Origin of the sequence: Rhodovulum sp. MB263, from assembly GCF_002073975.1 — a bacterium.
Taxonomy (GTDB): domain Bacteria; phylum Pseudomonadota; class Alphaproteobacteria; order Rhodobacterales; family Rhodobacteraceae; genus Rhodovulum.
This window is the reverse complement of the sequence record NZ_CP020384.1, coordinates 844954-1292321: the sequence shown is the minus strand read 5'-3', so window position 1 is coordinate 1292321 and position 447368 is coordinate 844954. Positions and strand designations below refer to the sequence as shown.

Annotated in this window: 432 protein-coding genes, 4 tRNA genes, 1 other RNA gene, 14 pseudogenes and 1 riboswitch (2 of these 452 only partly in view); of the genes and pseudogenes, 191 read left to right on the top strand and 260 right to left on the bottom strand. The window is 66.4% G+C overall.

Annotation, left to right across the window (positions count from 1 at the left end; genetic code table 11):
- The 12 genes and pseudogenes from nuoH to B5V46_RS06150 form a co-directional block, all read right to left on the bottom strand.
- On the bottom strand, positions 1–840 hold the 5' portion of the coding sequence (nuoH, locus tag B5V46_RS06205; protein ID WP_080615784.1) for an NADH-quinone oxidoreductase subunit NuoH. The gene continues 198 nt to the left of window position 1, outside the view; only the first 840 of its 1038 coding nucleotides appear in the window; the start codon lies at positions 838–840; its stop codon lies off the left edge, out of view.
- A 16-nt stretch (positions 841–856) separates the two neighbouring features.
- Positions 857–1249 (bottom strand): hypothetical protein, encoded by a 393-nt coding sequence (locus tag B5V46_RS20450; RefSeq protein ID WP_231119254.1) that lies wholly within the window; start codon positions 1247–1249, stop codon positions 857–859.
- 23 nt (positions 1250–1272) lie between these two features.
- Entirely contained in the window at positions 1273–3282 is a 2010-nt protein-coding gene (gene nuoG, locus B5V46_RS06195; protein WP_080615783.1) for an NADH-quinone oxidoreductase subunit NuoG, read from the bottom strand.
- Between the two features lie 150 nt (positions 3283–3432).
- A complete protein-coding gene (locus B5V46_RS06190; RefSeq protein WP_196774362.1) occupies positions 3433–3876 on the bottom strand; it encodes a DUF5333 domain-containing protein in 444 nt (147 codons plus the stop codon).
- Positions 3873–5168, bottom strand: a complete 1296-nt coding sequence (nuoF, locus tag B5V46_RS06185; protein ID WP_080615781.1) for an NADH-quinone oxidoreductase subunit NuoF — start codon at positions 5166–5168, stop codon at positions 3873–3875. Before nuoF ends, B5V46_RS06190 begins: the two co-directional genes overlap by 4 nt.
- Before the next feature lie 158 nt (positions 5169–5326).
- Complete coding sequence (locus B5V46_RS20445; protein WP_231119253.1) at positions 5327–6019, bottom strand: hypothetical protein; 693 nt, start codon at positions 6017–6019, stop codon at positions 5327–5329.
- A 90-nt stretch (positions 6020–6109) separates the two neighbouring features.
- Positions 6110–6811 (bottom strand): annotated as a pseudogene (gene nuoE / locus B5V46_RS06175) (NADH-quinone oxidoreductase subunit NuoE); the annotation flags it as partial.
- Between the two features lie 43 nt (positions 6812–6854).
- Positions 6855–8066, bottom strand: a complete 1212-nt coding sequence (locus B5V46_RS06170) for an NADH-quinone oxidoreductase subunit D (protein WP_080615779.1) — start codon at positions 8064–8066, stop codon at positions 6855–6857.
- A gap of 126 nt (positions 8067–8192) precedes the next feature.
- Positions 8193–8795 (bottom strand): NADH-quinone oxidoreductase subunit C, encoded by a 603-nt coding sequence (locus tag B5V46_RS06165; protein ID WP_080615778.1) that lies wholly within the window; start codon positions 8793–8795, stop codon positions 8193–8195.
- Positions 8796–8798: 3 nt separating this feature from the next.
- Positions 8799–9332: an NADH-quinone oxidoreductase subunit B family protein gene (locus B5V46_RS06160; RefSeq protein WP_178390569.1), complete on the bottom strand. Its 534-nt coding sequence runs from the start codon at positions 9330–9332 to the stop codon at positions 8799–8801.
- Positions 9323–9640 (bottom strand): NADH-quinone oxidoreductase subunit A, encoded by a 318-nt coding sequence (locus B5V46_RS06155; protein WP_202923896.1) that lies wholly within the window; start codon positions 9638–9640, stop codon positions 9323–9325. The genes B5V46_RS06160 and B5V46_RS06155 overlap by 10 nt, the downstream gene beginning before the upstream one ends.
- 304 nt (positions 9641–9944) lie before the next feature.
- Positions 9945–10739, bottom strand: coding sequence for a crotonase/enoyl-CoA hydratase family protein (locus B5V46_RS06150; RefSeq protein WP_080615777.1), 795 nt, complete (start codon positions 10737–10739; stop codon positions 9945–9947).
- A 115-nt stretch (positions 10740–10854) separates the two neighbouring features.
- On the opposite strand from B5V46_RS06150, the gene radA reads away from it, so the two are divergent.
- The 7 genes from radA (at position 10855) to B5V46_RS06115 (ending at position 18079) form a co-directional block, all read left to right on the top strand.
- A complete protein-coding gene (radA, locus tag B5V46_RS06145) occupies positions 10855–12222 on the top strand; it encodes a DNA repair protein RadA (protein ID WP_080615776.1) in 1368 nt (455 codons plus the stop codon).
- Positions 12223–12241: 19 nt separating this feature from the next.
- On the top strand, positions 12242–12802 hold the full coding sequence (locus B5V46_RS06140) for a CvpA family protein (protein WP_080615775.1): 561 nt from the start codon (positions 12242–12244) through the stop codon (positions 12800–12802).
- A 179-nt stretch (positions 12803–12981) separates the two neighbouring features.
- Complete coding sequence (gene purF, locus B5V46_RS06135; RefSeq protein WP_080617971.1) at positions 12982–14439, top strand: amidophosphoribosyltransferase; 1458 nt, start codon at positions 12982–12984, stop codon at positions 14437–14439.
- 84 nt (positions 14440–14523) lie between these two features.
- Positions 14524–15186 carry an SDR family oxidoreductase gene (locus B5V46_RS06130; protein WP_080615774.1) on the top strand — a complete coding sequence of 221 codons (663 nt, stop codon included), beginning with the start codon at positions 14524–14526 and terminating at the stop codon, positions 15184–15186.
- A gap of 197 nt (positions 15187–15383) precedes the next feature.
- The gene (gene surE, locus B5V46_RS06125; RefSeq protein WP_080615773.1) at positions 15384–16169 is read left to right on the top strand and encodes a 5'/3'-nucleotidase SurE; all 786 of its coding nucleotides are present in this window, start codon (positions 15384–15386) and stop codon (positions 16167–16169) included.
- The gene (locus B5V46_RS06120; RefSeq protein ID WP_080615772.1) at positions 16166–16813 is read left to right on the top strand and encodes a protein-L-isoaspartate(D-aspartate) O-methyltransferase; all 648 of its coding nucleotides are present in this window, start codon (positions 16166–16168) and stop codon (positions 16811–16813) included. Before surE ends, B5V46_RS06120 begins: the two co-directional genes overlap by 4 nt.
- 69 nt (positions 16814–16882) lie before the next feature.
- The gene (locus tag B5V46_RS06115; RefSeq protein ID WP_080615771.1) at positions 16883–18079 is read left to right on the top strand and encodes a peptidoglycan DD-metalloendopeptidase family protein; all 1197 of its coding nucleotides are present in this window, start codon (positions 16883–16885) and stop codon (positions 18077–18079) included.
- 117 nt (positions 18080–18196) lie between these two features.
- Here B5V46_RS06115 and B5V46_RS06110 read toward each other — a convergent pair whose 3' ends face one another.
- From B5V46_RS06110 to tatA, 4 genes are read right to left on the bottom strand one after another with little or no spacing between them, the layout of a single operon-like run.
- On the bottom strand, positions 18197–19072 hold the full coding sequence (locus B5V46_RS06110; protein ID WP_080615770.1) for an ATP-binding protein: 876 nt from the start codon (positions 19070–19072) through the stop codon (positions 18197–18199).
- A complete protein-coding gene (tatC, locus tag B5V46_RS06105; protein ID WP_080615769.1) occupies positions 19069–19950 on the bottom strand; it encodes a twin-arginine translocase subunit TatC in 882 nt (293 codons plus the stop codon). Before tatC ends, B5V46_RS06110 begins: the two co-directional genes overlap by 4 nt.
- Positions 19947–20423: a Sec-independent protein translocase protein TatB gene (gene tatB, locus B5V46_RS06100; protein ID WP_080615768.1), complete on the bottom strand. Its 477-nt coding sequence runs from the start codon at positions 20421–20423 to the stop codon at positions 19947–19949. Before tatB ends, tatC begins: the two co-directional genes overlap by 4 nt.
- A gap of 24 nt (positions 20424–20447) precedes the next feature.
- On the bottom strand, positions 20448–20660 hold the full coding sequence (gene tatA, locus B5V46_RS06095) for a twin-arginine translocase TatA/TatE family subunit (protein WP_080615767.1): 213 nt from the start codon (positions 20658–20660) through the stop codon (positions 20448–20450).
- A gap of 229 nt (positions 20661–20889) precedes the next feature.
- On the opposite strand from tatA, the gene B5V46_RS06090 reads away from it, so the two are divergent.
- Positions 20890–21276 carry a rhodanese-like domain-containing protein gene (locus tag B5V46_RS06090; protein ID WP_080615766.1) on the top strand — a complete coding sequence of 129 codons (387 nt, stop codon included), beginning with the start codon at positions 20890–20892 and terminating at the stop codon, positions 21274–21276.
- 187 nt (positions 21277–21463) lie between these two features.
- On the opposite strand, the gene B5V46_RS20805 is transcribed toward B5V46_RS06090, so the two are convergent.
- The 16 genes and pseudogenes from B5V46_RS20805 to B5V46_RS06015 form a co-directional block, all read right to left on the bottom strand.
- Complete coding sequence (locus B5V46_RS20805) at positions 21464–21805, bottom strand: IS3 family transposase (protein ID WP_369822813.1); 342 nt, start codon at positions 21803–21805, stop codon at positions 21464–21466.
- Between the two features lie 28 nt (positions 21806–21833).
- Positions 21834–22076, bottom strand: a pseudogene (locus tag B5V46_RS20800) (hypothetical protein); the annotation flags it as partial.
- Between the two features lie 253 nt (positions 22077–22329).
- Positions 22330–23490, bottom strand: a pseudogene (locus B5V46_RS06080) (integrase core domain-containing protein).
- A 167-nt stretch (positions 23491–23657) separates the two neighbouring features.
- Positions 23658–24221 (bottom strand): chemotaxis protein CheD, encoded by a 564-nt coding sequence (locus B5V46_RS06075; protein WP_080615764.1) that lies wholly within the window; start codon positions 24219–24221, stop codon positions 23658–23660.
- Positions 24218–25201, bottom strand: a complete 984-nt coding sequence (locus B5V46_RS06070) for a CheB methylesterase domain-containing protein (RefSeq protein ID WP_196774361.1) — start codon at positions 25199–25201, stop codon at positions 24218–24220. The genes B5V46_RS06075 and B5V46_RS06070 overlap by 4 nt, the downstream gene beginning before the upstream one ends.
- 458 nt (positions 25202–25659) lie before the next feature.
- A complete protein-coding gene (locus B5V46_RS19660) occupies positions 25660–26028 on the bottom strand; it encodes a hypothetical protein (RefSeq protein ID WP_155773963.1) in 369 nt (122 codons plus the stop codon).
- Positions 26025–26411 carry a response regulator gene (locus tag B5V46_RS06060; RefSeq protein ID WP_075787112.1) on the bottom strand — a complete coding sequence of 129 codons (387 nt, stop codon included), beginning with the start codon at positions 26409–26411 and terminating at the stop codon, positions 26025–26027. Before B5V46_RS06060 ends, B5V46_RS19660 begins: the two co-directional genes overlap by 4 nt.
- Positions 26412–26443: 32 nt before the next feature.
- Positions 26444–27313 carry a protein-glutamate O-methyltransferase CheR gene (locus tag B5V46_RS06055; protein ID WP_231119252.1) on the bottom strand — a complete coding sequence of 290 codons (870 nt, stop codon included), beginning with the start codon at positions 27311–27313 and terminating at the stop codon, positions 26444–26446.
- Positions 27310–27777 carry a chemotaxis protein CheW gene (locus B5V46_RS06050; RefSeq protein WP_080615760.1) on the bottom strand — a complete coding sequence of 156 codons (468 nt, stop codon included), beginning with the start codon at positions 27775–27777 and terminating at the stop codon, positions 27310–27312. Before B5V46_RS06050 ends, B5V46_RS06055 begins: the two co-directional genes overlap by 4 nt.
- Positions 27752–29926, bottom strand: coding sequence for a chemotaxis protein CheA (locus B5V46_RS06045; RefSeq protein ID WP_080615759.1), 2175 nt, complete (start codon positions 29924–29926; stop codon positions 27752–27754). The genes B5V46_RS06050 and B5V46_RS06045 overlap by 26 nt, the downstream gene beginning before the upstream one ends.
- 3 nt (positions 29927–29929) lie before the next feature.
- Positions 29930–30298: a response regulator gene (locus B5V46_RS06040; protein ID WP_080615758.1), complete on the bottom strand. Its 369-nt coding sequence runs from the start codon at positions 30296–30298 to the stop codon at positions 29930–29932.
- On the bottom strand, positions 30295–30588 hold the full coding sequence (locus B5V46_RS06035; protein ID WP_080615757.1) for a hypothetical protein: 294 nt from the start codon (positions 30586–30588) through the stop codon (positions 30295–30297). Before B5V46_RS06035 ends, B5V46_RS06040 begins: the two co-directional genes overlap by 4 nt.
- A gap of 292 nt (positions 30589–30880) precedes the next feature.
- The gene (locus tag B5V46_RS06030; RefSeq protein WP_080615756.1) at positions 30881–31759 is read right to left on the bottom strand and encodes a transglutaminase family protein; all 879 of its coding nucleotides are present in this window, start codon (positions 31757–31759) and stop codon (positions 30881–30883) included.
- 20 nt (positions 31760–31779) lie between these two features.
- Positions 31780–34182: a circularly permuted type 2 ATP-grasp protein gene (locus B5V46_RS06025; protein ID WP_080615755.1), complete on the bottom strand. Its 2403-nt coding sequence runs from the start codon at positions 34180–34182 to the stop codon at positions 31780–31782.
- A 1-nt stretch (position 34183) separates the two neighbouring features.
- Positions 34184–37585 carry a DUF2126 domain-containing protein gene (locus B5V46_RS06020; protein WP_080615754.1) on the bottom strand — a complete coding sequence of 1134 codons (3402 nt, stop codon included), beginning with the start codon at positions 37583–37585 and terminating at the stop codon, positions 34184–34186.
- 156 nt (positions 37586–37741) lie between these two features.
- Complete coding sequence (locus B5V46_RS06015) at positions 37742–39379, bottom strand: FAD-dependent oxidoreductase (protein WP_080615753.1); 1638 nt, start codon at positions 39377–39379, stop codon at positions 37742–37744.
- Between the two features lie 221 nt (positions 39380–39600).
- On the opposite strand from B5V46_RS06015, the gene B5V46_RS06010 reads away from it, so the two are divergent.
- From B5V46_RS06010 to B5V46_RS06000, 3 genes are read left to right on the top strand one after another with little or no spacing between them, the layout of a single operon-like run.
- Entirely contained in the window at positions 39601–40128 is a 528-nt protein-coding gene (locus B5V46_RS06010) for a TRAP transporter small permease subunit (protein WP_080615752.1), read from the top strand.
- Entirely contained in the window at positions 40125–41663 is a 1539-nt protein-coding gene (locus B5V46_RS06005) for a TRAP transporter large permease subunit (RefSeq protein WP_080615751.1), read from the top strand. The genes B5V46_RS06010 and B5V46_RS06005 overlap by 4 nt, the downstream gene beginning before the upstream one ends.
- A 17-nt stretch (positions 41664–41680) precedes the next feature.
- Positions 41681–42748, top strand: coding sequence for a TRAP transporter substrate-binding protein (locus tag B5V46_RS06000; protein WP_231119251.1), 1068 nt, complete (start codon positions 41681–41683; stop codon positions 42746–42748).
- Between the two features lie 171 nt (positions 42749–42919).
- Here the strand turns inward: B5V46_RS06000 and B5V46_RS05995 are convergent, their stop codons facing one another.
- The 3 genes and pseudogenes from B5V46_RS05995 to B5V46_RS20440 form a co-directional block, all read right to left on the bottom strand.
- Positions 42920–43522 carry a hypothetical protein gene (locus B5V46_RS05995; RefSeq protein ID WP_080615749.1) on the bottom strand — a complete coding sequence of 201 codons (603 nt, stop codon included), beginning with the start codon at positions 43520–43522 and terminating at the stop codon, positions 42920–42922.
- Complete coding sequence (locus tag B5V46_RS05990; protein ID WP_080615748.1) at positions 43507–44172, bottom strand: hypothetical protein; 666 nt, start codon at positions 44170–44172, stop codon at positions 43507–43509. The genes B5V46_RS05995 and B5V46_RS05990 overlap by 16 nt, the downstream gene beginning before the upstream one ends.
- A 255-nt stretch (positions 44173–44427) precedes the next feature.
- Positions 44428–45046 (bottom strand): annotated as a pseudogene (locus tag B5V46_RS20440) (transposase); the annotation flags it as partial.
- Positions 45047–45725: 679 nt separating this feature from the next.
- Between B5V46_RS20440 and rpmB the strand changes: the two are divergent.
- The 3 genes from rpmB (at position 45726) to B5V46_RS05970 (ending at position 47154) form a co-directional block, all read left to right on the top strand.
- Positions 45726–46013, top strand: a complete 288-nt coding sequence (gene rpmB / locus B5V46_RS05980) for a 50S ribosomal protein L28 (RefSeq protein ID WP_080615746.1) — start codon at positions 45726–45728, stop codon at positions 46011–46013.
- 245 nt (positions 46014–46258) lie between these two features.
- Positions 46259–46609 (top strand): hypothetical protein, encoded by a 351-nt coding sequence (locus tag B5V46_RS05975; protein WP_080615745.1) that lies wholly within the window; start codon positions 46259–46261, stop codon positions 46607–46609.
- Between the two features lie 44 nt (positions 46610–46653).
- Entirely contained in the window at positions 46654–47154 is a 501-nt protein-coding gene (locus tag B5V46_RS05970) for a copper chaperone PCu(A)C (protein WP_080615744.1), read from the top strand.
- A gap of 46 nt (positions 47155–47200) precedes the next feature.
- Here the strand turns inward: B5V46_RS05970 and B5V46_RS05965 are convergent, their stop codons facing one another.
- Positions 47201–47902 carry an NAD-dependent deacylase gene (locus B5V46_RS05965; RefSeq protein WP_080615743.1) on the bottom strand — a complete coding sequence of 234 codons (702 nt, stop codon included), beginning with the start codon at positions 47900–47902 and terminating at the stop codon, positions 47201–47203.
- A gap of 42 nt (positions 47903–47944) precedes the next feature.
- Between B5V46_RS05965 and B5V46_RS05960 the strand changes: the two genes are divergently transcribed.
- Positions 47945–48397 carry a low molecular weight protein-tyrosine-phosphatase gene (locus B5V46_RS05960; RefSeq protein ID WP_080615742.1) on the top strand — a complete coding sequence of 151 codons (453 nt, stop codon included), beginning with the start codon at positions 47945–47947 and terminating at the stop codon, positions 48395–48397.
- An 11-nt stretch (positions 48398–48408) separates the two neighbouring features.
- On the opposite strand, the gene B5V46_RS05955 is transcribed toward B5V46_RS05960, so the two are convergent.
- The 5 genes from B5V46_RS05955 to B5V46_RS05935 all read right to left on the bottom strand — a co-directional run bounded on the left by B5V46_RS05955 (position 48409) and on the right by B5V46_RS05935 (position 51953).
- On the bottom strand, positions 48409–49365 hold the full coding sequence (locus tag B5V46_RS05955; RefSeq protein WP_080615741.1) for a D-glycerate dehydrogenase: 957 nt from the start codon (positions 49363–49365) through the stop codon (positions 48409–48411).
- On the bottom strand, positions 49365–49703 hold the full coding sequence (locus tag B5V46_RS05950) for a tRNA-binding protein (protein ID WP_080615740.1): 339 nt from the start codon (positions 49701–49703) through the stop codon (positions 49365–49367). Before B5V46_RS05950 ends, B5V46_RS05955 begins: the two co-directional genes overlap by 1 nt.
- Entirely contained in the window at positions 49700–50521 is an 822-nt protein-coding gene (gene proC / locus B5V46_RS05945) for a pyrroline-5-carboxylate reductase (protein WP_080615739.1), read from the bottom strand. Before proC ends, B5V46_RS05950 begins: the two co-directional genes overlap by 4 nt.
- Positions 50522–50553: 32 nt before the next feature.
- Entirely contained in the window at positions 50554–51057 is a 504-nt protein-coding gene (locus B5V46_RS05940; protein WP_080615738.1) for a YbjN domain-containing protein, read from the bottom strand.
- A gap of 656 nt (positions 51058–51713) precedes the next feature.
- Positions 51714–51953 (bottom strand): accessory factor UbiK family protein, encoded by a 240-nt coding sequence (locus B5V46_RS05935; protein WP_075785043.1) that lies wholly within the window; start codon positions 51951–51953, stop codon positions 51714–51716.
- 111 nt (positions 51954–52064) lie between these two features.
- Between B5V46_RS05935 and lgt the strand changes: the two genes are divergently transcribed.
- From lgt to B5V46_RS05910, 5 genes are all read left to right on the top strand, one after another.
- A complete protein-coding gene (lgt, locus tag B5V46_RS05930; RefSeq protein WP_080615737.1) occupies positions 52065–52955 on the top strand; it encodes a prolipoprotein diacylglyceryl transferase in 891 nt (296 codons plus the stop codon).
- Complete coding sequence (locus tag B5V46_RS05925) at positions 52952–54022, top strand: class I SAM-dependent methyltransferase (RefSeq protein WP_080615736.1); 1071 nt, start codon at positions 52952–52954, stop codon at positions 54020–54022. The genes lgt and B5V46_RS05925 overlap by 4 nt, the downstream gene beginning before the upstream one ends.
- On the top strand, positions 54019–54774 hold the full coding sequence (pgeF, locus tag B5V46_RS05920) for a peptidoglycan editing factor PgeF (protein WP_080615735.1): 756 nt from the start codon (positions 54019–54021) through the stop codon (positions 54772–54774). Before B5V46_RS05925 ends, pgeF begins: the two co-directional genes overlap by 4 nt.
- A gap of 7 nt (positions 54775–54781) precedes the next feature.
- Positions 54782–55261 (top strand): HugZ family protein, encoded by a 480-nt coding sequence (locus tag B5V46_RS05915; protein ID WP_080615734.1) that lies wholly within the window; start codon positions 54782–54784, stop codon positions 55259–55261.
- Positions 55262–55417: 156 nt separating this feature from the next.
- The gene (locus tag B5V46_RS05910; protein WP_196774360.1) at positions 55418–56317 is read left to right on the top strand and encodes a CHAD domain-containing protein; all 900 of its coding nucleotides are present in this window, start codon (positions 55418–55420) and stop codon (positions 56315–56317) included.
- A gap of 37 nt (positions 56318–56354) precedes the next feature.
- On the opposite strand, the gene B5V46_RS05905 is transcribed toward B5V46_RS05910, so the two are convergent.
- Positions 56355–57926: a lysine--tRNA ligase gene (locus tag B5V46_RS05905; RefSeq protein WP_080615732.1), complete on the bottom strand. Its 1572-nt coding sequence runs from the start codon at positions 57924–57926 to the stop codon at positions 56355–56357.
- A gap of 191 nt (positions 57927–58117) precedes the next feature.
- Between B5V46_RS05905 and B5V46_RS05900 the strand changes: the two genes are divergently transcribed.
- Positions 58118–58489: a tellurite resistance TerB family protein gene (locus tag B5V46_RS05900; protein WP_369822837.1), complete on the top strand. Its 372-nt coding sequence runs from the start codon at positions 58118–58120 to the stop codon at positions 58487–58489.
- A 3-nt stretch (positions 58490–58492) separates the two neighbouring features.
- Positions 58493–58873 (top strand): hypothetical protein, encoded by a 381-nt coding sequence (locus tag B5V46_RS05895; RefSeq protein WP_196774359.1) that lies wholly within the window; start codon positions 58493–58495, stop codon positions 58871–58873.
- Positions 58874–58879: 6 nt separating this feature from the next.
- On the opposite strand, the gene dacB is transcribed toward B5V46_RS05895, so the two are convergent.
- Together dacB and B5V46_RS05885 are read right to left on the bottom strand one after the other, a co-directional pair.
- Entirely contained in the window at positions 58880–60370 is a 1491-nt protein-coding gene (dacB, locus tag B5V46_RS05890) for a D-alanyl-D-alanine carboxypeptidase/D-alanyl-D-alanine-endopeptidase (RefSeq protein ID WP_080615730.1), read from the bottom strand.
- Positions 60371–60500: 130 nt separating this feature from the next.
- Positions 60501–61109: a nicotinate-nucleotide adenylyltransferase gene (locus tag B5V46_RS05885; protein WP_080615729.1), complete on the bottom strand. Its 609-nt coding sequence runs from the start codon at positions 61107–61109 to the stop codon at positions 60501–60503.
- Between the two features lie 120 nt (positions 61110–61229).
- Here B5V46_RS05885 and ettA point away from each other — a divergent pair, with 120 nt between their 5' ends.
- Positions 61230–62897: an energy-dependent translational throttle protein EttA gene (ettA, locus tag B5V46_RS05880; RefSeq protein ID WP_080615728.1), complete on the top strand. Its 1668-nt coding sequence runs from the start codon at positions 61230–61232 to the stop codon at positions 62895–62897.
- Positions 62898–63046: 149 nt separating this feature from the next.
- Here ettA and B5V46_RS05875 read toward each other — a convergent pair.
- Positions 63047–63555, bottom strand: a pseudogene (locus tag B5V46_RS05875) (IS5 family transposase); the annotation flags it as partial.
- Between B5V46_RS05875 and B5V46_RS05870 the strand changes: the two are divergent.
- Positions 63493–64107 carry an IS3 family transposase gene (locus tag B5V46_RS05870; RefSeq protein ID WP_369822812.1) on the top strand — a complete coding sequence of 205 codons (615 nt, stop codon included), beginning with the start codon at positions 63493–63495 and terminating at the stop codon, positions 64105–64107. The pseudogene B5V46_RS05875 and the gene B5V46_RS05870 sit on opposite strands and share 63 nt — an antisense overlap.
- Before the next feature lie 263 nt (positions 64108–64370).
- Positions 64371–64685 (top strand): polymer-forming cytoskeletal protein, encoded by a 315-nt coding sequence (locus B5V46_RS05865; protein WP_080615727.1) that lies wholly within the window; start codon positions 64371–64373, stop codon positions 64683–64685.
- A 29-nt stretch (positions 64686–64714) separates the two neighbouring features.
- Here B5V46_RS05865 and B5V46_RS05860 read toward each other — a convergent pair whose 3' ends face one another.
- From B5V46_RS05860 to B5V46_RS05855, 3 genes are all read right to left on the bottom strand, one after another.
- Complete coding sequence (locus B5V46_RS05860; RefSeq protein WP_080615726.1) at positions 64715–65344, bottom strand: hypothetical protein; 630 nt, start codon at positions 65342–65344, stop codon at positions 64715–64717.
- 63 nt (positions 65345–65407) lie between these two features.
- Positions 65408–65563, bottom strand: coding sequence for a hypothetical protein (locus tag B5V46_RS19655; RefSeq protein ID WP_155773962.1), 156 nt, complete (start codon positions 65561–65563; stop codon positions 65408–65410).
- Positions 65564–65782: 219 nt separating this feature from the next.
- Complete coding sequence (locus B5V46_RS05855) at positions 65783–66739, bottom strand: YihY/virulence factor BrkB family protein (RefSeq protein WP_080617968.1); 957 nt, start codon at positions 66737–66739, stop codon at positions 65783–65785.
- Positions 66740–67102: 363 nt separating this feature from the next.
- Between B5V46_RS05855 and B5V46_RS05850 the strand changes: the two genes are divergently transcribed.
- Complete coding sequence (locus B5V46_RS05850) at positions 67103–68014, top strand: diacylglycerol kinase family protein (protein WP_080615725.1); 912 nt, start codon at positions 67103–67105, stop codon at positions 68012–68014.
- On the top strand, positions 68011–68799 hold the full coding sequence (locus tag B5V46_RS05845) for a metallophosphoesterase (RefSeq protein WP_080615724.1): 789 nt from the start codon (positions 68011–68013) through the stop codon (positions 68797–68799). The genes B5V46_RS05850 and B5V46_RS05845 overlap by 4 nt, the downstream gene beginning before the upstream one ends.
- Before the next feature lie 24 nt (positions 68800–68823).
- Here the strand turns inward: B5V46_RS05845 and B5V46_RS05840 are convergent, their stop codons facing one another.
- Both B5V46_RS05840 and B5V46_RS05835 read right to left on the bottom strand, forming a co-directional pair.
- Positions 68824–70374 carry a DHA2 family efflux MFS transporter permease subunit gene (locus B5V46_RS05840; protein WP_080615723.1) on the bottom strand — a complete coding sequence of 517 codons (1551 nt, stop codon included), beginning with the start codon at positions 70372–70374 and terminating at the stop codon, positions 68824–68826.
- Positions 70375–70400: 26 nt separating this feature from the next.
- Positions 70401–71555, bottom strand: coding sequence for an HlyD family secretion protein (locus tag B5V46_RS05835; RefSeq protein WP_080615722.1), 1155 nt, complete (start codon positions 71553–71555; stop codon positions 70401–70403).
- Between the two features lie 241 nt (positions 71556–71796).
- Between B5V46_RS05835 and B5V46_RS05830 the strand changes: the two genes are divergently transcribed.
- Positions 71797–72567: a TetR/AcrR family transcriptional regulator gene (locus tag B5V46_RS05830; protein WP_080615721.1), complete on the top strand. Its 771-nt coding sequence runs from the start codon at positions 71797–71799 to the stop codon at positions 72565–72567.
- Between the two features lie 12 nt (positions 72568–72579).
- On the opposite strand, the gene B5V46_RS05825 is transcribed toward B5V46_RS05830, so the two are convergent.
- Positions 72580–73344, bottom strand: a complete 765-nt coding sequence (locus tag B5V46_RS05825) for a DeoR/GlpR family DNA-binding transcription regulator (RefSeq protein WP_080615720.1) — start codon at positions 73342–73344, stop codon at positions 72580–72582.
- 214 nt (positions 73345–73558) lie between these two features.
- Between B5V46_RS05825 and glpD the strand changes: the two genes are divergently transcribed.
- From glpD to B5V46_RS05805, 4 genes are all read left to right on the top strand, one after another.
- Positions 73559–75175 carry a glycerol-3-phosphate dehydrogenase gene (glpD, locus tag B5V46_RS05820; RefSeq protein WP_231119249.1) on the top strand — a complete coding sequence of 539 codons (1617 nt, stop codon included), beginning with the start codon at positions 73559–73561 and terminating at the stop codon, positions 75173–75175.
- Positions 75176–75565: 390 nt separating this feature from the next.
- Positions 75566–75793: a DUF1413 domain-containing protein gene (locus B5V46_RS05815; RefSeq protein WP_080615719.1), complete on the top strand. Its 228-nt coding sequence runs from the start codon at positions 75566–75568 to the stop codon at positions 75791–75793.
- A gap of 285 nt (positions 75794–76078) precedes the next feature.
- Positions 76079–76711: a dihydrofolate reductase family protein gene (locus B5V46_RS05810; RefSeq protein WP_231119248.1), complete on the top strand. Its 633-nt coding sequence runs from the start codon at positions 76079–76081 to the stop codon at positions 76709–76711.
- Positions 76708–77286: a TetR/AcrR family transcriptional regulator gene (locus B5V46_RS05805; protein ID WP_080615717.1), complete on the top strand. Its 579-nt coding sequence runs from the start codon at positions 76708–76710 to the stop codon at positions 77284–77286. The genes B5V46_RS05810 and B5V46_RS05805 overlap by 4 nt, the downstream gene beginning before the upstream one ends.
- A gap of 86 nt (positions 77287–77372) precedes the next feature.
- Here the strand turns inward: B5V46_RS05805 and B5V46_RS05800 are convergent, their stop codons facing one another.
- From B5V46_RS05800 to B5V46_RS05790, 3 genes are all read right to left on the bottom strand, one after another.
- The gene (locus B5V46_RS05800; RefSeq protein ID WP_155774155.1) at positions 77373–78518 is read right to left on the bottom strand and encodes an ABC transporter ATP-binding protein; all 1146 of its coding nucleotides are present in this window, start codon (positions 78516–78518) and stop codon (positions 77373–77375) included.
- A gap of 73 nt (positions 78519–78591) precedes the next feature.
- Positions 78592–79173, bottom strand: a complete 582-nt coding sequence (locus B5V46_RS05795; protein ID WP_155773961.1) for a transglycosylase SLT domain-containing protein — start codon at positions 79171–79173, stop codon at positions 78592–78594.
- Positions 79174–79315: 142 nt separating this feature from the next.
- Entirely contained in the window at positions 79316–79876 is a 561-nt protein-coding gene (locus B5V46_RS05790) for a type 1 glutamine amidotransferase domain-containing protein (RefSeq protein ID WP_080615715.1), read from the bottom strand.
- 168 nt (positions 79877–80044) lie between these two features.
- Between B5V46_RS05790 and gatB the strand changes: the two genes are divergently transcribed.
- Together gatB and B5V46_RS05780 are read left to right on the top strand one after the other, a co-directional pair.
- Positions 80045–81553, top strand: coding sequence for an Asp-tRNA(Asn)/Glu-tRNA(Gln) amidotransferase subunit GatB (gene gatB, locus B5V46_RS05785; protein WP_080617965.1), 1509 nt, complete (start codon positions 80045–80047; stop codon positions 81551–81553).
- A 2-nt stretch (positions 81554–81555) separates the two neighbouring features.
- Positions 81556–82008 carry a hypothetical protein gene (locus B5V46_RS05780; protein ID WP_155773960.1) on the top strand — a complete coding sequence of 151 codons (453 nt, stop codon included), beginning with the start codon at positions 81556–81558 and terminating at the stop codon, positions 82006–82008.
- Positions 82009–82031: 23 nt separating this feature from the next.
- Here the strand turns inward: B5V46_RS05780 and B5V46_RS05775 are convergent, their stop codons facing one another.
- A complete protein-coding gene (locus tag B5V46_RS05775) occupies positions 82032–82289 on the bottom strand; it encodes a BolA family transcriptional regulator (RefSeq protein ID WP_080615713.1) in 258 nt (85 codons plus the stop codon).
- 75 nt (positions 82290–82364) lie between these two features.
- On the opposite strand from B5V46_RS05775, the gene B5V46_RS05770 reads away from it, so the two are divergent.
- The 6 genes from B5V46_RS05770 (at position 82365) to B5V46_RS05745 (ending at position 90504) form a co-directional block, all read left to right on the top strand.
- Complete coding sequence (locus B5V46_RS05770; RefSeq protein ID WP_080615712.1) at positions 82365–82991, top strand: J domain-containing protein; 627 nt, start codon at positions 82365–82367, stop codon at positions 82989–82991.
- 1253 nt (positions 82992–84244) lie between these two features.
- The gene (cobS, locus tag B5V46_RS05765; protein WP_369822836.1) at positions 84245–85216 is read left to right on the top strand and encodes a cobaltochelatase subunit CobS; all 972 of its coding nucleotides are present in this window, start codon (positions 84245–84247) and stop codon (positions 85214–85216) included.
- Between the two features lie 92 nt (positions 85217–85308).
- Positions 85309–85743, top strand: a complete 435-nt coding sequence (locus B5V46_RS05760) for a hypothetical protein (RefSeq protein WP_080615710.1) — start codon at positions 85309–85311, stop codon at positions 85741–85743.
- Between the two features lie 549 nt (positions 85744–86292).
- Positions 86293–88167 carry a cobaltochelatase subunit CobT gene (gene cobT, locus B5V46_RS05755; protein ID WP_080615709.1) on the top strand — a complete coding sequence of 625 codons (1875 nt, stop codon included), beginning with the start codon at positions 86293–86295 and terminating at the stop codon, positions 88165–88167.
- Positions 88168–89973 carry an aminopeptidase P family protein gene (locus B5V46_RS05750; protein ID WP_080615708.1) on the top strand — a complete coding sequence of 602 codons (1806 nt, stop codon included), beginning with the start codon at positions 88168–88170 and terminating at the stop codon, positions 89971–89973.
- A 189-nt stretch (positions 89974–90162) separates the two neighbouring features.
- Positions 90163–90504 carry a DUF427 domain-containing protein gene (locus tag B5V46_RS05745; RefSeq protein ID WP_080615707.1) on the top strand — a complete coding sequence of 114 codons (342 nt, stop codon included), beginning with the start codon at positions 90163–90165 and terminating at the stop codon, positions 90502–90504.
- 45 nt (positions 90505–90549) lie between these two features.
- Here the strand turns inward: B5V46_RS05745 and B5V46_RS05740 are convergent, their stop codons facing one another.
- Positions 90550–92154 (bottom strand): chloride channel protein, encoded by a 1605-nt coding sequence (locus tag B5V46_RS05740; protein ID WP_231119247.1) that lies wholly within the window; start codon positions 92152–92154, stop codon positions 90550–90552.
- 183 nt (positions 92155–92337) lie between these two features.
- On the opposite strand from B5V46_RS05740, the gene B5V46_RS05735 reads away from it, so the two are divergent.
- The 15 genes from B5V46_RS05735 (at position 92338) to recN (ending at position 108352) form a co-directional block, all read left to right on the top strand.
- Positions 92338–93711, top strand: coding sequence for an FAD-binding oxidoreductase (locus B5V46_RS05735; RefSeq protein WP_080615705.1), 1374 nt, complete (start codon positions 92338–92340; stop codon positions 93709–93711).
- A gap of 324 nt (positions 93712–94035) precedes the next feature.
- Positions 94036–95205, top strand: coding sequence for a putative peptidoglycan glycosyltransferase FtsW (locus tag B5V46_RS05730; protein WP_080615704.1), 1170 nt, complete (start codon positions 94036–94038; stop codon positions 95203–95205).
- The gene (locus tag B5V46_RS05725) at positions 95202–96296 is read left to right on the top strand and encodes a UDP-N-acetylglucosamine--N-acetylmuramyl-(pentapeptide) pyrophosphoryl-undecaprenol N-acetylglucosamine transferase (protein ID WP_080615703.1); all 1095 of its coding nucleotides are present in this window, start codon (positions 95202–95204) and stop codon (positions 96294–96296) included. Before B5V46_RS05730 ends, B5V46_RS05725 begins: the two co-directional genes overlap by 4 nt.
- On the top strand, positions 96296–97693 hold the full coding sequence (murC, locus tag B5V46_RS05720) for a UDP-N-acetylmuramate--L-alanine ligase (protein WP_080615702.1): 1398 nt from the start codon (positions 96296–96298) through the stop codon (positions 97691–97693). The genes B5V46_RS05725 and murC overlap by 1 nt, the downstream gene beginning before the upstream one ends.
- Positions 97694–97711: 18 nt before the next feature.
- Complete coding sequence (locus tag B5V46_RS05715; RefSeq protein WP_080615701.1) at positions 97712–97930, top strand: hypothetical protein; 219 nt, start codon at positions 97712–97714, stop codon at positions 97928–97930.
- 136 nt (positions 97931–98066) lie between these two features.
- Positions 98067–98321: a DUF2484 family protein gene (locus tag B5V46_RS05710; RefSeq protein ID WP_080615700.1), complete on the top strand. Its 255-nt coding sequence runs from the start codon at positions 98067–98069 to the stop codon at positions 98319–98321.
- On the top strand, positions 98318–98611 hold the full coding sequence (locus tag B5V46_RS05705; RefSeq protein WP_080615699.1) for a hypothetical protein: 294 nt from the start codon (positions 98318–98320) through the stop codon (positions 98609–98611). Before B5V46_RS05710 ends, B5V46_RS05705 begins: the two co-directional genes overlap by 4 nt.
- The gene (gene murB / locus B5V46_RS05700) at positions 98608–99540 is read left to right on the top strand and encodes a UDP-N-acetylmuramate dehydrogenase (RefSeq protein ID WP_080615698.1); all 933 of its coding nucleotides are present in this window, start codon (positions 98608–98610) and stop codon (positions 99538–99540) included. The genes B5V46_RS05705 and murB overlap by 4 nt, the downstream gene beginning before the upstream one ends.
- 86 nt (positions 99541–99626) lie before the next feature.
- The gene (locus B5V46_RS05695; protein ID WP_231119246.1) at positions 99627–100505 is read left to right on the top strand and encodes a D-alanine--D-alanine ligase; all 879 of its coding nucleotides are present in this window, start codon (positions 99627–99629) and stop codon (positions 100503–100505) included.
- Entirely contained in the window at positions 100493–101368 is an 876-nt protein-coding gene (locus tag B5V46_RS05690; protein ID WP_080615696.1) for a cell division protein FtsQ/DivIB, read from the top strand. Before B5V46_RS05695 ends, B5V46_RS05690 begins: the two co-directional genes overlap by 13 nt.
- Entirely contained in the window at positions 101368–102702 is a 1335-nt protein-coding gene (ftsA, locus tag B5V46_RS05685) for a cell division protein FtsA (protein ID WP_080615695.1), read from the top strand. Before B5V46_RS05690 ends, ftsA begins: the two co-directional genes overlap by 1 nt.
- Positions 102703–102879: 177 nt before the next feature.
- Complete coding sequence (gene ftsZ / locus B5V46_RS05680; RefSeq protein ID WP_080615694.1) at positions 102880–104502, top strand: cell division protein FtsZ; 1623 nt, start codon at positions 102880–102882, stop codon at positions 104500–104502.
- 283 nt (positions 104503–104785) lie between these two features.
- A complete protein-coding gene (gene lpxC / locus B5V46_RS05675; protein WP_080615693.1) occupies positions 104786–105703 on the top strand; it encodes a UDP-3-O-acyl-N-acetylglucosamine deacetylase in 918 nt (305 codons plus the stop codon).
- Between the two features lie 128 nt (positions 105704–105831).
- Positions 105832–106677 (top strand): outer membrane protein assembly factor BamD, encoded by an 846-nt coding sequence (locus tag B5V46_RS05670; RefSeq protein WP_080615692.1) that lies wholly within the window; start codon positions 105832–105834, stop codon positions 106675–106677.
- A gap of 22 nt (positions 106678–106699) precedes the next feature.
- On the top strand, positions 106700–108352 hold the full coding sequence (gene recN / locus B5V46_RS05665) for a DNA repair protein RecN (RefSeq protein WP_080615691.1): 1653 nt from the start codon (positions 106700–106702) through the stop codon (positions 108350–108352).
- Positions 108353–108416: 64 nt separating this feature from the next.
- Here the strand turns inward: recN and mltG are convergent, their stop codons facing one another.
- Together mltG and fabF are read right to left on the bottom strand one after the other, a co-directional pair.
- Complete coding sequence (gene mltG, locus B5V46_RS05660; protein WP_080615690.1) at positions 108417–109571, bottom strand: endolytic transglycosylase MltG; 1155 nt, start codon at positions 109569–109571, stop codon at positions 108417–108419.
- Positions 109571–110833 (bottom strand): beta-ketoacyl-ACP synthase II, encoded by a 1263-nt coding sequence (gene fabF / locus B5V46_RS05655; RefSeq protein WP_080615689.1) that lies wholly within the window; start codon positions 110831–110833, stop codon positions 109571–109573. The genes mltG and fabF overlap by 1 nt, the downstream gene beginning before the upstream one ends.
- A 225-nt stretch (positions 110834–111058) precedes the next feature.
- On the opposite strand from fabF, the gene B5V46_RS05650 reads away from it, so the two are divergent.
- Positions 111059–112213: a PilZ domain-containing protein gene (locus B5V46_RS05650; protein ID WP_196774356.1), complete on the top strand. Its 1155-nt coding sequence runs from the start codon at positions 111059–111061 to the stop codon at positions 112211–112213.
- Positions 112214–113381: 1168 nt separating this feature from the next.
- Here B5V46_RS05650 and B5V46_RS05645 read toward each other — a convergent pair.
- Complete coding sequence (locus tag B5V46_RS05645) at positions 113382–114923, bottom strand: NAD(P)H-hydrate dehydratase (RefSeq protein WP_080615687.1); 1542 nt, start codon at positions 114921–114923, stop codon at positions 113382–113384.
- Positions 114924–115099: 176 nt separating this feature from the next.
- Between B5V46_RS05645 and B5V46_RS05640 the strand changes: the two genes are divergently transcribed.
- Together B5V46_RS05640 and glnA are read left to right on the top strand one after the other, a co-directional pair.
- The gene (locus B5V46_RS05640; protein ID WP_080615686.1) at positions 115100–115438 is read left to right on the top strand and encodes a P-II family nitrogen regulator; all 339 of its coding nucleotides are present in this window, start codon (positions 115100–115102) and stop codon (positions 115436–115438) included.
- A 75-nt stretch (positions 115439–115513) separates the two neighbouring features.
- Positions 115514–116920, top strand: coding sequence for a type I glutamate--ammonia ligase (gene glnA / locus B5V46_RS05635; protein WP_080615685.1), 1407 nt, complete (start codon positions 115514–115516; stop codon positions 116918–116920).
- Between the two features lie 451 nt (positions 116921–117371).
- Here glnA and B5V46_RS05630 read toward each other — a convergent pair whose 3' ends face one another.
- Both B5V46_RS05630 and B5V46_RS05625 read right to left on the bottom strand, forming a co-directional pair.
- Positions 117372–117965, bottom strand: a complete 594-nt coding sequence (locus tag B5V46_RS05630; RefSeq protein WP_080615684.1) for a biotin transporter BioY — start codon at positions 117963–117965, stop codon at positions 117372–117374.
- A 91-nt stretch (positions 117966–118056) separates the two neighbouring features.
- The gene (locus B5V46_RS05625; protein WP_080615683.1) at positions 118057–118494 is read right to left on the bottom strand and encodes a DUF6314 family protein; all 438 of its coding nucleotides are present in this window, start codon (positions 118492–118494) and stop codon (positions 118057–118059) included.
- 77 nt (positions 118495–118571) lie between these two features.
- On the opposite strand from B5V46_RS05625, the gene purB reads away from it, so the two are divergent.
- The 4 genes from purB to B5V46_RS05610 all read left to right on the top strand — a co-directional run bounded on the left by purB (position 118572) and on the right by B5V46_RS05610 (position 122476).
- On the top strand, positions 118572–119879 hold the full coding sequence (gene purB, locus B5V46_RS05620; RefSeq protein WP_080615682.1) for an adenylosuccinate lyase: 1308 nt from the start codon (positions 118572–118574) through the stop codon (positions 119877–119879).
- A gap of 143 nt (positions 119880–120022) precedes the next feature.
- Positions 120023–120184, top strand: coding sequence for a hypothetical protein (locus tag B5V46_RS20180; RefSeq protein ID WP_196774355.1), 162 nt, complete (start codon positions 120023–120025; stop codon positions 120182–120184).
- Positions 120185–120387: 203 nt separating this feature from the next.
- Complete coding sequence (locus B5V46_RS05615) at positions 120388–121416, top strand: flagellar motor switch protein FliG (RefSeq protein WP_080615681.1); 1029 nt, start codon at positions 120388–120390, stop codon at positions 121414–121416.
- A gap of 178 nt (positions 121417–121594) precedes the next feature.
- Positions 121595–122476 carry a lysophospholipid acyltransferase family protein gene (locus B5V46_RS05610; protein ID WP_080615680.1) on the top strand — a complete coding sequence of 294 codons (882 nt, stop codon included), beginning with the start codon at positions 121595–121597 and terminating at the stop codon, positions 122474–122476.
- An 82-nt stretch (positions 122477–122558) separates the two neighbouring features.
- On the opposite strand, the gene B5V46_RS05605 is transcribed toward B5V46_RS05610, so the two are convergent.
- Positions 122559–123257 (bottom strand): thioredoxin family protein, encoded by a 699-nt coding sequence (locus tag B5V46_RS05605; protein ID WP_080615679.1) that lies wholly within the window; start codon positions 123255–123257, stop codon positions 122559–122561.
- 232 nt (positions 123258–123489) lie between these two features.
- On the opposite strand from B5V46_RS05605, the gene acnA reads away from it, so the two are divergent.
- The gene (gene acnA / locus B5V46_RS05600) at positions 123490–126240 is read left to right on the top strand and encodes an aconitate hydratase AcnA (protein ID WP_080615678.1); all 2751 of its coding nucleotides are present in this window, start codon (positions 123490–123492) and stop codon (positions 126238–126240) included.
- A 478-nt stretch (positions 126241–126718) separates the two neighbouring features.
- Here the strand turns inward: acnA and B5V46_RS05595 are convergent, their stop codons facing one another.
- The 9 genes from B5V46_RS05595 to yajC form a co-directional block, all read right to left on the bottom strand.
- Positions 126719–127273: a DsbE family thiol:disulfide interchange protein gene (locus tag B5V46_RS05595; protein ID WP_155773958.1), complete on the bottom strand. Its 555-nt coding sequence runs from the start codon at positions 127271–127273 to the stop codon at positions 126719–126721.
- Positions 127266–127424: a heme exporter protein CcmD gene (gene ccmD / locus B5V46_RS05590; RefSeq protein ID WP_080615677.1), complete on the bottom strand. Its 159-nt coding sequence runs from the start codon at positions 127422–127424 to the stop codon at positions 127266–127268. The genes B5V46_RS05595 and ccmD overlap by 8 nt, the downstream gene beginning before the upstream one ends.
- On the bottom strand, positions 127421–128152 hold the full coding sequence (locus tag B5V46_RS05585; protein WP_080615676.1) for a heme ABC transporter permease: 732 nt from the start codon (positions 128150–128152) through the stop codon (positions 127421–127423). The genes ccmD and B5V46_RS05585 overlap by 4 nt, the downstream gene beginning before the upstream one ends.
- 56 nt (positions 128153–128208) lie before the next feature.
- Entirely contained in the window at positions 128209–128865 is a 657-nt protein-coding gene (gene ccmB, locus B5V46_RS05580; RefSeq protein WP_080615675.1) for a heme exporter protein CcmB, read from the bottom strand.
- Positions 128862–129476 (bottom strand): heme ABC exporter ATP-binding protein CcmA, encoded by a 615-nt coding sequence (gene ccmA, locus B5V46_RS05575; RefSeq protein ID WP_080615674.1) that lies wholly within the window; start codon positions 129474–129476, stop codon positions 128862–128864. Before ccmA ends, ccmB begins: the two co-directional genes overlap by 4 nt.
- Before the next feature lie 187 nt (positions 129477–129663).
- Complete coding sequence (locus B5V46_RS05570; protein WP_080615673.1) at positions 129664–130020, bottom strand: Mth938-like domain-containing protein; 357 nt, start codon at positions 130018–130020, stop codon at positions 129664–129666.
- Positions 130021–130140: 120 nt separating this feature from the next.
- Positions 130141–131112 carry a protein translocase subunit SecF gene (gene secF, locus B5V46_RS05565; protein WP_080615672.1) on the bottom strand — a complete coding sequence of 324 codons (972 nt, stop codon included), beginning with the start codon at positions 131110–131112 and terminating at the stop codon, positions 130141–130143.
- Between the two features lie 10 nt (positions 131113–131122).
- Positions 131123–132784 carry a protein translocase subunit SecD gene (gene secD, locus B5V46_RS05560; protein WP_080615671.1) on the bottom strand — a complete coding sequence of 554 codons (1662 nt, stop codon included), beginning with the start codon at positions 132782–132784 and terminating at the stop codon, positions 131123–131125.
- A 6-nt stretch (positions 132785–132790) separates the two neighbouring features.
- A complete protein-coding gene (gene yajC, locus B5V46_RS05555) occupies positions 132791–133120 on the bottom strand; it encodes a preprotein translocase subunit YajC (protein ID WP_080615670.1) in 330 nt (109 codons plus the stop codon).
- A gap of 136 nt (positions 133121–133256) precedes the next feature.
- On the opposite strand from yajC, the gene B5V46_RS05550 reads away from it, so the two are divergent.
- From B5V46_RS05550 to B5V46_RS05535, 4 genes are all read left to right on the top strand, one after another.
- The gene (locus tag B5V46_RS05550; RefSeq protein WP_196774354.1) at positions 133257–134000 is read left to right on the top strand and encodes a serine protease; all 744 of its coding nucleotides are present in this window, start codon (positions 133257–133259) and stop codon (positions 133998–134000) included.
- A 69-nt stretch (positions 134001–134069) separates the two neighbouring features.
- The gene (locus B5V46_RS05545) at positions 134070–135479 is read left to right on the top strand and encodes a pentapeptide repeat-containing protein (protein ID WP_080615668.1); all 1410 of its coding nucleotides are present in this window, start codon (positions 134070–134072) and stop codon (positions 135477–135479) included.
- A 40-nt stretch (positions 135480–135519) separates the two neighbouring features.
- Positions 135520–136812, top strand: a complete 1293-nt coding sequence (gene serS / locus B5V46_RS05540) for a serine--tRNA ligase (RefSeq protein ID WP_080615667.1) — start codon at positions 135520–135522, stop codon at positions 136810–136812.
- A complete protein-coding gene (locus tag B5V46_RS05535; protein WP_080615666.1) occupies positions 136809–137513 on the top strand; it encodes a hypothetical protein in 705 nt (234 codons plus the stop codon). The genes serS and B5V46_RS05535 overlap by 4 nt, the downstream gene beginning before the upstream one ends.
- Before the next feature lie 150 nt (positions 137514–137663).
- On the opposite strand, the gene der is transcribed toward B5V46_RS05535, so the two are convergent.
- The 4 genes from der to B5V46_RS20175 form a co-directional block, all read right to left on the bottom strand.
- Positions 137664–139136 carry a ribosome biogenesis GTPase Der gene (gene der / locus B5V46_RS05530; RefSeq protein ID WP_080615665.1) on the bottom strand — a complete coding sequence of 491 codons (1473 nt, stop codon included), beginning with the start codon at positions 139134–139136 and terminating at the stop codon, positions 137664–137666.
- A gap of 47 nt (positions 139137–139183) precedes the next feature.
- A complete protein-coding gene (locus B5V46_RS05525) occupies positions 139184–140500 on the bottom strand; it encodes a PQQ-binding-like beta-propeller repeat protein (protein WP_231119245.1) in 1317 nt (438 codons plus the stop codon).
- A gap of 58 nt (positions 140501–140558) precedes the next feature.
- Positions 140559–141212, bottom strand: a complete 654-nt coding sequence (locus B5V46_RS05520; protein WP_080615663.1) for a tetratricopeptide repeat protein — start codon at positions 141210–141212, stop codon at positions 140559–140561.
- A 138-nt stretch (positions 141213–141350) separates the two neighbouring features.
- Positions 141351–141524, bottom strand: a complete 174-nt coding sequence (locus B5V46_RS20175; protein WP_196774415.1) for a hypothetical protein — start codon at positions 141522–141524, stop codon at positions 141351–141353.
- Between B5V46_RS20175 and B5V46_RS05515 the strand changes: the two genes are divergently transcribed.
- Both B5V46_RS05515 and B5V46_RS05510 read left to right on the top strand, forming a co-directional pair.
- Positions 141517–142719: an efflux RND transporter periplasmic adaptor subunit gene (locus B5V46_RS05515; protein WP_231119244.1), complete on the top strand. Its 1203-nt coding sequence runs from the start codon at positions 141517–141519 to the stop codon at positions 142717–142719. The genes B5V46_RS20175 and B5V46_RS05515 overlap by 8 nt on opposite strands.
- A complete protein-coding gene (locus B5V46_RS05510) occupies positions 142716–146294 on the top strand; it encodes an efflux RND transporter permease subunit (protein WP_080615661.1) in 3579 nt (1192 codons plus the stop codon). Before B5V46_RS05515 ends, B5V46_RS05510 begins: the two co-directional genes overlap by 4 nt.
- Before the next feature lie 134 nt (positions 146295–146428).
- On the opposite strand, the gene B5V46_RS05505 is transcribed toward B5V46_RS05510, so the two are convergent.
- Both B5V46_RS05505 and B5V46_RS05500 read right to left on the bottom strand, forming a co-directional pair.
- Positions 146429–148210: an ABC transporter ATP-binding protein/permease gene (locus B5V46_RS05505; protein WP_231119288.1), complete on the bottom strand. Its 1782-nt coding sequence runs from the start codon at positions 148208–148210 to the stop codon at positions 146429–146431.
- Positions 148211–148355: 145 nt separating this feature from the next.
- A complete protein-coding gene (locus B5V46_RS05500; RefSeq protein ID WP_080615659.1) occupies positions 148356–149663 on the bottom strand; it encodes a LysM peptidoglycan-binding domain-containing protein in 1308 nt (435 codons plus the stop codon).
- Between the two features lie 101 nt (positions 149664–149764).
- On the opposite strand from B5V46_RS05500, the gene B5V46_RS05495 reads away from it, so the two are divergent.
- Positions 149765–150343, top strand: a complete 579-nt coding sequence (locus tag B5V46_RS05495) for a TIGR00730 family Rossman fold protein (protein WP_080615658.1) — start codon at positions 149765–149767, stop codon at positions 150341–150343.
- On the opposite strand, the gene rarD is transcribed toward B5V46_RS05495, so the two are convergent.
- Both rarD and B5V46_RS05485 read right to left on the bottom strand, forming a co-directional pair.
- A complete protein-coding gene (gene rarD, locus B5V46_RS05490) occupies positions 150259–151212 on the bottom strand; it encodes an EamA family transporter RarD (RefSeq protein ID WP_080615657.1) in 954 nt (317 codons plus the stop codon). The genes B5V46_RS05495 and rarD overlap by 85 nt on opposite strands.
- Positions 151209–152348 (bottom strand): pyridoxal phosphate-dependent aminotransferase, encoded by a 1140-nt coding sequence (locus B5V46_RS05485; protein ID WP_080615656.1) that lies wholly within the window; start codon positions 152346–152348, stop codon positions 151209–151211. The genes rarD and B5V46_RS05485 overlap by 4 nt, the downstream gene beginning before the upstream one ends.
- A 71-nt stretch (positions 152349–152419) precedes the next feature.
- Between B5V46_RS05485 and B5V46_RS05480 the strand changes: the two genes are divergently transcribed.
- The 3 genes from B5V46_RS05480 (at position 152420) to B5V46_RS05470 (ending at position 155350) form a co-directional block, all read left to right on the top strand.
- Positions 152420–153754, top strand: a complete 1335-nt coding sequence (locus B5V46_RS05480; protein ID WP_080615655.1) for a M48 family metalloprotease — start codon at positions 152420–152422, stop codon at positions 153752–153754.
- The gene (locus B5V46_RS05475) at positions 153751–154491 is read left to right on the top strand and encodes a DsbA family protein (RefSeq protein ID WP_080615654.1); all 741 of its coding nucleotides are present in this window, start codon (positions 153751–153753) and stop codon (positions 154489–154491) included. The genes B5V46_RS05480 and B5V46_RS05475 overlap by 4 nt, the downstream gene beginning before the upstream one ends.
- Before the next feature lie 88 nt (positions 154492–154579).
- Positions 154580–155350, top strand: coding sequence for a DsbA family protein (locus B5V46_RS05470; protein ID WP_080615653.1), 771 nt, complete (start codon positions 154580–154582; stop codon positions 155348–155350).
- Positions 155351–155462: 112 nt separating this feature from the next.
- Here B5V46_RS05470 and ispG read toward each other — a convergent pair whose 3' ends face one another.
- From ispG to B5V46_RS05450, 4 genes are all read right to left on the bottom strand, one after another.
- Positions 155463–156599 (bottom strand): flavodoxin-dependent (E)-4-hydroxy-3-methylbut-2-enyl-diphosphate synthase, encoded by a 1137-nt coding sequence (gene ispG, locus B5V46_RS05465; protein ID WP_080615652.1) that lies wholly within the window; start codon positions 156597–156599, stop codon positions 155463–155465.
- A 99-nt stretch (positions 156600–156698) separates the two neighbouring features.
- Entirely contained in the window at positions 156699–157949 is a 1251-nt protein-coding gene (locus B5V46_RS05460; RefSeq protein ID WP_080615651.1) for a helix-turn-helix domain-containing protein, read from the bottom strand.
- 113 nt (positions 157950–158062) lie between these two features.
- The gene (gene hemA, locus B5V46_RS05455) at positions 158063–159286 is read right to left on the bottom strand and encodes a 5-aminolevulinate synthase (RefSeq protein ID WP_080615650.1); all 1224 of its coding nucleotides are present in this window, start codon (positions 159284–159286) and stop codon (positions 158063–158065) included.
- Positions 159287–159801: 515 nt separating this feature from the next.
- A complete protein-coding gene (locus tag B5V46_RS05450; protein ID WP_231119243.1) occupies positions 159802–160503 on the bottom strand; it encodes a 5-aminolevulic acid synthase in 702 nt (233 codons plus the stop codon).
- 172 nt (positions 160504–160675) lie between these two features.
- Between B5V46_RS05450 and B5V46_RS05445 the strand changes: the two genes are divergently transcribed.
- A complete protein-coding gene (locus tag B5V46_RS05445) occupies positions 160676–162049 on the top strand; it encodes a M20/M25/M40 family metallo-hydrolase (protein ID WP_080615649.1) in 1374 nt (457 codons plus the stop codon).
- 275 nt (positions 162050–162324) lie between these two features.
- Here B5V46_RS05445 and B5V46_RS05440 read toward each other — a convergent pair.
- Positions 162325–162401: transfer RNA gene (locus B5V46_RS05440), tRNA-Asp, on the bottom strand.
- A 28-nt stretch (positions 162402–162429) separates the two neighbouring features.
- A tRNA-Asp gene (locus B5V46_RS05435) sits at positions 162430–162506 on the bottom strand.
- A 316-nt stretch (positions 162507–162822) separates the two neighbouring features.
- Here B5V46_RS05435 and B5V46_RS05430 point away from each other — a divergent pair.
- The 3 genes from B5V46_RS05430 to B5V46_RS05420 are packed head-to-tail and all read left to right on the top strand — an operon-like array spanning position 162823 to position 165959.
- A complete protein-coding gene (locus B5V46_RS05430) occupies positions 162823–163269 on the top strand; it encodes a GNAT family N-acetyltransferase (RefSeq protein ID WP_080615648.1) in 447 nt (148 codons plus the stop codon).
- A gap of 49 nt (positions 163270–163318) precedes the next feature.
- On the top strand, positions 163319–164725 hold the full coding sequence (locus B5V46_RS05425) for a DUF2927 domain-containing protein (RefSeq protein WP_231119242.1): 1407 nt from the start codon (positions 163319–163321) through the stop codon (positions 164723–164725).
- Positions 164726–164777: 52 nt separating this feature from the next.
- Entirely contained in the window at positions 164778–165959 is a 1182-nt protein-coding gene (locus B5V46_RS05420) for a VWA domain-containing protein (protein ID WP_080615646.1), read from the top strand.
- Between the two features lie 585 nt (positions 165960–166544).
- On the opposite strand, the gene B5V46_RS05415 is transcribed toward B5V46_RS05420, so the two are convergent.
- The 6 genes from B5V46_RS05415 to B5V46_RS05390 form a co-directional block, all read right to left on the bottom strand.
- Complete coding sequence (locus B5V46_RS05415; protein WP_080615645.1) at positions 166545–166955, bottom strand: F0F1 ATP synthase subunit epsilon; 411 nt, start codon at positions 166953–166955, stop codon at positions 166545–166547.
- 57 nt (positions 166956–167012) lie between these two features.
- Positions 167013–168437, bottom strand: a complete 1425-nt coding sequence (atpD, locus tag B5V46_RS05410) for a F0F1 ATP synthase subunit beta (RefSeq protein ID WP_080615644.1) — start codon at positions 168435–168437, stop codon at positions 167013–167015.
- 19 nt (positions 168438–168456) lie between these two features.
- Complete coding sequence (locus tag B5V46_RS05405) at positions 168457–169326, bottom strand: F0F1 ATP synthase subunit gamma (RefSeq protein ID WP_080615643.1); 870 nt, start codon at positions 169324–169326, stop codon at positions 168457–168459.
- A 21-nt stretch (positions 169327–169347) separates the two neighbouring features.
- Positions 169348–170886: a F0F1 ATP synthase subunit alpha gene (gene atpA, locus B5V46_RS05400; RefSeq protein ID WP_080615642.1), complete on the bottom strand. Its 1539-nt coding sequence runs from the start codon at positions 170884–170886 to the stop codon at positions 169348–169350.
- Complete coding sequence (locus tag B5V46_RS05395) at positions 170887–171447, bottom strand: F0F1 ATP synthase subunit delta (RefSeq protein ID WP_080615641.1); 561 nt, start codon at positions 171445–171447, stop codon at positions 170887–170889. It abuts the gene before it with no gap.
- 277 nt (positions 171448–171724) lie between these two features.
- The gene (locus tag B5V46_RS05390; protein WP_080615640.1) at positions 171725–172471 is read right to left on the bottom strand and encodes a class I SAM-dependent methyltransferase; all 747 of its coding nucleotides are present in this window, start codon (positions 172469–172471) and stop codon (positions 171725–171727) included.
- Between the two features lie 68 nt (positions 172472–172539).
- Here B5V46_RS05390 and gloB point away from each other — a divergent pair, with 68 nt between their 5' ends.
- Together gloB and clpA are read left to right on the top strand one after the other, a co-directional pair.
- Positions 172540–173301, top strand: coding sequence for a hydroxyacylglutathione hydrolase (gene gloB / locus B5V46_RS05385; protein ID WP_080615639.1), 762 nt, complete (start codon positions 172540–172542; stop codon positions 173299–173301).
- 175 nt (positions 173302–173476) lie between these two features.
- The gene (gene clpA, locus B5V46_RS05380) at positions 173477–175813 is read left to right on the top strand and encodes an ATP-dependent Clp protease ATP-binding subunit ClpA (RefSeq protein ID WP_080615638.1); all 2337 of its coding nucleotides are present in this window, start codon (positions 173477–173479) and stop codon (positions 175811–175813) included.
- Positions 175814–177221: 1408 nt separating this feature from the next.
- Here clpA and B5V46_RS05375 read toward each other — a convergent pair.
- The 3 genes from B5V46_RS05375 to B5V46_RS05365 all read right to left on the bottom strand — a co-directional run bounded on the left by B5V46_RS05375 (position 177222) and on the right by B5V46_RS05365 (position 179547).
- Positions 177222–177296 (bottom strand) — tRNA-Thr (locus B5V46_RS05375).
- A 54-nt stretch (positions 177297–177350) separates the two neighbouring features.
- Positions 177351–179009 (bottom strand): iron ABC transporter permease, encoded by a 1659-nt coding sequence (locus B5V46_RS05370; protein WP_080615637.1) that lies wholly within the window; start codon positions 179007–179009, stop codon positions 177351–177353.
- Positions 179010–179265: 256 nt separating this feature from the next.
- Positions 179266–179547: a DUF2312 domain-containing protein gene (locus B5V46_RS05365; RefSeq protein ID WP_042460048.1), complete on the bottom strand. Its 282-nt coding sequence runs from the start codon at positions 179545–179547 to the stop codon at positions 179266–179268.
- Between the two features lie 126 nt (positions 179548–179673).
- On the opposite strand from B5V46_RS05365, the gene B5V46_RS05360 reads away from it, so the two are divergent.
- Entirely contained in the window at positions 179674–179889 is a 216-nt protein-coding gene (locus tag B5V46_RS05360) for a hypothetical protein (protein ID WP_080615636.1), read from the top strand.
- Here B5V46_RS05360 and B5V46_RS05355 read toward each other — a convergent pair.
- Both B5V46_RS05355 and B5V46_RS05350 read right to left on the bottom strand, forming a co-directional pair.
- A complete protein-coding gene (locus B5V46_RS05355; protein ID WP_080615635.1) occupies positions 179876–181993 on the bottom strand; it encodes an enoyl-CoA hydratase/isomerase family protein in 2118 nt (705 codons plus the stop codon). The genes B5V46_RS05360 and B5V46_RS05355 overlap by 14 nt on opposite strands.
- A gap of 143 nt (positions 181994–182136) precedes the next feature.
- The gene (locus B5V46_RS05350) at positions 182137–182349 is read right to left on the bottom strand and encodes a hypothetical protein (protein ID WP_080615634.1); all 213 of its coding nucleotides are present in this window, start codon (positions 182347–182349) and stop codon (positions 182137–182139) included.
- Between the two features lie 753 nt (positions 182350–183102).
- Here B5V46_RS05350 and B5V46_RS05345 point away from each other — a divergent pair.
- A complete protein-coding gene (locus tag B5V46_RS05345; protein ID WP_231119241.1) occupies positions 183103–183573 on the top strand; it encodes a TIGR01244 family sulfur transferase in 471 nt (156 codons plus the stop codon).
- 21 nt (positions 183574–183594) lie between these two features.
- Here B5V46_RS05345 and B5V46_RS05340 read toward each other — a convergent pair whose 3' ends face one another.
- The 6 genes and pseudogenes from B5V46_RS05340 to B5V46_RS20795 all read right to left on the bottom strand — a co-directional run.
- Positions 183595–184746 (bottom strand): FliM/FliN family flagellar motor switch protein, encoded by a 1152-nt coding sequence (locus B5V46_RS05340; protein WP_080615633.1) that lies wholly within the window; start codon positions 184744–184746, stop codon positions 183595–183597.
- Positions 184747–184841: 95 nt separating this feature from the next.
- Positions 184842–187550: an ATP-binding protein gene (locus tag B5V46_RS05335; RefSeq protein ID WP_155773956.1), complete on the bottom strand. Its 2709-nt coding sequence runs from the start codon at positions 187548–187550 to the stop codon at positions 184842–184844.
- Positions 187547–187807 carry a hypothetical protein gene (locus B5V46_RS05330; RefSeq protein ID WP_080615632.1) on the bottom strand — a complete coding sequence of 87 codons (261 nt, stop codon included), beginning with the start codon at positions 187805–187807 and terminating at the stop codon, positions 187547–187549. The genes B5V46_RS05335 and B5V46_RS05330 overlap by 4 nt, the downstream gene beginning before the upstream one ends.
- Before the next feature lies 1 nt (position 187808).
- Entirely contained in the window at positions 187809–188177 is a 369-nt protein-coding gene (locus B5V46_RS05325; protein ID WP_080615631.1) for a response regulator transcription factor, read from the bottom strand.
- An 89-nt stretch (positions 188178–188266) separates the two neighbouring features.
- Positions 188267–189193, bottom strand: a complete 927-nt coding sequence (locus B5V46_RS05320) for a short-chain fatty acyl-CoA regulator family protein (protein WP_369822835.1) — start codon at positions 189191–189193, stop codon at positions 188267–188269.
- Positions 189194–189382: 189 nt separating this feature from the next.
- Positions 189383–189577, bottom strand: a pseudogene (locus tag B5V46_RS20795) (helix-turn-helix domain-containing protein); the annotation flags it as partial.
- Positions 189578–189801: 224 nt separating this feature from the next.
- Here B5V46_RS20795 and B5V46_RS05315 point away from each other — a divergent pair.
- The 6 genes from B5V46_RS05315 to acs all read left to right on the top strand — a co-directional run bounded on the left by B5V46_RS05315 (position 189802) and on the right by acs (position 197068).
- Entirely contained in the window at positions 189802–191151 is a 1350-nt protein-coding gene (locus tag B5V46_RS05315; protein WP_080617960.1) for a substrate-binding protein, read from the top strand.
- 113 nt (positions 191152–191264) lie between these two features.
- Entirely contained in the window at positions 191265–192296 is a 1032-nt protein-coding gene (locus tag B5V46_RS05310) for a branched-chain amino acid ABC transporter permease (RefSeq protein WP_080615629.1), read from the top strand.
- Positions 192297–192300: 4 nt separating this feature from the next.
- Complete coding sequence (locus B5V46_RS05305) at positions 192301–193515, top strand: branched-chain amino acid ABC transporter permease (protein ID WP_080615628.1); 1215 nt, start codon at positions 192301–192303, stop codon at positions 193513–193515.
- Between the two features lie 12 nt (positions 193516–193527).
- Positions 193528–194283: an ABC transporter ATP-binding protein gene (locus B5V46_RS05300; RefSeq protein WP_080615627.1), complete on the top strand. Its 756-nt coding sequence runs from the start codon at positions 193528–193530 to the stop codon at positions 194281–194283.
- Positions 194284–194293: 10 nt separating this feature from the next.
- Positions 194294–195049 (top strand): ABC transporter ATP-binding protein, encoded by a 756-nt coding sequence (locus B5V46_RS05295; RefSeq protein ID WP_080615626.1) that lies wholly within the window; start codon positions 194294–194296, stop codon positions 195047–195049.
- 69 nt (positions 195050–195118) lie between these two features.
- Entirely contained in the window at positions 195119–197068 is a 1950-nt protein-coding gene (gene acs / locus B5V46_RS05290; protein WP_080615625.1) for an acetate--CoA ligase, read from the top strand.
- 144 nt (positions 197069–197212) lie between these two features.
- On the opposite strand, the gene B5V46_RS19650 is transcribed toward acs, so the two are convergent.
- From B5V46_RS19650 to B5V46_RS05245, 10 genes are all read right to left on the bottom strand, one after another.
- On the bottom strand, positions 197213–197359 hold the full coding sequence (locus B5V46_RS19650; RefSeq protein WP_155773955.1) for a hypothetical protein: 147 nt from the start codon (positions 197357–197359) through the stop codon (positions 197213–197215).
- A 149-nt stretch (positions 197360–197508) separates the two neighbouring features.
- The gene (locus B5V46_RS05285) at positions 197509–198495 is read right to left on the bottom strand and encodes an ABC transporter substrate-binding protein (protein ID WP_080615624.1); all 987 of its coding nucleotides are present in this window, start codon (positions 198493–198495) and stop codon (positions 197509–197511) included.
- A gap of 37 nt (positions 198496–198532) precedes the next feature.
- Positions 198533–199375, bottom strand: a complete 843-nt coding sequence (locus B5V46_RS05280; RefSeq protein WP_080615623.1) for an ABC transporter permease — start codon at positions 199373–199375, stop codon at positions 198533–198535.
- Positions 199372–200247 carry an ABC transporter permease gene (locus B5V46_RS05275; RefSeq protein ID WP_080615622.1) on the bottom strand — a complete coding sequence of 292 codons (876 nt, stop codon included), beginning with the start codon at positions 200245–200247 and terminating at the stop codon, positions 199372–199374. Before B5V46_RS05275 ends, B5V46_RS05280 begins: the two co-directional genes overlap by 4 nt.
- A complete protein-coding gene (locus B5V46_RS05270) occupies positions 200240–200440 on the bottom strand; it encodes a hypothetical protein (protein WP_080615621.1) in 201 nt (66 codons plus the stop codon). Before B5V46_RS05270 ends, B5V46_RS05275 begins: the two co-directional genes overlap by 8 nt.
- Positions 200433–201212, bottom strand: a complete 780-nt coding sequence (locus B5V46_RS05265; protein ID WP_196774353.1) for an ABC transporter ATP-binding protein — start codon at positions 201210–201212, stop codon at positions 200433–200435. The genes B5V46_RS05270 and B5V46_RS05265 overlap by 8 nt, the downstream gene beginning before the upstream one ends.
- 104 nt (positions 201213–201316) lie before the next feature.
- Positions 201317–202771, bottom strand: coding sequence for a dihydropyrimidinase (hydA, locus tag B5V46_RS05260; protein WP_080615620.1), 1455 nt, complete (start codon positions 202769–202771; stop codon positions 201317–201319).
- Positions 202772–202787: 16 nt separating this feature from the next.
- Positions 202788–203225 carry a hypothetical protein gene (locus B5V46_RS05255; protein ID WP_155773954.1) on the bottom strand — a complete coding sequence of 146 codons (438 nt, stop codon included), beginning with the start codon at positions 203223–203225 and terminating at the stop codon, positions 202788–202790.
- 53 nt (positions 203226–203278) lie between these two features.
- Positions 203279–204529, bottom strand: coding sequence for a Zn-dependent hydrolase (locus B5V46_RS05250; RefSeq protein ID WP_080615618.1), 1251 nt, complete (start codon positions 204527–204529; stop codon positions 203279–203281).
- 376 nt (positions 204530–204905) lie between these two features.
- The gene (locus tag B5V46_RS05245) at positions 204906–206234 is read right to left on the bottom strand and encodes an aspartate aminotransferase family protein (protein ID WP_080615617.1); all 1329 of its coding nucleotides are present in this window, start codon (positions 206232–206234) and stop codon (positions 204906–204908) included.
- 241 nt (positions 206235–206475) lie between these two features.
- Here B5V46_RS05245 and B5V46_RS05240 point away from each other — a divergent pair, with 241 nt between their 5' ends.
- Both B5V46_RS05240 and B5V46_RS05235 read left to right on the top strand, forming a co-directional pair.
- On the top strand, positions 206476–207090 hold the full coding sequence (locus B5V46_RS05240) for a TetR family transcriptional regulator C-terminal domain-containing protein (protein WP_080615616.1): 615 nt from the start codon (positions 206476–206478) through the stop codon (positions 207088–207090).
- 127 nt (positions 207091–207217) lie between these two features.
- On the top strand, positions 207218–207556 hold the full coding sequence (locus B5V46_RS05235; protein ID WP_080615615.1) for a hypothetical protein: 339 nt from the start codon (positions 207218–207220) through the stop codon (positions 207554–207556).
- A 1-nt stretch (position 207557) separates the two neighbouring features.
- Here B5V46_RS05235 and preA read toward each other — a convergent pair whose 3' ends face one another.
- From preA to B5V46_RS05220, 3 genes are read right to left on the bottom strand one after another with little or no spacing between them, the layout of a single operon-like run.
- Positions 207558–208877: an NAD-dependent dihydropyrimidine dehydrogenase subunit PreA gene (preA, locus tag B5V46_RS05230; protein ID WP_080615614.1), complete on the bottom strand. Its 1320-nt coding sequence runs from the start codon at positions 208875–208877 to the stop codon at positions 207558–207560.
- 3 nt (positions 208878–208880) lie between these two features.
- Entirely contained in the window at positions 208881–209369 is a 489-nt protein-coding gene (locus B5V46_RS05225) for a hypothetical protein (RefSeq protein ID WP_080615613.1), read from the bottom strand.
- Between the two features lie 3 nt (positions 209370–209372).
- Positions 209373–210713, bottom strand: coding sequence for an NAD(P)-dependent oxidoreductase (locus B5V46_RS05220; protein WP_080615612.1), 1341 nt, complete (start codon positions 210711–210713; stop codon positions 209373–209375).
- Positions 210714–211085: 372 nt separating this feature from the next.
- Here B5V46_RS05220 and accB point away from each other — a divergent pair, with 372 nt between their 5' ends.
- Genes accB through aat form a run of 3 tightly spaced genes read left to right on the top strand, consistent with a single transcriptional unit; the run spans position 211086 to position 213617 of the window.
- A complete protein-coding gene (gene accB / locus B5V46_RS05215; protein ID WP_080615611.1) occupies positions 211086–211580 on the top strand; it encodes an acetyl-CoA carboxylase biotin carboxyl carrier protein in 495 nt (164 codons plus the stop codon).
- 13 nt (positions 211581–211593) lie between these two features.
- The gene (gene accC / locus B5V46_RS05210) at positions 211594–212943 is read left to right on the top strand and encodes an acetyl-CoA carboxylase biotin carboxylase subunit (protein ID WP_080615610.1); all 1350 of its coding nucleotides are present in this window, start codon (positions 211594–211596) and stop codon (positions 212941–212943) included.
- A gap of 29 nt (positions 212944–212972) precedes the next feature.
- A complete protein-coding gene (gene aat / locus B5V46_RS05205; RefSeq protein ID WP_080615609.1) occupies positions 212973–213617 on the top strand; it encodes a leucyl/phenylalanyl-tRNA--protein transferase in 645 nt (214 codons plus the stop codon).
- Here aat and B5V46_RS05200 read toward each other — a convergent pair.
- The 5 genes from B5V46_RS05200 to B5V46_RS19645 form a co-directional block, all read right to left on the bottom strand.
- On the bottom strand, positions 213581–214132 hold the full coding sequence (locus tag B5V46_RS05200; protein WP_231119240.1) for a DUF2155 domain-containing protein: 552 nt from the start codon (positions 214130–214132) through the stop codon (positions 213581–213583). The two genes, aat and B5V46_RS05200, sit on opposite strands and share 37 nt — an antisense overlap.
- Entirely contained in the window at positions 214129–214629 is a 501-nt protein-coding gene (gene mlaD, locus B5V46_RS05195; protein WP_080615608.1) for an outer membrane lipid asymmetry maintenance protein MlaD, read from the bottom strand. The genes B5V46_RS05200 and mlaD overlap by 4 nt, the downstream gene beginning before the upstream one ends.
- 2 nt (positions 214630–214631) lie before the next feature.
- On the bottom strand, positions 214632–215015 hold the full coding sequence (locus B5V46_RS05190; protein ID WP_080615607.1) for an NADH:ubiquinone oxidoreductase subunit NDUFA12: 384 nt from the start codon (positions 215013–215015) through the stop codon (positions 214632–214634).
- 261 nt (positions 215016–215276) lie between these two features.
- A complete protein-coding gene (gene lepA / locus B5V46_RS05185) occupies positions 215277–217079 on the bottom strand; it encodes a translation elongation factor 4 (RefSeq protein WP_080615606.1) in 1803 nt (600 codons plus the stop codon).
- Between the two features lie 225 nt (positions 217080–217304).
- Positions 217305–217484 (bottom strand): hypothetical protein, encoded by a 180-nt coding sequence (locus B5V46_RS19645; RefSeq protein WP_155773952.1) that lies wholly within the window; start codon positions 217482–217484, stop codon positions 217305–217307.
- 101 nt (positions 217485–217585) lie between these two features.
- Between B5V46_RS19645 and B5V46_RS19640 the strand changes: the two genes are divergently transcribed.
- From B5V46_RS19640 to B5V46_RS05160, 5 genes are all read left to right on the top strand, one after another.
- Positions 217586–218374, top strand: coding sequence for a hypothetical protein (locus B5V46_RS19640; RefSeq protein WP_155773951.1), 789 nt, complete (start codon positions 217586–217588; stop codon positions 218372–218374).
- A 65-nt stretch (positions 218375–218439) separates the two neighbouring features.
- On the top strand, positions 218440–218718 hold the full coding sequence (locus B5V46_RS05170; protein WP_080617957.1) for an acylphosphatase: 279 nt from the start codon (positions 218440–218442) through the stop codon (positions 218716–218718).
- A gap of 82 nt (positions 218719–218800) precedes the next feature.
- Positions 218801–218908, top strand: a complete 108-nt coding sequence (locus B5V46_RS20790; RefSeq protein ID WP_369822811.1) for a hypothetical protein — start codon at positions 218801–218803, stop codon at positions 218906–218908.
- A complete protein-coding gene (locus tag B5V46_RS05165) occupies positions 218899–219489 on the top strand; it encodes a hemolysin III family protein (protein ID WP_369822834.1) in 591 nt (196 codons plus the stop codon). Before B5V46_RS20790 ends, B5V46_RS05165 begins: the two co-directional genes overlap by 10 nt.
- 181 nt (positions 219490–219670) lie before the next feature.
- The gene (locus B5V46_RS05160; protein ID WP_231119239.1) at positions 219671–219925 is read left to right on the top strand and encodes a hypothetical protein; all 255 of its coding nucleotides are present in this window, start codon (positions 219671–219673) and stop codon (positions 219923–219925) included.
- 558 nt (positions 219926–220483) lie between these two features.
- On the opposite strand, the gene aspS is transcribed toward B5V46_RS05160, so the two are convergent.
- From aspS to B5V46_RS20720, 4 genes are all read right to left on the bottom strand, one after another.
- The gene (aspS, locus tag B5V46_RS05155) at positions 220484–222259 is read right to left on the bottom strand and encodes an aspartate--tRNA ligase (protein ID WP_080615602.1); all 1776 of its coding nucleotides are present in this window, start codon (positions 222257–222259) and stop codon (positions 220484–220486) included.
- A 305-nt stretch (positions 222260–222564) separates the two neighbouring features.
- Positions 222565–223161: a bacteriochlorophyll 4-vinyl reductase gene (gene bchJ / locus B5V46_RS05150; protein ID WP_080615601.1), complete on the bottom strand. Its 597-nt coding sequence runs from the start codon at positions 223159–223161 to the stop codon at positions 222565–222567.
- A 1-nt stretch (position 223162) separates the two neighbouring features.
- Positions 223163–224800, bottom strand: coding sequence for a magnesium-protoporphyrin IX monomethyl ester anaerobic oxidative cyclase (bchE, locus tag B5V46_RS05145; RefSeq protein ID WP_080615600.1), 1638 nt, complete (start codon positions 224798–224800; stop codon positions 223163–223165).
- A gap of 127 nt (positions 224801–224927) precedes the next feature.
- Entirely contained in the window at positions 224928–225605 is a 678-nt protein-coding gene (locus B5V46_RS20720; protein WP_080615599.1) for a CPBP family intramembrane glutamic endopeptidase, read from the bottom strand.
- A gap of 283 nt (positions 225606–225888) precedes the next feature.
- Here B5V46_RS20720 and carB point away from each other — a divergent pair, with 283 nt between their 5' ends.
- On the top strand, positions 225889–229182 hold the full coding sequence (carB, locus tag B5V46_RS05135) for a carbamoyl-phosphate synthase large subunit (protein WP_080615598.1): 3294 nt from the start codon (positions 225889–225891) through the stop codon (positions 229180–229182).
- 63 nt (positions 229183–229245) lie between these two features.
- Here carB and dgt read toward each other — a convergent pair whose 3' ends face one another.
- Positions 229246–230571, bottom strand: a complete 1326-nt coding sequence (gene dgt, locus B5V46_RS05130; protein ID WP_369822810.1) for a dGTP triphosphohydrolase — start codon at positions 230569–230571, stop codon at positions 229246–229248.
- Between the two features lie 238 nt (positions 230572–230809).
- A riboswitch (cobalamin riboswitch) is annotated at positions 230810–231004 on the top strand.
- Between the two features lie 92 nt (positions 231005–231096).
- Here dgt and B5V46_RS05125 point away from each other — a divergent pair.
- From B5V46_RS05125 to B5V46_RS05075, 10 genes and pseudogenes are all read left to right on the top strand, one after another.
- Positions 231097–233307 (top strand): annotated as a pseudogene (locus tag B5V46_RS05125) (ribonucleoside triphosphate reductase).
- Positions 233300–233953, top strand: coding sequence for an anaerobic ribonucleoside-triphosphate reductase activating protein (locus B5V46_RS05115; RefSeq protein ID WP_080615595.1), 654 nt, complete (start codon positions 233300–233302; stop codon positions 233951–233953). The pseudogene B5V46_RS05125 and the gene B5V46_RS05115 overlap by 8 nt, the downstream one beginning before the upstream one ends.
- A 171-nt stretch (positions 233954–234124) precedes the next feature.
- Entirely contained in the window at positions 234125–236401 is a 2277-nt protein-coding gene (locus B5V46_RS05110) for a methyl-accepting chemotaxis protein (RefSeq protein WP_196774351.1), read from the top strand.
- A 954-nt stretch (positions 236402–237355) separates the two neighbouring features.
- Positions 237356–238021, top strand: a complete 666-nt coding sequence (locus B5V46_RS05105) for a GntR family transcriptional regulator (RefSeq protein WP_080615593.1) — start codon at positions 237356–237358, stop codon at positions 238019–238021.
- Positions 238022–238198: 177 nt separating this feature from the next.
- On the top strand, positions 238199–238951 hold the full coding sequence (locus B5V46_RS05100) for an aspartate/glutamate racemase family protein (protein WP_080615592.1): 753 nt from the start codon (positions 238199–238201) through the stop codon (positions 238949–238951).
- A 73-nt stretch (positions 238952–239024) separates the two neighbouring features.
- Complete coding sequence (locus B5V46_RS05095) at positions 239025–240014, top strand: TRAP transporter substrate-binding protein (protein WP_080615591.1); 990 nt, start codon at positions 239025–239027, stop codon at positions 240012–240014.
- Complete coding sequence (locus B5V46_RS05090; RefSeq protein ID WP_080615590.1) at positions 240011–240562, top strand: TRAP transporter small permease; 552 nt, start codon at positions 240011–240013, stop codon at positions 240560–240562. Before B5V46_RS05095 ends, B5V46_RS05090 begins: the two co-directional genes overlap by 4 nt.
- Positions 240559–241839 carry a TRAP transporter large permease gene (locus B5V46_RS05085; RefSeq protein ID WP_080615589.1) on the top strand — a complete coding sequence of 427 codons (1281 nt, stop codon included), beginning with the start codon at positions 240559–240561 and terminating at the stop codon, positions 241837–241839. The genes B5V46_RS05090 and B5V46_RS05085 overlap by 4 nt, the downstream gene beginning before the upstream one ends.
- Before the next feature lie 2 nt (positions 241840–241841).
- Entirely contained in the window at positions 241842–243203 is a 1362-nt protein-coding gene (locus B5V46_RS05080; RefSeq protein WP_080615588.1) for an amidohydrolase family protein, read from the top strand.
- A 440-nt stretch (positions 243204–243643) separates the two neighbouring features.
- Positions 243644–243850, top strand: coding sequence for a molybdopterin-binding protein (locus B5V46_RS05075; protein WP_042459925.1), 207 nt, complete (start codon positions 243644–243646; stop codon positions 243848–243850).
- 112 nt (positions 243851–243962) lie between these two features.
- On the opposite strand, the gene tsaA is transcribed toward B5V46_RS05075, so the two are convergent.
- The gene (tsaA, locus tag B5V46_RS05070) at positions 243963–244433 is read right to left on the bottom strand and encodes a tRNA (N6-threonylcarbamoyladenosine(37)-N6)-methyltransferase TrmO (protein ID WP_080615587.1); all 471 of its coding nucleotides are present in this window, start codon (positions 244431–244433) and stop codon (positions 243963–243965) included.
- A gap of 322 nt (positions 244434–244755) precedes the next feature.
- On the opposite strand from tsaA, the gene B5V46_RS05065 reads away from it, so the two are divergent.
- Complete coding sequence (locus tag B5V46_RS05065; protein ID WP_080615586.1) at positions 244756–245541, top strand: TOBE domain-containing protein; 786 nt, start codon at positions 244756–244758, stop codon at positions 245539–245541.
- Between the two features lie 112 nt (positions 245542–245653).
- Here B5V46_RS05065 and B5V46_RS05060 read toward each other — a convergent pair.
- The 7 genes and pseudogenes from B5V46_RS05060 to B5V46_RS05030 form a co-directional block, all read right to left on the bottom strand.
- Positions 245654–246645: pseudogene (locus B5V46_RS05060) on the bottom strand (transposase).
- A gap of 107 nt (positions 246646–246752) precedes the next feature.
- The gene (locus tag B5V46_RS05055) at positions 246753–247277 is read right to left on the bottom strand and encodes a DUF2478 domain-containing protein (RefSeq protein ID WP_080615585.1); all 525 of its coding nucleotides are present in this window, start codon (positions 247275–247277) and stop codon (positions 246753–246755) included.
- A 172-nt stretch (positions 247278–247449) separates the two neighbouring features.
- Positions 247450–248208 carry a TonB family protein gene (locus tag B5V46_RS05050; protein ID WP_080615584.1) on the bottom strand — a complete coding sequence of 253 codons (759 nt, stop codon included), beginning with the start codon at positions 248206–248208 and terminating at the stop codon, positions 247450–247452.
- Positions 248205–248618 carry a biopolymer transporter ExbD gene (locus tag B5V46_RS05045; RefSeq protein WP_231119238.1) on the bottom strand — a complete coding sequence of 138 codons (414 nt, stop codon included), beginning with the start codon at positions 248616–248618 and terminating at the stop codon, positions 248205–248207. The genes B5V46_RS05050 and B5V46_RS05045 overlap by 4 nt, the downstream gene beginning before the upstream one ends.
- Positions 248615–248989: a biopolymer transporter ExbD gene (locus B5V46_RS05040; RefSeq protein ID WP_080615583.1), complete on the bottom strand. Its 375-nt coding sequence runs from the start codon at positions 248987–248989 to the stop codon at positions 248615–248617. Before B5V46_RS05040 ends, B5V46_RS05045 begins: the two co-directional genes overlap by 4 nt.
- Positions 248982–249638, bottom strand: coding sequence for a MotA/TolQ/ExbB proton channel family protein (locus B5V46_RS05035; RefSeq protein ID WP_080615582.1), 657 nt, complete (start codon positions 249636–249638; stop codon positions 248982–248984). The genes B5V46_RS05040 and B5V46_RS05035 overlap by 8 nt, the downstream gene beginning before the upstream one ends.
- Entirely contained in the window at positions 249635–250075 is a 441-nt protein-coding gene (locus B5V46_RS05030) for a hypothetical protein (protein WP_196774350.1), read from the bottom strand. Before B5V46_RS05030 ends, B5V46_RS05035 begins: the two co-directional genes overlap by 4 nt.
- 862 nt (positions 250076–250937) lie before the next feature.
- Between B5V46_RS05030 and B5V46_RS05020 the strand changes: the two genes are divergently transcribed.
- The gene (locus B5V46_RS05020; protein ID WP_080615580.1) at positions 250938–251366 is read left to right on the top strand and encodes a VOC family protein; all 429 of its coding nucleotides are present in this window, start codon (positions 250938–250940) and stop codon (positions 251364–251366) included.
- 828 nt (positions 251367–252194) lie between these two features.
- Here the strand turns inward: B5V46_RS05020 and rpmG are convergent.
- The 7 genes from rpmG to gatC form a co-directional block, all read right to left on the bottom strand.
- Positions 252195–252362: a 50S ribosomal protein L33 gene (gene rpmG, locus B5V46_RS05015; RefSeq protein WP_042459900.1), complete on the bottom strand. Its 168-nt coding sequence runs from the start codon at positions 252360–252362 to the stop codon at positions 252195–252197.
- A 146-nt stretch (positions 252363–252508) separates the two neighbouring features.
- On the bottom strand, positions 252509–253207 hold the full coding sequence (locus B5V46_RS05010; RefSeq protein ID WP_196774349.1) for a DUF533 domain-containing protein: 699 nt from the start codon (positions 253205–253207) through the stop codon (positions 252509–252511).
- 165 nt (positions 253208–253372) lie between these two features.
- Positions 253373–253754: RNase P RNA component class A (gene rnpB, locus B5V46_RS05005), an RNA gene on the bottom strand.
- Between the two features lie 11 nt (positions 253755–253765).
- Positions 253766–254419 carry an N-acetylmuramoyl-L-alanine amidase gene (locus B5V46_RS05000; RefSeq protein WP_196774386.1) on the bottom strand — a complete coding sequence of 218 codons (654 nt, stop codon included), beginning with the start codon at positions 254417–254419 and terminating at the stop codon, positions 253766–253768.
- A gap of 67 nt (positions 254420–254486) precedes the next feature.
- Positions 254487–255083 carry a hypothetical protein gene (locus B5V46_RS04995; RefSeq protein WP_231119237.1) on the bottom strand — a complete coding sequence of 199 codons (597 nt, stop codon included), beginning with the start codon at positions 255081–255083 and terminating at the stop codon, positions 254487–254489.
- 103 nt (positions 255084–255186) lie between these two features.
- Positions 255187–256668 (bottom strand): Asp-tRNA(Asn)/Glu-tRNA(Gln) amidotransferase subunit GatA, encoded by a 1482-nt coding sequence (gatA, locus tag B5V46_RS04990; protein ID WP_080615576.1) that lies wholly within the window; start codon positions 256666–256668, stop codon positions 255187–255189.
- 4 nt (positions 256669–256672) lie between these two features.
- Positions 256673–256960, bottom strand: coding sequence for an Asp-tRNA(Asn)/Glu-tRNA(Gln) amidotransferase subunit GatC (gene gatC / locus B5V46_RS04985; protein ID WP_080615575.1), 288 nt, complete (start codon positions 256958–256960; stop codon positions 256673–256675).
- A 223-nt stretch (positions 256961–257183) separates the two neighbouring features.
- Here gatC and purU point away from each other — a divergent pair, with 223 nt between their 5' ends.
- The 3 genes from purU (at position 257184) to B5V46_RS04970 (ending at position 259820) form a co-directional block, all read left to right on the top strand.
- Positions 257184–258044 carry a formyltetrahydrofolate deformylase gene (purU, locus tag B5V46_RS04980; RefSeq protein WP_080615574.1) on the top strand — a complete coding sequence of 287 codons (861 nt, stop codon included), beginning with the start codon at positions 257184–257186 and terminating at the stop codon, positions 258042–258044.
- A 262-nt stretch (positions 258045–258306) separates the two neighbouring features.
- Complete coding sequence (locus B5V46_RS04975; protein ID WP_080615573.1) at positions 258307–259275, top strand: IS5 family transposase; 969 nt, start codon at positions 258307–258309, stop codon at positions 259273–259275.
- A gap of 326 nt (positions 259276–259601) precedes the next feature.
- A complete protein-coding gene (locus tag B5V46_RS04970; RefSeq protein WP_080615572.1) occupies positions 259602–259820 on the top strand; it encodes a hypothetical protein in 219 nt (72 codons plus the stop codon).
- Between the two features lie 93 nt (positions 259821–259913).
- Here B5V46_RS04970 and B5V46_RS04965 read toward each other — a convergent pair whose 3' ends face one another.
- A complete protein-coding gene (locus B5V46_RS04965; RefSeq protein WP_080615571.1) occupies positions 259914–260567 on the bottom strand; it encodes a hypothetical protein in 654 nt (217 codons plus the stop codon).
- A gap of 89 nt (positions 260568–260656) precedes the next feature.
- On the opposite strand from B5V46_RS04965, the gene B5V46_RS04960 reads away from it, so the two are divergent.
- The gene (locus B5V46_RS04960; protein ID WP_080615570.1) at positions 260657–261349 is read left to right on the top strand and encodes a metal-dependent hydrolase; all 693 of its coding nucleotides are present in this window, start codon (positions 260657–260659) and stop codon (positions 261347–261349) included.
- Positions 261350–261413: 64 nt separating this feature from the next.
- On the opposite strand, the gene B5V46_RS04955 is transcribed toward B5V46_RS04960, so the two are convergent.
- Positions 261414–261866, bottom strand: a complete 453-nt coding sequence (locus B5V46_RS04955) for a nucleoside deaminase (RefSeq protein ID WP_080615569.1) — start codon at positions 261864–261866, stop codon at positions 261414–261416.
- A 76-nt stretch (positions 261867–261942) separates the two neighbouring features.
- On the opposite strand from B5V46_RS04955, the gene B5V46_RS04950 reads away from it, so the two are divergent.
- The 11 genes and pseudogenes from B5V46_RS04950 (at position 261943) to pdeM (ending at position 273678) form a co-directional block, all read left to right on the top strand.
- A complete protein-coding gene (locus tag B5V46_RS04950; protein ID WP_080615568.1) occupies positions 261943–262842 on the top strand; it encodes a pseudouridine synthase in 900 nt (299 codons plus the stop codon).
- Positions 262843–263007: 165 nt separating this feature from the next.
- On the top strand, positions 263008–263904 hold the full coding sequence (locus B5V46_RS04945) for a 5-bromo-4-chloroindolyl phosphate hydrolysis family protein (protein ID WP_080615567.1): 897 nt from the start codon (positions 263008–263010) through the stop codon (positions 263902–263904).
- Positions 263901–265082 (top strand): toxic anion resistance protein, encoded by a 1182-nt coding sequence (locus B5V46_RS04940; RefSeq protein ID WP_155773949.1) that lies wholly within the window; start codon positions 263901–263903, stop codon positions 265080–265082. Before B5V46_RS04945 ends, B5V46_RS04940 begins: the two co-directional genes overlap by 4 nt.
- Before the next feature lie 58 nt (positions 265083–265140).
- Complete coding sequence (locus B5V46_RS04935; protein ID WP_196774348.1) at positions 265141–266031, top strand: DUF2927 domain-containing protein; 891 nt, start codon at positions 265141–265143, stop codon at positions 266029–266031.
- A gap of 27 nt (positions 266032–266058) precedes the next feature.
- Positions 266059–266712, top strand: a pseudogene (locus B5V46_RS04930) (DUF6338 family protein); the annotation flags it as partial.
- A gap of 151 nt (positions 266713–266863) precedes the next feature.
- The gene (locus B5V46_RS04925) at positions 266864–267994 is read left to right on the top strand and encodes an SPFH domain-containing protein (protein ID WP_080615565.1); all 1131 of its coding nucleotides are present in this window, start codon (positions 266864–266866) and stop codon (positions 267992–267994) included.
- Positions 267995–268001: 7 nt separating this feature from the next.
- Positions 268002–269102 carry a TFIIB-type zinc finger domain-containing protein gene (locus tag B5V46_RS04920; RefSeq protein ID WP_080615564.1) on the top strand — a complete coding sequence of 367 codons (1101 nt, stop codon included), beginning with the start codon at positions 268002–268004 and terminating at the stop codon, positions 269100–269102.
- Positions 269103–269163: 61 nt separating this feature from the next.
- A complete protein-coding gene (locus B5V46_RS04915; RefSeq protein WP_080615563.1) occupies positions 269164–270090 on the top strand; it encodes a carbohydrate kinase in 927 nt (308 codons plus the stop codon).
- Entirely contained in the window at positions 270087–270524 is a 438-nt protein-coding gene (dtd, locus tag B5V46_RS04910) for a D-aminoacyl-tRNA deacylase (protein ID WP_080615562.1), read from the top strand. The genes B5V46_RS04915 and dtd overlap by 4 nt, the downstream gene beginning before the upstream one ends.
- Positions 270525–270573: 49 nt before the next feature.
- Positions 270574–272976, top strand: coding sequence for a ligase-associated DNA damage response DEXH box helicase (locus tag B5V46_RS04905; RefSeq protein WP_080615561.1), 2403 nt, complete (start codon positions 270574–270576; stop codon positions 272974–272976).
- A 39-nt stretch (positions 272977–273015) separates the two neighbouring features.
- On the top strand, positions 273016–273678 hold the full coding sequence (gene pdeM, locus B5V46_RS04900) for a ligase-associated DNA damage response endonuclease PdeM (RefSeq protein WP_080615560.1): 663 nt from the start codon (positions 273016–273018) through the stop codon (positions 273676–273678).
- A gap of 12 nt (positions 273679–273690) precedes the next feature.
- Here the strand turns inward: pdeM and folD are convergent, their stop codons facing one another.
- The 16 genes from folD to ruvC all read right to left on the bottom strand — a co-directional run bounded on the left by folD (position 273691) and on the right by ruvC (position 288814).
- Positions 273691–274593 (bottom strand): bifunctional methylenetetrahydrofolate dehydrogenase/methenyltetrahydrofolate cyclohydrolase FolD, encoded by a 903-nt coding sequence (gene folD, locus B5V46_RS04895; RefSeq protein WP_080615559.1) that lies wholly within the window; start codon positions 274591–274593, stop codon positions 273691–273693.
- Positions 274590–274898: a chorismate mutase gene (locus B5V46_RS04890; protein ID WP_080615558.1), complete on the bottom strand. Its 309-nt coding sequence runs from the start codon at positions 274896–274898 to the stop codon at positions 274590–274592. Before B5V46_RS04890 ends, folD begins: the two co-directional genes overlap by 4 nt.
- 74 nt (positions 274899–274972) lie before the next feature.
- Complete coding sequence (locus tag B5V46_RS04885) at positions 274973–276649, bottom strand: formate--tetrahydrofolate ligase (RefSeq protein WP_080615557.1); 1677 nt, start codon at positions 276647–276649, stop codon at positions 274973–274975.
- Between the two features lie 310 nt (positions 276650–276959).
- The gene (gene ftsH, locus B5V46_RS04880; RefSeq protein ID WP_080615556.1) at positions 276960–278867 is read right to left on the bottom strand and encodes an ATP-dependent zinc metalloprotease FtsH; all 1908 of its coding nucleotides are present in this window, start codon (positions 278865–278867) and stop codon (positions 276960–276962) included.
- Between the two features lie 79 nt (positions 278868–278946).
- Entirely contained in the window at positions 278947–280215 is a 1269-nt protein-coding gene (gene tilS / locus B5V46_RS04875; protein WP_231119236.1) for a tRNA lysidine(34) synthetase TilS, read from the bottom strand.
- On the bottom strand, positions 280206–281048 hold the full coding sequence (ybgF, locus tag B5V46_RS04870; protein ID WP_080617950.1) for a tol-pal system protein YbgF: 843 nt from the start codon (positions 281046–281048) through the stop codon (positions 280206–280208). Before ybgF ends, tilS begins: the two co-directional genes overlap by 10 nt.
- Positions 281049–281064: 16 nt before the next feature.
- Entirely contained in the window at positions 281065–281568 is a 504-nt protein-coding gene (gene pal, locus B5V46_RS04865; protein WP_080615554.1) for a peptidoglycan-associated lipoprotein Pal, read from the bottom strand.
- A 101-nt stretch (positions 281569–281669) separates the two neighbouring features.
- Entirely contained in the window at positions 281670–282998 is a 1329-nt protein-coding gene (gene tolB / locus B5V46_RS04860; RefSeq protein WP_080615553.1) for a Tol-Pal system beta propeller repeat protein TolB, read from the bottom strand.
- Positions 282995–284158, bottom strand: a complete 1164-nt coding sequence (locus tag B5V46_RS04855) for a hypothetical protein (protein WP_080615552.1) — start codon at positions 284156–284158, stop codon at positions 282995–282997. The genes tolB and B5V46_RS04855 overlap by 4 nt, the downstream gene beginning before the upstream one ends.
- Before the next feature lie 9 nt (positions 284159–284167).
- Complete coding sequence (gene tolR / locus B5V46_RS04850; protein ID WP_080615551.1) at positions 284168–284644, bottom strand: protein TolR; 477 nt, start codon at positions 284642–284644, stop codon at positions 284168–284170.
- A 3-nt stretch (positions 284645–284647) separates the two neighbouring features.
- The gene (tolQ, locus tag B5V46_RS04845; protein WP_080615550.1) at positions 284648–285343 is read right to left on the bottom strand and encodes a protein TolQ; all 696 of its coding nucleotides are present in this window, start codon (positions 285341–285343) and stop codon (positions 284648–284650) included.
- Positions 285344–285396: 53 nt separating this feature from the next.
- Positions 285397–285846 (bottom strand): tol-pal system-associated acyl-CoA thioesterase, encoded by a 450-nt coding sequence (gene ybgC, locus B5V46_RS04840; RefSeq protein ID WP_080615549.1) that lies wholly within the window; start codon positions 285844–285846, stop codon positions 285397–285399.
- Positions 285843–286499, bottom strand: coding sequence for a hypothetical protein (locus B5V46_RS04835; protein ID WP_080615548.1), 657 nt, complete (start codon positions 286497–286499; stop codon positions 285843–285845). The genes ybgC and B5V46_RS04835 overlap by 4 nt, the downstream gene beginning before the upstream one ends.
- Positions 286500–286560: 61 nt before the next feature.
- Complete coding sequence (gene ruvB, locus B5V46_RS04830) at positions 286561–287604, bottom strand: Holliday junction branch migration DNA helicase RuvB (protein WP_080615547.1); 1044 nt, start codon at positions 287602–287604, stop codon at positions 286561–286563.
- An 11-nt stretch (positions 287605–287615) separates the two neighbouring features.
- A complete protein-coding gene (gene ruvA / locus B5V46_RS04825; protein WP_080615546.1) occupies positions 287616–288311 on the bottom strand; it encodes a Holliday junction branch migration protein RuvA in 696 nt (231 codons plus the stop codon).
- On the bottom strand, positions 288308–288814 hold the full coding sequence (gene ruvC, locus B5V46_RS04820) for a crossover junction endodeoxyribonuclease RuvC (RefSeq protein WP_080615545.1): 507 nt from the start codon (positions 288812–288814) through the stop codon (positions 288308–288310). Before ruvC ends, ruvA begins: the two co-directional genes overlap by 4 nt.
- 322 nt (positions 288815–289136) lie before the next feature.
- On the opposite strand from ruvC, the gene B5V46_RS04815 reads away from it, so the two are divergent.
- A complete protein-coding gene (locus tag B5V46_RS04815) occupies positions 289137–289340 on the top strand; it encodes a DUF1127 domain-containing protein (RefSeq protein WP_080615544.1) in 204 nt (67 codons plus the stop codon).
- A gap of 717 nt (positions 289341–290057) precedes the next feature.
- On the opposite strand, the pseudogene B5V46_RS04810 reads toward B5V46_RS04815, so the two are convergent.
- The 8 genes and pseudogenes from B5V46_RS04810 to B5V46_RS04775 form a co-directional block, all read right to left on the bottom strand.
- Positions 290058–290851: pseudogene (locus B5V46_RS04810) on the bottom strand (IS5 family transposase).
- A gap of 825 nt (positions 290852–291676) precedes the next feature.
- Positions 291677–292270: an ATP-binding cassette domain-containing protein gene (locus B5V46_RS04805; RefSeq protein WP_080615543.1), complete on the bottom strand. Its 594-nt coding sequence runs from the start codon at positions 292268–292270 to the stop codon at positions 291677–291679.
- Entirely contained in the window at positions 292267–293001 is a 735-nt protein-coding gene (locus B5V46_RS04800) for an ABC transporter permease (protein WP_080615542.1), read from the bottom strand. The genes B5V46_RS04805 and B5V46_RS04800 overlap by 4 nt, the downstream gene beginning before the upstream one ends.
- The gene (locus B5V46_RS04795; RefSeq protein WP_080615541.1) at positions 292998–293903 is read right to left on the bottom strand and encodes a taurine ABC transporter substrate-binding protein; all 906 of its coding nucleotides are present in this window, start codon (positions 293901–293903) and stop codon (positions 292998–293000) included. The genes B5V46_RS04800 and B5V46_RS04795 overlap by 4 nt, the downstream gene beginning before the upstream one ends.
- 1 nt (position 293904) lies before the next feature.
- On the bottom strand, positions 293905–294909 hold the full coding sequence (locus B5V46_RS04790; RefSeq protein ID WP_080615540.1) for a trans-aconitate 2-methyltransferase: 1005 nt from the start codon (positions 294907–294909) through the stop codon (positions 293905–293907).
- Positions 294903–296996, bottom strand: a complete 2094-nt coding sequence (locus tag B5V46_RS04785; protein ID WP_080615539.1) for a TonB-dependent receptor — start codon at positions 296994–296996, stop codon at positions 294903–294905. The genes B5V46_RS04790 and B5V46_RS04785 overlap by 7 nt, the downstream gene beginning before the upstream one ends.
- Before the next feature lie 89 nt (positions 296997–297085).
- Positions 297086–297907 carry an AraC family transcriptional regulator gene (locus B5V46_RS04780; RefSeq protein ID WP_231119235.1) on the bottom strand — a complete coding sequence of 274 codons (822 nt, stop codon included), beginning with the start codon at positions 297905–297907 and terminating at the stop codon, positions 297086–297088.
- Between the two features lie 827 nt (positions 297908–298734).
- A pseudogene (locus B5V46_RS04775) lies at positions 298735–299147 on the bottom strand (integrase core domain-containing protein); the annotation flags it as partial.
- 329 nt (positions 299148–299476) lie between these two features.
- Between B5V46_RS04775 and B5V46_RS04770 the strand changes: the two are divergent.
- The 4 genes from B5V46_RS04770 to B5V46_RS04755 all read left to right on the top strand — a co-directional run bounded on the left by B5V46_RS04770 (position 299477) and on the right by B5V46_RS04755 (position 302225).
- Positions 299477–300556 (top strand): FAD-binding oxidoreductase, encoded by a 1080-nt coding sequence (locus B5V46_RS04770; RefSeq protein WP_080615537.1) that lies wholly within the window; start codon positions 299477–299479, stop codon positions 300554–300556.
- Positions 300556–301236, top strand: a complete 681-nt coding sequence (locus B5V46_RS04765) for a DUF938 domain-containing protein (protein ID WP_080615536.1) — start codon at positions 300556–300558, stop codon at positions 301234–301236. Before B5V46_RS04770 ends, B5V46_RS04765 begins: the two co-directional genes overlap by 1 nt.
- A 54-nt stretch (positions 301237–301290) precedes the next feature.
- Complete coding sequence (locus tag B5V46_RS04760) at positions 301291–301647, top strand: carboxymuconolactone decarboxylase family protein (protein ID WP_080615535.1); 357 nt, start codon at positions 301291–301293, stop codon at positions 301645–301647.
- Between the two features lie 104 nt (positions 301648–301751).
- The gene (locus B5V46_RS04755) at positions 301752–302225 is read left to right on the top strand and encodes an EF-hand domain-containing protein (protein ID WP_196774347.1); all 474 of its coding nucleotides are present in this window, start codon (positions 301752–301754) and stop codon (positions 302223–302225) included.
- A gap of 24 nt (positions 302226–302249) precedes the next feature.
- Here B5V46_RS04755 and B5V46_RS04750 read toward each other — a convergent pair whose 3' ends face one another.
- The 4 genes from B5V46_RS04750 to B5V46_RS04735 all read right to left on the bottom strand — a co-directional run bounded on the left by B5V46_RS04750 (position 302250) and on the right by B5V46_RS04735 (position 308794).
- Positions 302250–304739 (bottom strand): FAD-dependent oxidoreductase, encoded by a 2490-nt coding sequence (locus B5V46_RS04750; RefSeq protein ID WP_080615533.1) that lies wholly within the window; start codon positions 304737–304739, stop codon positions 302250–302252.
- A 113-nt stretch (positions 304740–304852) separates the two neighbouring features.
- Positions 304853–306328: a glycosyltransferase family 39 protein gene (locus tag B5V46_RS04745; RefSeq protein ID WP_080615532.1), complete on the bottom strand. Its 1476-nt coding sequence runs from the start codon at positions 306326–306328 to the stop codon at positions 304853–304855.
- Positions 306325–307797: a glycosyltransferase family 39 protein gene (locus tag B5V46_RS04740; RefSeq protein ID WP_196774346.1), complete on the bottom strand. Its 1473-nt coding sequence runs from the start codon at positions 307795–307797 to the stop codon at positions 306325–306327. The genes B5V46_RS04745 and B5V46_RS04740 overlap by 4 nt, the downstream gene beginning before the upstream one ends.
- Before the next feature lie 10 nt (positions 307798–307807).
- On the bottom strand, positions 307808–308794 hold the full coding sequence (locus tag B5V46_RS04735) for a D-glycerate dehydrogenase (RefSeq protein ID WP_080615530.1): 987 nt from the start codon (positions 308792–308794) through the stop codon (positions 307808–307810).
- 96 nt (positions 308795–308890) lie between these two features.
- On the opposite strand from B5V46_RS04735, the gene B5V46_RS04730 reads away from it, so the two are divergent.
- Together B5V46_RS04730 and B5V46_RS04725 are read left to right on the top strand one after the other, a co-directional pair.
- Complete coding sequence (locus tag B5V46_RS04730; protein ID WP_080615529.1) at positions 308891–309412, top strand: SH3 domain-containing protein; 522 nt, start codon at positions 308891–308893, stop codon at positions 309410–309412.
- A gap of 61 nt (positions 309413–309473) precedes the next feature.
- Positions 309474–310346, top strand: coding sequence for a cation diffusion facilitator family transporter (locus tag B5V46_RS04725; protein WP_080615528.1), 873 nt, complete (start codon positions 309474–309476; stop codon positions 310344–310346).
- A 9-nt stretch (positions 310347–310355) separates the two neighbouring features.
- On the opposite strand, the gene B5V46_RS04720 is transcribed toward B5V46_RS04725, so the two are convergent.
- The 5 genes from B5V46_RS04720 to B5V46_RS04700 all read right to left on the bottom strand — a co-directional run bounded on the left by B5V46_RS04720 (position 310356) and on the right by B5V46_RS04700 (position 314844).
- A complete protein-coding gene (locus B5V46_RS04720) occupies positions 310356–311393 on the bottom strand; it encodes a HesA/MoeB/ThiF family protein (protein WP_080615527.1) in 1038 nt (345 codons plus the stop codon).
- Positions 311393–311860 carry a dUTP diphosphatase gene (gene dut / locus B5V46_RS04715; protein ID WP_080615526.1) on the bottom strand — a complete coding sequence of 156 codons (468 nt, stop codon included), beginning with the start codon at positions 311858–311860 and terminating at the stop codon, positions 311393–311395. The genes B5V46_RS04720 and dut overlap by 1 nt, the downstream gene beginning before the upstream one ends.
- The gene (gene coaBC / locus B5V46_RS04710; RefSeq protein WP_080615525.1) at positions 311857–313059 is read right to left on the bottom strand and encodes a bifunctional phosphopantothenoylcysteine decarboxylase/phosphopantothenate--cysteine ligase CoaBC; all 1203 of its coding nucleotides are present in this window, start codon (positions 313057–313059) and stop codon (positions 311857–311859) included. The genes dut and coaBC overlap by 4 nt, the downstream gene beginning before the upstream one ends.
- Positions 313060–313150: 91 nt before the next feature.
- Positions 313151–313969, bottom strand: coding sequence for a ChaN family lipoprotein (locus B5V46_RS04705; protein WP_231119234.1), 819 nt, complete (start codon positions 313967–313969; stop codon positions 313151–313153).
- Positions 313966–314844, bottom strand: coding sequence for an RNA polymerase factor sigma-32 (locus tag B5V46_RS04700; protein ID WP_080615524.1), 879 nt, complete (start codon positions 314842–314844; stop codon positions 313966–313968). Before B5V46_RS04700 ends, B5V46_RS04705 begins: the two co-directional genes overlap by 4 nt.
- Positions 314845–315053: 209 nt before the next feature.
- Between B5V46_RS04700 and B5V46_RS04695 the strand changes: the two genes are divergently transcribed.
- Positions 315054–315941, top strand: a complete 888-nt coding sequence (locus B5V46_RS04695; RefSeq protein WP_080615523.1) for a glutathione S-transferase — start codon at positions 315054–315056, stop codon at positions 315939–315941.
- A 31-nt stretch (positions 315942–315972) separates the two neighbouring features.
- Complete coding sequence (locus B5V46_RS04690) at positions 315973–317484, top strand: YifB family Mg chelatase-like AAA ATPase (RefSeq protein ID WP_080615522.1); 1512 nt, start codon at positions 315973–315975, stop codon at positions 317482–317484.
- A gap of 41 nt (positions 317485–317525) precedes the next feature.
- On the opposite strand, the gene B5V46_RS04685 is transcribed toward B5V46_RS04690, so the two are convergent.
- The 5 genes from B5V46_RS04685 to rsmI all read right to left on the bottom strand — a co-directional run bounded on the left by B5V46_RS04685 (position 317526) and on the right by rsmI (position 321811).
- Positions 317526–318008: a hypothetical protein gene (locus tag B5V46_RS04685; protein WP_080615521.1), complete on the bottom strand. Its 483-nt coding sequence runs from the start codon at positions 318006–318008 to the stop codon at positions 317526–317528.
- 7 nt (positions 318009–318015) lie between these two features.
- Positions 318016–318663, bottom strand: coding sequence for a TetR/AcrR family transcriptional regulator (locus tag B5V46_RS04680; RefSeq protein ID WP_080615520.1), 648 nt, complete (start codon positions 318661–318663; stop codon positions 318016–318018).
- Positions 318664–319451: 788 nt separating this feature from the next.
- Positions 319452–320396 (bottom strand): glutathione synthase, encoded by a 945-nt coding sequence (gene gshB / locus B5V46_RS04670; RefSeq protein WP_080615518.1) that lies wholly within the window; start codon positions 320394–320396, stop codon positions 319452–319454.
- A gap of 96 nt (positions 320397–320492) precedes the next feature.
- Entirely contained in the window at positions 320493–320846 is a 354-nt protein-coding gene (locus tag B5V46_RS04665) for a YraN family protein (protein WP_080615517.1), read from the bottom strand.
- A complete protein-coding gene (gene rsmI, locus B5V46_RS04660) occupies positions 320843–321811 on the bottom strand; it encodes a 16S rRNA (cytidine(1402)-2'-O)-methyltransferase (protein ID WP_080615516.1) in 969 nt (322 codons plus the stop codon). The genes B5V46_RS04665 and rsmI overlap by 4 nt, the downstream gene beginning before the upstream one ends.
- On the opposite strand from rsmI, the gene B5V46_RS04655 reads away from it, so the two are divergent.
- From B5V46_RS04655 to murJ, 3 genes are read left to right on the top strand one after another with little or no spacing between them, the layout of a single operon-like run.
- Complete coding sequence (locus B5V46_RS04655; protein ID WP_080615515.1) at positions 321810–323006, top strand: penicillin-binding protein activator; 1197 nt, start codon at positions 321810–321812, stop codon at positions 323004–323006. The genes rsmI and B5V46_RS04655 overlap by 2 nt on opposite strands.
- A complete protein-coding gene (locus tag B5V46_RS04650; RefSeq protein WP_080615514.1) occupies positions 322966–325782 on the top strand; it encodes a [protein-PII] uridylyltransferase in 2817 nt (938 codons plus the stop codon). The genes B5V46_RS04655 and B5V46_RS04650 overlap by 41 nt, the downstream gene beginning before the upstream one ends.
- A complete protein-coding gene (gene murJ, locus B5V46_RS04645) occupies positions 325782–327326 on the top strand; it encodes a murein biosynthesis integral membrane protein MurJ (RefSeq protein WP_080615513.1) in 1545 nt (514 codons plus the stop codon). Before B5V46_RS04650 ends, murJ begins: the two co-directional genes overlap by 1 nt.
- Here the strand turns inward: murJ and B5V46_RS04640 are convergent.
- Positions 327317–328003 carry a rhomboid family intramembrane serine protease gene (locus B5V46_RS04640; protein WP_080615512.1) on the bottom strand — a complete coding sequence of 229 codons (687 nt, stop codon included), beginning with the start codon at positions 328001–328003 and terminating at the stop codon, positions 327317–327319. The genes murJ and B5V46_RS04640 overlap by 10 nt on opposite strands.
- 79 nt (positions 328004–328082) lie before the next feature.
- Here B5V46_RS04640 and trpS point away from each other — a divergent pair, with 79 nt between their 5' ends.
- The 13 genes from trpS to B5V46_RS04575 all read left to right on the top strand — a co-directional run bounded on the left by trpS (position 328083) and on the right by B5V46_RS04575 (position 339736).
- Complete coding sequence (trpS, locus tag B5V46_RS04635; RefSeq protein WP_080615511.1) at positions 328083–329105, top strand: tryptophan--tRNA ligase; 1023 nt, start codon at positions 328083–328085, stop codon at positions 329103–329105.
- 91 nt (positions 329106–329196) lie between these two features.
- Positions 329197–329718 (top strand): VOC family protein, encoded by a 522-nt coding sequence (locus B5V46_RS04630; protein WP_080615510.1) that lies wholly within the window; start codon positions 329197–329199, stop codon positions 329716–329718.
- 282 nt (positions 329719–330000) lie between these two features.
- Positions 330001–330864, top strand: a complete 864-nt coding sequence (locus B5V46_RS04625) for a branched-chain amino acid aminotransferase (RefSeq protein ID WP_080615509.1) — start codon at positions 330001–330003, stop codon at positions 330862–330864.
- A 169-nt stretch (positions 330865–331033) separates the two neighbouring features.
- On the top strand, positions 331034–331489 hold the full coding sequence (locus B5V46_RS04620) for a universal stress protein (RefSeq protein ID WP_080615508.1): 456 nt from the start codon (positions 331034–331036) through the stop codon (positions 331487–331489).
- A 102-nt stretch (positions 331490–331591) separates the two neighbouring features.
- The gene (locus B5V46_RS04615; RefSeq protein ID WP_080615507.1) at positions 331592–332158 is read left to right on the top strand and encodes a NifU family protein; all 567 of its coding nucleotides are present in this window, start codon (positions 331592–331594) and stop codon (positions 332156–332158) included.
- On the top strand, positions 332158–332841 hold the full coding sequence (gene tsaB, locus B5V46_RS04610; RefSeq protein ID WP_080615506.1) for a tRNA (adenosine(37)-N6)-threonylcarbamoyltransferase complex dimerization subunit type 1 TsaB: 684 nt from the start codon (positions 332158–332160) through the stop codon (positions 332839–332841). The genes B5V46_RS04615 and tsaB overlap by 1 nt, the downstream gene beginning before the upstream one ends.
- Entirely contained in the window at positions 332838–333260 is a 423-nt protein-coding gene (locus tag B5V46_RS04605) for a GNAT family N-acetyltransferase (RefSeq protein WP_080615505.1), read from the top strand. The genes tsaB and B5V46_RS04605 overlap by 4 nt, the downstream gene beginning before the upstream one ends.
- A 116-nt stretch (positions 333261–333376) precedes the next feature.
- Positions 333377–334366 (top strand): BMP family protein, encoded by a 990-nt coding sequence (locus tag B5V46_RS04600; RefSeq protein ID WP_080615504.1) that lies wholly within the window; start codon positions 333377–333379, stop codon positions 334364–334366.
- 5 nt (positions 334367–334371) lie between these two features.
- Positions 334372–335934 (top strand): ABC transporter ATP-binding protein, encoded by a 1563-nt coding sequence (locus tag B5V46_RS04595; protein ID WP_080615503.1) that lies wholly within the window; start codon positions 334372–334374, stop codon positions 335932–335934.
- 1 nt (position 335935) lies between these two features.
- On the top strand, positions 335936–337030 hold the full coding sequence (locus B5V46_RS04590) for an ABC transporter permease (RefSeq protein WP_080615502.1): 1095 nt from the start codon (positions 335936–335938) through the stop codon (positions 337028–337030).
- Positions 337030–338001, top strand: coding sequence for an ABC transporter permease (locus tag B5V46_RS04585; RefSeq protein WP_080615501.1), 972 nt, complete (start codon positions 337030–337032; stop codon positions 337999–338001). Before B5V46_RS04590 ends, B5V46_RS04585 begins: the two co-directional genes overlap by 1 nt.
- Before the next feature lie 56 nt (positions 338002–338057).
- Positions 338058–338969 carry a sulfite exporter TauE/SafE family protein gene (locus tag B5V46_RS04580; protein WP_080615500.1) on the top strand — a complete coding sequence of 304 codons (912 nt, stop codon included), beginning with the start codon at positions 338058–338060 and terminating at the stop codon, positions 338967–338969.
- Positions 338969–339736 carry a TIGR02186 family protein gene (locus tag B5V46_RS04575; RefSeq protein ID WP_080615499.1) on the top strand — a complete coding sequence of 256 codons (768 nt, stop codon included), beginning with the start codon at positions 338969–338971 and terminating at the stop codon, positions 339734–339736. Before B5V46_RS04580 ends, B5V46_RS04575 begins: the two co-directional genes overlap by 1 nt.
- Here B5V46_RS04575 and B5V46_RS04570 read toward each other — a convergent pair whose 3' ends face one another.
- From B5V46_RS04570 to ccrA, 6 genes are all read right to left on the bottom strand, one after another.
- Entirely contained in the window at positions 339737–340471 is a 735-nt protein-coding gene (locus B5V46_RS04570; protein ID WP_080615498.1) for an SDR family oxidoreductase, read from the bottom strand.
- Positions 340468–342000 (bottom strand): ATP-dependent RecD-like DNA helicase, encoded by a 1533-nt coding sequence (locus B5V46_RS04565; protein WP_080615497.1) that lies wholly within the window; start codon positions 341998–342000, stop codon positions 340468–340470. The genes B5V46_RS04570 and B5V46_RS04565 overlap by 4 nt, the downstream gene beginning before the upstream one ends.
- Before the next feature lie 41 nt (positions 342001–342041).
- Positions 342042–342683, bottom strand: a complete 642-nt coding sequence (locus tag B5V46_RS04560; protein ID WP_080615496.1) for an acyl-homoserine-lactone synthase — start codon at positions 342681–342683, stop codon at positions 342042–342044.
- 140 nt (positions 342684–342823) lie between these two features.
- Positions 342824–343537, bottom strand: a complete 714-nt coding sequence (locus B5V46_RS04555) for a LuxR family transcriptional regulator (protein WP_080617948.1) — start codon at positions 343535–343537, stop codon at positions 342824–342826.
- On the bottom strand, positions 343482–343742 hold the full coding sequence (locus tag B5V46_RS20170; RefSeq protein ID WP_196774414.1) for a hypothetical protein: 261 nt from the start codon (positions 343740–343742) through the stop codon (positions 343482–343484). Before B5V46_RS20170 ends, B5V46_RS04555 begins: the two co-directional genes overlap by 56 nt.
- A gap of 225 nt (positions 343743–343967) precedes the next feature.
- The gene (gene ccrA / locus B5V46_RS04550; protein WP_080617947.1) at positions 343968–345260 is read right to left on the bottom strand and encodes a crotonyl-CoA carboxylase/reductase; all 1293 of its coding nucleotides are present in this window, start codon (positions 345258–345260) and stop codon (positions 343968–343970) included.
- 231 nt (positions 345261–345491) lie between these two features.
- On the opposite strand from ccrA, the gene B5V46_RS04545 reads away from it, so the two are divergent.
- Entirely contained in the window at positions 345492–347459 is a 1968-nt protein-coding gene (locus tag B5V46_RS04545) for a protein meaA (protein ID WP_080615495.1), read from the top strand.
- A 42-nt stretch (positions 347460–347501) separates the two neighbouring features.
- Complete coding sequence (gene deoD / locus B5V46_RS04540; RefSeq protein WP_080615494.1) at positions 347502–348206, top strand: purine-nucleoside phosphorylase; 705 nt, start codon at positions 347502–347504, stop codon at positions 348204–348206.
- A 72-nt stretch (positions 348207–348278) separates the two neighbouring features.
- On the opposite strand, the gene B5V46_RS04535 is transcribed toward deoD, so the two are convergent.
- The 13 genes from B5V46_RS04535 to B5V46_RS04475 all read right to left on the bottom strand — a co-directional run bounded on the left by B5V46_RS04535 (position 348279) and on the right by B5V46_RS04475 (position 359066).
- Entirely contained in the window at positions 348279–349133 is an 855-nt protein-coding gene (locus B5V46_RS04535) for a DUF1989 domain-containing protein (protein WP_080615493.1), read from the bottom strand.
- Positions 349134–349143: 10 nt separating this feature from the next.
- Entirely contained in the window at positions 349144–350337 is a 1194-nt protein-coding gene (locus tag B5V46_RS04530) for a hypothetical protein (protein ID WP_080615492.1), read from the bottom strand.
- A 12-nt stretch (positions 350338–350349) separates the two neighbouring features.
- Positions 350350–351129, bottom strand: a complete 780-nt coding sequence (locus tag B5V46_RS04525; RefSeq protein ID WP_080615491.1) for a succinate dehydrogenase iron-sulfur subunit — start codon at positions 351127–351129, stop codon at positions 350350–350352.
- A gap of 101 nt (positions 351130–351230) precedes the next feature.
- The gene (locus B5V46_RS04520; RefSeq protein ID WP_196774345.1) at positions 351231–352151 is read right to left on the bottom strand and encodes a glycosyltransferase; all 921 of its coding nucleotides are present in this window, start codon (positions 352149–352151) and stop codon (positions 351231–351233) included.
- A gap of 22 nt (positions 352152–352173) precedes the next feature.
- A complete protein-coding gene (locus B5V46_RS04515; protein ID WP_080615489.1) occupies positions 352174–352932 on the bottom strand; it encodes a hypothetical protein in 759 nt (252 codons plus the stop codon).
- Between the two features lie 103 nt (positions 352933–353035).
- On the bottom strand, positions 353036–354841 hold the full coding sequence (gene sdhA, locus B5V46_RS04510) for a succinate dehydrogenase flavoprotein subunit (RefSeq protein ID WP_080615488.1): 1806 nt from the start codon (positions 354839–354841) through the stop codon (positions 353036–353038).
- Between the two features lie 20 nt (positions 354842–354861).
- Positions 354862–355233 carry a succinate dehydrogenase, hydrophobic membrane anchor protein gene (sdhD, locus tag B5V46_RS04505; protein WP_080615487.1) on the bottom strand — a complete coding sequence of 124 codons (372 nt, stop codon included), beginning with the start codon at positions 355231–355233 and terminating at the stop codon, positions 354862–354864.
- A gap of 14 nt (positions 355234–355247) precedes the next feature.
- The gene (sdhC, locus tag B5V46_RS04500; protein WP_080615486.1) at positions 355248–355640 is read right to left on the bottom strand and encodes a succinate dehydrogenase, cytochrome b556 subunit; all 393 of its coding nucleotides are present in this window, start codon (positions 355638–355640) and stop codon (positions 355248–355250) included.
- 156 nt (positions 355641–355796) lie between these two features.
- Entirely contained in the window at positions 355797–356339 is a 543-nt protein-coding gene (locus B5V46_RS04495; RefSeq protein ID WP_155773946.1) for a hypothetical protein, read from the bottom strand.
- Positions 356340–356401: 62 nt separating this feature from the next.
- Positions 356402–357436, bottom strand: a complete 1035-nt coding sequence (locus tag B5V46_RS04490; RefSeq protein WP_080615484.1) for a MaoC family dehydratase — start codon at positions 357434–357436, stop codon at positions 356402–356404.
- 3 nt (positions 357437–357439) lie between these two features.
- Positions 357440–357643, bottom strand: coding sequence for a DUF1737 domain-containing protein (locus B5V46_RS04485; protein ID WP_080615483.1), 204 nt, complete (start codon positions 357641–357643; stop codon positions 357440–357442).
- Positions 357643–358209 carry an NnrU family protein gene (locus B5V46_RS04480; RefSeq protein ID WP_080615482.1) on the bottom strand — a complete coding sequence of 189 codons (567 nt, stop codon included), beginning with the start codon at positions 358207–358209 and terminating at the stop codon, positions 357643–357645. Before B5V46_RS04480 ends, B5V46_RS04485 begins: the two co-directional genes overlap by 1 nt.
- Entirely contained in the window at positions 358209–359066 is an 858-nt protein-coding gene (locus B5V46_RS04475) for a CoA ester lyase (protein WP_080615481.1), read from the bottom strand. The genes B5V46_RS04480 and B5V46_RS04475 overlap by 1 nt, the downstream gene beginning before the upstream one ends.
- 190 nt (positions 359067–359256) lie before the next feature.
- Between B5V46_RS04475 and B5V46_RS04470 the strand changes: the two genes are divergently transcribed.
- Positions 359257–359631 (top strand): hypothetical protein, encoded by a 375-nt coding sequence (locus B5V46_RS04470; RefSeq protein ID WP_231119233.1) that lies wholly within the window; start codon positions 359257–359259, stop codon positions 359629–359631.
- Positions 359632–359636: 5 nt separating this feature from the next.
- Here B5V46_RS04470 and B5V46_RS04465 read toward each other — a convergent pair whose 3' ends face one another.
- Complete coding sequence (locus B5V46_RS04465; RefSeq protein WP_231119232.1) at positions 359637–360392, bottom strand: sulfite exporter TauE/SafE family protein; 756 nt, start codon at positions 360390–360392, stop codon at positions 359637–359639.
- A 159-nt stretch (positions 360393–360551) separates the two neighbouring features.
- On the opposite strand from B5V46_RS04465, the gene mdh reads away from it, so the two are divergent.
- The 3 genes from mdh to B5V46_RS04450 all read left to right on the top strand — a co-directional run bounded on the left by mdh (position 360552) and on the right by B5V46_RS04450 (position 365884).
- On the top strand, positions 360552–361514 hold the full coding sequence (gene mdh, locus B5V46_RS04460) for a malate dehydrogenase (RefSeq protein WP_080615480.1): 963 nt from the start codon (positions 360552–360554) through the stop codon (positions 361512–361514).
- A gap of 303 nt (positions 361515–361817) precedes the next feature.
- The gene (locus B5V46_RS04455; RefSeq protein ID WP_080615479.1) at positions 361818–364292 is read left to right on the top strand and encodes a PAS domain-containing protein; all 2475 of its coding nucleotides are present in this window, start codon (positions 361818–361820) and stop codon (positions 364290–364292) included.
- Complete coding sequence (locus B5V46_RS04450; RefSeq protein ID WP_196774344.1) at positions 364292–365884, top strand: chemotaxis protein CheW; 1593 nt, start codon at positions 364292–364294, stop codon at positions 365882–365884. Before B5V46_RS04455 ends, B5V46_RS04450 begins: the two co-directional genes overlap by 1 nt.
- Before the next feature lie 29 nt (positions 365885–365913).
- Here B5V46_RS04450 and B5V46_RS04445 read toward each other — a convergent pair whose 3' ends face one another.
- The 9 genes and pseudogenes from B5V46_RS04445 to B5V46_RS20420 form a co-directional block, all read right to left on the bottom strand.
- Complete coding sequence (locus B5V46_RS04445) at positions 365914–368991, bottom strand: AAA family ATPase (protein WP_080615477.1); 3078 nt, start codon at positions 368989–368991, stop codon at positions 365914–365916.
- The gene (locus B5V46_RS04440; protein ID WP_080615476.1) at positions 368988–370130 is read right to left on the bottom strand and encodes an exonuclease SbcCD subunit D; all 1143 of its coding nucleotides are present in this window, start codon (positions 370128–370130) and stop codon (positions 368988–368990) included. The genes B5V46_RS04445 and B5V46_RS04440 overlap by 4 nt, the downstream gene beginning before the upstream one ends.
- Positions 370131–370197: 67 nt before the next feature.
- A complete protein-coding gene (locus B5V46_RS19635) occupies positions 370198–370374 on the bottom strand; it encodes a hypothetical protein (RefSeq protein ID WP_155773945.1) in 177 nt (58 codons plus the stop codon).
- A 70-nt stretch (positions 370375–370444) separates the two neighbouring features.
- Positions 370445–371233 (bottom strand): ABC transporter permease, encoded by a 789-nt coding sequence (locus B5V46_RS04435; protein ID WP_080615475.1) that lies wholly within the window; start codon positions 371231–371233, stop codon positions 370445–370447.
- Entirely contained in the window at positions 371230–371418 is a 189-nt protein-coding gene (locus B5V46_RS20425) for a hypothetical protein (protein ID WP_231119231.1), read from the bottom strand. Before B5V46_RS20425 ends, B5V46_RS04435 begins: the two co-directional genes overlap by 4 nt.
- A 98-nt stretch (positions 371419–371516) precedes the next feature.
- Positions 371517–372284 (bottom strand): ABC transporter permease, encoded by a 768-nt coding sequence (locus tag B5V46_RS04430; protein WP_231119230.1) that lies wholly within the window; start codon positions 372282–372284, stop codon positions 371517–371519.
- A gap of 64 nt (positions 372285–372348) precedes the next feature.
- Positions 372349–373161, bottom strand: a complete 813-nt coding sequence (locus tag B5V46_RS04425; RefSeq protein ID WP_255377955.1) for an ABC transporter ATP-binding protein — start codon at positions 373159–373161, stop codon at positions 372349–372351.
- 40 nt (positions 373162–373201) lie between these two features.
- Positions 373202–373345, bottom strand: a pseudogene (locus B5V46_RS20650) (ABC transporter ATP-binding protein); the annotation flags it as partial.
- An 85-nt stretch (positions 373346–373430) separates the two neighbouring features.
- A complete protein-coding gene (locus B5V46_RS20420; RefSeq protein ID WP_231119229.1) occupies positions 373431–373568 on the bottom strand; it encodes a hypothetical protein in 138 nt (45 codons plus the stop codon).
- A gap of 31 nt (positions 373569–373599) precedes the next feature.
- Between B5V46_RS20420 and B5V46_RS20415 the strand changes: the two genes are divergently transcribed.
- Positions 373600–373800 (top strand): hypothetical protein, encoded by a 201-nt coding sequence (locus tag B5V46_RS20415; RefSeq protein ID WP_231119228.1) that lies wholly within the window; start codon positions 373600–373602, stop codon positions 373798–373800.
- On the opposite strand, the gene B5V46_RS20410 is transcribed toward B5V46_RS20415, so the two are convergent.
- Entirely contained in the window at positions 373797–374000 is a 204-nt protein-coding gene (locus B5V46_RS20410; RefSeq protein WP_231119227.1) for a hypothetical protein, read from the bottom strand. The two genes, B5V46_RS20415 and B5V46_RS20410, sit on opposite strands and share 4 nt — an antisense overlap.
- Positions 373948–374418: a hypothetical protein gene (locus B5V46_RS20405; RefSeq protein WP_231119226.1), complete on the bottom strand. Its 471-nt coding sequence runs from the start codon at positions 374416–374418 to the stop codon at positions 373948–373950. The genes B5V46_RS20410 and B5V46_RS20405 overlap by 53 nt, the downstream gene beginning before the upstream one ends.
- Before the next feature lie 250 nt (positions 374419–374668).
- Here B5V46_RS20405 and B5V46_RS04415 point away from each other — a divergent pair, with 250 nt between their 5' ends.
- The 3 genes from B5V46_RS04415 to B5V46_RS04405 all read left to right on the top strand — a co-directional run bounded on the left by B5V46_RS04415 (position 374669) and on the right by B5V46_RS04405 (position 380279).
- Positions 374669–375874, top strand: a complete 1206-nt coding sequence (locus tag B5V46_RS04415; RefSeq protein WP_080615474.1) for a lytic murein transglycosylase — start codon at positions 374669–374671, stop codon at positions 375872–375874.
- A gap of 1303 nt (positions 375875–377177) precedes the next feature.
- Positions 377178–378581 (top strand): ATP-binding protein, encoded by a 1404-nt coding sequence (locus B5V46_RS04410; RefSeq protein WP_080615473.1) that lies wholly within the window; start codon positions 377178–377180, stop codon positions 378579–378581.
- A gap of 570 nt (positions 378582–379151) precedes the next feature.
- Entirely contained in the window at positions 379152–380279 is a 1128-nt protein-coding gene (locus B5V46_RS04405; protein ID WP_080615472.1) for an aminotransferase class V-fold PLP-dependent enzyme, read from the top strand.
- A 424-nt stretch (positions 380280–380703) separates the two neighbouring features.
- On the opposite strand, the gene B5V46_RS04400 is transcribed toward B5V46_RS04405, so the two are convergent.
- The 7 genes from B5V46_RS04400 to B5V46_RS04370 all read right to left on the bottom strand — a co-directional run bounded on the left by B5V46_RS04400 (position 380704) and on the right by B5V46_RS04370 (position 389745).
- The gene (locus B5V46_RS04400; protein ID WP_080615471.1) at positions 380704–382881 is read right to left on the bottom strand and encodes a malate synthase G; all 2178 of its coding nucleotides are present in this window, start codon (positions 382879–382881) and stop codon (positions 380704–380706) included.
- A gap of 368 nt (positions 382882–383249) precedes the next feature.
- Positions 383250–385649, bottom strand: coding sequence for a plasma-membrane proton-efflux P-type ATPase (locus tag B5V46_RS04395; RefSeq protein ID WP_080615470.1), 2400 nt, complete (start codon positions 385647–385649; stop codon positions 383250–383252).
- Positions 385649–386761, bottom strand: coding sequence for an alpha/beta fold hydrolase (locus B5V46_RS04390; protein WP_155773944.1), 1113 nt, complete (start codon positions 386759–386761; stop codon positions 385649–385651). The genes B5V46_RS04395 and B5V46_RS04390 overlap by 1 nt, the downstream gene beginning before the upstream one ends.
- 363 nt (positions 386762–387124) lie before the next feature.
- The gene (gene hemP, locus B5V46_RS04385) at positions 387125–387283 is read right to left on the bottom strand and encodes a hemin uptake protein HemP (RefSeq protein ID WP_080617943.1); all 159 of its coding nucleotides are present in this window, start codon (positions 387281–387283) and stop codon (positions 387125–387127) included.
- A 500-nt stretch (positions 387284–387783) separates the two neighbouring features.
- Positions 387784–388536 carry a phosphatidylcholine/phosphatidylserine synthase gene (locus B5V46_RS04380; protein WP_080615469.1) on the bottom strand — a complete coding sequence of 251 codons (753 nt, stop codon included), beginning with the start codon at positions 388534–388536 and terminating at the stop codon, positions 387784–387786.
- 18 nt (positions 388537–388554) lie between these two features.
- Positions 388555–389223, bottom strand: a complete 669-nt coding sequence (locus B5V46_RS04375; protein ID WP_080615468.1) for a phosphatidylserine decarboxylase — start codon at positions 389221–389223, stop codon at positions 388555–388557.
- A gap of 75 nt (positions 389224–389298) precedes the next feature.
- Positions 389299–389745: a MarR family winged helix-turn-helix transcriptional regulator gene (locus B5V46_RS04370; protein ID WP_080615467.1), complete on the bottom strand. Its 447-nt coding sequence runs from the start codon at positions 389743–389745 to the stop codon at positions 389299–389301.
- A 985-nt stretch (positions 389746–390730) separates the two neighbouring features.
- On the opposite strand from B5V46_RS04370, the gene B5V46_RS04365 reads away from it, so the two are divergent.
- Positions 390731–390804, top strand: a tRNA-Cys gene (locus tag B5V46_RS04365).
- Positions 390805–390878: 74 nt separating this feature from the next.
- On the opposite strand, the gene B5V46_RS04360 is transcribed toward B5V46_RS04365, so the two are convergent.
- The 5 genes from B5V46_RS04360 to B5V46_RS04350 all read right to left on the bottom strand — a co-directional run bounded on the left by B5V46_RS04360 (position 390879) and on the right by B5V46_RS04350 (position 393299).
- Positions 390879–391931: a tyrosine-type recombinase/integrase gene (locus B5V46_RS04360; RefSeq protein ID WP_231119225.1), complete on the bottom strand. Its 1053-nt coding sequence runs from the start codon at positions 391929–391931 to the stop codon at positions 390879–390881.
- Entirely contained in the window at positions 391918–392130 is a 213-nt protein-coding gene (locus B5V46_RS19630) for a hypothetical protein (protein ID WP_155773943.1), read from the bottom strand. The genes B5V46_RS04360 and B5V46_RS19630 overlap by 14 nt, the downstream gene beginning before the upstream one ends.
- The gene (locus tag B5V46_RS19625) at positions 392127–392276 is read right to left on the bottom strand and encodes a hypothetical protein (protein WP_155773942.1); all 150 of its coding nucleotides are present in this window, start codon (positions 392274–392276) and stop codon (positions 392127–392129) included. The genes B5V46_RS19630 and B5V46_RS19625 overlap by 4 nt, the downstream gene beginning before the upstream one ends.
- 49 nt (positions 392277–392325) lie before the next feature.
- Positions 392326–392805 (bottom strand): hypothetical protein, encoded by a 480-nt coding sequence (locus B5V46_RS04355; protein ID WP_080615466.1) that lies wholly within the window; start codon positions 392803–392805, stop codon positions 392326–392328.
- A 131-nt stretch (positions 392806–392936) separates the two neighbouring features.
- Positions 392937–393299 carry a hypothetical protein gene (locus B5V46_RS04350; RefSeq protein WP_080615465.1) on the bottom strand — a complete coding sequence of 121 codons (363 nt, stop codon included), beginning with the start codon at positions 393297–393299 and terminating at the stop codon, positions 392937–392939.
- A 298-nt stretch (positions 393300–393597) separates the two neighbouring features.
- On the opposite strand from B5V46_RS04350, the gene B5V46_RS04340 reads away from it, so the two are divergent.
- Positions 393598–393801, top strand: coding sequence for a helix-turn-helix domain-containing protein (locus B5V46_RS04340; protein WP_080615463.1), 204 nt, complete (start codon positions 393598–393600; stop codon positions 393799–393801).
- Positions 393802–393966: 165 nt separating this feature from the next.
- On the opposite strand, the gene B5V46_RS19620 is transcribed toward B5V46_RS04340, so the two are convergent.
- The 10 genes from B5V46_RS19620 to B5V46_RS04295 all read right to left on the bottom strand — a co-directional run bounded on the left by B5V46_RS19620 (position 393967) and on the right by B5V46_RS04295 (position 403034).
- Positions 393967–394536, bottom strand: coding sequence for a hypothetical protein (locus B5V46_RS19620; RefSeq protein WP_155773941.1), 570 nt, complete (start codon positions 394534–394536; stop codon positions 393967–393969).
- Between the two features lie 46 nt (positions 394537–394582).
- A complete protein-coding gene (locus B5V46_RS04335; protein WP_196774342.1) occupies positions 394583–395662 on the bottom strand; it encodes a ParA family protein in 1080 nt (359 codons plus the stop codon).
- Between the two features lie 583 nt (positions 395663–396245).
- On the bottom strand, positions 396246–397802 hold the full coding sequence (locus B5V46_RS04330) for a Mu-like prophage major head subunit gpT family protein (RefSeq protein ID WP_080615461.1): 1557 nt from the start codon (positions 397800–397802) through the stop codon (positions 396246–396248).
- 552 nt (positions 397803–398354) lie between these two features.
- Positions 398355–399479 carry a helicase RepA family protein gene (locus tag B5V46_RS04325; RefSeq protein ID WP_196774341.1) on the bottom strand — a complete coding sequence of 375 codons (1125 nt, stop codon included), beginning with the start codon at positions 399477–399479 and terminating at the stop codon, positions 398355–398357.
- 25 nt (positions 399480–399504) lie between these two features.
- Positions 399505–400107 carry a head maturation protease, ClpP-related gene (locus B5V46_RS04320; protein ID WP_080615459.1) on the bottom strand — a complete coding sequence of 201 codons (603 nt, stop codon included), beginning with the start codon at positions 400105–400107 and terminating at the stop codon, positions 399505–399507.
- A 100-nt stretch (positions 400108–400207) separates the two neighbouring features.
- Positions 400208–400558, bottom strand: a complete 351-nt coding sequence (locus B5V46_RS04315; RefSeq protein ID WP_042456291.1) for a hypothetical protein — start codon at positions 400556–400558, stop codon at positions 400208–400210.
- Between the two features lie 273 nt (positions 400559–400831).
- Positions 400832–401827 carry a tyrosine recombinase XerC gene (xerC, locus tag B5V46_RS04310; protein ID WP_231119224.1) on the bottom strand — a complete coding sequence of 332 codons (996 nt, stop codon included), beginning with the start codon at positions 401825–401827 and terminating at the stop codon, positions 400832–400834.
- Positions 401824–402033, bottom strand: coding sequence for a hypothetical protein (locus tag B5V46_RS04305; protein WP_080615457.1), 210 nt, complete (start codon positions 402031–402033; stop codon positions 401824–401826). Before B5V46_RS04305 ends, xerC begins: the two co-directional genes overlap by 4 nt.
- Before the next feature lie 116 nt (positions 402034–402149).
- Positions 402150–402695, bottom strand: coding sequence for a hypothetical protein (locus B5V46_RS04300; RefSeq protein WP_080615456.1), 546 nt, complete (start codon positions 402693–402695; stop codon positions 402150–402152).
- Between the two features lie 75 nt (positions 402696–402770).
- Positions 402771–403034, bottom strand: a complete 264-nt coding sequence (locus tag B5V46_RS04295; RefSeq protein ID WP_080615455.1) for a hypothetical protein — start codon at positions 403032–403034, stop codon at positions 402771–402773.
- A 58-nt stretch (positions 403035–403092) separates the two neighbouring features.
- Here B5V46_RS04295 and B5V46_RS04290 point away from each other — a divergent pair, with 58 nt between their 5' ends.
- Positions 403093–403362, top strand: coding sequence for a helix-turn-helix domain-containing protein (locus B5V46_RS04290; RefSeq protein ID WP_080615454.1), 270 nt, complete (start codon positions 403093–403095; stop codon positions 403360–403362).
- Positions 403363–403565: 203 nt separating this feature from the next.
- Here the strand turns inward: B5V46_RS04290 and B5V46_RS04285 are convergent, their stop codons facing one another.
- Positions 403566–404621, bottom strand: coding sequence for a phage portal protein (locus B5V46_RS04285; protein WP_080615453.1), 1056 nt, complete (start codon positions 404619–404621; stop codon positions 403566–403568).
- Positions 404622–404877: 256 nt separating this feature from the next.
- Between B5V46_RS04285 and B5V46_RS04280 the strand changes: the two genes are divergently transcribed.
- The 9 genes from B5V46_RS04280 (at position 404878) to B5V46_RS19610 (ending at position 410532) form a co-directional block, all read left to right on the top strand.
- The gene (locus B5V46_RS04280; protein WP_155773940.1) at positions 404878–405501 is read left to right on the top strand and encodes a hypothetical protein; all 624 of its coding nucleotides are present in this window, start codon (positions 404878–404880) and stop codon (positions 405499–405501) included.
- A complete protein-coding gene (locus B5V46_RS04275; protein WP_080615451.1) occupies positions 405501–405959 on the top strand; it encodes a hypothetical protein in 459 nt (152 codons plus the stop codon). Before B5V46_RS04280 ends, B5V46_RS04275 begins: the two co-directional genes overlap by 1 nt.
- Positions 405960–405963: 4 nt before the next feature.
- The gene (locus tag B5V46_RS04270) at positions 405964–406275 is read left to right on the top strand and encodes a hypothetical protein (protein ID WP_155773939.1); all 312 of its coding nucleotides are present in this window, start codon (positions 405964–405966) and stop codon (positions 406273–406275) included.
- 98 nt (positions 406276–406373) lie between these two features.
- Positions 406374–406586 carry a hypothetical protein gene (locus tag B5V46_RS04265; RefSeq protein ID WP_080615449.1) on the top strand — a complete coding sequence of 71 codons (213 nt, stop codon included), beginning with the start codon at positions 406374–406376 and terminating at the stop codon, positions 406584–406586.
- Positions 406587–406590: 4 nt separating this feature from the next.
- Entirely contained in the window at positions 406591–407100 is a 510-nt protein-coding gene (locus tag B5V46_RS04260; RefSeq protein ID WP_080615448.1) for a lysozyme, read from the top strand.
- Positions 407097–407435, top strand: coding sequence for a bacteriophage spanin2 family protein (locus tag B5V46_RS04255; protein ID WP_080615447.1), 339 nt, complete (start codon positions 407097–407099; stop codon positions 407433–407435). Before B5V46_RS04260 ends, B5V46_RS04255 begins: the two co-directional genes overlap by 4 nt.
- Positions 407436–407984: 549 nt before the next feature.
- Positions 407985–408560, top strand: a complete 576-nt coding sequence (locus B5V46_RS04250) for an HNH endonuclease family protein (protein ID WP_080615446.1) — start codon at positions 407985–407987, stop codon at positions 408558–408560.
- A gap of 295 nt (positions 408561–408855) precedes the next feature.
- Complete coding sequence (locus tag B5V46_RS04245; protein ID WP_196774339.1) at positions 408856–409899, top strand: DUF4123 domain-containing protein; 1044 nt, start codon at positions 408856–408858, stop codon at positions 409897–409899.
- A 15-nt stretch (positions 409900–409914) separates the two neighbouring features.
- Positions 409915–410532, top strand: a complete 618-nt coding sequence (locus tag B5V46_RS19610; RefSeq protein ID WP_155773938.1) for a hypothetical protein — start codon at positions 409915–409917, stop codon at positions 410530–410532.
- 53 nt (positions 410533–410585) lie between these two features.
- On the opposite strand, the gene B5V46_RS20785 is transcribed toward B5V46_RS19610, so the two are convergent.
- On the bottom strand, positions 410586–410732 hold the full coding sequence (locus tag B5V46_RS20785; protein WP_196774338.1) for a hypothetical protein: 147 nt from the start codon (positions 410730–410732) through the stop codon (positions 410586–410588).
- Positions 410733–410741: 9 nt separating this feature from the next.
- On the opposite strand from B5V46_RS20785, the gene B5V46_RS04235 reads away from it, so the two are divergent.
- The gene (locus B5V46_RS04235) at positions 410742–411950 is read left to right on the top strand and encodes a DUF2235 domain-containing protein (RefSeq protein WP_080615443.1); all 1209 of its coding nucleotides are present in this window, start codon (positions 410742–410744) and stop codon (positions 411948–411950) included.
- A gap of 760 nt (positions 411951–412710) precedes the next feature.
- On the top strand, positions 412711–413196 hold the full coding sequence (locus B5V46_RS04230; protein WP_196774337.1) for a hypothetical protein: 486 nt from the start codon (positions 412711–412713) through the stop codon (positions 413194–413196).
- A gap of 558 nt (positions 413197–413754) precedes the next feature.
- Here B5V46_RS04230 and B5V46_RS04225 read toward each other — a convergent pair.
- Positions 413755–413968 (bottom strand): annotated as a pseudogene (locus B5V46_RS04225) (transposase); the annotation flags it as partial.
- 60 nt (positions 413969–414028) lie between these two features.
- Here B5V46_RS04225 and B5V46_RS04220 point away from each other — a divergent pair.
- Entirely contained in the window at positions 414029–414742 is a 714-nt protein-coding gene (locus B5V46_RS04220) for a GAD-like domain-containing protein (RefSeq protein ID WP_080615440.1), read from the top strand.
- Positions 414743–415402: 660 nt separating this feature from the next.
- Here the strand turns inward: B5V46_RS04220 and B5V46_RS19605 are convergent.
- Positions 415403–416236: a hypothetical protein gene (locus tag B5V46_RS19605; RefSeq protein WP_155773937.1), complete on the bottom strand. Its 834-nt coding sequence runs from the start codon at positions 416234–416236 to the stop codon at positions 415403–415405.
- Positions 416233–416700: a hypothetical protein gene (locus B5V46_RS19600; protein ID WP_155773936.1), complete on the bottom strand. Its 468-nt coding sequence runs from the start codon at positions 416698–416700 to the stop codon at positions 416233–416235. Before B5V46_RS19600 ends, B5V46_RS19605 begins: the two co-directional genes overlap by 4 nt.
- Positions 416701–416936: 236 nt before the next feature.
- Here B5V46_RS19600 and B5V46_RS04210 point away from each other — a divergent pair.
- A protein-coding gene (locus tag B5V46_RS04210) for an IS3 family transposase (protein WP_231119223.1) occupies positions 416937–418090 on the top strand; the annotation gives its coding sequence in 2 pieces (ribosomal slippage) (positions 416937–417189 and positions 417189–418090; 1155 coding nt in all).
- 36 nt (positions 418091–418126) lie between these two features.
- Here B5V46_RS04210 and B5V46_RS04205 read toward each other — a convergent pair.
- The 3 genes from B5V46_RS04205 to B5V46_RS04200 are packed head-to-tail and all read right to left on the bottom strand — an operon-like array spanning position 418127 to position 419279.
- Positions 418127–418690: a type IV secretion system protein gene (locus B5V46_RS04205; RefSeq protein WP_196774336.1), complete on the bottom strand. Its 564-nt coding sequence runs from the start codon at positions 418688–418690 to the stop codon at positions 418127–418129.
- Positions 418660–418872, bottom strand: a complete 213-nt coding sequence (locus tag B5V46_RS20160) for a hypothetical protein (protein WP_196774335.1) — start codon at positions 418870–418872, stop codon at positions 418660–418662. Before B5V46_RS20160 ends, B5V46_RS04205 begins: the two co-directional genes overlap by 31 nt.
- On the bottom strand, positions 418869–419279 hold the full coding sequence (locus tag B5V46_RS04200) for a hypothetical protein (protein ID WP_196774334.1): 411 nt from the start codon (positions 419277–419279) through the stop codon (positions 418869–418871). Before B5V46_RS04200 ends, B5V46_RS20160 begins: the two co-directional genes overlap by 4 nt.
- Before the next feature lie 89 nt (positions 419280–419368).
- Between B5V46_RS04200 and B5V46_RS04195 the strand changes: the two genes are divergently transcribed.
- Together B5V46_RS04195 and B5V46_RS04190 are read left to right on the top strand one after the other, a co-directional pair.
- A complete protein-coding gene (locus B5V46_RS04195) occupies positions 419369–419656 on the top strand; it encodes an ATP-dependent Clp protease proteolytic subunit (RefSeq protein ID WP_369822832.1) in 288 nt (95 codons plus the stop codon).
- On the top strand, positions 419631–420656 hold the full coding sequence (locus tag B5V46_RS04190) for a helicase RepA family protein (protein WP_196774333.1): 1026 nt from the start codon (positions 419631–419633) through the stop codon (positions 420654–420656). Before B5V46_RS04195 ends, B5V46_RS04190 begins: the two co-directional genes overlap by 26 nt.
- 33 nt (positions 420657–420689) lie before the next feature.
- Here the strand turns inward: B5V46_RS04190 and B5V46_RS04185 are convergent, their stop codons facing one another.
- The 5 genes and pseudogenes from B5V46_RS04185 to B5V46_RS04165 all read right to left on the bottom strand — a co-directional run.
- Positions 420690–421832: a hypothetical protein gene (locus B5V46_RS04185; protein WP_231119222.1), complete on the bottom strand. Its 1143-nt coding sequence runs from the start codon at positions 421830–421832 to the stop codon at positions 420690–420692.
- 25 nt (positions 421833–421857) lie between these two features.
- Positions 421858–422256 carry a tyrosine-type recombinase/integrase gene (locus B5V46_RS20400; RefSeq protein WP_369822831.1) on the bottom strand — a complete coding sequence of 133 codons (399 nt, stop codon included), beginning with the start codon at positions 422254–422256 and terminating at the stop codon, positions 421858–421860.
- Positions 422202–422618 carry a hypothetical protein gene (locus B5V46_RS20395; protein WP_231119220.1) on the bottom strand — a complete coding sequence of 139 codons (417 nt, stop codon included), beginning with the start codon at positions 422616–422618 and terminating at the stop codon, positions 422202–422204. Before B5V46_RS20395 ends, B5V46_RS20400 begins: the two co-directional genes overlap by 55 nt.
- Positions 422619–422807: 189 nt before the next feature.
- Positions 422808–423362: a hypothetical protein gene (locus B5V46_RS04170; protein ID WP_080615435.1), complete on the bottom strand. Its 555-nt coding sequence runs from the start codon at positions 423360–423362 to the stop codon at positions 422808–422810.
- Positions 423362–423574 (bottom strand): annotated as a pseudogene (locus tag B5V46_RS04165) (hypothetical protein); the annotation flags it as partial. The gene B5V46_RS04170 and the pseudogene B5V46_RS04165, both read right to left, overlap by 1 nt.
- On the opposite strand from B5V46_RS04165, the gene B5V46_RS04160 reads away from it, so the two are divergent.
- From B5V46_RS04160 to B5V46_RS04135, 6 genes are all read left to right on the top strand, one after another.
- Positions 423573–424487: a hypothetical protein gene (locus B5V46_RS04160; RefSeq protein ID WP_196774332.1), complete on the top strand. Its 915-nt coding sequence runs from the start codon at positions 423573–423575 to the stop codon at positions 424485–424487. The pseudogene B5V46_RS04165 and the gene B5V46_RS04160 sit on opposite strands and share 2 nt — an antisense overlap.
- A 7-nt stretch (positions 424488–424494) precedes the next feature.
- Positions 424495–425319 carry a hypothetical protein gene (locus tag B5V46_RS04155; protein WP_080615433.1) on the top strand — a complete coding sequence of 275 codons (825 nt, stop codon included), beginning with the start codon at positions 424495–424497 and terminating at the stop codon, positions 425317–425319.
- A gap of 64 nt (positions 425320–425383) precedes the next feature.
- Positions 425384–425671, top strand: a complete 288-nt coding sequence (locus B5V46_RS04150; RefSeq protein WP_075787864.1) for a hypothetical protein — start codon at positions 425384–425386, stop codon at positions 425669–425671.
- Between the two features lie 30 nt (positions 425672–425701).
- Positions 425702–425914: a hypothetical protein gene (locus tag B5V46_RS04145; protein WP_080615432.1), complete on the top strand. Its 213-nt coding sequence runs from the start codon at positions 425702–425704 to the stop codon at positions 425912–425914.
- A gap of 4 nt (positions 425915–425918) precedes the next feature.
- Entirely contained in the window at positions 425919–426428 is a 510-nt protein-coding gene (locus tag B5V46_RS04140) for a lysozyme (protein ID WP_080615431.1), read from the top strand.
- Positions 426425–426769: a bacteriophage spanin2 family protein gene (locus B5V46_RS04135; protein WP_080615430.1), complete on the top strand. Its 345-nt coding sequence runs from the start codon at positions 426425–426427 to the stop codon at positions 426767–426769. Before B5V46_RS04140 ends, B5V46_RS04135 begins: the two co-directional genes overlap by 4 nt.
- A gap of 78 nt (positions 426770–426847) precedes the next feature.
- On the opposite strand, the gene cas2 is transcribed toward B5V46_RS04135, so the two are convergent.
- Both cas2 and cas1 read right to left on the bottom strand, forming a co-directional pair.
- Positions 426848–427123: a CRISPR-associated endonuclease Cas2 gene (gene cas2, locus B5V46_RS04130; protein ID WP_080615429.1), complete on the bottom strand. Its 276-nt coding sequence runs from the start codon at positions 427121–427123 to the stop codon at positions 426848–426850.
- 19 nt (positions 427124–427142) lie between these two features.
- On the bottom strand, positions 427143–429005 hold the full coding sequence (gene cas1, locus B5V46_RS04125) for a CRISPR-associated endonuclease Cas1 (protein WP_080615428.1): 1863 nt from the start codon (positions 429003–429005) through the stop codon (positions 427143–427145).
- Positions 429006–429618: 613 nt separating this feature from the next.
- Here cas1 and cas13a point away from each other — a divergent pair.
- Entirely contained in the window at positions 429619–433821 is a 4203-nt protein-coding gene (gene cas13a / locus B5V46_RS04120; RefSeq protein ID WP_080615427.1) for a type VI-A CRISPR-associated RNA-guided ribonuclease Cas13a, read from the top strand.
- On the opposite strand, the gene B5V46_RS19595 is transcribed toward cas13a, so the two are convergent.
- Entirely contained in the window at positions 433795–434025 is a 231-nt protein-coding gene (locus tag B5V46_RS19595) for a hypothetical protein (RefSeq protein ID WP_155773935.1), read from the bottom strand. The genes cas13a and B5V46_RS19595 overlap by 27 nt on opposite strands.
- A gap of 227 nt (positions 434026–434252) precedes the next feature.
- Here B5V46_RS19595 and B5V46_RS04115 point away from each other — a divergent pair, with 227 nt between their 5' ends.
- Positions 434253–436364: a hypothetical protein gene (locus B5V46_RS04115; RefSeq protein WP_080615426.1), complete on the top strand. Its 2112-nt coding sequence runs from the start codon at positions 434253–434255 to the stop codon at positions 436362–436364.
- A gap of 143 nt (positions 436365–436507) precedes the next feature.
- Here B5V46_RS04115 and B5V46_RS20645 read toward each other — a convergent pair whose 3' ends face one another.
- From B5V46_RS20645 to B5V46_RS20640, 4 genes are read right to left on the bottom strand one after another with little or no spacing between them, the layout of a single operon-like run.
- Positions 436508–436633, bottom strand: coding sequence for a hypothetical protein (locus B5V46_RS20645; RefSeq protein WP_255377952.1), 126 nt, complete (start codon positions 436631–436633; stop codon positions 436508–436510).
- A complete protein-coding gene (locus B5V46_RS04110; RefSeq protein WP_080615425.1) occupies positions 436630–436914 on the bottom strand; it encodes a hypothetical protein in 285 nt (94 codons plus the stop codon). Before B5V46_RS04110 ends, B5V46_RS20645 begins: the two co-directional genes overlap by 4 nt.
- Positions 436914–437141: a hypothetical protein gene (locus tag B5V46_RS04105; RefSeq protein ID WP_080615424.1), complete on the bottom strand. Its 228-nt coding sequence runs from the start codon at positions 437139–437141 to the stop codon at positions 436914–436916. The genes B5V46_RS04110 and B5V46_RS04105 overlap by 1 nt, the downstream gene beginning before the upstream one ends.
- The gene (locus tag B5V46_RS20640) at positions 437141–437266 is read right to left on the bottom strand and encodes a hypothetical protein (RefSeq protein ID WP_255377950.1); all 126 of its coding nucleotides are present in this window, start codon (positions 437264–437266) and stop codon (positions 437141–437143) included. The genes B5V46_RS04105 and B5V46_RS20640 overlap by 1 nt, the downstream gene beginning before the upstream one ends.
- 300 nt (positions 437267–437566) lie before the next feature.
- Between B5V46_RS20640 and B5V46_RS19590 the strand changes: the two genes are divergently transcribed.
- A complete protein-coding gene (locus B5V46_RS19590; RefSeq protein WP_155773934.1) occupies positions 437567–438259 on the top strand; it encodes a hypothetical protein in 693 nt (230 codons plus the stop codon).
- A 374-nt stretch (positions 438260–438633) separates the two neighbouring features.
- On the opposite strand, the gene B5V46_RS04095 is transcribed toward B5V46_RS19590, so the two are convergent.
- Positions 438634–440073 carry an IS1182 family transposase gene (locus B5V46_RS04095; protein WP_080615422.1) on the bottom strand — a complete coding sequence of 480 codons (1440 nt, stop codon included), beginning with the start codon at positions 440071–440073 and terminating at the stop codon, positions 438634–438636.
- A 247-nt stretch (positions 440074–440320) separates the two neighbouring features.
- On the opposite strand from B5V46_RS04095, the gene B5V46_RS04090 reads away from it, so the two are divergent.
- Positions 440321–441970 carry an anti-phage dCTP deaminase gene (locus B5V46_RS04090; protein ID WP_196774331.1) on the top strand — a complete coding sequence of 550 codons (1650 nt, stop codon included), beginning with the start codon at positions 440321–440323 and terminating at the stop codon, positions 441968–441970.
- 95 nt (positions 441971–442065) lie between these two features.
- On the opposite strand, the gene B5V46_RS20155 is transcribed toward B5V46_RS04090, so the two are convergent.
- The 4 genes from B5V46_RS20155 to B5V46_RS04070 all read right to left on the bottom strand — a co-directional run bounded on the left by B5V46_RS20155 (position 442066) and on the right by B5V46_RS04070 (position 444979).
- Positions 442066–442509 carry a hypothetical protein gene (locus B5V46_RS20155; RefSeq protein WP_196774330.1) on the bottom strand — a complete coding sequence of 148 codons (444 nt, stop codon included), beginning with the start codon at positions 442507–442509 and terminating at the stop codon, positions 442066–442068.
- Between the two features lie 52 nt (positions 442510–442561).
- Entirely contained in the window at positions 442562–443632 is a 1071-nt protein-coding gene (locus B5V46_RS04080) for an ImmA/IrrE family metallo-endopeptidase (RefSeq protein ID WP_080615420.1), read from the bottom strand.
- Complete coding sequence (locus B5V46_RS04075) at positions 443632–444228, bottom strand: hypothetical protein (protein WP_080615419.1); 597 nt, start codon at positions 444226–444228, stop codon at positions 443632–443634. The genes B5V46_RS04080 and B5V46_RS04075 overlap by 1 nt, the downstream gene beginning before the upstream one ends.
- Before the next feature lie 133 nt (positions 444229–444361).
- Positions 444362–444979 carry an XRE family transcriptional regulator gene (locus B5V46_RS04070; RefSeq protein WP_369822829.1) on the bottom strand — a complete coding sequence of 206 codons (618 nt, stop codon included), beginning with the start codon at positions 444977–444979 and terminating at the stop codon, positions 444362–444364.
- Between the two features lie 101 nt (positions 444980–445080).
- Here B5V46_RS04070 and B5V46_RS04065 point away from each other — a divergent pair, with 101 nt between their 5' ends.
- The 3 genes from B5V46_RS04065 (at position 445081) to B5V46_RS04055 (ending at position 446989) form a co-directional block, all read left to right on the top strand.
- Positions 445081–445290 (top strand): hypothetical protein, encoded by a 210-nt coding sequence (locus tag B5V46_RS04065; protein ID WP_196774329.1) that lies wholly within the window; start codon positions 445081–445083, stop codon positions 445288–445290.
- Positions 445291–445403: 113 nt separating this feature from the next.
- Positions 445404–445655 carry a hypothetical protein gene (locus B5V46_RS04060; protein WP_080615413.1) on the top strand — a complete coding sequence of 84 codons (252 nt, stop codon included), beginning with the start codon at positions 445404–445406 and terminating at the stop codon, positions 445653–445655.
- 185 nt (positions 445656–445840) lie between these two features.
- Positions 445841–446989 (top strand): hypothetical protein, encoded by a 1149-nt coding sequence (locus B5V46_RS04055; RefSeq protein WP_080615412.1) that lies wholly within the window; start codon positions 445841–445843, stop codon positions 446987–446989.
- Positions 446990–447146: 157 nt separating this feature from the next.
- Here B5V46_RS04055 and B5V46_RS04050 read toward each other — a convergent pair whose 3' ends face one another.
- Positions 447147–447368, bottom strand: partial view of an addiction module antidote protein gene (locus B5V46_RS04050; protein WP_080615410.1) — the 3' portion only. It continues 66 nt past the right edge of the window; 222 of the gene's 288 nt are visible here — the last part of the coding sequence; its start codon lies beyond the right edge, outside the window; it ends in the stop codon at positions 447147–447149.

The window sequence follows — 447368 nt, the reverse complement described above, 5'->3', positions numbered from 1 at the left end:
CATCCAGATCGCGCCGTCCGGCAGGCCCGGGATGGGCGACAGCCAGCCGCCGAAGAACAGGATGCTCATCAGCGCGCACATCAGGAAGATCGCGATATATTCGCAGGCCATGAACAGCAGGAAGGGCGTCGAGCCGTATTCCACCTGATAGCCCGCGACCAGTTCCGACTCGGCCTCGGGAAGGTCGAAGGGCGGGCGGTTGGTCTCGGCCAGGGCCGAGATGAAGAACAGGAACACCATCGGGAAATGCGGCAGCCAGTACCAGGACAGGAAGCCGAAGCGACCGTCCTGGGCGGCGACGATATCGCCGAAATTCAGCGAGCCGGTCGAGAGGATCACACCGATGATGATCAGCCCGATCGACACCTCGTACGAGATCATCTGCGCCGCCGAGCGCAGCGAGCCGAGGAAGGCGTATTTCGAGTTCGAGGCCCAGCCGCCCATGATCACGCCGTAGACCTCGAGCGAGGAGATCGCGAGGATGTACAACACGGCAACGTTGATGTCGGCCATCACCAGCCGGTCCGAGAACGGGATCACCGCCCAGCAGAGCAGCGGCATCACGAAGGCGATCAGCGGCGCGATCAGGAAGACCGGCCGGTCCGCCCCCGCCGGGATGATCACCTCCTTGACCACGTATTTCAGCGCGTCGGCGACGGTCTGCAACAGCCCGAACACCCCCACCACGTTGGGCCCGCGCCGCATCTGCACCGCCGCCCAGATCTTGCGGTCGCCATAGACCAGGAACAGCAGCGAGATCATCACGAAGGCAATGACCAGAAGGCCATGTCCCATGATCGTCAGCGCCAGCCCAATGCCGGTATCCATGAAGTCAGCCATCTCGCCTCGTCATTCCTCAGACCGTCGGTATGCCCCGCGCGGCGCAGTCCCGTATTTCCTGCCGGGCATCGACCCGGCTGACGCCTCGCGGAAACGTCCTTGTCATCATGTAGACCGCGTCCGCCGTCCAGACGCCGCCCCCTTCCCGGCCAAGCGTCGTGCGCAGATGGCGCGCGAAGCCGTAGCCGTTGTCGAGCGCATGGCGCGCAACCGCGCAACGCCCGTAATCGTCAAGCCCCCCGACCCCGTCAGGCGCGCGCATCCGCAGCGCGACCGAGACCAGACCGTCCTTCAGCGCCACCGTCTCGGCGCCGAGATAGGCGGGCGCGCGGCCCGGGGCGCTGGCACCGGGCAGGGGCGAACAGCCCGCCGTGCTGCCGGTCGCAACCGCGAGGGCAAGCCCCGCCATATGCCGCGCCCCGCGGGTCACCCCTATTCGGCCGCCATCGGCGCCGCGCGCCGGGCGCTGGCACTGGCCGACAGCTCGGCCATCAGCGCCGAGGCCCGAGCGATCGGGTTGGTCAGGTAGAAATCCCTGACCGCATAGCGGAACTCGGCCTTGCCCGGTTCGGACAGCTCAAGCGGGCGCCAGTGGTTCTCGATCACCTCGTCGACCAGTCCCAGGTCGGGATGCGCCGCGGTCAGCTTGCGCCGCAGCTGGGTCAGGGTGTCGAAGGGCAGCTTCGCCTCGAGCTCGGCCGACAGCGCCCGCAGGATCGCCCAGTTTTCCTTGGCCTCGCCCGGCGGGAAGCCCGCGCGAACCGCCAGTTGCGGCCGGCCCTCGGTATTGACGAACAGCCCGGCCTCTTCGGTATAGGCCGCGCCGGGCAGGATCACGTCGGCACGATGCGCGCCGCGATCGCCATGGCTGCCCTGATAGATCACGAAGGGACCGGCGCCGATCTCGACTTCGTCGGCCCCGAGATTGTAGATCACCTCGGCCCCGCCGGTCGCGGCCTCGATGCCGCCTTCGGTCACGGCGCCCAGATCCATCGCGCCGACCCGCGACGCCGCGGTATGCAGCACCAAGAGCCCCGCGCCCAGCCGACCGGCCAGCGCCATCGCCTGGCTGAGGACGGCTTCGCCATCGGCCTCGGTCAGCGCTCCCTGCCCGACGATCACCAGCGCGTTCTCGGTCTTCTCGGCCGCGCCCGCCAGCCGGAGCAGCGCGGCGCGGTCGGTGCCTTCCTCGATCACGTCATAGGTCAGATCGACGACAGGACCGACCCGGTGCACCGCCGCGCCATGCAGCCAGGCCTTGCGGATCCGGGCGTTCAGCACCGGCGCCTCGGCACGCGGATTGCTGCCGATCAGATAGATCTGCCGCGCGCTGTCGATATCCTCGATCGCGGCGGTGCCGACATAGGCCGAGCGGTTGCCCGCCGGCAGCCTGGCGCCGTCGGTCCGGCATTCGACGGTACCGCCCAGCCCCTCGACCAACGATTTCAGCGCGAAGATCGCCTCGGCCGGGGCCAGATCGCCGATCAGACCGGTCACCTTGCGCCCGGTCATGGCGGCGGCGGCGGCGCGCAGCGCCTCGGGCCAGCTTGCCGGACGCAGCCTGCCGTTCTCGCGGATATAGGGCCGGTCGAGCCGCTGGCGTCTCAGGCCGTCCCAGACGAAGCGGGTCTTGTCCGAGATCCATTCCTCGTTCACGCCGTCATGGTTGCGCGGCAGGATCCGCATAACTTCGCGGCCCTTGGTATCGACCCGGATATTCGAGCCGAGCGCGTCCATCACGTCGATGGTCTCGGTCTTGGTCAGCTCCCAGGGCCGGGCGGTGAAGGCGTAGGGCTTCGAGGTCAGCGCACCGACCGGGCAAAGGTCGATGATGTTGCCCTGCAGCTCGCTGTCGAGCGTCTGGCCCAGATAGGAGGTGATCTCGGCATCCTCGCCGCGCCCGGTCTGGCCCATCTGGGTGATGCCCGCCACCTCGGTGGTGAAGCGCACGCAGCGGGTACAGGAGATGCAGCGGGTCATGCAGGTGCCGACGAGCGGGCCCAGATCGGGGTCGATAGAGGCGCGCTTGGGCTCGCGGTAGCGGCTGAAATCGACGCCATAGGCCATGGCCTGGTCCTGCAGGTCGCATTCGCCGCCCTGGTCACAGATCGGGCAGTCGAGCGGGTGGTTGATGAGCAGGAACTCCATCACCCCCTCGCGGGCCTTCTTGACCATGGGCGAATTGGTCTTCACGACCGGCGGCGCGCCGTCGGGGCCGGGCCGCAGATCCTTGACCTGCATCGCGCAGGAGGCGGCGGGCTTCGGCGGGCCGCCGACGATCTCGACCAGACACATCCGGCAGTTGCCGGCGATCGAGAGGCGTTCATGATAGCAGAAGCGCGGGATCTCGATCCCGGCAACCTCGCAGGCCTGAAGCACCGTCATGGCCGGGTCGACCTCGATCTCGGTGCCGTCGATGATGATCTTGCGTAGCTCTGCCATGCCCTTGCCTTGTCGCTTGCTGCGTCGTCCCGCCCCGGTCCGGCGGGGCGCGCGTATCCTAGATCCCGAAGCGGGCGCGCCCTGCGCCCGTTCCTGTCGCGGGCGCGGTCCGCCCGGCCGTCATCCCGTCAGTTCCTGCCCGCGCCGTCATCACTGGCGCGCCCTCAGAAGACGGCCGATCTCGGTCCGGGACCGGATCTCGGCCAGGCCCACGGGGCAATAGCTCGGGGGCTCGTCGAGCTGCACGCCACGGGCCGTAAGCCAGTTGCGGGCGGCGGTCTCGACCCGGGCCTTTTCGGCCTTGTCCTCGACGAAGGCCCGGATCTCGGCATCGGGATAGCCAAGCCGCGAGGCCTTCGACTTGAGCCGCTGCATATAGCCGAAAGCGGTCAGCATACGCGCCCCGATCGTGGGGCATTTCTTGCGGATCATGTCGGCGGTCGCGATCACCTGCAGCCCCCGGACGATCTCGGTCTGCTCGCCAAGCGCCGGACGCGTCTCGGCGCCCGCGGCCGAAACCGTGGCGGCAAGACCAAGCCCGGCGGCAAAAGCCGCGGCCCGTCCCAGGGGCGATATGACCGCCGTCAAGCTCACTCGGCGGCCACGGCGCTGGTGCGACCGGTCTTGCGGGCGCGGATCCGATCCTCGATTTCATCGCGGAAATGCCGGATCAGGCCCTGGATCGGCCAGGCCGCGGCATCGCCGAGCGCACAGATGGTGTGGCCCTCGACCTGCCTGGTCACGTCGAAGAGCATGTCGATCTCTTCGATCTCGGCCTCGCCGCGCACCAGCCGGTCCATCACCCGCATCATCCAGCCGGTGCCTTCGCGGCAGGGCGTGCACTGGCCGCAGCTTTCATGCTTGTAGAAGGAGGCCAGCCGCCAGATCGCCTTGATGACGTCGGTCGACTGATCCATCACGATCACCGCCGCGGTGCCGAGGCCCGATTTCTGCTCGCGCAGCCAGTCGAAATCCATCACCGCGTCTTCGCAGATCTGCGCCGGCAGAAGCGGCACCGACGAGCCGCCCGGGATCACCGCCTTGAGGTTTTCCCAGCCGCCGCGCACCCCGCCGCAATGGCGGTCGAGCAGCTCGCGCAGGCCGATCGACATGCTTTCCTCGACCACGCAGGGCCGGTTCACATGGCCCGAGATCGCGAACAGCTTGGTGCCGGCATTGTTCGGGCGGCCGAAAGACGAGAACCAGTCGCCGCCGCGGCGCAGGATGGTCGGGACCACCGCGATCGATTCCACGTTGTTGACCGTGGTCGGGCAGCCGTAAAGCCCGGCGCCTGCCGGGAATGGCGGTTTCATCCGCGGCATGCCCTTCTTGCCCTCGAGGCTTTCCAGAAGCGCGGTTTCCTCGCCGCAGATATAGGCGCCCGCGCCATGGGCGAGGTAAAGATCGAAATCCCAGCCGGTCCTGGCGGCGTTCCGCCCCAGAAGCCCGGCATCATAGGCCTCGTCGATGGCTGCCTGCAGCGCCTCGCGCTCGCGGATATATTCGCCGCGGATGTAGATGTAGCAGGCATGGGCCTGCATCGCGAAAGAGGCGATCAGCGCGCCCTCGATCAGCGTATGCGGGTCATGCCGCATGATCTCGCGGTCCTTGCAGGTGCCCGGCTCGGACTCGTCGGCATTGATGACAAGGTAGTGCGGCCTTCCGTCACTTTCCTTCGGCATGAAGGACCATTTAAGCCCGGTAGGGAAACCCGCCCCGCCACGGCCGCGCAAACCGGATTTCTTCATCTCGTCGATGATCCAGTCGCGGCCCTTGGCGATGATCTGAGCCGTGCCGTCCCAATGTCCGCGGGCGCGCGCGCCGGAAAGTGTGCGGTCGGACATCCCGTAAAGATTGGTAAAGATCCGATCCTGATCCGTCAGCATGGTTCGTCCCCGCTGTGTTGTCCTGACGCGGCCTCACGGCCAGCTGGGTCTTGGCGCGTCCGGCAGGCAGGCATCGCCGCCCGCCGGGCACAATCGTATCGTCTGTGCAGAAGGACGCCCCCTGCCGACAAGCGGCGCCGGGTCATCCCCTGCCGGGCTCAGCCTTCGCTGGTCAAAGCCCTGGCCTGTGCCACCCAGTCATCCCGGCTGACACGGCCCTTGAAGCCTTCCAAGTTCTCATCCATCCAGGCCACATCTTCGGCCGTCCAGGATGCGATCTGGTCGTAGTGGTATATCCCCAGATCGTTCACCTGCTTCTCGAGTTTCGGACCGACGCCCTTGATCTTCTTCAGGTCGTCGGCACCACCGGCCCTGGGAGCCGACAGCGCGGCAGGACCGTTCCCCACCTTTTCTTGGGCGGCAGTGGGCGCCGCCTCAGGCTTTGGGGACGCGGTCTCCGCAACGGCGGCCTTCGGCGCGACCCGGGCCGCGGGAGCGGCGGCGGGCGCCTTCGGCGCGGATCTCGGAACGGTCGGCGCCACTTTCGGACCGCCGGGTTTCGGACGGTTCGGGATCACGATCGCCGCATTGGCGTCGCGATAGGGCTTCATGGCGGCCATGGCCTCGCGCTTCTTGGCCACCATCGCCGAGAATTCGGCATCGGTATGGCAGAAGGCCCAGGTCAGGACGACGCCGGCAACGATGAAGGTGCCGAAGCCGCCGACGAAGGCGCCCAGGGCCCAGAGGCCGACACCATAGCCGATGGTGGCGACGGTCAGCCCGCAAAGCGCGGCGACCAGCCACCAGAAGATGGCAAACTTGAATCTTGCTTCTGTGCGAGAAATGTTCATGCGTTCTCTCCGCTACGACGGTTGTTCTCCGACGCCATTTGTAACGCTTTAGCTTCCGTCTGTCTTGACGTCTTCCGCCGCAGCCCCCGCGCCCCGCCAAGGCGTCAGAAGCGGCACTTCCGTTCCGTCGATCCGCTTGATGCCGTCACCGACCGCCAGAGCGCGGGCGGCAGAAGCATTATGTTCATTGACCTTCTCGCCATCGGTCAGGCTCGTGAGCCCGCCCTTGGGCTCCGAGGCGAAGCGGCCGTTCTGCGGCCCCGGCACCGGGACCTCGCCCCGCGCCAGCTTGTCGAGGATCGCAGCGAGGCTCTCGGCGGTGAGGTCCTCGTAATAATCCTTGCCGACCTGGATCATCGGCGCGTTCGAGCAGGCGCCGAGGCATTCGACCTCTTCCCAGCTGAACCGGCCATCGGCCGAGAGCATATGCGGCTCGGGCGCGATCTTTTCCTTGCAGACCGAGATCAGGTCCTCGGCGCCGCAGATCAGGCAGGAGGTGGTGCCGCAAACCTGCACATGGGCGACCGAGCCCACCGGCGCGAGCTGGAACATGAAGTAGAAGGTCGCGACCTCGAGCACGCGGATATAGGCCATGCCCAGCATGTCGGCGACATGCTCGATCGCCGGACGCGTCAGCCAGCCTTCCTGCTCCTGCGCCCGCCACAGAAGCGGGATCACGGCCGAGGCCTGACGGCCTTCCGGATATTTCGTCAGCTGCGCCTCGGCCCATTTGCGGTTCTCGGGCGTGAAGGCGAAACTGTCGGGCTGCTCGGGGTGAAGGCGTCTCAGCATCGGTCGCAAAACTCTTCGAAAGCTTGGGGTTGGGCGGCGCGTGTCATCTGTCGACCTCGCCGAAGACGATGTCGAGCGTGCCGATGATCGCCGCCACGTCGGCCAGCATGTGGCCCTTCGAGATGAAATCCATCGCCTGCATATGCAGGAAGCCCGGCGCGCGCAGCTTGGCGCGGTAGGGCTTGTTGGTGCCGTCGGCCACCATGTAGACGCCGAATTCGCCTTTCGGCGCCTCGACCGCGGCATAGACCTCGCCCGCGGGCACGTGGAACCCTTCGGTGTAAAGCTTGAAATGATGGATCAGGGCTTCCATCGAGGTCTTCATGTCGCCGCGCTTCGGCGGCGTGATCTTGCCGCGCGCCAGCACCTCGCCCGGCTCCTTGCGCAGCTTGGCGCAGGCCTGACGGATGATCCGGGTCGACTGCCGCATCTCTTCCATGCGCACCAGATAGCGGTCGTAGCAATCGCCGTTCTTGCCCACCGGGATGTCGAACTCGAACTCGTCGTAGCATTCATAGGGCTGCGCCCGGCGCAGGTCCCAGGCCAGCCCCGAGCCGCGCACCATCACGCCCGAGAAACCCCAGTCGAGAATGTCCTGCTCGGAAACGACGCCGATATCGACGTTGCGCTGCTTGAAGATCCGGTTCTCGGTCAGCAGGCCGTTGATATCGTCGAGCACGCGGGGGAAGTCCTCCGCCCAGGCGTCGATATCCTCGATCAGTTGCGGCGTCAGGTCCTGGTGCACCCCACCGGGCCGGAAATAGGCGGCGTGGAGCCGCGCCCCGCAGGCCCGCTCATAGAACACCATCAGCTTCTCGCGTTCCTCGAAGCCCCAGAGCGGCGGCGTCAGCGCGCCGACATCCATCGCCTGCGTGGTGACGTTCAGCAGGTGGTTCAGCACCCGGCCGATTTCCGAGAACAGCACCCGGATCAACTGCGCGCGGCGCGGCACCTCGGTGCCGGTCAGCTTCTCGATGGCCAGACACCAGGCATGTTCCTGGTTCATCGGGGCCACATAGTCGAGCCGGTCGAGATAGGGCAGGTTCTGCAGATAGGTGCGGCTTTCCATCAGCTTCTCGGTGCCGCGGTGAAGCAGCCCGATATGCGGGTCGGCACGCTCGACGATCTCGCCGTCAAGTTCCAGCACAAGCCGGAGAACCCCGTGCGCCGCAGGGTGTTGCGGGCCGAAGTTGATGTTGAAGTTGCGGATCTTCTGTTCGCCGGTCCGCACGTCCTGAAAGGCGTTGTCCTTCATCTCACACCTCGCTCCGGGCGGCCGCGCCGGCCCCGAAACCCTGTTGCCGAAGCGGCCGGAGAGCGGCCGCGCGATCGTCTTTGCCGCCGGAGCGGGCGATGACGGGACTGTCGCAGAACCGTTCCATCAGGCCTTCGCCTTCTCGTCGCCGGGCAGGATATAGTCGGCGCCTTCCCAGGGCGACATGAAGTCGAACTGGCGGAATTCCTGCACCAGATTCACCGGTTCGTAGACCACGCGCTTCTGCGCCTCGTCATAGCGGACCTCGGTATAGCCGGTGGTCGGGAAATCCTTGCGCAGCGGATGGCCGCGGAAGCCGTAATCGGTCAGCAGCCGGCGCAGGTCGGGATGGCCCGAGAAGATGATGCCGAACATGTCGAACACCTCGCGCTCGAACCAGTTGGCCGAGGGGTGGACCGACACGATCGAGGGGATCATCTCGTCCTCGCGCAGCGCGCAGCGGACACGGATCCGCTGGTTCTGGTACATCGACAGGAAGTGATAGACCACGACGAAGCGGGCCTCGCGCTCGGGATGATCGACGGCGGTGATGTCGACCAGCGACGAGAACCGGCAGCCCGCATCCGAGCGCAGGAATTCGGTCAGCGCGACGATCGCGGCCGGGGCGGCGTCGATATTGAGCTCGCGATGCGAGACCTCCCAGCCGATCACGCAGTCGGGGCGCTTGGCCGCGATCAGGGCGCCGAGTTCTTTCAGCGACTCATCCATGGCTTACCTCACGATGGTCCCGGTGCGGCGGATCTTGCGCTGAAGCTGCAACAATCCGTAAAGCAGGGCTTCGGCCGTGGGCGGGCAGCCCGGCACGTAGATGTCGACCGGCACCACGCGGTCGCAGCCGCGCACCACCGAATAGGAATAGTGGTAATAGCCGCCGCCATTGGCACAGGATCCCATCGAGATCACATAGCGCGGCTCGGGCATCTGGTCATAGACCTTGCGCAGCGCGGGCGCCATCTTGTTGGTCAGCGTGCCCGCGACGATCATCAGGTCGGACTGGCGCGGGCTGGCGCGCGGCGCGGTGCCGAAGCGCTCCAGATCGTAGCGCGGCATCGAGACCTGCATCATCTCGACAGCACAGCAAGCCAGGCCGAAGGTCATCCAGTGCAGGCTGCCGGTGCGCGCCCAGTTGATGATGTCGGCCGTCGAGGTCACGAGGAAACCCCGGTCCTGCAGCTCGGCATTCAGCGCCTGGGTGGCCACCTCGCGGTCGCCCCCGGCAGTATTGGGGCCGGTCATCACGCCCATTCGAGCGCCCCTTTCTTCCATTCATAGGCAAAGCCGATCGTCAGAACGGCAAGGAAAACCATCATCGACCAGAACCCGACAAGACCGATGGTGCCGAAAGCGACGGCCCAAGGGAAGAGAAATGCAATCTCGAGGTCAAAGATGATGAAAAGGATCGCCACGAGGTAGAACCGGACATCGAAGGTCATGCGCGCATCGTCGAAGGCGTTGAAGCCGCATTCATAGGCAGAAAGCTTCTCGGGGTCGGGGTGGCGGACCGCCACGATCACCGCCGACAGCATGAGGATAAGCCCCAGCGCGATGGACATGCCGAAGAAGATCGCAATGGGAAGGTAGTTGCTCAGGAGCTGGTCCACCTCGGTCTCCCTATCTTGCCGCGCGCGGCCCGGTGCCACGCGCACTGGTTTTCCGACCGTGACGTTAGTCGGGGGCGCGGCAGAGGGTCAACAGGCCCGCCCCGCGATCCGCGCCCCTCTGTTACAGCGCCTCAGCGGAAATGTATACAGTCGTGCGCATTGAAAATGCGACACTCCGGCTTTTGACATCAAAGCGCCGTAAAATCTGGGTTTCTGCCTTGTTTTCGGCTCGTTTACGCCTTGCTGCCGGGAGGCGTCAGGGCTCGGCCGGGCCGCTCCAGGCCGGTTTGCGACGCGCGAAGAAGGCCGCGATTCCCTCGGCAGCCTCCTCTGTTTCCCAGGCTGCGACAAGCTGTGCGATGCTGGCCTCGATCGCCGCCTCGTCGATCCGCGGCCCGAGGCTCAGGACCTGCGCCTTGGCCAGCGCGACCGCGCCCGGAGCACAGGTCAGATAGGGCGCGATCTCGGCCTCGACGGCCGCCTCCAGCGCCGCGTCGGGCACGGCACGCGCCAGAAGCCCCAGCCCGACCGCCTCGGCCGCGTCGAAACGCCGCCCCGACATGAACACCCGCCTGGCCCGCGCCGCCCCGAGCCGCGCCACGACATAGGGACCGATCGTGGCAGGCGTCAACCCGAGCCGGGTTTCGGTCAGGGCAAACCGCGCGGTCTCGACCCCGATCGCCACGTCGCAGACGGCAATCAGCCCGACGCCGCCGCCATAGGCCTGGCCCTGGACCCGGCCGATCAGCGGCTTCGGCATCTCGTTGAGCGCGCGCAGCATGGCGGCAAGCTTGCGCGCCTCGGTGGCGCGGCTGGCGCCATCGGCCTGCATCTGCGCCTTCATCCATCCCAGATCGCCCCCTGCACAGAAGCTTTCGCCCGCGCCCGTCAGCACCACCGCCCGCACCGACGGATCGGCGCCAAGCCGCCCTGCCGCCGCCGTAAGCGCCGCGATCAGATCCGAGGACAGCGCATTGTGCTTTTCCGCCCGCCGCAGCGTCAGCCGCGCCACGCCCCGCCCGTCGATGACGATCTCGAGCCCGTCCTGCATCCTGCCCCTCCCATCGGCTGTCGCGTCGAATCCTAGCCGCGGCCCCGCCCCCGGGGCAAGCCGGGCCAGCGCGATGCGGCCTTGAAACGGCGCCCCGGCTCGGGCAGCTAGGGGCATGGCCAAACCGACAACCGTCTTCACCTGCACTGCCTGCGGCGCGACCCAGAGCAAATGGGCCGGGCGCTGCGACGCCTGCGGCGCCTGGAACACCATCGTCGAGGATGCGCCCCTGAGCGCGGGCCCAGCCTCGAAATCCCTGGGCCCCGCGCGCGGCCGGCGGCTGGCGCTCAGCGATCTGGCGACCTCGGAACCCGAGCCGCCCCGCGCCGCCTCGGGTCTGGGCGAATTCGACCGGGTGCTGGGCGGCGGGCTGGTGCCGGCCTCGGCGATTCTGGTCGGCGGCGATCCGGGCATCGGCAAGTCGACTTTGCTTTTGCAGGCCGCCGCCGCCTTCGCCAATCAGGGGCTCAAATGCCTTTACATCTCGGGCGAGGAAGCCAGCGCCCAGGTCCGGATGCGGGCGCGACGGCTGGGGCTGGCCGAGGCACCGGTGAAGCTCGCCACCGAGACCGACCTGCGCGCGATCCTGACCACGCTCGAGGCCGAAAAGCCCGATCTGGCGATTCTCGATTCGATCCAGACGCTCTGGGCCGACATGGTCGACAGCGCGCCGGGCTCGGTCGCCCAGGTGCGCGCCTCTGCGCATGAGCTGACCGTCTTCGCCAAGCGTCATGGCACCGCGGTGATGCTGGTCGGCCATGTCACCAAGGAAGGCCAGATCGCGGGCCCGCGCGTGGTCGAGCACATGGTCGACACGGTGCTCTATTTCGAGGGCGAACGCGGCCACCAGTTCCGGATCCTGCGCAGCGTCAAGAACCGCTTCGGCCCGGCCGACGAGATCGGGGTGTTCGAGATGACCGGCGGCGGGCTTGCCGAGGTCGCGAATCCTTCGGCGCTGTTCCTGTCCGAACGCGGCACCCCTGCCCCGGGCGCGGCCGTCTTCGCGGGCATCGAGGGCACCCGGCCGGTGCTGACCGAGATCCAGGCACTGGTCGCCCCCTCGCCGCTGGGCACGCCCCGGCGCAGCGCGGTCGGGCTCGATGCCGGGCGGCTCTCGACCACGCTGGCCGTGCTCGAGGCGCGCTGCGGCATCCCCTTCGCGGGCTTCGATGTCTATCTGAACGTGGCGGGCGGGCTGAAGGTGACCGAGCCCGCCGCCGATCTGGCGGTCGCGGCCGCATTGTTATCGGCACGCGAAGATGTGGCATTGCCGCCCGATTGCGTGCTTTTCGGGGAAATTTCCCTCTCCGGGGCGTTGCGTCCGGTGGCCCAGACCGAAAACCGGTTGAAAGAGGCGCTGAAACTTGGTTTTTCCAGCGCCATCGCGCCCGAACGCAGCAAGCTCGGCGCACCCGGAGGCATGACGGTGCGGCAGATGCCCGACCTGACCGCCTTCGTCGGGGAAATTTTCGGCGCCGGTTAGCCCGAGGAGGGACGAGTCCATGGAATCATTCACCGTCGTTGACGGCATCGTTGCCGCCGTGATCCTGGTTTCGGCCATTCTCGCCTATTCCCGGGGGATGGTGCGCGAGATCATGGCGATCGCGGGCTGGATCATCGCCGCGCTCATGGCCTTCACCTTCGCGCCCCAGGCCGAGCCGCTGGTGCGCGAGATCCCTTACCTGGGCGATTTCATCGGCAGTTCCTGCGAGATCTCGATCATGGCCTCCTTCGCGGCGGTCTTCGCGGTGGCCCTGGTGATCGTGTCTCTGTTCACGCCGCTCCTGTCCTCGATGATCCAGGGCTCGGTGCTGGGGGGCGTCGACCAGAGCCTCGGCTTTCTGTTCGGCGCGGCGCGCGGCGCGCTACTGGTGGCGGTCGCCTTCTTCGTCTACGGCATGGTGATCACCGATCACAGCTTCCCGGCGGTCGAGAATTCGCGCTCGTCGGCGGTCTTCGCCTCGCTGACCGCCAAGATCGCCGAGGCCGACCCCGAACAGGCGCTGGGCTGGCTGACCACCCAATACGAACAGCTCGTCGGCACCTGCGGCGCGCCGCAATAAAGGCCCGCCACAGCACTCGGCGGCCCGTCTTCACTGCCCCGCCTCCGCCTGCGTCGCGGGGCCGTGAAGCTTTATTCATGATCCTTTCGTGACACCGCGCGCCGGACCGACTAGAGAGAGCCCAACCTCACCAGACGGATTCGGAGCCCCCGCCCATGCGCCCGCATTCCACCCGCACCATGCCGCCCGCACATCCCTTCGACGATGACAAGCTCAAGGAGGAATGCGGCGTTTTCGGCGTGATCGGCCTGGCGGATGCCGCCAATTTCGTGGCGCTCGGCCTGCATGCGCTGCAGCATCGCGGCCAGGAGGCCGGCGGCATCGTCGCCTACGCACCCCAAAGCGGGTTCCAGTCCGCGCACCGCTTCGGCTATGTCCGAGACAACTTCACCAAGGCCAGCCTGATGGAGACCCTGCCCGGGTCGCTGGCCATCGGCCATGTCCGCTATTCGACCGCAGGATCGAAGGGCCAGACCGCGATCCGCGACGTGCAGCCCTTCTTCGGCGAATTCTCGATGGGCGGCGCCGCCATCGCCCATAACGGCAACATCACAAATGCCGAGGCGCTGCGCCGCGAACTGATCCAGCACGGCTCGATCTTCCAGAGCTCCTCCGACAGCGAATGCATCATCCACCTGATGGCGCGCTCGCTTCAGAAGACCATCCCCGAGCGGATGAAGGACGCGCTGCGCCGGGTCGAGGGCGCCTTCTCGGTGGTCGCCATGACCCGCACCAAGCTCATCGGCGTGCGCGACCCGCTGGGGGTGCGGCCGCTGGTACTGGGCCGGATCGGCGAGGGCTGGGTTCTGAGTTCGGAGACCTGTGCGCTCGACATCATCGGCGCCGAATTCGTCCGCGAGGTCGCCCCGGGCGAAATGGTGCTGATCTCGCCCGAGAAGGGCGTCGAGAGCTTCCACCCGTTCGAACACCGCTCCTCGCGCTTCTGCATCTTCGAGCATGTCTATTTCTCGCGCCCCGACTCGATCCTGGGCGGCCGCTCGGTCTACGAGACCCGCCGCCAGATCGGGATCGAGCTGGCCCGCGAGGCGCCGGTCGAGGCCGATCTGGTCTGCCCGGTGCCCGACAGCGGCACCCCCGCCGCCATCGGTTTCAGCCATGAAAGCGGCATTCCCTATGGCATGGGGATCATCCGCAACCAGTATATGGGCCGGACCTTCATCGAACCGACCGAGCAGATCCGCAACATGGGGGTCCGGCTCAAGCTGAACGTCAATCGCGCCCTGATCGCTGGCAAGCGGATCGTCCTCGTCGATGACAGCGTGGTGCGCGGCACGACCAGCCGCAAGATCCGCGAGATGATCCTCGATGCGGGCGCAGCCGAGGTCCATTTCCGGATCGCGAGCCCGCCTACCGCGTGGCCCTGCTTCTACGGTGTCGACACGCCCCACCGCGACAAGCTTCTGGCCAGCCGCATGTCCGAGGACGAGATGTGCGACTATCTGGGCGTCGACAGCCTCCGGTTCATCTCGCTCGACGGGCTGTACCGGGCCGCGGGCGAGGCTGCCGGCCGAAACGACCGCTGCCCGCAATATTGCGATGCCTGCTTCTCGGGCGAATACCCGGTGGCGCCCAGCGACATGATCCAGAAGGGCTTCCAGACCAAGGCGGCCGAATAGCCGCCTGCGCCGGATTGTCGCCCGGCCGGTCCCGTCCGGGACCGGGATCTTGACGCCATCGCTCAGGTATTCCAAGGACCGTCCATGACAGACCAGAAACTTGCCCTTGTGACTGGCGCCTCGCGCGGATTCGGCGCGGCGGTGGCCGAAGAGCTGGCGCGCGCCGGCTATCATGTCGTCGCGGTCGGCCGCACCACCGGTGCGCTCGAGGAACTCGACGACCGGATCAAGGCCCTGGGCGGCAGCGCGACGCTGGCGCCCATGGACATCACCGAAACCGACGCGATGCGCACGCTGTGCCGGGGGATCTATGACCGCTGGGGTCATGTCGATCTCTGGGTCCATGCCGCGATCCAGTCGCCACCCTTCAGCCCGGCCGAGCAGATCGACCTGCCGTTCTGGACCAAGGCGGTGAAGGCCGATGTCGAGGCCCTGGGCGTGCTTGTCTCCTTCGTCGCGCCGCTTCTGCGCGCCGCCACGGGCGGCGGCAGCGCGGTGCTGATCGACGATCCGGCCGAAGGCCCCTTCCTGGGCGCCTATGCCGCCTGCAAGGCCGCACAGCGCGCGCTGTTCCAGGCCTGGGAGGCCGAGCAGGCCCGGCTTCAGGACGTGCATGTCCGTCGCTTCGTGCCCGCACCGATGCCCACGAACCACCGCAACCGGCTTTATCCGGGCGAGAAGACCGACACGCTGGCACGCCCGGCCGACGAGGCGCGCCGTCTGGCCGCCGAGCTGGGGCTGGCCTGAGCCCCCGTCCCGGTTCCCGCGCCCCGCACCGCAGAGACCTTCCTGCCCCATGCCTGCCCCACCCCGGGGCGGGCACTCTTCGGGGCGGGGCGACGACATCCCCGTCCGGAAAGGTTTCCGGCCGCAGCCCCCGGCATCGCCTTTACGCCTCGGGCCCGCTCCACTATGGAAGGGAAATAAGGCAAGGTTGAGCAGATATGCGCATTCTCATCACGAATGACGACGGGATCAACGCGCCCGGGCTGGCGGTGCTCGAGGCCATTGCGGCCGAAGTGGCCGGTCCCACCGGCGAGGTCTGGGTCGTCGCCCCCGCTTTCGAGCAATCGGGCGTGGGTCACATGATTTCCTATACCCGCCCGATGATGATCGCCGAGCTGGGTCCGCGCCGGTTCGCCGCCGAGGGCTCGCCCGCCGATTGCGTGCTGGCCGGGCTTTACGACGTGATGACCGATGCCCGGCCCGATCTGGTGCTCTCGGGCGTCAACCGCGGCAACAACGCCGCCGAGAACGTGCTGTATTCCGGCACCATCGGCGGCGCGATGGAAGCCGCGCTGCAGGGCCTGCCCGCCATCGCGCTGTCGCAATATCTCGGCCCGCTGAATTTCGACGAAGACCTGCAATTCGAGGCCGCAGCCGCCCATGGCGCCGCTACGGTCAACGCGCTGCTTGACGCCGCCCCCTGGGACAGCGCCGATTACCGGCTGTTCTACAACGTGAATTTCCCGCCCGTCCCGGCCGATCAGGTCAAGGGGCTGCGGGTGGGGCCGCAGGGCTACCGCCGCGATGCCTCCTTCGGGGTCGAGCCGCACCTGTCGCCCTCGGGCCGCAAGTTCCTCTGGATCCGGGGCGGCGCCCAGAACCTGCCCACCGCGGCCGGGTCGGATGCGGCGCTGAACCTCGATGGCTATATCGCGGTGACGCCGCTTCGGGCCGATCTGACCGCACATGACTGCATTGCCGATGTGAAGGCCCGACTGGGATGAACGATCACTCGACCGCAGAGCGCAAGATGCAGTTCCTGTTCGCGCTCAGGTCCGGCGGCGTGACCGACAGGCGTGTGCTGACCGCAATGGAGGAGATCGACCGCGGCCAGTTCGTCACCGGCCATTTCGCGCAGCACGCCTATGAGGACACGCCCCTGCCCATCGCCTGCGGCCAGACCATCAGCCAGCCCTCGGTGGTCGCGATCATGACCCAGGCGCTGGACCTGCAACCGCGCAACAAGGTGCTCGAGATCGGCACCGGCTCGGGCTATCAGGCGGCGGTGCTGTCGCGGCTCTCGCGCCGGGTCTATACGCTGGAACGCCATCGCAGGCTTGCCGCCGCGGCGCAGAAACGGTTCGAGGCGCTGGGGCTGACCAATGTCACCGCGATGGCCGCCGACGGCTCGCGCGGGCTGCCCGATCAGGCGCCCTTCGACCGCATTCTCGTGACCGCCGCCGCCGAGGACCCGCCGGGGCCCCTATTGGCGCAGTTGCGGGTTGGCGGTATCATGATCGTGCCGGTCGGTCAGTCCGACACGGTGCAGCGGCTGATCAAGGTCACCCGCGGCGAGAACGGCTTTGACTATGACGAGCTGAGGCAGGTCCGGTTCGTGCCCCTCCTCGAGGGGCTTGGCCAGGACTGAGGCCGAGGCAGGAAAAGAGAGAGGCGAGGGTCCGGCGAAACGGGCCCCGTACGCAGCGAGGATCGAGCGATGGACCCTATTTTCCCCGCCCGCCGGTTGCCGGCCCGGCTTCTGGCCCTTGGTCTGGGGATGACCCTGGTCGCCGGCTGCGAAAGCGGCTGGGACTATGATTTCCGCAATCTCGGCAACAACCCCTCACCGCCGCGGGTCGAGGCCGCCCCCCGGCCCGAGCCCGATCAGCGCGGCGTGATCTCCTACCCGAATTATCAGGTGGCCGTGGCGCGCAGTGGCGACCGGCTGACGGATGTGGCCGCCCGGGTCGGCCTGCCCGTCTCGGAACTCGCCGCCTATAACGGCATGAACGAGGATGTTCGGCTGAACAATGGCGAGATCATCGCCCTGCCCCGCCGGGTCGCCGAGCCCGGAGGCGCCATCGCCGCAGCCCCGCCCGGCAATGGCACCATCACCCCTGCAGGCCAGGTCGATATCGCGACGCTGGCGGGCAATGCGCTCGACCGGGCCGGAGGCACCGCCCCGGCGGCAAGCCAGCCCGCAGGGCAGGAACCGGTCCGGCACAAGGTGGCGCGGGGCGAGACCGCCTATTCGATTGCCCGGCTTTACAATGTCACGCCGCGCGCGCTGGCCGACTGGAACGGGCTCGGCCCCGACCTGACCGTGCGCGAGGGACAGTATCTGCTGATCCCGGTGGCGAGCGCACAGAGCCGCCAGAGCGGCCCGGCGACGGCAGCCGCCTCTGCCGCAGCTGCGACCAGCCAGACCACCGAAAGGCCCGGTCAGGGCTCTGCCGTCCCGACCCCGCCCTCGGCGGCCACGCCCCTGCCCAGGCCCGAGACCACGGCCAAGCCCGCCGTTCCGGCCTCGCCGCAGATGGCCAAGGAACAGAGCGCCCCAGCAGCCCGCTTCGCGATGCCTGTCTCGGGCAGCATCATCCGCGGCTATCAGAAGGGCAAGAATGACGGGGTCGACATCTCGGCCAAGGCCGGCACGTCGGTCAAGGCGGCTGCCGACGGCACCGTCGCCGCGATCACCCGCGACACCGACCAGGTTCCGATCCTCGTCGTGCGCCATGCCGACAACATGCTGTCGGTCTATGCCAATATCGACGGAATCGCGGTGCAGAAGGGGGCCAAGGTCACCCGGGGCCAGACCCTGGCACAGGTCCGCTCCGGCAACCCCGCCTTCCTGCATTTCGAGCTTCGCAAGGGCTTCGAAAGCGTCGATCCGATGCCCTATCTGACACCGTAAGGCACCCCCGCTTGCGGGGGCGCCTTGCGGGCAAAAATCTTCGCCGAAGATTTTTCAACCGGCGCATGCGGCGCCGGTATGGGTATTTAAGCCAAGAAGAAGCGGGAAATCGGGCAGTCAGATCCGGACACCGCGACGCGCCGCGAGATCGGTGAAGAACTGCCAGGCGACCCGGCCCGAACGCGCCCCGCGCGTGGCTTGCCATTCGATCGCCTCGGCGCGGAGGATTTCCGGATCGGTCGCGATCCCATAGGCCGCGCAATAGGCGCCGATCATCGCCAGATACTCGTCCTGGCTGCAGGGATGGAACCCGAGCCAGAGCCCGAACCGGTCCGAAAGCGACACCTTCTCTTCGGTCGCCTCGGAAGGGCTGATCGCGGTCGAACGTTCGTTCTCGATCATGTCGCGGGGCATCAGGTGGCGTCGGTTCGAGGTGGCGTAGAAGACCACATTCCCGGGCCGCCCCTCTATGCCGCCGTCCAGAACCGCCTTGAGCGACTTGTAATGCTGATCGTCATGGCTGAAGGAAAGATCGTCGCAGAAGAGCACGAAGCGCTCGGTGGCTCCCCGCAGCAGCCCCAGCAGCCGCCCGACCGAGGGCAGATCCTCGCGTTGCACCTCGACCAGCTTGAGCGGATGCCCCTCGGCCGCCACCGCGGCATGGACCGCCTTGACAAGGCTCGACTTGCCCATGCCGCGCGCGCCCCAGAGAAGCGCGTTATTGGCGGGAAGGCCCCGGGCGAAATGGCGGGTATTCTCGAGAAGCGTGTCGCGCGAACGGTCGATCCCCTGCAGAAGCGTCAGATCGACCCGGTTGACCTCGGGAACCGGGCTCAGCCGGTCCGGCGCGACATGCCAGAGAAACGCCTCGGCTGCCGCGAAATCGGGGGCCGCAGCCGGCGCAGGATAACGCCGTTCCAGCGCCTCGGCGATGCGCCGCAGGCTGTCGGCCACCTCCGGGCCGAAGGCGAGCTCTGTCGCCTGCGCCGTCATGGCCGGGGCTCTCCTTCGGGCCCGGCCGGCATCCCGTCCTCTGCCCCGTCCTCATCCTCGTCGAACCACAGGCCTTGGGCGCGCAGCTCCTTTTCGCGCTTCTTCTCGCCGCGCCGAACCAGAAGGATCGAGATCTCGTAAAGCCCGTAGACCACCGTGAACAGGATCACCTGGGTGATCACGTCGGGGGGCGTGACGACCGCGGCGAGCACGAGGATGCCCACCACTGCATATTTCCGCACCGAGCCCAGGCCCGCCGCCGAGACCAGCTCGGCCTTGCCCATCAAGGTCAGGAGCACCGGCAACTGAAAGCAGAGCCCGAAGGCCAGGATGAACTTGATCGTCAGCGACAGATATTCCTGCACCGAGCCATGGAAGGTGATGCCCGCGGTTTCGGACTGACCGCCGCCCTCGGCGCCAAGCGAACCTGTCTGCTGGAAGCCCAGGAAGAAATCGAAGGCCAGGGGCGTGATGACGAAATAGGCGAAGGCGCCCCCAAGAATGAACATGAAGGGCGAGGCCAGCAGGAAGGGCAGGAAGGCGCGCTTCTCCGAGCGGTAAAGTCCCGGGGCAACGAAGCGCCAGAGCTGGAAGGCAATGAAGGGAAAGGCCAGTGCGAAGCCGCCGACCAGCGAAATCTGGATCGCGACGAAGAAGCCTTCCTGCAGCTTGATCAGATAGAGCCCGCATTCCTGCCCGCGCTCGGCCAGGGCCGAGCAGATCGGATGGGTCAGGAAATTGAAGAGCGGGTTCCAGACCGTGAAACAGGCCACCATCGCCGCGACGAAGGCCGCCAGCGCATAGATCAGGCGCGAGCGCAGCTCGGCCAGATGCTCGATCAGCGGCGCGGAGGTATCGTCAATGTCATCGCTGGTCATGCATCGCTCGTCTTGTCGGGCGTCTGGGCGGGCATCTGGCCGGAGCTGTCTTCCGGCGCCGGAGTCTCACCCTCGGCGGCCTCTGGCGCGGCACGGTTTGCCGCCCCCGTTTCGGCCATGGCCCTGCGGATCTTCTCGGCCTTGGCCGCCCGCGCATCGGTCGTGTGGCTGGCGCCTTCGCCGGGCTTGGGCAGCTTCGGCTCCCATTTCTCGAACCGGTCGGCAGCCTCGTTCAACCGGTCGAGCCCGAGCTTGCGCGGATTGGCGATGTCCTTGAGATCGTCGACGGTCTCGCGAACCCCGGACTGATCGGCGGCATCATCCATCGCGCGCTGAAACTCGCGGGCCATGTTGCGCGCCTTGGCGGTGAACCGCCCCAGAGTGCGAAACATACCGGGCAGGTCCTTCGGACCCACGACGACCAGCGCCACGACGCCGATCAGCAGAAGTTCGGTCCAGCCGATATCGAACATGGGATCAGGCTCGCAACTGGCGGATTACGCCTTGTCCTTGTCGGTCTCGGGGGTCACGTCGCGGGCGGTGTCGAGGCTTTTCTGGGCCTCTTCGGTCTCTTCCTTCACGCCCTTCTTGAAGGCCGTTATGCCCTTTCCGACTTCGCCCATCAGCGACGAGATCTTGCCGCGCCCGAACAGCACGAGCACGACAACGGCGATCAGCAGAAGGCCCGGCAGGCCGATATTGTTCAGCATGGTCTTCTCCCTCGGGGACGCGACCGGCCCCCTTGCGACACAGGTGACACACATCTATTGAGTCTTGCCGCAGGTTCAAAGACCCATTCTCCCCGCGCAGCGCGATTATTTGCCCCTGCCCCGCAGGGCCCGCCCGCGACGCGGCCCCTTGCAGGCGAGGGCGAAATTCATTCACTTTCCTGTCGCGGGACAGACAGGCCCGCGAAAGAGAACAGATGGAGAGAGCCGGATGCATAGCGAGGACGTGAAGGGCAAGGTGCTGGAACACTGGAATTGCGACGACCTCGAGGCGGCGATGGCGGCCGGCGAGGTGGTGACGATCGACGTGAGGACACCGCAGGAATACCTGTTCGAGCATATCCGCGGAACATTGCTGCTGCCGCTGGCGGGGTTCGATCCGGCCTTCCTGCCGGAGGGCGGCGACAAGCGTCTGGTGTTTCACTGCGGATCGGGCGTGCGCTCGCGCAAGGTCGCCGAGGCCTGGCTGGCGGCAGGTCATGACCGGGTGGCCCATCTCGAAGGCGGCTTTGCCGCCTGGAAGGCCGCGCTCAAGCCCTATACCGGCACCGATATGGCCTCGGGCGCACCGATCCGGGTCAATGCCGCGACCGACTGAACCGCCCGACCGCGACCGGGCGGCCCAAAGCCGCCCGCAATCCCGTCAGGCGATCCGAGGCCCTTGTCAGTGGCTTGCCCTCGGCAGATTGCCGTTCGGCCTCGCCATTTGGCTCGCCCCGTCTTGCATAGGCCAGTTTGAAGCCCGGGTGAGCTTGCCCCCGGATCCCGGACTGGGGTGATGTTCACTATGCGGCCATCCTTGCCTGTTCGGACGTGCGGGAACCGATGCTCGAATGGCGGCGCCGGCGGTTGTAGAAAATCGCTATGTACTCGAACGGCGCGGCCCTCGCCTCTTGGCGCGACCGGAACCTGGTGCGGTGGACCGGTTCGTTCTTGAGCGAGCCGAAGAAGCTCTCCATCGGCGCGTTCTGCGCCTTCGAACGGTCCCCCGGACCGTTCGATCCGCTGGCGTATTGAACTCCACGATCGGAGTGACAAACCAGTCCCGGACCGGCCGCCGGTTCTGTAGCGCCATGCGCATCGTGTCGACCGCGAGGCTGCTTTTCAGGCGGTCCGACATCGACCACCCCACGATCTCCATGGTCGCCATGTCTCTCACCGCCGCAAGGTAAAGCCAGCCCTCGTCAGTGGGCACGTAGCTGATGCCGGCCAGCTAGATGCTGTCCGGCTCCGCGGCGCGGAAATTCCGCCGCAGCAGGTTTGGCGCAATGCCGAGATTGTGCCGGCCGTCGGTCGTCCGCGGAACGCGGCGGCCCCGGCGCGGCCCGGCGGAGGGATATCGTGATCTTTCATGAGCCTGGCCACCGTCTTCCTGGCCACCCGGATGCCTTGATCGCGAAGTTCGGCGTCGCCATTGCCGCTCGGACCAGTGGCACGTCAATGGCAACTGCGTGGCGCGCCGTATCGCTGGTGACTCGCATCGGAGATTTCCCGGATCCGTGGTGCCAGAGCGTCCCGCCGTGTCTGGCGCGCCGCCCGTTCGGGGGCAGCGGCGCGCCAGGCGTGGAACCAACTCGTGCTGACCGAGAGCACCCGGCACATGAGGATCACGGCGTGCTCGGCAGCGTGGGCGAAACAAGCGTTTGTACACTTAACCTTCTTGGCTAACGAATGACATTACGGTTTCGATGGGACGTCGCCCCATGTTTCGGTAACCCAGATGCGGGCGCTCGGTGTTGTAGTGGACGAGCCAGGCGTTGAGATCTGCCTGGAGGGCCTCGACAGTCTCGTAGAAGGTCTTGCGCATCTTCACGCGGAAGAACTCCTCCAGCACCGTGCCGTTGAACCGCTCGACGAAGCCGTTGGTCTTCGGCGTGCGGACCTTGGTGCGGCGATGCTCGATTGCGTTGAGGTCGAGATAGAGCTCGTAGGGGTGACGCTCGGTGCCGCAGAATTCGCGGCCGCTCGCCATTGGGCTCGAACCAATGGCGCCTTCAATGGCTCGCTCGGTCAGCACCGCTTTCACCGGCAGGTCCAGGGCGCGGTAGAAGGGCAGCACGTCGTTGTGCAGGACTGCGACCGCCGCCTCGGGCTGCTTGGAAACGTGCAGGAAGCCGAAGGCGTAGCTGCCGAAGGTATCGACGACCGCGTGCAGATAGACCTTGCCGATCCCCTTCAGCGTGCCGACGAAGAACGTGTCGGCCGAGAGCAGCTCGCCGGGAGTGCCTGATCCCACGTGTCGTTCCCGGAAGCACGGGTTCTGCTTCTCGAGGAAGGCGGCCTGTTCGGCAGTGATCTCGATGGTCTGGCCCGCATGGGCGTCCTCGAGCGCCAGCCAGCGGTCGCAGCGCGTGCCCAGGCCGTCGCCAGCGGGCTCGAACCGGTGGCGCCACGCTGGCGACCGTTCAGGATCTTCTGGATGGTGATCGAGGAGACCCGCACGCCCTCGAGCGCCAGCATCGCCTCGAAGCGGTTGCAGCCCTAGGCCGGATGTTCGAGCGCCAGCGCCTTGATCCGCTCGACCGTCTCCGGCGGGGTCGTTTGCGGGTGGGTCTTGTGGATCGGCGGCAGGTCCTTCAGCCCCTCGAAGCCCGTTCTCGGGCTTACGCGGCGCCACCGGCGCCACGGTCCCTCAAACCCAAAACCGGCGTTTCCACTCATAGAAGCTGGTGCGGTCCATGCCGCGCTGGCGACAGGCCTCGGCCACGTTGCCGAGTTCTTTCGCCAGTTCCAGAACGCTCATGCGGGTTTGCGCGATCTTGGTCTTCGCGTCACGAGCCTTGGGTTTCGTCGCTTTCGGTGTTCCATCCATGGCGGGCTCCTCCTTTCCCAAAATAGCATGGAAAGAAGGTTAAGTGGACACTTTGAACCCGGCGGTGAGGTGACGGCGGGGGTGTCTGCTCATGTGGGATCCCTTTCTCTGCGAGTACGAGAACTCCCGGTCCGGGATCCGCGGGCAAGCTCAGAACACCTAGGCTTCTAGAACAGAGTAATGTCAGTAGCGGTCTTTACTTTTGGCACCGTAATTCGTTTCTCGGTAGGTGCTTCCGTGGGGGGGAGGAGTACCAATCGGGCAGCTCCGGTCACCGGCCTGAAATGAAGGCGCCGGGCCTGCATGCCACCTAGACTCTCAGACAAGACTTCGAATCCCTCACGTCTAATGTAAGAGCGAGCGAAATCGACATTTCTGGCGCCGATATCCCTGAAAGCAGAACTGACACGCGCTCCGCCGAAGAGCTTCACCTTCATATCGGATCGCCGTGCACCAGCTTTGAGCAACTCATTGATAAGAAGCTCCATGGCCATAGCACCGTATTTTAGTTCAGTCGAACCTGTTTCTGCATCGCCGGGAAGAAGAAAGTGATTCATTCCTCCTAGTCCGACACGCGAATCAAAAATGCACGCTGCGACACAGGACCCAAGAACGGTAGAGAGCACGATATCAGGATCTCGTGAAACATGATATTCACCCTGCACCACTGAATGTACACGCGATGGCCAGGTGTCTTTGTCGGCTGTCCGATTTGGCGGTTGCGGTGTCATGCAGCGCTCCTTCGGCTACAGTTTTCAAGAACCGCCCGACCGATGGAATCCAGCGGCAGCCTGTTTCGAACGCCACCGAGCTCATAAGCCGCCCGAGGCATTCCGTAGACCAGCGATGTCTTTTCGTCCTGTCCGATCGTATGCGCACCTGCGCGGTGGAGCGCCAGCATGCCTTCTGCCCCATCACGCCCCATTCCCGTAAGAATGGCCGCGCAAACCCTCGACGCAACCGGAACCGCCGACATAAACAGAGCGTCGACCGACGGACGGTGACCGGATTGAAGCGGCCCTTCCCTGAGGCGGCAACGAAGAGCACCTGACGCCCCGACTTCGAGATGATGCGCCTTTCCCGGAGCAAGCAGAACGCGCCCCGGGACTAACGGCTCCTGGTCCTGAGCCTCCTCGACAGTCGCGGCGGTGTTGCGGTCAAGAAGGCGCGCAAGACCTGCACTGAAGGACTCGCTCGTATGCTGAACAATCAATGTCGGCGGGCAATTCGAAGGAAAATTCTCAAGAACCTTGACCAATGCATCAACTCCGCCAGTCGACGCGCCCAGAAGAATAAGACGCCCGTGTTGAAACGCCATTTCGGCATCGGACGACCGTATTGAAGCATCATGCGAAGTACGGCCCAAATGGACACGCAGCAAGCACTGCCGCAAATCTTCCACAGATGCGCCGTTATGCGTTACGGCTACTCCCTCGCGGATCAGAGAAGCCGGCAGGCGTGCCATGCCAGCCGCCGTTTCGCTCACGATAACGCAGCGAATTCCAAGCGCCTTAAACAGCATAAGAAGCACCTCGAACTCTGCAAGCCGCGCTAACGCTTCTGCAACAATCACTGCCTGCGGTGGACGACTTTCTGCAACATGATAGGTCTCGCTCAGATTTGATACGCACGCACCCAACGAAACTGCCCGCATCTGCTCGACAGCGGCCGCGAGCCGGTCTCTTGTCTCTGTCCGTTCGTCTGCGATCATTACACGCATAGCCCCATCCTTGCCTCACTCCCCTAGAGTTTGATCCGGTACCAAATTGAGGCCCGACGTTGGCTTTCAGCCTTACCGTGACAATATCGTACGATATTGTCCCTACGGGATCGCCGATAAGCCGAAGCCCCTCAAAGGAAAAGCTGCATTCCTTGCTCGCATGCAGACCACTGGTATACGCATAAGAAAACCACGATCTTCTTCATACATGATAAAAGCTCATCACCGCCACCTTTCGCCCTCTTTTCGTCACCTCTCGACTTGAACAACAGAAGAGAACCAACTGGAACGCCGAATAGGTAATGCTGACATTAAAGCCCACCACCCCACGACTATCTTGAAAAGATACAAAAATTAAATCCCGAGAAACGCAAAAAATTTCGATTATCTCGACATGGGATTTAAAATCTGCACGCCCAGCCTTTCTTGACACGAACGACATACAAGCGCTAGAAGACGTCGATTTCTCCACCGGAATGAGGTGAGTCGCGAGTTTCCGCACCCCCCATAACCGTACGCAGTTGATCAAGACGCAGCCGGTCGATAATACTTTCCGGAACACGCGTTTCCTCAGGCATAAGCTTTGCGAGGTCCTGGCTAAAGGGCGCCATATCCTCCAAAATCTGAATGACCAGGTCGACGAGTTGCAATTCGCTTGCTCCTCTCTGGCGAACCGACTGGGCGACCTGTCGTTCCAGGACTGCCTTCTCATAGCGTCGCAGAAGTTCTGCTGCATGCAGAAGTTCATGGCCGAACACGTCCATAATCTCAGGCAAACGAGGACCCTCGGAGACAAGCTGAAGATCGTGACGTGTCACAGCCTTCCCACCACGGCTTCGATTGCCTTTTTCATAGTCGCTGTAGTGAAAGGTTTGCGCACCATATTATTTAACCCAAGTTGCTGCCCCTTTTGAATAAGCTCCGGTGTCGGCGTCCCCGTAACAAGAATATATCCGATACGTTGGGTGGAACGATTACGCCGCAACCCTTCGAGCAACTGCAAACCATCCATTCCGGGCATATTGTAATCGGCCAGCACAAGATGAACTGGATCGGCGGCAAGTCTGGACAACGCAGCGCGGCCACTTGCTTCGGTAGCCACGTGGAAAATGCCAAGCTCCTCCAATGCCTGGGTCACAAGCCCGCGACTGACGGTCATGTCGTCGACGACCATGATCCTAAGACTGTCCTTGAGAGACATGGATAGTGTCCTTTCCTTTTGCCGCTTTCAAGTTACGAAGCGGAACGTTTTCTGTAGGCCGTCACACCGGCGACCTCGACCAACGCGGTGGCTGGTCCGGATACGCGCTCGGAGTGACCGATGAACAGCATCCCGCCTGGAACGAGTTGCTCTGCGAGACGGCGCCAAAGAATCTGTTGGGTTTGACCGTCAAAGTAGATCGCCATATTCCGACACATGATCACATCAAATAGGCCGGACATCGGCCATGGACCATTGATGTTCAATTTCCTGAACGAAACAAGAGAACGAACATCCGAGCGCACTCGAAACTCCCGACTCTTTCCACCAGTTTTCTCGAACACCTGACCAGCCCAGGGACCTGAGGGGATTTTAGCTTCCTCATCGCTATAAACCGCGACCTCGGCTCGGCGCAGGACAAAAGGATCGATGTCTGTCGCAAGGATTCGAATATTCAGCTTTGGCGCCTCAGGACACAGGAGAACAACGCTTCCGGCCAAGGAATAGGGTTCCGGACCGGATGAGCAACCGGCCGACCAGAGACGGACTCTTCCCCCTGATCGCGCACGCTCGACAAGCTTTGGCAAGACATCGGCCTGCAGCTGCTCGAAGTGATGTTTCTCCCGGTAGAAATTCGTTACATTCGTCGTCAGAGCTGAAATGAAGTGTTCGCTTTCGGTTTCGATATTAGCCTTAAGATACTTATCATACTCAGCGAACCCCTTGAGATTAAGAGAGGCGATCCTCTTCCCAAGACGGGAATGTATCATGGCCTTTTTTGACGGTTCCAGATGCAAACCATATTCCGATTTCGCAAATACCGCTATACGCTGAAAGTCGCTCTCCTCGAAAACGATATCGGAGCTTCGTCGCGGGGTCATTGAAGGCGTGGGAGCGTTCATGCAGCATCCGTCAGGCCACGAGGCACCAGAATCTCCGGAGCCAGAATACGAGACATTCCTTCCTCGATCGAGATCAGGCCCAGAATGCTATTCGGAATATCGCCGCCGCCCATGGTCGGCGCTTCGCAGATCTGGCTGCCGTCAACTGTCAGGATCTCGGAAACCGAGTCGACCAGAAGACCGATCGTCTTCGAGCCGATAGCGACAACAATGATTACATGGCGCGGCGACGCCTCACATTCTCCGAGACCGAGGCGTGCGGCAAGGTCTATGATCGGAATAACCGCACCGCGCAAGTTCATCACCCCGAGCACCGCATCTTCAGCATGAGGAAGTGCTGTGACCGGCGTCCACCTCCGGATTTCGCGAATTTGCGTAATCTCGATGCAGAAACTCTGTCCTGCGGCCTTCAGAGTGACGAATTCCAGGAGGTCGTCATCACCCCATTGTTGCGGTCTGGGCATAGTCCATCTCCTCTCTGGAGGCCATGTCCCGGCCAAAGTGACCGGCCAGGGACAGGATGGCGTCAGTATCGATGATTAGGGCGATGCGGCCATCGCCCAGAATGGTGGCGGCCGAAATTCCTTCGATCGCTCCGTAATTGCCTTCGAGACTCTTGATCACGACCTGACGTTGATCGGAGATGTCATCGACGGCGAGCGCGACCAAACCGGATTGCTCGGAGCGGATCAAGATCAGGATATTGTCCGAGGTGATCTCAGCATCGGTCGGGAAACCCAGAAGTTTGGCCAGGTTCACGATCGGAACATAAGTGCCGCGGATCGACAGCAGTCGTCCGTCCCGCCCAAAAGGCAGAATGTCCTTGGGCTTGGGACGGATCGTTTCGACCACGCTCGAAAGCGGCGCCACCAACGTTTCACCGGCCGCATGGATGACCATTCCGTCCATCACAGCGAGGGTCAGCGGCAGGGCGATCGAGAATTTCGTGCCCAACCCCGGACGGCTGCTGATCGAGATGCGACCGCCAAGCGAGGCGATCGCGGTCTTCACCACATCCATTCCGACACCGCGCCCCGACAGGTTGGTGACCTTCTCTGCCGTCGAAAACCCGGCCATGAAAAGCAGGTTATCGATCTCGGCATCGGTCATCTTGGCATCTGGCGCAACCAGGCCCTGACTGACCGCCTTTTCGAGGACGCGCTTGCGATTGAGCCCGGCACCGTCATCGGAGATCTCGATCAGCACATCGCCAGAACTATGCGCCGCCGAGAGCTTGATCGTACCCTGCGCCGGCTTTCCCGCAGCCATGCGTTTCTCGGGGCTCTCGATGCCATGGTCCACCGCGTTGCGGATCATGTGCGTCAACGGTTCGGCCAGACGTTCGACCAGGGTTTTGTCGACTTCGGTCGACTCGCCTTCGGAGACCAGCGCGACGTCCTTGCCCAGGCCATAGGCCGCCTCGCGCACGATACGCTGCATCCGCTGGAACAAGGGCTTCACCGGTTGGGCCCGGATCGCCATCACCCCTTCCTGAAGTTCGCGCGCAAGATACTGGTAGTCGTCGAGATCGCTCATGATATCCGAATTGGACGCCATCCCGGAGGCCAGGAGCTTCTGCGTGATCACGGCCTGGTTGATGATGAGCTCGCCCACGGTGTTGATCAGCCGGTCGACCCGTTCCGGGTCGACGCGAAGAGTCGTCTGGGGCACCGACGCCGCGGGCTTTGCCGCTTTGGATTTCTCGGCCGCAGCCGGCTCGGACGTCACAGACGCCGCGTTGGCCGGTTCTGCCGCAGCTTCTTCAGCTGCGACCTGCGGAAGGGAAGGGTTTTCAGGCGCGCCGACGCTCATTGGACTTTCCTCGGCTTGAGCCCCGGGAAGCTCGTCCCCCAAAGCGGCCGATCCGCCGGAAACCTGCTCGATCTCGCAAATATCGTCGAGGAAGACGAAGGCGTCGCGGATGCTGGCCTCGGTCATCGTTCCGGTGAGCGTCAGCTCCCAGCACAGATAGCAGCGATCCGGATCGAACGCGTCGGCGTCAGGCAGGGCCGAGGCATCGCAGGAGACTTCGAGCTGACCCAGTGCGACCAGTTCGGAGAAGAGAAGTAAAGGATCATGGCCATTGCGGAAGAGCTCGGCAATCGCGGGGACGCGGATCTTGTAGACGTCCTCGGGCTCCTCCTCGGGGCCGTCGAAGGACATCGGCATGAAGGCGACAGGCGCGAACTCGAACGCCTCGTCGGGTTCGGGCCCCGAGGAACCGTCTTCCTCCGACCCCGAAAGCCCCACAAGGCTTTCGATAAGCTCGGCCATCTGCGGCGGTTCCTCGTCGCTTTCGGCCTGTGCCAGCTCGACCAGCTCGGCCAGCATGTCGCCCGAGCGCAGGATGACCTGCAAGGCATCCGGATCGAGGACCAGCGCCCCGGAGCGCAAGCGGTCGAGAACCGTTTCGAGGCGGTGTGCGAACTTGACCAGCGTGTCGAGAGCGAAAGCCCCCGCCGCGCCCTTGATCGAATGGACCGCCCGGAAGATGGCGTGAACCGTCTCTTCGGAGGCGGTTCCGGCCTCCAGCTCGCCGGTGCCTTCCGAAAGCTGGTCCAGAAGATCTTCGCACTCGGCGAAGAATGTGGCCTTGAGATCGTCGCGGGACATGGCTCAGCGCGCTCCCGTGACCCGGCGGACCACGCTGATCAGACCCTCGTCCTGGAACGGCTTGACGATCCAGCCGGTCGCCCCGGCTGCACGGGCACGTTCCTTGAGGGCGGCGCCGCTTTCCGTGGTCAGCACGAGGATCGGCACACGCGCATTGCTGCCGCCGCCGCGAATGTGCTCGATCACGCCGAAGCCATCCATCTTGGGCATGTTGATGTCGGTAATGACCGCGTCGTAGCGGTCCTTAGAGAACTGGTCGACACCGTCCTGGCCGTCATTCGCCGTCGTCACCGCAAAGCCGGCGGAACTGAGCGTCTCCCGGACCATCTCGCGTATCGTGAGCGAGTCGTCGATGGCGAGGATGTTGATCATTGCTGGGCCTCCGCAGTTCCTAGGATCATGTCATGCAGGCCGAGAAGGCTCAGTCCTTCGGAAAAGGCCGGCGAGGCGTCGGAGACGGAAAAGGTGCCGCCGCCGGATTCCACATATTGTCTGAGGAATAGAAGAAGCTGGGCCGAAAGCGCGCTTTGGGCCGGCGCTTCGGCCGCCTGTACAAGAAGCTGCTTCGGGGCCGCCTCCAGGACGGATTTCATGACACCACCCGCGTCCTCCGACCAGGCCGGATCGGTGATGTCGAGCTCATACTGGCATTCGGATTCCATTCCGATCCCTCGAGTTCCTGCAACGTGCGCTCTGTTCAGAAGTGAATACCCCCGCAGAGCCTAAGAAGTGGTGAATGGCAGAAGCCAGGATCGCGGCGCCTGCCCTTGCGATTGCCCCGCCGCGAATTCCGTCAGTCGGACAGGCGGAGTCAGGCGGACAAGCGGAATCAGGCGGACAGGCGGATCTGGCCGGAATTCTTCCGGAGCGCGTCGAGGGCGCGTATGACCTGACGAATCGTCGAAAATTGGCCGCGATCGCGGCGGGTCTGGGCCGGATCTCCGGCATAGCGGCTCAGAGCGGGATCACATCCACCTTGTGATCCGTGCGGTGCGAGCCCGAGGTCCGCGACGAGCCCTTGACCGGCGCCACATCCGCGTAATCGCGCCCGACCGCCACCGCGATATGATCGGGGCCGACCAGCATGTCATTGGTGGGGTCGATCTCGACCCAGCCGGTTTCGACGCCGCACCAGGCCCGGACCCAGGCATGCATGGCATCCGCCCCGTCCAGCCGCGCCTGTCCGGGCGGCGGAACGGTCCGCAGGAAGCCGCTGACATAGCCTGCCGGAATACCGATCGCGCGCAATGACGCGATGGTGACCTGGCTGATGTCCTGACAGACCCCGCGCCGGTTCCGGAACGCCTCGATCGGCGGGGTCGAGACCTCGGTCGCGCCGGGGTCGAAATCGAATCGCTCGTGAATCGCATGCGACACCACCTTCAGCGCCGCCAGAACCGACATGTCGGGACCGGTCAGCTCTTCGGCGAAGGCGGCAATCTCGGGTTCGTGCCGGATCCGTTCGGACGCGCCCAGGAAGTGATGCGGCGACATCGGCAGAATGCTGTGGATCGACTGCAGCTCGGCGCCGAGCGCGCCCAGCCCGCAGGAGAGATCGAGCATGGTGCCGCGCGGGATCCGCCGCACCCGGCCATCGAAGCGGAACCGGAACTCGGTCTTGCCCGCGTCATGGGCGATCTCGGTGGTGCCATTGCCGAAGAAATCGACCCCGTCGCGTCGGAAATCGGGCTCGGGATCGGCAGAGACCCGGCCCGAAACCAAGGTCTGCTCGCCATTGGTCAGCGGCAGCATCCGCAAGAGCGTGCGGCTCGAGGCGGCCGGGCTGTCATAGACATAGCCGATTTCGAGACGGATGTCGTATTCGATCGGCACGCGCGTTCCCTCCCCGGGCTCTAGCTCAGATAACGCTGGGTCAGCAATGTCGAGATGTCGCGGACGTCCTGCTGGAACCCGAAAAGCCGATCGGGGCCGATATCCTCGGGCACCGCCGCCGACAGCTCAGTATGCAGCAGCAGGATCGCCCGGGCCAGGTCGGACATCGGCGCGCCGGGGGCGCTCTGGCTCAGCATCCGCTCCTGCTCGCGCAGAAGATCGAGCTGGAAGAGGACAGAGCGCGGATTGCCGATATCCAACCCCAGAAGATCGATCACGGTGTTGCGGTCGGTATGGACGGAATAGCGGCGACGATGGGTCATCACGCTGTCGCCCACCTCGATCGCCACGTCGAACCCGCCGGGCGGCTGGGCCGGATCGGCAAAGACCGCCAGCAGCGAGATCATCTGGTCGGCCCGCTCCAGCGCGCGCCCCATCGTCAGGAAGCGCCAGCCGGACGAGCGGAACATGTTCTCATGTACCAGCCCCGAGAACCCGGCAAGCCTGCGCAGCAGCTCGCCCATCGCCCGGACCGCCGGATCGCCCGGCGCCACACGGCCGAAATGGCCCCGCGCGGTGAAGGCAAGGTCGGTCAGCGCGTCCCAGCCATCGGTCGAGAACCGGTCGCGGACCTTGCCCGCACAGCCCTGGGCAGCCTCGAAAAGCTCCAGCACCGCGGCCGGGACCGGCTCGCCGATATCGACCCCGAAGCCCTCGATGAAGGCGCCGAGCCGCGCCACCAGCGGCAAGGACGGATCGCCGCTTTCCGACAATCGCAGATGATAGGCGCGCAGCTCCCGCACCCGCGCCTCGGCGCGTTCGATATAGCGGCCGAGCCAGAACAGGTTGTCGGCGGCGCGGCTGGGCAAGAGGCTCGGGGCACGCCGCAGGAAGGGGCCCTCGCCCGGCCCGCTCAGCGTCTCGGGCTCGACCGGCCGCGCGCTCGTGACCCAGACATCGGCGACCGAGCCGCCATTCTTCATCGCCAGCGCGGTCGGATCGCCTGCCCGCCCGATCCGGGCATAGCCCCCGGGCATCACCACCCAGCCCTTGGGCGTGCGGGTCGCGAAGACCCGGATCAGCGCCGGACGCGGCAGAAGCTGGCCGTCGATCATGGCGGGCGTGGTCGACAGCGTCACCGCCTCCTGCCCCACCAGATCGGGCCCGTCGCGTTCCAGCCATTCGCCGATCGGGCGTCGCGCGGTGCCGCGGAAATCGCCGCCCAGCGCGGTCAGGGCATCGACCTCGAAGGGCAGATCCGGGGACAGCGCCCGACCGATCATCATCCGGTGCAGGTTCTCGTAGACATAGCTGCGCTCCCAGTCCTGCCCGCACCACCAGGTGGCGATGTTGGGCAGTTTCAGCGGCGCCCCCATCAGCCTTTCGCAGATCCTCGGCAGGAAGGCCATCATCGCCCGGGCCTCCAGCACGCCCGAGCCGAGGCAGTTCAGCATGGTGACATCCTGCGCACGCAGCGCGGCCAGCATGCCGGGCGTGCCGAGCGCCGAAGTCTCGTCCAGTTCCAGCGGGTCGGCAAAGCGCGAGTCGAGCCGCCGCCACAGCACGCTGACCGGCTGCGGCCCATGGATGGTGCGCACCATCAGCCGCCCGCGCTCGAGCTTCAGATCCTCGCATTCCAGCAGCAGAAGCCCGAGATAGCGCGCGATATAGGCATGCTCGAAATAGGTGTCCGAATGATGCCCGGGCGTCAGGATCGCGACCTTGCCCTCGCTCCCCGCCTTCAGCGCCGTCATGGCGTTGCGATGGGCGCGGAAGAAGCCCGCCAGACGTTCGACATTGGCCCCCGGAAAGAGATCCTGGAACACCCGGGAGGTCGCCATCCGGTTCTCGAGCGCGAAGCCCGAGCCCGAGGGCGCCTGACTGCGGTCGCCCAGAACCAGCCAGGACCCGTCCGGCGAACGCCCGACCTCGAAGGCCAGGAAATGCAGGAAATGGCCCGAGCGCGGCCGGATCCCCACCACCGGGCGCAGCCATTCGGGATTGCGCGCGATCAGCTCGGCCGGCAACAGCCCGCTGGCGACCAGATCGCCCGTCCCGTAGAGATCGGCCATCACCTTTTCCAGCAGGTCGGCCCGCTGCACGATGCCCTCGACCAGCCCCTGCCATTCGGCCCCGTCGATCACCACCGGCACATGCGACAGCGGCCAGTCGCGCAAAGCCGAGCCGCTCTGGGTGTGCTGGCGGTAATAGACGCCGGCATCATGCAGATGCTGGTCGCCCCGGGCGAAACGCTCGGCCATCTGTTCGGGGCTCTGCCGCGCCAGAAGCCCGATCAAGGGCCGCCAGACCGGACGCAGGCTGCCATCGGGTCGCAAGAGCTCATCGGCCACGCCGGCAGGCGGGCTGTAGGCCTGCAACAATGCCGCAACCGGGTCCTCGGCAATGTCTTCGGGGGCGGTCATGTCACGACAATCCGGGCGGGCGGCGCAGATCGAGGGTCATCGGAAATTCGGGATGCACGGGGTCGGGACCGGGCCGGTACGGCCCGGCATGATGCCCCATCTTCTCGAACCGCGCGAGCCGCCTTGCCTCGGCCTCGTTGGCATTGACCGGGAAGGTGTCATAGCTGCGCCCGCCGGGATGGGCGACGTGATAGGTGCAGCCGCCCAGCGCCCGGCCCGACCAGCTGTCATAGATGTCGAAGACCAGCGGGGCATTGACCGGCAGCACCGGGTGCAGCGCCTCGGCGGGCTGCCAGGCCTTGAAGCGCACGCCCCCGACCCGCACGCCGCTGGTCCCGGTCTCGGTCAGCGGCACCGGGCGACGGTTGCAGGTGACGGAGTAGCGGCCCGGATTGGTGGTCGTCAGCCTGACCTGCAGCCGTTCGACCGAGCTGTCGGTATGGCGCACCGTGCCGCCGATGGCACCGCGCTCGCCCAGCACATGCCAGGGCTCCAGCGCCTGGCGCAGCTCCAGATGCACGCCCTCATATTCGACCTCGCCGCAGAACGGGAAGCGGAACGCGGCCTGCGCCTCGTACCAGTCGGGCCGGAAGGCAAAGCCGTGATCCTGCAGATCGCGCAGCACATCGAGGAAATCGGCCCAGACGAAATGCGGCAGCATGAACCGGTCATGCAGCGCCGTGCCCCAGCGCACCGGCGCGCCCCTGACCGGAGCGTCCCAGAGCCGCGACAGGATCGCCCGGATCAGCACCTGCTGCGCAAGGCTCATGCGCGCATCGGGCGGCATCTCGAAGCCGCGGAACTCGACCAGCCCCAGCCGCCCCGTGGGCCCGTCGGGGGAAAACAGCTTGTCGATGCAGATTTCCGTGCGGTGGGTATTGCCGGTCACGTCGATCAGGACGTTGCGCAGCAGCCTGTCCACCAGCCAGGGCGGCGGCGCCTGGCCCTCGCCCGGGTCGGGAAACTGGCTCAGCGCAATCTCCAGCTCGTACAGACTGTCATGGCGGGCCTCGTCGATCCGGGGCGCCTGACTGGTCGGGCCGATGAAGAGCCCCGAGAACAGGTAGGACAGGCTGGGATGGCGCTGCCAGTAGAGGATCAGCGAGCGCATCAGGTCGGGCCGCCTGAGGAAGGGCGAGTCCATCGGCGTGGCGCCGCCCACCACGACATGGTTGCCCCCACCCGTGCCGCAATGCCTGCCGTCGATCATGAACTTGTCGGCGCCCAGCCGGCACTGCCGTGCCTCTTCATAGACCCCGAAGGTGATCGCCTTGCACTCCTCCCAGCTTTGAGCGGGATGCACGTTGACCTCGAGCACGCCCGGATCCGGCGCGATCCGGATCACGTTCATGCGCGCATCCTGGGGAGGCGTGTAGCCCTCGACATGGATCGGCAGGCCCAGCGCCCGGGCGGTCTCCTCGGCGGCAGCCAGCAGCTCCAGGTAATCCTCCAGTGCCTCGACCGGCGGCATGAACAGGCAAAGCCGCCCGTCACGCGGCTCGACCGCGATGGCGGTGCGCACGGCACCGGCCTTCGGATCGACGCCCTGTTCCATCACGGTCTGGCGCGGCCCCGCAGCCTGCGGTTCCGACACCGGCTGTGTCCGGCCCGGCGTCGCGCCGGGCATGGCAGCGGTCTCTTCCTCGCAGGCGATCCTCTCGAATTCCGCCATCAGCGCGTGACGGCGGTCCGCGCGCCCCGCATGGAAATCGGGCAGCGGACCGGCGGGGGCCGAAGGGTCGGCCGGATAGACGTAAGGATAGGCCGAGGGCGGCACGAAGGGCAGCGACCCCAGCGGCAAGCGAAAGCCCACCGGGCTGTCGCCGGGAATGAGGAAAAGATGGCCGCGCCGGGTCTTCCAGTGTTCCGAGCGCCAGCGCCCGGCAGCCGCCTTCGACTGCCAGCGCTGGATCGGCAGGGCAAAGCCCGCGGGCCGGTCGAGGCCGCGATTGAAGACCCGGGCGATCCGGGCGCGGGTCTCGGGATCCTTCAGTTTCGAATCCTCGGGGGTCACGTTGACCGGCAGCCCGGCCTCCTTGAGGATCCAGTCCACCGGGTCCTCATAGGCGGCATGGACATAATCCGCGCCGACGCCGATGGCCTCGGCCAGCCCGGACAGGAAGCGGCGGGCCTCCTCGGCACTGGCGCCGCTGCGGTCTTCCTCGGCGATGAGGTCCGGGTCCCGCCAGACCGGCACCCCGTCGCGGCGCCAGTAAAGCGAGAAGGTCCAGCGCGGCAGCGTCTCGCCCGGATACCATTTGCCCTGCCCGTAATGCAGAAAGCCCCCGGGCGCGAAGCGGTCCCGCAGCCGCCGGATCAGCCGGTCCGCGAGCCCCCGCTTCATCGGCCCGACAGCGTCGGTATTCCATTCCCCGGCCTCGAAATCGTCGATCGAGACGAAGGTGGGCTCGCCGCCCATGGTCAGCCGCATGTCCTGCGCCGCGATCTGCGCATCGACCTTCTGGCCCAGCGCGTCCAGCGCCTCCCAGGCATCCTCGGGAAAGGGTCTGGTGATGCGGGGATGCTCGGCGGTGCGATGGACCTCCATGTGAAAGCGGAAATCGACCTCGGCCGGGCTCGCCATGCCCGAGATCGGCGCGGCATTGCGGTAATGCGGGGTCGCGGCCAGCGGGATATGGCTTTCGCCGGTCAGAAGGCCACTGGTCGGGTCGAGCCCGATCCAGCCCGCGCCGGGCAGGAAGACCTCGGCCCAGGCATGCAGGTCGGTGAAGTCGTGATCGGTCCCCGCCGGCCCGTCGAGCGACACCAGATCTGGCTTCAGCTGGATCAGGTAGCCCGAGACGAAACGCGCGGCATAGCCCAGATGGCGCAGCAGCTGCACCAGCAGCCAGCTCGTGTCGCGACAGGAGCCGGAGCGCAACACCAGCGTCTCTTCGGGACTCTGCACCCCGGGCTCCATCCGGATCAGGTAGTCGATCTCGCGTTCCAGCCGGGCGTTCAGGCCGACAAGGAAATCGATGGTCCGGATCCGGTTGCGCGGGACCGAGGCCAGGAAGGCCTGCATCCGCTCGCCCGCGGGCTCGGGCCTGCGATAGATCGTCAGATCATCCGCCAGATCCGCCGGATAGTCGAAGGGCCATTCCTCGGCCGTCTCGTCGACGAAGAAGTCGAACGGGTTGTAGACCGTCATGTCGGCGACCAGATCGACCTCGATCTTCAGCTCGCGCACCGGCTCGGGGAAGACGAAGCGCGACAGCCAGTTGCCGTAAGGGTCCTGCTGGTGGTTGACGAAATGCCCGCCGGGCGAGACCTTCAGCGAATGCGAGATCACCCGCGTGCGGCTGTGCGGCGCGGGCCGCAGCCTGATCACCTGCGGGCCAAGGCTGACGGGACGGTCATAGCGGTAATGGGTCAGGTGCCGGATGGTCGCGGTGATCGCCATGGAGGATCCATAGGTTGACGCAGCTCTCCGGCAGCAAAGACGGTTTTGGCCCCGCTGTAAACTCGGGCCCGGCCACAACCGGGCCGCGACGGGGCTCCAAATCGCCTTTACGGCCCGAAACCTGCGACCAAGCCGTCTTTTCAGACGGGTCCGGACCTATCTGCCGTCCTTTTCATCCCCATCGGGAAGCGCGACACCGCGTTTTTCCATATAGGGCCGGAAATAGTCGCGGAAGGCCGAGAAGCCTTCGGCCAGCATCATGAACTCCTCGCGGTTCATGACCAGCACCTTGCAATCTTCCCTGGCGCGCACCGTGGTCCGGCGCCGGGTCGCCCCGAGGATCAGCCTTTCGCCGAAATGCCCGCCCGGGCCGATTACGCGGGTCGTCATGGCGCCGGTCCCGGCGTCGGTCTCGTCGGGCCGCTCCATCTCGACGGTGCCCGAAATCACCGTGTAGAACCCGTCCGAGCGGTCGCCCGCATTGTAGATACGGTCGCCCGCACGGTAATAGACATAGCGCAGCGGCGGCTTGCCGTAGAATTTCAGCTGCACCAGGCTGCGCGCGCCCAGCATGTCGAGCGACCAGTTGATCATCACCCGGATGCGGGTGCCGATGCCGGGCAGGAGCGCCAGGTAATAGGACCGCCAGATGAACCAGGCGGGAAAACCGGTGATGTTGCGACCGAAGACATTGGCGACGCCGCGCTTGGCGCCCAGCGAGGCCAGCGCCCCGCGCGAAGCATAGGCGAAGGGCTTCGGCGCGCGCCCCCTGACCGTGGCCGCGATGTTCCGGGCAACCCGCTTGGCCTCGCGCACCGCGAATTGCGCGGTCGGCGGGGCGAAATCGGCCCGTTCCGAGGCGCCCTCCTTCAGCGGGATCAGCGCGCAGTCGCCCAGCGCCCAGACCCCGTCGAGGCCCGCCACCCGCAGCATCCGGTCGACCGGGATTCGCCCCTTCTCAAGCGTCAGCCCCATCCGCTGCACCACCGGCAGAGGCGCATTGCCGATGGTGGCGACGATGGTGCGGGTGTCGATCACCTCGCCCGTGGTGGTGACCAGCTGGCGGTGGGTGGCGCTTTTCACACCGGTGCCCAGCTTGATCTCGATGCCGTGGCGCTCGAGATGGCCCACCGCGTAATCGGCCAGAGGCCTGGGCATCTCGTTCAGGATACGCGGCGCGAACTCGATCAGCTGCACCCGCACCTCGGACGGGTCGATCTTGGGGTAGAAGCGCAGCGAGCGGTCGATCATCTCCTTCATCTCGCCGACCGTCTCGACCCCCGAGAAGCCGCCGCCGACCACGGTGAAGGTCAGCGCGCCGCGCTTGGTGTCGGGCAGTTCGGTCACCTGGGCATGTTCGAGCTGCTCGATGATATGGCCGCGCAGGCGGCGCGCATCCTCGAGCGTCTTCATCTTCAGCGCATGTTCCTCGAGCCCCGGCATCCGCGAAAAGTCGGTGCCCTGGCCCAGCGCGATCACCAGATGGTCATAGCCGACCTCGGTCGGGCGCCGCTGGATGCCCTGGAAAACGGTCACCACCTTGCGCTCGAAATCGACGCTGTCGACCACGGCCTTGCGCACGAAGATGCCGTCGAGGATGAACCGCAGCGGCGAGACCGCATGGGCGGGCGTGATCGAACCGCCCGCCACTTCGGGCAGAAGCGGCTGGAAGACGAAATAGTTCTGGGCGTTGATCACCTCGATCTCGGCCTTGCGGCCGAACTGGCGACGCAGCGCGCGGGCTGCATACATGCCCCCGAAACCACCCCCCAGAACCACTATCCTGGTCGCCATCGCGCCCTCCTGTCCTCGCTCGGTCCTGCCTGACGGTCCTGCCTGGCTCTCGCGGCGCTGCAGGATAAAGCATCGCCAGCCCGCCGCCAGACGGTATATTGTCATAGGGGCAAGTTCTTCGGCCGAACTTGCGCCACCGGCCCGGGCAGGACCTGCTTCGCCCCGTCCTGTCCAGATCGCCAATTGCGGTTCGGCCCCGACTGTGGCAAGGCCCCGGACCAATGAAACGCGCCGCGCCCCTCACCGCCTATCTCAGGCTCTGCAACTGGCTCGACCGTGCCACGCTGGCCTATTGCGTGGCGGCGGCCCTGTTCCTGACCGGGTCGACCCTGGCCATCGTGATCCTGCGCTACGGCTTCGGCACCGGCTCGATCCAGTTCCAGAACGCCGCCGATTATGCCTTCGCGAGCCTTCTGGTCTTCAGCATTCCGGTCACGCTGGCGCGCGGCGGCCATGTCCGGGTCGAGGTCTTCTCCGAACGGCTGTCGCCGCGCTATATCCGCATTGCCGACATCGTCGCCGTGCTGGTCTTCCTGATCCCGGTTTTCGGGCTGATGATCCGGGCATTCTGGCCCGATCTCTCCTATTCCTGGTCGATCCGCGAGGGCGCGATCGAGACCGGCGGTCTGGACGGGCTCTTCATCGTCAAATCGACCCTGCCGCTGGCCTCGACGCTGATGATCCTGCAGGGGATCGCGATGATCGTGAAACCGGCCGAGCGAGGCAAAGACATGCAGGAGACCCTATGACGGGGCAGGAAGGCGTGCTGCTGGCGCTGCTGCTCGGGCTGTTCGGCGGCATTCTCAGCGGCATCCCGGCGATGCTGGCGATCGCGGGCGTGCCGCTCGTGACCGCGCTGATCGCCTCGGCCTTCGGGCTGTTCGACCTGAGTTTCCTCAACTTCTTCCCGGGCCGGGTCTGGGGCGTGATGTCGAACCGGCTGCTGATGGCGGTGCCGCTCTTCGTGCTGATGGGGGTGCTGCTCGAACGCGCGCAGCTTGCCGAGCGCATGCTGGGCGTGCTCGGCCGCCTGACACGCGGCTCGCCGCGCGGCATGGGGCTGAGCGTGCTGGCCTTCTCGGCGCTGATAGCGGCCTCGACCGGCATCATCGGGGCGACGGTGGTCATGCTGGTGCTGATCTCTCTGCCCGCGATGCGCTCGGCCGGGATCGACAAGCGGCTGGCGGCGGGGCTGATCTGTGCCTCCGGCACGCTCGGTCAGGTGATCCCGCCCTCGATCATCCTGGTGCTGCTGGGCGACCAGATCGGCAATGTCTATCTCGAGGCGCAGCAGGCGGCGGGCAATTTCGCGCCCGACCCGGTCTCGGTCGGCGATCTCTTCGCGGGTGCGCTGCTGCCCGGGCTGATGCTGGTCGCGATCTATGCCGTCTATGTCGCGCTGCGGCTCGGCCCCGCGCCCGAGCCGCGCGCGCCCCGCGAAGCGGTGCCCGTCTCGGAAATCCTGTTCACCTTCCTGCCGCCGGTCCTGCTGATCCTCGCGGTGCTGGGCTCGATCCTCGCCGGCGTCGCCACCACGACCGAGGCAGCGGCACTCGGCGCGGTCGGGGCGTTGCTGATGGCCGCGCAGCGGGCCGGGGGCAGCGCGTTCGGGCGCGGACTGATCGCCTCTGCGGGGCTTGCGGCGCTTCTTCTTGTCGGGATGGGCATGGCCGGGCTCGGCCGCGCAGCCCTCGGCACCCTGCCGGGCCTGCTGGCGCTTGGCGCCGCGATCCTGATCGCGACGGGCACGCTGATGGCGGGCCTCCGGACCTGGCGCGCGGGCCTTTTGCAGGGCGCGCTGAGCGATACCATCCGGATCTCGGGCATGGTCTTCGGCATCGTGGTCGCGGCCTCGCTGCTGTCGCTTGTCTTCCGCGGCTTCGGCGGCGATCATCTCGTCGAGGAGCTCATGGCAGGCCTGCCCGGCGGCGGCATGACCGCGATCTTCCTGGTGATGGCGGTGATCTTCGTCCTGGGCTTCATCCTCGAGGCGGTCGAGATCATCTATATCGTGGTCCCGCTGCTGGGCCCGCCGATCCTTGGCTCGGACATCTCGCCGGTCTGGTTCGCGATCCTGATCGCGATGAACCTGCAAACCTCCTTCCTGACCCCGCCTTTCGGCTTCGCGCTGTTCTATTTCCGCTCGGTCGCGCCGCCCGACATCACCACGCTCGACACCTATCGCGGCGTATTGCCCTTCGTGGCATTGCAGCTCGTGGCCCTCGGCGTCCTGGTCGCCCTGCCCGAGCTTGCGACCTGGCTGCCGCAGACGATATTCCGGTAGGCGCAACGCAAGAGGACATGATGCACCGCAGAACCTTCCTGAAAACGGGCGCCGGCGTCGCCGCGGCCGGCACGCTGGCCAGCCCCGTACTCGCCTCGGGCAAGATCCACTGGAAACTGCCCACCGCCTTTCCCAAGATGGCCCCCGCCGTGGGCACCAATGTCACCAATTTCGCCGCGCGCGTGGCCGCGATGTCGGATGGCCGGCTGAGCTTCACCGTCTATGGCGCGGGCGAGCTGGTGCCGGCCTTCGGCGTCGAGGATGCGGTGCAGGCCGGCAACGCGCCCGTCGGGCATGGGCCGACCTATTACGCTGCGGGCAAGAACCCCGCCCTGCACTGGTTCACCGGTGTGCCCTTCGGCATGACCTCGGCCGAGCACATGGCCTGGCTGCGCTGGGGCGGCGGTCAGGAGGTCTGGGACGAGATCTATGCCCAGCGCAATCTCAAGCCTCTCTATTCCGGCAACTCGAACACGCAGTCTGCCGGCTGGTTCAGGAAGCCGATCGAAAGCGTCGAGGATCTCAAGGGCCTGAACATGCGCATCGCCGGGCTCGGCGGCGAGGTGTTCCGCAAGCTCGGCGTCAATGCGGTGCTGATGCCGCCGGCCGAGATCTTCCAGGCGCTGCAATCGGGCGCCATCGACGCGGCCGAATGGGTCTCACCCCATCTCGACCAGGCCTTCGGGCTGCAGAAGATCACCGATATCTGCTACCTGCCCGCCTTCACCGAGCCGGGCGCCGGGCTGGCCGTCGTGTTCAACCAGGATGCCTGGGACGAGCTGACGCCCGATCTGCAGGCGATCTGCGAGGCCGCGGCGCTGGCCGCCGCCTATGAGGTGCAGGGCCAGTTCGACCATTTCAACGCCAAGTCGCTGGCCGAGCTCAAGGCGCAGGGCGTGCGCTTCCTCAACTTCCCCGAGGAAGTCATCACCGCCCAGCGCGATGCCTGGAACGAGGTCCAGGATGCGCTGGCCGCCGAGCATGCCGATGTGGCCAAGGTCCGCGCCAGCTACGACCCGGCCCTGGCCGAGGCCCGCGACTATGCCCGGGCGATGACCCTGCCGCTTCTGGCCGGGCGCAGCTGAGCCTGTCACCTCACCCCTCAAACCCGAAGGGCCGCCCTGCCGGGGCGTCCCTTCCATACTGTCGGGCACTGGTGGCCGGTTGCGGTCGCCGGTGAAGGACTTCACACGATCATGCCCGCATCTATGCAGTCGCAGGGTCGATGCGGGAAGCTATTGAATCCGGGATGGCTTTCACCACCATGAACGGACAAGATTTTCTCTTTTGCCGCCGGGGTCTGCCGCCATCTTCTCTTCGACACCAATCCGCTGGAGCTCGGTGTAGCTATCAGTCGAGGGGATGAATGTCTGGTCTTGCCCCCGTTTCACCGGACATTCAGGCGGTTGCAGCTTAAGCCGCAATGAACTCTCCGAGCTTGCCCCTTCATCCCGGACTGGGCTGATATTCACTGCGGCCATCACGGGACCCGTGTCGATCCTTGCCTGATCCGGCGTCCGGTCGCCGGTGCTAGGGTGACGACGGTGTCGATTGCAGAGGATGGCAATCTGCTCGGACAGAGCGGCCTTCGTCTCCTGGCGCATCCGGCCCCTGATGCGGTCGACCAGCTCGTTCTTGAGCGATGCGCAGAAGCTCTCCATGGGAGCGTTATCCAGCCACTTGCCTTTCCGGCGCATCGACGCGTCGGCTTTGCGGGTCTCCAGACGCCGCCTGCAGTCACTGGCCGCGCACTGGACCCCGCGATCCGAATGCCAGATCAACCCCGGTACCGGCCGCCGGTTCTGCAGCGCCATGCCCATCGCATCGAGGGCCAGCCTGATTTTCAGCTGCTCTGACATCGCCCCCCTACGATCTTCATCCCCGCCATGTCCTCGACCCCGACCAGATAGAGCCAGCCCTCGTCAGCCGGCACCTCGCTGATGTCGGCCAGCCAGATCCTGTCCGGCTCCGCAGCCCTGATATTCCGCTTCGGCAAGTTCGGCGCGATGCCGAGGTTGTGCCGGCTGGCGGTTGTCCGCGGAACGCGGCCGACCGCGCCTTGCTGGCCGATGCCACTCGCCATTGCCGCTCGGACCAATGGCGGACAAAGGCAACCGCGGGGTGCCCTGTAGCGCCCGCGGAGCGCCTCGAAGATCGCACATATCCCGGGAAGAAGACTGTCCCGCGCGGCATGGCGCAGCGCTCTTTTCGGGGCGGCGGCGCACCAAGGGGGGAACCAGCTCGTGCTGGCCGAGAGCACCTGCCAGATGAGGCCGACGCCGTGTTCGCCGAGATGGTCCGCGATGAAGGCGAGCTTGTCCTTCATGGCTTCGCCGCCCAAGGCGCGAAAAGCGGTCACAGGCTCACTCGAACGCATGCCGCTCGCCTGTTCACCTGTCCGCATCGCATCCCCCTCTTCCTTCAGGCGCCGGTTCTCGCCGCGCAGCTCGATCAGTTCCGCGGTCTCGACCTGCTGCCGCCGGATTGCCCCGGCCGAACCAGCGGCCACGCGTTCAAGTCAAGCCGCCAGCTTTTCAGCCGCGACGGCGTCACGCCCGGGGTCGCGCGCGATGCCGGTCTGGGCGGCGCCGAGCTCTGACCGACGCGAAACGGCCTGATCCTTGAACCCGCCGGTGAAACGGCGGAGGCTGTCTGCTCATAAGGAGGCCTTCGCTTTGTAAGCACTTCGACTCCCGGTCCGGGATCCGGAGGAACGCTCAGGCCGGTTCTGCATCACCCTCGGGGATGGCCGCATGGCAACGGCATATCCCCCGTCGGCGGTGACGGTATCGATTTCCTCTCCGCGCGGGATCTGAGAGAGCCGCCCCCGCAATGAGAACGATCGGGAGACGATCCGGCGGATCCTTTTTCCGGCGAATGGGCTGTCGTCCTGACCGCGCGAGGGGACCTCGGCTGCGCGGATGTCGCCGGTGGCGGTGTTCATCTGGAGATGAAGCTTGCGTCCTTCGCGCCGGCGCATCGCGCCGTGCTTGCGTGCGGTCCAGTCTCCATCGCTGCGGAAGGGGATGCCATCCGGCATTGCCTCGCACCAATGGCGGGCAATAGCTCATTGTCGATCAACAGGTTCAAGGGTTGACAGAAGCAGCGGCATGGAGGCTGCACTGCGAGAAGTGCCTGGCGTTGGCACGGCGACGAACAGTCAGGACCTGGCCGGTCGAGCCCGGTCATCCGGATCAGGCGCGCGACCGGGCCGAACAGGCCCCTCAAGCTCAGACATGTCCGGATCGCAGTCGTCAGGGAAATGGCCCCCCGGACCGTTTCCTGCCCCTTCAGATTCGGAAAAAGCCTCTGGATGCCCCTGTTTGCCCCGGCCACCTGCCCCGCCACTCCATCTCGGAACCAAACCAGATCGCCAACGGCCCTGGTCGTTCCTGTCCGGGGAGCTGGTGTCATGTCGACGCCGCTGGCGGTGTGATCCAGGGAGGTCCTCGAGCTGCAGGATTAAGATGGCGTCTCGAAGCGTCACCCCAGGCCATACCGAGAGCCCGATGACCAAGACCAGCATGGACCGACCCGAACTTCTGCCCGGGCTGCGGCCACAGGATCGGCCTCATAACCCGCCGCCTCGGCACGCCGGTTCCATGGGCCGCTTTGCCAAGCCACCCGGTCCCCGACTGGCGCATGACAGGCGCCGCCCCCGCGACCCCGACCGTCCCGGCCCTCGCCACCCGCCGGGCAGACCTCCGTTCCAGATGATCCACCGCGAGGCCGCTGCACAAGCCACACAGCTCGCCCCAAGAGCCGACAGCGCGGGCGTCGAAGCCCGGATCTGGCGTGACCGGGGTCATTTTCCAGCCCCAAACCGGCGATGACAGGATCGCGCTTTGCCCTGACCGGAGGATCGCTGCTCCCCAGACCATCCCACCCCGCTTCCATACCCCGCCTCATCGCGCCAAGCCTCCCATTCCCGCACAGGCCCCCCTTCCCTGCCTCGGGATGAATCGCTTGACCTCGCCCCTTCTTCCCCCTATTCAGCCCGGACAGAATTCCCGGCGCTGCCTTTGCGGCGTCTGTCGCTTTATCGAAACGAGGAAAACAACCATGTCGCGCGTCTGCGAACTGACCGGCAAAGGGCCGATGACCGGCAACAATGTCAGCCACGCCCATAACAAGACCAGGCGCCGGTTCCTGCCGAACCTCAACGAGGTGACCCTGATCTCCGACGTCCTGGGCCGGTCCTTCAAGTTCCGCGTCTCGGCCGCGGGCCTGCGCACCGTCGACCACCGCGGCGGCCTGGACAACTTCCTGGCAAAGGCCAGCGAAGCAGAGCTTTCCGAAAAGGCCCTCAAGGTCAAGAAAGACATCGAGAAGGCCCAGGCCACCGCCTGATCCGGCCCGGCCTACCCTTCTTGTGCAAACAGTCCGACGGCCCCGCTTGCGCGGGGCCTTTTGCATGCGCCCCTTCTTCTTGGCACCAATACCCCCGCCGGAGGCGCCGCGCGCCTGCGCGCGGCCCGGCCCAACTCGGGCCAAGCGGGGCGCCAGCCCCGTGCAGGCTGGAGGCGGGAGCGCCCGCCCGCTGCCCGGCACGAAACCGGCTCGCCCCCGGTCTCGAACCGCTCTAGACTCGCGCCATGACCGGGCTCCGCTCTCTCCTCGGCCTCTGCCTCGCACTGCTGCTCGCGCTCACCTCGCTGAGCCTCGCGGCGGCACGCACGGCGCCGCGCCCGGTCGACCGGTTCCTGCTCTGCACCGGCTTCGGCCTGCAGGCCATAGAGATCGACGCGACCGGGCAGCCGATCGGACCGCCGCATATCTGCCCCGACGGGCTCGCGGCGCTGGCAGCCCTTGCCCCCGCGCCCCCAGCCCTGCCGCTCCGCCTGCTCCGCGCCCGGCCGCTGCGCCGCCCGGCCCGGCGGCCCGCTCCCTGCGGATGCCGCCCACCGCGGCCCCGCTCGCGCGCCCCTCCCGGTCGCATCGCCTGACCCCCGAAGACCCTTCCAGACAGCCAAGGACCAGGAGGCCAGAAATGTCCCTGAAAACCACTCTCTATGCGGGCCTGATCGCGCTCGCCTCCGCCCTGCCCGCCATGGCCGGAGATATCGTCGTCGAGGGCGCCTATGCCCGCGTCTCCTCGCCGATGGCGCAATCGGGCGCCGCCTTCATGACCCTCGTCAACAACGGCGCCGAGGACGACCGGCTGATCGCCGCCTCTTCCGACGCCGCCGAGCGGGTCGAGCTGCACACCCATGTCTCGGATGCCAATGGCGTGATGCGGATGATCGAGGTCGAGGAGGGCTTCCCGCTGCCCGCCCATGGCCGGCACGAGCTGCGCCGCGGCGGCGATCATGTCATGCTGCTCGGCCTGACCCGTCCACTGAACCCGGGCGACATGGTCGATCTGACCCTGACCTTCGAGAGGGCCGGCAAGCTCAAGATCCAGGCCCCGGTCGAGAAGGTCCGTCCGTCGGTGGGCGGCCATGCCGGCAACGGCGCAGACATGCCGATGAAGGGCCACATGGCGCAATAGGCCGCTCGGGGCGCCGGGGGCCATCCGGCCTCCGGCCCATCCATCCTCAGCCCCGGGCGCCGAGATAGTCCTCGACCCAGCCCGGCACGATCTCCGAGGCGGGCCCGTGCCGGACCCGGTCGAAATAGCCGGCCGTCTCGGAGGGCTCGAGGTTCAGCTCGAGCGTTCCGGCCCCGGCCCTTGCCGCATCCTGCACGAAGGCCGCCGCCGGATAGACGCTGCCCGAGGTGCCGATCGCCACGAACAGATCGGCCACGCGCAGCGCCTCCCAGATCTCTTCCATGTGATAGGGCATCTCGCCGAACCAGACGATGTCGGGCCGGGTCGCGGGCGCGCCGCAGGACGGGCAGGCATCCGCCACCCGCATCTCGGCCGGCGCCTGCCAGCCCGCGCCGCAGGCCGTGCAGCGCGCCCGTGCCAGTTCGCCATGCATGTGCCAGACCGCGCGGCTTCCGGCGCGCTCATGAAGATCGTCGACATTCTGGGTCACGATCCGGACCGATCCGGGCGGCAGCGCCGCCTCGAGCCGGGCCAGAGCCAGATGCGCCGGGTTCGGCGCCGCCTCGGCCGCATTCCGGCGCCGCGCATTGTAGAACTGCATCACCAGCCCCGGATCGCGGGCAAAGCCCTCGGGCGTCGCCACATCGTTCAGGTCGTAGCGGGTCCAGAGCCCGTCCACGTCGCGGAACGTGCCAAGCCCGCTTTCGGCCGAGATCCCGGCCCCGGTGAGAATCACGATCTTGGTCATCAGGCCTACCTCCGCTATCCCTCAGAGCAAAAGGAGGCCGCCATGACCACCCGAATCCTTTTCGTCTGTCTCGGCAATATCTGCCGCTCGCCGACCGCGCATGCGGTGTTCCAGACCCTGGCCCGGGCCGAGGGCCTCGATGTCGAGGTCGAAAGCGCGGGAACGGGGGGCTGGCATGTGGGCGATCCGCCCGACCCGCGCGCGATCCGCGCCGCGGCCGGGCGTGGCTACGACCTGACACGGCTGCGCGCCTGCCAGGTCAGGGCCGCCGATTTCGCCACCTACGATCTGATCCTCGCGATGGACCGCTCGAACCTCACCGCGCTGGAGCGGATGCGCCCGATCGACAGCGAAACGCCGGTCAGTCTGTTCCTCGACTTTGCCGAAGCCGACCGCGACGAGCTGCCCGACCCCTATTACGACGGCAGCTTCGATCTGGTGCTCGATCTGGTCGAGGACGCCTCGCGCGGGCTCATCCGCCATCTGGCGGGCTGAGCCCCGACCGCTCAGCCGACCGGATCGGGCAGCGGCCGGCCGTCCAGATGGGCGCGGATATTCTCGACCGCCATCAGCCCCATGGCGGTTCTGACCTCCAGCGTCGCGGTGCCGAGATGGGGCAGAAGCGTCACGTTCTCGCGGCCCCGCAGCGCCTCGGGCACCTCGGGTTCGAATTCGTAGACATCAAGTCCCGCCCCCGCGATCTTGCCCGCCTCGAGCGCCGCGATCAGCGCCGCCTCGTCGACCACCTCGCCGCGCGAGATGTTCACGAGATGCGCGGTGGGCTTCATCGCCGCCAGCACGCCGGCCCCGATCAGATGCCGGGTCGCGGCCCCGCCCGGCACCGCCGAGACGAGGATATCGACCTCGGCCGCCAGCGCCTCGGGGCTGCCCAGCGCCCGGGCCGGAAAATCCAGCACCTTCGGGCTGCGGCTGTGATAGAGAACCTCCATGCCGAAGCCGAAATGACAGCGCCGGGCAATGGCCTGCCCGATATTGCCCATGCCGAGAATGCCGACCGTCCGGCCGGTCACATGCAGCCCCAGCATCTGCGTCGGATGCCAGCCCTGCCAGCGACCCGCGCGCACCAGCCGCTCGCCCTCGCCTGCGCGGCGGCAGCTCATCAGGATCAGCATCATGCCGATATCGGCGGTCGCATCGGTCACGGCGCCGGGCGTGTTGGTCACAGCCACTCCGACCGACCGCGCCGCCGCCACGTCGATATGGTTGAAGCCGACGCCGAAATTGGCCAGCAGACGCGCCCGCGGCACGGGCACATCGGCGAAGACCGCGGCCGAGAAGGCATCGCCCAGCGTCGGCAGCACGATGTCATAGCCCGTGAGCGCCGCGCGCAGCTCGTCCGGCGACAGCGGCTGCGTCGATTGCCGGAACTCGGTCTCGCCCAGGGGCCGGGCCGCCTCGACGACCATCTCGGGCATCGGGCGGGTGACGAGGATCTTCGCCATCAGAACAGCCGCCCGCCCAGAGGCACGTCCTTGTCGGGCACGATCAGCACCACCTCGCCATTCTCGTCGGGCAGACCGAGCACCAGCACCTCGGAGCGGACCTTGCCGATCTGGCGCGGCGGGAAATTGACCACCCCCAGCACGCGGCGGCCCGGCAGGTCCTCGGGCGCGTAATGCGCGGTGATCTGGGCCGAGCTTTTCTTCTCGCCGATCTCTGGGCCGAAATCGACCCAGAGCCGGATCGCGGGCTTGCGCGCCTCGGGATAGGGCTCTGCCCGGCTGATCTGCCCCACCCGGATATCGACCTTGAGAAAATCGTCGAAGGAAATCTCGCTCATGCGCCCAGTTCCCTGCCGCGTGCCGTCGCGGCCGCGACCGCCTTTTCCAGAAGCGACGGAAAGCCGGTCTCGGGGTCCATCAGCACCGCCAGCGCCGCCGCCGTCGTGCCGCCCGGCGAGGTGACGTTGATGCGCAACTGTGCGGGGTCCTCGGCGGCCTCCTCGGCCAGTTGCCCCGCCCCCGCGACCGTGGCCTTGGCCAGTTTCATCGCCATTTCCGGCGGCAGGCCCGCGGCCTCGCCCGCCTTGGCCAGGGTCTCGATCAGGTGGAACACATAGGCGGGCCCGGAGCCCGAAACGGCCGTGACCGCATCCATCTGGCTTTCATCGTCAAGCCGCACCGTCTGCCCCACGGCCGACAGAAGCGTCTCGGCCAGCGCCAGCCCCGCCTCGTCGACCTTGGCGTTGCCGATCAGAGCGGTGATGCCGCGCCCGACGGCGGCGGGGGTGTTCGGGATGGTCCGCACCACCGGTGCCCCGGCGCCCAGCCGGTCGGAGAAATAGCCAAGCGTCTTGCCCGCCGCGATCGAGACGAACAGCGTGCGCCCATCGGCAAAGCCCGCCACCTGCGGCAGCGCCTCGTCCATCAGCTGCGGCTTGACCGCAAGCAGCACCAGCGCGGGCGCCCCGGGCAGATCCTCGTTGAGATGAAGCCCCTCGGCGGCCCGTGCGCGCAGCCAGTCGGAGGGGTGCGGATCGAGCACCCAGACCGCACCTGCGGGCAGGCCGCGCTTCAGCCAGCCCTCGAGCAGCGCCGATCCCATCTTGCCGCAGCCCAGAAGCACCAGCCCCCGGGCGGAAAGGTCGTCGAATTCCATGATATGCCCCTTCTGCCTGTCGGGGCCGGAGGTTAGGCGCGCCCGTAGGCATCCGCAATGGCGACCTGCAGGGCATTGGCGGGCGTGCGGTCGGCCCAGACCACCAGCTGGAAGGCCGGGTAGAAGCGCTCGCAGGAGGACACCGCCGCCTGGATCAGCTGGTCGATCTGCTCCGGGCTTGCGGTCTGCCCGCCCGACAGCATCAGCCCGTGGCGCCAGACCATGAGCCGCTGATCGTGCCAGAAGGTGAAGGCTCCGGCCCAGCACATGTCATTGGTGGCATTGAGCGTCTCGTAAAGCACCGGCAGACGTTCGGGCGGGGGCTCCATCTCGAAGGTGCAGACCAGCCGCAGCGTCTCGTCGAAGGCCGACCAGGCCAGGGTGATCGAATAGGTCCGCCACTGGCCGACCACCGCCATCGCGATCTGGTCATCGGTGACACGGTCGAATTCCCAGTCATGATGCGAGGCGAGAGTCTCGACCAGGTCGATGGGATGGATCTCGTCGCTCAGCAGGTAATCTTCGGTATAGCTCATGCCCGGCCTCGCTTTCGGTCTAGCCCAGGCTGGACCGAGGCCCACTAGGCTTTGGCTCTTGCTCTAGGTCCGGGGGAGCACCCCCGTTTCCTTACAAAATATGGTGAGGGCAAAGCCGGAGGCTGTAAAGTGGATTTTTGTTAAGTTTGAAAGACAGACCGCAATATCTTGTGGACAATTCAGGCGTGACGCGGAAATCCGGAACGCGTCGGGGATCTGTGGATAAAGAGATCCCTGCCGGACGGTCTCCGGCCAAAGCTCTCGGAAGGCCGGCCGGACCGCGCACGGCCTCCGGGCCCATCAGACGGCGCGGGTTGCCTTGCGCCATCGCGATGACGGCCGAGCGGAACCGGACAGGGAAAGAGACCATCTTCCGATGCGGAGAGGCGGCCCGTTATCCGGCGCGCGACGATCCAGAGGGGCAAAGACGGACAGCGGGACCGCCCGGGGGGCACAGCCCCATGTCAGATCCGGGTCCGGGCCGACAAAGGCTGGCAAAGGCGGGATGCCAGACAGGATCCGCCGATGCCGTGAGACGGATAAAGCCCGGCTGCGGCAGCAGACCGGACAAGGCCCGCGGCGGGACGCGCCGCTTTGCCCTAGAACGAATTTTCGTCGAAAATTCGCCCCCTGGCGGCCGCCGCGCAGAGCGCCGCCTATTTCGCTTCCAGCGCCGCGATCCGGGCTTTGAGCGCCTCGTTCTCCTCGCGCGCCTTCTGCGCCATCGCCCGCACCGCGTCGAATTCCTCACGCGTCACGAAATTCCGGTCGGCGAGCCAACGGTCGAGCATACTCTTCATGGCGGTCTCGGCTTCGTCCTTGGCCCCCTGGGCCACACCCATGGCATTCGTCATCAGCTTCGACATGTCGTCGAGAAATTTGTTGCGGGTCTGCATGGCGGCCTCTGGCTTTTATACTGGCTTTCACAATCGCGCCCTATATGGCCCGCAGGCGCGCCAAGCTCAAGGTTGACTTCGCCGCGCCGCACAGAGAACAGAAGACCCAGGATGCAAGCGGTACTCTCTTTCCCCGACCTCAGCCCCGAGATCTTCTCGATCTCGGTCTTCGGCCTCGATTTTGCGCTGCGCTGGTACGCGCTCGCCTATATCGCGGGCATCGTGCTTGGCTGGCGCCTCGTCGTCGCGCTGATGCGCCGCGACCGGATCTGGGCCGGATCCCGCCCGCCGATGCGCCCCGATCAGGTCGAAGAGCTTCTGACCTGGATCGTGCTGGGCGTGATCCTCGGCGGAAGGCTGGGCTTCGTGCTGTTCTACAAGCCCCATGAATACCTCCAGGCCCCCTGGGAGATCCCGATGCTCTGGCATGGCGGGATGTCCTTCCATGGCGGCCTTCTGGGGGTGATGGCCGCGCTCGTGATCTTCACCCGCAAACAGGCCGTTCCGCTTCTGCCGGCTGCGGACGCGCTCGCGCTCGCAGTGCCCATCGGCCTCTTCTTCGGACGGATCGCGAATTTCATCAATGCCGAGCTCTGGGGCCGTCCCTCGGATCTGCCCTGGGCCGTCGTCTTTCCGGGCGCAGCCGCGCAATACTGCCCCGACTGGAACAGCCTGCCCTGCGCCCGCCACCCCTCGCAGCTCTACGAGGCCGGGCTGGAGGGCCTTCTGCTCGGCGGGCTCCTGCTCTGGCTCGCGCTGGCCCGCGGCGCGCTCGAGGCGCCCGGACGGATCGCCGGAACCTTCTTCACCGGTTACGGGCTCGCGCGCTTCGCGGTCGAGTTCCTCCGCCAGCCCGATGCGCAATTCGCAGGCCCCGGCAACCCGCTCGGGCTTGCCCTGCACTGGCAGGGCTACGGGCTGACCATGGGCCAGTTGCTGTCTATGCCGATGATCGCGTTCGGCCTCGGCCTCATCCTGCACGCGGCAAGGCCCCGGACATGACCGAAACCCCGCTCGCCCGCCTTCTCGCCCGGCGAATCGCCGCGACCGGCCCCATCAGCATCGCCGAGTTCATGACCGATTGCCTGATGCATCCCGAACATGGCTATTACAGCACCCGCGACCCGTTCGGACTGTCGGGCGATTTCACCACCGCCCCCGAGATCAGCCAGATGTTCGGCGAGCTTCTGGGGCTCTGGCTCGCGCAGGTCTGGCTCGACCAGGGCGCGCCCGCCCCCTTCACCCTGGCCGAGCTGGGCCCCGGGCGCGGCACGCTGATGGCCGATCTCTGGCGCGCGACACGGGGCGTGCCGGGGTTTCACGCCGCCGCGCGGCTGCATCTTGTCGAGACCTCGCCCCATCTCAGGGCCCGCCAGCGTGCAACCCTGCCCGAGCAGGACATCGCCTGGCTCGACAGCGTCGACGCGCTGCCCGAGGCGCCGCTTTTCCTGATTGCCAACGAATTCTTCGACGCCCTGCCGATCCGCCAGTTCCAGCGCGACGCCGCCGGCTGGTGCGAGCGTCTGGTCGGGCTCGACGGCGGGCGGCTGAGCCTCGGGCTGTCTGCGCCCTTGCCGCTGGCCGCGCTCGATCACCGGCTTGCCGATACCACGCCCGGCGACATCGTCGAGACCTGCACCGCCGCCGAGACCATCCTCGCGCGCCTCGCCGCGCGGATTTCCGCCCATGGCGGCGCGACGCTGATCGTCGATTACGGCGGCTGGCACAGCCTTGGCGACACCCTGCAGGCGCTGCGCGCGCACCGGCCCGAGCCGGTCCTGGCCCATCCCGGCGAGGCCGACCTGACCGCGCATGTCGATTTCGAGGCGCTGGCCCGGGCCGCAACCGGCCTGCAGGTCAGCGGCCCCGTGCCGCAGGGCGCCTTTCTCGAACGACTGGGAATTGCGGCCCGAACCGAGATTCTGGCGCGAAACCTTGCCGGCGATGCCCTTGCAGGACATCTCGCCGCACATCGCCGCTTGACCCATCCCGAGGAAATGGGAACGCTCTTCAAGACGCTCGCCCTCACCCCCGCACACGCTCCCGATCCGCCAGGACTGCAGTCATGACTCTGGAAATACTCACCTCTGACGCGCTGGCTCCGCTCCGCCACGGGTTCTTCACCCGCCGCGGCGGCGCCTCTTCGGGGGTATTCGCGGGCCTGAATTGCGGCGGCGGCTCGTCGGATCTGTCCGAGGCGGTGGCGATCAACCGCAACCGGGTGGCAGGCGCGATGGGGGTGAAGAACGACCGGCTGGTCACCGTTCACCAGGTGCATTCCGCGGCTGTCGCGGTGATAGAGGCCCTGCCCGAAACCCCGCTGCGCGCCGATGCGATGGTAACGCGGCAGCCCGACCTGGCGCTGGGCGTGCTGACCGCCGACTGCCAGCCGGTTCTCTTCGCCGATCACGGCGCCGGCGTGGTCGGCGCGGCCCATGCCGGCTGGCGCGGCGCGCTTGGCGGCATTCTCGAGGCCACGCTCGAGGCGATGGAGGCGCTCGGCGCCCGGCGCGCGGAGACGACCGCGGTGATCGGCCCCACGATCAGCCAGCGTGCCTATGAGGTGGGTCCCGACTTCCTTGACGCCTTCCTGAGCGAAGACCCGGATTCGGCACGGTTCTTCGCCGCCGGCCATGGCGACCGGATGCAGTTCGACCTGCCGGGCTTCAGCCTCGCGCGGCTGCGGGGCGCCGGTATCGGCCAGGCGGCCTGGACCCGGCATTGCACCTATTCCGACCCCGAGCGGTTCTTTTCCTACCGGCGCAGCGTGCATGTCGGCGAGGCCGATTACGGGCGGCTGATCTCGACGATCCGGCTGTAAGCCCGGCATGGCGACCAGCGACCCGTTTCGCCCGGTCGATGCCACCGCCTTGGCGCTGGCCCGCAAGCTGATCGCCGGGGCCCGGTTCGCGGCGCTGGCAGTGCTGCGCGACGGCGCACCCTTCGTCACGCGAATCGCGCTGACGCAGGGGCCGGACGGTCTGCCGGTGACGCTGGTCTCGGATCTGGCGCCGCATACGACGGCGCTCCGCGCCTGTCCCGACTGCTCGCTCCTGCTGGGCGAACCGGGCCCCAAAGGCAATCCGCTGACCCATCCGCGGCTGACATTGCAGGCCCGCGCGGTCTTCGTCACCTGCCCCGCCGACCGGGCGGCACTGCGCGAAACCTATCTGAGGCAGCAGCCCAAGGCCCGGCTCTATGTCGATTTCACCGATTTCCATTTCGTCCGGCTGATGCCGCAATCCGGGCATCTGAATGGCGGATTCGGGCAGGCCTTCCGGCTCGACGCCGCCGATCTGACCGGCTGATGCCCGTTTTCGCGGCAGCGTGAGAGCAGACCGCCCCGGCCCACCCAATCCCGGCCCGCAATGCTTCCACCGCTGTCACAAAAGGCTCACAATCCGCGCCTAGGCATCGGAGGCATTCCGGTTCCATGCGAGTTCACGAAGACGACGCTTTCCGACATGACCTACCGCCTGAAACGCTCGGACAAGACCACCGAAGCCGCGCTGCGGCGGATCGCGGTCGAGGAAATCGACGCGGCACTGGCCGAGCTCGACGCGCCGCGCCTCGGGCTTACCGAGAAGGTGCATGCGCTGCGCAAACGCAGCAAGAAGCTGCGCGCCCTGATCCGGATGGTCCGGCCCGACTTTCCCGCCTATGCCCGCGAGAACGCGGCGATCCGCGACGCTGCACGGCGGCTGTCGGCCCTGCGCGACCGCGACAGCATGATCGAGGCCTTCGACCGTCTGGCCGCGGCCGGACGGCTGTCGGACCTTCCGGTCGGGGTCGCGCCGTTGCGGGCGCATCTGCTGGCGGGGCGCGCGCGCGCCATGGCGCGGACGGATATCGAGGCCGATCTGGCCGCCTTCCGCGAAACCATGGTGGCCCTGCGCGAACGGGCCCGGAGCTGGACGCTTTACGGCCATGGTTTCCGGCCGTTGCGGCGGGGGCTCGAACGCACCTTCGCCCGCGCCAGAAGCGGCCAGAGGGCCGCCGCGCGCAGACCGAAGGACGCCCAGCTACACGACTGGCGCAAGCGCGTCAGATATCACGGCTTCCATACCCGGCTCATGCGCCCCCTCGGGCCCGAGCGGCTGCGCCGGCGCTCGGAGCGGATCGACCGGCTCTCGGAGCTTCTCGGAGAACATCACGATCTCGCGCTGCTCGGCGCCCATGTCGCGGCCAGCCCCGACCTGCCCGGCGGTCCTGAACTGCGCGCCGAGCTTTGCGCCCGGATCGCGGCCCGGCAGGCGGAACTTGCGGCAAGGGCACAGAAGCTGGGCAGGAAGCTCTTCAGCCAGCCCGGCGGGACATTCGGACGCCTCTGGAAACGGCGCTGGAAGGCCTGGCGCCGGGCCTGAAGGCTCGACGCCTGCAATCAATCGGATCACGGGCGGCTCAGCCGCGCGCCAGCGCATCCTCGATCAGCCGCACCGTCTCGTCGATGCCGTAAAGCGCGATGAACCCGCCGAAGCGCGGCCCCTGGCTCGCGCCCAGCAGCACCTCGTAAAGCGCCTTGAACCAGTCGCGCAACGGGTCGAACCCGTGATCCTTGCCGACCGCGAAGACGAGGCTTTGCAGCTCTTCGGCATCCTGTCCGCCCTCCCAGAGCTTCAGCCGGGCAACGAGATCCTCCATCGCCGCGCGTTCCTTTGCATCGGGGGCGCGGAACTGGCGATGCGGCGCCACGAAATCATGGAAATAGCGCACCGCGAAGGCCGCCGCCTGATCGAGGTCGGGATGGGTCTCGGGCGAGGCCTCGGGCGCATAGCGTTTGATGAAGCCCCACAGCCCGTCCTTGTCGGTCGCCCCCGCCACCGAGGCCAGGTTCAGAAGCATCGCGAAGGGCACCACCATCCGGCTTTCGGGCGGGATGCCGCCATGGATATGCCAGACCGGGTTGTCGATCTGCGCCTTCGGCTCCTGCCCCGGATAGGCGCGCAACTGCTGATGATACTCGTCCACCGCCTTCGGGATCACGTCCCACCACAGCCGCTTGGCGGTCTTGGGCTTCTGGTACATGAAATAGCTCAGGCTCTCGGTCGAGGCATAGCTCAGCCATTCGTCGATGGTCAGCCCGTTGCCCTTCGATTTCGAGATCTTCTCGCCATTCTCGTCGAGGAAGAGCTCATAGGTGAAATGCTCGGGCTTCCTGCCGCCGAGGATCTCGCAGATCCGGTCATAGATCGGCGTGTTGGTGGAATGGTCCTTGCCATACATCTCGAAATCGACGCCGAGCGCGGCCCAGCGCGCGCCGAAATCGGGCTTCCACTGCAGCTTTACGTTGCCGCCCGTCACCGGCAGCGTCCATTCGCGGCCGGTCTCGTCATCGAAGGTGACGGTGTGGTTCGCGGCATCGACATGCTTCATCGGCACATAAAGCACCCGCCCCGTCTCGGGATGGACCGGCAGGAAGATCGAATAGGTCTGCTGACGCTCGTCGCGCAGCGATTTCAGCATGACCTTCATGATCTCGTCATAGCGTTCGGTCGCCAGCTTCAGCGTGTCGTCGAACCGGCCCGAGCGGTAGAACTCGGTCGCCGAATAGAACTCGTATTCGAAGCCGAAAGTGTCGAGGAAACGCCGTAGCATGGCGTTGTTGTGATCGCCGAAGCTCTCATATTCGCCGAACGGGTCGGGCACCGAGGTCAGCGGACGCTGCAGGTTCTCGTGCAGAAGCTCCTGGTTGGGAACATTGCCGGGCACCTTGCGCATGCCGTCCATGTCGTCCGAAAAGCAGATCAGCCGGGTCGGAATGTCCGAGATCGCCTCGAAGGCGCGGCGGATCATCGTCGTGCGCAGCACTTCGCCGAACGTGCCCATATGGGGCAGGCCCGAGGGACCGTAGCCGGTCTCGAACAGGATATGGCCCTTGTCCGCGGCCCCCTTCTCGGCGCGCTTGAGCAGCTTCCGGGCCTCTTCGAAGGGCCAGGCCTTGGAACTCATCGCGGCATCGCGGAGGTTGGACATGTTTCGCACTCTCTTCGCTGGCCGGACCCTGCGCCGGTCGCTTCGTGGCCGGACCCCATGCCCGGCAAGGCCCCGACTCCTATTGCCCCCCTTTCGCCTCGTCAATATTCTGCGCCGCAACAGGATCCACGGAGGCACCATTGACCGATACCGAAACGCCCCTTTCCGCCCAGGACGCGCTGGTCGCGATCATGGTGGCGGTCTCTGCCTCCGACGAGACCATCCGCACCGCCGAGCTGGTGACCATCGAACGGATGGTGAATCACCTGCCGATCTTCGCCGACTACGACCAGGACCGGATCCGGATCGTGGCCCAGACCGTGTTCGACCTGTTCAGCGAATATGACGGGCTCGACGCGCTGTTCGGACTGGTCAGCGAGGCCTTGCCCGAGAAGCTGCACGAGACCGCCTATGTGCTGGCCTGCGACGTGGCCGCGGCCGACGGGCGGCTGGGCGAGACCGAATTGCGGCTGCTCGAGGAAATCCGCTACGAGCTGAATATCGACCGTCTGGCCGGCGCGGCCATCGAGCGCGCGGCGCGGGCCCGGCACATGGTGCTCTAGCCGGTGGTGCCGGTCGGTCTGCCCGTCGATCTGCCCGCGCGGTTCTGGCCCTTTGCCGACCGTTTCGTGGCCAGCGCCCGGATCGTGCTCGACCGCCCGAAGGGCTCGGCCCATCCGCGCTTTCCCCAGATCGTCTACCCGCTCGACTATGGTTATCTCGACGGCACCCGCGCCATCGACGGCGACGGGGTGGATCTGTGGCGCGGCAGCCTGCCCGAGCCCCGGGTCAGCGGCGTCATCGCCTCGATGGACCTGACCAAGCACGATGCCGAGCTCAAGCTGCTCCTGGGCTGCACCGGTGCCGAAATGGCCCGGATCGATGCCTTTCACAATCAGGCTGGCTTCGTCGCCGGGCTGCTGATCGCCCGGCCCGACGGGGTCTGAGCCGCCTCAGGCATAGGTCCCGGCCCAGCGCCGCAACAAGTCGTGCTGCAGCATCCGCGCCCGCGTCAGCCAGGCCCGGCCGCCCGGCGGACGCTCCATCTCCTCGGGCCTGATCCGCGCCCGCCGCTCCTCGTCGGCCGAGAAGATCGCAAAGGCCATCTGCCGTCCGCCAGGGCGGCCGATATATCCCGCCAGCGCCGAGACGAAATTGAGCGTGCCGGTCTTGGCCACGACCTCGACCGGATGCTCGGGCAGCGGCCGGCCCGAGCCATCGCGCAGCGGGACCTCCTTCAGGAGCGGCCTGAGCTGCCCCTCGGGCGCGGCGATGGCCAGCGTGCGCACCAGGTCGAGCGGCGAGAGCCGGGAGGCCTCGCCCAGCCCGGAATGATCGACGAAGCGGGCCTTCGGCGCGCCCATCCGCGACGCCATCCACTCGGTCATCGCCTGTCCGGACTGGGCCAGGCTCTGCGGCTGCCCGCCGCGGGCGATGGTCGCGGCCAGCCCCACCACCTCGGCGGTGACATTGGTCGAGTATTTCAGCATGTCGTGCAGGATCTCGGACAGCGGGGCGCTGTCGATCCGGCCGATCTGGAAGGCCTCGGCCGATCCTTTCAGGACCTCGGGCGCGCCAAGCGCGATCCCCTGCGCCCGGGCGAGGGTCTGGAACACCTCGGCACAGTAAAGCGCGGGGCGGCGCACCGGCAGCCAGCGCGCGCCCTCGGCGCCCAGCGCGCCACGGGCCACCGTCCATTCGTCGATGCCGCCCTTCGAGGCATAGGTATAGACCGGGGTGGTACGGTCGACGACCAGCATCCGCGCCACGCCGACCGCGGGCGAATGGCGCCGGGCACGGGCATCCATCGTCACCGCATAGCCGTCGGAGGCGCGGCGCCATTCGAAATGGACCCGGTTGAAATTGAGGTTCAGCCCCGAAAGCGCCGGATTGTAGCCCACCTGGGGCGGCTGGTCGGGATCGATCGCCGGAACCATGGGCAATGCGCCTGCATGGTAGAGGAACCGGCCCGCGACCTCGACCACGCCATTGGCCCTGAGCTGTGCCGCGAGATCGCCAAGCTGGTCGGTATCGAGCGTCGGATCGCCCCCGCCCACCAGCACCAGATCGCCCTCGAGCCGCCCGCCCGCGATCGGGCCGGTGGCGATCAGCCGCGTCGTGAAGCGGTATTCGGGCCCCAGCGCGTCGAGCGCGTAAAGCGCGGTGACCGATTTCGCGACCGATGCCGGCGGCAGGCCCAGCTCCGGCCGGTGCGTCTCCAGAAGCGCCCCGGTCCCGAGATCGGCAATCGCGAAGGCGACCTTGCCCGACAGGCCGGCCCGTTCGAGAAGTTGCGCGGCATCGGCGATGTGGTCGCCCTGTTGCGGCCGAGGCCGCGGCACCAGCGAACGCTCGAGCGGCGCGCCAAGTGCAGCAGAGGCCGGACCGGCCAGAAGCCCGCCAAGAAACAGGCGCCGCGAGAAGGAATTTCCGGAATTTGTCATGCGCGCGAGTGAACCAAATCGGCCGGGTGGCGGCAAGCCGGGAAAGGGGACGCCGCCCCGATCCTGCCAGGCCCCGCCCCGACCCGGACCGGATGCTCCGGAGCCACCGCGCTCAGCGGGCGCAACCGGCTCACCCCCGCCGCCGCCAGTCGCCGCGGGCACGGATTTCCGAGGAGGACAGATCGACCATCGGCATGTTGAGATAGCACCAGGCCGGGGGCTGGCTGTCGGCCAGCAGAGCCGCGTCGCTCGGATCGAGCCGGTAGCGCGCATGCGTCCGCGCCGCCCGCGCCCGGCGCGCCGCCACCCCCTGCCCCGGCCGCGCCAGCACCCCCACCGGCACGGTGTCGAGGATCCAGCGCCAGCGGTCCCAGCGGTGGAAGCTGGCCAGATTGTCCGCCCCCATCAGCCAGACGAAGCGAACGCCGGGATAAAGCACCATCAGCCGCTCCAGCGTCTGGGCGGTGTAGCGGGTGCCGATCCGGGCCTCGATATCGGTGATCTCGACGCGCGGATGCTGGATCACCGCCTCGGCCGCCGCGATCCGCCGCGCCATCGGCGCCGGACCCTCGGCCTTCAGCGGATTGCCCGGCGAGACCAGCCACCAGACCCGGTCGAGCCCGAACCGCTTCAGCGCGATGCGGGTGATATGGGCATGCCCCTCATGGGCCGGATCGAAGGAGCCGCCCAGAAGCCCGACCCGCATCCCTGCCCGCGCCTTCGGAAACCCCGCCCGCATTCACTTGCCCCAACCGCTCGATCGACAGGGCCGCACGTTAACCCGCCCGTCATTGCCCTTGTCCAGCGGAATCGCTATGTGCTGGCGTGACTGTTACACCTTTTGCACGAGGCGTTCGCGATGGCTTCCTACCAATATGTCTACCACATGGACGGGGTGTCCAAGACCTATCCGGGCGGCAAGAAATGCTTCGAGAACATCCGCCTCAACTTCCTGCCCGGGGTCAAGATCGGTGTCGTCGGCGTCAACGGCGCCGGGAAATCGACGCTTTTGCGGATCATGGCGGGCTGGGACAAGGACTTCTCGGGCGAGGCCTGGGCGGCCAAGGGTGCGCGCGTCGGCTATCTGCCGCAGGAGCCCGAGCTCGACGCTTCGCTGTCGGTCCGCGAGAACGTGATGCTGGGCGTGGCCGGGAAGAAGGCCAAGATCGACCGCTTCAACGAGGTCGCGATGAAGGTCGCCGAGGAGTACTCGGACGAGCTGATGGAAGAGATGACGACCCTTCAGGACCAGATCGACGCCGAGAACCTGTGGGATCTCGACAGCCAGATCGACGTCGCGATGGAGGCCCTGCGCTGCCCGCCCGACGATGCGCCGGTCGAGACCCTCTCGGGCGGCGAGCGGCGCCGGGTGGCACTGTGCAAGCTGCTTCTCGAAGCCCCCGACATGCTGCTTCTGGACGAACCGACCAACCACCTCGACGCCGAGACCGTCGCCTGGCTGCAGCAGCACCTGATCGAGTACAAGGGCACGATCCTGATCGTCACCCATGACCGTTACTTCCTCGACGACATCACCGGCTGGATCCTCGAACTCGACCGCGGCCGGGGCATTCCCTATGAGGGAAATTATTCCAGCTGGCTGGAACAGAAGGCCAAGCGCCTGGCCCAGGAGGCCCGCGAGGACAAGGCCAAGCAGAAACAGCTGGAACGCGAGCTTGACTGGATCCGCGCCGGCCAGAAGGCCCGGCAGGCCAAGTCCAAGGCCCGGATCCAGGCCTATGAGGAGATGGCCGGCCAGTCCGAGCGCGAAAAGCTCAGCCGCGCCCAGATCATCATCCCCAACGGCCCGCGGCTGGGCGGCAAGGTGATCGAGATCAAGGGCCTCAAGAAGGGCTTCGGAGACCGGCTTCTGATCGAGGATCTCAGCTTCGCGCTGCCTCCGGGCGGCATCGTCGGCGTGATCGGTCCGAACGGCGCCGGGAAATCGACCTTCTTCCGGATGCTGACGGGGCAGGAATCCCCTGACGAGGGCCGGATCGAGTTCGGCGACACGGTCAAGCTGTCCTATGTCGACCAGTCCCGCGACGCGCTCGATCCCGACAAGACGGTCTGGGAAGAGATCTCGGACGGGCTCGACATCGTGGTTCTGGGCGATGCCGAGGTGAACAGCCGCGCCTATTGTTCCTCCTTCAACTTCAAGGGGGGCGACCAGCAGAAGAAGGTGGGGCTTCTGTCGGGCGGCGAGCGCAACCGCGTTCACATGGCCAAGCTTCTGAAATCGGGCGGCAACGTGCTTCTGCTCGACGAACCGACCAACGATCTGGACGTCGAGACGCTGCAGGCACTGGAAACGGCGCTGGAGGATTTCGCGGGCTGCGCGGTCATCATCTCGCACGACCGTTTCTTCCTCGACCGGCTCTGCACTCATATCCTGGCTTTCGAGGGCGAGGCCCATGTCGAATGGTTCGAGGGCAACTTCGAGGCCTATGAGGAGGACAAGATCCGCCGTCTGGGTCCGGACTCGGTCGAGCCGAAGCGGGTGAAGTACAAGAAGTTCGCGCGGTAGGTCACACTTGCAACACTGCCCCGCATGCCACAAAAATTGCGAAAAGGAGCAATTTTTGTGGCACAGTTTACTTTCTTTCCCGACGAAAGCGGGCACGTAACACAAGAGCCGGGCGTATCTGATGAGGTAGGCTCAGGACTCGTTCTCACTCAAAGCCAAAAGATGACGGTTGCGGCGAGAGTGATCGCTGAGAAGAAGGTCTTGGGGCATCTGTCATATCTGGTCGCGACACGCCGCCAGTCCTTGAGCCTGCCGAACATGATCTCGATACGGTTCCGGCGTTTGTCGTATTTTGCGATTGTTTTGCGCCGTTTCCGGCCCGGGATGCAGGCGCGTATCCCTTTGTCTTACAACGCTTCTCGGAACCAATCGGCGTCGTAGCCCCGATCCCCGAGCAGCCAGTCGACATCGGGCAGGCTGCTGAGCAACGCTCGCGCCCCGATGTAATCACTGACTTGGCCAGCGGAGACGAAGAAGTTGATCGGGCGCCCGTTGCTGTCGCAGATGGCATGCAGCTTGGAGTTCATGCCGCCCTTGGTGCGACCGATCAGGCGACCACGCTCCCCTTTTTTGCGCCCAGGCTGGACGCGGTGCGATGTGCCTTCAGGTAAGTCGCATCAATCATCACCGTCTTCTTCTCGCCGTGCTCGGCAGCCAGCGCGCCGTGGGCATGCGGCCCCGCATCCAGGCTGTTCCGTCTGTCGCAGCTGCGCCGAACGAGAGATGGTCGACCGATCTCGCACGCATCTGGAGCGGCAAGGACGGCTGGGCCTCGCTGCCCCTGGTGATCGACTGCCACACGCGCGGGCTGCTGGGCTGGCACCTGTCGAAGTCCGGCAAGGCCGCGACGGCCAGCGCCGCGCTTGAGCATGCCCTGATCGCGAGGTTCGGTACCCTGGGCCGGGTCGAGGAGGAGTTCCTGCTCCGCTCGGACAATGGGCTCGTCTTCACCAGCAACCACTTCACGACCATCGTCCGCGGGTACGGGCTGAAGCAGGAGTTCATCACCCCTCACTGCCCACAGCAGAACGGCATGGTCGAGCGCTTCATCCGGACGCTCAAGGAGCAATGCGTGCATCGGCACCGCTTCGAAAGCATCCAACACGCGATGCGCGTCATCGGTGACTGGATTGCCTTCTACAATAACCGCCGCCCCCATAAGGCGCTTGCCATGCGCACGCCTGCTGAGGCATTCACATTAGCGGCTTAACCTGAGCAGATTCCGCTGGGTCGATACACAACCGCCATCAAGGCATCCTCCCCTCCGGGACGCCAAGGCCATCTCGAGCGTTGTTCGGACCGGCGGCGCCGAGTCTGCGGACCGCCCCAAAAGCCGCGCCGCCGGTCCGGGGCCCGTCGCAACCGGGCAACGGTGGGCCGGGAAGGCGGGTCCGGCCGGGGACAGGGCTTGTGGCCGGCGCCATCCCGCCGCATTGAGAGCCCGAAACAAGACCCCAGAGCGGAGCGGCGTATATGGCCCAGGCAATCATCTCGCAGGACCTCACGATCGAAGGCGATCTCGTCGCCAAGGACAGCGCCGTGATCGTCAACGGACAGGTCAAGGGCAACATCACCGCCAAGACGATCGAGGTCAGCGCGACCGGACAGGTCACAGGGGCCCTTGCCGCCGAGGCGGTCACCATCAACGGCACGATCTCGGGCCGCGTCACCTGCACCGATCTCACGCTCTCGGCCTCGGCCCGGGTCCAGGCCGATCTGAGCGCAAAAAGCCTGACCTCGAGCAAGGGCGCCCGGGTCTCGGGCCGGGTCGAGATCACCGGACGCTGAGACGCGCGGCCCCGGCCCGTCCTGCCCGGTCAGGCCGCGATCGGGGCCAGCGCGGGCAGGACCGGTTCGTCGAAACTCAGCAGCCCCAGCAACAGCCCGGCCTGAGCCTCCAGCCGGTCGCGGAGCTGTTCGACCGCCTCATGCGAGCCGGGATGCTCGGACAGGAGCCGCAGATTGGCGGCCAGCGCGCGAGAAAGAGGCTCGCCCGCCCGGCGCCGCCCGGCAATATCGGCGCGCCAGTCCAGCGTCCTGAGCAGATGCACATCGGCACCGAGGATCAGCTCCAGCGCCCTGGGCGGGGCTGTCGCGCGATGCAGCTCGGAGGCATGCGGCGTGAGCGCGCCATAGGCCAGAAGACCGGGCGCCGACAGGATTTCCTCCAGCCGGAACAGGTCCTGCCGGGCCTCGGGATCAAGATGCCGGGCCGACAGGCAGACCGGTCGGCCCTCCTCGCCGATCACCACCAGCGCCTCGGCCGGATGCCCGGTCAGCGACCGTCGCCCGAAGGCGATGAAGCGTTTGACAAGACCAATGCACTCGCCCGCCCGGGCGTCGCGCGCCCGGGGAAACAGATCGGCCAGCAAGGCGCCCGCGCGCGCGCTGACCAGTCCGCGCGTCCATGCAAAAGGCACGGGCGCAAATTCTGCGATCTGGGTCATTTTCACGTCCTGCTCGTTATTTTTATGATATTGCGTGAATCAAGATAGAATTGACTTAAAATTTCAATCAAGAAAAAACTCAGGGATCGCGGCGCAGAAGAAAATATGTTGCCCGCCTGCCTGATCGCAAAGCGCCTGACCGCAGGTCTCAATCGGGCCGCTCTGCCCTTTTCTGCGCGCTGTTTCAGATCCGCCTTCGCTGATAAGGCAGAAGGTCATCGAAAAGCTGCAGGTTTTCGACAATGCCCCGTCATTCTGCTGCAAAGGAGCTTGCCTCAAAGACGGACATCTCGGCCCCGCCCGAAGCCCGTGCACGGGACCGGAGGCCTCTGCGCTCGGGTGACGGACAGGACCGACACGCGCCCCCCAGGCGATGCGGCGGGGCATCGTCTCACCGCCGCGCCCGGGGCGCGCGCGCCCGCCGCCGGATGGCTCGTTTCAGCCGAGCCCGGACGTCGTCTCCTCTGCACCGCGTCCGGCGGTGTCCGAAGACGGCGCCTTGCCGTTCTTCAGCGTCCCGGTCTCGTCGCGGACATGATCGGCGACATGGGCCCCGCGGTCGCCCACGGCGCGCTCGGGGCCGGTCGTGCTGTCGCGCCGGGTCAGCAGCTCGAGCTCGGCATTCAGCGCCGCGCCGATCAGCGTCACCGCTGCGCTGAGATACAGCCAGAACAGCAGCGCAACCACCGCACCCAGCGAGCCGTAAACCTCGTTGAGCCGGTCGAAACTGCGCATATAGGCGGCCAGCGCGACCGAGCCCAGCGCCCAGGCGCAGACCGAGAAGACCGCCCCCGGCGTCACCCATTGCAGCCGCGCGGCACGGCGGTTCGGACCGTAGCGGTAGACCAGCGCGATGGCCAGAAAGACCACGCCCAGCATCAGGACCCATTTCAGCAGGGTGATCGGCAGCTCGATGGCTGCGGGCAGCTTGACGAAGGCCAGCACGGCCGGGATCAGCACCACCGCCGAGAAGGCCAGAAGAGCCACGAAGATCAGAACCGCCGTCAGCGCCACCGCCAGGGCAATCCTCACGATCGGATTGCCCCGGTTCTTCTCGCCGTAAATGGCGTTGAGGCCGCGGATCAGCCCCGCAACCGCCGCCCGCGCGCTCCAGATCGCAAGCAGGATCGACACCAGACTGGTCCAGCCCAGCGTCGAGGAGCTGGTGCCGACCAGCGCCACGACCTGGCGCTGCATGACCTCGTAGGCGCCGGCGGGCAGCACCTCAGAGGCCATCGACAGCTGCTCCTGGATCATGGTCGGGTCGGCGAGAAAGCCCCAGATCGCGATCAGCGCGGCAAGCGCGGGAAAAATCGACAGGAAGCTGTAGAAGGCCACGCCGGCCGCGATCAGGGCGACGTTGCGTTCATCCATGCCTTGCCAGACGCGAAAGATCGCAATGCGCCAGTCGCGGGCACTGTACTGGCCGGGGCGGATCGCAGCCTGGCCCGGCCGCGACGATGTCTGGCTGGCGGCGTTCATGCGCGGCTCTCCCGGCCGACCCCTTCGGTGGGGCGGGCAAAGACGGACAGAAGGCTCAAGGGCATTTCCTCCGGATTTCCTGTGGGCATTTCAGCACGTCCCGTCCAACGCGCGAGGGTGCGCCCGGGTTCCCGCAAAACGCGCAATAACACCCATCGGCCCGGCCGCGAACCAGAAAAGCGGCGGCGCCCCGCCGGGCCGGGCCGATCCCGGGAACGCGGCGCGCGCCGGAACGTTCGGACAGTGCCCCAGACCGGACCCAGGACAGGACACCCGATGCCAGGATCTTCCGCCTTCTGCCTCATCGTCAACGACCGCGCCGGAGACCATTCCGGCCCCGGATCGCGCAGCGACATACTGCGCGGGCTGTGCCTGCAAGCGGGGGTCGAGGCCGAGATCTGGCGCCCGCGCCGGGGCCAGAGCCTGACCGGGCTGGCGCATGAGGCGCTCGAGCGGGGCTGCGGCACGCTGGTCGCCGCGGGCGGCGACGGCACGATCTCGGCCGTGGCCGAGGCCTGCCATGCCCGCGACGCCCCGCTCGGGGTGATCCCGCAGGGCACCTTCAACTATTTCGCCCGCGGGCTCGGCATCCCGCTGGAGCCCGAGGCGGCAGTCGCGGCCCTGGCCGACGGCACCGCTGCCGAGGTGCATCTGGGCGAGGTGAATGGCCGGATCTTTCTCAACAATGCCAGCCTCGGGCTGTACCCCGCGATCCTCGAGCGGCGCGAGACCACCTACAGGCGCTGGGGCCGCAGCCGGGTCGCGGCCTACTGGTCGGTGGCCCAGACCCTGGTCGGCGCCCGCCGCGCAATGCGGCTCAGGCTCGATCTCGACGGCGTCGCGCAAGAGCTGCACACGCCGCTCGCCTTCGTCGCCAACAGCGCCTATCAGCTGCGGCAGTTCAATCTCGAGGGCGCCGATGCGCTCGAGGAAGGCCGCTTTGCCCTTTTCACCGCCCCGGACGGCAGTCAGATCGAGATCATGCGCGCGACGCTCGGGCTTGCGCTCGGCGCCGCACAGGAGGGGCAGGATTTCGAGCTGCGCCGGGCGGCAAGGATCGTGATCGACCCGGGGCGACCGCGGGTGCTGGTCGCGCGCGACGGCGAGCGCGAGACCATGCGCAGCCCGCTGACGATCCGTCGCCGCGACCGCCCGCTCCGGGTGCTGGTGCCCGGGGCCGCGGCGTGATCCGCATCGCGCATATCTCGGACCTGCATTTCGGCCGCACCGCGCCCGAGCTGCGCGACCCGCTGATCGGGGCGCTGAACGCGGCCGGGGCCGATCTGGTCGCGGTGACCGGCGATCTGACCCAGCGCGCGCGAGCAGGACAGTTCCGCGCCGCCCGCGCCTTTCTCGACCGGCTCAATCCGCCCTGGCTTGCGGTGCCCGGCAATCACGATGTGCCGCTCGACAATCCATGGCTGCGGCTGCTTTGCCCCTATGCCCGCTATCGTCGCCATATCTCGGCCGATCTGGCGCCCCGGGCCCGGATCGGCGCGCTGACGGTGCAGGGCTTCAACACCGTCGATCCGCTGCGCTGGCAGCGCGGCAAGGTGCGGCGGCGCGATCTCGACGCGGCCTGCGCGGCCTTCGACGGCGCGCCGGGCCCCAGGCTTGCCATGGCGCATCATCCGTTCGAACAGGCTCCCGGCACTCCGAAAAGCCTGATGAAGCACGCCCGGCCCTCGCTCGAGGCGCTGGCGCGCTGCGGCGCCGATATCGTGCTGTCAGGCCATCTGCACCGCTGGCGGGCCGAGCCCTTCCTGACCCGCGAGGCCGGGCGGCGGGTGCTGCAGGTGCATGTCGGCACCGGGCTCTCGACCCGACTGCGCGGTCAGGAGAACGACTTCGCGCTGCTCGCCATCGAGGGCGATCAGATCGAACTCACCCGGATGGTGGCAAAGGATGGCGCATTCCGTCCGGCCAGCCTCGCCGTGTTCCGCAAGGGGCTGGCGGGCTGGACCGGGATCTGAGCCCGCCTCCCTCGTCCCGTCCGCTCAATGCCCGCCGCCGCCACCTGCCGCCGGGCCGGGGGCGCGCATGAAGAAGGCGCTGGCCGCGAGCCCGCCGAACAGCAGCGCAAGCATCAGGAAGACATCGATGAAGGACATCACCGTCGCCTGCTGGCGCAGCCGGGCCGCCATCTGCACCAGCGCCCCGGTCTGGCCGTCAAGCCCGCGCGCCGAGAGGTTCGCCACCATCATCGAGAGCTGGCGCATCGCGGCGTCATTGGTCCAGGTGATGGCCTCGCGCAGCCGCTCGTAATGCAGATCGCCCCGGTCCGAGAGCTGGGTATTAATCACCGCCAGCCCGACCGCGCCGCCAAGATTGCGCATCAGGTTGAACAGCCCCGAACCGCCCTTCATCTTGTCGCGCGGCAGCGTGCCGAGCGCCAGGTTGTTGATCGGCACCATGCTCAGCATCAGCGACACGCCGCGCAGGATCTGCGGCACCAGAAGCTCGTTGAAATCCCATTCGGCAGTCATGCCGGTCAGCATCCAGGTCGAGACCGCGAAACCGACGAAGCCCGCGACCAGCATCAGGCGCAGATCGATCCGGGCCGAGAGGAAGCCCGCGACCGGGGCGGTGAAGAACATGGCCAGCCCCGAGACGAAGACCGTCTCGCCGATCATCAGGCTGTCATAGCCGCGGATCGAGGCCAGATAGAGCGGGTAAAGATAGGTCAGCCCGTACAGCCCGATCCCCATCACGAAGCTGAAGGCCGAGCCCAGCGCGAAATTGACATCGCCGAAGGCCGAGAGATCGACGATGGGCTCGTCGCGGGTGAAGGCGCGCCAGAAGCTGACGATGGCGCCCAGCACGGTCACGACGACGAAGGCCGCGACCGTCTCGTCGGCCAGCCAGTCATTGCCTGGCCCCTCTTCGAGCACGTATTCCAGCCCGCCGAGAAAGGCCGCCAGCGCCAGCAGCCCCCACCAGTCGAAGCGGTCGAAAAGCCGCCAGTCGGGCCGGTCGAAATCGATCAGCAGGAAGGCGCCCAGCGTCACCCCGATGCCCGGCAGGACATTGACCAGGAACAGCCAGTGCCAGGACATCGTGTAGCTGAGATAGCCGCCGATTGTCGGCCCCACGGTCGGCGCCAGCGTCGCGATCAGCCCGATCACCGGCGAGACCACGCTGCGTTTCGAGGCCGGGAAGATGGTGAAGGCCGCGGCGAAGACCGAGGGGATCATGCCGCCGCCCAGAAAGCCCTGCAGCGCGCGCCACAGGATCATCTCCTCGATGCTGCCCGAGGTGGCACAGAGAAAGCTGGCGACGGTGAAGCCCGCCGCCGAGAGCGCGAACAGGTAGCGCGTCGACATCATCCGGGCGAGAAAGCCCGAAAGCGGGATCATCACCACCTCGGCGATCAGATAGCTGGTCTGGACCCAGCTGATCTCGTCGGAGCTGGCGGCAAGCCCGGCCTGGATCTCGGACAGCGAGGCCGAGACGATCTGAATGTCGAGGATCGCCATGAACATGCCGAAGACCATCACCACGAAGGCAATCACGCGGCGCGGCGTCAGTTGCGGCTCATCGGACGTCATCTCGGGGCTCCGGGGTGCGGGCGGGCTCAGCGCGCGGCGGCAAGGCGGGCGGCGGCCCCCTCGCCCGAACGCGTGTCGACCGCGACCACAGCCGACAGCCCCGCGCGCAGCTGCCCGGTCGCCGCCGCCTCGGGCGGCAGCGCGATGCGCACCGGCACCCGTTGCACGACCTTGGTGAAATTGCCGGTGGCATTGTCGGCCGGCAGCACCGAGAAGACCGAGCCGGTGGCGGGCGCGGCCGAGCTCACCCGGCCCTCGAAGCTGCGGCCCGGAAGCGCATCCAGCCTCACCTCGACCCGCGCGCCGGGGGCGATGCCCTGCATCTGGGTCTCCTTGAAATTCGCCTCGACATACAGCGCATCGTCAGGCACCAGCGCGGCCAGCTGCGTGCCAGCGCTGACCAGATCGCCGATCTCGATCCCCAGATTGGCGAGAATGCCATCGGTGGGCGCCCGCAGCACGGTGCGTTTCAGGTCGCGCTCGGCCTGATCGACGGCCAGTTCCAGCTCGTGCTTGTCGCCCTCGGCCTCGGCACGCTGGGCGACCAGAACCGCGACCTCGGCCCGCGCGCTCGCCACCGCCGCCACGGCCTTGGCCAGGCTGGCCTGCGCGGTGTCGTGGCCTTCGGTCGCGCTGTCGAGCTGGGCCTCGGCGGCGAAATTGCGCGCGGCCAGCCCCGTGACCCGTTCGAGCGTGTTGGCCGCGGTCCGCAATTGCGCCTCGGCGGCATCGCGATCGGCCTCGGCCTGGCGGACGGCCGCGCGCGCCGCCTCGATCTGGGCATCGATCCGCGCCAGCCTGCGCCCGGCGGTCGCGACCCGGCTTTGCGCGGTGGCCAGCGCGGTGCGGTAATCGCCATCCTCGAGCCGCACCAGAACCTCGCCCGCGCGGACATGCGCGTTCTCCTCGACCGGCAGGCTGGCGACATAGCCCTGCACCCTGCTCGAGATCCGGGCGATATCGGCCTGCACATAGGCGTCGTCGGTATCCTCGAAGAAGCGCCCCTCGGTCCAGTAATTCCAGCCGCCATAGCCCGCCCCCGCCAGGGCCAGCACCGCGATCCCGAGCAGGAACCTGCGCTTGCGCCCGCCGGGCAGGGCACCTCCGTCCCGCGACGGGGTATCGACCGCGGCATCGACCGGGGCGCGGTCCTGAACGCTCGAACGGTCCTGCGGGGACATGGGCGGCAACCTTCTGAACTGGGCCTGAAACCGGTTTGCGGCCAAAGGCGGATACGGGACGGCCCGGACCGATGGCAGGGCAAGGACCTGACTTGCACAGACTATCGAACCACGCGGTTCGATGCGACATCTAGGGCATCGCGCCGCAGCGTTCAAGACTTTATCGAACTGCCTGGTTCGATTAAACCCTGCAGACGACCGGGCCCCGCCCCTGTCGGGCAGAGGAAAGGAGACCCGTATCATGCACAGCGCGCCAGGCGATGCCACTGCCCCGCAAGCCGAGCCCGAGGCAGAGCCCCGGGCCGAGCCTCAGACCACCGCCCCCCGGGCGAAGAAGGACACCGCGCAGGATTGCGACAGCCCGCGTCGCGCCTGCCGCCGCCACGCTGCGGGCGAGGACCCCGCCAAGCGCGACCAGATCATGGCCGGGGCGATGCGGGCCTTTCTCGACAAGGGCTTCGATGCGACCAGCGTCAATGACATCTGCCGCGCGGCCGGGGTCTCGAAGGGCACGCTCTACGTCTATTTCGCCGACAAGCAGGATCTCTTCGTCGCGCTCGTGGCCAAAGAGCGCGAGAAGATGTTCGGGGGGGTCGACGCGGTGCTGCAAAGCGATCTGCCGCTGGCCGAGAAGCTGACCAGCTTCGGTCGCAACCTGGCCAGGATCATCAGCTCGGACCATGTCGTGCAATGGCAGCGCACCATCGCGGGCATCGTCGACCGCATGCCCGAGCTGGGCGTGCGGTTCTACGATGCGGCCGCGCTGCGCACCCATGTCGACCTGGCAGACCTTCTGCGCCGCGAGATGGCGGCCGGACGGCTCGAGCTGCCCGATCCGGTGCTGGCCAGCGCCCAGTTCATCGAATTGTCCGGGGCCGGGATCTGGCGCGCGCGGATCTTCGGCAAACGCCCGACACCGCCCACATCCGACGAGATCGACCGCACCGTCGACAGTGCCGTGCGGCTTTTCCTCAGCGCCTATGGCCGGCCCGGCGTGCGCCAGGAAGACTGAGCCCCGCTCCGCCTAGGGCGCGGCCACATCGACCCGCGTGTTCCAGCCCCGGCAGCGCTCGACCAGCGGCGCGGGCAGCGGACGGTCGGTGAAGACCGCGTCGAGATCGCGCAGCGAGGCGATCCGGACCGGGGCGCTGCGCCCGAACTTGGCAGCATCGGCGACCAGGAAGGCACGCCGCGCCTGGGTCAGGATGGTCTGGCTGACGCTCACCTCCTGGATATCGAAATCCAGAAGGTCGCCCTCGGCATCGAGCGCCGAGCAACCGATCACCGCGTAATCGACCTTGAAGGCCTGGATCGCGCGCATCGTCAGCGCGCCCACCAGCCCGCCATCCGAGCGCCGCAGCGTTCCCCCCGCCACCACCACCTCGCAATCGGGGTTCTCGACCAGAATATTCGCGACATTCATGTTGTTGGTGACGACCAGAAGATTGCGGTGGGTCAGCAGCGCCCGGGCCACCGCCTCTGTCGAGGTGCCGATATTCAGAAAGACCGACGCCTCCTCCGGAATGGACGCCGCACAGCGCGCCGCGATCGCTGCCTTGGCTTCGGCATTCAGCCCGCGCCGCGCCTCGTAGCCGATATTGCTCACCCCCGAGGGCAGGATCGCGCCGCCATGCACGCGCTCGAGCTTGCCCGCCCCGGCCAGCTCGGCCAGGTCGCGGCGGATCGTCTGCACGGTCACGCCGAAATGCTCGGCCAGCCCCTCGACGGTGACACGGCCCTCGCGCCGGGCAATGTCGAGGATGTCGGGCGCGCGGAAGGTCTGGGTCATCGGTTTTCCTTTCCCCGCGAGAATGTTCGGCTGCGACCCGTTCCGCAAGCCGACAGGCCATATATGCGGCTTTCAGGCGCCATTTCTGGGCTAAGGCCGCGCAACAACGGGCATAAAACGCTTCGATACGAACACAAAAGAATTACAAACGAAAATATTCATTGACCCTTCCTGCGGCGCCATGCTCCGCTTCCGACCGATGGAGGACCGAGTCATGCCGATGCGCAAAGCCGAAGCGACCGCGGATCAAACGCCGTCCGAGCAACCCTGCGACCTGCTGATCGTGGGCGGCGGCATCAATGGCTGCGGCATCGCCCGCGACGCGGCCGGGCGCGGGCTGTCGGTCACGCTGGCCGAGATGGGCGACTTGGCCTCGGCCACCTCCTCGGCCTCGACCAAGCTGTTTCACGGCGGGCTGCGTTATCTCGAATATTTCGAATTCCGGCTGGTGCGCGAGGCACTGATCGAACGCGAGACACTGCTTTCGGCCATGCCCCATATCAGTTGGCCGATGCGCTTCGTGCTGCCGCTCGACCGCGACATGCGCTTCGATGCCAGCACACCCGCCTCGCGGCTTCTGAGCACGGCCATGCCCTGGATGACGGGACGCCGCCCGGCCTGGCTGATCCGGCTCGGGCTTTTCCTTTATGACCATCTCGGCGGGCGCAAGATCCTGCCGCCGACGCGCAGCCTCGATCTGACGACGGATCCGGCAGGACGCCCGCTCAAACCCCGGTTCCGGCGCGCCTTCGAATATTCCGACTGCTGGGTCGAGGATGCCCGACTGGTGGCGCTGAATGCCCGCGATGCGGCAGAGCGCGGCGCCGAGATCCTGACCCGGACCCGGATCGTCAGGGCCCGCCGCGAGGACGGGCTCTGGACCGTCACCCTGCGCGACGGCGATACCGGCGCCGAGCAGACCCGGCGGGCACGGATCCTCGTCAATGCCGCCGGCCCCTGGACCGCCGATCTGATCTCAGGCGCGCTGCAGCAGCCCTCCACCGACAAGGTGCGGCTGGTGCGCGGCAGCCATATCGTGACCCGTCGCCTGTTCGAGCATGACCGCTGTTATTTCTTCCAGGGACAGGACGGCCGGATCGTCTTCGCCATCCCCTACGAGACCGATTTCACCCTGATCGGTACCACCGATGCCGAGCATGCCGATCCCGACGGTCCGCCCCGCTGCACCGAGGAGGAACGCGATTACCTGATCGGCTTCGTCAACCGCTATCTGGCGCAGCCGATCTCGGCCGCGGATATCGTCTGGACCTATTCCGGGGTGCGGCCCCTGCATGACGAAGGCGAGGGCTCGGCCTCGGCCGCCTCGCGCGACTATGTCGTCCGGCTCGATCGCGCGGGCGCGCCGCTCGTGAATATCTTCGGGGGCAAGATCACCACCTATCGCCGCCTTGCCGAAGCCGTGCTGGACAAGATCGCCGGGATCCGGCCGGACCTGCCCGGCCCCTGGACCGCGGGCGTGCCCCTGCCCGGCGGCGATGTCGCGGTCGACGGCATCGACGGGCTGATCGCTGCGCTCCGGCAGGACTATCCCTTCCTGACAGGGCCCTGGGCGCGGCGTCTGGTGCGCGCCTATGGCACCGAAGCCCGCAGGATCCTGGGCGGGGCGCAGGCCGTCGCCGATCTCGGCCGCGATTTCGGCGCCACGCTGACCGGAGCGGAAGTCATCTGGCTGATGGAGCGGGAATTCGCCTGCCGGGCCGAGGATGTGGTCTGGCGCCGCAGCAAGCTCGGGCTCCGGATGAGCCCCGGGCAGATCGAGCTGCTGGACGACTGGATGACAGAGCGGCGCAGGCACGCCGTCGGCGAATGACAGCCCGGCGACAGGACGTACCCTGCGTTTCTGCGCGCCCTCTGGCCCAGCCCCCGCGGCCTTGCAGGCCCACCGTCCGCACGACCGGCGCCGCGGGCCGGGCGAACGGTCGCGCGCCGAGACAGCACAGACCGCACAGGCTGCCAGGCGCGCAGGGCATCTCGAATCGCAGCTCGTCTCCGGATCACGCTCTCCTGACCTCTGCTCAGACTGTCTTTGGAACTGACCGGCATGGACGCCACGCCCTTCGCCACTACCATATGACACGCTCGGCCACGGTCTTGACCGGCAGGACCGACAGTCGCGGGCAGACCGGCCGCCACGGCCGGTGCGCCCGGGATGCAGTTCAGGCGTAACGACATCGCCGGGGGGGACCCCGGGGAGGGTGTAATGACAGCAGATCAGGAAGCCATGATCCGGGACGCGCTTGCCGCGCTGCCCTCCGGCGAATTCCACCTGCCCGACGCGGTGGGGCCGCGCTGGGACGATCTCTGGATCGGAGAGAAGGTCGGGCTCGGCAACGATTTCCTCAAGCATGTCCGGCAGGGCCGGTTCGAGGGGATCGAGGATACCGGCCGCAAGGAACATGGCCTGCATGTCTACCTGAAAACGGGCTGAGCGTCCGGAAGGGGCGCCGATGAGGCGCCGCCCGGCCGAGCGCCACATCCTTCCGGCCAGACGATCTCTCCGCGACGTCAAACGCACTGCGCTGGCGGCTGCGTAAAGGCGCGCATCGATGTCAGATCGCAGGAGAGGCGCGGCGCGGGCCTTCGGCACGGGCGCGCTGAAAGACATCCGGTCGGAGGATCGTCACGCGGTCCGGGCAGATGGTCGTGTCGTCCGCCCCTGTCCTTCGCCCCGGAACGCCCCGGGTACTCCCCATGGCGGCTTCGGGGCGCCCCAATGGTCAAGCCTGAGCTTTGCCGGTCTTGCTCCGGCAGAGGGGAGCAGATATGTATTTATACACTGTATAAATACGGGGGTGAAATGATCACCGGACATGTTTTCATCGCAACCAGCCTCGACGGCTTCATCGCCCGGGACGACGGCGATATCGGATGGCTTCTGGAGCGTGACGCGCCCGACGAAGACCATGGCTACGACGCCTTCATCGCAGGCATCGACGCCATCCTCATGGGCCGTGGAACCTATGAGACAATCCGCGCGGTCAGGCCCTGGCCCTTTGCGCATCCGGTTGTCGTCCTGTCGCAAACCCTGACGCAGGACGACCTGCCCGAAGACCTGTCTAGGGAGACGGGCAACAAGGTCCGGGTCCTCGGCCTATCGCCCGACGCGGCGATGCGCCTGCTGCACTCCGAGGGTCACCGAAAGGTCTATGTCGATGGCGGCCGCGTTATCCAGTCCTTCCTGCGGGCGGGCCTGATCGCCGACATGGTGATCACGACCGTGCCCGTGCTTCTCGGCGCGGGACGGCGCCTGTTCGGACCCGTTGCCGGGGACATGCCGCTGCACCATCAAGAGACGAAAAGCTTTCCCTCCGGCCTCGTGCAGTCCCGCTACCGGATCCTTGCATGAAACGGCCCCGCGGAAGACCGCCACGGGCCGGCGCGCCGGTCTCGCGCGACGAGATGCTGACGGCCGCGCTCGCGCTTCTGGAGGATGAAGGCGCCGACGCCTTCACCATGCGGCGGCTGGCAGAGCGCCTCGGCATCAATCCGATGACGATCCACCATCATTTCGGCGGCCGCGACGGGCTGATCGGCGCGATGTCGGAACGCGCCCATGCCGGCGTCGCCGCCCCCGAAGAAGGCACGCCGACAGAGCGGATCGGCGGGCTCCTGAGGGCCTATCACAGGCAGGTGCGGCGCCACCCCGGCCTGACGCTGCTCATCTTCAGCCGACCGACCGTCTTTCCCGAACAGGCAGAGCGGATAACCCGGGAGATCTCGGCCCTGCTTGCAGAAGCCGGCCTGCCGGATCGCCAGGGGCGGTTATGGCGCGACATCCTCGTGGACGTCACCCATGGCGCGGCCCTGGCCACCGCGATGACGCAAGGAAATGCGGCCGACGCCCCTGCCGGGGATCAGGGAGCCGAAGATCGGGGATATGACGCCGCGCTGGACGAACTCATGCGCGCGCTCGGAAGGTAAGCGGCCCTGCGGCCTGCAAGAGGCGCGTGGCGGAAGATCCACTTGCCTGCCGAGACACAGACCGGCGCCGCGACAGGGCCGGAGGGTCAGCTTCCACCGTCCTCGCCTTCCGCCCCTTGGGCGGGAAAGACGAAGCAGCGGTCGCGGCGCATTGTCAGCCACATCGGCGTGCCGGGCGCGGGCAGGAACACGGCCGGCACGGTGGCCTTCAGGACCGAGCCGTCATGCTCCATGCGGAACTCGACCAGGCTTTCCGCCCCCATGAAGCGCGCGCGCTGGACCCGGGCGCGGGCGGCGACCCCGTCCCCGGGCGTCGGATTGGGGCCGCGGCCATTGCGGTCGAAATCGATCCGCAGATGCTGGGGCCGGATGATGATATCGACCTCGCTGCCATCCTCCATGCCCGGCGCGAGGAACTTGCCGAAGGGGGTCTCCGTCAGCAGATTGCGCACCGTGCCCCGGATCACGTTGATATCGCTGAAGAAGGCCGCCGCCGCGCGATCGACGGGCGCGTTGTAGATGTTATAGGGCGCGCCCTGCTGCACGATCCGCCCGCCGCGCATCAGCGCGATCTCGTCGGCCATGCGCATCGCCTCGTCGGGCTCGTGGGTGACCAGAAGAACCGCCGCGCCCTCCTCCTTCAGCACCTGCAGCGTCTCGTCGCGGATCTCGTCGCGCAAGCGGTTGTCGAGCCCCGAGAAGGGCTCGTCCATCAGCATGATCTTGGGCCGGGGCGCCAGCGCGCGGGCCAGCGCCACCCGCTGCTGCTCGCCACCCGAAAGCTCATGCGGGAAGGCGTCGATGAAGCGGCCCAGCGCGACCCGGTCGAGCAGGGCCTCGACCCGTGCGCGCCGCGCCGCCTTCGGCCCGGAAAGCCCGAAAGCCACATTCTCGGCCACGCTGAGATGCGGGAACAGCGCGAAATCCTGGAACATCAGCCCGACCGAGCGGCGCTCGGGCGGCAGCCGGAAGACGGTATCGCAGACCAGCTGCCCGTCGATCCGGATCTCGCCCGCATCCTGGCGGTCGACCCCCGCGATGATCCTCAGCGTCGTCGACTTGCCGCAGCCTGAGGGCCCCAGCAGGCAGGTCACCTGCCCCGGCAAGACCTCGAGCGTCACCCCGTCGACAACCTTGCGACCACCGAAGATGCGGTCGATATGGCGGATTTCGAGCCTCGGGCTGCGGTCGGAAGTCTCAGGCGTCACACGGGGCCTCGCGCTATTTCCGATGGAAACTATCGGATTTGGTTCGCAAAAGGCAATGCCCCCTCGGGGCGCGGGACGCAAGTCCCGACCGGCAGGATCAGCCCCGGCAGTAGGACTGCGCCCGGGTCCAGGCCGCGATTTCCTCGCGCTTCGAGGCCACGGTCATCGGTCCCCAATCGGCGGCAACGCCCCGGCCGCGGGCGGCGACCACCCCGTCGCGGACGACCGCGCTCGAGGCGATTCGTACCGCACAGCTCAGATTGGCCTTTCCATCGGTCAGCGCCGAACCGCTGGTGGCCGCGCAGCCATGATAGCGCGCGGTGGCAGGCGAGATCTGCAACAGACCGAACCAGCGGCCGCCGCCGCCCACCGCGGCCTCGTTCCAGGTGCTTTCATGCTTGGCCAGCGCCGAGAACAGCCCCGCCCAGAAGGCGCGGCGCTGCGCCGGGCGGGCCTTTTCATAGGCCGGACACCAGGTCTGGATATCGGCCGGGACGGTTTCGGTGAGGCCGGTGCCGTAAAGGCTTAGCGCATCGAGGCTGGCCTTGGTCCAGTCCGTCGCTTCGGGCATGTGGTCCCAGCGCATCGCCGGAAGACCGCGTCCCCTGTCTGCAATATCGGTTTGGCTGCAGCCGAGGGTCAGAAGCGAAAGAGCGAGAACAAGGGCAAGACGACGCATCGGGGCTCCGGAAGGCAACATCGGGCACCATGTCCCGCGCGCCCTTATGACCGAAACCGGACCCCTGCGGCAAGAAACACGCCCGCCAATGGGCAAAGGACCGCCGACATCGCGACAGGGTCAGGCCATTCAAAAGGCCAGGTCATGCCACCTTGCGCCGGTGCCGCCCCTCCTCGATCTCCTCCGCGATCGTCGCAACGAACGCCCCGAGATCCTGCGCCGCGCGGCTGGTGACGATGCCGTTCGTGACGACGACGGCCGCGTCGACCCAGATCGCACCGGCATTCTCGAGATCGGTCCGGATCGAGCGGCACGAGGTCATCTCCCGCCCCTCGACCACCCCGGCCTCGACCAGCAGCCAGGGGCCATGACAGATCGCGGCGACGATCCGGCCTTCGGCAACGAAGCCCCTGACCAGCCGCACCGCCTCGGGCGCGACGCGCAGGCTGTCGGGGTTCATCTGCCCGCCCGGCAGCACGAGCGCATCATACTCCCCGACCCTTACATCGCTCAGCGCCTTGGTCGCCTCATGGGTCGCGCCCCAGTTCCGGTTCTTCCAGCCCGTGATCGGCGCGCCGCCGGGACTGGCGATATCGACCTGCGCCCCCCTGGCGCGAAGCTCCGTCAGCGGCTCCTCAAGCTCGGCTTGCTCGAAACCATCGGTGGCCATGATCAATATCCGCGACTCCGCGATGCCGGTCATGTCGTCCTCCTGTGTCCCATCGACCCAAAGGAGGATAACGGCCCGCTATCGGCGACGTTCCGCGCAACGCCATTACGATTCCGTGAGGTCGCCACCCCCCGAGGATCCCCTTGCCCGCGCCCGCCCCCTGCCCTAAACATGCGCCCTGCCGCAGATGAGGATGCCGCCATGCTTGACCTGACCTTCGAGCCCCCGAAACCCAAGGTAATCTCCGGCGCCAAGGCCGAATGGGAACTGGTGATCGGCCTCGAGGTCCATGCCCAGGTCGCCTCGAAATCCAAGCTGTTCTCGGGCGCCTCGACCGGCTTCGGTGCCGAGCCCAATTCGCATGTCGCCTTCGTCGATGCGGCGATGCCGGGCATGTTGCCGGTGATCAACGAATTCTGCGTGGCCCAGGCGGTGCGCACGGGGCTGGGCCTGAAGGCCGAGATCAACCTTGTCTCTGCCTTCGACCGCAAGAACTACTTCTATCCCGACCTGCCGCAGGGCTATCAGATCAGCCAGCTCTACCACCCCATCGTGGGCGAGGGCGAGGTGCTCGTCGACATGGGGCCGGGCGTCGCGCGCCGGGTCCGGATCGAGCGCATCCATATCGAGCAGGATGCCGGCAAGTCGATCCATGACATGGATCCGAACATGTCCTTCGTCGATCTCAACCGCACCGGGGTCGCGCTGATGGAGATCGTCTCGCGCCCCGATCTGCGCAGCCCCGAAGAGGCCGCCGCCTATGTCGGCAAGCTGCGCCAGATCCTGCGCTATCTCGGCACCTGCGACGGCAACATGCAGAACGGCAACCTCAGGGCCGATGTGAACGTCTCGATCTGCCAGCCCGGCGCCTATGAGAAATTCCGCGAGACCGGCGATCATTCGGTTCTGGGCACGCGCTGCGAAATCAAGAACATGAACTCGATGCGCTTCATCCAGCAGGCCATCGAATACGAGGCCCGGCGCCAGATCGCCATCGTCGAGGATGGCGGCACCGTCGATCAGGAAACCAGGCTTTACGATCCCGACAAGGGCGAGACGCGCTCGATGCGCTCGAAGGAAGAGGCGCATGACTACCGCTACTTCCCCTGCCCCGACCTGCTGCCGCTGGAAATCGAGCAGGCCTGGGTCGACGAGATCGCGGCCTCGCTGCCCGAGTTGCCGGACGAGAAGAAAGCCCGCTTCGTCACCGATTTCGGGCTGACCGAATACGATGCCTCGGTGCTGACGGCCGAAGTCGAATCCGCCGCCTATTTCGAGGCGGTGGCGCAGGGGCGCGACGGCAAGGCCGCCGCCAACTGGGTCATCAACGAGCTGTTCGGCCGGCTGAAGAAGGACGACCGCGACATCACCGACAGCCCGGTCAGCCCGGCCCAGCTGGGCGGCATCCTCGATCTGATCGCCGCGGGCGACATATCGGGCAAGATCGCCAAGGACCTGTTCGAGATCGTCTATACCGAAGGCGGCGATCCGGCCGAGATCGTGGCCGCGCGCGGCATGAAGCAGGTCACCGATCTTGGCGCCATCGAGAAGGCCGTGGACGAGATCATCGCCGCCAACCCCGCCCAGGTCGAGAAGGCCAAGGCCAATCCGAAGCTTGCCGGCTGGTTCGTCGGTCAGGTGCTGAAGGCCACCGGCGGCAAGGCCAATCCGCAGGCGGTCAACGAGATCGTGGCCCGGAAACTGGGGTGATCATGCCGGTTTGTTACGAGTACCGTGTCCTTCCCGCCCCCGAACGCGGACGCCGCAGCCGGGGGCTCAAGGGGCCTGCGGAACGCTTCGCTTATGCGCTTGAAGAGACGATGAACGAGATGGCCGCCGAGGGCTGGACCTATCTCCGCGCCGAAAGCCTGCCCTCGGAGGAACGTCAGGGCCTGTTCGGCGGCCGCAGCCGGACCCTGCGCAACGTGCTCGTGTTCCGCCGCGCCCGCGAGGCCCGGCCGGATCGCGACAGGGACCAGGACGCGGATCGGGCCCCGGCCTTTTCCCATGGCAGCCCCGAGGCCATCGCCGCATCGGCCATGGCCTCTGCCCATGCCCTGCCCGAGCGGACCTATCCGCCGCTCGGCGCGCCCTCGCGCGCAGCGGTGCCGCCACGTCCCGAACAGGCGCTGGGCGGTGCCCGCCCCCGCAGCGACGAGGGCTGAGTCCCGCCGCCCGAGGGCGCGTCTCAGCTCCCGATTTCGATCGCCAGCGCGTGGATCTGCCCGATCAGTTCGGGTCCCAGCGCCTTGTGCACGGCCCGTTCGCGCGCCACACGCGACATCGGCGCGAAGGCCGGTGCCGCGATCCGCACCCGGAAATGACTCTCGCCGCCTTCCTGATAGCCGGCGTGACCGCGATGCTTCTCGCTTTCGTCCAGCACCTCGAGCGCCGTCGGCTCGAAGGCCTGTTCCAGCTTCCGGCGGATTTGCTCTACTCGTCCCATTTTTCCTCCTTCGCCCCCTTCATTCTTGTCTCCAATTGACTAAACTCTCGGGTCCGAGTCGAAAAGGTGGCTGCCATGACCAAAACCGACCCCTTCGGGTTCGACATTTCCGTATCGGCCGACAAGAAGCGCCGCACCCGGGGCCGGAGGGGCATGTCGGGCGCCTTCGAGACCTCGCGTCGCAAATGCGAACATCCCGGCTGCGACCTCGACGGCCAGTACCGCGCCCCGAAATCTCCGGACCAGCTGGACGAATATTTCTGGTTCTGCAAGGACCATGTGCGCGAGTACAACCTAAAGTGGAACTTCTTCAACGGCGTCACCGAAGAGGAATTCGAGGCCCAGATCGACAAGGACCGGGTCTGGGACCGCAAGACCCAGCCCTTCGGCAGCAAGGACGAACAGCGGGCCTGGGCGCGGCTCGGCGTTGACGACCCGCATCAGGTGCTGGGCGAGAATGCCACCCGCAACCCCGGCAAGACCGGCGGCGCGCTGCGGCGGCTGCCGCCGACCGAGCGCAAGGCGCTCGAGCTTCTCGAGGCCCAGGACACCTGGACCAAGGCCGAGATCCGCAAGCAGTACAAGTCCCTGGTCAAGGACCTGCATCCCGACATGAACGGCGGTAACCGCGCCGACGAGGAGCGCCTGCAGGAAGTCGTCTGGGCCTGGGACCAGATCAAGGACAGCCGCAGCTTCAAGTGAGACAAAGGCCCGCGGGCCGCTGCGGCCCGCGATTTCAGATGCTCCCGACTGCACTTCTCCCCTGAGCTCGATGAGATCCCGACAGGACAGGCCTGCGCCCTTGTCGGCGTCTTTCGGTTCGGGGCGTCTTTCCGCGATGGCCGGCACCGGCTGGTTCTGTCGAAATACTCGCTTGCGGAGCAACCCCGCATCAGATCGTGGGATATGGCTCCGATTTTTCGTGCCCCCGCCACATAAGCAGTCCCCTTTTACCCCTGTGAGGAACGCCACTCCAAATTCAGGCGACCTCTCGGCCGCTGACGGAGCTTTTCGACGCAATCGGCTCTCGACGGACGCGCCGCGGATGGGCCGAGCATGCGTTCATACAGGTCCTCGCCCCGGCCGAGACAATCACCCGGCACATTGCGCAAACAGGCGCCCGGCCGTCATCGCCCTTGCCTCCATCGCCGGGCTGTTCCGCGCTCGGGTCGAGGGGCGATAGACCCGGGGCCCTTTTCCCCGATCCAGTTTTTTCCTGCACGCCGACCGCCTTCCGGGCCACCTGCGGGGGTACGATGGCCGTTCGGGTCCACGAAGTCCGGGCCCTGATGCGCCCGTGTCCCGAACAGGGGCCTGCGCTCACGATATCGGGCAGGCCAGGCGCGGATCGAATTGTGGATGAGCCGATATGCCTCGTCTGAAGTGCGCAAGAGGGTTCGCGACGAGTCCCCCCCCCGGACGGATCTGCCGGCGCCTTCGGGACGCCTCGCCGGATTTGGCAGGGATCATTACCAAGCCCTGCGGCAGGGCCATCAACCATGGGGCCCATCCGAACCTGTCCGGTTCGGTCGCGGGCATGACCAGGAACCGGACGGCGGGCAACGGTATTCCGTCGTACAGCTTCACGCCGACGGATTGCCGTTCGAGGCTACGCTCCGGACGAGCGCGCGAACCGGCATATGCGTCTTGAGCGGTATTGAACCGGCGTCTCCCGAACGCGTGCAGCCGTCCGCCACAAGCCTGCAGACATCGCCATCGCCAGACGCCCTTGACGACCGCGCTGATCCACTCCCTCACCGCAACGCCCATTTGCCAGGGGCAGACTGCCACCCGAAAGACACCGCGCCTGCAGGAGGGGCTCGATCACACATTGCCCTGCGTCGAAATCCCGATGGAGTTTCCTTCGGCGGGCGGGTGCCTGCCGGGGCTTCCCCTTGCGCGCCCTGCGGATATGTTTCAAGACGGCCAGTGACAGGACAAGCGACGGGGTCATGATGAACGACGTAGTGAAACCCACCGAAGAGATCTCGGTTCGCGAGGTGTTCGGGATCGACAGCGACATGATCGTGAAGGGCTTCGAGGCGCCGACCGACCGCGTGCCCGATCGCGACCCGACCTACAAGTTCGATCCCGACACCACGCTGGCGATCCTTGCAGGCTTCACCCATAACCGCCGGGTGATGATCCAGGGCTATCACGGCACCGGCAAGTCGACCCATATCGAGCAGGTCGCCGCCCGGCTGAACTGGCCCTGCGTGCGGGTCAACCTCGACAGCCATATCAGCCGGATCGACCTGATCGGCAAGGATGCGATCAAGCTCAGGGACGGCAAGCAGGTCACCGAATTCCAGGAAGGCATCCTGCCCTGGGCGCTGCGCAATCCCTGCGCCATCGTCTTCGACGAATACGATGCGGGCCGGGCCGATGTGATGTTCGTGATCCAGCGGGTGCTGGAGGTCGATGGCAAGCTGACGCTGCTCGACCAGAACGAGGTGATCACCCCCCACCCGTCCTTCCGGCTGTTCGCGACCGCGAACACGGTCGGGCTTGGCGACACGACGGGGCTTTATCACGGCACCCAGCAGATCAACCAGGGCCAGATGGACCGCTGGTCGCTGGTGGCGACGCTGAACTATCTCAGCCATGATGCCGAGACCGCGATCGTGCTGGCCAAATGCCCGCATTACAATACCGAGAAGGGCCGCAAGACCATCTCGCATATGGTGACCGTGGCCGAGCTGACCCGGACCGCCTTCATGAATGGCGATCTCTCGACGGTGATGAGCCCGCGGACGGTGATCGCCTGGGCCCAGAATGCCGAGATCTTCCGCAATGTGGGCTTCGCCTTCCGGCTGACCTTCCTCAACAAATGCGACGAGCTCGAACGCCAGACCGTGGCCGAGTTCTACCAGCGCCTGTTCGACGAGGAACTGCCCGAAAGCGCGGCCAGCATGAGCCTCGGCTGACCCGATGCCGCGCGGTCCGGCGACCGGCAGCCAGATCCCCGACGGCGGGCCTGCGGCCCGTCGCAGGCCGCCTCGACCTGGCGGCCTCTGCCATGCGCTGGCCTGAAGCGAACCTGCCGCGCGCGGCCCTGCTGGCCCTTGCCGTTCCGCTTTGCTTCCCCGCCCTTGCGGGAAACGCCGATCCGGCCTTTCCCGCCACAGATTGCGCGGCGCTCTGGCAGGCGACGGCCAGCTTTCGTGCCAGCTATGCGATTGCCGAGGGCGCACCCTCCGAGGCCCGCGCCATGGCCCGGGCCTTCCGCGATGCGGGGCTTCCGCGCTCGGGCCTGACAGCTGCCGGATACGATGCCCGGATCGCCAGGTTGCGCCCGGTCTATCTGCTTCTGCTCGAAAACCATATCCTGAACGGAAGCCGCAGCTCGCGCGACCAGTATCTTCGCCTGTCCGGCCTCTGCGACGCCTTCGCCCGCAGCGAAGGCCTACCCGGTCACCCACCGGATCGTCGGACGCCTCTGCGGACGAAGTGACAATCGCGACACGTTACTGCGATCCGCTTCGCCCCCCCTGCCGCCGGATCGCTCCCTCGCAGCATGCTCCCATGTCAGACGAGGCGCGCGCAAAGCGAGGCGGGAAGCGTTCTGGCGATCGGCCATCCCACCCCGGGGCCACGGCAACCACGCCGGGGATGCACGGCAAGCGCAACCACAGCCCGGGGCGGCAAGCCGCAGTCCCGGCACGCCAGCAGGTGCGCTACGCTCCGGACTGGAGCCGCAGCATGGGGCGGCGCGACATGTTCGAGCGGCGCCTGAAGCCAGCCGGCCCTAAGCAACGCATGTCGGCTGGCCGGAGCGAAGCGAGGCGCGGGCCCGTCTGGCCGACATCGCCTGTCGCGGGCGACGGCATCCGGACCTAGCATGCGGGGCCGGCGTCGCCCCGGCGATTGCCGGATGGCATCGGGCGTTTTTCAGGGCGGCGGAGGCGCGACAGGACATCCCGCCGCTTTCCGCCTGCGGGCCACTGGCAAATTCCCGTCAACCTTTCTAGATTGGCCCCGCAAGCCAAGCGGATCCTGCCCCATGACCAAACCGACCGACAACCCTGCCGATCCCTTCAAGAAGGCGCTGGCCGAGGCCACCAAGGTCCTGGCCGACGACGCCGATCTGGGCGTCAGCTATTCGGTCGACCCGCCCGGACTGACCGACGACGCGGTGCGGCTGCCCCAGGTCTCGCGCCGGATGACCCGCGACGAGGTGCTGCTGGCGCGCGGCACCGCCGATGCCTACGCGCTGCGCCACAAATACCACGACGGCGCCACCCATGCGCGCTATCGCCCCTCGGGCCAGATCGCCTGCGAGCTTTACGAGGCGATGGAGATGGCCCGCTGCGAGGCGGTCGGGGCCCGCCTCATGCCCGGCACCGCCGGAAATATCGACGCGATGATCGCCGCCGAGGCCGCGAAGAAGGGCTATGCCCAGGCCCGCGAGGCCTCGGAAGTGCCGCTGTCCGTCGCGGCGGGCTATATCGTGCGCCATCTCGCGACCGGCCGCCCGCTGCCCAGGGGCGCGGCCCAGGCGATGGAGCTGTGGCGCGGCTTCATCGAGGACCAGGCCGGGGCGGCGCTCGAGGGGATCGACGCCAGCCTGGGCGATCAGGCCGCCTTCGCCCGTCTCAGCCGTCAGGTGATCGCCGATCTCGGCTATGCCGACCAGCTCGGCGACGATCCCGATGCCGATCAGAACGATGACGAGGACAGTTCGGCCGAAACCGAGGACGAGGCGCCCGAGGAATACGGCGAGGAAGAGAACCAGGACAGCGACGAGGCCGATGCCAGCCCCGAGCAGTCGCAGGACGAGATGCAGGACGCGGCCCAGGCCCATGTCAATCCCGACGATATCGACGACATGGAGATGGGCGAGGAGACCGAGTTGCCCGAGGGCGAGGCCCCGCACGAGCCGCCACCGCCCGCCCCGCACTCGCAGGCCGACCCCGATTACAAGGTCTTCTCCGCCGGTTTCGACGAGGAGATCGGCGCCCAGGACCTGGCCGAACCGGCCGAGCTGGAACGGCTGCGCGCCTATCTCGACCAGCAGCTCGACCCGCTGAAGGGCGCGGTCGGACGGCTGGCCAACAAGCTTCAGCGGCGGCTGCAGGCGCAGCAGAACCGCAGCTGGGAATTCGACCGCGAGGAAGGCATTCTCGATGCCGGGCGTCTGGCGCGGGTGGTGGCGAACCCGACCACGCCGCTGAGCTTCAAGGTCGAGAAGGATACAGAGTTCCGCGACACCGTGGTGACGCTGCTTCTGGACAATTCGGGCTCGATGCGCGGGCGGCCGATCTCGATTGCCGCGATCTGTGCCGATGTGCTGGCGCGCACGCTCGAACGCTGCCATGTCAAGGTCGAGATCCTTGGCTTCACCACCCGCGCCTGGAAGGGCGGGCAATCGCGCGAGCAATGGCTGGCCGAGGGCCGTCCGCAAAGCCCGGGCCGGCTGAACGATCTGCGCCACATCGTCTACAAGAATGCCGATGCGCCCTGGCGGCGGGCCCGCGAGAACCTGGGCCTGATGATGAAAGAGGGCCTGCTGAAAGAAAACATCGACGGCGAGGCGCTGGAATGGGCGCACAGACGGATGCTGATGCGGCCCGAGGCACGCAAGATCCTGATGGTGATCTCGGACGGGGCGCCGGTCGACGATTCGACGCTGTCGGTCAATGCCGCGAACTACCTCGAAAAGCACCTGCGCGACGTGATCGCCATGGTCGAGCGCCGCAAGGCCGTCGAGCTGATCGCCATCGGCATCGGCCATGACGTCACCCGCTATTATGAGCGCGCCGTCACCATCACCGATGTCGAACAGCTGGCCGGGGCGATGACCGAACAGCTGGCGGCACTGTTCGACAAGGACCCCCGCGCCCGCGCCCGCATGTTCGGAATCAGGAAGGCAGGCTAGATGTTCCAGAGTTTCGACAGCACCACCCGTCCCGAGGACGGCCCCGTCCGGCTGGCGCGCCTGCGCGAGGAGATGGCCCGCGAGGGGCTGGCGGGCTTTCTGGTGCCCCGCGCCGATGCCCATCAGGGCGAATATGTGGCGCCCCATGACGACCGTCTGGCCTGGCTGACGGGCTTCACCGGCTCGGCCGGGATCGCCTGCATCCTGATGGATCGCGCGGGCGTCTTCATCGACGGGCGCTACCGGGTGCAGGTCAAGGCGCAGGTCGATCTCGCGCATTTCACGCCGGTGCCCTGGCCCGAGACGAAACCCGGCGACTGGCTGAAAGCGGCGCTGCCGCAGGGCGGCGCGGTCGGGATCGATCCCTGGCTGCACACGCCGAAGGAGCTCGACGCGCTGAGCGCGGCACTCGAGGGCACCCAGGTCGCGATCCGCGAGACGGCCAATCTGGTCGACCGGATCTGGGCCGACCAGCCCGCCCCGCCGCAAGGCCCGATCGCGCCCTATCCCGAGGAACTTGCAGGCGAGGCCCATGCCGACAAGCGCGCCCGGATCGGACGGCTGCTGGCCGAGGCCGGGCAAAATGCGGCGGTGCTGACCCTGCCCGATTCCATCGCATGGCTGCTGAACGTGCGCGGCGCGGACATTCCGCGCAACCCGGTGCCCCATGCCTTCGCGATCCTGCATGATGACGGCCGGGTGACGCTTTATGCCGATCCGGCCAAGGTGAGCGACGCGCTCAAGGCCCATCTCGGCCCCGAGATCACGCTGCGCCCGGCCGGCGCCTTCGGGCCGGGGCTCAGGAGCCTTCTCGGCAAGGTCAGAGTCGATCCGGCCTCGGCGCCCTTGTGGGTGTTGCGCCAGCTCGAGGATGCGGGCGTCGAGGTCGCGCTGGCCGACGATCCCTGCATCCTTCCCAAGGCGCGCAAGACCGCGACCGAGCTGGCGGGCGCGCGCGCGGCCCATGCCCGCGATGCTGTCGCGATGATCGAGTTCCTGGCCTGGATCGATGCCGAGGCGCCCGGGGGCGGGCTGACCGAGATCGACGTGGTGCGCGGGCTGGAAGAGTTCCGTGCCGCGACCGGCAAGCTTCGCGACATCAGCTTCGAGACCATCGCGGGCACAGGACCGAACGGCGCCATCGTCCATTACCGGGTGACCGAGGCCACCAACCGCCGCGTCGCGCCGGGCGATCTGCTGCTGGTCGATTCGGGCGCGCAATATCTCGACGGCACCACCGACATCACCCGCACCATTGCCGTGGGTCCGGTGCCCGATGCGGCCAGGGCCCCCTTCACCCGGGTGCTGAAAGGCATGATCGCGATCTCGCGGGCACGCTTCCCCAAGGGGCTTGCGGGGCGCGATCTCGACGCGCTGGCGCGCAATGCGCTCTGGCAGGCCGGGCAGGATTACGACCATGGCACCGGCCATGGCGTCGGCGCCTATCTCTCGGTCCATGAGGGGCCGCAGCGCATCGCCCGGATCTCGACCGTGCCGCTGGAGCCCGGGATGATGTTGTCGAACGAGCCGGGCTATTACCGCGAGGGCGCCTTCGGCATCCGGATCGAGAACCTGATCGCGGTCGAGGAGGCCCCGGCGCTCGAGGACGGCGACGACCGGCGCATGCTGTCCTTCGAGACCCTGACCTGGGTGCCGATCGACCGCCGCCTGATCGCCCCCGAGCTGCTCGATGCGGGCGAACGGGCCTGGCTCGACGCCTATCATGCCGAGGTGGCCCGGCGGGCCCGGGACGGGCTGTCGGAACGGGCACGGGCCTGGCTCGTGGAGGCGACACGGCCACTCTGAGCCGCCGCATTCCCGCGCCCGGAGCCCTCCCGCCCGAAGTAATCCGCCCGGCCCCGCACTTTCGGGGGCCGGAGGCGGTATTGTCGTCCCTGCCCGTCCTGGGTACGGGCGGAACTGGACAAGACAAAGGCCAGCATGACAAAACAGCGGCGCAGAGATCTGCAGCCGACAGGACCAGGGAGAACACGCATGTCCGACCACATCACGATCCACAAGGCCGAGGGGGCCTGGGTGGTCCGGGCCGGAGGCGCGGTGATCGCCGAAAGCCGGAACGCGCTCGAACTGACCGAGCGCGACATGAAACCCGTCATCTATTTCCCGCGCGAGGATGTGGCGATGGCCTTCCTCGACCGCTCGGACAGCAGCACGACCTGCCCCCGCAAGGGGGTGGCAACCTATTTCACCCTGCGCGCCAAGAGCTATGACATCGCGGATGCGGCCTGGTCCTATGAAGACCCGCAACCGGGGCTCGAGCGGATCGCCGGGCATCTTTCCTTCTATGCCGACAAGGTGACGGTCGAGCAGCTCTAGGCTCAGCTGCCTTCGGCCCTGCCCGCCGTCAGACCTGTCCGTCGCTCAGGAATGTTCCTCGGCGGCGGTCATCGCCAGTGCGCGGGAATAGGCGCGCAGCGCATCGACATGGAACAGCGCGCCCAGCACCTCGGGCTCGCCACCATCGGCGGGCCGCGCCACCACCGGCACGAAACCGTGCCCCCATTTCTCGAAGACCGGCAGCGCCTCGACCAGGGTCGCGTCGGCTTCGAACATCACCCCCTGTCCGATCAGCTCGGCGCAGGCACCGGGCGAGGCCGCGCCGGAACTGTCGCGGGGCCGCATCAGCACGCCCGCGGTCAGGGCCGCCAGCAGATAGGATTGCGGCCCGGCCGCCAGCCGCTTGCCGCGCCGTTCGAGCTGGGTGAGGAAGAAGGACCGGTCGACGAGGCGGCTCGAGAGCGCCGTCGACAGCGACACCGCCACCATCACCGCAAGCCCGGTCTGCCAGTCGCCGGTCATCTCGAAGACGATCATCGTGGTCGAGATCGGCGCGCCCAGCACCGCCGCCGCGACCGCCCCCATCCCGGCCAGCGCATAAAGCGTCTCGGCCCCCGAGACATTGGGGAAGGCCGAGGTCGCTATGATGCCGAAGGCCAGCCCGGTCAGCGCCCCCACCATCAGCGAGGGCGAGAACACGCCGCCCCCCATCCGCCCGGCCATGGTCAGCGACACCGCCACCGATTTCAGCAGGCAGAACACCACCGCCTCATGCAGGACCAGCGTCCCGGTCAGGGCCGCCGAGGTGGTCTCGTAGCCGACGCCGATGATATGCGGAAACCAGATCGCCATCGCCCCGAGACCGAGCCCCGAGACAGCCGGCCGCAGCCAGCGCGGCATCCGGGTCCGGCGCTGCACCGCATCGCCGATCCCCTCGGCCCAGAAGATCGACCGCATCAGGATCACCGCGACGAGCCCGCAGACCAGCCCCAGCAGCAGGAAGGCCGGAAGCTCGCCATAGAAGGCCAGCCGGTCGGTCTGGGGCAGCGCGAATTCCGGCACGCCGCCGAATTCGAGCCGGTTGATGACGGTGCCCGCCACCGCCGCCACCGTGATCGGGGCGAAGGCATGGACCGCGAAATGCCTGAGCACGACCTCGAGCGCGAACAGCGTGCCCGCGATCGGCGCGTTGAACGAGGCCGAGACCGCGGCCGCGACGGCGCAGCCCAGCAGATCGCGCCCGGTGATGCCATCGGCATGGATCCGGTTCGACACCCAGGTCGCGACCACGCCCGCCATGTGCACCACCGGCCCCTCGCGGCCGGTCGAGCCGCCCGAGGACAGCGTGATCAGCGAGGCGCAGGCCGAGGCGAGGCCCGCCCTGACCTCGACCCGGCCCTCGTTGAGTGCGGCGCCCTCGATCACGTCGGCGACCGAACGCACCCGGGCATCGGGGGTGAAGCGGTGCAGCAGAAGCCCGACGACAAGCCCCCCACAGGCCGGGATCGCCAGGATCCAGCCCCAGTGCAGCGTCTCGGCATAGCTGTGCAGCCGGTGCGGGTCCTCGACCCCGTAAAGCGCGCGCTGCAGCGCGTCGATCGCCAGCCGGAACCCCAGGGCGGCGAATCCGGCCACCACCCCGATCGCGGCGGCGATGAACCAGAACTGCACCTGCGAGGGACCATGCACCCGCAAGACGCGCAAAACCCCATTCAACCAACGGAAAACGGCGCCAAACGCTGTCGAATTCCGCCGTTTCACCTTGTTCTGCCCGGCATTTTGCCTCTTTTGGTCGCGTTTGTTTGCCGAGGCTTTTCCCGGCCGCCGCTCTCGCCTAGGGTGCCCGCCTCTGGCCCTGTAAGGAGTACCCCGATGTTGAAACCGGATGCCCTCACCGAACTCGGGGAAATGCTAGGCGATCGCCTCAGCCGCTCCAAGTCCGATCTGGAGCTGCACGGCCGGAATGAAACCTATTTTCCCGCCCTGCCCCCCGATGCCGTGGCCTATCCGGAAACCACTGAAGAGGTCGCGCAGATCGTCCGGATCTGCGCCGCAAACGGGCTGCCGGTGACCGGCTGGGGCCGGGGCACCTCGCTCGAAGGCCATGCGCTGGCGCTCAAGGGCGGGGTCACGGTCGATTTCAGCCGGATGAACCGTGTGCTGAAGGTCAATGCCGAGGACATGGACGTGGTCGTCCAGCCCGGCCTCACCCGCGAGGATCTGAACCGCGAGTTGCGCGCCACCGGGCTGTTCTTCCCGGTCGATCCGGGCGCCAATGCCTCGCTCGGCGGCATGGCCTCGACCCGGGCCTCGGGCACGACGGCGGTGCGTTACGGCACGATGCGCGACAACGTGCTGGGGCTCGAGGTGGTGCTGGCCGACGGGCGGGTGATCCGCACCGGTACCCGGGCGCGGAAATCGGCCGCGGGTTACGATCTGACCGGGCTTTTCGTGGGCGCGGAGGGCACGCTGGGGCTGATCACCGAACTGACGCTGAAACTGCACGGCCAGCCCGAGGCGATCTCGGCCGCGGTCTGCGCCTTCGACGAGATCGGCGCCGCCGTCGATACCGTGATCCAGACCATCCAGCTGGGCATTCCGATGGCCCGGATCGAATTCGTCGATGCCGCGACCGCCGCCGCCTTCAACGCCTATGCGCATGCCGACATGCCCGAGAAGCCGCATCTGATGGTCGAGTTCCACGGCTCGGCCTCGGGCGTCGCGGAACAGGCCGAGAGCTTCGGCCAGGTCGTTGCCGACAATGGCGGCGAGGGGTTCAAGTGGTCCTCGCGTCCCGAAGACCGCACCGCGCTCTGGACCATGCGCCACAATGCCTATTACGCCTGCCTCGGGCTGCGCCCCGGCGCGACCGCTCTGGTCACCGACATGTGCGTGCCGATCTCGCGCTTGGCCGAGGCGGTGGAAGAGACCCGTGCCGACATCGCGAAGGCCTCGATCCCCGGGCCCATCCTCGGCCATGTCGGCGACGGCAATTTCCACGCGATCCTGCTGGTCGAGCCGGGCAACGCCGCCGAGCTGGACGAGGCCAAGGCGCTGGCGCACCGGATGGTCGAGCGCGCGCTGCGCATGGGCGGCACGGTCACCGGCGAGCATGGCATCGGCATGGGCAAGCTCGACTACATGGAAGAGGAGCATGGCGCGGCCTGGGAGGTGATGGGGCAGATCAAGCGCGCGCTCGACCCGATGACGTTGATGAACCCCGGCAAGATGGTCCGCGCCAACTGACGCAAGGACCCCACCGGGCCCTGTGCCAGCCCCCTGCCCGCCCCCGCGCCCGGCCCTCTGCCGGGGGGGCACCGCCCGGCCTTCAGAAACCGCCCGCCTCGCCTGCCTTCCCCGCCCCGCTTCCGCCCTGTCCGCAGCCCCGCAAGGCCCGGCCCCGGCACGGGCGGGCGCCCGCCCACGGAGGCGCCGACGGTTACCCCGGCAATGGCCCCGGCGGCACCCGCGATCGGGCTTTCGGCTCTGGTGCCGATGCGGTTTTGACGCTACACTGCGCCCCAGACCCGGTAAACGGGCATTGACAGAGGCTGATTGAGGCAGTGGCCGATGACGGAGATGGTCTACGGCACCGCGCCCATCCGGGCGGGTGAACCGGTTTTGCCGCGCTGGTGGCGGACCGTGGACAAATGGGCGATGTCCTTTGTTCTTATTCTGTTCGGCGTGGGCATGCTGCTGGGCCTCGCCGCCTCGGTGCCCCTGGCCGAGAAGAACGGCTTTGCCCCCTTCTACTATGTCGAAAGACAGGCCGTCTTCGGCGGGCTCGCGCTGTGCACGATGCTGGTCTTCTCGATGCTCTCGCCGACGATGGTGCGGCGGCTGGGCGTGCTCGGCTGCGGCGCCGCGTTGCTGGGGCTCGTGCTGCTGCCGGTCTTCGGCACCGATTTCGGCAAGGGCGCGGTGCGCTGGTATTCGCTGGGCTTCGGCTCGGTCCAGCCCTCGGAATTCCTCAAGCCCGGCTTCATCATCCTGACCGCCTGGCTGATGGCCGCAGCTCAGGAGGTCGAGGGTCCGCCCGGCAAGACCATGTCGCTGGCGCTGGCCGTGGTCGTTGTGGCATTTCTGGCGCTGCAGCCCGATTTCGGGCAGGCCGCGCTGATCCTCTTCGCCTGGGGGGTGATGTATTTCGTCGCCGGCGCGCCCTTCATGGTGCTGGTCGCCGTGGCGGGGGGCGTGGTCTTCGCGGGCACCGTTGCCTATGAGAATTCCGAGCATTTCGCCCGCCGGATCGACGGCTTCCTGAACCCCGAGATCGACCCCCGCACCCAGCTTGGCTATGCCACCAACGCGATCCGCGAGGGCGGCTTCTTCGGCGTCGGCGTCGGCGAGGGTCAGGTCAAGTGGTCGCTGCCCGACGCGCATACCGATTTCATCATCGCGGTCGCGGCCGAGGAATACGGCCTGGTGCTGGTCGCGTTCATCATCGCGCTTTACTGCGCCATCGTCATCCGCTCGCTGTTCCGGCTGCTGAAGGAACGCGATCCCTTCATCCGGATCGCGGGCACCGGGCTTGCCTGCACCTTCGGCGTGCAGGCGCTGATCAACATGGGGGTCGCGGTCAAGCTTCTGCCCGCCAAGGGGATGACCCTGCCCTTCGTCAGCTATGGCGGCTCGTCGCTCATCGCGGGCGGGATCATGGTCGGCATGCTGCTGGCGCTGACCCGGAACCGGCCTCAGGGCGAGATGACCGACCTTCTGCGCCGAAGGAGCCGCGAATGAGCGCCCCGCTTCTGGTCATCGCCGCCGGGGGCACCGGCGGGCACATGTTCCCGGCTCAGGCGCTGGCCGAGACCATGCTGGCGCGCGGCTGGCGGGTGAAGCTCTCGACCGACGCGCGCGGGGCGCGCTATGCGGGCGGCTTTCCGGCCGCAGTCGAGATCGAGACCATCGCCGCGGATAGCCCCGACCGGGGCGGGCCGCTGGCACGCGCGGTCTCGCCCTTCCGGCTGGCGGCGGGCGTCGCGGCGATGCTGTGGCGGATGCTGCGCGACAGGCCTGCCGTCGTGGCGGGCTTCGGCGGCTATCCGTCCTTCCCGGCGCTGAGCGCGGCGACGCTGCTCAGGCGGCCGCGGATGATCCATGAACAGAACGGCGTGCTGGGCAAGGTCAACCGGCTGTTCGCGCCCCGCGTCCATGCCCTGGCCTGCGGGGTCTGGCCGACCGATCTGCCCGAAGGCGTCGAGGCCTTCCATACCGGCAATCCGATCCGGGCCGCCGTGCGCGAGCGCGCGGGCGCGCCCTATATCCCGCCCGGCGACTATCCGATGAGCCTTGTCGCCATCGGCGGCAGTCAGGGCGCGCGGGCGATCTCGGAAAGCGTGCCCGCCGCCATCGCCGCCCTGCCCGCCGAGATGCGCGGCTATCTCAGGGTCTCGCATCAGGCCCGCGCGGAGGATCTCGAGCGGGTGGTGGCGGCCTATGAGGCGGCCGGGGTCACGGCCGAGGTCCGGCCCTTCTTCGACGACATTCCCGCCCGACTGGCCGAGGCGCAGCTGGTGATCAGCCGCTCGGGCGCCTCTTCGGTGGCCGATATCGCGGCCATCGGACGGCCCGCGATCCTGATCCCCTACCCGCATGCCGCGGGCGATCACCAGACCGCCAATGCCCGCGGTCTGGTCGAGGCCGGCGCGGCTATCCTGATCCCGGAAAAGGCGCTTGACCCGGCAGCGCTTTCAGACCAGATCGCCACGGTTCTGGGCCAGCCCAAGGGGGCGATGCAGATGGCGGTGGCGGCGATGCGCTGCGGCAAACCCGATGCCGTCGACGGGCTGGCCGAGATCGTCGAGGCACTGGGCGGAGAAGGAAAATGATGAACGCGGCAACCAAGCTGCCGACCGATGTCGGACCGATCCATTTCGTCGGGATCGGAGGCATCGGCATGTCCGGCATCGCCGAGGTGCTGTTGAACCTCGGCTACCGGGTGCAGGGCTCGGATCTGAAGGCCTCGAAGATTACCGACCGGCTGGCGGGCCTGGGCGCGACCGTCTTCGAGGGCCAGCGCGAGGAGAACCTCGAGAATGCCGAGGTCGTGGTGATCTCCTCGGCGATCAAGCCCGGCAATCCCGAGCTCGATGCCGCGCGGCGGCGTGGCCTGCCGATCGTGCGCCGGGCCGAGATGCTGGCCGAGCTGATGCGGCTGAAATCGAATGTCGCGGTGGCGGGCACCCATGGCAAGACCACCACGACGACGATGGTGGCGACGCTTCTCGATGCAGGCGGGCTCGACCCGACCGTGATCAATGGCGGCATCATCCATGCCTATGGCTCGAATGCCCGGATGGGCGCGGGCGAATGGATGGTGGTCGAGGCCGACGAATCCGACGGGACCTTCAACCGCCTGCCCGCGACCATCGCCATCGTGACCAATATCGATCCCGAGCACATGGAGCACTGGGGCAGCTTCGAGGCGCTCCGGCAGGGCTTCTACGATTTCGTCTCGAACATCCCCTTCTACGGGCTCGCGGTCTGCTGCACCGATCATGCCGAGGTGCAGGCGCTGGTCGGCCGGGTCACCGACCGCAAGGTGATCACCTTCGGCTTCAACGCCCAGGCCGATGTGCGCGCGATCAACCTGCGCTATGAGACCGGCAAAGCCCATTTCGACATCGCGCTGCAGGCCGAGGAGATGGTGATCGAGGGCTGCACCCTGCCGATGCCGGGCGATCACAACGTCTCGAACGCGCTCGCCGCGGTGGCGGTGGCGCGGCATCTGGGGATGAAGGCCGACGAGATCCGCAGCGCGCTGGCCGGTTTCGCAGGCGTCAACCGGCGCTTCACCCGGGTCGGCGAGGCCAATGGCATCGCCGTCATCGACGATTACGGCCACCACCCGGTCGAGATCGCGGCGGTGCTGAAAGCGGCGCGCCAGGCGACCGAGGGCCGGGTCATCGCCGTGCATCAGCCGCATCGCTATTCGCGGCTGCATTCGCTGTTCGACGATTTCTGCACCTGTTTCAACGAGGCCGACGTGGTCGGCATCGCCGAGGTCTATGCCGCGGGCGAAGAGCCGGTCGCAGGCGCCACGCGCGACGATCTGGTCGCCGGGCTGATCCGCCACGGCCACCGCCATGCCAGGGCCATCCTCAGCGAGGACGATCTGGTGCGGCTGGTGCGCGAACAGGCCGGCCCCGGCGACATGGTGGTCTGCCTCGGCGCGGGCACGATCAGCGCCTGGGCCAACAACCTGCCCGCGCGGCTCGCAGAGTAAGGGAGCGGACAAGGCGGCATGGTCTTCCATCTGGTCATTGCGAACCGGGGCCCGGTCCTCAAGGCGGGCCGTCGGGAACTGCGCAGGCCGCACCGCGCCGCGCCCCCGGTCGTGGATGCGGTGCCGCCGGCCCGGGCGTTCCGCGCCGCCGCCTTCCCGGTCGGCCTGCCCGCCGGTTTCGGCGGCGCCTTCGGGATGCTGTCGCGTGACAGCGGCCCCCGGAGCCGGACCCGATGACCGCGCCGCGGGCGGCGAACCTGGCCGCAGCAGCCCCCCGACATCGCCTCTCCGCCCGACAGAGCTTTCCGGCGCCGGGAACCTTTCCCGGGGGCAAGGCTCCGGGGGCCGCCCTGCCTTGCCACGAGGCCCCGAGATGACGCTGTCTCTGGCGCTGGCCTGTCTGTGGGTCCTGGTGGCGGTCGTGATCGGGATCCTGCCCGAAAAGCTCCACTGGATCCTGGCCTTTTCGCTGATCGCCTCCGGCATTCCCCTGCTGGGTCTCGTGACCTATCAGAGCGGCCCGCTCTGGGGGCTGATCTCGCTGACGGGGGGGGCATCGGTCCTGCGCCTGGCACCGGCCTATCTCGGACGCGGGCTCCAGCGGCGGCGGCGGCGCAGCGGCAAATGACCGGACCGACGCTCCTTCTGGCCTATGGCAGCTGGGCGGCGGGGCCGGTTGTAGCCTATGCCGCGCTGAGCCACGGATTGATGCGCAATGCCATCGGCTTCACCATCCTGTTCGGGCTTTACACCAGCTCGGTCCTGGCGATCTGGGGCAGCCTCAAGCTGCAGACCGCTGGGGGCGGCGGCGCGACGGTGCTGGCGCCCTCGGCCGTGCTCGCCCCCTGGGGCGCGGTTGCGCTTATCTCGGCGGTCCTTTATGCGCTCGGCGCATGGATCGGAGGCGGCGACGGATGACAGAAATGCCGGAACCGCGCGGCCGGCTGACCCCCGGCAAGGCGCTGAGCGAGTTGACCTGGCTTCGGGTCGGCGGCCCCGCCGACTGGCTGTTCCAGCCCGCCGATGCCGAGGATCTCGCCACCTTCCTGACCGCCCTGCCCGCCGACATGCCGGTCTTTCCGATGGGCGTTGGATCGAACCTGATCGTGCGCGATGGCGGCATCCGCGGCGTCGTGATCCGGCTCGGGCGCGGCTTCAACACGATTGCGGTCGAGGGTGCGCGGATCACCGCCGGGGCGGCAGCGCTCGATGCCCATGTCGCCCGCCGCGCGGCCGAGGCGGGGGTCGATCTGAGCTTCCTGCGCACCATTCCGGGCGCCATCGGCGGCGCGGTCCGAATGAATGCGGGCTGCTACGGGCACTATGTCGCCGATGTCCTGGTCTCGGCCCGGGCGGTGACGCGGACGGGCGAGAGGGTGACGCTCTCGCCCGGGGACCTGCGCTTCGGCTACCGCCAGAGCCACCTGCCCGAGGGCTGGGTCATCACCGAGGCGACCTTCGAGGGCCCGCCCGGCCAGCCCGAGGCGCTGGCCGCCCGGATGGAAGAGCAGATCGCCCGCCGCGATGCCAGCCAGCCCACCCGCGCGCGCAGCGCCGGCTCGACGTTCCGCAATCCGGCCGGGTTCAGCTCGACCGGGCGGGCCGATGACAGCCACGAGATGAAGGCCTGGAGCCTCATCGACGCGGCCGGTCTGCGGGGCGCGCGGCGGGGCGGCGCGCAGATGTCCGAGAAGCATTCGAACTTCCTCATAAATGCCGATGGCGCCACCGCCGCCGATCTCGAGGGGCTGGGCGAGGAGGTCCGAAAAAGGGTGTTTCAATCCTCCGGAATAGAGCTAGAATGGGAAATACTGAGGGTCGGCGAACCGGCCCCGGACAACCCATAAGCACGCGGGACGGAACGTTCCCGCATCACGAGGCAGCAGAAGTGGCGGGCGAGTCGAGCAGGACAGCCCCCCGTATAGCGGTATTGATGGGCGGCCCCTCGTCGGAGCGCGAGGTCTCGCTGTCATCCGGGCGTGAATGCGCCGCCGCTCTGCGTGGGGAAGGCTTCGACGTGATCGAGATCGATGCCGGGCAGGATCTGCCCGGGCAGCTGGTCTCGGCTGCGCCCGATGTCGTGTTCAACGCGCTGCATGGCCGCTGGGGCGAGGATGGCTGCGTCCAGGGCCTGCTGGAATGGCTGAAGATCCCCTATACCCATTCGGGCGTGCTGGCCTCGGCGCTGGCGATGGACAAGCAGCGCGCCAAGGACGCCTATCGCGAGGCCGGGCTGCCGGTGGTGGACAGCGTGCTGGCCGGCAAGGCCGAGGTCTCGGCCCGCCATGTGATCGCACCGCCCTATGTGGTGAAGCCCAATAACGAGGGCTCGTCGGTCGGCATCCATATCGTCCATGAGGCAGCCAACAGGCCGCCGCAGCTCGGCCCCGAGATGCCAGATATCGTGCTGGTCGAAAGCTATGCGCCGGGCCGCGAGCTGACGACCGCGGTGATGGGCGACCGGGCGCTCTGCGTGACCGATATCCTCACCGAGGGCTGGTACGACTATCACGCCAAATACGTGCAGGGCGGCTCGCGCCATGTGGTGCCGGCCGATCTGCCGGACGCGGTCTCCGAGGCCTGTCTCGACTTCGCCCTCCGCGCCCATCGCGCGCTGGGCTGTCGCGGCCTCAGCCGCACCGATTTCCGCTGGGACGAAAGCCGCGGCACCGACGGGCTGATCCTTCTGGAAACCAATACCCAGCCCGGCATGACGCCGACCTCGCTCGCGCCCGAACAGGCCGCGCATTGCGGGATTTCCTTCGGCCGGCTCTGCCGCTGGCTGGTGGAGGATGCGTCATGCGACCGGTGATGCCCCCCTATCGCGATCCGGCGCCCTCGCGCTGGGCCTATCGTGCCCAGCGTCTGTGGCTGACGCCGCTGGTGCGCCGTGCGGTGCTGAAGGGCCTGCCGCTGGTCGCGCTGGCCGCGATCCCGGCGATCTGGCTGGCCGATGCCGACCGCCGCGCCGCGATCGGCGACGGGCTGGCCGAGATCCGCCGCGACATCGAGACCCGCCCCGAATTCATGGTCAAGCTTCTGGTGATCGAGGGCGCCTCGGACCCGATCGACCGCGAGATCCGCGCCATCGTGCCGCTGAACCTGCCGGCCTCGTCCTTCGATCTGGACCTCGAGGCGATGCGCCAGGCGGTGACCGCGCTCGACGCCGTCAAGTCGGCCGAGCTGCGGATCCGGCCCGGCGGCGTGCTGGAGATGAAGATCGCGCAACGCCAGGCGGCGCTGGTCTGGCGCAGCCGCGACGGGCTGAGCCTGATCGATGCCGGGGGGCGGCGGGTCGCTGCGCTCGACAGCCGCGAAACCCGCGCCGATCTGCCCCTGATCGCGGGCGACGGCGCCGCGAAGGCCGGGCCCGAGGCGATGGCGCTGTTCGCGGCGGCCGCGCCGATTTCCGAGCGGGTGCGCGGGCTCGTGCGCATGGGCGAGCGGCGCTGGGACGTGGTGCTGGACCGCGATCAGCGCATCCTCCTGCCCGAGACCGGCGCGGTCGCGGCCCTGGAACGGGTGATCGCGCTTGAGGACGTGTCGGGCATGCTGGCGCGCGACATCCAGGCGGTCGATCTGCGCAACCCCGAGCGGCCGACGCTGAGGCTGACCGAGGCCGCGATCGAAGATTTCCGGAAAATCCGGACAACACAGGCAGGAGCGGTGAACTGATGACGGACCTCTATCACTCGCAGCGGGCGATGCGGCGGATGCGCAAGCTGGCGATGGACCGGGGCGTGATCGCGATCCTCGATGTCGGCAGCTCGAAGGTGGCCTGCCTGGTGCTGCGCTTCGACGGCATCCCGCCCCGGGGCGGGGTCGAGCAGATGGGCGCGCTGGCCGGGCAGTCGCGGTTCCGGGTGATCGGCGCGGCCACCACCCGCTCGCGCGGGGTGCGCTTCGGCGAGATCCACGGCATGAACGAGGCCGAACGCGCGGTCCGCACCGCGCTGCAGGCGGCGCAGAAGATGGCGCAGGTCCGGGTCGATCAGGTCATCGCCTGCTTCTCGGGTGGCGAGCCGCGCTCCTACGGGCTGGACGGCCAGGTCACGGTGCTGGACGATGCCGTGGCCGAGCAGGACGTGGCCCGGGTTCTGGCCGCCTGCGAGACGCCCGAGATCGGTGCCAGCCGCGAGGTGCTGCATGCCCAGCCGGTGAATTTCGCGCTCGATCACCGTTCGGGCCTTGTCGATCCGCGTGGTCAGGTCGGCCACCGGCTAGCCTGCGACATGCACATGCTGACGGTCGATGGCGGCGCGGTGCACAACCTTCTGCATTGCATCAAGCGCTGCGATCTGGAACCCGCCGGGCTTGCCTCCTCGGCCTATGCCTCGGGCATCTCGGCGCTGGTCGAGGACGAACAGGAACTGGGCGCGGCCTGTGTCGATCTGGGCGGCGGCGCCACCGGCATCTCGATCTTCATCAAGAAGCACATGATCTATGCCGACAGCGTGCGGATGGGCGGCGAGCATGTCACCTCGGACATCTCGAAGGGGCTGCATGTGCCGCTCTCGACCGCCGAGCGGATCAAGACGCTTTACGGCGGCGTGGTCGCGACCGGGATGGACGACCGCGAGATGATCGGCCTGGGCGGCGACAGCGGCGATTACGAGACCGACAGCCGCTCGGTCAGCCGGGCCGAGCTGATCGGGATCATGCGCCCCCGGGTCGAGGAGATCCTCGAAGAGGTGCGCGCCCGGCTCGATGCCGCAGGCTTCGAGCATCTGCCGAGCCAGCGGATCGTTCTCACCGGGGGCGGCAGCCAGATCCCCGGGCTCGACGGGCTGGCGGCGCGGATCCTCGGCAACCAGGTCAGGCTCGGCCGGCCGCTGCGCGTGCACGGCCTGCCGCAATCGGCCACCGGCCCCGGATTCGCGGCCCTGGTGGGGCTGTGCCTTTTCGCCGCGCAGCCGCAGGACGAGTGGTGGGATTTCGAAATGCCGATGGATCGCTACCCGGCCAGATCGCTGAAAAGAGCCGTGAGATGGTTCAAGGAAAACTGGTAAGCGCTACATATCGACAGATCGGCAAAATCTCGCAGATTGTTGTCAAGAGACATATGGATTTTGTGGTGTTAAAGCGTTTTTTCCGTGACGATCCGGCACTAGTTGCGTAGGATAAGACTAGATTTGGCGGAAAACGGCCCCCGAGGCCCCATAGAAAACAGCAGGCGGACCAGACCTATGGCATTAAACCTCACCATGCCTGAGCAGGAAGAGCTCAAGCCGCGGATCACGGTGTTCGGCGTCGGTGGCGCCGGGGGCAACGCCGTCAACAACATGATCGAGAAGCGCCTTGAAGGCGTCGAGTTCGTTGTGGCGAACACCGATGCCCAGGCGCTTCAGCAATCGAATGCCCAGGCCCGCATCCAGATGGGCGTGAAGGTCACCGAAGGCCTCGGCGCGGGCGCCCGCCCGACGGTCGGCGCGGCGGCGGCCGAAGAGTCGATCGAGCAGATCGTCGATCATCTGGCCGGCGCGCATATGTGCTTCATCACAGCCGGCATGGGCGGCGGCACCGGCACGGGGGCTGCCCCGATCATCGCCCAGGCCGCGCGCGAGCTCGGTGTACTGACCGTCGGCGTCGTCACCAAGCCCTTCCAGTTCGAAGGGTCCAAGCGGATGCGCCAGGCCGAGGAAGGCGTCGAGAACCTGCAGCGGGTCGTCGACACCCTCATCATCATCCCGAACCAGAACCTGTTCCGCATCGCCAATGAGCGCACGACCTTCACCGAGGCCTTCTCGCTGGCCGATGACGTGCTTTACCAGGGTGTCAAGGGCGTGACCGACCTGATGGTCCGGCCCGGCCTGATCAACCTCGACTTCGCCGATGTCCGCTCGGTGATGGACGAGATGGGCAAGGCGATGATGGGCACCGGCGAGGCCGATGGCGAGGATCGCGCGATCCAGGCCGCCGAGGCGGCGATCGCCAACCCGCTGCTGGACGAGATCAGCCTGAACGGCGCCAAGGGCGTCCTGATCAACATCACCGGCGGTTACGACCTGACGCTGTTCGAACTGGACGAGGCCGCGAACCGCATCCGCGACGTGGTCGATCCCGATGCCAACATCATCGTCGGCTCGACCCTCGATCCGGACATGGACGGCCGGATGCGGGTCTCGGTCGTGGCGACCGGCATCGATGCCGCCGCCCGGATCGACGAGGTCCCGCTGCCGCGCCGCCCGATGCGCGAGCCGCTGCGCCGCCCCGAGGAGGTTCAGGAGGCCGCCCCGGCGCCTGCCGCCGCCCCGGCCGCCCAACAACCGATGCGCCCGGCCGTCGCCGCCACCGCCGCTGCCCGCGAAACGGTGCAGGAACCGGCACAGGAGCCGTCGCTCTTCTCGGGCTTCGATCCCGCCAGCGCCGGCTTTGCCGCCGATGAGCGTGCCGAGACCGCCCGCGACGGCGCCGATCTGCCGCCGCCCGCCTACCAGCCCGAGGAAAGCCCGGAAGCCGAGACCTTCGTCGCGCCGCAACCGCGCAGCGCCGGCGAACCCACGCCCGAGGCGCTTGCCCGCCTGCGCGCCGCCGTCGCCAAGACCCCGGCACGCCAGCCGGTGCACACGCCGATGGCCTCCGGCTCGCAAGAGGATCCGCGCGGTGACAAGGGGCGGTTCGGCATCGGCTCGCTCATCAACCGGATGTCGGGTCACGCGCCGGAACAGACCGAGCGCAACCCCCACACCTTCCGGCAGCAGCCGCCGCTCTACAGCCGCGGCACGGCTGCCCATCAGGAAGAAGAGGATCTGGATCCCGATCAGGAACGGATCGAGATCCCGGCCTTCCTGCGGCGTCAGGCGAACTGATCGCCACGCGATTTGGCGCGGACAGTTTCGGGGGGCCGGGAGACCGGCCCCCTTTTGCTTGCGCAAGGCTTGAGAGCTGCCGTTGCGTCACCCCGGCCACCTCGACCGCCGGGATGTTTTCTCACTGTTAATCAGCCATTTGCCGAACAGGCGGGTTCCTGCCGCCCGCTGCGAGGCGTTGTTTCAGACCGTTGCAATGTTTGAATTGAGTAGCACCCGATCGGCCTCTACATCCATGATGCCGGGACGCGCGAAGCCCGGATCAACCGCGAGCAGATCCGACATGCAAACGACGCTGAAATCCCCGATCACCTTCACCGGAACCGGTCTTCATACCGGCCGCCCGGTCCGGATGACGATCCATCCTGCCTCGGCGGAATACGGGCTCTGGTTCCGGCGCACCGACATCGACAGCCCCGACGCGCTGATTCCCGCCCGCTGGGACGCGGTCGAGCCCTCGCGGCTCTGCACCAAGCTTGCCAATGGCTGCGCCTCGGTGATGACGGTCGAGCATCTGATGGCCGCGCTTGCCGGCTGTGGCGTGCATAACGCCCTGATCGAGATCGACGGCCCCGAAGTGCCGGTGATGGACGGCTCCTCCGCCCCCTTCGTTCATGGCATCCTGTCGCGCGGCCTGCGCCGGCTGGCCGTCCCGGTCCGGGTGCTGCGCATCCTCGAACATGTCGAGGTCTCCGAAGGCGCGGCCCGGGCCAGCCTCGGTCCGGCCGACATGCTGGAAATCGATTTCGAGATCACCTTTGCCGATGCCGCCATCGGCCATCAGGCCAAACGGCTGAACATGGCCAACGGCGCCTTCGTGCGCGAGCTTTGCGACAGCCGCACCTTCTGCCGCAACGCCGATGTCGAGGCGATGCGCGCGGCCGGTCTGGCTTTGGGCGGCACCTTCGACAATGCAGTCGTGATCGATGGCGACAAGGTCCTGAGCCCCGGCGGGCTGCGTCACCGCGACGAGCCCGTGCGCCACAAGATGCTGGACGCGCTTGGAGATCTGGCTTTGGCGGGGGCCCCGATCCTTGGCCGCTACCGCGGCGAGCGGGCGGGCCATGCGCTGACCAACCGGCTGCTGCGGGCGCTGTTCGCGCAACCCGGCGCGTTCCGGCTGGAAACCTGCTCGACCGCGCAGGGCGCGGCCCTGCCGGGCTTCGGCCTCAATCAGGCCGATCTGAAGGCCGTGGCCTGAGCTGCGCAGTTTCCGTGCCAAAGGCGTTTTGCACCGGATTTTTCTGTGCTAGGACAGCCCCAAGGCCCGGAAGGAGTGCGGATCAAGCACCGGTCCCGGGCAGCGTTTGAGGACGGGGTAACAGGCACATGGCGACAGGCAGCAGGCGCATCGGGGCGGTAGCGGCAATCATGGTGCTTTCGCTGACGGCGGCCTGCGACCCGATCGGGTCGCGCAAGCCGCCGCCGCTCGAATCCTACGACGCCCCCGCGATCTTCCAGATGGCCGAGACCAAGCTGGAGAAGGACCGCGACCTCGAGGAGGCGGCCCGGCTCTATGGCGAGGTCGAGCGGCTCTATCCCTATTCGGAATGGGCCAAGCGGGCGCTGATCATGCAGGCCTATACCTATCACCAGGCCAAGAATTACGAGAATGCCCGCGCCTCGGCCCAGCGCTACATCGACTTCTACCCGGCGGATGAGGACGCGGCCTATGCCCAGTACCTTCTGGCGCTGAGCTATTACGACCAGATCGACCTCGTCGGCCGCGACCAGGGCCTGACATTCCAGGCGCTGCAGGCGCTCCGGACCGTGATCGAGCGCTATCCGGACAGCGAATATGCGCAATCGGCGATCCTCAAGTTCGACCTCGCCTTCAACCACCTGGCGGCGAAGGAGATGGAGGTCGGCCGGTACTACCTCAAGCGCAAGCACTATGCCGCCGCGGTCAACCGCTTCCGCGTGGTCGTCGAGGATTTCCAGACCACGACCCATACCGCCGAGGCACTGTACCGGCTGATCGAAAGCTATCTGGCGCTGGGGCTCGACAACGAGGCGCAGACCGCCGGCGCGATCCTCGGTCACAACTTCCAGGGCACCGACTGGTATGCCGACGGCTACAAGCTGTTGCAGGCCAGGGGTCTGGAACCCGAGGCCAAGGGCGAAGGCTGGCTGCGCTCGGTCTACCGTCAGATGATCAAGGGCGAGTGGCTCTGAGCCGAACACAGGGGTTTGGAGCATGCTGCGCAGTCTCGACATCCGGGACATGCTGATCATCGACCGGCTGGAGCTTGCGTTCCGGCCCGGTCTCAACGTGCTGACCGGCGAGACCGGGGCCGGCAAGTCGATCCTTCTCGATTCTCTCGGCTTCGTGCTGGGCTGGCGCGGCCGGGCCGATCTGGTCCGGGCGGGGGCCGCGCAGGGCGAGGTCGTGGCCGTGTTCGAGCTGCCCGCCGGGCATCCGGCCCGCACGGTTCTGGCCGAGGCCGGGCTCGAGGCCGGGGACGAGCTGATCCTGCGCCGGGTCAACAGTGCCGAGGGCCGCAAGACCGCCTGGGTCAACGACCGCCGGGTCTCGGGCGAGGTTCTGCGGCGGCTGTCGGACACGCTGGTCGAGCTGCACGGTCAGCAGGATGATCGCGGGCTTCTCAATCCGCGCGGTCACCGGCAACTGCTCGATGCCTTTGCCGGATTGGAAAGCGATCTCGAGACTGTCCGTGCCGCCTGGCGCGCCCGCGCCCGGAGCGCGCGCGCCGTTGCCGAGGCCGAGGCCCGGATGGCCGAGCTCCGGGCCGAGGAGGATTTCCTGCGGCACGCGGTGGATGAACTCGATGCGCTGGCCCCGGAACCGGGCGAAGAGGCCGAACTCGACGCCCGGCGCCGGACGATGCAGGCCGCCGAGCGGATTCGCGAGGATATCGCCCGCGCCCATGCCGCGCTCGGCCCCGGCGAGGGCGCCGAAGGCCGCATGGGAGACGCGCTGCGCTGGCTCGAAGGCGCAGCGGATCGCGCCGAGGGACGGCTCGATGCCCCGCTTGCGGCCCTGTCGCGGGCGCTGGTCGAACTGGGTGAGGCGGTGCAGGGTACCGAGGAGTGCCTGGCGGCGCTCGATTTCGATCCGAGGGCACTTGAGGCCACCGAGGAGCGGCTTTTCGCCATCCGGGCGCTGGCGCGCAAGCATGGCGTGCAGCCCGACGATCTGGGCGGTTTCGCGGCAGAGCTGCGCGCGCGGCTGGCCGCGCTCGATGCCGGTGCGGGCGATCTGGCCACGCTCCGCCATGCGGCAGCCGAGGCACGGGCCGAATATGAGTCCGCGGCGGCAGCGCTCGGCACCGCGCGGCGCGCTGCAGCGCTTCGCCTCGACGCCGCGATGTCGGACGAGCTGGCGCCGCTGAAGATGGAGCGCGCCGTGTTCTCGACCGAGATCTCGGAGGCCGAGCCAGGCCCCGAGGGACAGGACGCTGTCGCCTTTACCGTCGCGACCAATCCCGGCGCACCCGCCGGCCCGCTGAACCGGATCGCCTCGGGGGGCGAACTGTCGCGCTTCCTGCTGGCCCTGAAAGTCAGTCTGGTGCGGGGCACGAGCCCGCTCACCCTGATTTTCGACGAAATCGACCGCGGGGTCGGCGGCGCCACGGCCGATGCGGTCGGCCGCCGACTGGCGGCGCTGGCTCGCTCTGCCCAGGTTCTGGTGGTCACGCATTCGCCCCAGGTCGCGGCCCGGGGGGCGCATCACTGGCGCGTGGAGAAACGGGTCGAGAACGAGATGACCCGGTCGATCGTGACACCGCTCGACAGCGCGGCCCGGATCGACGAGATCGCCCGGATGATGTCGGGCGACACCGTGACAGATGCCGCCCGAGCCGCGGCACGGTCGCTTCTGGAAGACTGATCCCACCTCCGGATCGGGGCGCGATTTTTCGACGAAAAATCGGAGCCTGCCGCGGGCCGGGCGATCAGTTTCCGCCCTGCCCGGCCTCGATGGCGCGCCAGCGCGCGACGTTTCGGTTATGCTCATCGAGGCTTCGCGCGAAAGCGTGCCCCCCCGTGCCATCGGCCACGAAATAGAGATAATCCGTGGTCTCGGGATTCAGCACGGCCTCGATCGAGGCGCGGCCGGGATTGGCGATGGGCGTCGGCGGCAGGCCGTCGATCTGATAGGTATTGTAAGGCGTCCGCCGTGCCAGTTCGCTTTGCCGGATCCCCCGGCCGAGCGGCGCCTTGCCACCGGTCACCCCGTAGATCACGGTCGGGTCGGTCTGCAGCCGAATCCCGCGCTTGAGCCTGTTGACGAAGACGCTCGCGACCCGGCGTCGTTCCTCGGGCACACCAGTCTCCTTCTCGACGATCGAGGCCAGGATCAGCGCCTCTTCCTTGCTGGCCAGCGGCAGGCCCTCGGCCCGCCTCTCCCAGAGCCGGTCGAGCAGCGCGCTCTGCCGGCTAGCCATCTCGGCCAGCAGAGCCGCACGCAGGGTCCCGGGCGTGAGCTCATAGCTGTCCGGTGCCAGGCTGCCCTCGGCCGGCACATCATCGATGTCGCCCTCGAGGAAATCGGCCTGTTTCAGCTCTTCGACCACCTGCCAGCTGGTCACGCCCTCGGCCAGCGTCACCCGGTAGCGCAGGTCGGGTTCTGCCATCAGCCTGGCATAGTCCGCCGGCACCTCGCCCGCCCCGGGATCGAAGGCCAGAACCTCCTCGTAGCGCCCGGTGGCCGCGTCGAAGCTCCGAACCTGCAACTCGGCGCTGGCGATGCCGATCCGAAAATTCACGTCGGTGCCACAGGTCGAGCGGCCCGCGCGGGTCACCAGATCGACGATCTGTTCCATCGAGGCACCGGCAGGCAGAAGGAAGCTGCCCGCCTTCAGCTCGTCGGCCTTTTCGGCATAGCGCGCGCCCAGCCGGAAGATCAGCGGATGGCGCACCGCCTCCTGGGTGCCCAGATCGCGCGAGACGCCGACCATGGTCGAGCCCGGCTCGACCCTCAGGCAGATCGCGGTCTCAAGCGGCCCGGGCTCGGCATATTTCTGCTTGGCCCAGATCACCAGCCCGCCGGCCAGCAGCAACAGCACGATGAACAGCGTCAGCGCGTTGGAGGCGATGGCCTTCCACATCAGCGGTCCCCGCGGCCCATGACGAGCGAGGCATTGGTCCCGCCGAAGCCGAAGGAATTCGACAGCGCAAGGCCGATCTCGCGCTTCACCGCGGCTTTCGGCGCCAGATCGATCCGGGTGCCTTCGGGCGGCGTATCGAGGTTCAGCGTCGGCGGCGCGATCTGATCGCGCAGCGCCAGGATGCAGAAGATCGCCTCGACCGCCCCCGCAGCCCCCAGAAGGTGACCGATCGAGGATTTGGTCGAGGACATGGTGGTGCGTTCCGCCGCCTCGCCCAGCAGCCGCTCGACCGCGCCCAGCTCGATGGTATCGGCCATGGTCGAGGTGCCATGGGCGTTGATGTAGTCGATATCGGACGGGGCCAGGCCCGCGCGCTTAAGCGCCGCCTGCATCGAGCGGAAGCCGCCATCGCCATCCTCTGCCGGCGCGGTGATGTGATAGGCATCGCCCGACAGCCCGTAGCCCAGCACCTCGGCATAGATCTTCGCGCCGCGGGCCTTGGCGTGCTCGAGCTCTTCGAGGATCACGACGCCCGCGCCCTCGCCCATCACGAAACCGTCGCGCCCGGCATCCCAGGGCCGCGAGGCGGTCTCGGGCGCATCGGCGCGCTTGGTCGACAGCGCCTTGCAGGCGTTGAAGCCCGCGATCCCGATCTCGGAGATCGGGCTTTCAGTGCCGCCCGCCACCATCACGTCGGCATCGCCCCACTGGATCAGCCGCGCCGCATCACCGATGGCGTGCGCCCCGGTCGAGCAGGCGGTCACCACCGCATGGTTCGGCCCCTTGAAGCCGAAGCGGATCGAGACCTGCCCCGAGGCGAGGTTGATCAGCGCCGAGGGAATGAAGAAGGGCGACACCCGGCGCGGCCCCTTCTGCTGGATCAGCACGGCGGTATCGGCGATGGCATTCAGCCCGCCGATGCCCGAGCCGATCATCACGCCGGTGCGCTCGCGCTCGGCCTCGGTCTCGGGCACCCAGCCGGAATCGGCCACCGCCTGGGTCGCCGCGGCCATCGCGTAGAGGATGAAATCGTCGACCTTCCGGCGCTCTTTCGGCTCCATCCAGTCATCCGGATTGAAGGTCCCGTCGGAGCCGTCGCCGAACGGGATCTCGGCGGCATAGGTCGTGACGACGCGGCTTGCATCGAAGCGGGTGATCGGCCCGATGCCCGACTGTCCCTCCAGGAGACGTTTCCAGGTCTCTTCCACCCCGCAGGCCAGCGGGGACACCATCCCCAGCCCGGTGACAACCACACGACGCATATGCCTCTCCTCGCTCTCGGCCCCGGCCCAGGCCCGTTCGGGCGATCTGATACAGCGGTTTGGGCGCCATGAGCAAGGGAGCGGCTGCCCGGACGGCGTTTTCGGCGCAGAGCTGCGGCACCCGCAAATATTCGTCAATCATATGCCGCAATACTCGGGCCTTCTCGACGCGAAAGGATGACACGTGCCATGCGACACAGCCGCGCCATGTCCGCCATGTCTGCCATGCGCCTCCTCGCCCTGGTCGCAGTCCTGCTGGCGGGCAGTGGCCCCGCGCGCGCCGAAGATCCCTGCCCGATGCATAACTGGCTGGTCTGGATCTATGTCGAGGGCGAGACCCTGGCCCGCACCGGGCCAAGCATGTTCCGGCTCGAAGAGGCCCGCAGCCTTTCGAAAGCCATTGCCAGCGCCGATCCCGACCGGCTCGCACGGGTGATGACCATGGCCGGGCTCGAAGAGGGGCTGCCGGTGGTCTCCGGCTACATCGCCCTGGTGGCCGAGAGGCTGCGCGTCGTCCCGGAGCCGCCCGATGCCGGCGCCGTGGTCCGCCGGATGCAGAGCTATCTGCAGCAATTGCGCTGCCGCGCCGACCCGGACTGGCGCGCGGGCCTGAAGCTCTCCGCGACCGGCGGCCTCGCGGGAGCACGCCGTTCGGGCAACGGGGGCGGCGACGGGCGGGTCGGCGCGCCGCACCCCCTGAGGACGGACAATGCCGCTCCACCGCAACGAGCCATCGCCAACCCGGCCGGGCAGGACCTGCTGGCGCTCTCTCCGGACGCGCCGCCCGAGACCGCCGCCATCGGCGCCCCCGCCCCCGGGGACGACAGCCCCGCCAATACCGAGCAGCGGCTTGAGGCCCGGCCGGACTTTTCCAGGGAAGCGATCAACGAGGGCCAGATCGGCACCCGGCTTCCGACAACGTCGAAACCCTTGCAACCCGCCCGGGCAACGCCTTGGATCGCCTATGCCGCGGCCGGGCTCGGCGGTCTGGCCCTGGCCGGAGCAAGCGTTTTCTACGTGCTTCGACACATGCGGCGCAGGACACCGCGGACGCTTTGCCACATGAACACCTATCTGCGGCTGTCCGACAGCCGAACCCCGGCCGTGGCGGTCGACATCAGCCCCAACGGCGCCAAGCTGCACCTGACGACCGTCCCCGAACCGGGAGAGCGCGGCACGCTCGAACTAAGCGATCTCGAGATTGGCTGCCGCGTCAGCTGGTCGACGAACTATTTCGTCGGCCTGGCCTTCCTCCGCACCCTCAGCAAGGCCGAATTTGAAAACCTGCTGAAATGGCATCGCTGGGAGCCCTCCTCCTCGGACATGCCCGATTACAACGGCGCATCGAACGCCGCCATGGACCAGACAGCAAGGGCCTAGCTGCATTCCCGGCCTGCACAGGCGTCGCGCCGGAGGCCGGGTCTCGGCGACGGATTATCGCATCGGCGGAGAAGCCGGGCGCCCCGACCGCAAACGCGCCCGGACGAAATCCGGATCGCGGCACCGCCCCCCTCGCACCGAAAGCCCGTGACGCCCCAAAGCACGGTCTTTCGCGCGGATCTGCGGTATCAAGGAACCCGGAGCCGCCATGCCGAAGGCCCCGGCGCTTGTGATGGGTGCCGCACCGGCGCCCGGCTCGGATCAACCCAATCGGTAAGCCCTTTGCCAAATGCCGCAGGATCACGGCGTTCACCGACAGCTCTTTCGCGGGCACATCCGCGACCTGCCGGCCGCGGCCCGCTTGCGGCAGCGCCGAGACCTCGTCTCGGCAATGACGGGCACGCGCGGCGCAGCGGGCAGGCGGGTCCAGGAGAGCCGCAGCGCTCAGGCGACGCCCCCTCCGGCGGACAAGCGCGATGGTATCCGCCCATCGCAGGAAAGCCAGGAGAGCTGGGATATCTTTGAAAAACACCGGCAGCCGCCGAGTGGTCGCCAAAGTGTGGAATGTCGTTCTCCAAAGAGACGGAACAGATCCGTTTACGAGGCAGAGACCAAAAGGCGGAACCATACCCCATAAGTTGGCACTCTGGGTGACGGTAAGCGAGGTTTCAACATAGTACTGGATAGTACTGGCCAATCCGCCCCGGCCCGAAACCTGGGCGGCCCTCGGCTGCGTCCTGCACGGCGCCGAGAGCCAGCCCCGGCCGGGCGGCCATCCGACCGGCGGATTCCCTCGCGCCGATCCGCGCCCGGGCCTCCCCCGGGCCGGTTTCTCTGTCGATGATTGTCCGGTAGGGTCAATGCGGTCAGGGGCCGTCCCGAGGGGCTCCCGCGAACGCCCCGCCCTCTGCCGCGCAGGGAGTTCCTTCCCTTCTGTCACGGCAAAGGCGCCAGCGTCCCCGCGGCGCGGCCGGGACCGCTCGAAAACCGACGACAACCGCCAAGCAGGGCTTCGCCGTCATCATCCGTGACAGGGCCCGACAGCGCGCGGGTGCCGGGGCCGGAGCCGTGAGGAAGCACGGAAATCGCCTTCGGCACGGTATCTCCGCGCGATCCAGACACGGCACAGGGCCGCGGGCGCACCGGCCGGCTGCCGGGCCGACCGGCTTCAGAGACCGAGCCCGCGGAAGACCGCCGGAAGGCTGTCGGGCAGATCCTCGGCAATGAGGCCGGGGCCGAAGACCCGGGCTGCCTCGACATGCAACCAGGCCCCGGCCATGGCGGCCTCGAAAGGCGGGCGGCCGCGGGCCAGCAGGCCCGTGACGATCCCAGCCAGAACGTCGCCCGCCCCGGCCGTCGCAAGCCAGGGCACGGCGCGGTCGTACAGCGCGGCATGCAGCGCGGCCCGGCCATCGGGCGCGGCAATCGCGGTATCCGCGCCCTTCAGGAGCACCACCGCCCCGGACCGGGCCGCCGCGGCGCGCACCGCGTCGATCCTGGAAAAGCCCGGGCCGCAGGTCGGCCGGCCGGAAAGCTTCTCGGCCAGATCGGGGAAGAGCCGGGTGAATTCGCCGCCATGCGGGGTCAGCACACAACCGCCGTGAAGCCTCGAAAAGAGGGCGTCCTGCTGCGCCAGAAGGCTCAGCGCATCGGCATCGAGCACGAGCGGGCGGCCGCTGTCGAGCGCCAGCCCCAGAAGCCCGGCCTCGCGCGATCCGGTGCCGAAGCCAGGCCCGAGGCCGAGCGCCGAAATCCGCGGATCCTCCAGCAGCGCAAGCAGATCCCCGGCCTCCTCGACCCGGCGCAGCATCGCCGCGGTCAGATGGGCCGCGCATTCGGCCAGCGCCTCCGCGGGCGCGCCCAGGGTCACCAGCCCCGCCCCCACCCGCAGCGCGCCGCGCGCGGCCAGCCGGGCCGCGCCGGTGCGCCCCGCGCCGCCCGCCAGCACCAGCGCATGGCCGTGGCTGTATTTGTGCCCGCCGACCGCGCCGGCCTTGCCGATCTCGTGCCCCGGCGCGCCGACCAGCGTCACCGACCCGGGACAAGGGCCGGGATCGAGCCCGATATCGGCCACCACGATCCGGCCGCAAGAGGCGCTGCCCTCGGCGGTGAACTGGCCGATCCGGGCGCGATGAAAGGTCACGGTCAGCGCGGCGGGCAGCACGCCACCGAGATCGCGGCCACTATCGGTGCAGAGCCCGCTTGGCATGTCGATCGCCAATGCCCGTCCGCCCGACGCGCGGAAACGGGCCATCGCCGCCGCCATATGCCCGGCGATGGGCGCGATCCCGCGGCTGCAGCCGCTGCCGAACAGCGCGTCGATCACGAGATCGCAGCCGCCCGCATCGAGCCGACCGGCCAGCGCCGCATCGTCCCAGGGCCGCACGCAGCCGAGCGCGACCCAGCGGTCGTAATTGAGCCGCGCATCGGGCGGCAGCCGGTCGGGTGCGCCGAAGAGCGACAGCTCCACCTGCCAGCCGCGTTCGGCCAAAAGCCGCGCCACCACGAAGCCGTCGCCGCCATTATTGCCGGGACCGCAAAGCACCAGCGCCGAAAGCGGAACGGTACCGAGATCGGGCCAGTGCGCCAGCGCCGCATCGACCACGCCCTCGCCCGCGCGCTCCATCAGCGTCCTGCCATCTGCATCGCCTCGCGCCAGAGCCTCGGCCTCGATGGCGCGCATTTGGGCAGCAGTCAGAAGCTCGGACATGGTTTTCCCCGAAAAGCGTTTCCAATTTGCTCATTAAGAAGGCATTGCGCTCAATTCATTGGCGGCACCGCAAGATTCCATGAATGCCAAACTTTCGGACCATCCTAGCCAATTGTGCCCCTTCGGGGAAAGTGGTCTGTCGGGCTTCGAACCATACCAAGAGGGAGTCGCGCGCCGTGAAGAAGATCGAGGCGATCATCAAGCCCTTCAAGCTGGACGAGGTCAAAGAGGCGCTGCAGGAGACGGGCGTCCAGGGTCTTTCCGTGATCGAGGTCAAGGGCTTCGGCCGCCAGAAGGGCCATACCGAACTCTATCGCGGCGCCGAATATGTCGTCGATTTCCTGCCCAAGGTGAAAATCGAGATCGTCCTGCCCGACGATCAGGTCGATGCCGCCATCGAGGCCATCGTCGCCGCCGCCAAGACCGAGAAGATCGGCGACGGCAAGATCTTCGTCTCGCCGGTCGAGCAGGCGATCCGCATCCGCACCGGCGAGACCGGCGAGGACGCACTCTAGTCACCCGAACCAAGCGCGCCGGGTGCGCCCGGCCAGGACGCGACCAAACCTAAAGACAGAGGGGAAGTAGGTCACATGAGCAAGAACAAGGTTCTCGAGACCATCAAGGACGAGGATGTCGAATATGTCGACATCCGCTTCACCGATCCGCGCGGCAGGCTGCAGCACGTGACGGTGATGGCCGATCAGGTCGATGAGGATTTCCTGGACGAAGGCTTCATGTTCGACGGCTCGTCGATTGCCGGCTGGAAGTCGATCGAAGCCTCCGACATGAAGCTGATGCCCGACCCGGACAGCGCCTATATCGACCCGTTCTATGCCGAGAAGACGCTTTGCGTGCATTGCTCGGTGGTCGAGCCCGATACCGGCGAAGCCTATGACCGCGATCCGCGCGGCACCGCCGAGAAGGCCGAAGCCTACCTGAAATCCTCGGGCATCGGCGATGTGGCCTATTTCGGCCCCGAGGCCGAGTTCTTCATCTTCGACGACGTGCGCTATGCCGTTTCGCCGAACAAGGTCGCCTTCTCCATCGATGTCGAGCATGCCGCCTGGAACACTGACACCGAATACGAGTCGGGCAACCTCGGCCACCGTCCGACCTACAAGGGCGGTTACTTCCCGGTGAACCCGTCCGACGAGGGCCAGGACATCCGCTCGGAAATGCTGTCGACCATGAAGCAGATCGGCATGAAGGTCGACAAGCACCACCATGAGGTGGCGACCTGCCAGCACGAGCTGGGCATGATCTTCGACAGCCTGAAGAAACAGGCCGACAACCTGCAGAAGTTCAAGTACATCATCCACAACGTGGCGCTGGCCTACGGCAAGACGGCGACCTTCATGCCGAAGCCGATCGCGGGCGACAACGGCTCGGGCATGCATTGCAACATGTCGATCTGGAAGGATGGCAAGCCTCTGTTCGCCGGCGACCAGTATGCCGATCTCAGCAATGAAGCGCTGTGGTTCATCGGCGGTCTGCTCAAGCATGCCAAGACGCTGAACGCCTTCACCAACCCCTCGACCAACTCCTACAAGCGGCTGATCCCCGGTTTCGAGGCCCCCGTGCTGCGCGCCTATTCGGCCCGCAACCGCTCGGGCTGCATCCGTATCCCGTGGACCGAGAGCCCGAAGGCCAAGCGCGTCGAAGCCCGCTTCCCCGATCCGTCGGCGAACCCCTATCTGTGCTTCTCGGCGCTGCTGATGGCCGGTCTCGACGGTATCCGGAACAAGATCGATCCGGGCGAGGCGATGGACAAGAACCTCTACGACCTGCCGCCCGAAGAGCTGGAAGGCATCCCGACGGTCTGCGCCTCGCTGCGTGAAGCGCTGGAGAGCCTCGAGAAGGACCACGACTTCCTGCTTGCGGGCGACGTCTTCACCAAGAGCCAGATCCAGGGCTACCTGGAGCTGAAGTGGGAAGAGGTCTATGCCTTCGAGCACACGCCGCACCCGATGGAATACAAGCTGTATTACAGCTGCTGACCCGGGTCCTTCGGACCTGCGAATTCCGGGAAAAGGGCGCCTTCGGGCGCCCTTTTCTGTCCGCGGTTTCGGCCAACGCGCAAGGCACGGCCGGAACGCATCCGGGCATCGGAAGATCCCGGCTCAAGGCGGATCGAAGGCCCGCCCCGACCGACGCCACATGCCGCGCGGCGGAAAGGCAATGGTGCAACAGGCGGGCCCCGCAAGAGCTGCGTCTTGAGGCCGGCCGGAACCTCACCCCGGGCGGCCTCTGTCGCGGCCCTGAAAACGGGCAAGGGTAAGGCGGCGCGGTCGAAGGCCACGCAGGATCCGCCGACCGCCCTTGTCAGATCGGACACCGCCCCTTGCACGGAAGCGGCGAGCGGCCCGGACGAGGCGCAGTCATCCCAACATGCAGAAGGGGCGCGCCCCGCAGGCCGCGCCCCTTCCAATTCCTAAGATATCGGGTCGATCAGTCGCGGCCGATCAGCCGCCAGACCGCCGGAACCGCCAGCGCGGCCAGCGCCAGTTTCAGCGCGTCGCCCAGCAGGAAGGGCGTCACGCCCCAGGCCAGCAGCGGCTGGTCCCAGCCGTAGAGCTGGCCGAGCCAGATCACGCCGGGGATGTAGAGCACGACATTGCCGACCAGCATGGCCAGGGCCATCCGGCCCATCGAGCGGTCCCAGCCGGCGCGGGCGAAGGTGCCGAGCGTGAGGGCGGCCAGCGCATAGCCGACCAGATAGCCGCCGGTCGAGCCCATCATGTAGGTCAGGCCCGAGGCCTCGGCCGAGGTTCCGGCGAAGACGTCGAAGCCCAGCGCGCCGATGCCGAGATAGCCCAGAATGGTGATCAGACCGCGCCGCGGCCCGTAGGCGGCGCCCAGCGTCAAAACCGCGAAGGTGGTCATGGTCATCGGCACCGGGAACATCGGCACCTTGATATGGGCCGCCAGCGCCAGGACCGCGATCCCGGCCACGACCAGAGCCGCTTCCCGAACCAGGCGCTGGGCGCCGTTCCGGGGCATGATATTGTCGACAAGGACCTTTTCGGTCAGGGCATACGCCATTACGGTCACTCCCGTTGCAATTCGTTGCGTCCGTATTGCCCGAGCGCCGCTTCCGGCGCAAGACCCGGCGGGTGGCTGCTGCGGGCGCAGGCTAAGATTCTGGCCGGTAGCTGCTTTCCATCGCATAATTCTTTCGCGGGCCGCGCACGTCCCAGCGGCTCGACCAGCAGGGCCAGGCCGAGAAATCGTAGCGCACGCGGTAAAGATCGGGCGCGCAATCGTGCCGCGCCCCGGGCCGGGCGCCGGGGCCCAGCGCATGAAAGAAGCGGCCATCCTCGAACAGGACCTCGATCTCCTCTGCGCCCCCTCTCTGTCGCGCGCGCCAGAGATAGCGCCTTGTCGCGACCGCCGGCGGCCGGCCAGGGATCTCGAGCTGCCCGGTCTCGTCATAGACAAGGCCCGCCGCCGGAGCTGAACCGTCGGGAGCGAAGACCGCCCGGCCCGTCAGCCGCAGCACCTGCCCCGTCAGCCGGTCGTCGATCCGGCGCGTCAGCCGCCAAGCTCCCTCGAAATCCTGAAGTTCCGGCACCCTGCCCCCGCTTCTTGCCGCGCCTGCCCCCAGGCGGTATCAGACCGCGAACCCACGTCCAAGCGAAGGCTGCGCCCATGATCCCCCGCTATGCCCGCCCCGAGATGACCGCCATCTGGGAGCCTGCCACCAAATTCCGCATCTGGTACGAGATCGAGGCCCATGCCTGCGATGCCCAGGCCGAACTTGGGGTGATCCCGAAGGAGAATGCCGAAGCGGTCTGGACCGCGAAGGACGTGGTCTTCGACGTCGCCCGGATCGACGAGATCGAGGCCGTCACCAAGCATGACGTGATCGCCTTCCTGACCCATCTGGCCGAACATGTCGGCGCCGATCAGGCGCGTTTCGTGCATCAGGGCATGACCTCGTCGGATGTGCTCGACACCTGCCTCAACGTGCAGCTGATGCGCGCGGCCGACATCCTGATCGCCGACATGGACAAGCTTCTGGCCGCGCTCAGGCGCCGCGCCTTCGAGCACAAGGATACCGTCCGCATCGGGCGCAGCCATGGCATCCATGCCGAGCCCACCACCATGGGCCTGACCTTCGCCCGCTTCTATGCCGAGATGGAACGCGGCAGGCGGCGCCTCGAGGCCGCGCGCGAGGAAATCGCGACCGGCGCCATTTCGGGCGCGGTCGGCACCTTCGCCAATATCGACCCGGCAGTCGAAGAGCATGTCTGCAGGCAGATGGGGCTGAAGCCCGAGACCATCTCGACCCAGGTCATCCCGCGCGACCGCCACGCGATGTTCTTTGCGACGCTGGGCGTGATTGCCTCGTCGATGGAGAACATCGCCATCGAGATCCGTCACATGCAGCGGACCGAGGTGCTCGAGGCCGAAGAGTTCTTCTCGAAGGGCCAGAAGGGCAGCTCGGCGATGCCGCACAAGCGCAACCCGGTCCTGACCGAGAACCTGACGGGGCTGGCGCGTCTGGTGCGCATGACCGTGGTTCCGGCGATGGAGAACGTGGCGCTCTGGCATGAACGCGACATCTCGCACAGCTCGGTCGAGCGCGGCATCGCGCCCGATGCGACGGTGACGCTCGATTTCGCGCTGAACCGGCTCGCGGGCGTGATCGACAAGCTGGTGATCTACCCCGAGAACATGCTGGCGAACATGAACAAGTTCAAAGGGCTGGTGATGTCCCAGCGGGTCTTGCTGGCGCTGACCCAGGCCGGTGTCAGCCGCGAGGATGCCTATCGGCTGGTGCAGCGGAACGCGATGAAGGTCTGGGAACAGGGCAAGGACTTCAAGGAGGAACTGCTGGCCGATCCCGAGGTCACGGCGGCGCTGAGCCCGGCCGAGATCGAGGAGAAATTCGACCTAGGCTATCACACCAAGCATGTCGACACGATCTTCGCCCGGGTGTTCGGCGAAGCCTGAACCGGCGATCTCCGGCCCGGGCGACGGTGCCGGGGCCTTGGCGGGCGCGCCTCGGGCAGAGGCGCGCCCGCTGAATTTTCCGTGACTTCGGCAGGCGCTGATTCGTGTTACGCTGGGGCACCTTCAGGACGGAGATGCGACCCATGACCACCAGGACGATCCTTGCAGCGGCGACCCTTGCGCTTCTGCCCGCCCTCGCCTCGGCGGAATGCGGCTGGCAGAAGCGGATCAATGCCAGTCAGTGCGGCGAAGGCCAGATCTTCGACTCGGTCTCGGGCCAATGCGTGGACCAGACCACCAGCTGAGCCCTGGCCCGGCCGGCAGCACAGATCCGAAGGCGGCGCGGCGGAGGTGCCGCCTTCTTTCATGTGACCTTCGGGCGGCGTTTTTCTAAACCGCCCCGATCGCGACAAAATTCCTCACGAAATTCCGCAATGCGGGCGGTCTTCGATAACTCCGGCTTAACACCCGGGGATTATGCCTCTTGGTCAGGAAGACGGAGACCCACGTGCAGAGTTTCGGAGCCCCTATCGCCTCCAGCGGCCTGACCTCGCGCCAGAAGGCGGCCATTATCGTTCGTCTGGTTCTGAACGAGGGGATTGACCTGCCGCTTCATTCGCTCCCGGCCTCCGTGCAGACCGATCTCGCCGACGAAATCGCCAGCATGCGTTATATCGACGGCAATACGCTTCAGGGCGTGATCGAGGAATTCCTGTTGGAGATCGAGCAATTCGGCCTCTCCTTCCCGGGCGGGATGGAAGAGGCGATGCGGTTGCTCGGCGACCATCTGAGCCCCGAGGCCGCGGCCTCGATCCGCGCCCGCTTCGGGAGCGGACGCGGCGGCGACCCCTGGCAGACCCTGTCCGAGCTGCCCGCCGACCGCCTGACCGAACTTCTGTTGGCCGAAAGCCCCGAGATCGCGGCCGTGGCCCTGTCGAAACTGCCCAGCCCGATCGCGGCCAGCACGCTCGGCCGGATGCCCGGCCCCGAGGCGCGCCGCATCGCCTTCGCGATCTCACGCACCGCCGAGGTGCCCCCGGCCGCCGTGACCCGGATCGGCCGCGCCCTGGCAGAGCGGATCAATTCCGCGCCCGAACCCGCCTTCGAACTGGCGCCCGAGACCAGGATGGGCGCGATCCTCGACGTGGCCCCTGCGGCGACGCGCGAGGATGTGCTGGAAGGGCTGCGCGAAACCGATGCCGAACTGGCCGAGAAGGTCCGCCAGGCGGTCTTCACCTTCGCCGACATTCCTGACCGGCTGGACGAACGCGACGTGCCGGCGCTGACCCGCGCGATCGAGCAGACCAAGCTGATCACCGCCATGGCCGGCGCCGACGGGCGGACCGGGCCGGCGGTCGAGTACATCCTTGCCAACATGTCGCAACGGATGGCCAACCAGATCCGCGACGAGATCAACGAACGCGACGCCCCCGGCGCCGAGGAAACCGAGGCCGCGATGTCCGATGTGATCGCCGCGATCCGCAGCATGGAGGCGGCCGGCGAAATCAAGCTGCGAAAGTCGAGCAAGACCGCCTGAGGCCCCGATCCGCCGCCCGGCGCCGCAAGCACGGGGCGGCGCTTGTCGCCCGGGCGCCGGGGGATTATGTCTGCCTGCGCGAGACATCGCGGCCCGACGACGGATGGCGGCGGGCGCGATGCGAGGCAAAGCGCAGATCCCGGCCAGGCGGACCGGACAACGAGAGGAAACCGGTCCGATGGGCAAGCGGGACAGGCGCTCCAGGCGTCTTGGCGACTGGCTGACAGATCGGGTTGCACGCCTGCTGATCGGCACCGCCCTCGCCCTGCCCTATGAGCGCCGGGTTCCTTTTGGCGGCTGGGTGACACGTCGGCTGATTGCCCCCGTCGCGGGCTATCGCGGCCGGGCCGAGGCCAACCTGGCGATGATCTGGCCCGACATGCCCGCCTCCCGGCGCCGCCGCATCGCCGATCAGGTGGCCGACAATGCCGGCCGCACCCTGATCGAGAATTACTCGACCGAGACCTTCCTTGCCCGGATGGCCACGACAGAGCCGAAGGGCCCTGGGCTGGCCGCACTCGCCGCCGCGAAGCAGGCCGGACGCCCCGCCATCCTCGTGACCGGGCATTTCGGCAATTACGAGGCCGCCCGGGCCGCGCTGGTCGCCCGCGGCTACGAGATCGGCGGGCTGTACCGGCCGATGGCGAACCCGTTCTTCAACGCCCATTACGTGCGCACGATGGAGGCTTTCGGCGGCCCGGTCTTCCCGCAGGGACGGCGCGGCACCGCGGGCTTCGTGCGCCATCTGCGCAGCGGCGGCATGCTGGTCCTGCTGACCGACCAGCATGCCCGGCGCGGCGCCGAGCTGCGCTTCATGGGCCATCCCGCCCTGACCGCGCTGTCGGCCGCCGAGCTGGCCCTGCGCTACGATGCCGAGCTGATCCCCTTCTACGCGACCCGCCGCCCCGACGGGCTGAGCTTCGAGATCGAGATCGAGGCGCCGGTGGTACGCGCCACCCCGCGCGAGATGATGCAGGCCCTCAATAACAGCCTCGAGGCCCGGGTCCGCCATCATCCCGAACAATGGTTCTGGATCCATCGGCGCTGGAAGGCGCACTGAGCGCGACACGCAGCCGCGCGCCGGCAGAGACCGCCCGCATCGTTATGCCGTCGCGCGAGGCCCTTGACGCGAGGGCACAGCCTTATCGCAGACGCGCGGCTGCCAGGATCGCCCCCGGCCCGGGACGCTGCAGGATCGCCACGATCGGCTCGTCCCCGGCGGCCTGCACGCTCACCGAAAGCGGCTCGGCCCCGTTCCAGCGCGCGACCGGGGTCCAGGCCTCGACGATATTGGCATAGCGCAGGGTCTTTCCGGCATTCTCACCGCGTTGGATATCGACCTGCTGTTCGGGCCGGTAGCGCACGATCTGAAGCACCACATCCTCGCCGAAGGGTTCGGCAGAGACCGCCGTCACCGTCACCATGTCGCCCTGCCGCGCGAGACCGAGCTCGACCGGACTGTCCGCGAGGGCATGCGTCTCGATCAGATGGGCGAGGTCCATCGGCCGATAGCCGACGACGTGATCAGCACCCTCGACCACCATCTGCGGGGTGTAGATCGAGCGTCGGCCCGCGGCATGGGCATAGGCCTTCTGCCGCAGGGTGAAGGCCGGATCGGCAAAGATGTCCTTCCAGCCGATATAATCCCAGTAATCGACATGCAGAGCCAGCGCGATCACATCGTCGCGCTTGGCCAGTTCGGCGATCAGCGCATCGGCCGGCGGACAGGCGGAACACCCCTGAGAGGTGAACAGCTCGACCACCACCGGGCTCGGATCCGACCGGGCGGGACCGGCAACAAAGATACATCCCGCCAACAGGACCGTTAGGACTGCGCGCATCAGACTCGCCTTGATTTCCCCTTCGCCCGATCTTCGTACCCAAGCGCCCGGACACCTGCCAATCAAGGATTCGGGAGGGGGCCGTGCGGATCGGCCGCGCGTCCTCTGGACATTTCAGTGCACAACGGTATACAAATTAATTCGCACCCCCCTTGATCGCCACGATGCGATCGGGCAAGAGCGTGCAGTAATTTTATGAACCGCGCGACACCCTGATGGAGAACGATCTTTCATGCCGATCACCGTTGGACAGGACACAGCCAAGACTCGCAAGACGCTGAGCGTCGGAAGCGCCAGCTATGCCTATTACTCGATCCCCGCGGCCGAAGCGGCGGGGCTCGGTGATTTCTCGCGCCTGCCGGCGGCGCTGAAAGTCGTGCTGGAAAACCTGCTGCGCTTCGAGGACGGCAAGACCGTCACCATCGATGACATCAAGGCCTTTTCCGACTGGGCCGCGAATGGCGGCAGGACCGCGCGCGAGATCGCCTATCGCCCGGCCCGCGTGCTGATGCAGGATTTCACCGGGGTTCCGGCGGTGGTCGACCTGGCCGCGATGCGCGACGGCATTCTGGGGCTGGGCGGCAATGCCCAGAAGATCAACCCGCTGAACCCGGTCGATCTGGTCATCGACCACTCGGTGATGATCGACGAGTTCGGGAATCCGCGCGCGTTCCAGATGAATGTCGATCGCGAATATGAACGCAACATCGAACGCTACACCTTCCTGAAATGGGGCCAGAAGGCGTTCAACAACTTCCGCGTGGTGCCGCCCGGCACCGGCATCTGCCACCAGGTGAACCTGGAATACCTTGCCCAGACCGTCTGGACCGATACCGATCAGTCCGGCGACCAGGTGGCGTATCCAGACACGCTGGTCGGCACCGACAGCCACACCACCATGGTCAACGGTCTGGGCGTCCTGGGCTGGGGCGTCGGCGGGATCGAGGCCGAGGCCGCGATGCTGGGCCAGCCGGTCTCGATGCTGATCCCCGAGGTCGTGGGCTTCAAGCTGACCGGCAGCATGGTCGAGGGCACCACCGCCACCGATCTGGTGCTGAAGGTCGTGCAGATGCTGCGCCAGAAGGGCGTCGTCGGCAAGTTCGTCGAATTCTACGGCGAGGGGCTCGACCATCTGCCGCTGGCCGACCGCGCGACCATCGCCAACATGGCCCCCGAATACGGCGCCACCTGCGGCTTCTTCCCGGTCGACGAGGAAACGCTGCGCTATCTGACCCAGACCGGCCGCGACAAGGACCGTGTCGCCCTGGTCGAGGCCTATGCAAAGGCCAATGGCATGTGGCGCGATACCGGCTACGATCCGGTCTATACCGACACGCTGCATCTCGACATGGGCACGGTCGTGCCCGCGATCTCGGGCCCGAAACGGCCGCAGGATCACACCCCGCTGACCAATGCCGCGCAGTCCTTCTTCAACGTGGTGTCGGATTATCGCGGCATCGACGAAAGCGAGGAAGCGCGCGACATGCTGGCCGAGGCCCCCGCGCCCGATCTCGATGCCGATCCGCGCAAGAGCGCAAAGGTCGAGGGGCAGGATTACGAGCTGCGCGACGGCTCGGTGGTGATCGCCTCGATCACCTCCTGCACCAACACCTCGAACCCCTATGTGATGATCGGCGCGGGGCTCGTGGCGCGCAAGGCGCGCGAACTGGGCCTGACCCGCAAGCCCTGGGTCAAGACCTCGCTCGCCCCCGGCTCGCAGGTCGTCAGCGAGTATCTCGAGGCGGCCGGGCTGCAGGAAGACCTGGACGCGATCGGCTTCAACCTCGTGGGCTATGGCTGCACCACCTGCATCGGCAATTCGGGGCCGCTGGCCGACGAGATCTCGAAGGCGATCAACGACAATGACCTGATCGCGACCTCGGTGCTGTCGGGCAACCGCAACTTCGAGGGCCGGATCAGCCCCGATGTGCGCGCCAACTACCTGGCCTCGCCGCCGCTCGTGGTGGCCTATGCCATCGCCGGCGACATGAATATCGACCTGACCCGCGACCCCATCGCCCAGGACAAGGACGGCAAGGATGTCTTCCTCAAGGACATCTGGCCGAGCCAGGCCGAGATCGCCGAACTGGTCGAGAAGACCGTGACCCGCGACGCCTTCCAGTCGAAATATGCCGATGTCTTCAAGGGCGACGAGAAATGGCAGGCGGTCGAGACCACCGACAGCGAGACCTATGACTGGCCGGCAAGCTCGACCTATGTGCAGAACCCGCCCTACTTCCAGGGCATGGGCACGGAACCCGGCGAGATCACCGATATCGAGGGCGCCCGTCCGCTGGCGATCCTGGGCGACATGGTCACGACCGACCACATCAGCCCTGCCGGATCGTTCAAGGACACGACGCCCGCGGGCAAATACCTGATCGAGCGTCAGGTGCCGGTGCGCGAGTTCAACTCCTACGGCTCTCGCCGCGGCAACCACGAAGTCATGATGCGCGGCACCTTCGCCAATATCCGGATCCGCAACGAGATGCTCTCGGGCGTCGAGGGCGGCTATACCAAGGGTCCGGACGGGGCCGAGACCTCGATCTTCGAGGCGGCCATGGCCTGGCAGGAGAAGGGCGTTCCGCTGGTGGTGATCGGCGGCATCGAATATGGCGCCGGGTCCTCGCGCGACTGGGCGGCCAAGGGAACGGCGCTTCTGGGGGTCAAGGCAGTGATCGCCGAGAGCTTCGAACGCATCCACCGCTCGAATCTGGTGGGGATGGGGGTGATTCCCTTCGAATTCACCGGCGGCGACACCCGCAAGACGCTGGGCCTGACAGGCGAGGAAAGCTTTTCGATCAAGGGCCTCGCGGGCGATCTGAAACCCCAGTCCGAGGTGCCCTGCACCATCGCCTATGCCGACGGGAGCGAGAAGACCGTGACGCTCAAGTGCCGGATCGATACCGCCATCGAGAAGGAATATGTCGAACATGGCGGCGTGCTGCATTACGTGCTGCGCAACCTCGCCAAGGCCGGCTGAGCCGCCAACCCTCTGAAAACAAAGTCGCCCCGGGGCTTACCTCGGGGCGATCTCGTTTGCTGAAACAAAAGTTTTGCGGACCGTCCCACGGGTTCTTCTTTGCGCCAGATCAAGTTTCGACTATGGTTTTGCCATATTCGAAGACTTTTGACGCTACGTTTTCAGAAGACCTTTCAGGAGACAATTGGGGGATCGTCACAACAGACGTCAACGGCCTTGATTTCGTGAGACAGGCTGGCGCTTGCGCCAACCGTGGCCACCGCGGCTATAGAGCCGCATCCTTTCATCATCCGGGCCCCTTCCAGACGGGCCTCTGCACGGGCCTCTGCGGACCGGGACCGCCCCAAGCCGGAAGCTGTCGGCACGCGCCCTCCGGAGACGGACTCGGGGCAACCTCGGGGCAACGCCCTGACGCGATGCAAGATGCAAACCTGGCCCGGAGACAGCGAAAAGACGGAGGGCGCGGGAAGGCCGGGTCTCAGTTCGATGCGGGCCGAGAGTCCTTGAGCAACGGCCTGATCTCGGCCTCGACGATTGCCGGTGTGAGCGGCCCCGGATGGCGCAGCCGCACGGTGCCATCGCCATCGAGAACGAAGGTCTCGGGCACGCCATAGACGCCCCATTCGATGGCGGTGCGACCGGACCGGTCGGCCCCGAGCGCGGCGAAGGGATTGCCGAGTTCGTCGAGGAAGCGCATCGCCTTGGCCGGATCGTCCTTGTAGTTGATGCCGTAGATCGTGACCCCGGCCCCGGCCAGAGCCTCGAGCTCGGGATGCTCCTGCCGGCAGGGCGCGCACCAGCTGGCCCAGAAATTCACCAGCTTGACCTTGCCATCGGCCAGCGCCGCGGCGTCGAAGGGCCCCTGCCCGGCCAGATCGGACAGCACCAGAGCGGGCGCGGGCTTGCCGATCAGCATCGAGGGAAGCGCATCCGGATCGTCGCGCCCCATGCCGATGAAGAAAAGCGCCGCAAGCCCCGCGAACAGGACCGGCGGCAGCAGCAGCAGGGGTGAAATCCGTCTTTTCTCAGACATCCGTTTCCCTCCGGGCCTCGACCTCGGCCAGCTGGCGCCGGACCCGTGCGCCGCGCCAGAGCGAGACCGCGATCAGCACCGCGATCAGCGCCATCGTCAGCGCATAGGAGGACAGCACGGCAACCGCGTATTTTCCAAGATCGGGGATCATGCCATCCGCTCCCTTGCAAGCATCGCCCGGACCCGGCGGGCCCGGATCTCGGTCCGGGTGCGCAGCAGGACCAGCGCGACGAAAAGGCAGACGAAGCCCGCGATGCAGAACAGAAGCGGGATGTAGAACACGTCGGCCACGTTTTCCTTCTTGTCGAGGCTGAGCGAGGCGCCCTGATGCAGGCCCTGGCTCCAGAAATTCACGGCATAGCGGCTGAGCAGCGCGAAGACCGAGCCGACGATGCACAGGACCGAGGTCAGGTCGGCGGCCGCGTCGGGGTTCTCGATCGCCTCCCAGAGCGCGATATAGCCGAGATAGAACAGGAACAGGATCATGAAGGAGGTCAACCGCGGGTCCCAGACCCAGTAGGTGCCCCACATCGGCTCGCCCCAGATCGCGCCGGTGATCAGTGCGATCAGGGTCATGGTCATGCCGATGGGCGCGGCCGCCCGCGCCGCCAGCGCCGAGACATGGTGGCGCCGGACCAGCCAGATCAGCGAGGTCACCAGCATCATCACCCAGGCATTGATGGCCATCATCGCCGCAGGCACGTGGATATAGATGATCTTGACGGTCGAACCGAAATTCTCGGCCTCGGGCGTCAGGAAGAAGCCCCAGACCAGCCCAACCCCCAGGCAGATCGCCGCAACCACCGAGAAGACCGGCAGCAGGACCGACGAGGTCTGCATGAATTTCTGCGGATTGGCATATTCCCAAAGCGACGGCATGAGCGTGTTCCTAGTGGCGTTTCCGAAGGCCCTCAAGTGACGAGCGTGTGAGGCCCCTAGCGCAGGTTGATACGGATTGCCGCAGCCGCGGCGAAGGGCAGCAGCGCCATGCTGGCAAGCGTGATCGCCGTCAGCATCAGAAGCGGCGTGCCGGTCTCGCGCCCGTCGATGCCGCGCGCCACCGCCTCGGCGCCGAAGATCAGCGTCGGCACGTAAAGCGGCAGCACCAGCAGGGACAGCAGCAGCCCGCCGCGCTTGAGCCCGACGGTCAGCGCCGCGCCGAAGCTGCCGATCATGCTGAGCGCGGGGGTCCCGAGCGCAAGGCTCGCCGCCAGCCAGCCATAGCCCGCCGCGGGCAGGTTCAGCAAAAGCCCGAGCCCGGGGGCGGCGAGCGTCAGCGGCAGGCCGGTCGTCACCCAATGCGCGGCGGCCTTCATCGCGACGACGCCCTCGAGCGGGATCGGCGCTGTCGCCAGCAGATCGAGCGAGCCGTCCTCGTGATCGAGCGCGAAGATGCGGTCGAGCGAGAGCAGGCAGGCCAGAAGCGCGCCGACCCAGAGGATGCCGGGCGCGATGGCGGCCAGAAGCCCGCTGTCGGAGCCGACGCCGAAGGGCACCAGCACGACGACGATCAGGAAGAAGGCAAGCCCCAACCCGAAGCCGCCACCGGCCCGGATCGCGAGCCGGAGGTCGCGTTGAAGAAGCGCGATCATGCAAAGGCCTCGTCGAAACTGTCGATCCGGCGCGGCCGGGCACGGAAGCCCGAGACGTCGAGCAGGCCTGCCTCGAAACCCAAGTCGATATGGGTGGCGATGAGGGCTGCGCCGCCCCGCTCGAGATGGCCGCGCACGGCGCGCCCGAACTGCGCGACCGAGGCCGCGTCGAGCGAGACCGTGGGTTCGTCGAGCATCCAGATCGGCCGGCCGGTGACCAGAAGCCGGGCCAGCCCCAGGCGGCGCTTCTGCCCGGCCGAGAGGTTCTGCGCCGGGCGCCGGGCGAGATCCGCGAGATCGAAGGCCTTGAGCGCGGGGGCGATGTCGGTCTGGCCGAAGATACGGGCCCAGAAGCTCAGGTTCTCGGCGACGGTGAGCGTAGCCTTGAGCCCGTCGGCATGGGCGGCATAGGCGATTGACTCGGGCGGGGCGGAAACGGTGCCCTCAAGCGGCGGCTGCAGGCCCGCGAGGGTTCGCAGGAGCGTGGTCTTGCCGCAGCCATTCGGGCCGCGCAGCATCAGCGCCTGCCCGGCGGCGAGCGTGAAGCTTACCCCTTCGAGCACCGGCACGCCGCCGCGTGCGCAGGCCAGATCCGTCGCCACCAGTTCCATGCCCCCCGCATAGCCGAAAGGGCAACGGGCGGGAAGCAGGAAAGCCGGACGGCAGGCGCCCTGAAGCGCGCCGCCTCCGGCGGGGTATTTTCGCCAAGAAGAAGAGCGCGACAGGAGGGGCCGACGGCGCGTCCCTTCGGACAGGTCCCATGGCAGCGACGACGCCCAAGTGAGGGATGGTCAGGGGTCAGGGGACGGGCACCAGCGCGACGGCGACCCGGCGACCTTCGGCCAGGAGCACATTGTAGCTGCGCGCGGCCGAGGGGGTCGACATCAGCTCTACCCCGATGCCCTCGGCTTCGAGCCGGGCCTGGAGCCGGTTCGGCAGCGGGGTCAGGCATTCTCCGGTGCCGATCAGCAGGATGTCGGCGCGGCCCGCAAGCGCCATCAGCGGCGCCTCGTCGCCGGGCCCCTGCCAGGCCAGCAGCTTTCCATCGGCGACAAGCGCGGCCCCCTCGTGGATCTCGCCCGCGATCCGGAAGAAGCCCGGGCCGTAGCCGTCGATGGGCAGGCCGTCGGGGATGGTCATCTCGGTCAGTTTCATCGGGGTCTCCTGTCGCCTGGCGCGCCCCGATCATAGAACGGGCGCCGGGCGGGGGAAACCGCCCGGCGCCCGGGTCTCGTGGCTTTCATCGTTTTCTCGCCGCAGGCCCCCTCGGGGGGCTCAGCGCTCGGCCTTGGCGAACTGCGTACCCGCGCCGTCCCCGCCTTCCTTCGACCAGTCGCGCTTGACGCCCAGCTTGAGAAGGATGTTCGAGGCCACGAAGATCGACGAATAGGTGCCGACGACGATGCCCCAGGTCATCGCGAAGACGAAGCCGCGGATAACGTCGCCGCCCAGCACGATCAGCGCGATCAGCGCCAGAAGCGTGGTGAAGGAGGTCATCGTGGTGCGTGACAGCGTCTCGTTGATCGAGAGGTTGAGCACATCCTTCAGTGCAATCTTCTTGAACTTGCGCAGGTTCTCGCGGACCCGGTCGAACACAACGACAGTGTCGTTGACCGAATAGCCGACGATGGTCAGAAGCGCCGCGATGATCGCGAGATCGAACTTGAGCTGAAGGCCTGCGAAGATGCCCATGGTCAGCGTGACGTCATGGATCAGCGCGACCACCGCGCCGACGCCGAACTGCCATTCGAAGCGCAGCCAGATATAGACCAGCATGGCCAGGATCGAGAGGCTGACCGCGATCGCCGCCGAGGTCACCAGCTCACCCGAGACCTTGGGCCCCACGCTTTCGACCGAGGGGAAGGTGATCGAGGGATCGACCTCTGTCAGCGCCGCTTCAAGTGCATCGATGGTTTCGGGCGTGACGCTTTCGGCATCGCCCTGGGCCTGGATCCGGATCTGGGCCACGTTCTTGCCCGGGCCGAAGCTCGGGTCGAACACCTCGGTGATCGAGACATCGCCGAGATCGAGCGCAGAGATCGCATCGCGATAGGCCCCGACATCGACCGGCTGGCTGCTTTCCGAGCGGATCGTGGTGCCGCCCTTGAAGTCGATGCCGAAATTGAGCCCCATGGTGAAGACCAGAATGACCGAGACCACCATCGCCACCAGTGAGGCAAAAATCGAGACATTTCCGAATTTCAGGAAATCCCAGCTGGTATCGGAGGGAACGAGTTTCAGGCGCATGGATATTCCCTCACAGCACGATGGTCTTGGGGCGACGGCGGGACATCCACATCACGATCATCATCCGCGTGACATAGATCGCGACGAAGACCGAGGTGACGATGCCGATGGCCAGCGTCACGGCAAAGCCGCGCACCGGACCCGAGCCCATGACGAACAGGATCACCGCGGTCAGGAAGGTGGTGATGTTGGCGTCGAGAATCGCAGAGAGCGCCCTCTCATAGCCAAGCTCGATGGCGCGGGCCGGGCCCTTGGCGGTCTTGAGCTCCTCGCGGATGCGCTCGAAGACCAGCACATTGGCATCGACCGCCATGCCGATGGTCAGCACGATCCCGGCAATGCCGGGCAGGGTCAGCGTCGCGCCGATCATCGACAGGAGCCCGAAGATCAGCCCTATATTCACGATCAGCGCGACATTGGCGAAAAGCCCGAACAGCCCGTAGCTGGCCCACATGAAGATCAGGACCAGAAGGAAGGCCGCGGCCGAGGCGATCTTGCCCGCCTCGATCGAGTCGGCGCCAAGCTGCGGGCCGATGGTGCGTTCCTCGAGGAAGGTCAGCTCGGCCGGAAGCGCGCCCGCGCGCAGAAGCACGGCAAGCTGGGTCGATTCCTCTACCGTGAAATTGCCGGTGATCTGGCCCGAACCCGACGGGATCGGCTCGCGGATGACGGGAGCCGAGATCACCTCGTCATCCAGTACGATGGCAAAGGGCGAACCGACATGTTCGGCGGTGTACTGGCCGAATTTGCGCGCGCCCGAGGGGTTGAAGCGGAAGGTGACCGAGGGCGCGCCGTTCTGATCGAAGGCAGGCTGGGAATCGGTCAGCTGTTCGCCCGAGACGACCGGGGTCTTCTCGATGATGTAATAGGTGCCGGGCTCGTCCATCGAGGGCAAAAGCTCGTTGCTGGCCCCCGGCGCCTGGTTCGGATTGCCGGTGCGCGAGACGACCGGGTTGAAGGTCAGCCGCGCGGTGGTGCCGATCAGCGCCTTCAGCTCGTCGGCCGAACCGATGCCCGGCACCTCGATCAGGATGCGGTCCTCGCCCTGACGCTGGATCGTCGGTTCGCGCGTGCCGACCTCGTCGATCCGGCGGCGCACGATCTCCAGCGACTGGCGCAGGGTGCGGTCGATGGTGGCCTGCTTCTCGGGCTCGGACAGCTGCACGGTCAGAACCGCACCCTCGCCCGAAACGTCGATATCCGACGCCCCGACGCCGGTCAGGCTGACGATGGGCCGGGCCAGCGCCCGCACCGCCTTGATCGCAGCGGGCATGCCCGCAGGCTCGCCCAGCCTCACCTTCAGCATGCCGGGCGTGCCGTCCATCCGACGGATCGGGCCGACCTGGTCGCGGACATCGCGCAGCGCGTCGCGCACATCGGGCCAGAGCGCATCCATGCGATCGGCATAGACATCCTCGACCTGCACCTCGGCCAGAAGATGAGCGCCGCCGCGCAGGTCGAGACCGAGATTGACCAGGCCCGAGGGCAGCCATCCGGGCCAGCCGTCGCGCTTGGCGATCAGTTCAGGGGTCGCGCCCTGGGTTTCGATGGCCTTGAGGGCGTCGTTATGCCCCTCGACCCGGGAATAGAACATGTTGGGCGCCGCAAACAGCAACCCTATCAGAACGATGCCCCAGATCGTGGCCCGCTTCCAAAGCGCGAAATCCAGCATCGGCGATCAGGCCTTTTCCGCCGGTTCGGTCTTGTTGAGCACCTGGGCGATGGTGTGACGCACGACACGGATCTTGACGTTCTCGGCGACCTCGAGTTCGACCTCGGCATCGTCCTTGACCTTCGAGACCTTGCCGATCACGCCACCCTGGGTCACGACCTGGTCGCCGCGGCGCAGCCCGTCCACCATCGCCTTGTGCTGCTTTGCCTTCTTCTGCTGAGGGCGGATCAGCAGGAAATACATGATCGCGAAGATCAGGATCAGCGGGAGAAAAGAGCCGAAGGCGCCCGCGGCGCCTCCGCCGGCCGCTTGCGCAAAGGCTGGCGTTGCAAACATGTGGAAGTCCCCGTGTTCGAAGGGCAGAAGGGTCGCCCCGTTTTCAGTCGCGGCGCACCCTATCCGTGGGTCTTCTGCTTGGCAAGGCGCTGCGCCGGGGCTTCAAATGGCGTCCCGATCCGGGCATATCAAGACCATGCGACCTTCGAGCCGCCCGCCTGCCGCGATGTTGCTCGCCCTGTTCGTCATGGCGGGGGCGGCCGCCCTGCCGGCCGCGCCCCGGGCCGGGGGCACGCCGCAGCAGGCCGAGCCGCTGGCCGAGCCCCAGCACCGCGCCTGGCGCGCCATCGGCCGGGTCAATGTCGCGGGATTCGACACGGGCGGTTTCTGCACCGGCACGCTGATCGCCACCGACCGGGTCCTGACCGCAGCCCATTGCCTGTATGCGCTGCGCGGCCACCAGCTGGCGAAACCCGGCCAGGTACATTTCCTCGCGGGCTGGCTGAAGGGCGGCTACGCTGCCCACCGCACCGCCCGCCTCCTGCGGCCCAATCCCGGTTTCGAGCCGAACAGGCGGCCGGACAGCCGAAGCTTGCGCAGCGATGTCGCGATCCTTCTTCTCGAGACGCCGATCCCCGATATCGCGCCGCTTCCGCTGGCCCTGCCAGAGCGCATCGGCCCCGAGGTCACCGTGATCGGCTATCGCCGCGACCGGCCGAATGCGCTCAGCCGGATCGGTGATTGCCGCGTGCTGGTCCAGAGTCCCGGCATGGCCGGGCTCGGCTGCGCGGTGACCGAAGGCAGCTCCGGCGCCCCGGTCCTGCAACGCGCGGGCCAGGGCTGGCAGGTGGTCGGCGTGATCTCGGCCTCCCTGCGCGGCGCGGGCGAGGTCCGCGTGATCGCCGCCCGCCCCGATGCGGCCTTTCTGGCGGGTCGATAAGCCCCGGCTGAAACCGGTTCCCGGAGGCGATGGTTCGGGACAGGCTCCGGAACAGGGAGGATAAGACAAATGACGACAAAACGCTCGCCCCTCGTCGACTGGGTCCGCGAACTCTGGCGACCGGATTTCAACAGGGTCACCGGCTTCGGCTGGATTGTCCGCGTCGTCGTGGCGTTGCCCGTCCTCGCGCTTGCGTTCATCGCGTTTGGCGCAGCGGTCCTGACTCTGGTGCAATATGTCGGCGCCCTTGTCCTCGCACACCGCTTCGCCAGCGTCGAAGGGCAATATGAGGCGATCCGCAATGCCGGCCTCGTGCTCGCCGGCCTCATCGGCATTCCCTTTCTGGTCTGGCGCTCGATCGTCGCGCAAAAGCAGCTGAATCTGGCCGAACAGGGCCTCATCACCGACCGCCTCAATAAGGCGGTCGAGGGGCTGGGGGCGGAAAAGACCGTCAAGCGGCGGCTGACGCATCCGGACGGCTCGACCGAGATAGAGGAGACGACAGAGCCCAATATCGAGGTCCGCATCGGCGCGATCTACGCGCTGGAACGGATCAGCCGGGACAGCGACCGCGACCATGTGAACGTCATGGAGATCCTCTGCGCCTATATCCGCGAGAACTCACATAGGCCGCCGTCATCGCAGCCACTGTCCCGCTCGGAGGAAACGGACGCGGCGAAGGCTTCTCTTTCCGAACTGACAGACCTGACCGATGTCCAGACTGCATTGACCGTGCTGGGGCGGCGGGCAGAATCCCAACGGCAGCTGGAAACTTCTGCCCGCTACCGTCTTTCGCTGAGCAGATGCAACCTTGCCAAATGCGATCTCAGTGGCGCGGATTTTTCCCGTGCCGATTTCGCCGGATCCAATCTGAACGATGCATTTCTCTACCGGTCCCGATTTCGCGACTGCAATTTCACGTCTGCCAGCATGAAGAGAGTTCAGGGCTATGACAGCATCTTCGAGGGCGCTGTGTTCGAATACGCCAATCTGTCACAGGCCATCTTCAATCGAAGCCGCTTCCTCTTTTCTCCGGAGGCGCAAATCGGGGCGGACTTTTCGCAAGCTCAAATGGACGGCAGCATCATCAGCTTCTCGGGAGTGAGAGGCCCCTATAGGTGGGCTCTCGGGGCTAACTTTGCAAAAGTCACATGGCAAAATGCGACCGTAATTGGATTTAGAAACCAACGCGATACCGACTTTGGCTTCAGCACAGCCCGAACCGGCACCGACACCCAGCCACGTCCGCTGACGATCCATCAGGGGCTCGCCTTTCACGATTGCATCCTCGACGCACACCACTTCGGGAATCTCGATCTCGAACGCTGCTTCGGTGATGGAACAGTCGCGCTCATGGAGCCGATCATACGGCCGAGTCACTGGCCGTCCGAGCCTCTGAGCCCAACAATATTCGAACGTGAATGCGCCCTCTGGCGCGCCGATCCGGCCTCTTACGTCCCCCCTCAGGATCGGGCATAACCGGCCCGAGACAAAGACCCAGACCACCCGAGGACAAGACATGCACGACATCCGCGCCATCCGCGAGACCCCCGACGCTTTCGACGCCGCCCTGGCGCGCCGCGGGCTGGCGCCGGTCTCGCCCGAAATCCTTGCGCTGGACGAATCCCGCCGCGCGAAGATCACCGCCGCCGAAGATGCCCAGGCCGCGCGCAACGCTGCCTCCAAGGAGGTCGGCGCCGCCAGGGCCCGGGGCGACGAGGCCGAATTCGAACGCCTGCGCGCGCTGGTGGCCGAGAAGAAGGACGAGATCGCCCGGCTCGACGAGGAGGCCAAGGCCGAGGACAGGCGCCTTCAGGAGATGCTGATGGGCCTGCCGAACCTGCCGCTGGCCGATGTGCCCGACGGCGCCGACGAGGCCGACAATGTCGAGCGGCACCGCTGGGGCACCCCGCCCGAGCTGAGCTTTGCGGCGAAAGAGCATTACCAGCTTCCGGGCGTCGCCGCGGGCATGGATTTCGAGACCGCGGCCAAGCTGTCGGGGGCCCGCTTCGTGGTGCTGAAGGGGGCCGTGGCGCGCCTCCACCGGGCGCTGGCGCAGTTCATGCTCGACACCCATATCACCGAGAACGGGCTGACCGAGGTCAATGCGCCGGTGCTGGTGCGCGAAGAGATGATGTACGGCACCGGGCAGTTGCCGAAATTCGGCGAGGACAGCTATCAGACCCGCGAGGGCTGGTGGCTGATCCCGACCTCGGAAGTGACGCTGACCAATACCGTCAACGACACGATGCTGGACGAGGCCGACCTGCCGCGCCGCCTGACCGCGCATTCGCTCTGCTTCCGCTCCGAGGCGGGCTCGGCGGGCCGCGACACCGCGGGCATGCTGCGCCAGCATCAGTTCGAGAAGGTCGAGATGGTCTCGATCGTTCATCCTGGGCAAGGCCTCGAGGAACTCGAACGGATGACCGGCTGTGCCCAGGGCATTCTCGAGCGGCTTGGCCTGCCCTACCGGACGGTGACGCTCTGTACCGGCGACATGGGCTTCGGCGCGCGGCGCACCCATGACCTTGAAGTCTGGCTGCCGGGTCAGGCGACCTATCGCGAGATTTCCTCGGTCTCCTATTGCGGCGATTTCCAGGCGCGGCGGATGAATGCGCGGTTCCGGCCCGCCGGTGGCGGCAAACCGGAATATGTCCACACCCTGAACGGCTCGGGCCTCGCGGTCGGGCGCTGCCTGATCGCGGTGCTGGAAAACGGCCAGCGCGAGGACGGATCGGTCGCCCTGCCCGAGGCGCTCGCCCCCTGGCTCGGCGGCAAGACGCTGCTGACAGTTGAAGGAGAACTGGCATGATCGACCCGGTGAAGGCGATACTTGTCTTTGTCGCCACGGTATTCTTCGTCGCATCGGCGCTGATGCCGGGCGGTTTCTCGGGCTTTTCGCCCGACCAGTTTCCGGTGCCGCAGGACAATCCGCCGGTACAGCCCGCGGGCTATACCTTCACGATCTGGAGCGTGATCTATGTCTGGCTGCTGGTCTCGGCCGGGTTCGGGCTGTTCCGCCGCGCCCGCGACGGCGCCTGGGAAGCCTGCCGGGTGCCGCTGTTCCTGTCGCTCGCGCCGGGCGCGGCCTGGATCGGCGTGGCCCAGCTCTCGCCGGTCTGGGCCTCGCTGCTGTTGTGGTGGATGGCCGCCATGGCGATCTGGGCGCTGGTCGAGACGCCGCTTGTCGATCGCTGGTGGCTGCAGGCGCCGGTCGGGCTTTACGCGGGCTGGCTGACCGCGGCCAGCTGGGTCTCCGTCGGTCTTCTGGGGGCGGGGCACGGCATCGTCTTCGGCGAAACCGGATGGGCCTTCATCGCACTGCTTGGCGCGCTTGTCACCGGTGCCGCAGTGCTCTTCCCGCTCGACCGTGCCCCCGCCTATGGGGCGGCGCTGATCTGGGGGCTGATCGGCATCGCCGTGGCCAATATCCTCACCGCGCCGCTGGTTGCCATTGTCGCCCTCGCGGGTGCCGTCGTGGCCGGGTTCCTGACGGTCCGGGCCGCGACCTGAGCGCTCCACTCCGGCCGCCTTGCGCCGTCGCAGCCGGTGCCGGGGTATTTTCGCCAAGAAGAAGCAATGCTCCGGGTTTCTTCCTGGCTCAAATACCCATGACGGGACAGAAGGCGCCCGCCCCTGCACCTCGGGCGGCGCGAGGACTGCTCAGCCCTCGGCTTTCTTCCCGAGATGCTTTCTCAGCCGCGAGGGCGTCTTCTTCTTCCTGGCCTTGAACGGGTTGCGATCGCCCTGACCGCGGAAGGTCAGCCGGATCGGCGATCCCGGCATGTCGAAATCCTCGCGCAGCCCGTTGACCAGATAGCGACGATAGCTTTCCGGCAGTTTCTCGGGCAGGGAGGCCATCACCACGAAGGCCGGGGGCCGGGTCTTGACCTGGGTCATGTAGCGCAGCTTGATCCGCCGCCCGCCCGGGGCCGGCGGCGGGTGCATCTCGATCATGCCCGCGAGCCAGCGGTTGAGCCGCGCGGTCGGCACCCGACGGTTCCAGACCGTATAGGCCGAAATCACCGCATCATGCAGCCGGTCGAGCCCGCGCCCGGTCAGCGCCGAGACCGTCACCAGCGGCGCGCCGCGCAGCTGCGGCAGAAGCCGGGCGAATTCCTCTTTCAGCGCGATCAGCTTGTCCTGCCGGTCGGTCTCAAGATCCCATTTGTTGACGGCCACGACCACCGCGCGCCCCTCGCGCTCGGCCAGATCCGCGATCCTGAGATCCTGCGCCTCGAACGGGATCTGCGCATCGAGCAGCACAACCACCACCTCGGCGAATTTCACCGCCCGGAGCCCGTCCGAGACCGACAGTTTCTCCAGCTTGTCCTGAACCTTGGCGCGCTTGCGCATGCCGGCAGTGTCGAACAGCCGGACCGGCGTGCCCTGCCAGTCCATCGACAGCGAGATCGAATCGCGGGTGATGCCCGCCTCGGGGCCGGTCAGCAGCCGGTCTTCGCCGAGAATGCGGTTGATCAGCGTCGACTTGCCGGCATTGGGCCGGCCGACCACCGCAACCTGAAGGGGCCGCGCCGCGGTCGGCATCCGGACCGGCGCCTCCATGTTCTCGTCATCGTCTTCCTCATAGAGGTCGACGTCGATCTCGGGGGCGGCCTCGGCATCGAGCTTCGCCTCGGCGGCCTCGATCAGCGGCGCCAGCACGGAATGCAGCTCGGCCATGCCCTCGCCATGCTCGGCCGACAGGCGCAGCGGTTCGCCCAGACCAAGCCCATAGGCCTCGAAAAAGCCCGCATCCGAGGCGCGGCCTTCGGACTTGTTCGCGGCGAGAATCACATGGGCGGATTTCTTGCGCAGAATGTCGGCGAAGACCTCGTCGGCCGCCAGCACGCCCGCGCGCGCGTCGACCAGGAAGAGGCAGGCATCGGCCATGCCGACCGCGCGCTCGGTGAGCTTGCGCATCCGGCCCTGGAGGCTTTCGTCGGTCGCCTCTTCCAGACCGGCCGTATCGATCACGGTGAAACGCAGATCGCCCAGCCGGGCCTCGCCCTCGCGCAGGTCGCGGGTGACGCCGGGCTGGTCGTCGACCAGCGCGAGGCGCTTGCCGACCAGACGGTTGAACAGCGTCGACTTGCCGACATTGGGCCGTCCGACGATGGCCAGGGTAAAGCTCATGGGTCTCTCCGAACCGGATCAGAGCGCCCGCCTACACCATCCCGGGCCTAGCGGAAAGCCTCGAGTTCCCCGCGCTCGGAGAGCACGTAAAGCGTTCCGCCCGCCACAACCGGCCGCGAGGCGGCGCCGCCGGGCAGGTCGATCTCTGCCAGAAGCGCGCCCGAGGCCGGGTCGAAGCCCCTCAGCCAGCCATCATCCGAGGCCAGCCAGATCCGCCCGCCGGCCAGGACCGGCCCGTAATGGGCATAGACGGCCTTGAGCTTCTTGGGCTTCTTCTTGGTGAAATAGGGCAGATCCACCGACCAGATCCGGCTGCCATCGGAGGCATCGAGCCGGACCAGCTTGTCCTGATCGGTCATGAAGAACACCGAGCCGCGGACCAGAAGCATCGCGCCGTAAGCCCCGTCCTCGGCGGTCCAGATCCGTTCGCCCGAGTTGACGTCGAGCGCGACCGAACGGCCCGACTGGTTGCCCGCGTAAAGCACATTGCCCGCCACGACCGGATCGCCGGTGATGTCGGTCACCGAGGCATAGACCGCACCGCGGCGCTGACCGGCCAGCGCCGTGCCCCAGACCCGCACCCCGCTTTGCCGGAGCGCCGCAACCAGATCGGCCGAGCTGAACGGGAAGATCGCAAGCCGCTCGGTCACCGCAGGCGCGGCACCGCCCAGCATTCCGGCGGGCGCGGGCGTGCCCGGGATCTGCCATTGCACACGGCCATCGGCGGCCGAGATCGCCCAGGCGCGGTTGTCGCGGCTGACGAAATAGACCATGCCGTCGCGATAGGTGGGCGGGGCCGAGATCGCGGCATCGGCCTTCTGGGTCCAGAGCTCGTCGCCGGTCGCGGGATCCAGCGCGATGAGCGTGCCATAGCCCGTGGTGGCGAAGAGCCGTCCGTCGCCATAGGCCAGCCCGCCACCGCTGACATCCTTGCCGCGCTTGCCCTCGGGCCGCAGGTCGGCCTTCCACAGCACCTTGCCATCGGCCGAGACCGCCGCAGCCTGGCTGCGCGCGTCGAGCGTGTAGATCACGCCGCCCGCCACCACCGGCGGCGCGGTGATGCGGTAGCGGCGGCTGTTGCCGGCCCCGATTGAGGTCGACCAGATCCGCGCGGGCTGGGCCGACAGCGCGGCATGCGGGGTCAGATGTTCGGGATTGCCGCCGAGCTGAGGCATGTCGGGCACCGCCTGCGGCGCCGGCAGCGAAATCGCGCGCTCGGTTCCGGACGGGTCCGGCTGCGCGGCCTCGAGCCCCAGCGCCTCGCGTACCCCGAGGCGCTCGCCGGGCAGGATTTCCTCATCGCTGCCGCAGCCCGCAACCAGGGCGATCAGCGCGAGAACGCTCGTTACTTGGCCGAATTTCACTGTCGCTGTCCCCTTGATCCTGGGCCCGTCTTTTATGGCTGCCCGCCCCTGCCCGGCCTCAGCCTGCATCCTGCGATCCGCCAAGCGCCACAATCAACTGACTGGCGCGCCGACGCAAGTCCGCGCTGGCCTCGGCATCCTGAAGAAGCCCGCGCAGGCGATCGAGCGCGGCTTCGGTCCGGCCCGCCTCGATCTCGGCATAGGCGATCTGTTCGAGCACCAGCGGACGGAACGGACGCCCCGGTCCGGCCAGCGGTTCGAGCGCCGCGATCCGCCCCTCGGGCGGCATCTCGCGACCGCGCAGCAGAACGAGCTTCAGCGCTGCGAGGTCTGACATGTAGGGCGGCAGGCCATTGTCGGAGGCGACGGCCTCGAGCCGCTCGGTGGCCGCGATCCGCGCGGCGGCATCCGGGGCCTCGGAGGCGGCAAGAAGCGCGACCAGCGCGCCCGCCTCGCCATCGGCCTCGATCCCGGCCAGCGCCTGCGCGCGGGCGGCGGAATCCTGGATGTCGAGCGCCTCGAGAATACGGTCGCCCAGCGCCTGGGCATCGGCCTGGCGCTGCGCCAGGTCCCATTCGCGCCAGCCGGCACCGCCGACCAGAATCAGGATCGCGAGCGCCGCGATCCAGCCATAGCGGCGCATCCAGGAAAACAGGCGGTCGCGACGGACCTCTTCGGTCACTTCCTGGATGAAACTGTCGGGATTGGTCATGGGCGTCTCGGCGGTCCGGCTGCTTGGGCTCTGCTGGCGCCTGTCTTAGCGCAGCACCAGGCGCTTTGCAAAGCCCTGCAACTTTGGCTGCGGGCAGGGTCCGGAGCGCTTGTACGTCCCGGCGGTTTGACAGTACGATCAGGCACGACGGGGACGGCCGCCGGACCGGCCCGCAAAGACCCCGCCAGAGCCGCCGGCCCGAGCGGGAGCGATGATGGCGGCGATGGCCCGGCCCGGGCTCTGCCAGGACGGGCCGTCGTGCATCGGAACGAGAAAGGCAAGCCCGCCCATGCGTTGGATCTCGATGCTCACCGCCCTTCTGGTGACAGTGTCATTCTACATGCTGATGATGGAACGCCCGCATGTGATGGCGTTTGCCAGGGTCGAGCCGGTCAGCGCCGCACCCGACCCGGCCGCGGGCGACGGGGCGGCGCAGGCGGTCTCGGTCGTGGTCATCGACAGCAAGGCGCGGCCGGTGCGGGGCGGCGTAAGGCTTCGGGGCGAGACCGAGGCCGCGCGCAGCGTCGCGATGCTGGCCGAGATCGACGGCCGGGTGATTTCCGAGCCGCTCAGGAAGGGCAGCTCGGTCGCCGCGGGCGAAACGCTTTGCCGGATCGAGCCGGGGACGCGGCCGGCGGCGCTGGCCCAGGCCCGCGCGCTTCTGGCCGAGGCCCGCGCCCGCCTGCCCGAGGCTCGCGCCACCGTGGCCCAGGCCCGCGCGCAGCTCGACGAGGCCGAGATCAACGACCGGGCCGCGCAGCGGCTGTCGCGCGAAGGCTATGCCTCCGACACCCGGGTGGCGGGGACGGCCGCGGCCGTCTCGACCGCCGAAGCGGCCGTCGCCTCGGCCACCGCCGGGCTTGAAGCGGCCGAAACTGCCCGCCGCACCGCAGAGGCCCAGGTCAGGACCGCCGAGATCGAGATCGAGCGGCTGACCATCACCGCCCCCTTCGCGGGCGTGCTCGACGAGGATACCGCCGAACTGGGAGCCTTGCTGCAGCCCGGCTCGACCTGCGCCACGGTGATCGCGCTCGACCCGATCCGGCTGGTGGGGGCCGTGCCCGAGACCGATGTCGACAAGATCCGGCCCGGTGCGCCCGCGATCGGCCAGCTGGTCTCGGGCCGCGGGATCGAGGGAAAGGTCTCCTTCGTCGCCCGCATCAGCGATCCTGTCACCCGCACCTTCCGGGTCGAGGCCGAGGCCGCCAATGCCGAGGGCACGCTCCGGGCCGGGCAAAGCGTCGATATCCTGATCGCGGGCCCCTCGCGCGACGGCCATCTGGTGCCGCAATCGGCACTGACGCTCGACGATGACGGACGGCTGGGGCTGCGACTGGTCGACGAGGACAGCCGCGCCCGCTTCGTCCCGGTCGAGGTGATCCGCGACACGCCCGAGGGCATCTGGATCTCGGGGCTGCCCGACGATGCCCGGGTGATCGTGGTCGGCCAGGAATTCGTCGCCGACGGCACCCCGGTCGAGGTCCATCGCCGCGAGCCGCCGCAATGACCGGTCTCGTCGACTGGGCCGCGGCCCGCGCGCGCATGGTCGTGGCCTTCGTGCTGATGTCGCTGGTCGCGGGCGCATTGGCCTATGTCGAGCTTCCCAAGGAGGGCGAGCCCGATATCGAGATCCCGGCCCTGTTCATCTCGGTCCCCTTCCCCGGCATCTCGGCCGAGGATTCCGAGCGGCTTCTGGTCAAGCCGATGGAAACCGAGCTGTCCGATCTCGACGGGCTCGACAAGATGTGGGCCACCGCAAGCGAGAACTATGCCGGGATCGCGCTCGAATTCGAATTCGGCTGGGACAAGACCAAGATCATCGCCGATGTGCGCGACCGGATGAACAAGGCCGAGGCCGATTTTCCGGCCGGCTACGAGACCTACACGATTTCCGAGATCAACTTCTCGAAATTCCCCATCCTCGTCGCCAGCCTCTCGGGCACGCTGCCGGAACGCACGCTGGTGCGCGCGGCCAAGGATCTGCAGGACCGGCTCGAGGCGCTCGATCCGGTGCTCGAGGTATCGATGGCCGGTCAGCGCGACGAGATGCTCGAGGTGATCCTCGATCCGCTCAAGCTCGAATCCTACAACGTGACGGCGCAGGAACTGGTCAATGTCGTCACCGCCAACAACCGTCTGATCGCGGCCGACGAGATCGAGACCGCGCAGGGCGCCTTCGCGCTCAAGATCCCGGCCTCGTTCGAAAGCCCGCAGGATGTCTACGATCTGCCGGTCAAGGTGAACGGCAACCGGGTGGTGCGGCTTGGCGATCTGGCGGAGATCCGGCTGACCTTCGAGGACCGCAACTCGACCGCGCGTTTCAACGGCGAGCAGACGCTGGCGCTGCAGGTGGTCAAGCGCAAGGGCTTCAACATCATCGACACCTCGCGGCTGGTGCGCGAGGAGATCGAGAAGGCCCGCGCCGAGTGGCCGCCCGAGCTGCGGCAGGCGATCGTCGTCACCACCTCGAACGACCAGTCGAGCAATGTGGAATCTATGGTCAGCCAGCTCGAGGGCTCGGTGCTGACGGCGATCGCGCTGGTGATGGTGGTGGTTCTGGCCTTTCTCGGCACCCGCTCGGCACTGCTGGTGGGCTTCGCGATCCCGACCTCGTTCCTGTTATGCTTCGTGCTGCTGGCGATCCTCGACGTGACGGTGTCGAATATCGTCATGTTCGGGCTGATCCTCGCGGTGGGGATGCTGGTCGACGGCGCCATCGTCGTGGTCGAATATGCCGACCGCCGGATCGCCGAGGGCACCGGGCCGATGCATGCCTTCGCCGAGTCGGCCAAGCGGATGTTCTGGCCCATCGTCAGTTCGACCGCGACCACGCTCTGCGCCTTCCTGCCGATGCTGTTCTGGCCCGGCGTCGCGGGCGAGTTCATGGGGCTGCTGCCGGTCACGCTGATCTTCGTGCTGTCGGCAAGCCTTGTGGTGGCGCTGATCTACCTGCCGGTGCTGGGCGGGGTGGCGGGCCGGTTCTCGCGCGTCCTGTCGCGCATCAGCGCGAAGCTGAGACCGCAGCCCAGGCCGCTCCGGATCGGGCTGATGGCGCTGGCGCTGGCGACGGCCTTTCTCGGCCTGATGCGGATGCTGAACCCGGCCTATCCGGCGCCGGGTCCGGCCAGTTCCGGGGCGCTCGGGATGCTGCCCGGGATGGTGCTTTTCACGCTGGGTCTGATCGGCTGTTCGCTGGCGGCGAACGCGCTCCGGCGCGCGCGGCCCGAGCCGGTCGGGGCGGGCCACCGCCGCACGCTCTTCGGCCGGCTGATCCGCGCCATCGCGGGCAATCCGGTGATGCCGCTGGTGACGGTCGCCGCGGTCGGCGCCTTCGTCGCCGGGGTTTTCGTCTATTACGGCAAGCACAATAACGGGGTCGAGTTCTTCGTGAAGACCGAGCCCGAACAGGCCATCGTCTATGTCCGGGCGCGCGGCAACCTGTCGATCGGCGAGAAGGACGAGATGGTGCGGGCGGTCGAGCGCGTCGTACTGGCCGAATCCGGGGTCGCGAACGTCTTCTCCTTCGCCGGAGAGGGCGGCCTGAGCCAGAACACGGGCGGGGCGAGCCCGCCGCTCGACACGATCGGCCAGGTCCAGATCGAATTGCAGAAATGGCGGGAGCGGGCCGGGAACCCAGAGCTGAACGGCACCCGGATCCTTGAACGGATCGGGCGCAAGCTGGACCGGATCCCCGGCATCCGCACCGAGATCCTGAACATGGCCGATGGCCCCGCCTCGGCCAAGCCGGTGCATCTGAGCCTGAGGGGCGAGAACTGGGACGATCTCCGGACCGCGACCCGGATCGTGCGCGAGCGCTTCGACCAGACCGAGGGATTGCGCGACATCGAGGATACGCGGCCGCTGCCCGGGATCGACTGGAAGATCGATGTCGATACCGAGGAGGCCGGCCGTTTTGGCGCCTCGGCGGCGCTGGCGGGCCAGATGGTGCAGCTGGTCACCCGCGGCGTGCTGCTCGACACGATGCGGGTGCCCTCCTCGGACGAGGAGATCGACATCCGGGTGCGTCTGCCCGAACGCGACCGCCTGCTATCGACGCTCGACAACCTGAAGGTGCGGACCGAGCTCGGGCTGGTGCCGCTGTCGAATTTCGTGACCATCAATCCGGTGCGCAAGATCGGGCGGATCGACCGGGTGAACGGCAAGCGCTATTTCGACGTCAAGGCGGCGGTGGCGGACGGGCTGACCACGGCCGAGGGCCAGCCGATAAATGCCAATGAGCGGATCGCGACCCTGACCGGCTGGCTCGAGACCGCGCCGCTTCCGAAGGGGGTGAGCTGGGAATGGACCGGCGATCAGGAGGATCAGGCGGAAAGCACGGCCTTCCTGTCGAAGGCCTTCACCGCCGCGCTGGGGCTGATGTTCATCATCCTGCTGGCGCAGTTCAACAGTTTCTACAATTCGGTGCTGGTGCTGCTGGCGGTGGTTCTGTCCTCGGCGGGCGTGCTGATCGGGATGCTGGTGATGGGCCAGCCCTTCTCGGTGATCATGACCGGGACCGGCGTGGTGGCGCTGGCGGGGATCGTCGTGAACAACAACATCGTGCTGATCGACACCTATCAGGACTATGCCCGCTACATGCCGCGGATAGAGGCCATCGTGCGCACCTGCGAGGACCGCATCCGCCCGGTCTTCCTGACCACGGTCACGACCATGGCGGGCTTGCTGTCGATGATGCTGGGGGTCAGCTTCGACTTTGCCAATGGCGGCTATACGCAAGGCAGCCCGGCCTCGCTGTGGTGGACCCAGCTCGCGACGGCGGTGGTCTTCGGGCTGGGCGTCGCGACGGTGCTGACGCTGATCTTCACGCCCTCGCTTCTGGCCCTGCGCGAATGGGTGCGGGCGGGCGCCTATGGCTCGCTGCACCGTCTCGCGGCGCTGAGCGCAGGCCCGGGCAGCCGCGCCGCCCGCGACCTCGCGCTGAGCCGGGCCGCCGCGCGGCAGGACCCGCCCGAGATCATCTGGAGCGAGGCCCCCGGACCGACACCGCCCTCCGGGCAGGCCGCCGAGGATGGCAAGGACGGCAAGGATGGCGGCGGGAAGGGATTGCGCGCCGCCGAATAGCCCCCCCCGGCCGCCCGTTCCTGAGGGTGGCCTCGGATCGCAGGCCGGCGCGTCATGGGTATTTGAACCAGGAAGAAGCAGCGCGTCTCCGGTCCCCGGGGGGAAGGCCGTATCCCGGGCCCGGCGCCCCGGGCTCATTCGGCGGCGATATCGTCGTCCTCGCCCGCCTGCTGGCGCTGCCACATCGCGGCATAGCGGCCGCCCTGGGCCAGAAGCCCGTCATGGGTGCCGCGCTCTACCACATGGCCGTCCTCCAGCACCACGATCTCGTCGGCATCGACGATGGTCGAGAGCCGGTGGGCGATGGCGATCACGGTGCGGCCCTCGCCCATCGCCTTGAGTTCCGACTGAATGCCCGCCTCGGTCTCGGAATCGAGCGCCGAGGTGGCCTCGTCGAGCAGCAGGATCGGCGGGTTCTTCAGAAGCGTCCGGGCGATGCCCACGCGCTGTTTCTCGCCGCCCGAAAGCTTGAGCCCACGTTCGCCGACGAGGGTCTGATAGCCCCTGGGCAGGGTTTCGACGAAGTCGTGGATCTTGGCGGCGCGGGCCGCGGCCTCGATCTCGGCAGGACTCGCCCCGGGGCGGCCATAGGCGATGTTGTAAAGGATGGTGTCGTTGAACAGCACCGTGTCCTGGGGCACCACGCCGATGGCGCGGTGCAGGCTGTCCTGGGTGATCTCGCGCAGATCCTGCCCGTCGATCGCCACCCTGCCCCCGGTCACGTCGTAGAACCGGAAGAGCAGTCGCCCGATGGTCGACTTGCCCGCGCCCGACGGCCCGACGATGGCCACCTTGCGCCCGGCCGGAACCGAGAGCGAGACGCCCTTGAGGATCGGCCGGCCGGGGTCGTAGCCGAAGTGCACGTCGCGGAACTCGACCGCGCCGCCCGTCACCTTCAGCGCGGGCGCGCCGGGCCGGTCGGTCACCTCGGCGGGCTGTTCCAGAAGGGCGAACATGTCGCCCATGTCGATCAGGCTTTGCCGGATCTCGCGATAGACCGCGCCGAGGAAATTCAGGGGCGCGGTGATCTGGATCATGTAGGCGTTGACCATCACGAAATCGCCCACCGTCAGCTTGCCCGCCTGCACCCCCAGCGCCGCCATCACCATCACCGCGATCATGCCCGTCGTGATGATCAGCGCCTGGCCGAAATTCAGGAGCGACAGCGAATAGGAGGTCTTGATCGCGGCATCCTCATAGCCCGCCATCGCACGGTCGTAACGCTCGGCCTCGCGCGCCTCGGCGCCGAAATACTTGACCGTCTCGAAGTTCAGCAGGCTATCGATGGCCTTCTGGTTGGCATCGGTATCCTGGTCGTTCATCCGGCGGCGGATCTTCACCCGCCAGTCGGTGACGACGAAGGTAAACTTGACATAGACCGCGATCACCGCCGCCACGACCGCGAGATACCAGAGATCGAAGGCCAGCGCGAAGACGATGCCGACCATGACCAGCTCGACGATCAGCGGGCCGATGCTGAAGAGCAGGAAGCGCAGCAGGAACTCGACGCCCTTCACGCCGCGCTCCATCACCCGCGACAGCCCCCCGGTCTTGCGCGAGATGTGATAGCGCAGCGACAGGCGGTGGATATGGGTGAAGGTTTCCAGCGCCAGCCGCCGGAGCGCGCGCTGACCGACCCGGGTGAAGATCGCGTCGCGCAGCTGCTGGAAGCCGGTATTCATCAGCCGCGCCATGCCATAGGCGACGGTCAGACCGACCGCGCCCACCGCCAGCAGAAGCGTGTCGTCACGGACCTCGCCGGTCAGGCTGTCGACCGCGGCCTTGTAGAGAAAGGGGGTCCCGACCGAGACCACCTTGGCCAGCAGAAGGGCGGCCATCGCCAGCACGACGCGGCGCTTGACCCAGCCCTGACCCTGCGGCCAGAGATAGGGAGCGACCTTGCGGATCGTGCGCATGCCCTGCTCGCTGTCGAATTGCGACAGGTCTGCGGTTGTGGGACGTCTGCCACGGCGCATCGAAGAACGACCTTCCTAAGGGGAGCGCGGCCGACCCTAGCGCCGAAGGCCGGAAAAGGCCAGAGATGCGGGCAGCACTCGGCCTCTACTCGGGGCGCGGAAGGTCGAAGATCTGGCCCGGGTAAATCAGGTCGGGATCGCTGATCTGGCCGCGATTGGCCTCGAAGATCTTCACATATTGCATGCCGCGGCCATAGGTGCGGTCGGCAATGCCCCAGAGCGTATAGCCGGGCTGAACGGTGATCACCCGGGCCCCCACCGCGTCCCCGGGGCCTGCAGGCGGCGGCTGGACAGCGGCGATCTCTTTGGCGATCTCTGCGGCGGGCTCGCGCTGGAACGGGGTCTCGATCCGCGCAGCGACGCTGCCATCGGCGGCCAGAAGATCCGCCCTGAGGACATAACGACCGGCCGCGATGCCGGGCGCGTGGAAGCTCCAGCGGCCGGCCTCGTCGATCCCGGTCTCGGCCAGCGGCGCATTGTCGATATAGAGCCGCAGCGCTGCCCCGGGCCGGCCGTGCCCGGCAAGGCGCACGGCCCCGCGGGCATCATAGGAAATCGCATCGAGCGTCACACCGGAAACCGGCGGGGTCTCCTTTGAATGCGGAGGCTCGAGCAGGCGCACGCCTTCGGCATCCGAGATCAGGATGGCGGCGGCGGGCCCGGCCGGGGGCGGCCCGATCTGCGCAGAGGACGGCGCGGGCCTTTGCGAAGACCCCGGCGCTTCGGGCGGCGCATCCCCGGACCCGGGCGCAGCGACCCGGGCAGGCCCGGCGGCGGGAGCAGAGAGGTCGGGGGCGAGGATGACCGTCGCCTCGGAAGCGGTCCGGCGCCCGTCGGGCCCCAGCATCGCAAGCGAGATCCGTCGCGCCTCGGCGCCTTGGCCGAGATCGAACAGGACCGCGAAACCGCCCTCCGCATCGGCCTCGGTGCGGGCGGCCTCGCGTCCCTCGACCAGCACCGCGACGACACTGCCCGCCCCGGCCCGGCCCGAGACCAGCGCCCCGCCCTCGGGCGTGACACGCACGACATCGAAGGCAGGCGGCGCGGGGACGGGCGGCACCTGCGGCGGCACCGCCTCGGAGCGATCACCCGCGCCCGCTGCGGGGGCCTCGGCCCCGGGAATTTCAGCCTCGGGATTTCCGGAGCCGGGAGTGTCGGGTCCGGGAGTGTTTGGCTCGGGGGCATGACCGGCCGCAGCCGGTGACGTCACGGCCGCGTCGCCTTCTGCCTGCGGCCCTTCCTTCTTGCGCTCGTCGTCGCGACCGAGGAACCAGGCGGCGACCATGAGAACCAGCGCCGCCTCGCCGCCGAGGATGACCCAGCTCCAGACCGATCCCCGGCCCGATAGAAGGCCCGATCCCCGGACAGATTCCCTGCGCGCGCTGTCGGGCATCGCCCCTCCTCCCCCGCATGGGCCGCGCTGTGGCCCGATACCTTGCGGGACCATATCAACCCCGGTATCACGGGTCCAGAAACCCGATCTGCAGGCATGCCATGACCCTTCAAAACCACTCGATCTGTGTCTTCTGCGGCTCACGCGACGGCGGCCGCCCGGCCTATGCGGCCGAGGCCGAGGCGCTGGGCCATGCCATGGCCGAGGCGGGCTGGCGGCTGGTCTATGGCGCGGGCGATGTCGGGCTGATGGGCCGGGTCGCGCGCTCGGCACAGGCCTCGGGCGGGCAGACCTTCGGCGTGATCCCCGTGCACCTGCTTGACCGCGAGGTCGGCAAGCGCGACCTGTCCTCCTTCATCGTGACCGAGAACATGCATGAGCGGAAGAAGGTCATGTACATGAATTCGGACGCAATCGTGGTGCTGCCGGGCGGGGCCGGGTCGCTTGACGAGTTCTTCGAGGTGCTGACCTGGCGACAGCTCGGGCTGCATGCCAAGCCGATCTACCTGCTCAATACCGAAGGCTTCTGGAACCCGCTGAGCGCACTCATCCATCACTTCATCGACGAGGGCTTCGCAGAACCCTCGCTGGCGGGCTATGTCCGCATGGTGCCCGACGTGCCCGCGCTGATGGAGGATCTGCGCGCCGCCCTGTCCAGCCGCAGGCTTTCGGCCGAGTAAAGCGCAAGCGCCGTCCAGATCAGGGCGAAGGCCAGGATGTGCCAGCCGGTGAAGGGCTCGCGGAAGACCAGCGTCGCCACCAGAACCTGCAAGGTCGGGTTCAGATACATCACGAGCCCCACGGTCGCGAAATTCACACGCTTGGTGGCATAGCTGAACAGCATCAGCGGCACCGCCGTCAGCGGCCCGGAAAAGACCAGAAGCAGGCTGTCGCCGAGATCCTGGCCGAAGGCGCCCAGCGCCCGGCCGGTCAGCCCGGTCCAGTCCGCGACATGGACGCCCCAGAGCCAGACCAGCGCCAGCGGCAGCAGCAGCACGACCTCGGCGGTGACCGAAACGACCGGCCCTGCCGGCACGCCGCGCTTGGCCAGCCCGTAAAGCACGAAGGTGACTGCAAGCGCCAGCGACATCCAGGGCGCGACGCCAAGCCCCCAGGTCAGCGCGGCAACGGCCACGGAGGCAAGGCCCACCGCGCCCCATTGTAACGCCGAGGGCCGCTCGCCCAGCACCGCGAAGCCCAGCGCCACCGCGACCAGCGGGAAGATGTAATAGCCAAGGCTCGCCTCGACCGCATGGCCGATCTGGATCGCGTAGATGAAGAAGAACCAGTTGGTCGAGATCATCACCGCGGCCGCCGCCACCAGCCAGAGCGCCCGGGCCTGACCGAAGAGCCGCCACAATTCGCCGAGCCGCCCCTGCAGCATCAGCACCAGCCCGAAGAAGACCAGCGACCAGATCGTCCGGTGGCTCAGCACCTCGAGCGGCGGGACATGGGCCAGAAGCTTGTAATACATCGACGAGAGGCCCCAGATCACCGAGGCCCCCACCATCGCCAGAACGCCCTTCGCGGCCGGGCGCAGCGGGCTCATCGAGACGCCATGAAGCGGGCGAGCCGGGCAAGGCCCTCCTCGATATCGGCGGTCGAGCGGGCATAGGAAAAGCGCAGCGTAGCCGCCCCGCGCTCGGGATCGAAATCGAGCCCCGGCGTCACCGCGACACCGGCCTTTTCAAGGATCTCGGCGGCGAAGGCGCGGCTGTCGGTCGTTAGATCCGAGACATCGGCATACACGTAGAAGGCGCCGTCGGGCGGTGCGATCCGGGTGAAGCCTGCCTTGGGCAGCCCTTCCAGCATCAGCGCGCGGTTCTTGCGGTAGACGTCCATGTTGGCCTGAAGCTCGTCGCCGCAATCGAGCGCCGCCAGCGCCGCGACCTGGCTGGCATGGGGCGCGCAGATGAAGAGGTTCTGCACCAGACGCTCGACCCGGCGGATATGATCCTCGGGCACGACCATCCAGCCGACCCGCCAGCCGGTCATCGAGAAATATTTCGAGAAGGAGTTGATGACATAGGTCTCGTCGGTGATCTCGAGCGCACTCACGGCTTTGCGCTCGTATTCGATGCCGTGATAGATCTCGTCCGAGATGAAGGCTGCGCCGCGGGCATGGGCCGCCCCGATCAGCGCGCCCAGCGCGTCGCGGTCGAGCATCGTGCCAGAGGGGTTGGCGGGCGAGGCCACCAGAAGCCCGTCGAGGTCTTCGGGCAGATCGTCGGGCACCGGCTGCAGCCGGTGCTGGGTCTCGGTCCGGATCATCACGGGTTCCAGCCCCAGCGCCTTCAGGATCGCCTTGTATGAGGGATAGCCCGGCGCGCCGATCCCGACCCGGGCACCGACATCGAAGAGCGAGGTGAAGGCCAGCGTGAAGCCGCCCGAGGAGCCCGGTGTCACCACCACCCGCTCGGGGTTCAGATCGACCCCGTACCAGTCGCGGTAAAGCGCCGCGATCCGGGCACGCAGCGCGGGCAGGCCAAGACCAAGGGTATAGCCCAGCGGGCTTTCCTCCATCGCGCGGGCCAGCGCCTTGCGGGCCGCGGCGGGGGCGGGCGTGCCGGGCTGGCCCACCTCCATGTGGATGATTGTCCGCCCCTCTGCCTCGGCACGGGAGGCGGCCTCCATCACATCCATCACAATGAAGGGATCGACCTCGCCCCGGCTTGAAACCTTCATGCCCGCCTCCTTAGGGTGCCTGCCAGTTGCAGGCTTTCTTCCAGCCGAGGGGGACAAGGTCAATGGGAGCCATGACAGGACCGGTGCGCGGCGCGATCGGACTTGCGCTGGCGCTGATCCTGAGCTTCGCCCCGGCAGCCTCGCGGGCGCAGTCACTGATCCGCGATGCCGAGATCGAATATGCGCTGAAACGCCTGACCCAGCCGCTGGCGGTGGCCGCCGGGCTCAGCCCCGAGCGGGTCCGGGTGATGGTGCTTCAGGATTCGAGCCTGAACGCCTTCGTCCTCGACAGCCAGACGGTGATGGTGCATTCGGGCCTGCTGCTGAAACTGGACAGCGCGGCCGAGTTGCAGGCGGTGATCTCGCATGAGCTGGCCCATATCGCCAATGGCCATATCACCCGCAGACTGGCCAACATGCGCAGCGCGGGTTCAGCGGCGGCGATGGGGATGCTGATGTCGCTGGCGGTCGCGGCGGCGGGCAATGGCAAGGCCGGCGCGGGGCTCGCGATGGGCACCTCCTCCACCGCGCAGCGGCTTTTCTTCGCCCATACGAGGGCCGAGGAGGCCTCGGCCGACCAGGCGGGCGCGCGCTACATGGCGCGGGCCGGGATCTCTCCGCAGGCCATGGTCGAGGTGCTCGAGATCTTCCGCGGGCAGGAGGCGCTGAGCCAGTCCCGGCAGGACCCGTATGTCCTCACCCACCCGCTCAATGCGGACCGGCTGCGCAATGCGCGCGGCTATGCCAGCGCCTATAGCGGGGGGGCACAATCCGATCCCGAGGCCGATTACTGGTTTGACCGCGCCAAGGGCAAGCTGGGCGCCTTCCTGCAAAACCCGCGCTACACACTGCGCCGCGCCGAGAAGGACAAGACGGCCATAGGCATGATGCGCCGCGCCGTCGCCTGGCACCGCACCCCCGATGCCAGACGCGCGATGGCCGAGATCGCACGGCTCGAGGCGGCGCGGGGCAGCGATCCGTTCGTGCAGGAGCTGAAAGGGCAGATCCTGCTGGAATCGCGCCAGTTCGGCCCGGCCGTGCAGGCCTATGCCCGGGCCGTCCAGATGGCGCCGAAAGAGGCGCTGATCCTTGCGGGCTATGGCCGGGCGCTGCTGGCGCTCGACCGGCCGGCCGAGAACCGCAAGGCACTGGACGCGCTGGAGAAGGCGCGGGCCCGCGACCCGCATGACCCGCGGATGCTGCGCGATCTGGCTGTCGCTTATGCCCGTACCGGCAATAACGGCATGGCCTCGGTCGCGACCGCCGAGCGATATGCGGTCTCGGGCCGGATGAAGACCGCCGCGGTTCATGCCCGCCGTGCCGAAGGGCTGTTGCCGCGCGGCTCGCCGGGCTGGCTGCGGGCCGATGACATCCTGGCCGCGGCCGAAAAGATCAAACAGCGATGAAGCTGGTGCTGGTTCTTGCCGCTGCGCTGGTGACGGCGGCCCCGGGCCTTGCCCTTCCGCTCGGCGATGCGGAACGTGCCGCCTTCCGGTCCGAACTCCGCGCTTATCTGATGGAGCATCCCGAGGTCATCCGCGAGGCGCTGGACGGCGCCGAGAAACGGCGCATGGCGCGCCATGCCAATGCCGATCTGGCCCTTATAGAGGCCAATTCAAGCGCGCTTTTCTATGCCCCGGATGACTGGACGGGCGGCGCGCCCGACGGCGACGTGACGCTGGTCAGCTTCGTCGACTACCGCGCCGACGGGTCGGACCGGGCGCTTGCGGCGGCCCGCGACGCAGCCGCCCGGGACGGCCGGTTGCGGCTTGTGGTCAAGGAGGCCCCCAGTCCCGGCGATGAGGCGGCCGAACGCGCCGCGCGCTTTGCCATGGCGGTGCTTCGACTTGCCGGCCCTACCGCCTATGAGGCGGCCCAGGCCCGGCTGTTTGCCGCAGGTGCCACGCCCGAGGCCGCCACGCTCGACCGGATATCGGCGGATCTGGGGATGGACCCGGCCGAGGTGAGGGCACGGATGGCGGGTCCGGACATCACCGCGAAGCTATCGGAAACCCGCGCCCTGGCCGAGGCGCTGGATCTGGGTCCGGCCCCCGCGCAGGTCATGAAGCGGACGATGGTGCGCGGCGACGTGCCAGCTGTCGCGCTTCTGCGCATGGTCGAGGCGATCCGCCGCAAGAAGTGACCCCGGCCCCGGCTTTTGCCCATTGGCGCCGTCGCCCGGATATGGTGGAACAGGGTCCGACCCGCGTCACGACGAACGGAGAGAGCCGATGACCCGAATGACCGCAGCCGCGCTGATGGCCCTTGGCCTCACCGCCCCCCTCGCCGCCCCCCTCGCGGCTCAGACCGGAGCCTTCGAGCTCACCGACATGAGCGCGGCCGAGCGCGAGGCCTTCCGCGCCGAAGTGCGGTCCTATCTGATGGAGAATCCCGAGGTGCTGATGGAGGCGATCGGCGTCCTCGAACAACGCCAGGCCAATGCCCAGGCGCAGAATGACGAGACGCTGGTCCGGGTCAATGCAGAGGACATCTTCGAGGACGGCGTTTCCTGGGTCGGCGGCAATCCCAAGGGCGACGTGACCCTTGTCGAATTCACCGATTACCGCTGCACCTACTGCCGCAAATCCTATTCCGAAGTGTCGGAGCTGGTCGAAAGCGACGGCAATATCCGCTTCGTGGTGAAGGAATTCCCCATCCTCGGAGAACAGTCGGTGCAGTCCTCGCGCTTTGCCATCGCGGTCAAGCAACTGGCCGGGGACGCGGCCTATGAAAAGGTCCATGACGCCCTGATCACCTTCCGCGGCAATGTCAGCGACGAGTCGCTGAAACGGCTGGCCGAGGAGAACGGGCTGGATGCCGCGGCGGTGCTGGAGCGGATGAAGTCCCCCGAGGTCGAGGCGGTGATCGCCGACAACCACGCGCTGGCGCAACGGCTGCAGATCTCGGGCACGCCGACCTTCATCCTCGGGGACCAGATGATCCGGGGCTATGTTCCGCTCGACGGCATGAGGCAACTGGTCGAGGAAGCCCGGGCGGACTGACAGCAGAGCTTCGGGAAAATTCGCGAATTTTCCCGGGGCTTTCCTGACATAGCGGCGGCTCCCGGATCAAAATTCTTCGACGAAGAATTTTCGTCCGGCGGCACCGGTCGGGCTACTCGGCCGCTTCGGCCCCGGAGACGGTCTGGGCGGTCTCGATTTCAGCGGCCTTCTTCTCGACCTCCTCGACGATATGATCGATCATCGCCTCGTTCGAGATCCTGTGGTCCTGCTTGCCCGCGAGATAGACCATGCCATTGCCGTTGCCGCCCCCGGTAAAACCGACATCGGTCATCAGCGCCTCGCCCGGCCCGTTCACCACACAGCCGATGATCGAAAGGCTCATCGGGGTCTTGATGTGTTCAAGCCGCTTCTCCAGCGCCTCGACCGTCCGGATGACGTCGAAGCCCTGCCGCGCGCAGGACGGGCAGGAGATGATGTTCACGCCCCGGTGCCGCAGCCCCAGCGCCTTGAGGATCTCGTAGCCGACCTTGATCTCCTCGACCGGATCGGCCGAGAGCGAGACCCGCAGCGTGTCGCCGATCCCCATCCAGAGCAGGTTGCCCAGACCGATCGCCGACTTGATCGTGCCCGAGACAAATCCCCCCGCCTCGGTGATGCCCAGATGGATCGGCGCCTCGGTGACCTCGGCGATGCCCTGATAGGCGGCCGCGGCCAGGAACACGTCGGAGGCCTTCACCGAGATCTTGAACTCGAAGAAGTCGTTATCCTCGAGAATGCGGATATGTTCGAGCGCCGACTCGACCATCGCTTCGGGACAGGGCTCGCCGTATTTCTCGAGCAGGTGCTTTTCCAGCGAACCGGCATTCACCCCGATCCGCATCGAGCAGCCATGATCGCGGGCGGCCTTGATGACCTCCTTCACCCGCTTCTCATCGCCGATATTGCCGGGGTTGATGCGCAGGCAGGCAGCGCCCGCCTCGGCCGCCTCGATACCGCGCTTGTAGTGGAAATGGATGTCGGCCACGATCGGCACCGGGCTTTCGGCGACGATTTCCTTCAGCGCGCGCGACGAGGCCTCGTCGGGCACCGAGACCCGGACGATATCGGCCCCCGCCTCGGCCGCCCGCAGGATCTGTCCAAGCGTACCCTTCACATCGGTCGTCACCGTATTGGTCATGGTCTGGACCGAAATCGGCGCATCGCCGCCCACGGCAACAGGGCCGACATGGATCTGACGGGATTTTCGGCGGTCGATACTGCGCCAGGGGCGCACGGAATTGAGCGACATGGGTCTACCTGTCCGAGCGTTGGTTAATCCACCTTCGGGATAGAAGATTCCCGGACCCGGCGCAACGCGCGGCCTTGCCGCGCCCCCCCAGGGTGTGGCTCAGCGCGACGGCCCCGCAGCCCCTGCCGACACGTCATTCTGCGCCAGCGCCACCGCCAGATCGGGATCGGCCTGGATATCGGCCAGCTGATAACGCTCGGTCAACGCACGGGGCGAGAGCTCGATATTCTTGGCCACCTTCGCCCCCGGCGCCGACGGCCCGTAGGTATGGCCGTTGACCGAGAAATAGACGGAGCCCGAATTGCCCGCCCGCAGCCGCGGCGGCTCTTCGGTACGGGGCAGCACGTAACTTTCTCCGGCATCGAGGATCTTTTCGAGCAGCACGGTTCCGTCGGCGGCCGAAATCCGCACCCAGGCGGGCCGGACCGCGAGGATCGCGAGCTCGGGCGTCGCATCGGCGGCGACCACCTGGACAGATCCGCTATCTGCCCCGGACCTCCCGCGCATGAGGCCCCGCTGCCCTCCGGCCCCCGCCTCGGCCAGTGCCGTCGTGACGGCGGCGTCGAAGGAGCGCTCGGCCGCGCGCTGCGCCCGGTCGCTGACCAGAACGCCGATCTCGCCCGGGTCGATGGTCGCGATCGGTCCGTCACGGGCAACCATCACCGGACGGTCGAGCGCCTGGGGACGATAGAGCCGGTCGAGCGCCTCGACCGAGGGCGGGGCAGAGGGCGCGTTGTCCGAGACCGGCGCGTTCCCGGCCACCTGAAGCGGATCGACATCGGCCATCAGGCCCGGCTGGTCGTCGAGCGGGGCGAGCCGAACCTGCTGGATCTCCTTCAGCACCGACCAGCCGCCATAGCCGAGCACGGCGATCAGCGACAGCAGCACAAGCATCGAGCCGATGGCCCCGGGCTGGACCTGCGAAAACATCGCCGGGCCGCGGGGAACGAAAATGGCATTGGGGTCGGCCAGCGGCTCGGAAACGGGCTTGCGACGCGCCGGTTGCGGCTTGTGCGACGCGGCGGCGTCCATCGCATTTACGGTCGCGAAATCGCCCTCTTCGCAGAAGCGGCGATAGGCCCATTCCGGGTCGAGCCCGAGATAGCGCGCATAGGAGCGCACATAGCCCGCGATGAAACCGGGGGTTTCGAAGGCGGTGGGATCGGCATTCTCTATGGCGGCGATATAGGTGGCGCGGATCTTCAGCTCGCGCTGGACATCCAGCAGGGACTTGCCGAGCGTCGCCCGCTCGCCCCGCATGACATCCCCCAGACGCAACTCGAACGCATCGAACCCTCTGGGTGTGTCCTGCGAGTCATCAGCCGCGCGCGGCTGCCTGCGCCTGATCATGGAACCGCCCTGTGCCTGCCTTATTGTCCCTGCCGAGGCGGCGCGTCATGGAATCGCCGCCTCGTTTCCGAAACATTATCACAAGCGCGGGAGCGGTACACCCGCGGATGCGCCTAGGCCGTCAGTTCGGCGCGATTCAGCGCACATTGCGACCAGAGCTCGTCCATCGCACGGATCAGCGCATCCATCTGCTCGGGCGTATGGACCGGCGAGGGCGTGAAGCGCAGCCGCTCGGTGCCGCGCGGCACGGTCGGGAAGTTGATCGGCTGCACGTAGATGCCGTAGCCTTCCAGCAGCATGTCCGAGATCCGCTTGGTGTGGACCGGATCGCCGACGATGAGCGGCACGATATGGCTGCCATGGTCGATCACCGGCATGCCGAGCCCCTTGAAGCGGGCCTTGAGCACACGGGCCCGGTCCTGATGCCTCTCGCGGAGCGTGACATCGGATTTCAGGTGGTGCACCGAGGCACAGGCCCCGGCCGCGATGGTCGGCGGCAGCGAGGTGGTGAAGATGTAGCCCGGCGCATAGGAGCGGACAGCATCGCACATCTTGGCCGAAGCCGCGACATAGCCGCCATAGACGCCATAGGCCTTGGAGAGTGTGCCGTTGATGATGTCGATCCGGTGCATCAGATTGTCGCGCTCGGCGACACCGGCACCGCGGGGGCCGTACATGCCGACCGCATGGACCTCGTCGATATAGGTCAGCGCGCCGAATTCGTCGGCCAGGTCGCAGATCTCCTCGATCGGACCGAAATCGCCGTCCATCGAGTAGATGGATTCGAAGGCGATCAGGATCGGGCGGCCCTTCTCGATGCTTTCCAGCACCTGGCGCAGATGCGCCACGTCATTGTGGCGGAAGATGTGCTTGTCGCAACGGCCATGGCGGATGCCCTGGATCATCGAGGCATGGTTCAGCTCGTCCGAGACGATGACCAGATCCTTGAACAGCGCCGGCAGGGTCGAGAGCGTGGCATCATTGGCCATATAGGCCGAGTTGAAGACCAGCGCGGCCTCTTTCTGATGCAGGTCGGCCAGTTCGGCCTCGAGGCGGCGGTGATAGATCGTGGTGCCCGAGATGTTGCGGGTGCCGCCCGACCCGGCGCCGGTCGCCGAGATCGCATCCTGCATGGCGGCGATCACCGTCGGATGCTGCCCCATGCCCAGATAGTCGTTACCGCACCAGACGACAATGTCCTGGTTCTCACCGTCGGGACGGCTCCAGACCGCCTCGGGAAAGGCGCCCTTGCGCCGTTCGATATCGATGAAGGTGCGGTAGCGTCCTTCTTCATGCAGCCGGTTGATGGATGCGTCCAAAGCAGCGGTATAATCCACCGGGTCTCTCCTTTTGTGTCGGCCTCGCAAGGCCCTCGAAGATGTCCGTCACGTCCGCCCTGCGGAACCCGCCGGATCCTTCTGCGTTTCGGGGTCACCGACCGACCCCTTTGGCGTTCCGTCTGTCCCGGCCGGGACAGGGCGTAGCGCCGTTTCCGTTTCCCCGTCCGTTTCTCATATGCGAAAAACATCGGGTATCGAAGCATGATGCTGCACAATTTTCAGCCGATCCTTGCTTTTGCGCCATCTTCTCCGGGCCGGGCGTTCCGATCGGAAACAGGGTTTCTGCGATCCACCGGTACCAGAGCAATATGGCGCGATTCGGCCTCAAGGCGCGTCTGCGCACAGCATACGTCCGTCAGCTTAGCGACAGTTTTGAGGTTTGAACATTGATTTCTGTCAATTCAGATGGACAGGTACACTGTAAGCTTGGATAGACACGGTTCGCGGCGCGTAAAATGACGCCGCAGGCCCGCGCCGCGCGGCCGGAAGGCCCGGCCGCAGGCCCCGGCGCCTCAGCGGTCCTCGACCGCGATCCGGCAATCCGTGGCGCCGGATTGCTCGGCACAGGCCGACAGCGCGTCGGACGCAGCCCCCTGCCCCTTGCTCACCGCCCAGCGCCCCGTCGATGGCGAGATCGCCATCGCGCGCGGACCGCCGCGGCGTCCGTATTCGCGGCCCAGCCCTTCGGTGGCATCCGCCGACAGCTGCAATCCGCGCGGTTCCCAGCCCTTCGGCCGGATCTCGGCGGCGATCACGCAGGGCTCTCCCCGGGGCTTGCGCGCCGCGTCACAGCCCCTGAGCGCGGCGACACGAGCCGCGTCTACATCGTGGTAATTGGCCGCCGCCAGGGTGGCTTTGGACCGCAGGCCCTCGGTCGGCGCGACCGCGATGGCACCGTAATAGGGCTGCTGTGCCCCGACGACGGCGAGGGTCTTGCGGTCATTCTCCGACAGGAAGGGCAGATCGACCACCACGACTTCGGCCCCCTCGGGCTTGAACAGAAGCTTGCGCGCGCCCTTGCCATCGACCGGCGCGGCCGAGACCGCCGCCGCAGCCCCCAGCCCCAGTACCAGCCCCAGTGCGGGCCCCAGTGCGGCCCCCAGTACCGGGCCCGGCCCCTCCCCGAGCGGCAGCGCAGGCCCCGGACGCGCCCCTGTCGCGACCCGCATCTTCCGATTGGCATTCGACTTCGCGAGCCCGTTGCTCCGCAGCATATCGTCCTCCTGTCGCTTGATCTTCCGGGACCCTAGACCGGCGCGCGGCGCTGTTCCAGCCCTTCGCTCTGGCCTCCGGACAGGCCTCTGTCCAGCCCTCTGTCCAGCCCTCTGGACAGTCCCGGCCCGCCTGATAGGGTCCGCGCACCCCCCGCACCGGAAGGATATAGCGATGAGTCTCGACCCCGTTCTCGCCCGCATCGACGCCGACCTGCCGCAGGCGCTCGACCGTCTGATGGCGCTGCTACGCATCCCCTCGATCTCGACCGACCCGGCGCATGCCGAGGCCTGCCGCGAGGCCGCCGACTGGATGGTGCGCGACCTCGCCTCGATCGGCTTCGAGGCCCGCACCTGCCCGACCCCGAAGCACCCGATGGTCGTCGGCAAGGGCGGCGACACCGGCCCCAGCCTGCTGTTCTACGGTCATTACGACGTGCAGCCGGTCGATCCGCTGTCGCTCTGGGCACGCGATCCGTTCGATCCGGCGATCGAGGAGACGCCGAAGGGCAAGGTGATCCGCGCCCGCGGCGCGGGCGATGACAAGGGCCAGCTGATGACCTTCGTCGAGGCCTGCCGCGCCTGGAAGGCGGTGCATGGCAGCCTGCCCGCCCGGATCACGATGTTCCTCGAAGGCGAAGAGGAATCGGGCTCGCCCTCGATGGTGCCCTTCCTCAGGGAGAATGCCGAGATGCTGAAGGCCGATCTCGCGCTGATATGCGATACCGGCATGCTGGGCGATGCGACGCCCGCCATCGTTACCATGCTGCGCGGACTCGTCGGCGAGGAGATCACCATCACCGGCCCCGACAAGGACCTGCATTCGGGCATGTATGGCGGCCCGGCGATCAACCCGATCCGGGTGCTGTCCCGGATCATTGCCGCGCTGCATGACGAGACCGGGCGGGTGACGGTGCCCGGCTTCTACGAGGGCGTGCCCGAGATGCCCGAGGAGATCCTGGCACAATGGCAGGCGACCGGTTTCGATCCGGCGCAGTTCCTGGGCGAGGTCGGGCTGTCGGTGCCTGCGGGCGAAGAAGGCCGCTCGGTGCTCGAGATGCTCTGGTCGCGCCCGACCTGCGAGATCAACGGCATCTCCGGCGGCTATGAGGGCGCGGGCTTCAAGACCGTGCTGCCCTCGAAGGCCTCGGCCAAGATCAGCTTCCGCCTCGTCGGCAGCCAGGACCCGGTCCGGATCCGCGAATCGTTCCGCGAGATGGTGCGCGGCCTGCTGCCGCCCGACTGCTCGGTCGAATTCGCGCCGCATGGCGCCTCGCCCGCCTCGCAGATGTCGATCAGCGACCCGGCCTTCGAGAAGGCGCGCCAGGCCCTCTCGGACGAATGGCCTCATCCCGCCGCCTTCGTCGGCTCGGGCGGCTCGATCCCGGTGGCGGGCTATTTCCGGACGCTGCTCGACATGGACTCGATGCTGATCGGCTTCGGCAAGGACGATGACGCGATCCACTCGCCGAACGAGAAATACGACCTCGAGAGCTTCCACAAGGGCATCCGCAGCTGGGCCCGCATCCTCGCGGCCCTGTCTGCCTGATCCGCAGACCTGACCTCCGGGCCAGATCCCCGGGTCTGATCCTTGCACCTGACACCATCGCTCCGGCCGTCCCGAAATGCGGCCGGAGCCTCCCCCGAGCCCCTCTGCCTGACACGCTCCCCCGAAGCGCGCTGCCAGCGCCCGGATATCCGGGCGCGCCGCGCCACAGCGCGGCGCCGGGCCCAACGGGATGCGGCGACCGCCAGGCCGCCAAAGACGGGCGGGAGCGCCCTGCCCTCTGGCCGGGCGGCAATATTTTCAATTTCAGGAATAAGTGGCGCGGTTGACGGGGCTCGAACCCGCGACCCCCGGCGTGACAGGCCGGTACTCTAACCAACTGAGCTACAACCGCGCATCGCGCAGGACAAACAGGAAGGCGGTGGCGCGGTTGACGGGGCTCGAACCCGCGACCCCCGGCGTGACAGGCCGGTACTCTAACCAACTGAGCTACAACCGCAGCGCCTTCCGGGCTCGCCCGGCGTGACGTGCCTTTTATTGACGCCCAGAGCCCCCGTCAAGCGCCTCCGGTCGCAATTCTTTCGCCTTCGGCAAGGGTTTTTTCACGCCAGCCATCCGGCCCGGGCAAAAGCGCCTGAAATGCCCCTGCGGCAGCCCCCCGCAACAGGCCTCATCCAAAGGCCCGTCCCAGGCCCTGGAGACACGCTCCCGCCCCTCATCGCCCGTCACATACCGCCGACCCTTGTGAAGCCTCCGCCGGTCTCGCAAGATGCGGGCGTCGGAATCCTCCCTGCCCCCCCGCGAAAGGCCCCTCCGTGACCGACCTTCTCGTCCGTCCGCTTCGCCCCGAAGACGCCGCCGCCTGGCGCCGCCTCTGGACCGCCTATCTCGATTTCTATGACAGCGCGGTTCCGGCCGAGACCTGCGACATCACCTTCGCCCGGCTGCTGCATGGCGGCGACCCGAACATGGGCTGCCGTCTCGCGCTGATCGGTGGCCGTCCGGTCGGGCTGGTGCATTTCATCTTCCACCGCCATTGCTGGAAGCCCGAAAACGTCTGCTATCTGCAAGACCTCTATGCCGATCCCGAGGTTCGCGGCCGCGGCGTCGGCCGGGCCCTGATCGAGGCGGTCTATGCCGTGGCCGATTCCCGCGGCACGCCCTCGGTCTACTGGCTGACACAGGAGTTCAACGACACCGCCCGACAGCTTTACGACCGCATCGGCCAGCCCACAGCCTTCGTGAAATATGTCCGTGGCTGACGCCCCCCGCCAAAGCCACCCTCGGCGGAGCGCCACCGGACGGGGGCCTGTGCCGGGACCTGAGCCGACGCCTGTCACGCGGCATGCCTCGCGGGTGGCGAGCCTCGTGCTGGCCCTTGCGCTTGCAGGCTGCGCCGCCGCCCCGCGCCCCGAGCTGAGCGCCCCTCCCCCGACGGCCGCAGCCGAACTGCCGCCGATGAAGACCTTCACCAGCCACCGCGTGACGCCGCCCGAGCGCCCGAATGCCGCCATCGCCCGGGACTTCCTCGATCTTGCCTTCCAGATGGAAAGCGGGCGCCCCCTGCCCTACATGACCCGCTTCGAGGAACCGATCACCCTGCGCGTCACCGGCCCTGCACCGCCGACCCTCGGGCCCGATCTGGCCGCGCTTCTGGCCCGGCTCCGCCGCGAGGCCGGCATTAGCATCCGCCGCGTCGCATCCGATGCCGATGCCAAGGTCACCATCGAGTTCGTTGCCCGGGCCAAGCTTCAGCGGCTGGTGCCGCAGGCCGCCTGTTTCGTCGTGCCCCGGATCTCGTCCTGGGACGAATACCGCCGCAGCCGCCGCTCGGGCGAGATCGACTGGACGACGCTTGCCATCCGCGAGCGAGTGACGGTCTTCATTCCCGGCGATGTCAGCCCGCAGGAAGTGCGTGACTGCCTGCATGAGGAACTCGCACAGGCCATCGGCCCACTGAACGATCTGTACCGACTGCCCGATTCGGTCTTCAACGACGACAATTTCCACACCGTCCTGACCGGCTTCGACATGCTGGTGCTGCGCGTCTATTACGCGCCCGAACTTCCGAACGGCACCACCCGGCAGGAGGCCGCGCGGCTGCTGCCCGGACTTCTCGCAAGGCTCAATCCGCGCGGCGAGCGACCTGGCCCGGCCCTGCCGCCCTCGCCCACGCCGCGGGCCTGGATCGACGCCATCGAGACCGCGCTCGGACCGGCAACCTCCGCCTCGCGCCGGGTGGCGGCGGCCCGCAGGGCTGTCGAGATCGCCCGCAGCCAGGGCTGGCGCGACACCCGGATGGGCTTCAGCCTGTTTGCCCTGGGGCGGCTGTCGCTCGACCGGAACGCGGCGGAGACCTCGCTTGCGGCCTTCGTCGAAGCCGGAAGGATCTATGCTGCCCAACCCGTGACGCGGGTGCAATCGGCCCATGTGGCCATGCATATCGCCGCCTTCGCGCTGTCGGGCGACCGGCCCGCAGCCGCGATTGCGCTGATCGACGCCCATCTCGACGATGTCCGGGCGGGCGAGAATGCGGCGCTGCTGGCCTCGATGCTGTTGATGAAGGCCACGGCGCTCGAGATGCTCGGCCGGGGCAGCGAGGCAGGCGCAATCCGGCACGAGGCGCTTGGCTGGGCCCGCTACGGCTTCGGCTCGGCGGCGGAGGTGCGGGTCCGGATGGCCGAGATCGCCAGCCTGTCCCCGGCCCGGTCCGACTAGTCCGGGCCTGCAAGCCCTTTCCGACCGGGCCCGGCGGCCCTATTCTTGCGCCATGTTCCTGCCCTTCTTCCAGACCCTCCGCGCCAGCGGCATTCCGGTCTCGCTCCGCGAGTATCTGAGCTTTCTCGACGGCATGAAGGCCGGGCTCGTCACCTATGACACCGAGGGCTTCTATTATCTCGCCCGCACCGCGCTGGTGAAGGACGAGCGCCAGCTCGACCGGTTCGACCGGGCCTTCGCGCAAAGCTTCGGCGGGCTCGAGGATATCGATCCCGGCGAGGTGATCGAGGCGCTCGATCTGCCCGAGGAATGGCTGCGCAAGCTGGCCGAGCGCGATCTCAGCCCCGAGGAGCGGGCCGGGATCGAGGCCATGGGCGGGTTCGACAAGCTGATGGAGGCGCTCAAGGAACGGCTGAAGGAGCAGAAAGAACGCCATCAGGGCGGCAACAGGTGGATCGGCACCGCCGGAACCTCGCCCTTCGGGGCCTACGGCTACAATCCCGAGGGCGTGCGGATCGGTCAGGACGAAAGCCGCCACCGCCGCGCGGTCAAGGTCTGGGACCGGCGCGACTTCCGCAATCTCGACGATTCGGTCGAGCTTGGCACCCGCAACATCAAGGTGGCGTTGAAACGCCTGCGCCGCTGGGCCCGCGACGGCGCCCGCGAGGAACTCGACCTCGACGGCACGATCCGCGCGACCGCCGATCGCGGCTATCTCGACGTCAAGACCCGGCCCGAACGGCGCAATGCCGTCAAGGTGCTGCTGTTTCTGGATGTCGGCGGATCGATGGACGACCATATCCGGGTGGTCGAAGAGCTGTTCTCGGCTGCGTGCGCCGAGTTCAAGCATCTCGAGCATTACTACTTCCACAACTGCCTTTACGAAGGCGTCTGGCGCGAGAACCGCCGCCGCTGGGACCGGGTCACGCCGACCTGGGAGGTGTTGCGGACCTACGGGTCCGACTATAAGTGCATCTTCGTCGGCGATGCCAGCATGTCGCCCTATGAGATCGCCTTTGCCGGCGGCGCCAACGAGCACTGGAACGCCGAGCCCGGCCAGGTCTGGCTGGAGCGCGCCCGCGCACAATGGCCGGACCATCTCTGGATCAACCCGGTCCCCGAGCAGCACTGGCCCTATACCCGGTCGATCGGCATGATCCAGGAGATCTTCGAAGACCGCATGGTGCCGATGACCCTGGACGGGATCGAGCGGGGCATGAAATCGCTCGGTTAGCAGCGAACGCAGCCCGCGTTTCGTTGGCTGGGCTGACAGGCCGCGAGCCGTGTGCCCCCGTTCCTGTCGTTTCAGGGCGGCGGCGCGACCGCAAGCCGCCGCCGGGGCTCTGCGCCACCGTCACGCGGAAAACGGGAAGCCGGTGAGAAAACGCCTCTCGCCCGACATGACCGGTCTGGGCCCTCAGGCCTGCAAGCCAACGGCGCGACCGCGCACGAGGGCATGAGGCCGAGCGACGGGAAGGCAGGTGCCGGGCACGGGCCATCATCGGTCCGGGCACGATGGCAGGGGCGACCGAAAGCCGCCGGAGGCGCGCCCCCATCGCATGTGCGGGCGCCACCGCCCGACGAGCGCATGAAACCGCCCGCCCGGCCGCAGCCGGCGGGCGCGGCTGCCCGGAGGCCCCGAGGGAGACCGCCGGCCTCTCTGGGCGAAGAAGGACGGAAGTCCCGGAACCGTCCGCCCGCCGGCACGAGCCGGAAACACGCGCGCCCACCCCCGAGCCAGGCCGACCGCCCGGAGGGCCTCCATATGAAAAAGGGTCCGCCATGGCGGACCCTTTCCGGAACGTCGAAGCTTCGGGCCTCAGGCCCGGGGCTCGAAGCCCATATGCGTACCCATCGCCACCATGTCGGCCAGCATCCTGGCCGCGGCGTCGACAACGTCGGGATGGGCGTCACGGGCGGCCGCGCGGGCCTCGGCGACCATCTCGTCGATCATCTCCTGGGTCACCTCTTCGACCGGGTGCGAGCGCTCGGCCAGCACCGTGGCCCCGTCGGCGGTGATCTCGGCGAAGCCGCCGGTGACGATATATTTCCGCGACCCGGACTCGGTGAAGACCTCCAGCAGGCCGGGGCGCAGGGTGGTGATCAGGGGCGCGTGCTGGGGCATCGCGGTCAGGTCGCCCTCGAAGCCCGGGATCACGACCGAGGTCGCCTTTTCCGAGGCCACGCGGCGTTCCGGCGCCACCAGATCGAATTGCATCGTGTCGGCCATGTTGCCTCCTTGCAAGCTGGCTCCGGGCGGCAGAACCGCCCGGAGCCGAAACCCCTATCAGGCCGCGTCGGCCGCCATCTTCTCGGCCTTGGCGACCACATCGTCGATGTCGCCCACCATGTAGAAGGCGGATTCGGGCAGGTGATCGTATTCGCCGGCCACGACCGCCTTGAACGACGCGATGGTCTTTTCAAGCGGCACCTGGACGCCGTCCGAACCGGTGAAGACCTTCGCCACGTCGAAGGGCTGGCTGAGGAACCGCTGGATCTTCCGGGCGCGGGCCACGGTCAGCTTGTCCTCTTCCGACAGTTCGTCCATGCCGAGGATGGCGATGATGTCCTGCAGCGACTTGTAGCGTTGCAGGATACCCTGCACGTCGCGCGCCACCTGGTAATGCTCTTCGCCGACGACGGAGGGATCGAGGATCCGCGAGGTCGAGTCGAGCGGATCCACCGCCGGGTAGATGCCGAGTTCGGAAATCGCACGCGACAGCACGGTGGTGGCGTCGAGGTGGGCGAACGAGGTCGCGGGCGCCGGGTCGGTGAGGTCGTCCGCAGGCACGTAGATCGCCTGAACCGAGGTGATCGAGCCACGCTTGGTCGAGGTGATGCGTTCCTGCAGCGCGCCCATGTCGGTCGCCAGCGTCGGCTGATAGCCCACCGCCGAGGGGATCCGGCCCAGAAGCGCCGACACCTCGGAGCCCGCCTGGGTGAAGCGGAAGATGTTGTCGACGAAGAACAGCACGTCGGTGCCGGACTGGTCGCGGAACTGCTCGGCCAGGGTCAGGCCGGTCAGCGCGACGCGGGCCCGGGCTCCCGGAGGCTCGTTCATCTGGCCATAGACCAGCGCCACCTGCGACTTGGACAGATCGTCGACCTTGATGACGTTCGACTCGATCATCTCGTGATAGAGGTCGTTGCCTTCACGGGTCCGCTCGCCAACACCCGCGAACACCGAGTAGCCGGAGTGCACCTTGGCGATGTTGTTGATCAGTTCCATGATCAGAACGGTCTTGCCCACGCCGGCACCGCCGAAGAGGCCGACCTTGCCGCCCTTGGAATAGGGCGCCAGCAGGTCGATGACCTTGATGCCGGTCACGAGGATCTCGGACGAGGTCGACTGTTCGGCGAATTCGGGCGCCGGCTGGTGGATGGCGCGGGTTTCCGTGGCGTGCACCGGACCCTTTTCATCGACCGGCTCGCCGATCACGTTCAGGATGCGGCCGAGCGTGGCATCGCCCACCGGCACCGAGATCGGCTTTTCCAGATCGGTCACCTTGGCGCCGCGCACGAGACCCTCGGTCGCGTCCATGGCGATGGTGCGCACGGTGTTCTCCCCGAGGTGCTGGGCCACTTCCAGCACCAGACGCTTGCCGTTGTTCTCGGTTTCCAGCGCGTTCAGGATCTCGGGCAGGTGTTGGTCGAATTGAACGTCGACCACGGCACCAATCACCTGGGTGACCTTGCCTACAGCATTTGCCATTGTCGTTTCTCCGGTTCCGTTAGAGCGCCTCGGCGCCCGAAATGATTTCGATCAGCTCCTTGGTGATCGCAGCCTGACGCGAGCGGTTGTACTCGAGGTTCAGCTTGTCGATCATCTCGCCCGCGTTCCGGGTCGCGTTGTCCATGGCGGACATCCGCGCGCCCTGTTCGGAGGCGCCGTTCTCGAGGAGCGCGGCGAAGATCTGGGTCGCCACCCCGCGGGGCAGAAGCTCGGCCATGATCTCGCCCTCGGTGGGCTCGTAATCATACATGGTCGAGCTGTCCTCGGGTTCGTCGAAGACGGCCGGGATGATCTGCTGGGCGGTCGGTTCCTGGCTGATCACCGACTTGAAGCGGCTGAAGAAGATCGTTGCGACGTCGAACTCGCCCGCCTCGAAGCGGGAGATGATGTCCTGCGAGATCTCGCGCGCATTTCCGTAGCGGATGCGCTTGACCTCGCTCAGGTCGACATGGCCGACGAAATGGTCGCCGAGGTCGCGCTTCAGCTGCTCGCGGCCCTTGCGGCCCACGGTCAGGATCTTGACGGTCTTGCCCTCGGCGATGAGGTCCTGCGCCTTGTGGCGCGCCAGACGCACGATCGACGAGTTGAAGCCGCCGCAAAGGCCCCTCTCGGCCGTCATGACGACCAGGAGGTGCACCTTCTCGGAGCCGGTACCGACGAGGAGTTTCGGCGCATTGGCCGCCCCCGTGGCCGAGGCCGCGAGTCCGGACATGACCTTTTCCATCTGCGCGGCATAGGGGCGCGCGTTCTCGGCGGCTTCCTGGGCGCGGCGGAGCTTGGCCGCCGCGACCATCTGCATGGCCTTCGTGATCTTCCGCGTCGACTTGACGCTGGCGATCCGGTTCTTGAGGTCCTTGAGGCTAGGCATCTATCCCGATCCCATCCACGCTCAGGCGAAGTTCTTGGCGAATTCGTCCAGCGCGGCGCGGATCTTATCCTCGAGCTCGCCCTTCACCTTGCGGTCGTTGTTGGTGATGTCGTCCAGCAGATCCTGATGCCTGCTGCGCAGGAAGGTCAGCAGGTCGGTCTCGTAGCGGGTCACGTCCTTGACGGCGACCTTGTCGATATAGCCTTGGGTGCCCGCGAAGATCACGCAGACGATCTCGGCATTGGTCAGCGGCGAGTATTGCGGCTGCTTCATCAGCTCGGTCAGACGCGCGCCGCGGTTCAGCAGCTTCTGGGTCGCGGCATCGAGGTCCGAGCCGAACTGGGCAAAGGCCGCCATCTCGCGATACTGCGCCAGTTCCAGCTTCACCGGGCCCGCAACCGATTTCATCGCGTTGGTCTGGGCCGCAGAGCCCACACGCGACACCGACAGACCGGTGTTCACGGCCGGACGGATGCCCTGATAGAACAGGTCGGTTTCAAGGAAGATCTGGCCGTCGGTGATCGAGATCACGTTGGTCGGGATATAGGCCGACACGTCGCCCGCCTGGGTCTCGATGATCGGCAGGGCGGTCAGCGAGCCCGCGCCGTGATCCTCGTTCATCTTGGCCGAACGTTCCAGCAGGCGGGAGTGCAGGTAGAACACGTCGCCCGGGTAGGCTTCACGCCCCGGCGGACGGCGCAGCAGCAGCGACATCTGACGGTAGGCGACGGCCTGTTTCGACAGATCGTCATACACCATCAGCGCATGACGGCCATTGTCGCGGAAGAACTCGCCCATCGCAGTCGCGGTATAGGGGGCGAGATACTGCATCGGCGCCGGGTCCGAGGCGGTGGCGGCGACGATGATGGAATAGGCCATCGCGCCGGTTTCCTCGAGCTTCTTCACCAGCTGGGCCACGGTCGAGCGCTTCTGACCGATGGCGACGTAGACGCAGTAGAGCTTCTTGCTCTCGTCGTCGCCTGCGGCTTCGTTGTAGGATTTCTGGTTCAGGATCGTGTCGAGCGCCACAGCGGTCTTGCCGGTCTGCCGGTCGCCGATGATCAGCTCGCGCTGGCCGCGGCCGATCGGGATCATGGCGTCGACCGATTTCAGGCCGGTGGCCATCGGCTCATGCACCGATTTGCGCGGGATGATGCCCGGCGCCTTGACGTCGCCGACGCGGCGCTCGGTCGCCGCGATCGGGCCCTTGCCGTCGATCGGGTTGCCCAGAGCATCGACCACGCGGCCCAGCAGCGCATCACCACAGGGCACGTCCACGATCGCGTTGGTGCGCTTGACGACATCGCCTTCCTTGATGGCACGGTCCGAGCCGAAGATCACGATGCCGACATTGTCGACCTCGAGGTTCAGCGCCATGCCCCGGATACCGCCCGGAAACTCGACCATCTCGCCCGCCTGGACGTTGTCGAGGCCATGGACACGGGCAATGCCGTCACCCACCGACAGCACGCGGCCTACCTCTGCAACTTCGGCCTCCTGACCGAAATTCTTGATCTGCTCCTTGAGGATCGCAGAGATCTCAGCTGCTTGGATACCCATTTATCCGACCTCTTTCATGGTGTTCTGGAGTGCACTGAGCCGCGCGCGGATCGAGGTGTCGATCATCTTCGAGCCCAGTTTTACGATAAGGCCGCCGATGAGACTCTCATCGACGGAAGCATTTATCTTGACGTCCTTGCCGGCGTTCTGCTTGAGCGCCTCGGCCAGGGCCTTGCGCTGGGCCTCGCTCAGCGGCCGGGCCGAAACGACCTCGGCGCTGACCTCGCCCTTGGCCTCGGCGATCAGCGCGCGAAGTTCGGAAACCAGCTGCGGCAGCACGAACAGGCGCCGCTTGGAGCCCATCAGCTGCAGCGTATTGGCAAGAATTTGCCCCAGCCCCATTTTCGACGCAATCGCGCCGATGGCACGCGATTGCTGATCCCGCGAATAGACGGGCGACGAGATCAGATCCCGAAAATCCCCGCTTTCGACAAGCGCGGCGTCGAGCGCATCGACATCGGCCTCGAGTGCGGGAATGGCATTGGCTTCCTTGGTAATCTCAAACAGCGCGGTGGCATAGCGCTTGGCAATGCCGGACGAAATCGAAGCTGGTTCGGACACGTCAACCCTTCCGATGTCTTAAGGCCCCTCGCATGCCCGTTAAAGACCCGGACGGGGCAGATCAAGCGGCGCGCCCTGACGGGCACGCTCTGAAATCGGCGTGGGTTTAGCAGAGGAGGATTGACCTAGCAACCGCCTAGAACCGTAGAATGTCACGCGCGTGCCACAGCTGTGGCACAGGGCCGGCCCCAAACCCCGGCCCCCGTCCGTGCCCGGCCCCCGCCGGACCGCCGGAGCGCCCCCGAACCGGACGCGCAACGCCATCAGGGCTGGGGTTTCAGGCCGGTTCGGCGCCGGGCTTGGGCAGCCCTTCGAGAATCCGCAACGGGCGCGGCAGACCATCCTGCACGGGCAGCCCGGTCGGACGGTAGACCCGCTTCGTTGCCTCGACCATCAGCACTCCGCCCGCATAATAGGCAGACATGCGTTGCCCCGCATTTTCCCAAATGGCTGCGGTTTTAAGCCAGAATCGCCTTGAGGTCGGGGGCGAGAAAAGCGCCGCCCGATGCGCCTCGGGTTCGAAACCGTGCTGGCGCAATTGCGCCTCGAGCTGACCGGAACTGTAGGGACGGCCGAAGCCGAACGGCGTCCCGTCCCGCCGCGCCCAGAGCCCCGAGCGGTTCGGCACGATGAAAAGCGCCCTGCCCCCAGGCCGCAGCACCCTCAGCGATTCCTCCAGCACCGCGGCCGGATGCTCGCTGGTCTCGAGCCCGTGCAAAAGGATCAGCTTGTCGACGAAGCCGTCGGGCAGCGGCCAGGCGGTCTCTTCACACAGCAGCGAGACATTCTCCTCGCCGGCCGGCCAGGGCATCACCCCCTGCTGGCCCGGCATCAGCGCCACCACCCGGCGCGCGCTGGCCCGCAAGGGCCGCAGCAGCGGCACCGCGAAGCCGAACCCCGCCACCGTCTGCCCCTTGGCCACGGGCCAGATATCGCGCACCTGTTGGCGGATTGCCCTCTGCGCCACGCGCCCCAGATTGGTACGGTAGTAGAAGTTCCTCAGGTCGAGAACATCGAGATGCATTGCCGCCTGCGCTGCCTCCGGGCTTCGGGCCTTGGAACGCAAGGATAACCAAGACGGACAAGAATACCATGCCCCTAGACATCGTCACCGTACCCTGCCTGAACGACAACTACGCCTATCTGGTCAAGGGGCCCGGCGGCGCGGTCCTGATCGACGCGCCCGAGGCCGGCCCGATCGCCGGGGCGCTCGAGACCCGCGGCTGGACGCTCGACACGATTCTGATCACCCACCACCATCACGACCATGTCGAGGGCGTCGCCGAGCTGCGCGCGCGCTTCGGGGCCAGGGTGATGGGGCCGGCGGCCGAGGCCGACCGGCTGCCGCCGCTCGACCGGGCGCTGTCAGAGGGCGACCGGATCGGCGAGGGACCCATTGCTGCCGATGTGATCGCGGTGCCGGGCCACACGCTGGGCCATGTCGCCTACCGCTTTGCCGCGGGGGATGCCGTCTTCACCGCCGACAGCCTGATGGCGCTTGGTTGCGGCAGGCTGTTCGAGGGCACGCCCGCGATGATGTGGGACAGCCTGAAAAAGCTCTCCGCGCTCCCGCCCGAGACCCTTGTATTCTCGGGCCATGAATATACATCCTCCAATGCCCGCTTCGCCCTGACTGTCGAGCCCGGCAATGCCGTGCTCCGCGACCGCTCCGCGGAAATCGACCGACTGCGCGCCGAGGGCCGTCCGACAGTTCCAGTTCCGCTTTCCGTAGAGCTCGCCACCAATCCGTTCCTGCGTGCCGACCGGCCCGAGCTCAGGCAGGCGCTCGGCATGGAAACCGAAAGCGATATCGAGGTCTTCGCCGAGATCCGCGCGCGCAAGGACAGGTTCTGAGCCACGCGTCCCGGCGGCGGGCCTGCCGAAAAACAGGGCGATCGCGGGACGGAGTCCAGGTTTTGAACAGAAAAAACTTGAAGCGGGCCAACAAAAACCAAAACTTAATCCTAAAGAGCAAAGGTAGAGGAACGGCAATGCCCACCTCTGCCACAGAAGGAAAGGAGCACGTCCCGTGCCTTCATTCTCAAACACTCTCGAGCAAGCCATTCACGCTGCGCTGGCCCAGGCCAATGCGCGCCGCCACGAACTCGCCACCCTCGAACACCTTCTCCTGGCACTGATCGACGAGCCTGACGCCTCCAAGGTGATGAAGGCCTGCTCGGTCGATCTCGAGGAGTTGCGCAAGACGCTGACCGAATTCATCGAAGATGAACTGGCAACGCTCGTGACCGATATCGAAGGCTCGGAAGCGGTGCCCACGGCGGCCTTCCAGCGCGTGATCCAGCGCGCCGCGATCCATGTCCAGAGCTCGGGCCGGACCGAGGTCACCGGGGCCAATGTTCTGGTCGCGATCTTTGCCGAGCGCGAATCGAACGCTGCCTATTTCCTGCAGGAACAGGAAATGACGCGCTATGACGCCGTCAATTTCATCGCCCATGGCGTCGCCAAGGACCCGTCCTTCGGCGAACAGCGCCCGGTCACCGGCGCCTCGGAATTCGAGGAGGAACCCCAGGCCGGTGCCGCGCAGCCCGAAGGCGGCGAGGCACGGGAATCCGCCCTGGCCAAGTATTGCGTCAATCTCAACGCCAAGTCACGCAAGGGCGATATCGACCCGCTGATCGGCCGCGACCAGGAGGTCGAGCGCTGCATCCAGGTGCTGTGCCGGCGCCGCAAGAACAACCCGCTTCTGGTGGGCGACCCGGGCGTCGGCAAGACCGCCATCGCCGAAGGGCTCGCGCGCAAGATCGTCGGCGGCGAGACGCCCGAGGTGCTGTCGAAGGCCACGATCTTCTCGCTCGACATGGGGGCCCTGCTGGCCGGTACCCGCTATCGCGGCGATTTCGAGGAACGGCTGAAGGCGGTTGTGACCGAGCTTGAGGATCACCCCGACGCGATCCTCTTCATCGACGAGATCCATACCGTGATCGGCGCCGGCGCGACCTCGGGCGGGGCCATGGATGCATCGAACCTGCTGAAACCCGCGCTGCAGGGCGGCAAGCTGCGCTGCATGGGCTCGACCACCTACAAGGAGTTCCGCCAGCATTTCGAGAAGGACCGAGCGCTCAGCCGCCGGTTCCAGAAGATCGACGTGACCGAGCCCTCGGTCGAGGATGCGGTCAAGATCCTCAAGGGTCTCAAGCCCTATTTCGAAGAACACCATGAGGTCAAATACACCTCGGACGCCATCAAGTCGGCGGTGGAACTGGCCGCGCGCTATATCCATGACCGCAAGCTGCCCGACAAGGCCATCGACGTGATCGACGAGGCCGGCGCTGCCCAGCACCTGATCGCCGAAAGCAAGCGCCGCAAGACCATCGGCCCCCGCGAGATCGAGGCCGTGGTGGCCAAGATCGCCCGGATCCCGCCGAAGAACGTCTCGAAGGACGATGCCAAGCTGCTGAAGGATCTGGAAACCACCCTTAAGCGCGTGGTCTTCGGCCAGGACAAGGCGATCGAGGCGCTCTCGGCCTCGATCAAGCTGGCCCGGGCCGGTCTGCGCGAGCCTGAAAAGCCTATCGGCAACTACCTCTTCGCCGGCCCCACCGGTGTCGGCAAGACCGAGGTGGCCAAGCAGCTGGCCTCAAGCCTCGGGGTGGAACTGCTGCGCTTCGACATGTCGGAATACATGGAAAAACATGCCGTCAGCCGTCTGATCGGCGCGCCGCCCGGCTATGTCGGCTTCGACCAGGGCGGGATGCTGACCGACGGTGTCGACCAGAACCCGCATTGCGTGCTGCTGCTCGACGAGATCGAGAAGGCCCATCCGGATGTGTTCAACATCCTGCTGCAGGTCATGGATCACGGCAAGCTGACCGACCATAACGGCCGGCAGGTCGATTTCCGCAACGTGATCCTGATCATGACCTCGAATGCGGGGGCCGCGGAACAGGCCAAGGCCGCCATCGGCTTCGGCCGCGACCGGCGCGAGGGCGAGGATACGGCCGCCATCGAGCGGACCTTCACGCCCGAGTTCCGCAACCGGCTCGATGCGGTGATCTCCTTCGCGCCGCTGCCGAAAGAAACCATCCTGCAGGTCGTCGAGAAATTCGTGCTGCAACTCGAAGCCCAGCTGATGGACCGCAACGTCTCGATCGAACTGACCCGCCCAGCCGCCGAATGGCTGGCCGAGAAGGGCTATGACGACAAGATGGGCGCCCGACCCTTGGGCCGCGTCATCCAGGAAACGATCAAGAAGCCGCTGGCCGAAGAGCTGTTGTTCGGCAAGCTCGCCAAAGGCGGCGTCGTGAAGGTCGGTGTCCGGGATGGAGAAATCGACCTGAGAATCGAGGAACCGGAGAAACGCCGCCTCGACTCCTCGAAGAAACCGCCTCTTCTGACGGCCGAATAGGCGCCAGAAAGGCGCGAAACCTGACAGTGTTCCTGCGGCGGCCCCATACCCGCCGCAGGTTTTCGTTTGCCCCAGAGCCCCCTGCCGTTCCAATCCCTGCGGCGCGCCATCCGCCTGTGCCAAAGAGCGTCACAGGCCATCTTCGAGGGGCGCAGGCTTCCGGCTCCGGAAGAACCACCGCCCAGCTTAACCGTCGCTCCGGCGACGCCCCTCCCCCGCATCGCGATCGATAAGGTAAAGGCGCTTCGCTCGCCACCGGACGACAAGCCCACTCCGGCCCAAAAGCGGCATTTTCCCACGCGGCTCACCGGGCTCCTCGATCCCCCGCGGCCCCGTGACCTCGCGAGGTCGTCCATCGACCGCGTCATGTCTCGATCGACATCAGCCTCCCGGATCACGGTGGCGAGGGGCTTCCTCTCAGAGTGCCCCGGCTCGAGAAGGAACGGAGAAAGAGGACAAGCGCCGACACTTCCGGCCCGGCGCCATCGGTCGCGATCATGATAGCATATGGGCCGCGCCAGCCGTGCAGCGCCCGGTCCGCGTCGATCCCGGCGCAGAGTCCCGCTATCAATCGCTCGGCAGTATCCTCTTGCGAAGCGGCTCAGCACTGGGGCGCTTCTCCGCCAGCGCAGGCAGGTCCGTCATGGGGTTGGGCCTCGTGCCCATCCCCGGGATCAGTCGGGATCGGCCCATGACCTCGCCGAGAAACCCCATGGCCACAGAAAGCGTCGCCTCGCGGCCCCACCAAACCGACCGCGTATGGTCGCCCCTCGTACCGTCCGAAGGCCGCCTCCAGTCTATCGCGACGGGCGAGGGATCTTCATTTCACGACAAGGCGTTTTCCGCCATTGGTCCAAGGACAATGCCGGGCACCTCCGCTTCGCCGGATCGGGCGTGGGTGCATGACGGCCATTCATACGACGAGGGCCCGAACGGTTTCGCATGCCCCTCAAGGATCGCGACATGGCATGCCGATATTGCAGGACAGTCGCAGGAACGGTGACGTACTCGTGGCACCGCGAAGTCCGGGCGGCAGGGGGGGCACGGCTCAAGATGACCTCGCCCCACCCCGATGTCGCCGGTCTCATTATCCAGAGCGTTGCGGGCCTTCTGCCATTGCCTCCGGCTGGAGGAGCCATGCTTGCAGGCCCACCATTCATCCACATGACGGATCTCGACAGCGGTGCTGTCCACCGGCTGCTTCAGGGGTCTGCCCGCTTCACGCCTGCCGACTGAACGAGACCGAACAGTCCGGCCTCGGCCCTCCGGATCAGGCTCTCGACCGCCCAACCCGTTGCCCAAGAGCAAGGCCAAAGCCTCGGGACGGCTGCCGGACGACCAGCAACGACCGGTCAAAGCGCCTCGTCCCTCGGGGACATCGGAAGATTTCACAGGCCCGGATGGGAATTGGTGCCCCCAGAGAGATTTGAACTCCCGACCTTCGGTTTACAAAACCGCTGCACTACCGCTGTGCTATAGGGGCGACGCCGCCTCTCCTATCATGGCGGGGCGCAACCGCGCAAGCGGCGGCCGCGGCTCAGCGATTGGCGCGCGCCAGAAGCCCGACCGCCACCAGCCCCACCAGACAGACCAGAAGCGCCGCCGGAGAGGCATCGGCCAGATTCTCGAGGCTGGCCTTGTCATAGACCCGCGTTGCGAGGGTGTTGTAGTTGAAGGGCCGCAGCAGCAAGGTCGCCGGAAGCTCCTTGACGCAGTCGACGAAGACCAGAAGCAGCGCGGTCCCGACCGACGTCCGGATCAGCGGCAGATAGACCGCGGTCAGCGTGCCGCGCGCGCTGCGGCCAAGCGAGCGCGCCGCCATCGGCAGGCTCGGCGCGATCCGCCCCATTGCCGCATCGGCCGCCCCCTGCGCGATGGCGAAAAACCGCACCGCATAGGCATAGATGATGGCGAAAGCCGAGCCGGTCATCAGAAGCCCCGGATCGGTGCCGAACAGCCCGAGCCAGGTATCGGCCAGCGCATTATCGGCGGCCGCCATCGGGATCAGCAACCCCACCCCAAGCACCGCGCCCGGCGCCGCATAACCGATCGTCGTCACCGGCAAGAGCAGCCGCGGCAGCGCCCGGCCGGTCAGGCGCACGCCATAGACCAGGAAAAGCCCGGCCGCGACCGTCACGACCGCCGCGATACCGCCGACGCTGAGCGTATGGATCAGCGCCCGGAGCAGCCCCGGATCGGCCCAGCCTCCGCTATTGGCCAGCGCATGGCTGAGGATCACGCCCACGGGCAGCACGAAGCCGATGGCGACCGGCAACGCGCAGGCGGCGGTGGCGGCCCAGCCCGCAGCGCCCTCCAGCGGCACCGGCACCAGCGGACGGTGATGCCGGCCCAGATTGTGAAAGCGCAGATTGCGCCGGCTGACCTTCTCGAGCGCGACCAGCGCCAGGATCACCGCCAGGATCACCCCCGCGATCTGCGCCGCCCCCCCGGCATTGCCGCCCTCGAGCCAGACCGAGAAGATGCCGGCAGTCAGGGTCTGGACCGCGAAATACTCGACCACACCGAAATCGTTCACCGTCTCCATCATCGCGATGGCCGCTCCCGCGGCGATAGCAGGCCGCGCCAGCGGCAGTCCGACCCGCCAGAACAACGCCAGAGGCCCCGCGCCCAGCGCCCGGGCCACCTCGTAGGACGCCCCCGACTGCTCGCGGAAGGCCGCCCGCGACAGCAGGTAGACATAGGGATAAAGGGCTGCCGACAGCACCAGCACGGCCGCCCCGCGCGAGCGGATCTCGGGGAACCAGTAATCCTGTGCGTTGTTCCAGCCGAAGACCGTCCGGAGCCCGGTCTGCACCGGTCCGGCATATTCGAGGAAATCGACCAGCGCATAGGCGCCGACATAGGCCGGGATCGCCAGCGGCAGCAATAACAGCCATTCCAGCCAGCGCACCCCGGGAAAGCGGTACATCGAGACCAGCCAGGCCGCCCCCGCCCCCACCGCCGAGGCCAGCACCGCCACCCCGACCATTATCGTCACGGTGTTGCCCAGATAGCGCGGCAGCGTGGTCGAGATCAGATGCGGCCAGATATTCTCCTCTGGCGTCAGCGCCAGCACCAGGACCGACAGGATCGGCATAAGCACCAGCGCCGCGATCACCAGCGCGCCCAGCGACCAGGGGTCGGGCCGGAACCGGAGCCGGCGCGGCGGGCTTAGTTGAGAGATTTGGTCAGACATGGCGCCTTGCGTAGCGCAAAGCGCAAATCCTGTCCAGAATGCGCAACGTGGTCCTAACGCGGGCCCGCCTCCCGGATCTGGCCAGGACGGCCTTTCCCCGGCGCCGAGGCGCATTCCGGCCCCGGCCGGAGGAAAGACCGGCCGCCCGGAATGGCACCGGAAAGGCAAAGGCATCGCAGCGACTGCCGCGATGCCCGGGCGGCCTCATGGTGCCGCCATTGCAAGACAATGGGGTGTGGCCTGCGCCCGCATGCCTTCAGGCCATGCCCAGCGCTTCCTTGTAAAGCTCGAGGATCGCCTCTTCCTCGGCAATATCCTCCTTGTCGCGCTTGCGCAGTGAAATCACCTTGCGCATCACCTTGGTGTCATAGCCCCGCGCCTTGGCCTCGGCCATGACCTCCTTCTGCTGATCGGCGAGGTCCTTCTTCTCGGCCTCCAGCCGCTCGAACCGTTCGATGAACTGGCGCAGCTCGCCGGCGGTGACGCGGTAGCTGCTGTCGGCGGAACGGGTATCGTCCTGCTCGTCCTCGATCTCCATCGGGCCTGTGTCCTTCTGCTTGCTCGGGCTCCTGACGTAGCGAAGCCCCTTCTCAGCCGCAAGACCCTTGCGCGCGCCAGACGCTTGGACTAGGCGCGGGGTCGCCAATCCAGCGAGGAGGATGCAATGGAGGCTTTGATCTGGGCCGGAGCGGCCGTGTCGGTGCTGGGCCTTGCGGGCATCCTCTGGTGCATCCGCGACATGCTGGGCGCGCGCAACAGCGGCCTGCCGGAACCCGAGATGCGCGCCCGGCTGCAGAAGGCCGTGGCCAAGAACATGGCTGCGCTGGCGCTTTCTGCCATCGGGCTGATGATGGTCGTCGTCGGCATCATGCTGGGCTGAGCGCGCCCCGCCTTGGCGCGACCGCCGCTGCCAGATTGCGCCCGTTCTTGATCGCCTCGGCAATAAGCGGGTCCAGCTCCCAGATCCCGCCGCGCGGCCGCTCGGCAGCCATGTCGCGCAGGGTCTTGCGCAGCGACAGCAGCCCGGCCTCGTCCGCCGCCCGCATCGGTCCGCCACGCCAGCGTGCGACCCCGAGCCCATGGACCGCCGCCAGATCGAGCTCGGCCGCCGTGCTCACGCCCCCCCGCCCCAGCAACGCCGCCCCGGCCTGAACCATCCCGGCCAGCACCCGCGCCTGGATCTCCGCCCCGGCAAAGCTTCGCGGCGACCCGACCGCCAGGACCTCGCGCGCGGCGGCGACGATCTCGGCGACCTGGGGATCGGGCTCGGCCGTGCCACCCGCGCCGTAGCGGTAATAGCCCCGCCCGGCCAGATATCCCTCGCGCCCCTCGCGCACGAGCTGACCGGGGATCAGCACCGGCCGCAGCTCGGGATCGTCGCCCCCGGGCTGGCGACGGCGCAAGGCCAGCAGTTGCGGCAGCCCCACCCGGTCGGCCATGCGGTAGGGGCCAAGCGCCATGCCCCAGGCCTCCATCGCCGCATCGATCGCAGCCGGCGCGGCCCCGGCCTCGACCATGGCATCGGCCGCGTCCAAAGCCCCCAGCAACAGCACCAGCGACGGGCTTTCGCGCTCGGCCACCAGCACCAGCCGTTCGAGCCGCCGGGCCAGCGCGCCGAAAACCGCAACCGGGCGCGGCCCGCTGCGGGCCGAGCGGATCACCTCGGCCAGACGACAGCCCGGCAACGCCTCGGGCAAATGAAACCAGACCGTGTCGGCCTCGCGTCCGGCCGGGGCGCCGAGGGCCGAGGGGCTCGCCAGCGCGCCGGTCGCCGCCAGCACCGCCTCTGGCGCGGCCGCGCGGGCAAGGTCGGGAAACCGCGCCTGCCGCTCGTTCATCGTTCCGGATCCGGCCTCGATCACCACATCGCATCCGGTCAGCGCCGAGGGTCCGGGCCCCGCCGACAGCCGCGAGCGGTACCGCACCCGAGTCGCCTCGTCCCAGCCCGCGGCAAGCCGCGCGGCGTCGAGCAGTGACTCGATCCCGGCGATGCCAGGCGCGAGCGCGGCGGCATCCGGTGCGCCCAGCCGCACCGATGGCCCGGCCGTCAGAAGCGCCGCCCCCAGCGCCGCCGCAGACGGCCCCCAGCCCCAGATCCCGATCCGGCGCGGCCCGGGTTCGGCCGGGACGCACGCGCGGGCATTCAGAACATGCTCGGCCGCAGCCAGATGGCATAGCGCGCGATGGGCCGCACTGTCGCGGCAATCCTCGACCGCCGCCTCCTCGAAGGCCAGCGCCGCCGCGGCGGGCATCATGGCCGCAGCCTCGACGCAATCGAGAACCGCCCGCCCTGCCCGGACCGCCCCATCGGGACCGGGCCCGGCGCGCAACCGCTGCAACAAGGCCTGCAGCGCCCGGAAGTCCGGCATCGGCCGCGACAGGGCCGGGCGCGGTCCGGCACGCTCGGCCAGAAGCCCCAGCACGAAGCGCAGTCCCGCGGCATCCAGATCGCCGTCGACCAGTGCATCGAGAAGCCCGGCCTGGCGCGCACGGGCAGCACTCAGCGGCCGGGCCGAAAGCATCATCTCGAGCGCCGTCAGCGGATCGGTCAGACGCGGCAGCCGCGAGGTGGTTCCGGCCTGCGGCGGCAGGCCCAGCGCGATATCCGGCAGACAAAGCGCGGCCGCGCGCCTCGCCACGCGATAATGGCAGGCAAGCGCCAGTTCGCAGCCGGCCCCCGTGGCAGGCCCCGGCAGCAAGGCAATCACCGGCACCCCGGCCGCATCGATGCGCCTGCAGATCGCCCCCAGAGAGACCTCCGCTCCGGAGGGGGCGGAAGATGTCGAGACCGCCTCTGCGGAAAACACCGCGCCGCGTGCGGCGATCATCACCGCCCGCGTCGATCGTGCCGCAAGGGCCGCGGTCAGACCGGCATCAAGCGCATCGCGCAACGGCGCGGTCAGGGCATTCTCGGGCGGCGTATCGAGCACAAGGCGCACCACCCCCGGCGCCGGATGCTCCACCGCCAAGACAGGCGCCATCATTCCTTCCCCCGTCCGGCCAGACCCGGCACGGCGCGACCGCCCGGATCCGAATTCATCGCAGGCCCATTAGGGAACGGTCGGGGCAGAAAGGCAACAGCCCGCCGCCCCGGGACAGCCGCACGTGGCGCCGGAGCGGCAAGGTTTCAGACGGGCATGTCGTCGTAGAGATCGTCGGAATCGTCACCCTCGAGCTCCTGCTCGAGCCGCAGGATATCCTCGGGCACCGGCAGGCCAAGTGCACGCAGCTCGGCGATCTGGCCGCGCAACTCCTCCTGGAGCACGTGACGGTCCTCGGGCCGCTTCTCGATCTCTTCGAGGATCAGTGCGATCCCTGCCTTGAGCTGTTCGAACGCCATCCGTGTCTCCCCGTCATGGATGTGCAGGTTTGCGCGACCTCATGGGTCTCGTCATCCTGCTCGTCAGCCACCGCAGACGCAACGGCCCAAGGGCTGCAGCAGCCCTTGGTGCGCAAACGCCGACCGACCTGGCTGGCCACGGTTCCGCTGGCCAGAAGGCTCTCGATCCGGGTCCTGATCAGGACGCGGGTTTCCTCGGGGACGGCGCTTTTGGAACGTGCTGGCATATGGCTGTGTCGGCTCGTTTGGCTCATCGGGCGGTTCCTATACAGCGGCCCCTATCGGACGCAGATGCGGCAAAATGGCGTTGCGGGAACCGCATCCCGCCACTCAACGGCGCCATCCTCGCCGCAGCGCACGCAAAAACCGTAACTGCCCCCCTCGATTCGCGCGAGGGCTGCACAGCTCCGACGAAAGCCGGCCCTTCCCGAACGATCCATCCCCTCAAGAAATTCACCCTCATCATACTCAACCACAAGTTCAGCCCGGAGCCCGGCCTGACACAGGTCGCGTTCAGTCTCGATATCCTGGAGCCGTCCACACCCGCGCTGCCGGCCGCGCCAGCAACCGGCGCCTGCGCGCGCCCCGCCTCACCATGGTTCGCCCGGAGAATGCCCGGCCGGAGCCATGTGACATCATGGCGAAAAACCGGCATTGACACATGTCAAATCACGAAGGAACGCGCATTGCACCTCTGCGCAAAAGCCGCAATGCTGGGCTGGAACCATTGCACGAAAAGGGAACCGAACCGCCATGGCAGAAGACATGAACCGCAATGCCGAAGGGCAGGACCTGCCTCCGATGACGTGGCTGGACAAGGATTTCGCCGCAGCGCCGCAACCTGGAATTGAATATCTGGAAGCACTCGCGCAGGCAGGTTTCCGCTCAGTCATCTGCAACCGGCCCGATGAAGAGGTGGCGGCGGATGAGGGCGCCGCGGCGATGGAAGCGGCAGCGCGGGCGGCGGGGCTCGGCTTTGCCGCGATCCCGGTGCACCATGCGCCGATCACGCCCGCCATGATCGAGGCGCAGGCCCGGGCGATGGCGACGCTTCCCGGCCCTGTCTTCGCCTATTGCCGGGCCGGCTTCCGGTCTTCGGTGATCTGGGCGCTGGCCCAGGCCGGGCGGCAGCCGACGGAAGACATCATGGCCGCGCTGGACCGGGCGGGTTTCGCCATGCCGGGCCTGCGCGAGCAGATCGAGGAACTGGCGCGCGGGCGCTGACCCGGCCAGGGGCTTTTGCCGTCAGGCCGACACGGAGGGGAAGTCCTCCGACAGATCGAGCGGCGCCGCGCCAAACCCGTCCCCGTCGAGGCCATTTTCAAGCGCATTCTCGAGATCGCTGTCGAGCCCTGCCGGATCGAAGGGGAATTCCTCGCCCCCCAGATCAAGCCCGTCGGCCGGGAGCCCCTCGGCCGCGAAATCGAGACCGCCTTCGTCGTCCAGACCGAACCCCGGTTCGCCCATTGGCAGCGCGGAACCAAGCTGCGGCGCCTCGAAACCCGGCACCTCGGTGCCGCCACCTTCGCTGTCGAGCTTGATCGCCCGGTCGCCATGCGCCTGGCCCAGCCGCCCGCCCGCGATCACGACACCGCCCGGCCCTTCGAGCTGCACCGCCCTCAGCGCCGCGGCGGGGAGCGGGATCAGATCGCCAGGGCGGAACCGGGCGATGGCCGCGGCCGAAACGCGGCTGCGCCAGAGCACCGCGTTGAGCGAAAGCTCGGCACCGAGAACGCCTGCGCGCAGCGCCTCGGGCCAGGGCCGCGCGACATTCCCGGCGGTCCTGGGGCGAACGACCGGCGCCGCCTCGGGCAAGGCGATGATCAGCCCGCCCGCGCGACCGCGCCCGGCCACCAGCCTGAGCCGGTAAAGCCGGTAGCGTCCGGACGCCATGATCAGCGGCACATGGCGCGGATCCTCGATCCGGGCGCCCTGGGTATAACCACTGGCCCAGTCGACGCCGTCCGCCTCTTTCATGGCGCGGCCGAAACGTTCGAGCACCGGATCGGTCAGATCGGCCAGCACCGCCGCATCGGTCGCCGTCAATGTCCGTTCCGGCGGCGCGGTTTCGGACAGGAACCCGATCAGCCGCCATTCGAGCAGCGCCAGCGCCAGTTCGGAGGAATAGACCACGAGACCGAGCCGCCCGTCGGATGTGCGCAGAAGGATCGGCAACGCGTCCGGCCCGATCTCGGCCTCGATCTCGGGCAGGCCCGCCTTTTCGGCCTTGCACTCCTCGACCAGGGCGGTCAGCCCGAAGGCATCGCGCGTGGCCCGCGCCATCTCGAGCCGGAGCGCGGCCGCACCGTTATTGCCGCCCCCCCGGGCGCCGCCCAGCGACACCCGGTCTTCGCCGAGGATGCGTCGCAGGATTGCATGATGTCCGTTTTCCGCCATGTCGCGTCCGTTCTCGATCGCCGTTCCCGATGGGTTCTCTCCGGTGATAGACCGCTCAGGGTTTAGAAAGGGTTGCCTCTAAAATGCGACCGATTTCAGGCGGCGTCGGCACAGCCAAGGGGGAGCGTCACCCGGAAGGCGGCGCCGCCCTGCCCGGGCAGATAGACGATCGCGCCCCCGAGCCGCAGCATGATCTCACGGCAGATCGCCAGCCCCAGCCCGGCGCCGCCGGCCTTGCGCGGATCGGTCAGGCGCGAGAATTTCTCGAAGATGATCGACTGGCTGCGTTCAGGGATGCCGCTGCCATTGTCGACGAAATCGACCGCAACGGCGCCCTCTTCCTCGGTCACCGATATCGTCAGCACCGGCTCGGCGGCATCGCAGTATTTCTGCGCATTGGTGACGAGATTGATGAAGACCTGGCTCAGCCGGTCGCCATCGGTCACGAGCGCCACCTGCTCGGCCGCCGGATCGCGCCGGATCGTCATCGGCGCCCGCCCCGAGCCGCCGCCCCCGGATCCCCCTCCGGCCGCCGCGACCGAGCGGTCGAGCAGATCGGACAGGCTCACCGGTTGCGGATGCAGCGAGACCTGGCCGTTTTCCAGCACCGACAGATCCAGCAGGTCGTCGAGCAGCCGGGTGAGGCGCATGCTTTCCTGATGGATGATCCGGGAATAGTCGACCAGACGCTCGGGCGGGAGATCGTCGTTTTCCATCAGGATCTCGGAAAAGGCCCGGATCGAGGTCATCGGCGTGCGCAGCTCATGGCTGATCTGGCTGAGAAAGGCGTCCTTCTGCACCGACAGCGAGGTCAGCTTCTCGTTGACCTCGCGCAGCTGGCGCGCGGTGCGGGCAAGCTCTTCGGACTTGGCCTCGAGCTGGCTCGAATATTCCATCATCTGCGCGGTCTCGTCGGCGACCCTCATCAGATCCTCGACCGAGACCGAGGACCGACCGACGATCTGGCCGACCATCGCATGGGCCGTGGCCGCGCCCACCGATCCGGCCAGCTTGCGCTCCAGCCGTTGCAGGAATTCGGGGGTGGGGTCGGGCAGATAGCCCTGCTTGCCCTGATCGATGGCGGCCCGCTGGAACAGCCGCTGGGCATCGTCGGCGCCAAGGATGCGCTGCGCCATCAGCAAGAGGTCCTCGGCCTCGGCCCGCCCCTGGCTCCAGCCCTGCCCGGCCGGGGAATGATCGAAGACATTGACGAATTGCGCGGCCTGCAGCCGCTCCATCGGGCCGGGAAAATCGAGCATCGAGACCAGCGTGAAGGCCAGCGCATTGGCGCCCATCGAGAACACCACCGCATGGACCAGCGGATCGAGCCCGTCGAGCCCGAACAGCCCCTGCGGCCGCAGCCAGCCGATGCCCCAGGGGCCGTCGGCCAGCAGCCCCGCGCTCATGACGGCGCCCTCGCCGAAGCTGGGCAAAAACAGCGTATAGGCCCAGAGCGCGAAGCCAAAGGTCAGCCCGGCCAGTGCCCCGGCCCGGGTCGCGCCGCGCCACAGGATCCCGCCCAGCAGCGCCGGCAGGAACTGGGCCACCCCCGCGAAGGAGATCAGCCCGATCTCGGCCAGCGCCTCGCTGCCGCCGGTCAGCCGGTAGTAGAGATAGCCCAGAAGCAGCACGCCCCCGATCGAGAGCCGCCGCGCCCGCAGGACCAGCTTGCGCACATCGCCCGACATGGTGGCCCCCGCACGCGTCCAGTGCAGGAAAAGCGGCATGACGATGTGGTTCGAGACCATGGTCGAGAGCGCGATGGCCGCGACGATAACCATCGATGTGGCCGAGGAGAACCCGCCGAGGAAGGCCAGCGTCGCCAGCCCGTCCTGACCGCGGGCAAGCGGCAGGGTCAGCACGAAGAGATCGGGATTGGCGCCGGGCGGCATCTCGGCCAGACCGACCGCGGCGATGGGCACCACGAACAGGCTCATCAGGAAGACATAGGCCGGAAAGGCCCAGGCGGCGGTGGCCAGATGACGCTCGTCCTCGTTCTCGACCACCAGCACCTGGAACATCCGGGGCAGGGTCAGGATCGCGGCCCCGGCCAGGAAGGTCAGTCCGATCCAGCGGCCGGGCGCCAGCGGCATGCCCGCCAGCGGCGAGGCCTCGATCCGCGCCAGCGTCGCCTGGGCGCCGCCGCCGATGCCCCAGACCACGAAGAGCCCGACCGCCAGAAGCGCGACCAGCTTGACCGCGGCCTCGACCGCGATGGCGGTGACGACGCCGTGATGGCGCTCGTTGGCATCGAGGTTGCGGGTGCCGAAGATCACGGTGAAGACAGCCAGCCCGGCCGCCACGCTGAAGGCCGCGGCCTTCAGATCGGTGGGCTGCCAGGGCCCGTCGGCGCCCGCCGCGGCAAAGACCGCGAAGGACAGCGTCACCGATTGCAACTGAAGCGCGATATAGGGCGTCGTGCCCACCACCGCGATCAGGGTGACGATGACCCCCAGCATGTTCGACTTGCCGTAGCGCGACGAGATCAGATCGGCGATCGAGGTGATCCGCTGGGTCTTGCCGATCCGCACCAGCTTGCGCAGCGTCCACCACCAGCCGATCAGCACCAGTGTCGGCCCGAGATAGATCGTGGCGAATTCGAGCCCCGAGCGCGCGGCATAGCCGACAGCGCCGTAGAAGGTCCAGGCGGTGCAGTAGACCGACAGCGACAGCGTGTAGATCACGGGCGAACGCAGCCAGCCATTGGTGCCGCGCGCGCCGCGGCGCTCGGCCAGGAAGGCGACGCCGAACAGAAGCGCGACATAGACGAGACAGATCGCGACCAGCATGTCGAAGGCGATCATGGCGCCTCGCCGGAAGACTCGTCGGTCTCGCGCGGCACCGCGCGGATCAGGCGGGAGGACACGAAGGCCGAGGCGAGGATCAGCCAGAACCAGGCCGAGAACAGAAAGATCAGCATGCCCGAGCCGAGCCCCTCCTCGGCATCGAGCGCGGGGATCAGGAACAGCGCCGCCCCAAGCACCGGCAAAACCCGCGCCATGTCCGCGAGGCGACGCCGCCGGTATCCCTCGCGGGCCAGGAACAGCGGCGCGCGCGCCATCTCAGGCGCCCGTCAGTTCCCGCACCGAGGCCAGGACCTCGGTATTCGAGAACGGCTTGGCCATGAAGCGGCTCGCGCCCATCCGCTCGGCCAGGTCGCGATCCTTGACCTGCCCCTTGGCGGTCAGCATCAGCACCGGCAGCGCGCCGAGACCGGTATCCGAGCGGATGTCGCGCAGGATGTCGAAGCCCGACCGGCCCGGCAGCATCACGTCGAGGATCACGATATCGGGGCGGGTCTCGGCGACGCGGGCGAAGGCGGTGGTGCCATCGGCATGGGTGTCGACGCGCCAGCCGTCCCGGGCCAGAATGAAGCGGATCGCCTCGATGATGTTCGGTTCGTCCTCGATCAGCAGGACACGCTTGTCCATCCCCGGTCCCTTCCCTCCCCGTGCGGGCGTTCGCGCCCCGCTTGTGTCCCGACTATCATGCCAAAGCCCCGCCCTGTCAAAACCCCTGCTCAGAAGCCATCGGCCAGGATCGAGGGCTCGCGCCGGGCGACGCAGCCCCGGCGCGGGCAGATCCGGCAGGACGTGCCCACCGGCTGCGGCGCCAGGCGCGGCAGAGCGACCGTGCCCTCGGGCAGGATCAGCATCGCCGCCTCGAGCACCTGCGGCCCGTCGAACCCCGCCGCCAGTGCCGGCTGGCAGATCGCATAGGTCAGGAAACGCTGCGGCGCCGCGCCGCCCAGCTCGACCACCGCCCGCACCGGCGCCATCGGCCGCGACAATGCCTGATACAACGGCCAGAGCGGACAGGCCGCGCCGAAGCGGGGCAGCGCGAAGCCCTCGACCGGCTTGCGGAAGGTCAGCGTGCCCGAGCCGTCGCAGGCCACCAGCCCGACCGACCCGCCCGCGCGCTCTGCGGGCAGCGCGGCCAGCCGGCGAAAGGTCGCGCCCGGATCGACGCCGAAGGCCTGGGCCAGCGCGCCCGGATCGAGCCCGGCGCCGCGCGCGGCCTCGGCGAAGCGCTGCAGCGGCATCAGCTCGGCATCGCGGCGGTAGCGTTTCAGATGCGCCAGTGCCAGCTCGCGTGCGGGGGCCGAGGTCAGCTCGCGCGCCTCGGCCACGATCCGCGCCGGATCGGGCGGCAGGCTGCGCTCGAGCTCTGGCAGATGCCAGTCGCGCGCCCGCAGGAAAGCCTCGACTTCCTCTTGCGGCGAGGATTGCACGCCCGGATCTTCCGTGCCCTCGTCGAGATAGGCCACCAGCGCCTGCGCCCCTTCGGCCAGACGACGGCTGTCATCGCTGAGATTGCGGTGGAAGCGGCGCTGCCACTCGGCGTCGATATCCTCGGTATCGGCCAGGATCGCCGCGGTCGAGCGGATCGAGGTCACCGCCGAGATCACCTCGTGCAGCGAGGCCGACAGGAACGGGTCATGGGTCATCCGGTCGGTCAGCATCTCGACCGTGCGCTCGAGCTCGCGCACCCGGCGGTGGCGCTCGGCGAGCAGCCCCGCCCAGCCCGGGAACCGGCCCGCGAATTCCTCGATCCGGGGCAGATCGGCCTCGGCCGCATCCTGACCCGCCGCCGCCTCGCGCAGGGTCTCGATCAGCGCCGCACCGGCGCCTTCGGTCAGCGCCGAGGCCTCGACATCGAGGTTGCGGGCGATCTCGACCAGAAGCTTGCCGCCGATTCTGCGGCGATTATGCTCGATCAGATTGAGATAGGACGGGGATATTCCGGCCATTCTGGCCAGATCGGCCTGTCGCATGCCGATCATCGTCCGGCGTTCGCGAATCCTGGTCCCGGTCAGGGCGCTGCGCGGCATCCGAAAATCCTTATTTTTGCCAAGGGCTTTCTGCGACTGCACGACAATTTCTTTACGCCACCCTCTATGGACCTGTGTAATTGTTTACAAAAAAATCAAGCGCAGAAAAGCAGTTGTTGCCATGTTTTCGCAGCGCCCCCGATACTGGGGATGCTTTGTAAAGAGCCGGTCCCCGAGCAAGAGGAGGCAGGGGACCGACATTCAAGCATCACGGGAGGATGCCCATGACCAGACCGACCCTGACACGCCGTGGCGTGATCAAGACCGGGGCCTATGCCGGAGCGGGCCTTGCGCTGCCCACGATCTTCACCTCGCGGGCCCGCGCCTTCACCAATGCGCCCAGCGGCAGCACCGTCAAGTTCGGCTTCAACGTCCCGCAGACCGGCCCCTATGCCGATGAGGGGCTCGACGAGCTTCGCGCCCAGGAGCTGGCGGTCGAGCATCTGAACGGCATGGGCGATGGCGGCATGCTGAACACCTTCAGCTCGAAGGCGCTCGACGGCACCGGCATCCTTGGCAAGCAGGTCGATTACGTGACCGGCGATACCCAGACCAAGTCGGATGCCGCCCGCGCCTCGGCCAAGGCGATGATCGAGAAGGACGGCGTCGTCATGATCAATGGCGGCTCGTCCTCGGGCGTCGCGGTCGCGGTGCAGGGCCTCTGCCAGGAGGCCGGCATCATCTTCATGGCGGGCCTGACCCATTCCAACGACACCACCGGCAAGGACCGCAAGAAGAACGGCTTCCGCCACTTCTTCAACGCCTACATGTCGGGCGCGGCGCTGGCGCCGGTACTCGAGAAGGCCTATGGTACCGACCGCCGCGCCTATCACCTGACCGCCGATTACACCTGGGGCTACACCCAGCAGGAATCGATCCAGGCCTCGACCGAGGCGATCGGCTGGCAGACCGTCAACAACGTCTTGACCCCGGTCGGCGCGGGCGATTTCTCGTCCTATATCGCGCCGGTGCTGAACTCGGGCGCCGATGTGCTGGTCCTGAACCATTACGGCGGCGACATGATCAACTCGATCACCCAGGCGGTGCAGTTCGGCCTGCGCGACAAGCAGGTCAACGGCAAGAATTTCGAGATCGTGGTGCCGCTTTATTCAGAGCTGATGGCCGAGGGCGCGGGCGACAACATCAAGGGCGTCTACGGCTCGATGAACTGGAACTGGCAGCTGTCCGACCCGGGCACCAAGGCCTTCGTCAAGTCCTTCGGCGAGAAATACGGCCGTCCGCCGTCGAACTCGGCCCATACCTGCTATGTCCAGACCCTGCTTTACGCCGATGCGGTGGCCCGCGCGGGCTCGTTCGACCCCTGCGCGGTGGCCGAGGCGCTGGAAGGCTTCGAATTCGACGGCATGGGCAACGGCCCGGTCCTTTACCGTGCAGAGGACCATCAGTGCTTCAAGGACGTGCTGGTCATGAAGGGCAAGGACGACCCCTCGACCAAATACGACATCCTCGAGATCGTCGAGGTGACGCCGGTCGATCACGTCACCTATCCCCCGGATCATCCCATGTTCGGCGGCGCCGAGGCGACCCTCGGCCAGTGCAACAACGGCGCCTGAGCGCCCGCCCCCTTGCCTGACATACTACCGGCCGGGCCGCGCCCTTCGCGCGTGGTCCGGACCGCGCCCCGGACCCGGCGGGTCCGACGCTCCCTCAATGCACGGATGGGACCATGGACGCCATTATCCTTCAAATCCTGAACGGGCTCGACAAGGGCTCGGCCTATGCGCTGATCGCGCTGGGGCTTACGCTGATCTTCGGCACGCTGGGGGTCGTGAACTTCGCCCATGGCGCGCTGTTCATGATCGGCGCCTTCTGCGCGGTCTCGATGCAGCGCCTGCTGAGCCTGTCCTATGAAGAGATCGACCCGACCCGCACCGACTTTCTCGGCAATCCGCTGAAGGTCGAGGTGCCCTATGTCGAACACTGGTTCGGCCCCGGGATGGGCGGCGCGATCATCGACTGGTCGGTGCCCTTCGCGATCCTGCTGGCGATCCCGGTGATGATCGCGCTCGGCTTCGCGATGGAGCGCGGGCTGATCAAGCATTTCTACAAGCGCCCACATGCCGACCAGATCCTGGTGACCTTCGGTCTCGCGATCGTGCTGCAGGAGATCGTCAAGTATTTCTTCGGCGCCAATCCGATCCAGACCGGCGCGCCGCCGGCCTTCTCGGGCAGCTTCGATTTCGGCACGCTTCTGGGCTTCGACCCCAATATCATCATCTATCCCTACTGGCGGATGGTCTATTTCCTGTTCTCGCTGGCAATCATCGGCGGCGTCTTCGCCTTTTTGCAATTCACCACCTTCGGCATGGTGGTCCGCGCGGGCATGGCCGACCGCGAGACGGTGGGCCTGCTGGGCATCGACATCGACCGCCGCTTCACGCTGATGTTCGGGCTCGCGGCCGCCGTGGCGGGGCTGGCGGGCGTGATGTACACGCCGATCCTCGCGCCGAATTATCACATGGGGATGGATTTCCTCGTGCTCAGCTTCGTCGTCGTCGTCGTCGGAGGCATGGGCTCGCTGCCCGGCGCGGTGCTGGCGGGCTTCATGCTGGGCATCCTGCAAAGCTTCGCCTCGATGAACGAGGTGAAAAGCCTGATCCCCGGCATCGACCAGGTGATCATCTACCTCGTGGCAATCGTGATCCTGCTGACCCGGCCGCGCGGGCTGATGGGCCGCAAGGGCGTGATGGAGGACTGACCCAATGTTCGGACTGAGTGCCAGAGATACCCGTTTCCTGCTGATCGTGATCGCGCTGACCCTGCTGACCCCGATCCTGTTGCAACCCTTCCCCGAAGGCTCCAGCCTTGCCCAGTTCAACGCGGGCTATCCCGACCTGATGCAGAAATTCGCGATCTTCGGGATCTTCGCCATCGGCTTCAACATCCTGTTCGGGCTGACAGGCTATCTGTCCTTCGGCCATGCCGCCTTCCTGGGGGTGGGCTCCTACACGGTGGTCTGGATGTACAAGCTTCTGGGCTACAACGTGCTGCCGGGGCTTTTGCTCTCGGTGGTGATCTCGGCCGCCTTCGCGCTTCTGATCGGCTTCATCTCGCTGCGCCGCTCGGGCATCTATTTCTCGATCCTGACGCTGGCCTTTGCGCAGATGAGCTACAACCTCGCCTATTCGGTGCTGACGCCGATCACCAATGGCGAGACCGGGCTGCAGGTCTATGCCAGCGACCCGCAGATCCTGGCCACCGGCGGCGCGCCCAGCAGCCCGCACCTGTTCGGGCTGGTGATGCGGGACTCGGCACAGCTGAACCTCGGCGGCTGGGTCTTCACCTTCAATATCGGCTATTATTTCTGCGCGCTGATGGCGATCCTGGCCTTCTATATCAGCCTGAGGATCTTCCGCTCGCCCTTCGGGATGATCCTGCGTGCGATCAAGACCAACCAGACCCGGATGAACTATACCGGGCTCAATTCGCGGCCCTACACGCTGGCGGCCTTCGTGATCTCGGGCATGTATGCCGGGCTTGCGGGCGGACTGCTGGCGGCGATGGACCCGCTGGCAGGAGCCGAGCGGATGCAGTGGACCGCCTCGGGCGAGGTCGTCCTGATGACCATTCTCGGCGGCGCCGGCACCCTGATGGGGCCGGTGCTGGGGGCGGGCTTCATCAAGTATTTCGAGAACATCTTCTCGAAGATCAACGATGGCGTCCTGCATTCCTGGTTCGCGGTCCTGCCCGACGGGCTCGAGGATTTCGTGGTCGCCTGTTTCCACCCCTTCGTGGGCAAGGGCTGGCACCTGACGCTGGGCATCCTGTTCATGCTGGTGGTGATCTTCCTGCCCGGCGGGCTGGTCGAGGGGATGCAGCGGCTGCGGAACCTGTTCCGGCGCCGGCACAAGACCGGCGGGCCGCGGCGGAAGGATCCCGAGCACCGCCCCCACACCCCCCCGCATGTGGCCGAATGAGGAGAACGAGCGATGGGCATTCTTGAAGTCAAGGGCGTGAACAAGCGCTTCGGGGGCTTGCAGGCTCTGGGAGACGTCAACCTCTCGGTCGCCGAGAACAGCGTGCATGCGATCATCGGGCCGAACGGGGCGGGCAAGTCGACGCTTCTGAACTGCCTCGTCGGCAAGCTGATCCCCGATACCGGATCGGTGATGTTCGACGGCCAGTCGGTGCTGGGGCGCAAGCCGCACGAAATCAACCAGATGGGCATCTCGCGGGTGTTCCAGACCCCCGAGATCTTCGGCGACCTGACGGTGCTGGAAAATATCCTGATCCCCTGTTTCGCCAAGCGCGACGGGGCCTTCCGGATGCATGCCTTCGAGACGGTGGCGCATGAAAAGGACATCATGGCCCGGGCCGAACAGATGCTCGAGGACGTCCATATGCTCGACAAGTCGGGCATGCAGGCCGCAAGCCTCTCGCGCGGCGACAAGCGGCGGCTCGAGATGGCGATGTGCCTGGTGCAGGAACCGCGGCTCCTGCTGCTCGACGAGCCGACCGCCGGCATGGCGCGGGCCGATACCAACAACACCATCGACCTGCTGAAAGAGATCAAGGCCACCCGCAACATCACCCTGGCGATCATCGAGCATGACATGCATGTCGTGTTCAGCCTCGCCGACCGGATCACGGTTCTGGCCCAGGGCACGCCCCTGGTCGAGGATGTGCCCGAGAAGATCAAGGGCCATCCGAAAGTGCAGGAAGCCTATCTGGGCCAGGCCCATTGAGGAGGACCGGATGAACGTCAAACCCGATTTCAACAAGAACGCGAACCAGGCCGCGACGGCACCGGCCTTCCTGTCGGTCTATGACCTGCATGCCTATTACGGCGAAAGCTACATCGTGCAGGGCGTCAGCTTCAACGTCCACGAGGGCGAGATCCTGGCGCTTCTGGGCCGGAACGGCGCGGGCAAGACCTCGACCTTGCGCGCCATCGCCCGGCTGGCGAGCCCCCAGCTCACCTATGGCGAGATCTGGCTCGACCATGCGCCCCTGCACAGCATGGCCGCGCATCAGGCCAGTGCGGCGGGTCTGGGGCTGGTGCCGGAGGACCGCCGGATCATTCCCGGCCTCACCGTCGAGGAGAACCTGCAGCTTGCCCAGATCGTGCCGCCGGTGGGCTGGACGATCGAACGGCTTTACGATCTTTTTCCCCGGCTCGGCGAACGCCGCAAGCAGGAGGGCGTGACGCTCTCGGGCGGCGAACAGCAGATGCTGGCCATCGCCCGGGCCCTGGCGCGCGACATCAAGGTACTGCTGCTCGACGAGCCTTATGAGGGGCTTGCACCGGTCATTGTTGACGAAATCGAAAAAACACTCGTTCATATCAAGGAACAGGGCATCACGACCGTCATAGTTGAGCAGAACGCGATCCGGGCCTTGGAACTTTCGGATCGCGCCGTCATACTCGATACAGGCCAGATCGTTTTCGACGGATCGGCCGCCGAGGTCCTGAACAACGCCGAATTGAGGGCGGAATACCTCGCGATCTAGACCGCACGCCCCGGAAAGAAGGGCGGCGGCCCCGCTACAGGATAAAGTCAGTCAGAGGGAGTTCTGGAGATGACTGAGCATGTTTACCCGCCGGACCCGGATTTCGTGTCGGGCGCGCATATCGACTCGGCGAAATATGATGCGATGTACCGTCGCTCGGTCGAGGACCCGGAGGGGTTCTGGGGCGAGCACGGGCAGCGGCTGGACTGGATCAAACCCTATACCGAGGTCAAGCGCAGCACCTTCAAGATGGGGCAGGTCGAGATCCACTGGTTCCGGGACGGGACGCTGAACGTGGCCTCGAACTGCATCGACCGCCATCTGAGAACCCGGCGCGATCAGGATGCGATCATCTTCGTGCCCGACGAGCCCGACGCGCCGGTCCGGCACATCACCTATCGCGAGCTGCACGAGAAGGTGAACCGGATGGCCAATGTCCTGCTGAGCCAGGGCGTGATGCGGGGCGACCGCGTGGTCATCTACATGCCGATGATCCCCGAAGCGGCCTATGCGATGCTGGCCTGCGCCCGGATCGGGGCGATCCATTCGGTGGTCTTCGCGGGCTTCTCGGCCGATGGTCTCGCGAACCGGATCAACGATTGCGGCGCCAAGGTCGTCATCACCGCAGATACCGCCCCCCGGGGCGGGCGCAAGACCGCGCTGAAATCGAATGCCGATGCCGCGCTACTGCACTGCTCGGACAAGGTACGCTGCATGGTCGTCAAGCACACGGGCGACCAGACCTCCTGGATCCAGGGCCGCGATGTCGATGTGCTGCAACTGATGGAGCATGCCAGCCCCGACTGCCCGCCGCGCGAGCTGGCCGCGGAGCATCCGCTCTTCATCCTCTACACCTCGGGCTCGACCGGCAAGCCCAAGGGCGTGGTGCATTCCTCGGGCGGCTATCTCGCCTATGCCGCGATGACCCATGAATACACCTTCGACTATCACGAGGGCGACGTGTTCTGGTGCACCGCCGATGTCGGCTGGGTCACCGGCCACAGCTACATCGTCTATGGCCCGCTCGCCAATGGCGCGACCACCGTGATGTTCGAGGGCGTGCCGACCTATCCCGATGCGGGCCGGTTCTGGCAGATCTGCCAGGACCTGAAGGTCAACCAGTTCTACACCGCCCCCACCGTGATCCGGGCGCTGATGGGCCAGGGCACCGAGTGGGTCGAGAAATATGATCTCTCGAGCCTCAAGGTGCTGGGCTCGGTCGGCGAGCCGATCAACCCCGAGGCCTGGGAATGGTACAACGAACATGTGGGCCAGGGCCGCTGCCCGATCGTCGACACCTGGTGGCAGACCGAGACCGGCGGCCATCTGCTGACGCCGCTGCCCGGCGCCACCCCGACCAAGCCCGGCTCGGCGACCCGGCCCTTCTTCGGGGTGCAGCCGGTGGTGCTGGAACCGGAATCGGGCCGCGAGATCGACAGCACCGAGGCCGAGGGCGTGCTCTGCCTCAAGGACAGCTGGCCCGGGCAGATGCGCACGATCTGGGGCGATCACGACCGCTTCCAGGAGACCTATTTCAGCCATTACAAGGGCTATTACTTCTCGGGCGACGGCTGCAGGCGCGATGCCGACGGCTATTACTGGGTCACCGGCCGGGTCGATGACGTGATCAACGTCTCGGGCCACCGGATGGGCACGGCCGAGGTGGAATCGGCCCTTGTCGCCCACCAGGCGGTGGCCGAGGCCGCGGTGGTGGGCTATCCGCATGAGCTGAAGGGCCAGGGCATCTACGCCTATGTGACGCTGATGAACGGGGTCGAGGCGACCGACGCGCTCCGCAAGGAGCTCGAGAAATGGGTCCGCACCGAGATCGGCCCGATCGCCAAGCCCGACATCATCCAATGGGCGCCGGGCCTTCCCAAGACCCGCTCGGGCAAGATCATGCGCCGCATCCTCAGGAAGATCGCCGAGAACGATTTCGGCTCCCTCGGCGACATCTCGACCCTCGCCGACCCCTCCGTCGTCGAGGAGCTCATCGACAACAGGATGAACAAGGACTGACCGGATCCTCTACCCGAAGACAAGGGCCGGTGGCGATCCACCGGCCCTTGTCTTGTTCCGCCGATCCTCCCCCGCCGCGACAACGACAGGGCCGACTGCCGGCAAGGATCTCGCGGGCGCCCGTCCAGGCTTTCGCCCGGGCGCTCAGCAGCCCGGCGCCGTGACCGTGGCCATCTCGCTGATATTGCTGACCCCGGGCTCGCATTCCTCCGGCTCCCCGGCACAGCCCGCCAGCACCGCCATCAGCCCCATCCCGAGCACCAGCCCCGGCAGTTTCTTGCATTTCCGCATGTCTCTCTCCCTTTCAGCGACGGCGATCCGGCTCCGCCGGACCTGAACTGCACGGTCGAGTAAATCACATTCGCGCATCCGATCAAGACGGATGGGACGCCCTTGCCCGCCCCGTGCGAGAGGCCGGGAAAGCCCCGGCCGCCAGCGGTCTAATTCAGCGCCGCGTCGGAAATCGCATGGGTCCAGGCGCCCTCGGGTTCCCTTGTGATGACCGGGTCCGAGCCGCCCGACAGCAGCGTCTCGACCGTGCGCCGATAGTCCTCGGGATCGAGCGCGCCGTTCGAGCCCGCGGTCAGCTTGGCGACCTCGCCCATCATCCGGATCTGGTGCTTTTCGGTCTGCGCCCCGGTCTCGTCATGATCAAGCACGATCATCGCGGCCTCTTCGGGATTGGCTTCGGCCCATTTCCACCCCTTCATCGAGGCCCGCACGAAGCGCGCCAGCTTGTCGACCTCGGCCGGATCGGCCAGCTTTTCCTCGAGCACGTAAAGCCCGTCTTCCAGGGTCGCGACGCCCTGATCCTCGTATTTGAAGGTGATCAGCTCGTCGGGCGCGATCCCCGCATCGAGCACCTGCCAATATTCGTTATAGGTCATGGTCGAGATGCAGTCGGCCTGCTTCTGCAGCAGCGGATCGACGTTGAAGCCCTGTTTCAGCACGGTCACACCGCCCTCGGAGCCATCGGTCGGAATGCCCAGATGCGCCATCCAGCTGAGGAAGGGATATTCATTGCCGAAGAACCAGACGCCCAGCGTGCGGCCCGGGAAATCCGCTGGGCTGGCAACGCCGGTTTCCTTGAGGCAGGTCAGCATCATGCCAGAGGACTTGTAGGGCTGGGCGATGTTGACGATGGGCAGCCCCTTCTCGCGCGCGGCCAGCGCCGAGGGCATCCAGTCGATCATCACATCGGCACCGCCGCCCGCGATGACCTGGCTTGGCGCGATGTCGGGTCCGCCGGGCTTGATCGTCACGTCGAGGTCTTCCTCGTCGTAAAAGCCCTTGTCGAGCGCGACGTAATAGCCCGCGAACTGGGCCTGGGTCACCCATTTGAGCTGAAGCGTGACCTCGTCGGCGGCCTCTGCCGCCCCGGTCCCTAGAAGAAGCGCGGCCAGCGCCCCTGTCAGTTTCACGTCCATCCTTACCTCCTGTCGGGTCATTCGACCTTTGTGTTTGTCAAAGGCCCCGCTGCGACGGGTGCCAGAAGGTGACGGCGCGTTCGCACGCCGCCACCGCGCCGTAAAAGGCCGAGCCGACCAGGGCCGCCACGGCGATCTCGGCCCAGACCATGTCGAGCGCGAGCCGCCCGACCTCGGTCGAGATCCGGAAGCCCATGCCCCGGATCGGGCTGCCGAAGAACTCGGCCACGATGGCCCCGATCAGGGCCAGCGTGGTGGCGATCTTCAGCCCGTTGAAGATGAAGGGCATGGCTGCGGGCAGCCTGAGCCTTGTCAGCGTCTGCAGGTAGCTTGCGGACCAGGTCTTCATCAGATCGCGCTGCATGGCATCGGCGGCCGCCAGCCCCTGCAGCGTGTTGACCATGACCGGGAAGAAGACCATGGCCACCACCACCGCTGCCTTCGACTGCCAGTCGAAGCCGAACCACATCACGAGGATCGGCGCGGTGCCGATGATGGGCAGGGCTGCGATGAAATTGCCCACGGGCAGCAAGCACCGCTGCAGGAAGGGCGAGCGGTCGATGGCAATGGCAGTCAGCACGCCTGCGCCGCAGCCCAGCACATAGCCCGACAGCGCGCCCTTGACGAAGGTCTGGACGAAGTCGCCCCAGAGCACCGGCAGGCTGGTCGCGATCCGCGCGCCGATGGCCGAGGGCGGCGGCAGGATGACGGCGGGCAGATTCAGCCCGCGCACAAGCCCCTCCCAGACCACCAGCAGGGTCAGCCCGAAGAGGGCTGGCATCAGAAGACGCAGCCCGCGCGTGGCCCTGAGCCGCGCGAGCCGTACATTCACCACCCAGGCGACGGCCCAGAAGACAAACGCGCCGAAGACCCAGATCATCGCACCATCCCCATCCGTTTCAGCGTGATCCGCTGCACAAGCCCCACCAGCCCGACCAGCAGAGCGGCAAGGATCGCGGCCGCGAAAAGCGCGCTCCAGATCTGCACGGTCTGGCCGTAATAGCTGCCCGCCAGAAGCCGCGCGCCAAGGCCCCGGATCGCGCCCGTCGGAAGTTCGCCAACGATGGCACCGACAAGGCTCGCCGCCATCGCGACCTTGAGCGAGGTGAAGAGATAGGGCATCGAGGCGGGCCAGCGCAGCTTCCAGAAGATCTGCCCCGCGCGCGCCCCCCAGGTCCTCATCAGGTCGAGATCCATCGCATCGGGGCTGCGCAGCCCCTTCACCATGCCAACCGCGACCGGGAAGAACGACAGATAGGCCGAGATGATGGCCTTGGGCAGCAGCCCGGTGATGCCGATGGAATTCAGCACCACGATGATCATCGGCGCGATGGCGAGGATGGGGATGGTCTGCGAGGCAATCGCCCAGGGCATCACGCTTCGGTCCATCGCGCGGTTATGAACGATCCCGACGGCCAGCAGGATGCCCGCGCCAGCACCGATGGCAAAGCCCAGAAGTGTGGCCGAGAGCGTGACCCAGCAGTGATAGATCAGGCTGCGCTTCGAGAAGGCCCGGCCCTCCAGCGCCATCGCCCCGGTCGTCTTCCAGAGCTCGGCCCCCACCTGATGCGGCGCGGGCAGCTTGGGGCGCTCCTGCCGCATCGTGTCCGAGACGATCTGGCCGAGCGTCAGCTCCTGTCCCGCGCGCGCCGCCTGATCGAGCGCCCAGCGTGCGTTCAGCGCCACCGCCGCCCCGTACCAGAGCGCGAGGATCGCCAGCACCACCGTCAGGATCGGCAGGACATTACGCATCGCGCCGCCCCTTGCGGGCCAGCCGCCGCGCCAGAAGATGCATGCCCCAGAGCAAGGGCGCCAGGATCAGAAGAAACAAACCCCACCCTAGCACCGGCACCGCCATCACCGAGGGCAGGAAGACCCAGACCAGCAGGACCGCCAGCCACAGCCCGGCCAGCCCCGCCCCCGTCAGACGCTGTTTCCTAGTCATAGGCATGCCCCGCGCGCAGCCCCTCGCGGACGCGATGGGCGATTTCCAGGAATTCCGGCGTGTCGCGGATGTCGAGCGGACGCTCCTTCGGCAGCGGGCTGTCGATCACATCGGCGATCCGCCCCGGGCGCGGGCTCATCACCACGATCCTGGTGGACAGGTAAACCGCCTCGGGGATCGAATGGGTAACGAACAGGCAGGTCTTGCCGGTCCGCGCCCACAGCGCCAGAAGCTGTTCGTTCAGATGGTCTCGCACGATCTCGTCCAGCGCGCCGAAGGGTTCGTCCATCAGCAGGATATCGGCATCGAAGGCCAGCGCGCGGGCTATGCTGGCGCGCTGCTGCATGCCCCCCGAAAGCTGCCAGGGAAACTTGTTGCCGAAGCCCGCCAGATCGACCAGCTCCAGCACCTTCTGCACCCGCGCCGCCCGTTCGGCCTTAGGATAGCCCATGATCTCGAGCGGCAGCCGGATGTTCCGGGCGATGGTCCGCCAGGGGTAAAGCCCGGCCGCCTGGAAGACATAGCCGTAGCTGCGCTCCATGCGGGCAGTGTCGGGGCTCACCCCGTTGACGCTCAGGCGGCCGCCGGTCGGATGTTCCAGCGCCGCCACGCAGCGCAGGAAGGTGGTCTTGCCGCAGCCCGAGGGGCCGATGAAACTGACGAACTCGCCGCGCCCGACATCGAGCGACACATCGCTCAGCGCCTGCACGGGTCCGTCTGCGGTCTGGAACACCAGATCCACGTTTTCCGCCTTGATGACCGGTGTCTTCACGTCACGTCCCTTGCCTGCGGGGCGCGCGCATATGCGGCCCCGCCCCTCACATCCGGGCGCGGGATCGACCCGCACCCGCCCTCTCGCAAAGGGGCGCCCGGCCCTCAGACGCCGCTGGCCGGGATGCCCGCCCGCTCGATCTTGCGGGGCGCGGTCAGCGCCTTCCAGGAGGACAGCGCCTTGTTGACCGGCCCGTTCGGCGGGCGACTGACGAACTCGCCCCAGCCCTCCTGCGGCGTCACCTCGTCATCGGCGACGGCGACGCGACCGCGGCTCAGCGTGTAGCGCGGCAGGCCCCTGACCTCCTTGCCCTCGAAGACGTTGTAATCGATGGCCGATTGCTGGGTCGCGGCGCTGATGGTCCTGGTCTTCTCGGGGTCCCAGACGACCAGATCGGCGTCCGAGCCGACCAGCACCGCGCCCTTCCGGGGATAGAGGTTCAGGATCTTGGCGATATTGGTCGAGGTCACCGCCACGAATTCCTCAGGCGTGATCCGCCCGGTGCCGACGCCATGGGTCCAGAGCATCGGCAGCCGGTCCTCGAGCCCGCCGGTCCCGTTCGGGATCTTCGTGAAATCGCCGACACCATAGCGTTTCTGATCGGTGGTAAAGGCGCAGTGATCGGTCGCGACGCAAGACAGCGAGCCCGAGGCAAGCCCCGCCCAAAGGCTGTCCTGATGCTTCTGGTTCCGGAAGGGCGGCGACATCACGCGCCGCGCTGCATGATCCCAGTCGGCGTTGAAATATTCGCTCTCGTCCAGCGTCAGATGCTGGATCAGCGGCTCGCCCCAGACCCGCTTGCCCTGCATCCGCGCGCGCCGGATCGCCTCATGGCTCTCCTCGCAGGAGACATGCACCACGTAAAGCGGCACGCCCGCCATGTCGGCGATCATGATCGCGCGGTTGGTGGCCTCGCCCTCGACCTGGGGCGGGCGCGAATAGGCATGGGCCTCGGGGCCGGTATTGCCCTCGGCCAGAAGCTTGGCTGCCAGCTCGGCCACGACATCGCCATTCTCGGCATGGACCAGCGGAATGGCCCCCAGCTCGGCGCAGCGGCGGAACGAGGCGAACATCTCGTCGTCATTCACCATCAGCGAGCCCTTGTAGGCCATGAAATGCTTGAAGCTGGTGATGCCGCGCTCTTTCACCACCGTCTCCATCTCGTCGAAGACCTGCCTGTCCCACCAGGTGATCGCCATGTGGAAGGAATAGTCGCAATGCGCCCGGGTCGACTTGTTGTCCCACATCTTCAGCGCATCGAGCAGCCCCTGACCCGGCGAGGGCAGCGCGAAATCGACCACCATCGTGGTGCCGCCCGCCAGCGCCGCGCGGGTGCCGGATTCGAAATCATCCGAGGAATAGGTGCCCATGAAGGGCATCTCGAGATGGGTATGCGGGTCGATCCCGCCCGGCATCACATAGCAGCCGGTGGCGTCCAGAACCTCGTCGCCCGAAAGACCGGGGCCGATGTCGGCGATCTTCCCGCCCTCGATCAGCACATCCGCCTCATAGCTCAGATCGGCGGTCACAATGGTGCCGTTCCTGATAACCGTGCTCATGTCTTTCTCCCTGCGTCTAGCTTTTCTCTGGCGCTTTCAGGTGATTGATCTCCACCTCGTTGCGCACAGATCGTCTGTCCGCCTCTTGGCTTTGCCGGAACGAGAGCCAGGCAATCAGCAAACCGGCTGCCGCAAAGCCGATTCCCAGTCTTGTCATCCACTTCTCTTCGTTCCGGGCCTTCTGTTCTACGGCATACCGGTCTTCGAGAACGGCACGATCCAGCAGTCGGCTTGCCTGGATTTCCGAAAGCGTTCCACAAACGTGATTTTCGCAAAGGGTGCCCAATATCTGCTGATCCATGAGGGCCTGCAAACTCGAAGCTTCGAAGCTCTTTCGAAGGCTCTTCGCTTCTTCCTCTATGCTCTCCGGATACCCGCACCCTCCACAACCGTCGCCTCCAGCACTACCAAACTCACCGCCATAATCTGAACCACCGCCCCCCCAGCCGAACACCGTGCTTGGCAAAGCACAGATTAAGCCTACGGCAAGAAACCTTCCCGCCGTATTCACTCGACGATCCCCGCCGTTTCCAGCACCGCATGGCACAGCACATCGGCCCCGGCCGCGGCCCAGTCCTTCGAGATCTCCTCGGCCTCGTTATGCGAGAGTCCGCCGACGCAGGGGCACATGATCATCGTGGTGGGCGCGACCCTGGCGGCCCAGCAGGCATCGTGTCCCGCCCCCGAGACGAGATCCATATGCGAATAGCCGAGCTTCCCGGCCGCGCTCCGGACCGCGCTCACCAGATCGGGGGTGAAGGTCACGGGGTCGAAATGGCCCACCGGCTCGACCGAACAACCGACGCCCAGATCCTCGCAGATCGCCGCCGCGCGGGTCTCGATCTCGGCCCGCATCCGGTCGAGCTTGGCCTGATCGGGGGTGCGGATATCGACGGTGAAGACCACGCTCCCGGGAAGCACGTTGCGCGAATTGGGCGAGAACTGCATCTGGCCCACGCCGCCCACGGCATTGGGCTGGGCCGCCATCGCGACCTCCTGCACCATCTCTAAGATGCGCGCCGCCGCCAGCCCCGCATTCACCCGCATCGCCATCGGCGTCGAGCCGGTATGCGCCTCACGGCCGGTCAGGGTGAATTCCAGCCACCACAGCCCCTGGCAATGGGTGACGACCCCGATCTCCTTGCCCTCGGCCTCGAGGATCGGGCCCTGCTCGATATGCAGTTCGTAATAGGCATGCATCTTGCGCGCGCCGACCTCTTCCTCGCCCTTCCAGCCGATCCGGGCCAGCTCGTCACCATAGCGGAGCCCCTCGAGATCCTCGCGCGCATAGGCATAGTCGAGCGTATGAACGCCCGCGAAGACGCCCGAGGCCAGCATGGCGGGGGCAAAGCGCGCGCCCTCTTCATTGGCCCAGTTGGTCACGACGATGGGATGCTTCGTGCGGATCCCCAGATCGTTCATCGTGCGCACCGCCTCGAGCGCGCCCAGAACCCCCAGCACCCCGTCATATTTCCCGCCCGTGGGCTGGGTGTCGAGATGGCTGCCGACATAGACCGGCAGCGCATCCGGATCCTCGCCCGCGCGGGTCGCGAACATCGTGCCCATCCGGTCGACACCCATCGTCAGCCCGGCCTCGTCGCACCAGCTCTGGAACAGCGCGCGGCCCTCGGCATCGGCATCGGTCAGGGTCTGGCGGTTGTTGCCGCCCGCAACGCCGGGGCCGATCTTGGCCATTTCCATCAGGCTGTCCCAGAGCCGGTCGCGATTGATGCGCAGATTCTCTCCCGGGGTTGTCATCGTCTTACCTCACCTGTGTTTTCTTGTTTGCCGTCAGGGCCGCAGACGCACCCCCACCCCGCTGCGCGCCTCTGCGGCACCGGGAACAATGTCACTCGACCCTCCGGCGGATACGGTTGGGCCTCCCGCACAGGCGGGACGGCCCATGATCCTGCCGGACAGCCGCCCGGCTCTCACGCATCTCCACGAAAGCGCGTGATCCGCGGACTTCCGAAAGGCCCCGGTGACGGGATGCCCGGCCTTCCGGCCCTTGCAGACAGGCCCGGGACCGGCCCCGCGTCCGAGCACGCCCTCCCCTGATCGCCCCGGGGCCGGGACGGTCGGGGCCGTATCTGCGCCCGCCGGACCGCTCCGGCGGGCGGGCTGGTGAAAAAGCTCAGTCCAGCGCCTTGAGGACATCGGTGAGCTTGCCGAAGAGTTCGTCGATTTGCGCCTTGTTGATCATCAGCGGCGGCGACATCGCGATGATATCGCCGGTGGTCCGGATCATCAGGTCCTTCTCGAAGGCATCGAGGAAGGCCGTGAAGGCCCGCTTGGTCGGTTCGCCCGCGATCGGCTCTAGCTCGACCGCGCCGACCAGACCCATGTTGCGGATGTCGATCACATGCGGCAGCCCCTTCAAGGAATGCAGCGCCTCTTCCCAATAGGGCGCGAGGGCGGCGGCATTCTCGAACAGCCCCTCCTCGCGATAGATCCCGAGCGTCGCGAGCCCCGCGGCCGCGGCAATCGGGTTGCCGGAATAGGTATAGCCGTGGAAGAATTCGATGAGATGGTCGGGCCCTTGCATGAAGGCGTCATGCACCGCGGCCGTGGTCAGGACCGCGCCCATCGGGATTACCCCGTTGGTCAGGCCCTTCGCGGTGGTCATCAGATCGGGAAGCACCCCGAAATGCTCGGCCGCGAAGGACGAGCCCAGCCGCCCGAAGCCGGTGATGACCTCGTCGAAGATCAGGAGAATGCCGTGCTTCTTGGTGATCTCGCGCAGCCGTTCCAGATAGCCCCTGGGCGGCAGCAGCACGCCGGTCGAGCCCGACATCGGCTCGACGATGACCGCGGCGATGGTATCGGCGCCATGGAGCGCGATCAGCCGTTCCAGATCCTCGGCCAGATGGGCGCCATGCTCGGGCTGGCCGCGGGTGAAGGCGTTCTGCTCGGGCAGATGGGTATGGGGCAGATGGTCGACCCCGGTCAGGAGCGTGCCGAACATCTTGCGGTTGGGACCGATGCCACCGACCGAGATGCCGCCGAAATTCACCCCGTGATAGCCGCGCTCGCGCCCGATCAGCCGGGTGCGGGAGCCCTCGCCCCGCGCCCGGTGATAGGCGAGGGCGATCTTCAGCGCGGTCTCGACGGATTCGGAGCCGGAATTGGTGAAGAAGACATGCTCCATCCCCTCGGGCGCCATGTCGCGCAGCGCGCTGGCAAGCTCGAAGGCCCTGGGATGGCCCATCTGGAAGGCGGGCGCATAATCGAGCTCGGCCGCCTGCTTGGCGACCGCCTCGGTGATCTGCGGCCGGCAATGGCCGGCATTGCAGCACCAAAGCCCCGCCGTGCCATCCAGCACCTGGCGGCCATCCGCGGTGCGGTAATACATGCCCTCCGCACCCACCAGCATCCGTGGCGCCGCCTTGAACTGCCGGTTCGCGGTGAACGGCATCCAGAAGGCCGAAAGGTCATTGGGACCGGAATTACGATCGAGCGCCATGGGAGCCTCCCCCTGATTTCCACCCTCCGCCTGCGCAAAGGCGAAAGATCCAAAACAATTGACCAAACGGTCAGGAGCACGCTAGCAGAGGTCGAAGACCAGTCAACATAACGGTCCCGGCTCCGGCCCGGGTCGATTTCCGGGTGTCTGACCGAATGGCGGTTTCTGCCATCAGATGATGGGATTTTGCGCAATCGATGGAAAGTGAAATTCACCGACGCGTCCATTTCCGGAGCCCCGCATGACACCTTCGCCGCCCCGCACCCGCATTCAGCGCCGGAATCGCGAGACCATCCTCGAGGCCGCGCTGGACGTCTTCTCGAAACAGGGTTTCCGCGGCGCGACGCTCGACCAGATCGCCCGGAAGGCCGGGCTTTCGAAGCCGAACCTGCTTTACTACTTCCCCTCCAAGGAGGCGATGCACGAGGCGCTTCTGGCGGGCCTGCTGGACACCTGGCTGGCGCCGCTGCGCGCGCTCGATCCGGAGGGCGAGCCGCTGGACGAGCTTTTGGGATATGTCCGCCGCAAGCTGGTGATGAGCCGCGATTACCCGCGCGAAAGCCGGTTATTCGCCAATGAGATCCTGCAAGGCGCCGGGCATATCCGGCCGACCCTCGAAGGCGAGCTGAAAAGCCTTGTCGATCACAGCGCCGCAGTGATCGAGGGCTGGGCGCGCGCGGGCCGGATCGCGCCGGTAGACCCCTATCATCTGATCTTCTCGATCTGGGCGCTGACCCAGCATTACGCCGATTTCGACATTCAGGTGCGGGCCGTTCTGGGCGAGGGCAAGGACGATCCGTTCGATGGCGCCGAGCGCTATCTGACGACGCTGTTCCGCCGCCTGCTCACCCCCTGATCGCCCGCCTCCGTTCAGAAGTCGTTAACCTCGACACCAGAAATACGGAGCTTTCCTCTTCTCAACGCCGCCCTTTCGGTGCATATTTCTCGGTGGTGGTGGGGGCCTGAGCTGGAGCTTGGGTGACATGCAAATTATCGCTCCCATTTCGGTGGGTGGTGTGCACGATGTGGCGCCGACCACCGTCGCCCCTGCGGCGCCGACGGCGCCCGTTGCCGCTGCCCAATCCGGTGGCGGCGCAACCCAGACCCGCGCCGAGACCGGGCAACGCGGTCAGACGCCGATACGTCAGGAATTTCCCGCGCCCGATCCCGACCGCCCCGCTGGACCGCCGCCGGCCTTCGACACGACGCCGCTTCAACTCGAAGCCGAACGGCGCGTGAGCGAGGCTTCGGTCTTCTGGCGGGGTGAAGTGGTCACGGATACTGCCGAGCCGGCCCCGCGCCAGCTCGACATCGAAATCTGACCTACCCCAACCCCTGTTCCGCGGCGTTTTTCCGTCCGGGATTGTTGGGGTGGGTCGTCCAATTCCCGTAACTGGCGGGAACCTCCTTCCCCGTGCGCGGATCGACTTCGCCCGGGGAAAGTTCTCGCATGTCGATACAGCCCTCCACCGGACAGACCTCCACACAGAGATTGCAGGCCACGCAGTCTTCGTCCCTGACCAGGAAGGACCGGTCCGCCGTCATCTCGATGGCCTGATGGCTGGTATCCTCGCAGGCCGCATAGCAGCGGCCGCATTTGATGCAGGTTTCGGGGTCGATCCGCGCCTTGGCGATGTAGTTGAGGTTCAGATACTGCCAGTCGGTCACATTGGGCACCGCCTTGCCGACGAAATCCTCCGGGCGCGCATGGCCCTTGCGGTCCATCCAGTCCGACAGCCCCGAGATCATCTCCTGCACGATCCGGAACCCGTAGGTCATCGCCGCGGTGCAGACCTGCACATTGCCCGCCCCCAGCGCCATGAACTCGGCCGCATCCTTCCAGGTCGTCACGCCGCCGATGCCGGAAATCGGCAGGCCCCGGGTCGCCGGATCGCGGGCGATCTCGGCCACCATGTTCAGCGCGATGGGCTTCACGGCCGGGCCGCAATAGCCGCCATGGGTGCCCTTGCCGTCGATGGTCGGCTCGGGCGCCATCAGGTCCAGATCGACCGAGGTGATCGAGTTGATGGTGTTGATCAGGCTGACCGCATCGGCCCCGCCCTTGTGGGCGGCGCGGCTGGCCAGACGGATATCGGTGATGTTGGGCGTCAGCTTCACGATCACCGGCATCCGGGTGTTCCGCTTGCACCAGCGGGTGACCATTTCGACATAATCGGGCACCTGCCCCACCGCAGCCCCCATGCCGCGTTCGCTCATCCCGTGCGGACAGCCGAAATTCAGCTCGACCCCGTCGGCGCCGGTCTCCTCGACCCGGGCGAGAATGCGCTTCCAGGCCTCCTCCTCGCAGGGCACCATCAGCGAGACGACCAGCGCCCGGTCGGGATAGTCGCGCTTGACCGTCGCGATCTCGCGCAGGTTCACCTCGAGCGGCCGGTCGGTGATCAGCTCGATATTGTTCAGCCCCAGAAGCCGCCGGTCGGCGCCGTAGATCGCGCCATAGCGGGGACCGTTGACATTGACGACCGGCGCGCCGTCCTCGCCCAGCGTCTTCCAGACCACGCCGCCCCATCCGGCCTGAAAGGCGCGGCGGACATTGTATTCCTTGTCGGTCGGCGGCGCCGAGGCCAGCCAGAACGGGTTCGGGCTTTTGATGCCCACGAAATCGCAGGAAAGATCGGCCATGGATCAGCCCTCCGCCAAAGCTGCGGCTGCACCGCCGGCATTGCCCAGCCGGTCGTTCGCAGCCTGTCGAACATCATCTCCGAAGGCCTCGGGATGACGAAGAACAACCGCTTCGAAAAGAAGCTCGGGGTGACCTCGGTCAATCAACATCTGGAATCCCTCCGATGGGGTCGCTCTCAAGACCAGATCCATGACCGTCTTGACTTCTCCGTCCTTGGAAATCTTCTGCCTTGTCCTGGAAAGACGGACGGTCGTCCCCCTCTCGGCCTTCAGCATCTCTTCAAGCGCATGAATGGAACGCCACACATCATGCTCGACCGTCCCGCGACGCGCCGATGGCAATATCTCGCAAAGCCTTCGAAACGCGGCCTGTTCGACGGCAACGGCCCCCAACCGCCCGGCATTGTCGATGAACCTCCTGAGCTTCTCGGGGTCGTCAAGAATGGCAATTCTCTCCAGGGCAGCCTTTTCCCTGGCTGAAGGATCGGCCATGGATCAGCCCTCCGCCATCAGCTTTGCGTGAATGTCCTCGGCGGCATCGCGCCCCTCGGCCACCGCCGTCACCGTCAGATCGTCGCCGCCCGAAGCGCAGTCGCCCCCGGCCCAGACCCCGGCAAGCGAAGTCCGCCCCGGCCCGGTCACCGCGATCTTGCGGCCGGCAAGGGCGATCCCCTCGGGCGCGCCCTCGAGCTTCTGCCCGATGGCCTTGAAGACCTGATCGGCCCGAAGCCGGAAGGTCTCGTCGGTCAGCTCCAGCCCGGTTCCGGTCTCGCGGGTATAGGCGAATTCCACCGCCTCGACCGCGCCCTCGCCCAGCAGGCGCAGGGGTGCCGCGCCGGTCACGATCCGCACGCCCTTGGAACTGGCCAGATGCTGCTCTTCCTCCGAGGCGCCCATCGCGGCACGGCCGCGGCGGTAGACCATGGTGACGGTATCGGCCCCCAGAAGCTTCGACTGCACCGCCGCGTCGACCGCCGTCATGCCGCCGCCAATCACCACCACATGGCGCCCGACCGGAATGGAGGACAGATCCCCCGTCTGGCGCAGACGGGCGATGAAATCGACCGCATCCACCACCTGCGCCTTCTCCTCGCCCTCGGCGCGCAGCGCGTTGACACCGCCAAGCCCGATGGCAAGGAACACCGCGTCATGCCCGGCGCGCAGCTCGTCCAGCGTGATGTCACGCCCCAGCGCCTTGCCATTGGTCACCGCGATGCCGCCGATCCGCAGCAGCCAGGCCACCTCGGCCTGGGCATAATCGTCGACAGTCTTGTAGGCAGCGATGCCATATTCACTGAGCCCGCCCGCCTTGGGCCGTGCGTCGAATAGCTGCACCTCATGCCCCTTCATCGCCAGCCGGTGGGCGCAGGCCAGCCCCGCGGGCCCGGCCCCCACCACCGCGATGCGCCGCCCGGTCGGCGCCGCGCGAGGAAAGGGGTGGCCCTCGCGCGCCATCAGCCTGTCGGTGGCAAAGCGCTGCAGCCGGCCGATCTCGACCGGGCTGGCCTCGGCCACCATCCGCACGCAGGCCTCTTCGCAAAGCTGTTCGGTCGGACAGACCCGGGCACACATGCCGCCCAGGATGTTCTGCTGAAAGATCGTCCGTGCCGCTGCGGCGGGCGCACCGGTCGCGATCTCGCGGATGAAAAGCGGAATGTCGATGGCCGTCGGACAGGCCTCGACACAGGGCGCATCATGACAGAAATAACAGCGATCCGCCGCCACCGCGGCCTCGTGGTCACTCAGCGGCGGCGCCTTGTCGGCAAAGTTCCGGGTATAGTCTTCTGGCTGCAGACGCCCGGGAACCACGCCCGGGCTGAGTGGCGAATTGGCCATTCCGGCTCTCCCTGACCTCGTCTCCCGGCAAGCCTGCCACATGGTCTGATTTGATCAAAAGATAAATTTTCTCGCCTGCCGCTTTGCCGCAGATACGGGCCGTTCCGGGGCGCCTTCGCCCAGGGAAAGGGCACGTGTCGAAGAGCGTCATGCGAGAGCGCACGCGAAGCGGCACCATCCCGGCCGCCGCACGCCCGGGCATTGTCGGAACCTGCGGCATCTTTGACGGCCCGCCAGCCCCCGGCCCGGGCGCACCGCGAAAACCGGCCGCACCGCCTTTCCATGGGGGTTCCCCTCGCGTATAAGCGCCTCAATTCTCTTACCGCGGCCCTACGCTCCGGCGCGGGGCCGCGTGACCGATCGAGGACAGGCATGACCAAGACTTCCCACGAGGCGGATGTCGCCTTCATCCAGGCGCTGGCCGAGCTTCTGCGCGAACACGACCTGACCGAATTGCAGGTCAAGCGCGAATACGGCGAGGACGACTCGCTGGACGTGCGGGTATCGCGCTCGCAGCCGGCCCCCGTCGTCGCACAGGCGCCGACGATGCAGATGCCCGCCTATGCCCCGGCCCCCGCCGCGGCAGCGCCCGGCACCACCGTCGAAGTCAGCGCAGAGGATCCCGCCCAGCACCCTGGCGCCGTGACCTCGCCGATGGTCGGCACCGCCTATCTGCAGCCAGAGCCCGGCTCGGACGCCTTCGTCAAGGTCGGCGACAGCGTGACCGAGGGCCAGACGCTTCTGATCGTCGAGGCCATGAAGACGATGAACCACATCCCCGCCCCGCGCGCCGGGACCGTCAAGCGCATCCTCGTCGAGGATGCCTCGCCGGTCGAATACGGCACGCCTCTGATGATCATCGAATAAGGCGCGGCGGATCATGTTCGACAAGATCCTCATCGCCAATCGCGGAGAGATCGCGCTTCGCGTGATCCGCGCCTGCCGCGAAATGGGCATCCATTCCGTCGCGGTCCATTCCACCGCCGATGCCGATGCCATGCATGTCCGGATGGCCGATGAAAGCGTCTGCATCGGCCCGCCTTCGGGCACCGAAAGCTATCTGTCGATCCCCTCGATCATCTCGGCCTGCGAGATCACCGGGGCCCAGGCGATCCATCCGGGCTACGGCTTCCTGTCCGAGAATGCCCGCTTCGTGCAGATCGTCGAGGATCACGGCCTGACCTTCATCGGTCCCTCGGCCGAGCATATCCGGATGATGGGCGACAAGATCACCGCCAAGGAGACCATGAAGGCGCTGGGGGTTCCCTGCGTGCCCGGTTCCGACGGCGGCGTGCCCGATCTCGAGACCGCGAAGACGGTTGCGGCCGAAATCGGCTATCCTGTCATCATCAAGGCCACCGCCGGCGGCGGCGGGCGCGGGATGAAGCTTGCCAAGACCGCCGCGGACCTGGAACAGGCCTTCCAGACCGCGCGGGCCGAGGCCAAATCGGCCTTCGGCAATGACGAGGTCTATATCGAGAAATATCTCGGCCGGCCCCGCCATATCGAGATCCAGGTCTTCGGCGACGGCAAGGGCAATGCCGTCCATCTGGGCGAACGCGACTGCTCGCTGCAGCGCCGTCACCAGAAGGTTCTCGAAGAAGCCCCAGGCCCCGTCATCGACCCCGAGACCCGCGCCCGCATCGGCAAGGTCTGCGCCGACGCGGTGGCCCGGATCGGCTATTCCGGCGCCGGAACAATCGAATTCCTCTATGAGGATGGCGAGTTCTACTTCATCGAGATGAACACCCGTCTTCAGGTCGAGCATCCGGTGACCGAGGCCATCTTCGGCGTCGATCTCGTGCGCGAACAGATCCGGGTGGCCGAGGGCCTGCCGCTCTCGTTCACGCAGGACGAGCTTCAGCTGAACGGTCATGCCATCGAGGTCCGGATCAATGCCGAGCGGCTGCCGAATTTCGCGCCCTGCCCCGGCAAGATCAGCGCCTATCACGCCCCGGGCGGCCTTGGTGTCCGGATGGATTCGGCCCTTTACGACGGCTATTCCATCCCGCCCTATTACGACAGCCTGATCGGCAAGCTGATCGTGCGTGGCCGCGACCGGAACGAGGCTCTGGCGCGGCTGGACCGCGCGCTGGGCGAGCTGATCGTCGACGGGGTCGAGACCACCGCGCCGCTGTTCCGGGCGCTCCTGATGGAACCGGACATCCAGAGCGGCAATTACAATATCCATTGGCTGGAACGCTGGCTGGAGTCCGGGCCCGAGCTCTGACCGGCGCGCCCCCGGCCTGGGGAGCGATGATGGATGCCGACCGGCTCACGCCACTGACCCTGCTCAGGGCCTATGCCATGGGGATCTTCCCCATGGCCGAGTCGCGGCATGATCCGCGGATCTTCTGGGTCAATCCGCGCAAACGCGGCATCTTCCCGCTCGACGGCTTCCACATCTCGAAAAGCCTCGCCCGCACGATCCGCCGTGCCCGCTTCGCGATCCGGACCGATACCGCGTTCGAGCATGTCGTGGAATGCTGCGCCGACCGGCCAGAGACCTGGATCAATGCAGAGATCTTCCGGCTCTACCGCCAGCTCTTCGAGCTTGGCCATGCCCATTCGCTGGAAGTCTGGCAGGACGACATCCTGGTGGGCGGGGTCTACGGCATCGCGCTTGGCAGCGCCTTCTTCGGCGAAAGCATGTTCTCGCACCGCACCGACGCCTCGAAGGTGGCCCTGGCCTATCTGGTCGACCGACTCCGGATCGGCGGCTTCACGCTTTTCGACACCCAGTTCCTGACAGACCATCTGGCCAGCCTCGGCGCCGTGGAGATCGAGCGCGAGGACTATCTTTCACGGCTGGAGCGGGCGGTGAACCAGAACGCCACATTCGACCACGCAGGGCCGATCCCCGCGCCTCAGCTGCTTTTGCAGCGCAGCACCCAGACGTCGTAGCGGGCATTGTCGAGCGGGTTCAGGGCCGGGCTCGACGCGATCATCCAGCCCGAGAACAGGTGGCTGCCGCGGCTCGGATCGGAGATGTCGAGATGGGCGAAGGCGTCCGAGGCCGGGTTGTCGGCCGGAAAGCGGCATTCGTCCAGCGTCACCGTCAGCCGCCAGACCCGGCCGGTTTCGCCAGGGGCCAGCGTCAGATCGACCGTGTCGCCCGAGAGCTTGTCGAGCCCGCGCAGCACCGCGCCCCGAGGCGCCGTCTCGGTCACGGCCGCGGTCCGGGTCTCGGTCCGGGGGTCCTGCAACGCCAGCGGATCGGGCCGGGACACAAGCGGCAGCGGGCGGTCCGCCAGCGTCGTGTCGCCCAGCCCCAGCGCATCCATCATCTCTTCGGCGCGGGGCATCTCCTCAAGCGGCGCGACCGTCCAGCCATCCGGGGTCCAGCCCTCGGGGCTCCATTGCTGCTGCGCCAGAAGCGGGGTCGCGATCAGCGCCAGGGCCAGCGCCGCTCGGATCATTTCGGATCGTCTCCGCCATCCGTTCCGGCATCCGCGGCGCCCTTGTCGCCACCGCCGCCGACGAATTTCATCAGTAGCGAGATCAGCCCGACCGCCCCCTGGGTGTCGAGCACCTCGGCGCCCGGCTCGAGATTGAAGGGCGAGCCGCCCGGCACCAGCTCGAGGAAAGTGCCGCCCAGTAGCCCCTCGGAGCTGACCGACGCGGTGCTGTCATCGGGGATCTCGATGCCGTTGCGGACGGTGAAGCGAGTATCGGCGCGGAAGGTCTGCGGGTTGAGCTCGAGCCCGGTCACGGTGCCGACCTTGACCCCGGCCAGCCGGACGTCGGTACCGAGATTGACGCCCTCGGCAGACCGGAAGCTCGCGCTCAGCTCGTAATGCTGCTGGCCGGGACCGCCGATCATGCCGGTCGCATTCGAGGCATAGACGAAGAAGCCGGCAGCCAGGGCCAGCACGGCGGCGCCGGTGAGGATTTCGGTCGGACTGTTCTCTGCCATGGTTATTCCGGTTGCCAGGCCTCGTAATCGCGCCGCGGCGCGGGCTCGGGCCTGCGGATCGAGCCCGGCGGTGCATAGGCCAGGGGCGTGCCGGTCAGGTTTTCCTGATGCGGCTTCTCCCAGGCCCGGTGGGGCAGCGGCGCCTCGGTCGGCGGCGCGTCATAGGTGTGGTGCAGCCAGCCATGCCAGTCGGGCGAGATCCGGCTTGCCTCGACCTCGCCATTGTAGATCACCCAGCGACGCTTGCCGTCCTTCGAGCGGTAGAACACGTTTCCCTGCGCGTCCTCGCCGACCTTCTGACCATTGCGCGCGGTCCAGAGCCGCGTGTTCACGGTCTGGCCGTTCCACCAGGTCACATAGCTGAGAAAACTGTCGACCACGCCCATGCGTCCCTCCTGACCGGTTTCGAGTTGGTATGACCCAACTCGGCGCAGAGGTCCAGAGCGAGGGCGGGGCCTCACGCAGTCGCGACCGGCTCCGTCCCGCAATGGCAAGCCCGCGCCACAGAACGGCCGCAAGGCTGCCGCGCCCCGCAGCCCCTGCCCGGCCCTGAAGCCCTCAAGTCCGCTTCCCGGATCCGGCCGGGTCGAATCGCATCCCAGATCACGACCTCGAAACTCGGGACTTCCGGGAGCCCCGCAGAAAGCTCAGTCGTCCATCTTGAGCGCGTTGATGAAGGCCTGCTGCGGGATCTCGACCTTGCCGAACTGGCGCATCTTCTTCTTGCCGGCTTTCTGCTTTTCCAGAAGCTTCTTCTTCCGCGTCGCGTCGCCGCCATAGCACTTGGCGGTCACGTCCTTGCGCAGCGCCGCCAGCGTCTCGCGCGCGATCACCCGGCCGCCGATGGCCGCCTGGATCGGGATCTTGAACATGTGGCGCGGGATCAGCTCTTTCAGCTTCTCGCACATCGCCCGGCCCCGCAGCTCGGCGCGGTCGCGATGGACCATGACCGACAGCGCATCGACCGGCTCGTCATTGACGAGGATCTGCATCTTGACGAGGAAATCGGCGCGATAGCCCGAGATCTGGTAGTCGAAGCTGGCATAGCCCTTGGTCACCGATTTGAGCCGGTCGTAGAAGTCGAACACCACCTCGTTCAGCGGCAGGTCATAGACCGCCATCGCGCGCGAGCCGGCATAGGTCAGGTCCAGCTGCTCGCCGCGGCGGTCCTGGCACAGCTTCAGGACGTCGCCCAGATATTCGTCGGGCACGAGGATCGTCGCCTTGATCCGCGGCTCCTCGATATGGTCGACATAGGTCAGGTCGGGCATGTCGGCGGGGTTGTGCAGCTCGCGCACCTCGCCGTCCTTCATGTGGATCTTGTAGATCACCGAGGGCGCGGTGGTGATCAGATCGATCCCGTATTCGCGCTCGAGCCGGTCGCGCACGACCTCGAGATGCAGAAGCCCCAGGAACCCGCAGCGGAAGCCGAAGCCCAGCGCGGCCGAGGTCTCCATTTCGGAGGTGAAGGAGGCGTCGTTCAGCGCCAGTTTCTCGATGGCGTCGCGCAGATCGTCGAAATCGTTGGTATCGACCGGGAAGAGCCCGCAGAACACCACCGGCTGGCTGGGCTTGAAGCCCGGAAGAGGCGTCTCGCAGCCCTTCTTCTCGGTCGTCACCGTATCGCCGACGCGGGTGTCGCGGACCTGCTTGATCGAGGCGGTCAGGAAACCGATCTCGCCCGGGCCCAGCTCGTCGACATTCTGCATCGCGGGCCGGAACACGCCGATCCGGTCGACCGGATAGACGCCCCCGGTCCTCATCATCCGAATCCGGTCGCCCTTCTTCAGCATGCCGTCGATGATGCGCACCAGAACAACCACGCCCAGATAGGGATCGTAATAGCTGTCGACCAGCAGCGCCTTCAGGGGCTTCGTCGGGTCGCCCTCATGCGGATGGGGCAGGCGCTTGACGATGGCCTCCAGCACATCGGGAATGCCCAGACCCGTCTTGGCGCTGATCTCGATCGCTTCCGAGGCGTCGATGCCGATCACATCCTCGATCTGTTCCTTGACGCGGTCGGGTTCGGCCGCGGGCAGGTCGATCTTGTTCAGGACCGGCACGATCTCGTGATCGGCGTCGATGGCGGTGTAGACATTGGCCAGCGTCTGCGCCTCGACACCTTGCGTCGCATCGACGACCAGGAGCGAGCCCTCGACCGCGCGCATCGAGCGCGAGACCTCATAGGCGAAGTCGACATGGCCGGGGGTGTCGATCAGGTTCAGCACATAGGTATGGCCGTCCTTGGCCGGATATTCGATCCGGACGGTATTGGCCTTGATGGTGATGCCGCGCTCGCGCTCGATATCCATCGCGTCGAGCAGCTGCTCCTTCATGTCGCGTTCGGCGACGGTGCCGGTCAGCTGGATCAGCCGGTCGGCAAGGGTCGATTTCCCGTGGTCGATATGGGCCACGATGGAGAAGTTGCGGATGTATCTGAGCTCGGTCATGCGGGCGGATATGCGGTGCTTTTCGGAGCCGGTCAATGGGCTGTTTCGGGGCGGCGCTCCGGGCGGGCCGGGGCCGGGAAAGAGCGGTGCGGGGGCCAGATATACCACGTCCGCACGGAAACGCACGCAGGCTGTTGAGGCAAGGCGGATGCAGGGGCGCGGAGGCAGTCGCAAAGGCCGCACTTACCGGCTTGATCGGACGTAAGAGCAACCCCAGACTGGCCCTCACAGGGAGGGGGCGATGCCGATTATCGACTGGAAGAGTGCCGAGACCTGGCTGAAGACCCAGCCGCACGAGGTCCAGTTTGCCTTTGGCACGCGCTGCGCCTTGCGCGCGTTGCCCGCGGTGACGACTGCCAGAGATGAGGTTTTATCAGGGATCGTTTTGTCCGTCCTGCGCGCCATATTGGCGTCGGGAAGTGCAAGCTTCCCCGTCCTCGAGGAAGAGTCTTCCCGCGAGATTAAGGGCCGTTGCCGCTGCCGACAGAGCTGTAGCGGCCGCAGGCATGGCTAAGGCGGCAGCCGCTGTGGCGGCCGCCCGTGCTGCCGCCGACCGTGATCCCCTGGATGCACGATTGGAATGCAGAAGTGCCGTCGGCGTCGTATCAAATGCCAGCGATGCCGCCTTTGTGGATGCAGACACTTTGTCCAGAACGAATCCGGCTGACCCTTTCCGCCGACCGCTCTGGCCGGAGGGGGAACTTCCCGAGCTTCGGGCCCAGGACTACGATAAACTCCGCGCCTTCTGGCAGCAGGACCCACACGTCTGGACCTTCTGGGAAAGCGGGTATGCGGACATGCTGGCGGGCCGCCCCGTCGACTGGGACCTCCTGCGGCAGGTCGTTCTGCTCCCCGACGAGGATTGGAATGCCGGGCCCGAACGGATTGCGGACCGGATCGAGGAATTGCGGGCGCGTATCGGGCTTCAACGGCGGATCGAAGAGCTTGAACGGCAGCTTGCGGCGGCCGCGCGGGATCGGACCGGCATGGGGGGCAACAATCCGCCGAAGCCTATCGAGACCGAGGCGGAGCTTATGATCGTATGGCAGCCGCTGGAAGAGCTGAAGGCCGAAGCGGGACGGGAGATTCCGGATAAGGACAAGATTCGCTCTGCCATCAGTGCCTTGAGTGGGGTTCTGGCAGAGATCGGGAAATGGACCGGCGGAAAGCTCGACCGGGCCGTCGACAAGGCCATCGACTGGAGTGTCCCGGCGGGCCTGGGGTATCTCGCCTTGCATGTAGCGGAGATCCGGCAGGTGATCGACGCAGCCGAAGCCTGGCTGAAAACTCTTTAAGGCATCGGCTCTCGAAACCTGCGCCTTCGCTCCTAGATGGACTCAAGGGGACAACTGAAATGCCGATGACCGACCAGATCGCTGTCCGGGTCCGTATCGCGGGCCGGGTGCAGGGCGTGGGCTTCCGCGCCTGGACCTTGTCGCGGGCGACCGAGCTGGACCTGTCGGGCTGGGTGCGGAACGAAGCGGACGGAACGGTTCTGGCACTGCTTGCGGGGCCGGAAGACCGGGTGGCGCGGATGCTCGATGCGCTGCAAGAGGGGCCGGCTTCGGCGCGGGTCGCGGCCGTCGAGACCATGCCGGGCAAGCGGCCCGAGGGATCCGGTTTCCGCATCTCGCGCTGACCGGCGCTGCGTGCCGGACAGCAAATCAGGGCGGGCGGCACGGTTTTGATGCGTCTTTAACTCAGATTCGCTTAAATTTGCGATGAACCTGCAGGAGGACAAGTTTTGGAGGCCGCCATGCAACGGATGCCGGAACATCCTCGCGACTACACCCGGGCCGAACGCCGTTCGGACGCCATCGTGCATGTGACCGGGCTGACCGCCGCTGCGCTCGGCGTACCCGCCCTCGTCATTCTGGCCGTGGTGATCCGGGGCGATCTGTCCGCCATTGTCGCCATCGCGATCTACGGCGCCGCGCTCTGTGCCATGCTGGGCTTCTCGGCGCTATATCACATGGTCCGGCATCCCGGCTGGACGCCGATCTTCCGGCGGCTCGACCATTCGGCCATCTACTGGAAGATCGCGGGTACCTACACGCCCTTCACGCTGCTGTCGGGCCATGGCGTAACGCTGCTGGCCGGGCTCTGGGCCGCAGCCATGGCGGGCACGGGCCTGCGCGTCTTCGCGCCCTACCGGTTCCGGGCCGTCAATCTGACGCTCTACCCGGCCATGGGCTGGGCCGGCGCCGTCGCGGGCTGGAGCATATTCGCGGCACTGTCGGCCCCGGTTCTGGGCCTCGTGATCGCGGGCGGCAGCCTCTACACCCTGGGCATGATCTTCTACCTCTGGGAAAAGCTGCCCTATCACAACACGATCTGGCATGTCTTCGTCCTGATCGCCAGCATGCTGTTCTTCGCCGCCATCACCACCCATGTCGTCCAGACCGCCTGAACAGGGCCGGACGCTTATCACGTCTGCGTCGGCCCGGTTGCGGCGATGCAATTCCCTGCGCTAATCTCCCGCAAACAGATGCGGCCGGAATCGGAAGAGCAGTCCGCCACCCGGCCCGGGAGAACGACAGATGACAGTGAAGCTTTTCGCAACCGCGGCCGTTCTGGCCGGCCTTTCTGCAATGACAGCCAATGCAGGCCAGATCGAACGGGCCTGCCTCGCCTCGGACCGCCCCGGCGTGACCCGTGGGCTTTGCGGCTGCATCCAGCAGGCCGCCGACATCACCCTGACCCGCGGCGACCAAAGCCGCGCGGCCGGTTTCTTCCGCGACCCGCATCAGGCCCAGGTGGTGCGCCAGTCCGACCGTCAGCGCGACGCCGAATTCTGGCGCCGTTACAAGCTTTTCGGCGAGACCGCTGCAGCCTATTGCAGCTAGGCCGCGCCCCATGACGGGGCAGCTGCCGCCATTATTAATGCGTCTTGCCCGATAACGGAAACGGGCCAGGCTGGCTTCGGCGCTTGTTTCGATCCGGCCGCCTCTGTCCGTGCGCGCGCCGATACGGGATGACAGGCCAGCCATGAACCGCCCGAAGACCGGTTCATGGCCGTGACCGGTGCCCTTTGCGATCCCGGGCCACCGAGAAGCCCACGGAGAAGCCCACGGAGAAGCCCAGGACACACTTCCCCTGGCTGAAGCCCCGGCCCCTATCTCGCCGCATTCGTCCGTTATCGATTTTTTAACGACTGCCCTGCCAGAATAAGGACAGGATGACCGCCTGTCCCGGGACGCCGGTCAACAGGACCATCACCGGGACGGGGCCATGTCCTTCTCCGTGGCCATCGCCCTGACCGACACCGTGGCCGTCATCTGCACTCTCTGGCCGCTCCGCTCCCCCTCGGAGCGGCCAGTTCCCAAGTCTCGACACATCACTCACGACAAAGAAAAGGCCCTGGCAGGATCCGCCAGGGCCTTTTCGATCAGCCCCGAAGGGCCTCACTCCTGCGGGATCACACGCAGAGAGAGTTCGCGAAGCTGGTCATTGCTGGGCTCGTTGGGCGCGCCCATCATCAGGTCCTCGGCACGCTGGTTCATCGGGAACATGATGACCTCGCGGATGTTCTGCTGGTCGGCCAGCAGCATCACGATCCGGTCGATCCCCGCCGCGCAGCCGCCGTGGGGCGGCGGGCCGAAGCGGAAGGCGTTCACAAGGCTCGGGAAGCGCTTGCGCACCTCGTCCTCGGCATAGCCCGCCAGCGAGAAGGCCTTGAACATGATGTCCAGACGGTGGTTCCGGACCGCGCCAGAGACCAGCTCGTAGCCGTTGCAGGCCAGGTCGTACTGGAAGCCCTTGACGGTCAGCGGGTCGCCGTCGAGCGCCTCCATCCCGCCCTGCGGCATCGAGAAGGGGTTGTGTTCGAAATCGACGGCGCCGGTCTCGTCATCCTTCTCGTACATCGGGAAATCGACGATCCAGCAGAAGGCGAAGCGGTCCTTCTCGGTCAGGCCCAGCTCTTCGCCGATGACGGTGCGCGCCTTGCCCGCGACGGTCTGGAAGGACGGGGCCTTGCCGCCGAGGAAGAAGGCCGCATCGCCCACGCCGAGGCCCAGCTGCTGGCGGATCGCCTCGGTGCGTTCGGGGCCGATATTCTTGGCCAGGGGGCCCGCGGCCTCGGTCTCGCCATCCTTGTCGCGCCAGAAGATGTAGCCCATCCCGGGCAGGCCTTCCTTCTGGGCAAAGGCGTTCATCCGGTCGCAGAACTTGCGGCTGCCACCCTTGGGCGCGGGGATCGCGCGGATCTCGGTGCCGTCCTGCTCCAGCAGTTTCGCGAAGATCGCGAAGCCCGAGCCGCGGAAATGCTCGGAGACATCCTGCATCCTGATCGGGTTCCGGAGGTCCGGCTTGTCGGTGCCGTACCATTTCATCGCATCGGCATAGGCGATCTGCGGCCAGTCGGCATCGACCTTACGGCCGCCGCCGAATTCCTCGAAGATGCCCGCGATCACCGGCTGGACGGTGTCGAAGACGTCCTGCTGCTGGACGAAGCTCATCTCCATGTCGAGCTGGTAGAAGTCGGTGGGCGAACGGTCGGCGCGCGGGTCCTCGTCGCGGAAACAGGGCGCGATCTGGAAATAGCGGTCGAAGCCCGAGACCATGATCAGCTGCTTGAAGATCTGCGGCGCCTGCGGCAGCGCGTAGAACTTGCCCGGGTGCAGCCGCGACGGCACCAGGAAGTCGCGCGCGCCTTCGGGGCTGGAGGCGGTGATGATCGGGGTCTGGTATTCGCGGAAGCCCTTGTCCCACATCCGCCGCCGGATCGAGGCCACGACATCCGAGCGCAGGGTCATGTTGGCCTGCATCGCCTCGCGGCGCAGGTCGAGATAGCGATAGCGCAGCCGGGTTTCCTCGGGGTATTCCTGATCGCCGAAGACCATCAGCGGCAGTTCCTCGGCCTGGCCGAGCACCTCGAGCTCGCGGACGAAGACCTCGATCTCGCCGGTGGGAAGCTTCGGGTTCACCAGATCCTCGGAGCGCGCCTTCACCACGCCGTCGATGCGGATGCACCATTCCGAGCGCACCTTCTCGACAGCGGCGAAGGCCGGGCTGTCGGGATCGGCCAGCACCTGGGTGATGCCGTAATGGTCGCGCAGGTCGATGAACAGGATGCCACCATGATCGCGGACGCGATGGACCCAGCCCGACAGTCGCACGGTCTCGCCCACATGGGACTTGCTCAGGTCGGCGCAGGTATGGCTGCGATAGGCGTGCATCAGACGATCCTCGGGGCTCGTGTCTTCGGTTCGGGCCGATACACCCCCGATGGCCCGCGAAGTCAAGGGGAGCGTCGAGAGCGTCGGCCATCGCCTGCAGCTTTGCCCCCTAAGGCCGCTCGAAACCTCAAGGCGGCGCGCGACACCTCGTCCCCCGCGCTGACGGAGGGAGGCGCCGCCGTACCCTCCGGCGTGCCGCCCTGCCCCATGAAGCCATCGCAGCCCGCCCACGCGGCCGCGAAATCCCCAAGGCCCGGCCGGGGGCCGGGCCGGATTGGATCGGGGAAACCGGACCGGGGCGGCGCTCAGCCGCGGGTGATCTCGAAACGGCAGACCGCGCCGCCGCTGGCCGAGCAGCTCTGCTCGCGGGTGCGCAGGCGGCGGTCGACAAGGGTCTGGAACAGCCGGTCGAACACCGCCTCATGCCAGACGCAGATCGGATGGGGAGCGCTCTCGCCGCGGATCAGGGGATTGTCGGTCAGTTCGAACACCAGCGGGCGGGTCGAGACCACGCGGAAGGCGCCCGACCCGGCGAAGGTCCAGCTGTGCTTGGCGATGGCCCTGGCGAGAATCGGCGCCGCCAGCGCGGGCGGCAGCAGCTTCAGCACCCGCTGCGCCAGCGCCGGGATGCGATGGGCAAGGATGTAATCCCCGGTCCGCGCGCCGGCCTCCCGCAGGAGGTCGGGCGCGCGGCCGGGCAGGCGTCGGCGCAACGCGCGATGCATGGCGGCGGCCGGTCCCTCGTCCATCAGGCCGGTATCGGACGGAGGCGTCGACAGGCCCGCCGCATCAAGCATCTCGTCGCGAAGCGCCGCTCCGCCCGCCGCCTCCAGCACAGGGAGGAGCTGGAGAACGGCATTCGGTCCGATCCGGCCCGCGCGGCCGGACAGGTCGTCCTTCATGTCAGACTTCTTCCATCTGCTGATCGCCGCCACCGCAGGCCTTCACCTGCGAGGGATCGTCGGCGGGCATCTTGAAGCTGGTATCCTTGGACTTGCGCCGGGCCGCGGCCTGGGCCGCGCGGTCGGCATTCGACTCCCAGTCCTCGATCTGCGCGGCGGCAGGTTTGCGGGACATGTCGAAATCGAAATGCACCTTGTCCTTCGATTGCGGGCCCCAGTAGTTGTTCTTGCCGAGGTCATAGAAGGACCGGCCCACGCCCGCCTTGAGGAAGGCCTTGAGGCAGCCCAGCAGGTAGCGCCGGCGGAAGCCGTTGCCGCGCCAGGGATAGTGGAACAGCGCCTTGCGCATGTAGAACCGGCGATAGTTGTGCATCACCCGGTCCAGAAGCTGGGCCCGGTCCATCGCCTCGGGCTTCATGATCGGGTTCACGAAGTTGTAGCGGCTGTAATCGAAGACCTCGACCTTGTTATGCAGCTCCTGGAAGAGCGGCGTGAAGGGCCAGGGCGTGTACATCGCCCAGTTGGCGAGATCGGGCTGCCAGTCCCAGCAGAGCTGGAAGGTCTCTTCCAGCGTTTCCTCGGTCTCGTTGTCCATGCCGACGATGAACTGCGCCTCGGTCAGGATGTCGGCCTCGCGCAGAAGCTGGATCGCGCGCTTGTTGTCCTCGACCCGGGTTTCCTTGTTGAACTGGTCGAGCTTGAGCTGCGCTGCCGCCTCGGTCCCGAGCGAGATATGGACGAGCCCCGCCTTGCGATAGAAGGGCAGAAGTTCCTCGTCGCGCAGGATGTCGGTCACCCGGGTGTTGATGCCCCATTTGACCTTGTCGGGCAGGCCGCGGTCGATCAGCTCCTGGCAGAAGGCGATGAACTTCTTGCGGTTGATGGTCGGTTCCTCGTCGGCGAGGATGAAGAAGCCCACCTTGTGGTTCTCGACCAGGTCCTCGATCTCGTCGACCACCTTCTTGGGGTCGCGGATCCGGTAATCGCGCCAGAACTTCCATTGCGAGCAGAACGAACAGGTGAACGGGCAGCCCCGCGCCATGTTCGGGATCGCGACCCGGCAGTTCAGCGGGATGTAGATGTATTTCTCCCATTCGAGGATGGTCCAGTCGGGCTTGATCGAATCGACATCCTTGATGGTCGGCGCGGCGGCGGTCGCCACGATCTCGTCACCGTCGAGGAAGGCGAGCCCCTTGATGTCGCGGCGGCTTTCCGGCCATTTGCCGTCGCGGATCGCGTTCATCAGGTTGACCACGATCTCTTCGCCCTCGCCCCGCACGATGACGTCGATCCAGGGCGCCTCGGACAGGACCTGCTTGAACATGAAGGTCGCGTGGATGCCGCCGAGGACACGGACCGCGTTCGGCACCTCTTCCTTGGCGATCTCCATCAGCCGCTCGGCCGCGTAGATCGAGGGCGTGATCGAGGTGGTCGCGATGACGTCGGGCTGCAGCGCCTTCAGTTGCTTGCGGACCTCGTCCTCGGAAATGTCGTTGGTCATCGCGTCGATGAACGTGATGTCGTCATATCCCGCCGTCCGCAGCGACCCGGTGAGATAGGCCACCCAGGCCGGCGGCCAGTTGCCTGCGATCTCGGCGCCGCCGGACTTGTAGTTGGGATGAATAAAGACAATGCGCATGGATCGACTCCCCGTGTTTCGCGGGGAACATGACACATCCCCTGTCAATCTAAATTGACACAAGTCAAATCGCCGCCTCCGGGTTCCGCGGCCCGGAACACGCCCCGGGACCGGCCAGGGAACCGCCTTAGAACGGGCGCACCACATTGCCCGAGTGAAACAGGACCCCGAGCCCACCGGTGAACAGGATCCAGCCGGCGACCGCATGCAGGATCACCGCCAGCGGAAAATTCCGGCGCGCCTCGCAGGCCCAGGCGAAGACCAGCCCGCCGAGAAAGCTCAGCCCGCAGACGACCGCGTTCCAGTACATCAGATGGGCAAGCGAGAAGAGCCCTGCATTCAGCACCATCGCCATGCGCAGTCCCGGCAGGATCGGCCCGTAGCGTCGGAAGAACAGGACCCGGAACACGATTTCCTGCGGCAGCGCCGAGAGCGGCGGGTAGAACAGCAGAATCGAGGCCAGCAAGAGCGGATTGCCGCGCACCAGCGCCAGCGCGTCCTGCGGCACCACCAGAACCGTCAGCGTGCCGACGATCGCCGTGGTCACGACCGCGAAGCCCAGCACCAGCCACGGGTCGATCCCGCGCAGCCCGCGGATCAGGTCGGACCAGCAAAACCCTTCGGTCTGCCACAGCAGCCCCAACCCGACCGCGGTCAGGCTCAGAAGCACCGGAAACAGCGCCTGCGGCGGCATGAACAGCGCCATGGCCAGCGGGGTCCCGACATAGAACAGCAGGAATTCCCCCCAAAGCCTGCCGCGTCGGGGCACGCGGCGTTCCAGTGCGAGATCGAGCGTCCAGGCCATGTCTCCACTCCTCGTCTCAGGGCCTTTCCCGGGGCGGCGCGGTTTCGCCTGCGGGACCGGCGGACCCCGCAGGGGCGTCCGGCCCTCCAGCCTGGCAGTAAAGCCGGGCCGGGCCGGGGCAACGTTCCGGCATCATGCAGGCAGATCGTTCACAAATGCGGTACGGCCTGCACCGGTTCCACCGGTCCCGCAGGCGCACGCGCCGATTTTCCCTCGCCCACCCTTGCACCCCAAGGCCGCTTGGCTATAACGCCGAGCAATTTGCCAAAACTGAGAGCGGGACATGCCGAAGAGAACCGATATCAAGTCCATCATGATCATCGGCGCGGGTCCCATCATCATCGGGCAGGCCTGCGAGTTCGACTATTCCGGCGCCCAGGCCTGCAAGGCCCTGCGCGAGGAAGGTTACCGGGTCATCCTGGTCAACTCGAACCCGGCCACGATCATGACCGATCCCGAGCTGGCCGACGCCACCTATATCGAGCCGATCACCCCCGAGGTCGTCGCCAAGATCATCGAGAAGGAACGCCCCGACGCACTTCTGCCGACGATGGGCGGACAGACCGGGCTGAACACCTCGCTGAAGCTCGCCGACATGGGCGTGCTGCACAAATACGGGGTCGAGCTGATCGGCGCCAACCGCGCCGCCATCGAGATGGCCGAGGACCGCAAGCTGTTCCGCGAGGCGATGGACCGGATCGGGCTGGAAAACCCCAAGGCCACCATCGCCAACAACATGGAAGAATGCATGGCCGCGCTCGAGCATGTGGGCCTGCCGGCGATCATCCGGCCCGCCTTCACGCTGGGCGGCACCGGCGGGGGCGTGGCCTATAACCGCCAGGAATTCGAATATTACTGCAAGAGCGGGCTCGACGCCTCGCCGGTCAGCCAGATCCTGATCGACGAAAGCCTGCTGGGCTGGAAGGAATTCGAGATGGAGGTGGTCCGCGACAAGGCGGACAATGCCATCATCGTCTGTGCCATCGAGAATATCGATCCGATGGGCGTGCATACGGGCGACTCGATCACCGTCGCACCGGCGCTGACCCTGACCGACAAGGAATACCAGATCATGCGCAACGGCTCGATTGCCGTGCTGCGCGAGATCGGGGTCGAGACCGGCGGCTCGAACGTGCAATGGGCGATCAACCCCGAGGACGGCCGCATGGTCGTGATCGAGATGAACCCGCGGGTGTCGCGCTCCTCGGCGCTGGCCTCGAAGGCCACCGGCTTTCCGATCGCCAAGATCGCGGCCAAGCTGGCGGTGGGCTACACGCTTGACGAGCTCGACAACGACATCACCAAGGTCACGCCGGCGAGCTTCGAGCCGACCATCGACTATGTCGTGACCAAGATCCCGCGCTTTGCCTTCGAGAAATTCCCGGGCTCGAAGCCCGAGCTGACCACGGCGATGAAATCGGTCGGCGAGGCCATGGCCATCGGCCGCACCATCCACGAATCGCTGCAGAAGGCGCTGGCCTCGCTGGAAACCGGCCTGACCGGCTTCGACGAGATCGCCATTCCCGGCGCGCCCGACCCGGCCCAGATCGTCGCCGCGCTGACCCGGCAGACCCCGGACCGGCTGCGGGTCGTGGCCCAGGCGATGCGCCACGGGCTCAGCGACGACGAGATCCATGCCGCCACCAGCTACGACCCCTGGTTCCTGGCCCGCATCCGCGAGATCGTCGAGACCGAGGCACGGATCCGCAAGGACGGCCTGCCGCTGACCGAAGACGGGCTGCGCCAGCTCAAGATGATGGGCTTCTCGGACGCGCGTCTGGCCAGGCTCACCGGCCGCGACGAGGATCAGGTGCGCCGGGCGCGCGATAATCTGGGGGTCCATGCCGTCTTCAAGCGGATCGACACCTGCGCTGCCGAATTCGAGGCGCAGACGCCTTACATGTACTCGACCTACGAGACCCCGGCGATGGGCGAGACCGAATGCGAGGCCCGTCCCTCGGCCCGCAAGAAGGTGGTCATCCTCGGCGGCGGCCCGAACCGGATCGGTCAGGGGATCGAGTTCGACTACTGCTGCTGCCATGCCTGCTTTGCGCTGACCGAAGCCGGGTATGAGACCATCATGATCAACTGCAACCCGGAAACGGTCTCGACCGATTACGACACCTCGGACCGGCTCTATTTCGAGCCGCTGACCTTCGAGCATGTGATGGAGATCCTCCGGGTCGAGAAGATGGCCGGCACGCTGCATGGCGTGATCGTGCAGTTCGGCGGCCAGACGCCGCTGAAACTGGCCAATGACCTCGAGGCCGCGGGCATCCCGATCCTGGGAACCACGCCCGATGCCATCGACCTTGCCGAAGACCGCGAGCGCTTCCAGGAACTGGTCAACAGGCTCGGCCTCAAGCAACCCCGGAACGCCATCGCGGCCTCGGCCGCGGCCGCGATGAAAGCCGCCGAGGAGATCGGCTATCCGCTGGTGATCCGGCCCTCCTACGTGCTGGGCGGCCGCGCCATGGAGATCGTCCGCGACACGCCCCAGCTCGAACGCTACATCAACGAGGCGGTGGTGGTTTCGGGCAAGTCGCCGGTCCTGCTCGACAGCTATCTCTCGGGCGCGACCGAGGTCGATGTCGACGCGCTTTGCGACGGCGAGAAGGTCCATGTCGCGGGCATCATGGAGCATATCGAGGAGGCGGGCGTCCATTCGGGCGACAGCGCCTGCTGCCTGCCGCCGCACAGCCTGCCCAAGGAGATCGTGGCCGAACTGAAACGCCAGGCCGAGGCGCTGGCCCTGGCCCTCGGCGTGGTCGGGCTGATGAATGTGCAATTCGCGGTCAAGGATGGCGAGGTCTATCTGATCGAGGTCAACCCGCGCGCCTCGCGCACCGTGCCCTTCGTCGCCAAGGCCACCGACAGCGCCATCGCCTCGATCGCGGCGCGGCTGATGGCGGGCGAGAAACTGTCGGCCTTCCCGATGCGCGCACCCTACCCCGCCGATACCAGCCCCGACACGCCGCTGCCGCTGGCCGACCAGATGTCGCTGGCCGACCCGATCATGCCCTGGTTCTCGGTCAAGGAGGCGGTGATGCCCTTTGCCCGCTTCCCCGGCGTCGACACGCTGCTGGGGCCGGAAATGCGCTCGACCGGCGAGGTCATGGGCTGGGACCGCTCCTTCCCGCGGGCCTTCCTCAAGGCCCAGCTCGGGGCGGGCACCGATCTGCCGCGCGAGGGTCAGGTCTTCCTGTCGATCAAGGATGCCGACAAGACGCCCGCGCTGGTCGAGACCGCCAGGGTCCTGGTCGATCTGGGCTTCCGCATCTTGGCGACGCGCGGAACGGCGGGCTTCCTGGCCGAGAACGGGATCGAGGCCACGCTGGTCAAGAAGGCCTATGAGGGCGGACGCACCATCGTCGACGTGATGAAGGACGGGCTGGTCCAGCTGGTGATGAACACCACCGAGGGCAACCGCGCGGTCGAGGACAGCCGCTCGATCCGGAATGTCGCGCTGATGGACCGCATCCCCTATTTCACCACCGCGGCGGGCTGCCATGCCGCCGCCCTGGCGATGAAATCGCGCGAGGAAGGCGAAATCGGGGTGCGCAGCCTGCAGGGCTGATCCGCAACCGCCTGACGATCCGACGCCCGGGCAGTCCCTGCCCGGGCGCCTTGTCTTACGGGCTCAAAGCCCCAGCGGCCGCGCCATCTTCACCGCGTAGCGGTCGGTCATGCCCGAGACGAAATCGGTCAGGGCATGAAGCCCCGAATAGGGGTCGCGGACATCGCGCAGATCCATTCCGGCCGAGGCGACCAGCTTGCGCAGATAGGGTTTGTCCTCCTCCATCGCCGCGACATTCCAGCCATGGCGGGCCAGCTCCTCGATCACCGCATGGAAGCGGTCGAGCAGCGCAAAGATCAGATCGCGCCCCGCCACTTCCAGCTCCATCTTGCGCGACGAGGGGAAGATCCGCTCATTCGCGACATCGGAAATCGCCGCAAAGGCCTCCTTCAGCGCGAAGACATCGGTCAGCTCGGCCGAGAACCGGCCCGCGAGAATGTCGTCATGGTGGTCCAGAAAGGTCGCGACACTGGCGCGGATGGCGCCATGGACGGCGCGGGCGCGCAGATGGCCCACATGCTCGGCGTGCGTCCCGCCGGGGACGGGTGCGACTTCCTTGCCGATCAGCGCCTCCAGCAGCGGCCGCACCTCGCCATGGGACAGGACGCCGGTGGTATAGGCATCCTCGAGATCGAGGATGTTGTAGCAGATATTGTCCGCCGCCTCGACAAGGAAGGCCAGCGGGTGCCGTTGCCAGCCGGCATCCCGGGGAATCAACCCGGTGCTTTCGGCCATCCCGGCCAGATGCGCGGCCTCTGCCTCGAAGGCCCCGTATTTCTTCAGGCCGATGGTGGGCGCGTCCCGGCCCAGCGCACCGTCTTTTGCGAGGCAGGGATATTTGGTGAAGGCGCCCAGAACGGCATGGGTCAGCCGCATGCCGCCCTCGAGCCGGTACATCTCCAGCCGGGTCAGGATCCGGAAGCCCTGGGCATTGCCCTCGAAATGCTCGAACTCCCGGCGCTGGCCCGGGCTCAGATCGGCCTCGAAGGGGCGCCGGGTCGCGAACCACTCCGAGATTGCATCCTCGCCGGCATGGCCGAAGGGCGGATTGCCGATATCATGGGCAGCACAGGCCGCCTGCAGGATATAGGACAGCTCGTGGCCCGCCCCTTCGGACAGGATGCCCCGCGCGGCCAGCGCCTGCCCGACCTCGAACCCCAGCGAGCGGCCCACGCTGCTGGTCTCGAGGCTGTGGATCATCCGGTGATGCAGGTGGTCGTTCTCGTAAAGCGGATGCACCTGCGTCTTGTTGGCAAGCCGCCGGAATGGCTGCGAGAAGATCACCCGGTCGAGATCGACCAGGAAGGCGGGCCGCTCGGGCGCATCCACGATCTCCGACTGTCCGTGCCGGCTTCTGGTCAGAAGCCGTTGCCATTCCATGTATTCCATCGCTTTCCCCTTCGGCCGGTCGGCGCCAGCATAGCGGCTTCGGCTTGCGGCGACAGCGCCGATCGCCTACCCCCTTCCCCGGGGCTGGCCCGTGATGGCGCCCGGGCGCTGGCAGGAAGACGTCTCCGCCTCCCGCCTTGCCGCAGGCATAGGCGCGCGGCGGCAGGGCCCGATGGCGGCACCCGAGGGTGCGCGAAGGTCGCACCCACTACATATTGACAAAATCGCCCCATCAGCATCAATATCATGCTGCTTTGGTTCCCGCGGTTCATCCCGTGGGCGAAGAGGGAAGCCGGTGAGAGTCCGGCACTGCCCCCGCAACTGTCAGCGGCAAGCCGCGGCCCCGTGATCCACTGGCGCAACATGCCGGGAAGGAGGGCCAGAGCGTCCGAGCCGTGAAGTCAGGAGACCTGCCAGAGCGGACCGAACGACCGCGAGCGGTGGGCTCGGGTGCGTGCGTCGGGCCGGCGGGTCCGCGTGCCTCCCTGCGTGCCGCCCCCTGACCAGAACCGAAAGCGAACCGCCATGACCGCCCCCTCGCCCCGTTCCGTCGTCACCCGCGACGGCCAGACCGTTCCCTTCGATGCCGGCCGCATCGCCCGGGCCATCGCCCGCGCGGGCGAGGCCACCGGCGAATTCGGCGCCGAGGAGGCCGCCCGCCTCACCGATCAGGTGGTGCGGGTGCTGAGCTTTCGCCATGCGGGCGGCGCGCCCGATGTCGAGGAGATCCAGGATGCCGTCGAGCAGGCGCTGATCGGCGCCAACCGGATCGCGACGGTGCGCGCCTATGCGGTCTATCGCGCCCAGCATGCGCGGCTGCGCGAGGACCGCCGGGTGCTGGTCGATGTCGAAAGCTCGATCAACGAATATCTCGACCGGTCGGACTGGCGGGTGAATGCCAACGCGAATCAGGGCTATTCGCTGGGCGGCATGATCCTGAACACCTCGGGCAAGGTGACGGCGAATTACTGGCTGAGCCATATCTACCCGGCCGAGGTCGGCCAGGCCCATCGCGAGGGCGACATCCATATCCACGATCTCGACATGTTCGCGGGCTATTGCGCGGGCTGGTCGCTGAGGACGCTGCTGCGCGAGGGGCTGAACGGCGTGCCCGGCACCATCGAATCCGCCCCGCCGATGCATCTGACAAGCGCCCTGGGCCAGATCGTGAACTTCCTCGGCACGTTGCAGAACGAATGGGCCGGCGCCCAGGCCTTCAGCTCGTTCGATACCTATCTGGCGCCCTATATCCGGCGCGACGGGCTCGATTTCGCCGCCGTCCGGCAGGCGATGCAGGAATTCATCTACAATCTGAACGTGCCCTCGCGCTGGGGCACGCAGACGCCCTTCACCAACCTGACCTTCGACTGGACTTGCCCGGAAGACCTGCGCGATCAGGTGCCGGTGATCGGCGGGCGCGAGGCGGAGTTCACCTATGGCGAGCTGCAGTCCGAGATGGACATGATCAACCGCGCCTATATGGAGGTGATGACCGCAGGCGATGCCAGGGGCCGGGTCTTCACCTTCCCGATCCCGACCTACAACATCACCCCCGATTTCCCCTGGGACAGCGAGAATGCCGGTTATCTGTTCGAGATGACGGCGAAATACGGGCTGCCCTATTTCCAGAACTTCGTGAATTCGGAGCTCGAGCCGCATATGGTGCGCTCGATGTGCTGCCGCCTGCAGCTTGACCTGACCGAGCTTCTGAAACGCGGCAACGGTCTGTTCGGCTCGGCCGAGCAGACCGGCAGCCTTGGCGTCGTCACCATCAACTGCGCCCGGCTCGGCCATCTGCACAAGGGCGACGAGGCGGGGCTTCTGACCGCGCTCGACCGGCTGGCGGGGATCGCCCGCACCAGCCTGGAACTCAAGCGCAAGGTGATCGAGCGCCATATCGAGGCGGGACTTTTCCCCTATACGAAACGCTATCTCGGAACGCTCCGGAACCACTTCTCGACGCTGGGCGTGAACGGCGTGAACGAGATGATCCGGAACTTCACCGACGACCGCGAGGACATCGCGACCGAGGCGGGCCAGGCGCTTGCCCTCAGGCTGATGGATCACCTGCGCGCCCGGATGGTCGAGTTCCAGGAAGAGACCGGGCACATGTACAATCTCGAGGCCACGCCCGCCGAGGGCACGACCTACCGCTTTGCCCGCGAGGACCGGAAGCGCTTCCCGGGCATCCTGCAGGCGGGCACCGACGATCAGCCCTATTACACCAACTCGACCCAGCTTCCGGTCGGATATACCGCCGACCCGTTCGAGGCGCTCGAACATCAGGAGCCGTTGCAGGCGCGCTATACCGGCGGCACGGTCCTGCATCTTTACATGGGCGAGCGGATCTCGTCGGCCGAGGCCTGCAAGAAGCTCGTGCGCCGGGCGCTGTCGTCCTTCCGCCTGCCCTATATCACCGTGACGCCCACCTTCTCGATCTGCCCGAAACACGGGTATCTCGCGGGCGAGCACGAATTCTGCCCGAAATGCGACGCCGAGCTGATCGCGGCGAAGCGCGCGAAAGCCAGCTGAAGGAGTGATCCGATGACCATGATCGACAAGGACATGACGACCCGGGATGCCGAAATCGTCCTGACGGACGAAGAGCGCACCCGCTGCGAGGTCTGGACCCGGGTGATGGGCTATCACCGCCCGATGTCCTCCTTCAACACCGGCAAGAAGGGCGAGGCCGCCGAACGGGTCTATTTCGACGAGGCGAAGGCGCGGCTTGGCTGAGCTTGCGATCTCCGGGCTGGTCCGGCATTCGAGCGTCGACTGGCCCGGCGAACTGGTGGCGACGGTCTTCTGCCAAGGCTGTCCCTGGGCCTGCCGTTATTGCCACAACACCGAGCTGCTGGCGGCGGGGCCGGGCCGGATCGGCTGGGACGCGGTCCTGGCCTTTCTCGACCGCCGGCAGGGGCTGCTTGACGGGGTGGTGATCTCGGGCGGGGAACCCTTGTTGCAGAAGGGCCTGCCCGAGGTGCTTGCCGAGCTTCGGGCGATGGGCTTTCGCACCGGGCTCCATAGTGGCGGCGCCTATCCCGCGCGCTTCGCCCGGGCGCTGCCGCTGCTCGACTGGGTGGGGTTCGACGTGAAGGCCCCCTTCGATGCCTATGACCGGATCACCGGCGCCCCCGGCAGCGGCGCGAAAGCGCGTGAAAGCTTGGGCCTGCTGCGCGACAGCGGCGTTGCCGCCGATCTGCGCTGTACGGTTCATCCCGCCCTGCTGAGCCCTGCCGATCTCGCCCGGATGGACGACGACCTCGCGGCACTCGGCCTGCCGTCCGCGCGCCGACAGTCGTTTCGCGCCGAGGGCTGCACCGATCCCGCACTCTGCCGGACACCGGAAAGCCCATCGCCGGCCATGCTGCCGCCTAGATAAAATCCGACGGTCTTTCCTGCTTGCGGAGCCGGTCTTTCGGAACCGGGGTAAGGGAATCTTTGCGGCTTTGTCGCCAAATGCCCCTATCCGCTGCATCACAGCTTCCAGCACAGACAGGCCAAGGGGACGATGAAACGAATTCTGCAAATGCCAATCGGGCCGCGTCTCACCATGATGATCGCCGCCATCATGGTCGTGTCCATGTCAAGCATGGGTGGCTTTCTCTACAACCGCGCCTATGAGTCGAGCTATAGCAACGCCGTCGCCGATCTCGAAGGGATGGCGCGCGACCAGGCCACCCGCGTCAGCGAGTGGTTCGCCGACCAGCGACAGGCGCTTGCGGCACAGGCCGCGAACCCCTTCATCGCCCGGGCGCTGAGCGAGTTTCGAACGGCCCTCGATGCGGCCCCGGATGGCGTTGCCCCGGTTCTCTCGGCCTATGGCAGCAACAATCCCTATCCGTCTGGCGAACACCAGAAGCTGGCCGATGCCGGAGACGGGTCGGATTACAGCCGCATCCATGCCGGTATCCATCCCGGTTTCGAGCGGATGCTCGAGTCTTTCGGCTTTTACGATGTCTTTCTCATCGCCCCCAATGGACAGGTGATCTACTCGGTCGTCAAGGAAGCCGATTTCGGCGAGGATCTCGCGACCGGTCGCTATTCGGGAACGGCTCTCGGCCAGGTCTTCGAGCGCGCCTCCAAGGCCCCGGCCGGCACATCCTTCGTCTCCGACATCCAGGAATATGCGCCCAGCGCCAACGCCCCGGCTGCCTTCATGGCCGCACCGGTCTTTGCCGAGGATGGCACCCGGCTCGGCGTTCTCGCGATTCAGGTTCCGATCGGCAAGCTCTCGGCCATGGTCACGATGGCCTCCGCCCTCGGCCGCTTAGGCGACATGTATATCGTCGGTGGCGATGGCCGTGCCCGTACCTATTCGCGGTATGAGAACCGTTTCAATGTGCTGAGCCCTCTGCCCGAACGTCCCTTCATCACCGCGCTCAAGACCGGCCAGAGCGGACTTTTTTCGCCGGTCGAGGGCATCACCGGCACCGACAGCATCGTGTTCACCACGCCGGTCGGGGTCGATTTCGCCAACTGGACCCTGGTTGTCGAACTCGACCGCTCCGAATTCCTGGCCGCGCTGATCGCGTTCCGAAACAGCGTGATCGTCTTCCTGCTGATCGGGCTTGCCGCCGGCCTCGCCGTCAGCGTGCTGGCCGCCCGTACGATCACCACTCCGCTGAAAAGCTTCATCGCCTCGATGAATGAGGTCTCAAGCGGCAATTACGCCAAGAAGATCGACGTCGCCGACCGCCTGGACGAGATCGGGGCGATGGGACGGGATCTCTCCGCCTTCCGGGATCGGCTGGCAGAGGCCGACCGCCTGTCGCAAGAACAGGAAGAACGTCGCGCAGAGCAGAAAAAGGTCGTCGACCGGCTGGGCAGCGCGATCCGCGCCCTGGCCGACGGAGATCTGACAGAAACCGTGCAGGAGAAATTCCCCGACGAATACGAGGCGCTCCGCCACGACTTCAACAGTTCGATGGCGACGATGGGCAACCTTATCGGAGCGGTTCAGATCAACGCCCATGCGGTTCAGAAACTTGCCGAGGAAATCAGCGACTCGTCCGAGAATCTCGCCCGGCGCACCGAAAGCCAGGCTGCGACGCTGGAGGAAACCGCTGCGGCGATGGACGAATTGACCACCAGTGTCCGCTCAACCGCCGAGGGCGCGACCGAGGTCTCGCGCTATGTCGGCGAGGCGCAGAACCGGGCACAGCAAAGCGGCCAGGTCGTCGACGAGGCGACCGGGGCGATGTCGGAGATCCAGCGTTCATCCGAAGGCATCACACAGATCATCGGCGTGATCGACGACATCGCCTTCCAGACCAACCTGCTGGCGCTCAATGCCGGCGTCGAGGCCGCGCGCGCGGGCGAGGCAGGCCGCGGCTTTGCAGTCGTCGCTTCCGAGGTCCGTGCCCTCGCCCAGCGTTCCTCCGAAGCTGCCAAGGAAATCAAGACGCTGATCGACACGAGTTCGACCCAGGTCGAAACAGGCGTCTCGCTCGTCAACCGCACGGGTGCCGCCTTGCAGGACATCGCCTCACGGGTGAGCAGGATTTCCGAACATGTCGAGGGCATTGCCACGGGGGCGCAGGAACAGTCCGTCGGGCTCGGCGAAATCAACGTCGGCGTCACCCAGCTCGACAAGGTCACCCAGCAGAATGCCGCAATGGTCGAAGAGGCAACAGCCGCCTGCGTCACCCTCAAACAGGAGGCCGACAAGCTCCTGGCCCTCGTGGCCCGGTTCCGGCTCGATGACAAGGCGATGGCGACAATGACGGCGCCGTCTCGACGTCCCTCTGCTCCCGACGCCCTGGAATGGGCCTTGAACGAGAAGCCTGCGCCGCAGAGACCGATGTCTGCAGGCTGGACCGAGTTCTGAAACAGCTCGCGTACTGCGCGCCATAAGCGCGTTGCCGCGGCGGCAGACAACGATGAGTATTGTCATGCCGCCGCCCCATCATCCTGAGAAGGGCTACACTGTTTGTTGTTTCGGAAAGCCGGCGAAGATCGAACAATCACCCGGCGTCCGACGCGTCATCCTGCGTCGCTTGACGGGCAACCGATTGCACAGGTCAGGACCAGTGCATCGCCAACCGGTATCCGACACGCCAAAGCAGAGTGTAGTGGGTCGCCGAAAGCCGTCCGCCCGCTAGGCCTGCGACTAACGCGTACGAGGACTGATAGTGTCGCGGCCAAGCGGCATAACGCGCCAGCGTCGCCTTCCAGGCGAAGCTGGCCCTTGAGGCGCTCGGGGACGATGCGATCATCGTCAAGCGGAAAGGAAACCGGGCAGGCATCAGACGGATGCTCGATACCTGGAGCCGTAAGTCTCCAGATCACCCGGCATCTACCTAGGCCGGGGCCATTGCCGGGGAGCCAAGCGGGTCTCCAGCGTGATGGGGCTGTGGGCTATCCACCGCCCCGCCAGAATCAACGGGCCCCAACCGGATTTCGGTAACAGCCCGTGTTTTCAGCGGAACATGGTGCTCGACTGCCCGAACCAACAGTGGTTCGCCGACATCACGTTCTCTCCGATGCAGCGGGGACTTCCACGCGCCAATGTCCTGAAAGCACTGGCGCACAAGGCTCTCCTCGCCACGATCATTGACGCCCCGCCATCCGGACCTGCCGGTTGCGTCCGGATGGCAAGCGACCTCGCAAGGAGACCGGCCCCATCGTCAAGTCGACGCAGGCGGACCGGCGCAACTGGGACAGTGCGGCACCGATACGGCGCCTGCAACAAGGTCGCGGGTGCCGAAGGCGAATTGTCTCCGCCTCTTGGGGCGGCAATAATGGCCCAGGCGCAGTATTCCTTTGCAAGGCCCACCCTGACATGTCCGACACCTCGCTCGACATCCAAGCCTCTGCCGAACGGGTAGCCGACTGCCTGCGCGACCGGATCGTCAAGGGAGAATGTCCTCCCGGATCCCGGCTGGTCGAACGCAGACTCTCGGCCGAACTGAATGTTTCGCGCACCCCGATCCGCGAGGCGCTGAAGCTGCTGCGCGCCGACGGGCTGGTCGAAATCTCGCTGCACCGCGGAGCGCAGGTGGTGGCCTATACCGCCGAAGAGGCCGAGAACCTGTTCGACCTGATCGCAGCCATCGAAAGCCTTGCCGCCGAGCGGCTGGCCGGGCGCATCAGGCCCGAGGTTCTGGCCCGGCTCGAGACATTGCACGAGCGCATGCTGAAGCAATATGCCGCGCGCGAGGCCTCGGCCTATTTCGACACCAATACCGAGATCCATGACAGCATCGTGCGCGAGGCGGGCAACCCGGTCCTGATCGACAGCCACCGGCGGATCGCGGTGCGGGCTCGGCGCGGTCGTTTCATGGCGATCTTCGATGCCGAACGCTGGCGCCAGTCGGTCGAAGAGCACGAGGGCGTCATGGCCGCCTTCCGCGCCCGCGACACGGCCGCTGCAGCGCGGATTTGGCGACTACATCTGCGCCATAGCGGCGAATCGGTCGCCGAGACATTGCGACGTCAGGGCGGCTAGGCCCCGGGCCGCAGCCTCGAGCGCGCTCGAATCCCAGGCAAAAGCTGACGCATATCGCCCATATTTCGGGCGGGCATACAAATGGCATGCCATTTCGGGGAAATGGAATGCCATTTTGCGCCGCTCGCCCCGCCATCTCCTATCGTTTGAGAGGATGACGGACAGCTTGGCAGGACGATGCGACTATTACTGGTGAACCCGAACATGACCGAGGCGATGACCGACCGCATGGCCGACATTGCCCGGCGTATTGCCCCGGCGAAGACAGAGATCCTGGCGCTGACCGCGCAAAGCGGATTCCCCTATATCGCCTCGCGCGCCGAGGCCCAGATCGGCGGCGCGCTGGCCTGCGAGATGATCGCCGACCACGCCGCCGGGGCCGATGCCGCGATCATCGCGGCTTTCGGCGATCCCGGCCTGGCAGGCGCCCGCGAGCTTTTCGATCTTCCCGTGGTCGGCATGGCCGAGGCGGCGCTGGTCTCGGCTGCGATGCTGGGCGAGCGGATCTCGATCGTCACCTTCTCGCCGGTGATGCGGCGCTGGTATCTGGATTCGGTCCGCGACGCGGGCCTGACCGCCCGGTTCGCGGGCGTACGCACCCCCGACGGCCACGCATCCGATCTGGGCAATGTGCAGCAGAACCTGCGCGCAGAGTTGATCCGCCTGTGCAACCGCGCCGTCCGCGAGGACGGGGCCGATGTCGTCGTGCTGGGCGGCGCCCCGCTGGCCGGGCTTGCGCCCGAGATCCGCGGCGAGGTCGAAGCCCCGGTCGTCGACCCGATCAGCGCGGCCACATTGCAGGCGCTGGCCCTGGCGGTGCTGGCGCCTCAGACGGGCTTTGCCGGGCGCGCGTCGAAACCGCTGGCCAAGACCGCAACCGGCCTGTCGCCCGCGCTGGCACGCCAGTTCGCCCACGAAGCCTCAGGCTGAGCGGCACGACAGGCATTGCGACCCGGGACAGCCCCATAATCACAATCGGATCAACAGGAAAAGGATCTGCCATATGAAACCCCTCCTTCCGCGGGCCTTCGGGCTCTGCCTCGGCCTGTCGCTTCTGGCCGGTGCGGCCTCGGCCCAGACCGTGCTGCGCGTTGCCGGCAACTTCCCCGAAGAACACAGCGCCACCGGCGCCATGAACGTGTTCAAGGAAGAGGTCGAGCGCCTGTCGGGCGGCGATCTCGTGGTGCAGAACTTCCCCGCCATGCAGCTGGGCGGCGCGCAGGAAAACGTCGACCAGGTGCGGTCGGGCGCGATCTTCGCGGTGTTCACCTCGATCGCCTATTTCACCCGCTCGGTCCCCGAACTCGAAGCCGTCAGCCTGCCCTTCCTGTTCGACAGCCGCGAGAAGGCCTTCGAGGTTATGGACGGCCCTGTCGGCCAGTTGATGGACGAGGCATTGCTGGAACAGGGCTTCGTCAATCTCGGCTATGGCGAGCTCGGCTTCCGCCATGTCACCAACAGCGCCCGGCCGCTGAAGACACTGGAGGATTTCCAGGGCCTCAAGATCCGCCTGCAACCCAACGAGGTGCATCTGGAGACCTTCCGCGCGCTCGGCGCCAATCCGCAGTCGCTCGATATTTCCGAGCTTTACTCGGCGCTGCAGCAGAAGGTTCTGGATGGCGAGGAAAACCCCTATAACATCATCTATACCCGGCGCTTCTTCGAAGTGCAGAAATACCTGTCGGATACCGGCCACTTCTTCGACTTCATCAATGTCGTGGCCAACAGGAACGCCTTCGAGGCGCTGAGCCCCGAGAACCAGCAGGCCGTGCGGACCGCGATGCGCAGCGCCATCGAATGGCAGCGGGCAGAGGCGGCGCGGGTCGATCTGGAATTCCGCGACAAGCTGGTGGCCGAGGGAATGCAATTCGACGAGATCCCGTCAGAGGAACGCGCCCGGCTGCGCGCGGCGACCGCCGCCATCGCCGAAAGCCTGAAGGAGCGGGTCGATCCCGAGGTGATCGATCTCGTGCTTGAACAGGCCGCGCAGTGAACTGTCCGGGACACCCCGCGCCCGGGCCGGCATCCGCCGGCCCGCTGGCGCTTTTGCGCAAGGCGGTCGATCTGACCGACGCGCTGTCGCGCTGGATCATCGTGGCCGCGATGGCCGCCATGGCGCTTCTGATCTCGGCGCAAGTGTTCCAGCGCTATGTCCTGAGTTCGTCCATCGACGCCGCCGACGAGCTGTCGCGCCTGTTCTTCGTCTGGTCGATCTTTCTGGCCATTCCGCATGGCATCCGCCGCGGCGTGCATGTCGGCATCGACATCGTTCTGCGTCTCATGCCGGGCCGGGCCCAGGATATGTTGCAGCGTGGCTCGGCACTGGCGGGGCTTGCGCTGATGGCGGTGGTCTTCGTCACCGCGCTCGGCGCGGCCGAGGACAAATGGGGCGAGCTGATGCCGACCCTGCCGGTGACCGCCGCGCTTTACTACATCCCGGTCTGCATCTGCGCCCTGCATTCGGCTCTGCATCTGTTGTTGTTCGTCCTCGGCGGGCCCGCGATCTGGGGCGACGATGCCTGGAAGGAAACCACGTCATGAGCGCCCTTGCCGTCTCTGTCTTTGCCATTCTTGCCCTGATCGGGGCGCCCCTGGCCTTCGCCATCGGGCTGGGCGCGGTAGCGGCGCTTTACATGGGCGGGTTCGATCTGGTGGTGCTGCCGCAGCGGATGATGTTCGCGGTCAATTCCTTTCCGCTGATGGCGATCCCGCTTTTCATGCTGGCGGGCGAGCTGATGGTGAGGGCGGGCATCGTCGACCGGCTGGTCAGCTTTGCCAATTCGTTGGTCGGCCGGGTGCCGGGCGGCATCGCCCATGTGACGATCGTCGCAGGCATGGTCTTCGCCTCGGTCAGCGGTGCAGCCGTCGCCTCGGCCAGCGCGCTGGGTTCGACGCTGGTGCCCGCGCTCCGCAAGACCTACCCTGACGGCTATTCCAGCGCGGTGATCGCCTCGGCCGCCAATCTGGGCCCGGTCATCCCGCCCTCGAACGCGATGATCGTCTATGCGCTGATGGCGGGCTCCTCGGTCTCGGTCGGCGGCATGTTCATGGCCGGGATCGTGCCCGGCATCATCCTGGCGCTCGGGTTCATGGCGCTGGCCACGCTGATCGCCAAGCGCCGGGGCTATGCCCTCAGCGGCACTCCCTTCTCGCTGCGGAACGCCCTGATCGAGACCCGCCGCGCGGGCCTGATCCTCCTGATGCCGGTGATCGTCGTGGGCGGCATCGTCGGCGGCATCTTCACCGCGACCGAGGGCGCGGCCATCGCCGTGGTCTATGCGCTGGTGGTCGGCCTCTTCGTCACCCGCAGGCTGCGGGTCGCCGATCTGCCCGGCTGCCTGTTCCGGGCCGCGGTGATGGCCGCCATGGTCGGCGCGCTGATCGCCTTCGCCTCGGTCGTGACCTTCGTCTTCACGCTCGATCTGGTGCCGATGCGGCTCTCGTCCTGGATCCGCGACCTGACCTCGGACCCGATGACCTTCATCCTGCTGGTAATGGCGATGCTGCTTGTCGTCGGCATGCTGATCGAGTCGAATGCGGCCTATATCATGCTGGTGCCGCTCTTTGCACCGATGGCGATCAGCTACGGCATCGACCCGCTCTTCTTCGGCTTCCTGTTCATGTACAACCTCGTCGTGGGCATGATGACGCCGCCCGTGGGCGTGCTGCTCTTCGTCATGAGCGGGATCACCCGCGTGCCCATGGGCCAGCTCACCCGCGAGGTGGCGCCTTTCGTGGCGCTGCAATTCGGTGTGCTGGCGCTCTGCGTCGTCTTTCCGCCGCTCGTGCTCTGGCTACCCTCGCTGTTCGGATTCTGAAAATGACACCACCCTTCCCCGATCTTCTCGTCGACGGCGCCACGATCCTCACCTCGGACCCGGCCCGGCCCTTCCTGAAAACCGGCTGGGTCGAGGTCACGGCCGGACGCATCAGCGCCATCCGCGACACCCGCCCCGAGCGGATCGCCCCCTCGACCCGCATCATCCCCGGCGACGGCCGGGTGCTGACCCCCGGTTTCGTCAATGTCCATACCCATGCGATCCTCAGCATGGTGCGGGGCGTGGCCGAGGATATGGGCTTTGCCCCCGCCTATACGATGGGCGTGCCCCATGGCCATGACCTGCGCCCTGACGAGGCCCATGCGCTGGCCCGGCTCGGCGCGCTCGAGGCGCTTTCCTTCGGCTCGACCCTGATCAATGACAGCTTCACCCATCAGGAGATCGCGCTGCCCGCCATGGCCGGGACCGGCATCCGGGCCTTCGGCTGCGGGCGCATCCACGATGTCGACTTCACCCGCGTCCATCTGGGCGACTGGCGCTATGACGATGCCATCGGCGACTGGACGCTGGGGCTGGCGGCTGACCTGATCGCGGCCTTCCATGACCCCGAGGGCCTCAGGACCGGCGTCGTGCTGGCCCCCCATGCCCCCGATACCTGCTCGCGCGCGCTGCTGGGCCGGGTGCGCGAGTTGCGCGACGCGCATGGTCTGAAGATCAACACCCATGTTTCGCAAAGCCGGGTCGAGGTCGATTTCATCCGCGAGCGCGACGGCATGACCCCGCCAGAGCTGCTGGACGAGGTCGGCCTTCTCGACGACAGCCTGATCGGCGCCCATTGCATCCATCTGACCGAAGACGACATCGCCAGGTTGGGCCGGGCGGGGGCGCATCTGGCGCATATCGCCAAGGGCAATCAGACCCATGGCTGCCTCGCGCCAACGGCAAAGCTGCGCCAGGCTGGCATGAACCTGGCCCTGGCCACCGACAACATGCATGCCGACATGGTCGAGGTGATGCGCTGGGCGCTGGCCACGGGCCGCCTGCAGGAGGGCGGCGTCGGCGAGACCTGGCAACCCGCCGCGATGTTCGAGGCCGCCACCATGGGCGGGGCCCGGGCGCTGGGGCTCGAGGCCGAGATCGGCTCGATCGAGACCGGCAAGCGCGCCGATCTGGTGCTGTTCGATTTCCGGCGTCCGCATCTGCGGCCGATGACCAACGTTCTGGGGACCCTGGTCCATACCGGGCAGGGCCGCGATGTGGAAACGGTGGTCGTCGGCGGCGAGGTGGTGATCGCAGAGGGCGAGCCCCTGCGCGTCGACCGCATGGCAGTGCTCGACGCCGCCGAGACCGCCGCCGCCGCGCTCTGGGACCGCGCCCGGAACGAAGCCGCGCGCCCCCTCTGAACCGGCGCCTCTCTGGACCTCTGCCAGGGCCGTTGGGCAGGGGCAACGTTGGGGTGCGCGATTGCCACGGCGGCAGGGCGGACGACGCTCGGCCCTGCCGCCGCTAGGCTCGGGCGCGCGCCCAGCTTCACGGTACAGGCCGACATGCCGCGAAGCAGGTCGGGCGAGACCGGCGAGGCGGACCCAGGAGCATCACCCCCGGATCGCCACCGAGAATGGCCCCGAGATCCTGTCCCGAAAAATGGAACCTTATACCCTGAAGACACCGGGCCGAGGTCACGCCCAGCGCCGTGCCGCCGTCAGATGCACTATGCCGGCATCCCCCGTTATGTAGTTTTTTCTCATATTGCAAAGCGACTTGGAGAGGATGATCCTGAGACCCCGGCTTCCTGCTGGCCGGGCCGCCGCGAATGGCGCGATGTATCGGAAAGGACGTAAAGATGAAACTCAGTGCAAGAAACATCCTCGAAGGGACCGTGAGCGCGGTCGAAACCGGGACCGTCACCACCCATGTCAAGATCGATATCGGCGGCGCCACCGTCACCGCCTCGATCACCAACGAGGCCGCCACGGATCTGGACCTGAAGGTCGGCGACAAGGCCAGCGCCATCATCAAGTCCTCCGACGTTCTGGTCGGCAAGGACTGAGCCTGCAGGGCGGGGCGGACCGGTTACGACCGCCGCTGCCCCGCATTGCCCTCTCGCACAGCCGCCCTGCACCGGCGCCTCCGGCGGCGACCGATGCGGAAGCCGCGCGAAATCAGTGCTCGGGACAGGGCCGCCCGGCGTAATCGGGCTTGAGATCGATCAGCGGCGTTCCGTCGACGCAATCGAGCCCCCGCACCAGCAGCACGTCGCCCTCGCACCCCAGAAGCGTCACCACCGAAGAGGCCACCGGATTGGGCCGGTTGGGCGAACGCAGCGCGAATGTGCCCGTGGTCTCGCCGTCATTGCGCGGGCTCTGGCGGACAAGGTCGCGCCGCGCACCGTCCATCCAGTACAGCAGCAACAGCCGCTCCTTGCGCTCGATCCCCGCCAGCGCCTCGACCCAGCGCGGATCGATCTCGATCCGGCAGACCGGCCCGGCCAGGGCATCGCCCTGCCGCGGACAGTCGCGCGGGCTCTGCCAGGGCGTCCGCAGCCGTCCGATGAACCAGAGCGCGGCGTCGTCTCGCTCCGGAAGCGCCGTGCAGACCTCGCCGCGCCTGATCTCGGCCATCACCTTTTCCATGCCGGGTCCTTTCATTCCGGGCCGCACGGATCGGCGGCCGCAGCTCCTTCGTTATAGTGTACAACGACATAACGCGAGACAAGATCGCCCAACCGACCGCGCGGTTTTGCGCGGGAAGTGACGCCTTTCCCCGCCATGCCGACTGGCAGCGCCCGGGAAAGCGGCAGCGGCAGATCCCGCGGCCCGTCGGTTCGTCCCCGGCATCTCCCCCATGGCAGGCCGCCCGCCCGCAGCGGAGGGAGGCCGCGCGGCACTCGACAGTGGCAGACCGGCCGGCTTCGCGCTAAGACATGGCAATCTCGGCGGAAGGAGCAGGACGGCCATGCCGGTAGGATTGCGCAGTGCGTTGACGCTGGAACGGCCCGGGGCGCGGATGGGCGCCGACCGGGTTGCGCTTCTCGCGGCGATCGGCCGCACCGGTTCGATCTCGGCGGCCGCGCGCGAGGTTGGCCTGTCCTACAAGGCCGCCTGGGACGGGGTGCAGGCGATGAACAACATCTTCGCCAGCCCCCTTGTCAGCGCCGCCCCCGGCGGACGCGCGGGCGGCGGCGCCGTGCTGACGCCCGCCGGCGAGAAGGTGATCGCCGCCTTCACCGCGATCCAGGAGGGTCTGGAACGGGTGGTCGCCTCGCTGGACAACCAGATCGATCTCGATCCCGGCGATATTCTCTGGAGCCTGATGATGAAGACCTCGGCCCGCAACACCTATCGCGCCACCGTGACCGCGGTCACCGAAAGCCCCGTCAGCGCCGAGGTGCAGATGGATATCGGCGGCGGCCAGGCCCTGACCTCGGTCATCACCGGCCAGAGCGCCGCCGGGATGGGGCTTGCCCCCGGCATCGAGGTCTTCGCGCTGGTCAAGTCCAGCTTCGTCATCCTCGCCAAGGGTCGGGATTTCGGCCCGCTCTCGGTGCGCAACCGGCTGAGCGGCACCGTCACCGGCCGCACCGACGGGCCGGTGAACAGCGAGATCGTGCTCGATCTCGGCGGCGACAAGACGCTGGCCGCGACCATCACCCGCGAAAGCGCCGAGGCGCTGGCGCTTGCCCCGGGTGACAGCGCAACCGCGCTGATCAAGTCGAGCCATGTGATCCTGGCGCTGCCCTAACAGGGTGCTGAAATAGTCGATTGGTCGGAACGGCTTCCTCCGTTCCTGCCATTGCGCTGCTCCTATCCGCCGTCTTCCCGCCACGCGGCATGCTGGTCGGGAGTCTCCGCCCTCAAATCGCCAGTATTCGCGGCAGCCGGGCAAGATTTGCCGCCGCCAGGGCGAGGATGAAGCGGGACCGCACCCGCTCCACGCCGCGACAGGCCGTCTGCGCCGCGCCTCCCACCGTCTTGGACCAGCCGAAGAGTTCCTCGATCCGCTTCCGGTGCTTCTGCGACAGCGCATAGCCATTGTGCCGGGTGGTCCGTCCGTCGATGACGGAGGACCGCGCCTTCTGCGCGGGTCAGGTCGCCCTGGACGGCCAGCCCGCTGCGGTTCTCCATAAGTGCGCCCGATGAAGCATAGCATCGCGCCGGTGCCCGGAGATTTCCGGTAGAGCCGTACAACCGCATCTGTCGTCGAGGCATGCGTCGCGTTCGTGCGCTTCTGACCCCGGAAATCGACTTCGGCATTGCGGCTGGCGGGAAGGGGCATCTGGCGGGTTTCCGGATCGGGCCGCGGGGAGGGGCTTTGCGGGGCGGCGTCCCCTGCCGGAGGATCGCCGGGATCGCCATCCTCTTTCGGCCGGACGCTCTTCATCGAGGCCCAGGCTTTCACCAGCGTGCCGTCGACCGAGAAGTGGTCGTCCGAAAGCGGCGGCGCGACCTCTCGGTGGGCCAGGATGGCAGCCATCACCTTGCGTGACATGTCGGTGGTCAAAAGGCGGTCGCGGTTCTTGCTGAACACGGTCGGGACCCAGACCTGGTCGTCGATGCCAAGCCCCACGAACCAGCGGAACAACAGGTTGTAGTCCAGCTGCTCCATCAGCTGCCGCTCGGAGCGGACGGAGTAGAGGATCTGCAGCAGGCTCGCGCGGATCAGGCGCTCCGGCGCGATCGAGGGACGGCCGAAGTCAGTGTAGAACACCTCGAATTCTGCATCGAGGCTGGCGAGCGCGTCATTCACCACCTGACGGATCTTCCGCAGCGGATGCCGGGCGGGGATGCGCACCTCGAGATCGACATAGCTGAACAGCGATCCGCTCGTCTCGTCTGCACCGCGCATGCCTGTATCCGCCGTTGATCCCCGGCGGATGAATCATGTTCTGCAACCGGCGTCGAGGTACGACTATTTCAGCACCCTGCTAGACCCGGCAGAGCCCGCGCGCCGCGTCAGGTGCGGACGCCCAGCCCCGCCCGGCACCACTCGAGAAGCGCGTCCCGGTCGGGGGCAAGCCGGGCGGCGGCCCCGCCGGTGAACGCCTCCCAGGCCTCGCTGCAATCGGGCTTGACCGCGACCAGCACCGGCACCTGCCATTCGCAGGCGCGCTCGATCACCGCGCGGAACCCCTGCCCCTCGGCCTCGGCCTTGCCGAAACGCGGCAGGATCAGCAGATCGGGGCCGGTCTCCAGCGCGGCCAGCGCCGCGCAGGCGGCCTCGGCCAGGCCCTGCGGATCGAGACTGCAGCCCTCCGAACCCGAGCCCAGCTGCTGCGAGATCGGGAAGACGCCGCCGCCGGTCAGATCCTCGACCGCCAGGCCGCCATCCGCGCCGCGCTCCTGTCGGAAGCCCGCGACACGAACGCCCTCGGCGCGAAGCACCGCCACCACCGTCGCCAGCAACGGGTCGACAGACGGCTCTCGGGAAAGCGGGATCGCCGCCACACGAAAGCTCGCATCGTCGCCGGTCTCGCTCATTCGGGCCTCCTGCCGCCTTGCGACCGGAACCAAGGCTAGATAACGCCTCGCGCGCAGGCAATGGCCGCGCCTGCCCTCCAGGGCGGGACGCGACCATTCGCCCTGAAGGGCAGCGCAGTTTGCCGAAATCCGTGGCAGATCGCCTCGGAAACACGCGGCAGGCGCGCGCGCCTTACCGGCCCTCGATCCGGATCGAGAAGCTGCGCTGGGCACCGCGCGGGGGGGCCGGAAAGGGTGCGGCGCGTTCGACAAGGCGCAAAGCCGCCTGATCGAGCGCGGTCGAGCCCGAACTGCGCGCCACCGAAGCCGAGGCCAGACCGCCATCCGCCGCGACCCGGAACGCCACCACCGCGGCGCCGCGGGCACGGATCCTGGGCTTCGGCACCCGCGACAGCGCCCGCATCACCAGCCCGGGATAGTTCGAGCTTGCGGCATTGCCCGACTCGGCCACGGCGCCGCCCCGGCCACTGGTCGCGGCCTCTGCGCGCTCATTGCCCGCCGCCTGACCGGCACGGGCGTTGCGGTCGGCATTGCCTCGCGCCACCGGTTTCGCTTCGGGCTTCGGTTCGGGCTTGGGCTCGGGTTCCGCAGTCAAGGTTTCGGGCTCGGGGCTCTCCGCCACGACCATGTCAGGGACCGGCGCCAATGCCTGGGCAGGATCCGGCATGACGGTCTCGACCGGCTCGGGCCTGTCAGGACGGAGCGGTTCGAGGGGTTGTTCGGGCTCGACCACATCCTCGACGCTCTCGGCATCGAGCCGTCCGGCCGCCATATCGGCGAAGCTCGAACCGATCGCCGCCTCGGCCGCGCCGTTACGGCCCTCCATCCTGATCTCGACCTCGGGGACGAGAACCAGGGCAAGCGCTCCATGCGCCCCGAGCGCGAGGCCACAGGCCAGCAGCTTGCCGAAGCGGGAACTTGGTATCGTCATTGCAGCCCCCGTTCGGTGACGATCACCACCCGTTCGGCCCCGGCTGCGCGCAAGGCCTGCCCAAGCGCCACAAGATCGGCTGCAGGCACGTCGCGATCGGGAACGACCCGGGCGATGGTGACGCCCGTCTCGGGCTTCTCAAGCCCGGCGACGAAGGCCTCGGGCGTCGTCGCCTGCTCTTGCAGCGTGATCCGCCCATCGGCATGCAGAACCAGCGCCTCGGCGGGCGCAGCCCCTTCCAGCCCCTCGGTATCGACCAGTTTCAGGGTCGCATCGAGCGGCGCCGCCAGCGTGCCTGCGACGAGGAAGAAGATCAGCAGCAGGAAGACGATATTGATCAGTGCGATGGTCGGCTCGCGCCCGGCACGGCGTGCCTTCGCAGCCCTGATCGCAGCTTGTCTGGCCATCATGTCGCCCCCAGTACAGTCACGCCCAGCCCCGGGATCGCGCGAAGCGCGACCAGAAGATCGGTCAGCCGCTGCGCACTGACCCCGCCGCGCAGCGCCACCAGCACGACCTGCCCCGGCTCGACCGGACCCAGCCCTTCGGCCAGTCCGTCAAGGTCAAGCGCGCGACCGTTCAGCCGCAGCCGGTCGGGCTCGAGCTGCAGGAAAAGCGGCCGCGTCTCGCTGTCCGCCGCCGCCCCGCCCTGCCCGGCCGCCACGAGATCGACCTCGGCAAACCGGGTGAAGGTCGAGCTCAGCATGAAGAAGAGCAGCAGCAGGAAGATCACGTCGACCAGCGACGTGAGCGACAGCCGCCGCCGCCGCGGCCTAGCCATGATCCCGACCGTCCGACGCGACCGGTCCGGGCGCGCCGGGCGCATTGCCGGGGGCCAGAACGGTGTGAATGGCGGTCTCGGCCAGCACCCGCTCGGCCTCCATCCGGCCTTCGAACCAGCTCAGGATCAGCGCCGTCGGCATCGCCACGGCCAGACCGACCGCCGTGGTCAGAAGCGCCACCCAGATACCGCCCGCAAGGATCGACGGGTCGACCTGCGTGCCCGCCGCCTGCAGCGCCTGAAACGCCGCGATCATGCCCAGGACGGTGCCGAACAGCCCCAGCAGCGGCGAGAGCTGCGCGACCGAGTCGAGGAGCCGGAAGCCGCTTTCCAGCCGGGCAAAGCGGACCTCGGCCTCGGCCTCCAGCCGCTCGGGATCGGTCTGCCCCGACATCGCAAGATCGACCACCGGGCGCAGATAGCTGCGCGAACCCTCGAGCGCGGCCCGCGCCCGGTCCCTCTCGCCCCTGTCCCAATGCGCGACCGCCTCCGACAGCGCCCGGTGCCGGCCGACGCCCGAGGCCGCGAATTGCCAGAGCTTGTAAAGCACGACTGCCACCGTCAGGACCGAGACCCCGATCAGGATCAGAACCACCGGCCCGCCGAGATCGGCCACACGGCGCAAAAGCTCGATCACCGCGCCGATCATCCGATCAGCTCCACATCGGTGCGGCTGCTCAGCCCGAGCCCCTCGGTGCAGGCTGCCTCGCCCAGCGCTCCGGCCTCGCAGGTCGTCGCGCCATTGATCAGGATCTGCCCCAGATCGCCGCAATCGAGCCCGGGAACGGAGAATTGCCGCATCCGCGGCCGCCCGGCGGGCAACGTCCCGAAATCGAACAGGCTCAGACGATCGACCTGGCCCTGACGGTCGATCAGCACGGTTTCGAAAACCGCCCGGTCGATGCCGGCTTCATGCCCGTTCCGGGCCAGAAAGCTGATCAGGCAACCGGTCTCGGCCGGTGCAACCGCATTCAGCTCGATCGAGAGATGCGACCCGACCTCCTGCGCAGAGGCGCCGAGGGACGAGGCGAGAAGGCCGACCGCAGCCGCGGCGCCAAGGTGAGAGATGCCCATCGAGCGTTCCATTCCCTGAGATCCATTGATGCACTCTGTTCTCTGGCGGCGGGAAGGACCCGAAACTGGCTTGAGAAATCGGACGCAAAGAACCACAGCACGCCCGCAGGCACAATACCTAAGTAAAACACTCGGACCAATTCCGACCGTGACAACCAGAGCAGGACAGTCATAGCGGGAGGGGCATCATCGGACAGGTCTCATCGGACGGGCATCGCGGGGCGCAGCCCCTGCAAGGCCAGGCCAATGGCCAGGACGTCCCGTTCGTCCCCGGAGCCGCCTGCCATGGGGCGCCCGAGATTTCCGCAGATCCGCAATCGCTTTCGCGAAGACCATGGCGTCGCCTCGAGCCAATGCCGGACCGCTTCCACAATCTTAATCGAGGATGGTCGGCGCGACCTTCGGTGCTGCGATATCTGAATGGGGGCACATCCGGACAGTCCGCCGCGGCAGCTCGGCGCAGGCCGGATAACCGTTGCGGCCCAACACCTCGTCGCACATGAGGTCGCCGGGCACGAAGCCGGGTCCCAGCCGCCAGTTCGGTCCCCGCCACGGCCCATCGGAAAGCCCCGTCCGGAAGACCTCATCCTCCGGGGAATGGCCATCGTCCTTGCCGGCATCGCAGCGCGTGCGGGTCCCTGCCAAGGACAGTGCACAGCCCTTCACCGGGCCGTCGCCGCTCCCGATCGCCGCGAAGGCCCGCGCCGGGCCTGATATCGAGCCTAGATATGTCAATCTCCGGAGGGGCAGAACGCGCGGCTGATGCTTGCGCCCCAAGACGCGGCGGATAGGCCCCTTGCCGCAGTTCCGCCCCCGGGCTCTTATCCCGGTGCCAGGGGGCGGTCCCCTCTGCTCGCCACCAAAAGGGAAGACCATGGCAGACCACCAGCTACACCGAGGGCGTTTGATCGATCACATTCAGCTTGTGGTCCGGGACCTGAATGCAAGCGAACGCTTCTACAAGGCAGTCCTGTCGGCCCTCAAGATCCCGGTCATCAGCACCGGGAACGGGTATTTCCTGGCCGATGAGCTTGTCGTGTCTTCGGCCGACAGCCCGACGGCTCTGGGGGAGTTGACAGGACGGCACCATCTTGCCTTTCAGGCGAAAGACCGGGCCATGGTGGATGCCTTCCACAGCACCGCGCTGAAGAATGGCGGACGCGATAACGGCGCGCCGGGCCTGCGGGCCTATCATCCGGACTACTATGCCGCTTTCGTGCTGGATCCGGACGGGAACAACATCGAGGCCGTTTATCAGGGCGCGGCGAAACGCAACACGCCATCCGTCGTGATCGAGTTCTAGCTTCGCCGCGCCGACGTTAGCGCCGGGGATCTTGGGTCTGATTCCAGTCCTTCGGAAAGCCCCCAGCGCCGCCCGGAACGACCGGTCACGGTCAGGCAGCCTCGAGAAGCCACTGACTTCCGCCTCGGACCCGCCTGCGGTCGTTGGCCGCATGGGGCATGGATGCCAGCCAGTGTCGGAACCGCCCCTCGCCGGCGCCTGTCTCTCGCCGCGCTGTCGGGCACGATCCCGCGATTTCGCGCCGATATCGCCGGACCGGAGCAGACGCACGGCACGGTCCTCGATCTCGGCCCGGGACAGCATCGACGCCTTTCTCGGCGCACTCTTCCTCATCCGGGCCAGCCCACGCCGTCGGCCGGGCGCGCTGTGAGGCCCCTGGTATTCCCCCGCGGGCAATGTCCCGCTTGCCGACCGGATCGCCGCCGCCACGGTCGCATCGCGCCGATCTCGTTCGCGCGTCCTGGCCTTGGGCCTCTCTGGCACCGATAAGCGGCACAGCCTGCACCCGAAGCTCGACATCCTGCGCAGGGTGGCAGGCCCGGCTGGCGGCCGCCGAGATCTCTGCCTTCGCGCGGGCAGCTTGAGACCCGGAGGGCAGGAGGAAGACCTCGCGCCGGAAACGGGAAAAGCGGTATCGGGAGTGAAGAGAGGAAAGCGACCGGCCCGCCACCGGACCCGCAGACGTTGCCTGCCGCTCGGACGGTTCCGGATGCAGGGCCGCGCCCAGGCGCGAGCGCCGTGCAAAAGAAAGAACGCAAAACGAAAGGCCGCCCCTTGCGGCGCGGCCCCGGTCTGACCCTTGCCGGGTAAAACCCGGAGGCGGCTAGATCACTTGATCTTGCCTTCCTTGTATTCGACGTGCTGACGCACGACCGGGTCGTATTTCTTGACCACCATTTTCTCGGTCATGGTGCGGGCGTTCTTCTTGGTCACGTAGAAATGGCCGGTGCCCGCGGTCGAGTTCAGGCGGATCTTGATGGTTGTCGGCTTCGCCATGTCTCATCTCCGTCGCGCGGGCGGCATTGCGCCCGTGAAGTTCTTGAAGCCCGCGTTTTAGCGATCCGCGCCCCCGAGTCAAGCGGGTTCTGGCCCTGCAAGCGCAAGCCGGCCAGCCCCCTGCCCGCGCCCCGGAGGTGCGTGGGTCAGGCCAGCACCTGCGGCAGCCGCATCGCCTTGTGGATCCGCTGGCGCGCGGCACGCCCGAGATGCAGCGCCTCGGCCAGACGATCAAGATGCGCGATCTCGGCCGGGCTGTCGAGCCTGGTCGTCACGACCGCCGCGGCATAGACCGCCGTGCGCTGATGATTACCGGTCTCGGCCGCAAGCGCCCGGATATCGATGGGCCGGGCCATCTCGGCCTCGACAAAGGCAAGCTCGTCGGCCGTGGCATCGCCCAGAACATCGAGGATCGCCGCGCGCTCGGCCGCGTCGATCTCGCCATCGGATTTCGCCGCCATCACCATCGAGCGGATCAACAGCCGCGCATTCTTCTCCATCGAGACATCGGGCGGCGCGATCTCGCCCATCGCATTCAGGATATCCCTGGCATTGACCGAACCCGCCCAGGAGGCGCCGCCCAGCGCCGCCATCAGCCCGCCGAGCCCGACCAGCGCGTGATCGCCGGTCTCGCGCGCCTTCGTGCCCAGCCATTTGGCATTGGCCTTCAGCGCCGCCGCGCCCCCCGGCACCTGCATCCGCTCCAGGAGCGGCCCGATCTGGCTGCCGATCCCGGCCCGGGTCGCGGCCGATTTCACGGAATCGGCGATTCCCGCGCCGCCGCCCATCCTCTGGAACCTCTCGAGCCCCCTGGCCGCCGCAAAGCCCACGGCAAGGGTGGCCATCGTCCTGACAAAACTCATCCGGTCCTTTGTCCCTCTGCTATCCCCTGTCCGGGGCAGCGCGCTTCCCGGCATCGAACCCTAGAGGTTTTCGGGCATTGGCCAAGGCCCAAAACCGTCCCTCCCGGCACCAGGCGGAAGGGCGGCTTGAGGAAATACAGGCAGGATATGCGCGGACGGCCTGTAAGCCGGATTCTGTCCGGGGACACGAGGCCCCCTGGATGACCATTCCTCTGGGCGTACCGTTACCGATACGCTCAAGCTGCCAACCCGGACCCCTGGGCCGAAGCCGCCCTGCAGGTCTGGCCTGCGCGGGGTCCCTATTCGGCATTGCTCCCGGTGGGGCTTGCCGTGCCGGTCCTGTTGCCAGTCCCGCGGTGGGCTCTTACCCCACCGTTTCACCCTTACCTCCGGGCGAAGCCGGAGGCGGTCTGTTCTCTGTGGCGCTTTCCCTGGGGTTTCCCCCGCCGGGCGTTACCCGGCACCGTTGCTTCGTGGAGTCCGGACTTTCCTCGAGGGCGTGCACCCCCGCGGCCATCCAGCCATCCGCGCGGGCCCGATCTAGGCGCCCGCGGAGCCGGGGTCAACGGGGAAGCGGCGGGCAAGATCGGCAATCACGGCCATATCGGCCGCGGCAAGCGGCCCCGCGGCCCAGGGCCGGAACCGCTGGCGCAGCGCGTCGAGTACATGCGCCGTCTCCCATCCGGCACCATAGCCGAAGGCCGTGGCCGCGTTGCGAAAGGCGATCTCGTCGGGCGCGGTTTCGGCAGCGGGCGCTGCCCCGGCCACGGTCGGGCCGGGCGAGGGCCAGACCGCCAGGCCCTGCCGCGCGAGCCTTCGCCAGTCGAAGCGTCGGCCCGGATCCCATTTGCGGTCGGGCGCCATGTCGGAATGCCCGATCACCCGCTCGGGCCGGATCGACCAGCGTGCAAGAATGCCGGGCAGAAGCGCCTCGAGCGCAGCCATCAGCGGTGCCGGGAACGGCCGGTCGCCCGGATTGTCGAGCTCGATGCCGATCGAGCGGGAATTGACATCCGAGACCGCGCCCCAGCACCCGGCCCCGGCATGCCAGGCGCGGTCGGCCTCGTCGACAAGCTGAAGAACCTGCCCGTCACTGGCGATGAGGTAATGCGCCGATACCCCGGCCGCCGGGTCGCAGAGCCGGTCGAGCGCCGAGGCGGCATCGGCCATTGCGGTGAAATGCAGCACGACCATGTCGGGCCGCGCCCCGCCCCGCCGCGCCCCGCAATTGGGCGAGGGCCGCCAGAGCGGCGCCACGCCCCTAGCGTTCGGCAAGCCTGAACGGCGAGGGATCCCAGTAGCAGGCGAAACCGTCGCCATCGGGATCGATCCCCAGCCGGTCGCGCTCGGGCCCGCCATTCTTGAGGAAGGCTTCCTGGGCGTGATCGTCCGAGCCGTATTTGGCGCAGCGCCGGGCCAGCGTTTCGGGCGCAACGGCACGGCCGCGCTTGTAGACCTGCTGGCCGACCGGATTGCTGGTCCGCAGAGCGTATTCGATGATGCTGGCGCCATTGCCGCCCTCGCGCTGCGGAAGCGGCTCGGGCGGGATGACGGTATATTGCTCGCGTTGCTGCTCCAGCCGCTCGCGGTCGCTAGCGATGGTCTCGCGGGCACTGACGGCGGCAAAGCTCTGCTCGTCCGAGATCCGGGCATGGCTTTCCGCCTGCGCGCCGGGCGTGGCGGTGCCGTCGACGCTCTCGACCGCCGGAATCGGCGCGCCGGTCACCTCGGTCACGACATCCTGCGAGGGCGCCGCAGTGATCGGCTGGGCCGACACCGCGCCCTGCAACACGCCTTCGCGATGGGCGCTGTAATCGGCGTAAGTGTCAAAGCCCTCTCCGGCCGCGGAATCGGGCAACTGCGTATTGCACGCAGCCAGCGCAAGAACCGCAATCGCGGAAGTCACGGCACGCATCGGGTCCATCCTGCTAATGGCGTCAATCCAAGTGATCCGGCGCGCCTTACCACCATTTCGCGGGCTTGGAAACAAATCCCGCGGCCTGCTCAAGAACATGTGCGGCATTCAGCAATTCGCCTTCGCCCCAGGGCTGGCCGATCAGCTGAAGCCCCAGCGGAAGCCCCTGGGCATCAAGCCCCGCGGGCACCGAGATCCCCGGCAGGCCGGCAAGGTTCACGGTCACGGTGAAGACGTCATTGAGATACATCGCCACCGGATCGGCATCGGCCATCTCGCCCAGACCGAAGGCCGCCGAGGGCGTGGCAGGCGTCAGGATCGCATCGACACCGCCTGCGAAAACCTCGTCGAAATCGCGCTTGATCAGCGCACGGACCTTGCGGGCGCGGTTGTAATAGGCGTCGTAGAAGCCCGCCGACAGCACATAGGTGCCAATCATCACCCGGCGCTGGACCTCCTTGCCGAAGCCTTCGGCGCGGGTCTTCTCGTACATCTCGACGATGCCGTCGCCCTGCCCGAGCTTTGCCCGGCGGCCGTAGCGCACGCCGTCATAGCGCGCGAGGTTCGACGAGGCCTCGGCCGGTGCGATCACGTAATAGGCGGGCAGCGCGTATTTGGTATGCGGCAGGCTGATCTCGACGATCGAGGCGCCCGCATCCTTCAGCATCTCGGCGCCGTCGGCCCAGAGCTTCTCGATCTCGGCGGGCATGCCCTCCATGCGGTATTCCTTCGGGATACCGATGGTCTTGCCGCGGATATTGCCGGTCAGCATCGCCTCGAAATCCGGCACCGGAATGTCGGCGCTGGTCGAATCCTTCGGGTCATGGCCCGACATCGCGCCCAGCATGATCGCCGCGTCGCGCACCGTCCGGGTCATCGGCCCGGCCTGATCGAGCGACGAGGCGAAGGCCACGATCCCCCAGCGCGAGCAGCGCCCATAGGTCGGCTTGATACCGACGATGCCGGTGAAGGCCGCGGGCTGACGGATCGAGCCGCCGGTATCGGTACCGGTCGCCGCCATGCAGAGATCGGCGGCAACGGCCGAAGCCGAGCCCCCCGAAGAGCCGCCCGGGGTCAGCTGCCGGTCGTCGATCTTCCAGGGGTTGACCGCATTGCCATAGGTGCTGGTCTCGTTCGACGAGCCCATGGCGAATTCGTCCATGTTGAGCTTGCCCAGCATGACCGCGCCCGCATCCCATAGATTCCGGGTCACGGTCGATTCATATTCGGGCCTGAAGCCGTCGAGGATCTTAGAGGCGGCCTGCGAGGCCACGCCCTTGGTGCAGAAGAGATCCTTGATGCCCAGCGGCATGCCGCAAAGCGCGGGCGCCTCGCCCGTCGCGATCCGCTTGTCGGCAGCCCTGGCCTGCTCGAGCGCGATCTCGGGGGTCTTGTGCACGAAGGCGTTCAGCGCGTCCGCGCCGTCGATTGCCGAGAGATAGGCCTCGGTCAGCGCCACCGAAGTGGTCTCGCCCTTGCGCAGCGCGTCGCGCGCATCGGCAATGGTCAGCCTGGTCAGATCGCTCATGGCGTTACTCCACCACCTTGGGAACCGCAAAGAAGCCCTCGCGCGCATCGGGCGCGTTCGACACGATCCGGTCCTGCATCTCGCCGTCGGTGACGATATCCTCGCGCCGCTTCAGCCGCATCGGCGTGACCCCGGTCATCGGTTCGACGCCGGTCACGTCGACCTCGTTCAGCTCTTCCATGAAGGTCAGGATGCCCGACAGCTCCTGCGCCAGCGCCGGCAGGTCGTCTTCCTGAACGGCGATCCGGGCGAGGTGCGCCACCCGCCGCGCGGTGTCGATGTCGATGGACATGGGGCCGCCTTTCCGTGCTCTTGAAATCCGTTCCCGCGTTTAGCCGTCTGCCGCGCATGCTGCAAGAGCGCGCCCGGTCGGCAGGCCGGCGCCCCCTGGCAATGTCGCGACCGGCCCCCAAAGCGGCGGCGCAGGAATGGCGCTTGCACTCGCGCCGGGCCTTTCTCCATAACGCAAGGCGCCGAAACGCGCGCCCAAGACATTCAAGGCAAGGACCCCGCCCATGGCCTCGACAGATTTCATCCTGACGCTCACCTGCGACGACCAGCCCGGGATCGTCGCCACCGTCGCCAATGCCGTCACCGCGCTGGGCGGGAACATCCAGGACAGCGCCCAGTTCCGCGACCCTGAAAGCAACCGCTTCTTCATGCGCGTGGCCTTCCACATCGCCGCGCCCGCCGAGGCCGAGGCCATCCGCGCCCGGCTTGCCCCCGCGATCAACGGCTATGGCATGGAGGCCGAGGTGGTCGATGCCTCCCGCCGGCCGAGGATCATCCTCATGGTGTCGAAATTCGACCATGCGCTGCTGCATATCCTCTACCAGATCCGGGTCGGCTGGATGGAGGCCGAGGTCGCCGCCGTGATCTCGAACCACGAGGACAGCCGCGCGACGGCCGAGGCCGCGGGCATCCCCTATTACTGCTGGCCGGTGACGAAGGAGACCAAGGCCGAGCAGGAGGCGAAAGTGCTCGCCCTGGTCGAGGAGACCGGCGCAGAACTGGTGGTTCTGGCGCGTTACATGCAGGTGCTCTCGGACAAGCTGAGCCGGGCGCTGGAAGGCCGGGTCATCAATATCCACCATTCCTTCCTGCCCTCCTTCAAGGGCGCCAAGCCCTATCACCAGGCCCATGAGCGCGGCGTCAAGCTGATCGGCGCGACGGCACATTTCGTGACCGCCGATCTCGACGAGGGGCCGATTATCGAGCAGGAAACCGAACGGGTGAACCATGCGCTCTCGGCCGAGGATTACGTGGCCGTCGGCCGCGACATCGAAAGCCGTGTCCTGGCCCGCGCCGTGCGGCTGTACCTGCAACGCCGGGTGCTTCTCAACGGACACAAGACCGTCGTCTTCATGCCGGGCTGAAACGGACGGGCGCAGCCGCGGACCCCGGCCCAACGCCCCCGCACGGGCCGGCGCCCCCGTCCGGCGGGGGCGTTCCGGTTTCCCCGACCTGCCTCCTGATGGGCCCGGTCCTGCCCGCGCGGGCCTCGGAGCAGCCGATCCCGAAGCGTTCCCTTTTCCGGGGCGCTCTCTTTGCGCTGGCAAATCTCGACCGCCGCGAGGCTCTGTTGCACAAAGCTCGTGGGCGATTCACCTTGTGAATCCAGCGTGATAGCTGGAGGGGATGAGCAGCCCATCCACCCCGACCTACAAGATCAAGAACTGGCGGTCCTACAACGAAGCGCTCAAGCGCCGGGGCTCGCTGACGATCTGGTTCGGTCCCGAGATGACGTGGGAGGCCGGGCCGACCGGCAAGCGCGGCCGGCAGCCCACCTACAGTGACGCGGCCATCCAGACCTGCCTGACGATGAAAGTCCTGTTTGGCATGGTCGACATTGGAGCGCCATTGGTCCGAGCGAAAATGTCGACCCGGCAGACGACAGGCTTCGTCGAGAGCCTTCTGCAGTTGAGCGGGCTGGACTGGTCGGTGCCGGATTTCAGCACGCTGTCGCGCCGCCAGAAGACCCTGAACGTGAACATTCCGTATCGGGGATCGGAGGGACCGCTGCACCTGCTGATCGACAGCACCGGCATCAAGGTCGAGGGCGAAGGGGAGTGGAATGCGCGCAAGCATGGCGGCGCCAAACGCCGCATCTGGCGCAAGGTTCACCTCGGGATCGATGAGAAAACACTGGAAATCCGGGCGGTGGAGTTCACCAGCAGCGATATCGGCGATGCCCCCATGCTGCCGGAACTGCTCGACCAGATCCCGCTCGATCAGGAGATCGACAGTGTCACCGCAGATGGTGCCTACGACACGCGCAAGTGTCACGACACCATTGCCGACCGGGGCGCCCACGCCGTCATTCCTCCGCGAAAAAATGCCAAACCCTGGAAGCCTGGCAGCGCAGGCGCGATTGCCCGCAACGAGGCGCTGCGCGCATCGAAACGCCTGGGCCGGAAGATCTGGCGGAAGTGGAGTGGCTACCATCGCAGAAGTCTGGCCGAAACCAAGATGCACTGCATGAAGCTGTTGGGCCAACGCCTGATGGCGCGGGAGCCTGACCGGCAGGTTGCCGAGCTTCAGGTTCGTGTCGCCGTCATGAACGGCTTCACTGCGCTCGGCATACCCGTGACCGAGGCCGTGGCATAAGTGTGTCCGGGAAAGGGGTAGCTCCGTCGTCAGCGGCTTTGTGCAACAGAGCCCGATCATGCCCAGAGCGCATCCTGCAGGCATTCCGTTCATATTCCCCTTTAAACTGCCCCCAAGAAATCTGACTATTTAATTAAAAATTACAGATAACTTGGCAGCTAATCTCAATAACTATGGAATACCCCACTTGCGTGAGAAGACCTCTATTTATTTCTAATAATACTGCCAAACACTCCCATCGCCACAAAATGCAAAATGGCCGCATTTTAATTCGACCTGAAACTGTGCCATTGTTTTCCCATTCTCGCGACAGGGGGCTTCCGGGGATGGATGTGATCGAGCGGATCAGAGGGTGCCGGATTTCTCTGGCGATCATTGCCATCGAGGCCGACGTTCCGGAAGACGAGATCGCTGCCGCCCTCGAAGGGACGCAGGCCCTGCGCTTTCTGCAGGAAAGCCGGATCGCGCGCTACCTCGACCGACAGAAGCCCTTGGAGAACCCCAGCTCCGGTTACCCCTGTCCCGGCCCCCGCCGAAGGCCTTGACCGGCGGCCGGATCGACCGGTCCCGATTGCGCGCCACACTGGTCTCGGCAGCACCATTCGCAGGGTACGCCATGCGCCTCCGGACATCCCCGGTCAGCCCGAGGACCGGCGCCCTATCTCATATCGGCGATAAACCTCGATCATCCATCCCAGCATCGCGGCATTCAGCACATGCCAGAGGAAATGCGTGCCAAGCGGCAAGGCCGCGCAGAGCGGCTGGTCGAGCGTACGGAACGCAAGCGAGATCGCCAGCAGGCCGACGCCGATCCCCAGCCCGGCCGCGACCCGAGGCAGGCGCCGGGCAAGCGCCAGGGCATAAAGGAGGATCAGCAACGCCACCGGCGCGTAGCCGGCCGAACTGCCGAGCCAGTCGAGGCGCGCGAAAAGCGATCCGGTCAGGGCCGCGTAGGGAATGAACAGCACCGTCAGCCCCAGCGACGGCCAGAGCCCCAGCCCCCAATAGGCGCGATTGGCCGCGAAGATATAAAGCAGGATGAAACCGAGAATCGGCGCCACATCCGCCATTGACGCCCATTCGGTCGCCAGAGTGTGAAAGAGAAAGCTGCCGATGCCGATCAGGCCCAGAACGACGGCAAGCGCCCGGGCCAATGGCAGTCCACCGCTCCGTCGCCACAGGATCACCGCCGCCAGCAGGAAGGCGGCGTTGGTCGCGGCATTCACCGGCTCGGACCAGAAGCCCGGATCGGAACGTTCGCAATAGGCGTCGATCTGTCGCGTCCAGTCCATGGGAATGCCCGCCCCGCTCTGCTACCTTTGCCGCAAATCTTGGGGCAGGTGGCCGGTGCGGCAAGGCCCACAGCAGAAGGAAACCGACCATGAAGATCGTCTGGCTGGGCCATTCCGGGTTCCGGATCGAAATCGAGGATCAGGTTCTGCTGATCGACCCGTGGCTTATGGGCAACCCGCTCTTTCCCGAGGAGAGACGGGCCGAGGCGATCGGCGGCGCCACTCATGTGCTCGTCACCCATGGCCATTTCGACCATGTTTCCGACACGATTGCGATCGCGCGGGAATTGTCGATACCGGCCGTCGGCATTTTCGACCTGATGAGCTGGTGGGAAGCCAGGGAGGGGCTCTCGGTGATCGGATTCAACAAGGGCGGGACCGTCCGGCTCGGCAATGTGTCGGTCACGATGGTCAATGCCACCCATTCCTCCTCGGTCCAGGGGCCGGAGGGGCCTGTCTATGCCGGAACCGAATCAGGTTACATGATCGCGGGCGAAGGCCATGTGATCTATGTCAGCGGCGATACCGACGTGATGGCCGACATGGAAATCTTCAACGACCTGCATGCGCCCGATATCGGACTGCTCTGCGCGGGCGGGCATTTCACCATGGACATGAAACGTGCGGCCTATGCGGCGCGGACCTTCTTCAATTTCAAGACGGTGATCCCCTGCCATTACCGGACCTTCCCGCTGCTCGAACAATCGGCGGAAGCGTTGAAACAGAACCTGCCAGGCGTCCGGGTGATCGAACCCGAGGTGCTGGCCCCGATCGAGATCTGAACCACAAGCCCCGGAGCCGGAGCCGATTTTTCGTCGAAAAATCGCGCGCGGCCCGCCTGTCGCTTCAGCGTCGTTCGGCGAAGAAGGCACGTAGCAACGCCTCGGATTCCGCCGCACCTATGCCGTCGTAGATCTCGGGGACGTGATGGCTCTGCGGATGCCGGAACACCTGCGCGCCATGCGCGACGCCGCCCGATTTCGGGTCCGCCGCCCCGTAATAGAGCCGCGCGATCCTCGCCTGTCCGATCGCAGAGGCACACATCGCACAGGGTTCGAGCGTGACATAAAGATCGAAGCCCGGCAAACGCTCGGACCCGGCGGCGGAACAGGCCGCACGCAGCGCGAGGATCTCGGCATGGGCCGTCGGATCGCGCAGCTCGCGGGTTCGATTGCCCGCCGTCGCAACGACCCGCCCATCGGCCGAGACCACCACCGCACCGACCGGCACCTCGTCGCGGCCTGCCGCGGCGCGGGCCTCGGCCAGGGCCTGGTCCATATGGCTGCGAAACGGGCTCATCGCCTTCTCTTGCCGCGCCGTCGCGCCCTGCGCAAGCCGCTTCCCCCGCCCTGCGATCCGGCGTAAACCCGGCCCCATGGACAAGACCGGACAAGAGGGCGAGCGGATCGCCAAGGTACTGGCACGGGCAGGCATCGCCTCGCGCCGCGAAGCCGAACGGATGATCGAGGCCGGACGGGTGACGGTGAACGGCCGCCGCATCGCGAGCCCCGCGCTCAATGTCGGCCCCGCCGACCGCATCGCCGTCGACGGCGCCCCCGTCGCGGCTCCTGACCGGCCGCGGCTCTGGCTCTATCACAAGCCCGCAGGGCTGGTGACCACGGCCCGCGACGAAAAGGGCCGCGAAACCGTCTTCGACAAGCTGCCCGAGGACATGCCCCGGGTGATGCCGGTCGGCCGCCTCGATCTCAATTCCGAGGGCCTGCTTCTGCTGACCAATGACGGCGCCATCAAGCGGCGGCTCGAACTGCCCTCGACCGGCTGGCTCAGGAAATACCGGGTCCGCGTCAAGGGCACGCCTGACGACGCGACACTGGCGCCGCTGCGCAAGGGGATCGTCATCGAGGGCGAGACCTTCCGGCCGATGGAGGTCACGCTCGACCGCCAGCAGGGCGCCAATGCCTGGCTGACCGTCGGTCTGCGCGAGGGCCGGAACCGCGAGATCCGCCGGACCATGGAGGCCGTCGGACTGGTCGTGAACCGGTTGATCCGGATCAGCTACGGCCCGTTCCAGCTGGGCGATCTGAAACCGGGCGAAGTCGAGGAATTGCGCGGCCGCGTGCTGCGCGACCAGCTCGGGCTCGCCGCCCCCGAGAGCGAAGCCACCGCAAAGCCGAAACCGCTGCGTCGCAAGGGACGCCCGCCGGTCGAGGCCTCCGGGCCGAAACCGGGACGCGGGCCGCGCCGCAACACGGGCCGACCGAGCCCCCTGACGGGTCCCGGAGGGCGTCCGCGCGGCAAGACCCCGCCCGACTGAATCGCGAAACCGGCCGGCACTTGCTTTTAACGGCGCTGTCGCATCCCATGTATAAGGGACGATCGTGGAGACAGAGGGGATAATGTCGAGCACTGGCTTGCAGAAACTGTCATTCTTGCTGCTCATCGCGCTGGTCCTTTACGTCACCCTGACGGGGGGCGCGTGATGGCGCATCGGTTCGGCGGCCGCTACAGCCCCGGCACGCCCGCCCCTCAGCGTTCCCCGTTCCAGGGGCGCCGTCCGGCCCGGGCGGCGGGGCGCGCCAATGCGATGTTCATCGTGCCGCTGCCACTTGTGTTAAGGGGCTTCTTCTCGGATCCGGCCGGGCTGGCGCTTTCGCTGGGGGCCTTCGGCCTTCTGATGCTTGCCGCCTGGCTGACCCGCGAGGGGCTGCGCGCCGAGGATGCCTGGGCCGCGCGCAAGATCGCCCGCCGCCCGGCAGTGCCGCGCAAGATCCTCGGCTCGGTCCTGACGGGAGCCGGGCTTTTCCTTGCCGGGATGGGCGATGCGGGGGGCGCTCCGCTGATCTTCGCGGCACTGGGCTTCGTGCTGCACAGCCTGGCTTTCGGGATCGATCCGCTTTCGGACAAGGGGATGGAGGGCATCGACAGCTTCCAGAATTCCCGCGTCGCCCGCGCCGTGGAGGAAGCCGAGAAACATCTCGCGACGATGTCCGAGGCGATCCGGCGTACGGGCGAGCGCGGCCTCGTTGCCCGGGTCGAGCATTTTCAGGCCACCGTGCGCGAGATGCTGCGCAGCGTCGAGGAAGATCCCCGCGATCTGACCGCCGCCCGCCGCTATCTGGTCGTCTACCTGATGGGCGCGCGCGACGCGACGGTCAAGTTCGCCGATCTCTATCCGCGCAGCCGCGATGCCTCGGCGCGGCAGGATTACGAGACGCTTCTGGCCGATCTCGAAACCCATTTCGCCGCCCGGACCCGGGTGTTGATGCAGGACGACCGGACCGATCTCGACGTGGAAATCGAAGTTCTGCGCGACAGGTTGCACCGTGAAGGCATCGCCCCGATGCCCGTCGCGCCCAAAACGGGAGAAACCGCATGATCTCGGACAACAGTCGCCGCATCGCAGCGCAGGATGTCGCCGAAGTTGAAAAAGTGACAGCCTCGCCCCTGCCCGAGCCGGCGCAGGACTTGGTCGCGCTCGACCGCGCAGAGCCGCCCGTCGCCGAGGCGATCCGCTCGCGCATGGTCGAGATCGACATGAGCGACAGCAATTCGATCATCGGCTTCGGCTCGGCGGCGCAATCCGAGCTGCAGACCATCAGCCAGGCGATGCTGGCCGATGTGCGCAACAAGGAGGTCGGCCCCGCAGGCGACTCGCTGCGCGAGATCGTGACCACGATCCGGGGCTTCTCGGTGTCCGAGCTCGATGTCCGCCGCGAGGCGAGCTGGTGGGAAAAGCTGATGGGCCGCACCGCGCCCTTCGCCAAATTCGTCGCGCGGTTCGAGACGATTCAGGGCCAGATCGACTCGATCACCGACCGGCTTCTGACGCATGAGCATACGTTGCTCAAGGACATCAAGTCGCTCGACAAGCTCTATGAGAAGACGCTCGATTTCTATGACGAGCTCGCGCTTTACATCGCCGCCGGCGAACAGAAGCTGACCGAGCTCGACACCAGGGACATTCCCGCCAGGGAGGCCGAGGTTGCCGCCGCGCCCGAGACCGATCAGGTGATCCGGGCGCAGGAGCTGCGCGATCTGCGTGCCGCCCGCGACGATCTCGAGCGCCGGGTGCACGACCTCAGGCTGACGCGTCAGGTGACGATGCAGTCGCTGCCCTCGATCCGGCTGGTGCAGGAAAACGACAAGTCGCTGGTCAGCAAGATCAACTCGACGCTGGTCAACACCGTGCCGCTCTGGGAAACCCAGCTGGCGCAGGCCGTCACCATCCAGCGCTCGAAGGAGGCCGCCGAAGCGGTACGCGGGGCCAATGACCTGACCAACGAGCTGCTGACCGCCAATGCCGCCAATCTGCGTCAGGCCAACAAGACCGTGCGCGAAGAAATGGAGCGCGGTGCGTTCGACATCGAGGCGGTGAAGAAGGCCAATGCCGACCTGGTCGCGACCATTCAGGAAAGCCTGACCATCGCCGACGAGGGCAAGGCCCGGCGCGCCCAGGCCGAACAGGATCTCTACAAGATGGAGGCCGAGCTGCGCGACGCGCTGGCCTCGGCCAAGTCGCGGGCGCAGGGCGCCGGCGCCGTAACGGGGGTCTGAACGCATCGTGGGGCCCAAGCTGCGCCGTCTCTTTCAGTCGGGGCTCCTTCTCGGGGTGTTGACCGGGTGTCAGCTCGCGCCCGAGCCCCCCGTTACCCGTCCGGCGGTCCGGCCCGATGCCGGGAGCCCGCCGCAGCCCTCGGCCGACAGCGAGATCCTGGCCCGGCATTACGCCCGTGTTCAGAACGACCTGCTGTCCCGCGGGCTCTTGCGCAGCGATGGCGGCGAGGCCGATGTGCCCTTCACCCGTCACACGCTGGTCGAGGATTTCATCCGGGTCGCCCTGTTCGACGAATACGTCACCCGGGGCGGAAACCTGATCGCGCGCGAGACCGAAAGCCGCCTGCGCCGCTGGGAGAAGCCGGTGCGCTTCGGTCTCGTCTTCGGCGAAACCATACCAGCCGAACAGCGCGCCACCGACCGGGCCGAAATCTCGGAATATGTGCAGCGGCTGTCCCGGCTGACCGGGCTTCCGATGTCGATGACCGCCCCCGAACAGGCCAATTTCCAGATCTTCATCGTCAACGAGGACGAACGCCGCCGCATCGGCCCCGAGCTGCGCCGCCTGATCCCCGGCATCGACATCGGCGCCGAAAGCACCATCGCGGTGATGCCACGCTCGACCTTCTGCATGGTGCTGGCCTTCTCCGAGGGCAATGCCAGCACCTATTCCAGCGCGGTCGCGGTCATCCGCGGCGAGCATCCCGACCGGTTGCGCCAATCCTGCGTGCATGAGGAACTGGCCCAGGGGCTGGGCCTGGCCAATGACAGTCCCGCCGCACGCCCCTCGATCTTCAACGATGACGAGGAATTCGCGCTGCTGACCCCGCATGACGAATTGCTGCTGAAGATCCTCTACGACCGCCGCCTCCGTCCCGGCATGCGCCCGGCCGAGGCCCGCCCCATCGTCGAGGAGATCGTTGCCGAGCTGATGGGGGGCGAGAGTTGACCTTCGGGTCGCTCCTCAGCCCCTGAAACATTCGAGTTCTTTGCGCGCTACCTGCTGGCGGGCTATGTCGTCATATTCGTGCGCTCCGCCTTCGTCATGGGCCTGAGACCGAAGCCCGCAGAGATCCTGATCGAGGCGATCATCCTCAGCCTCATCGTCCAGTTCATCGTCTATGTCCTGGCGGCATTCTATGGTTCAGTCGTCATCGCAAGCCTGTCAGAACACGACCTGCCGGACTGGTTAGTCGACCCTCCGGACATTCTTCATCTTGTTTTCATCGTCCTTGTGGTCCCGACGGGTCTCGGCTGGACACTGCGCCTTTTCCTCAGGTCGGATTGGCGCAACGGCCTGCTCCGCCGTCTGTCGCTGCCGGTCATACATCCCGTGCAGCGCGCGCACGATTTCGCGTTCGGAGACAATCGAGCACCGGGTCTGGTCGAGATAACCTTCAATGACGGCACCAAGATCGGCGGCTGGTTCGGGGAAAAATCGCTTGCAGCTAGCGACGACAGCCGCAGCGACCTATATCTTGAAAGAGCTTACATCATCGACAAGAACGGTACATGGCACGAGCCAAGCCATAGAAGAGCAATCCTTCTCAATCTCAGAGACGTACGATCCGTAGAGTTTCTCATGGAGGAAAAGGCAGAAGATGGACCAGAAGGCGAAAATGATCGTTAACGGCTATCAGGCCAAGCCAAGAGAACGATCGGCAGGCAACGAACGTGGCTATCAGGCCGGTGCGAACCACAGCACCAGACCCCCGACAAGTTCTCAATTACCCAAGAACGCCGAGTCCACGGTTCGGTTGCCGCAAGACAAATAAGACGACATGGGCATTTTCGACTTTCTCTCCGGCGAGTTCATCGACGTCATCCATTGGGTCGACGACCGCCACGACACCATGGTCTGGCGCTTCGCGCGCGAGGGCCATGCCATCAAGTATGGCGCCAAGCTGACCGTGCGCGAGGGTCAGGCGGCCGTCTTCGTGCATGAGGGCCAGCTGGCCGATGTCTTCCGGCCCGGGCTCTACATGCTGGAAACCAACAACATGCCGGTGCTGACGACGCTCCAGCACTGGGATCACGGCTTCCGCTCGCCCTTCCTCTCCGACATCTATTTCGTCAACACCACGCGCTTCACCGACCTCAAATGGGGCACCAAGAACCCGGTGATGCTGCGCGACCCCGAATTCGGCCCGACCCGGATCCGCGCCTTCGGCAGCTACGCGATCCGCGTCACCGACCCGGCCAGGTTCATGGTCGAGATCGTCGGCACCGATGGCGAATTCACCATGGACGAGATCGGCTTCCAGATCCGCAACATCATCGTTCAGGAATTCTCGCGGGTGATCGCGGGCTGCGGCATTCCGGTGCTGGACATGGCCGCCAATACCGCCGATCTGGGCGCGCTCATCGCCACCGAAGTGTCGAAGACGCTCGAGGCCTACGGCCTGACCATGCCCGAATTCTACATCGAGAATATCAGCCTGCCGCCCGAGGTCGAGAAGGCGCTCGACCGGCGCACCTCGGCGGGGATTGCAGGCGATCTGGGCCGCTACACCCGCTATTCCGCGGCCGAAGCCATGGCCTCCGCCGCCGCCAACCCGGCAGGCGGCGGCATGGCCACGGGGCTTGGCGCGGGCATCGGAATGGCGATGGGCACTGGCATGGCGGGGGCGATGGGGCCCTGGGGCGCGCGCGCCGAACCAGCGGCAGCCCCGGTTCCGCCGCCCCCCCCGCCTCCGGCCGAACATGTCTGGCATATCGCCGAGAACGGCCAGATCTCGGGTCCGTTCTCGATGGCCCGGCTGGGCCGGATGGCGACCGAGGGCAGCTTCCGGCGTGACAGCCATGTCTGGACCCAGGGCCAGGACGGCTGGAAGCGCGCCGAGGATGTGATCGAGCTTGCCCGGCTGTTCACCGTCGCCCCGCCGCCGCCACCGCCACCGCCGGGGGTATAGCCCGCCGATGACCGCCGCCGATCACCGCTTTCCCTGCGACCAGTGCGGGGCCGACCTGCGTTACTCGCCCGATGCGGGGCAACTCGTCTGCGACCATTGCGGCCATCGCGAGCCGGTCGAGGACGGCCCCGCCCCTGCCGAGGCCCTGGTCGAACTCGACTATCAGGCCACGCTCGACGCGATTCTGCCCGAGGCCGAGCTTGAGGAGATCCGCCAGACCAAGTGCACGAATTGCGGCGCCGAATTCGAGTTGGACGAGGACACCCATGCCGCGGAATGCCCGTTCTGCGCCACGCCCGTGGTCACCGGAACCGGGCTCAGGCGGCGGATCAAGCCCAGGGGGGTGCTGCCCTTCGCACTGTCCGAGGCCGAGGCGCACAAGGCGATGACCGACTGGCTCGGGCGGCTCTGGTTCGCGCCGAACGGACTTAAGGATTATGCCCGCAAGGGCCGCCGGATGCAGGGGATCTACGTTCCCTACTGGACCTTCGACGCCGACACGACCACGAATTACCGTGGCCAGCGCGGCACGGTCTATTACGAGACCCGCAAGGTGACGCGCAACGGAAAGACCGAGACGGTGCAGGTGCAGCGTACGCGCTGGCACTCTGTCTCGGGGCGGGTGGCGCGCGTCTTCGACGACGTGCTGGTGCTGGCCTCGACCAGCCTGCCCAAGCGCTATACCTATGCGCTCGAACCCTGGGATCTGTCGCTGCTGCAACCCTATCAGCCGCAATTCCTCGCGGGCTTCCGCTCGGAGGGCTACACCGTCGATCTCGAGGACGGCCTGATCGAGGCGCGCAAGATCATGGAGCAGGTGATACGCCGCGACGCGGCCTTCGATATCGGCGGCGACCGCCAGCGCGTCGACTGGCTCGAGACCCGGATCTCGACGCTGACCTTCAAGCATGTGCTGCTGCCGGTCTGGCTGGCGGCCTATCGCTATCGCGGCAAGACCTACCGCTTTGTCGTCAACGGCCGCAGCGGCCGGGTACAGGGCGAACGACCCTGGTCGGCCTGGAAGATCGCCTTCGCGGTGGGGCTGACGCTGGCCGTGGTCGGCGGGCTGGCGGCGGGCATCGGCTATCTCTCGGGGCTCGAGCAGTGAGCCCTTGCCCCCTCTCAGGTCCCGGCCCGAGCCGTCAGGCAAGCGACGGGACGCGACCCGGATGATCCTCTGCGCGGGCGAGGCCCTGATCGACATGCTGCCCCGGACCAGCACCGGAGGAGAGCCCGCCTTCGTCCCCCATCCCGGCGGCGCGGTCTTCAACACCGCCATCGCGCTGGGACGGCTGGGCGTGCCCACCGGCTTTTTCGCGGGCCTCTCGACCGATCTCTTCGGCACCCGGCTTGCCGAGGCGCTGGCCGCCTCGCGCGTCGGGACCGGGCTTTGCCCGCGCCCGGCCCGGCCGACCACGCTGGCCTTCGTCACCCTTCACGAGGGCCAGGCGCGCTATGCCTTCTATGACGAGGCCACGGCCGGGCGGATGCTGACCCCCGCCGATCTGCCCGCCCTGCCCGACCATACGCGCGCGCTGTTCTGCGGCGGCATCTCGCTGATGACCGAGCCCTGCGGCAGCGCCTATGAGGCGCTTTTCCTGCGCGAGGCCGGGGCCCGGGTGACGATGCTCGACCCGAATATCCGGCCCGGCTTCATCGCCGACGCCCCCGCCTATCGTGCCCGGATCGCACGGATGATCGCGGCCGCCGACATCGTCAAGATCTCGGACGAGGATCTGCACTGGCTCGAAGGCCCGGGCGAGCCCTGCGATCTGGCGCGCGGACTGCTGGGCCGCGGCCCGCGGCTGGTGCTGCTGACCCGGGGCGCAGGCGGCGCCCATGCCCTCGGCCGGGCAGCCGAGCGCTTCCTGCCCGCCCCCGCCATGCAGGTCGTCGACACCATCGGCGCGGGCGACAGCTTCAATGCGGGTTTTCTGGCTGGCCTGTCAAAAGCGGGCGCCCTCGAGCGCGCGGCGCTCGCCCAGGGGCTGCCGGACAGCGTACTGGAGGCCGCGCTCTCGCTTGCGATCCGCGCCGCCGCCGTCACCGTCTCGCGCGCGGGCGCCAACCCACCCTGGATGGAGGAACTGGCATGAGAGCACTTGTCCAGCGTGTGAGCGAGGCCGCCGTCCGGGTCGACGGCGCCATCATCGGCGAGACCGGGCCCGGACTTCTGGTGCTTGTCTGCGCCATGACCGGCGATACCGGGGCCGAGGCCGACAAGCTGGCCCGGCGCATCGCCCGGATGCGGATCTTCCGCGACGAGGCCGGCAAGATGAACCGCTCGCTGCTCGATACCGGCGGCGCGGCGCTGGTGGTCAGCCAGTTCACCCTGGCTGCCGATACCGCCAGCGGCAACCGCCCCGGCTTTTCCCGCGCCGCCGCGCCCGATCTGGGCGAGAAGCTCTATCTGCGCTTTGCCGAGGCGCTGGCCGCCGAGGGTATCGAGGTGGCCACCGGCCGGTTCGGCGCCGACATGAAGGTTGCGCTCGTGAATGACGGGCCGGTCACGATCTGGATCGAGACATGACCGCGCCCGCCTCTTTCGCCCCGGCCCAGGCCTGACCGCCGCCACGCCGATGGCCCTGCCCGCCCCCTTCGCAGACTGGTTCGCCACCCGTGGCTGGCAGCTGCATCCGCATCAAAAAGCGATGCTGGAGCGGGCCGAAACCCCCGCGCTCTTGCTGGTCGCGCCGACTGGCGGCGGCAAGACACTTGCAGGATTCCTGCCTACCCTGGTCGATCTGGCCGAAAATACCCCCACAGGCTTGCACAGTCTCTACATCTCGCCGCTCAAGGCGCTCACGGCCGACATCCGGCGCAATCTCGGCCGCCCGATCGAGGAGATGGCGCTGCCGATCCGGGTCGAGGACCGGACCGGCGACACCCCGCAATCCCGCCGCCGCCGCCAGCGCGCCGATCCGCCCCATATCCTGCTGACAACGCCCGAAAGCCTCGCGCTGATGCTCAGCTACGAGGACGCGCCGCGCATCTTTGCCGGGCTCCGCCGGGTCATCGTCGACGAGATCCATGCGCTGGCCGACTCGAAGCGGGGCGATCAGCTGAGCCTCGCACTGGCCCGGCTGGACCGGCTCTGCCCCGGCTTCCGGCGCATCGGGCTGTCGGCCACGGTCGAGGACCCGCCCGCGCTTGGCCGCTTTCTGGCCCCCGCGCGCGCACCCTGCGACATCCTGACCGCCGATCCCGGCCCGCCCCCCGATATCGCCATGCTCGAGACCGGCGCACCGCCGCCCTGGTCCGGCGGCGGCGCGCGCCATGCCATCCCCGCCGTTCTGGCCGAGATCGCCCGGCACCGCACCACGCTGGTCTTTCACAACACCCGCGCCCAAGCCGAGCTGTTCTTCCGCGATCTCTGGCTTGCCAATGAGGCGAACCTGCCGATCGCGATCCATCACGGCAGCCTGTCGCGCGAGGCCCGTCTGAAGGTCGAGGCCGCGATGGCCGAGGGACGGCTGCGCGCGGTCGTCTGCACCGGGTCGCTCGATCTGGGGATCGACTGGGGCGATGTCGATCTGGTGATCCAGGTCGGCGCGCCGAAGAACGTCAAGCGTCTGGTGCAGCGGATCGGCCGCGCCAATCACCGCTATAGCGCGCCTTCCAAGGCCCTGCTCGTGCCTGCGAACCGGTTCGAGGTGGTGGAATGCCTCGCCGCGCTCGAGGCGGTGCGGGCCCGCGATCTCGACGGCGCGCCGCGCGGCCCCGGTGCGCGCGACGTGCTGTGTCAGCATATCCTCACCTGCGCTGCTGCCGGTCCCTTCGAGGCCGATGCGCTGTTCGACGAGATCCGCTCGGCCGGGCCCTATGCCGAGCTTCCCTGTGCCAGCTTCGAGTCCTGTCTCGATTTCGCCGCAACCGGGGGCTATGCGCTGCGCGCCTATGACCGCTGGCAGCGGCTGAAGCAGGCACCCGACGGGCGCTGGGCGCTGCGCGATCCGCGCGCGGCCCGGCGCATCCGGATGAATCTCGGCACCATCGTCGAGGAGGAACGGCTGAAGGTGCGCCTCAAGCCCGCCCGCCGCGGCGCACCGCTTGGCGAGATCGAAGAGGCCTTCGCGGCCACGCTGACACCCGGCGACAGCTTTCTCATCGGCGGCCAGGTGGTACGCTTCGAGGGGCTGCGCGAGATGGTGGTCGAGGTCAGCCCAAGCCCCGGCCGCAGACCCAGGATCGCGGTCTTCGCCGGCACCAAATTCGCCACCTCGACCCGGCTCTGCGACCGCATCCTCGCCCTGCTGAACGCGCCCGACTGGCCCGGCCTGCCGCCTCATACCTCCGACTGGCTGAAGCTGCAGCGCAAGCTCTCGCGCTTGCCAGAGCCCGACCGGCTGCTGGTCGAGACCTTCGCCTTCGAGGGCCGTCATCACCTCTGCATCTACGGCTTTGCCGGGCGGAATGCACAGCAGACCCTGGGGCTTCTGCTGACCCAGAGGATGGAGGCGGCCGGGCTTGGGCCGCTGGGCTTCGTCGCCGCCGATCATGCCACCCTTATCTGGGGCCTCGACCCTGTCGAGACCCCGGCCGACTTGCTCGATTCGAACGGGTTGCAGGCGGCCTTCGCCGATTGGATTGCGGGAAACGCCGTCATGAAGCGCAGTTTTCGAACATCGGCCATCATCGCCGGGCTGATCGAGCGCAACCTGCCCGGCCAGCGCAAGACCGGGCGTCAGGCCACGTTTTCCTCCGATATTCTCTATGACACGCTCCGCCGCTACGACCCCGGCCATGTGCTTCTGGAGATTACCCGCGAGGAGGCGATGAAGGGGCTTGTCGATTTCGGCCGGATCGAGGAGATGCTGGACCGGGTGCGCGGCCGGATCGACCATATGCGCCTCGACCGCGTCTCGCCTCTGGCCGCGCCGCTTTTCCTTGAAGCCGGGCGGGTGCCGGTTCGGGGGACGGCCGAACAGCGCCTGATCGACGCCGCCGCCGCGCGGCTGATGGCCGAGGCGGGCCTTGCCTGAGCGCTTGCCTTCCCGCCCCGGATCGGATCGAGAGACGCCATGACGGGACATGATTTCACACTCGCCGGGGCCCGGCTGAGCGCCCGCGGCTCGGGGGCGCTCTGGTGGGAGGACGAAGCGCTTCTGGCGGTCGCCGATCTGCATCTTGGCAAGGCCGAACGGGTGGCGCGGCGGGGCGGTGCCCTCCTGCCGCCCTATGATACCGACGAGACGCTGACCAGGCTGGCCGACGAGATCGCCGCGCTGGCCCCCCGAAGGGTGCTCTGCCTTGGCGACAGTTTCGACGATGACGCGGCGGCGCGCGCCCTGCCCGAGCCTGCGGCCCGGCGGCTGCTGGCACTGATGGCCGGCCGGCACTGGATCTGGATCTCGGGCAATCACGACCCCGCCCCGGTCGCGCCCGGCGGCAGCGCGCTGGCAGAGGCCGAGATCGGCCCGCTATGGTTTCGCCATATCGCCATTCCGGGCGAACGAAACGAGATTTCAGGGCATTACCACCCGAAGGCCCGGCTGTGCCTGGGCGGGCGCAGGGTCTCGCGACCCTGCTTCCTGATCGATCACGCGCGGGCGATCCTGCCCGCCTTCGGCACCTATACCGGCGGGCTTGCCAGCCGCGACCGGGTACTCGAGCAGCTCATGGGGCCAGAAGCCGTGGCCGTGCTGACCGGGCCGAAGCCGCTGGCGGTGCCGATGCGCGCCTGAACAGGGCGCGCCTCAGACGGCCAGCCCCTCGGGTTCGGGCAGGCCATGGGCGCGGCAGCAGGCGGTGACGGTATTGGCCAGCAGGCAGGCGATCGTCATCGGCCCGACCCCGCCCGGAACCGGCGTGATTGCCCCGGCAACCTCTACCGCGCTGGCGAAATCGACATCGCCGACAAGCCGGGTCTTGCCCTCGCCCTTCTCGGGCGCCGGGATGCGGTTGATGCCGACATCGATCACCGTGGCACCGGGCTTGACCCAGTCGCCCGGGATCATCTGCGGCCGGCCGACAGCAGCGACGAGAATATCCGCGCCACGGCAGAGCTCGGGCAGATCGCGGGTGCGGGAATGCGCGACCGTCACGGTGCAGCTTTCCTTCAGCAGCAATTGCGCCATCGGCTTGCCGACGATGTTCGAGCGCCCGACCACGACAGCATTCAGCCCCGACAGACTGCCCAGCCTGTCGCGCAGCATCAGCAGGCAGCCCAGAGGGGTGCAGGGCACCATCGACTTCTGCCCCGTGGCCAGCAGCCCGACATTCGAAATGTGAAAGCCGTCGACATCCTTGGCCGGGTCGATGGCATTGATCACCTTGGCCTCGTCGATATGGTCCGGCACCGGAAGCTGTACGAGAATTCCATGCACTGCCGGGTCGTCATTCAGCTGCGCGATCAGTGCCAGAAGCTCGGCCTCGGAGGTTTCGGCGGCAAGGCGATGTTCGAAAGAGGCCATTCCGACCTCTTTCGTCTGCTGGCCCTTGTTGCGCACATAGACCTGGCTGGCCGGATCTTCGCCGACCAGGACCACGGCCAGCCCCGGGGTCAAGCCGTGCTCGGCCTTCATCGCCGCGACATGGGCCGCGACCTTCTCGCGGATACTGGCGGCAAAGGCCTTGCCATCGATCAGGGTTGCCGTCATTGCCGCTCCTCCCCGGCCCCAAGGGCCATTTCCTCGCGCCCGATCGACCATTCGATGAGATCGCGCCACAGCTTTTCGGCCAGACCCGGATCGAGCCCCTCGACCGACGCCCGGGCGCGGACATTCGCCACCACCTCCTCGACACGGTCATCGATCCGGGCCGGAAGACCGGCCCCGGCCTTGATCTGGGCGGCCCGCTCGATATAGCGGGCGCGCTCGCTCAGAAGGGAGACGAGACGCGCGTCGAGCGCGTCGATCTGGATGCGCAGGTCATCCATGCTGTGGCACTTGTCAGGAGCGATCATCGGGCCTCTCGCGTTCCGGGATCCGTCGGAGGCGTGTTAGCCCGCCCGCCCCGGGGGATCAATCCGTCTGCAGCTCAGAACAGCCCCTCGACCTGCCCCTCGGCATTCAGGCCGATGATCTCGGCCGCCGGATGGCGCGGCAAGCCCGGCATGGTCATGATCCGGCCGCAGATCGCCACGACGAAGCCCGCCCCGGCCGCCAGGCGCACCTCGCGGATCGGCACATCGAAGCCCTCGGGCGCCCCGATCCGTTCGGGGTCGGCGCTGAAGGAATACTGGGTCTTGGCCATGCAGATTGGCAGATGACCATAGCCCGCCTCTTCCCAGGCGCTCAGCCGGTCGCGGATATTCTGATCGGCCACGACATGATCGGCGCGGTAGACCCGGCGCGCAATGGTCTCGATCTTCTGGAAAAGGCCCATCCCGTCGGGATAGAGCGGCGCGAAACCGCTATGCCCGGTCCCGGCCAGCGCCACGACCATCTCGGCCAGCCGTTCGATGCCGGCACCGCCCTCGGCCCAGTGCCGGCACAGCACCGCCTCGGTCCCCTGCCCGCGCACGTAATCCTGCACTGCGGCGATCTCGGCCTCGGTATCGCCCGCGAAATGGTTGATGGCGACGATCGCGGGCACCCCGAAGGCGCGCATGTTCTCGATATGGCGCCCGAGATTGGCGCAGCCCGCCTGCACCGCCGCCACATCCTCGGCCTTCAGATCGGCCCTGGCGACGCCGCCATTCATCTTCAGCGCCTTGACGGTGGCCACGATCACCACCGCCGAAGGCGCAAGTCCGGCCTTGCGGCATTTGATGTCCATGAATTTCTCTGCGCCGAGATCGGCCCCGAAACCGGCCTCGGTCACCACGTAATCGGCCAGCCGCAGCGCAGTGCGCGTGGCGATGACCGAATTGCAGCCATGGGCGATATTGGCGAAGGGGCCGCCATGGACAAAGGCGGGCGTGTGTTCCAGCGTCTGCACCAGATTGGGCTGCATCGCCTCGCGCAACAGCGCCGTCATCGCTCCGTCGGCCTTCAGATCGCGCGCATGGACCGGCGCCGCGTCGCGGGTATAGCCGATGATGATGTCGCCCAGCCGGCGCTGCAGATCGGCCAGATCGGTGGCGAGGCAGAGGATGGCCATCACCTCGGACGCCACGGTGATGTCAAAGCCGGTCTCGCGCGGGTAGCCGTTGGAGGCCCCGCCCAGCGAGCAGACGATGTCGCGCAGGGCCCGGTCGTTCATGTCCATCACCCGCCGCCAGGTCACGCGGCGCGGATCGATATCCAGCTCGTTGCCCCAGTGGATGTGGTTGTCGATCATCGCGGCCAGCAGGTTATGGGCCGAGGTGATGGCATGGAAATCGCCGGTGAAATGAAGGTTCATGTCCTCCATCGGCACGATCTGGGCATGGCCGCCGCCGGCCGCACCGCCCTTCATCCCGAAACAGGGCCCGAGCGAGGCCTCGCGGATGCAGATCGCCGTCTTGTGGCCGAGCCGCGACAGCCCGTCGCCCAGCCCCACCGTCGTCGTCGTCTTGCCCTCGCCCGCGGGCGTGGGGTTGATCGCGGTCACGAGGATCAGGCGGCCTTCGGGACGCCCCTCGAGGCCGGCGATGTACCCGGCCGCGACCTTGGCCTTGTCGCGCCCATAGGGCAGCAGGGCCTCGGCCGGAATGCCGAGCCTAGCGCCGATTTCCTCGATCGGACGCTTATCGGCTGCGCGGGCGATTTCGATATCCGTCTTCGGCGCCATGCCGATCCTCCATAGGTTCCCGTTTTGCAGAGCAATAGCCGCTTGCCGGCGCGAGGGCCAGCGCCTCAGAGGCAGGAGAAAAGCGCCACGGCGCGAGCAGCGGGGCCACCTGCCGGTGGGACCGGAAAGGCGGCATCGACCTTCGGGCAGAGGATGCGATCCCGGCCCCGGCCGGAAAGGACGCAAGGGTGGACGGAAAGCAGCCCGGGGGCTGCCATGTCGGCCCATGCCGGGGCCGCGCCCGGCTGAAAAGGAAAACCCCGGAACCTGTGGGGGTCCGGGGTCTTCGGTTCGGTCAGAGCGCCCTGGCTCAGGCCATGGGTTCCGGCTCGAAGCCGGATTTGGGGCGCGGCTTGGTCTTCGGAATGGCCGTGACCGAGGGCGTGTCGCCGCCGGTGCCGGGCGTGTCGTCATCGCCCCGGCTCAGCGCCTCGCCGGCGATGACCTTGGTGATCTCGCTGCCGGTCAGCGTCTCGTATTCCAGAAGCCCCTGGGCCAGCCGTTCCAGATCCTCGCGCTTCTCGGTCAGGATCCGCGTCGCCGTCTGATAGCCCTCGTCGACCAGCGCCTTGACCTTGTCGTCGATGATCTTCTGGGTCGCGGTCGAATGCTTGGGACCGCTGTTATAGGACCCGAGATAGCTGTCCTGTTCATTGGCATAATCGACATAGCCAAGCTCGGGGTCGAAGCCGAACTGGGTCACCATCGCCCGGGCGATCCGGGTCGCCTGCTGGATGTCCGAGGAGGCGCCCGAGGTCACGTTCTCCCTGCCGAAGATCAGCTCTTCGGCCACGCGCCCGCCCATCGCCATGGCGATCTTGGACTTGTACTTGGTGTAGCTGACCGAGAGCTGGTCGCGTTCGGGCAGCGACAGAACCAGACCCAGCGCACGGCCACGCGGGATGATCGTCGCCTTGTGGATCGGATCGTGCTGCGGGACATTGAGGCCGACGATGGCATGCCCGCCCTCGTGATAGGCGGTCAGCTTCTTCTCGTCCTCGGTCATGACCATCGAGCGCCGTTCGGCCCCCATCATGACCTTGTCCTTGGCATTCTCGAAATCCTCCATCGTCACGAAGCGCCGGCCGACGCGCGCGGCCATCAGCGCCGCTTCGTTGACGAGGTTGGCGAGATCCGCGCCCGAGAAGCCGGGCGTGCCGCGAGCGATGATGCGCAGATCGACATCGGGGCCAAGCGGCACCTTGCGGGCATGAACGCCCAGGATCTTCTCGCGGCCCTTGATGTCGGGGTTCGGCACCTGCACCTGGCGGTCGAACCGGCCGGGACGCAACAGCGCGGGGTCCAGCACGTCGGGGCGGTTGGTGGCCGCGACGATGATGATGCCCTCATTGGCCTCGAAGCCGTCCATCTCGACCAGAAGCTGGTTCAGCGTCTGTTCGCGCTCGTCATTGCCGCCGCCATAGCCGACGCCACGCGACCGGCCGACAGCGTCGATCTCGTCGATGAAGACGATGCAGGGGGCGTTCTTCTTGGCCTGCTCGAACATGTCGCGGACGCGGGAGGCACCGACGCCCACGAACATCTCGACGAAGTCGGAGCCCGAGATGGTGAAGAAGGGCACGCCCGCCTCGCCCGCGATGGCGCGCGCGAGCAGCGTCTTGCCGGTGCCGGGCGGACCGACCAGCAGAGCGCCTTTCGGGATCTTGCCGCCGAGACGCGAGAATTTCTGCGGATTGCGCAGGAATTCGACGATCTCTTCCAGCTCGTCCTTGGCCTCGTCGATGCCAGCCACGTCGTCGAAAGTGACGCGGCCATGCTTTTCGGTCAGAAGCTTGGCCTTGGACTTGCCAAAGCCCATGGCCCCGCCGCGTCCGCCACCCTGCATCCGGTTCATCAGGAAGATCCAGATCCCGATCAGGATGATGAAGGGCAGAAGCGTCCCGATATAGGCCAGAAGGCCGTTCTGTTCCTGCGGCTCGGCGGTGACATCGACGTTCTTGGCGAGCAATTGCTCGGTCACGTCGGTGCCGCGCGGCACGATCGCGGTAACGGTGCTGCCATCGGCTTCCCGGATCACCGCACGTTCGCCGTCAAGCTTGACGCTCGAAACCTGGCCGGCCTCGACGTTGCGGAGGAACTCGGAATAGCTGATGGTCTGCGAGGACATGGCCCCCTGCCCACCGCTGAACAGGTTGAACAGCGCCAGGATCAGCAGAAACAGGACGACCCAGAAGGCGATTTGTCGCGCGTTGCCCAAGGCGTACTCCTTGAATTTCGGTGTGCCGGGCAAAGGCGCGCCCGGCCATTGGTCTAAGATAGCGATTGAGGGCGCATGTTCAATGCGAGAGAAGATGGGCCGTGAAGGAAGGGTTTACCGCCGCGCTCCAGTTTTTTCCATACCCGGCCAGCGGTGCGGCGATCAGCGCGCCCCCCTGCCAGACCGAGGGCGAGGCGATCAGGGTCGTCCGCGGCAGCCCGGCCGCGCGCCAGTCCGGACAGGCGGCAAGCCCCTCCGCGCCCAGCGCACGGATCTCGAGCCCCTCCGGAGCCCCCTCACCAGAGCCTGCGTCGGCCGGGCCGGAAAGCCGCCAGCGTCCGTCCCAGAGAGTTCCGGGCGCGCAGCTTAGCCCGGCCACGGCGGCGGGCTCGCGGCCGATCCGGATCCGCCCCCGGGCGCGTTGCAGAAGACAGCCGTGAAGCGTGGCCCGGGGCCCGCGCATCAGCGCCGAGAGCGCGGCCTCGAGCCCCCGGGCGCGCGGCGGATAGCCCGCACCCGAAACCCAGCCGAGCCCCGCCAGGACCAGCCGGCGCGCGATCTCTTCGGGCAGCGCGGCAAGCCCCCCGGCCTCGATCAGCAGATCGCCCGCCTCTTCGCGCACCAGACGCGCGGCCGCCTCGGCGGTCGCGGCGTCCAGCGCGGCGCGGGCAGAGGCCAGCCGGGTCGCGGTCGCGGCCAGCCCCGCCGCACCGATCCCGACCGGGCGCAACAGCTCCAGCGCCTGCCGGACCCGCACCCGCTCGAAGCGCCGGTCGTCATTCGACGGATCCTCGATCCAGTCCTGCCCGCATTCCTCGAGATAGCTGCGCAGATCGGCGCGCGGAATGCCGAGAAAGGGACGCAGCCAGCTCACGCCCCCGGCCCGCCGCTCGGGCGCCATCCCGGCCAGCCCGTCGACACCGGCCCCGCGCGCGAGCCGCATCAGCACCGTCTCGGCCTGATCGTCGCGGGTATGCGCCAGCGCCACCCGACCGATGTCCCGGTCCCTGGCCCAATACGCAATCAGCCGCAGCCGGGCCTGCCGCGCCGCAGCCTGCAGGTTGCCCTGCCCGTCCCAGCCCTGCCAGACGAGGATGTCATGGGGAATGCCGCGGGTCGCGCAGATCTCGGCGACGCGGCGGGCCTCGGTAGCGGCTTCTGGCCGGAGCCCATGATCGACGGTCACCGCCGAAACCGCCGGCCCGGAGGCCCCCGCCCGCGCTGCCGCGGCCAGGAGCAGGGCAAGGGAATCTCCGCCGCCCGAAACCGCGACGGCCAGCGGTGCCGCGCCCGGACAGGCCCGCTCGAGCGCGGCGGCCAGCATTTCGGCGCGGGCGCTCAGTTGCACCCGGCGGCCCCCATCGCCCCCTCGGCTTGCTGCGCCTCGGCCGACCCGGCGAAGCGGTTGCGTACCTCGCCCAGCGTGACGCAGGCTTCGCGGCTCTGGCCCAGCTCCTTCAGCGCCAGCCCGAGTTTGAGCAGCGCGGCCGGGGCACGCGGCCCCGAGGGGCTGCCCGAGAAGCTCTCGAGATAGGCCCGCGCGGCCTGCGAGGTCTCGCCCGCCGCGGACAGCGCCTCGCCGCGCAGGAACTGGGCCTCGCCCGAAAGCGGGCTGCCCGGATAGGTCTCGCCGAAGCGGGCAAGGATCTCGGCCGCCTTCACGTTCTGTCCGGCTTCGAGCGCGGCCTTGCCCGCGTCGAAATCGGCACGCTCGCCGACCGCAAGCTCCATGCCGTCCGTGCTGCCGGTGCTGTCGGGCGCAGGCGTGATCGCCCGGGCGGGCGTCTGCGCTCCGGAACCGCCGCCCAGCGTCGAGGTCTGGCCAAGCTTCGAAACGTCGCCGCCCTCGAGCTCGACCAGCCGGAATTCGAGATCGCCGATCCGGCGGGTGCCGTCATCGACCACCTGCCGGACCCGGTGCTCGAGTTCCTCGGTCTTCGAGGTCAGCCGCTGAAGCTGTTCCTCGATCGCGTCGAGCCGCTGCAGCGCCGAGCCGCCGGCAGCCGTTCCCATGGCGCCGCCGGTGGTCGAGAACTCGCGCTTGAGCCCCTGCACCGAGACATTCAGCACCGTCAGTTCCTGGCGGATATCCGCCAGGGTCTCGTCGCGCGACTGGGCGGAGGCGGGCCCGCCCGCCGCCAGCCCCAGAGCCACCGTCAGGGCAAACGCCGCAATCCGCATCATCATCCTGTCCTCCTCAGAACCCCGCGGCCGGCGCGAGCACGCTCACCGCCCGCCGGTTCTTGGCATAGCACGATTCCGCCGAGCAGATCGCGAGCGGACGTTCCTTGCCATAGGTCACGGTCTGCAGCCGGTTCGGCGAGACCCCGCGCGAGACCAGATATTCCTTGACCGCATTGGCGCGGCGGGCACCGAGGGCAAGGTTGTATTCGCGGGTGCCCTGCTCGTCGGCATGGCCTTCGATGGTGGCGGCATAGGCGGTGTTCTGGTTCAGCCAGTTGGCCTGGCCGTCAAGCGTGACGGTCGCGTCGGGCGAGAGCGAGCTCTGGTCGACGGCGAACAGCACGCGGTCGCCGACGGTCTGGTTGAAATAGGCCACCGAGGTCGGGTCGCTGGGCGAGCCGTTGGCGCCATAGGCGCCGGCGGCGCCGCCATTGGCCGAACCGAAGCGGTCGGCATTGGAACAGGCCGAGACGGCAAGCGCCGTCACCAGCAGAAGAGATGTGGCGATGCGGGTCATTCGAGAAGTCCTCTTTGTCGGGTCATGGCCGGCAGGTGGATCCTACCAGCGGGATCGGATGACGCAAACGCGCCCGGGACTCCGGGCGCGTCTGTGGGGGCTCAGGGCTGAAGCGGCGACCACGATGGGTCGGAGCCCTGGCCCTGATAGGGAACCTTCCGGAGGTTCCGCCCGGTGATGTCGACGGTATAGAGCCCAGGCGCCCCGGCCGCGCCTGCGGTTTCGCGGGTGAACATGATCACCCGGCCATTCGGCGCCCAGGTCGGGCCCTCGTCGAGGAAGGAGGCGGTCAGCAGGCGTTCCTCGGACCCGTCGGTCCGCATCACGCCGATATGGAACCGGCCCTTGTTCTGCTTGGTGAAGGCGATGTAATCGCCGCGCGGCGACCAGACCGGGGTGCCGTAGCGCCCCTGCCCGAAGGAGATCCGGCGCGGCTCGCCGCCATTCGCGGGCATCACGTAAAGCTGCTGCTTGCCCGAGCGGTCGGATTCGAAGACGATCTGGCTGCCATCGGGCGAGAAGCTGGGCGCGGTCTCGATCGAGGGCGCATCCGACAACCGGGTACGCCGTCCCGATTGCAGGTCAAGCTCGTAGAGATCGGTATTGCCGCCCTGCGACAGCGAGAACAGCACCCTCTGGCCATCGGGGGCAAAGCGCGGCGCGAAGGTCATGGTGCCGGGCTGGTCGTCGAGCATCCGGCGCTGGCCGGTCGCCACATCCAGCAGGTAGATCCGGGGAAAGCCGCTTTCATAGCTCGTGTACAGCACGCGGTCGCCCGTGGGCGAGAAGCGCGGCGCGATCACGATCGAATTGGCATCGGTCAGCGCCTGCATGTTGGCGCCGTCGTAATCCATGATCGCCAGTTGCTTCGCGCGCTCGTTCTTGGGGCCGCGCTCGGACACGAAGACGACGCGGCTGTCGAAATAGCCGCCCTCGCCGGTGATCCGCGAATAGACCTGATCGGCCACCTTATGCGCCACCCGGCGCCAGCTTGCCGCAGCGCCGCCGAATTGCAGCCCGTCGCCCAGCGGCGCCTGCGCGTAGACGTCGTAGAGCCGGAACTTGACGCTGAGCCGCCCCGAGCCGTCGATACTTACCGAGCCGGTGATCAGCGCCTGGGCGTTGATCGCCTTCCAGTCTGAATATTGCACCGGGCTTGCAAAGCTCGTGACCGTCGACAGGAAGGCCTCGCGCGGGATCTCGCGAAACAGCCCCGTGCCCTCCAGATCGGCGGCGATCACCCGGGTGATGTTCTGGGCATATTCGGCCGCGGCCGCGTTCTCGGCCACGAATTCGGGCACGGCGAAGGGCAAGGGCTCGATCACCCCCTCGTCGATCACGATCCTCAACGGACCGTTCTGAGCCTGCGCCGGCAGCGCGGCATGTCCAAGGACCAGCGCAAGGATCGCGGTCAGAAGGCGCAGCATCATCGAATCCTCATCTTTCCTGGGTCGAAGGTCATCTCGATCTGACGCCACTGGTCGTATTTCTCGACCGGCAGCGGGAAACCCGACGACCCGCACATCACAATGGCGCGGCGCGCCGATTCGTAGGTCTGGCGCGCGGCGGCTTCCGACCCGCCGGACCAGGAAATCATCCGGATCGACCCGATCCTGGGCTTTCCGGTCTCTTCCATGTCCACGCCGAGCACGACAGAAGTCTTCAATGCCTCGGTCGAGAGCGAGCCGACATTCCAGCAGCGCGAGACCGAGACGCGAAGCGCGTCGCGCTCGCCACCGGTCAGCGGCGGGCCGCTGGCGGCGCGCCCGGCCCCGCCAGTGCCCTCGGGCGCCGCGGCCGGTTCGGACATCGCATCGGCCAGGGCATCCGCGATCGCATCGGCCTGGCTGTCCTCTTCCGAGGCGGCCTCTTCGGGGGCCTCCGGCGCGGCGGCGGTCTCGGTGGGCGGCGGGGTCTCGCGCGGCGGTGCGGCGGGGCGGTTCGGCCGGGTCCGGGGCCGCGGCGAAGCGGCCATGGCGAGCCCGGTTTCGGGCTGTTCCTCGGCCTCGGTCACGGTCTGGGTGGCGGCCTCTTCGGGCGCAGCGTCGTCGGCCTCGGGGACCGGGCGCTCGGCGGCCGGGTCGGGACGGGTCGCCTGCGACGGCTGCTCGGCCACGCGGGCATCCTCGGGCGGCGGCGCCGAGGGTTCGGGCGCAATCCGGGTCGAGGGGCGCGGCGGCGCGGTATCGGTCACCGGCGCCTCGGGGGCATCGGGGATCTCGGGCGCCTCGGGCGCGGTCACGGTCTCGGCGACATCGGCCTCGGCGGGGGGCTCGAGCGCCTCGGGCGCCGGATCGGGTTCGGCCGTTTCCTGCGGCACGGGCGGCGCGGGACGCTGGGGCCGGGCCTCGGGGGCGGGCGCCGGACGGGGAGAGCTGGGCAGCGAGGGGGCCTCGGGCGCAGCGATCTCCTGCGACGGCTTCGGCGCCGCGGCCGGAGCCGTCAGCGCCGCGAACTCGTCGCCGGACAGAATCGTCACGTCGCTCACCTCCATCGGCTTCGGCGGCGGGGCCTCGAACAGCCCTGCCAGCATCACCCAGGCGATCAGCCCCAGATGCGCCCCCCCCGAGATATAGGTCCCGGTGTTCATTTGGCCGCCCTACTCGTCCCGGCCATCAAGGCTCGGACCGCCGGTATCGGTCACCAGACCGATATTGCGGAACCCCGCGGAATTGAGCGCGCCCATCACCTGCACCACACGTTCATAGGGGATGCCACCATCGGCGCGCAGATAGACCTTGTCATCCTCGCGCTCGGCGGCCACCGCCTTCAGTTTCGGGATCAACGCCTCGGCGGCGATTTCGGTTTCCTGCAGGACGATCCGGCCATCAGCGGTCAGCGTGAGGGTCAGGGGCGCCTCCTGCTCGGCCGGCAGCGCGGTGGCGGCGGTCTTGGGCAGTTCGACCGGAACGCCCGCGGTCAGCAAGGGCGCCGCGACCATGAAGATGATCAGAAGCACCAGCATCACGTCGACCATCGGCGTGACGTTGATCTCGGACATCGCCGCGGGATGGCGGCGGTGGCCGCGCACCCGCCGTCCGCCCGAGCTTTTGCGAGGGGTCAGGCTGGCACCCATGGCTCAGGCGTCCAGCTGGCGCGACAGGATGGTCGAGAATTCGTCGGCGAAGGATTCGTAGCCCCCGCCCAGCCGGTCGCTGTCGGCGGAAAGCTTGTTGTAGAAGACCACCGCCGGGATCGCGGCCAGAAGCCCCAGCGCGGTCGCCACCAGCGCCTCGGCGATGCCGGGCGCCACCACGGCGAGGTTGGTGTTCTGCTGCAGCGCGATCTGCTCGAAGGCATGCTTGATGCCCCAGACCGTGCCGAACAGACCGACGAAGGGCGCGGTCGAGCCCACGGTCGCGAGGAAGGAGAGCCCGGCATTCAGGCTGTCGGTCTCCTTGGCGATGGCCACATCCATCGAGCGGTCGATCCGGGCGGCGGCCCCCGCGATCAGCTTGCCGTCCTGACGGTGGCTGCGGCGCCATTCCATCATGCCCGCGGCGAAGATCCGCTCGGGCGCGGCCTGCGGCTCGGGGCCGATCTTGTCGAACAGTTCGTCCAAAGGCTCGCCCGACCAGAATTCCTCGTCGAAGCGCGCGGCCTCGGCCCGGGCCTTACGGTAGGTGATGATCTTCTGGACGATGATCGACCACGACCAGAACGAGGCCAAGATCAGCAACAGCATCACCAGCTTGACCGTGATCGTCGCGCGCAAGAAAAGGGCGAGCAAGGAGAAGTCAATCTCCTGCGCCATCGCAAGGGTATCGGTTTCCATTCTGCCTGCTCGTTGGATGGGTCCGGTTCTTCGGACCTGCGTTACACCGGACGCTAGCGCGTTTTAAGGGGGATTGCCAACACATCCGCGTCAGCGCGGGGCCCCGCCGGCCCGGTTTCGAGACTTCGGCGAAACTCTGCCGGAAGCCGGACCGGCCGCCCGCCGGGCCCGAGCGCGGCGAGCGTCACCCGGGCCTCGAACAGCCGGGTCCCGCCCCGCAGAACCGCCTGATCCAGCACCAGCCGCGCGGGCGTGAGCCGCAGCAGATCGGTCTCGACCGTCAGCAGATCGTCGAACCTGGCCGGGCTGAGATAGTCGGCCTCGACGCGGCGCACCGCGAAGACGGTGCCTGTTTCGGCCTTCAGCCGCAGCTGATCGATGCCGATCCCGCGCACCCATTCCGAGCGCGCGCGTTCTATGAACTTGAGATAATTGGCATAATAGACGATGCCGGCAAGGTCGGTATCCTCGTAATAGACGCGGAGGGTCAGCCGATGCGTCATTGTTCCTGCCCGAGTATCTGTATCTTTCCCAGGGTATGGCCGACACGGGCGGCGAGGCGCAGCGCATGGCTGGACTCGCGCGCGACCGCCGGCATCGCCGGGTCATAGCCCGCCCGGATCACCGCCGCAATCTCGGGCCGCAGGACCAGCATGCCGCCGGGCGCACGGGCCAGCGGGCTGCACTCGGCGAAGGCGGTATCGGACCACAGGAGGATCGTCTGCACGATCTGGTTGAGCGCGATCGACTCGGCGGGCATCCGCGACAGATCGGGGTCCATCCGGATGAAGACGAAGGCCGCCTTGATCGCACCCTGTTCGTCGAAGCGGAAGAAGCGGTACTGGTTGGCCCCCGCCGCCTGCAGCCGGGCGACCCGGCGCGCCAGATCGGGCACCAGCCGGTCGAGATGCGGCACCTGCACCAGCTCGGTCCAGTCCTCGAAGAAGAAGACGATGAGATTGGAGCCCAGGTCGGGGTCTGTCTCGGCCATCTCGTGCCCGGCCAGCCCCACCACCGCCTCGCAGGCGCCCTTGAAGGTCGCCAGCGTGGCATCGTCGACCCCGAACACGACCGGCGCGATGGGGCGGCCCCAGCGCGCGAACAGATACTCGCCCTCCGACCGGGTAAACAGCGCGGTCACCTCTTCGGGCGTCATCTCGGTCTCCTTTCGGTTTCGGTCGTGGTCGCCTTGCACAGACCCCGCGACGCGGCTCCGGTCAGGCGCTCCCGTCAAAGAGGTCGGTCTGCGGGGTCTGCCCCGGCGCGCGTGGCGGCGCAAGCCCCAGATGGGTCCAGGCCTTCTGTGCCAGCATCCGCCCCCGCGGCGTGCGCTGGATCAGGCCCTGTTGCAGAAGATAGGGCTCGATCACCTCTTCCAAGGCATCCCGCGACTCAGACAACGCGGCAGAAAGCGTTTCGATCCCGACCGGACCGCCGGCATAGTTCTCGGCGATCAGACGCAGGTAGCGCCGGTCGGCCCCGTCGAGCCCGACCGCATCGACCTCCATCCGCGTCAGCGCATGATCGGCGACCTTGCGCGTGATCCGCCCGTCGCCCTCGACCAGCGCGAAATCGACCACCCGGCGCAAGAGCCGCCCCGCGATCCGGGGCGTGCCGCGGGCGCGCCGCGCAATCTCGCGGATGCCCTCGGGATCGGCCGGAATGCCCATCAGGCGCGATCCGCGCGCCACGATCTCTTCCAGTTCGGGCACGGTGTAGAATTGCAGCCGCACGGGAATGCCGAAACGGTCGCGCAGAGGCGTCGTCAGCAGCCCCAGCCGGGTCGTCGCGCCGACCAGCGTGAAGGGCTGCAGCTCGATCCGGACGGTCCGCGCGGCCGGGCCCTCGCCGATCACCAGATCGAGCTCGAAATCCTCCATCGCCGGATAGAGCACCTCCTCGACGACGGGCGACAGCCGGTGGATCTCGTCGATAAAAAGAACGTCACGCTTTTCCAGATTGGTCAGGATCGCCGCGAGATCGCCCGCCTTGGCCAGCACCGGCCCCGAGGTCATGCGGAAATTGACGCCAAGCTCGCGCGCGACGATCTGCGCCAGCGTGGTCTTGCCCAGGCCCGGGGGCCCATGGAACAGCGCATGGTCCATCGCCTCGCCGCGCTGGCGCGCACTTTGCAGGAAGACCCGCAGATTGGCCCGCGCCTCGGCCTGGCCGATGAAGGCCTCGAGCGTCTCGGGGCGCAGCGCGCGGTCGGAATCCTCGGGACGCGCCTCGGGGCGCAGCATTGGGTCGGGTCCGGTCATTCAATCAGCCTTCAGTCCGCCTTGGGGGCCAGCAGCTTCAGCGCCGCGCGGATCAGCGCCGGGGTGTCGGCCCCGGATGTTTCGCCCGCGGCCCGCGCCACCGCCTGGGCGGCTTCGGACGGAGCATAGCCGAGATTGCCCAGCGCCGACAGGGCATCGGCCTGGGCCGAGACCGAGGTCGAAACCGGGGAGGCGGCAGGAGAAGCGGCCGGAGCCTTGCCCCGGACAGGCGGCGCGGGAGTTGCGGGCGCGATCACCTCGCCCGCGGCAAGTTCGGCGGACAGCTGGCCGCCCAGCGCCATCACCGCGGGCGCCTTGTCCTTCAGCTCGTTGACCACGCGCTGGGCGATCTTGGGGCCGACGCCGGGCGCGGCCTTGACCGCACCCCAGTCGCCCAAAGCAATGGCCCGGCCGACACCCTCGGCGCCGAGCGTGCCGAGAATGGCCATCGAGGCCTTGGCGCCGATCCCCTGCACGCCCATCAGGAGCCGGTGCCATTCGCGGTCATGCAGCGTAGGAAAGCCGTAAAGCTGCAACAGGTCCTCGCGCACCAGAAGATCTGTATAAAGCGCGACCGCCTCGCCCAGCCCCGGCAGCCCCATCAGGGTGCGGTCCGAGACATGGACGACATAGCCGACGCCGCCGACATCGATCATCACCTGATCGGCGCCCTTGTGGATCAGCCGCCCGGCCAGCCGCCCGATCATGCGCCTGCCCGGGCCAGCGCTGCCGCCAGCCGCGCGCCCCCCGCCAGATGGTGCGCGTGACACAGCGCGATGGCCAGCGCATCGGCGGCATCGGGACCTGCGATCTCTATGCCCGGGAATTGCAGCCGCACCATATGGTCGATCTGGCGCTTGTCGGCATGGCCGACACCGACAATGGCCTTCTTGACCGCGTTGGGTGCGTATTCGCCGACCGCGAGCCCGGCCTGCGCCGGCACCAGCAGCGCGATCCCCCGCGCCTGCCCCAGCTTCAGCGTGCCCGCCGCATCGCGGTTGACGAAGGTCTGTTCGACGGCCGCCGCCTCGGGGGCGTGGCGGGCGACGATCTCGGTCAGCTGGGCGTGCAGCGACAGAAGCCTCTCGGCCAGGGTCTCGCCCGAGGAATGACAGACGCCGTTGGCGATGTGACCGAGTCGGCTGCCCCGTTGCTCGATCATCCCCCAACCGGTGTTCCGGAGGCCCGGGTCGATGCCCAAGACACGCATGCTCGCCCCATTTCTTGTGGCATTTCGGACGCAGTAGCACGAAAAGCGAACATCGGCCAGATGCAATGCGGAAGCCCGGTTTCGGCGTCCCCCCGGGAGGCGCCCCTGTCCAGAGCCGGAAAGCGGCTGTTCGAGGTCGAAAAACGACCAGACGCGGAAGCAGTTTTTCCCTTTTCCGACAGGCAATTGCCGGGACCTTTCCGACATGCGTCGGATGCATGTATCGCATGCGGAAATGTCGGGTTGCCTCCCGCATTCCGGACGCCTAGCTGAGCTTTCATGTCGTCGACGAACGACTCGCAGCGACGGAAGGACCCAAGAGATGGCCATGTTCGAAGTTTCGCATCCGCAACCGGCCCGCCTGCTGGCCGACGCGCCCCGGTTCGGCCTTGTGAGCGCCCTGTTCGCCCGTCTCCAGGCCTGGGACGAGGCCCGCCGCACGCGCAATGCGCTGTCGCGTCTGACCGATCGCGAGCTTGACGATATCGGCCTGTGCCGCGGCGATATCGACCGCCTTCTGAGCTGAGCGCCCTGCCCGCCCCGGCAGCTTCACGACAACCAGCCCCGACCCTTCCGGCCGGGGCTTTTTGACGGGGAAATCGAAGGGAGAAATTGCCGCCCGCGCCCGAACGGGGCCGCCCGGCCTTTATCCCTTTCCCGCTGATTTTGCGGCAAGCTCGTCACGACGCCCGGATGCATGTCCCGAGCGGTTTCAAACCGGATGGGGCCCACGCAAATTACGGAGCGCAACGCATCGGCCGGATGGCAGCCCTATCGGTCATGCGACGCCACAACCGGCATGTCCGCCGATTGCCAGCGTTCCATTCCCTCCAGGGGGCAGATGCGCCGGATCCGTCCTGCATCCCGGGCTTGCGTCAAGTCTCTCTGCGTCAGCCCGAATGCGGGGTGATGGCATAGCCCGCCTTCCGGTTCCGCCGCATCGAATGGCAAGGCCTCGACATGTCTGCGAAGACAGCCGACGATCCGCGAGACGCGCAAAGGACCGTAGGCCAGGCCGGCGATACGATCCGGGGGTTCCGACCAGCGCCGCACCTTTGCATGTGCCCTGCATCCGGCAGATCGCATCCGCCATCAGCGCGCTGCCCCCCTCACGCCCTGCCCCGAGGGAAGCAAGGAGAGAGAGCCTATCAGACCGCAGTTACCTTATACCCCGATCCGCGACTCGAGGCGGCAAGACACCCGACCACCTCACGCCAGCCTTAGGGTCCAGACTCATTGAGTTTCACAGCCAGAACAAGACGGTTGCGGCGAGCATGATCCCAGAGAAGAAGGTTTCCGGGCACCGGTCGTATCGGGTGGCGACACGCCTCCAATCCTTCAACCGCCCGAACATGATCTCGATGCGGTTGCGCCGTTTGTACCGCCTCTTGTCGTATTTCACCGCCTTCTTGCGGGATTTCCGGCCGGGGATGCAAACCTTTATCTCCTTGTCTTTCAACGCTTCTCTGAACCAATCGGCATCATAGCCCCGATCGGTCAGAAGCCAGCCTGCCTTCGGCAGACTGGCCAGCAGCGCCGCCGCGCCGGTATAATCGCTGACCTGCCCAGCCGACATGAAGAACCCGATCAGGCACCCCTTGGCGTCGGCAACGGCGTGCAGCTTGGTGTTCATACCGCCCTTCGTCCGACCTATCTGGCGCTCGCGCCCCCCTTTTTCACCCCAAGGCTCGACGCCGTGCGCTGTGCCTTGAGGTAGGTTGCATCGATCATGATCGTCTTGTGTTCGGCGCTCTTGGCGGCCAGGCCGACCATGATCCGGGCGAAGACCCCGTGTTCGGGGCTTCTCTCGAACCAGTGGCGTTCAACCACTCACCTCCAGCGCTTCCAACGGTTATAGAGGGTCTTCGCCGGGCCGTATTCCTTCGGCGCATCGCACCAACGCAACCCATTGCGATTGATGAAGATTATGCCGCTGAGGACGCGACGATCATCGACGCGGGGCTTACCATGGCTCTTGGGAAAGAACGGCTTCAGGCGTTCCATCTGTGCATCGCTCAGCCAGTAAAGATTGCTCATCGATCAGGTCTCCTTGCGGAGCCTGAATCATGCCAAATGCCTGAAATCAATGGGGCTGCAGCCTAGCTTCCTCGCGCAGCGTCAAACGGTAAGGGCTCGGAACGGACCTGCGGCAGCGCAGCATGGCGCTTGAGCGCCTAGCGCCACCCACTTCGGCGCTCGCTGCCGATAGCAGCCTTCGCACCAGGCGGGACGGATGACCGCAGGCAGCCCTTTGTGAAGGCGTTGCGAGGGACTGACTTGGGTCGAAAACGCTTGACGTTTGGGGTGCTTTTGCGTGACGCCGCCTGCCCATTTGATTCAGAAAAATAGCACCTGCGAGTCAGAGTTCGCGTGATATCCGGCACAAAATGTCCAACTGACAACTCACGACTTTTCCGGAAATGTTGCAACTTGCGCGGCAATCGTTACAATGTTTTGCTCCTGTCCCCCCCATGACGGCCCGCCTCCGACTCGCCGGGCAAGTGTAGTGCTCGGTTTCCTTGAGGGCCTGATGGCCCAATCGATGCACCTCAACCGGCTGACCAAGCACCATTCCTCCGGTGGCAAGTGGCCATAACCGTATCGCTAGAGCCAGCAGGATGGCGCGAAACCCGCCCAAGGCCGGTTCAGTCCAGCAGGAATTCCAGCCTGCCCCAGGGAGTACCGAGAGCCCCGCGCGCCAAATGAAGACAGCCATTGCCGGTATCGCTCAGGCAGGCAGTTGCCTCCTGGAGCGCAAGCGGACCGCGAGGAGCAACCTGAAAGCCGATCGCCTTGGCTTCCCGGTCATCCGGGGATGGGCCCTGGACGCACCTAAGCCATATCTCCGGAAAACCGCAAAAGTCATCGCGGCACAGGGCGGAACGACATCACCCTGGCCTCCGGCATGATCAGCCGGGCCGTGTCATGGCTGATCTCGACGAGGGCAAAACCCGTCCGGGCACGCTGTGTCAGGATCAGGTCGCGGGCAGTTTGCCATGTCGCCATATCGAGCCCGCCAAGCGCTTCGTCGAGCAGCAGGATCTCGGGGCGGATCAGCAGGGCACGGATCAGTGCCACGCGCTGCGCCTGACCTTTCGAGAGGCTGTCTGCGGACGCATCCTGCAATGCCGCCATCTCCAGTCCGGCCAGCATGGCGCTTGCCTCGGCACGGGCCCTGGGGGCGACGAACAACAGGTTCTCGATGGCCGAGAGGTCCGGAAGCAGGCGCGGTTCGGCAAAGGCCATGCCGATCCGGCGGGGCCGGAGGAGGATCCGGCCCGATGTCGGCCGCTCCAGCCCGGCGATCACCCGCATCAGGCTGGTCTTGCCCGTACCGCTTGGCCCGCTCAGGCGGAGGCTCTCCTGCCCGCGGATGGTCAATGACAGGTCTCGGAAGACCGGGGCCGGGCGGTCGGGATACTGCAGGCCGATGTTTTCGGCGGCGAACAGGGTCATGGTCGTTTCTTCTCGCGGATCAGGACCGCAAGCGCGATCTCGGCCAGTCCGATCAGCGCGAGGATCACGAGAACCAGCGCAAACAGCCGGTCGGTCTGAAGCCAGCTTTGGGCACGTTGGACCGCGGCGCCAAGGCCCTCGGCCCCCGACAGAAGCTCGGTCAGCAGCGTCACGCGGATCGCGTTGGCAACCGCGATCCGCAATGCCGGGCCAAGTGCTGTCCAGAGTGCGGGCAGGATGATGCGGTGCAGGCGGCGGATCGGGGGCACGTCAAAGAGCCGTGCCATCTCGTCAAGCTGCGGCTCGATCGCGCTCATGCCTTCGGCGACGGCGATCTGGAATACCGGGACGAGCAGCGCCGCCACCGTCAGGATGGTCGTCGTGGTGCTGCCATCGAACCACAGGATACACAGGATGGCGAGCACCGGTGCGGGCAGTCCCATCAGGATCAGGCGCAAGGGGGCGAGCAGCGCCGAAACGACAGGCCAGCGCCACCCCGCAAGGCCGAGCGGCGCACCGATGGCGAAAGCCAGCGCCAGTCCGCCGGTGGCGCGCCCGAGGCTCGGCCCCAGGGTGCCGGACCAGAACCCCGGATCGCCGAGCAGCTGGCCAAGCGCCTTCAGGACCGCCAGCGGACCGGGCAGGATCGCGGGCAGGTTCGCCCGTGCGGCGAGCGACCAGAAAAGGACGATCGCCGCCACGCCGGTCAGGAAGGCCAGCTTCCGCGTCATCTTCCGTAGAAATCCCTGTCGGGCAGCCTGCCTCCGACCGCGTCAGGCTCGATCTCGAGGATCGTGGCATAGAAATCGATCAGAACATCTGCCTTTTCCGGCATGGGAAGGTCGATGGCCGCGATACGGGCAAAGCCGGCCCCTGCCTGCACCATCCCGGGGAAATGTGTGGCCAGCAAATCGGCCGCGCTGGCCGGGTCTGCGGCAAGCTTTGCGAAGGCCGCGTGATAGGCGGCGCGGATCTCGGGCCGGTCCGCGAATGCGGGATTGACGATGACCACTCCGGCAGGGGGGCAGTCTGCGAGTGCGGTTGCGTCCCGCCAGAGCGTGCAGAAATCCGCCCGGCGCGTCAGGTCCCGATCCTGTGCCAGAGCGAGTGTCGCCATCGGCTCGGCCAGCAAGGCGGCGTCGACACCCCGTTCAGCGAGCAGAAGCTGCATGCCGGCGATGAGGCTGCCGGTGTAATGCGGCTGCCATGTCTCCGGACCGGGGGGCGCGATGCGGCGCATCATCAGGTCGGGGAGGTAGCCCTTGAACGGCAGGGCGAGGCTTGCCCCGTGCAGACCGGCCAGGTCCGTCAGCTCGCCCCCCCGCCCGACGATCGAAAGACTGCCCTCGGTGATCGTCGCGGACATCACCTGCAACTCCATGCCGGTCGCATCGAAGATCGCTGCCGTGGGCGAGGGCGCGACCGCCATCAGCGGCCTGTCTGCGACGACCTGCTTGCGCAAGTCCTCGGGACTGGCCCAGGGACGAAAGCGGAAGGTGACCCCCTCGAGCGGCTGATCCTCGGCCAGCGCAATCAGAGGCGCAGTTTCCCAGATCGGCGGGCCGGAAAGCAGGATCTCTTCGGCGAGCGCGGGCAGCGGCAGAACCGCGACGAAAAGGAAAAGCAGACGCATATCATATCTCCTTGCGGGCGGCATCCAGACGAAAGCGGCCAAAGGCCGTGGAAAGAAGCTGCGAGCTCGGACGCACGAGACCGGCCCCGGCCATCGCGTCGGCGATCTCGCCATCGGCGAAAGAGACGTCGCCCTGACGCAGCGCCGGCAGCAGCCGCCCCAGCACATGTTCGGAGGGCGCAGAACGGTGATCGCTCAGCGCCTCGTGGAAACTGACCATCACCCCGCCAGGCGCCAGCCGCTCGGACAGCCGGAAGATCAGCGCGGGCAGGCCCTTGTCATGGAAATAGAGAGACATCGAGCACCAGATGATGTCGAATTGCCCGCCGGGCAGGGTCTGGTTGTAGTTTCCGGGCAGGATGTCGAGCGGCAGGCTCCCGGCCTCGGCCCGGATCCGTTCGGCCACCGGCGGCAGGTCGAAAAGCGTGATGCGCAGATCGGGGCGCGCTTCCAGCAGTCGCGCGGCCAAGGCCGAGGAGCCGGGCCCGATATCCAGGAGGGTCCGGGCCTGGGCCCATTCGGGCAGGCCGGTCAGGCAGGGCATGGTTGCCTCGGTGGCAACCGCACGGTGAAACCCTGCGAGCGAGCGGTGATGCGCATCCCAATGCGCCTCGTCGAACAATCGCGCCCCGGAGCCGCTGGCCTTGCCCGCCACCAGCGCGCCGAACTGCCCGAGGCCCGCATGCCGGGTCCCGGCCATCATGCGCAGGGTCTCGATCATGTTGCACGGGCTGCCCGTCTTCACGAAGGGCAGGATGTCGGGGGCGGTGCGGAAACCGGACTCGTCCGCTTCCATGAAGCCCGCGGCCACCAGGGCGCGGAGCGCAAGGCTCAGCGGGCCGACCGGCAGCTCCATGCGCTGGGCCAGCAGATCCGCGGCGACATGGCTTTCGCAAAAGCCGAACACCCCGCTATCCAGCGCCCAGTCGAGAAGCGCATAGCGGATCGGGCCTTCCAGTGTCTGCAGAAGAAGCCCGGCGCCCGACGAGCGATCCGGGCTCACCATGTCATCCTCCAGTTCACGCCGACTGTCCGCGGGCTGCCATCCTCGACCATCACGCCGCGGATCGTCGAGGAGGCGGTGCTGTAATATTTCTCATCCAGCAGGTTCTTCGCCCAGAGCGTCAGCTCGCCCTTCCCGAAGCGTCGGGAAATCTCGGCATCGACGGTCATGAAGCCGTCTTGCTTCACGCTGTTGCCCGGATCGAACCAGTAGCTGCCCGACCCGTGCAGGCTGATCCTTCCGCGCCAGAGCTCCGTCTGACGCGAGAGCGCAAGGCCCCAGCTCTCCTCTGGCGCCATCGGCAGGGCATTGCCCGACCAGTCGACCGGCACCAGCGATCCCGTGGTCAGATCCATCGAGGTGGTCCTGAACGCGCTTGCCCGTGCGCGCTGCCATCCGGCATTGGCAGAGAGTTCCCAGCCCGATCCCAGCGGCGCGGTCAATTCCGCCTCGATGCCGTAGCTTTTCGCCTCGCCGGCATTCGAGATATATTGCGAGGCCCCCGGAATGGTCTCGGTGATCTGCTTGTCCCTGACCGTGGTGTGGAAGGCCGCGAGGTTCAGCGCCGTGCCGGTCGCGAATTCATGCTTCACCCCGATCTCGGCGTTCCAGCTGTATTCGGCGTCATAGCTCAGGCTGTCGGCGCTGTTGGCAAAGCCGTAATTGTAACCCGCTGGCATATAGCCGCGTGCATAGCTGGCATGGATCGTGGTCCTGTCCGACAGGTCATAGGCCAGCGTCAGTTTCGGCAGCACCGTGGTCGAGCTGTCATCGCCCTCGTAGCGCATGCTCGCCATGGGCGAGGTGAAGCGCTGCCAGGCCTCCGACGAGACGTGATCCAGTCGGAGCCCGGCCCCCAGACGGAACCGCTCGCTGATCGCATATTCGCCGAAACCGTAAAGCGCCGCGCCTGTCTGGTCGATCTCGGTATGGCGGTCGGTCGACATGGCGCCAAGGTCGAAATCGGCATCGGTGCTTTGCCTGAAGGCATTGACGCCGAGCACCCATTTCAACAGCCCCGCACCGGTCGAGGTCAGGCGGATCTCCTGCGAGAGGGTGCGATCGCGGACATCCAGTTCCGTCACACCAAGGGTCAGCGGAGAACCGTCGAAATCCAGCACGAAATCGCGGTCGAAGGTGGTGAAGCCGGTGATCGCCGTCAGATCGAACCCGTCAAAGCTGGTGCCGTATTCCAGCGCGGTGACCGATATCCGGCGACGCTCCCGTGACGGGTCTGAATAGACGCTTTCATAGCGCCCGGTGGCCAGAGGGCCGGAAATATAGCGGAACTGCTCCTTGTTGAACTTCTGATCCTCAGCCAGCGTGGACAGGCGCAGATAGCCGCCATCCTGCAACTCCCACTCGGCCGCCGCATAACCGGTGAGGCGCCGGTTCTTGCCGCCGTCATCCGCGCCGGAAACCGGGTTGGAGATCACGCCCGGATCGCGGGCATGTTCCAGCCCGAAGGACAGCGCAGGACCGTTTTCCGCACGCCCGGACCACGACACCGACCCGCTGCCGCCAAGCGGCGAGGCACCGGCATCCGATCCCGAAACGCCCAGAGTGATCTCGCCGCCCTCGCGGCTGCCGGGCCGGATCGTGTCGACGGCCAGCAGCCCGGCCTCGGAATTGCGCCCGAAGGTGGTGCCCTGCGGCCCCTTGAGCAGCGTCACATTGGCGGCTCCGAAGAAATGCGGCAGCTGGATCGTGCCCATCGGCAACGCCACGCCGTTCACAAGATAGCCGACCGGATCGGACAGCGCATTGTCGAAGGCCGACATGCCGCGCACGACCAGCCGTTCCTGCGAATTGGCGCGCTGGAAGACGGTATTGGCCGAACGCCCCACCATGGCGTCGAGATCGGGCGAGACCGGCTGCGCCAGATCGCCCTCGCCCAGAACCGTTGCCGTCGCGGCGGATTTGCGGGCCAGTTCCTCCCAGTAATTGGCGAAGACGGTGATCTCGCCCAGATAGATCGTGTCCTCTGCGGCCCGCGCCAGGCCCGGGATCAGGCTGCCCGTCAATGCGGTGGACAGAGCAAAGAGCGCGATCCGGCTCGGGGCCGGGCGGGATGAAGAATGTCGGGACATGGGCGGCCTCCTTTTCGGGGCTCAGTGCCACGGCCCGGAGGCGGAATCTTGTAGCTGACGAAAATACTCTTGAATTTACCGAAAGCGGGTCAGGTTTTCTTACGAACCTGCCGCCGCCACTCGCTTGCCGTCATGTCATGGTGCCTGCGAAAGACGTTCGAGAGATGGCTGGCATCGGAAAAGCCACAGTCGTCGGCGATCTCGGTAAAGCTGCGATCCGTGTGCCGGATCAGCCGTTCGGCGGCCTCCAGCCGCAGGCGGCGCAGATGCTCGAACACCGTCATTCCGGTGGCCGCGCGATAGATCTGATTGAGCGTGACATGGCTCATCCCCAGCTCCTGCGCGATCCCGGATATGGTGATCGGGTTGGCGAGGTTGTCAGAGAGAAAAGCGGTCACGCGCGCGATCAGCAGCCCGGGATCGCCCCGCGCGGCGCCCTGGTCCGGGGCGGCGGCGATCTCTTCCAGCGCATGCCCGATCAGTGCGAGACACTGGCCTTCCTTGCGCAGGAGCGCCGCCGGATCGGTGCGCCCGTCCAGCAGCGTCTTCAGCGTGGACTTGCCGGGAACCGGCAGGCGCAGGCAACGGAATTGCGCTGTTTTGGGCAACAAAGGCTCCAGCATGCCTGCCAGCGCGAGGGACAGCCGCGATACGGAAAGAGCGATGACAAGATTCGAGCAGCCATCGCCTTTTTCGACGATGCGTTGCACCCGTTTGCCACCCGAGCGGATGATCCAGCCCTGGCCACCGCTGATCTCATGCGCTGCGCCCTGCGGATCGATCAGCAACATGCGGCCCGAGAGGTTGAAGGTGAGGATCAACTGATCCTCCGGACGACGAATGTCGCCCACATGCCGGAGAGCAGCGGAGAAATGACTATGCGCCAGCACGAGGCCGGGTGTGATCCGCATGACGTCGACATGGGTGTTGCGGTGCAGCCCCGGGATCGTGACCGAGGTCGGGCTGCCTGCCTCGAAGGGCGTGAAGCGGTGCGGCTCGATCAGGGTCATGTCTGGCAGGCGTCGATTTTGAAGGGGATGTGGCGCAGGCGAGCATGCCCTCTAGCAGACGCGGATTGAGTGAACGAGCTTTCTTCCCCGACGATCACGCGGCTTTCCGCCTTCAGACACCGCCCCGGAAGCGAGGTCGCGGTCGAAACGAGAGACAGTGCCCTGAATTCGACAGTCGTATCACTCCCGGCCTCGGCGATGTCACCGAATGGTGCATGCACCTGATGCCGAAGGCCCGGAATGCGCCGCAGCTTATGCTGCCGAAAAAGGTCCGGTGCGCGGGGAATCGCAGGGACCGGGGCATAGGGTTCTGCAGGGGCGCCGCCGCATGGGGCAACAGTAAGGGCCATCCGCCACGATCCGCAAGACAAGGTGATGGCTCTAGACAGACAGTAACTTATTTAAATAGTCAAGAATTGTGCCGATCCTGATGATGATCTTGATGACATTGCGATGTTGGAGCCCTCCCCTATGTGTCGGCCGTGCATGTTCATGCCTCGGGACGATTTGCTACGGCACCCTGACAGGACCGAGCTGAACAAGCCGGTGTATCCCATGCAGACCGCGGCGGCATGGATGCGGAAGACCTCGCCGATGTCGATTTCCTGCAGAGATTGGATTTTGCATGCGCATCACGATGTGGGCTCGTCGCCAAGCCTGATCCGTGCCTTCGGCTTGTGCGGGCTTCGTGACGTGAAGACAGCCACGATCGAAATCTTCTCGGCTGCTTACGTATCCGCTTGACCTTCCTGACTGAGGAATGACGTGACAGTCTCGATGGGGCTGCGTCCCATGTTGCGACACCCCGGATGCGGGCGCTCGGTGTTGTAGTGGACGAGGCGGGCGCCGAGATCGGTCCGGAGCGCTTTGAGGGTCTCGTAGAAGGTCTTGCGCATCTTCACGCGGAAGAACTCCTCCAGCACTGTGCCGTTGAAGCGCTCGACGAAGCCGTTGGTCTTTCGGCGTTCCCCCTGGTGCGGCGGTGCCCGATGACGTTGAGCTCGGGATAGAGCTCTCAGGGGTGCTTTTCGGTGCCGCAGAATTCGCGGTCGCCCGCCATCGGCCTCGAACCGGTGGCGTCTGCAATGGCTCGCCCGGTCAATACGGCTTTCACCGGCAGATCCAGATCGCGGTAGAAGGGTGATCACCTCCCCGCAAATCGGACAGTGACGGAAGCCAGGGGCGATACACCGGGATCTGATGGCCCGGACCGATATGATATTTTTGCGGAACAAGGCCCACGGCAGCCCTTGCCGGGCAGATCCCGGGGCGGGGCATGCGTTCCCTGACACCACCACGCGGCGCCGGTCTTCGGAATGTCGGGCCGGATCATGACGGTCGGGCCGGTCGGGACAGTCGCTCATATGCCGAGGACATGGGCAAAGACCGACCGCGTCCCCTCGCCCGCCGTCGCGAGAGCGACATGTGGCAGGGATTCCCTCTGCCGCGCGCTTGTGCTTATCTCGCATCATGAAGACGGATTTCATTGTCATCGGCGGCGGTATCGCCGGGGTCTCGGTCGGCGCACGGCTGTCGCATCTGGGCCGTGTCAGGCTTTTCGAGGCCGAGAAGGCCCTTGGCTACCACGCCTCGGGCCGGTCGGCGGCGCTGTACGACGAATGCCTCGGCGCGCCCGAAATCGTGACGCTGAACCGTGCAGGACGCGCCTATCACGAGACCGCCAATGGCGGCGTGCTGACGCCCCGGGACCTGATGGTGATCGCCCGGGCCGAAGACCGCGCCGCCTTCGAGCGGAATTGCCGTCGGATGGCGCTGGCGCCGATCTCTCCCGCCGAGGCCCGGGCACGGGTGCCGATCCTCGCGCCGGCGCCGCTCGCCTTTGCCGGGATCACCACGCGCGCCTGGGACATCGATACCGACCGCCTGCTGCAGAATTTCGCCCGCGAGATCCGCGCCCAGGGCGGCAGCATCGAGACCGGCCGCCGGATCACCGCCATTGCCCGGCTCGCGACCGGCTGGCAGGTCCAGGCCGGAGACGAGCTTGCCGAAGCCCGGATCCTGGTGAATGCCGCCGGCGCCTGGGCCGACGAGGTCGCGCGACTGGCCGGGCTGAGACCGCTGGGCTTGATCCCGATGCGCCGCTCGATGGCACAGCTTCCGGCCCCCGCAGGCCACGATATCCGGACCTGGCCGATGGTGATCGGCGCGGGCGAACGCTGGTATTGCAAGCCCGAAGCGGGCAAGCTTCTGGTCTCGCCCGCCGAAGAGGACCCGATGCCGCCGCATGATGCCTATGCCGACGACATGGTGCTGGCCGAGGGGCTGGACCGCTATCAGGAGATGGTGACCGAGCCGGTGACGCGGGTCGAGGCCAACTGGGCCGGCCTGCGCACCTTCGCGCCCGACCGGCTGCTGGTCATCGGGCCCGATCCGCGCGATCCGGACTTCTTCTGGCATGCGGGACAGGGCGGTTTCGGCATCCAGACCTCGCCTGCGGCCAGCGCGCTTGCCGCCGATATACTCGGCGACCGCGCCTCCGAGCTTCGGCGCGCCCTCGAGCCCGCTTTCAGCCCGGCCCGGTTCGGCTGATGCCGAAGCGGCTGATCCTGCCCCACAGCGCCTCGGCCGCGACGCCGGACACGGACGGGCGGCTCAGCGCCCCCTCCGCCCGACGCAATGCCGAGGCGATCTGCGCGGTGCTGGAACGCGTGGCGCCGGCGCGGGGCCGCGCGCTGGAACTGGCCTCGGGCACCGGCGAACATGCGGTGCGCCTGGCTGCCCGGCTTCCGGGCCTCATCTGGCAACCGACCGAGATAGACCCGTGGCGCCGTGCCTCGATCGATGCCTGGGCGGCGGACGCGGCGCGGCCGAACCTTCGCCCCGCGCTGGAACTGGACGCCTGCCAGCCGGACTGGGGCGCTGCCCGGGCCGGGCAGGACCTGATCTTTGCCAGCAACATCCTGCATCTGGTCTCCGATGCGGAGGCCCGGACCCTGATCGAAGAGGCCGCCCGGGCGCTGGCCCCCGGCGGCGTTCTGGCCCTCTACGGCCCCTTCCTGCGCGATGACGGTTTTGCCAGCCCGGGCGACGCGGCCTTCCATGCCAGCCTGATCGCCCAGGACCCCGATATCGGCTACAAGCCGGTGGCCTGGATCGCGGCGCGCGGCGGGGCGGCAGGGCTGACGCTTGAGGCACAGATTTCCATGCCTGCGAATAACCTGACAATAATTTTCCGCCAGCCCCCTGTGATCGCGCAACGGAACCGTTAATTAGGTCAGTGTAAATCGCATTTCCGACTCATCTTCGGAGCAGAGGAGACAGACATGGACTGGACCGCAAAACGCGATGGCACCAAGGATCAGCTGCGCCGGCTGAACAAGGCCCTTCCAGACCAGACCAAGGCGTTCGGAGCGCTTGGCAAAGCCGTGAAGGAAGGCGGCGAGCTCGACTTCAAGACCAAGGAATTCATCGCCCTCGGCATTGCGATCACCCAGCGCTGCCAGGCCTGCATCGTGCTGCATATGGAGGCCCTGGTGCGGGTCGGTGCCAGCCGCGAAGAGGTCGGCGATGTGCTGGCCATGGCGATCCAGATGGGCGGCGGTCCGGCCATGATGTACGCGGCCGAAGCGATGGAATGCTACGACCAGCTGACCGAGGAAAAGGCGCAGGCCGCCGAATAGGCCCGAAGGGGCCGGGGCGCCTCGGGGCGCCCTGCCCCGGTTGCAGTTGCCGCAGGCACCGGATGCGACTACCTCTTGGACACAGCGTTCCAAGGAGTCCTCCGATGCGCCGCCCCACCCTTTCCGTCCTTGCCCTTCCGGGCCTCGTTCTTGCCCTTGCCGCAGGCTCCGCCAATGCGGCCGGTGGTGTGGCCAATGCTGCGGGCGCCGAGCCCCAGCGCGCTCCGATTCTCTACGAGAAATGGGACGCCAACCGCAGCGGCACGATCTCCCGCTACGAATTGCAGGCCCAGGCGCGCCGGATCTTCGCCAGCTTCGACACCAATGGCGACGGCCGGATCGACGCCGCCGAGGCCGCGGCTTTCGATCATGCGCGCGGTCCGCTGGCCTATTTCCGCGGCGAGCAGGCCTCGGAGCGCAGGGTCATCGTCATGGGGCAGAAGCTGATGCGCAACGATCTGAATGGCGACGGCCTCATCGATCTCTCCGAGTTCCGGCTGGCCGCCTATGAATGGTTCGCGATGCATGACCGCGACGGCGACGGGCGGCTCACGCTCTGGGACGTCTCCGCCCGCTGACCGACGGAACCGGCGGCGAGACGGCTAGCCGTCCGCCCGGATCCGCGCGTTCGACGGGTCGTGGGGGCTGTCCCCGACCACCTCGGCCGTCCAGAGCGCATCGAACATCCTGACGCTCAGACGCGTACCCGGCTTTGCCAAATCGGGCCGCACATAGCCCATGCCGATGGACTTGCCGAAAGCCACCGACCAGCCGCCCGAGGTCAGCCGTCCGACCCGGATCTCGCCGTCATATAGCGCCTCGCGCCCCCATGGGTCGGCATCTTCGGGTCCGTCGATCAGCAGCGTGACGCATGTCGAGCGGATGCCCCTGGCCTGCATCGCCGCCTTGCCATGGAAGTCCTTCGTGAGATCGACGAAGCGGTCGAGCCCGGCCTCGAGCGGCGTCGCATCGCGCCCCAGTTCGGTGCCGAAGGCGCGGTAGCTTTTCTCCTGCCGAAGCCAGTTCTGCGCCCGCGCCCCCACCGGTTTCAGCCCATGCGCGGCGCCCGCTTCCATCAGCCGGTCGAAGAGATGGTTCTGCATCTCGATCGGGTGGTGCAACTCCCAGCCCAGCTCGCCGGTATAGGCCACCCGAAGCGCGTTGACCGGGACCATGCCCAGCTCGATCTGCCGCGCCGACAGCCAGGGGAAGCGCTTGTTCGACAGCGCCGTCGCCGGGTCGGCATCGCGGATCAGGCCGGCCAGGATCGCCCGCGCATTGGGTCCTGCCAGCGCGAAGACGCCATGGCGCGTTGTGACGTCCTCGACGATCACCGTACCGAACTCGGCCGCCTTGTCCTCGACCGCCTTCAGCAGGAAATCCTCGTCATAGGCGTGCCAGGCCCCGGCCGAGACCAGATAATAGACGTCCTCGGCCTGACGGACGATGGTGTATTCGGTCCTGACCGTGCCTGCGACGCTGAGGGCATAGGTCAGGTTGACCCGCCCAACCTTCGGCAACCTGTTGCAGGTGAACCAGTCGAGGAAGGCCGTCGCCCCGGGACCGCGCACGACATGCTTGGCAAAGGCGGTGGCGTCGATCAGCCCCGCCGTCTCGCGGATCGCCCGGGCCTCGGCCTCGGCATATTGCCACCAGCCGCCGCGCCGGAAACTGCGCGCGGCATGGTCGTCGAAGCCTTCGGGGGCGAAATAATTCGGTCGCTCCCAGCCATTCACCTGCCCGAACTGCGCGCCCAGCGCCTTCATCCGGTCATAGCAGGGCGCTGTCCTCAGCGGCCGCGCGGCGGGGCGTTCCTCGTCGGGATGGTGCAGGATATAGACATGCTCATAGGCCTCCTCGTTCTTGGTGACGGCATAATCGGTCGTCATCCAGGACCCGTAGCGGCGGGGGTCGAGCGCGCCCATGTCGATCTCGGCCTCGCCCTCGGTCATCAGCTGCGAGAGGTAATGCCCGCTGCCCCCGGCGGCGGTGATCCCGAAGGAAAAGCCCTCGGCCAGCCACATGTTGCGACGCCCCGGCGCCGGCCCCAGGAGCGGGTTGCCATCGGGGGTATAGCAGATCGGGCCGTTGAAATCGTCCTTGAGCCCCACCGTTTCCGAACTCGGGAGCCGGTGGATCATCGACATGTATTCCTCCTCGATCCTCTCCAGATCGAGCGGGAACAGATCGGCGCGGAAACTGTCGGGGCAACCATAGGCAAAGCGCACGGGCGCGCCGCGTTCATAGGGGCCGAGGATCCAGCCGCCGCGTTCCTCGCGCACATACCATTTGGCATCGGCATCGCGCAGGACCGGGTGTTCGGGATTGCCGGCCTTGCGCCATGCGACCAGAGCCGGATCGGGTTCGGTCACGATATACTGATGCTCGACCGGAATGGCCGGGATCTTCAGCCCCAGAAGCCGCGCCGTGCGCTGGGCATGGTTGCCGGTGGCGGTGACGACATGTTCGGCAGTGATGACGGTCTGTTCCCCGGTGGGGACGAGGTTCCCGCCCCTCTCGGCCATCTTCGTCAGGCTCACCCGCCATTCCGACCCGGTCCAGTCATAACCGTCGACCTGCCATTTGCGCTCGATCACCGCGCCAAGCTGGCGCGCGCCCTTGGCCATCGCCTGGGTGACGTCGGCAGGATTGATATAGCCGTCGGTCGGATGGAAGATCGCCCCCACCAGATCCTCGGTCCGCAACAGCGGCCAGCGTTCCTTCATCTGGGCGGGCGCGAGCCATTCATAGGGCACGCCGCAGGTTTCGGCCGTGCTGGCGTAAAGCCTGTATTCGTCCATCCGTGCCTGGGTCTGCGCCATGCGCAGGTTGCCCACCACGCTGAAGCCGGGGTTCAGACCGGTCTCGGCCTCGAGCGTCTTGTAGAACCTGATCGAGTAGTCATGGATATGGGTCGTCGCGAAGGACATGTTGAAATAGGGCAAAAGCCCCGCCGCATGCCAGGTCGACCCCGAGGTCAGCTCGTCGCGTTCCAGCAGCATCGTGTCCCAGCCTGCGCGGGCGAGATGATACGCGATCGAGGTTCCGACGGCACCGCCGCCGACCACCAGAGCTTTGACATGGGTCTTCATCGGCCTTCACTCCTGCTTGCCGCGCCATTGCTCCAGTTAGGCAGGATTCGGCGCGCAGGGCGGAGGCCATCCGACCCCAAATGGCCAGAAACCGACGCGTCAGGCCGCGCGGCTCAATGGCGCGTCGGGCCGAAGTCGAAAAGCGTAAGCCTCAGCCGGCGCGGCGCGGCGTCCTCGAAGCGGTAGGGAATGAGAACCTCGCGGCTGAGCACGGGCGCCGGAAGGGTCGCGCCGCGATAGCCCTGCTCCCGCAGCAGACCCAGCGCCTCATCGGGCCGCTTGCGCTCCTCGATCACCAGCACGCGTCCGTGCGGCATGATCAGCCAGTCGGTCGGATAGGGCGGAAACGCCGTCCAGCCGGGCCGGTGCAGCAGCAGGTTTCCGGTATAGTAATGCGGCCCCAACAGCCGCGGCACATCGGGAACGGTCTCTTCGATGACCTCGGCCAGCCGGTCGACCCGAAGCGAATCGCTACCCGCGCCGCGCAACCGCGTATCGGCAATCGCGGCCAGAACCAGCAGGGCCAGACCGGCCATCGCCCGGACGACATTGCGCCGGGTACGGCCCGATGCATCGGCCAGAAGCGTCATCATCGCGGCAGGCAGCCCCAGAATGAACAGCGGCAACAGCCAGCGCGGCCGGAAAAAGCCGGTATCCGTCACCACCACGCCCAAAGCGACCAGCCCCAGCCCGATCAGCGCCGCGCGCATCAGCACGGCCGCCTCGGGCCGGATATGCGGCAGCCGCCGCATCGCCCGCCCGCCAAAAGCCAGCGCGGCCGCCGCCATCAACAGCGCCGGCACCGCCTCGATCAGGGCCGATTGCACGACATAGGCCAGCCCCTTCGGCCACATCGCCTGCGCGGCCCCTCCCGCACCCGCCCGGAACTCCCAGGTATCCGAGAAGGTGGCAAGCGGCGCGGCCAGCATCGCGGCATAGGGCGCCGCGATCACCACCAGCGCGACCGCTCCCGACAGCCACAGCCGCCGGTCCCAGAACACGCCCCGCCAGACCGGCATGCTGAGCCCTGCCAGGATCAGCGCAGGCGGCACCATCCAGTAATTCGGCTTGGCGAGCCCTCCAAGCCCGATTGCCAACCCGAACAGAAGGTAGCGCCCCCGCCCCGGTGCGCGCAGCAGGTGGAGGAAAGCCGCGACCGTCAGCGCCGTGGTCAGCGCCAGAGCGATGCTGTGCGAGCCGGTGCGCTGCGACCACCAAGCCAGGGTCGGGATCAGCCCCAAGGCCAGCGCCCCCAGCATCGCCGGCCGCACACCGGCTAGCGGCCGGAGCGCGAGGAAGGTGACGGCATAGGTAGCACAGAGCATCAGGTTCTTGGCCAGGACAAGACCCAGGGTGCCGACCCCGAAGAGCTTGAAGAAAAGCGTCTGATACCAGTTGTAAAGCGGCGGCTGCGACCCCGAGGCGAAGTGCCAGTCGCGCGCCAGCACCACCATTTCGGCCTCGTCGCCCTCGAAACTGCCGCCAAGCGCAACCCTGAGGCCGACCTGGGCCGCGAAATAGGCGCCGAGCGCCAGAAGGAACACGGTGGCGATCCGCCGGTCCGAAGCCGGGGCGTGATTGTCGGTCATGGCAGCGCAGGCATCCTTGCAAGCACATAGCGGAACGGCATCTCGGCCGACGAACCGCGATAGGGCAACGAGAAGGCGCCTTCCTGCAGGCGTTCGATCCCGGACCCGGCCCCTGATCCGGCTGGCCAACCCGCCTGAACTGCCCCGATCTCGAGACTGGGCGGCACATGCTCGCGGAACAGAAACAGTACCGGTCCGGCCCCGAAGCGATGCGCGGCGAAAGGCAGATAGGGCGCGATCTGAAGGCCGGGCGCAAGGGCGGCAAGATTGCCGGCAGTGTAGAATTCGGCGATCACCGGCACGCCCTCGGCCCCGTCGATCTCCGCCAGTCGCGCGGGCAGGCTGTCGAAGACAACATCGCGCCGGGCGCCATCCTTGAAGCGGTCATAGCCGAGCCCCGCCATCACCAGGAGCGCCAGAACCGCCATCAATGCGAACACCGTGGTCCGTCCGCGCGCGGCCAGGCGTGGCGCAAGCGCCGTGAAAAGCCCCGGCACGGCCAGGAAGGCAATGGGCAGAAGCCAGCGCGACGTGATCGTCCCGGCATGGGCCGCCCAGATCCCGGCCGCTGTCAGAACCACGGCAAAGAGCGCGGCCCGCAGCAAGAGCGCGGGAAGCGGGCCGGCGCCGGTTTCCGCGCGGCGCCGCCCAAGGCTCAGCCCCCAGGCGATCAGGGCGACCAGAAGCGGCAGCGCCATGAGCGCCAGAAGTCCGCCCGGCAATTGCGACAGGCCCTCCGGCACGAGACGTCCGGGGGCCGCGCCCGCGTCGATATGCAGCTTGCCGAGCGAAGAAAAGGCGAGATCGCGATTTTGCAGCATCCAGGCATAGGGGGCTGCAACGATGAGACCGGCCAGCCCCGGCGCGATCAGCGCACGGCGCCGCAAAAGCGCACCCCGCATCGGCGCCAAGGTCAGCGCGGCAAGGCCCAGCGCCACCGGCACCAGGAAATAGTTGTACTTGGCCAACCCGCCCAGCCCGATGGCCAGCCCCAGCACGGCCCAGGACAGGAAGCTGCCGCGCCGCATCGCCCAGAGGAAGGCTGCGAGCGTCGCCGCCGAGGTCGCAAGCAGCATGTTGGAATGGGTCGTCGCCCGTTGCGCCTCCCAGGCCAGATCGGGGATCAGGAACAGCGAAAGCGCGCCAAGCGCCGCCGTGGCCGCAGGCAGCCAGAGTCGCAGCCCCAGAAAGACCGCCAGATAGGTCGCCCAGAGCAACAGGTTCTTGAGCAGTGCCAGCGCCGGCAGCCCACGCCCGAAAAGTTCGAAAAAGCCAAGTTGCAGCCAGTTGTAAAGCGGCAGTTGCGGGCCGTATCCCAGCCGCAGCCCCGGCGTCATCACCAGCATCTCGGCCTCGTCCGTCTCATAGGCGCCGCCCAGCGCCAGACGCAGACCGGCCTGGACTGCGAAATAGACCGAGATCGCAAGAAGGAAGATCGCCGTCCGCCGCCGATCGGCCGCATCATCCATGACCATGCGCCTAGAGCATGCTCGGCACGACCAGATCCGGCGGTCGGTGCCCATCGGCGAAGGTCTTGATATTGATGATCACCTTTTCCCCCATCTCGCCGCGCCCCTCGATGGTGGCCGAACCCATATGCGGCAGAAGCACGACATTGGGCAGCTCGCGGAGCCGCGGGTTGATCTCGTGGCCGCGTTCGAAGACGTCAAGACCGGCGCCCGCGATCTCGCCCGCGCGCAGCATCCGGGTCAGCGCATTCTCGTCGATCACCTCGCCCCGCGACGTGTTGACGATGACCGCATCCGGCTTAATCAGCTTGAGCCGCCGTGCATTCATCAGATGGAAGGTCGAAGGCGTATGCGGGCAATTCACGCTGATCACGTCCATGCGGCTGACCATCTGGTCGAGGCTCTCCCAGTAGGTCGCCTCGAATTCCTCCTCGATCTCGGGACGGAGCCGCTTGCGGTTGTGGTAATGGATCTGCATGCCGAAAGCGCGGGCGCGCCGGGCGACGGCCTGACCGATCCGGCCCATGCCAAGGATCCCGAGCCGCCGGCCGCCGATCCGCCCGCCCATGAAGGCCGTGGGCGCCCAGCCGCGCCATTCGCCCGCCTGCATCACATGCAGCCCCTCGGGAATGCGGCGCGTCACCGCCAGCATCAGGGCCATCGTCATGTCCGCCGTGTCCTCGGTCACGACCCCGGGCGTGTTCGAGACCAGAATGCCCCGCTGCCGCGCGGTCTGGACATCCAGATGGTCGACCCCGGCACCGAAATTGGCGATCAGCTTGAGCCGGTCGCCGGCCTGGGCCAGCATCGCCTGGTCGATGGCGTCGGTCACACAGGGAACCAGCACATCGGCCCGGCGCATCGCCTCGACAAGTTGTTCGCGGCTCATCTTGACATCGGCCTCGTTCAGCTCGACATCGAAAAGCTCTTTCATCCGGGTCTCGACCGGCGCGGGCAACCGTCGCGTCACGACCACACTGAGGCGTTGTGCCGGCATCGCTGGGCCTCCCTGCTTTTCAACCGGTTGCGTCAGTGGCAAACTGTCCGAGATCGGGGCGCGGCACAAGACCCCGAAACCAGCTGGCAGGACGTTATGCGGGCAGTACTGCGCAGATGCGCATCCTTGACGATCATCCTTCTGTTTCTCATCGGATCTTTTCCCTGGGCCGGGCCAGCCCAGGCGACCGAGCGCGGGCGCGTGACCAATTTGCCGCTGCCGCGATATGTCTCGCTGAAGGCCAGCGAGGGCAATGTGCGCCGGGGACCGAGCCTCAGCCACCGGATCGACTGGGTCTATACGCGGCGCGGCATTCCGCTGCAGATCACGGCGGAATTCGGCCATTGGCGGCAGGTCCGCGACCGCGACGGCGCCGGGGGCTGGGTGCATTACTCGCTGCTGTCGGGCGTGCGCACCGTTCTGGTCGATCAGGACATGCTGCCGCTCTTGCGTGTCCCCCGCCCCGATGCCGAAGTGCTGGCCCGGGCCGAGATCGGCGTGATCGCGCGGCTGGAGGAATGCACGCCCGACTGGTGCCGGATCAATGCCGATGGCGGATCGGGCTGGGTGCCCAAGACCGCGATCTGGGGGGTCGACGCCGACGAGATCCGCGAGTGAGCTTGCCCCTCCGGGCGGAGTGCTGCTAAGCGGAGCCCATCAGCTTACCGAGCCTGCGGCCATGACCAACACCTCCCGCCTGAACCTCTCTGCCGGGCTTGCCTCTGTCGCGACCGCGATCGCGCTGGTGGCCCTGAAGCTCTGGGCGCTGGGACAGACCGGGTCGCTGTCGATTGCGGCCTCCCTGGCCGACAGCGCGCTCGATCTGATGGTGTCACTCGGGGCTCTGGCCGCGATCTTCTATGCTGCACGTCCGCCCGATGACGACCATGCCTTCGGGCACAGTGCAGCCGAGGATCTTGCCGCGCTGGGACAGGCCGTGTTCATCCTGGCCTCGGCCAGCATCATCGCCTTCGCGGCGATGACCCGGCTTCTGGCCGCCGATCCAGAACCGCTGTCGCAGGAAGGCCCGGGGATGGTCGCCATGGCCGTCTCGATCGTGCTGACGGCATCTCTGGTGCTGTACCAGCGCCGGGTCGCGCGGAAGACGGGCAACCGGGTGGTGGAAGCCGACTCGCTGCATTATCTGGGCGATCTGCTGCCCAATATCGGGGCGATCTTCGCGCTCTGGGCCTCGGCCAATCTGGGTCTGGCGCGGATCGACGCCGTGATCGCTCTGGCAGCGGCCGGCATGCTGGCGGTCGGCGCGCTTGGCATCGGCAAGGGCGCCTGGGACGCGCTGATGGACCGCGCCGCACCGCCCGAGACCATCGCGCGGATCGAGGCGCTGGCCGGGGACTGCGCCGGCGTGCGCGGTTTTCACGACCTCAAGACCCGGCGCTCGGGGCCGCGCCTCTTCGTCAACCTGCATATCGAGCTGGACGGCGCGCAAAGCCTGAACGACGCCCATGCCATCGGCGCGCGGCTGAAACATGCGATCCTCGAGGAATTTCCGGGCGCGGATGTGATCATCCATTTCGACCCGGCGACCTGAAGCCTGACCTCAGGCGGCGCCGCAATCGGGGCAGCCGGACCGGGGATGAAGCGCGATGGTGCGGCTTTCGCCATAAAGCGCGTCATAGATCAGCATCCGTCCGCCAAGCCCCTCGCCCGCGCCAGTGACGGTCTTGATCGCCTCGACCGCCATCATCGCACCGACGACGCCCGGAAGCGCGCCGACCACACCCGCCTCGGCACAGCTCGGCGCCAGCCCGGGCGCAGGCGCCTCGGGAAAGATGCAGCGATAGCAGGGCGTGCCATGTGCCGGGTCGTACAGGCTGATCTGGCCCTCCCATTGGGCGATGGCTCCGGCGATCAGCGGCTTGCCCAGACGCGCGGCCATCCGGTTGACCAGATAGCGGGTCTCTAGATTGTCGGTACCGTCGAGGATCAGATCGTAATCGGGAAAGAGCGCCTCGGCCGTGGCCTCGTCGAGCCGGCGCCTGTAGGGACGCACGGTGACGAAGGGATTCTGAGCCAGAATGGCCTTTTGCGCGGAAAACACCTTGGGCATGCCCAGGCGCGTGTCGGTGTGAATCACCTGGCGCTGAAGGTTCGAAAGATCCACATCGTCATCATCGACGATGCCGATGGTCCCGACCCCGGCCGCCCCCAGATAGAGCAGCGCAGGTGATCCGAGCCCACCGGCACCGATCACCAGAACCCGCGCCTCCTTGAGCTTGCGCTGGCCCGGTCCGCCGATCTCGCGCAGCATGATATGGCGGGCATAACGATCGAGCTCGACCGGCTTCAGCGGCCCCTTGGGCGCCATCGGCACCACCTCGCGCGCGACCCGCCGCTTGAGCGCGCCGAGGACACCGCGATAGGCCAGGACCAGCAGCCCGACGACACCCAGCGCCGCCCAGCCCTCGGGTGTACCACCGATGGCATGGCGCAGGGCATGGCCTTCGGGCATGGCGATCTGCACGATCAGCACGGCCGCGTAAAGCCCCGCGATCATGCCCCAGCGCAGTTGACGAGAAAGCCGCAGGAGCATCCCCAGCGACCAGAGAACCAGCGCAAGGCCAAGAACCAGCCCCATCAGCCGCGCCCCGTCGAGCCGAAGCCGCCTGCGCCGCGCAGGGTCTCGTCAAGCTCCCCGACCACCTCGAAGGCGGCCTGCACCACGGGCGCCACGATCATCTGCGCGATCCGCTCGCCATGGCGGATGGTGAAGGGCTCTGCTCCGAAATTGACCAAAAGTACCCCCAGCGGTCCGCGATAGTCGCTGTCGATGGTGCCGGGCGTGTTCGGAAGCGTGATCCCGTATTTCAGGGCCAGCCCCGAGCGCGGACGGATCTGCACCTCGAACCCGGCCGGGAAGGCCATCCGGAAGCCCGTGGGCACAATCCGCCGCTCCATCGGCGCGAGGGTCAGACCCTCGTCCCTGATATCGGGCGGCAGGTTCGCGCGGATATCGGCCCCGGCCGAGCCCGGCGTCTGATAGGCGGGCAGCGGCAGGTCGCGATCGGCCCAGTCTTCCCAGACGATTTGCAGACGCGGGCTCATGCCAGGGCCTCCGCGATCCGATGCGCAAGCCGGGCCGCCACTTCGGCCTTGGGCAGGCGCGGCCAGGTCTCGACGCCCGCCTCGGTGATCAGCGACACCTCGTTCTCGGCCCCGCCCATGATGCCGGTCGCGGGCGAGACGTCATTTGCGAGGATCCAGTCGCAGCCCTTGCGCGCGCGCTTGGCCTCGGCATGGGCCACGACGTCATGGGTTTCGGCGGCAAATCCCACCACAAGGCGCGGCCGCCCCTCGGCCCGCCCGGCGATGCGGGCCAGGATGTCGGGGTTTTCGGCGAAGTCCAGCTCCGGCGCCCGGCCCGAGCCGTCCTTCTTCATCTTCTGTCCGGAAGCATTGGCGACATGCCAGTCGGCGACGGCGGCGGCACAGACCGCGGCATCGGCCGGAAGCGCGGCCTCGACCGCCTCCAGCATCTCGCGCGCGGTCTCGACCCGCACGAGATCGACCCCGCCCGGCGGCGGAACCGAGGCCGGACCGGTGACGAAGACCACCTCGGCGCCCAGCGCCACCAGCGCCCGGGCCAGTGCCGTGCCCTGCGCACCCGAGGAGCGGTTGGCGATATAGCGGACCGGGTCGATGGGCTCATGCGTCGGGCCCGAGGTCACGACGATGCGGCGCCCGGCAAGCGGCCCCGCGCCCACGCCCAGCGCCGTCCCGATCGCGTCAAGGATCTCGGGCACCTCGGCCATCCGCCCCGGCCCGTATTCGCCGCAGGCCATGTCGCCCTCGTTCGGGCCGACGAAACGGATACCGTCCGCTTGCAGCATCGCCAGATTGCGCCGGGTCGCGGGATGGGTCCACATCCGCACATTCATCGCGGGCGCCAGCAGAACCGGCTTGTCGGTCGCCAGCAGCAGGGTCGAGGCCAGATCGTCGGCCAAACCGCCCGCCATCCTGGCCATCAGATTCGCCGTTGCTGGCGCCACCACCACCAGATCAGCCGCACGCGAGAGCTGGATATGCCCCATCTCTGTCTCGCGGGTCAGATCGAAAAGGTCGCGATGCACCGCCTCGCCCGCCAGCGCCGAGACCGAAAGCGGCGTCACGAAGCGCTCGGCCGCGGCCGTCATCACCGGCGTGACGGCCGCCCCCCGCTCGCGCAGGCGGCGGATCAGGTCAAGCGTCTTGTAGGCGGCGATCCCGCCCGCGATGATCAGAAGAATGCGTTTGCCGGAAACCATGCCGCCCGCGCCCCGTTCGCTGTTCCGTCTGCCTTTGGAAACCACGTCTTAGGCCGCAGACGGGGGCGAGACAAGCAAAGCCGCCGCGTCGCTAACCGCCGGTCAGCGCCGCGCAGGGATCGTCGCGCTCGGCCGCACCGGTGACCAGCCAGTAGTCATAAGGCGGCACGCCGGTGGCGGCGACCTCGATCTGCCCGACCGAAATCAGCCGCGCGCCCTTTGCGACGAGGGCAAAGGCCGCCGGCAGTCCCCAGTCGATGCGGGCATGCCCGTTGCCCGCGATCACCGCGACCGGCCCGCCGGTCTCGTCCAGCGCCTGCCGTGCGGCCCGCGCCAGCGCCGCGTCGCGCAGCCGCTGCGCCTCGACCATGCCGGGCAGAAGAGGCTCGGGCAGCGCGTTGCAATGAGCCTCGCGCTGATCGCGGACCCGCGCCTCCAGCTCGGCCGCAGGCAAGGGGGTATCAAGCCCATAGATCCCCGCCGCCGCCCCGAAGACAGCGGCCGAACCGTCGCTCACCGCCCGGCGCACCTCGTCGCGGGGCAGTGCCGCACCAAAGATGCGCGCCTCGGGCGCGGCCGAGAAGATCGGGAAATACATCGCGAAATCGGGCCAGCCCGATGCCTCCCAGCCCAGCGCCTGGCCCAGCGCCACGCCGTCGAGCCGAAGCCCCGGCGTCACCTTCGCCGCCTGCTCGGGCGTCAGCATCTCGAAGACCAGCGCTTTGGGCGACAGCGCCCGGACGGCCGCGGCCTGGTTGGCGTGCTGTTCAGGATTGTCATGGGTCTCACCCAGCACCACCACATCGGCAGCCGGAAGCGAGGCGAAAGCCGCCGGGCCGATTTCCTCGGCGCCGGCGGCAGTGGCGGTCAGGGCCGCGGCCAGCGCGGCGATTCTAGCAACATGTCTCACGCGAGGAAGTGAAACACCTCGGGCGACTGGGCTTCAAGGCTCTTGCGCATCTTGCCGAAGGCCGCGGCCTCGAGCTGACGCACGCGCTCCTTCGACAGCCCCAGCTCGTTGCCGAGACTTTCCAGCGTGCGCGGGTCGTCGCGCAGCTTGCGCTCCTTGACGATGAAGCGTTCCCGGTCGTTCAACTGGCCCATGGCATGGACCAGCCACCCGCGCAGCTGCGCCCGGTCGCGCCCGTCCTCGACCAGATCGGCCGCCTGCGCACTGTCATCCTCGATGGTCTCGATCCATTCGCGGCCCTCGTCATCGGTCGATTGCGTCGCATTCAGCGAGAAATCCGAGCCCGACAGCCGCCCTTCCATCATCTCGACATCGTGCAGCGGCACGCCGACCTCGGAGGCGATCATCTGGCGCAGCTGGTGACGGTCGAGCGTCTCGCCCCGGCCCGCCGCCTCGCGTTCCAGCCGGGCCTGAACCCGGCGCATGTTGAAGAACAGCGATTTCTGGCTCGAGGTCGAACCGGTCCGGACCATCGACCAGTTCCGCATCACATAGTCCTGGATCGAGGCCTTGATCCACCAGACCGCATAGGTCGAGAAGCGCACGCCGCGGTCGGGGTCGAACTTGTCGGCCGCCTTCATCAGCCCGAGACTCGCTTCCTGGATCAGGTCGTTCATCGGCGCGCCGTAGCGCTTGAATTTTGCCGCCATCGAGATCGCCAGCCGCATATAGGCCGTGATCAGACGATGCAGTGCGGCTTCGTCGCGTTCGTCGCGCCAGGCATAGGCCAGCCTCAGCTCGGTCTCGGCGTCCAGAAGCTCCGCCTTCATCGCCTGACGCGACAGCGAGTTCGCATCGTATCCGTCAAGTGCCATGGCATGTTCCCGTCAGACAGAGATTTATCATTCCCTAAACTATACGCGCGCGATCTGGTTCCAGATCACACAAGAGCTTGAACTATTCGAAACATTCCCGCGCCGCTTGTGTGCATCTTCGCACAGAAGCGGCAGCGATCCGAAACCCCGATCCCGCCCATCACGAAAACGCGTTTCGAACCGGGACCGAAGCGGGCTAGGCTCACGCCATGACCTACGTTCTGTTCATCGGCGATCGGACCTATTCCAGCTGGTCCCTTCGCGGCTGGCTGATGCTGGAGAAATTCGGCCTGCCCTTCAGGGTAGAAGAGGTCGGGCTCTATACCGGAACGCTCGCCGCCGATCTGGGCCCGGTCGCGCCCGCCCGGCTCGTGCCGGCGCTCATGATGCCCGGGGGCGAACCGCTTGGCGACACGCTGGCCATGGCCGAAACCCTGGCCGAGCGCCACCCCGAGGCCGGGCTCTGGCCCGAGGACGAGACCGCCCGGATGCGCGCCCGCTGGCTGGCGGCCGAAATGCATTCGGGCTTTGCCGACCTGCGCGCGCATTGCCCGATGGCGCTGATACGGTCCTATGACAGCGTCCGGCCGCCGCCCGAGGTGCTGGCGGATCTCGACCGGCTGCAGATGCTCTGGTCCGGCGCGCAGGAGCGCTTCGGCGCAGGCGGCCCCTGGCTTTTCGGGCGCTATTGCCTTGCAGATGTCTTCTTCGCCCCGGTCGCGGCCCGAATCGCGACCTATGGCCTGCCGGTCGGCGATGCGGCCGCAGCCTATGTCGCCCAGCATCTGGCCGATCCGGCCTTCCGCCGCTGGCGCGCCGAGGGGCTGACATACCGCTACACGCCCGAGCCCTATGCGATGGATCTGCCGCATCTGCCCTGGCCGGGCCCCGAGCCCGTGCCGGCCCGGGCCGTCCCGCATGGCACCCCGATCAATGCCGCCTGCCCGCTCACCGGCCGCCCCCCGAGCCATTTCCTCGAAATCGAAGGCACCGTTATCGGATTTGCCAGCCTTCGCGCCCGCGACATGGTCGCGAACGACCCCGAGGCTTTCCCCGACGTCGCTGCCATTTACCATTCGGTAACCAAGGAGGCGTAGCCGTTTCCCGGTTCGAACCGGAGAGCGCGAGATGGTAGCCCGTGCCTATACCGTGGCCTTCGACGGGATCGAGGCGCGGATCGTCGAGGTGCAATGCGCCGTGGCGGCGGGCCTGCCCGCCTTCTCGGTCGTGGGCCTGCCCGACAAGGCGGTCAGCGAGGCGCGCGACCGGCTGCGCGCGGCGCTGGTGGCGATGGGCGTGGCGCTGCCTTCGAAACGGATCACCGTCAATCTCTCGCCCGCCGACCTGCCCAAGGAGGGCTCGCATTTCGACCTGCCGATCGCGGTGGCCCTGCTTGCCGCCCTCGACGTCATCCCGCGCGACATGGCCGAAGGGGTGGTGGCGCTGGGCGAGCTGTCGCTCGACGGGCGTCTGGTGCCGGTGATCGGAGCCCTGCCTGCGGCGATGGCCGCAGCCGAGGCAGGGCGCGCGCTTCTGTGCCCCAAGGCCTGCGGCGCCGAGGCCGCCTGGGTCGGGGCGACACAGGTGCTGGCCGCGCCCGACCTTGCATCGGTCGTGCGCCATTTCACCGGACAGGCCCCGCTTGCCCCGGCCGAGCCGGGGGAGATCGCCCCCATCGCGGCCGCGCTCGACCTGTCCGACGTCAAGGGACAGGAGCGCGCCAAGCGCGCGCTCGAGATCGCGGCTGCAGGGCGTCACCATCTGCTTCTGGTGGGCGAGCCCGGTTCGGGCAAGTCGATGCTCGCGGCGCGGATCCCGGGCATCCTGCCGCCGCTTTCGCCCGCCGAGGCGCTTGAGACCTCGATGATCCAGTCGCTGGCGGGCCTGCTCGACGAGGGCGGCATCTCGCGCCAGCGCCCGTTCCGCGACCCGCATCACACCGCCTCGGTCGCGGCCATCGTCGGCGGCGGTCGCGGCGCCCGCCCCGGAGAGATCAGCCTTGCCCATAACGGCGTGCTCTTCATGGACGAGTTTCCCGAATTTCCGCGCCAGGTGCTGAACACGCTGCGCCAGCCGATCGAAACCGGCGAGGTCGTCGTGGCGCGCGCCAATGCCCATACCCGCTATCCCTGCCGGTTTCTGCTGGTGGCCGCGGCCAACCCCTGCAAATGCGGCTATCTCGCCGACCCGGCCCGCGCCTGCGCCCGTGTTCCGCAATGCGGCGAGGACTATCTCGGCCGGATCTCGGGTCCGCTCATGGACAGGTTCGATCTGCGCGTCGACGTGCCGCCGGTGGCGTTCCGGGATCTCGATCTGCCCGCCTCCGGAGAAAGCTCGGCCGAGGTCGCCGCTCGGGTCGCGGCCGCACGCATGCGTCAGAGCGCGAGATTCGCGCATACCCCCCGCACGCGGGTCAATGCAGAGGCCGAAGGCGCCCTCCTGGAAGAGATCGCCGCCCCCGACGCCGAGGGCCGGGCGCTTCTGCTGCGCGCGGCCGAACGCTTCCGGCTGACCGCCCGCGGCTATCACCGCGTGCTGCGCGTGGCCCGGACCATCGCAGATCTGGACGGCACCGACCGGGTCGCCCGCCCGCATGTGGCCGAGGCGGTCAACTTCCGCCTCGGCATAGGAAATCTCTAGCAGCGCGCAGAAATGGCCCCGCGCCCGGGGGCAGCCCCTGCCTACATCGCAGAGAGGGTGGCGAAGGTGACGATCGCCACCGCCGCCACGCCCATCGCGATCAGCAATCCAAGCGGCAGGCGCGCAGATCCGGCCTGCCGTTTGCCCTGCGCGACGGCCAGCCCGCCCCCCAGCGCAAGAAGCGCAAGCCCAAGGAAGGCGCCGATCCATTCCATTCTGGCCAATGTCGTCGACATGGGTGCCGCCGCGACAGGAAAGATCGTCGCCAGATCGAGAAGGTAAACCGCCATGAAGGCAGCACCGGCGAGCGCCGGATAGATCCCCACCCGTCCGGTCCTCAGAACGCGATAGGCCAGGACCAGGCTCCCGAGACCGAGCAGCGTCAGGAAGACGTTGAATGAGGCCAGGACAGGGACGCCATATCCCGGGAAGCTGCGGGTTTCGACAAATCCCCCCGGCACCATCAGGGTCAGGTTCAGGGTGCTCAGGACGAGAAGGGCCGCGAGACCGCGTATCTTGGTCATGTGTCTGTCATTCCGGGTTATCAGGAGGAAGAAGAGGCGCCATCAGAAGAGAAAAGGCGCGCTCGGAAAAACGTGCCTCCTCGCCCTCGGCCAGGTCGGAGGCGTTCATCGCGAACCAATGGTCGACGGTGATGAGGATGTTCAGGGCGACATCCGCGAGCAGCCCGAGGGGAAGGTCGTCCCGCACCGCTCCGACCGATTGCCCCGCGGCAAGCACGCGCTCGATATGGCCTCGCAACAGCGCAAGCGGCCCGGCGAAGGCGCGCTGTGCGGCAGCTTCCCGGTGCAGGGTCCTGAGCAGCGAGGCCAGGCATTCATCGCCCTGAAGCGCCCCGGCCAGCCGACGGCACAGGGCCGCAATCTGCGTCCAGTAGGTCTCGCGGTCGGCCCCGGCAATCGCTTCGGCATTCCCACCGAGCGTGCCGAGGGGCGCCAGACGGCGTTCGAGTGTGGCCCGGAACAGGTCGCCCTTGTCGGCGAAGTAGTGATAGGTGCGTCCTTTGCTTTCTCCCGCTGCCGCGATGATGCGGTTGAGGGAGGCGTTTTCGAACCCATGGTCGCAGAACTCCAGCTCTGCCGGGTCAAGCCAGCATGCACGCGCCTGATCGCTCAGTCCGGCGAACCTGGTACGACTGGCTGGAATGGGCAGGGACAATCGGGCTCCGACAGGATGAGGAAATCAGGGATGCTGCCCGCATTTAGACCACCGGTCTAAAAATGTCAAATCGGCGGCAACCCGGCATAGAACCGGGATTTGCGACAGGTCATTGTGGGGACAGAGCAGGCGACGCACCCAGGGCGGGATGCCGTGGTCTTTCAAGGCATGGCGGAGGCAACAGACATGGCCGCCGCGCCCGTCCCCTGCAGGCTGCCCGGCAACGCGCCGGCGCCGGCGCCGGTGAAATCGCTGCCGCAGCGGCGGTCATTAAGAGCTTTGGCATTCCGGAACGGCACAAACCCTGGCGCTCCGTCCACAGGCGGGCCTGCCCCACGGACAGCTTCCTTTGCCCTCGCCCCCCGAGTTCGCCCGATGACGCGGGGCCCCTTTGGGCGGATACCGTCGAAAAACTCGCCGAATGGCTTCAAGAGGCCAGAACGGCGAAAAACCACTTCGCAGACACACCGGGCCGTAAATTCCGTTCCTCAAGAGGTGCACGCTCGGAACGGTTTCCTAAATGCAGAAAGTGATTTTATGCCAGCCGAAGTTTTTCAACGGAACAGGCGGTCAGCAGAGATCTGCACCGACTCGGTGCTTCGCCGGAGGATGTCCGGTTCGTCCTGCGGTCGCGGGCGGCGCCAGGCTTGGGCATGCTCCACCAAAAGCATCACGACCTGCCCCCCCTCCGGCGGCGAGATCCGCAACGCCGCCCGTCCGATAGGAAACCGGACAAGGCGGAAGAACGGGTCGATGCCGATCCACGAAGGCGGCAACGCGATACCCCTTCAGCCGGCGCGGCGTGCCTCGATCGCCTCCCAGATCAGAGCGGCTATATTGGTCTTGTCGAAGCGCTCGAGCTCCTGGATGCCGGTCGGCGAGGTGACATTGATTTCGGTCAGATGCTCGCCGATGACGTCGATACCGACAAAGATCTGCCCGGCCTCCTTAAGGGTCGGACCGATGGCGGCACAGATCTCGAGATCGCGCGGCGTCAGTTCGGCCCGTTCGGCACGCCCCCCGACATGCATGTTGGACCGCGTCTCACCTGCGGCCGGCACCCGGTTGATCGCTCCGACAGGGGAACCGTCAACGAGTATCACCCGCTTGTCCCCCCTGCTGACAGCCGGAAGGAATTTCTGCGCGATCAGCGGCTCGCGATTCATGCCGGCGAAAACTTCATGCAAGGAGGCGAGGTTGCGGTCATCCGGACCAAGCCGAAAGATCCCGGCGCCGCCATTGCCGTAAAGTGGCTTGAGGATGATGTCGCCATGCAGATCCTTGAAGGCGCGCAGCGTCTCCAGATCGCGGGCGATCACAGTCGGCGGGATCAAATCGGGGAAACGCAGGACCAGCAGTTTTTCGGGAAAATTCCGCACCCAGAACGGGTCGTTCACGACCAGAGTGCCGGGCGTCAGCATCTCGAGAAGATGCGTCGTCGTGATATAGCCCATGTCGAAAGGCGGATCCTGCCGCAGCCATACGACATCGAAGCCGCCGAGATCGAGCTCGCGCTCTTCGCCAAGGGTGAAATGATCGCCCCTGACCCGACGCACCTCCAGCGGCCAGCCCCGCGCCATCACCCGCCCGTCGTTCCAGGACAGCCGGTCCGGGGTGTAGTAGAACAGGCTATGCCCGCGCGCCTGAGCTTCCTCCGCAATCCGGAACGTACTGTCCGCATCGATATTAACGGCCCCGACCGGGTCCATCTGAATGGCTACCTTGAGCGGCATTGCGTTCTCCCTCGCCCGGCCTTCCCAACCGCCGCCACCCTGGGCGATGCGGCATCCGCTCTGGATGACCGAGGCGCCTGGAATTTGCAACCGCGCTCAGGCGCAGAACGCGTTCTCGAGAATGTCGACTTCGCCGAAACCGTTCACAAGCGCAACGTCGAAACGGATATCGGTCAACTGCCCGCCGGGTTCGCCCGCAAGATATTCCTGCGCCGCCGTCATGACACGATCCATCTGGCGCCGCGCGACCCGCTCGGCAGCACGGGCGAAACTGCGGCTTTTCTTGACCTCGACGAAGACGAGCGCGTCGCCATCACGGGCAACGAGGTCGATCTCGCCGCCCGCCCCGCGCCAGCGCCGGGCCACGATCGCCATGCCGCGCCCCTCATACCCACGGGCAACGCAGTCCTCGGCCGACCGCCCGGCGTGATAGGAAACCGTTCCGCTCATCCCGTTCCCTCCGGCTTGGCAGCATGCCGTTCTCGCAACAACGCCGCCTGGTAAACCCGGCGCCGCGGCAGTTCGAGCGCCGCCGCCACTTCGGCCACCGCGTCCTTCACGGAAAGACGCGCCAGCGCCTCGTCCAGCGCCGCGTCGAGATCGTTCTGCTCGACAGCCCTGACAGGAGCCCGTCCGACCAACAGCACGATCTCGCCGCGAACCTCACGGTCGCGAAAGGCCTCTGCCAGTTCGGCGAGACTGCCACGCGAGACCTCTTCGAATCGCTTGGTCAATTCCCGGCAGACCGCTGCGTCGCGATCTCCTCCGAGAGATACCGCCATTTCCGCTAACAACCGGCTAATGCGTTTGGGAGATTCATAGAAAACCAGCGTCGCGGGCACATTCGAAAACTCGTCCAGCATCCGGCTGCGCGCGCCCGACTGGGCAGGCGGAAACCCCGCGAACAGCACACGATCACTTGGCAGGCCCGCAACCACCAGCGCGGCCAGCATCGCCGAAGGCCCCGGCGCGGCATGCACCGCGACCCCGGCCGCGATCGCGGCGCGCGCCAGCGGAAAGCCCGGATCGGACACCATCGGCGTGCCCGCCTCGCTGACGCAGGCGACCGACTTGCCCGCAGCCGCCATCTCGACCAGCGCATCGCGCACCGAGGCCGCGGAATGGTCGTGATAGGCGATCAACGAACGCTCGCCGAGCGCAATGCCATGGATCTGCATCAGATGACGCGCCGTGCGGGTATCCTCTGCCGCGATAGCGTCGGCCGACGCCAGAACATCGAGCCCCCTGAGCGTGATGTCGCGCGCGGCACCGATCGGCGTGGCCACGAAATAAAGCCCGGGGGCCAGCGGATTTCGGAGGATCTCCAAGGATTCTTTTACCTGTCTGACGTTTACTTGCCCCGTCGATCCGCATAGGGTCGCCGACGAGATCGCCCCAGCGAAGGAGACGTCCATGTTCGCCGTTTTTCGCGCCTGCCGCAAGCGGTTGCCAGCGGTTCGGCCGAGGGTTCTGGCATCGGTTCTGGGTCTCGGCGCACTCGCTCTACTTGCGGCCTGCCAGCCCGGAGGTATCGGCGGCGGCCCGTCGATCGACGGATCGAAACCGGTTCCGGTGGCACTGCTGGTGCCGGGCGGCTCGGCCAATGCGGGCGACCAGGTTCTGGCGCGCAGCCTCGAAAACGCCGCACGTCTCGCGATTTCGGATCTCAAGGGTGTGAAGGTCGATCTTCGCGTCTATGAAACAGCAGGCAATCCCGACATCGCCGCCAAGGTCGCCTCCGAGGCCGTCTCGGACGGCGCCAAGATCATCCTCGGCCCGCTCTATGCACAATCCGCAAATGCGGCCGGCCTGGCCGTCGCACGGCGCGGCGTCAACGTGCTGAGCTTCTCGAACAACCCCGAGATCGCCGGCGGCAACGTGTTCGTGCTGGGACCGACCTTCGAGAACACAGCCAACCGTCTGGCGCGCTACGCCGCGGCACAGGGCCGGACCAATGTCATGATCGTGCACGATCCCGATGTGGCGGGCGAGGCCGGGCGCGCGGCAATCGCCTCGGCCGTGGCACGCAGCGGCGGATCGGTCGCCGCGACCGGCAGTTACGAGCTGTCGCAGAACGGCGTGGTCCAGGCCATCCCCGCGCTCGCGCGCAAGGCGCGCGACTCGGCCGCACAGGCTATCTTCTTCACCGCCAGCACCGCCGGCGCCCTGCCGCTGCTGGCGCAACTGCTTCCGGAAAACCGCGTCGATCCCGCCAAGGTGCAGTTCATCGGGCTGACACGCTGGGACATCCCGCCCTCCACCCTGGCGCTTCCCGGACTGCAGGGTGGCTGGTTCGCCCTTCCTGATCCCGGCGTTTCGGACCGGTTCGAACGGCGCTACACGGCCGCCTATGGCGAGCCGGCCCATCCCGCGGCGGGCCTTGCCTATGACGGCATCGCCGCGATCGGCGCCCTTGCCAGCCAGGGCCGCAGCGACGCATTGTCGGTTTCCGCCCTGACCCAGCCTTCGGGCTTTGTCGGCGTCAACGGCGTGTTCCGCCTGCGTACAGATGGAACGAACGAGCGGGCCTTGGCCGTGGCCGAGATCCGCGACAACCAGGTGACCGTGATTGACCCCGCTCCAAGAAGTTTCGGCAGCGCAGGCTTCTAGCCCGTCCAGAGCCCGCAAGACGACCCAGGCGCCGGACAGCCTGATCTGCCCGGCCTCCGACATTTTCGATCAGACGGCCTTCGAGGCCGAACTGACCCGGCTGACGGATCAGGGCATCGACTCCAAGGCCCTGCGGGATGCCGTTGTGCATTACCTTTCCGAGGCCCGGCAGAAGGGGCGCTGCGCGATCGCTGCGGCCTTTGCCGACAGGCCATTTGACGCCGGCCCGACCGTGCGCGCCTACACCTGGCTCACCGACTGCCTGGTCCGCGCGACCCTGAGGGTCTCCGGCGAAGTCCTGCACCCGCGGCCCAACCCGACCGAAGGCGAACGGCTCGCCGTATTCGCGGTCGGCGGCTACGGCCGAAGCGAGATGGCGCCGCATTCCGATGTCGACCTGCTGTTTCTGATCCCCTACAAGCTGACCCCCTGGGCGGAAAGCGTGATCGAATCCACGCTCTACATGCTCTGGGACCTAAGGCTGAAAGTGGGGCACGCCTCACGCACGGTGAAGGACTGCCTGCGACTGGGGCACGAGGATTACACGATCCGCACGGCCCTGCTGGAAAACCGCCTTCTCGGCGGGCATGCGCCGCTGGCCAGGGCCCTGGACAGCGCGCTTTGGGACGATCTCTTCAAGGGCACGGCGGCCGAATTCATCGAGGCCAAGCTGGCCGAACGCTCGGAACGTCACCGCAAGCAGGGTGGCCAGCGCTACGTGCTGGAACCCAATGTGAAGGAGGGCAAGGGCGGGCTGCGCGACCTGCAATCGCTCTACTGGATCGCGAAATACGTCTATCGCGTCGACCGCGCCTCTCAACTGGTCAAGCTGGGCTTCTTCACCCGCGACGAATTCACCGGTTTCGTCGCGGCAGAGCGGTTTCTCTGGGCCGTGCGCTGCCATCTGCACCTGATCGCGGACCGCGCGATCGACCAGCTGACCTTTGACATGCAGGTCGAGGTGGCGGCGCGGATGGGCTATGCCGATCATGGCGGGCGCCGCGCGGTCGAGCATTTCATGCAGGACTATTTCCGCCACGCCACCACCGTTGGCGACCTGACCCGGATCTTCCTGACCAAGCTCGAGGCCGCCCATGTCAAGAAGGAACCCGCGCTGATCGGGCTGTTCCGGCGCCGCCGGAAGGTGCCGAAAGGCTACGAGATCGTCCAGAACCGCATGAATGTCTCGGACCCCAAGGCATTCCTGGCCGACAAGCTGAACCTGCTGAAGATCTTCGAGGAAGCGCTCCGGACCGGCACGCTGCTGCATCCCGACGCGATGCGACTGATCCAGGCCAATCTGCGGCTGATCGACGAGGATGTCCGCAACGCCCCCGAAGCACAGCGGATCTTCCTCGACCTGCTGCTCAAGCACGGCAACCCCGAACGCTCGCTCCGGCGGATGAACGAGCTTGGCGTGCTCTCGGCGCTGATCCCGGAATTCGAGCCCATTGTGGCGATGATGCAGTTCAACGTCTATCACAGCTACACGGTGGACGAGCACACGATCCAGTGCGTCTCGACGCTCGCCCAGATCGAGCGCGGCGAACTGATCGAGGAACTGCCCATCGCCAGCCGGATCCTCAAGGACGGCCTGAACCGGCGGGTGCTCTATGTCGCGCTCCTGCTGCATGACATCGGCAAGGGCCGCCCCGAAGACCATTCGGTGCTGGGCGCGCAGATCGCGCGCAAGGTGGCGCCGCGGCTCGGGCTCAGGCCGGAGGAATGCGAAACCGTCGAATGGCTGGTGCGCTATCACCTGCTGATGTCGGACATGGCCCAGAAGCGCGACCTGTCCGACCCGCGCACGGTGCGCGATTTCGCCAAGGCGGTGAAAACCCGCAAGCGGCTCGACCTGCTGACGGTGCTGACCGTCTGCGACATCATCGGGGTGGGCCCCGGCACCTGGAACAACTGGAAGGCCCAGCTGATCCGCAGCCTCTACTGCGAGACCGTGCGCGCGCTGGAAGGCGGGCTGGAGGATGTCAACCGCGACCGCCGCGAGGCCGAGGCCCGGCGCGCGCTGCGCGAGGCGCTTCCGGACTGGGACGCGAAGGAGCTGCGGGCCGAGATCGGCCGCCATTACGGCCCCTACTGGCAGGGCCTGCCGACCGGAACGCATGTGGTGATGGCAAGGCTGCTGCGGGGCATCAGCGACGACGAGATCCGGATAGATCTGGCCGAGGATGCCGACCGCGACGCCACCCGGGTCTGCTTTGCGCTTTCGGACCATCCCGGCATCTTCTCGCGGCTGGCCGGCGCGCTGGCGCTGGTCGGCGCCAACGTGGTCGACGCGCGCACCTATACCACCAAGGACGGTTACGCCACCGCCGCCTTCTGGATCCAGGATGGCGACGGCTCGCCCTATGACGCCTCGCGGCTGAGCCGGCTCAGCCAGATGATCGAGAAGACCCTGATGGGCGAGGTCCGCCCGCGCGAGAAGCTGGCAGACCGCGACAAGTTCAAGAAGCGCGAGCGCAGCTTCCGCTTCCCGACCTCGATCACCTTCGACAATGACGGCTCGGAGATCTACACCATCATCGAGGTCGATACCCGCGACCGGCCGGGGCTGCTTTACGACCTGACCCGGGTCTTCGCGACCAGCAACATCTATATCGCCTCGGCGATGATCGCGACCTATGGCGCGCAGGTGGTCGACAGCTTCTATGTGAAGGACAGCTTCGGGCTGAAGCTCTATGCCAGATCGCGGCAGGAGTCGCTTGAACGCAAGCTGCGCGAGGCGATCGTGAAGGGCACCGAAAGGGCGAACAGCTAATGCGCCCGATCCGGCTGGTGTCGGGCTTTATGACCGTCGGCGTCTGGACCCTGGCCAGCCGCATCCTGGGTTTTGCCCGCGACATCCTGATCGCCGCCTATCTCGGCACCGGCCCGGTGGCCGAAGCCTTCCTGGTGGCCTTCTCGCTGCCCAATATGTTCCGCCGCTTCTTCGCTGAAGGGGCGTTCAACATGGCCTTCATTCCGCTCTTCTCGAAGAAGCTCGAACGGGACGAGGGCGCGCTCGACTTCGCCCGCGACGCCTTCACCGGGCTTGCGACGATCCTGATCGGCTTTACCCTTCTGGCCCAGATCGCGATGCCTGCCCTGGTGCTGGCCATGGCGGGCGGCTTCGCGGCCGACCAGCGCTTCGACATCGCGGTCGTCTATGGCCGGATCGCCTTTCCCTATATCCTGTTCATCTCGCTGGCCGCACTCCTGTCGGGCGTGCTGAACGCCACCGGCCGCTTCGTCGCCGCGGCGGCGGCGCCGGTCCTGCTGAACATTCTCCTGGTCGGCGCGATGCTGCTGGCGGCCGAAATGGGCTGGCCGGTCGGCGATGCGCTGGTCTGGACGGTGCCGCTGGCCGGGATCGCACAGATGGCGCTGGTCTGGGCGGCTGCCGCGAAGGCGGGCTTCCGTCTGACCTTCCGCCGCCCCCGCCTCACGCCCGAACTGAAGCGGCTGGCCATCATCGCGGCGCCGGCAGCACTGGCGGGCGGCGTGGTGCAGGTCAATCTGCTGATCGGACGTCAGGTCGCCAGCTTCTTCGAGGGCGCCGTAGCCTGGCTCTCCTATGCCGACCGGCTCTACCAGCTGCCGCTTGGCGTGGTCGGCATCGCCATCGGCGTGGTGCTCCTGCCCGATCTCTCGCGCCGTCTGGGCGCAGGCGACACCGCGGGCGGGCGCGACGCCTTCAACCGCGCGGGCGAATTCGCCCTCGCCCTGACCCTGCCCGCCGCGGTCGCCCTGGCCACGATTCCGGGGCCCATCGTGGCGGTCCTGTTCCAGCGCGGCGCCTTCGACCAGGCCGATGTGGCGGCCACGGCACTGGCCGTCGCGGTCTATGGCGCGGGGCTGCCGGCCTTCGTGATGCAGAAGGTCCTGCAACCGCTGTTCTTCGCGCGCGAGGATACCCGGCGCCCGTTCCACTACGCGCTCGGCGCGCTCGCGGCGAATGCGGTTATCGCCATCGGGCTGGCCCCGGTCTTCGGCTATATCGCTGCCGCCTGGGGCACGACGCTCGCGGGCTGGGCCATGGTGGCGCTGCTCTGGCGCGGATCGCGCCGCTTCGGTACTGCCGCCGAACCCGATGCGCGGTTCCTGCGCCGGGCCGGCAGGATCGCGCTGGCCTCGGCGCTGATGGGGGCGATCCTGTGGCTCGCGGCCCGGGGCGCAGAGCCCTGGCTGACCGGGGGCGGGCTACGCTATCCGGCCCTGGCCGGGCTGGTGGCGCTGGGGATCCTGTCCTATTTCGGGCTGGGCCACCTGCTGGGCGCGTTCCGGCTGTCGGAATTCCGCCGGGCGATGCGCCGTCAGCGCTGACGGATCTTCGCCCGCACCCGGGCCCAGCCGCCGGGGCTGACCACGAAGGACAGCAGGAAACCGGTGCAGAACCCGGCCAGATCGGCGACCCAGTCGAGCCCGCCGCCGAACAGCAGGCCGAACAGAAGCTGGATGCCCAGAAGCAGCCCGATCAGGGTGAAGGCCCGGTACTGGGTCGGGCCGGTCCCCGCGAGCCGCACCCACATCAGGAAGGTGAAGGCCCCGATCAGCCCGTAGACCGCAGGATAACCGCCGATCAGCGGCATCGGCGTATCGAGCAGAAGCCCATAGGCCAGCGCGCCGACGATGGCCGCACCGAAAAAGACCAGCAGCACCGCCCAGGCCCGGAACACCTCGCCCACCATCTTGCCCAGCGCCAGGATGAAGACCACGACGAAGACCGCATGGGTCAGGCTGGCATGGATGAAGGGATAGGTGACGAAGCGGATCATCTGGTCGGCGGGAAACTGACCGCTCTGCAGCATCCAGTCGAGAACCTGCCCCGAAAAGCCGTAATCGCGGATCGCCTGCAATCGCCAGCCGACCGCGGCAGGTCCGCCCACGAGCCCGCTCGCCCCGAGGCTCAGGACCGCCTCCATCGCGATGACCGGCAGCGCCAGCAGCCAGACCACGGCGGGCAAGGGATTGATCGGCGGAGCGTTCGGATCGGACTGCATGCGACACGGGCCTCGGTTGACGCTGTTCCCCCGCATCGGTAAGCGAACGAAGCGTGAAATTCCAGACGGAGATGAACCGATGGCCGAGGTGGTCCACACACCGCGAGTCTTTTCCGGCATCCAGCCCTCGGGCGGGCTGACGCTGGGCAATTACCTGGGCGCGCTCAAGCGCTTTGGCGAAACCCAGGACCAGGGCGACATGCCCACGATCTACTGCATCGTCGACATGCATGCGATCACCGTCTGGCAAGACCCCGAGAAACTGCGCCACGCCACGCGCGAGTTGACGGCGGGCTTCATCGCCAGCGGCATCGATCCGAAGAAATCGATCCTGTTCAACCAGTCGGCAGTGCCCGGCCATGCCCAGCTGGGCTGGATCTTCAACTGCGTCGCGCGGCTCGGCTGGATGCAGCGCATGACCCAGTTCAAGGACAAGGCGGGCAAGAATTCCGAGAACGTGTCGTTGGGGCTGTTCGCCTATCCGGCGCTGATGGCGGCCGACATCCTCGTCTATCATGCCACCCATGTGCCGGTCGGCGAGGACCAGAAGCAGCATGTCGAGCTGACCCGCGATATCGCGATCAAGTTCAACAACGACTATGGCACCGATTTCTTCCCAGTCCCCGAGCCGGTGATCGAGGGCGCCGCGACCCGGGTGATGTCCTTGCGCGACGGCACCAAGAAGATGTCGAAATCGGACCCGTCCGACATGAGCCGGATCAACCTGACCGACGATGCCGATGCCATCGCCAAGAAGATCAGGAAGGCCAAGACCGACCCCGAACCGCTGCCCGAGACCCTCGAAGGGCTGGAAGGACGGCCCGAGGCGCGCAACCTCGTCAACATCTATGCCGCCCTTTCCGGCAAGACCGCAGCCGAGGTCGTGGCCGACTATGCCGGCCAGCAATTCGGCAGCTTCAAGCCCGCGCTTGCCGATCTGGCGGTCGAGCGGCTGTCGCCGATCTCTTCCGAGATGAGCCGCCTGATGCAGGACCCGGCCGGGATCGACCGCATCCTCGCCGATGGCGCCGAACAGGCCGATGCCATCGCCGCCCCGATCGTGCGGCGCGCCCGCGAGATCGTCGGGATGATCGGCGCCTGACCTACGTATATACGCACATATCGCCTGGTTTTTCCGGCGATATGTGCGGCCCCTTCGGGATGCTATCTTTCGCAACGAAAGGAGACATCCCATGCCCCCTCTTCCCGCCGGAACCCGCATCGGCCATATCCACCTGAAGGTCGCCGATCTCGACCGCGCCATCGCCTTCTATTCCGGCGTTCTGGGCTTCGAGCTGACCCAGCGCTACGGGCCGGGAGCGGCCTTTTTGTCGGCAGGCGGCTATCATCACCATCTCGGTCTGAACACTTGGGAAAGCCTCGGCGCCACGCCGCCCCCGCCCGGTCATACCGGGCTTTACCACAGCGCGATCCTGTTTCCCGACCGCGCGAGCCTTGGCGCCGCGCTGGCCCGGGTGCTGGCGGCCGGCATCTCGCTGACCGGCGCGGCCGATCACGGCGTGAGCGAGGCCGTCTACCTGAACGATCCCGACGGCAACGGGGTCGAGCTTTACCGCGACCGCCCCGAGGCGGACTGGCCGCGCGATGCCGAACGCCGGCTCCGGATGGTGAACCGCCCGCTCGATCTCGACGCGCTGCTGGCAGAGGCCGGTCGCGGAGACGATGTCGAATTCACAGAACCGAAACAGGCCTGACACAAAACGGAATCGCTTGCCGCCGAGGGTCGGGAAGCCGGGTTCCGCCAGGTCCGGTTGGCCCGGGGGCCGCCCCGCAATCCCCAAGTCGGTGCATTCGCCCGTTGCGCCCGTCCCTGCGGAATACGGATCCCGAAGCGCCCCCGGCCGTCCCGCCGGGGGCGTGTTTCCCTGCGCGGGGGCGCCGCCGACCGCACGTCGTCCCTGCGACGTGCTCCGATCTGGACGGCTCTCTGCCCCGGGTCTAGGGTGCGCCAAAATTTTCCGAAAAGAGGCGCCGTCATGGCCACAGGTACGAATATCCGAACCTATTACAACGGAACCTGGCACAGGAGCGACATTCCGGTGATGTGCGCGGCCGATCACGGCGCCTGGCTGGGCACCACGGTCTTCGACGGCGCGCGCTATTTCGAGGGCATCGCGCCCGATCTTCAGGCCCATTGCGACCGGATCAACCGCTCGGCCGAGGCGCTGATGATCACCCCCACCATCGACGGGGCGGACATGGCCGAGATCGTCCGCGAGGGGCTGAAGACCTACCCCGCCGATGCCGCCGTCTATATCCGGCCGATGTATTGGGCGCTCGAGGGCGACTCGCTGGGGGTCGCGCCCAAGCCCGGCGCCACCGGCTTTGCGATCTGCCTCGAAGAGATCCCGATGGCCGCGCCGGGCAGCGCCACCACGATGACCACCACCCGCTTCCGCCGCCCGACGCTGGACTGCGCCGTCGTCAATGCCAAGGCGGGCTGCCTGTACCCCAACAACGCGCGGATGCTGGCCGAGGCGCGGGCCAAGGGCTTCGGCAATGCGCTGGTCGCGGATGCGCTGGGCAATGTCGCCGAGACCGCGACAGCGAATGTCTTCATCGTGAAGGATGGCGAATTCTTCACCCCCATCGCCAATGGCACCTTCCTGGCCGGGCTGACCCGCAAGCGGCATATCTCGAACCTGACGGCGGCGGGCTACAAGGTTCATGAGGCGGTTCTGAGCTTCGAGGATGTGCGCCGCGCCGACGAGGTGTTCCTGTCGGGCAACATGATGAAGGTGACCCCGGTCAAGGCCTTCGACGACGTGCAGTACCAGCCCGGCCCGCTGACCGCGAAGGTCCGCGAGATCTATTGGGACTGGGCGCATTCGGCCGCCTGAGCCCCGCCCAGTCGAAAGCGTGAACCGGGACGGTCGCGCCATGGGTATTTAAACCAGAAAGAAGACCGAAACGCGGGCCCGCCGGCAACCGGCCGGCCCGCAGCAGGGGGGAGTTGCCAGCGCCGGGCCGGTCGGTCATGCTGAGGCGCGGTTCCCGGAGGAGGACCCGATGCGCAAATTTCTTGTGGTTCTGGACGACAGTCGCGAATGTCTGAACGCGATGCGTTTTGCCGCACTCAGGGCCGCGAAGACAGGCGGCGGGGTGCAGATCCTGTCGGTGATCGCCCCCGAGGAGTTCAACCACTGGATCGGGGTCGGCGATCTGATGCGCGAGGAAGCGCGCGAACGGATCGAGGCGCATTACGAGGTCTTCGCGAAATGGATGCGCGACCGGCAGGGGATCGACCCCGAACTGGTAATCCGCGAAGGCGAGGCGGTGCCCGAGATCCTCGCCCAGATCCGCGAAGACCCCGAGATCGGCGTGCTGGTTCTGGGAGCGGGCACCGACAGCAAGGGGCCCGGGCCGCTGGTGACCCAGCTTGCGCGCAGCTCGGGCAGCCTGCCCGTTCCGGTCACGATCGTGCCCGGCGGGCTCTCGAAGGAGCGTCTTGAAGCGGTGTGCTAAGCGATCGCTGGCCGGGCGCTGGCAGGCATGTTAGAATTGCTCTAAAGTTGACAAATCGCCCGGTCGAGCGCATATCCGAGCGCAAAGCTAAGGAATAGGCACATGTTTATCCAGACCGAATCCACACCGAACCCTGCCACCCTGAAGTTCCTGCCCGGACAGGCGGTTCTGGAGACCGGCACGGCCGATTTCCCCAGCGCCGAGGGCTCGGCGAACTCGCCGCTCGCGACACGGATCTTCGGCGTGGAGGGCGTGCGCGGGGTCTTCTTCGGCACCGATTTCGTGACCGTGACCAAGGCCGACGCGGTCGAATGGGACCATATCAAGCCCGCGATCCTCGGCGCGATCATGGAGCATTTCCAGTCCGGCCAGCCCGTGATGACGGGTGAGAATGCGGATGCGGGCCATGCCGAACATGACGGCCCCGACGAGGATATCGTGCGTCAGATCAAGGAGTTGCTTGATACGCGCGTGCGCCCGGCCGTTGCCCAGGATGGCGGCGACATCACCTTCCACGGCTTCGACCGCGGGGTGGTCTATCTGCATATGCAGGGCGCCTGCGCCGGCTGCCCCTCCTCGACGCTGACGCTGAAGATGGGCATCGAGAACCTGCTGCGGCATTACATCCCCGAGGTTACCGAGGTCCGTCCCGTCGCCGACGCGATGTGATGGGCGGCAGCATCGCTCCGATCCTTGCCTTCGACACCTCCGGTCCCCATTGCTGCGCGGCCCTGCTTCGGGATAGCGAGATCGTTCTGAGCAGACATCTGGAGATGGCGCGCGGCCAGGCCGAGGCCCTGATGCCGCTTCTGGAAGCCGTTCTCGAAGACGCCGGCCTTGGCTGGAAGGATCTGGCCGGGCTTGGCGTCGGCGTCGGTCCCGGCAACTTCACCGGTATCAGGATTTCGGTGGCGGCAGCACGCGGGCTGGCGCTGGCGGCGGGTCTGCCCGCCATAGGTGTCTCGATGTTCCAGGTGCTGCGCCGCAGCGCCCCCGGCCCCGACGCGGATCTTCTGAGCCTCGAGGCGCCGCGCGGTCTGGCCTATGTCCAGCCGCTGCGGGCGGGGCGAGCCGGGCCCGCGCGGATGATCGATCCCGACGCCCCGCCATCTCTGGCCGAGATCGGGGCCGAGGGCATCGCCCATGTCACGGGCTTTGCCGCCCGACGGCTCGGCACGGCCTTCGGCACCGGCTGGCACGAAGCGGTGCCGGTCGGTATCGCCCCGGCGATCGCCCGGGAGGCGGCCGCGCTTCTGCGCGGCGGCGAGCTTCCGCCCCGCCCCGCCCCGCTTTACGTGCGCCCCGCCGATGCAGCACCTCCCGCCGACCCGCCGCCGGCCATCCTGCCATGACGCCGGCTGCACTGGCTGCACTGCATGCCCGCTGCTTCACAACGCCGCGCCCCTGGAGCGCTGCCGAATTCGAGGCGCTCCTGGCCACGCCCGGAACCTTTCTCTGCGGCGATGCGCAGGCCGTGGCCCTTGGCCGGGTCGCCGCCGGAGAGGCCGAGTTGCTGACCATCGCCGTCGCGCCCGAATGCCGAAGAACCGGGCTGGGCCGGGCAAGGCTGGCAGAATTCGAGCAGGCAGCGCGCGCCCGCGCGGCACAGGAGGCCTTTCTCGAGGTCGCCACCGACAATGCCGCCGCCTGCGGACTGTACCGGGCGGCGGGCTTCAAGCTGGCCGGTTGTCGGCCCCGCTATTACGCCACCCCCGACGGCCGACGCATCGACGCTCTGGTCATGCGCAAGGCCTTCTCGTCGCAGGGTTGAAATCCGGTTGACGCCTGCCCCGGCGCGCGGCCTTAATCGGTATGGGCAGATGGCCATCGCCTCCCAACGGCCCGCCTTGCCTTCTGGCCGACACAACAACCGGGAGACAGCACGAGATGACGAAGATGCAGCAGACCATGGCGGCCGCGGCCGCTCTGGCCTTGACGGCCGGCACCGCGCTAGCCGATCCGGCGCTGATTTACGACGTCGGTGGCAAATACGACAAGTCCTTCAACGAGGCCGCCTTCACCGGCGCCGAGCGCTGGAAGGCCGAGACAGGCGGCAGCTATCGTGAGATCGAGCTGCAATCCGAGGCCCAGCGCGAACAGGCCCTGCGCCGTTTCGCCGAGGCCGGACTGAACCCGATCGCGATGACCGGCTTTGCCTTCAAGTCGGTGCTTGAAGAGGTCGCGCCCGACTATCCCGACACCAAATTCGAGATCATCGACGAGACCGTCGAGGCCGCCAATGTCCGCTCGATTGTCTTTTCCGAACATGAGGGCAGCTATCTGGTCGGGATGATGGCCGCGATGGCGTCTGAAACGAACACCGTGGGCTTCGTCGGCGGCATGGACATCCCTTTGATCCGCAAGTTCGCCTGCGGCTATGCCCAGGGCGCGAAGGCGGTCGATGCCGATGTGACCGTCCTGCAGAACATGACCGGCACCACCGCCGATGCCTGGGCCGACCCGGTCAAGGGCAGCGAGCTGGCCCGCGCCCAGATCGGCCAGGGCGCCGACGTGATCTTCGCGGCGGCCGGCACCACCGGGCTGGGCGTGTTGCAGGCAGCAGCCGATGAGGGGATCCTCTCGATCGGGGTCGACAGCAATCAGAACCACCTGCATCCCGGGCAGGTTCTGACCTCGATGGTCAAGCGCGTCGATCTGGCCGTCTACGAGGCTTTCAGCGCCGGGGCCGGGATGGAGACGGGCAGCTTTCGCCTTGGTCTGGCCGAAGACGCCGTGGGCTATGCCATGGACGAGAACAACAGGGACCTGGTGAGCCCGCAAATGGTCGCGGCGGTCGAGGCCGCCAAGGCCAGGATCGTCTCGGGCGAGACCGTGGTGCATGATTACATGTCCGACAACAGCTGCCCGGTGAACTGACCGCCATGGCGGGGGCGGCACTTTCCGGCGCCGATGCCACCGTCCCGGCGCTGGAATTGCGGGGCATTTCCAAGGCCTTCGGGCCGGTGCAGGCGAACCGGAACATTTCGCTCCGGGTCCGGCGCGGCTCGATCCACGGCATCATCGGCGAGAACGGCGCCGGCAAATCGACGCTGATGTCGATCCTTTACGGCTTTTACCGGGCCGATGCGGGCGAGATCCTGATCGGTGGCCAACCGGTCCGGATCACCGACAGCCAGGATGCGATCCGCGCGGGCATCGGCATGGTGTTCCAGCATTTCAAGCTGATCGAGCCCTTCACCGTGCTCGAGAATATCATCCTGGGCCGCGAAGAGGGGGCGCTTCTGTCCCGGTCGCTGGGCAAGGCCCGGCGCATCCTGCGCCGGCTTGCCGCCGATTACGGGCTGGAGGTCGACCCCGATGCCCGGATCGAGGATCTGGGCGTCGGCATGCGCCAGCGGGTCGAGATCCTGAAGGCGCTCTATCGGCAGGCCGACATCCTGATCCTCGACGAACCGACAGGCGTGCTGACGCCATCCGAGGCCGACCACCTTTTCCGGATATTGGAAAACCTCAAGTCGCAGGGGAAGACCATCCTCCTCATCACCCACAAGCTGCGCGAGATCATGGCCGCGACCGACACGGTTTCCGTCATGCGGCGCGGGGAGATGACCGCCACCCTGCAGACGGCCGAGACCAGCCCCGCCGAGCTGGCCGAACGGATGGTCGGCCGAAAGGTCCTGTTGCAAACGGAAAAGTCTCCGGCCCGGCCGGGGCGCCTTGTGCTGGACATCGAAGGGCTCTCGGTGATCGATGCCGAGGGCGTGCGCCGCCTCTCGGACGTCTCGCTTCAGCTTCGCGCAGGCGAGATCCTCGGCATTGCCGGGATCGCCGGAAACGGCCAGTCGCATCTGCTGGAGGTGCTGGGCGGCATGCGGCCCGCAACCGGCCATGTCCGGATCGAGGGCAAGGAGATCGACCTGTCCGGGCCGCGCAGCGACGCAGGCGCACGGCGCGCGGCCGGCATCGCCCATGTCCCCGAGGACCGGCAACGCGAGGGGCTGATCCTGCCCTTCCACGCCTGGGAAGATTCGGTCTTCGGCTATCACACCGATCCCGCACTCCGGACCCGGCTGCGCCTGATGGACAATGCCGGCATCCGCGACCGCGCCGAAGCCCAGATGGCGCGGTTCGACATCCGCCCGCCCGATCCCGCCCTTGCCGCGCAGAACTTTTCCGGCGGCAATCAGCAGAAGCTGGTTCTGGCGCGCGAGATCGAGCGCAATCCCGCCCTTCTGCTGATCGGCCAGCCGACCCGGGGTGTCGATATCGGCGCCATCGAGCTGATCCACCGGCGCATTCTCGATCTGCGCGACGCGGGCAAGGCAGTGCTGCTGGTCAGCGTCGAGCTGGACGAGATCCTGGGCCTTTCCGACCGGATCGCGGTCATCTGCGGCGGGCGGATCATGGGCGAACGGCTGGCCGCCGAGACCGACGAGACCGAACTGGGCCTGATGATGGCCGGGCTCGGCGGAGAGGCAGCCTGACATGAACACGATACCGAAATGGGCCGATCTGGTCCTGATCCCGCTGATCAGCCTCGCGATCGCGGCGCTGCTTTCGGCGCTGGTGATCCTCGGCATCGGCGAAGACCCGGTGGCCGCAGTGAAGATGATGGTCTCGGGGGCGCTCGGCTCGACCTATGGCTGGGGCTACACGCTCTACTACGCGACCAACTTCATCTTCACCGGGCTTGCGGTTGCCGTCGCCTTCCATGCCGGTCTGTTCAATATCGGCGGCGAGGGGCAGGCAACGCTGGGCGGGCTGGGCGTGGCGCTGGTCTGCCTCGCCCTGCCCTGGCCGCATTGGGCGCTGGCGCTGCCTGCGGCCGCGCTGGGCGCCGCGCTGTTCGGCGCCGCCTGGGCCGCCATACCGGCCTGGCTGCAGGCCCGGCGCGGCAGCCATATCGTCATCACCACGATCATGTTCAACTTCATCGCGGCCTCGCTGCTGAATTACCTTCTGGTCAACGTCCTGCGCCCGGCGGGCGCGATGGACCCCTCGAGCGCGCGCTTCGGCGAGGGCACCCATCTGCCGACGCTGCATGATCTGGCGGCGCCCTTGGGCATCGCCTTCTCGAAGGCCGCGCCCGCCAATATCAGCTTCCTGCTGGCGCTGGCGGCCTGCCTCGCGGTCTGGCTGCTGATCTGGCGCACCCGTCCCGGCTATGAGATCCGGGCGCTCGGCCATTCCGAACCGGCGGCACTCTATGCCGGCATCCATCCGCTGCGCACGGTGATGTGGGCGATGCTGATATCGGGCGCGCTGGCCGGGCTGATGGCGGTCAACACCGTGATGGGCGAGGCCGAGCGGCTGGTCATGAACTCGGTCGGGGGGGCGGGCTTCATCGGCATCGCGGTCGCGCTGATGGGCCGGAACCACCCCCTGGGCGTCCTGCTCGCCGCGATCCTGTTCGGCTTTCTCTATCAGGGCGGCGCCGAGCTCGCGCTGTGGACCGACATCCCGCGCGAACTGATCGTGGTGATCCAGGCGCTGGTGATCCTGTTTACCGGCGCGCTCGACAACATGGTGCGGATGCCGCTGGAACGGCTGTTCCTCGCCCTCGGGAAAGGGCGGGCGTGATGGATCTTGCAACGCTGCTGCAGGTGCTCGATTCCACCATCCGGCTGGCCACGCCGCTCTTGCTGGCCTGCCTCGCCGGGCTGTTCTCGGAACGCTCGGGCATCTACGATATCGGGCTCGAGGGCAAGATGCTGGCCGCGGCCTTCGGCTCGGCTGCGACCGCAGCGGTGACGGGCTCGGTCTGGCTGGGGCTTCTGGCCGGGATCGGCAGTTCGATGGCGCTGGCCGGGCTTCATGGGCTCTCGGCCATCACCTTCCGGGGCAACCAGCTGATCTCGGGCGTCGCGATCAACTTCCTGGCGGCCGGTCTGACCGTGGTGCTGGCCCAGGACTGGTTTCATCAGGGCGGGCGCACGCCCTCGCTGTCGGGCGGCGCGCGGTTCGACGCCATCGCCCTGCCCCTGGCCGAGACGCTGCGCCCGGTGCCCGTCCTGGGCCCCGTCTATGCCGAGCTGATCTCGGGCCATACGCTGCTGGTCTATGTCGCCGTGGCGCTGGTTCCGGCCAGCTGGTGGGTGCTGTACCGGACCCGCTTCGGTCTGCGGCTGCGGGCCGTGGGCGAGAACCCCGAAGCGGTCGATACCGCGGGCGTCTCGGTTCCCGCCACGCGCTATGCGGCGGTCGCGATCTGCGGCGCCCTCTGCGGGCTGGCGGGGGCCTATCTGGCGACCTCGTTGCAGGCGGGGTTTTCCAGGGACATGACCGCCGGGCGGGGCTATATCGCGCTTGCCGCGCTGATCTTCGCGAAATGGCGGCCCTGGCAGGCCCTGGGGGCGACCGTCCTGTTCGGGCTGCTGCAGGCGATGGCGCTGCGCTACCAGAATATCGAGCTTGCCGGGATCGCATTTCCGGGGCAGGTGATGGACGCGCTGCCCTATATCCTGACCGTGGTGATCCTGGCAGGCTTCGTCGGACGCGCCGTCCCTCCCCGTGCGGGCGGCGAGCCCTATGTCAAGGAGCGTAAAATCTGACCCTGCCGGGCCGCGCATCCTTGCCAGGACCGGCAAAGGCGCTTTAGGGACCGGTCATGCAGATCTACCTACCCATCGCCGAAGTATCCGTGAATGCCTTCCTGCTGCTGGGGCTTGGCGGGATGGTCGGTATCCTGTCGGGCATGTTCGGCGTGGGCGGGGGGTTCCTGCTGACGCCCTTGCTGTTCTTCATCGGCATTCCCCCGGCCGTCGCCGTCGCGACCCAGTCCGCCCAGATCGTCGCCTCGTCGATCTCGGGGGTGCTGGCGCATTTCCGCCGCAAGACGGTCGATCTGCGCATGGGAACGGTGCTTCTGGCCGGCGGCATGGCAGGCGCGGTGCTGGGGGTCTGGATCTTCAACCTGATGCGCGGCATCGGCCAGGTCGATCTGCTGGTCAAGCTGTGCTATGTGGTCTTCTTGGGCATCATCGGCGCCCTGATGTTCGTCGAGAGCCTCGCCGCCATCAACCGCACCCGCAAGGGCGTCGCGCGCAAGCGCAAGCAGCGGACCTGGTTCGACGCCCTGCCCTTCAAGATGAAGTTCCGCACCTCGGGGCTGTATCTCTCGGCGATCCCGCCGCTGATCGTGGGCGCCTTTGTCGGTGTGCTGTCGGCGATCATGGGGGTCGGCGGCGGCTTCATCATGGTGCCCGCGATGATCTACCTGCTGGGCATGCCGACCAAGGTGGTGATCGGCACCTCGCTGTTCCAGATCATCTTCGTCAGCGGCTTCACCACAATCCTGCATGCGACGACCAACCATACCGTCGATCTGGGGCTGGCGCTTCTGTTGCTGATCGGCGGCGTCGTGGGCGCGCAGATCGGCACCGGCATCGGGCTGAAGATGAAGGCCGAACAGCTTCGCATCCTGCTGGCGGTGCTGGTTCTGGCGGTCTGCGCCAAGCTTGCGCTCGACCTGCTGATCGAACCGTCCGAGCTTTACTCCATCGCGGACCGGGTGCGCTGATGCTGCGTCGCCTGACCCTTCTGCTGCCGCTTCTGCTGCTGGCCGCCCTGCCCGCCCGCGCCGAAAGCGTGGTCGCGGGCCTCAGCCAGACCCGGGTCTCGATCACAACCAATTTCGCGGGCTCCGAGATCCTGATCTTCGGCGCGGTCAAGCGCGATGCCCCGCCCCCCGAGGCCCCGCCGCTCGAGGTGGTGGTCACCGTCGCCGGGCCCTCGACGCCCGCGACCGTGCGCAAGAAGGACCGCCGCGCCGGGATCTGGATCAACACGGAATCGGTCCGGATCTCGGCCGCGCCCAGTTTCTATGCCGTGGCCACGACCGCGCCCCTGGACCGCGCGCTGTCGCAGACCGAGGATCTGCGCCACCAGGTCTCGATCCCCCGCGCGATCCGCTCCGTGGGCGTCACCGAGGAAACCCCCGAGGCGCAGAGCTTCATCGACGCGCTGATCCGCATCCGCTCCGAGACGGGGCTGTATCAGGAACTGCCCGGCGCCGTCGAACTGGACGAACAGACCCTGTTCCGAACCTCGATCGCGCTTCCCTCGAACCTGACCGAGGGCGAATATGCCACGCGGATCTTCCTGACCCGCGGCGGCGAGGTCGTCGATGCCTATGAGACCACCATCGGCGTGCACAAGGTCGGGCTCGAGCGCTGGACCTATCTGCTGGCCCATGAGCATCCGCTGGCCTATGCGATCCTCTCGCTTGCCATCGCCATCGCCGCGGGCTGGGGCGCATCGGCGGCCTTCCGGATGATGAAAAGCTGATCAGCCGCGCCCGATATAGGGCATCGTCGTCGCCATCACCGTCATGAACTGGACATTGGCCTCGGGCGGCAGATCGGCCATGTGCAGGACCGCGCGCGCGGCATGGGCGACATCCATCGTGGGCTGCACCGGCCGCCCCTCGGCCCGCGCCCGTTCGGTGAGATCCTCGACCAGCGCGGTGCGGGCATTGCCGATATCGATCTGGCCGCAGGCGATGCCGAAGGGCCGGCCGTCGAGGCTGAGCGTCTTGGTCAGCCCGCTCACCGCATGCTTGGTGGTCGTGTAGCAGACCGAGCCCTCGCGCGGGACATGGGCCGAGAGAGAGCCGTTATTGACGATCCGCCCGCCCTGCGGCACCTGCCCCCGCATCCGGGCGAAGGCCGCGCGGGCAGCCAGGAACATGCCACCGACATTGATCGACAGCACCTGCGCCCAGTCGGCCGGGTCGATCTCGTCGATCGGACCCGAGGGGCCGAAGGTGCCGGCATTGTTGAACAGCACATCCAGCCGCCCGGCCCAGGCCATGAAGGCGTCGAAGGCGGCGTCAACCTCTTGGGCATCGGTCACGTCGGCGGGCAGCGCCAGCGCCGCCTCGCGTCCTGCCGCGATCTCGTCCAGAAGATCGGCCCGGCGCGCCAGCAGCCCGACCCGCCAGCCATGGTCCAGAAACAGTTCGGCCGTGGCGCGGCCGATGCCGCTGCTGGCGCCGGTGATCAGGATCGTCCTGCCGGTCATGGGCGGGCCTCCTCGGCGGTCAGGGTCAGGGGTGCGGGGGCGGCCGTCAGATCATCGGCGCTCAGCGTCCCGGAGGGTCGCGCCAGCCGGTAGCGCGTGACCCAGAGCAGCCGCTCTTCGGCGCGGGTGATCGCGACATAGGCGAGCCGCTTCCAGAGCGGCTGGCCCGCCTCGACCCGCCCCGCCCGGGCGGCCGCGTAAAGATCGGGGGCGAAGACCTGCACCGCCGGCCATTGCGAGCCCTGCGCCTTGTGGATCGTCACCGCCGCCCCGTGCAGGAAGGCCGCGCCCATGGTGGCGGCATAGGGGATGAAGGGCTCTTCCTCCTCGGGCATCTCGATCTTGACGATCGAGGCCACCGACAGCCGCGGGTCCTCGGCGCCGATCACATGCATGATCGAAAAGCCCGGCTTGCGGCCGGGGCCGACATAGATCACCTGCGCGCCCTTGATCAGCCCGCGCGCCTCGAGATCGATCCGCTTCTTGCGGTGCTTGAGCGGCAGCTCGATCCCGTCGCAGATCAGCGGCTCGCCCGGCAGAAGCGCATCGGCCGGCGCGCCATGGGCATGGCGGAAGGCATGGATCAACCGGATCCGCGTCGCATTGCGCCAGACCAGCACCGGCGAGCGCGCCATCAGGTCGGAATCGACCCGGGGTGCCAGTTCGACCCGGCTGTCGCGGGCAGCAGCCTGTTCGACCATCCGCTCGAAGCGGTCGAAATCGACCTCGGGGTCGGCCAGCGCATGGGCCAGATCGAGGATCGGGTTATCGGTCTCCTGACGGTGGATGCGGTGCAGTTCCATCGTCTGCGGTCCGGCCAGCCGGTCGAACACCATCTTGCCCGACTGGTTGACCGGCGCCAGCTGCGCCGGATCGCCGAACAGCACGAGCGCGGGGAAAAGTTCGCGCAGATCGTCGAACTGGCGTTCGTCCAGCATCGAGGCCTCGTCGACGAAGCCGATATCGAGCGGGTCCTCGCGCCGTTTCCAGCCATTGATGAAATCACTGCCCTTGAGCCCGGCCGCAGCCAGCGCCCCGGGGACCGACGCGACCGAGGCATAGAAGGCCTGCGCCCGGTCGAGCGCGGCCTCGGTCAGCCCCTCGATCTCGGGACGTTCGCCCTCGCCGGTCAGCCACTCGGCGATCTTCTCGTATTCGGGGTCGTAGACGGGGGTGTAGATGATGCGGTGGATCGTGGTCGCCGGCACGCCGCGCTGGCGCAACACGCTGGCCGCCTTGTTAGTCGGCGCCAGCACTGCCAGGGTCCGGCGTTCCTTGCGGCGCTTGCTCTCGTAATCGCCCGAGACGATCTCGACGCCTGCCTCGACCGCAGCGCGCACCAGCTCGGCCAGCAGCAGCGTCTTGCCCGACCCGGCCTTGCCGGTGATGGCCAGAACGGCGGTCTTGCCTTCGGTCCGGTTCGCGAGGCAGCCCTCATCCAGATCGACGCCGAAACCGCGCAACAAGTCCGTCACGCGGTCATGGGCTTCGGCCTGATCGTCGGAAAAGCGCAGCTCGGGCAAGGTCATGAGCGCAGCCTACAGGCCTCGCCCGGCAGGTGCCAGCGCGATCAGGCGACGGCAAGCTCGCGCGGGGCCGTGGTCGGCGCCGAGAACGAGGCCCGGAACCAGTCGAGCGAGGTCTCGCGGCCGATGCCGAGCCGGGCAAGGGTGCGCGGCCAGGCCGCCTCCTGCATCTCCCAAAGGCCAAGTCCGATCAAGTTGCGGCCGTGGCCCGCCCTGCCGATCACGTCGGGTTCGACCCCCATCAGGCGATAGATCCGTTCCATCCGCAGATCGAAGACGGCAACGAAATGCCGGACCGCGAAATGGGCCATCACCTCGCCCGCGCCGAGAACCAGCCCGGCGGTCACCTCGCGTCCGGCATCTGGCGCAAGGCAGAAGCGGGTGCATTCCCAGATCAGCGGGCTTTCGATGCGGACGCCGCCAGTGACATGAAGGAAATGCTCGTTGACCATCGTCCTCCCGGTGGTCGGCAGAAACCGCATCGACCCGCCATGTTGGCCATTCGCCTGTTCCCAGATGACATAAAGCGGGTTGAGCCCGTCATACTGGTCGCGCTCTTCCCCGCTGTCATCGACCGTCACCGCCCAGCCGAGACGATCGTGGAACTGTCGCGCCCGATCCCGGAACATGGTGTCGCGCAGAAGCGGAAACTTGTGAAGGTCGACGCCGTAGATGTAACGCAGCATGATTTTTAGCCCTCTGCCGATCACTTTATCGGGTCAGGCTAAGGAGCGCTTGGTTACCAACGCGCTAAACAGAAGCGCGCCGGGGTCACGTTGCCTCGATATTTTTTAATTTCAACAAGGGCTTAACAATAAGACCACGATCAGACCACGATCAGACCCGAGCTCAGGGCGCGGGCGACGGCATGCGTGGTGTTGAGCGCGCCGAGCTTGTGCCGCGCGGTTTCGACATAGACCCGCAGGGTATGCTCTGAGATCGACAGCTCCTGCGCGGCCTGCGCCCGGCTCATGCCCTTGGCCAGAAGCGTCATCGCACTCAGCTCCCGCGGCGAAAGCGCAGCGCGCGGCGCCGGATCGGACCATTGCTCGAATTCCAGCGCCTTCTTGTTGAAATCATGCGCAATCAGGATCAGGTCGCGCAGGTTGACCTGCTTGAACATCTCCCATTCCGCGTCCGAGCAGCTGTCATTGACGGTGAACAGCGCGAACTGGCCCTTCGGTCCGTGCAGCGGGATCGAGACGCCCTGATTGCCGAGCCCGTAGGACATCGCGTCGCGCAGGAAGGCCCGCGCCTGTTTCGAGGACCAGTCCAGCTCTTTCCAGTCGACCGGATGAAACCGGCTGTAACAGCCGAAGATCACCGGGTCGATCATCAGGTAATCGCATTCGAGATAGCGGTCGACCCATTCGGTCGAGTAGGTACCAGCGCCATAGCGTTCGCCGACGCTGTTGACCCAGTGATAGACGATGTGCAACACGCCATAGCGGTCGCGCAGATCCTCGGTGACCCGATAGAGATCCTCAAGCGTCGTTGCCCGTTGCAAACGGTCCAGGAACGATTCTAAGCCTCCTTGCATCACATGAATCTGCATCACCCCACGCCGTCATCGACGACGCTCTCTCCCCAACCTGACCTCGTGCACGACCTGCCTCGAGGGAGGAAATCTCGACTGCGGCCATAGCCTGACAGGTGAGAAGCTCCTCGGACAGTGCTGTCAGTCCGTTCTTTCTCGCGTAGTTCTTGAGGTCGCCAAGAATGTCGATCAGCCATTCGTGCTTCATGGTCGTTGTCCATTCCTAGTGGTTAATGAAACGTTAAAATAACTCTAGCATAGGACATAAAACCGAGAAATTCGCGTATTTACCCTCCCCGAAAATGGGGAGGGGGCCTGAAGCCAAGTTATTGTTTTCTGGAAAGCGGCAGACCGATTCGCATCAGGAGACGCGAGACTCGCAGAAAGCACGCAATGCGTGCTTTCTAGAATCAATCACAACCGTAGGGTTAAATCAAGCCGAGGGGCCGGCCTCCAGCACATCGGCGAAAGTCCGCAGACCGGTCCGCGGCGCCTGAACCAGAACCGACATGTTCCCGGGCTTGTGCTCGTTGCGCAGCATCTTCAGATGCGCCTGCGGGATCTCGGCCCAGGGGAAGACCTCGGACATGCAGGGATCGAGCCGGCGCTGACACATCAGCCGGTTCGCCGCGGCGGCCTGCTTGAGATGGGCGAAATGGCTGCCCTGGATGCGCTTCTGGTGCATCCAGACATAGCGCGCATCCATGGTCAGGTTGAACCCGCTGGTGCCCGCGCAGATCACCACCATGCCGCCGCGCTTGACCACGAAGGTCGAGACCGGGAAGGTCGCCTCGCCGGGATGCTCGAACACCATGTCGACATTGACGCCCTTGCCGGTGATCTCCCAGATCGCCTTGCCGAACTTGCGGACCTCGCCGAACCAGGCCTTGTATTCGGGCGTGTTGACCTTGGGCAGCTGGCCCCAGCAGTTGAAGTCCTTGCGGTTGATGACCCCCTTTGCGCCCAGATCCATGACGAAGTCGCGCTTGCTCTCGTCCGAGATCACGCCGATGGCATTGGCACCTGCGGTGTTGATGAGCTGGATCGCGAAGGAGCCGAGCCCGCCCGAAGCGCCCCAGACCAGCACGTTCTGGCCGGGCTTGAGCTCATGCGGATGGTGGCCGAACAGCATCCGGTAGGCGGTGGCCAGCGTCAGCGTGTAACAGGCCGACTCCTCCCAGGTCAGGTGCCTGGGTCGCGGCAGAAGCTGCTGGGCCTGGACCCGGGTGAACTGGGCGAAGGAGCCGTCGGGTGTCTCGTAGCCCCAGATCCGCTGGCTGGGCGAGAACATCGGATCGCCGCCATTGCATTCCTCGTCATCGCCATCGTCCTGGTTGCAGTGGATCACGACCTCGTCGCCCACCTTCCAGGTCTTCACCGCCGATCCGACGGCCCAGACGATCCCCGAGGCATCGGACCCCGCGATGTGATAGGGGGCGCCATGACCGTCGAAGGGAGAAACAGGAATGCCGAGGCCGGCCCAGATGCCGTTATAATTGACGCCGGCGGCCATCACCAGGACCAGCACCTCATGGCTGTCGATGACGGGGGTCTCGACCACCTCGGCCTGGAAGGACTTGTCGGGCTCGCCATGACGCTCGCGCCGGATCGCCCAAGCGTACATCCTGGGCGGAACATATCCCAAAGGCGGCATCTCGCCGATCTCGTAAAGCTCTTTCTCGGGCGCGTCATAGGGCGCGATCGACGGGTTGGTATCGAGTGCCATGGGGGCCTCCATGTCGGTCCTTGCTCTTCGCCGCATCGCAGAATCGAACGGCTCTTTCCGCTGAGATAGATCTGGTCGCGCAACTTTTCAACGTAATTTGCTACTGTCTTGGTAATTTTATGTCTCTTTCGATTCGGGGATGCCGCGACGCAGCGAATTGACATCGCCATATTCTTTCCCTTATCTGCTATACAACGAAATATTGTTGCAAATCGATCTGCGAGCCGAGCCATGACCGAGACGACCAAAGACCGACCCTGGCTGTTCCGCACCTATGCCGGCCATTCGACCGCCGAGGCCTCGAACGCGCTTTACCGGGCCAACCTCGCCAAGGGGCAGACCGGGCTGTCCGTGGCCTTCGATCTGCCGACCCAGACCGGCTATGACAGCGATCACGAGCTGGCCCGCGGCGAGGTCGGCAAGGTCGGCGTGCCGATCGACCATCTGGGCGACATGCGGACGCTGTTCGACCGGATCCCGCTGGAACAGATGAACACCTCGATGACCATCAACGCGCCCGCGCCCTGGCTGCTGGCGCTCTATATCGCCGTGGCCGAGGAACAGGGCGCCGATGTCTCGAAGCTGCAGGGCACGGTGCAGAACGACCTGATCAAGGAATATCTGAGCCGCGGCACCTATATCTGTCCGCCGAAGCCCAGCCTTCGCATGATCACCGATGTCGCGGCCTATACCCGCGAGCATCTGCCGAAATGGAACCCGATGAACGTCTGTTCCTATCACCTGCAGGAAGCGGGCGCGACACCCGAGCAGGAGCTGTCCTATGCGCTGGCGACCGCGACTGCGGTGCTCGACGATCTGCGCGGGAAGGTGGCGCCCGAGGACTTCCCGGGCATGGTGGGGCGGATCTCCTTCTTCGTGAATGCGGGCATCCGCTTCGTCACCGAGATGTGCAAGATGCGCGCCTTCGTCGAGCTCTGGGACGAGATCTGCCAGGAACGCTACGGCGTCGAGGACCCCAAGCACAGGCGTTTCCGCTACGGGGTGCAGGTCAACAGCCTCGGCCTGACCGAGCAGCAGCCCGAGAACAACGTCTACCGCATCCTGATCGAGATGCTGGCGGTGACGCTGTCGAAATCTGCCCGCGCCCGCGCCGTGCAGCTTCCGGCCTGGAACGAGGCGCTGGGCCTGCCGCGCCCCTTCGACCAGCAATGGTCGATCCGGATGCAGCAGATCCTGGCCTACGAGACCGACCTTCTGGAATACGAGGACCTGTTCGAGGGCAACCCGGCCGTCTCTGCCAAGGTCGAGGAGCTGAAGCGGAACGCCCGGGCCGAGCTCGCCCAGATCGACGCGATGGGCGGCGCGGTGGCCGCGATCGAGCATATGAAATCGCGCCTCGTCGAAAGCAATTCCGACCGCATCGGCCGGGTCGAGACCGGCGCCACGGTGGTTGTCGGCGTGAATGCCTGGACCGAGGGCGAGCCCTCGCCGCTGACCTCGGGCGAGGATGCGATCATGGTGGTCGACCCGGATGTCGAGGCCGACCAGATCGCCCGGCTGACCGCCTGGCGCGAGAACCGCGACAGCGCGGCGGTCGAGGCCGCTCTGGCCGCGCTGCGCGAGGCGGCCGCGACGGGGGCGAACATCATGCCGCCCTCGATCGCAGCTGCCAAGGCCGGCGCCACGACCGGCGAATGGGGCGACGTGCTGCGCGCGGTCTTCGGCCAGTACCGGGGCCCGACCGGCGTCGCGAAGAACCCCTCGAACCGGACCGAAGGGCTCGACGAGGTCCGCGCCGAGGTCGACGCGCTGGCCGCACGGCTCGGACGGCGGCCGAAGTTTCTGGTCGGCAAGCCCGGGCTCGACGGCCATTCGAACGGCGCCGAGCAGATCGCGGCCCGCGCCCGCGATTGCGGCATGGACATCTCCTATGAGGGCATCCGCCTCACGCCCTCGGAAATCGTGGAGGCGGCCAGGGCCGAAGGCGTTGACGTCGTCGGGCTGTCGATCCTGTCGGGCAGCCATATCCCGCTGATGGAGAGCCTGATGCGGCTGATGAAGGAGCACGAGCTGACCCATATTCCGGTGGTGGTGGGCGGCATCATCCCCGAGGAGGATGCAAGGCGGCTGCGCGCGATGGGCGTGGCCAAGGTCTACACGCCCAAGGATTTCGAGCTGAACCGGATCATGTTCGACGTGGTCGGCCTGATCTCGCCCGAACGGGTGGCGGCGGAATAGCCAGCGGCTATAACGGGGCTCTCAGCGGTTGAGGAGACCCCCATGAGCCTTCATATCGGCGCGAAGACCGGCGAGATCGCCGAGACCGTCCTGCTGCCCGGCGACCCGCTGCGCGCGGAATGGGCGGCCCGGACCTTCCTGACCGACCCGGTCTGCGTCAACCGGGTGCGCGGCATGCTGGGCTTCACCGGGCTCTGGCGCGGCCATCGGGTGACGATCCATGGCAGCGGTATGGGGATGCCCTCTATGTCGATCTATGCCAACGAGCTGATCCGCGAACATGGCGCGAAGACGCTGATCCGGATCGGATCGGCCGGCGCGATGCAGGACCATGTCGAGCTGCGCGACATCGTTCTGGCGATGACAAGCTCGACGCTGTCGACGCCCTCGCGCGGCACCTTCCGCGAGCTGAATTTCGCGCCTTGCGCCGATTTCGGGCTTCTGGCGGCGGCGTACGGGGCGGCGCAGGCGAAGGGCGCCCGGCCCCATGTCGGCGGGATCTATTCGGCCGATGTCTTCTATGACGAACGCCCCGATCTCAATGCCGAGCTGACCCGGCATGGCGTTCTGGCGGTCGAGATGGAGGCGGCCGAGCTGTATATCCTGGCCGCGCGGCACGGGGCGCGGGCGCTGACGGTGCTGACGGTGTCGGACCATCTGCTGAGCGGGGCGACGCTTTCGGCCGAGGACCGGGAAACAGGCTTTGGCGAGATGGTCGAGATCGCGCTGGAAGCGGCGTTTACCTGACCATGTTTCCCAGAGCCGGAGGCAGCGCCTCGGGCTGGCGTTGCGGTTTGGGTATTTTCACCAGGAAGAAGATCAGAGCCCGTGCGAGCGGTCGTAGGGCGCGGGTTCGGGCGGCGTCCAACCGTCGAGCGCGCCCGGAGCGGGGGCGAAGATCTCGACGCCCAGCGGATGGCAGCGCGCATGCTCCGTCGAATTGCCGCTGCAATCGCCCCAGGGGCAGGCACTGAGCGCGCAGAGAAGGTCGATCTCGGCGAAAAGATCAAGGTGGTCGCCCGGCCGGACAGGGCTTGCCTTGGTGAAATAGCGCTGGCTGTCGCGGGTGAAGCCCGTGCACATGAAGACGTTCAGCACGTCATGGATATGGGGCTCGGCCGCCGCCGGGCTGAGGCCGGTGTCGGCGGCGACCGCCCGGATCAGGTTCGAATGGCAGCAGCGGTGGAAGGGCGCGCCACCGAGCCGGGCATTGGTATAGGGATCGCAGCGGGTGCCGATCACGTCATGGACACCCGCGCCATCGGCATCGATGCCGTACCAGCCGAGGCTGTCGACGATCACGGTGGCCATCGGGCGCAGATGCGGAAAGCCCGACCAGAGCCGGTCGCCGGTGGTGACATGGGTGCCGTGCAGAGCGCGCGTCTTGCCGGAATAGAACCTCTCGGACAGCTCATGGGCGTTCCAGAGGTTCAGATCGCCGACCTGTGGCCCCTCGATGCAGGAGATCCGCAGCACATGGCCCGCCGGAACGCGGAAGGCCCGGGCGTCGCGCGCGGGGATCCTGAGCTGCGCAAGCGAGGTCATGCCAGCCCGGAGCCGGTCATAAAGCGCCATGGGCGGCGCGGGCAGGCTCTCGGGCGGGTAGCAAACGACCGGGGCCGCGGCCCGGCGCCGGGCGGCATCGGCGGGCTCGGATGGAGGCTCTGTCGGCATCGGGGGCTCCTTATTCAACCGGGCGGCCGAGCACCGCAATGGCGAGCCCCAGCACGGCCAGGACCGCAAAGCCCGCGGCACGGCCCCCCTGCCCCGCCCGGCGCGCGGCCAACGCCGCGATCGCGGCTTCCAGCGCATAGTAGAGCGCGAAGGCCCGCGAGGCATAGGAGATGATCGCGAAGACATCCGCCGTCCAGGTCAGCACGATACCTGCCGCGACCAGGGCCGCATAGGCCGCGCGGTTGCCGATGAGGCCCTTCGAGCGTTCGGCGACCAGCCCGCCCGCGCCGGTGGTATCGGCGACCGAGGCGCTGAACTGCGCGGCCAGTGCCGCCACCGTCAGCACCAGCGGCAAGAGTGGCGAGACCGCGGATGTCATGCCGATGATCGCGGTATCGTCGAGCGCGCCCGTGCCCGGCGCGAAGCACAGGACCAGGAGCGTGACATAGACCAGATAGATCGCGGTCGAGACATATTGCGCGCCCCGCATCGATCGGATCCTCAGATCCGCGTCATACTCGGCACCCAGATAGCGCGAGGTCTCGAAGCCCTGCACCGTCACGATCAGCCCGAAGAACAGCGTCAGCGCGGCCCAGGGCTCGACACTGGCGGACGTCAGCACCGGGCCGGTCGTGGCGGCCGTCTCGCCGAAGAAGAGCCCGAGCCCGACCAGCAGCCCGCAGATCGCCGCGAGATTGAGGCTGACCGCGTATTTCTCGAGCCCCTCGAGCGCCTTGAACCCTTTGGTGAGGCCGGTCACGAGGATCAGCAGGAAGACCGCCGTGGTCACCCCCCGCGCGGCCGGCGGCGTATCGAAAGGGGTCAGGCGGACCGCGAAGGCGCCCAGAAGGTTCAGGTAATAGGCAACCGAGATGACGTAAGAAAAGGCCAGCATCCAGCCTGCCGCCGTTTCGGTCAGGGCACCGAGACGGCCGGGCGGGCTGCCATGGGCGCCCGCGGCGATGCTGTAGCGGATCGCGCCGCCGAAGCCGAAGGCGATCAGGGCCAGAACCGCCATCGCGGCGGGGGACCAGATCCCGAGGCTCTGGTTCAGGATCGGCCCCAGCACCAGGAAGCCCGAGCCGATGATCGAGGCAAGCGGCGTCACCATCGCACGCCAGAACCGCCAGCGCCGCATCGGCGGCGACAGGATCAGGAGTAGTCCCGCCGCCGCCGTGCCGAGTATCAGGATGTCGCGCAGCACCTGGCGCGCGCGTCAGACCGCGCGCTCGACCATCATCTTCTTGATCGAGGCGATGGCCTTGGCCGGGTTCAGCCCCTTGGGGCAGGTCTTGGTGCAGTTCATGATGGTATGGCAGCGATAGAGCTTGAACGGATCTTCCAGCGCATCGAGCCGCTCGCCCGTCGCCTCGTCCCGCGAGTCGATGATCCAGCGATAGGAGTGCAGGAGCGCGGCCGGGCCGAGATACTTGTCGCCGTTCCACCAGTAGGAGGGGCAGGAGGTCGAGCAGCTGGCGCACATGATGCATTCGTACAGCCCGTCGAGCTTCTTGCGGTCCTCGATCGACTGGCGCCATTCCTTGGCAGGCGTGTTCGATTCCGTTTCCAGCCAGGGCATGACGCTGGCATGCTGGGCGTAGAAATGGGTGAGATCGGGCACCAGATCCTTGACCACCGGCATATGCGGCAGCGGGTAGATCTTCACGTCGCCCTTGATCTCGTCCATGCCGCGGGTACAGGCCAGCGTGTTGACCCCGTCGATATTCATCGCGCAGGAGCCGCAGATGCCTTCCCGGCAGGAGCGGCGGAAGGTCAGGGTCGGGTCGATCTCGTTCTTGATCTTGATCAGCGCGTCGAGAACCATCGGCCCGCAGCTGTCGAGATCGACGAAATAGGTATCGACCCGCGGGTTCTCGCCGGTATCCGGGTCCCAGCGATAGATCCGGAAGGTCCGCAGGTTCTTGGCGCCCTCGGGCTTCGGCCAGGTCTTGCCCTTGCGGATAGTCGAGTTCTTGGGGAGCGTGAGTTGGACCATCGGATCAACCTCTCTTGGCTGGGCGCGAGATCGCCCCTTCATCAGTCTGGTGCATCAGGCAGACCCTGCGGTCCCGACCTGCAAATGCGTCGATATGGGTCTCAGGCATGGCCCATCACCTCGAGTATGGAGCGCGCCCGGTTGTCGAAACCGTGACTGGACCGGACATGCGTCGCGATCTCTTTCCGGTCCTGCCGGTCATCTTCGAGGGCGGTGCCAAGAAGTTCTGCGAATGTCCCATCGCTATAGGCAAATACGGCAGGGCGCAAATCCCCAGGCAGGCCCGGCATGTCCTCGGTCAGGACCGGGCGGCCGCTTGCAAGCACGTCATAGACCCGGTTCGACACGAAGCCATGCGCCAGCATGTCAGGATGGTGATCGTTCAGCACCACCCCGGCCGATGCATAATGGCGCCCCAGCTCGGCATTCTGAATCTCCACCCCCCGCAGCGTTCCGGGCGGCAGCGCATCGTGCCAGCCACGCCCCCAGACCGACAGGCTTCGGCCTGTGGCAAGCGCGCGTTCGACCACCGCACGGGGAAAGCTCTTGCGGCGGTTCCCGACAAAAAGGATCTCGGAGGCCAGAGCCTTCTCGGCCCGATCCGGCGAGAAAAGGCCGGGATCGGTGCATTGCGGCAGGAAGGAAACCGCCCGTGCCCCGCGCCGCTCGAGCTCGGCCATGTAAAGCTCGGATGCCACGAAAATATGCTCGGCCTCGCGGATCTCGCGGTCGGTGAGGGTGTCCGGCCGCGAGATCAGCCAGATGAAGAGCGGCCGACGGCCAAGCTTCGGCCAGGCCTTGCCGCCCCGGATCACAAGGTCGATCTCGTCCTGCCACAGCCAACGCTGCGGCACCGCCCGCATCCAGAAACCGCCCGAACGCCGCTTGGCCGTCGCGATCCGAACCCCGCGCCCAGCCCGTTCCAGCGCCCGCGCCAGCGATTGCGCGAAGAACCAGTCGCCCCAGATCTTGCCGGGGCGCGGATCCGGGCAGGGCAGACAGAGGCGGATGTCTCGTGTCATGCGTCCGAAACTCCCACTGGCCTCACCTTTCGCACTCGAAGGGTCGCCCGGCACGGGGATTCTTGAACGCATATTCCTGAATTTCACGGGTCACGGCGACATGACGCTTGGCGGTAAAACCGGCATAGATGCTTTCTTCATGCGCCAGCGCGCGAAGATAACCGGCAGGTCGCGGCAGGCAGACCTGTGTGATGTCGTTCTCGAAACACCAGCGTGCCATGCGCACGTCGATGAATTTCTGCGCCGACCGGACGCTTTCGAAATCAGGGAGGTGCTCGGGCTTCGAGATCATGACGCCCGTTCCGAGTTCATCCGCAACAATCGCCTGCCGGAAGCCCGCATCGAGTTTCAGGGAATCCCGGACCTCACCGCGACGGCGGAAGAGCTCCTTGCGGTAGCGGTTCAGACCGCTCAGCGTCTTCTGACGCAACTGCGGCTTGCGGTACACCGCGCCACAATAGCCCCCGACGAGGCGCCCGGGGCCAAGGGCCCGCATCGCCGCGATACTGTCCTTCACGTAATGCTCGGGAAAGACGATGTCGTCATCCAGCAGGAACACCCATTCCGCGCCCCGGTAATCCGGAAGGAACTTGCCGGTGTCCTTGGTATCCTCGTCCGGACGGATCGCATTGACATTGCCGAAGGACAGCAACTCCGCCGGAACGGAGGCATATTCGTTCAGAACGACATTCAGCACATCAAGCTGAGGAGCAATCCGCGCCACCGTCGCCAGCATGCTGCGCTGCCGCGGCGGGTAGGTTGCCATCGTGCCGACGATCATGCCTTAACCTTCCATCCCTGAAACGATGCCCGGAAAACCGAAAGGGGCCGCGGCTACCGGCCCGGTTCCTGGCCGCCCCGACGGGCAAGGCGGCCAGTGTCGCTCAATACACCCGCGCCTTGGGCGCGATCTTCTTCATGTCGATACCGCCCTCATCGGTGGTGCTCAGCGGGTCGAGATGAACCGGCCGGTAGGCCAGTTCGACCTTGGTGCCCTCAACCTTGGCCAGCGAGTGCTTACGCCAGTTGACGTCGTCGCGGTCGGGATAGTCCTCATGGGCATGCGCCCCGCGGCTTTCCTTGCGGGCCTCGGCCGCGACCACCGTGGTCAGGGCGTTCGGCATCAGGTTGGTCAGCTCGAGCGTTTCCATCAGGTCCGAGTTCCAGATCAGCGACCGGTCGGTGACCTTGATGTCCTCGAGCTTGCCCGCGACGGCAGTCATCTTCTCGACGCCATCGGCCAGCGACTTGTCGGTGCGGAAGACGGCCGCATCGGCCTGCATCGTCTTCTGCATCTCGAGCCGCAGCTCGGCCGTAGCGACCGAACCCGTGGCATGGCGCAGCCCGTCGAACCGGCCCAGCGCCTGGTCGATCGCCGCTTTCGGAGGCGCGGGCACCGCGGTTTCGGGATCGACGATCTGGCCCGCGCGGATCGCGGCGGCGCGCCCGAAGACGACAAGGTCGATCAGCGAGTTCGACCCCAGCCGGTTCGCGCCATGGACCGACGCACAGCCCGCCTCGCCCACGGCCATCAGCCCCGGCGCCACGCGGTCGAAATCGCCCTCGACCGGGTCCAGCACCTCGCCCCAGTAGTTGGTCGGGATACCGCCCATGTTGTAATGCACCGTCGGCAGCACCGGGATCGGCTCCTTGGTGACATCGACGCCCGCGAAGATCCGGGCCGATTCCGAGATGCCCGGCAGGCGCTCGGCCAGGGTTTCGGGCGGCAGGTGGCTGAGGTTCAGGTGGATGTGGTCCTTGTTCGGCCCGACGCCCCTTCCCTCGCGGATCTCGATGGTCATGCAGCGCGAGACGACATCGCGCGAGGCCAAGTCCTTGTAGGTCGGCGCGTAGCGTTCCATGAACCGCTCGCCTTCCGAGTTGGTCAGATAGCCGCCCTCGCCCCGCGCGCCCTCGGTGATCAGGCAGCCCGCGCCGTAGATGCCGGTCGGGTGAAACTGCACGAATTCCATGTCCTGCAGCGGCAGCCCGGCCCGCGCGATCATGCCGCCGCCATCGCCGGTGCAGGTATGGGCCGAGGTCGCGCTGAAGAAGGCCCGGCCATAGCCGCCGGTCGCCAGCACCACCATCTTGGCCGAGAAGACATGCATCGTGCCGTCATCGAGCTTCCAGGCCAGGACGCCCCGGCATTGCCCGTCCTCGGACATCAGCAGGTCGATGGCGAAATACTCGATGAAGAACTCGGCCTTCTGCTTTAGGCTCTGGCCGTAAAGCGTGTGCAGGATGGCATGGCCGGTCCGGTCGGCGGCGGCACAGGTGCGCTGCACCGGCGGGCCTTCGCCGAATTCGGTGGTATGGCCGCCGAAGGGACGCTGATAGATCCGCCCCTCTTCGGTGCGCGAGAAGGGCACGCCGTAATGTTCCAGCTCGTAGACCGCCTTCGGGGCCTCGCGCGCCAGGTATTCCATCGCATCGGTATCGCCCAGCCAGTCCGACCCCTTGACGGTGTCGTACATGTGCCACTGCCAGTGGTCGGGGCCCATATTGCCGAGGCTCGCAGCGATGCCGCCCTGGGCCGCGACCGTATGCGACCGGGTCGGGAAGACCTTGGTCACGCAGGCGGTGCGCAGGCCCTGCTCGGCCATGCCCAGCGTGGCGCGAAGACCGGCGCCGCCGGCCCCCACCACAACCACGTCATATTCATGCGTCTCGTATTCGTAAGCGGCCATGTGTCCTGCTCTCCGTTGTCTCAGATCGCGATCCGCACGACCGCGTACACGCCCGCCGCCATCACCGCATAGCACAGGCAGGTTGCGCCCCACAGCAGCGCCTTGCGGGTCATGCCGTCACAGTAGTCCTCGATCAGCATCTGAACGCCGCGGCGGAAATGCAGCATGCCCGCCGTGATGGTCAGGAGCGCGACGACCGCCGGGAACGGCCGCGAGAAGGTGGCGATCACCTCGTCATGCGGGGCCCCGAGCGAGGTGCCGACAAAGAACACGAAAAGCGGCACCAGCAGCGTCAGGCCGACGCCGCTGACATTCATGGACCAGTGGTGATGCGTGCCTGCCTTGGCGGCGCCGAGCCCCTGGGCGCGCTTGCGGTCGGTGATATAGCGCATGATGCGGGCCTCCCTCAGAAGATCCAGAGGATCAGGACGGTCAGGACGGTCAGCACGCCCGAGCCGATGATGCAGGCCCAGCCGAGCTTCTCGGCGGTCTCGAGCTCGAGCCCGTAGCCGCTGTCCCAGATGATGTGCCGGATGCCCGCCAGCGTGTGATACCACAGCGCCCAGAGCGAGCCGAACATCACCAGATTGCCGAGCCAGGAGGTCAGCACCCAGTCGGCGCGGGCAAAGGCCTCGGGTCCGGCCCCGGCGGCCAGCAGCCACCACACGATCAGCACCGCGCCGAGGATCAGCGCATTGCCGGTCACGCGGGTCAGGATGGAGGTCACCGAGGTGAGCTGCGGGCGGTAGATCTGAAGGTGGGGGGAAAGCGGGCGGTTTCCCCGTTCGATGTCAGCCATGGGGTCCCTCTCGTGCTGGGGCTGTGCTGTCGGGCGATGTGATAGCGGATTTTGGGGCGGAGTCACGCTGTGAACACAGAATTGCGCAGGTTTTTCCGCTGCAAGCGCAAAAAAATGGGTTTTGTGATCACGGTCCAACAGCTCGTGATCACAGTTTCAGATCTGATCCTTGTGGTCCGAGATGCAGCGCCAGCGAAAGCGGTAGCTCCCCTTGTCCAGGCGCCGCACCAACAGCAGGCGGCAGGTATCGGCGCCGCTGTCATAGGTCAGGAACTTGCCTACCCCCACCGCGTGGTCCTGTCCGTCGAAGGACAGATTGGCAAAGCCCGTGGCGCCGCCCCGGACAGTCAGCGGGATAATGCGCCCGTCGCTGGCCTCCACGTCCCAGGTCTCGCGTACGGGCAGATCGAAGACGCCGAAGCTGACATGGGCGATGACGGCGGTTGCGTCGTCGAGCGGCCGCGCCGCCACGGCCGCCACCCGCGCCGCCTCGGTCACGATGGCCGCGCGCGCTGCGGTGTCGGTCGTATCCCCCACGATCCGGTCCATGCCATCGGCGATCCGGGCCAGTTGGGCCACGGCTTCTTCGGCGGTCCGGGGCACAGGGTCGTGAAGGAAAGCGTAAAAGCCCAAGGCCGCCAGGCCCATGGTCGCGGCGCCGCCGACAAAGGTTCCGATCGAAGCAAGCCTGTTCAACATCCACATAAAGGAAAACGAGGGCCCGAAGACCCTCGCATCCTATCACGAACCGGCCATCTTCCCTATACCGGCATCAACGCCCAGTAATCGAGGTCCAGCAGAACCTCGGGGCGGTACTTGCCGTCCTCGCCGCGCAACTGCCCCGGCACGCCGCCCGCCTTGACCGCCACCAGTCGCAGCCGGATCGCGCCGACGCCCGGTGCTGCGGTCTCGGCCTTGTCCAGCACCTCGGACCAGGCGCGCACGGTATCGCCCGCGAAACAGGGATTGGCATGGGCCCCGCCATTCAGCCCGACGATCATCTGCGCATTGGCCAGCCCGTTGAAGGACAGCGCACGGGCCAGGCTGATGACATGGCCCCCATAGATCAGGCGCCGCCCGTCCTCGCGGAAAGTGGCGTCGAAATGCACCTTGGCGGTGTTCTGCCAGAGGCGGGTGGCCTGCATGTGCTCGGCCTCCTCGACGGTCACACCGTCGACATGGTCGATCACCTCGCCGATCCCGTAATCGGCCATCCGGTGCAGCTCGCCCGCCAGGGTGAAATCGTAGCCGGTGAAATCGAGCCCCTCTGGCAGCACCAGATCGCCCGGCGCCACCACCTTGGCCAGGTCGGGCATCACGGTCTCGGGCGCGGGGGCCTCGAGGTCGCGCTTGCGCACCATCACCCAGCGCACATAGTCGAGCACCAGCTCGTCGCGCTGATCAAGCCCCCGGGTCCGGACCCAGACCACGCCTGATTTGCCGTTCGAGTTCTGCTTGAGCCCGATCACCTCGGATTCGGACCGCAGCGTGTCGCCCGGCCGGACCGGACGGTGCCAGCGCCCCTCGGCATAGCCGAGATTGGCCACCGCATTCAGCGAGATGTCGGGCACGGTCTTGCCGAAGACGGTATGGAACGCGATCAGATCGTCGAGCGGAGCCGCCCCCAGACCGCAGGCCGCCGCGAAGGCATCCGAGGAATAAAGCGCATGCCGCGCCGGATAGAGCGCGTGATAGAGCGCGCGCTCGCCCCCCGATAGGGTGCGCGGCACCGCATGCGGGATCACCTGGCCGACCGCGTAATCCTCGAAGAAGCGCCCCGGATTGGTCTTGGCCATGGCTCAGAGTTCTCCCAGTTTCAGGTCGGGGCTGTAGTCGCCCTCGACATCCTTCACCACCGCCTGGGCACAGCGCATCTTGCCGCTCGCCGGGTCATGGGCATAGGCGGGCGAGCCGTAAAGCTCCCAGCCCCCGGCCAGCGCCGCGCTCACCCTGTGGCAGAAGGCGGCGGTGTCTTCATCGGTCAGCAGCCGGTAGACACGCATCACGACACCATCGGCAGCGGCGGGACGCCGGCCCAGAAATGGACGAGGATGATCGCGACATACAGCGCGATGGCGATCCCCCCGAGCCGCAGGTCTCCCTTGAGCGAGCCGCCGGTATAGCGGGTGACGCCCTTCTCGGACCGGTTGATCAGCACGATCTCGGCCACCGCCCAGGCACCGAGCCCGCCGAAGAGAATGATCGAGGCAAGGTCCCAGTTCACCAGCAGATGCGCCACCGCCCAGGTGAGGAAGCCGTACAGCATCGGGTGGCGGAACCATTGCCGCGCATGGCTTTTCGAGCTGCCGACGCCGAATAGCGCGACCGCGCCCAGCATCAGCGTGTTGTTCACATGGATCAGCCAGGACGGCCCGGCAAAGCGCTGCGGCAGCCCCGCCGTCTGGTAACCGATCACCATCAGCACGACCGAGACCACCAGCGGCACCGCGAAGAGCGCCTTCGAGGCCATGCCCAGCCTGTCGTCCAGCATCGCGCGGACGCCCGGGAACAGCCGCTTGAACAGATGCGCAAAGCTCCAGAGAGCCACGCCGAGGATAAGAAGAAACATCAGACCGCCTCCAGTTCTGCAATCGCGGCCGCCTTGGCCAGCGTCTCCCTCGCCGTAACGATATGCAGGTTCTCGACAATGCGGCCATCCACCACGGCGACGCCCTGCCCGGCCCGTTCGGCCTCCTGGAAGGCGGTGATCTGGCGGCGGGCAAGCTCGATCTCGGCTTCGGTGGGGGCGAAGGCGGCATTGGCGACGGCGATCTGCGCCGGGTGGATCAGGGTCTTGCCGTCAAAGCCCAGATCGCGGCCCTGCGCGCATTCGGCCGTCAGCCCGGCCTCGTCCTTGAAGGCGTTATAGACCCCGTCGACCGCGACGATGCCATGGGCGCGCGCGGCCAGCAGGCAATGCGTCAGGCTCGTCATCAGCGCCAGCCGGTCGGGCCGGAACCGGCAGCCCAGTTCCTTGGCCAGATCGTTGGTGCCCATGACAAAGCCCTCGAGCCGCGGATGCGCGGCCAGCGCCGCGGCGTTCAGGATGCCCTTCGGCGTCTCCATCATCGCCCAGAGCGGCACATCCGGGATCGCGGCGGCCAGGTCGTCCAGCTGGGCCGTGGTCTCGACCTTCGGCAGCAGCACCGCATCGGCCCCGGCGCCCGCGATGGCCGCGACATCGTCCCGACCCCAGGGCGTGTCGAAGCCGTTCACCCGGACGATCCTGAACCGGCTGCCATAGCCGCCCGCCTTCAGCGTGTCGGCCAGCAGGGTGCGGGCCGCGGGCTTTTCCTCGACCGCGACGGCATCCTCGAGATCGAAAATGATCGCGTCGACCGGCAGGCCCCGCGCCTTGTCGAGCGCGCGGTCCTTCGAGCCGGGAATGTAAAGCACCGAACGGAAGGGACGGGCACGCGGGTCCATTGATTCTCCTCCAGAGTCATTTTGTTGCGCAAGCCAACACGGCAGAGTCAGAATGCGCAACCCCTTTTGCGCCGCAGCGCAGAAAATGCAACGCGCGGCGCGCTAGCCCGGTCTTGGCGAAGCTCACGCAATCTTCGGCGCATGCCTTCGGGTCCCCCCGCCCCCCATTCAGTCGCCACAGGAGCCTGCCATGCGCGCCCCCCGCCCCTTCCGCCATCCCGCGACCCTGCCCGTCCTTGCCGCCCTGACGATCCTGCTGCCGCAGCTGGCGCTGCCCCAGAACCAGAGCCAGTCTCAGCCCCCGGTTCAGGCTCAGGCTCCAGCTCCGGCGGCCGGGCGCCAATGCGGCCAGCGAGAGGACATCCTCAATCAGCTCCGCAACCGTTATGGCGAGTCGCGCCAGGCGCTGGGACTGGCCGGGAACGACGCCGTGGTCGAAGTTTTCGCCAACACCCGGACCGGCACCTGGACCGTGACCGGCACCTTCGCCAATGGCCTGACCTGCCTTCTGGCCAGCGGCGAAGCCTATGAGCCGGTCGCAGAGCCGCCGGGCCAGGGGATCTGACAGGCTCAGGTCAGCCCGTCCCAGAGAAGCTTGGCCCCGGTCAGCGCAAGCGCCACATAGGTGATGCCGAAGAACCAGCGCTCCGGGACCAGCCGGTGCGCCCGGACCCCCAGCCAGACCCCGAGAACCGCGACCGGGGCCAGCAGCAGCACCGCCAGCCAGGTATCGGCGGTGAAGATGCCGAGAAAGGCATAGGGGCCGAATTTCAACAGGTTGATGGCCCAGAAGACCAGCACGGTGGTCGCCTGGAAGGTGGTCTTGTCCAGCCGCTGCGACAGCAGGTAGACGGCGACTGGCGGCCCTCCGGCATGGCTGACGAAGCTGGTGAAGCCCGCCACCGCGCCCGAAACCGCGCCTGCCGGGCGCCCGAACGGGCGCTGCCGCGCCGGGATCAGCTTCATCCGCACCGCCAGCTGGAAGCCCACGAATCCCAGCGCCACCAGCCCGATCAGCACCCGGAACACATCGGGATCGGTCAGGTGGAACACCGCCGCCGCCAGCGCGATGCCCGGCACCGCGCCAAGGATCAGCACCCGGGCCGAGGCCCCGTCCCAGCGCCGCCAATAGGGCCGGAGCGCGGTCACATCCATCAGCATCAGAAGCGGCAGCGTCACTCCCAGCGCCACGGCCGGGCCCAGAATCACCACCATCACCGCCGAGCCCGCGAAGGCCACGCCGCCGCCGAAACCGCCCTTGGACACACCGGCGAACAGGATCGCCGGGATTGCCACGGCGAAGAAAAGCGGACCGAATTCGATCACGACAGGGCCTCCGGATACAACTGGTCCGGACCCGTCTAGCCGATCGCGGCGCGATCAGGAACCGTCTGGACCTGCGCCCGGCCTTGCGGCAGCCTTGCACCGAAGGCGCCAAAGGACTACGCATCGCGCCGGAACCAACCAATCGGGGAACAATCAGACATGGCCAGACCCAAGATCGCTCTTATCGGCGCGGGGCAGATCGGCGGCACGCTCGCCCATCTCGCCGCGATCAAGGAACTGGGCGACGTCGTTCTTTTCGACATCGCCGATGGGGTGCCTCAGGGCAAGGCGCTCGACATCGCCGAATCCGGCCCCTCCGAGGGCTTCGATGCGGGCCTGAAGGGCACCAACGACTATGCAGACATCGCCGGCGCCGATGTCTGCATCGTCACCGCCGGCGTGCCGCGCAAGCCGGGCATGAGCCGCGACGACCTGCTGGGCATCAACCTCAAGGTCATGAAATCGGTCGGCGAAGGCATCCGCGACAACGCGCCCGACGCCTTCGTGATCTGCATCACCAACCCGCTCGACGCGATGGTCTGGGCGCTGCAGCAATATTCGGGCCTTCCGCCCGAGAAGGTCGTCGGCATGGCCGGCGTTCTGGACAGCGCGCGCTTTCGCCACTTCCTGAGCCTCGAATTCAATGTCTCGATGAAGGACGTCTCGGCCTTCGTGCTGGGCGGCCATGGCGACACCATGGTGCCGCTGACCCGCTATTCCACCGTCGGCGGCATCCCGCTTCCCGATCTGGTGCAGATGGGCTGGACCACCCAGGACAAGCTCGACGCCATCGTGCAGCGCACCCGTGACGGCGGTGCCGAGATCGTCGGCCTGCTGAAAACCGGCTCGGCCTTCTACGCCCCCGCCACCTCGGCGATCGAGATGGCCGAGGCCTATCTCAAGGACCAGAAACGCCTGCTGCCCTGCGCGGCTTGGGTTGACGGCGCGCTGGGGCTCAAGGGCCTTTACGTGGGCGTGCCCACCGTGATCGGCGCGGGCGGCATCGAGCGCGTGGTCGACATCAAGCTCGACAAGCCCGAACAGGAGATGTTCGACAAGTCGGTCGACGCCGTGCGCGGCCTGGTCGAGGCCTGCAAGGCCATCGACAACAGCCTGACCTGAGGTCTCCGCCGCCAAAAGGCGCAACGACACCGGCCTGCGCCGCCTCAAGGGCGGCGCGGGTTTTTTCTTGCCTGCTTCAGGCAGCCGCCCCCCCCACGCGGTGCAGTCATTCTTTCGCCCCTTCGGATCGACGCACGATCGACGCGGCGGCGGCGGTCGGCCCCTTTCCCGGACCGCGCGGATCGTTTCTGCCAGTCGACAGAAGATTTCGGAAACCTCGTCTTAAGTGTCCCGGTCTAAGAGGGTCGATGTCGGCCCCGCAGAAAAACCGTCGCGGGCGCCTCGCATCGCGAAGGACCAGAGATGAGCTCGAACGCCGAAGCCGCTCAAGACAAGCCAGATTTCCAGACCGCCCTTGCCCAGGCGCTCGGGGCGCAGATCCTCGACGAGGCCCATGTTCTGAGCTTCGACATGGAAACCAGGACCCTGGTTTCGGCCAGCGAAGCGACGATCTTCCTGCTCGAACTCTCCGGGGACACGCTCGGTGTGCACGATTTCGACAGCCTGATCGCCTCTCCCGGCCAAACCTCGGACGATCTCTGGAATCGTGCCGTCGCCGGAACCGGGCAGGTCTGGTCCGGCAGCTTCGCCGCCAGCCGCTCGGGCAGCGCCCATCCGATGCAGATGCGCAGCGTCGTCTCGATCTGTCCTGATGGCAGCTTGCGGCTGTCGGTGGTGGGCGAGCCCGCCAGCGCCGGCCTGCCCGCAGCCGGCTCTGCCAGCGCCGGGGCCGGGCACCCCCTCGCACCGCTCTGCGACAGCGCGCTGACCAGCGCCCGCTACGATGCCGAAGGCCATATTCAAGAGGTTTCGGCATCGATGTGTGCGCTGTTGGACCAGCCTCCCGACGACCTGATCGGCCAGCACATGCGCCGCCAGCTCGACGCCGAGTTCAGCCGAGCAAAGGCCTGGACCGAGGCCTGGGCCGGACTGGCCCGGGGCGAATGCGCGGTCCTCGACATCCCGCGTCGTCATGGCGGCCGCGGCATCGTCTGGACCCGATCCCATCTTCTGCCGCTCACCGAAGCCGGGGGAGGATTTTCCGGCGCGCTGGAAATTGCCGTCGACATCACCAGGGAGAGGCGCGATCTCGACCGGATGCGGGCGCGGCAATCCGCGCTCGACAGCCGCCTCGCCACCGCCGAATTCCGCACCGACGGCACGATCCTCGAGGCCAGTGCAGGGTTCTGCAAGCTGCTCGGGCTGACACAGACCGATCTCGAGAGCGCCAGCCACAAGACCCTCATGCCCGCCGAACTCGCCGGGGCGCGCCGCCATGACGATTTCTGGGACCGTCTGTCCCGTGGCGAGCCGGTTTCGGGCCTCTTCCGCCACGAGAGCCCCGATGGACGCATCGTCTGGCTGTCGTCGTGCTACCTGCCACTGGCCGGCGCCGGGACGGAGGAGGTGCAGTCGGTGCTGTTCGTCGGCCATGACGTGACGGCGGCCCGCAAGGCCGAGGCCGAGGCCGAGAACAGGCTCGACGCGCTCGACCGGGCGATGATGGTCGCCGAATATGACGGCGCCGGCCGGATCCGCTCTGCGAATGGCGGATGGCTCGACCGCATGGGACATCGCATCGAGGACATTCTCGGCCGTGGCCTCGACATTTTCCTCGACAAAGACAGCGTCAAGGATGGCAGCGCGGCCCGCTTCTGGGAGGATCTTCGCGAAAACGACGGCTTCTCGGGCGAACTCGTGTGGGTCGATGCCGACGGCCGCGAAGTCTGGCTTCACACCGTCTTCCACCCCGTCACAGACCCCGAGGGCCACGCCGACCGTGTCATCCAGATTGCGGTCGACATCACGGATACAAAGCGCCGGATGCTCGATCTCGACGGCAAGTGGCAGGCGGCACTGAACCATCAGGCGGTGGTCGAATTCGACCCTGACGGCAAGATCCTCGAGGCCAATGAGGGCTTCCTGCGGCTCGTCGGCCATTCGCTGCGCGAGGTCCGGGGCCAGTCGCACAGCTCGTTCTGCCCCGGCGACTACATCCGGTCCTCCGCCTATACCGATTTCTGGATGGCGCTGCGCAAGGGCGAGGCGCAATCCGGCCGCTACCGCCATGTCGCCCGCTTCGACCGGGACCTGTTCCTGCTGGCCCATTACACACCCCTGACCGATTTCCGCGGCGAGGTCGACCGGGTGGTGATGTGCGGATATGACATCTCTCCCCAGATCGAGCTGGAACGCGCCACCGCCGCCCGGGCACAGGACCTCACCACCGAAATCGACGGCCTGCGCGAGGTCAATGACATGCTGCGCGGCGATGCCGACCTGCTGGCTCGCACCAACGAGAAGCTGCAGGACAGCGCCCGCAATGGCGACCGCCTGCTCGATGGCGCGCTGAGCGAGATGCGCACCGCGCGGGAAGCCGCCGACAAGGTCACCGAGATCGTCGACCTGGTCGGCGACATCGCGGTTCAGACGAACCTTCTGGCCTTCAACGCCGCCATCGAGGCGGCCCGCGCGGGCGAGCATGGCGCGGGCTTTTCCATCGTCGCGGACGAGGTGCGCAAGCTTGCCGAACGCAACGGCGAAGCCGCACGCGAGATATCGCGCCACATCGAACGGGCGAATGACAGCATTCTGCGATCGGCCGATGGCACCGAACAGACCATCGAACGTATCCGCGCCATCGGCAGCATGGCCGAGGAGGCATGCGGCGGGCTGACACAGGTGCTTGCCCATGCCGGGGTGGGCGAAGCCGCGGCCGTGACCCTGGCACGCCTGGCGGAAGAGCTGGGCCAGGCGGCAGGACCAAAGGAAAGCTGATGCAAACCGCATCCCAGCTCCGCCGCGAAACGACATATGCCCTGATGGAGGTGGAGGGCGGCGTGATCGGCATCGATATCGAGCATCTCTCCGAAGTCGCTCCGATCGACGCGCTCTCGCCGCTTCTGATCGCTCATCCCGCATTGATGGGCGCAATCCGGCTGCGTGGTCATATCATCCCGGTGGTCGATCCGCGCAGCATCTCGGGCATCGACCCGGTCGGCGCTCCTCCCGGCATCGCCGCGATCCTGAACCAGGGCGACCGGGTGCTGGCGCTTGCGGTGAACGCGATTTCCGGTCTGGCTCGGCTGGCCGACAACGCGGTCCAGCCGCTTACCACGGGCGGTTCCGGGACACCCTTCTTCGTCGGCGGCTTCTTTCACGAAGGACAGCTGGTGAACGTGGTCGACCCGGCCGCGCTGTTCGCTCTGGCCGGGCTGCCCGTTGCCAGCCGGTTCCTCCGCGACGAACGCCCCCGCGGCGGGGCGGGCGGCGAGGGACGCGCATTTCTGACATTTCGCGCAGGCGACGCCACATTCGCCGCCCCTGCGGTCGAGGTCCACCGCACGCTGCCGCGCCAGAGCGTCGAACGGAATGCACTGACCGGAGGCGACTGCCTCGGCTCGGTCACCGTCAACGGATTGCGTGTTCCCGTGCTCGACGCAACCGGCCTTCTGGGGCTTGGCGGTGCGCGCGAAAGATCCGACCCGGAAATCGTGGTCTTCGGCTTTGGCGACGACCGGCTGATCGGACTCGCGGTCGACGTGATCAGCCGCATCGCGACCTTCCGCCCCGACGATCTTCAACCGCCACCCGCGCTTCTGGGCGGCGGAGCGGGCGCCATCGCCTCACTGGCCATCGCAGAGGACGGGGCACAGACCTATGTGATCGGAGGCCCGCGGCTGCGCGAGATGAAGGGGTTGCAGGCCATCGCCGAAATGTCGGCCCCGGTCAGCCCGAAACTTGCCGCGCATGCCACTGCCCCCGCGCGACCGGGCGGGGCCGCGATGCCGGCCCGCCCCGCGGGCATCGGCGCGGAAGCCGCGCCGGACAGCCTGACTGCCGCCGCGTCCGGCGCCCTCCTCTCCGATCCCGGATCCGACCCGGGCGAGACTTCCGCCCCTTCGCCCGACGCACTGATCCGCGATCGCCGCCGCTACCTGATCTTCCAGGCCGGTATCGCCCATGCCGCGCCGATCGAAACGGTCATGCACATCATCGAACCACCCTCCGCCATAACCCCGATGACGCACAGGGCCCCGGGCGTACTCGGTTTCTTCTCGGTCGGCGGCCGGGCAACGACGCTGGTCTGCCTGTCCGGGTTCCTGGGCGAAGCCCCGCCGCGCAAGGGCCAGCATAGCCGGGTGCTGCTGGTCGGCCCCTCCGAGCGCAGAATTGGCTTTCAGGTTTCCGCGGTCGAGGGCATCGAACCTGCAAACTGGCGCGCGCTCAACACCGCCCCAGCGCCCTTTCGCGAAGAGATGGTCAGCCTCGGACGCGGCACGGCGCAGCGCCTGCTGCCCTGCCTGGACATCTGCCGTCTGGCCGCCGACATCGCCGAACGCATCCACGACGAGAGCATCTATGCCTGAGCCGGACAGGTCCCGTCCCGCCCCGGCCCTCAGACCGGCGCGCGGGTCTCGATCCGGCTGCCCGCCGGATCCTTGTGCACATAGAACCCGTTCGGGATCGCCTCCTGCACCAGCGGCACATGCGAGATCAGCCCGACCGCCCTGGTATGCCCGACCAATGCCCCCAGCGCCTGCAGGACCCGGTCGAGCGTCCCGGCACCGTCCTCGGTGTCGAGGCTGCCGAAGCCTTCATCGATGAAAATCGTATCGAGCCGCACCTTGCCGCTGGCGCTTTCGACCGCATCCGCGAGCCCCAGCGCCAGTGCCAGCGCGGCGATGAAGGTCTCGCCGCCCGACAGCGTCGTCGTCGGACGCGCCTTGCCGGTGAACAGATCGAAGACCTGCAGCCCCAGCCCGCGCCGTCCGCGTCCTCCGCCCCCTTCGGCCTCGCGCTCCAGCCTGTAGCGCCCCCCGCTCATCGGCCCGAGCCGCCGGTTCGCCGCCGCCAGCACCCGGTCGAACATCGCGCCGATGGCATAGGTCTCGAGGTCGAGCCCCTGGGGATTGCGCCCCTCGAAAAGCGCCGACAGGCGGCGCAGGGGCGCTGACGCGGCCTCCTCGGCCCCGAGCCGCTGCAGCGTTCCGACAAGATCGTCGCGAAGCGACGCCAGATGGTCCGACGCATGCGCCGCCGCGGCGCGCCGCTCGGTCGCCTCCGCATGCCGGGCCTCGGCTGCGGCCAGAACCTCGCGCAGCGCCGGCAGATCGGGCCGCGTCCGCCCCTCGATCGCCTCGGCCGTGGCCCGGGCGCGTTCTTCCGCCACCGCCAGCGCGCGACCATGCGCCTCGACCGCGGCCCGGTCCTCCTCCAGCCGGGCAATGGCGGGTTTCAGCGCCGCCAGATCGTCGGCGGAAAGCCCGGTCTCGCCCAGTCGCCGGGCAAAGGCCTGCCGGGCGCCCTCGTGCCGGGCGCGCGCCTCGGCCATCGCCCGTACCGCCGCCTCATGGCCGGCGCGCGCGGCCAATGCCGCCTCGCGGGCATCGGTGGCGGTCTTCATCGCACCCTGCCGCGCCGCATCGCGCGCCTCGAGCGCCGCCTGCCGGGCGGACAGCGCCGCCGTCAGCGCGGTCTCCGAGCGCAATGCTTCGGGCACCGGCGCCAGCATCGCCTCGATCCGCGCGGCTTCGCGCAGCGCCTCCGCCTCGCGTTCGGCAATGACCTCGCGACAGCGCTCGCGCGTGTCTTCGGCCGCCCTGACCGCCGCGTCGAGCCGGGCAAGCAGGCCCTCGGCAACGGCGATCTCGGTCTCCGCCCCAAGCGCGGCCAGAGCCTCATGGGTGGCCCGGATCCGGGTCTTGAGCGTCGCCGTGTCGGTTGCAGGCCGGTCAAGCCCGGCCAGCCGTTCCTGACGGCCGGCCAGCACACCGCGTTCCGAGGCAAGCGCCCGGTCGGCCTCGCGCTGCGCCCGGTCGGCCTCTTCCCATGCCGCCCGCGCCGTCCGCAACGCCGCCTCGGACGCCGAGGCCTCGCCCGCCCCGGCGGCAGGCGCCGGATGGTCGGTCGCGCCGCAGACCGGACAGGGAGCGCCCGGTTGCAGACCGGCCGCCAGATGCAAGGCCTGGCTCCGCGCCAGACGACGTTCGGCCGCCTCCATCTCGGCATGGGCGGCGCGGCTCCGACGGACGGCGTGTTCCAGGGCCCGAACCAGCCGGGCAACGGCCTCGGTGGTCTCACTGACGTCGCGGGTCGCGGCCTCGACGCTCAGCGCGGCCTTCATCTCGGTTTCGAGCGCCTGCAGCCGGGCAGACAGCAGCGCGCGATTGGCCGATGTCTGCCGTGCCGCCTGCACCGCCTCGGCCGCCTTGCCACGTTGCGCCATGCGCTGAGCCAGCGCCCCCTGCGCGGCGGAATGCTCGGCCCGTGCCGCCTCGGCCCCGGCCTGCGCCTCTTCCGCGCGCTGCCGCAGCTCTGCCGCCGCCGCAAGCGTCTGGGCATGACGCTTCAGCGTCTCGACCTCGCGGCGCAGCGCCTCGGTTTCGGGCCCGCGTGCCGTCTCGGCCTCCTGCCGCGCCGCCGCGCGCGTCGCGGCGGTCTTGGCGGTTTCAAGACGCGCCTCGGCCGCATCCATCCGTCCGGACGCCGCCTCGGCCTCGCGCGCGGCCTCGACAACCCGCGCCTCGAGATCGAGCAGCAGCCGCGCGCGATCGGCCCGGCGCAGCTGCGCCGCCAGCTCGGCCATCGCGGGCCCCGCCTCGCGTATCCCGGCCAGCGCCTGGTCTGCCGCCGCCGCCGCCAGAAACCGCGCCTCGGTCTGTTCTGCCGCGCTCAGCCCCGCACGGGACGCCGCCGCCTCGCGCGTTGCCGCCGCCTCGGCACTCCGGGCCTCGACCAGCCGCGCCTCGGCCGCGGCAAGACCGGTCTCAAGCGCCTCCATCCCCTCGAAACCCTCGGCCGCAAGCCGTCCCTCGCAGACCGCGCGCGCCTCGCGCAGCGTCCGTTCCAGCATCTCGGCTTCGGTCTTCATCGTCGCGGCGAGACGGCGGTAGATCGAGACATCGAAAAGCTCGCGCAGGATCTCGAGCCGCTCGCGGGTGCGCGCGGCCAGGAAGGTCTCGAACCGACCCTGCGGCAGCAGCACGATCTGACGGAACTGGTGCGACCCATAGCCCAGAAGCTCTGTGACTGCCGCCGAGACCGCGCCCACCTTCTTTTCGGCCAGGATCTTGCCGCGCCCCTCGGCCCCGATCCGGTCGAGCGGCAGCCCGGTCGCGTCGAAAAGATAGGCCTCATGCGGGTCGCGGGTCTCGCCGCTGCCGCGGGTCTTGGGCCGCGACTGATCGGGACGGCGCAAGAGCACATAGCGCCGGTCGCCCAGATCGAACACGAACTCGACTTCGGTCGGCATGTCCGGATCGGCATGATCGGCACGAAGCGAGGGCGCGTCCTGCTCGGCCCGCGCGGCCTCGCCGAACAGCGCGAAGGTCATCGCGCTGAAGATCGTCGACTTGCCCGAGCCGGTCCGGCCGTAGATCCCGAACAGCCCCGCCGCCACCGCGGCGCGGAAATCGACCACCTCGCGGCCGGGAAACGGGCCGAAGGCCTGCAAGGTCAGCCGGACCGGCCTCATGCCCCCTCCTCGCCGCCGCGCAGCCCGTCGAGGGTCGCGGCAATCGCGGCCAGTTCCTCGGCATCGGCCCGCTCGCCGCGCACCTGATCCAGGAACCCGCCGATCACCGCCATCGGATCGTCGAGCCCGCGCGGCACCGGGCCCAGCGCCTTGAGCTCGGGCGCCCGCGCCTCGCGCGCATAGCAAAGGTCGCAGGCATTGGGGAACACCGCGCGCAGCCGCCGCATGGCGTCGATCACCGGCGCCTCGTCGGTCAGGACAGCGCGCAGGAAATCCTCCGAAGGCGGCAGCCGCAGCAGGTCTTCATGGCGCCCCTCGACCACCCGCACGCCCCGGATCGGCCGGAACGGGATCGGCGCGATCCGCACCTCTCCGGCACCGTCGATCTCGACCAGGCTCATGGATTTCTCCTCGCCCGCCTCGTCGAAGCCGAAAGCGAGCGGCGCGCCTGCATAGCGGATCTCGGGCCGACCCGCCGATTGCGGGCGGTGCAGATGGCCGAGCGCGACGTAATGGGCGCCGTCGAACAGCTCGGCCCCGACCGTCTCGACCCCGCCGATCCGGGCCAGCGGCCGCTCGGCCTCGCTGACACAGGCGCCCGCGACGGTGCCATGGGCGACGACGACCCAGCGCGCACCCTCGGGCAGGGCCGCCCGGGCGGCGCCGATCTGGGCGCGCAGGACATCCTCGGGCGAGGTGAGGGTCTCGTCGCCGAAGGCCTCGCGCGCGGCATATTCCCAGGCGAAGGGTAGCGCCGAGAACGCGACCGGACCCTCGGCATCGGCAAGGATCAGCGGCGGTTCCTCGGCCGCGGCCGTGCCCCGGATCAGCGCCCGAGCGGTGTCGGTCATCACCGACATCGCCTCGATCCGGTCGCCGGAATCGTGGTTGCCCGCGATCATCACCACCGCGGCGCCGGTCTCGGCCCGGATCCGGCTGAGGAAGGCGTTGAACTGGCGCACGGCGCTGGCGGGCGGGGCGGCGCGGTCGAAGACATCGCCCGCGATCACCAGCGCATCGACCTCATGCGCCAGGGCCGCCGCCGCGATCTGGTCGAGAATGGCGGCATGGTCTGCCTCCAGCGAGAGGCCGTTGAACTGGCGCCCGAGATGCAGGTCGGCGGTATGGAGAAGTCGCATGCCGGAGATCGTTCCGCCAATCGGGGCCAAAGTCCAGAGGAAGAGCCGGGTGACGGCCAGACCAAGCTCAGCGCATGAAGCGCGCGGCCTCGATCCAGTCGACCATGGCGACGTCGATCTGGCGCAGGATCTCGGCGGCCTGCGCGGGCTCGTTGCGGTTCTCAAGCGCATCCAGCGCCATGTGCAGCGCCCGGTGCATCTGCTGCACCCCGTCGATCGCCTCGCGGCTGGCCACTGGTTTCATGCCTGCTTCTCCCGGCCCTGATGTCGGGGACCAGAGATGGACCGGAACCCCGGGCAGAGGCAAGGGGGGCTCAGAGCCTGTCCGCCGCGCGGCGCTCGCGCTCTTTCAGCGCGCCCCAGCCCAACGCGAAGGCGATGGTGGCCAGGACGAAGAGGATGCCCGGCGCATTGATCGCGGGCGACAGCCCGAAGCGCATCCGCGCGCCGATCTCGGTCACCAGCGGGTGCTGGCCGCCGATCGGGAAGATGGTGGTGGTGTAATTCTCGAAGCTCTGCAGGAAGGTGATGATGGTGGCGGTCAGGATCTTGGGCCTCAGGAATGGCAAGGTGATCCGGCGGAAGGCCTGGAACGGCGTCGCGCCGAGATCGCGCGCGGCCGCCTCGAGCGCCATGTCCTGACGCTGGAGCCGGGCCATGAACATCAGCATGGCATAGGAGGCGATGAAGCTGGTCTGGGCGAGGATCGCGGTGAACAGACCGGCGGCGACGCCCAGCTCGTTCCAGAAGATCGCCGTCGAGATCCCGAGGATGATGCCGGGCGTCAGGAGCAGCGAGACCAAGGCGCTGTAGAGCCCCCCGTCGGCCGGCCGCCGAACCGCCGAGCCGCCGAGAGGCAGCGCCCCGGCCAGCCCGATCACCGCGCCCGCGATCAGGATCGAGTTCATCAGCCCCAACCACACCCGGCGATCCTGCCAGAGCTCGGCGAAACAGCGCGGCGTGAGCCCCTTCCAGACCGTGACCGAGGGCGGGGAATGGTAGTAGGAGCCCGCCGCCACCATGATCGCGAGCGGCAGGAACATGTTGAGGAAGAAGACCACCATATAGATCCGCAGAACGAGGCCGCTGCCCTGCCGGGTCATTTCGCGATATCCCGCAGCCGGACCTTCAGAAGCCGCATCATTAGGAAGACGAAGCCGGTACAGACCGCCAGCAGGCTGACCGCATGGGCCGCGCCCGTGTTCCATTCCGAGACCTGGAAGAAAAGAATCGGTTGCAGACGAGCTGCGCGAACCAGGGCGCCGCGGTCCCGCGGGTCATGATACATGGCACCGAATAGGAGACGGCCGACAGCATGAAGGTCATGATGCAGCCGACCGCGATGCCGGGCCGGGCATTGGACAGGACGATCCGGCGATGGATCTGTCAGCTCCCGGCGCCCAGGTCGCGCGCGGCCTCGATCTGGTTGGTATCGAGCGTTTCCAGCACGTTATAAAGCGGAAAGATCATGAACAGGATATAGGCATGGACCATCGCCACGAAGACGCCGGTGCCGCTTTCAAGAAAGGGTATCGGGCCGATGCCCGCAAGCCCCAGAACCGCGTTGAGCGGCCCGCCATGGTTCAGGATCATCTGCCAGGCGAAGACCCGGAGCAGCTCGTTGATGGCATAGGGGATGACCAGCGCCAGCATGATCAGCGCGGCCCGCAGCGGCGGCTGGAGCTTGGCAACGGCGAAGGCCACGGGATAGCAGACCGCGAAGGCGATGGCGGTCACGGCCAGCGCCGCAGGGATCGTCCCGGCGAAGATCCACAGATGCGGCCGCCCCATCTGCGCGTGATCCGACAGGGTCCAGGTCCGGACCGGGGTGCTTTCCTGCGCTTCCAGCCTGCCGATCCGGGCCGCAAGCCTGGCGCGTTCGGCATCGTTCGCGGCCAGCCGCCCGGCCCGGTCGGGCGGGCCATCGGAGGTTTCGGCTGCGGCGCGGTGCAGCGCCAGCACATCGAGGCAGTTATAAAGCTGGTCGATCTCCAGCGAGAGCTCGGCCGCGCCCGCCGGGCGCTCCATATTCCAGAGCGAGCGCTTGATCATGATCGCCTGTGGCGCGGCGATCAGCCCGAGAATCCAGGTCCCGGCCAGAACCACCAGCAACACGGCCAGCGGCGCGCCGAAGCTGCGCCCAAGCCGCGTCATCGGCCGTTCCGCCCCCGGGCAGGATCACCCCCGCCGCTTCGGAAAAGCCGAGACGAAGCGGCCCCTATGGCAGGTCTCCGGCGCCCGAATTGACCCGCTGCACGGTCAGGGCCCCGGCCGGGGTCTCGACGATCAGGGTCGAGAAGGCGCCCTCCTTGTCGCGGCGCGCAAGACGGCCCCCGAGGGTATTGGCCGCAGCCTCGCCCGGACCCAGCAGATGAAGGCGTTCGGACCGCAGGAACAGCACCGTCTCGACGCCCGGGGCCAGCCCGCACGGGTTCTGCGCCAGGAAGCTGCCGCCCGCGGTCGCGATCCGGGCGCGGTCGCGGGCGACGGCTTCGATCCGTCCGGACAGACGGTTCATCTTGCCGACGAAGGTGGCGACGAAGGCGGTGGCGGGACGGTCATAGATGTCGTCGGCACTGCCGACCTGCACGATCCGGCCATGGGGCATCACCGCGACCCGGTCCGACATGGTCAGCGCCTCGCCCTGATTATGGGTGATGTAGACGAAGGTGATGCCGGTCGCGACCTGGAGCTGCTTGAGCTCGGCCCGCATGTGCTGACGCAGCTTGAGATCGAGCGCGGAAGGCGGCTCGTCCAGCAACAGCACCGCCGGCTCCACCGCCAGCGCGCGGGCGATGGCGACGCGCTGGCGCTGCCCGCCCGACAGCTCGGCGGGCAGCTTGTCGCCCTGCCCGCCCAGCGCGACCATGTCCAGGAGCTCGAAGGCCCGGTCGCGACGGCGGCGACGGCTCCAGCCCCCCATCTCGAGCCCGAAGGCCACGTTCTCCCAGACCGGCATCAGCGGAAACAAGGCGAGGTTCTGGAAGATCAGAGCGGTCGGACGGGCCGATCCCGGCCATCGGTTGTCCACCGATCCGCACCTCGCCCGCGGACGGCTCGAGAAAGCCCGACAGCAGGCGCAGGATCGTGATCTTGCTGCAGCCTGAAGGCCCGAGGATCGGGAAGAAGGCGCCCGCCTCGATGGCCAGATCGGTGGGATGGACGGCCCGGAAGCTGCCAAAGCGCACCGCCGCCCCGACAAGCGCGACATACATTCCGCGGGAGGGTGAGGTCATGGGGGCAGGTCCGGAAAAGGGCAGGCGCGGGCGGCCGGAGCCCCCCGCGCGTCAGGCCGGCCGGTCAGACGTTGGTGAGCTTTTCGGTATATTCCTCGCGCAGCGGCGAGATCCAGGGCGTGAACATCGGCCACCACCAGAGATTGTTGATGGCATCGCCCTGATAGGCGAAGGTGAAGGCCTCCTTCCTGGCCTCGGTCATGTGCCAGGGCGGCCGAATTGCAACCGGCGGCATGCGAGAACATGCCGCCGATCCCGGGCGTCAGCAGGGAATTGAGGGATTCATAGACCTGGTCGACATTTTCAGCGCCCGAGGGAATGGCGGCGGTGGCTTCGGTGGCATTGCTCCAGAACGCGCCGATATTGCCGCGGTGCTTTTCACGAAGGTGATGCAGGCATCGAAGACACGGCGGTTTTCCGCTTCCGAGGCTTAGATGTCCATCGCCCGGTTCGAGCGCACCTCACCGATGGCGTCGAGACAGATAGGAAGGCTGGTCAGCACCGATTTCTGTCGCAGCGCGACCTGACGGTCGAGCCCCCCGGCCCAGAGATGGCCATAGGACAGCGCGCCCGGGGCGATGTCATGCAGGCTGGCATCCCAGGTGATGCCCTCGGTGCCCCCGTCGAAAGGCACCAGATAGCGCCTGCCGCGATGCGCTACCCCCCAGTTGCAGCGACGAGCACCAGAGCGCGGACTGGACCCGCTCGACCTTCAGCTTGGACCCGTCGATCTCGTCCAGCAGGTTGCCGTCGTCGTAATCGGGCCGGCGGTCGACCGAGGGGAACAGGATGTCGAAGCCCCTGCCGCCCGCGCTGCGCAGCTTCGCGGTCGCTTCGTCGTTCGAGCCATAGGTCGAGAGATTGACCTTGATGCCGGTCGCCCCGGTGAAGACCTCGAGGATCTCGCCGGTCCGGAAATAGTCGCCCCAGGCGAAGACCTTGACCTCGCCCGACGAGGCCGGGGCCCGGCACGCGATCAGGGTCGCGGCCAGCATGGCGGCACCGCTTGCCAGCACGGCACGGCGGGACAGGGAGGACAGCGTCATTGTCATCTCGTATCTCCTGACAGATCGAAAGGAGCCGACCGCAGGATCAGCGGCCATTCGCGACGCCGTTGCACCCTTCATGTGACAGCCATATGCCATCTGCCACGGCACGGCCTTTCCGCCGAAGCCGCGCCGGGCGCCGTTCGGCGGGCTCCCGCCCGGCAACGCGGCAAGGACAGGGCTGCCCCTAGGCGCGGCGTCCCGGCCCCGCTATCCAGACCCCGGAACGGAACGCGCGGAAAGGAAGGCCCCGACGATGACCATCGCAAGACGCCCGCTTCTCATGGCTCTCGCCGCCTCGGCGCTTTCGGCCTGTAACGGCGGGGCACTGCGGCCTGTCGCCAATCCCGGCTTCGAGGCCTGGCGCCGCAGCTTCCGGCCGCGCGCGGCGGCCGCGGGTATCACCCCCGCCACGCTCGACCGGGCGCTCGGCCGCGCGGACTATCTTCCCGGAGTGATCGAGAAGGACCGCAACCAGACCGAATTCACCCGCAGCCTCGAGGATTACCTGGCCATCGCCGCCTCGGACGAACGTGTCGCGACCGGCCGGGCGATGCTGGCCCGCCATGCCCGGCGCCTTGCCGAGATCGAGGCGCGCTACGGTGTCGCGGCGCCGGTCGTGACCGCGATCTGGGGGCTGGAAAGCCGCTATGGCGCGCGCCGGGGCGACATTCCGGTGGTCTCGGCGCTGGCGACGCTGGCCTATGACGGCCGTCGCGGCAGCTTCTTCGAGGGTCAGCTGATCGCGGCGCTGAAGATCCTCGACCGGGGCGACATCACCCCCGCCCGGATGACCGGCAGCTGGGCGGGCGCGATGGGCCATACCCAGTTCATCCCGACCTCCTATCTGGCCTATGCGGTCGATTTCGACGGCGACGGGCGGCGCGACATCTGGTCCGACGACCCGACCGACGCGCTGGCCTCGACGGCGGCCTATCTGCAGCGCTCGGGCTGGCGCGCCGGCCAGCCCTGGGGGATGGAGGTGCGCCTGCCCGACACGCTCGATCTGGCCCGGACCGGGCGCGGGCGCCGGCAGGACGCAGCCGCCTGGTCGGCCCTGGGTGTGACGCGCAGCGACGGCCGGCCACTGCCCCGCGCGGGCGCCACTGCCCTCCTGGCCCCGGCCGGTCGGCAGGGCCCCGCCTTTGCCCTTTTCGCGAATTTCGACGTCATCCTGCGCTACAACAACGCCGTCAGTTACGGCATCGGCATCGGCCATCTCTCCGACCGGCTGGCCGGCGGGCCGCCGCTTTCGAAGGCCTTCCCGCCGGATGCGACCGGCCTGACGCTGGAGGACCGCAAGGAGCTGCAGCGCCGCCTGACCGAGGCGGGCTACGACACAGAGGGAACCGACGGGGTGATCGGTCCGAAGACCGAAGAGGCGATCCGGCGCTATGAGGCGCGGAACCGGCTGACAGTTACCGGCAAAGCCTCTCGTCCGCTGCTGGCCCGGCTGCGCTGAGTCGGCACCGAAGGGCAAGCGCGGCCCTTGCGACGCCCGATGATCCCATTGGCCATCGGCGCGGGACATGTCGCCGAGCGCAAAGCTCCGTTTTCCCCGGACCTGCCCATCGGCGGGCTCGATCCCCTCTGCTTCTCGACCGGCACGGCCAGTGCGCGGTGCTTCCTCATGAGGGTGTTCACCAGCGCAAGCGGCGGCGGGGCCGTTGAGCGCTGAATGCGGCCCTGAGCGATTGAACCAGTCAAGCCAGCGCGGCAGGCCGGCATTGCGTGCCACCGAAGACGGGCGCGCAAGCCCATGGGCCCATTCGCGCAGAAGGGTCTGGAGTGAACCGGCCGGGAAAACGATCTGGTGGATCGTTTTCCCGGCGAACCCGCGCGGCCTTTGGATTTGGCGGATATGCAGCCAACGCAACGCCTTGCGGAAACGGTGTGCGTGCCGGGCTCTGCCGTTGTCGCTCATCACAGGTTCGCCTTTGATGCCTTGATCCGGAACCGGCGCAGGGCACGTAGCAGGAATGCGGTGGTCGTGGCCCTGACCTCGTCCGCCAGCACCACGACAGAGAGCAGCCGGGTCGCGTCATCGACCGTGACATGGACAAAGTCGCAGCCCGCGCCTCGGTTGAGGCAGCCACTGCGGGTATCCGTGACGCGATGGCATCTCTATGGGCCACCGCCCGAGCCTCTTGATGTCGGGAGGGATGAGGTCACCCTGCCGCTCTCGCTGACACGCCGCACGGGCGCGGGCAGAGCCCGGGGCACAACCGGCACCTGGCACGGGAGCGCCACAGGGACCGGCCGGTCCTTTCTCTCCACAAGATCCATTGCGTCCATGACATAACCTGGCTCGGCGCCTCTGTCGGCGCGGGACCGGCCCGCCCGGAGCCCGGTACGCGCGGAGAACAGCCTCATGGCGACCCGAAACTGGCCCCCCGGCCCTCCGCCCCCCGGAATCGGGCACCGGCAGATCGAGGCGCGACAGGGACATAAGAGCTGCGCAATCGCTCTTCCTTGGCCAAGGGCGGAAAAGAGGTCGCCACGGCCATGCAAGACGCCAGCCCCGGGGCATCGGAGCCGGGCGGTGCCCCTGTCCGCCGAAGGCAGGCCCGATGTCCCGGCACGCGGGCCCTTACGTCGCCTCTCGCCTCCTCCCCCCTCTCGCTGACTTGCCGGACCCGCCATTTCGGCCATTTCCGGCCGAAAGGACCCGGCCACTGCGTCTTTGGGCCGTCTGGCTCCGACTTTTGAGCAATCGACCCGGAGGCCGCGCCGGGCTATCCTCGAAACAATCTGGAGGATATTGAATGATGTCACGCCTCCACCTGAGCTGGCAGGTCGTTCTGTGTGTGGGACTGATGCAGCTGGCCGCACTGGCGCTGGCGGCGCTGGTGCTGTTCCACAATGCGCGCGAAGCGGTCGAGGTCGAGATGGCGGCGGCCGAAGCCGGCGCCCGGGCGCAGGTGATCGCGGCGATGGGCGCGGCGCTGCGCAATCGCCCGCCCGAACAGGTGATGGCCGAGCTTTCCGAGACCCTGATCGAGCCGCGCCATGTGCGCATCGGGCTGACCGACGCGCGAACCGGCGCCCTGCCGGTGATACGGGCCGAAAGCCGCCTGGCGCACGAGACCGCCCCCCACCGCCGCCGCGCGCCGGGCTGGTTCCGCGATCTGGTGATGCCCGCGAACCGCGAGACCCGGATGTCGGTGCTGGCCGATGGCACCGATTACGGCACCGTCTCGATCGCAACGGCGCCAGAGGACGAGATCGACGAGGTCTGGGAGGATGCCGCGGCACTGCTCTGGGCGCTGGCGCTCGGCTTCGGCCTGACAGGGGTCTTGCTGGTTCTTCTGATCCGGCGCGCGCTCGGCCCGCTCGACAGGCTGCGCGACGGGCTCGGCGCGCTGCGCGGCGGGGCGCTGCACACCCGGCTTCCGGAGGTACCGACCCCGGACTTCCGACCCCTGGCGGACGGGTTCAACGCCCTCGCCGACAACCTCGAGGCAAGCGAGGCCGACCGCGCAGCACTTGCGCGCAAGATCGTCGAGCTCGGCGATCACGAACGCCGGACCATCGCGATGGAACTGCAGGACGAGTTCGGCCCCTGCCTGTTCGACCTGAAGGTCAAGGCGGGCGCCATCCAGCGCGCCGCGGCACGGGCCGGCGATACGGCATTGCAGCGCGAGGCCGCCACCCTGTCGGCCATCGTCGATCAGATCCACACCGCCAATACCCGGCTGCTGACCACGCTCCGCCCGATGACACTGGGCCAGTTGCCGCTGCTCGAGGCGCTCGGCGACATGCTCGACGGGTTCCGCAGCACCCATGGCAATCTCGACTGGACGATCGAGCTGCCCGACCGCCTTCCCGAGACCGAGGAGATCGTCGATCTGACCGCTTATAGCTTCGTGCAGGAGGGCGTGACCAACGCCCTGCGCCACGGAAGGCCCGACAGGCTGCGGGTCGAAGTGCGACCAGAAGACCTGCCGGGCCAGCCAAAGGCCCTGTGTCTCACGGTCGAGGATGACGGGGTGGGCCTTCCCGACCGCACGGTCGAGGGGCGCGGGCTCACGGCGATGCGCGACCGCGTGCGCGCGCTGGGCGGCACGCTCGAACTGGGGCGCCGGCGGGGCGGCGGCACCCGGCTTTCGGCAATCCTGCCATTGACATGGAACACCTCGCCGCGGGCAGAAGCCGCACCCGCCGGATGACACCCCGGCGGATCGCCGGGGACCATGCGCCACCCGATATCCGCCGCCCGATATCCACCGCAATGGGCGTCCGGGAAAGCACGCCAGGGTCCGGCCCGGGAGGGCTTGTCAGGATCGCGACGGGCCTAACCCGAGCGCCGGAAGCAGATCCTGATCTTGCCGCCCCTCTTCGCGCCCCGGGCGCCGGAAGCGGGGGTGCACGGTCTCGGCCGGGGCCCGAACGCAACCGCCGCGCCCCGTCCGGCGCAATCCACGACAGGACCAGCTTGCGCGCGGGCTCGGCCTGGGCAACGCGGCCGGGCCGAGCCGGGCGTGGATGTCAGGCGGGGAAGCGCTCGCGCAGCAGGATCGGCCTTCTCGACAGCCCCCTCGGCCGGGCGGTGGGCGCGCGGGACCCCTCGGGTGCCGGACCTGCCCGAGGCGGGTTCTCGCCCCGGCCCAGCCGGATCGGCGGCGCGCGCGGGCGGATGCGGGCGCAGCGATGCCTCCCCGGTGCATACCCGGTTTTCTCTGGCATCCCGGCGGTCAAGGGCCTAGGTCAGAGCTGAAATCATAGAGGAGTCCTGCCCGATGCCCGGCCTGCGTCCCGATGTCGATCCCGACGGTCTGAGCGAGTTTTCCGTCGTTTTCACCGACCGCTCGCTGAACCACATGTCGGCCAAGTTCCAGACCGCCATGCGCGACATTTCGGAGATGCTGCGCGAGGTCTATGGCGCGGCCGAGGTCGCGCTGGTGCCCGGCGGCGGCACCTTCGCGATGGAATCCGTCGCGCGCCAGTTCGCCACCGGGCGCCGCGCGCTGATCGTCCGGAACGGCTGGTTCTCCTATCGCTGGACACAGATCTTCGAGGCGGGCGGCTTCGCCGGCGAAACCGAGGTGCTGATGGCGCGTCCCGCCGGCAATGCGGCCAAGGCGCCGTTCGCGCCCGCACCGATCGAGGATGTGGTCGCGAAGATCCGCGAGACCCGTCCCGATGTCGTCTTCGCGCCCCATGTCGAGACCTCGGCAGGGATCATCCTGCCCGACAACTATATCGCCGCGATGGCGGCGGCTGCGCATGAGGTCGGCGCGCTGATGGTGCTCGACTGCATCGCCTCGGGCTGCATCTGGGTCGACATGCAGGCAACCGGCGTCGACGTGCTGATCTCGGCGCCGCAGAAGGGCTGGTCGGCCTCGCCCTCGGCCGGGATGGTGATGCTGTCGCCCCGCGCAGCCGAGCGGCTGGCCGAGACCGCCTCGAATTCCTTCGCCATGGACCTGAAGAAATGGCGCGCGATCATGAAGGCCTATGAAGATGGCGGGCATGCCTATCATGCCACCATGCCGACCGACGCGCTGATCGGGCTGCGCGACGCCATGGCCGAGACCCGCGAGATGGGCTTCGAGGCCGCCAAGGCAGCGCAGGCCGAGCTGGGCCGGAAGGTCCGCGAGATGCTGGCCGCACATGGCTTCGCCTCGGTCGCCGCCCCGGGCTTTGCCGCGCCGGGCGTCGTGGTCTGCTATACCGACGACCCCGAGATCCAGTCGGGCGCCCGGTTCCGCGCCGAGGGCATGCAGATCGCTTCGGGCACGCCGCTGCAGGTCGGCGAGGGCGCCGAGTTCCGCACCTTCCGGATCGGTCTCTTCGGGATCGACAAGCTCGTGGATACCGATGCCACGCTGGCCCGGCTGCAGGCGGTCGTCGAACGGGTGGTCTGACCCCGGCTCGGGCGGGGGCCCGTGGCCGGCCTCCCCCGCCCGGCTCTGCCTTGCCCGGTGACAGCGTCCTTCCCCGGGCAAGGCAGAGCCGGTCGAGAAAGCGCAGCACGGCCTGCGCTTTGCCCCTGCGTCGCTCCGGCACCGGCAATCATTCCGTAACATTGGGCCGTTACTTCTGGGCCATCACAAGCAATGCCCGTTCGTAACGAGTTCAGGGAGGCGCCGCGGCGCCTCCCGGCGTCAGCCGTGGGATAGCCGGCCGGGGGTGCCCTGCCCGGGACGTGCGACGTGCCGTCTGGATTTCAGGAAATCTTCTGCCCCGCAGCAACGGGCCCGGGCGCATCCGCTCCGTGCGTGCGGGTTTCAAGAGGCGCTCGGGGGATGAACTGCCGCGCCCGACCGGGCGCGGCGTCGCGGATCTGCCTCAGCCTTCCGCAGCAATCTCGGCCTTGCGCTCCAGCCGCCGGGCATGCAGCACCGGCTCGGTATAGCCCGAAGGCTGCCTGCGGCCCTCGAAGACCAGATCGCAGGCCGCGCGGAAGGCCACGCCCCCGAACTCCGGCGCCATCGGCAGATAGGCCGGATCCTCCGCATTCTGCCGGTCGACCACCTCGGCCATGCGGCGCATCACGTCCGCCACCTCGTCTTCTGTCACCACGCCATGATGCAGCCAGTTGGCGATATGCTGGGCCGAGATCCGGCAGGTGGCCCGATCCTCCATCAGGCCGATATCGTTGATGTCGGGCACCTTGGAGCAGCCCACGCCCTGGTCGATCCAGCGCACCACATAGCCGAGGATGCCCTGCGCGTTGTTCTCGACCTCGCGCAGGATCTGCGCACGGGTCCATTTGCGGAAGGCCGCGAGCGGAATCTCGAGAATGCCGTCGACATGGGCGCGCCGTCCGCCCGCCTTCAGGCCCGCCTGCACCGCGAAGACATCGATCTGGTGATAATGCAGCGCATGCAGCGTCGCGGCCGTGGGCGACGGCACCCAGGCGCAGGTGGCACCGGCTCTGGGATGCTCGATCTTCGAGGACAGCATCGCCGCCATCCGGTCGGGCATCGCCCACATACCCTTGCCGATCTGGGCCTTGCCGGACAGGCCGCATTCGAGCCCGATATCCACATTGAGGTTCTCGTAGGCGGTGATCCAGGACTTGCGCTTGATGAATTCCTTGCGGCTGAAGGGCCCGGCCTCCATCGAGGTATGGATCTCGTCGCCGGTGCGGTCGAGGAAGCCCGTATTGATGAAGGCCACCCGGTGCTTCGCCGCGCGGATGCATTCCTTTAGATTGACCGAGGTGCGGCGCTCCTCGTCCATGATGCCGAGCTTGACGGTATAGCGCGGCAGGCCCAGCATCGCTTCGACCCGGGTGAAGGTCTCGTCGGCGAAGGCGACCTCGTCGGGGCCGTGCATCTTGGGCTTAACCACATAGATCGAGCCCGCGACCGAGTTCCGCGCGCCCCCGGTCTTCGTCAGGTCATGCATGGCGATCAGCGTGGTGATGGCCGCGTCCATCAGCCCCTCGAAGACCTCCTGGCCCGCACCGTCGCGGATCGCGGGATTGGTCATCAGATGGCCGACATTGCGCACCAGCATCAGCGCCCGCCCCTTGAGCGCGCTAGGCGTGCCGTCGGGGGCGACAAAGTCGAGATCGGGCGACAGCGCCCGGGTCAGCCGCGCGCCGCCCTTGACGAAGTCGGTGGTCAGGTCGCCCCGCATCAGCCCGAGCCAGTTGCGATAGGCGACAATCTTGTCGGCGGCATCGACGCAGGCCACCGAATCCTCGCAATCCATGATCGCCGAAACAGCACTTTCCAGCCGGATATCGGCCAGCCCGGCCTGATCGCGTGCCCCCACCGGATGGGTCCGGTCGAAGACCAGCTCGACATGCAGGTTGTTGTTCTTCAGCAAGACCGCGTCCGGCGCCCGCGGATGGCCGCGATAGCCGACGAATTTCGACGGATCCTCAAGCGGATGATCGTCGATCAGCAGGGCGCCGCCCTGGACGTGATAGCGCCGGGCATCGGCATGGCTGCTGCCCGCGACCGGGAAGGCCTCGTCCAGAAACACCCGGGCCCGGGCCACCACGCGGGCGCCGCGGCCGCGGTCGTAACCGCCCGCAGGGGCCGGCCCGCCCATCGCATCGGTGCCGTACAGCGCGTCGTAGAGGCTGCCCCAGCGCGCATTGGCCGCGTTCAGCGCATAGCGGGCATTGGTGATCGGCACCACCAGCTGCGGCCCCGGCACCGAGGCGATCTCGGGGTCGAGCCCCTCGGTCTCGATCTCGAAATCCCCGCCCTCGGGCCGCAGATAGCCGATCTCTTCCAGAAACGCCTTGTAGGCCTCGTGATCGTGCGGCGCGCCGCGGCGGGCCTGATGCCAGGCATCGATCTGAAGCTGCAGCTTCTCGCGCGTTTCCAGAAGCGCGCGGTTCTTCGGCGTCAGATCGTGCAGGAGCTCCGCGAAGCCGGTCCAGAACCTGTCGGGCGAGATCCCGGTCCCGGGCAGCGCCGCCTCTTCGACAAAGGCCGCCAGATCTGCCGCAACCTCGAGCCCGGCCTTCGCCACATATCCCGCGCCTGCACGTCGTTCCGTCACGGCCCGTCTCCCTTCCTGTTTGTCCCATCAAAGCTCAGACCAATTCCGGGCCGGTTTGACAAGTCCTCTCGCGCCGACCTGTCCGGCCCGCCGGGTCTGCGTTATGCTGAAGCATCGGGGCCAGCCGCGATCGGTTCCCGTCCACCTGCCGGGCGTCGTCTCCGCCGGTCGCGGCATCGGTCTTCGCCAGGACATGCCATCCCGAAGCCGGGGCTGTCCTGCGGCGTCGCCATTCGCTGGCCCTGGCGCAGGGACCGGAACGAACCGCCTCGCCTCCGCATGTCCTGCGGATGGCACCGGCCCCTGCCCCGGCAATAACCGAAGCGAGGGGGGGCCATGCGTCTTCCGAAGCGTGCCCTCCGACGGGCTCAGCCCCGCAAGCGGGCCGCGTAAAGCCGCCGCACGCTCATGGCGATAGCGCCCTCGATCGGCAGCCAGGCCAGGCAATAGGCCCAGACCAGAAGTGCCGCGGTCCAGCCGATGGGCGTGACGAGCAGGCCATAGACGGCGATCAGCGTGCCTATGACCTGGGTCACCTCGGTGGTCGCGAAAAGCTTCCAGTCGGGCCATGGCCGGGTCCAAAACCAGTTCTGGTTGCGGGTGACGTAAAGCGTCATGTGGCCGGACACGAGCAGTTTCAGGAAGATCAGCGTCTGGATCGTCTCGCGCGGCAAGTGCAGGATGCTGTCGACATACCAGAACAGCAGGAAGGTCTCGACCACCCCCATCACGCCCAGCGTCGAGGCGACGGTGATGACGCGGCGCATGTCCCAGCGCACGGGTTTGGGCGAGACCGCAACATTGTCGAAGGCGATCATCATGATCGGGAAGTCGTTCAGCACCGCCAGAAGCACGATCATGATCGCGGTGACCGGGTAGACATCATAGGCCAGGATCGCCAGCGCCATGAACAGCAGCACCCGGATGGTCTCGGCGATGCGGAAGGTGGCGTAGCTTGTCATCCGCTCGAAGATGCGGCGGGCCTCGGCGATGGCCTCGGTGATGATCGACAGGCCCGTTCCGGTCAGGACCAGATCGGCCGCGGCGCGCGCGGCATCGGTCGCACCGCTGACCGCGATCCCGGCATCGGCGCGCTTCAGCGCGGGGGCGTCATTCACCCCGTCGCCGGTCATCGCGACGATGCTGCCGCCCTGCTGCAGCACCTCGACGATGCGGAACTTGTGTTCGGGCAGAACGCGGGCAAAACCGTCGGCCGCGCGCACGCGCGCCTCGACCTCGGCCGGGTCGCCCTCCAGAAGCTGGCCCGCCGGGTACATCGCCTGCCCGAGCCCGAGCTGCCCCGCGATCTGGCGGGCGATGGCCTCGTGATCGCCGGTGATCATCTTGACGGTGACGCCCATCTCGCCGGCCTTCGCGATGGTCTCGGCGGCATCGGGCCGGGGCGGGTCGAAGATCGGGATCAGCCCGAGGAACTGCCAGGCGCCCTCGCCTTGGGCCCGGGCCGCACCGATGGCGCGGAACCCCTGGGCCGCCAGGGCATCGACCTCGGCCTCGAGCGCGGTCCGCGCCGCCCCCTCGAGCCCCGCAAGATCGAGGATCACCTGCGGCGCGCCCTTGGCAAAGCGCCAGGTCTCGTCGCCGCGCCGGGCCTCGGCCAGCGTCCGTTTCGAGACCGGATCGAAGGGCGTGAAGGTCCCGAGCTTGTAATCGCGCCGCGCCTCGATCCCGTCGGCGGCGGCCAGCACCGCCTGGTCGATGGCATCGGGCGCATTGGCATTGCAGGCAAGCGCCGCGGCCAGCAGCAGATCGTCCCGGCTCGCGCCCGCTGCGGGGCGCGGGGTTTCGACCGTCAGCTGGTTCAGGGTCAGCGTGCCGGTCTTGTCGGAACAGAGCACATCGACGCCCGCCATCTCCTCGATCGAGACCAGCCGCGAGACGATGGCCTTCATCCGCGCCAGCCGCTCGGCGCCCACCGCCATGGTCACCGACAGCACCGTCGGCAGCGCCACCGGAATGGCGGCAACCGTCAGGATCAGGGCGAATTGCACGGTCTGCCACAGCGGATTGTCGCGCCAGATCGACACGATCAGGATGATCGAGACCAACACCAGCGCGCTGACGATCAGGAAATTCCCGATCCGCATCACCGCCTGCTGGAAATGGGACTTGCGCCCGGGCCCCTGCACCAGCGCCGCAGTGCGGCCGAAATAGGTCTTCATGCCGGTGGCGGTGACCTCACCCACCATCTCGCCCAGCCGCACGATCGACCCCGAATAGGCGGTGTCGCCTACCGCCTTGTCGACCGGCAGCGACTCCCCCGTCAGCGCCGCCTCGTCGGCCGAGAGATACTGCCCCTCGGTCAGGCGCAGGTCGGCCGGGACGATATTGCCGATCTCGAGCCTTACCAGATCGCCCGGCACCAGCTCTGTCGCGGCGATCTCCTGCCAGCGGCCGTCGCGCAGCACCCGGGCGGCGGGGGCAAGCTTCTGCTTGAGCAGGGCAATGGCCGAATCGGCCTTGTTCTCCTCGAAGAAGCCGACGCCCGCATTGACCAGCAGCATGGCAAGGATCACGCCGAAATCGGCCCAGTCCGACAGGACCAGCGACAGGATCGCCGCGATCTCGATCAGCCAGGGGATCGGCCCCCAGAAATACCCGAAGACCCGCTTGAACAGGCTCCGGTGTTCCTCGGCCAGAGTATTCGGGCCGAAGCGACCGAGCCGGGCCTGTGCCTCGGCGGTGCTCAGCCCCTTTTGCGGGTCGGTGGGGGGCAGCTTCTCCCCCTCTGGCTGGTCCTGTCCGTCCATCACTTTCCTCCCTGTTCCGCGATCCACTCCGCGATGCCGGGCCAGACATCCGCCAATGTGTGCCGGCCCATGAACAGCCCGATATGCCCGCCCTTGGCGAGCAGCTTGCGGATCTGCGCCTTCGGCGTGCCCAGGAGATCCTCGGCGGCGAAGACCTGTTCCCGGGTGGTGATATCGTCGCCTTCACCCGCGAGAAGGTATGCCGGACAGGTCACATCCTTCAGAGACAGCCGCCGCCCGAGGCCCATGAATTCACCCCTGGCAAAGAGGTTCTGCTTGAACAGCAGGTCGATGGCCTGAAGGTAATAGCGGCCCGGCAGATCCAGCGGGTTTTCGTACCAGCGCTCGAAGGTCTCGGTCCGCTCGATATAGTTGCGGTCCTCGATATGGGCATAAAGATCGAGGAACTTGCCCAGATACTGTTTCTCCGCATGCATGTTCTTCCAGCCGGTCAGCATCAGGCTGCCCGACATCCGGCCGTCATGGGCGGCCACCATGTCCCGATAGGCCGATAGCGGCGTCTCATGCGCCATCCGGCGGATCGGCCCGTCGCCCGCATCGGTGTCGATGGGCGAACCCGCCAGCACCAGGGCCGCCACCTTGGAGGGAAAGCGGGCGGCGGCCATTGCCGACATCCAGCCGCCCTGGCACAGCCCCACCAGGATCGCGCGCCCGCCGACCTCGTCGATGGCGACATTGATCTCGGCCAGATACTTGTCGATGTCGAAATCGCGCATCTCGGGCGTGGCCGATTTCCAGTCGGTGACCAGCACCCGGCCAAGCCCGGAGGCCAGAAGCGTCGCGGCCAGGCTTTGCCCCGGCGCGAAATCGGCGATGGTGGCGGAATGGCCCGCATAGGGCGCGTCGATAATCACCGGAAGGCCGGTGCCGCTGCCCCCGAAATCGCGCAGCCGCATGGTGTCGAGATCGAGCAGAACCTCGTTCGGGCTGGCCCAGGACGGCTCGGGCGGGGCCGAGATCTCGGCCGCTTCCTGTACGAAGCGAAGCCCGTCAGCCATCGCCTGATAGCCGGCCTCCTGCCACCCCAGAACCGCGGCCATCGGCCAGAACAGGGGAACGGATTGCTCGGTTTCGTGAGGGGTATCGGCCATGACGCGGCTCCTTCTGCGGACTGGACGGCGCCAGTCCCGCGGCCGCGTCGGCCCCTGCAGAGGGGCGGGGCATCGGGGGCTTCGGGACGGCTCCGGAACGGATCTTGTCCCCAGAATAGGGGGCCCGAATGTCCCCAGCGTTATGCCCGGCTTACGAATATGTAAAGTGACAATGCTGCGACGCGGCATTGCCTTGCCCGCCCGGAACGCTAGCGCGTAACGCAAGCCCGAATCGCAGGCCCGAATCGCAGGCCGGTGTCTCACGCGGTCACGATCCGCTGCGACGCCGGCATCGGGCCGGGTGGACCGGAGCGGGCGGACGCGGCGACCGACAGACTGACAGGTCCGGCCGCCGCACCCCGCCTATTTGGTCAGGATCAGCTTGCCCGAACGGGTGATCCGAAGCGTATAGGCGACGCCGTCGAGCACGATCACCGCAGTATTCCCGCCGCCGGTCAGGATGCGGGCATCGTGCTGGGTGGTCTCGTCACTGCTGTGGCGGATGGTCTGGAGGAGGGTCATGCCCGCACCCTCCGGGCTGCCGTCATCCCGGTCCTGCACATGCTCGGTCGCTCCATCCTGTCCCTCCATTAGGTTGCGGTTTCTGCAGCAAGGCCCCTGCCCCGGCCCCGCCGCGTCCGGGAACGGCTGCAGGACCGTCCCGGGATCCGGCAGGCATCGCCCCGGCTCCGGCCATCACGGGCCGGAACGGGCTGGTATCTGGACAGAGGCAGACTCATCGCGAGGTACTGTCTTGAGAGGCAGGGGACCGGGCAACGAGCTGGGGCCTGACAAGTGAGTGTTATATCGGCACGGCGGACCGCACCTCGTACCTGAGCATTTCTATCAACTTTCAGGGACGGAGGAAAGAGGGCAATGCGCATAGCCGATCGGCCGCGCCCGGACGGATCTTGCGTCATGTCGAGGAAAACGCGCAGGCCCGGCGGCAAAGCGCCTGTGCCCGGGATCAGCTCCCCGGGATCAGACCCCGCCTGCGTGCGGGGCCTGACTTCTGAGTCGTATCAGCCAGCGTCCGGACGCCGGGCCTGCAGCGCGGCATGCACGAGCAGGGCCAGATAGATGAGGTCGAGCGCCGTCAGAAGCAGCCAGATCCGGGTGAACATCAGCCCCACCGCGACCACGGTGGCAAACATCATCAGCCCCACCAGCGCGCGCGGAATGCGCATCGCCTTGGGCGAGAAGGTCCGCAGCCGCGAGATCATCAGAACGCCGACGAAGCCCAGCCAGAACGCCACCAGATGCGGCACCGGCCGCAGATCGACGATGCCCGCCAGCGAGACGAACAGCGGCAGCAGGCCCAGCATCGCCCCCGCAGGCGCGGGCACGCCGAGGAAATGGTGGCTGGTCTCGGCCTCGTTCTCGTCACGCATCACGTTGAAGCGCGCCAACCGCAGACAGCAGGCCGCGGCAAAGACCAGCACGAAGATCCAGCCGAAATTGTTCGAGGGCTCGAGGAAGAACCGATAGATCAGAAGCCCCGGCGCGACGCCGAAACACAGGAAATCCGACAGCGAATCGAGTTCGGCCCCGAAATTCGAGGTCGCATTCAGCCGTCGCGCCAGCAACCCGTCGAGCCCGTCCATCAAGGCCGCCAGCAGCAAAAGCAGCGCCGCCCCGTCATAGCGCCCATCCATCGCGAAACGGATCGAGGTCAGCCCGAGGCACATCCCCGACAGCGTCACCAGGTTGGGCAGAAGCTGCAGGAACGGCACCTGGTCGCGGTGTTGCGGATCGCGGCGGATGAACTTCTTCATCGTCAGCCCTCCGTCGGGTCAGGCGCCGAGATCGGCGATGACGGTCTCGCCCGCCACCATGGTCTGGCCGATCGAGACCAGCGGCTCGACCCCTTCGGGAAGATAGATATCGAGCCGCGAGCCGAACCGGATCAGCCCGAAACGCTCGCCGGTGGCGAGGCTCTGACCCTCGGCGGTCCAGCACAGGATGCGCCGCGCGACCAGCCCGGCGATCTGCACCACGCCATAACGGCGCCCGTCGGCCAGCTCGACCGCCAGCCCGTTGCGCTCGTTGTCTTCCGAGGCCTTGTCGAGCGAGGCATTGAGGAACTTGCCGGGGCGGTAGGCGATTCCGGTCACCCGGCCCGCCGCGGGCAGCCGGTTCACATGGCAGTTGAAGACCGACATGAAGACCGAGATCCGGGTCATCGGCGCCTCGCCCAGGCCCAGCTCGGCCGGCGGCACGGCGGGTTCCAGAAGCGACACGATGCCGTCGGCGGGCGAGACCATCAGCCCCGGCCGGGCCGGCGTCACCCGTTCGGGATCGCGGAAGAAATAATAGACCCAGACCGTCAGGCCGAGCCCGATCCAGCCCAGAGGCGCCCAGATCAGGAAGAACAGAACCGTCAGGCCCGCAGCGATGGCGACGAAACGGCGCCCCTCGGGATGCATCGGCTTGACGACGGTGGAGAGCATCGAAACGGACATGGGCCCCGCCTGGTTGAGTGGTTTTCTCGTGAATAGTCCTTTGCGCGGACGATGCAAACCGCAGATCGGCGCAGGTCAGGCCGTCTCGGTCGCGAGCCGCCTCAGGAAGGACTTCAGCAATGCGCGCTCTTCATCGGTGAAGCGCGCTTCGATGTCCGCCCCATAGGCGCGCGCCCGCGCCGACAGTCGCGCCAGCGCCGCATGCCCCTCGGGCGTCAGCGACAGGATCTCCGAGCGCCGGTCGTCGGAATCGGGGCAGCGCTGCAGAAAGCGCTTTTCTTCAAGCGCCCGTACCGCACGCGAGATCTTGGCCTTGTGGGTCATCGACAACCGCCCGATCTCGGAGGCCGACATCTCGCCATGGCGCCCCAGATGCACCATGACCCGCCATTCGGTCCGCAGCATCCCGTATTCGGCCCGATAGATCGCATGAAAGCCGGCACTGGTCTCCTGGGCGGCCTGGTTGAGCAGATAGGGCAGGAACTCGCCAAGATCGAAATCGGGGTCGGGATCGGAGATCATCTTATCGTCTCGCAACGGGCATGCGGCGAAAATGCAGGATCCGGCGGGGCAAGTAAACCGACCCGGCGGGCCGATATCCATTGGCCAGCGCGCGCCTGAAACGGGGCCGGCCCCGGTCTCCGGATACGGACCTCTCCAGAGACGTCTCTCCGGTCGGCAGGGCCGTAGTCTACCGGCCGCGCGCCCGACCCTCGGCAGGCCAGCGCATCCCGAACCGCGTGAACGCGCCCGGAAACACCATCAGGACTGGCAGGACAGCGCCGCCCACCGGGCTTTCAGCCACTCCAGACCGAAGCCCTGCTGGGATGACAGATCGCCGGTCGCCCTCGCGATCCGGGGCCTCCGGCGCCGCGACCCGGATTTCCGTTGTCCGGCAGAACGCCCCCCCGCCGCCCGATCATCGCCGATCCGGCCACCTTTGCGAGGGTCTGGTTCAAAACGCCAGGACAGGGCGCGAAAGCCCGGACCGGTCCGCTCTTTGTTCGACGGAAAACGAGGCCGGGCGCGCTGCCTCCGGCATGGGCGGCAAAGGCCGTGCCGCCGGCCGATGTCGCAGCGATCTCTCAGGATGAAAAGTCGCCAGCCGGTCTTCCGCTCCCGGCGCGAGCATGCCGTCTCATGCCGTCCGGCACCGAAAGAACCGCATGGGCGCAAGATCCGTATGATCGGGAGGCTCACCCCAGGGCAAGGAGCCTGCTGGCCCCCATGCTCCGGCCGCGTTTCTGTCCTCGACCATTTTACCCCCGGCCCTGACGCGTCAGGGCCTTGGAACCGGCCGCCCTCTCCGATCGGCCCGCAGTCGTGCCTCCTGCAAGCTACGAAACCTGAGACCGGGACGAAAAATCCCTCAGACCGGCCGCGCCGGATCTACGGATCTGTCCTGGATATATGCCGACAAGGCGCGCAGCAGGACGGACCTCACCCAAACGCGCATCTTGGACTTGTGCTGCGTGTTTGCGAATGCTAGAGGCTAGGCCGCTGATCTGGCGAGTTGGCGGAGTGGTTACGCAGCGGATTGCAAATCCGTGTACAGGAGTTCGATTCTCCTACTCGCCTCCATTTACTTTCAAGCACTTGGCTCGACCACCCGCTTGCGCGGTGCGCTCCGTTTACAGCGCCGTTTACAGTTTTGTTCACGCTACACCCCTTTTCGCTTGGGCAAGTTTGATCAGAACGGCATCGGTTTCGTCGGGGGAGACGCGGGCATAGTGCTCGATCACGTTTGCCGCGTAGCGGACCGACCAGCCCATGTGATTGGCGATCTCCGCGAGCGAGAGACCCGCATTCAACAGCCGCGTCGCGGCGGTCCCGCGCGCATCGTAAAGGCGCAGGTCATCGGACAGCTTCGCCTTGTCGCGCCACTGGCGGACGCCCTCGGATGCCCGGTGAGGCGTGAGGGCATGGCCTCTCGCATTGGTCAGGATCAGCAGCCGACCGGCCGGGGTCGTGTCGATAATTTCGGCCAGCTCGGGCGTGATCGGGATATGGGCCAGCCGCTTGCGCTTGTTCGTCCTGACGCGCAGGCGACGGCCAAGCGGAGTCTGCTCGACATGGGCCGGGGTCAGCTTGATCAGGTCGGCCGGGCGCAGACCGGTCTCGCAGGCGGCGCAGAGGATGCGGCGCACCCATTCCGGGGCAACCGCGTTGAACGCGGCGCGGTCGGTCTGGGTCCAGACGATTTCCGAGCGGTCCACATCATAGAGCCGATGCAGCTTGTGACAGTGATGCTCGGTCAACTTGCCCTCCTGCACCGCCCAATTCAGGATGCGGACAGCATGAGTGCCCGCCATGTCGTGCTGTTTGGGCGAGTGCTTCCAGAGTGCCCGCCAGGCATTCACTTCCCCGCGCGCGCCGCGCTCCTCGAAGATAACGGCGGGCGCGTCCTTGAAGTGCTCGGCAAAGCGCAGCGCCCATTTGCGGATGTCGGCCCGCGACCGTTCGCCCTTGGGCATCGCGGTGCTGGACAGGAAGTCATCCACCATCCTGGGCGTCATGTAGTCGGCCGGTTGCGGTCGAGCGGCAGCGTCCGCGAAAGCCTGATAGAAGGCCGGATCGCGGGGCTTGCAGTATTCATCTTCCCAGAATTTCGGGCCTCCGCGCCACGCATAGAAGTGAAAACGGCTCTTGCCGTTCGCCAGCTTCCGCCGGACCCGGTGCACGCCTTTGGGCAGGTCAGCTTGCGGCACGGCCTGCCCTCCACTTTTCAAGCGGCGTCATGTCCGGCGTAGCGGTATCGCCCGCCACCACGGCTGTAATCAGGAAGCGCTTTCCATCATTGGTCTCCACAACGATGGAAACCTGATCATAGCCCGCAGCCTTCGCAGCTTCAAAAGCGGGTGTCAGGTCGGATTTTCGGATTGCGGCGGGACGGCGCTCCATCGTCATGCCTCCCCAAAACCGAGCGCGATCACGGCTATCTTGCCCGTGCGCGGGTCGATCTCGCCCCAACCCATCGGGATTTCGGCGCCGCAGCAGGCTTTGAGCACGCGCGCCACGTCTGCTTGGGTGAAGCTGTTCGGTTTGCAGGCCATGTGCAGTTCTCCTTGCTGCGTTTCTATGGCGGAGCGAAGAGTGCGCCGGTCAGACGTTGCTGTTCGGGTTTTCCATCGCGTAGCCGCCCGCATGAAGGCGCTTGAGCAGGCGCGAGAAGATCGCGCTATAATCGACGACGATGTAGGCCCCGGCGTCGGCCCCTTCCGAAATCAGCTTGCCAAGCGTGGCGCCCACATTGAGCGACCCGTAGGCGATTTCCATGACGGGATCGCTCCCTTTTCGGCTGGCGCCAACGAAGTAGGGCGCGGCGTTGCTTTCGATGATCTCCGCCAGCATCTGGACGGCAAAGGAACAGGCCGAAGAGGCAACGTCCTGATTTCCTGTCCCGCCCGTGACCTCGGCGAAGACCGCTACCGAAAACAGCTCGGACAGCGTGAAGCGGTGCCAGCCCTCGCTTGCCCCGAGGTCGAAGAACCCCTTGCGACGCCAGCTCTGCACGGTGTTGAGGTTGGTTTCGGTCAGTGAGGCGACTTCGGAAACCGTGAAGCGCTGATTGGTGAATTCCATTTTCTGATCTCCAGATCTCGATACATGTATCCAAGCACATGATTTCGATACCCGCCTAAGGGCTCGCAGTCAAGACGTGTGCCATCGCACATGATTTATCCATACGGGCAGCGCCAATAACCAAACGTTCCTCACCGCGCCGACGGCGCGACCCCGACCAACAGGCGCGCTTCCTTCCAGATCATGCTGGTCTCCCAGTCTGCGCCGCACTGTCCGCACACGGTTTCGACGATCACCTTGGCTGCGAAATCGGCAGCGCAAGTACTTGGAAGAGACATCATCTCTTCCTCGATCTTGTTCGAATGCCGGTAGAAGAGCAGGTCCAGCTCTGCGTCTTCGCCCCTTCCAGTCACATTGCAGACATGCCGCCTGGCGGCATCGAGGATCGCACGATGCCGATGGAAGAGCCTCAGGATCTGCGATTGATCGGCTTCGGCCTTCGTCATCGTGGGTACAGCCAGCGGGGCGGCGGCGAGGAAAGTCCGACGCTTCATGCCCTCGTCTCCATGAGGTGGAGGGTGTGCCTCAGGGCCGTGCGCAGATAGCTGCGGGCCTCGCGCTCGCTCTGAGAGTATCGGCCCGGCCGCTCCGTGGCATCGAGAGCGAGGGCCAAGCAGTCGTGGATCTCATAAAGGCGGGCAGCAGGCAAAGCCGTGACGGCTGCCGGAAACGGGTTCGGCATTCTGGGCTCCGTTGTCAGAGGTGTCAGTTTCGAATACACTGTATTCAAAACACACACTGCATACCCTGTCAACAGTTTCGAATACCATGATAACACATGAGCAATGCCGCATGGCGCGGGCCGCCCTTCGACTCGGAGTTCGCGAAGTCGCTGAGCTGTCCGGCGTCTCGACCATGACCATCAGCCGCTTTGAGAACGGTCAGTCAGGCGGCCAGGCGGAGACGCTCCGAAAGCTGCAATCTGCCTTCGAGGCCGCCGGTGTCGAGTTCATTCCCGAGAACGGCGGCGGGCCAGGGGTTCGGCTTAAGAAGTGAACAATTAGCCCTTACTCACCCTCTTATCGGGTGAGCGAAGGTTAAGATATAGACCAAAGCAGAAACCCTCACTCACGACCCCTGACGCGTCCTACCGGAGCCGTAAGCTCAGTGGCTTGCCCAGCAATTACGCAAGCAAGGGGGTGTCTAGCTGAAGAGTTGTGCCTAAAGCTGTCTTTCAGTTTCCGCGTCTATAGCGTTAACTATGTCGCGAAAGAACTCAATCACTGAAGCTGCATCTTCTCGTGATACCGGGTTTGGCCGTTGGGCGCCTGGAGGCGTGTCCATGGAGTGAGCTATGAGATCTCTGCGGTCACCAATCAACGTTAGCTCGGCTCTGATGTCTTGTTCGGTTCGAGACAGATAACGGCCCGTTTCCTGCATTCCGGAGAGAACTCTCGCCCATTTCTCTTTTGCGGGGCAGGTCCAAACATAGCTAAGAGCCTCCGAAACGCCGTCTGGCCGATAAAACGATTTGTACTGGATGGTGGAGTAGATGCTATCCCGAAAGAACAAAAGGCGTTCGGCAGGCGTCTGCTCCTCTATGCCAAACATACTTTCAAGTCGAACAGAAACTTGCCGCAAGTTGTTCGTAAGCGTCGGAGGGTCACGGTCGATCAGACGAATGCCTACCTCTGAAACCATTTCAGTCATGTACAGATCAAAAGCCGAAACGCATGTAATCCATACGTGCCGCAAAGCAAAGTCCTGATTGGTCGCGTCGAAGTTCTCCAAGCATATCTCGGCTTCTCTTAAATTCCGCTCAAGGACTCCCGCTGCATTAGTCATAATTTAGAATCGTGGTGACTTTTTTGCAGATTCCGTCGAAAATTTCATCGAAGACCTTTACATTCGCTTCGACGCTGTCTTTCACATTTCCGCGAAGTCCGACATACTTAAGATCAGCTTGATCAATGCAGAAAACCGGTTTTCCAACTTCGGTAGCAATATGAACTGCCTGCGCAAAATCCGGAACGCGAGCAAGTGCGTAAATTCGGCGCTTGTCGGGATCTGTTGCATCCGCAGGAAGTTGAATTTCGGATGCGGTCCCGTAAGCTACCTGATCGAAAAGAGCTTGCGCAGCTTCCATCCTAGGCACGAATTCTTGTTCAATCCGTTCATCGATCGAGGTTAAACGTTCGTGATACCGTCCAGCAGCTTTACTCTTGTGTCTGTTAAAGCGAGAATGAACTGCGCCAAGGAATTTTGCCCACCCTTCGGGTAGCGGGTAGGTGGCGTCAAGAAACGCATCTCCGAACCTCTGTTTCCAGTTTACCCACTTTTCAATTTCGAGTCCCAGGGTCTTCAGCGACATAAGAGAGAACGGGTCTGGGTTAGTAGGAACGATGAATGCTTGGCTTATCATGAAGAAGTTTTGATTCAGGGCGCCCAGACCGGGGTTGATGTCAACGATACTAAAGTCAACTTCATGAGTTTTCTCGATAAGTGAAATTAGCTGGTGCAAGGCCCCGGGAAGGTTTCTCGTTACCGAAAGGGTGCCACGCGTTTCTTGTGCCAAGCTTATCTGCCCTTCAAGGGCCGACAAATCTGGGTGCCCAGGCAAAACAAACAAGCTGTCGTTGTTCTCCGCAGTAGGGCAGGTGAACCCTTCGATAGGATTTGGTCGGCCTTCGAATACAGGGCGGACAGCATCGTAGATATTGGACGAACGCGTTCCGTCATCTTCATAATATTCTTCAAAACGCTCGCCGAGTGCTCTCGCGGTAAGATTTACTTGCGAGTCGCCGTCTACAAGAAGCACCCGATGCCCTTGCTGTGTCAGCTTCCAGCCGATGTTGTATGCTGTAGTCGTCTTCCCCACGCCACCTTTGTGGTTGAAGAGTAGTATTCTGCGGGCCATTGGCTGTCTCCGGTTGCTCATATGCTTATTGTCGGGCCATTCCCCAAAGTAATGGCGGGCAGCGCACCATTGCTTTAAATCAGATGGGTGCCGTGTGCACAAGAAATGTGAGGTACGCGCTTCCCGATACTGTTGCTCGTGCCTGCCCTACAGGTCGGTGATGCAAGGCTCGGTCCTGCAATTGCGGCGGTGGTGTAATTGCTGGCACACAGGAAGGTATGCTTCCTGCGCTGAACTTCTATGCGGGCATCTCCCATGGACTGGCAGCTCCCTACGAATTGCCGTCGCTGGCGGCGAGCACAGCATTCGGAAAATTGGACCACGGCGCGGCCGAACTGGTGTCCTGATCTGCACATCGGCTGCTCGAAGACAGGCCGGGGCGTTTCCGCACCCCGGCCCGATGCCCGCCGCGCCCTGACGAAAACCCAGGCCGCGGGCTGTCGGGGTTCTTCGCCCACCATGCGGGACACTCGCCGACTTGCCCCAATCGCGTTTGCGGACCCCTCCCGCCAGGTGCGATCACCCCTGCCGCGTCAGAGCCGCCGCACGCGGCTCTGAGCATCCTTTTGGGCGGATTGCCGGATCACGCGCCGGGGTTCTTGTACCAGGCGCGGTGATCGACGAACCCGGCCCCGAAATCGAGGCGCACCTTGAACTCGCTGGCATCGGTCTCGAAGCCGTCGCGGGTGAAGATCTGCGGCCCCGAAGCCCCGTCCAGATAGGCGTGCTGCAACGCATCGGGACGGCCCGGCAGGGCGGCGATGTACCAGGCCGCCGGGTCCGTCAGGTTGGCATCGGCCAGAACCGTCAGCTTCTGCTGGAACGGGTTCACATCGTCGGCCGACGCGGCCGAGATTTCGGCTACCAGCCGTTCCGCCTGCGTTTCCAGCTCGGGCGGCACGATCAGAAGCGCGGGGTCCACCCGGATCGCCTCGCCCGCCAGCCCCTTCTGGCGACGCATCGCGGTGCGCGCGAGGGACAGCGAGCCGATGGAGAGAGCCGCACCGGTCTCGGCCAGGTTGCCATGACCGGCATGGAAGAGGGTCTTTCCATCCGACATGGCCGGACCCGCGCCGCCATTCGCCTCGAGGAGCCCGGCGAAGATGCGCGCCTCGGTGAGCGCCGCACCCTGACCGAACAACCGCGAGCTCTGCTCGAAAGCACGGAGGTCATCGTTCACGATGGCCTGCCGGGTCAGGGTGAAGATCTTGCCATAGGTTTCCAGCACGAAGGCCTCGCCCGCATCGGTGATCTGGCCTTGCCCGAACTCGCCGTTTTCCAGCACCTTCGCCAGCTCGACGCCGCCCGAGACGCGAACGGTGTTGATCGGCCGGAAATCCGGGGCCGAGACTTCGCGGGAGGCCTTCTTGATCTGCGACTCTGCGGCCTCGTAGGCCGCCAGCAGCACCTTGTTCGAGGCAATCGCCAGGGCCGTCTTGAAATCGTCGGCGCCCATCGCACCACCCCACATCACGGCATGGCGCTGCCCCCGGAGGAAGCTGCTGCCGGCCGACAGCCTCGCAAGGTCATCGAGCCGCATGTTCGCGAACTCCCGGCCGTGGGTCGGGACATGCCCGGACTGCATCCGCGCCAGAAGACCATCCGCCATCGCGTCGGCCCGAGACGGCGCTTCCTGACCGATGCCGATGGCGCAGGGGCGGATCGGCGGCTCGTTGCTGGCCATGAGCGCCATGGCCTCGTTCGCGGCGACCCGGGCGATTTCCTTGGTGATCGCCGCCGCGTCGGTCTCCGGCAGAGCGAGACCCGCCATCGCCGCGCGTTTCGCGATCGACATCAGCGCCGCATGGTCAAGCTGCTCCCCCTGAACGAAGGGCGCGGAAACCTTCTGAAACTCGGCCAGCCCCGACGCGACGGCCTCGGCCTGCGCCGCGCTGACGCCGGTTTCGGCCATCAGATCCGCGAACTCGGCCGAGAGCCCGGCCTTGAATGCCGCGCCGCGCATTTGCGCCAGGTGGCGGGCGGAGGGCTGGCCATTCCGGGCCGCGCTGGCCGACCCGCTGGCGGGCACCCCCGAGGGAGTGCCCTCGGCCCGCGCGATGCCAGCGCCGCGCCGACCGGTCAGAGCGGAGTGCTGCGCGGGGTTTGAGGCGAAGGCGCCCCGGGTATCTTCAGCGATCATGGTGATCCTCGCTTTCAATGCGGACGAGACGGTCGCCCTGCCGGTCCCCGTGGGGACAACAACAACAACCGAAACCGACAAGGCTTCGATTATTCAGTGACTTGGAGGCATCGGGGTGCGAATTACCCCCGTGCAGACCCATGCCAGGAAGGACCCGCCACCGGCTTTCGAGATTGCAGAGGCCCTTGAAGGGAACCGCAGCCCTTGCCCCGAAGCGCTGGCGCTTTCTCTGCCCATGGACCGACGCCAGATCGCCCCGCGACCCCGGATGGTTGATCCGGGACCGGGACAGCCCCGCCGGGTCCGGGCGTGTCCCGAGCGGGAAGGGGTCCCCCCTACGGGGGGATCCCCTTTCCCTCCTGCGGTTCGGTCCACCATACGCCGTGCGGCCTTTGCCCCGACCAACCGGGACAAGAGATTGGTTGGCGTATTTTCCCGCATTTTCATTGCCTTGGCAGAAACCGGGACAAGCGGGACAAGCCGGGACAAAGCCCTCTGTCCCACCACACCGGGACAAGGCGGGACAGGCCGGGACAAGATGCGTTGTCCCGGTCATTGCACCACCCACACCAGGTCGTCCCGCACGACGATTTCCCGCGCGGTTTCAAGCTCTTCCCTGCACCGATTGAAGGCCCGCTTGCGCGTGTCCCGGTTTTCGGAGGAGGAAAGCTCGCCCTCTGTCATGCAGGCATCGCGCCACAGATCGAAGCTCACGCCAGCGTGGCTCGGATATTGCGGCTTGCGGTGAGCCTCGCCACGCTCCTCGATCAGCCTGTTGAGGAGCGACAGGGCCTTTCGCGCCGCTTCGCTCACGCCCGCGCGTCCCGCCTCTGCGGGCACCGCCGGGTCAACCAGACAGGTCGTGACGGGGTCGCCGTCCTGGTCGAGACCAAGCTCGACCTGCCGGAGCTGATAGCAGAAGCGATAGCCGGTCGGCCCGTCGCGCTGCTTTGTCACTTCGGCGGTGATCTGCCCCAGGTCGTCGCGGGACAGTTCTATTTCGGTGTCGATTGCGGCACGAAGGGACGAATGCCCCCGCGCCCCGCGCCCGGTGTCCTTGCCGGTATGGTGCACCAGCATGACATGCGCCCCGGTGACGCGCCGGATCAGGTCGAGATTGCGCACCAGGTCGGCAATATCGGGAGCCGCGTTCTCATCCCGGCCCCCCATCACCCGCGCCATCGTGTCGATGACGATCATGTCGAAGCCCGCGCCGCCCACGGCGGCAAGGTGTTGCAGCACCTCGGTCAGTGGCGCCGCCGCGCTGTCCGGCCCGGTCAGCGTGACCGGGATCGACAGCACGAAGAATTCGGGCTCATCGAGCGCCGCCACCCGGTTGGCGAAGCCGCCGCCGCCCTCGGCCGCGATGTAGAGCACGCGGCCCTTGTTCACGCGCCGGTTTCCCCAGCTGCGGCCCTTGGCGACATGGTGCGCCAGATCCAGGGCAAGGAAGGATTTTCCGCTGTTGGACGGGCCGTAGAGGACGGACAGGGCCGACTGGTCAAGCCAGCCCTTCACCAGATACGGGCGGTCCAGACAGGGCGACAGATCCGCCGCCCAGGTCGTGGCCCCCAGCAAGGACAGGGCGCGGGGCTTCAAGCGCGCACGATTGCCATAAAGATGGCTGACCGCGCCCTCGGAAGCGCCTTCGGTCCCTTTTGTCGGATCTTTGGTCATGGCCGCTCGTTCCTCTGCAACGGCCTCAGGCCGCGTTTCCAGCCCAGCCATTCCGCACCGCGAGCCGCACCAGCTCGGGCGGCGGGGCCTTGAAGCGCGTGTAGTCGAACGCGGCCACCGGCTCGGATTGGAGAGCGTCATCATCGCCAAAGAGGCCGTCGCAGAAGTTGAGCGCCAAAGCCTCGTCGGCGGTCATCCAGGTTTCCGCCGCCATCCAGGCGCGGATACGCTCGACCGGATGGCCCGTGGCGCGGGCGTAGGCCTGCGCATAGGTTTCGGAAATCTTGTCCAGCATGCCCGCCTCGCGGCGCAGGTCGTCTGCGGTTCCCCAGGCAAGATTGGACGGCTCATGGATCATCAGATGCGCCGCGCGGTGCATGGCGATCTCGGCCGCCCCCATCACCAGGAGCGACGCGGCAGACGCCGCCACGCCCAACACTTCCACCCGGACCTGCCCGTGCCGGTCGAGCTGGGCCAGGATCGCGGCCCCGTCCGAGGCAATCCCGCCATAGGAATTGACGGCGATCACCACCGGCACGCCCGCATTGTCGTCCAGGAACGCGCCGATCCGGGGCGGGGTATTCTCGCCCTCGCCAATCGGCCCGTAGATATGAAGGGTTTCGGTCATTCTGACACCTGAGCTTTGGGGGGCTGTTGCGGTTGCGCCGAGGGAGCGGCGGCGAGGTAGCTGCTGCTCGGCCGCTGGCTCTTCGGATTGGCAAGCCGTCTCATGCCGCCACCTCGATTTCCGAGATATGCCGGAGGAACGCGGTCTGATCGCGCGGCGCCATCGCCTCGAAAGAGGCCAGCGCGAAGGCTTTCAGCTCGGCCCGATTGGCGAGCGAGGCCCAGAACCGGGCTTCCTCCATCCCGCGCAGGAACGGGGGCATGGGTGCCCCGGCCGCGCGCAGGACCGTGGCCGCCGTCATTTCGGCCTGCTCGGGCTCCAGCGACCGCAGCGCCGCATAGGCCAGCGAGGCCCGCTCGCGCGCCGTGAGTCGCACCATGGCCAAGAGGCGGAACCAGTCCCAGCCATCGAAGGACGCATAAGTCAGCGCATGGCCGAGAACCCGCGCCATCCGCTTATGCGCGGGCTTGATGTCTTTGGAGAGAAGTTTCGAGGAACGACTGCCGTTTACAGGCGCCTCGTAAGCGTTTGTTTTTTGAGGGGGCAGACCTTGGGGGCGTTTACAGGATTTGCCCGCGTTTTCCGTGTGGTCGGAAGGATTGCAAATCCGTGTACAGGAGTTCGATTCTCCTACTCGCCTCCAATACTTTCAATGGGTTAGTGCCTTGCTTGCTCATTGGGGTATCACCTCGGGTATCAGTTTCTTGTTCTGGTCTCGTTCTGTTCAGCGTCTCTTTTCCGCAGCCTGACGCGCCCGCATGATCTGCCGGGCCTCGCCCGCGTATTTCTCGATCATCGCTTTCGTGGCGTGTCCGCTGTAGGCCGCGATCTCGTCGTCGGTGCAGCCGTGCAGCGCCAGTTCCTGCACCCCGCGATAGCGCAGCGCGTGCAGGTCGTAGGCTTCGAGCCCGAGGCGGCGCCGCTCCTTCAACATGATCTGCGCCATGTAGCGATAGCTCACGGGGTTGCCGTCGCGCTTCATCAGGATCGGTCGTCCAGCGATGGGCACCGCGCCGAGCGCGCCCTTCGCACGATCCAGAGCCGCCCTGAGCTGGTTTGTGCACGGAAGCACGAGGGACTTGTCGGTCTTGTTCTGGCAAAGGGTCAGGGACTCGCCGTTGTAGTCGCCCCAGCGGAAGCCCACCCAATCCCCCGGCCTCTGAACGCTGCCGACGCCGATTTCGAAGATCAGGCGGGGCAGTTCTTCGGCTTCCGAGCGGAATTTCTCTACCGCCCAATCCGGCCAGGGAAAATGCTCTTTCCGGCGTTTCTCGGGGGTCTTGAGGGCCCGAACCCCCTTCGCAGGGTTGTTCGCCAGCCAGCCCAGGTCGATAGCGTGCTCGCAGAGGATCACCAGCATCTGCGGGATGTAGTTCGCGAAGCGGGTCCGATGCGCGTTCGCCTTCTGCGCGGCGATCACGTCCGCCCGCGTCAGCGCCTTCACGTCGCGGGTGCCGATCTTCTCCCGGAGGTAGGCCATCACCTTGTCATAGTCTTGACGGGTGCGGGGTTTCAGCCCCAGCCAGCGGTCAGAGGTCCGGTAATCGTCCATAAGGGCGTTCCAGGAGGTCTTGGCCTGCATCCGCTTCCCGGTCAGGATCTCCCAATACTCCCGGTCGAATTCCGCGGTTCCCTCTGGGGCCATGATCCTGCACAGACGCCCCCTGAGGCGCACGTAGATGCGTCCGCTCGGATGCCGCCAGAGATAGCGCTTGCTCACCAACTCACGTCCCCCATGCCCTCGGCCGCTTCCCCGCTGGCAATGCGGCGGAGGTCTTCGACCGGCCAGCGGATCAGGCCAGGAGCGATCTCACGGCCGCGCGGCAGGTGCCCCGCCTCCACCAGCGCACGAAACTCGGCCTGCTTCATATCGAGAAGCCGGGCCGCATTGCGTTCGCTTGCGAAGATGGGGCTTGGCTTAAGCATTCACCTTTCCTTTCAGTCGTAAGAAGTGCGGCGCCTTGGGCAGAAAGAACCTATCGACACTGAAACCAGACCATTGATCGGCGCACTTCTTTGAAACTGCAGTTGACCCGATCAACTCACCCATGCGTTTTCGAGTAAGCCCGGTCCATGACCTCTTGCGGATGCAGCCCAAGGGCGCCGCATACACGGTCAAAAAGTTCGAGCAGATCCACCACAATGAACGCCTCGGGTTTTCTGAGGCCGATACGGGCGACGGCCAGTACATCTTCTCCGCCCTTGTTCGGGCTATAGGGCAGGATCTGCGAGTGCTCTCCGGAGACGAACAAGAGGGTTCGCACATTACTTGCTTCGAACGGAAGCCCAGGACAGCGCCCCGGCTTTCCGGGAAGCGGGCCAGCCCCCGTGTGAGCGAACAACTGCGCGGCGCGAAAGGCGATGCTGAGGTCGGTAACCCCGACTTTGACCAGCGCTGCTGCAGTGGCGATTTCGATCACGTTGTGCCAGGAAAAGCGCCGGTGCCTGCCTTGAGACCCCCCTCCCTCGATTTTCTTGTGCCCAACAATAACGTCGCGCTTGATCCAGTTTTGTAGCGTGGACATCGAAATATCCGCCGCTTTGGTCACGTCTCCCGCGGAGAAGTGCTGTTGGAAAATGTTGATCACTTCTGACTCCATATGGTCGCGCGACCATTTATGTCGGCCTGATGGATATTGTCAAGCGACCATTTGTTTCGGCGTTCAACAGTCAATGATCCGCTTTTCCGCCTCCCGGCAAATCCTGTCGAACAGGGCGGCAGCGTAGGGCTCGGGGCATGCCCGGTTGGCGTCATAGGCAACCCGGCGCAGATCCTCGAAGGTGACGGGGCGCCGGTAGGCGCGCCACAGGCGGAACCGCTGCCAACGCGCGCGGAGCCTTTTTCCTGTCCAATAGGCGCGCTCACGGCCGAAGAAGGGGAGGCGGAGCAAAGCAAGGCTGTTCGCGCAGGCGCGGTCTTTGGGCATTGTCAGGTTCTCCTAACGGGGGTAATGTTCCAAAAGGGAACATAAGGAATGTTCTATTTTGGAACAAGAGAAAACTTCACTAGCCGCGCAGATTCGAGCGGCGAGGGCGCTGTGCAATCTTTCTCAAGAGGCCTTGGCGAGGGCAGCGGGTGTATCATCAATGACCGTTAAGCGGGCAGAAGGCTCAGGCAGCCCTTACCCTGCACAGAAGGCCATTGATGCGATCCGCTCTGCCTTGGAGGTCGCTGGGGCCGAGTTCATCCCCGAGAACGGCGGCGGCGCAGGGGTTCGGCTGAAGAAGGTGGCAAGCGGTGGCCACGACTTTTGACCAAACGCGCCTCTGATGTCCTCAATTTGAGGGAATTGGCAACCAACCCAGATCCGGGTCGTTCGCTCGCCCCAAATCTGGGTTCAGTGCCGGGCGAGGGCCGGTCCAAATCTGGATCGGCCCTCCGATGGAGGACGGACGCCCCAAATCTGGGTTCTCCTCAATCTGAGGAAACGTCCGCCCACCCAACAAGCGCGACCGCCCTATTCGTTCCAGTCCACCAGTTTCAGCGCCTGCGCCGGGTCGATCCCGGCCTCTTTGGCTTGCACCATCGCGCCGATGATCGCGGACATGGCGCGCGCCCGGCCGCCCGCGTCGAAGGCTTGCAGCGGCGTCATCACGTCCAGGGTGACAGCCGTCCCCAGCTTCTCGGACGCCTCTTCTGCGATCAGCGCCGCGATGGGCTGCAGCATCCACTGTGCCAGATGTCGCTGGGCCTCCCGAACCATCGGCCCCGTGGTCGCCGGGTTCAGAAGCCCAGGCAGGACACCGAAAGCGCCGCTGACAGCATTGCGTGCCGCGTCCAGCGTTTCCTTGGTCATCGCCTTGGAAAGATCCGGCGTAAGGTCGTCCGGGTGCTGGCCGATCTGGGGGTGTTGCCCGGCGGCGGTGGCCTGTGCCACGCCCTCGACCACCAGGACCGAACCGCGCCGCCCACGGAACGCTGCACGCATCGCCGCCATGTCGTCAGAGTCCGAATCCGGCAAAGGCACGATCTGCGTCCCGATGGGCGCATTTTCGTAGGTCTCGGAAAGCGCGGTTTCGACGGCCTGCAGAAGCCCGGCCGTGAGCCGCGCCCGTCGCAGAGGGGCGGAGCCGATCCAGGGTTGCGCGGCATCCGCGCCGATACGGATATGCAGCACCTCGCCCGCCAGCGCGGTGAAGGTCGCACCGCCGCCCACTTCGGGAATCGTCAGCCGATAGGCCCTCGGGCGGCCATCGCGGGTGGACAGATCCCAATCGGAGGCGGGCACCAGCCTGTCGCCGCGCAGCCAAAGCACAACCTCGCCACGCAGGGCCAGAGACCGGCCGATCATCGCCAAGGTGAAGCGGTCCAGCAGCGGCGTGCCTTTCACCTCCGCCAGGGAAAGGCCCTGTTCCCATAGGGAAACGCAGGTCTGCACCGTCGCGGTCAACTCAGCCACCCCCGATGCCCCGGCGATCCAGTTTTCGCGCAGCCGCATCACTTCGGCAGTGAAGCTCGACGCCGCCCGGGTTTCTTCCTTGCGCTTGAATGGCCACATGGTCACGCCCTCCATCTGTTAAGGGCGCGGGCCAACCCTGCGTCCTCGGGGTCGCCCAGCGCCCAGGCACGGGCCTCGATCTGGGCGGCCGGATACCCCCACCGAGATCCCGGGGCCGTTCCCCCTTTCCGGCAAGCGCTTCAGCCAGACCGCCGCCGAGATCGGCGAGATCGGCGAGATCGGCGACGACGCCCTCTGCGGGCGCAACAACCTCTCCGACCTGGAGGATCGCGACCTCGCCGGGATGCTCCGGCTCTTCGGCAACCGGAGCATGCAGCATGACACGGTCGCGGCCGTCGCCGATGTCGAGGCCGATCTGCCCGGACGGGGCTCGGGCTTCTTCTTCTGCGACAGCAAGGCCCTGAACACCCCTGTCGCGAACTCCTGGCATTGCGGCTTCTGGATCCGGCGATACCGGAATGCGCGCGGCTTCCTGATCGTCCAGACCGAGGATGCCGGCGACATCTGGGTGCGCTCCTACAACAGGGACCATTATGGCTGGAGCCCCTATATCTGCATCAACAGAAGCCTGACGGACGCCCAGGCCCGGGACGACGGCAGCCCTGAGCCCGGACTGGTCAGCGGCGCGGTGCTCGGCGCCTGGCGGGATGCGGTCTGCCTCGGCCACGGGCAGCGCTGGACCGATGTGAAGGCCGTCCGCGCGGCAGGCGTCACCTACCAGAACAGCTCGAAGCGTCCGATCCTGGTCAGCATCGGGGTCGGCGGCGGCGCGGCGGCGGGCTTCATCTATGTCTCGGCCGACAACCGGAGCTTCGTGCGCATCAGCGCCATCGCCGCCAGCGGCGCCCCCAGCTGCGCCAGCTTCATCGTGCCGCCGGGGCATTACTACCAGATCTCCAACTGGAGCGGCACGATCTGGTCGGAGCTGGTCTGATGGAACAGGGCTTCTACCACCCCGAGCGCGGCTACTGGCAGACCATCGGCACCCCCTCGGCCGCGATCCTGGCCACCTATCCCGAGGGCACCATCGACGTGCCGCTCCGGCCCGGCCCCGACCACGCGCTGGTCGATGGCGCCTGGGTGCCGGTCGAGCCGGACCCGGCCGGGCAGCTGGCCGCCTGGCGCGACAGCGCCACGCTGACCCGGCTCGACCTGGCCTCGGCCCTCATCGCGGCCGGGATCCTGACCCAGGGCGAGGCCGAGGATCTCGCGGCCAGGCGGATGCCCGGGGCCCTGGCCGCCCTGGCCGACCCCCTGCCCGAAACCGAGCGCTCCGCGGTGCGGCTTCGCCTCGTGGGCCTTGCCGAGTTCGCCCGCGCGGACCCGATATGGGACGCGCTCCTGGGGCCGGAGTTGGCCGATGCAGTGTTCGGCCGGCAGGATGGGGAGTGAGGCCGTGATCGAGGCCACCGAAAGCGCGCTCCGCACCGCGCTGGCCATCCTCGGGGCGATCCTGCTGGTCTGGATCCGCACCGACGGGCTGGCGGTGATCGCCCGCATGGGCATCACCCTGGCCTCGGCCGCCATCGGCTATGCCGCCGGGCCCGAGATCGCGCTCTGGATGGGCACGCCCGAGCGGCTCACCATCGTCGGCGTCACCGTGCTCGGCCCGCTGGCGCTGGAAACCGCCGCCGCCACGCTGCTCTGGCTCAAGCGCGATCCGCGCCAGCTGGCCGAGGCCCTGCGTCTCTGGCGGGGCGGCAAATGAGCCTGCCCCTCTACTGCGCCCTCACCGCCGCGATCTGGATCGCGCTGATCGCCTGGCCCTGAGGCCCGGGCCGTCCCCAACCCCACAGGAGTTTCCCCATGCACCTCGTGCCCCACTGGCGCGCGCTGATCCGGCGTGCCTGGTCGATCCGTCTCATCCTGCTCGCGGGCCTGCTGTCAGGGCTCGAGGCCGGGCTCTCGCTGGCCTCGCCCGATGCGCTGGACATCCCGCGCGGGTTCTTCGCCGGGCTCTCGGCGCTGGTCACCGCGGCCGCCTTCGCCGCCCGGCTGATCGCCCAGAGGATGGAGTGAGCCGATGCGCAGGATCCTGAAGCGCGGCGCCGCCGCCACCGCCCTCGCGCTCAGCTTCGTCGGCGGCAATGAGGGCCTGAAGACAGAGGCCTATCTCGACATCGTCGGCGTGCCGACCGTCTGCTTCGGCGAAACGCGCGGCGTCAATCTCGGCGACAGCTACACGCCCGCCCAGTGCCGAGCGATGTTCGCAGGAAGGCTCGCAGAGTTCGAGGCCGGGCTCGACCGGCTGATCGCCGATCCCGTCGAGACCCGCATCCCCGACCGGACCTATGTCGCGATCCTCGACTGGGCCTATAATGTGGGCCTCGGCGCGGCCGGGCGCTCGACGCTCATCCGCAAGCTCAACGCGGGCGACCTGCGCGGCGCCTGCAATGAGCTTCCGCGCTGGCGCTTCGCGGGCGGCAAGGGCGTGCGCGGCCTCGCGATCCGCCGCAACAAGGCTCGCCAGCTCTGCCATGAGGGGCTCGACGGCGTGCCGGCCGATGCGCCGTTCCGCTGGTCGGGCGCATGAGGACGCTCCTCGCGGCGCTGCTGCTGGCAGGCTGCGGCGGGCTGCCGGTCCCGCTCGGGCCGCAGGTCGCCGCCAATGTCCAGGCCGGGGCCGAGAACGTGCAAGGTGTGAAGGTCGAGAACGCCCCTTCCATCCTTCGGCCCCGCACCCGCGAGATCCGCCAGGAGCAATCCGAGAACCACCTCCGAGCCGACCGCGTCGACACCGTCATCGTCAATGTCATCCCGCCCTGGATCGTCCTGGTCGCGCTGATCGGATGGATCGCCCCCTCGCCCGGCGAGATCGGGCGAAGGGTCAGAGAAGCGGTCAGGGGGCGGCGACAAGCTCGAAATTAAAGCCCCAGTCAGTTCTCAGCGGCACCGCACCTTGCATGCAGGCGCATGCTATTCCTGCCTGGGACCTCGCTCAAGCAACTTGTCGAGCTTTCCGATGATTGAGCTGAGAGCGAGGAAAACGAGAGCAGTTAGGACAAAAGCAATGGGAGTATCCAAGTTTCGCGAGCTGCCAGCGTATCGTGACACGGCGAAATCGCTGCCGAAAATTTTCACGCATATGTTGATTGTTCCAATAAGAAGGAGAAACCAACCGAATCCTGTCAGTGTGTACCTGATCACTGAAACGCCCATTTCACTACCGTGTTCGGTCTGAATTTAACACCTTGGGCTATGACGGAGCAACCGGCCGAATGCACACCCCGCCGGGGTCTTGCCGTGGCGCTCGATCGAGGAGGTGCGGCTGACTTACTCGGTCTCGAAGAGCGGCGCGACCGCCGCGCGGGAGTTGATCATCGCCAATCGCGAGGTCAGGGTGGGGCTCGTATGAGTTCCCCCGGCCCGGGCGGCGTTTAACCGGATCCTGGGGGCCCCGGTAAAAGGTCCGTCCCCATGCGCCGTCTCCTGTCCCTGCTCCTGCTGAGCCTCACGCTCCTGACCTGCGCGCCGGTCGCGCAGGCGCCGCAGAGCGTTGCACCGGCCGCGCCCTATACCCGCGCGGCCTTCGGCTCGGGCTGGACCGATCCGGACGGCGATTGCCTCGATACCCGGGCCGAGATGCTGGCGGACCTCTCCACCGTGCCGGTGCGGCTCGCGCCCTCGGGCTGCTCGGTGCGCCACGGCCGCTGGTTCGCACCGTATACCGGGCAGGTGATCACCGAGGCGGGCGATCTCGACATCGATCACATCGTGCCGCTGCGCTATGCGTGGGGCCACGGTGCCGCCAGTTGGCCCGCCGCCAAGCGCGCCCGCTTCGCCCGCGATCCCGTCAACCTGCTGCCCGTCAGTGCCTCCGCAAACCGCTCCAAGGGCGCGCGCGGACCGCTGGAATGGCTGCCGCCGGATCCTGGCTTCCGTTGTCAGTATGTGCTGCGGTTCCGGCGGATCGCCGCAAGCTACGGGCTTGTGCAGTCTGCCGCCGAGGAGCGGGAACTGGTCGCGCTGACCGGGCGGCTGTGTGGGGCATAGGGGCGGAGACCGGACGTTCGGCCCTGTTCCCAAGCATCGGCCGAGGTTCCCAGAAGCGGACGCTCAGCAGGTTGCCAAACCGTCTTCGCCGCCCATCTTGAAGGAAGGGTCGGGTGAACTGCCATGGACCGTATGCACTGCGGCCAACCCTGTCACTCAATAGAAATAGAGCTCTCCGCCGATAGCTGCATCTTGAGCGGCTCTTCGCCAGTGGTCGAGGCAATCGTTTCACTCTGCACCTGTTTGCGCCTACAGTCTAAGTGATTGATAATGAATTTCACAGACGAGGCTGACGTTGGGTAGCGAGGACTTTTGGCTGGCCCTTGAGGCAAACTCACCGAATGGAGACGGTCATTCTTCTGCGGCGGTTCATGAGGTAACCCTTCCTTCGGTAAGAGCACTTGACGCGCAATTTGGCGTTTGGCCGAAAAAACACCTACCTGAAGATATTTCATCCAACCTTTTTGGGGAGAACTTCTTTTCTTCAGAAGAAATTTTGCACGCAGAACAGTCAACGCATACGTTTGCCATTCTGGATGCCGCGAAAATACCTTATTTACCCGACACGTTGGCGAATAGTGGGTTAACGTATCTGAACTTGTTTCGAGGCACCGCTGCGCAAGAGCTCGCAGATGTTTCTCCATATATAGTCAAATTGGAAATCGAAAATGATTTCGTGCGGAAGCTTTTTACAGACACAGGGAGGAAAACTGACCTGTGGAGCAACGAGGTCGGCATCTATGTTAGGTCGAAAGACACAATAGAAAATATGCTGAGGCTATTTCGGCAGTTCACACGGGTTCGCGATGAGCACGATAACTGGAGCTATTTCAGGTTTTGGGAGCCCGATGTGGCAGAAGTGCATTTTTCATATCTCTCGCGCCGAGCCGACCTGGCGACGGGTTGGTTTTATACAGACAATGAAAATCCTGTTGGATATGTGATAGTCAGGCGAGACGGAAGAGCGACCAAATACATTCCGAACGGGCCATTCGCGGGAATTTCTTTCAATAATTTCAGGATGGAGGTCGAAGAAAAGGAGACACTTAAGGCGCGTCGCGTTCAAGCAAACTTTTTGAAAATCCAGAGTCGTTTGGCAACACTCCTCCCTGGAAAAACTGAGTTCGAGATAAGAGACGCGCTCAATCGTGTTGCTGAACGCTTTTCGCAATACGGCTTCGTCAACACCGGCTCCATATTCGCGCTTTGTTGGTATGAGCTGACCCAAGGCCCTCATTTTGAACGCAAACTAAAAGTGAGCGCCCTGAAAGACTTGGAACAGAAGCAAGTCGCGGAGGACTTGCGAATCTTGAAGCTTCAATCGGCCTTGGGCCAATAGACCACGAGAAATTCTATGAAGATATTCGCGAAGTTTGCCTCATTTAGCCTCCTCCTGTTTTTTGTGGCGGCTTGCAAGGCCGAGAGTGTAACTCAAAACTTTAAATACAACCTCAAAACTGAAGAAGGGTGGCCGGTGGTTGCCTTTGTGGAATCTCCGTCATTTGGTCCGGTTTTTGCAGATTATGAGGAAAAGGCATGGGTTCAAAATGGGGGTTACACAGATGCTGATGCAAGTTTGCCTGTCAGGAATATATTAAACAGCGCTCGCGATACGACACATGTTCACTTCAAGATAACTTGGTATGAGGTGGTGACCGAGAAAGTATATTCTTCATCACTGGATGTTGATATGAGAGACCTGAAACTCGATCCGATCACATCCGATTTCGGAATTTTGATTTTTCGCATTTCTGCAGATGGCATGGTGCAGGCCGTCACCTATGATGAAAGTTATCCACCGAGCGACAAGCCTCGAGTCGCAATCAAACTCGCAGAAAGCTGCGGCAAGCAAGATACAATTTCTGACGAAAGGAAAAAATCAAACATGCAGTTCATGCTGGGAAATTCGGAGGTTAAAGGGTGGTTTTCCCATCGCCTCTCTGAAATGGATATCCCAAAACACTGCAATTGAGGTGGCCGAGCTATGGATGATCTCTCATTCCCCAAGGACGACTTCTTCGACCTTCAGCAGAAGGGGTCCATCAGTGCGGTTACGACGAGCTGCCCCTTGATCGATCTGGAAATCGCGTTTTTTTCGATGGGACTGGGAATAACCTTGCAAATGTTGAAGAAGGCAATCGGGTACGCGCTGAGGGTGGTGTCGTCAGCCAAGCGAGCTATGTGAACGATCTTAGCAATGTCGCGAAACTATACCGGAGCTATGATTCTTTCGTCCCGAAGACTGCAGAAAATAACACTGATGGGGCTAAAATACGTCGATTTTCAGAAATTTTTGACGGCATCGGCACCACGGCAGGGCAGGATGACAGCACCATTGGCTTCGCCCTCGGATGGGGGCGCTCAGGTGTGGAAGAGCGTGTCAAAGATGCTTTCCTAGTCTTTCTAAGGCATCTGAATAAGGCTAAGTCTTCAGGAGCAATAAAATCAATTAAGGTTGATGTTTTTGGCTTTAGTCGGGGTGCGGCTGCGGCGAGGCATTTTTTAAATTGCGTCAAGCGTGGCCATGCTGGTCACGGATACGGCGGCCCATTTTATGAACTTCAAGAGGAAGATAAGTCAAAACTGGAGATCCGTTTTCTAGGCATATTTGATACGGTTGTTTCTTGGGGGCTTGTTGCGAACGATAGCAGCTGGGGCAATCTCAGGATCACGTTGCCCGACGATATAGCGACCAAGATTGTTCACATAACAGCACTGGATGAATTTCGAGAAAACTTCCCACTCACCGAAGCTCCCAACAGCGCCGAAACAATTCGCATGCCGGGGGCCCATTCTGATATTGGAGGCGGCTACCCAGAATTCTATGAGGAATGCGTAGAGGTAAAGCGCGCTCGGTCACAATTTGATAACTTCAACCCGCGGCCGGCCGAGACAGGACGAGTGTTTGGCTACAGTGATTTCACGGCAGAAGACTTGGCTATATTCAATCAGCTAGTTTCTGATGGCTGGATAAATAAATCAGACCACAATGCATTGACACGGGAGTACGAAACCATTGGCTCCAACCGGTACGATCCCTACTGGAACCGCTGGTTTCTAAAGCGCAAATGGATTAAAGATCCTGGCCTATCCCACGTCGCACTTCATGTCATGTTCCGGAAGGCCATTGACGCGGGCGTTCCATTCACAGCCTTGATCTCTGGGCGCAATTATGACCTTCCTGAGAATGACGAGGTGCTGGAATATTTGAAGGATCGTCTACTTTCTGGTGAGATCATAACACCCGCTGAAAGTATTCAGTATCGTCGCAACTACGTTCATCACTCAGCGAGCTGGACCCCATCGGGGCCATTTTTCCCGCTGCAGCCGCATGAGGGGGCAAGCCGGCGCACCGTTTACAATAACGATGGCTCCACGAAGGAAAGTTAGACCGCGTGTTCGCGCTACTTTTGGTCATTGCCGCACTAGGCGCGTCCGGCAGCCAAAGTGTTTCGCCGGTGAATGCTCTGCCCGGCGCGTGCGTTTGCTCAAGGCTCCCCAAGGCTGGCTTTCGCCGCACCGGGCACCAGCGACCGCTCTCGGCTGATTGTTTTGAAAAACTCCGGCAGCGGCTGAGAGGCCGCCCGAGTTTGGAACGTCGTTCTTTGCAGAGGAGGCTGGGTCCGTTAAGAGCCGGGATCGCAGAAAAGCGAAGCGATGTCCCATGAACTGGTGCTCAGCGGCCCCGCAAGCGAACTTTTCAACAGCACCCGCAACGAAGACCCGCCTTCATCGCCGATTGAGAGCTGTTCTATGGGCCAGGCGGATGTCCACTTCCGTGTTTCGTCAACGGTGTTGGCAGCGTGGCGCTCAACGGCGGCTATCGGCAGGGACCGCCCGAGTCGGTGGCGCCAGGCGCTCCGGCGCCATGCTGCGCCGCCGCAGGTCCAATCCGAGCCCATACTGCCGCACCCCAGCGGAGCCTTCGCTGCGGGTGCATTCGTCCGCTCACAGCCCAATTTCACCGAGCGAGCAGTTGCGGCATTTTGCGGTTGCAGCGAGAAGATGTTGGTAAAGTCGGCCGTGAGCCGACCTTCGTGACAGGCACTGCAGATGTCCGTTCCAACCCAGGAGCCGACCTTCGTACGAAGCGCAGCGGACGGCCAAGGTCAGTGTCATGGCAGCGCGGACCTTTCGAAATGAGCGAAGTATGTTGCAAAACAAAGATTACAGTGCAACGCTGATACTCAGCGTAAAAGAAGCGGCTATCGGTTTGCTCGACAATTTCCCAGGTATTATTTTGGACCGCGCGAACACCCACTCATTTACGGTACAGAAGTGCCCCGAGAAGCATACGGGTCAGGGTCGCGCGCTTATCAACGGCAAGAAGCGTGACGGAACAAAGCGCTTCCAAATAGTCCGGTTGACAGCTCCACGAGGTCGTTGCGCGTATGCCGCCGTCGTTGGTCATAATGATCGAGAGAATATCATCAGGTTAGATTACGATCTCCGAAAAACACTGGGAGTCGATTTAGGGCAAGAGGTGGAGATAGAGGTTAAGAAGTGCGTATTCTTGGGCATTCTCCGTTGGTATCTAACAGTGCCGGACCCACTTATCCGGGTGCCCGCATATCTTGCAATGGTCTCAACTTTCCTTGGCTTCATAAGCTTAGTCTTGGCGCTAAGACCTACTTGAGCCTTTCTGGCATAGAACGAACCATCGCGTTGCCGCGGCGAATTCACACTTCCCGCCGATCCTTCCGGCACTCTCGCAGCCGCGCCATAAATCGAGCACTCGCGGCGAACGGCGGCTTTGTCCGCTCTCCAGACCTTTGCGGCTCCTGCGCGTGCTGCAACCGCGATGAACGGCCGCTTCCGTGATCTACGGGCGGCGCGGGCTTGAGGTGTCCAACGTCGGCAATCGGCAGGGAGCGCCCGAGTCGATGGCGCCAGGTGCTCAGGAGTCATGCTGCGCTGCCGCAGGTCCGCTCCGAGCCCATCTTTTCTGTTCATCAGCCTGCAGACGAATGCCGACCTCCCTAACAGGCCGCAAAGGGGCAGCAGCGACCGTCTTTGATGTATAGGCATTGGCATGGGCTTATGAACATCTTCGATTACTCATCCTATGAACCATAGTCACATGCTAATAGAGAGACACAGTGGTCTGCCCCTATCGGGTGGTCCGGTTTCAGTCTTAGTGCATGACGGGTCTCGGTGCCAAGGTAGATGCATGCGGCGGGGCTGATCCCGGAGCTCAAAACGGTGCCCAGTGAACGGCCTCCGGCGCTGGTGGCCGATAGCCCAGGGACGAGTGAGGCCGCGCGGTGTTGTAATGGACCCGCCACGCCTCGATCACCACGCGTGCCTCGGCCAGCGAGTAGAAGATCTCGCCGTTTAGGTGATCGTATACGATCACCGTCCCTGAGCTTCGAGTTGAAGCTCTCGCAGTAGCCGTTCTCCCAAGGACTATGCGACAGGACGGTTTAGCTGATCGACGGATGAACGTGAATCTGGAAAGGTGCCGGTAGATGGCCGATATTGAGAAGAACTACCGCGCTCGCGCCGAGAAGCTTGGAGAACCGACCGCACGCGAACCCATGCCTGAAGCGGAGCTGGCCTATTGCGAAGGCCGTCTGCCACCCCGCCTGATCCGCTTCATGGAAGAGTTGGGTTATGCGACTTTTCAGCAGGGTGGAGTGACTATTGCCAAGCCTTACACTCTCGCCCCGGTCCTTGCCCTCGTCTTCAAGTCTGACCCCGACCTCAGACACGATGATTGTACCGTTGTTTCCTACAATCCATTTGGCGATCTTCTTGTCTGGTCCGACAGATTGAAGACATTCCGCATTTCTCTAGCCGAGGGCCGCATTAGCTCACAGGAGCTTGCTCCGACACAGTTTGGACCGCCACTTCAACGACCAAAACCTGCATCCCCTCCCGACCCAAACCTCATTGCTCGCAGCGCAGTCATGGTGCGCCCGGACGACTTCGACTTCCTCGACTATGCAGGCCAGGAGATGCTCGCCCGCTGCATTGCTATGCACGGCCCGATCGATCTCGGCGAATGCTACGGCTTCTTCCCTGCCCTCGCGCTGGTCGGCGTCGAGAGCCCGATGCGCCGGGTAGAGAACATCCGCCGGGTGCCCGCGCTGGAACACTTCGCTTTCCTCGCCCAGGCGCAGCCTTTCTACCTCACCAAGGTCGGCCCGGCTGGCGTCGAGAAGGTCCGTGAAATCGGGTAGGAATCACCGGAACAGCGACCACCAACGCGATCTGTACTCTTCGGCGTGACGAGAAAGACCGAAAATGCGGTATTCAGATACCAATCCACTTAGGCTTAGACTTTTCAACGCTCTCTAGGCATTCATGATACGTTCTGCGGATTTTTCGCGTCAACCTAAGCAAAAAGATGCGTAAAGTCAGAGACATGCTAACTCTTGCAAATCCGTGTACACCGGTTCGATTCCGGTACTCGCCTCCAAAACACCATCTAAGTGTATGAATTTGCGTCGAATTCATACACACATGTCGGCGCACCCCACCTAAAACCCAACATCCCCTGGTCAAGTGGTGTCAACCTGTGTTCACCCTTGGTCACAGGGCAGAGGGCCTCTGTCTTGATCGGCTGCCCGGCTCGCCCCTTGTGTTCAGTGAGCATAGGTGCAACTCGAGCCGCGCCCGCACTTGACTTCTGCCCAGTAACTGGCTACCTATCAACCCGCATCTAAAGACTCTCGCGTGCTCGGCAGGGCTATGCATTTAGCTCTTCTGGCCATGCTTCTGTATCGGCAAACTCGAAATATACGCCCCGAGCGTTGATCCGGTTAATGTCGCGGAAGGCGTTTGAAGGAACTTTAGACTAAGAACAAAGAAGGGTGGACGAAGGGCAACCTTCGCCACCCTTATTCTATGTGGCCATTTGGAAATATGTTCAAATGTGTCTTTGGGCCATAGTCATCCTCTTGGCCATGACAGTTCTTAAGTCTGATATGGATGCGATCTTTTGGCTTCTCTTCCGTAACATTGAAGTGTCGCTTATCTTTAATTGAAATCCCAAATCTTATAAACTTCCCAGCGCGACAGAAGAAATCATGGGGTGGAAGCTCCCCCGCTTCAGCATGTTCTTCCAGGCCCAGCTGAAAGAAGTGACGACGATCATCAACATAGAACTTTGTTGCATCCCCGCCCCCCTTTCTCTTCGGCGTTTGACGTCCTCCTACGCTGGCAAAGTAAGATTGAAGAATTCGAATGAACCGGCCTTCAGTCGCGTGGTCTTTCAGCAATCTCGGCAGTGCTCTAAGCTCGTCGGCATCAAAGGCAGTAACCGGAAGAAGAAGCATAGTTCTCTGCTTTTGGCTCCCGCCAGCCTTAGCAATTTCAGAGAAGTTTTTCAGCCAAGAGCTGAAGTGCTTGGAAAAGAAGTTTTGATAGTTTGGTTGCCATCCAGGGAAGTTGAAAAAGGTTGTGAAGAAGAGATTTTCACAGCCATCGACCCAATCATATACGTCAACACCAACGACACAAGCGACCGCATCATATCTCTGAGACACCCTTACGACATACTCACGATATGATAGGCCATCCTTGTTGTGAGGGTCGAACCGAAACACCTTCAACGAGCTAAAGGCAAGGCCGCTGCCTTCGCGATAGGCTTTCGGAATTGCAGCCTCCTGACGATCATCAAAATAATTTTGAATTTCAGGATCATTTGTTCCAACAACGATTGCCGCCTTCATTTGCCTTCCATAAGTCGAATCAGAACATTTACTGGGATATTGACACCATCTCTCTCAGAGGCTGGAAGCTTTGAAAGCTGGTGAATGAACGCATATAGGGCTCGGCGACTTTCAGCCACGTGAGCGTTCTTGGCATGCCTCGAAATCGGACCGGCCTCAGCTTCGACCTCGACGCCATCCTTTTCTTCTCCAGCGTCCACCTTGAATTCAAAATCTTCACCCGCGGGAATGACTCCCAACTTTAGTGTCTCTTTCGGGTGCTGAACCACCTTGAATTCATTATCCCGCTCAGAAATGAAAGCGCTCAGGCTTTTTCCAGACGTGATGGACTTGTAATCAACTCCATTTCTCCTGAGCTCCATTCCAAGATTGCTCAACAAGACTGGTTTCGCCTCAGCAGCCCAAGCCTCCTGGACGATTTCTTTAATTTTCCCTGCAAGGGATTCTGGGCTTTCCTCTGACAACAGCGCCTCCTTTCATAAGAGCTACTCAGATGTGTTGCGTACACTTCTGTTGTGTCAGGCTTCCTTTCGAAGGTCTAGGGAGCAGGTCGCCGAAAAATTCTTACCTTGAGGCCTGTCGGAGCACATTTTTCATCGCCACCACCGGCTGGACGGATGTGAGCTACCCCCCGAAATTCGGACAGTGACGTAAGCTACGATTTGCAGTCTGCTGATCTTCGACGAGAAGGAGATCAGAGATGTCGAAACGCAAGCAGCACGCGCCTGAGTTCAAGGCGAAGGTCGCGCTGGAAGCCCTGAAGGGTGAAGAGACGGCGGCCGAGCTGGCGAGCCGGTTCGGAGTGCATCCGACGATGATCCATCAATGGAAGCGCGCCCTGCTCGAAGGCGCGTCCGGCGTGTTCGAGCGCGGTGGCCGCAAGAGACCCGAGATCGACGAGGAGCAGGTGAAGGAGCTCCACGCCAAGATCGGGGAGCTGGCGGTGGCCAACTCTTTTTTGGAACGAAAGCTGAAGCCCTGGGGCGGGAAGTGAGGCGCGGTATGATCGAGCCTGACCATCCTCAGCTGTCCATCGGTCAGCAGTGCAGGCTGCTGTCGATTGCGCGCTCGTCCTATTACTACGAGCCGAAGGGAGAGACCGCACAGAACCTCGGCCTGATGCGGCAGATCGACGAGCAGTTCCTGGAGACGCCGTTCTTCGGTGTCCGCCAGATGACCTGGCACCTGCGCAATGACGGGCATCTCGTGAACGAGAAGCGAATACGCCGGCTAATGCGCCTCATGGGGCTGATGCCGATTTACCAGAAGCCCAACACGAGCAGGCCGGCGAAAGGACACAAGACCTATCCTTACCTTCTGAAAGGGCTGCACGTGGATCGTCCGAACCAGGTCTGGTGCTCGGACATCACCTACCTGCCCATGCGCCGCGGGTTCCTATACCTCATAGCGATCATGGACTGGCACACGCGCAAGGTTCTATCCTGGCGGATCTCGAACACCCTGGAGGCCGACTTCTGCGTCGAAGCACTGAGCGAGGCCATCCACAAGTTCGGCCCGCCCGAGATCATGAACACGGATCAGGGCAGCCAGTTCACGTCCTGCGCCTGGACCGACCGGCTCCGCCGATCCGGTGTGCGCATCTCGATGGATGGGAAAGGCCGATTCCTCGACAACATCTTCATCGAGCGGCTGTGGCGAACCCTGAAATACGAATGCGTCTACCTGCATGCCTGGGAGACCGGATCAGAGACGAAAGGGGCTATCCGGAAATGGATGACCTTCTACAACCACCAGCGTCCTCACTCAGCCCTCGGCGGCAAGCCACCGGCGCTGGTTTATTGGCAGAGAAATGATATCAACAAACCCGATCAGCAGGTGCAAAGAGTAGCTTAAATTACGCCAGATACTGTCCAACCGATGGGGAGTAGCTCACACCACGCCTAAAAACGGGACCATCTCTCCGGCTTTGTCTGCGGTGTTTATGGCTCCAAGGTCACTGACCAGTAGCGTTACCAAGCCGAAGACCATCGAAAACACTCCGGCGATCACGACCGGGTAAAGGGAGAAACTCGCCAGCGAGGATACCCAACGGTGGAAGTAGTCTTTCGTCACGTCGAACATCGAACAGAGGATCATGACCGGCGCCAATCCGATTAGCAGCGTTATCATCATTTTCGCGAGTACCAAGACCGCTCCTGCCAACCCGCCGACCAAAGCAATTAGGGCCATGAAGAAGACACCCATCAACGCTTTGCTAACTCTGGACATATGCGAGGCGGCTTCGTTGCCGTACTCCGCTAGCCGGTCCATTTGGAGATCAAACCGTGCGGCGAAATAGGCCGAGCCAATGGCCTCCTCACCTGTGGCGGAGCCAATTAGGCTCCCAGCAAGCTCGTCCAATCCGTCGATTAGGTGTTCACTGACAAAGTTGAAGTTCGCCCAGTTAAGCGCAAATGCCTTGATCAAGCTGATTTTGAAGAGCAGCACCAGCATCTCTCGCCCGTCCATGGGCGAATTTGCCATGCCATGTTGATGAAGAGCGCGATGATCGCAACGGTCGCGGCCCCCATGATGATCGTGCCGGAAACCTCTGCTACGGCGGCGAACTGCGAAGTTGCGACGGCATCGAGGCCCTTGTCGGCTGCCTCTACGATGAATGTAACGATCCCCATCAATCAGCCTCCTGACATTGTTCCCGCAGTGCCGCGCGAAGGTTCGAAATGACAGGGAAATACTCGGCGGCAGCCCAGGTGACATGAAGGCTGTCCGTTGCCTGCGGATCAGCGAAGCCAAGCGCCTCGAATTCCTCTTCGATGCTGGACCAGTCAGGCCAGAGTGCATCGCATTCACATGAGCCCGCCTCTAGCGCCGCCTGGTGTCTTTGCAGGGAATAGAGGTCATCTGCGGCGGTATTGCGCCATGCATCGCGGAATCCGCTGTAGGTCATTCCATCCGGGCGCTGTCTGACCGTGCAGCCGTAGCGATCTGTTCGGGCAGAGCTGGCGGAAAGTAAAGGCGTGGCCGTGTCTGCGTAGACGGGGCCAGCTGAGGCGAACAGGATTAGCGTGGTGAGCAATTTCATGTCGGTTTCCTCCGGTCAGTCGGCGCTTCGAGGTGATTGGTCGATGTGCGTGAAGTCGCGGTTCGGCGCCGCGCTAAACCGCAGACGACCTGCGCCGCGAGGCGGGCATGCTGGACAAGATTTCCGAGACCTATGCGCAGGCCTATTCCCGAGCCACGGGCCATCCGGTCGAGCGTATCCGCGCCTGGATGGCGGCGGAAACCTGGATGACCGCCGACGAGGCTTTGGCGCTCAACTTCTGCGACGGCCTCTTTGGCGATGATGACGCTCTCCAATCCGAGCCGGTGGCCGCGTTCGACTACACGCGCTTCAAGGCCCCGCCGCCCGAGCTGGTGCGGCTCGCGGTGCGGAATGGCTGGACTGGAAACGCGGCCTGAGGCCGTCGCAGGGGAACGAGCGGCCATGGCCAAAGATCCGACAAAAGGGACCGAAGGCGCTTCCGAGGGCGCGGTCAGCCATCTTTATGGCAATCGTGCGCGCTTGAAGCCCCGCGCCCTGTCCCTGCTGAGCGCCACGACCTGGGCGGCGGATCTGTCGCCCTGCCTGGCTCGCCCGTATCTGGTCAAGGGCTGGCTCGACCAGTCGGCCCTTTCCGTCCTCTACGGCCCGTCCAACAGCGGGAAGTCGTTCCTCGCCCTGGATCTGGCGCACCATGTCGCCAAGGGGCGCAGCTGGGGAAACCGGCGGGTGAACAAGGGCCGCGTCCTCTATATCGCGGCAGAGGGCGGCGGCGGCTTCGCGAACCGGGTGTCGGCGCTCGATGAACCCGAATTCTTCGTGCTGTCGGTCCCGATCACGCTGACCGGAACGGACAGCGCGGCCGGGCCGCTGACCGAAGTGCTGCAACACCTCTCGGCCGTGGGCGGCGCTGGCTTCGACCTGATCGTCATAGACACGATGGCGCGGGTGATGGGGGGCCGGGATGAGAACGCGGCCCCTGACATTGCCGACCTGGTGCGCAATCTCGACCTGATCCGGCGTGTCACCGGGGCGCATGTCATGCTGGTGCACCACACCGGCAAGGACACCGGGCGCGGGGCGCGAGGGCATTCGTCCCTTCGTGCCGCCATCGACACCGAAATCGAACTGTCCCGCGACGACCTGGGGCAGATCACCGCCGAAGTGACGAAGCAGCGCGACGGGCCGACCGGCTATCGCTTCTGCTACCAGCTTCGGCAGGTCGAGCTTGGGCTCGACCAAGACGGCGATCCCGTCACGACCTGTCTGGTTGACCCGGCGGTGCCCGCAGAGGCGGGACGCGCGGGCGTGAGCGAAGCGGCGCGAAAGGCCCTGTCGCTCCTCAACAGGCTGATCGAGGACCGTGGCGAGGTTCACCGCAAAGCTCGAAGACCAATAGCGCGCGCCCAGGCCCCTTGAGCCGAAGCGCATATTCCGTCCAGAATGCGGGCGTCAGACCGAGTTGCCGCAGCAGCTGATCTGCACATCCTTGGAAAACGGGCGGAACGTGGGCTGGTCGCTGTCAAGCCCCTCCCAAGCGCCCTCGATCACGTAGTCGGGCGGATACCCTTGCGCGTTGAACAACTCCCGCGGGCTGAGCATCCGCATGCCGATGTCGATCACAACGAAGGTCTGCCCGTCGATCTCCAGCGTGACGAACTCGCCGCCGTCCCATGCACCATGGGCACGCAGGAACTCGGCCACCTCGCGGGACCGGGCCTCGTGTTCCTCGGCGAAGGGCGGCGCGGCCAGGTCGGCCTGCATGTGCCCTATGCGGTCCTTGACAGTCACGGTGTGGCAAGGTTCGTCCATCCGGGCGCCGTCGCCGGTGCCGTAGTATTTCGCGAACCAGGCTGCGACCGGCGTCTGGTGGCTGCCGCTGGCGGCGACCGTGGACAGGGGAGCGCGCGGGTCATGCCCGGCATGGGTGGCCATGCGCGGCCCGCCGTTCTGCTGCGCGAGGAAGGCCGCCACCGGGTAGTGCTTCACGCCGCCCGCGACCACGGTGTTCAGCGGCGCGCCGATGTCGAGCGCGCGCGGCGCCTGCCCGGGCCGTTCGCCATTGCCGACATGAACCATGGTCGCGGCCAGCAGGCTGTTCTGGTCCTTCTTCGAGGCGCAGATCGTGTGGTGCGGAGCCCCGGCCGAGCGGTTGCCGCCGCCCTGCTGGGCGTAGGTCAGGACCGGCGCGACCACGGCGCTGTGGCCGCCACCGGCCAGCACGGTCGGATGCGGCGCCGTGGCGGCACCATCGCGGCGGGCGGTGCCCTTGAGGCTCAGCAGATGCGGCGTGACGATCCCCAGCGGCATCGCGCCGCCGGGCCGCTTGATCCAGCTGTTCGCGGTGACGGTCGGCATCGGGTCGCGCAGATCGGCGCCCGTGGCTCCGCCGTTGAAGCGGGTCAGGCTGGGCGCCACCAGCGCCTTTTCGCCCCGGTTCGCGCCGGTGATCGTGCGCAGCGGCCGGGCCAGATCCTCGGTCCGGGCGCCGTGGGTCAGGTTCACGATGAAGGGCCGTTCGGCCTCCAGCACATAGCGCTTCATGCCGCGGGCAATCCGGGCGACCGACCAGGCAAACCCCCTACGGGCTGCCACTCGTGCGAAACAGCGTTGAAATCATTTAGGTTTTCGCTGTTTTTGTATCACGGATTTCAAGTGATACACTGTTCTCTATATGTTCATCACCCATGACCAGCTTTTTCAGCTGCGCCGCGCGCGTGTAACGCTCGGCCTCCTGAAGGGTCTGGTGACCACCCCATGCCATAATCGCATGCGCAGTTCCGCCCGCTTCAGCGATGGCTGTCAGTCGCGATTTTCGAAGGCCGTGTGCAGACTTGCTGATGCCTGCGGTTCGGGCTGATTCTGCGATAAGGTTGCCAAGCCCCTTCACCGACCGGACCTTGCCGTTTGCCTCCAGGAAGGTGAACCCGCCAGATGTGACCTGGAGGGCATCTTTCACCTGGTTCAGTTCCACAGCCCATCCACTTGCAAAAGCCGGAAGCGCGCTAGTCCATGGCACATGTGCGGGCTTGCCCACCTTGCTTTGGTTTGCGCTTTTCCATAGGCTTCCGACATCGCATCGAATTCGCGCTTCATCGCGCTGCGATATACTGCGGAAAGGGACTTCCAGTCCCTGCCCGCTCGTTCGGCGCGGATGGATGCGGACAGGGAGCCAATGGCCACCGGCGCGACGCGGGCAGCCTTCGCCAGCGGGTCGGCGCTTCCAGCTTCCGCAGCGGCCCACGCAGCAACGAAATCCGGATGTGTTTCCGGCAGGTCGGGAAGGCGAATTCCTGTCGCGCGATGGTATTTCACGACGCGATCACCACGTCTTTGACGCCTGATCCCCTTCAACTGGACACCCCAAACAGGCTGTCGCATTCCGAATCTCCTGAAAGGTTCCCTTCAGTTGGGAGCCCGGAAGCAAATGCGTCAAGGTCAAGCCTGTCATATAGGCGCTTCGCGCCAAGCTGGCGACGCGGGATGTTCAAGCTGCGCAGTGTGCTGGTGCTGACCCCGAGATAGTGCGCTGCTTCAGGTGCGGGAAGTAGTCGCGGGGCGAACTGAATATCACGCGTGCGCATCTGGCATTCCGCCCCACGCCTCGCCATCGACCTTTCCTTCTTTCATGGCGCTGTCGACCAGCTCGGCGATAGCGTCGCGGAACGCCTTGTCGGCGGGGTCTTCGACCGGCCTCGGAAAGGCGTCCGAGGCCCGGCAGATACCGCCGCCGCATCCCTGCCCCTCGGTCACCAGCTCGCCGCAGGCGGGGCAGATCCGGGGCTCTGCTGGCGGTTGCCCGGCCTGCGGATCGCCCAGCAGAAGCCGCTCCGCGCGGCGCGGATCATCGGCCAGGCGCAGCCGCCAGCAGAGCTTGACGGCCGCCATCACGCCCGCGCGGTAGCGCAGATCCTCGCCGAGCTCGGCCTCGATCAGCTCGAGCCCCCAGCGCAGCGCGCGCTCGATATCGGGTGCCCAGCTGCCGCCCAGAAGCGAGCTGCGGATCAGGTCGCGGCCGAAGAGCCGGATCATGTCCTTGCCGTCCCGGCGGATCGTCAGCCGGGCCTCGGCCGGGCTCGTCTCGGCCTCGCAGCAGCCGAAGCTGCGGGTAAAAATCTCGGCCATCAGGCGGCCTCCTTTCCTGCTTGCCCGCCCCATTGCTCGGCCGCGGCGACGGCGAGGCCTTCGAAGGTGCGGGATCTGATCTTCCAGCGGTCGGGTCCGGGCGGGGCCCGATGGACCGCGCTCCAGCGCTTGTGCGCCTCGGTGCCGGGCGCGGGCGGGGTCAGCCGGTTGGTGGCGCTCAGCGGCGCGAGCCCGCGCAGGTAAAGCCCCGTGACCGACAGCCCCGAGGACATGATCGACGATGTCGCGCCGGGCCCCTATGCCTTCGGCGCGCGGGGCCGGAATGCGCGCGGCATCTGGTCGGACTGGGCCTGGGCGGGCGCGACGGCGGTGCAGGGCGAGAACGCCCCGCCGGGCGCGATCACCGGGCTCTCGGTGCAGGCCTCGGGTGGTGCCGTCGCCATGCTGCGCTGGGACCGGCATCCCTCGCTCGACGTGCGCCAGGGCGGCCGGATCGAGTTCCGCCATGCGGGCGCGCTCTCGGGCGCGACCTGGCAGAGCTCGACCGGGATCGGCAAGGCGGTCTCGGGCGGCGTGACCGAGGCGACCCTGCCGCTCAAATCCGGCACCTATCTCGCGCGCGCCCATGACGCGATGGGCACGCCCGGCCCGGTCTCGGGGATCGCGATCCGTGCCGCCTCGATCATCCCGACCACGACCGTCGTCACCCTGGCCGAGGCCCCGGACTTCGCGGGGGCGGCCGAGGGCTGCCGCGCGGCGGGGGGCGTGCTGGCGATGGCCCCGGGCCAGACCCGCGCGATCTACGCCTTCGCGGGCCGGATCGATCTGGGCAGGGTCCAGCCGGTGCGGCTGATCACCGATATCGAGCTCCTGATCTCGGAGGCCGAGGATCTGTTCTGGCAGCCCTCCGGCACGGCGATGTGGACGCCGCCCGACGCGCGGCTCTGGCAGGGTTCGACCGATGCCTATGGCGATGTCGACCTGCAGGTCTCGCTCACCGATGACGATCCGGCGGCCGATCCCGCCTGGGGGCCCTGGCAGAGCTTCGATGCCGCCGACTTCCCGGCCCGCGCCTTCCGCTTCCGCGCGATCCTGAGCGTCGAGAGCCCCGATTACACCATCGGCATCACGGGCCTTACCGTGACTGCCCTCCAGGCCGCATGAGGATGACATGAGCCAAGGCAGCTATCTGCTCGACAACACCCATACCAAGGCCCAGGCCTTCGCCATGCTGCAGGGCGCGCTTTCCGCGATCCAGAGCGGCAATGCCGGGGCCACCCCGCCCGCCGAGACCGCGGCCGGCATGCTCTGGGTCGACACCGCCACCCGCGCCCTGAAGATGCGCAACATCCCCAATAACGGCTGGATCACGCTCGGCAGCTTCGCCTCCGGCGGCTTTGTTCCGGCCGGGGTCCGGGAGCTGACCCTGGCCCAGGCCACCGACCCGACCGGCACCGAGTTCGGCGCGCTGTCGGGGGCGGTTCTCAGGGCCGCGGTCGAGGCCTTCGCCCCGCCGCAGATCCGCCCGCGCGTCTACAGCTATCACCTGAGCGACACCTCGGCGCCCACCGGGATCATGGATCTGACCGATGCCACCTGCGCCGTGATCCGCTTCACGATGAACCCGAACCGGCTCGGGGCGGACGAAGGGTTGCAAATCCGGCTGAGCGTCGATGGCGGCAGTTCCTGGAGCGCCTGGACCGAGATCGCCTATCATTCCTGGGTCAACGGCGCCTCGATGCAGGGGCAGGTCCATATCAGCTTCGACGATATCGAGGCCGCGTGGCGCCGGACCATGATGGTCTTCCACGGCAGCTCCACCGCGAGCTGGGGCCACGCGGTCTCGTCGGTCTCGGGCAGCATCGCCCTGGCCGGCCGTCCGACCGGCCTGCAACTCCGCCTCGGCCGGAACAGAAGGGGATCCTTCGCGGCCGGTACGGCCGAGATCTTCTCGGGGCCGACCGAGAGCTTCGTGATCGGCGACGATATCAGATGACCGCCGCGCGCTGTTCCCATCCGCCCTGTTCCCATCCGCCCTGTTCCCATCCGGCGGAGGCCCCATGCAGGAATTGACCACGCAGATCCGGGACTGGTGGGGGGTGATGCTCTCGCTGCTCGGGCTGGCCGTCTGGTCGGTCCGGCTCGAGGCCCGGGCGCGGACCAACACCGCCGCGCTCGACCGCGAGACCGCCCGGCTCGCCGAGGAGATCCGCGCCCTCGAGGCCCGCTGGCAGCGGCAGCGCGCCGAGGATCTCGCCGCCCGCCAGCGCGACCGCGAGGAGACCAACGCGCTGCTCCGCGAGCTTCGCGCCGACATCAAGACCGTCCTGCAGCGCGTCCCGCGCTGATCGCCCCTCATCCCCGACAGGAGTTTCCCCATGCACCTCGTGCCCCAGTGGCGCGCGCTGATCCGGCGTGCCTGGTCGATCCGTCTCATCCTGCTCGCGGGCCTGCTGTCAGGGCTCGAGGCCGGGCTCTCGCTGGCCTCGCCCGATCTGCTGGGCATCCCGCGCGGGCTCTTCGCCGGGCTCTCGGCGCTGGTCACCGCGGCCGCCTTCGCCGCCCGTCTGATCGCCCAGAGGATGGAGTGAGCCGATGCGCAGGATCCTGAAGCGCGGCGCCGCCGCCACCGCCCTCGCGCTCAGCTTCGTCGGCGGCAATGAGGGCCTGAAGACAGAGGCCTATCTCGACATCGTCGGCGTGCCGACCGTCTGCTTCGGCGAAACGCGCGGCGTCAATCTCGGCGACAGCTACACGCCCGCCCAGTGCCGAGCGATGTTCGCAGGAAGGCTCGCAGAGTTCGAGGCCGGGCTCGACCGGCTGATCGCCGATCCCGTCGAGACCCGCATCCCCGACCGGACCTATGTCGCGATCCTCGACTGGGCCTATAATGTGGGCCTCGGCGCGGCCGGGCGCTCGACGCTCATCCGCAAGCTCAACGCGGGCGACCTGCGCGGCGCCTGCAATGAGCTTCCGCGCTGGCGCTTCGCGGGCGGCAAGGGCGTGCGCGGCCTCGCGATCCGCCGCAACAAGGCCCGCCAGCTCTGCCATGAGGGGCTCGACGGGGTGCCGGCCGGGGCGCCGTTCCGCTGGTCGGGCGCATGAGGACGCTCCTCGCGGCGCTGCTGCTGGCAGGCTGCGGCGGCCTGCCGGTCCCGCTCGGGCCGCAGGTCGCCGCCAATGTCCAGGCCGGAGCCGAGAATGTGCAGGGCCAGAAGGTCGAGAATGCCCCTTCCATCGTCCGGCCGCGCGCCCGCGAGATCCGCCAGGAGCAATCCGAGAACCGCCTCCGCGCCGACCGCGTCGACACCGTCATCGTCAATGTCATCCCGCCCTGGATCGTCCTGGTCGCGCTGATCGGATGGATCGCCCCCTCGCCAGGCGAGATCGGGCGCCGGATCGGCGGGGCCATCAGGGGAAAACAGGCCAAGATAAGCTCTCAGTAGTCGTCGCAAAACCAATGGAGCAGCGTGGATGCGCCATCGTTCAAGGCATATGCTCGCTTGTCGCCAGCGCATCCTTCTTCACAACAGCCAGAACCCCACATCTCTATCGACGGGCAAACCGGAGCCCAGGACTTGGCAGCGACGTTCATGTCGAGTGCCCACCGTATACACCCGCAGGCTATCGCTGTCGGCGAGCCGCTCATCGATCCTTGAAACGATGCGTCTAAGCGCAGCATCTGATAACCTTGCTTCGAAGACCGAATACTGCACGCGCGTGGCTTCCGCCTCAAGCAATGCCGCGACTTGGCGCCTCACCCTGTCGCTGGATATGTCGTAAGTGATGATCCGAAACATTGCTGACCGTACCACGATGCTATGCCTCCATGAGGTATGGAACGAAATCCGAGGATGTGCCGCTGCGGATTGATCGGACAAGAAAACGGCACTGGAGAAGCATGAGGGCTCTCCACCCCATTTTGCCCTTTCGATCAGGGCGGTTCACTCGCCTGGCAACGACGGCCTCATATCCCTGGACCAGCGCCTGTCGCCCTTCGGTCGACAGGTCGATCTTGCCGACGTCAGTCTCGCAAAACATGTCGGCCGAAAGACGCCTCGCATTGAAGAGAAAGACCGCCAGACCCTCTGTGGTTGCAGCCCGGAACGGTTCCATCATGTCGAATACCAGGCCGTCATGTCGGTCACGTGATCCATGAAGGAATGCGAAGCCAGGATGCAGCCCGGCACCTTGAACTGCGGCACGTATGTCACGCTCCAGAATACCGGTTAAATAGTTGATCGCGGCATTGAGTGGGCTTCTGGCAGGACGTTCCCTCTTGAATGGAGCCCCGGCTCCGGCCAGGAGACCGATCGCACGCCAGTAATGCGCCGAGGATGCCCCCTCGAGGCCCATCGCCGCTTCGACGCTTCCGGCCGTTTCTAGCTTTCCCAGTTCGCGCTTCATCGCCTGAAGAGCCTCTTCCACCGGCGCCAGCCCTTGCCGCCGGTTGAGGCGAGAAAGCTGCGTACGTTGGTTCCGTATCCGGCTCTCGACAAGACTGCGGGCGATGCAGAGCCGGAAATCCTCTGTCAGTACAGCCTTCGCCTGCGCGAGGTGCAGCCCGCCTTTCCGGCTGAGGCGCGGTTCGACGGTGCCCCGTGTCTGGCCATACCCGTCGACCGCGGCCAGCGGCGTTCCGCTGTCCATCGCCAGAAGGACAGCACCATGATCGAAGCCAACGTCCGGGCCGACTTCGATCCGGCCAACCCGGTGTTGTCCGATCGCGATGAGTTCGGCGCCGTCCTCGCGCCGGACCGAAAAGCTGCGATTCCGAGTACCGAGACTGTGTTCGGGATCGAGTACATAAAGGACGCGATTTCCCTGGTCGAACCTGGACCCTTTCTCTTCGAGCAGGATCACTCCGTCGTCCGTCACTTCCGATTTCAGCGGCTTTGACGGCACCGCTGGCTTGGGTTCCGCCTTTTCTTGAACCGCGAGGCTCTTCAGGAAGAGATAGCCGATAAAGTTGAACCCTCTGTCGAAATTGACGATACGCGTGCCTTCCTCGTGCAGGCGCAGACGGTGATGCGACAGGATCTCGACGCAGTGGGCCAGGGCCTTTTCCGCCCGCCGTTGCGACTTGCAGAGGATGACGAAGTCGTCGGCAAAACGCACCAGTTTGACGCCGCTTTCCTCGATCTCCTCGTCCAGAGCATCAAGGTAGAGATTGGACAGCAGCGGTGACAGCGGCGAGCCCTGGACCAGGCCGACGCCTTCGGTTCCGAGGCCTTTGCCCTGGTGCGCCAGCAGCCGTTCCGTCAACGAAAGGACCGGCCCGGCTCCTGGGATACCGGCAATCAGCTCCTTCAGCTTTCCCATGAGGATGTCGTGGTCGATATTGTCGAAATAGCGGACGATGTCAGCCTCGATCACGAATTCATAGCCCCGACTTCGCCATTGCTCGATCCGGGCGACGGCCTTCGTCACGCCGCGGTTCGGTCGGTATGCGAAGGAGCATTCCTCGAAATGCGGCTCGAGGATTGGCACCAGCGCCGTGGCAATGCTGGTATGGACCACCCGGTCCCGGATGCTGGGAATCGCGAGAATGCGGTAGCCGGGTTTCTTTTTCGGAACGCTGACCTTGCGGTAAGGGCGCGGGACATATTCGCCGCTCAACAGGTCGGCGCGCAGCTGGTTCAGCCGGGCGAAAAGGTCCGAGCGGAACTCATGCCGCGTCACTCCATCCCCTCCGGCGGACCCTGCATTGGCATCGACGCGGGCCCATGCAGCGTTGAGGGCATCATAGCCGGTGATGCTGTCCCATAGGTCCGGGGCGGCATTTTGTATCGTTTCACCTCATAGTCCTGACGGCTCCGGTCCCCCGGCGGATTTGACCTGGGACCGGTTTCCCCCGCTGCTGACTGTCTCAGGCCGCTGTCAGAAAAGCGGTCATGCAGAACTTAGTAGGAGAAGATCGCCTCGCCAGAAGAGTCTCAGGCCGCTGTCAGAAAAGCGGTCATGCAGAACCAGGCTCCTGTAGGAGGCTGACAAGGCATGAATAATATGACATCGTTCCGAAGGAAATAGAAGACTCTGCGAATTTTTCGCCCGCGGAACCCGGAGTGCTTGACCACATCATGATATTTCCCCCTTAAAACAATGGCTTCATAGTTTTCTGAGGGCGATTCCGCATGCATGACGTCGTTTCAGGTGCCGATTGTGGTGAAGTTGAGCGTCTTTACCCATCTGGTGCTCTCTGGCATCGTCATTTCTTTCTCCCTCCAAGCTCAGGCCCGTCCTTGCCATCGCCGCAGGTCCATTTTTCACGAATCCAATATAGGGAGGCCCATCCATGGCCAAGCATCTTCGCCCGATCAGCGAGAGCTATACCGATTTCCGTGAACCCGAAAGAGACCGCCGCCTGGGGCGCGGGCTGCACCACGACCATGAAGGGGACCAGATCCGCCCGGCGGCACTTCCCGGCTACCTTTCTGCAAACCCGAAGGCGCTCTTGCGGCAGACGATTGCCGTTCTCGACAAGGTGGTCAAAAAGCGCAACCGGTTGAGCGCCATGCATCCCGAAGCCTATCGCGACAGGGTCTATCTGGCGGAGGCGCTGTGGATGCGCCTGATCGCGAGGATCAGGGAAGTCGAGAAAATCGATGAGGCAGAGATTTCCGAACTTCGCCGACTCTGGAATGCCAAATCGCATCCCTATGCCATGTATGAGGTTGTTCCCTCGGGACCGCTGAACGACAGGAACGGGCAGGCAATCCAGAAATACCGCGATGCCGATGGCCCCCAGGATCCGGTCATCGCGCGTACGGATTTCGAGGGCGTGTGGCATGGCCGGTTCTGGCAGGAGGAACCCGGGCGGGTGGATTACGGCGCCATCGCCGACCGGATCATCGCCCATCTCTTCGACCAGGAGGTCGTCATCGGTGGCGGGCCCAGGCGGATAGGTTCCGTTTCGGTGCCCAAGGGAGATCCGAACGGCACGCCCGGACCTGAGACGCGGCGCGGCCTGATCGTCGCGCGGGGCGAAGCCATCTCGAGAAGCGCCAGCGATCCACGAACGCCCTCAGGAAAGCTGCAGGCCCAGGCCACATGGACGACATGCGCCGAGGCCCGGTATTTCGGCGATGACGGCAAGGGCGGATCGGATATCGCAAAGGCGATCTTCGAGGAACTCGAAAAGCCGGAGAACCATGCGGGACCGATCTACCCGTCCTGGTTCGGCTCGCGCCTTTTCGACCATTTCGGCAGCTTCAAGAAAAGCCTGCCGCTGGAGAGAAAGGACCCATTCAAGGACCAGATCTGGGCGCTGCATAATGCCGTTCGGCAGTATTACCAGCGCCTCGCCAAGTCGGATCGTTTCCGCATTGCCCTCCGGAAGGCGCAGGCCGACGTGCCGGACAAAAGCGAACTTCTTTCGTTGCTTCCCAAGGACCGGCAGCATCTTCTTCTGGTCCTGGGGGGCAAGAAGAGGAATGCCGAAATGAGCGAGTTCATCCGGCTTGGCAAGCTCTTCGTTCATGCCAGCGATGCCCTTCATGATTTCAGGGAGGATGATCCCGCGGCATTGGAAGCATTCGAGAAGCGGATGACCTTTCTGGCAACCAGCATCGGCCAGAGCGAGATCAAGCAGATAGAGACCTTCGCCAGAACGTGGCGCAACGCCGTTGGCCTGACGCTTCGCACGTTGAAAGGGCTTGCAGATCCGAAGGGGAAAATGGGCAATGACGAGAACCGAGACCTCTGTACGAAGGATGTCATGAGAGAGGTCGTGGACGACGACTACGAGAAGTTCGATCAGGACCAATTCGAGCGGCACATTCCGATCATCTTCGGCGCCAAGTATCTGCCGGACGGCAAACGCCATCTTCCGGACGGCAAACGCCGTTCGCGTGCGTCGATCTTCACGGGCAACAGGGACAAGAGCCATCAGGCCGAGTTGCTCTGGGCGATGATGTGCGTCGTGCGTTCCGTTCGCAACCGGACGAACCATTTCAACGTGCGCCGGGCTCTTCTTAGATTGCTGGAAAACGGGATCGTCCATCCGATAGCGGGTGACCCCAGCAAGCAAAATGCCGACAGCCGAAACCTGCAACATGTGTCCCCTGCTGCTCTGGATGCGTTCAAAGAGCTGCTGAAGTTCGACCTTGCAATCCAGAAGGATGCGGTACGGACTGCCCTAAAGCAGGCCAAGGCCGACGAATTCGTCGAGATGGACAACCTCAAGCACCTGGTGGCGCATCTCTCCGGCACGGACGACATCACTGTCCTGAACATCCCGCGGTTCGCCGCCGTCATGGACAAGGTCCGCCGCCTTGCAGATAACAATGACGTCGATCTTGCACCTGGGCTTGTCACGCTTCAGAAGTCCCTCCCGCCGAAGGACGACCAGAAAGAGAGTGATGCGGCTCGATGCCGTTACCGGCTACTTCTCGAACTCTACCAGTCCGGCTTTCGCGGCTGGCTGTCTGGTATTCAGTCGGACGCCGAAAGGAACAGGGAACTTTGCCATTGGGCCGTCCTACAAGTCGGGCGCTCCAAGGATGCCAGGAAAACGAAATACGATGCACGGACGAAGCGGTATTATCGCTCGCCGATCTCGCTGATCGACGATCTTGGCCTCGATCGCTACGACGACATCTCGGCGCTTCTTGATGCGTTGGCCGCGCAATCGACCCGCGAGCAGGGGCAGGATCTGAGATACAGCCCTGACGCTCGGGTTCAGAGGCAGGGGGCGAACCGGATCGAGGAGTTCCGGCAGGAACTTTTCGCACATATCTTCGCCAGGTATCTTGCGGAACCCGGTCCCGAAGACCCTGATTTCGGTTGGATCGGCGAGATCGACACCAAGCGTGACTGCTGCGACCTCAGTGTGGCCCTGGACGGCTTCCAGCCTCCAGAACAGGCATTCCGTGCGGACTGGCACAGCCAGTTCTATGCCTGGCTCTACATGGTCCCGCCCATAGAGGCCTCACGCCTGCGCCACCAGATGCGCAAATCCGCGTCAATGGATGGCAAATGGTCCGAAACGCTTGAACTGTCCTGCGGCGAGCGCAAGGAACGCGACGAGCGGGCCCAGGGCATCCTTGCCGACATGGACCGCCTGTTCTCGCTTTACACCAAGGTTCAGGCCGCGGGCTTCAGCGGGCAGGAACACGAAGGAGCTTTGGAAGAAAAGGGACTGTTCTATCAGGACGCGTCCTTCTTCAAGGAAGTGTACCAAGAGGAAGGTACCGCCAATTATCACACGACCTTTCCCGGGACCCGCAGTGGGTTGCGTCAACTCGTCCGCTACGCCCATCTGCCGCCTCTGACGGGGATATTCGAAAAGCACAAGGTTACAGCGGGCGAGGTCAAAAGCTTCGCCGGGCTTCACAACGAAAAGCGCCGAGATCCGGACAAGATCAACTGCGTAAAACAGCGGGAAAGCTTTCGGGGGGAAATCCTGCAGTCGATCAAGGACATCCCGAAGCCCAAGGACAAAAGCTATAGTAAGTTCCTTTCGGATCTGGAAGAGAAATGTCGGAATTACCAGACAGTCGCGACCGCAGCCGCCATCCATAACTTCCAGGCGAACGGGGCGCGCCTCAACGATCACGTGCGCCTCCATCAGATCGTCATGCGTGTCTTGACCCGGTTAACTGACTATGCGCTTATCTGGGAACGCGACCGCCTGTTTGCGTTCGTCGGCATGCTGTACAAGGAAACAGGCGGAACCGGGCTCAAGCCCGCCTTTGGGCCCGGGATCAAAAGAAATGCCTCCCCGCAGATCGGCATCCTCGTGACGGCGCCGGACCTCTTGAGGAGGTCCAAAACAGAGCCAGGTCAGGTCTTCATCCCATATCTGGATCCCGAAACGGGCTTCGATGCGCCCCCGTTCGAAGAACGGTGTAAAATGTTGTCCGAGGACCATGCCCGGAAGTTTCAGCTTCATTTCATAGATGCAGGTGAGCGTCCAAGTGACCTGACGCTTCGTTCGAATGAAAAGCCGGGCGGTTACGACGCATGTAAGACCTTCAAGCGGGGCACGCGAAAGAAGACCATCCGGGACGATCTGGCGCATCACAACATTCTCGATCTTCCTGGAAGGCGCGGCTTGAATCTGACCTATGTGGTCAATGCGGTTCGCTCGCTGATGAGCTACGACCGGAAACTCAAAAACGCGGTCCCGAAATCGATCAAGCGGATCCTCGGCGAGGAAGGGCTGATCATCGAATGGCAGATGAAGGACGACCGGTTGAAGAAGCCGACGATCTATCCCGATGTGGAAACGCACCTGACCATGGTCCCGCCGCATATGATGTCCGCGCCCGTCAGCTTCACCCTGCCGAGGGCATCGGTGCGGCTGGTCTCGATGACGCGGGCCATGTTCGACTTCGGCGGGTCTGGCTACGGGGACGAGGTTGTCCTGGCGGGGAAGACGGTCAAACAAGCGGTCTATCCGGATGCGTTCACGGCCCGTTTTCCGCAGACGCCGGAGACCCTGAAAAAGGAGACGAGGCTTGTTTTTACCTCAGAAAAAGAGCAAATCTCCGATTGAGAAAGAAAAAATACGGAGATCACGCCAGTCAAGCCCGGAACCGAGGCTGAAAATGCGCCAGGACGGGATTTGCTTCAGATCGCCGCCGCCTTCCTTGTTGAAAAGCAAGGGGCTGCGGAGATCAGGTTCTGCATGACGGTCTTTCTGACGACCGCCTGAGACGCGACATTCCAAACATGGTTCGTTCCTTAACAGGTTCTGCATGACGGTCTTTCTGACGACCGCCTGAGACTCTTCCCCTTATAAAGTAACCGCTTTCCTGTTCTGCATGACGGTCTTTCTGACGACCGCCTGAGACCCGACTCACAGCCTTCGCGCTTATCACCAGCGCTGGAGGCCATTGGCCGTCCTTTCCGAAGCGGTCAGGTATTGACGGCCGAGGCCGGTCTTCGCAGCATCCGGAGAGCGCGCCTCAAGGGGACTGGAATATCATGCAGGCATTCGAGGATTTCCTTGCCGCGGTAGCGGGCGTCGATCTTTCCCCGGCCTTCGTTCAGGATGACCGGCCCGGCCTGATCGTCGACACACAGTCGGCGGCGGCGGGCATATCGCTTGTCAAGGCATCCGAGCGCAATGTTCTGGGCGTCCGTCAGTCCAGCGTGATCGCGATGGTCCTGAACGAGAACCTGCCGCTGCATGGCGCTGAACTGGCTCACTTCGCCTCTCTCGCGGACCTTGTCCGCGGCTGCTCGTGGAAGGTGGAGGATGCCAGCCCCGACAGTGTGACGGGGGTGCTGTTTCTCGCGGCAAGGCTGTCCGGGGTGTCTTTGCCCGATGCCGTGCGGGACCAGTGGCTGCCCGCGATTTCCGGTTGGGAAAGAACCGGTGTTGTCGACCGGCCGGAAGAACGATCCTGGCCAGCACTTGCTGCCGCACTGAGCCACAGCGTTCTGGGGGACCGCAGCGTCGGGGTGGTCCGCCATGGTTCGTTCTGCCGAGCCTGGCAGATGACGATGGGATTTGCGGTGGAAGCTCTTCGAGCTGGGTGGGATCCAGCCGAGATCCCCGTCTCTGCCGATGGTTCATACCTGGCCCAGGCCAGGGCTGCTCTGGAGGAAGAGCGGGCGCGGTACGAACGCAAGCTTTATGCCCAGCAGGTTCACCAGTTGAGCCTTCCCATGAAGGAGTGCGGGAGGCGTCGGCTTGTCGACGCCATCGTCACCAGCGAAAGCGAGTTCACCGGGTCTCTGAAAGTTTTCGCCCGCAATGATCGCACGCATGCCCCCCTGGGCCGCGGCTTCACCGTGCTGGTTATCGTTCGCCCGGGAATCAAGGAGACCGAGCCGGGAAACTGGGTCACCGTCTCGGTCGATACACGGGCGGGCGTGCATCTGCTTGACTTCTGGCGAGAGATAGAACGGATGGAGACGGCCGAATGGGACCGTCAGGCTGTCCGGCGGCCGCCGCGAACCAAGGATAGCCGCCTTCTCGTCGGTTTGCCCGAACACGAGCAGAAGTATCACCAGACATGGTATATTGCCCCAGGGCACAGCCTGGTCGCCTCGCCCCATGCCGTGTCCCGGATAGCGGGAAGCGCATCCGCCGGAGAACAGGTCCCAAGCCAGCTGAAGCTCGATGCGGTTCTCGAGGCACTTTTTCGGATCTACGATCCTTTCGCGCTCGTTCCGGTGACAGATCTTGAAGACGGCACCTTGAAGCGCTTGCCCGACGTGAAAACATCAAGGCGCACTGGCGGAAAGCATGTCCTGAGTGCCTGCTGGTCCAGGGAAGACCCGTTGCCGCATCCGGCGAGCCCCGCAAAGCTCTGCGGTCTGTTTCCGACTGCTGCGCGCGTCATGGGGGCTCGGACTTACGGCGTGTCGCCAGAGCGAGCGATGCAGGACGCACCCGATCTTGAGGATGTCGACCTCGTATCTTTTGGCCAGGGGATCGCGGTCTTGACAGATGGCGGCGTATTTCTGCTCGACTCGGGACGGAGACGCGCCGCTCGATTGGATGTCGCCGTTGAAATGGTTCGAACCCTTTCGGATCTGGCGGATCGTTTAGACAAGATGCAGGCTGAGGTCGCCAAGCGAGCTGAGGAACAGGCCAAGGAACTTGAGAGCCGTGCGCGCATTCGAACATGGCTGGCACATCAACGGTTCTGCACATGTCTGAACGCCGAACTGATCCGCATCCGCGGGAGCCTTGACCAACCACTCGAAACCAAGCTGGCCGGTCTGCAACCTCTCAGCGACGCCATCTCATTGAGATGGAATATCCGACCACGCCTGCGGGAGCTGACGAATGAAATCGAGGCGCTCCAACAGAACGGAAGGGCGGCAGAGGAACTTCGTGCATTTCGCGCCGGGAGGTGGGCTGCGGCGCTGGCTCTTGCTCTTGTCACGGCTGATGCATTGGCCGGTCGGGTTACGCATGCGCTCGAGGCTTCCACCTTCTCCTGGGTCTACTATGCGCTCGCCTATCTGGGCGATTGGCTTGAGGTGACTGTGTTCATGGCGATTTTTTGCGGGGCTGTAGCCCTCATTTTCCTGGCCAGCATTGGTCTACGCGGGACTCCGGCTCCGTCGGCAAACCGATAGTCGGCAGCGTTAACAGCTTGGTGCTCGAGCAAGGCAAGCTGCGCCCGACACCCGCGATTCTCTCTGGGTTCCGCTGCGATACACTTCGCGATGCAACTTATTGATCTCAAATGAGCGGTTACCTAGCGACGATACAGCCTAACTTACTGTTTTTCCGCAAGTAGTGAACGACCACGCAGGATCGCCCGGCGGCGGTCGCGTGCCTCGGCCCGGCCCTGCGGCGTGCTGATCGGGTCCAGCGCCTCGGCGGTGCGAAGAGGGCCGATCATGCCGCACCTCCCCGCGCCCAAAGGCGCTCGCTGGCGGTGGCGCGGCTGGCCGCTTCCTGGCCGCCGTGGATCAGATCGGCGGCCCGGTGATCCGGAACGCGGCCGGTTGTCTCGATCATGCGGCCCTCGGCCATCGTGACCGGGAGATAAGCGGTGCCGGGGCCGTCGCACCAGCGTTCGGCCGAGGCGGTGTCATGGACGATCCCGGCCGTTGTCCAGCCGGTGGCGGTGCGCTCGCAGATCAGGAACGCGCGGCGCGAGGGGAAGGAGGCGATGATCATCACCATTCCTTTTCGTCGCTGGGGTTTTCGCGATAGCCGAGAAGGTATTCCTCGACTTCTTCGGGGTCGGTCAGAGGCACCCGGACGCGCCCGAGCGGGTCGAGCCATTTTTCCGGCCGTGGGCACCGCCCGTAGTATCGATCCGCGTCCCCCCGGGCGTAAGGCGAGCCGCTGCCCCGGTTCGGAATGGCCGCCACGGCGGTGGAGGCGCGAAGGGGGGCGGTCATCACAGCACCTCCCGCAAGGACGCGAGGAAATGGAAGGCCGCAGCCATCAGCTCGAGCTGGGTCCCGGCGATGAACAGCGCGAGGGCGAAGCCGCGCCAGGTGGGGGTGGTGGATGTGTCGTGCATGGGGTGTCCCCTTGCTGTGATCAGTAAGGGTAATTTAATGTATGATAAATCATGCGTTAACACGCAATGGGGGAAATAACCTACACCCCAACCTGCCGCCGGCCCTGAGGTTGCGTCATCCCCACCTCATCAGCGGAAGGCTGGTGGCATGAAAAATCCCGCGCGAGGCGGAGCCGGGATGGTCGCGGAGTGCGGCTTTCTGCGTGGTAGCGCCTTGCCGTTGGCCTGTGGGAGAGACAGACACAGATGGAGCGACCAGAATGGCACGCCCAACTTCTCTCCGCTGATCTTGAGGTCAAGATGAACCGCACTCTTGCTGCTTTTGCACTTCTCTCCGCTGGCGTTTTGTCGGCCTGCCAAACCACGCAAGTTGGCGACGACGGGGGCAGTTCGAGCAAGTACTCGCGCGTTGTCGCAAGGGATCTTCAAGGGGGCTTCATGCCCAACGAAACCTTGGAGTTCTGGCCCGCAGTCGTTCCGGAGGAGTCGGTGTCAGCCGCAAGAGTGGGCGTCGATCCCGTATCCGGAGGACAATATACCTATTTTAGCGGGGGCAAGTCTGAGCTCCTGCTTCCTAGTGGTGAAACGTGGATCCTTGGCTGCCGCACAGACACCATCCGCGGAACAACACTTTGCAACATGAACTTCGAACCAATGGATCAGGGCTTGATCATGAACGTGTCCACCTCGGGGGCGGTTCGCTCAATTTGCGTGGGGGGGCACGACTTCCCGGGGCGCAGGGCGTTGGTTCGGATCGATCAACACCCGGCGATTTCATCGGACCGCAACGGCTGCTTCCATGGAGGATCGGCGCAACGCGTTGCCTCTCAACTCAACGGGGCTCAGGTCCTGCAGACCGAGGCGGTGAAGTGGCCATATGACTCCGGAATTCAGCGCCAGTTTGCCCTCAGCGGAAGTTATCCTACCGCCAAGAGGCTTTTTCGCTACGCGCTCAACGCAGACAGCACCCTTTTCGCCAGCCCTGGCGAATAGGTTAGGGGCCGTGACCAAAGAAGAAGAATCCCCAGCTCTGCGGTCGGACCGGACTGGCGCCAGGGCGGCATAACGCTTGAGTGTCTGCCGCCGCCCACTTGGGCGCTCGCTGCGGATAGCGGCCATTCGTCACCCTCTGTCTTCACCAGTTGACGAATCGTAGAAGCGGACATCCGCTCGGCGCATTGAACAACTCTCAACCAGCGACGCAGGCGGCCGAGGCTGTGTGGAAACGCGCCGGCGCGGGCTGTCGGCTGCTGGTTGGCCGCGCTGCTCGCTTTCAGCCGCCTCCGACACTCTTTGCGCGCGTGGCGGCGTGGTTATCCCTTTCAGGCAAGGCGTGGCGTCTGCGCTTGAGGCGCGACAGCCCCCGATCAGGCGGCAATGGCCCGCATCAGGCCCCGAATGCCCATCAACGCGACCACTCGCTTGATATTGTAGGCAAGGACATTCAGCGCCATTTCGGTGCCGACGTTCTTCAGCCTCCGCGTCAGGAAATGGGTGTGCCCCATCCAAGCCTTGAGTGTGCCGAATGGGTGTTCGACCGTGCAGCGGCGCAGGGTCATCGGATCGGCCTCCCCACCCAGTCTTTTGCGCATCGCATCAACCAGATGCTCATGGTCCCACCGGGTGATCCGGCGTTCCTTGCTGCTGGTGCAGCGGTGACGAACCGGACAATGCTGACACTCATTGGTCAAGTAGCGGCCGACCCGCAGGCCGTCCTCCTCGCGCGTGTAGCGATAGATCAGCTCTTCGCCTGCCGGGCAGACATAGACATCGCGGGCCGTGTCATATGCGAAGTCGGCCTTCACATACATGCCCTTGCCCCGGTTGCCCGATGTCTCGGGGCGCGGCACGGTCGTGGTGATCCCCGCCTGATGGCAGGCCAGGATCTGAGACCCGCTGAAGTATCCCTTGTCGGCTATGGCATGCAGGTCGTCGCGCCGAAGAGCCTTCCTGGCTGCCGCCGCCATCGGGTGCAGCTGGTCGCGGTCGAAGCCCTGATTGGTCACGTCATGTGCCACGATCAGATGCGTCCCGGTATCGACCGCGGTCTGGACGTTGTAGCCGACCATGCCGCTGTGCCGGGCGCTGGTCGCCATGGCGCGGGCATCGGGAACCGTCAGCGAGATCTGCCCGTCGGGCGCCTCGGTCAGGGCCTTCTCCATTGCCTTCAGCCGGGCAATCTCCTGCCGGATACGACCGTAGCGGCGAGCGAGATGGGCGACCTTGTCAGCCCGGGCTTCCCCCTCTTCCTGGCGGTCGATACGGGCCATGTCATCGACATACCGCGAGACATCAGCCTCCAGATGGGCCAAGCGGCTGGCGATCTTGTTCTTTGTGAAGTTCCTGTCGCGGTTGTTCACGGCCTTGAACTTGCTGCCGTCGATGGCCACGCAATCGCCCTTCAGCACCCCGATCCGCCGGCACAGCTCCACGAACTGCGCGCAGGTCCTGCGGATCGCTGCCCCGTTATCGCGCCGGAAATCGGCGATGGTCTTGTGATCGGGCACCAGGCGGCCGGTCAGCCACATCACCTCGACATTGCGACCCGCCTCACGCTCCAGGCGACGGCTGGACGGGATGCGGGTCAGATAGCCGTAGATGAAGAGCTTCAGCAGCACAGCCGGATGGTAGCCCGGGAGACCGGTTCGGGCGGGCACACAACGCTCGAAGTCGAGCGCCGGAAGATCAAGCTCCTCGACGAAGAGATCGACGACACGGACCAGGTGATCCTCGCCGATCCAGTCCTCGAGACGATCAGGGAAAAGCGTGACCTGTTCCCGGTCGATGCCGTCGATGAAACCCACCATCCCTGTCTCCCGCTGCCTCGCGGAAGCTTACCACCAGACAGCGTTTCCACACAGCCTCGGCCCGCACCAGTCATTCAAACGCGCCATAACAAATGACCGATCTGTGATAAGGTCGACACAACTCCGCGAAGTTGATGACCGAAGAGGACAGCTTTGAGGAGGCACTGTCTGATTGACCGCCAGGGCTATCGGTGTGATCTTTGGAAGGCCAAAGCAAACGTCGAAACCAATCGCTCGGAGAAAAAGATTGCGTAAGGTCACAGAAAGGACGTCTAGCAAGGGTGAAATACCGGGCGCCAAAGATTCCAAAGAAGTGATTTCACAAAACAGGTCTGGCGAAATGTTTTTCGCAGTTGTTGGACCGGTTGGCGCGGGTGGGTCTCGTGTAATAGATTCTCTATTGCGAGCCTGCGCGGCGTCTGATTACAAAACTGAGTGGATAAAAGCCAGCACTCTAATCAAGAAATGGCACGAGGAAATTGGCACACCTCTTCCGGAAGTGACGGAAAAAACACTGGAGCTTGTCGAGGCGTATCAAGATGCGGGGGACAAGATGCGCGAGCGGGATGCGGCAGAGGTGGCGAGGGCAGTGATGCGTGAAATTGCCCGACTCCGGGCTAAGGCGAACGAAGTTAACTACGTGCGAGGTGAGCCAGTAAGGCCAAACAATGAGCGGCGCGCCTATCTAATTGATTCCATTAGGCATCCTGCAGAGGTCAACTTGCTACGGCGTACATATGGGAATGCGTTTGCTCTTGTTGGGGTTGTTTGTGAAGAAAGCAGGCGTGAGCAACGGATACTTGAGAAGTATTTTCGCAGACCGCGTCATGGTGAGCAGGCTGTAAAGGACCAAGTGAAGCGCTTTATGCAGCGCGATTCTGATGATGCAGGGAATAAACGGGGGCAACATGTCGCGGAGGCGTTTTTCGAGGCGGATTACTTTGTCGACAACTCTGAAGATGATCCTTCAGGCACAAAGTTTGCGCTCGATGAGCCCCTTGGCCGGTTGGTGAATATTGTCGCTCATGATCAGATCGTTCGGCCGACTATGGAAGAAACGGCGATGCATCATGCGCACTCTGCGCGAGTGAGGAGCGCTTGTCTGTCGCGCCAGGTGGGGGCAGCGCTCGTCGACAGCGATGGCACGGTTGTTGCGACAGGCGTCAACGAGGTGCCTGCCGCGGGCGGTGGGGTATATGGCGAGGGGTTTGGAAAGCCGCATGAGCATGAGGATCATCGGTGTGCCTTTCGTGAAACGAGGTTCTGCAGCAGCAACCAGCAGCAAAACAAAATCATGGATGAGCTGATCGCTGCGCTGCCGGAGCTCGATGCCGTCGGTGACAAGCTGGGGCTTGCTGCGCGGATTAGAAAGACTCGCTTAGGTGGGCTGATCGAGTTCAGCCGCGCGGTACATGCGGAAATGGATGCGTTGCTGTCGGCGGGGCGCGAGGGCGTGTCGACGGTAGGGACAAGACTTTTCGTTACTACCTTCCCATGTCACTATTGCGCTCGGCACATCGTCGGCGCAGGAGTGTACGAGGTTCAGTACATCGAACCCTACCCAAAGAGCCTCGCCCTGGAATTGCATAGCGACGCTATCGAAACAAATCCCTTCAAGTGGCAGCCTCCTGAGCGCAAGTCTATGGCAGTACAGAAGAAAGGTGCTGAGCAGCAGCCACGACCCGAGACCGCACCAACGCCACGCGAACCAGGGAAGGTGCTCTTCAGGCCTTTCGTCGGCGTTTCCCCGCGCATGTACACGAGAGCATTCGAGAAAACCTGGCGCTTGAAGGATAAAGTCACTGGAGATTTCGAGATGGAAGCGCCAGAGTGGGGGGACGAGTGGTCCCCGTTCACCGTGGGATACCCTGAACTCGAAGCAGCTCTAACAAAGTAGCAATGACACATCCGAACCTGCGTCTCATAACCAAGGAGATCCACAGCCTCCCCGCTCCAAAGGTGGTATCTGAGGCGCATCCCTCACGTGTGCGATCAGGGGAGCAGCTCTCCTTTTCGTTCGACGATGTAGACTCCCGCGACGGTCATCGCGTCGAAATCGTTGCCATGGACGGCTTGCACGGCAGACGACTGTGTGAGCTTATCATGTCGAAGAAGCCCAAGGTCGTATTTGACTTGCGTCACGTCATACGTTTCGATTTGCCTGGAACCAGTCGCGAGCAAGTCTTGAGCTATTTTCGCGCGGCAAACACGCTCGTTGTGCGCGACCCTCTTCCTTGGCACGCTTTGCAACGAAGAGATTTCATTGCTGGTGACAAGGTCATATCTCAAAGGCTCGAGCACGAGACTGTTGAAAGAAAGCAGTCCCCGGTAATGTTGTTCGTTCCAAAAGAAGAACATGTAGGGTTTATTTCCGCATATCTGAATCGGGTTTTTACAAGCCGTGGAGATGGCCGTTGGGAAATCACGGCCATCCATTGAGGCTTTGATCTCGAGTTTCAGCTACTGTTTCATTCGCATCCAATAAAACCTACTTTACCACTCGCAAACGGGCTTTGGGACCCGGAAGCGGATGAAGAGCACGCAGGTCGTCTTTAGTTGAGCGGAGTGCTCGGGCGAGATCAGACAAGCCGTAGCCGAGTTCCTCGAGATGAAGCCTAACAATCTCAGGAAGGACGGTGGGCATTTCGACCTTGAGATCAAGTTCGGTCGGCTCCGTTCTGCGGTAGCCCATCGAGCTCATCTGCCTCCATAGATACTGGCTCTGGCTGGCAGTGATCGCGCCGATCTCTTTTGCCCGGTAGAGAATCGCCGCCATCGATACCCGCCAGACAGGCTTCAATGCGGCAAGCCTCTGGATCGTAAGACGCCGCCCGGATAGGTGAGGGCGAATATCGCGCGACGGCATGAGTAGCGCCGATGCGAACTTGTTCGCCTCATCTTCCATTTGGGGTGATGGCACCTGATGCATTACGACATGCCCGAGTTCATGCGCGAGACTGAACCGCTGCCGATCAGCAGGCATGTTGCGATTCAGAAAGATACATGGAGGCATGTCCGATATCTGGACCGTGAACCCATCGACCTTGAGCGCGGCGAAATCGCAATGGACGACTATACACCCCGCTCGTTCCACCCATTCAACCAACTCCCGGATCGGTCCCGTAGGTACGAGCCAGGTTCGCCTGATGAGATCGGCGATGCGTTCGGGGTCGCCGCCGTACTCGTCTACATCCAGACGCGGAAGGGACAACTCCGGCTCCAGCTCGGCGGCATCGAGCAGCCTTCGGATGTGTAAGATCCTGATGTTGAGTTCGGCTTCCAGACGCTCGATCGCCTTCTGCCCAACGCTCGCCCGCTTCCGGTATTGCACGCTCATCGGGAGGCCAATGACCCGGTCGTTCTGGAAGAAGAAATCGGCAGGAAAGTTCAGGGCTTCACTGACGCTTTTCAACACGTCTTCGGTGGGGCCGATCAGCCCGTTTTCGAGTTTCGACAAATTGGCCTGTGACACCCCTGAGCGCGCGGAAAGCTCTGTCTGACTCCACCCCCGCGCCTGCCGCGCTATCCGCAGCAGGTCTTGATTGAAACCGGCGGGCATCAGTCTTGACGCTTCTTGCGGTCGTCCGCGGCACTCTTGAGCTTGACGATGGCCGTAGCAGGACGCCCGGGTTTCGGCTCGGGCATCGGCAATGGAACTGCGGCCTCGCCCGCATCCAGAAGGCTGTACTCCCAAGCAATCTGATCGTTATTGCGGGCGACCACACAAATGTCCTCGATCCGTGTTTCCAGGCGATTCAGTTTGTAGACTACCTCGACGCGCTGAACCTCCGGCAAGCCGAACAAGTCCTGGTCATGGTCGTGAAAAGCGAGCGCCAGTTGAGTAGCGACATTCGATGAACGGCCCTTCTCATCTGCTTTCTTGAACCGAAACAGCACCGTGTCCCGAACGAGGAACTTCATCGTTTCGTGGCCTGCGATCACATGGACGGCATCGTGGTCCAGCAGGGCACTGTTCGCGCGTTCGATTATCTGCTCCCAGACAAAATTCGCGCGGCTGCGTTTGCAACGCCAGACGCCGTTGAAATCGCTGGCCAGCCAGTCCTCCCACGCCTCTCGGACCGCGGAGACGACCTGGTCGCGGATTTCGTCCAGAATGGGGCGTACGGTGACTTCAACAGGAATTGACATGCTCATGCCTCGCATTGTTGTGCAGGACGATAGCTGTGCCTTTTTGCAAAATCAACTCCAAATTATTCACGATAGCATTCACGGCGGACATTCCAACGCCATGCCTCGAACGTCGGCTCCCGCCGATGTGGGCCAACACCTATACCTTGCGCGCTAGCTCGGCCGGCCAATGCAGCTTAATCGGTGCCGCCCACTTGAGCCGAACCCCGTACATCGTGGGCGTCTGGTCGTTGAAGCTATGAAGGTCGAAAGTGCCGTGGTCTCGCCCCTGGCGGACCAGCTTCACCCAGCCTAGCCCCTCTTCGCACTCGCAAACACACCGCTTGCCAACGGCCTCGCTGGGCACGCTTCCGTCCGACCAACGCGTGTAGAACAGCAGATCGCCCGCCGAATAGACCGGCTCCATACTGTCGCCCTCGATCTCGACTGCCACGATGTTATGAGGGGAGAGTCCAGGAGGACACTCGACCTGTGGGCCGTCGCCTTTTTCATAGGTATCGAAAACCGGTACGCGTGCGCTGGCACCGACCTTGCCAGCGATGGCAATGGAGGGTTGTTCTCGATGCCCGCCAGTGATCTCCTGGACGTCCACCCCTAGGACATCTGCGATCTTCAGCAGGTTTGCATAAGTTGGGCTCCTAGTCTTCCGGCTTATAATGTCTCGGACGCCAGTCGGCCCCATACCGGCCGCCAACGCTACGGCGCGGTTATTCGTGCCCCTATCCTCAATAAGGGCCTTCAGGCGCTCTGCGATCATCTGTCCGCTATCCATGTAGGTACTATCCTACACGGGGGGAACGGCCGCAAATGTGATATATCCTCTTTACAATGTGTGATATATCATACATCCTGGGCGGCATGATGATGTCTGCCTTTCGTAATGAGATTGAGGCGTTCCTCGCGGAAAGCGGGATGAAGCCTTCCACGCTGGGGCGTGAAGTTCTGAATGACCCCGGTTTCGTCGCTCGTATCCGCAAGGGTGGAGAATGTCGTCCAAGCACCATCGACAAGGTTCGGCGTGAGATCGAGGATCTTCGGAGAGCCACGCTCACCGGGGACGCCGCATGATGCCGCGCCCCTGGCCCCCCATTCCTCAAATGAACAATGAAAACGGCTTTGCTCCATGCGCCCAAGGTGCGCGCAGCGCGAGCCCCCCTCACGCGAAGACAGCCAAGATCGAGATGCTGATCGAGCGGTTCGAGATAAGCGGCGACGATGACCTGGACCTGCGGAGCGAGGAGGAGAAGGCCCGCGCCGCGGTCACCAACTGGATGCGCTGGCAAGGCGACCTCGGCCACCTCGACCGCTGGCAGCAGGCGGCGATCTGGGGCGCGCTGTGGGGGCAGACGGTGCTGATCCGGGACGGTGCGGGTACGGACGAGGGGTGGGTCTATGTGGCGGCGTTGCGGAAGCTGGCGGATGTGGTGGATTGAGTTTGCCCCCGGATCGCGGACTGGGTCGATATTCACCCTGCAGCCCGATCCGGCGCGCCAGAAAGCTTCCGCAGTACGGCCCAACTTGCCGTGGTTTCAGGAATTTCTCCCTGGCCGCCCTTGAAAGGACTGACGGGTAGACGCAAGGGTAGGACGGTACCGGAACGAGTGTAGGAAATGGCGAAATGGACCAGGAAAAGCTTCAAAGGATCGTCGAGCGTGTGAACGTTCTTGAGACGCGGCTTGGCTCATTTGCTCCGGATGCCATCGAGGAGGCAAAAGGTCTCGCGGACACCGTGCTTGACCCGAAGACCGCGAGCCGCTCCGATATCTGGTCCCGGATCTGGGACAAGCCTCTATACGCCAATGCAAAAGTCGCAGTTGCTGACCGTTGGGCCGAACAGCTCAGGCCCTTTGTCTCCAGCGCCCTGGCTGAATGGGGCGGAGAAGACGCCACATTCCGTGTGACGAAGCTTGGCAAGGGCATGTCGAATGACAGCTATGGCCTGGAGGGCAGCCTGGCCGGCCGGATCGGGAAAGAGGTACGCACGGCCCGGTACCGGTTGTATCGCATTCAGGGCGCCGCCATCGGCCTCCGGTCCATGCCAGAGAAGTCCCCCTTCAAGGCGTTTCTCGGGCAGCCGCTTGACGATGTCGTCAGTACACTGCGTAAAGCCTTCGGCGAAGGGTGGGGCACGATCAGCATCCTGCATGCGCTGACCGATGTCGGATTGGCCGCGAAGCCGGATCTGCACCTTGTCAGGACATGCGAAGCGGTCGAATTGCTGGATGAACTCCACGTCTCAGACATTCCAAGTCCCAAGCAATGCCTTGAGATCAATCAGAGGATCTCGGCGCTCTGCATTGCGAAGTACGGAAGTGCCAACGCTTGGCAGCTGCGCTATATCGACAAGCTCTTCATGGAGATCTCGCGCTCCGGTCTACTGGACACGCAGGAAGGAAAAGATGCGCCCCTCCGGAGCCGTCACACGGCCGGTTCTGACGGACGAGAGGGGTGGAAGCCTGCCATCCCTGCACAGCCAGAACTTCCGGGAGATAGCTGGGAACGCGGTGCGGAACTCGAGTATCTCGAGATCTGCAAGCTCGAAAAATCGGAGGGAGCGTTCAAGCTGAGTATAGAATTTCCGGGGGGTGCTCCTTTCTTGCGGGCGGGGTACATTGCGCCACAGGATCTTGTTCGATTGACGGCTGTCGCGGCGAGCCCTGATGGCGGGGAGATCCGGGGAGACGAATATCCCCTGGAAATCACCGGCATGGAGATCAACTGCCTCGAGAGAGCCGTAAAGCTGCGCGCAAGACAGATGGTCCGGTGAGGACGTGTTCGCCAAACATGTTGGAATGAGCCTTCGCAGATCGGCAGGGTCCAATCGGATTTCACGGCGATGCCTATCCACTTGACGGCGAATCCGCCGCGTGCCAGATTGGCATCATCGTCAGGGGTTTGCGGAAACGCGAGACCCTGTTTTCGTTTTAGGAAGCGGCTTCAACCCGCAACGTCAGCCCGAGCGCCTTCGTCACGCCGAGGATAGTAGACAGCCTCGGGTTTCCCTTCTCACCCAAGGCGCGGTGCAGCGCCTCCCGGGTGATCCCGGCGGCCTCGGCCGTGTCCTTGATCCCGCGCGCCCTGGCGACGATCCCGATGGCGTGCTTGATGTAGGCGGCGTCACCCGTCTCGAAGGCGTCGGAGAGCAG

Excerpts from the sequence above, each read along its gene's own strand:
- B5V46_RS05975 (WP_080615745.1), top strand. The coding sequence starts at position 46,259 with ATGACCGGGCTCCGCTCTCTCCTCGGCCTCTGCCTCGCACTGCTGCTC.
- B5V46_RS06010 (WP_080615752.1), top strand. The coding sequence starts at position 39,601 with ATGAAACGCGCCGCGCCCCTCACCGCCTATCTCAGGCTCTGCAACTGG.
- B5V46_RS20640 (WP_255377950.1), bottom strand. The coding sequence starts at position 437,266 with ATGCACGACACATCCACCACCCCCACCTGGCGCGGCTTCGCCCTCGCG.
- B5V46_RS04920 (WP_080615564.1), top strand. The coding sequence starts at position 268,002 with ATGACCGCCGCCGATCACCGCTTTCCCTGCGACCAGTGCGGGGCCGAC.
- B5V46_RS04370 (WP_080615467.1), bottom strand. The coding sequence starts at position 389,745 with ATGATCTCCGATCCCGACCCCGATTTCGATCTTGGCGAGTTCCTGCCC.
- B5V46_RS06055 (WP_231119252.1), bottom strand. The coding sequence starts at position 27,313 with ATGAACGCTCCCACGCCTTCAATGACCCCGCGACGAAGCTCCGATATC.
- nuoF (WP_080615781.1), bottom strand. The coding sequence starts at position 5,168 with ATGCTGACGGATCAGGATCGGATCTTTACCAATCTTTACGGGATGTCC.
- B5V46_RS04960 (WP_080615570.1), top strand. The coding sequence starts at position 260,657 with ATGAAGATCGTCTGGCTGGGCCATTCCGGGTTCCGGATCGAAATCGAG.
- B5V46_RS05735 (WP_080615705.1), top strand. The coding sequence starts at position 92,338 with ATGTTGAAACCGGATGCCCTCACCGAACTCGGGGAAATGCTAGGCGAT.
- B5V46_RS05020 (WP_080615580.1), top strand. The coding sequence starts at position 250,938 with ATGGCAGACCACCAGCTACACCGAGGGCGTTTGATCGATCACATTCAG.
- gloB (WP_080615639.1), top strand. The coding sequence starts at position 172,540 with ATGCCCCTAGACATCGTCACCGTACCCTGCCTGAACGACAACTACGCC.
- ruvB (WP_080615547.1), bottom strand. The coding sequence starts at position 287,604 with ATGACCGGACCCGACCCAATGCTGCGCCCCGAGGCGCGTCCCGAGGAT.
- B5V46_RS20445 (WP_231119253.1), bottom strand. The coding sequence starts at position 6,019 with ATGAACATTTCTCGCACAGAAGCAAGATTCAAGTTTGCCATCTTCTGG.
- B5V46_RS05885 (WP_080615729.1), bottom strand. The coding sequence starts at position 61,109 with ATGCGGGCGGGGTTTCCGAAGGCGCGGGCAGGGATGCGGGTCGGGCTT.
- B5V46_RS06050 (WP_080615760.1), bottom strand. The coding sequence starts at position 27,777 with ATGCCCAGACCGCAACAATGGGGTGATGACGACCTCCTGGAATTCGTC.
- B5V46_RS05900 (WP_369822837.1), top strand. The coding sequence starts at position 58,118 with ATGGTGGCGGTCTCTGCCTCCGACGAGACCATCCGCACCGCCGAGCTG.
- B5V46_RS19635 (WP_155773945.1), bottom strand. The coding sequence starts at position 370,374 with ATGAAACCAGTGGCCAGCCGCGAGGCGATCGACGGGGTGCAGCAGATG.
- B5V46_RS05340 (WP_080615633.1), bottom strand. The coding sequence starts at position 184,746 with ATGGCGGAAAACGGACATCATGCAATCCTGCGACGCATCCTCGGCGAA.
- B5V46_RS04905 (WP_080615561.1), top strand. The coding sequence starts at position 270,574 with ATGGCCCTGCCCGCCCCCTTCGCAGACTGGTTCGCCACCCGTGGCTGG.
- B5V46_RS05235 (WP_080615615.1), top strand. The coding sequence starts at position 207,218 with ATGCAAATTATCGCTCCCATTTCGGTGGGTGGTGTGCACGATGTGGCG.
- B5V46_RS05055 (WP_080615585.1), bottom strand. The coding sequence starts at position 247,277 with ATGAGCGAGACCGGCGACGATGCGAGCTTTCGTGTGGCGGCGATCCCG.
- B5V46_RS20720 (WP_080615599.1), bottom strand. The coding sequence starts at position 225,605 with ATGGCCTGGACGCTCGATCTCGCACTGGAACGCCGCGTGCCCCGACGC.
- B5V46_RS05750 (WP_080615708.1), top strand. The coding sequence starts at position 88,168 with ATGTTCCAGAGTTTCGACAGCACCACCCGTCCCGAGGACGGCCCCGTC.
- B5V46_RS04485 (WP_080615483.1), bottom strand. The coding sequence starts at position 357,643 with ATGCGTGTCTACCGGCTGCTGACCGATGAAGACACCGCCGCCTTCTGC.
- B5V46_RS05505 (WP_231119288.1), bottom strand. The coding sequence starts at position 148,210 with ATGCGCACGATCCGCAAGGTCGCTCCCTATCTCTGGCCGCAGGGTCAG.
- aspS (WP_080615602.1), bottom strand. The coding sequence starts at position 222,259 with ATGCACGCCTATCGCAGCCATACCTGCGCCGACCTGAGCAAGTCCCAT.
- B5V46_RS05805 (WP_080615717.1), top strand. The coding sequence starts at position 76,708 with ATGAAACGGCCCCGCGGAAGACCGCCACGGGCCGGCGCGCCGGTCTCG.
- B5V46_RS05300 (WP_080615627.1), top strand. The coding sequence starts at position 193,528 with ATGGGCATTCTTGAAGTCAAGGGCGTGAACAAGCGCTTCGGGGGCTTG.
- B5V46_RS04805 (WP_080615543.1), bottom strand. The coding sequence starts at position 292,270 with ATGACCCTGTTCGCCGCCGAAAACATCGGCCTGCAGTATCCCGACCGC.
- tsaB (WP_080615506.1), top strand. The coding sequence starts at position 332,158 with ATGGGCGGCAGCATCGCTCCGATCCTTGCCTTCGACACCTCCGGTCCC.
- B5V46_RS06035 (WP_080615757.1), bottom strand. The coding sequence starts at position 30,588 with ATGGAATCCGAATGCCAGTATGAGCTCGACATCACCGATCCGGCCTGG.
- accB (WP_080615611.1), top strand. The coding sequence starts at position 211,086 with ATGACCAAGACTTCCCACGAGGCGGATGTCGCCTTCATCCAGGCGCTG.
- ccmD (WP_080615677.1), bottom strand. The coding sequence starts at position 127,424 with ATGATCCCCGATCTTGGAAAATACGCGGTTGCCGTGCTGTCCTCCTAT.
- gatC (WP_080615575.1), bottom strand. The coding sequence starts at position 256,960 with ATGTCCATCGACATCGACACCGCGCGGCGGGTGGCGCACCTCGCCCGG.
- B5V46_RS04785 (WP_080615539.1), bottom strand. The coding sequence starts at position 296,996 with ATGTCCCGACATTCTTCATCCCGCCCGGCCCCGAGCCGGATCGCGCTC.
- B5V46_RS05095 (WP_080615591.1), top strand. The coding sequence starts at position 239,025 with ATGAAACCCCTCCTTCCGCGGGCCTTCGGGCTCTGCCTCGGCCTGTCG.
- B5V46_RS04575 (WP_080615499.1), top strand. The coding sequence starts at position 338,969 with ATGCTGCGTCGCCTGACCCTTCTGCTGCCGCTTCTGCTGCTGGCCGCC.
- B5V46_RS04305 (WP_080615457.1), bottom strand. The coding sequence starts at position 402,033 with ATGCTTAAGCCAAGCCCCATCTTCGCAAGCGAACGCAATGCGGCCCGG.
- B5V46_RS04735 (WP_080615530.1), bottom strand. The coding sequence starts at position 308,794 with ATGCCGGCACAACGCCTCAGTGTGGTCGTGACGCGACGGTTGCCCGCG.
- B5V46_RS04445 (WP_080615477.1), bottom strand. The coding sequence starts at position 368,991 with ATGAGGCCGGTCCGGCTGACCTTGCAGGCCTTCGGCCCGTTTCCCGGC.
- B5V46_RS04480 (WP_080615482.1), bottom strand. The coding sequence starts at position 358,209 with ATGTTTCTTCTTATCCTCGGCGTGGCTCTCTGGAGCTTTGCGCATCTG.
- B5V46_RS04340 (WP_080615463.1), top strand. The coding sequence starts at position 393,598 with ATGGCGCGGGCCGCCCTTCGACTCGGAGTTCGCGAAGTCGCTGAGCTG.
- B5V46_RS05840 (WP_080615723.1), bottom strand. The coding sequence starts at position 70,374 with ATGACGTCCGATGAGCCGCAACTGACGCCGCGCCGCGTGATTGCCTTC.
- B5V46_RS04585 (WP_080615501.1), top strand. The coding sequence starts at position 337,030 with ATGGATCTTGCAACGCTGCTGCAGGTGCTCGATTCCACCATCCGGCTG.
- B5V46_RS19655 (WP_155773962.1), bottom strand. The coding sequence starts at position 65,563 with ATGACCTTCTGCCTTATCAGCGAAGGCGGATCTGAAACAGCGCGCAGA.
- B5V46_RS05610 (WP_080615680.1), top strand. The coding sequence starts at position 121,595 with ATGGGCAAGCGGGACAGGCGCTCCAGGCGTCTTGGCGACTGGCTGACA.
- rpmG (WP_042459900.1), bottom strand. The coding sequence starts at position 252,362 with ATGGCGAAGCCGACAACCATCAAGATCCGCCTGAACTCGACCGCGGGC.
- B5V46_RS05030 (WP_196774350.1), bottom strand. The coding sequence starts at position 250,075 with ATGGAACGCTCGATGGGCATCTCTCACCTTGGCGCCGCGGCTGCGGTC.
- secD (WP_080615671.1), bottom strand. The coding sequence starts at position 132,784 with ATGCTGGATTTCGCGCTTTGGAAGCGGGCCACGATCTGGGGCATCGTT.
- B5V46_RS06045 (WP_080615759.1), bottom strand. The coding sequence starts at position 29,926 with ATGTCCCGCGACGATCTCAAGGCCACATTCTTCGCCGAGTGCGAAGAT.
- B5V46_RS05240 (WP_080615616.1), top strand. The coding sequence starts at position 206,476 with ATGACACCTTCGCCGCCCCGCACCCGCATTCAGCGCCGGAATCGCGAG.
- B5V46_RS06110 (WP_080615770.1), bottom strand. The coding sequence starts at position 19,072 with ATGACGGCGCAGGCGACAGAGCTCGCCTTCGGCCCGGAGGTGGCCGAC.
- B5V46_RS04545 (WP_080615495.1), top strand. The coding sequence starts at position 345,492 with ATGACCGAGACGACCAAAGACCGACCCTGGCTGTTCCGCACCTATGCC.
- B5V46_RS20425 (WP_231119231.1), bottom strand. The coding sequence starts at position 371,418 with ATGTATCATGACCCGCGGGACCGCGGCGCCCTGGTTCGCGCAGCTCGT.
- B5V46_RS05330 (WP_080615632.1), bottom strand. The coding sequence starts at position 187,807 with ATGGCGCGCGCGCCGCTGTTCCTGGCCCGCGAGGGATACCGGCGGCGT.
- B5V46_RS04770 (WP_080615537.1), top strand. The coding sequence starts at position 299,477 with ATGAAGACGGATTTCATTGTCATCGGCGGCGGTATCGCCGGGGTCTCG.
- B5V46_RS05905 (WP_080615732.1), bottom strand. The coding sequence starts at position 57,926 with ATGTCCAACCTCCGCGATGCCGCGATGAGTTCCAAGGCCTGGCCCTTC.
- B5V46_RS04725 (WP_080615528.1), top strand. The coding sequence starts at position 309,474 with ATGACCAACACCTCCCGCCTGAACCTCTCTGCCGGGCTTGCCTCTGTC.
- B5V46_RS04940 (WP_155773949.1), top strand. The coding sequence starts at position 263,901 with ATGATCTCGGACAACAGTCGCCGCATCGCAGCGCAGGATGTCGCCGAA.
- B5V46_RS06130 (WP_080615774.1), top strand. The coding sequence starts at position 14,524 with ATGACAGACCAGAAACTTGCCCTTGTGACTGGCGCCTCGCGCGGATTC.
- B5V46_RS20395 (WP_231119220.1), bottom strand. The coding sequence starts at position 422,618 with ATGCGACAGCCTGTTTGGGGTGTCCAGTTGAAGGGGATCAGGCGTCAA.
- B5V46_RS04590 (WP_080615502.1), top strand. The coding sequence starts at position 335,936 with ATGAACACGATACCGAAATGGGCCGATCTGGTCCTGATCCCGCTGATC.
- B5V46_RS04800 (WP_080615542.1), bottom strand. The coding sequence starts at position 293,001 with ATGACGCGGAAGCTGGCCTTCCTGACCGGCGTGGCGGCGATCGTCCTT.
- B5V46_RS05365 (WP_042460048.1), bottom strand. The coding sequence starts at position 179,547 with ATGGAGATCGAGGACGAGCAGGACGATACCCGTTCCGCCGACAGCAGC.
- B5V46_RS04580 (WP_080615500.1), top strand. The coding sequence starts at position 338,058 with ATGCAGATCTACCTACCCATCGCCGAAGTATCCGTGAATGCCTTCCTG.
- B5V46_RS05550 (WP_196774354.1), top strand. The coding sequence starts at position 133,257 with ATGCGACCTTCGAGCCGCCCGCCTGCCGCGATGTTGCTCGCCCTGTTC.
- B5V46_RS04440 (WP_080615476.1), bottom strand. The coding sequence starts at position 370,130 with ATGCGACTTCTCCATACCGCCGACCTGCATCTCGGGCGCCAGTTCAAC.
- B5V46_RS05370 (WP_080615637.1), bottom strand. The coding sequence starts at position 179,009 with ATGTCTGACCAAATCTCTCAACTAAGCCCGCCGCGCCGGCTCCGGTTC.
- B5V46_RS19650 (WP_155773955.1), bottom strand. The coding sequence starts at position 197,359 with ATGCGGAAATGCAAGAAACTGCCGGGGCTGGTGCTCGGGATGGGGCTG.
- mdh (WP_080615480.1), top strand. The coding sequence starts at position 360,552 with ATGGCCAGACCCAAGATCGCTCTTATCGGCGCGGGGCAGATCGGCGGC.
- B5V46_RS19590 (WP_155773934.1), top strand. The coding sequence starts at position 437,567 with ATGAACCGCACTCTTGCTGCTTTTGCACTTCTCTCCGCTGGCGTTTTG.
- B5V46_RS04795 (WP_080615541.1), bottom strand. The coding sequence starts at position 293,903 with ATGCGTCTGCTTTTCCTTTTCGTCGCGGTTCTGCCGCTGCCCGCGCTC.
- B5V46_RS05725 (WP_080615703.1), top strand. The coding sequence starts at position 95,202 with ATGAGCGCCCCGCTTCTGGTCATCGCCGCCGGGGGCACCGGCGGGCAC.
- B5V46_RS05050 (WP_080615584.1), bottom strand. The coding sequence starts at position 248,208 with ATGACGATACCAAGTTCCCGCTTCGGCAAGCTGCTGGCCTGTGGCCTC.
- B5V46_RS04815 (WP_080615544.1), top strand. The coding sequence starts at position 289,137 with ATGGCCATGTTCGAAGTTTCGCATCCGCAACCGGCCCGCCTGCTGGCC.
- B5V46_RS04950 (WP_080615568.1), top strand. The coding sequence starts at position 261,943 with ATGGACAAGACCGGACAAGAGGGCGAGCGGATCGCCAAGGTACTGGCA.
- B5V46_RS05170 (WP_080617957.1), top strand. The coding sequence starts at position 218,440 with ATGACCGACCAGATCGCTGTCCGGGTCCGTATCGCGGGCCGGGTGCAG.
- B5V46_RS19640 (WP_155773951.1), top strand. The coding sequence starts at position 217,586 with ATGGCTAAGGCGGCAGCCGCTGTGGCGGCCGCCCGTGCTGCCGCCGAC.
- serS (WP_080615667.1), top strand. The coding sequence starts at position 135,520 with ATGCACGACATCCGCGCCATCCGCGAGACCCCCGACGCTTTCGACGCC.
- B5V46_RS05335 (WP_155773956.1), bottom strand. The coding sequence starts at position 187,550 with ATGATCGCCTTCGACATGCTGGTCGCGATCTGTCTCGTCTATGTCGCG.
- B5V46_RS05460 (WP_080615651.1), bottom strand. The coding sequence starts at position 157,949 with ATGATCAGGCGCAGGCAGCCGCGCGCGGCTGATGACTCGCAGGACACA.
- B5V46_RS04220 (WP_080615440.1), top strand. The coding sequence starts at position 414,029 with ATGGCCGATATTGAGAAGAACTACCGCGCTCGCGCCGAGAAGCTTGGA.
- ccmB (WP_080615675.1), bottom strand. The coding sequence starts at position 128,865 with ATGATCGCGCTTCTTCAACGCGACCTCCGGCTCGCGATCCGGGCCGGT.
- dacB (WP_080615730.1), bottom strand. The coding sequence starts at position 60,370 with ATGACAAATTCCGGAAATTCCTTCTCGCGGCGCCTGTTTCTTGGCGGG.
- B5V46_RS04295 (WP_080615455.1), bottom strand. The coding sequence starts at position 403,034 with ATGCCCAAAGACCGCGCCTGCGCGAACAGCCTTGCTTTGCTCCGCCTC.
- cobT (WP_080615709.1), top strand. The coding sequence starts at position 86,293 with ATGACCAAACCGACCGACAACCCTGCCGATCCCTTCAAGAAGGCGCTG.
- B5V46_RS04260 (WP_080615448.1), top strand. The coding sequence starts at position 406,591 with ATGCGCAGGATCCTGAAGCGCGGCGCCGCCGCCACCGCCCTCGCGCTC.
- B5V46_RS05745 (WP_080615707.1), top strand. The coding sequence starts at position 90,163 with ATGTCCGACCACATCACGATCCACAAGGCCGAGGGGGCCTGGGTGGTC.
- B5V46_RS20790 (WP_369822811.1), top strand. The coding sequence starts at position 218,801 with ATGAACCTGCAGGAGGACAAGTTTTGGAGGCCGCCATGCAACGGATGC.
- B5V46_RS06015 (WP_080615753.1), bottom strand. The coding sequence starts at position 39,379 with ATGGCGACCAGGATAGTGGTTCTGGGGGGTGGTTTCGGGGGCATGTAT.
- B5V46_RS05695 (WP_231119246.1), top strand. The coding sequence starts at position 99,627 with ATGGGCGGCCCCTCGTCGGAGCGCGAGGTCTCGCTGTCATCCGGGCGT.
- der (WP_080615665.1), bottom strand. The coding sequence starts at position 139,136 with ATGAGCTTTACCCTGGCCATCGTCGGACGGCCCAATGTCGGCAAGTCG.
- hemP (WP_080617943.1), bottom strand. The coding sequence starts at position 387,283 with ATGACCCTCCTCCAGACCATCCGCCACAGCAGTGACGAGACCACCCAG.
- B5V46_RS20645 (WP_255377952.1), bottom strand. The coding sequence starts at position 436,633 with ATGATCGGCCCTCTTCGCACCGCCGAGGCGCTGGACCCGATCAGCACG.
- ftsZ (WP_080615694.1), top strand. The coding sequence starts at position 102,880 with ATGGCATTAAACCTCACCATGCCTGAGCAGGAAGAGCTCAAGCCGCGG.
- B5V46_RS05825 (WP_080615720.1), bottom strand. The coding sequence starts at position 73,344 with ATGACCCAGACCTTCCGCGCGCCCGACATCCTCGACATTGCCCGGCGC.
- B5V46_RS05940 (WP_080615738.1), bottom strand. The coding sequence starts at position 51,057 with ATGAGCTATACCGAAGATTACCTGCTGAGCGACGAGATCCATCCCATC.
- rpmB (WP_080615746.1), top strand. The coding sequence starts at position 45,726 with ATGTCGCGCGTCTGCGAACTGACCGGCAAAGGGCCGATGACCGGCAAC.
- murC (WP_080615702.1), top strand. The coding sequence starts at position 96,296 with ATGAACGCGGCAACCAAGCTGCCGACCGATGTCGGACCGATCCATTTC.
- B5V46_RS05510 (WP_080615661.1), top strand. The coding sequence starts at position 142,716 with ATGACCGGTCTCGTCGACTGGGCCGCGGCCCGCGCGCGCATGGTCGTG.
- B5V46_RS05295 (WP_080615626.1), top strand. The coding sequence starts at position 194,294 with ATGAACGTCAAACCCGATTTCAACAAGAACGCGAACCAGGCCGCGACG.
- B5V46_RS04630 (WP_080615510.1), top strand. The coding sequence starts at position 329,197 with ATGCCCCCTCTTCCCGCCGGAACCCGCATCGGCCATATCCACCTGAAG.
- B5V46_RS05705 (WP_080615699.1), top strand. The coding sequence starts at position 98,318 with ATGACCGGACCGACGCTCCTTCTGGCCTATGGCAGCTGGGCGGCGGGG.
- B5V46_RS19630 (WP_155773943.1), bottom strand. The coding sequence starts at position 392,130 with ATGACGATGGAGCGCCGTCCCGCCGCAATCCGAAAATCCGACCTGACA.
- B5V46_RS04200 (WP_196774334.1), bottom strand. The coding sequence starts at position 419,279 with ATGAAATTGCTCACCACGCTAATCCTGTTCGCCTCAGCTGGCCCCGTC.
- B5V46_RS05035 (WP_080615582.1), bottom strand. The coding sequence starts at position 249,638 with ATGATCGGCGCGGTGATCGAGCTTTTGCGCCGTGTGGCCGATCTCGGC.
- B5V46_RS04665 (WP_080615517.1), bottom strand. The coding sequence starts at position 320,846 with ATGAGCGGAACGGTTTCCTATCACGCCGGGCGGTCGGCCGAGGACTGC.
- B5V46_RS05730 (WP_080615704.1), top strand. The coding sequence starts at position 94,036 with ATGACGGAGATGGTCTACGGCACCGCGCCCATCCGGGCGGGTGAACCG.
- nuoG (WP_080615783.1), bottom strand. The coding sequence starts at position 3,282 with ATGGCAGAGCTACGCAAGATCATCATCGACGGCACCGAGATCGAGGTC.
- B5V46_RS05595 (WP_155773958.1), bottom strand. The coding sequence starts at position 127,273 with ATGTCTGAGAAAAGACGGATTTCACCCCTGCTGCTGCTGCCGCCGGTC.
- B5V46_RS04115 (WP_080615426.1), top strand. The coding sequence starts at position 434,253 with ATGCAGGCATTCGAGGATTTCCTTGCCGCGGTAGCGGGCGTCGATCTT.
- B5V46_RS04690 (WP_080615522.1), top strand. The coding sequence starts at position 315,973 with ATGGTAGCCCGTGCCTATACCGTGGCCTTCGACGGGATCGAGGCGCGG.
- B5V46_RS05225 (WP_080615613.1), bottom strand. The coding sequence starts at position 209,369 with ATGGCCGATCCTTCAGCCAGGGAAAAGGCTGCCCTGGAGAGAATTGCC.
- B5V46_RS04925 (WP_080615565.1), top strand. The coding sequence starts at position 266,864 with ATGGGCATTTTCGACTTTCTCTCCGGCGAGTTCATCGACGTCATCCAT.
- B5V46_RS05325 (WP_080615631.1), bottom strand. The coding sequence starts at position 188,177 with ATGGACAAGCGTGTCCTGCTGATCGAGGACGAACCGAACATCATCGAG.
- B5V46_RS04080 (WP_080615420.1), bottom strand. The coding sequence starts at position 443,632 with ATGCCCGCCGGTTTCAATCAAGACCTGCTGCGGATAGCGCGGCAGGCG.
- ccmA (WP_080615674.1), bottom strand. The coding sequence starts at position 129,476 with ATGGAACTGGTGGCGACGGATCTGGCCTGCGCACGCGGCGGCGTGCCG.
- B5V46_RS04975 (WP_080615573.1), top strand. The coding sequence starts at position 258,307 with ATGAGCAGCCCATCCACCCCGACCTACAAGATCAAGAACTGGCGGTCC.
- B5V46_RS04835 (WP_080615548.1), bottom strand. The coding sequence starts at position 286,499 with ATGACGCCCGAAGAGGTGACCGCGCTGTTTACCCGGTCGGAGGGCGAG.
- B5V46_RS04350 (WP_080615465.1), bottom strand. The coding sequence starts at position 393,299 with ATGAAGCGTCGGACTTTCCTCGCCGCCGCCCCGCTGGCTGTACCCACG.
- pgeF (WP_080615735.1), top strand. The coding sequence starts at position 54,019 with ATGACTCTGGAAATACTCACCTCTGACGCGCTGGCTCCGCTCCGCCAC.
- ybgC (WP_080615549.1), bottom strand. The coding sequence starts at position 285,846 with ATGACGCATCGGCTGACCCTCCGCGTCTATTACGAGGATACCGACCTT.
- B5V46_RS05275 (WP_080615622.1), bottom strand. The coding sequence starts at position 200,247 with ATGCGTAATGTCCTGCCGATCCTGACGGTGGTGCTGGCGATCCTCGCG.
- B5V46_RS05860 (WP_080615726.1), bottom strand. The coding sequence starts at position 65,344 with ATGACCCAGATCGCAGAATTTGCGCCCGTGCCTTTTGCATGGACGCGC.
- B5V46_RS05870 (WP_369822812.1), top strand. The coding sequence starts at position 63,493 with ATGTGCCTTCAGGTAAGTCGCATCAATCATCACCGTCTTCTTCTCGCC.
- sdhA (WP_080615488.1), bottom strand. The coding sequence starts at position 354,841 with ATGGCCGCTTACGAATACGAGACGCATGAATATGACGTGGTTGTGGTG.
- B5V46_RS05795 (WP_155773961.1), bottom strand. The coding sequence starts at position 79,173 with ATGCGTCGTCTTGCCCTTGTTCTCGCTCTTTCGCTTCTGACCCTCGGC.
- B5V46_RS04620 (WP_080615508.1), top strand. The coding sequence starts at position 331,034 with ATGCGCAAATTTCTTGTGGTTCTGGACGACAGTCGCGAATGTCTGAAC.
- B5V46_RS04355 (WP_080615466.1), bottom strand. The coding sequence starts at position 392,805 with ATGGAATTCACCAATCAGCGCTTCACGGTTTCCGAAGTCGCCTCACTG.
- B5V46_RS05450 (WP_231119243.1), bottom strand. The coding sequence starts at position 160,503 with ATGCTGCGGAGCAACGGGCTCGCGAAGTCGAATGCCAATCGGAAGATG.
- atpA (WP_080615642.1), bottom strand. The coding sequence starts at position 170,886 with ATGGGTATCCAAGCAGCTGAGATCTCTGCGATCCTCAAGGAGCAGATC.
- B5V46_RS04520 (WP_196774345.1), bottom strand. The coding sequence starts at position 352,151 with ATGACACGAGACATCCGCCTCTGTCTGCCCTGCCCGGATCCGCGCCCC.
- B5V46_RS19625 (WP_155773942.1), bottom strand. The coding sequence starts at position 392,276 with ATGGCCTGCAAACCGAACAGCTTCACCCAAGCAGACGTGGCGCGCGTG.
- B5V46_RS04190 (WP_196774333.1), top strand. The coding sequence starts at position 419,631 with ATGGCTGGACTGGAAACGCGGCCTGAGGCCGTCGCAGGGGAACGAGCG.
- yajC (WP_080615670.1), bottom strand. The coding sequence starts at position 133,120 with ATGTTTGCAACGCCAGCCTTTGCGCAAGCGGCCGGCGGAGGCGCCGCG.
- B5V46_RS05010 (WP_196774349.1), bottom strand. The coding sequence starts at position 253,207 with ATGGCCACCCTTGCCGTGGGCTTTGCGGCGGCCAGGGGGCTCGAGAGG.
- B5V46_RS04885 (WP_080615557.1), bottom strand. The coding sequence starts at position 276,649 with ATGGCGCCGAAGACGGATATCGAAATCGCCCGCGCAGCCGATAAGCGT.
- B5V46_RS04450 (WP_196774344.1), top strand. The coding sequence starts at position 364,292 with ATGCAAACCGCATCCCAGCTCCGCCGCGAAACGACATATGCCCTGATG.
- B5V46_RS04700 (WP_080615524.1), bottom strand. The coding sequence starts at position 314,844 with ATGGCACTTGACGGATACGATGCGAACTCGCTGTCGCGTCAGGCGATG.
- B5V46_RS04470 (WP_231119233.1), top strand. The coding sequence starts at position 359,257 with ATGCGCGCCCCCCGCCCCTTCCGCCATCCCGCGACCCTGCCCGTCCTT.
- B5V46_RS04055 (WP_080615412.1), top strand. The coding sequence starts at position 445,841 with ATGGACCAGGAAAAGCTTCAAAGGATCGTCGAGCGTGTGAACGTTCTT.
- sdhD (WP_080615487.1), bottom strand. The coding sequence starts at position 355,233 with ATGCGCTATATCACCGACCGCAAGCGCGCCCAGGGGCTCGGCGCCGCC.
- B5V46_RS05630 (WP_080615684.1), bottom strand. The coding sequence starts at position 117,965 with ATGGCGTATGCCCTGACCGAAAAGGTCCTTGTCGACAATATCATGCCC.
- B5V46_RS04390 (WP_155773944.1), bottom strand. The coding sequence starts at position 386,761 with ATGGCCGATACCCCTCACGAAACCGAGCAATCCGTTCCCCTGTTCTGG.
- B5V46_RS04565 (WP_080615497.1), bottom strand. The coding sequence starts at position 342,000 with ATGACCTTGCCCGAGCTGCGCTTTTCCGACGATCAGGCCGAAGCCCAT.
- B5V46_RS04915 (WP_080615563.1), top strand. The coding sequence starts at position 269,164 with ATGATCCTCTGCGCGGGCGAGGCCCTGATCGACATGCTGCCCCGGACC.
- B5V46_RS06170 (WP_080615779.1), bottom strand. The coding sequence starts at position 8,066 with ATGAAGGACAACGCCTTTCAGGACGTGCGGACCGGCGAACAGAAGATC.
- B5V46_RS05955 (WP_080615741.1), bottom strand. The coding sequence starts at position 49,365 with ATGGCGAAGATCCTCGTCACCCGCCCGATGCCCGAGATGGTCGTCGAG.
- B5V46_RS04535 (WP_080615493.1), bottom strand. The coding sequence starts at position 349,133 with ATGCCGACAGAGCCTCCATCCGAGCCCGCCGATGCCGCCCGGCGCCGG.
- B5V46_RS06155 (WP_202923896.1), bottom strand. The coding sequence starts at position 9,640 with ATGTCCATCGCGCTGGGGCTTATCCTCATGCTGTCGGCGGTGATCGTG.
- gshB (WP_080615518.1), bottom strand. The coding sequence starts at position 320,396 with ATGCCGCTCAAGGTAGCCATTCAGATGGACCCGGTCGGGGCCGTTAAT.
- B5V46_RS06040 (WP_080615758.1), bottom strand. The coding sequence starts at position 30,298 with ATGATCAACATCCTCGCCATCGACGACTCGCTCACGATACGCGAGATG.
- B5V46_RS05545 (WP_080615668.1), top strand. The coding sequence starts at position 134,070 with ATGACGACAAAACGCTCGCCCCTCGTCGACTGGGTCCGCGAACTCTGG.
- B5V46_RS04945 (WP_080615567.1), top strand. The coding sequence starts at position 263,008 with ATGGCGCATCGGTTCGGCGGCCGCTACAGCCCCGGCACGCCCGCCCCT.
- aat (WP_080615609.1), top strand. The coding sequence starts at position 212,973 with ATGGATGCCGACCGGCTCACGCCACTGACCCTGCTCAGGGCCTATGCC.
- B5V46_RS05270 (WP_080615621.1), bottom strand. The coding sequence starts at position 200,440 with ATGACTAGGAAACAGCGTCTGACGGGGGCGGGGCTGGCCGGGCTGTGG.
- B5V46_RS04625 (WP_080615509.1), top strand. The coding sequence starts at position 330,001 with ATGGCCACAGGTACGAATATCCGAACCTATTACAACGGAACCTGGCAC.
- B5V46_RS04560 (WP_080615496.1), bottom strand. The coding sequence starts at position 342,683 with ATGCTGCGTTACATCTACGGCGTCGACCTTCACAAGTTTCCGCTTCTG.
- ftsA (WP_080615695.1), top strand. The coding sequence starts at position 101,368 with ATGACGGACCTCTATCACTCGCAGCGGGCGATGCGGCGGATGCGCAAG.
- B5V46_RS05220 (WP_080615612.1), bottom strand. The coding sequence starts at position 210,713 with ATGGCCAATTCGCCACTCAGCCCGGGCGTGGTTCCCGGGCGTCTGCAG.
- murB (WP_080615698.1), top strand. The coding sequence starts at position 98,608 with ATGACAGAAATGCCGGAACCGCGCGGCCGGCTGACCCCCGGCAAGGCG.
- B5V46_RS04605 (WP_080615505.1), top strand. The coding sequence starts at position 332,838 with ATGACGCCGGCTGCACTGGCTGCACTGCATGCCCGCTGCTTCACAACG.
- B5V46_RS05865 (WP_080615727.1), top strand. The coding sequence starts at position 64,371 with ATGGCCCAGGCAATCATCTCGCAGGACCTCACGATCGAAGGCGATCTC.
- acs (WP_080615625.1), top strand. The coding sequence starts at position 195,119 with ATGACTGAGCATGTTTACCCGCCGGACCCGGATTTCGTGTCGGGCGCG.
- B5V46_RS06075 (WP_080615764.1), bottom strand. The coding sequence starts at position 24,221 with ATGACACCGCAACCGCCAAATCGGACAGCCGACAAAGACACCTGGCCA.
- glnA (WP_080615685.1), top strand. The coding sequence starts at position 115,514 with ATGAGCAAGAACAAGGTTCTCGAGACCATCAAGGACGAGGATGTCGAA.
- dgt (WP_369822810.1), bottom strand. The coding sequence starts at position 230,571 with ATGGAATACATGGAATGGCAACGGCTTCTGACCAGAAGCCGGCACGGA.
- B5V46_RS05965 (WP_080615743.1), bottom strand. The coding sequence starts at position 47,902 with ATGACCAAGATCGTGATTCTCACCGGGGCCGGGATCTCGGCCGAAAGC.
- recN (WP_080615691.1), top strand. The coding sequence starts at position 106,700 with ATGCTGCGCAGTCTCGACATCCGGGACATGCTGATCATCGACCGGCTG.
- atpD (WP_080615644.1), bottom strand. The coding sequence starts at position 168,437 with ATGGCAAATGCTGTAGGCAAGGTCACCCAGGTGATTGGTGCCGTGGTC.
- B5V46_RS04395 (WP_080615470.1), bottom strand. The coding sequence starts at position 385,649 with ATGGACGGACAGGACCAGCCAGAGGGGGAGAAGCTGCCCCCCACCGAC.
- B5V46_RS05390 (WP_080615640.1), bottom strand. The coding sequence starts at position 172,471 with ATGCATCTCGATGTTCTCGACCTGAGGAACTTCTACTACCGTACCAAT.
- B5V46_RS04280 (WP_155773940.1), top strand. The coding sequence starts at position 404,878 with ATGCAGCATGACACGGTCGCGGCCGTCGCCGATGTCGAGGCCGATCTG.
- ruvC (WP_080615545.1), bottom strand. The coding sequence starts at position 288,814 with ATGCGTGTCTTGGGCATCGACCCGGGCCTCCGGAACACCGGTTGGGGG.
- B5V46_RS04150 (WP_075787864.1), top strand. The coding sequence starts at position 425,384 with ATGCAGGAATTGACCACGCAGATCCGGGACTGGTGGGGGGTGATGCTC.
- B5V46_RS04720 (WP_080615527.1), bottom strand. The coding sequence starts at position 311,393 with ATGGGGCTGGTTCTTGGCCTTGCGCTGGTTCTCTGGTCGCTGGGGATG.
- coaBC (WP_080615525.1), bottom strand. The coding sequence starts at position 313,059 with ATGGTTTCCGGCAAACGCATTCTTCTGATCATCGCGGGCGGGATCGCC.
- B5V46_RS05500 (WP_080615659.1), bottom strand. The coding sequence starts at position 149,663 with ATGCCCGACAGCGCGCGCAGGGAATCTGTCCGGGGATCGGGCCTTCTA.
- B5V46_RS04430 (WP_231119230.1), bottom strand. The coding sequence starts at position 372,284 with ATGACGCGGCTTGGGCGCAGCTTCGGCGCGCCGCTGGCCGTGTTGCTG.
- B5V46_RS04755 (WP_196774347.1), top strand. The coding sequence starts at position 301,752 with ATGCGCCGCCCCACCCTTTCCGTCCTTGCCCTTCCGGGCCTCGTTCTT.
- B5V46_RS04135 (WP_080615430.1), top strand. The coding sequence starts at position 426,425 with ATGAGGACGCTCCTCGCGGCGCTGCTGCTGGCAGGCTGCGGCGGCCTG.
- B5V46_RS05710 (WP_080615700.1), top strand. The coding sequence starts at position 98,067 with ATGACGCTGTCTCTGGCGCTGGCCTGTCTGTGGGTCCTGGTGGCGGTC.
- B5V46_RS20405 (WP_231119226.1), bottom strand. The coding sequence starts at position 374,418 with ATGACAATGACGCTGTCCTCCCTGTCCCGCCGTGCCGTGCTGGCAAGC.
- B5V46_RS05850 (WP_080615725.1), top strand. The coding sequence starts at position 67,103 with ATGCCAGGATCTTCCGCCTTCTGCCTCATCGTCAACGACCGCGCCGGA.
- B5V46_RS05760 (WP_080615710.1), top strand. The coding sequence starts at position 85,309 with ATGCGCTGGCCTGAAGCGAACCTGCCGCGCGCGGCCCTGCTGGCCCTT.
- B5V46_RS05485 (WP_080615656.1), bottom strand. The coding sequence starts at position 152,348 with ATGAAGGTTTCAAGCCGGGGCGAGGTCGATCCCTTCATTGTGATGGAT.
- surE (WP_080615773.1), top strand. The coding sequence starts at position 15,384 with ATGCGCATTCTCATCACGAATGACGACGGGATCAACGCGCCCGGGCTG.
- B5V46_RS19595 (WP_155773935.1), bottom strand. The coding sequence starts at position 434,025 with ATGCAGAACCTGTTAAGGAACGAACCATGTTTGGAATGTCGCGTCTCA.
- B5V46_RS05950 (WP_080615740.1), bottom strand. The coding sequence starts at position 49,703 with ATGAGCGAGATTTCCTTCGACGATTTTCTCAAGGTCGATATCCGGGTG.
- B5V46_RS04330 (WP_080615461.1), bottom strand. The coding sequence starts at position 397,802 with ATGATCGCTGAAGATACCCGGGGCGCCTTCGCCTCAAACCCCGCGCAG.
- B5V46_RS04890 (WP_080615558.1), bottom strand. The coding sequence starts at position 274,898 with ATGATCGCTCCTGACAAGTGCCACAGCATGGATGACCTGCGCATCCAG.
- B5V46_RS05775 (WP_080615713.1), bottom strand. The coding sequence starts at position 82,289 with ATGGGACGAGTAGAGCAAATCCGCCGGAAGCTGGAACAGGCCTTCGAG.
- B5V46_RS05360 (WP_080615636.1), top strand. The coding sequence starts at position 179,674 with ATGGAGGCTTTGATCTGGGCCGGAGCGGCCGTGTCGGTGCTGGGCCTT.
- lpxC (WP_080615693.1), top strand. The coding sequence starts at position 104,786 with ATGCAAACGACGCTGAAATCCCCGATCACCTTCACCGGAACCGGTCTT.
- B5V46_RS05250 (WP_080615618.1), bottom strand. The coding sequence starts at position 204,529 with ATGACAACCCCGGGAGAGAATCTGCGCATCAATCGCGACCGGCTCTGG.
- B5V46_RS04970 (WP_080615572.1), top strand. The coding sequence starts at position 259,602 with ATGGATGTGATCGAGCGGATCAGAGGGTGCCGGATTTCTCTGGCGATC.
- B5V46_RS20155 (WP_196774330.1), bottom strand. The coding sequence starts at position 442,509 with ATGGATGGCCGTGATTTCCCAACGGCCATCTCCACGGCTTGTAAAAAC.
- B5V46_RS04780 (WP_231119235.1), bottom strand. The coding sequence starts at position 297,907 with ATGCGGATCACACCCGGCCTCGTGCTGGCGCATAGTCATTTCTCCGCT.
- B5V46_RS06160 (WP_178390569.1), bottom strand. The coding sequence starts at position 9,332 with ATGGGCGTGATGACCGGCCCCAATACTGCCGGGGGCGACCGCGAGGTG.
- B5V46_RS04475 (WP_080615481.1), bottom strand. The coding sequence starts at position 359,066 with ATGGACCCGCGTGCCCGTCCCTTCCGTTCGGTGCTTTACATTCCCGGC.
- B5V46_RS06140 (WP_080615775.1), top strand. The coding sequence starts at position 12,242 with ATGGAATCATTCACCGTCGTTGACGGCATCGTTGCCGCCGTGATCCTG.
- B5V46_RS04790 (WP_080615540.1), bottom strand. The coding sequence starts at position 294,909 with ATGGTGAGCCCGGATCGCTCGTCGGGCGCCGGGCTTCTTCTGCAGACA.
- folD (WP_080615559.1), bottom strand. The coding sequence starts at position 274,593 with ATGACGGCAACCCTGATCGATGGCAAGGCCTTTGCCGCCAGTATCCGC.
- B5V46_RS05495 (WP_080615658.1), top strand. The coding sequence starts at position 149,765 with ATGACCCTTCAAAACCACTCGATCTGTGTCTTCTGCGGCTCACGCGAC.
- B5V46_RS05835 (WP_080615722.1), bottom strand. The coding sequence starts at position 71,555 with ATGTCCCCGCAGGACCGTTCGAGCGTTCAGGACCGCGCCCCGGTCGAT.
- B5V46_RS04375 (WP_080615468.1), bottom strand. The coding sequence starts at position 389,223 with ATGTCCGTTTCGATGCTCTCCACCGTCGTCAAGCCGATGCATCCCGAG.
- B5V46_RS05470 (WP_080615653.1), top strand. The coding sequence starts at position 154,580 with ATGACCCGAATGACCGCAGCCGCGCTGATGGCCCTTGGCCTCACCGCC.
- tatB (WP_080615768.1), bottom strand. The coding sequence starts at position 20,423 with ATGTTCGATATCGGCTGGACCGAACTTCTGCTGATCGGCGTCGTGGCG.
- B5V46_RS04075 (WP_080615419.1), bottom strand. The coding sequence starts at position 444,228 with ATGAGCATGTCAATTCCTGTTGAAGTCACCGTACGCCCCATTCTGGAC.
- tsaA (WP_080615587.1), bottom strand. The coding sequence starts at position 244,433 with ATGGAAAAGGTGATGGCCGAGATCAGGCGCGGCGAGGTCTGCACGGCG.
- cobS (WP_369822836.1), top strand. The coding sequence starts at position 84,245 with ATGAACGACGTAGTGAAACCCACCGAAGAGATCTCGGTTCGCGAGGTG.
- pal (WP_080615554.1), bottom strand. The coding sequence starts at position 281,568 with ATGACCCGCATCGCCACATCTCTTCTGCTGGTGACGGCGCTTGCCGTC.
- B5V46_RS05995 (WP_080615749.1), bottom strand. The coding sequence starts at position 43,522 with ATGTCAGAGCAGCTGAAAATCAGGCTGGCCCTCGATGCGATGGGCATG.
- B5V46_RS04070 (WP_369822829.1), bottom strand. The coding sequence starts at position 444,979 with ATGATCGCAGAGCGCCTGAAGGCCCTTATTGAGGATAGGGGCACGAAT.
- B5V46_RS04170 (WP_080615435.1), bottom strand. The coding sequence starts at position 423,362 with ATGGCCGAGATTTTTACCCGCAGCTTCGGCTGCTGCGAGGCCGAGACG.
- B5V46_RS04525 (WP_080615491.1), bottom strand. The coding sequence starts at position 351,129 with ATGGTCCAACTCACGCTCCCCAAGAACTCGACTATCCGCAAGGGCAAG.
- B5V46_RS04515 (WP_080615489.1), bottom strand. The coding sequence starts at position 352,932 with ATGATCGTCGGCACGATGGCAACCTACCCGCCGCGGCAGCGCAGCATG.
- ybgF (WP_080617950.1), bottom strand. The coding sequence starts at position 281,048 with ATGCGGATTGCGGCGTTTGCCCTGACGGTGGCTCTGGGGCTGGCGGCG.
- pdeM (WP_080615560.1), top strand. The coding sequence starts at position 273,016 with ATGACGGGACATGATTTCACACTCGCCGGGGCCCGGCTGAGCGCCCGC.
- B5V46_RS05445 (WP_080615649.1), top strand. The coding sequence starts at position 160,676 with ATGAGTCTCGACCCCGTTCTCGCCCGCATCGACGCCGACCTGCCGCAG.
- B5V46_RS06060 (WP_075787112.1), bottom strand. The coding sequence starts at position 26,411 with ATGTCTCTCAAGGACAGTCTTAGGATCATGGTCGTCGACGACATGACC.
- B5V46_RS04455 (WP_080615479.1), top strand. The coding sequence starts at position 361,818 with ATGAGCTCGAACGCCGAAGCCGCTCAAGACAAGCCAGATTTCCAGACC.
- B5V46_RS04320 (WP_080615459.1), bottom strand. The coding sequence starts at position 400,107 with ATGACCGAAACCCTTCATATCTACGGGCCGATTGGCGAGGGCGAGAAT.
- B5V46_RS04065 (WP_196774329.1), top strand. The coding sequence starts at position 445,081 with ATGATGATGTCTGCCTTTCGTAATGAGATTGAGGCGTTCCTCGCGGAA.
- B5V46_RS05570 (WP_080615673.1), bottom strand. The coding sequence starts at position 130,020 with ATGAAACTGACCGAGATGACCATCCCCGACGGCCTGCCCATCGACGGC.
- radA (WP_080615776.1), top strand. The coding sequence starts at position 10,855 with ATGGCCAAACCGACAACCGTCTTCACCTGCACTGCCTGCGGCGCGACC.
- B5V46_RS04685 (WP_080615521.1), bottom strand. The coding sequence starts at position 318,008 with ATGACCAAGATACGCGGTCTCGCGGCCCTTCTCGTCCTGAGCACCCTG.
- B5V46_RS04155 (WP_080615433.1), top strand. The coding sequence starts at position 424,495 with ATGAGCCAAGGCAGCTATCTGCTCGACAACACCCATACCAAGGCCCAG.
- B5V46_RS04205 (WP_196774336.1), bottom strand. The coding sequence starts at position 418,690 with ATGCTGGTGCTGCTCTTCAAAATCAGCTTGATCAAGGCATTTGCGCTT.
- bchJ (WP_080615601.1), bottom strand. The coding sequence starts at position 223,161 with ATGAAGGACGACCTGTCCGGCCGCGCGGGCCGGATCGGACCGAATGCC.
- trpS (WP_080615511.1), top strand. The coding sequence starts at position 328,083 with ATGGCCGAGGTGGTCCACACACCGCGAGTCTTTTCCGGCATCCAGCCC.
- B5V46_RS05960 (WP_080615742.1), top strand. The coding sequence starts at position 47,945 with ATGACCACCCGAATCCTTTTCGTCTGTCTCGGCAATATCTGCCGCTCG.
- B5V46_RS04110 (WP_080615425.1), bottom strand. The coding sequence starts at position 436,914 with ATGATCATCGCCTCCTTCCCCTCGCGCCGCGCGTTCCTGATCTGCGAG.
- B5V46_RS06150 (WP_080615777.1), bottom strand. The coding sequence starts at position 10,739 with ATGCAGGACGGGCTCGAGATCGTCATCGACGGGCGGGGCGTGGCGCGG.
- B5V46_RS05475 (WP_080615654.1), top strand. The coding sequence starts at position 153,751 with ATGAAGCTGGTGCTGGTTCTTGCCGCTGCGCTGGTGACGGCGGCCCCG.
- B5V46_RS05105 (WP_080615593.1), top strand. The coding sequence starts at position 237,356 with ATGTCCGACACCTCGCTCGACATCCAAGCCTCTGCCGAACGGGTAGCC.
- B5V46_RS05515 (WP_231119244.1), top strand. The coding sequence starts at position 141,517 with ATGCTCACCGCCCTTCTGGTGACAGTGTCATTCTACATGCTGATGATG.
- B5V46_RS06120 (WP_080615772.1), top strand. The coding sequence starts at position 16,166 with ATGAACGATCACTCGACCGCAGAGCGCAAGATGCAGTTCCTGTTCGCG.
- murJ (WP_080615513.1), top strand. The coding sequence starts at position 325,782 with ATGCGCCCGATCCGGCTGGTGTCGGGCTTTATGACCGTCGGCGTCTGG.
- B5V46_RS04600 (WP_080615504.1), top strand. The coding sequence starts at position 333,377 with ATGACGAAGATGCAGCAGACCATGGCGGCCGCGGCCGCTCTGGCCTTG.
- B5V46_RS05310 (WP_080615629.1), top strand. The coding sequence starts at position 191,265 with ATGGACGCCATTATCCTTCAAATCCTGAACGGGCTCGACAAGGGCTCG.
- rarD (WP_080615657.1), bottom strand. The coding sequence starts at position 151,212 with ATGAGCCCGCTGCGCCCGGCCGCGAAGGGCGTTCTGGCGATGGTGGGG.
- B5V46_RS20180 (WP_196774355.1), top strand. The coding sequence starts at position 120,023 with ATGACCACCAGGACGATCCTTGCAGCGGCGACCCTTGCGCTTCTGCCC.
- ccrA (WP_080617947.1), bottom strand. The coding sequence starts at position 345,260 with ATGGCACTCGATACCAACCCGTCGATCGCGCCCTATGACGCGCCCGAG.
- B5V46_RS05080 (WP_080615588.1), top strand. The coding sequence starts at position 241,842 with ATGACACCACCCTTCCCCGATCTTCTCGTCGACGGCGCCACGATCCTC.
- B5V46_RS05650 (WP_196774356.1), top strand. The coding sequence starts at position 111,059 with ATGCGCCTCCTCGCCCTGGTCGCAGTCCTGCTGGCGGGCAGTGGCCCC.
- B5V46_RS05535 (WP_080615666.1), top strand. The coding sequence starts at position 136,809 with ATGATCGACCCGGTGAAGGCGATACTTGTCTTTGTCGCCACGGTATTC.
- B5V46_RS19610 (WP_155773938.1), top strand. The coding sequence starts at position 409,915 with ATGAAGATATTCGCGAAGTTTGCCTCATTTAGCCTCCTCCTGTTTTTT.
- B5V46_RS04730 (WP_080615529.1), top strand. The coding sequence starts at position 308,891 with ATGCGGGCAGTACTGCGCAGATGCGCATCCTTGACGATCATCCTTCTG.
- deoD (WP_080615494.1), top strand. The coding sequence starts at position 347,502 with ATGAGCCTTCATATCGGCGCGAAGACCGGCGAGATCGCCGAGACCGTC.
- B5V46_RS05810 (WP_231119248.1), top strand. The coding sequence starts at position 76,079 with ATGGTCAAGCCTGAGCTTTGCCGGTCTTGCTCCGGCAGAGGGGAGCAG.
- ruvA (WP_080615546.1), bottom strand. The coding sequence starts at position 288,311 with ATGATCGGGCGGCTGGCCGGGCGGCTGATCCACAAGGGCGCCGATCAG.
- B5V46_RS04410 (WP_080615473.1), top strand. The coding sequence starts at position 377,178 with ATGATGTCACGCCTCCACCTGAGCTGGCAGGTCGTTCTGTGTGTGGGA.
- B5V46_RS05315 (WP_080617960.1), top strand. The coding sequence starts at position 189,802 with ATGACCAGACCGACCCTGACACGCCGTGGCGTGATCAAGACCGGGGCC.
- bchE (WP_080615600.1), bottom strand. The coding sequence starts at position 224,800 with ATGCGCATTGTCTTTATTCATCCCAACTACAAGTCCGGCGGCGCCGAG.
- B5V46_RS05245 (WP_080615617.1), bottom strand. The coding sequence starts at position 206,234 with ATGGCGCTCGATCGTAATTCCGGTCCCAATGACCTTTCGGCCTTCTGG.
- B5V46_RS04285 (WP_080615453.1), bottom strand. The coding sequence starts at position 404,621 with ATGGAGGGCGTGACCATGTGGCCATTCAAGCGCAAGGAAGAAACCCGG.
- lepA (WP_080615606.1), bottom strand. The coding sequence starts at position 217,079 with ATGACCGAGCTCAGATACATCCGCAACTTCTCCATCGTGGCCCATATC.
- B5V46_RS04325 (WP_196774341.1), bottom strand. The coding sequence starts at position 399,479 with ATGACCAAAGATCCGACAAAAGGGACCGAAGGCGCTTCCGAGGGCGCG.
- B5V46_RS04490 (WP_080615484.1), bottom strand. The coding sequence starts at position 357,436 with ATGGCCAAGACCAATCCGGGGCGCTTCTTCGAGGATTACGCGGTCGGC.
- B5V46_RS20170 (WP_196774414.1), bottom strand. The coding sequence starts at position 343,742 with ATGAAGCACGAATGGCTGATCGACATTCTTGGCGACCTCAAGAACTAC.
- B5V46_RS04745 (WP_080615532.1), bottom strand. The coding sequence starts at position 306,328 with ATGACCGACAATCACGCCCCGGCTTCGGACCGGCGGATCGCCACCGTG.
- cas13a (WP_080615427.1), top strand. The coding sequence starts at position 429,619 with ATGGCCAAGCATCTTCGCCCGATCAGCGAGAGCTATACCGATTTCCGT.
- B5V46_RS05160 (WP_231119239.1), top strand. The coding sequence starts at position 219,671 with ATGACAGCCAATGCAGGCCAGATCGAACGGGCCTGCCTCGCCTCGGAC.
- tolB (WP_080615553.1), bottom strand. The coding sequence starts at position 282,998 with ATGATGCTGCGCCTTCTGACCGCGATCCTTGCGCTGGTCCTTGGACAT.
- B5V46_RS04275 (WP_080615451.1), top strand. The coding sequence starts at position 405,501 with ATGGAACAGGGCTTCTACCACCCCGAGCGCGGCTACTGGCAGACCATC.
- tolR (WP_080615551.1), bottom strand. The coding sequence starts at position 284,644 with ATGGGTGCCAGCCTGACCCCTCGCAAAAGCTCGGGCGGACGGCGGGTG.
- B5V46_RS04760 (WP_080615535.1), top strand. The coding sequence starts at position 301,291 with ATGGACTGGACCGCAAAACGCGATGGCACCAAGGATCAGCTGCGCCGG.
- B5V46_RS06165 (WP_080615778.1), bottom strand. The coding sequence starts at position 8,795 with ATGGATGAGTCGCTGAAAGAACTCGGCGCCCTGATCGCGGCCAAGCGC.
- B5V46_RS05830 (WP_080615721.1), top strand. The coding sequence starts at position 71,797 with ATGCACAGCGCGCCAGGCGATGCCACTGCCCCGCAAGCCGAGCCCGAG.
- B5V46_RS04740 (WP_196774346.1), bottom strand. The coding sequence starts at position 307,797 with ATGGATGATGCGGCCGATCGGCGGCGGACGGCGATCTTCCTTCTTGCG.
- proC (WP_080615739.1), bottom strand. The coding sequence starts at position 50,521 with ATGGAATTCGACGACCTTTCCGCCCGGGGGCTGGTGCTTCTGGGCTGC.
- B5V46_RS04255 (WP_080615447.1), top strand. The coding sequence starts at position 407,097 with ATGAGGACGCTCCTCGCGGCGCTGCTGCTGGCAGGCTGCGGCGGGCTG.
- B5V46_RS04695 (WP_080615523.1), top strand. The coding sequence starts at position 315,054 with ATGACCTACGTTCTGTTCATCGGCGATCGGACCTATTCCAGCTGGTCC.
- B5V46_RS05815 (WP_080615719.1), top strand. The coding sequence starts at position 75,566 with ATGACAGCAGATCAGGAAGCCATGATCCGGGACGCGCTTGCCGCGCTG.
- B5V46_RS04655 (WP_080615515.1), top strand. The coding sequence starts at position 321,810 with ATGTTCGCCGTTTTTCGCGCCTGCCGCAAGCGGTTGCCAGCGGTTCGG.
- tatA (WP_080615767.1), bottom strand. The coding sequence starts at position 20,660 with ATGCTGAACAATATCGGCCTGCCGGGCCTTCTGCTGATCGCCGTTGTC.
- B5V46_RS04965 (WP_080615571.1), bottom strand. The coding sequence starts at position 260,567 with ATGGACTGGACGCGACAGATCGACGCCTATTGCGAACGTTCCGATCCG.
- B5V46_RS04315 (WP_042456291.1), bottom strand. The coding sequence starts at position 400,558 with ATGGCGCGGGTTCTCGGCCATGCGCTGACTTATGCGTCCTTCGATGGC.
- fabF (WP_080615689.1), bottom strand. The coding sequence starts at position 110,833 with ATGCGTCGTGTGGTTGTCACCGGGCTGGGGATGGTGTCCCCGCTGGCC.
- purU (WP_080615574.1), top strand. The coding sequence starts at position 257,184 with ATGGCCTCGACAGATTTCATCCTGACGCTCACCTGCGACGACCAGCCC.
- B5V46_RS05280 (WP_080615623.1), bottom strand. The coding sequence starts at position 199,375 with ATGATCTGGGTCTTCGGCGCGTTTGTCTTCTGGGCCGTCGCCTGGGTG.
- B5V46_RS06070 (WP_196774361.1), bottom strand. The coding sequence starts at position 25,201 with ATGATCGCAGACGAACGGACAGAGACAAGAGACCGGCTCGCGGCCGCT.
- B5V46_RS05420 (WP_080615646.1), top strand. The coding sequence starts at position 164,778 with ATGTTCCTGCCCTTCTTCCAGACCCTCCGCGCCAGCGGCATTCCGGTC.
- B5V46_RS05790 (WP_080615715.1), bottom strand. The coding sequence starts at position 79,876 with ATGACCGGCATCGCGGAGTCGCGGATATTGATCATGGCCACCGATGGT.
- B5V46_RS05000 (WP_196774386.1), bottom strand. The coding sequence starts at position 254,419 with ATGGTCGTGCTGCATTTCACCGCAATGGCCGATGCCGCCTCGGCGCTC.
- B5V46_RS04250 (WP_080615446.1), top strand. The coding sequence starts at position 407,985 with ATGCGCCGTCTCCTGTCCCTGCTCCTGCTGAGCCTCACGCTCCTGACC.
- B5V46_RS05065 (WP_080615586.1), top strand. The coding sequence starts at position 244,756 with ATGCCGGTAGGATTGCGCAGTGCGTTGACGCTGGAACGGCCCGGGGCG.
- purF (WP_080617971.1), top strand. The coding sequence starts at position 12,982 with ATGCCGCCCGCACATCCCTTCGACGATGACAAGCTCAAGGAGGAATGC.
- B5V46_RS20415 (WP_231119228.1), top strand. The coding sequence starts at position 373,600 with ATGCGAGAACATGCCGCCGATCCCGGGCGTCAGCAGGGAATTGAGGGA.
- B5V46_RS05605 (WP_080615679.1), bottom strand. The coding sequence starts at position 123,257 with ATGCGCGCAGTCCTAACGGTCCTGTTGGCGGGATGTATCTTTGTTGCC.
- B5V46_RS05915 (WP_080615734.1), top strand. The coding sequence starts at position 54,782 with ATGGCGACCAGCGACCCGTTTCGCCCGGTCGATGCCACCGCCTTGGCG.
- B5V46_RS04570 (WP_080615498.1), bottom strand. The coding sequence starts at position 340,471 with ATGACCGGCAGGACGATCCTGATCACCGGCGCCAGCAGCGGCATCGGC.
- B5V46_RS05780 (WP_155773960.1), top strand. The coding sequence starts at position 81,556 with ATGCCGGTTTGTTACGAGTACCGTGTCCTTCCCGCCCCCGAACGCGGA.
- B5V46_RS04380 (WP_080615469.1), bottom strand. The coding sequence starts at position 388,536 with ATGAAGAAGTTCATCCGCCGCGATCCGCAACACCGCGACCAGGTGCCG.
- B5V46_RS19645 (WP_155773952.1), bottom strand. The coding sequence starts at position 217,484 with ATGGCGCGCAGGACGGACAAAACGATCCCTGATAAAACCTCATCTCTG.
- B5V46_RS04140 (WP_080615431.1), top strand. The coding sequence starts at position 425,919 with ATGCGCAGGATCCTGAAGCGCGGCGCCGCCGCCACCGCCCTCGCGCTC.
- B5V46_RS05320 (WP_369822835.1), bottom strand. The coding sequence starts at position 189,193 with ATGACCCATGACCCGTTCCTGTCGGCCTCGCTGCACGAGGTGATCTCG.
- accC (WP_080615610.1), top strand. The coding sequence starts at position 211,594 with ATGTTCGACAAGATCCTCATCGCCAATCGCGGAGAGATCGCGCTTCGC.
- B5V46_RS04415 (WP_080615474.1), top strand. The coding sequence starts at position 374,669 with ATGACCATCGCAAGACGCCCGCTTCTCATGGCTCTCGCCGCCTCGGCG.
- B5V46_RS05350 (WP_080615634.1), bottom strand. The coding sequence starts at position 182,349 with ATGGCGTTCGAACAGCTCAAGGCAGGGATCGCACTGATCCTCGAAGAG.
- glpD (WP_231119249.1), top strand. The coding sequence starts at position 73,559 with ATGCCGATGCGCAAAGCCGAAGCGACCGCGGATCAAACGCCGTCCGAG.
- B5V46_RS04955 (WP_080615569.1), bottom strand. The coding sequence starts at position 261,866 with ATGAGCCCGTTTCGCAGCCATATGGACCAGGCCCTGGCCGAGGCCCGC.
- B5V46_RS04265 (WP_080615449.1), top strand. The coding sequence starts at position 406,374 with ATGCACCTCGTGCCCCACTGGCGCGCGCTGATCCGGCGTGCCTGGTCG.
- B5V46_RS05415 (WP_080615645.1), bottom strand. The coding sequence starts at position 166,955 with ATGGCCGACACGATGCAATTCGATCTGGTGGCGCCGGAACGCCGCGTG.
- B5V46_RS05040 (WP_080615583.1), bottom strand. The coding sequence starts at position 248,989 with ATGGCTAGGCCGCGGCGGCGGCGGCTGTCGCTCACGTCGCTGGTCGAC.
- B5V46_RS06090 (WP_080615766.1), top strand. The coding sequence starts at position 20,890 with ATGCATAGCGAGGACGTGAAGGGCAAGGTGCTGGAACACTGGAATTGC.
- B5V46_RS05190 (WP_080615607.1), bottom strand. The coding sequence starts at position 215,015 with ATGGGCGTGGTCGACAGTTTTCTCAGCTATGTGACCTGGTGGAACGGC.
- B5V46_RS04230 (WP_196774337.1), top strand. The coding sequence starts at position 412,711 with ATGTTGCAAAACAAAGATTACAGTGCAACGCTGATACTCAGCGTAAAA.
- B5V46_RS20420 (WP_231119229.1), bottom strand. The coding sequence starts at position 373,568 with ATGACCGAGGCCAGGAAGGAGGCCTTCACCTTCGCCTATCAGGGCGAT.
- B5V46_RS05690 (WP_080615696.1), top strand. The coding sequence starts at position 100,493 with ATGCGACCGGTGATGCCCCCCTATCGCGATCCGGCGCCCTCGCGCTGG.
- B5V46_RS05645 (WP_080615687.1), bottom strand. The coding sequence starts at position 114,923 with ATGTCCGAGCTTCTGACTGCTGCCCAAATGCGCGCCATCGAGGCCGAG.
- secF (WP_080615672.1), bottom strand. The coding sequence starts at position 131,112 with ATGCGCCTGAAACTCGTTCCCTCCGATACCAGCTGGGATTTCCTGAAA.
- B5V46_RS04435 (WP_080615475.1), bottom strand. The coding sequence starts at position 371,233 with ATGACCCGGCAGGGCAGCGGCCTCGTTCTGCGGATCTATATGGTGGTC.
- B5V46_RS05670 (WP_080615692.1), top strand. The coding sequence starts at position 105,832 with ATGGCGACAGGCAGCAGGCGCATCGGGGCGGTAGCGGCAATCATGGTG.
- B5V46_RS05715 (WP_080615701.1), top strand. The coding sequence starts at position 97,712 with ATGGTCTTCCATCTGGTCATTGCGAACCGGGGCCCGGTCCTCAAGGCG.
- B5V46_RS04750 (WP_080615533.1), bottom strand. The coding sequence starts at position 304,739 with ATGAAGACCCATGTCAAAGCTCTGGTGGTCGGCGGCGGTGCCGTCGGA.
- gatB (WP_080617965.1), top strand. The coding sequence starts at position 80,045 with ATGCTTGACCTGACCTTCGAGCCCCCGAAACCCAAGGTAATCTCCGGC.
- B5V46_RS04060 (WP_080615413.1), top strand. The coding sequence starts at position 445,404 with ATGCTGATCGAGCGGTTCGAGATAAGCGGCGACGATGACCTGGACCTG.
- B5V46_RS04555 (WP_080617948.1), bottom strand. The coding sequence starts at position 343,537 with ATGCAAGGAGGCTTAGAATCGTTCCTGGACCGTTTGCAACGGGCAACG.
- B5V46_RS05100 (WP_080615592.1), top strand. The coding sequence starts at position 238,199 with ATGCGACTATTACTGGTGAACCCGAACATGACCGAGGCGATGACCGAC.
- hydA (WP_080615620.1), bottom strand. The coding sequence starts at position 202,771 with ATGAGCACGGTTATCAGGAACGGCACCATTGTGACCGCCGATCTGAGC.
- dtd (WP_080615562.1), top strand. The coding sequence starts at position 270,087 with ATGAGAGCACTTGTCCAGCGTGTGAGCGAGGCCGCCGTCCGGGTCGAC.
- B5V46_RS06000 (WP_231119251.1), top strand. The coding sequence starts at position 41,681 with ATGATGCACCGCAGAACCTTCCTGAAAACGGGCGCCGGCGTCGCCGCG.
- lgt (WP_080615737.1), top strand. The coding sequence starts at position 52,065 with ATGCAAGCGGTACTCTCTTTCCCCGACCTCAGCCCCGAGATCTTCTCG.
- carB (WP_080615598.1), top strand. The coding sequence starts at position 225,889 with ATGCCGAAGAGAACCGATATCAAGTCCATCATGATCATCGGCGCGGGT.
- B5V46_RS05480 (WP_080615655.1), top strand. The coding sequence starts at position 152,420 with ATGACAGGACCGGTGCGCGGCGCGATCGGACTTGCGCTGGCGCTGATC.
- B5V46_RS04095 (WP_080615422.1), bottom strand. The coding sequence starts at position 440,073 with ATGGTGGGTTTCATCGACGGCATCGACCGGGAACAGGTCACGCTTTTC.
- B5V46_RS05075 (WP_042459925.1), top strand. The coding sequence starts at position 243,644 with ATGAAACTCAGTGCAAGAAACATCCTCGAAGGGACCGTGAGCGCGGTC.
- B5V46_RS05355 (WP_080615635.1), bottom strand. The coding sequence starts at position 181,993 with ATGATGGCGCCTGTCTTGGCGGTGGAGCATCCGGCGCCGGGGGTGGTG.
- sdhC (WP_080615486.1), bottom strand. The coding sequence starts at position 355,640 with ATGGCTGACATCGAACGGGGAAACCGCCCGCTTTCCCCCCACCTTCAG.
- B5V46_RS19605 (WP_155773937.1), bottom strand. The coding sequence starts at position 416,236 with ATGAAGGCGGCAATCGTTGTTGGAACAAATGATCCTGAAATTCAAAAT.
- B5V46_RS05200 (WP_231119240.1), bottom strand. The coding sequence starts at position 214,132 with ATGATCCGAGCGGCGCTGGCCCTGGCGCTGATCGCGACCCCGCTTCTG.
- cas2 (WP_080615429.1), bottom strand. The coding sequence starts at position 427,123 with ATGTTTCGGATCATCACTTACGACATATCCAGCGACAGGGTGAGGCGC.
- B5V46_RS05970 (WP_080615744.1), top strand. The coding sequence starts at position 46,654 with ATGTCCCTGAAAACCACTCTCTATGCGGGCCTGATCGCGCTCGCCTCC.
- B5V46_RS05345 (WP_231119241.1), top strand. The coding sequence starts at position 183,103 with ATGGCAGAAGACATGAACCGCAATGCCGAAGGGCAGGACCTGCCTCCG.
- acnA (WP_080615678.1), top strand. The coding sequence starts at position 123,490 with ATGCCGATCACCGTTGGACAGGACACAGCCAAGACTCGCAAGACGCTG.
- B5V46_RS05045 (WP_231119238.1), bottom strand. The coding sequence starts at position 248,618 with ATGATGGCCAGACAAGCTGCGATCAGGGCTGCGAAGGCACGCCGTGCC.
- B5V46_RS05085 (WP_080615589.1), top strand. The coding sequence starts at position 240,559 with ATGAGCGCCCTTGCCGTCTCTGTCTTTGCCATTCTTGCCCTGATCGGG.
- B5V46_RS04855 (WP_080615552.1), bottom strand. The coding sequence starts at position 284,158 with ATGAACACCGGGACCTATATCTCGGGGGGGGCGCATCTGGGGCTGATC.
- tolQ (WP_080615550.1), bottom strand. The coding sequence starts at position 285,343 with ATGGAAACCGATACCCTTGCGATGGCGCAGGAGATTGACTTCTCCTTG.
- B5V46_RS05935 (WP_075785043.1), bottom strand. The coding sequence starts at position 51,953 with ATGCAGACCCGCAACAAATTTCTCGACGACATGTCGAAGCTGATGACG.
- B5V46_RS05285 (WP_080615624.1), bottom strand. The coding sequence starts at position 198,495 with ATGGACGTGAAACTGACAGGGGCGCTGGCCGCGCTTCTTCTAGGGACC.
- B5V46_RS04595 (WP_080615503.1), top strand. The coding sequence starts at position 334,372 with ATGGCGGGGGCGGCACTTTCCGGCGCCGATGCCACCGTCCCGGCGCTG.
- ettA (WP_080615728.1), top strand. The coding sequence starts at position 61,230 with ATGGCTTCCTACCAATATGTCTACCACATGGACGGGGTGTCCAAGACC.
- B5V46_RS06020 (WP_080615754.1), bottom strand. The coding sequence starts at position 37,585 with ATGGCGATCACCGCGACCATCCGGCACCTGACCCATTACCGCTATGAC.
- B5V46_RS04335 (WP_196774342.1), bottom strand. The coding sequence starts at position 395,662 with ATGGCCCGCAGAATACTACTCTTCAACCACAAAGGTGGCGTGGGGAAG.
- mltG (WP_080615690.1), bottom strand. The coding sequence starts at position 109,571 with ATGTGGAAGGCCATCGCCTCCAACGCGCTGACGCTGTTCATCGTGCTG.
- ispG (WP_080615652.1), bottom strand. The coding sequence starts at position 156,599 with ATGTCGCTCAATTCCGTGCGCCCCTGGCGCAGTATCGACCGCCGAAAA.
- B5V46_RS05405 (WP_080615643.1), bottom strand. The coding sequence starts at position 169,326 with ATGCCTAGCCTCAAGGACCTCAAGAACCGGATCGCCAGCGTCAAGTCG.
- B5V46_RS05585 (WP_080615676.1), bottom strand. The coding sequence starts at position 128,152 with ATGCCGTCGCTTTGGGAATATGCCAATCCGCAGAAATTCATGCAGACC.
- B5V46_RS04765 (WP_080615536.1), top strand. The coding sequence starts at position 300,556 with ATGCCGAAGCGGCTGATCCTGCCCCACAGCGCCTCGGCCGCGACGCCG.
- purB (WP_080615682.1), top strand. The coding sequence starts at position 118,572 with ATGATCCCCCGCTATGCCCGCCCCGAGATGACCGCCATCTGGGAGCCT.
- tatC (WP_080615769.1), bottom strand. The coding sequence starts at position 19,950 with ATGACCAGCGATGACATTGACGATACCTCCGCGCCGCTGATCGAGCAT.
- gatA (WP_080615576.1), bottom strand. The coding sequence starts at position 256,668 with ATGAGCGATCTGACCAGGCTGACCATTGCCGATGCGCGCGACGCGCTG.
- B5V46_RS06005 (WP_080615751.1), top strand. The coding sequence starts at position 40,125 with ATGACGGGGCAGGAAGGCGTGCTGCTGGCGCTGCTGCTCGGGCTGTTC.
- B5V46_RS05925 (WP_080615736.1), top strand. The coding sequence starts at position 52,952 with ATGACCGAAACCCCGCTCGCCCGCCTTCTCGCCCGGCGAATCGCCGCG.
- B5V46_RS06025 (WP_080615755.1), bottom strand. The coding sequence starts at position 34,182 with ATGACCGCCCCCGAAGACATTGCCGAGGACCCGGTTGCGGCATTGTTG.
- B5V46_RS05305 (WP_080615628.1), top strand. The coding sequence starts at position 192,301 with ATGTTCGGACTGAGTGCCAGAGATACCCGTTTCCTGCTGATCGTGATC.
- preA (WP_080615614.1), bottom strand. The coding sequence starts at position 208,877 with ATGGCCGATCTTTCCTGCGATTTCGTGGGCATCAAAAGCCCGAACCCG.
- B5V46_RS04640 (WP_080615512.1), bottom strand. The coding sequence starts at position 328,003 with ATGCAGTCCGATCCGAACGCTCCGCCGATCAATCCCTTGCCCGCCGTG.
- B5V46_RS04615 (WP_080615507.1), top strand. The coding sequence starts at position 331,592 with ATGTTTATCCAGACCGAATCCACACCGAACCCTGCCACCCTGAAGTTC.
- dut (WP_080615526.1), bottom strand. The coding sequence starts at position 311,860 with ATGAGCCCGCGTCTGCAAATCGTCTGGGAAGACTGGGCCGATCGCGAC.
- B5V46_RS05520 (WP_080615663.1), bottom strand. The coding sequence starts at position 141,212 with ATGACCAATCCCGACAGTTTCATCCAGGAAGTGACCGAAGAGGTCCGT.
- B5V46_RS20450 (WP_231119254.1), bottom strand. The coding sequence starts at position 1,249 with ATGGCGGGGCTTGCCCTCGCGGTTGCGACCGGCAGCACGGCGGGCTGT.
- B5V46_RS05910 (WP_196774360.1), top strand. The coding sequence starts at position 55,418 with ATGACCTACCGCCTGAAACGCTCGGACAAGACCACCGAAGCCGCGCTG.
- B5V46_RS05770 (WP_080615712.1), top strand. The coding sequence starts at position 82,365 with ATGACCAAAACCGACCCCTTCGGGTTCGACATTTCCGTATCGGCCGAC.
- B5V46_RS05110 (WP_196774351.1), top strand. The coding sequence starts at position 234,125 with ATGATGATCGCCGCCATCATGGTCGTGTCCATGTCAAGCATGGGTGGC.
- B5V46_RS04495 (WP_155773946.1), bottom strand. The coding sequence starts at position 356,339 with ATGTTGAACAGGCTTGCTTCGATCGGAACCTTTGTCGGCGGCGCCGCG.
- B5V46_RS04405 (WP_080615472.1), top strand. The coding sequence starts at position 379,152 with ATGCCCGGCCTGCGTCCCGATGTCGATCCCGACGGTCTGAGCGAGTTT.
- B5V46_RS04105 (WP_080615424.1), bottom strand. The coding sequence starts at position 437,141 with ATGACCGCCCCCCTTCGCGCCTCCACCGCCGTGGCGGCCATTCCGAAC.
- mlaD (WP_080615608.1), bottom strand. The coding sequence starts at position 214,629 with ATGGCAGAGAACAGTCCGACCGAAATCCTCACCGGCGCCGCCGTGCTG.
- B5V46_RS06115 (WP_080615771.1), top strand. The coding sequence starts at position 16,883 with ATGGACCCTATTTTCCCCGCCCGCCGGTTGCCGGCCCGGCTTCTGGCC.
- B5V46_RS04145 (WP_080615432.1), top strand. The coding sequence starts at position 425,702 with ATGCACCTCGTGCCCCAGTGGCGCGCGCTGATCCGGCGTGCCTGGTCG.
- rsmI (WP_080615516.1), bottom strand. The coding sequence starts at position 321,811 with ATGGACGTCTCCTTCGCTGGGGCGATCTCGTCGGCGACCCTATGCGGA.